Source organism: Pseudomonas sp. Tav-5-1A (assembly GCF_055755055.1).
On sequence record NZ_CM146901.1, the window covers coordinates 3,427,449 to 3,887,735 of the forward strand.

General features: G+C 66.2%; 395 protein-coding genes and 2 pseudogenes (2 of these 397 running past the window's edge). 158 read left to right on the forward strand and 239 right to left on the reverse strand.

The window, feature by feature from the left end; genetic code table 11:
* From AC0J42_RS15650 to AC0J42_RS15685, 8 genes are all read right to left on the reverse strand, one after another.
* A protein-coding gene (locus AC0J42_RS15650; RefSeq protein WP_473002333.1) for an efflux RND transporter permease subunit crosses the window boundary here: on the reverse strand, positions 1-820 show its beginning. 1,646 nt of this gene lie to the left of the window's left edge; 820 of the gene's 2,466 nt are visible here — the first part of the coding sequence; the start codon lies at positions 818-820; its stop codon lies beyond the left edge, outside the window.
* Positions 821-824: 4 nt separating this feature from the next.
* The gene (locus tag AC0J42_RS15655) at positions 825-1,868 is read right to left on the reverse strand and encodes a WD40/YVTN/BNR-like repeat-containing protein (RefSeq protein WP_473002334.1); all 1,044 of its coding nucleotides are present in this window, start codon (positions 1,866-1,868) and stop codon (positions 825-827) included.
* Position 1,869: 1 nt separating this feature from the next.
* Entirely contained in the window at positions 1,870-3,219 is a 1,350-nt protein-coding gene (locus AC0J42_RS15660) for a DUF1329 domain-containing protein (RefSeq protein WP_416427396.1), read from the reverse strand.
* A 24-nt stretch (positions 3,220-3,243) separates the two neighbouring features.
* Entirely contained in the window at positions 3,244-4,917 is a 1,674-nt protein-coding gene (locus tag AC0J42_RS15665) for a DUF1302 domain-containing protein (protein WP_473002335.1), read from the reverse strand.
* A 78-nt stretch (positions 4,918-4,995) separates the two neighbouring features.
* Complete coding sequence (locus tag AC0J42_RS15670; protein ID WP_473002336.1) at positions 4,996-6,126, reverse strand: FAD-dependent oxidoreductase; 1,131 nt, start codon at positions 6,124-6,126, stop codon at positions 4,996-4,998.
* A 32-nt stretch (positions 6,127-6,158) separates the two neighbouring features.
* Positions 6,159-7,166: a fumarylacetoacetate hydrolase family protein gene (locus tag AC0J42_RS15675; RefSeq protein ID WP_473002337.1), complete on the reverse strand. Its 1,008-nt coding sequence runs from the start codon at positions 7,164-7,166 to the stop codon at positions 6,159-6,161.
* A 108-nt stretch (positions 7,167-7,274) separates the two neighbouring features.
* Positions 7,275-7,607 (reverse strand): Rieske (2Fe-2S) protein, encoded by a 333-nt coding sequence (locus AC0J42_RS15680; RefSeq protein WP_473002338.1) that lies wholly within the window; start codon positions 7,605-7,607, stop codon positions 7,275-7,277.
* A gap of 3 nt (positions 7,608-7,610) precedes the next feature.
* On the reverse strand, positions 7,611-8,549 hold the full coding sequence (locus AC0J42_RS15685) for a VOC family protein (protein ID WP_473002339.1): 939 nt from the start codon (positions 8,547-8,549) through the stop codon (positions 7,611-7,613).
* A gap of 224 nt (positions 8,550-8,773) precedes the next feature.
* On the opposite strand from AC0J42_RS15685, the gene AC0J42_RS15690 reads away from it, so the two are divergent.
* The 3 genes from AC0J42_RS15690 to AC0J42_RS15700 all read left to right on the forward strand — a co-directional run bounded on the left by AC0J42_RS15690 (position 8,774) and on the right by AC0J42_RS15700 (position 11,669).
* Positions 8,774-9,697 (forward strand): LysR family transcriptional regulator, encoded by a 924-nt coding sequence (locus AC0J42_RS15690; RefSeq protein WP_473002340.1) that lies wholly within the window; start codon positions 8,774-8,776, stop codon positions 9,695-9,697.
* Between the two features lie 182 nt (positions 9,698-9,879).
* A complete protein-coding gene (locus tag AC0J42_RS15695; protein ID WP_473002341.1) occupies positions 9,880-11,229 on the forward strand; it encodes a metal-dependent hydrolase family protein in 1,350 nt (449 codons plus the stop codon).
* Positions 11,226-11,669: a GlcG/HbpS family heme-binding protein gene (locus AC0J42_RS15700; protein ID WP_473002342.1), complete on the forward strand. Its 444-nt coding sequence runs from the start codon at positions 11,226-11,228 to the stop codon at positions 11,667-11,669. Before AC0J42_RS15695 ends, AC0J42_RS15700 begins: the two co-directional genes overlap by 4 nt.
* On the opposite strand, the gene AC0J42_RS15705 is transcribed toward AC0J42_RS15700, so the two are convergent.
* From AC0J42_RS15705 to AC0J42_RS15715, 3 genes are all read right to left on the reverse strand, one after another.
* Complete coding sequence (locus AC0J42_RS15705) at positions 11,660-12,586, reverse strand: LysR family transcriptional regulator (RefSeq protein ID WP_473002343.1); 927 nt, start codon at positions 12,584-12,586, stop codon at positions 11,660-11,662. The genes AC0J42_RS15700 and AC0J42_RS15705 overlap by 10 nt on opposite strands.
* A 242-nt stretch (positions 12,587-12,828) precedes the next feature.
* On the reverse strand, positions 12,829-13,305 hold the full coding sequence (locus AC0J42_RS15710; protein ID WP_473002344.1) for a BRO-N domain-containing protein: 477 nt from the start codon (positions 13,303-13,305) through the stop codon (positions 12,829-12,831).
* A 571-nt stretch (positions 13,306-13,876) separates the two neighbouring features.
* Complete coding sequence (locus tag AC0J42_RS15715) at positions 13,877-16,225, reverse strand: hypothetical protein (protein ID WP_473002345.1); 2,349 nt, start codon at positions 16,223-16,225, stop codon at positions 13,877-13,879.
* 252 nt (positions 16,226-16,477) lie between these two features.
* Here AC0J42_RS15715 and AC0J42_RS15720 point away from each other — a divergent pair, with 252 nt between their 5' ends.
* Positions 16,478-17,527: an FUSC family protein gene (locus tag AC0J42_RS15720; RefSeq protein ID WP_473002346.1), complete on the forward strand. Its 1,050-nt coding sequence runs from the start codon at positions 16,478-16,480 to the stop codon at positions 17,525-17,527.
* Between the two features lies 1 nt (position 17,528).
* Here the strand turns inward: AC0J42_RS15720 and AC0J42_RS15725 are convergent, their stop codons facing one another.
* A complete protein-coding gene (locus AC0J42_RS15725) occupies positions 17,529-18,689 on the reverse strand; it encodes an MFS transporter (protein ID WP_416424506.1) in 1,161 nt (386 codons plus the stop codon).
* A 112-nt stretch (positions 18,690-18,801) separates the two neighbouring features.
* On the opposite strand from AC0J42_RS15725, the gene AC0J42_RS15730 reads away from it, so the two are divergent.
* The 4 genes from AC0J42_RS15730 to AC0J42_RS15745 all read left to right on the forward strand — a co-directional run bounded on the left by AC0J42_RS15730 (position 18,802) and on the right by AC0J42_RS15745 (position 22,964).
* The gene (locus tag AC0J42_RS15730) at positions 18,802-19,383 is read left to right on the forward strand and encodes a TetR/AcrR family transcriptional regulator (RefSeq protein WP_416424507.1); all 582 of its coding nucleotides are present in this window, start codon (positions 18,802-18,804) and stop codon (positions 19,381-19,383) included.
* A gap of 430 nt (positions 19,384-19,813) precedes the next feature.
* Positions 19,814-21,769 (forward strand): DNA topoisomerase III, encoded by a 1,956-nt coding sequence (locus AC0J42_RS15735; protein WP_473002347.1) that lies wholly within the window; start codon positions 19,814-19,816, stop codon positions 21,767-21,769.
* Between the two features lie 57 nt (positions 21,770-21,826).
* Positions 21,827-22,309, forward strand: a complete 483-nt coding sequence (locus AC0J42_RS15740; protein WP_473002348.1) for a DUF2938 family protein — start codon at positions 21,827-21,829, stop codon at positions 22,307-22,309.
* A 130-nt stretch (positions 22,310-22,439) separates the two neighbouring features.
* Positions 22,440-22,964, forward strand: a complete 525-nt coding sequence (locus AC0J42_RS15745; RefSeq protein ID WP_473002349.1) for a DUF2867 domain-containing protein — start codon at positions 22,440-22,442, stop codon at positions 22,962-22,964.
* Between the two features lie 4 nt (positions 22,965-22,968).
* On the opposite strand, the gene AC0J42_RS15750 is transcribed toward AC0J42_RS15745, so the two are convergent.
* Together AC0J42_RS15750 and AC0J42_RS15755 are read right to left on the reverse strand one after the other, a co-directional pair.
* A complete protein-coding gene (locus tag AC0J42_RS15750) occupies positions 22,969-23,280 on the reverse strand; it encodes an AzlD domain-containing protein (RefSeq protein WP_416424510.1) in 312 nt (103 codons plus the stop codon).
* Entirely contained in the window at positions 23,277-23,975 is a 699-nt protein-coding gene (locus AC0J42_RS15755) for an AzlC family ABC transporter permease (RefSeq protein ID WP_416424511.1), read from the reverse strand. The genes AC0J42_RS15750 and AC0J42_RS15755 overlap by 4 nt, the downstream gene beginning before the upstream one ends.
* A gap of 335 nt (positions 23,976-24,310) precedes the next feature.
* Between AC0J42_RS15755 and AC0J42_RS15760 the strand changes: the two genes are divergently transcribed.
* Entirely contained in the window at positions 24,311-25,759 is a 1,449-nt protein-coding gene (locus tag AC0J42_RS15760; RefSeq protein WP_473002350.1) for an NCS1 family nucleobase:cation symporter-1, read from the forward strand.
* A gap of 12 nt (positions 25,760-25,771) precedes the next feature.
* Here AC0J42_RS15760 and AC0J42_RS15765 read toward each other — a convergent pair whose 3' ends face one another.
* The 5 genes from AC0J42_RS15765 to AC0J42_RS15785 form a co-directional block, all read right to left on the reverse strand.
* On the reverse strand, positions 25,772-28,873 hold the full coding sequence (locus AC0J42_RS15765) for an error-prone DNA polymerase (RefSeq protein ID WP_473002351.1): 3,102 nt from the start codon (positions 28,871-28,873) through the stop codon (positions 25,772-25,774).
* Positions 28,849-30,264 (reverse strand): Y-family DNA polymerase, encoded by a 1,416-nt coding sequence (locus AC0J42_RS15770; protein ID WP_473002352.1) that lies wholly within the window; start codon positions 30,262-30,264, stop codon positions 28,849-28,851. Before AC0J42_RS15770 ends, AC0J42_RS15765 begins: the two co-directional genes overlap by 25 nt.
* 7 nt (positions 30,265-30,271) lie before the next feature.
* On the reverse strand, positions 30,272-30,889 hold the full coding sequence (imuA, locus tag AC0J42_RS15775) for a translesion DNA synthesis-associated protein ImuA (protein WP_473002353.1): 618 nt from the start codon (positions 30,887-30,889) through the stop codon (positions 30,272-30,274).
* Positions 30,889-31,503, reverse strand: coding sequence for a transcriptional repressor LexA (gene lexA / locus AC0J42_RS15780; protein WP_416424516.1), 615 nt, complete (start codon positions 31,501-31,503; stop codon positions 30,889-30,891). Before lexA ends, imuA begins: the two co-directional genes overlap by 1 nt.
* Before the next feature lie 699 nt (positions 31,504-32,202).
* Positions 32,203-33,393 (reverse strand): GGDEF domain-containing protein, encoded by a 1,191-nt coding sequence (locus AC0J42_RS15785; RefSeq protein WP_473002354.1) that lies wholly within the window; start codon positions 33,391-33,393, stop codon positions 32,203-32,205.
* Positions 33,394-33,634: 241 nt separating this feature from the next.
* On the opposite strand from AC0J42_RS15785, the gene AC0J42_RS15790 reads away from it, so the two are divergent.
* The gene (locus AC0J42_RS15790) at positions 33,635-34,465 is read left to right on the forward strand and encodes an oxidoreductase (protein WP_473002355.1); all 831 of its coding nucleotides are present in this window, start codon (positions 33,635-33,637) and stop codon (positions 34,463-34,465) included.
* Here the strand turns inward: AC0J42_RS15790 and AC0J42_RS15795 are convergent.
* The 5 genes from AC0J42_RS15795 to AC0J42_RS15815 all read right to left on the reverse strand — a co-directional run bounded on the left by AC0J42_RS15795 (position 34,459) and on the right by AC0J42_RS15815 (position 40,801).
* Positions 34,459-35,340 (reverse strand): LysR family transcriptional regulator, encoded by an 882-nt coding sequence (locus AC0J42_RS15795; RefSeq protein WP_473002356.1) that lies wholly within the window; start codon positions 35,338-35,340, stop codon positions 34,459-34,461. The genes AC0J42_RS15790 and AC0J42_RS15795 overlap by 7 nt on opposite strands.
* A gap of 49 nt (positions 35,341-35,389) precedes the next feature.
* Positions 35,390-35,626, reverse strand: a complete 237-nt coding sequence (locus tag AC0J42_RS15800) for a DUF2790 domain-containing protein (protein ID WP_473002358.1) — start codon at positions 35,624-35,626, stop codon at positions 35,390-35,392.
* Between the two features lie 206 nt (positions 35,627-35,832).
* Complete coding sequence (locus tag AC0J42_RS15805) at positions 35,833-38,226, reverse strand: glucose/quinate/shikimate family membrane-bound PQQ-dependent dehydrogenase (protein WP_416424521.1); 2,394 nt, start codon at positions 38,224-38,226, stop codon at positions 35,833-35,835.
* A 237-nt stretch (positions 38,227-38,463) separates the two neighbouring features.
* Complete coding sequence (locus tag AC0J42_RS15810) at positions 38,464-39,600, reverse strand: glycerate kinase (RefSeq protein ID WP_473002359.1); 1,137 nt, start codon at positions 39,598-39,600, stop codon at positions 38,464-38,466.
* Between the two features lie 94 nt (positions 39,601-39,694).
* Complete coding sequence (locus tag AC0J42_RS15815) at positions 39,695-40,801, reverse strand: sugar diacid recognition domain-containing protein (RefSeq protein ID WP_473002360.1); 1,107 nt, start codon at positions 40,799-40,801, stop codon at positions 39,695-39,697.
* A gap of 150 nt (positions 40,802-40,951) precedes the next feature.
* Here AC0J42_RS15815 and AC0J42_RS15820 point away from each other — a divergent pair, with 150 nt between their 5' ends.
* Both AC0J42_RS15820 and AC0J42_RS15825 read left to right on the forward strand, forming a co-directional pair.
* The gene (locus AC0J42_RS15820; RefSeq protein ID WP_416424524.1) at positions 40,952-42,256 is read left to right on the forward strand and encodes an MFS transporter; all 1,305 of its coding nucleotides are present in this window, start codon (positions 40,952-40,954) and stop codon (positions 42,254-42,256) included.
* A 386-nt stretch (positions 42,257-42,642) separates the two neighbouring features.
* Positions 42,643-43,650 (forward strand): aldo/keto reductase, encoded by a 1,008-nt coding sequence (locus AC0J42_RS15825; protein WP_473002361.1) that lies wholly within the window; start codon positions 42,643-42,645, stop codon positions 43,648-43,650.
* 87 nt (positions 43,651-43,737) lie between these two features.
* Here the strand turns inward: AC0J42_RS15825 and AC0J42_RS15830 are convergent, their stop codons facing one another.
* Positions 43,738-44,757, reverse strand: coding sequence for a branched-chain amino acid aminotransferase (locus tag AC0J42_RS15830; RefSeq protein WP_416424526.1), 1,020 nt, complete (start codon positions 44,755-44,757; stop codon positions 43,738-43,740).
* Between the two features lie 278 nt (positions 44,758-45,035).
* Here AC0J42_RS15830 and AC0J42_RS15835 point away from each other — a divergent pair, with 278 nt between their 5' ends.
* Together AC0J42_RS15835 and AC0J42_RS15840 are read left to right on the forward strand one after the other, a co-directional pair.
* Entirely contained in the window at positions 45,036-46,055 is a 1,020-nt protein-coding gene (locus AC0J42_RS15835; protein WP_473002362.1) for an AAA family ATPase, read from the forward strand.
* On the forward strand, positions 46,052-46,576 hold the full coding sequence (locus AC0J42_RS15840; RefSeq protein WP_473002363.1) for a hypothetical protein: 525 nt from the start codon (positions 46,052-46,054) through the stop codon (positions 46,574-46,576). The genes AC0J42_RS15835 and AC0J42_RS15840 overlap by 4 nt, the downstream gene beginning before the upstream one ends.
* Positions 46,577-46,670: 94 nt before the next feature.
* Here the strand turns inward: AC0J42_RS15840 and AC0J42_RS15845 are convergent, their stop codons facing one another.
* The 4 genes from AC0J42_RS15845 to AC0J42_RS15860 form a co-directional block, all read right to left on the reverse strand.
* Positions 46,671-47,798 carry a glycoside hydrolase family 5 protein gene (locus AC0J42_RS15845; RefSeq protein ID WP_416427397.1) on the reverse strand — a complete coding sequence of 376 codons (1,128 nt, stop codon included), beginning with the start codon at positions 47,796-47,798 and terminating at the stop codon, positions 46,671-46,673.
* Positions 47,799-47,956: 158 nt separating this feature from the next.
* On the reverse strand, positions 47,957-48,712 hold the full coding sequence (locus AC0J42_RS15850; protein WP_416424527.1) for a class II aldolase/adducin family protein: 756 nt from the start codon (positions 48,710-48,712) through the stop codon (positions 47,957-47,959).
* A gap of 205 nt (positions 48,713-48,917) precedes the next feature.
* Positions 48,918-50,237, reverse strand: a complete 1,320-nt coding sequence (locus AC0J42_RS15855) for an LLM class flavin-dependent oxidoreductase (protein WP_473002364.1) — start codon at positions 50,235-50,237, stop codon at positions 48,918-48,920.
* A 19-nt stretch (positions 50,238-50,256) separates the two neighbouring features.
* Positions 50,257-51,216 carry an ABC transporter substrate-binding protein gene (locus AC0J42_RS15860; protein WP_473002365.1) on the reverse strand — a complete coding sequence of 320 codons (960 nt, stop codon included), beginning with the start codon at positions 51,214-51,216 and terminating at the stop codon, positions 50,257-50,259.
* 214 nt (positions 51,217-51,430) lie between these two features.
* On the opposite strand from AC0J42_RS15860, the gene AC0J42_RS15865 reads away from it, so the two are divergent.
* Entirely contained in the window at positions 51,431-51,901 is a 471-nt protein-coding gene (locus AC0J42_RS15865) for a VOC family protein (RefSeq protein ID WP_416424530.1), read from the forward strand.
* Between the two features lie 6 nt (positions 51,902-51,907).
* Entirely contained in the window at positions 51,908-53,104 is a 1,197-nt protein-coding gene (locus AC0J42_RS15870) for a hypothetical protein (RefSeq protein WP_473002367.1), read from the forward strand.
* A gap of 89 nt (positions 53,105-53,193) precedes the next feature.
* On the opposite strand, the gene mhpA is transcribed toward AC0J42_RS15870, so the two are convergent.
* The 3 genes from mhpA to AC0J42_RS15885 all read right to left on the reverse strand — a co-directional run bounded on the left by mhpA (position 53,194) and on the right by AC0J42_RS15885 (position 56,609).
* The gene (gene mhpA, locus AC0J42_RS15875) at positions 53,194-54,780 is read right to left on the reverse strand and encodes a bifunctional 3-(3-hydroxy-phenyl)propionate/3-hydroxycinnamic acid hydroxylase MhpA (RefSeq protein ID WP_473002369.1); all 1,587 of its coding nucleotides are present in this window, start codon (positions 54,778-54,780) and stop codon (positions 53,194-53,196) included.
* Entirely contained in the window at positions 54,777-55,694 is a 918-nt protein-coding gene (locus AC0J42_RS15880; RefSeq protein ID WP_473002370.1) for a VOC family protein, read from the reverse strand. Before AC0J42_RS15880 ends, mhpA begins: the two co-directional genes overlap by 4 nt.
* 81 nt (positions 55,695-55,775) lie before the next feature.
* On the reverse strand, positions 55,776-56,609 hold the full coding sequence (locus AC0J42_RS15885) for a fumarylacetoacetate hydrolase family protein (RefSeq protein ID WP_473002371.1): 834 nt from the start codon (positions 56,607-56,609) through the stop codon (positions 55,776-55,778).
* A 234-nt stretch (positions 56,610-56,843) separates the two neighbouring features.
* Between AC0J42_RS15885 and AC0J42_RS15890 the strand changes: the two genes are divergently transcribed.
* The 3 genes from AC0J42_RS15890 (at position 56,844) to AC0J42_RS15900 (ending at position 60,801) form a co-directional block, all read left to right on the forward strand.
* Complete coding sequence (locus AC0J42_RS15890; RefSeq protein WP_416424535.1) at positions 56,844-57,551, forward strand: GntR family transcriptional regulator; 708 nt, start codon at positions 56,844-56,846, stop codon at positions 57,549-57,551.
* A gap of 448 nt (positions 57,552-57,999) precedes the next feature.
* Positions 58,000-58,899 (forward strand): lipid A hydroxylase LpxO, encoded by a 900-nt coding sequence (gene lpxO, locus AC0J42_RS15895; protein WP_416424538.1) that lies wholly within the window; start codon positions 58,000-58,002, stop codon positions 58,897-58,899.
* Positions 58,900-59,136: 237 nt separating this feature from the next.
* Positions 59,137-60,801, forward strand: a complete 1,665-nt coding sequence (locus tag AC0J42_RS15900; RefSeq protein ID WP_473002372.1) for an FMN-binding glutamate synthase family protein — start codon at positions 59,137-59,139, stop codon at positions 60,799-60,801.
* A gap of 758 nt (positions 60,802-61,559) precedes the next feature.
* On the opposite strand, the gene AC0J42_RS15905 is transcribed toward AC0J42_RS15900, so the two are convergent.
* The 3 genes from AC0J42_RS15905 to AC0J42_RS15915 form a co-directional block, all read right to left on the reverse strand.
* Positions 61,560-62,777 carry a multidrug effflux MFS transporter gene (locus tag AC0J42_RS15905; protein ID WP_473002373.1) on the reverse strand — a complete coding sequence of 406 codons (1,218 nt, stop codon included), beginning with the start codon at positions 62,775-62,777 and terminating at the stop codon, positions 61,560-61,562.
* A gap of 31 nt (positions 62,778-62,808) precedes the next feature.
* On the reverse strand, positions 62,809-62,943 hold the full coding sequence (locus AC0J42_RS15910; protein WP_416424541.1) for a hypothetical protein: 135 nt from the start codon (positions 62,941-62,943) through the stop codon (positions 62,809-62,811).
* Between the two features lie 112 nt (positions 62,944-63,055).
* Complete coding sequence (locus AC0J42_RS15915) at positions 63,056-63,325, reverse strand: DUF2790 domain-containing protein (RefSeq protein WP_473002374.1); 270 nt, start codon at positions 63,323-63,325, stop codon at positions 63,056-63,058.
* Between the two features lie 233 nt (positions 63,326-63,558).
* Between AC0J42_RS15915 and AC0J42_RS15920 the strand changes: the two genes are divergently transcribed.
* Positions 63,559-64,299, forward strand: a complete 741-nt coding sequence (locus AC0J42_RS15920; RefSeq protein ID WP_473002375.1) for a response regulator — start codon at positions 63,559-63,561, stop codon at positions 64,297-64,299.
* Positions 64,296-65,600: an ATP-binding protein gene (locus tag AC0J42_RS15925; RefSeq protein ID WP_473002377.1), complete on the forward strand. Its 1,305-nt coding sequence runs from the start codon at positions 64,296-64,298 to the stop codon at positions 65,598-65,600. Before AC0J42_RS15920 ends, AC0J42_RS15925 begins: the two co-directional genes overlap by 4 nt.
* A 72-nt stretch (positions 65,601-65,672) precedes the next feature.
* Here AC0J42_RS15925 and katB read toward each other — a convergent pair whose 3' ends face one another.
* From katB to AC0J42_RS15940, 3 genes are all read right to left on the reverse strand, one after another.
* A complete protein-coding gene (gene katB, locus AC0J42_RS15930; protein WP_473006866.1) occupies positions 65,673-67,166 on the reverse strand; it encodes a catalase KatB in 1,494 nt (497 codons plus the stop codon).
* Positions 67,167-67,398: 232 nt separating this feature from the next.
* Positions 67,399-69,021 carry an alpha,alpha-trehalase TreA gene (treA, locus tag AC0J42_RS15935; RefSeq protein WP_473002378.1) on the reverse strand — a complete coding sequence of 541 codons (1,623 nt, stop codon included), beginning with the start codon at positions 69,019-69,021 and terminating at the stop codon, positions 67,399-67,401.
* A gap of 61 nt (positions 69,022-69,082) precedes the next feature.
* Positions 69,083-70,609, reverse strand: coding sequence for an MFS transporter (locus tag AC0J42_RS15940; RefSeq protein ID WP_473002380.1), 1,527 nt, complete (start codon positions 70,607-70,609; stop codon positions 69,083-69,085).
* Between the two features lie 103 nt (positions 70,610-70,712).
* On the opposite strand from AC0J42_RS15940, the gene AC0J42_RS15945 reads away from it, so the two are divergent.
* Entirely contained in the window at positions 70,713-71,606 is an 894-nt protein-coding gene (locus AC0J42_RS15945; RefSeq protein ID WP_473002381.1) for a LysR family transcriptional regulator, read from the forward strand.
* A gap of 95 nt (positions 71,607-71,701) precedes the next feature.
* On the opposite strand, the gene AC0J42_RS15950 is transcribed toward AC0J42_RS15945, so the two are convergent.
* Entirely contained in the window at positions 71,702-71,902 is a 201-nt protein-coding gene (locus tag AC0J42_RS15950) for a hypothetical protein (RefSeq protein WP_416424548.1), read from the reverse strand.
* 189 nt (positions 71,903-72,091) lie between these two features.
* Between AC0J42_RS15950 and AC0J42_RS15955 the strand changes: the two genes are divergently transcribed.
* Entirely contained in the window at positions 72,092-73,975 is a 1,884-nt protein-coding gene (locus AC0J42_RS15955; RefSeq protein WP_473002383.1) for a methyl-accepting chemotaxis protein, read from the forward strand.
* Between the two features lie 90 nt (positions 73,976-74,065).
* Here the strand turns inward: AC0J42_RS15955 and AC0J42_RS15960 are convergent, their stop codons facing one another.
* From AC0J42_RS15960 to AC0J42_RS15990, 7 genes are all read right to left on the reverse strand, one after another.
* Positions 74,066-75,076, reverse strand: a complete 1,011-nt coding sequence (locus AC0J42_RS15960) for an aldo/keto reductase (RefSeq protein ID WP_473002385.1) — start codon at positions 75,074-75,076, stop codon at positions 74,066-74,068.
* A 122-nt stretch (positions 75,077-75,198) separates the two neighbouring features.
* The gene (locus AC0J42_RS15965; RefSeq protein WP_473002386.1) at positions 75,199-75,978 is read right to left on the reverse strand and encodes a carboxymuconolactone decarboxylase family protein; all 780 of its coding nucleotides are present in this window, start codon (positions 75,976-75,978) and stop codon (positions 75,199-75,201) included.
* Positions 75,975-76,454: a (R)-mandelonitrile lyase gene (locus AC0J42_RS15970; RefSeq protein ID WP_473002388.1), complete on the reverse strand. Its 480-nt coding sequence runs from the start codon at positions 76,452-76,454 to the stop codon at positions 75,975-75,977. The genes AC0J42_RS15965 and AC0J42_RS15970 overlap by 4 nt, the downstream gene beginning before the upstream one ends.
* Positions 76,455-76,471: 17 nt before the next feature.
* On the reverse strand, positions 76,472-77,185 hold the full coding sequence (locus tag AC0J42_RS15975) for a carboxymuconolactone decarboxylase family protein (RefSeq protein WP_473002389.1): 714 nt from the start codon (positions 77,183-77,185) through the stop codon (positions 76,472-76,474).
* Between the two features lie 15 nt (positions 77,186-77,200).
* Positions 77,201-77,965: an SDR family NAD(P)-dependent oxidoreductase gene (locus tag AC0J42_RS15980; protein WP_473002391.1), complete on the reverse strand. Its 765-nt coding sequence runs from the start codon at positions 77,963-77,965 to the stop codon at positions 77,201-77,203.
* A gap of 24 nt (positions 77,966-77,989) precedes the next feature.
* The gene (locus tag AC0J42_RS15985; protein ID WP_473002392.1) at positions 77,990-79,207 is read right to left on the reverse strand and encodes a multidrug effflux MFS transporter; all 1,218 of its coding nucleotides are present in this window, start codon (positions 79,205-79,207) and stop codon (positions 77,990-77,992) included.
* A gap of 171 nt (positions 79,208-79,378) precedes the next feature.
* The gene (locus tag AC0J42_RS15990) at positions 79,379-81,049 is read right to left on the reverse strand and encodes an NAD-dependent malic enzyme (protein ID WP_473002393.1); all 1,671 of its coding nucleotides are present in this window, start codon (positions 81,047-81,049) and stop codon (positions 79,379-79,381) included.
* A 247-nt stretch (positions 81,050-81,296) separates the two neighbouring features.
* Between AC0J42_RS15990 and crcB the strand changes: the two genes are divergently transcribed.
* Both crcB and AC0J42_RS16000 read left to right on the forward strand, forming a co-directional pair.
* Entirely contained in the window at positions 81,297-81,674 is a 378-nt protein-coding gene (gene crcB / locus AC0J42_RS15995; RefSeq protein WP_416424557.1) for a fluoride efflux transporter CrcB, read from the forward strand.
* 159 nt (positions 81,675-81,833) lie between these two features.
* The gene (locus AC0J42_RS16000; RefSeq protein ID WP_416424558.1) at positions 81,834-82,055 is read left to right on the forward strand and encodes a co-regulatory protein PtrA N-terminal domain-containing protein; all 222 of its coding nucleotides are present in this window, start codon (positions 81,834-81,836) and stop codon (positions 82,053-82,055) included.
* 65 nt (positions 82,056-82,120) lie between these two features.
* Here the strand turns inward: AC0J42_RS16000 and AC0J42_RS16005 are convergent, their stop codons facing one another.
* Positions 82,121-83,260, reverse strand: a complete 1,140-nt coding sequence (locus AC0J42_RS16005; protein WP_473002394.1) for a glutathione-independent formaldehyde dehydrogenase — start codon at positions 83,258-83,260, stop codon at positions 82,121-82,123.
* A gap of 230 nt (positions 83,261-83,490) precedes the next feature.
* Here AC0J42_RS16005 and AC0J42_RS16010 point away from each other — a divergent pair, with 230 nt between their 5' ends.
* Entirely contained in the window at positions 83,491-84,348 is an 858-nt protein-coding gene (locus AC0J42_RS16010) for an SDR family oxidoreductase (protein ID WP_473002395.1), read from the forward strand.
* Between the two features lie 27 nt (positions 84,349-84,375).
* A complete protein-coding gene (locus AC0J42_RS16015; RefSeq protein WP_416424561.1) occupies positions 84,376-84,540 on the forward strand; it encodes a hypothetical protein in 165 nt (54 codons plus the stop codon).
* A gap of 75 nt (positions 84,541-84,615) precedes the next feature.
* On the opposite strand, the gene AC0J42_RS16020 is transcribed toward AC0J42_RS16015, so the two are convergent.
* Entirely contained in the window at positions 84,616-85,293 is a 678-nt protein-coding gene (locus AC0J42_RS16020; protein ID WP_473002396.1) for a response regulator transcription factor, read from the reverse strand.
* Positions 85,294-85,566: 273 nt separating this feature from the next.
* Between AC0J42_RS16020 and AC0J42_RS16025 the strand changes: the two genes are divergently transcribed.
* From AC0J42_RS16025 to AC0J42_RS16035, 3 genes are read left to right on the forward strand one after another with little or no spacing between them, the layout of a single operon-like run.
* Positions 85,567-87,000: a TolC family protein gene (locus AC0J42_RS16025; protein ID WP_473002397.1), complete on the forward strand. Its 1,434-nt coding sequence runs from the start codon at positions 85,567-85,569 to the stop codon at positions 86,998-87,000.
* Positions 86,997-88,085 (forward strand): efflux RND transporter periplasmic adaptor subunit, encoded by a 1,089-nt coding sequence (locus AC0J42_RS16030; RefSeq protein WP_473002398.1) that lies wholly within the window; start codon positions 86,997-86,999, stop codon positions 88,083-88,085. The genes AC0J42_RS16025 and AC0J42_RS16030 overlap by 4 nt, the downstream gene beginning before the upstream one ends.
* Complete coding sequence (locus AC0J42_RS16035) at positions 88,082-91,153, forward strand: efflux RND transporter permease subunit (protein ID WP_473002399.1); 3,072 nt, start codon at positions 88,082-88,084, stop codon at positions 91,151-91,153. Before AC0J42_RS16030 ends, AC0J42_RS16035 begins: the two co-directional genes overlap by 4 nt.
* 112 nt (positions 91,154-91,265) lie before the next feature.
* Here AC0J42_RS16035 and AC0J42_RS16040 read toward each other — a convergent pair whose 3' ends face one another.
* The 3 genes from AC0J42_RS16040 to AC0J42_RS16050 are packed head-to-tail and all read right to left on the reverse strand — an operon-like array spanning position 91,266 to position 94,167.
* Positions 91,266-92,342, reverse strand: coding sequence for a polyamine ABC transporter substrate-binding protein (locus AC0J42_RS16040; protein WP_473002400.1), 1,077 nt, complete (start codon positions 92,340-92,342; stop codon positions 91,266-91,268).
* Positions 92,343-92,379: 37 nt separating this feature from the next.
* On the reverse strand, positions 92,380-92,721 hold the full coding sequence (locus AC0J42_RS16045; protein ID WP_473002402.1) for a cupin domain-containing protein: 342 nt from the start codon (positions 92,719-92,721) through the stop codon (positions 92,380-92,382).
* Positions 92,722-92,748: 27 nt separating this feature from the next.
* Positions 92,749-94,167: an NAD(P)/FAD-dependent oxidoreductase gene (locus AC0J42_RS16050; protein WP_473002403.1), complete on the reverse strand. Its 1,419-nt coding sequence runs from the start codon at positions 94,165-94,167 to the stop codon at positions 92,749-92,751.
* A gap of 204 nt (positions 94,168-94,371) precedes the next feature.
* On the opposite strand from AC0J42_RS16050, the gene AC0J42_RS16055 reads away from it, so the two are divergent.
* Together AC0J42_RS16055 and AC0J42_RS16060 are read left to right on the forward strand one after the other, a co-directional pair.
* Positions 94,372-94,542, forward strand: coding sequence for a hypothetical protein (locus AC0J42_RS16055; RefSeq protein WP_416424569.1), 171 nt, complete (start codon positions 94,372-94,374; stop codon positions 94,540-94,542).
* A 75-nt stretch (positions 94,543-94,617) separates the two neighbouring features.
* Positions 94,618-96,681 carry a putative bifunctional diguanylate cyclase/phosphodiesterase gene (locus AC0J42_RS16060; RefSeq protein ID WP_473002404.1) on the forward strand — a complete coding sequence of 688 codons (2,064 nt, stop codon included), beginning with the start codon at positions 94,618-94,620 and terminating at the stop codon, positions 96,679-96,681.
* 138 nt (positions 96,682-96,819) lie between these two features.
* On the opposite strand, the gene AC0J42_RS16065 is transcribed toward AC0J42_RS16060, so the two are convergent.
* From AC0J42_RS16065 to AC0J42_RS16105, 9 genes are all read right to left on the reverse strand, one after another.
* A complete protein-coding gene (locus AC0J42_RS16065; protein WP_473002406.1) occupies positions 96,820-98,901 on the reverse strand; it encodes a sensor domain-containing protein in 2,082 nt (693 codons plus the stop codon).
* A 181-nt stretch (positions 98,902-99,082) separates the two neighbouring features.
* Positions 99,083-100,435, reverse strand: a complete 1,353-nt coding sequence (locus tag AC0J42_RS16070) for an outer membrane beta-barrel protein (protein ID WP_473002407.1) — start codon at positions 100,433-100,435, stop codon at positions 99,083-99,085.
* 63 nt (positions 100,436-100,498) lie between these two features.
* Positions 100,499-100,876: a nuclear transport factor 2 family protein gene (locus AC0J42_RS16075; protein ID WP_473002408.1), complete on the reverse strand. Its 378-nt coding sequence runs from the start codon at positions 100,874-100,876 to the stop codon at positions 100,499-100,501.
* Between the two features lie 37 nt (positions 100,877-100,913).
* Positions 100,914-101,774 (reverse strand): fumarylacetoacetate hydrolase family protein, encoded by an 861-nt coding sequence (locus tag AC0J42_RS16080; protein ID WP_473002409.1) that lies wholly within the window; start codon positions 101,772-101,774, stop codon positions 100,914-100,916.
* Positions 101,771-102,376 (reverse strand): VOC family protein, encoded by a 606-nt coding sequence (locus AC0J42_RS16085; protein ID WP_473002410.1) that lies wholly within the window; start codon positions 102,374-102,376, stop codon positions 101,771-101,773. Before AC0J42_RS16085 ends, AC0J42_RS16080 begins: the two co-directional genes overlap by 4 nt.
* A gap of 29 nt (positions 102,377-102,405) precedes the next feature.
* Positions 102,406-103,617, reverse strand: a complete 1,212-nt coding sequence (locus AC0J42_RS16090; protein WP_473002411.1) for a 2-oxo acid dehydrogenase subunit E2 — start codon at positions 103,615-103,617, stop codon at positions 102,406-102,408.
* A 24-nt stretch (positions 103,618-103,641) separates the two neighbouring features.
* A complete protein-coding gene (mdeB, locus tag AC0J42_RS16095) occupies positions 103,642-106,305 on the reverse strand; it encodes an alpha-ketoglutarate dehydrogenase (RefSeq protein ID WP_473002412.1) in 2,664 nt (887 codons plus the stop codon).
* Positions 106,306-106,413: 108 nt separating this feature from the next.
* Positions 106,414-106,920, reverse strand: coding sequence for a flavin reductase family protein (locus AC0J42_RS16100; RefSeq protein WP_416424577.1), 507 nt, complete (start codon positions 106,918-106,920; stop codon positions 106,414-106,416).
* Between the two features lie 25 nt (positions 106,921-106,945).
* Positions 106,946-108,166, reverse strand: coding sequence for an acyl-CoA dehydrogenase family protein (locus tag AC0J42_RS16105; RefSeq protein WP_473002413.1), 1,221 nt, complete (start codon positions 108,164-108,166; stop codon positions 106,946-106,948).
* A gap of 381 nt (positions 108,167-108,547) precedes the next feature.
* On the opposite strand from AC0J42_RS16105, the gene AC0J42_RS16110 reads away from it, so the two are divergent.
* Positions 108,548-109,252 carry a TetR/AcrR family transcriptional regulator gene (locus AC0J42_RS16110; RefSeq protein WP_473002414.1) on the forward strand — a complete coding sequence of 235 codons (705 nt, stop codon included), beginning with the start codon at positions 108,548-108,550 and terminating at the stop codon, positions 109,250-109,252.
* Between the two features lie 167 nt (positions 109,253-109,419).
* Here the strand turns inward: AC0J42_RS16110 and AC0J42_RS16115 are convergent, their stop codons facing one another.
* The 4 genes from AC0J42_RS16115 to AC0J42_RS16130 all read right to left on the reverse strand — a co-directional run bounded on the left by AC0J42_RS16115 (position 109,420) and on the right by AC0J42_RS16130 (position 114,119).
* On the reverse strand, positions 109,420-111,624 hold the full coding sequence (locus AC0J42_RS16115) for a xanthine dehydrogenase family protein molybdopterin-binding subunit (RefSeq protein WP_473002415.1): 2,205 nt from the start codon (positions 111,622-111,624) through the stop codon (positions 109,420-109,422).
* Between the two features lie 9 nt (positions 111,625-111,633).
* Positions 111,634-112,617 carry an FAD binding domain-containing protein gene (locus tag AC0J42_RS16120; RefSeq protein WP_473002416.1) on the reverse strand — a complete coding sequence of 328 codons (984 nt, stop codon included), beginning with the start codon at positions 112,615-112,617 and terminating at the stop codon, positions 111,634-111,636.
* Positions 112,617-113,288, reverse strand: coding sequence for a (2Fe-2S)-binding protein (locus AC0J42_RS16125; RefSeq protein ID WP_473002418.1), 672 nt, complete (start codon positions 113,286-113,288; stop codon positions 112,617-112,619). Before AC0J42_RS16125 ends, AC0J42_RS16120 begins: the two co-directional genes overlap by 1 nt.
* 84 nt (positions 113,289-113,372) lie before the next feature.
* Positions 113,373-114,119: an SDR family oxidoreductase gene (locus tag AC0J42_RS16130; RefSeq protein ID WP_473002419.1), complete on the reverse strand. Its 747-nt coding sequence runs from the start codon at positions 114,117-114,119 to the stop codon at positions 113,373-113,375.
* Between the two features lie 107 nt (positions 114,120-114,226).
* On the opposite strand from AC0J42_RS16130, the gene AC0J42_RS16135 reads away from it, so the two are divergent.
* From AC0J42_RS16135 to AC0J42_RS16145, 3 genes are all read left to right on the forward strand, one after another.
* A complete protein-coding gene (locus tag AC0J42_RS16135) occupies positions 114,227-115,141 on the forward strand; it encodes a LysR family transcriptional regulator (protein ID WP_473002420.1) in 915 nt (304 codons plus the stop codon).
* Between the two features lie 221 nt (positions 115,142-115,362).
* Complete coding sequence (locus AC0J42_RS16140; RefSeq protein ID WP_473002421.1) at positions 115,363-116,757, forward strand: amino acid permease; 1,395 nt, start codon at positions 115,363-115,365, stop codon at positions 116,755-116,757.
* A gap of 219 nt (positions 116,758-116,976) precedes the next feature.
* Positions 116,977-118,197: an epoxide hydrolase family protein gene (locus AC0J42_RS16145; protein WP_473006867.1), complete on the forward strand. Its 1,221-nt coding sequence runs from the start codon at positions 116,977-116,979 to the stop codon at positions 118,195-118,197.
* 139 nt (positions 118,198-118,336) lie between these two features.
* On the opposite strand, the gene AC0J42_RS16150 is transcribed toward AC0J42_RS16145, so the two are convergent.
* The 4 genes from AC0J42_RS16150 to AC0J42_RS16165 all read right to left on the reverse strand — a co-directional run bounded on the left by AC0J42_RS16150 (position 118,337) and on the right by AC0J42_RS16165 (position 122,577).
* On the reverse strand, positions 118,337-119,590 hold the full coding sequence (locus AC0J42_RS16150) for a c-type cytochrome (protein ID WP_473002422.1): 1,254 nt from the start codon (positions 119,588-119,590) through the stop codon (positions 118,337-118,339).
* Between the two features lie 11 nt (positions 119,591-119,601).
* Positions 119,602-121,206 carry a GMC family oxidoreductase gene (locus AC0J42_RS16155; protein ID WP_473002423.1) on the reverse strand — a complete coding sequence of 535 codons (1,605 nt, stop codon included), beginning with the start codon at positions 121,204-121,206 and terminating at the stop codon, positions 119,602-119,604.
* A 13-nt stretch (positions 121,207-121,219) separates the two neighbouring features.
* Entirely contained in the window at positions 121,220-121,741 is a 522-nt protein-coding gene (locus AC0J42_RS16160) for a sugar dehydrogenase complex small subunit (RefSeq protein ID WP_473002424.1), read from the reverse strand.
* Positions 121,742-121,905: 164 nt separating this feature from the next.
* Positions 121,906-122,577: a GntR family transcriptional regulator gene (locus AC0J42_RS16165; RefSeq protein WP_473002426.1), complete on the reverse strand. Its 672-nt coding sequence runs from the start codon at positions 122,575-122,577 to the stop codon at positions 121,906-121,908.
* Between the two features lie 244 nt (positions 122,578-122,821).
* Between AC0J42_RS16165 and AC0J42_RS16170 the strand changes: the two are divergent.
* The 3 genes and pseudogenes from AC0J42_RS16170 (at position 122,822) to AC0J42_RS16180 (ending at position 125,201) form a co-directional block, all read left to right on the forward strand.
* Positions 122,822-124,041: pseudogene (locus AC0J42_RS16170) on the forward strand (gallate dioxygenase).
* A 22-nt stretch (positions 124,042-124,063) separates the two neighbouring features.
* Positions 124,064-124,789: an alpha/beta fold hydrolase gene (locus AC0J42_RS16175; protein ID WP_473002427.1), complete on the forward strand. Its 726-nt coding sequence runs from the start codon at positions 124,064-124,066 to the stop codon at positions 124,787-124,789.
* Complete coding sequence (locus tag AC0J42_RS16180; RefSeq protein WP_473002428.1) at positions 124,779-125,201, forward strand: nuclear transport factor 2 family protein; 423 nt, start codon at positions 124,779-124,781, stop codon at positions 125,199-125,201. Before AC0J42_RS16175 ends, AC0J42_RS16180 begins: the two co-directional genes overlap by 11 nt.
* Here AC0J42_RS16180 and AC0J42_RS16185 read toward each other — a convergent pair.
* Positions 125,198-125,794 (reverse strand): phosphatase PAP2 family protein, encoded by a 597-nt coding sequence (locus AC0J42_RS16185; RefSeq protein ID WP_473002429.1) that lies wholly within the window; start codon positions 125,792-125,794, stop codon positions 125,198-125,200. The two genes, AC0J42_RS16180 and AC0J42_RS16185, sit on opposite strands and share 4 nt — an antisense overlap.
* A gap of 191 nt (positions 125,795-125,985) precedes the next feature.
* A complete protein-coding gene (locus AC0J42_RS16190) occupies positions 125,986-127,284 on the reverse strand; it encodes a sensor histidine kinase (RefSeq protein WP_473002430.1) in 1,299 nt (432 codons plus the stop codon).
* Between the two features lie 132 nt (positions 127,285-127,416).
* On the opposite strand from AC0J42_RS16190, the gene AC0J42_RS16195 reads away from it, so the two are divergent.
* Both AC0J42_RS16195 and AC0J42_RS16200 read left to right on the forward strand, forming a co-directional pair.
* Entirely contained in the window at positions 127,417-128,832 is a 1,416-nt protein-coding gene (locus AC0J42_RS16195; RefSeq protein ID WP_473002431.1) for an NHL repeat-containing protein, read from the forward strand.
* Between the two features lie 97 nt (positions 128,833-128,929).
* Positions 128,930-129,343, forward strand: coding sequence for a PA0061/PA0062 family lipoprotein (locus tag AC0J42_RS16200; RefSeq protein WP_416424592.1), 414 nt, complete (start codon positions 128,930-128,932; stop codon positions 129,341-129,343).
* 13 nt (positions 129,344-129,356) lie between these two features.
* On the opposite strand, the gene bcsC is transcribed toward AC0J42_RS16200, so the two are convergent.
* The 10 genes from bcsC to AC0J42_RS16250 form a co-directional block, all read right to left on the reverse strand.
* Positions 129,357-132,833 carry a cellulose synthase complex outer membrane protein BcsC gene (bcsC, locus tag AC0J42_RS16205; RefSeq protein ID WP_473002432.1) on the reverse strand — a complete coding sequence of 1,159 codons (3,477 nt, stop codon included), beginning with the start codon at positions 132,831-132,833 and terminating at the stop codon, positions 129,357-129,359.
* Positions 132,821-133,936 (reverse strand): cellulose synthase complex periplasmic endoglucanase BcsZ, encoded by a 1,116-nt coding sequence (bcsZ, locus tag AC0J42_RS16210; protein WP_473002433.1) that lies wholly within the window; start codon positions 133,934-133,936, stop codon positions 132,821-132,823. Before bcsZ ends, bcsC begins: the two co-directional genes overlap by 13 nt.
* A 4-nt stretch (positions 133,937-133,940) precedes the next feature.
* On the reverse strand, positions 133,941-136,235 hold the full coding sequence (gene bcsB / locus AC0J42_RS16215; RefSeq protein WP_473002434.1) for a cellulose biosynthesis cyclic di-GMP-binding regulatory protein BcsB: 2,295 nt from the start codon (positions 136,233-136,235) through the stop codon (positions 133,941-133,943).
* Positions 136,232-138,826, reverse strand: a complete 2,595-nt coding sequence (bcsA, locus tag AC0J42_RS16220) for a UDP-forming cellulose synthase catalytic subunit (RefSeq protein ID WP_473002435.1) — start codon at positions 138,824-138,826, stop codon at positions 136,232-136,234. Before bcsA ends, bcsB begins: the two co-directional genes overlap by 4 nt.
* On the reverse strand, positions 138,823-139,545 hold the full coding sequence (gene bcsQ / locus AC0J42_RS16225; protein ID WP_473002436.1) for a cellulose biosynthesis protein BcsQ: 723 nt from the start codon (positions 139,543-139,545) through the stop codon (positions 138,823-138,825). Before bcsQ ends, bcsA begins: the two co-directional genes overlap by 4 nt.
* Positions 139,542-139,784, reverse strand: a complete 243-nt coding sequence (gene bcsR, locus AC0J42_RS16230) for a cellulose biosynthesis protein BcsR (RefSeq protein ID WP_416424598.1) — start codon at positions 139,782-139,784, stop codon at positions 139,542-139,544. Before bcsR ends, bcsQ begins: the two co-directional genes overlap by 4 nt.
* Positions 139,754-141,379 carry a cellulose biosynthesis protein BcsG gene (bcsG, locus tag AC0J42_RS16235; RefSeq protein WP_473002437.1) on the reverse strand — a complete coding sequence of 542 codons (1,626 nt, stop codon included), beginning with the start codon at positions 141,377-141,379 and terminating at the stop codon, positions 139,754-139,756. Before bcsG ends, bcsR begins: the two co-directional genes overlap by 31 nt.
* Complete coding sequence (bcsF, locus tag AC0J42_RS16240) at positions 141,366-141,557, reverse strand: cellulose biosynthesis protein BcsF (protein ID WP_416424600.1); 192 nt, start codon at positions 141,555-141,557, stop codon at positions 141,366-141,368. Before bcsF ends, bcsG begins: the two co-directional genes overlap by 14 nt.
* On the reverse strand, positions 141,554-143,050 hold the full coding sequence (locus tag AC0J42_RS16245; RefSeq protein ID WP_473002438.1) for a BcsE family c-di-GMP-binding protein: 1,497 nt from the start codon (positions 143,048-143,050) through the stop codon (positions 141,554-141,556). Before AC0J42_RS16245 ends, bcsF begins: the two co-directional genes overlap by 4 nt.
* Before the next feature lie 492 nt (positions 143,051-143,542).
* A complete protein-coding gene (locus tag AC0J42_RS16250) occupies positions 143,543-144,358 on the reverse strand; it encodes a sugar phosphate isomerase/epimerase family protein (protein ID WP_473002439.1) in 816 nt (271 codons plus the stop codon).
* Between the two features lie 190 nt (positions 144,359-144,548).
* Here AC0J42_RS16250 and AC0J42_RS16255 point away from each other — a divergent pair, with 190 nt between their 5' ends.
* Positions 144,549-146,285 (forward strand): FAD-dependent oxidoreductase, encoded by a 1,737-nt coding sequence (locus AC0J42_RS16255; protein ID WP_473002440.1) that lies wholly within the window; start codon positions 144,549-144,551, stop codon positions 146,283-146,285.
* Positions 146,286-147,038: 753 nt separating this feature from the next.
* On the opposite strand, the gene AC0J42_RS16260 is transcribed toward AC0J42_RS16255, so the two are convergent.
* Positions 147,039-148,808: a hypothetical protein gene (locus tag AC0J42_RS16260; protein WP_473002441.1), complete on the reverse strand. Its 1,770-nt coding sequence runs from the start codon at positions 148,806-148,808 to the stop codon at positions 147,039-147,041.
* Between the two features lie 545 nt (positions 148,809-149,353).
* Here AC0J42_RS16260 and AC0J42_RS16265 point away from each other — a divergent pair.
* Positions 149,354-150,631, forward strand: a complete 1,278-nt coding sequence (locus AC0J42_RS16265; RefSeq protein WP_416424605.1) for an MFS transporter — start codon at positions 149,354-149,356, stop codon at positions 150,629-150,631.
* Positions 150,632-150,641: 10 nt separating this feature from the next.
* Here AC0J42_RS16265 and AC0J42_RS16270 read toward each other — a convergent pair whose 3' ends face one another.
* From AC0J42_RS16270 to AC0J42_RS16290, 5 genes are all read right to left on the reverse strand, one after another.
* Positions 150,642-151,994: a carbohydrate porin gene (locus AC0J42_RS16270; RefSeq protein ID WP_473002443.1), complete on the reverse strand. Its 1,353-nt coding sequence runs from the start codon at positions 151,992-151,994 to the stop codon at positions 150,642-150,644.
* A 287-nt stretch (positions 151,995-152,281) separates the two neighbouring features.
* Entirely contained in the window at positions 152,282-153,622 is a 1,341-nt protein-coding gene (locus tag AC0J42_RS16275; protein ID WP_473002445.1) for an OprD family porin, read from the reverse strand.
* Positions 153,623-153,705: 83 nt separating this feature from the next.
* Positions 153,706-154,689 carry an ABC transporter substrate-binding protein gene (locus AC0J42_RS16280; protein ID WP_473006868.1) on the reverse strand — a complete coding sequence of 328 codons (984 nt, stop codon included), beginning with the start codon at positions 154,687-154,689 and terminating at the stop codon, positions 153,706-153,708.
* 75 nt (positions 154,690-154,764) lie between these two features.
* Positions 154,765-156,069 carry a Rieske 2Fe-2S domain-containing protein gene (locus AC0J42_RS16285; protein WP_473002446.1) on the reverse strand — a complete coding sequence of 435 codons (1,305 nt, stop codon included), beginning with the start codon at positions 156,067-156,069 and terminating at the stop codon, positions 154,765-154,767.
* A 41-nt stretch (positions 156,070-156,110) separates the two neighbouring features.
* Positions 156,111-157,229, reverse strand: a complete 1,119-nt coding sequence (locus tag AC0J42_RS16290; RefSeq protein ID WP_473002448.1) for an FAD-dependent monooxygenase — start codon at positions 157,227-157,229, stop codon at positions 156,111-156,113.
* A 214-nt stretch (positions 157,230-157,443) separates the two neighbouring features.
* Here AC0J42_RS16290 and AC0J42_RS16295 point away from each other — a divergent pair, with 214 nt between their 5' ends.
* Positions 157,444-158,088 (forward strand): TetR/AcrR family transcriptional regulator, encoded by a 645-nt coding sequence (locus AC0J42_RS16295; protein WP_473002450.1) that lies wholly within the window; start codon positions 157,444-157,446, stop codon positions 158,086-158,088.
* A 131-nt stretch (positions 158,089-158,219) separates the two neighbouring features.
* On the opposite strand, the gene AC0J42_RS16300 is transcribed toward AC0J42_RS16295, so the two are convergent.
* Complete coding sequence (locus AC0J42_RS16300; RefSeq protein WP_473002452.1) at positions 158,220-160,625, reverse strand: membrane-bound PQQ-dependent dehydrogenase, glucose/quinate/shikimate family; 2,406 nt, start codon at positions 160,623-160,625, stop codon at positions 158,220-158,222.
* A gap of 126 nt (positions 160,626-160,751) precedes the next feature.
* Between AC0J42_RS16300 and AC0J42_RS16305 the strand changes: the two genes are divergently transcribed.
* Together AC0J42_RS16305 and AC0J42_RS16310 are read left to right on the forward strand one after the other, a co-directional pair.
* Complete coding sequence (locus AC0J42_RS16305) at positions 160,752-160,886, forward strand: hypothetical protein (protein WP_473002453.1); 135 nt, start codon at positions 160,752-160,754, stop codon at positions 160,884-160,886.
* 115 nt (positions 160,887-161,001) lie between these two features.
* On the forward strand, positions 161,002-162,003 hold the full coding sequence (locus AC0J42_RS16310) for a LacI family DNA-binding transcriptional regulator (RefSeq protein WP_473002454.1): 1,002 nt from the start codon (positions 161,002-161,004) through the stop codon (positions 162,001-162,003).
* 10 nt (positions 162,004-162,013) lie between these two features.
* Here the strand turns inward: AC0J42_RS16310 and AC0J42_RS16315 are convergent, their stop codons facing one another.
* Positions 162,014-163,513 carry a CoA-acylating methylmalonate-semialdehyde dehydrogenase gene (locus tag AC0J42_RS16315; RefSeq protein ID WP_416424611.1) on the reverse strand — a complete coding sequence of 500 codons (1,500 nt, stop codon included), beginning with the start codon at positions 163,511-163,513 and terminating at the stop codon, positions 162,014-162,016.
* Between the two features lie 124 nt (positions 163,514-163,637).
* On the opposite strand from AC0J42_RS16315, the gene AC0J42_RS16320 reads away from it, so the two are divergent.
* Complete coding sequence (locus tag AC0J42_RS16320; protein ID WP_473002456.1) at positions 163,638-164,573, forward strand: LysR family transcriptional regulator; 936 nt, start codon at positions 163,638-163,640, stop codon at positions 164,571-164,573.
* A gap of 347 nt (positions 164,574-164,920) precedes the next feature.
* Here the strand turns inward: AC0J42_RS16320 and AC0J42_RS16325 are convergent, their stop codons facing one another.
* A complete protein-coding gene (locus tag AC0J42_RS16325; RefSeq protein WP_473002457.1) occupies positions 164,921-166,081 on the reverse strand; it encodes an L-talarate/galactarate dehydratase in 1,161 nt (386 codons plus the stop codon).
* 14 nt (positions 166,082-166,095) lie between these two features.
* Positions 166,096-167,460, reverse strand: a complete 1,365-nt coding sequence (locus AC0J42_RS16330) for an MFS transporter (RefSeq protein WP_473002458.1) — start codon at positions 167,458-167,460, stop codon at positions 166,096-166,098.
* 489 nt (positions 167,461-167,949) lie between these two features.
* Here AC0J42_RS16330 and AC0J42_RS16335 point away from each other — a divergent pair, with 489 nt between their 5' ends.
* The 7 genes from AC0J42_RS16335 (at position 167,950) to AC0J42_RS16365 (ending at position 175,595) form a co-directional block, all read left to right on the forward strand.
* Complete coding sequence (locus AC0J42_RS16335; protein WP_473002459.1) at positions 167,950-169,017, forward strand: LacI family DNA-binding transcriptional regulator; 1,068 nt, start codon at positions 167,950-167,952, stop codon at positions 169,015-169,017.
* A gap of 102 nt (positions 169,018-169,119) precedes the next feature.
* Positions 169,120-170,040: an ABC transporter substrate-binding protein gene (locus AC0J42_RS16340; protein WP_473002460.1), complete on the forward strand. Its 921-nt coding sequence runs from the start codon at positions 169,120-169,122 to the stop codon at positions 170,038-170,040.
* Complete coding sequence (locus AC0J42_RS16345; protein WP_473002461.1) at positions 170,037-171,161, forward strand: phosphotransferase enzyme family protein; 1,125 nt, start codon at positions 170,037-170,039, stop codon at positions 171,159-171,161. The genes AC0J42_RS16340 and AC0J42_RS16345 overlap by 4 nt, the downstream gene beginning before the upstream one ends.
* Positions 171,158-172,027 carry a sulfurtransferase gene (locus tag AC0J42_RS16350; RefSeq protein ID WP_473002462.1) on the forward strand — a complete coding sequence of 290 codons (870 nt, stop codon included), beginning with the start codon at positions 171,158-171,160 and terminating at the stop codon, positions 172,025-172,027. The genes AC0J42_RS16345 and AC0J42_RS16350 overlap by 4 nt, the downstream gene beginning before the upstream one ends.
* 99 nt (positions 172,028-172,126) lie before the next feature.
* On the forward strand, positions 172,127-174,277 hold the full coding sequence (locus AC0J42_RS16355) for a TonB-dependent siderophore receptor (protein ID WP_473002463.1): 2,151 nt from the start codon (positions 172,127-172,129) through the stop codon (positions 174,275-174,277).
* Positions 174,278-174,288: 11 nt separating this feature from the next.
* Positions 174,289-174,879 (forward strand): nicotinamide riboside transporter PnuC, encoded by a 591-nt coding sequence (gene pnuC / locus AC0J42_RS16360; protein ID WP_473002464.1) that lies wholly within the window; start codon positions 174,289-174,291, stop codon positions 174,877-174,879.
* Complete coding sequence (locus tag AC0J42_RS16365) at positions 174,876-175,595, forward strand: UTRA domain-containing protein (RefSeq protein WP_473002465.1); 720 nt, start codon at positions 174,876-174,878, stop codon at positions 175,593-175,595. Before pnuC ends, AC0J42_RS16365 begins: the two co-directional genes overlap by 4 nt.
* Before the next feature lie 78 nt (positions 175,596-175,673).
* Here AC0J42_RS16365 and AC0J42_RS16370 read toward each other — a convergent pair whose 3' ends face one another.
* Both AC0J42_RS16370 and AC0J42_RS16375 read right to left on the reverse strand, forming a co-directional pair.
* The gene (locus AC0J42_RS16370; RefSeq protein WP_473006869.1) at positions 175,674-176,252 is read right to left on the reverse strand and encodes a methyl-accepting chemotaxis protein; all 579 of its coding nucleotides are present in this window, start codon (positions 176,250-176,252) and stop codon (positions 175,674-175,676) included.
* 9 nt (positions 176,253-176,261) lie between these two features.
* Positions 176,262-176,990 (reverse strand): annotated as a pseudogene (locus tag AC0J42_RS16375) (PAS domain-containing protein); the annotation flags it as partial.
* A 133-nt stretch (positions 176,991-177,123) separates the two neighbouring features.
* On the opposite strand from AC0J42_RS16375, the gene AC0J42_RS16380 reads away from it, so the two are divergent.
* From AC0J42_RS16380 to AC0J42_RS16390, 3 genes are all read left to right on the forward strand, one after another.
* Entirely contained in the window at positions 177,124-177,759 is a 636-nt protein-coding gene (locus AC0J42_RS16380; RefSeq protein ID WP_473002466.1) for a LysE family translocator, read from the forward strand.
* Between the two features lie 98 nt (positions 177,760-177,857).
* Positions 177,858-178,190, forward strand: a complete 333-nt coding sequence (locus tag AC0J42_RS16385) for a hypothetical protein (protein ID WP_473002467.1) — start codon at positions 177,858-177,860, stop codon at positions 178,188-178,190.
* Between the two features lie 198 nt (positions 178,191-178,388).
* Positions 178,389-180,311 carry a tyrosine-protein phosphatase gene (locus AC0J42_RS16390; RefSeq protein ID WP_473002469.1) on the forward strand — a complete coding sequence of 641 codons (1,923 nt, stop codon included), beginning with the start codon at positions 178,389-178,391 and terminating at the stop codon, positions 180,309-180,311.
* A gap of 24 nt (positions 180,312-180,335) precedes the next feature.
* Here AC0J42_RS16390 and AC0J42_RS16395 read toward each other — a convergent pair whose 3' ends face one another.
* Positions 180,336-181,307: a helix-turn-helix transcriptional regulator gene (locus AC0J42_RS16395; RefSeq protein ID WP_473002470.1), complete on the reverse strand. Its 972-nt coding sequence runs from the start codon at positions 181,305-181,307 to the stop codon at positions 180,336-180,338.
* Positions 181,308-181,514: 207 nt separating this feature from the next.
* Between AC0J42_RS16395 and AC0J42_RS16400 the strand changes: the two genes are divergently transcribed.
* The 3 genes from AC0J42_RS16400 (at position 181,515) to mapR (ending at position 184,045) form a co-directional block, all read left to right on the forward strand.
* Positions 181,515-181,763 (forward strand): ParD-like family protein, encoded by a 249-nt coding sequence (locus AC0J42_RS16400; RefSeq protein ID WP_473002471.1) that lies wholly within the window; start codon positions 181,515-181,517, stop codon positions 181,761-181,763.
* A complete protein-coding gene (gene map, locus AC0J42_RS16405) occupies positions 181,760-182,551 on the forward strand; it encodes a type I methionyl aminopeptidase (RefSeq protein ID WP_416424627.1) in 792 nt (263 codons plus the stop codon). The genes AC0J42_RS16400 and map overlap by 4 nt, the downstream gene beginning before the upstream one ends.
* A gap of 84 nt (positions 182,552-182,635) precedes the next feature.
* The gene (gene mapR, locus AC0J42_RS16410) at positions 182,636-184,045 is read left to right on the forward strand and encodes a GntR family transcriptional regulator MpaR (protein WP_416424628.1); all 1,410 of its coding nucleotides are present in this window, start codon (positions 182,636-182,638) and stop codon (positions 184,043-184,045) included.
* A gap of 103 nt (positions 184,046-184,148) precedes the next feature.
* Here the strand turns inward: mapR and AC0J42_RS16415 are convergent, their stop codons facing one another.
* Complete coding sequence (locus AC0J42_RS16415; protein ID WP_473002473.1) at positions 184,149-185,873, reverse strand: phospholipase D-like domain-containing protein; 1,725 nt, start codon at positions 185,871-185,873, stop codon at positions 184,149-184,151.
* A 102-nt stretch (positions 185,874-185,975) separates the two neighbouring features.
* On the opposite strand from AC0J42_RS16415, the gene AC0J42_RS16420 reads away from it, so the two are divergent.
* Entirely contained in the window at positions 185,976-186,863 is an 888-nt protein-coding gene (locus tag AC0J42_RS16420; RefSeq protein ID WP_473002475.1) for a hypothetical protein, read from the forward strand.
* A gap of 2 nt (positions 186,864-186,865) precedes the next feature.
* Here AC0J42_RS16420 and AC0J42_RS16425 read toward each other — a convergent pair whose 3' ends face one another.
* The 5 genes from AC0J42_RS16425 to AC0J42_RS16445 form a co-directional block, all read right to left on the reverse strand.
* Entirely contained in the window at positions 186,866-187,663 is a 798-nt protein-coding gene (locus AC0J42_RS16425; RefSeq protein ID WP_416424631.1) for a hypothetical protein, read from the reverse strand.
* 70 nt (positions 187,664-187,733) lie between these two features.
* Positions 187,734-188,738 (reverse strand): alpha-xenorhabdolysin family binary toxin subunit B, encoded by a 1,005-nt coding sequence (locus tag AC0J42_RS16430; protein ID WP_473002476.1) that lies wholly within the window; start codon positions 188,736-188,738, stop codon positions 187,734-187,736.
* Complete coding sequence (locus AC0J42_RS16435) at positions 188,735-189,934, reverse strand: alpha-xenorhabdolysin family binary toxin subunit A (protein ID WP_473002477.1); 1,200 nt, start codon at positions 189,932-189,934, stop codon at positions 188,735-188,737. The genes AC0J42_RS16430 and AC0J42_RS16435 overlap by 4 nt, the downstream gene beginning before the upstream one ends.
* 131 nt (positions 189,935-190,065) lie before the next feature.
* The gene (locus tag AC0J42_RS16440) at positions 190,066-190,710 is read right to left on the reverse strand and encodes a ribonuclease T2 family protein (RefSeq protein ID WP_473002478.1); all 645 of its coding nucleotides are present in this window, start codon (positions 190,708-190,710) and stop codon (positions 190,066-190,068) included.
* 85 nt (positions 190,711-190,795) lie between these two features.
* Complete coding sequence (locus AC0J42_RS16445) at positions 190,796-193,159, reverse strand: DNA polymerase II (RefSeq protein ID WP_473006870.1); 2,364 nt, start codon at positions 193,157-193,159, stop codon at positions 190,796-190,798.
* A gap of 123 nt (positions 193,160-193,282) precedes the next feature.
* Here AC0J42_RS16445 and mltA point away from each other — a divergent pair, with 123 nt between their 5' ends.
* From mltA to AC0J42_RS16460, 3 genes are all read left to right on the forward strand, one after another.
* Complete coding sequence (gene mltA, locus AC0J42_RS16450; protein ID WP_473002479.1) at positions 193,283-194,428, forward strand: murein transglycosylase A; 1,146 nt, start codon at positions 193,283-193,285, stop codon at positions 194,426-194,428.
* Positions 194,429-194,578: 150 nt separating this feature from the next.
* On the forward strand, positions 194,579-195,019 hold the full coding sequence (locus AC0J42_RS16455; protein ID WP_473002480.1) for a CBS domain-containing protein: 441 nt from the start codon (positions 194,579-194,581) through the stop codon (positions 195,017-195,019).
* Positions 195,020-195,103: 84 nt separating this feature from the next.
* Positions 195,104-195,319 carry a hypothetical protein gene (locus tag AC0J42_RS16460; RefSeq protein WP_416424637.1) on the forward strand — a complete coding sequence of 72 codons (216 nt, stop codon included), beginning with the start codon at positions 195,104-195,106 and terminating at the stop codon, positions 195,317-195,319.
* 3 nt (positions 195,320-195,322) lie between these two features.
* On the opposite strand, the gene acuI is transcribed toward AC0J42_RS16460, so the two are convergent.
* Both acuI and acuR read right to left on the reverse strand, forming a co-directional pair.
* Positions 195,323-196,306: an acrylyl-CoA reductase (NADPH) gene (gene acuI / locus AC0J42_RS16465; protein WP_473002481.1), complete on the reverse strand. Its 984-nt coding sequence runs from the start codon at positions 196,304-196,306 to the stop codon at positions 195,323-195,325.
* A 72-nt stretch (positions 196,307-196,378) separates the two neighbouring features.
* Positions 196,379-197,026, reverse strand: coding sequence for an acrylate utilization transcriptional regulator AcuR (gene acuR, locus AC0J42_RS16470; RefSeq protein WP_416424639.1), 648 nt, complete (start codon positions 197,024-197,026; stop codon positions 196,379-196,381).
* A 167-nt stretch (positions 197,027-197,193) separates the two neighbouring features.
* Here acuR and modA point away from each other — a divergent pair, with 167 nt between their 5' ends.
* The 3 genes from modA to modC are packed head-to-tail and all read left to right on the forward strand — an operon-like array spanning position 197,194 to position 199,721.
* Positions 197,194-197,949, forward strand: a complete 756-nt coding sequence (gene modA / locus AC0J42_RS16475) for a molybdate ABC transporter substrate-binding protein (RefSeq protein WP_473002483.1) — start codon at positions 197,194-197,196, stop codon at positions 197,947-197,949.
* A complete protein-coding gene (gene modB, locus AC0J42_RS16480; RefSeq protein ID WP_416424641.1) occupies positions 197,949-198,629 on the forward strand; it encodes a molybdate ABC transporter permease subunit in 681 nt (226 codons plus the stop codon). The genes modA and modB overlap by 1 nt, the downstream gene beginning before the upstream one ends.
* A 3-nt stretch (positions 198,630-198,632) precedes the next feature.
* The gene (gene modC / locus AC0J42_RS16485; RefSeq protein WP_473002484.1) at positions 198,633-199,721 is read left to right on the forward strand and encodes a molybdenum ABC transporter ATP-binding protein; all 1,089 of its coding nucleotides are present in this window, start codon (positions 198,633-198,635) and stop codon (positions 199,719-199,721) included.
* Positions 199,722-199,817: 96 nt separating this feature from the next.
* Here the strand turns inward: modC and tssE are convergent, their stop codons facing one another.
* The 24 genes from tssE to AC0J42_RS16605 all read right to left on the reverse strand — a co-directional run bounded on the left by tssE (position 199,818) and on the right by AC0J42_RS16605 (position 228,575).
* On the reverse strand, positions 199,818-200,252 hold the full coding sequence (gene tssE / locus AC0J42_RS16490; RefSeq protein WP_473002485.1) for a type VI secretion system baseplate subunit TssE: 435 nt from the start codon (positions 200,250-200,252) through the stop codon (positions 199,818-199,820).
* 3 nt (positions 200,253-200,255) lie between these two features.
* On the reverse strand, positions 200,256-200,792 hold the full coding sequence (tssJ, locus tag AC0J42_RS16495) for a type VI secretion system lipoprotein TssJ (RefSeq protein WP_473002487.1): 537 nt from the start codon (positions 200,790-200,792) through the stop codon (positions 200,256-200,258).
* The gene (gene tssG, locus AC0J42_RS16500) at positions 200,773-201,840 is read right to left on the reverse strand and encodes a type VI secretion system baseplate subunit TssG (RefSeq protein WP_473002488.1); all 1,068 of its coding nucleotides are present in this window, start codon (positions 201,838-201,840) and stop codon (positions 200,773-200,775) included. Before tssG ends, tssJ begins: the two co-directional genes overlap by 20 nt.
* Entirely contained in the window at positions 201,804-203,573 is a 1,770-nt protein-coding gene (tssF, locus tag AC0J42_RS16505) for a type VI secretion system baseplate subunit TssF (protein ID WP_416424646.1), read from the reverse strand. The genes tssG and tssF overlap by 37 nt, the downstream gene beginning before the upstream one ends.
* Positions 203,574-203,595: 22 nt before the next feature.
* Positions 203,596-205,167: a type VI secretion system protein TssA gene (tssA, locus tag AC0J42_RS16510; RefSeq protein WP_473002490.1), complete on the reverse strand. Its 1,572-nt coding sequence runs from the start codon at positions 205,165-205,167 to the stop codon at positions 203,596-203,598.
* Positions 205,164-208,208: an ImcF-related family protein gene (locus tag AC0J42_RS16515; RefSeq protein ID WP_473002491.1), complete on the reverse strand. Its 3,045-nt coding sequence runs from the start codon at positions 208,206-208,208 to the stop codon at positions 205,164-205,166. The genes tssA and AC0J42_RS16515 overlap by 4 nt, the downstream gene beginning before the upstream one ends.
* A 187-nt stretch (positions 208,209-208,395) precedes the next feature.
* Complete coding sequence (locus AC0J42_RS16520) at positions 208,396-209,532, reverse strand: hypothetical protein (RefSeq protein WP_473002493.1); 1,137 nt, start codon at positions 209,530-209,532, stop codon at positions 208,396-208,398.
* Positions 209,529-209,792, reverse strand: a complete 264-nt coding sequence (locus tag AC0J42_RS16525; RefSeq protein ID WP_473002495.1) for a PAAR domain-containing protein — start codon at positions 209,790-209,792, stop codon at positions 209,529-209,531. Before AC0J42_RS16525 ends, AC0J42_RS16520 begins: the two co-directional genes overlap by 4 nt.
* The gene (locus tag AC0J42_RS16530) at positions 209,789-212,140 is read right to left on the reverse strand and encodes a T6SS phospholipase effector Tle1-like catalytic domain-containing protein (protein ID WP_473002496.1); all 2,352 of its coding nucleotides are present in this window, start codon (positions 212,138-212,140) and stop codon (positions 209,789-209,791) included. Before AC0J42_RS16530 ends, AC0J42_RS16525 begins: the two co-directional genes overlap by 4 nt.
* Entirely contained in the window at positions 212,128-212,652 is a 525-nt protein-coding gene (locus tag AC0J42_RS16535) for a DUF3304 domain-containing protein (RefSeq protein WP_473002498.1), read from the reverse strand. Before AC0J42_RS16535 ends, AC0J42_RS16530 begins: the two co-directional genes overlap by 13 nt.
* Entirely contained in the window at positions 212,649-212,942 is a 294-nt protein-coding gene (locus AC0J42_RS16540; RefSeq protein WP_473002499.1) for a hypothetical protein, read from the reverse strand. Before AC0J42_RS16540 ends, AC0J42_RS16535 begins: the two co-directional genes overlap by 4 nt.
* The gene (locus AC0J42_RS16545; RefSeq protein ID WP_473002500.1) at positions 212,930-213,460 is read right to left on the reverse strand and encodes a DUF3304 domain-containing protein; all 531 of its coding nucleotides are present in this window, start codon (positions 213,458-213,460) and stop codon (positions 212,930-212,932) included. Before AC0J42_RS16545 ends, AC0J42_RS16540 begins: the two co-directional genes overlap by 13 nt.
* 57 nt (positions 213,461-213,517) lie before the next feature.
* Positions 213,518-214,156: a YceK/YidQ family lipoprotein gene (locus AC0J42_RS16550; protein WP_473002502.1), complete on the reverse strand. Its 639-nt coding sequence runs from the start codon at positions 214,154-214,156 to the stop codon at positions 213,518-213,520.
* Between the two features lie 131 nt (positions 214,157-214,287).
* A complete protein-coding gene (locus tag AC0J42_RS16555) occupies positions 214,288-215,073 on the reverse strand; it encodes a DUF4123 domain-containing protein (protein WP_473002504.1) in 786 nt (261 codons plus the stop codon).
* A gap of 3 nt (positions 215,074-215,076) precedes the next feature.
* A complete protein-coding gene (locus tag AC0J42_RS16560; RefSeq protein WP_473002506.1) occupies positions 215,077-217,470 on the reverse strand; it encodes a type VI secretion system Vgr family protein in 2,394 nt (797 codons plus the stop codon).
* A 2-nt stretch (positions 217,471-217,472) separates the two neighbouring features.
* Positions 217,473-220,070, reverse strand: coding sequence for a type VI secretion system ATPase TssH (gene tssH, locus AC0J42_RS16565; protein WP_473002508.1), 2,598 nt, complete (start codon positions 220,068-220,070; stop codon positions 217,473-217,475).
* Positions 220,071-220,167: 97 nt separating this feature from the next.
* A complete protein-coding gene (locus AC0J42_RS16570) occupies positions 220,168-220,659 on the reverse strand; it encodes an Hcp family type VI secretion system effector (RefSeq protein WP_473002510.1) in 492 nt (163 codons plus the stop codon).
* A 13-nt stretch (positions 220,660-220,672) separates the two neighbouring features.
* On the reverse strand, positions 220,673-222,349 hold the full coding sequence (locus AC0J42_RS16575; RefSeq protein ID WP_473002512.1) for an OmpA family protein: 1,677 nt from the start codon (positions 222,347-222,349) through the stop codon (positions 220,673-220,675).
* 10 nt (positions 222,350-222,359) lie between these two features.
* A complete protein-coding gene (tssL, locus tag AC0J42_RS16580) occupies positions 222,360-223,040 on the reverse strand; it encodes a type VI secretion system protein TssL, short form (protein ID WP_473002513.1) in 681 nt (226 codons plus the stop codon).
* Entirely contained in the window at positions 223,037-224,392 is a 1,356-nt protein-coding gene (gene tssK / locus AC0J42_RS16585) for a type VI secretion system baseplate subunit TssK (RefSeq protein ID WP_473002514.1), read from the reverse strand. The genes tssL and tssK overlap by 4 nt, the downstream gene beginning before the upstream one ends.
* A 21-nt stretch (positions 224,393-224,413) precedes the next feature.
* Complete coding sequence (tssC, locus tag AC0J42_RS16590) at positions 224,414-225,952, reverse strand: type VI secretion system contractile sheath large subunit (RefSeq protein WP_473002515.1); 1,539 nt, start codon at positions 225,950-225,952, stop codon at positions 224,414-224,416.
* Positions 225,953-225,984: 32 nt separating this feature from the next.
* Entirely contained in the window at positions 225,985-226,488 is a 504-nt protein-coding gene (gene tssB / locus AC0J42_RS16595) for a type VI secretion system contractile sheath small subunit (protein ID WP_416424659.1), read from the reverse strand.
* 476 nt (positions 226,489-226,964) lie between these two features.
* Positions 226,965-228,332 (reverse strand): MFS transporter, encoded by a 1,368-nt coding sequence (locus tag AC0J42_RS16600; protein ID WP_473002516.1) that lies wholly within the window; start codon positions 228,330-228,332, stop codon positions 226,965-226,967.
* 108 nt (positions 228,333-228,440) lie between these two features.
* Positions 228,441-228,575, reverse strand: a complete 135-nt coding sequence (locus AC0J42_RS16605; protein ID WP_416424661.1) for a PSPA7_2676 family Cys-rich small protein — start codon at positions 228,573-228,575, stop codon at positions 228,441-228,443.
* A gap of 275 nt (positions 228,576-228,850) precedes the next feature.
* On the opposite strand from AC0J42_RS16605, the gene AC0J42_RS16610 reads away from it, so the two are divergent.
* Both AC0J42_RS16610 and mqo read left to right on the forward strand, forming a co-directional pair.
* On the forward strand, positions 228,851-231,181 hold the full coding sequence (locus AC0J42_RS16610) for a putative bifunctional diguanylate cyclase/phosphodiesterase (protein ID WP_473002517.1): 2,331 nt from the start codon (positions 228,851-228,853) through the stop codon (positions 231,179-231,181).
* Positions 231,182-231,569: 388 nt separating this feature from the next.
* Complete coding sequence (mqo, locus tag AC0J42_RS16615; RefSeq protein ID WP_473002518.1) at positions 231,570-233,210, forward strand: malate dehydrogenase (quinone); 1,641 nt, start codon at positions 231,570-231,572, stop codon at positions 233,208-233,210.
* A gap of 49 nt (positions 233,211-233,259) precedes the next feature.
* On the opposite strand, the gene AC0J42_RS16620 is transcribed toward mqo, so the two are convergent.
* Positions 233,260-234,258: an NAD(P)H-quinone oxidoreductase gene (locus AC0J42_RS16620; protein WP_473006871.1), complete on the reverse strand. Its 999-nt coding sequence runs from the start codon at positions 234,256-234,258 to the stop codon at positions 233,260-233,262.
* Between the two features lie 145 nt (positions 234,259-234,403).
* On the opposite strand from AC0J42_RS16620, the gene AC0J42_RS16625 reads away from it, so the two are divergent.
* Positions 234,404-235,297: a LysR family transcriptional regulator gene (locus AC0J42_RS16625; protein WP_473002519.1), complete on the forward strand. Its 894-nt coding sequence runs from the start codon at positions 234,404-234,406 to the stop codon at positions 235,295-235,297.
* Here AC0J42_RS16625 and AC0J42_RS16630 read toward each other — a convergent pair.
* Positions 235,260-235,757 (reverse strand): methylated-DNA--[protein]-cysteine S-methyltransferase, encoded by a 498-nt coding sequence (locus tag AC0J42_RS16630; RefSeq protein WP_473002520.1) that lies wholly within the window; start codon positions 235,755-235,757, stop codon positions 235,260-235,262. The genes AC0J42_RS16625 and AC0J42_RS16630 overlap by 38 nt on opposite strands.
* 280 nt (positions 235,758-236,037) lie before the next feature.
* Between AC0J42_RS16630 and AC0J42_RS16635 the strand changes: the two genes are divergently transcribed.
* From AC0J42_RS16635 to AC0J42_RS16670, 8 genes are all read left to right on the forward strand, one after another.
* Positions 236,038-236,730 (forward strand): GntR family transcriptional regulator, encoded by a 693-nt coding sequence (locus tag AC0J42_RS16635; RefSeq protein WP_416424665.1) that lies wholly within the window; start codon positions 236,038-236,040, stop codon positions 236,728-236,730.
* A 3-nt stretch (positions 236,731-236,733) separates the two neighbouring features.
* Positions 236,734-237,624: a methylisocitrate lyase gene (gene prpB, locus AC0J42_RS16640; protein ID WP_473002522.1), complete on the forward strand. Its 891-nt coding sequence runs from the start codon at positions 236,734-236,736 to the stop codon at positions 237,622-237,624.
* A gap of 108 nt (positions 237,625-237,732) precedes the next feature.
* Complete coding sequence (gene prpC / locus AC0J42_RS16645; protein WP_473002523.1) at positions 237,733-238,860, forward strand: bifunctional 2-methylcitrate synthase/citrate synthase; 1,128 nt, start codon at positions 237,733-237,735, stop codon at positions 238,858-238,860.
* 96 nt (positions 238,861-238,956) lie between these two features.
* A complete protein-coding gene (gene acnD / locus AC0J42_RS16650; protein WP_473002524.1) occupies positions 238,957-241,551 on the forward strand; it encodes a Fe/S-dependent 2-methylisocitrate dehydratase AcnD in 2,595 nt (864 codons plus the stop codon).
* Positions 241,552-241,562: 11 nt separating this feature from the next.
* Positions 241,563-242,744 carry a 2-methylaconitate cis-trans isomerase PrpF gene (gene prpF / locus AC0J42_RS16655; protein ID WP_473002525.1) on the forward strand — a complete coding sequence of 394 codons (1,182 nt, stop codon included), beginning with the start codon at positions 241,563-241,565 and terminating at the stop codon, positions 242,742-242,744.
* Positions 242,745-242,952: 208 nt separating this feature from the next.
* Positions 242,953-243,279 carry a hypothetical protein gene (locus tag AC0J42_RS16660; protein WP_416424670.1) on the forward strand — a complete coding sequence of 109 codons (327 nt, stop codon included), beginning with the start codon at positions 242,953-242,955 and terminating at the stop codon, positions 243,277-243,279.
* A gap of 327 nt (positions 243,280-243,606) precedes the next feature.
* Entirely contained in the window at positions 243,607-244,746 is a 1,140-nt protein-coding gene (locus tag AC0J42_RS16665; protein WP_473002527.1) for a porin, read from the forward strand.
* 136 nt (positions 244,747-244,882) lie between these two features.
* Positions 244,883-246,034 carry an epoxide hydrolase family protein gene (locus AC0J42_RS16670; RefSeq protein WP_473002528.1) on the forward strand — a complete coding sequence of 384 codons (1,152 nt, stop codon included), beginning with the start codon at positions 244,883-244,885 and terminating at the stop codon, positions 246,032-246,034.
* 4 nt (positions 246,035-246,038) lie between these two features.
* Here AC0J42_RS16670 and AC0J42_RS16675 read toward each other — a convergent pair whose 3' ends face one another.
* On the reverse strand, positions 246,039-246,179 hold the full coding sequence (locus AC0J42_RS16675) for a hypothetical protein (RefSeq protein ID WP_473002529.1): 141 nt from the start codon (positions 246,177-246,179) through the stop codon (positions 246,039-246,041).
* Between the two features lie 366 nt (positions 246,180-246,545).
* Between AC0J42_RS16675 and AC0J42_RS16680 the strand changes: the two genes are divergently transcribed.
* Complete coding sequence (locus AC0J42_RS16680) at positions 246,546-246,905, forward strand: NUDIX hydrolase (RefSeq protein ID WP_473002530.1); 360 nt, start codon at positions 246,546-246,548, stop codon at positions 246,903-246,905.
* Here the strand turns inward: AC0J42_RS16680 and AC0J42_RS16685 are convergent.
* A complete protein-coding gene (locus AC0J42_RS16685; protein ID WP_473002531.1) occupies positions 246,902-247,420 on the reverse strand; it encodes a DUF3833 domain-containing protein in 519 nt (172 codons plus the stop codon). The two genes, AC0J42_RS16680 and AC0J42_RS16685, sit on opposite strands and share 4 nt — an antisense overlap.
* Before the next feature lie 84 nt (positions 247,421-247,504).
* Here AC0J42_RS16685 and AC0J42_RS16690 point away from each other — a divergent pair, with 84 nt between their 5' ends.
* Genes AC0J42_RS16690 through AC0J42_RS16700 form a run of 3 tightly spaced genes read left to right on the forward strand, consistent with a single transcriptional unit; the run spans position 247,505 to position 248,913 of the window.
* Positions 247,505-247,957 carry a GNAT family acetyltransferase gene (locus AC0J42_RS16690; RefSeq protein WP_473002533.1) on the forward strand — a complete coding sequence of 151 codons (453 nt, stop codon included), beginning with the start codon at positions 247,505-247,507 and terminating at the stop codon, positions 247,955-247,957.
* 42 nt (positions 247,958-247,999) lie between these two features.
* Positions 248,000-248,452 (forward strand): type II RES/Xre toxin-antitoxin system antitoxin, encoded by a 453-nt coding sequence (parS, locus tag AC0J42_RS16695; protein WP_416424677.1) that lies wholly within the window; start codon positions 248,000-248,002, stop codon positions 248,450-248,452.
* Positions 248,452-248,913, forward strand: a complete 462-nt coding sequence (locus tag AC0J42_RS16700; protein ID WP_473002534.1) for an RES family NAD+ phosphorylase — start codon at positions 248,452-248,454, stop codon at positions 248,911-248,913. The genes parS and AC0J42_RS16700 overlap by 1 nt, the downstream gene beginning before the upstream one ends.
* Positions 248,914-248,962: 49 nt before the next feature.
* Here the strand turns inward: AC0J42_RS16700 and AC0J42_RS16705 are convergent, their stop codons facing one another.
* Complete coding sequence (locus AC0J42_RS16705; protein ID WP_473002535.1) at positions 248,963-249,490, reverse strand: tetratricopeptide repeat protein; 528 nt, start codon at positions 249,488-249,490, stop codon at positions 248,963-248,965.
* A 119-nt stretch (positions 249,491-249,609) separates the two neighbouring features.
* Here AC0J42_RS16705 and AC0J42_RS16710 point away from each other — a divergent pair, with 119 nt between their 5' ends.
* A complete protein-coding gene (locus tag AC0J42_RS16710; protein ID WP_473002536.1) occupies positions 249,610-250,404 on the forward strand; it encodes an SDR family NAD(P)-dependent oxidoreductase in 795 nt (264 codons plus the stop codon).
* Between the two features lie 186 nt (positions 250,405-250,590).
* Here AC0J42_RS16710 and AC0J42_RS16715 read toward each other — a convergent pair whose 3' ends face one another.
* Positions 250,591-251,841 (reverse strand): MFS transporter, encoded by a 1,251-nt coding sequence (locus tag AC0J42_RS16715; protein ID WP_473002538.1) that lies wholly within the window; start codon positions 251,839-251,841, stop codon positions 250,591-250,593.
* A gap of 67 nt (positions 251,842-251,908) precedes the next feature.
* The gene (locus AC0J42_RS16720; protein ID WP_473002540.1) at positions 251,909-253,048 is read right to left on the reverse strand and encodes a hypothetical protein; all 1,140 of its coding nucleotides are present in this window, start codon (positions 253,046-253,048) and stop codon (positions 251,909-251,911) included.
* A 463-nt stretch (positions 253,049-253,511) separates the two neighbouring features.
* Here AC0J42_RS16720 and AC0J42_RS16725 point away from each other — a divergent pair, with 463 nt between their 5' ends.
* Positions 253,512-254,150: a DUF1345 domain-containing protein gene (locus tag AC0J42_RS16725; RefSeq protein WP_473006872.1), complete on the forward strand. Its 639-nt coding sequence runs from the start codon at positions 253,512-253,514 to the stop codon at positions 254,148-254,150.
* A 12-nt stretch (positions 254,151-254,162) separates the two neighbouring features.
* Here the strand turns inward: AC0J42_RS16725 and AC0J42_RS16730 are convergent, their stop codons facing one another.
* The 3 genes from AC0J42_RS16730 to AC0J42_RS16740 all read right to left on the reverse strand — a co-directional run bounded on the left by AC0J42_RS16730 (position 254,163) and on the right by AC0J42_RS16740 (position 261,766).
* The gene (locus tag AC0J42_RS16730; protein WP_473002541.1) at positions 254,163-256,223 is read right to left on the reverse strand and encodes a hypothetical protein; all 2,061 of its coding nucleotides are present in this window, start codon (positions 256,221-256,223) and stop codon (positions 254,163-254,165) included.
* 153 nt (positions 256,224-256,376) lie between these two features.
* Positions 256,377-259,547, reverse strand: a complete 3,171-nt coding sequence (locus AC0J42_RS16735; RefSeq protein WP_473002542.1) for an autotransporter outer membrane beta-barrel domain-containing protein — start codon at positions 259,545-259,547, stop codon at positions 256,377-256,379.
* A 206-nt stretch (positions 259,548-259,753) separates the two neighbouring features.
* Positions 259,754-261,766, reverse strand: coding sequence for a hypothetical protein (locus tag AC0J42_RS16740; protein WP_473002543.1), 2,013 nt, complete (start codon positions 261,764-261,766; stop codon positions 259,754-259,756).
* 271 nt (positions 261,767-262,037) lie between these two features.
* Between AC0J42_RS16740 and AC0J42_RS16745 the strand changes: the two genes are divergently transcribed.
* The 5 genes from AC0J42_RS16745 to AC0J42_RS16765 all read left to right on the forward strand — a co-directional run bounded on the left by AC0J42_RS16745 (position 262,038) and on the right by AC0J42_RS16765 (position 267,465).
* The gene (locus AC0J42_RS16745; RefSeq protein ID WP_473002545.1) at positions 262,038-263,072 is read left to right on the forward strand and encodes a LacI family DNA-binding transcriptional regulator; all 1,035 of its coding nucleotides are present in this window, start codon (positions 262,038-262,040) and stop codon (positions 263,070-263,072) included.
* 347 nt (positions 263,073-263,419) lie between these two features.
* The gene (locus AC0J42_RS16750; RefSeq protein ID WP_473002547.1) at positions 263,420-264,205 is read left to right on the forward strand and encodes a sugar phosphate isomerase/epimerase family protein; all 786 of its coding nucleotides are present in this window, start codon (positions 263,420-263,422) and stop codon (positions 264,203-264,205) included.
* Positions 264,198-265,142, forward strand: coding sequence for a sugar kinase (locus AC0J42_RS16755; RefSeq protein WP_473002548.1), 945 nt, complete (start codon positions 264,198-264,200; stop codon positions 265,140-265,142). The genes AC0J42_RS16750 and AC0J42_RS16755 overlap by 8 nt, the downstream gene beginning before the upstream one ends.
* A 52-nt stretch (positions 265,143-265,194) precedes the next feature.
* On the forward strand, positions 265,195-266,487 hold the full coding sequence (locus AC0J42_RS16760; protein ID WP_473002549.1) for an MFS transporter: 1,293 nt from the start codon (positions 265,195-265,197) through the stop codon (positions 266,485-266,487).
* A 15-nt stretch (positions 266,488-266,502) separates the two neighbouring features.
* Positions 266,503-267,465 (forward strand): 2-hydroxyacid dehydrogenase, encoded by a 963-nt coding sequence (locus AC0J42_RS16765; protein ID WP_473002551.1) that lies wholly within the window; start codon positions 266,503-266,505, stop codon positions 267,463-267,465.
* Positions 267,466-267,572: 107 nt separating this feature from the next.
* On the opposite strand, the gene AC0J42_RS16770 is transcribed toward AC0J42_RS16765, so the two are convergent.
* Positions 267,573-268,748 carry a GGDEF domain-containing protein gene (locus AC0J42_RS16770; protein ID WP_473002552.1) on the reverse strand — a complete coding sequence of 392 codons (1,176 nt, stop codon included), beginning with the start codon at positions 268,746-268,748 and terminating at the stop codon, positions 267,573-267,575.
* 168 nt (positions 268,749-268,916) lie between these two features.
* On the opposite strand from AC0J42_RS16770, the gene AC0J42_RS16775 reads away from it, so the two are divergent.
* Positions 268,917-269,048 (forward strand): hypothetical protein, encoded by a 132-nt coding sequence (locus tag AC0J42_RS16775; RefSeq protein WP_416424694.1) that lies wholly within the window; start codon positions 268,917-268,919, stop codon positions 269,046-269,048.
* Between the two features lie 15 nt (positions 269,049-269,063).
* Here the strand turns inward: AC0J42_RS16775 and AC0J42_RS16780 are convergent, their stop codons facing one another.
* From AC0J42_RS16780 to AC0J42_RS16805, 6 genes are all read right to left on the reverse strand, one after another.
* The gene (locus AC0J42_RS16780; RefSeq protein ID WP_473002554.1) at positions 269,064-269,318 is read right to left on the reverse strand and encodes a hypothetical protein; all 255 of its coding nucleotides are present in this window, start codon (positions 269,316-269,318) and stop codon (positions 269,064-269,066) included.
* A gap of 119 nt (positions 269,319-269,437) precedes the next feature.
* Positions 269,438-270,388 (reverse strand): GlxA family transcriptional regulator, encoded by a 951-nt coding sequence (locus AC0J42_RS16785; RefSeq protein ID WP_473002555.1) that lies wholly within the window; start codon positions 270,386-270,388, stop codon positions 269,438-269,440.
* 146 nt (positions 270,389-270,534) lie between these two features.
* Positions 270,535-271,167 carry an isochorismate family cysteine hydrolase YcaC gene (ycaC, locus tag AC0J42_RS16790; protein WP_027980710.1) on the reverse strand — a complete coding sequence of 211 codons (633 nt, stop codon included), beginning with the start codon at positions 271,165-271,167 and terminating at the stop codon, positions 270,535-270,537.
* 30 nt (positions 271,168-271,197) lie between these two features.
* Positions 271,198-273,036, reverse strand: coding sequence for an amidohydrolase (locus AC0J42_RS16795; protein ID WP_473002557.1), 1,839 nt, complete (start codon positions 273,034-273,036; stop codon positions 271,198-271,200).
* A gap of 25 nt (positions 273,037-273,061) precedes the next feature.
* A complete protein-coding gene (locus AC0J42_RS16800; RefSeq protein WP_473002558.1) occupies positions 273,062-273,472 on the reverse strand; it encodes a DoxX family protein in 411 nt (136 codons plus the stop codon).
* 204 nt (positions 273,473-273,676) lie between these two features.
* Positions 273,677-274,588, reverse strand: coding sequence for a LysR family transcriptional regulator (locus AC0J42_RS16805; protein WP_416424699.1), 912 nt, complete (start codon positions 274,586-274,588; stop codon positions 273,677-273,679).
* Positions 274,589-274,727: 139 nt separating this feature from the next.
* Between AC0J42_RS16805 and AC0J42_RS16810 the strand changes: the two genes are divergently transcribed.
* On the forward strand, positions 274,728-274,934 hold the full coding sequence (locus AC0J42_RS16810) for a hypervirulence associated TUDOR domain-containing protein (RefSeq protein ID WP_473002559.1): 207 nt from the start codon (positions 274,728-274,730) through the stop codon (positions 274,932-274,934).
* A gap of 76 nt (positions 274,935-275,010) precedes the next feature.
* Here AC0J42_RS16810 and AC0J42_RS16815 read toward each other — a convergent pair whose 3' ends face one another.
* Positions 275,011-275,295 (reverse strand): DUF6124 family protein, encoded by a 285-nt coding sequence (locus tag AC0J42_RS16815; RefSeq protein ID WP_416424701.1) that lies wholly within the window; start codon positions 275,293-275,295, stop codon positions 275,011-275,013.
* Between the two features lie 544 nt (positions 275,296-275,839).
* Here AC0J42_RS16815 and AC0J42_RS16820 point away from each other — a divergent pair.
* Together AC0J42_RS16820 and AC0J42_RS16825 are read left to right on the forward strand one after the other, a co-directional pair.
* The gene (locus tag AC0J42_RS16820) at positions 275,840-276,712 is read left to right on the forward strand and encodes a glyoxalase (protein WP_473002560.1); all 873 of its coding nucleotides are present in this window, start codon (positions 275,840-275,842) and stop codon (positions 276,710-276,712) included.
* Entirely contained in the window at positions 276,709-278,076 is a 1,368-nt protein-coding gene (locus tag AC0J42_RS16825; protein ID WP_473002562.1) for an alginate export family protein, read from the forward strand. The genes AC0J42_RS16820 and AC0J42_RS16825 overlap by 4 nt, the downstream gene beginning before the upstream one ends.
* Here AC0J42_RS16825 and AC0J42_RS16830 read toward each other — a convergent pair.
* Positions 278,066-278,599, reverse strand: coding sequence for a helix-turn-helix domain-containing protein (locus AC0J42_RS16830; RefSeq protein WP_473002564.1), 534 nt, complete (start codon positions 278,597-278,599; stop codon positions 278,066-278,068). The two genes, AC0J42_RS16825 and AC0J42_RS16830, sit on opposite strands and share 11 nt — an antisense overlap.
* A gap of 171 nt (positions 278,600-278,770) precedes the next feature.
* Between AC0J42_RS16830 and AC0J42_RS16835 the strand changes: the two genes are divergently transcribed.
* On the forward strand, positions 278,771-279,592 hold the full coding sequence (locus AC0J42_RS16835) for an alpha/beta fold hydrolase (protein ID WP_416424705.1): 822 nt from the start codon (positions 278,771-278,773) through the stop codon (positions 279,590-279,592).
* Positions 279,593-279,679: 87 nt separating this feature from the next.
* Here the strand turns inward: AC0J42_RS16835 and AC0J42_RS16840 are convergent, their stop codons facing one another.
* On the reverse strand, positions 279,680-285,175 hold the full coding sequence (locus AC0J42_RS16840) for a trifunctional serine/threonine-protein kinase/ATP-binding protein/sensor histidine kinase (RefSeq protein ID WP_473002565.1): 5,496 nt from the start codon (positions 285,173-285,175) through the stop codon (positions 279,680-279,682).
* Positions 285,165-286,220, reverse strand: coding sequence for a response regulator (locus AC0J42_RS16845; RefSeq protein ID WP_473002566.1), 1,056 nt, complete (start codon positions 286,218-286,220; stop codon positions 285,165-285,167). The genes AC0J42_RS16840 and AC0J42_RS16845 overlap by 11 nt, the downstream gene beginning before the upstream one ends.
* 204 nt (positions 286,221-286,424) lie before the next feature.
* Here AC0J42_RS16845 and AC0J42_RS16850 point away from each other — a divergent pair, with 204 nt between their 5' ends.
* Positions 286,425-286,784, forward strand: a complete 360-nt coding sequence (locus AC0J42_RS16850) for an RNA polymerase sigma factor (protein ID WP_473002568.1) — start codon at positions 286,425-286,427, stop codon at positions 286,782-286,784.
* 2 nt (positions 286,785-286,786) lie between these two features.
* Here AC0J42_RS16850 and AC0J42_RS16855 read toward each other — a convergent pair whose 3' ends face one another.
* The 6 genes from AC0J42_RS16855 to AC0J42_RS16880 all read right to left on the reverse strand — a co-directional run bounded on the left by AC0J42_RS16855 (position 286,787) and on the right by AC0J42_RS16880 (position 292,144).
* On the reverse strand, positions 286,787-287,551 hold the full coding sequence (locus AC0J42_RS16855) for a 1,6-dihydroxycyclohexa-2,4-diene-1-carboxylate dehydrogenase (protein WP_473002569.1): 765 nt from the start codon (positions 287,549-287,551) through the stop codon (positions 286,787-286,789).
* A 116-nt stretch (positions 287,552-287,667) separates the two neighbouring features.
* Positions 287,668-288,675, reverse strand: a complete 1,008-nt coding sequence (benC, locus tag AC0J42_RS16860) for a benzoate 1,2-dioxygenase electron transfer component BenC (RefSeq protein ID WP_473002571.1) — start codon at positions 288,673-288,675, stop codon at positions 287,668-287,670.
* Positions 288,676-288,685: 10 nt separating this feature from the next.
* Entirely contained in the window at positions 288,686-289,171 is a 486-nt protein-coding gene (benB, locus tag AC0J42_RS16865) for a benzoate 1,2-dioxygenase small subunit (protein ID WP_473002572.1), read from the reverse strand.
* Complete coding sequence (benA, locus tag AC0J42_RS16870) at positions 289,168-290,523, reverse strand: benzoate 1,2-dioxygenase large subunit (RefSeq protein ID WP_473002574.1); 1,356 nt, start codon at positions 290,521-290,523, stop codon at positions 289,168-289,170. The genes benB and benA overlap by 4 nt, the downstream gene beginning before the upstream one ends.
* Before the next feature lie 83 nt (positions 290,524-290,606).
* Positions 290,607-291,578 (reverse strand): AraC-like ligand-binding domain-containing protein, encoded by a 972-nt coding sequence (locus tag AC0J42_RS16875; protein ID WP_473002576.1) that lies wholly within the window; start codon positions 291,576-291,578, stop codon positions 290,607-290,609.
* Positions 291,579-291,739: 161 nt separating this feature from the next.
* Positions 291,740-292,144: a hypothetical protein gene (locus AC0J42_RS16880; protein ID WP_473002577.1), complete on the reverse strand. Its 405-nt coding sequence runs from the start codon at positions 292,142-292,144 to the stop codon at positions 291,740-291,742.
* 182 nt (positions 292,145-292,326) lie between these two features.
* On the opposite strand from AC0J42_RS16880, the gene AC0J42_RS16885 reads away from it, so the two are divergent.
* Positions 292,327-293,340 carry an alpha/beta hydrolase gene (locus tag AC0J42_RS16885; protein WP_473002579.1) on the forward strand — a complete coding sequence of 338 codons (1,014 nt, stop codon included), beginning with the start codon at positions 292,327-292,329 and terminating at the stop codon, positions 293,338-293,340.
* A 51-nt stretch (positions 293,341-293,391) separates the two neighbouring features.
* Here AC0J42_RS16885 and AC0J42_RS16890 read toward each other — a convergent pair whose 3' ends face one another.
* From AC0J42_RS16890 to AC0J42_RS16920, 7 genes are all read right to left on the reverse strand, one after another.
* The gene (locus AC0J42_RS16890; RefSeq protein ID WP_473002580.1) at positions 293,392-294,153 is read right to left on the reverse strand and encodes a molybdate ABC transporter permease subunit; all 762 of its coding nucleotides are present in this window, start codon (positions 294,151-294,153) and stop codon (positions 293,392-293,394) included.
* Positions 294,154-294,157: 4 nt separating this feature from the next.
* Complete coding sequence (locus tag AC0J42_RS16895) at positions 294,158-295,072, reverse strand: extracellular solute-binding protein (RefSeq protein WP_473002582.1); 915 nt, start codon at positions 295,070-295,072, stop codon at positions 294,158-294,160.
* A gap of 148 nt (positions 295,073-295,220) precedes the next feature.
* A complete protein-coding gene (locus tag AC0J42_RS16900) occupies positions 295,221-296,567 on the reverse strand; it encodes an ATP-binding protein (protein WP_473002583.1) in 1,347 nt (448 codons plus the stop codon).
* Positions 296,543-297,208: a response regulator gene (locus AC0J42_RS16905; RefSeq protein ID WP_416424719.1), complete on the reverse strand. Its 666-nt coding sequence runs from the start codon at positions 297,206-297,208 to the stop codon at positions 296,543-296,545. The genes AC0J42_RS16900 and AC0J42_RS16905 overlap by 25 nt, the downstream gene beginning before the upstream one ends.
* Before the next feature lie 34 nt (positions 297,209-297,242).
* The gene (locus AC0J42_RS16910; protein WP_473002585.1) at positions 297,243-297,668 is read right to left on the reverse strand and encodes a hypothetical protein; all 426 of its coding nucleotides are present in this window, start codon (positions 297,666-297,668) and stop codon (positions 297,243-297,245) included.
* A gap of 32 nt (positions 297,669-297,700) precedes the next feature.
* A complete protein-coding gene (locus AC0J42_RS16915; protein WP_473002587.1) occupies positions 297,701-298,465 on the reverse strand; it encodes a COG4705 family protein in 765 nt (254 codons plus the stop codon).
* Between the two features lie 155 nt (positions 298,466-298,620).
* The gene (locus AC0J42_RS16920; protein ID WP_473002589.1) at positions 298,621-299,823 is read right to left on the reverse strand and encodes an NAD(P)/FAD-dependent oxidoreductase; all 1,203 of its coding nucleotides are present in this window, start codon (positions 299,821-299,823) and stop codon (positions 298,621-298,623) included.
* A gap of 162 nt (positions 299,824-299,985) precedes the next feature.
* Here AC0J42_RS16920 and AC0J42_RS16925 point away from each other — a divergent pair, with 162 nt between their 5' ends.
* Positions 299,986-300,516, forward strand: a complete 531-nt coding sequence (locus AC0J42_RS16925) for an RrF2 family transcriptional regulator (protein ID WP_416424723.1) — start codon at positions 299,986-299,988, stop codon at positions 300,514-300,516.
* Between the two features lie 73 nt (positions 300,517-300,589).
* Here the strand turns inward: AC0J42_RS16925 and AC0J42_RS16930 are convergent, their stop codons facing one another.
* From AC0J42_RS16930 to AC0J42_RS16965, 8 genes are all read right to left on the reverse strand, one after another.
* Entirely contained in the window at positions 300,590-302,221 is a 1,632-nt protein-coding gene (locus AC0J42_RS16930) for a methyl-accepting chemotaxis protein (protein WP_473002590.1), read from the reverse strand.
* 868 nt (positions 302,222-303,089) lie between these two features.
* Positions 303,090-303,497 carry a protein-tyrosine phosphatase family protein gene (locus tag AC0J42_RS16935; RefSeq protein WP_416424725.1) on the reverse strand — a complete coding sequence of 136 codons (408 nt, stop codon included), beginning with the start codon at positions 303,495-303,497 and terminating at the stop codon, positions 303,090-303,092.
* Between the two features lie 59 nt (positions 303,498-303,556).
* Entirely contained in the window at positions 303,557-304,804 is a 1,248-nt protein-coding gene (locus AC0J42_RS16940; RefSeq protein WP_416424726.1) for an OprD family porin, read from the reverse strand.
* Positions 304,805-304,897: 93 nt separating this feature from the next.
* A complete protein-coding gene (locus AC0J42_RS16945; RefSeq protein WP_473002591.1) occupies positions 304,898-306,244 on the reverse strand; it encodes an MFS transporter in 1,347 nt (448 codons plus the stop codon).
* 161 nt (positions 306,245-306,405) lie between these two features.
* Entirely contained in the window at positions 306,406-306,819 is a 414-nt protein-coding gene (locus AC0J42_RS16950; protein ID WP_473002592.1) for a hypothetical protein, read from the reverse strand.
* Entirely contained in the window at positions 306,816-307,022 is a 207-nt protein-coding gene (locus AC0J42_RS16955) for a hypothetical protein (RefSeq protein WP_473002593.1), read from the reverse strand. Before AC0J42_RS16955 ends, AC0J42_RS16950 begins: the two co-directional genes overlap by 4 nt.
* 129 nt (positions 307,023-307,151) lie before the next feature.
* Positions 307,152-308,405, reverse strand: a complete 1,254-nt coding sequence (locus AC0J42_RS16960) for a HAMP domain-containing sensor histidine kinase (RefSeq protein WP_416424730.1) — start codon at positions 308,403-308,405, stop codon at positions 307,152-307,154.
* Positions 308,402-309,085: a response regulator gene (locus AC0J42_RS16965; protein WP_416424731.1), complete on the reverse strand. Its 684-nt coding sequence runs from the start codon at positions 309,083-309,085 to the stop codon at positions 308,402-308,404. Before AC0J42_RS16965 ends, AC0J42_RS16960 begins: the two co-directional genes overlap by 4 nt.
* Positions 309,086-309,309: 224 nt before the next feature.
* On the opposite strand from AC0J42_RS16965, the gene bamA reads away from it, so the two are divergent.
* Both bamA and AC0J42_RS16975 read left to right on the forward strand, forming a co-directional pair.
* On the forward strand, positions 309,310-311,676 hold the full coding sequence (gene bamA, locus AC0J42_RS16970; protein WP_473002594.1) for an outer membrane protein assembly factor BamA: 2,367 nt from the start codon (positions 309,310-309,312) through the stop codon (positions 311,674-311,676).
* Positions 311,677-311,752: 76 nt separating this feature from the next.
* Positions 311,753-313,471, forward strand: a complete 1,719-nt coding sequence (locus tag AC0J42_RS16975) for a tannase/feruloyl esterase family alpha/beta hydrolase (RefSeq protein ID WP_473002595.1) — start codon at positions 311,753-311,755, stop codon at positions 313,469-313,471.
* A 21-nt stretch (positions 313,472-313,492) separates the two neighbouring features.
* Here AC0J42_RS16975 and AC0J42_RS16980 read toward each other — a convergent pair whose 3' ends face one another.
* Positions 313,493-313,933, reverse strand: a complete 441-nt coding sequence (locus AC0J42_RS16980; RefSeq protein WP_473002596.1) for a MarR family winged helix-turn-helix transcriptional regulator — start codon at positions 313,931-313,933, stop codon at positions 313,493-313,495.
* Between the two features lie 98 nt (positions 313,934-314,031).
* Between AC0J42_RS16980 and aceE the strand changes: the two genes are divergently transcribed.
* Positions 314,032-316,701 (forward strand): pyruvate dehydrogenase (acetyl-transferring), homodimeric type, encoded by a 2,670-nt coding sequence (gene aceE / locus AC0J42_RS16985; protein ID WP_473002598.1) that lies wholly within the window; start codon positions 314,032-314,034, stop codon positions 316,699-316,701.
* A gap of 147 nt (positions 316,702-316,848) precedes the next feature.
* Here the strand turns inward: aceE and AC0J42_RS16990 are convergent, their stop codons facing one another.
* On the reverse strand, positions 316,849-319,050 hold the full coding sequence (locus AC0J42_RS16990) for a TonB-dependent receptor (RefSeq protein ID WP_473002599.1): 2,202 nt from the start codon (positions 319,048-319,050) through the stop codon (positions 316,849-316,851).
* 259 nt (positions 319,051-319,309) lie between these two features.
* Here AC0J42_RS16990 and AC0J42_RS16995 point away from each other — a divergent pair, with 259 nt between their 5' ends.
* Positions 319,310-319,753, forward strand: coding sequence for a hypothetical protein (locus AC0J42_RS16995; protein ID WP_473002601.1), 444 nt, complete (start codon positions 319,310-319,312; stop codon positions 319,751-319,753).
* A 510-nt stretch (positions 319,754-320,263) separates the two neighbouring features.
* On the forward strand, positions 320,264-320,593 hold the full coding sequence (locus AC0J42_RS17000) for a hypothetical protein (RefSeq protein WP_473002602.1): 330 nt from the start codon (positions 320,264-320,266) through the stop codon (positions 320,591-320,593).
* A 136-nt stretch (positions 320,594-320,729) separates the two neighbouring features.
* Here the strand turns inward: AC0J42_RS17000 and AC0J42_RS17005 are convergent, their stop codons facing one another.
* Positions 320,730-320,942: a hypothetical protein gene (locus AC0J42_RS17005; protein ID WP_473002604.1), complete on the reverse strand. Its 213-nt coding sequence runs from the start codon at positions 320,940-320,942 to the stop codon at positions 320,730-320,732.
* Positions 320,943-321,202: 260 nt separating this feature from the next.
* Here AC0J42_RS17005 and codB point away from each other — a divergent pair, with 260 nt between their 5' ends.
* The 4 genes from codB (at position 321,203) to AC0J42_RS17025 (ending at position 326,543) form a co-directional block, all read left to right on the forward strand.
* A complete protein-coding gene (gene codB, locus AC0J42_RS17010) occupies positions 321,203-322,459 on the forward strand; it encodes a cytosine permease (RefSeq protein ID WP_473002606.1) in 1,257 nt (418 codons plus the stop codon).
* Entirely contained in the window at positions 322,456-323,679 is a 1,224-nt protein-coding gene (locus AC0J42_RS17015; protein ID WP_473002607.1) for a PucR family transcriptional regulator, read from the forward strand. Before codB ends, AC0J42_RS17015 begins: the two co-directional genes overlap by 4 nt.
* The gene (gene codA / locus AC0J42_RS17020) at positions 323,676-324,917 is read left to right on the forward strand and encodes a cytosine deaminase (RefSeq protein WP_473002609.1); all 1,242 of its coding nucleotides are present in this window, start codon (positions 323,676-323,678) and stop codon (positions 324,915-324,917) included. The genes AC0J42_RS17015 and codA overlap by 4 nt, the downstream gene beginning before the upstream one ends.
* Positions 324,918-325,211: 294 nt before the next feature.
* The gene (locus AC0J42_RS17025; protein WP_473006873.1) at positions 325,212-326,543 is read left to right on the forward strand and encodes an MFS transporter; all 1,332 of its coding nucleotides are present in this window, start codon (positions 325,212-325,214) and stop codon (positions 326,541-326,543) included.
* Between the two features lie 4 nt (positions 326,544-326,547).
* Here the strand turns inward: AC0J42_RS17025 and nudK are convergent, their stop codons facing one another.
* Both nudK and AC0J42_RS17035 read right to left on the reverse strand, forming a co-directional pair.
* Complete coding sequence (gene nudK, locus AC0J42_RS17030; RefSeq protein ID WP_473002611.1) at positions 326,548-327,129, reverse strand: GDP-mannose pyrophosphatase NudK; 582 nt, start codon at positions 327,127-327,129, stop codon at positions 326,548-326,550.
* Positions 327,130-327,166: 37 nt separating this feature from the next.
* A complete protein-coding gene (locus AC0J42_RS17035; protein ID WP_473002612.1) occupies positions 327,167-327,547 on the reverse strand; it encodes a MerR family transcriptional regulator in 381 nt (126 codons plus the stop codon).
* 72 nt (positions 327,548-327,619) lie between these two features.
* Here AC0J42_RS17035 and AC0J42_RS17040 point away from each other — a divergent pair, with 72 nt between their 5' ends.
* Positions 327,620-328,039 (forward strand): hypothetical protein, encoded by a 420-nt coding sequence (locus AC0J42_RS17040; protein WP_416424746.1) that lies wholly within the window; start codon positions 327,620-327,622, stop codon positions 328,037-328,039.
* 39 nt (positions 328,040-328,078) lie between these two features.
* On the opposite strand, the gene AC0J42_RS17045 is transcribed toward AC0J42_RS17040, so the two are convergent.
* On the reverse strand, positions 328,079-329,026 hold the full coding sequence (locus AC0J42_RS17045) for a LysR family transcriptional regulator (protein WP_473002615.1): 948 nt from the start codon (positions 329,024-329,026) through the stop codon (positions 328,079-328,081).
* A 178-nt stretch (positions 329,027-329,204) separates the two neighbouring features.
* Here AC0J42_RS17045 and AC0J42_RS17050 point away from each other — a divergent pair, with 178 nt between their 5' ends.
* The 7 genes from AC0J42_RS17050 (at position 329,205) to AC0J42_RS17080 (ending at position 340,630) form a co-directional block, all read left to right on the forward strand.
* Positions 329,205-330,686: an efflux transporter outer membrane subunit gene (locus tag AC0J42_RS17050; protein WP_416424748.1), complete on the forward strand. Its 1,482-nt coding sequence runs from the start codon at positions 329,205-329,207 to the stop codon at positions 330,684-330,686.
* Entirely contained in the window at positions 330,683-332,695 is a 2,013-nt protein-coding gene (locus tag AC0J42_RS17055) for an FUSC family protein (RefSeq protein ID WP_473002616.1), read from the forward strand. The genes AC0J42_RS17050 and AC0J42_RS17055 overlap by 4 nt, the downstream gene beginning before the upstream one ends.
* 17 nt (positions 332,696-332,712) lie before the next feature.
* Entirely contained in the window at positions 332,713-332,913 is a 201-nt protein-coding gene (locus AC0J42_RS17060; RefSeq protein WP_416424750.1) for a DUF1656 domain-containing protein, read from the forward strand.
* 10 nt (positions 332,914-332,923) lie between these two features.
* Positions 332,924-333,781: an efflux RND transporter periplasmic adaptor subunit gene (locus AC0J42_RS17065; protein ID WP_473002618.1), complete on the forward strand. Its 858-nt coding sequence runs from the start codon at positions 332,924-332,926 to the stop codon at positions 333,779-333,781.
* Positions 333,782-334,783: 1,002 nt separating this feature from the next.
* Positions 334,784-336,019, forward strand: coding sequence for a multidrug efflux RND transporter periplasmic adaptor subunit MexE (mexE, locus tag AC0J42_RS17070; RefSeq protein WP_416424752.1), 1,236 nt, complete (start codon positions 334,784-334,786; stop codon positions 336,017-336,019).
* A 13-nt stretch (positions 336,020-336,032) separates the two neighbouring features.
* A complete protein-coding gene (locus tag AC0J42_RS17075; RefSeq protein WP_416424753.1) occupies positions 336,033-339,212 on the forward strand; it encodes an efflux RND transporter permease subunit in 3,180 nt (1,059 codons plus the stop codon).
* On the forward strand, positions 339,209-340,630 hold the full coding sequence (locus AC0J42_RS17080) for an efflux transporter outer membrane subunit (protein WP_473002619.1): 1,422 nt from the start codon (positions 339,209-339,211) through the stop codon (positions 340,628-340,630). Before AC0J42_RS17075 ends, AC0J42_RS17080 begins: the two co-directional genes overlap by 4 nt.
* 464 nt (positions 340,631-341,094) lie before the next feature.
* Here the strand turns inward: AC0J42_RS17080 and AC0J42_RS17085 are convergent, their stop codons facing one another.
* The 3 genes from AC0J42_RS17085 to AC0J42_RS17095 form a co-directional block, all read right to left on the reverse strand.
* Complete coding sequence (locus AC0J42_RS17085; protein WP_473002620.1) at positions 341,095-341,373, reverse strand: DUF3077 domain-containing protein; 279 nt, start codon at positions 341,371-341,373, stop codon at positions 341,095-341,097.
* 300 nt (positions 341,374-341,673) lie between these two features.
* On the reverse strand, positions 341,674-342,192 hold the full coding sequence (locus AC0J42_RS17090) for a hypothetical protein (protein WP_473002622.1): 519 nt from the start codon (positions 342,190-342,192) through the stop codon (positions 341,674-341,676).
* Positions 342,189-342,908: a hypothetical protein gene (locus tag AC0J42_RS17095; protein ID WP_473002624.1), complete on the reverse strand. Its 720-nt coding sequence runs from the start codon at positions 342,906-342,908 to the stop codon at positions 342,189-342,191. The genes AC0J42_RS17090 and AC0J42_RS17095 overlap by 4 nt, the downstream gene beginning before the upstream one ends.
* A 577-nt stretch (positions 342,909-343,485) precedes the next feature.
* On the opposite strand from AC0J42_RS17095, the gene AC0J42_RS17100 reads away from it, so the two are divergent.
* The 3 genes from AC0J42_RS17100 to AC0J42_RS17110 all read left to right on the forward strand — a co-directional run bounded on the left by AC0J42_RS17100 (position 343,486) and on the right by AC0J42_RS17110 (position 347,847).
* Positions 343,486-344,544: a tetratricopeptide repeat protein gene (locus AC0J42_RS17100; RefSeq protein ID WP_473002626.1), complete on the forward strand. Its 1,059-nt coding sequence runs from the start codon at positions 343,486-343,488 to the stop codon at positions 344,542-344,544.
* Between the two features lie 109 nt (positions 344,545-344,653).
* On the forward strand, positions 344,654-346,135 hold the full coding sequence (locus AC0J42_RS17105) for an ATPase domain-containing protein (protein WP_473002628.1): 1,482 nt from the start codon (positions 344,654-344,656) through the stop codon (positions 346,133-346,135).
* A complete protein-coding gene (locus AC0J42_RS17110) occupies positions 346,132-347,847 on the forward strand; it encodes an ATP-binding protein (protein ID WP_473002629.1) in 1,716 nt (571 codons plus the stop codon). The genes AC0J42_RS17105 and AC0J42_RS17110 overlap by 4 nt, the downstream gene beginning before the upstream one ends.
* A gap of 136 nt (positions 347,848-347,983) precedes the next feature.
* Here the strand turns inward: AC0J42_RS17110 and AC0J42_RS17115 are convergent, their stop codons facing one another.
* The 5 genes from AC0J42_RS17115 to AC0J42_RS17135 form a co-directional block, all read right to left on the reverse strand.
* The gene (locus AC0J42_RS17115; RefSeq protein WP_416424760.1) at positions 347,984-348,361 is read right to left on the reverse strand and encodes a response regulator; all 378 of its coding nucleotides are present in this window, start codon (positions 348,359-348,361) and stop codon (positions 347,984-347,986) included.
* A gap of 79 nt (positions 348,362-348,440) precedes the next feature.
* Positions 348,441-349,622 carry a hybrid sensor histidine kinase/response regulator gene (locus AC0J42_RS17120; protein WP_416424761.1) on the reverse strand — a complete coding sequence of 394 codons (1,182 nt, stop codon included), beginning with the start codon at positions 349,620-349,622 and terminating at the stop codon, positions 348,441-348,443.
* Entirely contained in the window at positions 349,607-350,200 is a 594-nt protein-coding gene (locus AC0J42_RS17125; RefSeq protein ID WP_473002631.1) for a chemotaxis protein CheB, read from the reverse strand. Before AC0J42_RS17125 ends, AC0J42_RS17120 begins: the two co-directional genes overlap by 16 nt.
* A complete protein-coding gene (locus tag AC0J42_RS17130; RefSeq protein ID WP_416424763.1) occupies positions 350,197-351,018 on the reverse strand; it encodes a CheR family methyltransferase in 822 nt (273 codons plus the stop codon). The genes AC0J42_RS17125 and AC0J42_RS17130 overlap by 4 nt, the downstream gene beginning before the upstream one ends.
* Positions 351,019-351,052: 34 nt before the next feature.
* Positions 351,053-354,541, reverse strand: coding sequence for a response regulator (locus tag AC0J42_RS17135; protein ID WP_416424764.1), 3,489 nt, complete (start codon positions 354,539-354,541; stop codon positions 351,053-351,055).
* 321 nt (positions 354,542-354,862) lie between these two features.
* On the opposite strand from AC0J42_RS17135, the gene AC0J42_RS17140 reads away from it, so the two are divergent.
* The 12 genes from AC0J42_RS17140 to gloA all read left to right on the forward strand — a co-directional run bounded on the left by AC0J42_RS17140 (position 354,863) and on the right by gloA (position 367,385).
* On the forward strand, positions 354,863-355,228 hold the full coding sequence (locus AC0J42_RS17140; protein WP_416424765.1) for a response regulator: 366 nt from the start codon (positions 354,863-354,865) through the stop codon (positions 355,226-355,228).
* A gap of 145 nt (positions 355,229-355,373) precedes the next feature.
* The gene (locus AC0J42_RS17145; RefSeq protein WP_473002633.1) at positions 355,374-356,315 is read left to right on the forward strand and encodes a MurR/RpiR family transcriptional regulator; all 942 of its coding nucleotides are present in this window, start codon (positions 355,374-355,376) and stop codon (positions 356,313-356,315) included.
* Positions 356,316-356,388: 73 nt separating this feature from the next.
* Complete coding sequence (locus AC0J42_RS17150) at positions 356,389-357,297, forward strand: AraC family transcriptional regulator (RefSeq protein ID WP_416424767.1); 909 nt, start codon at positions 356,389-356,391, stop codon at positions 357,295-357,297.
* A 257-nt stretch (positions 357,298-357,554) separates the two neighbouring features.
* Positions 357,555-358,874, forward strand: coding sequence for an ABC transporter substrate-binding protein (locus AC0J42_RS17155; RefSeq protein ID WP_473002634.1), 1,320 nt, complete (start codon positions 357,555-357,557; stop codon positions 358,872-358,874).
* Positions 358,875-358,943: 69 nt separating this feature from the next.
* Positions 358,944-359,870: a carbohydrate ABC transporter permease gene (locus AC0J42_RS17160; RefSeq protein ID WP_473002635.1), complete on the forward strand. Its 927-nt coding sequence runs from the start codon at positions 358,944-358,946 to the stop codon at positions 359,868-359,870.
* Between the two features lie 10 nt (positions 359,871-359,880).
* Positions 359,881-360,717, forward strand: a complete 837-nt coding sequence (locus AC0J42_RS17165) for a carbohydrate ABC transporter permease (RefSeq protein WP_416424770.1) — start codon at positions 359,881-359,883, stop codon at positions 360,715-360,717.
* 117 nt (positions 360,718-360,834) lie between these two features.
* Positions 360,835-361,938: an ABC transporter ATP-binding protein gene (locus tag AC0J42_RS17170; RefSeq protein ID WP_473002636.1), complete on the forward strand. Its 1,104-nt coding sequence runs from the start codon at positions 360,835-360,837 to the stop codon at positions 361,936-361,938.
* A 15-nt stretch (positions 361,939-361,953) separates the two neighbouring features.
* Positions 361,954-363,435, forward strand: coding sequence for a mannitol dehydrogenase family protein (locus AC0J42_RS17175; protein WP_416424772.1), 1,482 nt, complete (start codon positions 361,954-361,956; stop codon positions 363,433-363,435).
* Between the two features lie 4 nt (positions 363,436-363,439).
* On the forward strand, positions 363,440-364,906 hold the full coding sequence (xylB, locus tag AC0J42_RS17180) for a xylulokinase (protein WP_473002637.1): 1,467 nt from the start codon (positions 363,440-363,442) through the stop codon (positions 364,904-364,906).
* A gap of 17 nt (positions 364,907-364,923) precedes the next feature.
* Positions 364,924-365,862 (forward strand): carbohydrate kinase family protein, encoded by a 939-nt coding sequence (locus tag AC0J42_RS17185; RefSeq protein WP_473002638.1) that lies wholly within the window; start codon positions 364,924-364,926, stop codon positions 365,860-365,862.
* 380 nt (positions 365,863-366,242) lie between these two features.
* Positions 366,243-366,608: a histone-like nucleoid-structuring protein, MvaT/MvaU family gene (locus AC0J42_RS17190; protein ID WP_416424775.1), complete on the forward strand. Its 366-nt coding sequence runs from the start codon at positions 366,243-366,245 to the stop codon at positions 366,606-366,608.
* 258 nt (positions 366,609-366,866) lie between these two features.
* A complete protein-coding gene (gene gloA, locus AC0J42_RS17195) occupies positions 366,867-367,385 on the forward strand; it encodes a lactoylglutathione lyase (protein WP_416424776.1) in 519 nt (172 codons plus the stop codon).
* A gap of 786 nt (positions 367,386-368,171) precedes the next feature.
* On the opposite strand, the gene ahpF is transcribed toward gloA, so the two are convergent.
* The 8 genes from ahpF to galU form a co-directional block, all read right to left on the reverse strand.
* Positions 368,172-369,734 carry an alkyl hydroperoxide reductase subunit F gene (gene ahpF, locus AC0J42_RS17200; RefSeq protein WP_416424777.1) on the reverse strand — a complete coding sequence of 521 codons (1,563 nt, stop codon included), beginning with the start codon at positions 369,732-369,734 and terminating at the stop codon, positions 368,172-368,174.
* A 116-nt stretch (positions 369,735-369,850) separates the two neighbouring features.
* A complete protein-coding gene (gene ahpC / locus AC0J42_RS17205; RefSeq protein WP_027977611.1) occupies positions 369,851-370,414 on the reverse strand; it encodes an alkyl hydroperoxide reductase subunit C in 564 nt (187 codons plus the stop codon).
* Between the two features lie 150 nt (positions 370,415-370,564).
* Complete coding sequence (locus AC0J42_RS17210) at positions 370,565-371,551, reverse strand: fimbrial protein (RefSeq protein ID WP_473002639.1); 987 nt, start codon at positions 371,549-371,551, stop codon at positions 370,565-370,567.
* The gene (locus AC0J42_RS17215; protein ID WP_473002640.1) at positions 371,548-373,956 is read right to left on the reverse strand and encodes a fimbria/pilus outer membrane usher protein; all 2,409 of its coding nucleotides are present in this window, start codon (positions 373,954-373,956) and stop codon (positions 371,548-371,550) included. Before AC0J42_RS17215 ends, AC0J42_RS17210 begins: the two co-directional genes overlap by 4 nt.
* Positions 373,953-374,672, reverse strand: coding sequence for a fimbrial biogenesis chaperone (locus AC0J42_RS17220; RefSeq protein ID WP_473002641.1), 720 nt, complete (start codon positions 374,670-374,672; stop codon positions 373,953-373,955). Before AC0J42_RS17220 ends, AC0J42_RS17215 begins: the two co-directional genes overlap by 4 nt.
* Before the next feature lie 66 nt (positions 374,673-374,738).
* Positions 374,739-375,275, reverse strand: a complete 537-nt coding sequence (locus tag AC0J42_RS17225; RefSeq protein WP_416424781.1) for a fimbrial protein — start codon at positions 375,273-375,275, stop codon at positions 374,739-374,741.
* Between the two features lie 304 nt (positions 375,276-375,579).
* Positions 375,580-376,935, reverse strand: a complete 1,356-nt coding sequence (gene gorA / locus AC0J42_RS17230; protein WP_416424782.1) for a glutathione-disulfide reductase — start codon at positions 376,933-376,935, stop codon at positions 375,580-375,582.
* 259 nt (positions 376,936-377,194) lie between these two features.
* Complete coding sequence (gene galU, locus AC0J42_RS17235; RefSeq protein ID WP_027977606.1) at positions 377,195-378,034, reverse strand: UTP--glucose-1-phosphate uridylyltransferase GalU; 840 nt, start codon at positions 378,032-378,034, stop codon at positions 377,195-377,197.
* A gap of 328 nt (positions 378,035-378,362) precedes the next feature.
* On the opposite strand from galU, the gene AC0J42_RS17240 reads away from it, so the two are divergent.
* A complete protein-coding gene (locus AC0J42_RS17240; RefSeq protein ID WP_416424783.1) occupies positions 378,363-378,641 on the forward strand; it encodes a hypothetical protein in 279 nt (92 codons plus the stop codon).
* Positions 378,642-378,657: 16 nt separating this feature from the next.
* On the opposite strand, the gene AC0J42_RS17245 is transcribed toward AC0J42_RS17240, so the two are convergent.
* Entirely contained in the window at positions 378,658-379,014 is a 357-nt protein-coding gene (locus tag AC0J42_RS17245; RefSeq protein ID WP_416424784.1) for a hypothetical protein, read from the reverse strand.
* Between the two features lie 154 nt (positions 379,015-379,168).
* Between AC0J42_RS17245 and AC0J42_RS17250 the strand changes: the two genes are divergently transcribed.
* From AC0J42_RS17250 to alkB, 3 genes are read left to right on the forward strand one after another with little or no spacing between them, the layout of a single operon-like run.
* A complete protein-coding gene (locus AC0J42_RS17250; protein ID WP_027977603.1) occupies positions 379,169-379,471 on the forward strand; it encodes a DUF1883 domain-containing protein in 303 nt (100 codons plus the stop codon).
* Between the two features lie 23 nt (positions 379,472-379,494).
* Positions 379,495-379,656, forward strand: a complete 162-nt coding sequence (locus AC0J42_RS17255) for a hypothetical protein (RefSeq protein ID WP_416424785.1) — start codon at positions 379,495-379,497, stop codon at positions 379,654-379,656.
* 24 nt (positions 379,657-379,680) lie between these two features.
* Positions 379,681-380,337 (forward strand): DNA oxidative demethylase AlkB, encoded by a 657-nt coding sequence (gene alkB / locus AC0J42_RS17260; RefSeq protein ID WP_473002642.1) that lies wholly within the window; start codon positions 379,681-379,683, stop codon positions 380,335-380,337.
* Between the two features lie 191 nt (positions 380,338-380,528).
* On the opposite strand, the gene AC0J42_RS17265 is transcribed toward alkB, so the two are convergent.
* Entirely contained in the window at positions 380,529-381,230 is a 702-nt protein-coding gene (locus tag AC0J42_RS17265; protein ID WP_473002644.1) for a tRNA (adenine(22)-N(1))-methyltransferase, read from the reverse strand.
* 146 nt (positions 381,231-381,376) lie between these two features.
* Here AC0J42_RS17265 and AC0J42_RS17270 point away from each other — a divergent pair, with 146 nt between their 5' ends.
* The 3 genes from AC0J42_RS17270 to AC0J42_RS17280 are packed head-to-tail and all read left to right on the forward strand — an operon-like array spanning position 381,377 to position 384,445.
* A complete protein-coding gene (locus AC0J42_RS17270) occupies positions 381,377-381,952 on the forward strand; it encodes a flavodoxin family protein (RefSeq protein ID WP_473002645.1) in 576 nt (191 codons plus the stop codon).
* Between the two features lie 9 nt (positions 381,953-381,961).
* Positions 381,962-383,197, forward strand: coding sequence for an MFS transporter (locus AC0J42_RS17275; RefSeq protein ID WP_473002646.1), 1,236 nt, complete (start codon positions 381,962-381,964; stop codon positions 383,195-383,197).
* Positions 383,198-384,445, forward strand: a complete 1,248-nt coding sequence (locus AC0J42_RS17280) for an arsenic transporter (RefSeq protein WP_473002647.1) — start codon at positions 383,198-383,200, stop codon at positions 384,443-384,445.
* A gap of 63 nt (positions 384,446-384,508) precedes the next feature.
* Here the strand turns inward: AC0J42_RS17280 and AC0J42_RS17285 are convergent, their stop codons facing one another.
* The 8 genes from AC0J42_RS17285 to AC0J42_RS17320 all read right to left on the reverse strand — a co-directional run bounded on the left by AC0J42_RS17285 (position 384,509) and on the right by AC0J42_RS17320 (position 392,559).
* Positions 384,509-385,402, reverse strand: a complete 894-nt coding sequence (locus AC0J42_RS17285; protein ID WP_473002648.1) for a metal ABC transporter substrate-binding protein — start codon at positions 385,400-385,402, stop codon at positions 384,509-384,511.
* Positions 385,403-385,411: 9 nt separating this feature from the next.
* Positions 385,412-386,281: a metal ABC transporter permease gene (locus AC0J42_RS17290; RefSeq protein ID WP_473002649.1), complete on the reverse strand. Its 870-nt coding sequence runs from the start codon at positions 386,279-386,281 to the stop codon at positions 385,412-385,414.
* Entirely contained in the window at positions 386,278-387,030 is a 753-nt protein-coding gene (locus AC0J42_RS17295) for a metal ABC transporter ATP-binding protein (RefSeq protein WP_473002650.1), read from the reverse strand. The genes AC0J42_RS17290 and AC0J42_RS17295 overlap by 4 nt, the downstream gene beginning before the upstream one ends.
* A gap of 236 nt (positions 387,031-387,266) precedes the next feature.
* On the reverse strand, positions 387,267-388,169 hold the full coding sequence (gene folE2 / locus AC0J42_RS17300; protein WP_473002651.1) for a GTP cyclohydrolase FolE2: 903 nt from the start codon (positions 388,167-388,169) through the stop codon (positions 387,267-387,269).
* Positions 388,170-388,343: 174 nt separating this feature from the next.
* Positions 388,344-389,675: a c-type cytochrome gene (locus tag AC0J42_RS17305; RefSeq protein WP_473002652.1), complete on the reverse strand. Its 1,332-nt coding sequence runs from the start codon at positions 389,673-389,675 to the stop codon at positions 388,344-388,346.
* Entirely contained in the window at positions 389,672-391,444 is a 1,773-nt protein-coding gene (locus AC0J42_RS17310) for a GMC family oxidoreductase (RefSeq protein WP_416424796.1), read from the reverse strand. Before AC0J42_RS17310 ends, AC0J42_RS17305 begins: the two co-directional genes overlap by 4 nt.
* A 66-nt stretch (positions 391,445-391,510) precedes the next feature.
* Positions 391,511-392,230: a gluconate 2-dehydrogenase subunit 3 family protein gene (locus AC0J42_RS17315; RefSeq protein ID WP_473002653.1), complete on the reverse strand. Its 720-nt coding sequence runs from the start codon at positions 392,228-392,230 to the stop codon at positions 391,511-391,513.
* Positions 392,231-392,343: 113 nt separating this feature from the next.
* Positions 392,344-392,559 (reverse strand): hypothetical protein, encoded by a 216-nt coding sequence (locus AC0J42_RS17320; RefSeq protein ID WP_416424798.1) that lies wholly within the window; start codon positions 392,557-392,559, stop codon positions 392,344-392,346.
* 229 nt (positions 392,560-392,788) lie between these two features.
* On the opposite strand from AC0J42_RS17320, the gene AC0J42_RS17325 reads away from it, so the two are divergent.
* From AC0J42_RS17325 to AC0J42_RS17335, 3 genes are all read left to right on the forward strand, one after another.
* Positions 392,789-393,571 (forward strand): nuclear transport factor 2 family protein, encoded by a 783-nt coding sequence (locus AC0J42_RS17325; RefSeq protein WP_473002654.1) that lies wholly within the window; start codon positions 392,789-392,791, stop codon positions 393,569-393,571.
* Positions 393,572-393,643: 72 nt separating this feature from the next.
* Positions 393,644-395,008 (forward strand): carbohydrate porin, encoded by a 1,365-nt coding sequence (locus tag AC0J42_RS17330; protein WP_473002655.1) that lies wholly within the window; start codon positions 393,644-393,646, stop codon positions 395,006-395,008.
* Between the two features lie 51 nt (positions 395,009-395,059).
* Positions 395,060-395,839, forward strand: coding sequence for a transporter substrate-binding domain-containing protein (locus AC0J42_RS17335; protein ID WP_473002657.1), 780 nt, complete (start codon positions 395,060-395,062; stop codon positions 395,837-395,839).
* A gap of 123 nt (positions 395,840-395,962) precedes the next feature.
* Here the strand turns inward: AC0J42_RS17335 and AC0J42_RS17340 are convergent, their stop codons facing one another.
* Together AC0J42_RS17340 and AC0J42_RS17345 are read right to left on the reverse strand one after the other, a co-directional pair.
* Positions 395,963-396,439: a BRO-N domain-containing protein gene (locus AC0J42_RS17340; protein ID WP_473002658.1), complete on the reverse strand. Its 477-nt coding sequence runs from the start codon at positions 396,437-396,439 to the stop codon at positions 395,963-395,965.
* A gap of 299 nt (positions 396,440-396,738) precedes the next feature.
* Positions 396,739-397,629 carry a bestrophin family protein gene (locus tag AC0J42_RS17345; protein ID WP_416424802.1) on the reverse strand — a complete coding sequence of 297 codons (891 nt, stop codon included), beginning with the start codon at positions 397,627-397,629 and terminating at the stop codon, positions 396,739-396,741.
* Positions 397,630-397,702: 73 nt separating this feature from the next.
* Here AC0J42_RS17345 and AC0J42_RS17350 point away from each other — a divergent pair, with 73 nt between their 5' ends.
* Positions 397,703-398,428: an MBL fold metallo-hydrolase gene (locus AC0J42_RS17350; protein WP_473002659.1), complete on the forward strand. Its 726-nt coding sequence runs from the start codon at positions 397,703-397,705 to the stop codon at positions 398,426-398,428.
* Here AC0J42_RS17350 and AC0J42_RS17355 read toward each other — a convergent pair.
* A complete protein-coding gene (locus AC0J42_RS17355; protein WP_416424804.1) occupies positions 398,419-399,300 on the reverse strand; it encodes a LysR substrate-binding domain-containing protein in 882 nt (293 codons plus the stop codon). The genes AC0J42_RS17350 and AC0J42_RS17355 overlap by 10 nt on opposite strands.
* 111 nt (positions 399,301-399,411) lie before the next feature.
* Here AC0J42_RS17355 and AC0J42_RS17360 point away from each other — a divergent pair, with 111 nt between their 5' ends.
* Positions 399,412-399,987, forward strand: a complete 576-nt coding sequence (locus tag AC0J42_RS17360) for a nuclear transport factor 2 family protein (protein ID WP_416424805.1) — start codon at positions 399,412-399,414, stop codon at positions 399,985-399,987.
* A gap of 27 nt (positions 399,988-400,014) precedes the next feature.
* Here AC0J42_RS17360 and AC0J42_RS17365 read toward each other — a convergent pair whose 3' ends face one another.
* The 5 genes from AC0J42_RS17365 to lspA form a co-directional block, all read right to left on the reverse strand.
* Positions 400,015-400,800: a sulfite exporter TauE/SafE family protein gene (locus tag AC0J42_RS17365; protein WP_416424806.1), complete on the reverse strand. Its 786-nt coding sequence runs from the start codon at positions 400,798-400,800 to the stop codon at positions 400,015-400,017.
* Between the two features lie 114 nt (positions 400,801-400,914).
* Positions 400,915-401,340 (reverse strand): type II toxin-antitoxin system VapC family toxin, encoded by a 426-nt coding sequence (locus tag AC0J42_RS17370; protein ID WP_416424807.1) that lies wholly within the window; start codon positions 401,338-401,340, stop codon positions 400,915-400,917.
* Complete coding sequence (locus AC0J42_RS17375) at positions 401,337-401,579, reverse strand: FitA-like ribbon-helix-helix domain-containing protein (RefSeq protein WP_416424808.1); 243 nt, start codon at positions 401,577-401,579, stop codon at positions 401,337-401,339. The genes AC0J42_RS17370 and AC0J42_RS17375 overlap by 4 nt, the downstream gene beginning before the upstream one ends.
* A gap of 247 nt (positions 401,580-401,826) precedes the next feature.
* Positions 401,827-402,108, reverse strand: coding sequence for a chorismate mutase (locus AC0J42_RS17380; RefSeq protein ID WP_473002661.1), 282 nt, complete (start codon positions 402,106-402,108; stop codon positions 401,827-401,829).
* A 36-nt stretch (positions 402,109-402,144) separates the two neighbouring features.
* Positions 402,145-402,645, reverse strand: a complete 501-nt coding sequence (gene lspA, locus AC0J42_RS17385) for a signal peptidase II (protein ID WP_473002662.1) — start codon at positions 402,643-402,645, stop codon at positions 402,145-402,147.
* A gap of 163 nt (positions 402,646-402,808) precedes the next feature.
* On the opposite strand from lspA, the gene AC0J42_RS17390 reads away from it, so the two are divergent.
* Both AC0J42_RS17390 and AC0J42_RS17395 read left to right on the forward strand, forming a co-directional pair.
* Positions 402,809-403,480 (forward strand): TetR/AcrR family transcriptional regulator, encoded by a 672-nt coding sequence (locus AC0J42_RS17390; protein ID WP_416424811.1) that lies wholly within the window; start codon positions 402,809-402,811, stop codon positions 403,478-403,480.
* Positions 403,449-404,426, forward strand: coding sequence for a zinc-binding dehydrogenase (locus tag AC0J42_RS17395; protein ID WP_473002664.1), 978 nt, complete (start codon positions 403,449-403,451; stop codon positions 404,424-404,426). Before AC0J42_RS17390 ends, AC0J42_RS17395 begins: the two co-directional genes overlap by 32 nt.
* A gap of 106 nt (positions 404,427-404,532) precedes the next feature.
* Here AC0J42_RS17395 and AC0J42_RS17400 read toward each other — a convergent pair whose 3' ends face one another.
* The 4 genes from AC0J42_RS17400 to AC0J42_RS17415 all read right to left on the reverse strand — a co-directional run bounded on the left by AC0J42_RS17400 (position 404,533) and on the right by AC0J42_RS17415 (position 407,992).
* Entirely contained in the window at positions 404,533-405,825 is a 1,293-nt protein-coding gene (locus AC0J42_RS17400; RefSeq protein WP_473002665.1) for an MFS transporter, read from the reverse strand.
* Positions 405,826-405,851: 26 nt separating this feature from the next.
* Positions 405,852-406,244 carry a tautomerase family protein gene (locus tag AC0J42_RS17405; RefSeq protein ID WP_473002666.1) on the reverse strand — a complete coding sequence of 131 codons (393 nt, stop codon included), beginning with the start codon at positions 406,242-406,244 and terminating at the stop codon, positions 405,852-405,854.
* Positions 406,245-406,336: 92 nt separating this feature from the next.
* Positions 406,337-406,705: an SMI1/KNR4 family protein gene (locus tag AC0J42_RS17410; protein WP_473002667.1), complete on the reverse strand. Its 369-nt coding sequence runs from the start codon at positions 406,703-406,705 to the stop codon at positions 406,337-406,339.
* A 69-nt stretch (positions 406,706-406,774) separates the two neighbouring features.
* On the reverse strand, positions 406,775-407,992 hold the full coding sequence (locus tag AC0J42_RS17415; protein ID WP_473002669.1) for a sugar transporter: 1,218 nt from the start codon (positions 407,990-407,992) through the stop codon (positions 406,775-406,777).
* Positions 407,993-408,795: 803 nt separating this feature from the next.
* Between AC0J42_RS17415 and AC0J42_RS17420 the strand changes: the two genes are divergently transcribed.
* Positions 408,796-409,958, forward strand: a protein-coding gene (locus AC0J42_RS17420; RefSeq protein WP_473002671.1) for an IS3 family transposase whose coding sequence is annotated in 2 segments (ribosomal slippage) — positions 408,796-409,051 and positions 409,051-409,958 — 1,164 coding nt in all. Because the reading frame shifts where the segments join, the coding sequence is not laid out codon by codon here.
* Between the two features lie 68 nt (positions 409,959-410,026).
* On the opposite strand, the gene AC0J42_RS17425 is transcribed toward AC0J42_RS17420, so the two are convergent.
* Both AC0J42_RS17425 and AC0J42_RS17430 read right to left on the reverse strand, forming a co-directional pair.
* Positions 410,027-410,887 carry an IS3 family transposase gene (locus AC0J42_RS17425; protein WP_473002672.1) on the reverse strand — a complete coding sequence of 287 codons (861 nt, stop codon included), beginning with the start codon at positions 410,885-410,887 and terminating at the stop codon, positions 410,027-410,029.
* Positions 410,884-411,177, reverse strand: a complete 294-nt coding sequence (locus AC0J42_RS17430) for a transposase (protein ID WP_473002674.1) — start codon at positions 411,175-411,177, stop codon at positions 410,884-410,886. Before AC0J42_RS17430 ends, AC0J42_RS17425 begins: the two co-directional genes overlap by 4 nt.
* Before the next feature lie 802 nt (positions 411,178-411,979).
* Between AC0J42_RS17430 and AC0J42_RS17435 the strand changes: the two genes are divergently transcribed.
* From AC0J42_RS17435 to AC0J42_RS17450, 4 genes are all read left to right on the forward strand, one after another.
* A complete protein-coding gene (locus AC0J42_RS17435) occupies positions 411,980-412,789 on the forward strand; it encodes a gamma-glutamyl-gamma-aminobutyrate hydrolase family protein (RefSeq protein ID WP_473002676.1) in 810 nt (269 codons plus the stop codon).
* A 224-nt stretch (positions 412,790-413,013) separates the two neighbouring features.
* Positions 413,014-414,387: a DHA2 family efflux MFS transporter permease subunit gene (locus AC0J42_RS17440; RefSeq protein WP_416424819.1), complete on the forward strand. Its 1,374-nt coding sequence runs from the start codon at positions 413,014-413,016 to the stop codon at positions 414,385-414,387.
* Between the two features lie 64 nt (positions 414,388-414,451).
* Complete coding sequence (locus tag AC0J42_RS17445) at positions 414,452-415,036, forward strand: plasmid pRiA4b ORF-3 family protein (RefSeq protein ID WP_416424820.1); 585 nt, start codon at positions 414,452-414,454, stop codon at positions 415,034-415,036.
* A 110-nt stretch (positions 415,037-415,146) separates the two neighbouring features.
* Positions 415,147-416,766 carry an ArnT family glycosyltransferase gene (locus AC0J42_RS17450; protein ID WP_473002678.1) on the forward strand — a complete coding sequence of 540 codons (1,620 nt, stop codon included), beginning with the start codon at positions 415,147-415,149 and terminating at the stop codon, positions 416,764-416,766.
* A gap of 59 nt (positions 416,767-416,825) precedes the next feature.
* Here AC0J42_RS17450 and fabV read toward each other — a convergent pair whose 3' ends face one another.
* The 13 genes from fabV to AC0J42_RS17515 form a co-directional block, all read right to left on the reverse strand.
* Positions 416,826-418,022 (reverse strand): enoyl-ACP reductase FabV, encoded by a 1,197-nt coding sequence (gene fabV / locus AC0J42_RS17455; RefSeq protein WP_416424822.1) that lies wholly within the window; start codon positions 418,020-418,022, stop codon positions 416,826-416,828.
* Between the two features lie 222 nt (positions 418,023-418,244).
* Positions 418,245-420,869 carry an MMPL family transporter gene (locus tag AC0J42_RS17460; RefSeq protein ID WP_473002680.1) on the reverse strand — a complete coding sequence of 875 codons (2,625 nt, stop codon included), beginning with the start codon at positions 420,867-420,869 and terminating at the stop codon, positions 418,245-418,247.
* Between the two features lie 5 nt (positions 420,870-420,874).
* A complete protein-coding gene (locus AC0J42_RS17465; RefSeq protein WP_473002681.1) occupies positions 420,875-421,597 on the reverse strand; it encodes a phosphorylase family protein in 723 nt (240 codons plus the stop codon).
* Between the two features lie 23 nt (positions 421,598-421,620).
* Entirely contained in the window at positions 421,621-423,597 is a 1,977-nt protein-coding gene (gene shc / locus AC0J42_RS17470) for a squalene--hopene cyclase (RefSeq protein ID WP_473002682.1), read from the reverse strand.
* Positions 423,594-424,742, reverse strand: coding sequence for a phytoene/squalene synthase family protein (locus AC0J42_RS17475; protein ID WP_473002683.1), 1,149 nt, complete (start codon positions 424,740-424,742; stop codon positions 423,594-423,596). Before AC0J42_RS17475 ends, shc begins: the two co-directional genes overlap by 4 nt.
* Before the next feature lie 275 nt (positions 424,743-425,017).
* Positions 425,018-426,262 carry a saccharopine dehydrogenase family protein gene (locus tag AC0J42_RS17480; RefSeq protein ID WP_473002685.1) on the reverse strand — a complete coding sequence of 415 codons (1,245 nt, stop codon included), beginning with the start codon at positions 426,260-426,262 and terminating at the stop codon, positions 425,018-425,020.
* A gap of 28 nt (positions 426,263-426,290) precedes the next feature.
* Positions 426,291-427,388: a carboxynorspermidine decarboxylase gene (locus AC0J42_RS17485; protein ID WP_416424828.1), complete on the reverse strand. Its 1,098-nt coding sequence runs from the start codon at positions 427,386-427,388 to the stop codon at positions 426,291-426,293.
* Between the two features lie 272 nt (positions 427,389-427,660).
* A complete protein-coding gene (locus AC0J42_RS17490; RefSeq protein ID WP_416424829.1) occupies positions 427,661-428,083 on the reverse strand; it encodes a PA0061/PA0062 family lipoprotein in 423 nt (140 codons plus the stop codon).
* A 135-nt stretch (positions 428,084-428,218) separates the two neighbouring features.
* Positions 428,219-428,944: a GGDEF domain-containing protein gene (locus AC0J42_RS17495; RefSeq protein ID WP_416424830.1), complete on the reverse strand. Its 726-nt coding sequence runs from the start codon at positions 428,942-428,944 to the stop codon at positions 428,219-428,221.
* A gap of 14 nt (positions 428,945-428,958) precedes the next feature.
* Positions 428,959-429,345 carry a DUF1987 domain-containing protein gene (locus tag AC0J42_RS17500; RefSeq protein WP_416424831.1) on the reverse strand — a complete coding sequence of 129 codons (387 nt, stop codon included), beginning with the start codon at positions 429,343-429,345 and terminating at the stop codon, positions 428,959-428,961.
* A 17-nt stretch (positions 429,346-429,362) separates the two neighbouring features.
* Positions 429,363-429,929: a SiaB family protein kinase gene (locus AC0J42_RS17505; protein WP_416424832.1), complete on the reverse strand. Its 567-nt coding sequence runs from the start codon at positions 429,927-429,929 to the stop codon at positions 429,363-429,365.
* Positions 429,922-431,145, reverse strand: a complete 1,224-nt coding sequence (locus tag AC0J42_RS17510) for a SpoIIE family protein phosphatase (protein ID WP_416424833.1) — start codon at positions 431,143-431,145, stop codon at positions 429,922-429,924. Before AC0J42_RS17510 ends, AC0J42_RS17505 begins: the two co-directional genes overlap by 8 nt.
* A 437-nt stretch (positions 431,146-431,582) precedes the next feature.
* Complete coding sequence (locus AC0J42_RS17515; protein ID WP_473002688.1) at positions 431,583-431,849, reverse strand: hypothetical protein; 267 nt, start codon at positions 431,847-431,849, stop codon at positions 431,583-431,585.
* A gap of 131 nt (positions 431,850-431,980) precedes the next feature.
* Here AC0J42_RS17515 and AC0J42_RS17520 point away from each other — a divergent pair, with 131 nt between their 5' ends.
* A complete protein-coding gene (locus AC0J42_RS17520) occupies positions 431,981-432,898 on the forward strand; it encodes a bestrophin family protein (RefSeq protein ID WP_473002689.1) in 918 nt (305 codons plus the stop codon).
* Here the strand turns inward: AC0J42_RS17520 and AC0J42_RS17525 are convergent, their stop codons facing one another.
* Complete coding sequence (locus AC0J42_RS17525; RefSeq protein WP_473002691.1) at positions 432,899-433,327, reverse strand: TOBE domain-containing protein; 429 nt, start codon at positions 433,325-433,327, stop codon at positions 432,899-432,901. It abuts the gene before it with no gap.
* Between the two features lie 72 nt (positions 433,328-433,399).
* Complete coding sequence (locus AC0J42_RS17530; protein ID WP_473002692.1) at positions 433,400-434,059, reverse strand: M24 family metallopeptidase; 660 nt, start codon at positions 434,057-434,059, stop codon at positions 433,400-433,402.
* Between the two features lie 166 nt (positions 434,060-434,225).
* On the opposite strand from AC0J42_RS17530, the gene AC0J42_RS17535 reads away from it, so the two are divergent.
* The 5 genes from AC0J42_RS17535 to AC0J42_RS17555 all read left to right on the forward strand — a co-directional run bounded on the left by AC0J42_RS17535 (position 434,226) and on the right by AC0J42_RS17555 (position 444,004).
* Positions 434,226-435,968 carry a cytochrome c biogenesis protein DipZ gene (locus AC0J42_RS17535; RefSeq protein ID WP_473002693.1) on the forward strand — a complete coding sequence of 581 codons (1,743 nt, stop codon included), beginning with the start codon at positions 434,226-434,228 and terminating at the stop codon, positions 435,966-435,968.
* Positions 435,969-436,199: 231 nt separating this feature from the next.
* On the forward strand, positions 436,200-436,457 hold the full coding sequence (locus AC0J42_RS17540; RefSeq protein ID WP_416424839.1) for a hypothetical protein: 258 nt from the start codon (positions 436,200-436,202) through the stop codon (positions 436,455-436,457).
* Between the two features lie 862 nt (positions 436,458-437,319).
* Positions 437,320-438,849, forward strand: a complete 1,530-nt coding sequence (locus tag AC0J42_RS17545) for an FAD-dependent monooxygenase (RefSeq protein ID WP_416424840.1) — start codon at positions 437,320-437,322, stop codon at positions 438,847-438,849.
* A 200-nt stretch (positions 438,850-439,049) separates the two neighbouring features.
* A complete protein-coding gene (locus AC0J42_RS17550; RefSeq protein ID WP_473002694.1) occupies positions 439,050-440,741 on the forward strand; it encodes an AMP-binding protein in 1,692 nt (563 codons plus the stop codon).
* Positions 440,738-444,004 (forward strand): acetyl-CoA carboxylase family protein, encoded by a 3,267-nt coding sequence (locus tag AC0J42_RS17555; protein WP_473002695.1) that lies wholly within the window; start codon positions 440,738-440,740, stop codon positions 444,002-444,004. Before AC0J42_RS17550 ends, AC0J42_RS17555 begins: the two co-directional genes overlap by 4 nt.
* 5 nt (positions 444,005-444,009) lie before the next feature.
* Here AC0J42_RS17555 and AC0J42_RS17560 read toward each other — a convergent pair whose 3' ends face one another.
* Genes AC0J42_RS17560 through AC0J42_RS17570 form a run of 3 tightly spaced genes read right to left on the reverse strand, consistent with a single transcriptional unit; the run spans position 444,010 to position 447,754 of the window.
* Complete coding sequence (locus AC0J42_RS17560) at positions 444,010-445,413, reverse strand: LLM class flavin-dependent oxidoreductase (protein WP_473002696.1); 1,404 nt, start codon at positions 445,411-445,413, stop codon at positions 444,010-444,012.
* A gap of 17 nt (positions 445,414-445,430) precedes the next feature.
* Positions 445,431-446,477, reverse strand: coding sequence for an NADP(H)-dependent aldo-keto reductase (locus AC0J42_RS17565; protein WP_416424844.1), 1,047 nt, complete (start codon positions 446,475-446,477; stop codon positions 445,431-445,433).
* Between the two features lie 35 nt (positions 446,478-446,512).
* A complete protein-coding gene (locus AC0J42_RS17570) occupies positions 446,513-447,754 on the reverse strand; it encodes an acyl-CoA dehydrogenase family protein (protein ID WP_416424845.1) in 1,242 nt (413 codons plus the stop codon).
* A gap of 212 nt (positions 447,755-447,966) precedes the next feature.
* On the opposite strand from AC0J42_RS17570, the gene copM reads away from it, so the two are divergent.
* Entirely contained in the window at positions 447,967-448,290 is a 324-nt protein-coding gene (copM, locus tag AC0J42_RS17575; RefSeq protein WP_416424846.1) for a CopM family metallochaperone, read from the forward strand.
* 300 nt (positions 448,291-448,590) lie between these two features.
* Positions 448,591-449,460, forward strand: a complete 870-nt coding sequence (locus AC0J42_RS17580; RefSeq protein WP_027980448.1) for an isocitrate lyase/PEP mutase family protein — start codon at positions 448,591-448,593, stop codon at positions 449,458-449,460.
* Here AC0J42_RS17580 and AC0J42_RS17585 read toward each other — a convergent pair.
* On the reverse strand, positions 449,450-449,833 hold the full coding sequence (locus AC0J42_RS17585) for a DUF2784 domain-containing protein (RefSeq protein ID WP_473002698.1): 384 nt from the start codon (positions 449,831-449,833) through the stop codon (positions 449,450-449,452). The genes AC0J42_RS17580 and AC0J42_RS17585 overlap by 11 nt on opposite strands.
* Before the next feature lie 384 nt (positions 449,834-450,217).
* On the opposite strand from AC0J42_RS17585, the gene AC0J42_RS17590 reads away from it, so the two are divergent.
* The gene (locus tag AC0J42_RS17590) at positions 450,218-451,666 is read left to right on the forward strand and encodes a high affinity choline transporter 1 (RefSeq protein ID WP_416424848.1); all 1,449 of its coding nucleotides are present in this window, start codon (positions 450,218-450,220) and stop codon (positions 451,664-451,666) included.
* Between the two features lie 8 nt (positions 451,667-451,674).
* Here AC0J42_RS17590 and AC0J42_RS17595 read toward each other — a convergent pair whose 3' ends face one another.
* From AC0J42_RS17595 to AC0J42_RS17625, 7 genes are all read right to left on the reverse strand, one after another.
* A complete protein-coding gene (locus tag AC0J42_RS17595) occupies positions 451,675-453,003 on the reverse strand; it encodes an LLM class flavin-dependent oxidoreductase (RefSeq protein WP_473002700.1) in 1,329 nt (442 codons plus the stop codon).
* A gap of 7 nt (positions 453,004-453,010) precedes the next feature.
* Complete coding sequence (locus AC0J42_RS17600; protein WP_473002701.1) at positions 453,011-455,365, reverse strand: TonB-dependent receptor; 2,355 nt, start codon at positions 455,363-455,365, stop codon at positions 453,011-453,013.
* Positions 455,366-455,493: 128 nt separating this feature from the next.
* Positions 455,494-456,543: an AraC family transcriptional regulator gene (locus tag AC0J42_RS17605; protein WP_416424851.1), complete on the reverse strand. Its 1,050-nt coding sequence runs from the start codon at positions 456,541-456,543 to the stop codon at positions 455,494-455,496.
* Positions 456,544-456,553: 10 nt separating this feature from the next.
* The gene (locus tag AC0J42_RS17610; RefSeq protein ID WP_473002703.1) at positions 456,554-457,171 is read right to left on the reverse strand and encodes a glutathione binding-like protein; all 618 of its coding nucleotides are present in this window, start codon (positions 457,169-457,171) and stop codon (positions 456,554-456,556) included.
* Positions 457,172-457,185: 14 nt separating this feature from the next.
* Positions 457,186-458,229, reverse strand: a complete 1,044-nt coding sequence (locus tag AC0J42_RS17615) for an ABC transporter substrate-binding protein (RefSeq protein ID WP_473002704.1) — start codon at positions 458,227-458,229, stop codon at positions 457,186-457,188.
* 503 nt (positions 458,230-458,732) lie between these two features.
* The gene (locus AC0J42_RS17620; protein ID WP_416424854.1) at positions 458,733-459,008 is read right to left on the reverse strand and encodes a hypothetical protein; all 276 of its coding nucleotides are present in this window, start codon (positions 459,006-459,008) and stop codon (positions 458,733-458,735) included.
* Positions 459,005-459,331 carry a hypothetical protein gene (locus AC0J42_RS17625; RefSeq protein WP_473002705.1) on the reverse strand — a complete coding sequence of 109 codons (327 nt, stop codon included), beginning with the start codon at positions 459,329-459,331 and terminating at the stop codon, positions 459,005-459,007. The genes AC0J42_RS17620 and AC0J42_RS17625 overlap by 4 nt, the downstream gene beginning before the upstream one ends.
* Before the next feature lie 641 nt (positions 459,332-459,972).
* Between AC0J42_RS17625 and AC0J42_RS17630 the strand changes: the two genes are divergently transcribed.
* Positions 459,973-460,287, forward strand: partial view of an EAL domain-containing protein gene (locus AC0J42_RS17630; protein ID WP_473002706.1) — the 5' portion only. It continues 1,251 nt past the right edge of the window; 315 of the gene's 1,566 nt are visible here — the first part of the coding sequence; it begins with the start codon at positions 459,973-459,975; its stop codon lies beyond the right edge, outside the window.

Consider the following 460,287-nt stretch of genomic DNA (forward strand, 5'->3'; position numbering starts at 1 on the left):
TCACCAGCGCGGTGCTGCGCAGGCAGCGGGTGTAGCCATAGAGCACCACGGCGGTGATGGCGATGGCGGCGGCGAAGAACAGCAGGATCTGGCGCAGGCCGTCGATCAGGTCACCCACCACCTTGGCAAAACCGGTGATGCGAATCTCGATGCCCTGGCCCTGGTACTTGGCGCGCAGGGCCTCCAGGCGCTTGGCCAGGGCGCTGTAGTCCAGGGCCTTGCCGTCGGCGGTGGTGGCCAGCAGCGGCACATAAAGGATGCTCGACTGCTGGTCGAACGCCACCAGCTGGCCGATCTCGTTGCTGCGCTCGACGTTGCGCTTCAGCGCCTCGAGGCTGGCGGCGCTGCCGTCATAGTTGTCGGGAATCACCGGGCCGCCTTCCAGGCCTTCCTCGGTGACGCCCACCCAGCGCGTGGCCGGGGTCCACAGCGACTTCATGTAGGCGCGGTCGACGCCGGGCAGCAGGTACACCTCGTCGTTGAGCTGCTGCAGGGTGTGCAGGTAGTCCTTGTCGTACACACTGCCGCGGCGGTTGATCACCGCGATGCGCACGGCGTTGCCCAGCCCCGACAGCTCCTGGCGGTGGGCCAGGTAGTTGGCAATGAAAGGCTGGTCACTGGGGATCATTTTCTCGAAGCTGGCGTTCAGGGTCAGGCGCGTGGCCTGCCAGCCCAGCACAACAGTGGCCAGCAGGCACAGCAGCAGCACGATGCGCCGGTGGTTGAACAGCGCGCGTTCCAGCAGCGAGCCGGAACGGCTGTCGAAATCGGCCAGGCGCCCGCTGTGCGGCGCCGCCTGGGAAGAGCTGGGGGCATGCATGGGCTTACTCCGCTAAAGACTGGGTGGGCGCTGCGCTCAGGCGCAACGGGCCGGCAAAACCAACGCCCACCAGGCTGCCGTCGCTGGCCTCGGCCACTGCCGCCAACGGCGCGCCGGCCGCCAGTGGCAAGGGCGCAAGGCCGCTGCCGTCGAGCTGGCCCTGCAGCACCGCGCCGGCCTGGTTGACCAGCAGCAGGCGCCGGTCACTGACCCAGGCAGCGTTGATGGACACCGGCAGCGGGTTGCTGATTGCGCTGAAGCTGTCGCCCTTGAGGCTGAACAAGTGACCGCGCAGGCCGCCCAGCAACACCTCGCCACCGGGCAACAGCGCCAGGCTGAAGAAGCTGCCGTCGTAGGGGCTGGGCAGCGCCGCGAAGCGCTCGCCGCCGTCGCCCGAGTGCAGCACCAGGCCCTGCTCGCCGGCCAGCCACAGCTCGCCGCCGCGCTGGGCCACGGCGTACAGGTGCAGCCCTTGCGGGTTGGGCAAGCGCCCGGCCCAACTGCTCCAGGTGGCGCCGCCGTCATCGGTGGCCAGGGCCAGGCCGTAGGCACCGACCACCAGGCCATGGCGCGCGTCACTGAAGCTCAAGGCCAGCAGCGGCTTGTCGGCGCCGTCGGCCACCAGCCGTTGCGCGGCGGCCAGGCGCTGGGGATTGCCGTCCTGCTGCGCCGCGGCCAGTTCCAGCGCCGCGGCCTTGTGGCCATCGAGTTGCAACTGCCAGTGCTCGCCGCCGTCCTGGCTGTGCAGCACCACGCCGCCGTGGCCCACGGCCCAGCCCTGCTGGCCGTCGACAAACTGCACGGCAGCCAGGCTGGTGCTCACCGGCACCTGGGCCTGGCGCCAGCTGGCGCCGTTGTTGTCCGACAGCAGCACGGTGCCGCGTTCGCCTACCGCCACCAGCCGCGCACCGGCCCGGGCGATGCCCAGCAGCACCGCGTGCAGCGCCTGGGCCGACTGCACGGCCGGCTGGGCCAGCACGTCGGCGGCGTGGGCGCCCTGCCCGGCCAGCGCCAGGCACATTGCGCTGATCAACAAGGTGCGGTTCATCTCAGCGCACACCTTCGCCGGCCAGGGCATCGGGGGTGAACACCGAGTCCTTGTAGGCCTGCACCACGCGGTACTGCTCGTTCTTGCCGGCGAAGATGTCACCGGTGAACCAGGCCCCGGACAGCAGGTCGTAGAAGCCGTTGGTCAGGGTCACCACGCCGGGCATGTCGGGCAGCACCACCGGGGTCGTCCACAGGGCCTTGGCCAGCTGGTTCTGGGCGTCGTAGCGCTCGCCGAGCACGGCGGCCCAGGTGTCCTCGTCCAGGTAGTAGGTGCTGCGTGGCATCACGTGGCGCTTGCCGGGCTTGAGCGTGGCTTCCACCACCCACACGCGGTGCAGTTCCCAGCGGATGTCCGCCGGGTTGAGGTGGTGCTCGCCCAGCAGGTCAGTGGGCTTGGCGGCGGTGAACACCTTGTTCGAGTTGTAGGGGATGTACAGCTCCTTCTTGCCCACCAGTTTCCAGTCGAAACCGTCGATGCGGCCGTTGAACACATACAGTTCGTCAAAACTCATGACGCCAGCGGTGGCCGGCGTCGGCGTGTCGCAGCAGGCGTTGGGCAGGCGCCGTACCCGGCGCTGGCCCGGCAGGTAGGTCCACACGCCGGCGTTGTTGGCATTGAGGTTCTCGCGGCCGGTGATGGCCTCGCCGGCGCGCAGGGGTGGGCCGTCGTTGGTCATGCGGATGGTCCAGAACACCCCGTCCTTCTGGCCGCCGTCAGGCAGGTACCAGGGCATCTGCAGGTCGGCCTTGGAATCGTTGGTGAGCACATGCTTGCCGTCGGCGGTGGTCAGGTACTGGGTGAAGTCGGCGTGCCAGGACGCCCCGCGCCAGCGCAGCAGGTGGTTCCAGATGGCCTCGGCGCCGTTCTTGGGAATCGGGAACGGAATGCCGCCCGAGGCGTCCTGGGGCATGGGCCCGGCAGCGCCGTCCACCAGCTTGCCGTTGATGGCGTTCTTGTAGGTGGCGTCGTACACCGCTTGCGGCGCGGCGGCGGTGCGGTGGGTGGGGTACACGTCGAGGTGGTAGCTGTCAGGGTACTTCTTCAACATCGCCAGGGTGCCGGCCGAGAGCTTGTCGGCGTATTGGGCGGCGTTCTGCGCGGTGATGGTGAACAGCGGCTTTTCGGTGGCAAAGGGGTCGCCGCGCTTGCCGCCGTCCTTGTAGGCCGGGTCGGCCTGGGTCAGGCCGCCGTTCCAGGCCGGAATGCTGTTGTCGGCGTTGCCGGCACGGGTGGCGCCCAGGGGCGTGAGGGTGGTCTTCAGGGTGTCGGCTTCGCTGGCGGGAACGGCGGCCATCACGCCCTGGGCCAGCAGCAACGACGACGCCAGGGCAGTAAGCAGCAAGGTCATGGGTTTCATCGACTGATCCTCGGTTCAGAAAGTACGGCTGACGCTGAAGGCCACGAAATCCCGGTCCTTGAGCGACTGTTCGAAGGTGTAGTTGTTGTTTTCATCGAGAAAGGTGTTGGCCGGCCCGTAGTAGTGGGTGTAGGTCAGGCCCAGGTTCCAGGTGTTGAGGTAGTTGCCCTTGATGCCGATGTTCATGTCGCCACCGCGGTTGGTCCCGAATTGCGTGCCCAGGGCCTCGGAGGCGCCGTGGGTGTAGCTGATACCCACGGGGATGCTCACGTCCATGCCGGGGAAGAACTGCCGGTACATGGGCTCGTACACGGTGCGCAGGCTCCAGGCGTCGCGGGTGGCGTTGGGGTCCACGGCGTCGGGGTTGCGGGTGACGCTCAGGGTGCGGTTCCACGCCAGCTCGCCGATGAAGCTCGACTCCTGGGCCACCACGGTGGGCCCGAAGCTGGCCAACCACGACAGGTTGGCGTGCAGGGTGTGGCCGGTGGCGTACAGGGCGTCGTCGGCGTCGTTGGAGATGCTTTCGCCCGCCAGCAGCGTGCGCTGGTTGGTGGACGCCAGCGGTTGGTGCCAGCGGGTGGACAGTTCGCCGGCGATGTTGAACTGCTCGACGGTGGTGGAGAAGCTCGCGCCCAACGCCTCGATGCCTTCGGGGTACACCCAGTAGTACTCGCCGGCCTGGCCGGTGACCGGGTTGAGGTTGGCGAAGTCCGGGCGCACCAGCAGCTGCGGGCTCTTGTCGTGGTAACGGATGGCATACACGCCGTAGTCCACGGTCTCGGTGCGCCACTTGATCTGCACGCCGCCCTGCCCCGAGTCCTGGGCGTTCTTGTTGCCGCCGCTGTAGAACGCCAGCGGCTGGCCGCCAGGGATCACCGCATCGCCTGCGAACAGGCGCTCGTTGCCGTTGCCGATGCTGTCGAAGCTGGAGAAGTAGCTACCGGCCGCCGGCAGGCGGTTGGCCTCCCACTCGAACTGGTAGTAGGCGCCCACCGACACGTCCGGGGTCAGCTGGAACTGCCCGGACATTTGCCGCACCGGGCGGATCAGCTCCTTGAACTGGGTGTTGGGCACCGACAGGCCCTTGACCACGTCGATGGGCGCCATGCCACCGGCGATGCCGTTCATGCCGTAGAACAGGCTTTCGCCCCACTGCATGGCGTACTGGCCGATGCGCCCGGACACCGGCATGTCGCCCCAGTCGGCCTTGCCGTAGATGAAGGCGTCGAGAATCTCGCCCTCGCGGCCGTGCAGCTTGCGGGTCTGGTCGGTGAAGTGGTCGTAGTCCACCGAGGTGCTGTTGTTGGTGCCCGGCGAGTTGTTGTCGTTGCTCTTGTTGTAGACGTCGTCGTACCAGGCCGCGCCGCTGACCCGAGCGCCGACGTTCTGGTAGCTGATGTCGAACTCGGACAGCAGGTCCAGGCGGTCGGAGATCATGCCGCCGCTGAAGTTGCGGTCGCCGTCGTCACCGTTCACCGCGGCGGTGCCGGTGGTGAGGCGGTCGCTGCGGCCCTCGGTGCGCCAGGCGGCGCTGTATTTGAGGGTGTTGTCCCAGCGGGTGGTGATGTCGGGGTTGCCGGTGTCGAACTGAAAGGCCTGGGCGTTGCCCGCCAGCAGGCCGAACATCATCAGGCTCAAGGCGAACGGCGGGTGCGCGCCGCGCGGCACGGTGAAGTGCAGACGTACCATGGGAAAACCTCATCTGTTGTTCTTGTTATCAGGTTCGCCGCGCCCAGCGTGGGGCGCGGTCGTGTCACAAGGCGGCGCTCAGATCTCTTCGGCGGTCAACGCCAGCATCGTGCGCACCAGGCCCACGCGGTCGAAGCCGTGGTCGTGCTCGATTTCCTTGTCCCCCGCCAGAATCGAGCTCTCGCTGATGAACTTGCAGCGCTCGTAGCGGCGTTCCATGAACTGCTGCAGCAAGGCCTCGACGCCCTGCCCGCCCTGGGCGCCCATCAGCTCGCCCAGCACCACGGCGTCCTCGATGGCCATGCCAGCGCCCTGGCCCAGGTGCGGCGTGGTGGCGTGGGCGGCGTCGCCGATCAGCAGCACGCGGCCGCGGTACCAGGGCTCGCTGACGAACACCACCTCCATGGGCTTGTACACCACCTGGCTGCTGTCGGTGATCTGCTCGCGCAGCTCGCCGATCAGGCCATTGAAGCCGGCCAGGCGCTTGCGCATCTCGGCGGCCAGGGTGGCGTTGTCCATCCACGGGTTGCCCGGCTCGTAGCTGGTCAGGTACAGGTACATCAGGTCATCGGCCAGCGGGCACAGGCCGGCGTTGCCGTCCGGGCCCAGGTAGTTGGCCAGGTGGTCGATGGCCGGGTCGCGCTTGAAGTTGTGGCGCCAGACCGACTGGCCGGTGTGGCGCGGCGTGTAGGTGTCGCCGAACAGCAGGGTACGCACCTTGGAGAATAGGCCGTCGGCGCCCACCACCAGGTCGTAGCGGCCCTGGCTTGCATCGGTGAAGGCCACGTCGACGCCGCTGGCGTCCTGCACCAGCGCCTCGACGCTGGTGCCCAGGCGAATGCGCGTGCCCAGCTCCAGCGCGGTGCTGCTCAGCACCTGGTGCAGGGCCAGGCGCGAGATGCCGACGTTGGCCGGGTACTGGGGGCCCGCCAGGCGCTGGCCGGGAATGCGCGCCAGGGTGTGGCCGTCGGCGTTGTACAGGGCCACGTCCTCGAACGGGAACGCCGCGCCCAGGTAGCCGTCGAGCACGCCCAGGCGGGCCATCTCGCGCACCACGTTGCACTGCTGGATGATGCCCACGCCGTACACCGTCCACTCGCCCTTCAGCTCCACCAGGTCGACGTCGATGCCCTTGCGGCGCAGGGCGATGGCTGCGCACAGGCCGCCGATGCCACCGCCCACTATCAGGACCTTGCTCACTGCTGTCATGGTTATGCTCCGTCTTGTTCTTATTGGGGGTATCAGCGTTCGTCAACGCAGGGGTTGCGCTGGGTGCCCAGCTTGGCGATGGTGCCTTCCATCAGGTCGCCGGCTTGCAGGAAGCGGTTGTAGTGGGTGCCGTTGCCCGAGGGCGAGCCGCTGCAGATCAGGTCGCCGGGCAGCAGTTGCACGCTCTGGGAGATGAATTCGATGATGCGTGCCACGTCGAAGATCATGTCGGCGGTGCTTTCGTCCTGCATCACCTGGCCGTTCAGGCGCAGGGTCAGTTGCAGCTCCTGGGGGTTGCCGACGTAGGCGGCGGGTACCAGGTACGGGCCCATGGGCAGGAAGGTCGGCGCGTTCTTGCTGCTCAGCCAGTCCATGCCCATCTGCGGGATGTCGGGGCGGAACACCTTGGTGCGCTCGGTGAGGTCGTTGACCACCACGTAGCCAGCCACGTGGTCCAGGGCGTTTTCGCGGCTGACGCGGCGCGCCGGCTTGCCGATGACCACGCCCAGCTCCAGCTCCCAGTCAGGCTTCTTGCTGCCGGCCGGAATGATGATCGGGTCGAACGGCCCGGTGACGCTGGAGGCCACCTTGTTGAACACGAACGGCTTGCCTTCGCGGGCACGCTTGTTCATCAGCTCCACGGCGTAGGCGCGGCGCTGGGTGTTGTCCATGCCGTCGGTTTCGAACTGCGGGTCGTCGACGATCAGGTCCACCACGTGCTTGTGGTAGTTGGCACCCGAGCAGAAGATCTGCCGCGGCAGGTCCACCGGCGCGTGGTAGTGCACCTGGTCGAGCCCCAGGAATGGCAGGCCCTGCTTGTCCGCCGCCAGCTGGCGCGCCAGGCGGTCAAGCTGGGCGAAGTTGTGCTCCCAGTGTTCCAGCAGGCCCAGCACGCTGTGGGCGCCGTGCAGTTCGGCCAGGTGTGCCAGGGCAGCCACGGCAACCACCTGGTCGGCGACCACCAGGCCTGCGAAGCGCGGGCTGCCGGCAGCGGAAAAGGTGCCCAGGGCAAACGGTGTTTCGATCGATGGATGAGTCATTATTGTCTCCAAGGTCGTGCAATCAGGTTCGGGGCTGGGCAGGGATTTGACTAATCGCATGTTCGGATGCGATGTATCGCCAATCGCGATACCTGGCCGCCCACGTTTTCAAAACTGTTCAAGCACCAGCCAGCCGTCTTCGATGCGGTGTGCCAGGGCCTCCAGGTGCTCGCCACGGCACGGCCCGTATAGACATTCGCCGCTGTGCGGGGCGAACTGCGCGCCGTGGGCGTAGCAGATGATTCGCTGGCCATCGGCGGACAGGTAACGGTCCTTGCGGTACTCCAGCGGCACGTCCAGGTGCGGGCAGCTATTGCGGTACACCCACACCTGGCCTGCGTGGCGCAGGGCGAACACGGTGTCGCTGCCCACCCCGTGGGGGTCGAAGCCGCGGGCCTGGCCCTCCAGCAACTGGCCGGCCGGGCACAGGGCGATGGCCATGGCTCAGCCCTGCTTGGCCGGCGGGCCGCCGGGCGCCCACTTTTCGCGGCCGGCAAACAGGAACAGCTGCGAGTTGTCGGCCGACATCGGCGCCTGGCGCGCGGCCCACGCGTCGTCGTGCTTGTCCATGTCGGCGTCGTACTCGATGTGGCAGCCCAGCGGGCTGTTGAAGTACCAGAACCAGTTGGAGCCCAGCAGGTGGCGGCCCGGGCCCCAGAAGCTGGTCCAACCCTTGGCCGCGAAGCGGGTGCCCGCCAGCAGCACTTCGGTGCCGCTGCCCAGGTGGAAGGTGAAGTGCTCGCAGCCCTTCATGTGCGGCGGGGTCTGGATCATGAACAGGCTGTGGTGGTCGTCCGAGCCTGCCGGGCGCATGAACGGTCCTACGCCGACGAAGCGGTCGGTGGTGCGGAAGCCCAGGCGCTGGTAGAACGCCTCGGCCTTGGCGGAATCGGGCACGAAGTACACCACGTGGGACAGGCTGCGCGGCACGGCGGGCATGTCCGGGCTGATGCCGATCTGGTTCAGCGGCCGCTGCGGCGCGCTGCCGGGGGCGTTGGTGAGGTCGGCGCTGGCGCTGTAGGGGCGGCGCACGCTGAGCTGGAAGGCGATGGCAAAGCCCATGTCGTCGACGCTGTGCAGGGTGCCATCGGCGTCCTTGTGCACCGCGCGGTCGCGGCCCAGCTCGTCCTCGATGGCATCCAGGTCGGCGGCGCTGGCCACCCCGTACACGGTTTCGCGCAACGACGGCGCCGGGCCGATGGCCGCCGGCAGCGTCGGGTCGTCAAAGCGGCGGATCACCACCGCCGTGCCGTCCAGCGCTTCAAAGCGCCCGCCCTGCTCGCTGACGCCTACCGGCGCCAGGCCGTAGTCGGTGAGGCAAGCGGTGCAGGCGGGCACGTCGTCGACGCCAAAAACCACGGCATCAAGGCCAAGGATATTCATGCAGACCACTCCATTGAAATTATGATTGGGCCGCGCTCGGCGGCCGGTGGCATGCCCGGCAGACCGGGATGCGGCACAGAGTGGCGCCCGTCTTGGCAGCTGACTAATCGTGTGTGGGGATGGCATGTATCGGCGTTCGCGATACCTGTGGCCAGGCTTGACGCGCTGATGGTTTGCCGCGAAGGTATCGAGAAAACAACTACAAGAAACCGTGAGCACTCGCCATGCGCTTCAACCACCTGGACTTGAACCTGTTGGTCGCCCTCGACATCCTGCTCGAGGAGCAGAACATCACCCGCGCCGCCGAGCGCCTGCACATGACCCAGTCCGCCACCAGCGGCGTGCTGGGGCGCCTGCGCAGCTATTTCGAGGACGAACTGCTGGTGCAGGTGGGGCGCAAGATGCAGCCCACGCCCTATGCCCTGGAGTTGATGGAGCCGGTGCGCGACGTGCTGCTGAAAATTCGCTCGTCCATCACCAGCAAACCGGCGTTCGACCCCTCCACCAGCAAGCGCCACTTCCGCCTGGTGACCTCCGACTACCTGATCAGCGTGCTGCTGGCCCAGGTGATCGAGAAGATCAGCCAGGAAGCGCCGTTCATCACCTTCGAAATGCTCGGTCCGGGTGACAACTCCAGCGAGCTGCTGGTACGCGGCGAAGTGGACCTGATGATCGTGCCCGAGCGCTACGTGCTCGAGGACCACCCTTCCCAGCTGCTGTTCGAGGAAGAACACGTGTGCGCCGTGTGGAACGGCAACACCCAGGTCGGCGACAGCCTGACCCTGGAGCAGTACATCAACCTGGGCCACGTGTCGGTGGGCTTCGGCCGCACCCGGCACATGAGCATCGAGGAGTGGTTCATGAACCAGTACGGCGTCAGCCGCCGCCTGGAAGTCATCACCAACGACTTCAACACCCTGCCCCAGCTGATCATCGGTACCCAGCGCGTGGCCACCATGCACGGCCGGCTGGCGCGGCTGTACGCCAAGCACCTGCCGCTGCGCATCTTGCCCACGCCGGTGAAAATCCCGCTGATGCGCGAGTTCATGCTGTGGCACCGCACCATGGACGGCGACCCGATGCACCGCTGGTTGCGCGAGCAGATCGGCGGGATTATCCAGGGCCTGGAGCAGCCGCTGGCGGCGTGAGTCAACGCGACAAAATAATGCGCACCCCGCCCCCGTAGCAGCGGCCCAAGGCCGCGTCCAGCAACCCACGCCAACCCAGGTATTGAACCGCTCAATACCTGGCCATCAACCCAATCTGTTTCCCCACGCCCCCCAGGCTCGCTAGCCTCGCCCCATACTCATAACAACAGCGAGCCGCCCCGATGAGCGCCCTTCACCTGCACTGCAAGACCCTGTTCGACAGCACCAGCCTGGCCCCACGTACGCAGCAGACGCTGATCGCCAAAGACGGCGTGCTGACCTACGTCGGCCCCACCAGCCAGGCCCCCGCGCCGCAACCGGGCGATACCCTGGTGGACGCCGGCACGCACTTCGTCATGCCGGGGCTGGTGGACGTGCACACTCACCTTGCGTTCGGCAACGCGCAAAGCGAGGAAGACATCGACCTGTGGACCAGCGACGAATTCCGCGCCCTGCGCGGCATGTTCTTCGCCCAGCACGTGCTGGCCGCCGGCGTCACCAGCATGGTCTGCCCCGGTGACAGCGGCCAGTTGAGCATCTCGGTGCGCAACGCCATCAACGCCGGGTTGTTCGAAGGCCCGCGCGTGGCCGCCAGCAGCCGGGTGATCACCAACCGCCAGAGCCTCAACGACTGGTTCCCCAGCCGCGTCGGCGCCCCGGAGTTCTTCACCGCGCGCCTGGTCACCAGCCGCAGCGAAGCCATCGCCGAGATCCGCACCCAGGCCAAGGACGGCGTCGACCTGATCAAGATCGCCATGGACGGCACCCATCGCCGCCCCGACGGCTCGATCATCGCCGCCTTCACCGCCGATGAAACCCGGGAAATGGTCGACGAAGCCCACCGCCTGGGCTGCAAGGTGGCCACCCACGCCTACGGCCGCGAAGCCGTGCTGTACGCCGCCAAGGCCGGGGTGGACCTGGTGTTCCACGCCTTCTACATGGACGACGACTGCATCGAGGCGCTGCTGCAATCGGGCAGCATCCTGGCGCCGACCATGACCTTCCCGCAGAACACCGTGGACTTCTGCCAGCCCCACGACCCGGCCATCACCACCGGTTACGCCGGCTACTGCGCGCGCACCCTGGAGGTGGGCTCGGCGGTGCTCAAGCGCGCCAAGGCGGCGGGCATTCCGTTCGCCTGCGGCAGCGATTCGGGCTTTGCCGTCACGCCTTATGGCGAGTGGCACGCGCGCGAGCTGGAGCTGCTGGTCACGCGCCTGGGCTTCACCCCCGCCGAGGCGCTGTTCGCCGCCACCAACGTGGGTTCGCGCTGCATGCCCAAGGGCAACACCCTCGGCACCCTCGAGGTGGGCAAGCAGGCCGACTTCCTGATGCTGGACGGCTCGCCGCTGGACGACATTCGCCTGCTGCAGGACCGCAGCCGCTTCAAGGCCGTGTACAAGGGTGGCCAGCCGGTAAACCTCTCGCGCAGCCCCTACAACCCCAAACAGGTCTCGGACTTCAACTCGCTGAAGTGGACCGACCTGTACACCCGTGACCGCGTCGCCCAACTGGGGAAATGGACCGTATGAACCACCTCGACCTGCACACCGCCACCCTCATTGCCAGCCAGGCCATTGCCAGCGGCCGCGAGCTGGGCTTGCGTCCACTCGCCGCCGCCGTGCTGGACGCCGCCGGCCACCCGCTGGCCGTGCTGCGCCACGAACAGGCGAGCTTCCTGCGCCCGCAAATCGCCACCGGCAAGGCCCGCGGCTGCCTGGGCATGGGCCTGGGCGGGCGCGAACTGGCGCGCCGCGCCCAGGCCATGCCGGCGTTCTTCGACGCCATCAACAGCCTCACCGACGGCCAGGTGATTCCAGTGCCCGGCGGCGTGCTGATCCGCAACGCCCAGGGCGTGCTGCTGGGCGCCATCGGCATCAGCGGCGACACCTCCGACAACGACGAACGCTGCGCCCTGGCCGCCATCGACAGCGCGGGCCTTGCGGCCGACACCGGCGACGCTCAGGCCTGACCCAGCGCCGCGGCCTGCGCCACCAGCAGGCCGCGGAACCAGGCCAGCGCCGGGTCGTCCTGCTGGTAAGGGTGCCACTGCAGCACCTGCAACGCCTGGGGAAACGCCAGCGGCGCCGGCACCACCTTCACCCCGTGGGCAGCGGCAAACGGCTCGGCCTGGCGCCGGAACAGCGTGGCCACCCGCTGGCTGCCGGCCACGAACGCGGGTACCAATGCAAAGCTTTCCACGGTGACGCCCACCTTGCGCTCGATACCCTGCTCGGCCAGGAACGCCGCGTCCATGCCCAGGGTGCGGCCGTCGGCGAACTCGCGCACCACGTGCTCCGCCTGGCGGTAGGCGGCAAGGCTCAGGCCCTGGGCATGCACCGACCGGGCACAGACAATGCAGCACCACTGGTCCACCAGCAGCGGCGCATGGGGGTAGTCACTGTTGAGCCGGCGCTGGGGCACGATCACGCAATCGCTGCGGCGGTAGTCCAGCGCCTCGCTGACCACGTCGCCGCCGCGCGGCAGCGGCAGGTCGCGCAGGGCCAGGCGCACCTGCGGCGCCACCTGCGCCAGCACCCGGCTGACCGCCGGCATCAGCACCGCCGCCACGTAATCCGAGGCAACCACGGTAAAGCGCCGCTGGCAGCTGCCGGGGTCGAACGCGGCCGGCGCTTCGATCACCTCGCGCGTCAGCGCCAGCGCCTCGCGCACCTTGGGCAACAAGGCCTGCGCCCGCGCCGTGGGCTCCAGCCGCCGGCCCACGGCCACCAGCAGCGGGTCGTTGAAGTGTTCACGCAACCGCCCCAGCGCCGAACTGGTGGCCGACTGCCCCAGGTTCAGGCGCTCGGCCGCGCGGGTGACGTTGCATTCGCTGAGCAGGGCTTCGAGGGCCACCAGCAGGTTGAGGTCGAGACGTTGGTAACGCATGGGGCATCCTGGGTTTTAGGCCAGTGGATACCTTAGCGAAGGGGTGTGGTAGCGAACCAATCGAGATAGGCGCAGGCCAGGTATTGCCAACATCGATACCCCATTGCCCCACACGCCCCGTAGCCGCTGCCGCCAGGCTGCGCTGGCCCCTGAGTACACTGATGAAGATCTTCAGCGTGGCTCAAGGCCAGCGCAGCCTTCGGCAGCGGCTACGAGAATGGCGCATGGCCGGGAGAATGGGGTCAGGCCCACACCCGCCACCACGGTGCTTTCTGCGGGCGGTTGATGGGCAGCACCTCCGGCATATCACGCAGGCGAATCCACGGTTCATCCTGCCAATACAGCACCTTCACCTGCCCGCCGTGGGCGCACATGGCCGTTACCGCCGGCACCTCGCCGGGGCCCATGCGCCGCAGCGTCGGCACCACTTCCAGCGTCAGCCACTGGCGCAACGCGCGGTTTTCCGGCATTTGGCTGTGCATGATCAAGGTCACCGCGCCGGTCTCGCTCACCAGCAAGTGCCGGCCCCACTCGCCGTCCAGCTGCACCCACGCCTCGCGGTGCTGGTCGGCGTCCAGGCTGCGGATGCGCCGTTCCACGAAGTGCACGCCCATCAGCCGGCCCAGGTCGTGCAGGCACAGCCAGGCCTGGTCCTCGATCATCAGCGCGCGCAGGGGCAGTTGGTGGCGGAAAAAGGTGGTAGCGACGAAGGTGGCCATGGCGGAAGCTCCTTGCGGGTGAAGGGCTGCCACGGTGGTTGGAATTTGGGTGGCAGCTGCGTGCAGGTTAGCGAACCGGCTAAGCCCGGCAGGCCCGAAGGCCTCCCACACGCAGCTGCCATAACACTTATCTCAGGCATGAAGCCCTGAAACAAGCGGTATGGTGCTGCGGGTTTCTTAGAACAGGTCGCTAAACCTGATCCCCGAGGCTTCGGAGACGGTGCGCAGGGTAAGGGCGCACCGGGCAAGGTGGCAATCAAAGGAGTGTTAGGGGTTGTGTCGGAATTGCCGTGGTTGTGAAGAATCAGTACGTGTTCAAGACCTATTGCCGCAACCTGCTGGCTGCGACCATAGGGCCTGCTACTGATGGCGGGCGCTCGAAGTAGCGCCGGGTTCTGTACAAAATCATCCCAGCGCGGGCATGCTGCGTTGAGATCAGGCTCGGATGCTCACTTACAACCCGTAAAGTCGGGCTCAACCCCGGCCGTTCCTCGCCTGTTATCACCTTGCCTGACCTTTGTTGGAATACATTTCATACTGCCCCTAGGTCTCGCCATGTGACAATTAAACCTCAACCAACAAGCTCCAGCAAAATGTCATCAAGATACACCCACACTTCAGCAACAAGTTCGGATATTGCCACCAACTCCAATCGCACAGGACCAGCAACACCCACAAATGTGCCTGAGAATAATGCAAACTCTTCTTCCACGGTAGAGCGCCAGATAGCTGATTGCCTTCCATCCGGATAATAAACGGTAGCCTGGAGCTCACCTCTTCCTGCCATTCTAGCCGCAGCGTTTAAGGTTAACCGATAGGTGCCCCCCTCCTTTAGCGTCGAGAACTCCTTGGCAGCCCCAGCTCTAGAGCCTTCGCGTCGGCCAATCCCTGCTGCTAAAGCATACGACCCGCCAAACTGTTCAATCTTGATATCCTGATGAAAACCGGGCGGACTGGCCCAACCGTGCATTTCACGATCCTCAAAATCGTAAAACTCACGCACCAGATAAGTTTGGTTTTTCACCGTGTACTGCTTCACCGGGAACGTGACCGCCGCCCCCTCCAACGTGGCACCGTCAAACGCCACCTTTAAGGTCACCGTGATCCTGGCATTGTCCGCCAAGCCCGCCAACTGTGCTTTCGCGACCGTTACGCTCAATCCGTTTTGAGCCTCTGCTGCCGTCACCTGGTGCCCTTCAAGCAACTGCAGGCTCAAGTCTGGGCCCGTCAGGGTAAGCCATGCCCGCTGCCCCGCCGCGATAAACGGCCAGCGTCCAACGGTAACGTGCGCATCACCTACCAGGTTGGGGATGTCCAGCTCGTCATTGCTGTTGGCTTCGGTAATCCGCGGCACCGGCAACGCCCCCTGCGCAATCGCCGATACCATCAACGTCATCGGCACGGAAGTACCAATCGCCTCCCCGCCGTCATCACCAAACACCACATACTCCACCACCACCTGCTTGCCCACTGCCGCCGCAATTAACTCGAGTGGCACCGGCGCCTCCACCTGGCCATCGGTGGTTACCGTCACCCAGGGCACATACGAGGCCTGTGCACCCGCCACCGTCCACAAGCCGGCCAGCACATTGCCCGCCTTGAGGCGCGCATCGGTCACCGTCAGCGTGGCGGTGTTTTCCTCGTTACTGGTATTTGGCTTGATCGGGTTCAGCGTGGTCACCGACGCCCCCGTCGCATCGCGCACCAGCGGCGCCGGCCACGGCTCGCCAACCGCCTGGCCGATGACGTCAATGCGCAGGTACTTGGACGGCTTGGGCGGCGTGATCGCCCCCGCATCCTGCAGCACGTACGAAACATCCGCATACCCCCCGCCAATGGCCGCCGCCTTGGCGTTGGGCACGGTAAACAGCAACAATCCCGGCACGCTCCCTACCGTCAAGGTCTGTTCGAATGCCTCCGGCTGGCCCGTCGAGGTTTTCCCATCCCAGCGAACCGTTACCTGGTCGCCCTGCACAAAGGCTGGCGGGTAGGGAAACACGTGCACGTGCACGTCATTGAGGCCCAACTGGTCCAGCCGCAACACGCCATTGGGGGCTTCCGGTACCTCTGGCGCTGGCAGTGCATTCGGGTTGGCGTGCACGAATACCAGCGTAATCATCGACCACGGTTGGCCCACGCTGTCCTCCGAGACGTTGTTGACCTGGTCGTACGCCCGGTAAAAAACCATTAAATCTCGGCCATCGCCTCCCAGCGAGATGACCGCGGCGGTGATGTCGATGTCGATGTTGGCTCCCACCTCGTTTGGGAGCACTGTGCGAGGCGGCAGCGCAACACCGTTCCAGCGCAGATCGATGACGTCGAAGCTGGCCATGTAGGGGTATGGCCTGATGGTCACCTTGAAGCCCGCCTGGGCGTCCGCCTCGCTGACGCCGTTGGCAATGATGTGCGGCGGCAACACGGGGGCCGGGAGGTTCTGGTGTTGCGGGTCTGAGCTGGGGTCGACGCCGCCGGGGCGGGTCAGCTTGATGCGATAAAGGTGCGGCACCGAGGTTTCCACTGTGCCCGCGACACGGGTCACGGTGTAGTGGATGGAGACGGTCTGGTCGGTACCCGGCATGAACGCGCCGTAGGGAATGTACAAGTTGACCGCGACATTGGGAATGGCCACGGGGTAAATGTGCACCAGGACGTTGTCGAAAAACACCCTGATTTCATCATTGGAGCTCATGATGACGTAGGGATCGACCACTACGTGCAAGCCGCTGATCGAGTTGACCAAGCCCAAGCCGATGCCGCCCAGGGTGGGGCTGATGTCGACCGAGGCGGGAATCCGCAAGTCGGGCACTGCCCGGGGGCTATTGGCAGCGGCAGGCAGGGCCGTGCCGACCACGGCCGGTTGGCCGGGGACGATGGGGTGGATCAAGGGCCGGTTTTTCTGTAGCAATGGATTGAGGGGCATAATCTGCGCTCCACGAATGGTTGGAGCGATGATTGGGCGCTTTTGGTGGATGGCCCACAACTGTAAGAACTGACAGGTGCGGCTGAAACCCCGCCCCGTAGCAGCTGCCGAAGGCTGCGTCAGCGGTGTATCAGGTGGAGCGCAGGGCCCCGGACGCGGCCGGCGGCCGCTGCTACGGGTTTTGCGGTGGACCCAATTGGGCTGCGAGCGTGCATAATGGGCGCCCCGACCCACCGCCCTACACGGACCCCCATGAAGGCACTGCGCCCCAGCCGCTTACCGTTCCTGCGCCCCCTGCTCGACCCGCACCGCCGCTACCTCTACGCCCGCTACATCCACGCCGGCCGGGTGGCCGTTGGCCTCCTGGCGTCCATCTTGCTGACCACAGGGCTGAGCCTGCCCCATGGCGAATGGGCGTCGGTGACGCTGCTGATCGTGATCGGCGGCCTGCAGCACCAGGGCAACATCGGCCGCAAGTCGCTGGAACGCGCCTACGGCACGCTGATCGGCGCGGCCATTGGCCTGGCGCTGGTGTTGCAGCAAAGCTACCTGCACGAGCAGTGGCTGACGTACGTGGCCATGTCCACGGTGTGCGGGTTCTTTGCCTACCACGCCATCGGCAAGGGCGGCTATATCGCGCTGCTGTCGGCGATCACCGTGTTCATCGTCGCCGGGCACGGCGACAACCCCATCAGCGATGGCCTGTGGCGGCTGGTGGACATTTTGATCGGCATCGCCCTGGCGCTGGCGTTTTCCTTCGCCATCCCGCTGTACGCGGTGTACTCGTGGCGCTTCAGTTTGGCCAAGGGCTTGCGCGGCTGCGCCAAGGCGTACGGGCGTATTCTCAACGGCAACTCGGTGACCGACGACGAGCACCTGAAGCTGGCCGCACAACTCAACGGCATCATGGTGCAACTGCGCTCGTTGATGCCGTCGGTGTCCAAGGAGGTGCGCATTCCGCTCACCGAGCTTGAGGTGATCCAGGGCCAATTCCGCCTGTGCCTGAGCACCCTGGAGCTGCTGTCCAACCTGCGCCCCAAGGACCACGGCGACTGGCACGCCTGGCTGCACCCCGAGCACCGGCAGATCAACCGCCAGCTGATTGCCATGGCCCGCGCCCTGGAGACCGGCGCCACCGACCGCCTGGCGCGCCAGGCCGAGCGCGGCGCCGAGATCGAGCACGCCGTGGTGCCGGCCAGCCAGGACGCCCAGGGCTTCCGCCTGCTGACCCTGCAACTGGCCAGCAACCTGGAAGCCATGCGCCTGCGCCTGCACAAGACATCCAAGCGCTGGAACCTTTGACTCAGGCCTGCTGAGGCACCCGGGCCGGCGCGCGGAAGTGGCCATAGCCCACCAGCACCAGCCCCGCCAGCGCCAGCACGCCACCCGCCGGGGCTACCCATTGGTAGCCCAGGCCCAGGGCCAACACGCCGCCACCCAAGGCAGCCCCCAGGCCATTGCCGAGGTTGAAGGCGCCAATGTTGACCGACGACGCCAGCCCTGGCGCGTCGTGGGCGGACTGCATCACCCGCGCCTGCACCAGCGGCACCAGCCCGAAGGCCGACGCGCCCCACACCACCATCACCAGCACCGCACTGACCTGCCCTTGCAGCAGCGCGGGCATGCCCAGCATCAGCGCCGCCATCACCAGCAGAACGCCGATCAGCGTGCCTTCCAGCGAACGGTGGGCGAGCTTGCCGGCGATATAATTGCCAGCGGTGAAACCGATCCCAATCATGACCAGCAACAAGGTCACGAAGGTCGGCGTGGCGTGGATCAGGTCCTGCATCACCGCGGCGATGTAGGTGTACAGGGTGAACATGGCGCCGGCGCCCAGCACCGTGGTCAGCAAGGCCCGCAGCACGTCGCCACGCACCAGCACCTGCAGCTCGCGGCGCACGTCGGGCTTCTGCCCGCTCTCACCGCGTGGCAGCCACAGCGCCAGGCCCAGCATGGACAAGGCGCCGAGCCCTGCGGTAGCAGCGAACGCCATGCGCCAGCCAATGTTCTGCCCCAGCCAGGTGGCCGCCGGCACCCCGCCGATGTTGGCGATGGTCAGGCCCAGGAACATGGTAGCCACGGCACTGGCGCGCTTCTCGGCCGGCACCAGGCTGGCCGCCACCACCGAACCAATACCGAAGAACGCGCCGTGGGCAAGGCTGGTGACCACCCGCGACAGCACCAGGGTGTCGTAGCCCGGCGCCAGCGCCGACAGCAGGTTGCCGACGGTGAAAATCGCCATCAGCAGCAACAGCGCGGCCTTGCGCCGGTACGGCGCCAACAGCAGGGTCATCAGCGGCGCCCCCACCATCACGCCAATGGCGTAGGCGCTGATCAGCAGCCCGGCGGTGGGGATAGACACGTGCACGCCATCGGCGATCACCGGCAGCAGGCCCATGGGCGCAAACTCCGTGGTGCCGATGGCGAAGGCCGCCAGGGCCAGGGCGAACAGAATCAACTTCATGAGTGGACCTCCAGGTCACAGGGGCGAAAACATACTCGCCAGTAGCATTTGATCAAAAAGGCTACTCTTGAGTAACATTACTCACAAGTAAAATTTCCCTGCCGGAACCGCCATGTCCACCCCTACCCTCACCAAGGGCGAACAGACCCACGCCCGCCTGCGCAGCGCCGCCGCCGCCGAGTTCGCCCGGCGGGGCTTCCACGAGACCAAGGTCAGCGACATCGTCAAGGCCAGCGGCCTGACCCAGCCCACCTTCTATAGCTACTTCGACAGCAAGGAAGCCGCCTACGAAGAACTGGTGGGCGAGTTTCGCCGCCGCCTGGAGGCGCTGATCAGCACCCTGCTGATCAAGACCGCCCTGCACCCCGCCGAGCTGCTGGACAGCGTGGCCACCAGCTTCCTGCGCTTCTTCGACTTCCTGGCCCAGGACCCGGACCTGACCCAGATAGGCTTCTTCCAGCCGCCCGGCTGCACCCAGACCAAGGCCGGCATGGCCAGCTGGATCGGCAGCAACATTGCCAAGGAGCAGCAGATAGGCCTGTTCCGTACCGATATTCCGGCGGACATGATCGGCAAATGTTTTGTCGGCATGGTCGACCAGATGGCGCGGGAGACGGTGGATGCCGAAACGCGCCGGGCGAATGCGCGGTATTGCGCGGGGTTGTTGTGCGAGGGGTTGTGGGTGAAGGGTTAACGCCTATTCATCAGGCCAAGCCACGGTGCAAAAATGTAGCACCGGCCGCAGGCCGGGTCGCGCCGCGCCGAACCCATCGAATTCACCCCTCAATCCCCGTAGCCGCTGCCGCAAGGCTGCGCTGGCCCGGGTGTGCGCTGGAGATCCTCGGTGTGGATGCGAGGTGCACGGCCGGGGATTGTGAGGGTGGCTTGCAGGTGCAGGTCGGGCGTTTTTCGGCGCGTCCGAAATCGAGCGCCGCCCGCGCGGCGCGACCCGGCCTATGGGCCGGTGCTACATCGGTTGCAACGTGCCATCGCCTGAGGGATTCGCATCGCCTGCTCAGAGGCACGGCAGCAACATGCTGTATATCCATACAGATTTTGCTTGCCTGGCGCGCAGGGTTTCCTCATCCTATGCAACTCGACCACCACTGAAGACACCCACGGCCATGCGCCTCTACCTCTGCGAAAAACCCTCCCAGGCCAAGGATATCGCCAAGGTGCTCGGCGCCAACCGGCGCGGGGATGGCTGCTGGGTGGGCACGGACGTGACGGTGACCTGGTGCATCGGCCACCTGCTTGAAACCGCGCCGCCCGACGCCTACGACGAGCGCTACAAGCGCTGGGTGCTGGCCGACCTGCCCATCGTGCCGGAAAAGTGGAAGATGCTGGTCAAGCCCAAGACCGCCAGCCAGTTCAAGGCGGTCAAGCGCCTGCTGGGCGAGGCGCGCGAGCTGGTCATTGCCACCGACGCCGACCGCGAGGGCGAGATGATTGCCCGTGAGCTGCTGGAGCACTGCCGCTACCGCGGCCCGGTGCAGCGCCTGTGGCTGTCGGCGCTGGACGACGCGTCCATTCGCAAGGCCCTGGCGGCGCTGAAGCCGGGCGCAGAAACCTTCAGCCTGTACCATTCGGCCCTGGGCCGTTCGCGTGCCGACTGGCTGATCGGCATGAACATGAGCCGGCTGTTCACCTTGCTCGGCCGGCAGTCCGGCTACCAGGGCGTGCTGCCCGTGGGCCGGGTGCAAACGCCTACGTTACGCCTGGTGGTGGACCGCGACCGCAGCATCGCCGCGTTCGTGCCGGCGCCGTTCTGGGCCATCGACGTGCAGCTCGACCCACGCGGCCTGCCCTTCACCGCCCAGTGGTGCCCGCCTGAAGACGCCTGCGACGACCAGGGCCGCTGCCTGCAACAGCCCCTGGCCCAGGCGGCGGCCGAGGCGCTGCGCAGTGGTGCCCCGGCGCGGCTGGTCAAGCTGCGCACCGAGCGCATGCGCGAGGTGGCGCCCCTGCCCTTCGACCTCGGCACGCTGCAGGAGGTGTGTTCGAAAAAGCTCGGCCTGGGCGCCCAGGAAACCCTGGACATCGCCCAGGCGCTGTATGAGCAGTACAAGGTCATCACCTACCCGCGCAGCGACTGCGGGTACCTGCCCAACAGCCAGCACGGCGAGGCGCCGGGCATCATCGCCGCCCTGGGCCGCGCCGACCCGGCCCTGGCCGAGCTGATACCGCACATAGACCCCAGCCGCCGCTCGCGGGCCTGGAACGACGCCAAGGTCAGCGCCCACCACGGCATCATCCCCACGGCCGCCGGCACCGACCTGGGCCGCCTGGCCGGCAAGCAGCGCGCGGTGTACACGCTGATTCGTGCGCGCTACCTGGCGCAGTTCCTGCCCAACCACGAATTCGACCGCACCCAGGCCGACTTCGACTGCGCCGGCCAGCGCCTGCGCGCGGTGGGCAAGCGCATCGTCGAGCCGGGCTGGCGCCGCGCCCTGCCCGAGGCCCTCACGCCCGCCAAAGGCCGCGAGGCGCCAGCCCCCCAGGCCTTGCCGGCGCTGCGCGAAGGCGCCGACTACGAGGTGGGCGACGTCAACCTCAAGGACCTGTGGACCCAGCCGCCCAAGCCGTTCACCGAAGGCGACCTGATCAAGGCCATGAAGAACGTCGCCAAGCTGGTGGAAGACCCGCGCCTGAAGCAGAAGCTCAAGGACACCACCGGCATCGGCACCGAGGCCACCCGTGCCGGCATCATCCAGGGCCTGATCGACCGTGGTTACCTGAACAAGAACGGCAAGGCGCTGAACGCCACGCCCGCCGCTTTCAGCCTGATCGACGCGGTGCCGCGGGCCATCGCCGACCCCGGCACCACGGCCATCTGGGAGCAGGCGCTGGACATGGTGCAAAGCGGCGAGATGAGCCTGGAGGAGTTCGTGGCCAAGCAGTCGGCCTGGATGAGCCGCCAGGTAGAGCGCTGCGCCGGGTTGAGCCTGACCATCAGCGGCCCCGCCAGCCCACCGGGGCGCGGCGCGCCATGGAAGAAAAAACGCAAGGGCGCACCGCGCAAGCCAGCCGCCCAGGGCGCGGCGCCGCGTGCGCGCAAACCCAAGGCCGCAGCCACCTGAAACGGTGCAAAACTGCTATTGTCGCAAGCCTTCGACTCTTGGAAAGGATACCCCCAGATGCTCGCTTTTCTCGCGCTGTCGGTGGTCATCGGCGCCGGCGCCACCGCCCTGCTGGACCTGTGGAACCTGCTGCTGAACAGAACCCTGGGCCTGCCGATTCCGGCCTGGCATTTCGTGGGCCGCTGGTTCGCCGGCCTGCCGCGCGGCCACTTCGTGCACCGCCAGGGCATCGGCAAATCCGCGCCCGTGCCCAATGAACTGGCCATCGGCTGGGCCATGCACTACGTCACCGGCATGGTCTTCGCCGCCGCGCTGCTGCTGATCTGGGGCCTGGACTGGGCGGCGCAACCACGCTTCGCCCCGGCGCTGATCGTCGGCCTGGTCACCGTGGGCGCCGGCTGGTTCATCCTGCAACCGGGCATGGGCGTGGGCATCGCCTGCTCCGGCGCGCCGAAGCCGGCGCTGGCGCGCTTGCTGAACGTGGTGGGGCATGTGGTGTTCGCCATCGGCCTGTATGGCACGGCGCTGATACTGGCCTGAAGCCCCACTCCGTAGCCGCTGCCGCCAGGCTGCGCTGGCCCTAATTCACGCTGAAGATCCAAGGTGTGCTTCAGGGCCAGCGCAGCCTAGCGGCAGCGGCTACACGACCGAGTCAGCTGCAGGAAACCCCATGAAAACCACCGTGCTCGCCTGCCCTCCGCCCCCCGCTTCCGCTATCAGTCAGTACGTGCCCGGCGCCGATTTCATCGATTGCCACCAGGTGCAGGTGCGCGACACCGAGCGCACCGCCCTGCGCCACTTCCTCACGCTGATGGCCGCCACGCCTGGGTGGCTGGACAACCTGATGAAGCTGCGCAACACGCTGGTGCAAAGCGTGGGTTTGAAAGACCTGGGCGCCTTGGCCCGGGTGGACCTGGCCACGCCGGATGATGCCTACCAGCCCGGCGACCGGGTGGGGATCTTCACCCTGTTGGGCAACCACCCCGACGAGGTGCTGGTGGCCGACCAGGACAAGCATCTGGACGTGTTCCTGGCCCTCACCCGCCTGCCGCTGGCGGCCGACGGCACGCGCACCGTGGTGCTGTCCACCGTGGTGCGCACGCACAACGCGCTGGGCAAGCTGTACATGCTGCCGGTGGCACCTTTCCACCGGCGCATCGCGCCGATGACCCTGCGCGGCATCAATCGTCGTTAGACGCTTAAAGCCACCAACGCAATGCAAAGAAGAACGCCATGCTGAGGATCATGCTCAGCAAGGTGTTGCGGGTAAACAACACCAGCCCTACCGCCACCACCGAGCTGATCAGGTAGGGGTTGTCCCAGTGCAGGTTCAGCTGCTTGTCGGGCATGAACACGATCGGCCCGCAGATGGCCGTGAGCATGCCCGGCACCGCAAAACCGAGGAACTGCCGCGCGTTGCTGCTCAGGCGCACCGGCAGGCGCGGCTCCAGGAACACGTAGCGGTTGAGAAACACCAGCACGCCCATGCCGATAATGACGACCCAGATCATGAACGGCTCCCCCACAGTTTATTGCAGACAAAGCCGGCGCTCATGCCTGCCAGCCCCGACAGCACCAGCGCCGAGCCCCAGTGCCAGTAGCTGAACAGCACCGAGCAACACAGCGAGACGGCTACGCACACCAGCGTCGGCACGTTGCGCACCACCGGGGTGATCAGGGCGATGAAGGTGGCGGCGATGGAGAAGTCCAGGCCCAGGTGCTCGATGCCCGGAATGCTGCTGCCCAGCAGGATGCCGGCCAGGGTAAACAGGTTCCACGCGACGTAGAAGGTCAGGCCCACGCCCAGGGCGTACCAGCGGCTGAAGGTCTGCTGGTCGTAGCGGCTGGTCAGGGCGAACAGTTCGTCGGTGAGCAGGAAGCCCAGGCCCACGCGCCAGCGCCCGGGCAGGCCGGCGATCATCGGGCGCATGCTCATGCCGTACAGCAGGTGCTGGGAGGTCAGCAGCAAGGTGGTCAGCAGGATCGACACCACCCCGGCGCCGCCCTTGAGCATGCCGATGGCCACCAGTTGCGCGGCGCCGGCGAAGACGATGGTCGACAGGCCCTGGCCTTGCCAGGGAGTGAGGTTGGCCTCGATGGCCATGGAACCGGCCAGCAGCCCCCAGGGCGCGGTGGCCAGGGACAGCGGCATGATGGCAGCGGCGCCGCGGAGGAACGCCTGGCGCGGCAAAAGGGTATTGGGCATGTTCTTATTGAAGGCTTGCGGAAACGGACAGCGACTGTGCCAGAGCGCGGCGCGCGTGTCTTGAACGATATTGCGCAGTTGCCATCGCCTCACCCCCGTAGCAGCGGCCGACGGCCGCGTCCAAACGCAACGCGGATCCCCAGCCATACCGCGCCGGGTCCGGAATCGGTGTGTATACATGTTTCTTTGCACTGTGTTTGGGCGGGTATGCACTCATGCGTGGCATTGCACTCCCGCCAAAGCCCTGAACCCCGCAATCCAGAGCCATAAACCGCTTTGGCACACATTCTGCCTTCAACCTCGTATACAAAAAACCAGAACGAGGGAGACAAGGCATGTCGGACAACCACCCTACCCACTACAGCCCCCGGCTTTACAACCACGACCTGGGCCCCACGGCGCAAACCTGGAGCTGGTACAACATTTTCGCGTTCTGGATGAGCGACGTGCACAGCGTCGGCGGCTATGTGTTCGCCGCCAGCCTGTTCGCCCTGGGGCTGGCCAGCTGGCAGGTGCTGATCGCGCTGCTGGCGGGCATCTGCATCGTCCAGGTGATCGCCAACCTGGTGGCCCGGCCCAGCCAGCAGGCCGCCGTGCCCTACCCGGTGATCTGCCGCCTGGCGTTCGGCGTGTTCGGCGCCAACATTCCCGCGGTGATTCGCGGGTTGATCGCCGTGGCCTGGTACGGGGTGCAGACGTACCTGGCGTCCAGTGCGCTGGTCATCGTGGTGCTGCGCTTCTTCCCTGAACTGGCCCCTTACCAGCAAGTGACCTTCGCCGGCCTGTCGTACCTGGGCTGGTTCGGTTTCCTCGCGTTGTGGGTGGTGCAGGCGCTGGTGTTCTGGACCGGCATGGAGTCCATCCGCCGCTTCATCGACTGGGCCGGCCCCGCCGTCTACGCGGTGATGTTCGCCCTGGCCGGCTGGATCGTCTGGCGCGCCGGTTGGAGCAACATCAGCTTCACCCTGGCCGAGAAACACCTGGCCGGCTGGGAGGCCGTGGGCCAGGTGATCATGGCCACGGCCCTGGTGGTCTCGTATTTCTCTGGCCCAACATTGAATTTCGGTGACTTCAGCCGCTACTGCCGCAGCATGGCCGATGTACGGCGCGGCAACTTCTGGGGCCTGCCGATCAACTTCCTGGCGTTCTCCCTGGTGACCGTGGTGATTGTCTCGGGCACCCTGCCGATCTTCGGCGAAATGATCCACGACCCCATCGCCACCGTGGCGCGCATCGACAACACCACTGCCGTGCTGCTGGGGGCCTTTACCTTTGTCACCGCCACCGTGGGCATCAACATCGTCGCCAACTTCGTCTCGCCGGCCTTCGACTTCGCCAACGTCTCGCCCAGCCGCATCAGCTGGCGCATGGGCGGCATGATCGCCGCGGTGCTGTCGGTGTTCATCACCCCCTGGAACCTGTTCAACAACCCCCAGGTCATCCACTACACCCTGGACGTGCTGGCCGCCTGCATCGGGCCGCTGTTCGGCATCCTGCTGGTGGATTACTACCTGATCAAGCGCCAGCAGATCGACGTCGACGCGCTGTTCAACGACGGCCCCAGCGGCCGTTACTGGTACAGCAACGGCGTCAACTGGGTGGCGGTGAAAGCCCTGGTGCTGGCGGCCGGCGCGGGCCTGTGCATCACCTTCGTGCCGTGGCTGCAGCCCATGGCCAACTTCGCCTGGTTCACCGGCTGCGCGCTGGGCGGCGCGGTGTTCTATGGCCTGAGCCTGGCGGCCCGCCGCACGCCGGCCAGCGCTGCCCAGCCCGCGCCGCTGTAAGGCGCACACGGCTCAGCGGAAATCGCGGCTGCGAATGTCCAGCCCCGCCAGCATCGGGGTGAGGTCGGTGAGTTTGCCGGCGATCAGGTGGCGCACGCCGCTTTCGGACTCCAGCCGCCCATGCACCTGCAGCAGCCGCGCGCTCACCAGCGGCTTGCGCTGGCGCTCGGCCAGGTCGTTCCAGACCACCACGTTGATCATGCCGAACTCATCTTCCAGGGTGACGAAGATCACCCCGCTGGCGGTCTGCGGGCGCTGGCGACCGGTGACCAGGCCGGCGACGCTGATGTGCCGGCCATGGTCGATGCCAGCCAGCTCCCGCGAGCTGCGACAGCGCAGGCGCTGCAAGCCGGGGCGCAGCAGGGTCAGGGGGTGCGGGCCCAGGGTGGTGCCGACGGTGGCGTAGTCGGCCACCAGGTTTTCGCCAACGCTGGGCACCGGCAACGCCACCGGCGTGTCGCGGCGGCTGGGCAAGTCGGCGAACAGCGGCAGTTGCGCCTCGACGCTGGCCACCTCCCAGCGCGCGCGGAAGCGGTCCCCCGCCAGCCCCTGCAAGGCATCGGCGTCGGCCAGCAGTGCGCGGGCGCGGTTGTCGAGGCCGGCGCGCAGGCACAGGTCGCTGACGTCGGCGAAGGGCTGCCGGGCGCGCACCTGTTCAATGCGCAGGGCGTCTTCCTGGCGAAAGCCGCGAATCATCCGCAGGCCCAGGCGAATGGCCGGCTGCCCTGCCCCGCACGGCTCCAGGGTGCAGTCCCAGTCGCTGTGGCGCACGTCCACCGCGCGGGTCTGCAGTTGGTGCCGGCGGGCGTCCTGCAGCAGTTGGTCGGGGCTGTAGAAGCCCATGGGCCAGCTGTTGATCAGCGCGCAGGTGAAGGCCGCCGGCTCATGGCACTTGAGCCAGCAGCTGGCGTAGGTCAGCAGCGCGAAGCTGGCCGCGTGGGACTCGGGAAAGCCGTAGCTGCCAAAGCCCTTGATCTGCTCGAAGATCTTCTGCGCGAACTCCAGGCTGTAGCCGTTGCGCAGCATGCCTTCGGTGAGGCGCAGCTGGTGCGGTTCCAGGCCGCCGTGGCGCTTCCAGGCGGCCATGGAGCGGCGCAGCTGGTCGGCCTCGCCGGGGCTGTAGTCGGCGGCGACGATGGCCAGTTCCATCACCTGTTCCTGGAACAGCGGCACGCCCAGGGTGCGCTCGAACACCTTCTTCAGCGCCTCGGACGGGTACACCACCGGCTCTTCCTTGTTGCGCCGGCGCAGGTAGGGATGAACCATGTCGCCCTGGATGGGCCCCGGGCGCACGATGGCCACCTGGATGACCAGGTCATAGAACTTCGTCGGCCGCAGGCGCGGCAGCATGGCCATCTGCGCGCGCGATTCGATCTGGAACACGCCCACGGTGTCGGCGCGGCTGATCATTTCATAGGTGCGCACGCACTCCGCCGGAATGCTCGCCAGGGTCAGGTCGCGGCCCCGATAACGGCGCAGCAGGTCGAAGCTGCGGCGCAAGGCGCTGAGCATGCCCAGGGCCAGCACGTCGACTTTCAGCAGCCCCACTGCGTCGAGGTCGTCCTTGTCCCACTGGATGATGGTGCGCTCGGCCATGGCCGCGTTTTCCACCGGCACCAGGGTGTCCAGCGGGTGCTCGCTGATGACGAAGCCGCCGGGGTGCTGGGACAGGTGCCGGGGGAAGCCCATCAGTTCGGCGGTGAGCGTCAGCACCCGGCGCAGCACCGGGCTGTCGACGTCGAAGCCGGCCTCGCCCAGGCGCCCCACCGGCGGCACGCGGTCGCTGTAGCGGCCCACGCAGTCGGCCAGGCTGTTGACCTGGTCCGGCGGCAGGCCCAGGGCCTTGGCCACGTCGCGTATGGCGCCGGCGCCACGGTAGCTGCTGGCCACGGCGGTGAGCGCGGCGCGGCGGCGGCCGTAGCGGTTGAACACGTATTGCAGCACCTCTTCGCGGCGGTCGTGCTCGAAGTCGACGTCGATGTCCGGCGGCTCGTTGCGTTCCTTGGAGATGAAGCGCTCGAACAGCATGTTCATGCGCCCCGGGTCCAGCTCGGTGATGCCCAGGGCGAAGCACACGGCGGAGTTGGCCGCCGAGCCGCGGCCCTGGCACAAAATGCCCTGGTCACGGGCGAAGCGAACGATGTCGTGCACGGTGAGGAAATAGCTTTCGTAGCCCAGCTCGCTGATCAGCGCCAGTTCCTTGTCGATCTGCGCCCGCGCCGCGGGCGTGGCGCCCTGGGGCCAGCGCCAGTGCATGCCCTGCTCGGTGAGCGTGCGCAGCCACTGACTGGCCGTGTGGCCCTCGGGCACCAGCTCGCGGGGGTACTGGTATTGCAGCTGGTCGAGGCTGAAGGTGCAGCGCCGGGCAATATAGACCGTTTCGTCCAGCAACGCCTGGGGGTAGAGCTCGGCCAGCATCGGCAAGGGCCGCAGGTGCCGCTCGCCGTTGGCGAACAGGTGGTGGCCGGCGTCGGCCACGGTGGTGTGGTGGCGGATGGCGGTCATGGTGTCCTGCAGCGCCCGGCGCCCACGGGCGTGCATGTGCACGTCGCCGCTGGCCACGGCGCGCAGGCCCAGTTGCGCGGCCAGGGCCTGCAGCTGCGCCAGCCGCGCGTGGTCGTCGGCGCCCCGGTGCAGCTGCACCGCCAGCCACAGCTGCTGGCTGCCGAACACCCCGCGCAGCCAGTGGCCAGGGGCCAGGTCGTGGGTATTGTCGGGCACCCACAGGGCCACCAGGCCATGCAACGGCACCTGGGCGAAATCCTCGCGCAGCACCTGGTAGTCGCCCTTGGCGGCCCGGCGCCGGGCCAGGGTAATCAGCTGGCAGAGGCTCTGGTAGCCGGCCAGGCTCTCCACCAACAGCACCACCTTGGGGCCGTCATGGATGCGCATCTCGCTACCGACGATCAGCGGCAACTCGCAGGCCTTGGCGGCCTGCCAGGCGCGGACGATGCCGGCCAGGGTGCATTCGTCGGTGATCGCCAGGGCCTGGTAGCCATGGCGCCTGGCGCGTTCGAACAATTCCTGGGCGCTGGAGGCGCCGCGCTGGAAGCTGAAGTTGGACAGGCAGTGCAGCTCGGCGTAGCCGTTCATGCGAACCAGCCCTGCAGCCACAGCCGCCCCTGCTCGCCCACCGTTTCGTAGGCCCAGGCGCGCTGGCCGCTGGTGGTTTCCACCAGGTAGTAGTCGCGGCGGATGTCACCACCGTCCCACCAGCCCGACTCGATGCGTTCGGGCCCGGCCAGCACGCGCAGGTCGCAGTCGGTCCAGGCCTGGGGCTCGGCCAGCAGCCAGCCGGGGCGCGGCGCCAGGCCGGGCGCCAGCAGCGCCTTGGGCACGCTGGCCGCCAGCCAGGCGCGCTCGGGGCGGTGGTCGGCGCGGGCGGCGATGCCGCTGATGGCGTCGTCGCCCAGGCGCGCACGCAGGCGTTCGCGCAGCTGTTCCCAGGGCTGGGACTGCTGCGGGCGCTGGTCGAACAACGTCTGGTGGGTGGGCACGAAGCGCGGCAGGTCGCGCGCCACCAGGCGCACGTTGCGCACCGGGCGCTTGACCTGCACCGGCTCCAGGCGCCCGCGGGCCAGCTCGAAGAGCATGCCGGCGTCGCGCTCGGCGCCCAGCAGGCCCACCGGCACCAGGGTGTCCTCGCCTTCGGCATGTTCCAGGTGCAGGGTGAAGCGCTGCACGCCGCTGTCGCGCCCGCCCAGGTAGGCGGCCAGGTCGTTGATCAGCCGGCGCAGGGGGAACAGCAGGGCCTGGTGCGACTCGACGTCGAAGTTCAGCTCGATGCGCTGCTCGAAGAAGTCCGGCGGCAGGTAGAACGACAGGGCCAACGGGCGCAGGCCGGCGAGCGTGTCCAGGTGCTGCAGGTCGCTGGCGGCGAAGCGCCGGGCCACGGTGTCGCGCGGCAGCGCCTGTACCTGGCCCAGCTGGCGCAGGCCCATGCGCGCGAACGCGGTGGCGGTTTCCCGTGGCAGGCCCACCCGCTCGATGGACAGCGGCGCCAGGGCCGCCGGCAGCTGCGCAGGCGCCAGCACCGCCAGGCCGTCGTGGGCGTTGGCGAGCATGCGCGCGGCCGCCGGGTTGGGCGCCAGGGTGATGCGGTGGCTGAAGCCCAGGCCTTGCAGCTCGGCGCGCAACCGCGCCTCGAACTGCGGCCAGGGGCCGAACAGGCCCAGGCTTGATTGCACCTCCAGCAGCAGCGCGCGGGGGTAATGCAGGCTGACCTGGGAGCTGAAGCGGTAGGCCCAGGCGGCGAGGAATTGCTGGCATTGCTCGATGTCGGCCGGGTCGTGCTCCTGGGTGGCGAAGTCGTGCGTCAGGGCATGGGCGGCGGTCAGGGTCTGGCCGGGGCGCAGGCCCAGGGCCTTTGCAGCCGGGTTGACCGCCTGCAGCACGCGGCGCTGGGTGGGGCCGCTGATCAGCGCCAGGGGCGCGTCGGGGTCTTCGCGACGACGGCGGGCGCTGTCCAGCGCCAGTTGCGGGAATAGGATGCAGGCCCAGAGCATGACAACCTCAGGCGCTCTCGCTGAAGGCCAGCGGCGCGGCCGGGGCCAGACCACCACGGCACTTGAGCACGCGCACCTGGGCCGGGCGCAGGTCGATGGCCAGGCGCAGGGCCGCCGGCGACGGATTGTGCGCAGCCTGCTGCGGGCGGCAGGCGAACGCCAGGGTCTGGCCGGTTTCGGCGGCCACCTGCAGGCGCCGCAGGGCGCGGTCGTCAGCGCTCTGCGGCCAGCACAGCACCGCCGCGCAACTGCCCGAGCGCAGGCACTGTTCGGCGGCCCACAGGGCTTCGGTGCCCTGGGCGTCGACCAGCGCCAGCTGGCGCAAATCGACGCCTGCCGCCTCCCAGGCCGCCGGGTACGGAATGAACGGCGGCGCCACCAGTACCACGCGCTCGCCGGCCTGGGTCAGGCGTGCCAGGGTGGGCCACAGCAGGCGCAGCTCGCCACTGCCGGCACAGGGAATGAGGATTTCGCTGAGCGCCGACGGCGGCCAGCCGCCAGTGGGCAAGGCACGGTCGAGCCAGCCATGGCCGGTGGGCTGGGCGGCCACGGGTTGGGCCTGGGCACGGCCCTTCCACACCCGTCGCTCGTCGAGCAGGCCTTCGAGGCTGACCACCGCGCCCATCAGCGGCGTACCAGGCCGCAGAAGATGCCTTCGATCACCAGTTCCTGCTCGGCGTCCACCACGATGGGATCATAGTCGGGGTTGCGCGGCATCAGGCGCACGCCGGTGCTCTTGAGTTCCAGGCGCTTGATGGTGACCTCGCCGTCCAGGCGCGCCACCACGATCTGGCCGTTGCGCGCGTCGTGCTGGCGCTTGACGCCCACCAGGTCGCCGTCGAGGATGCCGTCGCCGATCATCGAGTCACCGGCCACCTGCAGCAGGAAGTCGGGCGTGCGGGCGAACATGCGCGCGTCGAACACCATGTGGTCGTGCACGCCCACGTCAGGGTCGATGGGCCGCCCCGCCGCCACCCGGCCCAGCACCGGTATTTCCAGCAGCTCGGGCCGCCGCTGGCTGCGCGCCAGGCGAATGCCGCGCGCCTGGTTTGGCGTGACTTCAATGAAACCGGCCTCGGTCAAGGCCACGATATGCTTGCGCGCCACGCTGCGCGAGGCAAACCCGAAGGCCTCGCTGATTTCCGCCAGGCTCGGCGGCTGGCCGTGATCGGCAATGCGATCGCGGATAAAGGTGAGGATGGCGCTGCGTTTGGGAGATAGAGTAGTCATGGAGTACATTTGTACTCTATGCGCAGGGTGGCTGCAAGCGTGGGCCGGCGAATGGTGGGGGGGGTGCGACGCCTATCCACCAGGCGAACGCACAACGGCTGGCAACGCCTATCTATCAGGCCATGGCACAAAGGCTGGCAACCCCAACCCATCAGGCAAACGCACAAAGGCTGGCAACGCCTATCTATCAGGCCATGGCACGGTGCAACAAATGTAGCACCGGCCGTTAGGCCGGGTCGCGCCGCGCGGGCGGCGCTCGATTTTGGAAGCGCTGCAAGGCTTCAGGCATGCACCTGCAAGCCACGCCGAAGATCTTCAGCGCACGTTTGGGCCAGCGCAGCCTGGCGGCAGCGGCTACGCGGGTTGCGGGTTGCGGGTTGCGGGTTGCGGGTTGGATTCGGTGGGTTCGTCGGAAGATTGCGTCACGGCGCGCAGGTACATGTCGGGAGAGGTGTGGCGCTCTTGAGATCGAGCGCCGTCCGCACGGCGCGACCCGGCCTAACGGCCGGTGCTACATTTGTTGCACCGTGCCATGGCCTGATGGAGAGGCGTTGCCGGCCTTTGTGCGTTGGCCTGATGGATTGGCGTTGCCGGCCTTTGTGCGTTGGCCTGATGGATTGGCGTTGCCAGCCTTTGTGCGTTTGCCTGATGGATTGGTGTTGCCGGCCTTTGTGCGTTGGCTTGATGGATTTGAGTGGCCGGGGTAGGTCATACCCCCACGCACACCCTGTTCCGCCCTTCCCTCTTGGCCTTGTACATCGCCTGGTCCGCGCGCTGGTACAGCTCGTCCGGGTCGCAGCCGGGGATGCCCAGGGCCACGCCGACGCTGACGGTCAGTGGCGTGCCGTCGTTGTCGATGGCGATGCCCAGGGCCTGGACGGCGGCGCGGACTTCGTCGCCGATGCGCGCGGCGAAGTCGCGGTCGACGCCGGCGAACAGCAGCACGAATTCCTCGCCACCCAGGCGCGCGGCCAGGTCCAGCGGCCGGCGCGGGAAACGCCCCAGGCGGCTGGCGATGGCCTGTAGCGCGCGGTCGCCGGCCGGGTGGCCGTGCAGGTCGTTGTAGCGCTTGAAGTGGTCGACATCCACCAGCATCAGCGCGCACAGCTGCGCCTCGCGGGTGGCCTGGGCCAGGGCGCGGCGGCCGAGCATCTCGAAGGCGCGGCGGTTGTAGAGGCCGGTCAGGGCGTCGGTGCTGGCCATGGCGTGCAGCGAGCCGCGCAGCAGGAACAGCGTGCGGAACGAACGCTCGTGGTAGTAACGCAACGCCAACAACGCCACCAGCGACGACACCTGGAACGGCATAAACGCGGCGAACTGCTGGTCCAGCAGGTCACCCGCCACCCAGGGCGTCAGGCTCCAGCTGGCCAGGGCAATCAGCAGCGCCATGGCCATGGCCACGTGCACGCTGAGCCCCACCGGGAACAGCACGGTGATGAACAGCAGGATCACCGCGTCCAGCAGCAACGGCAGCTGAAACTCGCTGTGGTAGCGGGCATACAGCAGCATCATGGTAATGGAGCTGACACAGGTCACGCCCAGCACCGCCACCACCCAGCGCTGCCCCGCCGCCACCTGGGACTGCTGGCGCACCTTGCGGTAGCCCAGGCAGGTGAACAGCACCGTGGCCAGCCGCGCGCCAATGGCGAAGAACGACGCGGGCGGGAAATGCGCAGTGTAGCCGTACCATACGTCCAGGGCCAGGAAGCCCAGCAACGCCACCATCAGCAGCAGCGCCGAGCCGTTGCGGGTGCGCTGGAAGCCCTGGTAGTTGAGCTCGCGGTATTCCTGCTCCAGCGCCGGCTCGAAGCGCAACCAGGGAAACCCGCGCAGCCGTTGCCGGGTGTAGACGTTGTCATTATTGTCGACCAGTTGGGTCAAGCTTTCAAACCGGTTCACACGTACCTCGATGGGGATCCCTCACCGACAGATAGCAAGAAGCCATCACGCTTGCAAGCACTTAGCTAACTGTAGCCGCTGCCGCCAGGCTGCGCTGGCCGGATATTCAGTGCGGCGCAGGTCCAGCGCAGCCTGCGGCAGCGGCTACACCGCAGGATCAGGCAAAAGCGCAGGAGTTTTGGCGCTACGCAGGCCGCCCGCGTAGGGCTAGGCTGTTGCAACCCCCTGAAGGAGCCTTGCCATGAGCCATAAAACCTTTCTGATCACCGGCGTCAGTTCCGGCTTCGGCCGTGCCTTCGCCCAGGCCGCGCTGGCCGCCGGGCACACCGTGATCGGCACCTTGCGCCGCGCCGACGCGGTGGCCGATTTCGAGCGCCTGCATGCGCACAACGCCCACGGCGTAGTGCTGGACGTGAGCGATTTCGCCGCCATCGAGCCCACCGTCAGCGGCCTGCTGGCCCGCCACGGCGCCATCGACGTGCTGGTCAACAACGCCGGCTACGGCCACGAGGGCACGCTGGAGGAATCGCCGCTGAGCGAGCTGCAACGCCAGTTCGACGTCAACGTCTACGGCGCGGTGGCGATGATCAAGGCGGTGCTGCCGGGCATGCGCGAGCGGCGCAGCGGGCACATCATCAACATCACGTCCATGGGCGGCATGATGACCCTGCCGGGCATCTCCTATTACCACGGCAGCAAGTTCGCCCTGGAGGGCATCTCCGAATCCCTGGCCCAGGAGGTTGAGCCACTGGGGGTGAAGGTGACGGCCGTGGCGCCGGGCTCGTTCCGTACCGACTGGGCGGGCCGGTCCATGGTGCGCACGCACCGCAGCATCAAAGACTATGACGCCCTGTTCGACCCCATCCGCCAGACCCGCGAAGCGCGCAGCGGCCACCAGCCGGGCGACCCGGACAAGGCCGCGCAGGCGCTGTTGGCCTTGGTGAACGCCGACAAGCCGCCGCGCCACCTGCTACTGGGTGCAGACGCCCTGCAACTGGTGCGCGCCAAGCTCAAGGCGTTGCAGGCGGAGATCGATGAGTGGGAAAGCCTGTCAGCCAGCACCGGCTACTGAGGCAACTGCTGGAAGGCCTTGACCGCCTGCGCCACCACCGGCAGGCGGTCGCGCTCGGCCAGCCAGGCCAGCACCAGGCGCTCGTCGCTGGCAAGACCACTGACCCGCCGCTGGCGCAGCCCTTCCAGCGCCTGGTCGCCCGGCCACACCGGCAGCAGCGCCACCCCTGCCCCGGCCTTGGCCAGCGCCAAAGCGGCGGAAATGTCGGAGCATTCGAAGGCCACCTCGGGGCGCAGCTGCGCCTCGCTGAACGCCTGCTGCACGCGCTCGTAGAAACCGTGGCCCTGGCGCCGACGCACCACGATCAGCGGCACCTTGGCCAGGTCTGCAAGGGTGCAGGCGTCGGCGTCCGGCAACAGGCCCGGCGTGGCTTCCACGGCGGCCAGGGTCAGGGCCTGCAAGGCTTCGGTGTGCAGCAACGGGTTGGTCACTGGCCATTGGCTGAGGGCGAAGTCCAGCTGGCGGGTCTGCAGCATGTCCTCCAGCACCGCAGGCTCAGCGTGGTAAATCGAGAACAGCACGCCCGGCAGTTGCACCCGCAACTGGCCCACCACCCATGCCAGGAAGGCAGCGCCCGAGGTCACCGTGCCGATGCTGACCTTGCCGCTGACGCCCTGGGCCAGGCCGCGCATTTCGCCGTCGATCTCATCCGCCAGGTTCAGCAGCTCGCAGGCGCGCCGGTACAGGTGTTGCCCCGCCTCGGTCACCAGCAGCCCGCGCCCCTGGCGCTCGAACAGTTGCAGGCCGTAGTCGGCCTCCAGGGCCTTGAGGTGTTGGCTGAGCGGCGGTTGGGCGATGTGCAGCGCCTCGGAAGCGGCGGCAATGGATTTACGCTCGACGATGGTCTTGAAATACAGCAGGTGGCGTAAATTCATGCAGGGCTCGGCGCTAGGGGAATGCGCCAAGAATAACGGAAGCGCTGGCTTAGTTGGAGCAGCCTTTGCCCATCACGCGGTACACCAGCGAGTGGCGTTGGCCCTGGCTGTCTTCGTAGGTCATGGTCACCGGCACCACGGCGCACACGTCGGGAATGTCACCGGCATCGATGACCTTGGCGATGTCCAGGTGTTGGCCATAACGGTAGGTTTGCGCGGGGTCGGCGTGGGCAGCGGTGGCGGCGAAGCCCAGGGTCAGGGCAGCGAGGGTCAGCAGCTTGTTCATGATTGTTCTCCAAGTGATTTTTCCTTGGAGACAGAGTAAGCAGCGGGCCAGGCTGCGAATATGACCGAAAAAGTCATGACCCATACACAAACCCCGTAGCAGCAACTTTGCTGTGTGGGAGCTGGCTTGCCAGCGAGCTTTTCGGGCCTCAACAGCTCGCTGGCAAGCCAGCTCCCACAGGACAGTTGTTGCTACGGGATGGTGGGTTACTTCGGCAGCGCGTACGCCATCACGTAGTCACCCTGTTTGGTGCCCAGCGAGCCATGGCCGCCGGCGACCACCAGCACGTACTGGCGGCCATCCTTGCCGGTGTAGGTCATGGGCGTGGTCTGGGCGCCGGCGGGCAGGCGCGCTTCCCACAGTTGCCGGCCGTTGCGCACGTCATAGGCGCGCAGGTACTGGTCCAGGGTGGCGCTCAGGAACGCCACGCCGCCCTTGGTCATGAAGGTGCCGCCCAGCGCGGGCACGCCCATGGTCAACGGCAGCGGCACTGGCGAATTGTCACGCACGGTGCCGTTCTTGTGTTTCCAGATCACCTGGTGGGTGGTCATGTCTACCGCTGCCACGTAGCCCCAGGCAGGTGCCTGGCACGGCAGGCCCATGGGCGACAGGAAGGCGTTCATGATCACGCCATAGGGCGCGCCCTTGTTGGCCTGGATGCCCTCGGTCTCGCTCTTGCGCGCGGGCATGGCGGCCACGTCCGCGGCCGGTACCAGCTTGTCGACGAAGGCCATGTAGTTGGGGTTGACGAACATGATCTGGCGCTCGGGGTCCACCGACACACCGCCCCAGTCGAACACGCCGAAGTTGCCCGGGTACACCAGCGAGCCCTGCAGCGACGGCGGCGTGAACGGGCCGTCGTAGCGCAGCTTCTTGAAGTCGATGCGGCACAGCATCTGGTCGAACGGGGTCACGCCCCACATGTCACGCTCGGTCATCACCGGCGGCATGAAGTTGAGCTGCGACTTGGGCTGGGTCGGCGCGGCGTGGTCATCCGGCACGGTGCCGCCCGGTACCGGCAGCTCGTCGATAGGCACGATGGGCTGGCCGTTGGTGCGGTCCAGCACGTAGACGCTGCCCTGCTTGGTGGACGCGATCACCGCAGGCTTGAGGCCGTCGGCGGTCTTGATGTCCATCAGGCTCGGCTGGCCACCCACGTCCATGTCCCACAGGTCGTGGTGGGTGAACTGGTAGGTCCAGCGCACGTGGCCGGTGGCGATGTCCAGCGCGGTGACGCCGGCACTGTATTTCTCCGCGGCCGCGCTGCGGTTGCCACCCCACTGGTCAGGCATCTGGTTGCCCATGGGCAGGTACATCAGGCCCAGCTTCTCGTCGACGCTGATCAGCGACCACATGTTCGGCGAGTTGCGCGTGTAGGTCTTGCCCGGGGCGATGGGCGTGGTGTCGTCGGGGTTGCCGCTGTCCCAGTTCCACACCAGGTGGCCGTCGTGCACGTCATAGGCACGCACCACGCCCGACGGCTCGTCGGTGGAGACGTTGTCGGTGACGTGGCCGCCGATCACCACCAGGTCCTTGGTGACCGCGGGTGGCGAGGTGGAGTAGTAACCACCGGCGGTGAAGCTGCCGATGTTGGCGCGCAGGTCGACCTGGCCCTTGTCGCCGAAGCCTTCGCAGACCTTGCCGGTGTCGGCGTTCAGGGCGATCAGGCGGGTGTCGGCGGTGGGCAGGAACAGCCGGCGCGGGCAGGCGTTCGGCGCGGCGGCCGGGCTTTGCTCGCTGGCAGCATAGGCGGCGTCATCGTGGTACGACACGCCACGGCAGGTCATGTGCGCCCAGCCCTTGAAGTTGGCAGCGTTCTGGGTGCTGATCTGCGGGTCGTAGCGCCAGATTTCCTTGCCGGTGTCGGGGTCCAGGGCAATGACCTTGCTGTGCGGGGTGCACACGTAGAGCATGCCGTTGACCTTCAGCGGGGTGTTCTCCGCGGTGGTCTCGCCCGGGTCGTTCGGGCCGGGAATGTCACCGGTGCGGTAGCTCCAGGCCGGCTGCAGCTTGGCGACGTTGGCCGGGGTGATCTGCGCCAGCGGCGAATAGCGGTCGCCAAACGCGGTGCGGCCATAGGCCTGCCAGTCGCCGTCGGGCATGGCCGGGGCGGCGCTGGTGGTGCCGGCGGTTTCGCGGTTCAACTCGCCCTTGATCTCGCCGGGGCTGGTGAACTGGCTGGCCACGGCGGCAGCGCCGGCCAGCACCACGGCCACGGTCAAGCTGCCATTGCCCAAGGCATACGGCGCGCCTTGCAGCAGCGGGCGGCGGAACCAGGGCAGCAACAGCACCAGGCCCAGCACGAACCACAGGGCCAGGCGTGGCACCAGTTGCCACCAGTCCAGGCCCACTTCCCACAACGACCACAGGGTGCTGGCGAACAGCACCAGCGCGTACAGCGGCAAGGCGGCGCGGCGGCCGGCCAGCAGCAACAGGCCCGTGAAGGCGATGCCGATGCCGCTCAACAGGTAATACAACGACCCGCCCAGGCTGGCCAGCTTGACGCCGCCCGCCAGCAGGGCCAGGCCCATCAGCAGCATCACCACGCCGAGCAGGCTCGGCAGCAGGCGCCGCGTGGTGGAAGCACGTGCAGTGCTCATAGTGCGTTTTCTCCAGAATGATGATGGCCCGCGACCACGCCCACGGGGGCGCCGCGACGACCTGATGTTTTTATCGGAACGATGTCAGCGCAGGGGCTGACCGAGAGATGACGCAAGGGGTGCAGCGGTATCAACGCTCATACGATGTCATACATTGGTGCGACATTGCATCGCACCAAAGTCTAATAAATTGGCCTGCGGGGTGTCTGGGACGCGGCCTGTGGCCGCTGCTACGGGTCAGGCGCGCCCCAGCGCCCACACCTGCGCAATATCCCGCGCGCGGTCGCGCAGCAGCAGCGCGGCGTGGCGGCAGGCGTGGTCCAGGGTCATGGGGCCGCTGGTGACGGCGAAGGCGGCGGTGACGCCGTGGGCATACATCTGCTCGTAGCCTTCGCCCAGGGTGCCGGCGATCACCAGCACCGGTACCTGGTGCGCCGCCGCCACGCGGGCAACGCCGAAGGGAGTCTTGCCGCGCAGGGTCTGGGCGTCGAAGCGCCCTTCCCCGGTGATCACCAGGTCGGCGCCAATCACCGCCTGCTCAAGGCCGGTCAATTCGGCCACCACTTCCACGCCCGGGCGGAAGGTAGCGCCCAGGTACGCCTTGGCGGCGAAGCCCATGCCGCCGGCTGCACCCGCGCCCGGGGATTCGCGCAGGTCCTGGCCCAGCACTGCCGCGCTGTGCTCGGCGAAGTGGCCCAGGGCGGCGTCCAGTTGCAGCACCTGTGCGGGGCTGGCGCCCTTCTGCGGGCCAAAGATGTGCGAGGCGCCATGGGGGCCGCACAGGGGGTTGTCGACATCGGCCGCCACCTCGAAGCGCACCTGGGCCAGGCGCGGGTCCAGGCCGTGCAACGACAGCCGCGCCAACTGCGCCAGGGCCAGGCCGCCCTTGGCCAGCGGTTGCTCGTCGGCGCCGAACAGTTGCAGGCCCAGGGCGCGCAGCATGCCGGTGCCGGCGTCGTTGGTGGCGCTGCCGCCGATGGCCAGGATCACCCGGCGGGCGCCGGCGTCCAGCGCCGCGCCAATCAGCTGGCCGGTGCCGTAGGTGCTGCTGGTGCAGGCGTCGCGCTGGTCCACCGGCACCAACTGCAGGCCGCTGGCCTCGGCCATTTCGATGATGGCCGTGGCGCTGTCGGCCAGCCAGCCCCAGCGGGCCTGCACCGGGCTGCCCAGCGGGCCTTCGACGGTGAGGCTGCGCAACTCGCCGGCGCACGCCGCCAGGATCGCCTCCATGGTGCCCTCGCCGCCATCGGCCATGGGGCACTGCACCAGTTCGGCCTGGGGCAAGGCCTGGGCCAGGCCTTCGGCGATGGCGGCGGCGACGCCGGCAGCGCTGAGGCTGTCCTTGAACGAGTCGGGGGCAATGACGATTTTCATGACGGCTACTCCGGTTTTCTTGTAGGGCCCATGCTGCCAGTTGCCCGAGGCGCCTGCGCCGGGCTGCTGCACAAGCGCAGGCGACCGTTGTTGTTCAAATGGACAAATCGCCGGGCAACAGCTGCACCCCCAGGTACAGGGTGAGCATGCCTTCCAGGCGGTTGGGGTCGATGCCGCTCAGCTCGGCGATGCGCTCCATGCGGTAGCGCAGGCTGTTGCGGTGGATGCCCAGGGCGTCGGCGCAGGCCTGGCTCTGGCCGTCGTGCTCGCACCAGGCGCGCAGGGTCGCCAACAGCTGGCCGCTGGCGTCCTTGGCCATGACCTTGTGCAGCGGCCCTAGCCATTCGTCCAGGCTGTCGTCGCTGCGGTGGCGCCACAGCATCGCCGGCAGGCGGTAGCGCGCCAGCGGCAGGCTGCGGCGCTGGGGCACGATGTCGCGGCCGTAGGCCAGCAGGTCGCGCACCCAGCGGTAGCCACGGCGCAAGCCGGCCAGGTCGTCGGCCGGCTCACCCAGCGCCAGGCGCTGCACCGGCCAGCCCTGGGCCTCGAACTTGTCGAGCAGCCGCGCCTCATCCAGGCTGACGCTGGCCGGGCGGCACCACAGCAACGAGCCGGCCGCGGGGCTCACGCACCAGCTGTCCGGGTAGCGGCTCTGCAGCCACGCCGCCAGCGCCTCGGTGCTTTGCGCCGCCTTGAGCTCGAACAGGCAGGGGGTGCGCGGCAGCTGCGGCTTGAGGCCCATCTGCCGGGCCTCGTCCAGCAGCCGCGGCGACTCGCCCGTGCCGCCCAGCAGCAAGGCCAGCAGGTCGTCGCAGCGCTGGCGGCGCCAGTGCTGTTCCACCTGCAGGCGGCGCTGGCCCAGGAGCATTTCAGCGGTCATGCGCACCAGCTCGCCGAAGGTGCGCAGCTGCGCCGGGTCGCCGGTCAGGCCCAGCACGCCGATCAGCCGGCCGTCCAGCAGCAGCGGCAGGTTCACCCCCGGCTGCACGCCCTTGAGGCACTGCGCCGCCTGGGCGTCCAGCTCCACCACGCGGCCGTTGGCCAACACCAGTTGCGCGCCCTCGTGGCGGGTGTTGATGCGCTCGGGCTCGCCGCTGCCCAAAATCAGCCCCTGGCTGTCCATGACGTTGACGTTGCACGGCAGAATGGCCATCGCGCGGTCGACAATGTCTTGCGCCAGGTCATGATCAAGTTCGAACATAGGGAAAAAAGTCCTGTTCACATCTGTAGAGTCGCACAGCCCGGGCGGCGCGGCGCTGTGCAAACGCACAAAGACACTGCCACGCGCCTCGCCGACACTCAAGGGTGGCTCACGATAGCCGCAAATAACATAAAAACAGAGAGAAACCCCATGTCTACAACCATCGCCCTTGACCAAGGCACCCCAGGCGTCAGGGACGCTGTGTACCGGCGCATCACCCTGCGGCTGATCCCCTTCATCTTCATCTGCTACCTGTTCAACTACCTGGACCGGGTCAACGTCGGCTTCGCCAAGTTGCAGATGCTCGATGCCCTGAAGTTCAGTGAAACCATCTACGGCCTCGGCGCCGGCATCTTCTTCATCGGCTACGTGCTGTGCGGCCTGCCGAGCAACCTGGCCCTCACCCGCTTCGGCCCGCGGCGCTGGATCGCGCTGATGATGCTGGCCTGGGGCGGCCTGTCGACCTGCCTGCTGTTCGTCACCACGCCAATGGAGTTCTACGTGCTGCGCCTGTTCACCGGCGCCGCCGAGGCCGGGTTCTTCCCCGGTATCGTGCTGTACCTCTCGCAGTGGTTCCCGGACGCGCGCCGCGGGCGGATCATGGCGCTGTTCATGTCGGCCATCCCGGTGTCGGGCCTGCTGGGCAGCCCGTTCTCGGGCTGGATTCTCAACCACTTCGCCGTCGGCCAGCAGGGCCTGGCCGCCTGGCAGTGGATGTTCCTGATCCAGGGCATCCCGACCATGGTGCTGGGCGCCATGGCCTATTTCCTGCTCAGCGACAGCTTCGCCAAGGCCACCTGGCTCACGCCCCAGCAGCGCGCGGTGGTGGAAGCCGACCTCGCCGAGGACGCCCGCAGCAAGCCGGCGCAGCAGCGTGAGTCCCTGGGCGCGGTGTTCGCCACGCCGTTGATCTGGGTGCTGGGTTTCATCTACTTCTGCATCCAGAGCGGCGTGTATGCGATCAACTTCTGGTTGCCGTCGATCATCAAGAACCTGGGCTTCAGCGACGCCTTGGTGATTGGCTGGCTGAGCGCCATTCCGTACCTGCTGGCGGGTATCTTCATGCTGCTGGTGGGCCGCTCGGCCGACCTGCGCAACGAGCGCCGCTGGCATTTGGTGGTGCCGATGCTGATGGGCGCCATCGGCCTGGTCATCGCCGTGAACTTCGCCGCCACCCCGGCCATCGCCATCGTCGGCCTGAGCCTGGCCACCATGGGCGCCCTCACCGGCCTGCCGATGTTCTGGCCGCTGCCCACCGCCTTCCTCAGCGCCGGCGTGGCCGCCGGTGGCCTGGCGATCATCAACTCCGTGGGCCAGATGGCCGGGTTCCTCAGCCCCTACATCGTCGGCTTCATCAAGGACCAGACCGGTTCGACCGACGCGGCGCTGTATGCGCTGGCGGGGTTGATCGTGGTGGGTAGCGCGGTGGCGTGGAAGGTGGCGGGCAAGCGGTGAGAATCCTGTAGCAGCGGCCGCAGGCCGCGTCCAAGGCACCAACCGCAGCGAGCCCGGACGCCGCCTGCGGCAGCTGCCTACAGGCACGCGCGCAACCCGCCGATCGCGTCGTTTGCATCGCGGCCAAGGCCGGCTCCTACCACGCACGCTGTAGGAGCCGACCTTGGTCGCGATGCAGGCAACGCGGTTTCTGTAGCAGCGGCGGGGCGGCCGTCCGCCGCAGGCCGCGTCCAAGGCACCGACCGCAGCGAACCCGGACGCCGCCTGCGGCAGCTGCTACAGATCGCGGAACGTCTGTAGCAGTGGCCACTAACACAGGTTTCAGGTGCGCACCCTCCCCCCTTGCAGTACCTTTGCCCTCACACCATCGCAAAGGGATGCCACCGATGATTTACCGCGCACTGGGCCACAGTGGCCTGAAAGTCTCCGCCCTGACCCTGGGCACCATGATGTTCGGCGAGCAGACGGCCACCGAGGACGCCCTGCCTATCATCGACAAAGCCTGGGACCAGGGCATCAATTTCATCGACAGCGCCGACGTCTACAACAACGGCCGCAGCGAGGAGATCGTCGGCGAGGCGATTGCCCGCAACCGTCACGATTGGGTGCTGGCCACCAAGGTCGGCTTCGGCCCGGCCGATGGCGTGCCGAACCGCAGCGGCCTGAGCCGCAAGCATATCTTCAACGGCGTGGAAGCCAGCCTGACCCGCCTGGGCACCGACTACATCGACCTCTACTACCTGCATCGCGATGACCTGAACACGCCGTTGGAGGTGACAGTCAGCGCCATCGGCGACCTGCTGCGCCAGGGCAAGATCCGCCACTGGGGCGTGTCCAACTTCCGTGGCTGGCGCCTGGCCGAGATCGTCAACGTGGCCCAGCGCCTGGGCGTGGACAAACCGGTAGCCAGCCAGCCGCTGTACAACATCGTCAACCGCCAGGTGGAAACCGAGCAGCTCACCGCCGCGGCTTACCACGGCCTGGGCGTGGTGCCGTTCAGCCCCCTGGCCCGTGGCGTGCTCAGTGGCAAATACACGCCAGGCAAGGCGCCCGAGGCCGGCAGCCGCGCCGCGCGCCAGGACAAGCGCATCCTGGAGACCGAATGGCGCGACGAGTCGCTGCACATTGCCCGCACCATTCAGGAATACACGGCCGCCAAGGGCGTGGGGATTGTCGAGTTTGCGATTGCCTGGGTGCTGAACAACCAGCTGGTCAGCTCGGCCATCGTCGGGCCGCGCACCGAGGCGCAGTGGGATACCTACAGCGGCGCGCTGGAGGTGAAGATCACGGCGGAAGATGAAGCGTTCATCGACAGCCTGGTCACGCCGGGGCATCCGTCGACGCCGGGCTACAACGACCCCGGCCATTTCGTCACCGGCCGGGTGACAGCATAACCCCGTAGCAGCGGCCGCCAGGCCGCGTCCGGCGCCAGCGCAAAGTTGGCCCCGGACGCGGCCTGGGGCCGCTGCTACGGGTTTACATCAGGCCTTGACGATCCAGCCCGCTGGGGCTTCAACGTCGCCGTGCTGGATGCCGGTCAGCTCGTTGTAGAGCTTGACGGTCACCGGGCCCACGCTTTCCAGGCTGTGGAACACGTGCAGCTTGTCGTTGTACTGGATGCCGCCGATCGGCGAGATGACCGCGGCGGTACCGCAGGCGCCGGCTTCCTTGAACTGGGCCAGCTGGTCGACGAACACGTCGCCTTCCACCACTTTCAGGCCCAGGCGGGTTTCAGCCAGTTCCATCAGCGACAGGCGGGTGATGCCTGGCAGTACCGACGGCGACTTGGGCGTGACGAACTCGTTGTGCTCGGTGATGGCGAAGAAGTTGGCCGAACCGACTTCCTCGATTTTCGAGTGGGTCAGCGGGTCCAGGTAGATGCAGTCGGCGAAGTTGTGCTTCTTGGCATCGGCACCCGGCAACAGGCTGGCGGCGTAGTTGCCACCCACCTTGGCGGCGCCGGTGCCTTGTGGGGCGGCGCGGTCGTAGGTGGAGATGGAGAAGTTGTGCGGCTTCAGGCCGCCCTTGAAGTAGGCACCTACCGGCACGGCGAACACCGAGAAGATGAACTCGGGGGCGGTGCGCACGCCGATGTTGTCACCCACGCCGATGACGAACGGACGCAGGTACAGGGCGCCGCCCGAACCGTACGGCGGGATGAACTTCTCGTTGGCACGCACGACCTGCTTGCAGGCCTCGATGAACATGTCGGTAGGCACGTGCGGCATCAGCAGGCGCGAGCAGCTGCGCTGCATGCGGGCGGCGTTCTGGTCCGGGCGGAACAGGTTGATCGAGCCGTCCTTGCAGCGGTAGGCCTTGAGGCCCTCGAAGCACTGCTGGCCGTAGTGAATGGCGGTCGAACCTTCGGCAATGTGCAGGACGTTGTCTTCGGTCAGGGTGCCTTCCTGCCAGGCGCCGTCGCGCCAGGTGGCCAGGAAGCGCAGATCAGTCTTGATGTAGTCGAAACCCAGGGTGTCCCAGTTTATGCCAGCGCCGCTCATGATGCCCTCTACAGATGATCGCAAGGATTCAATTCGTTGATCAGGCGACAAAGATACGGCGCCAGATGGCCTGCGGCAAGCGTGTCTTGGCGCCTTTGCTCGAGTGCTCCTCCGTACCCGGGTGTAAAGGCGGGATAAGCTATCAGAACGTACCCCCATTCACCCTACGCACTTTGCGGAAATGGAACGACACAACCGCCTTCGGACCCACATTGGCTCAAGGTAATGTTATGGAGTAAGATAAAAGCATTCAAAATGACCGGATTATCCAAACGTCCATGATCAAGCAATTTAGCCTGACAAACTTCGGCCCTTTGAGCCAAGTAACCTCTAACACGCTCGGCCCTATAAACCTTATAATCGGGAGCAACAGCGCGGGCAAAACCTTTCTCCTCAAAGCGCTTTACGCTGCATGCAGAGCGCAGGAAGAGACAGGCAAGGGCGATGACCCTCGAGACTTCATTGAGGTTCTCAGCGACAAACTATACTGGACCTTTCAAGTAGACAAACTAGGCGAACTCGTTACCAAAGGATCGCAAAATCGCCTGCAAGCGAATATCACACTAAAGGACAATGGCTCACTTGTATACGGCCTAGGCCAAGACACCACCAAGAAAATATCACTCATCCACAACAACCTGTCCCCGCGAACTGCCAATTCAATATTCCTCCCCCCCAAAGAAGTACTCGGACTGAGCAAGACAATTATAAAATCAGCACTTCAGGACAGAGCATTTGGCTTTGACGCCACGTATGTGGACTTGGTGGTCGCCCTGCAAACACCTGTAGGCAAGGGAAGGCCCCGCGAGGCCTTCCAGCAATCAAAAAGCAAATTAGAAAACATGTTTCAGGGAAAAATGGAATACGATGCCAGTAAAGAGGGTTGGATTTATAAAAAAGGGAATAGTAAATTCTCGGTGAACATTACGGCGGAGGGTATCAAAAAAATTGCGATCCTTGATACTTTGCTTAGCAATCGCTACATTTCACCAGACTCGATCATTTTCATTGACGAACCTGAATCGGCATTACACCCGACTGCGATCAGCCAGCTCATGGAAATTGTTGCAATACTGGCTAAACAAGGCATCCAGTTTTTTATGGCCACACACTCCTACTTTGTCGTAAAAAAACTTTTCAACCTGGCAATCAAGGAGAACATTCAGATCCCGGTCCTCATGCCCGGTGAAGACGGCATGTGGTCGCAATCAGATCTGAAAGATGGAATGCCAAAAAATCCGATAATCGAAGAATCAGTCAGACTATTCGACGAAGAGCTGGAGATTTCGATATCGTGACCTCTTTGGTGCATGAATCCGGTGTAGCCTTTGGCCCGTTCGACGCAGAGAATCTATTTCTCCCTGAGAGTTCTATCGCCGTCCACAATCTTGGCGACCATTTAAAAAAAGTAGAGTTTGCACTCTATATAGCAACACCTGCCAACAGTACCAAAGTTGTTTTCCTAGAAGCCAAGTCCTCTATCCCTCGAAAAGAATTGGAGCGAGACCTCTTCTTCCAAGACATCCGAGATAAAATGCTTCATTCAATGACTGTTTGGTTTTTAGGCTCTGCTGGAAGGCATCAAACGGTCCGCGACGAGCTTCATTCGTGCTTGAAATCAGAAGCTGCGATGGTCGGCCAAATAGACTTGATCTTGGTAATCCCACTGGTTCCTGATCAGCATTTAAGCGCGATGACTGATAAATTCAGGAGTACCATGACCGGGGACATGCGTGCCTGGGGCATAAAAACAAAAGACGTTCGAGTCCTTAACGAACGCACCGCCCGCCTATATGGCGTCCTCTCAAATGCGAATTAAGCTGAGCTTGACGGCTAATTCAGGTGACCGGCTTCACCTGCTGCTCCCGTTGGTTTAATCCTAGCCTTCATAGCTACACCGCAAGGAAGGCGCATTACGAGGCCGAAGGTGCGGCAAGCCGCCGCAGGATCGGCTCGAATTCCGCGGTGGGCTGGCGTGGCAGCGGGTCGGGTTCGCCCTTGTCGATGGCCTGCCAGTAGCGCCACGGTACCTTGGCGCTGCCCAGCTCGTAGTCCATGCCGTCCCAGCTGTCCTCGCGGAAGCTGTAGAAGGCCCAGTGCACCTGCTGGCGGTCGAGCACCGTGAGCACGTCCTCCAGGTACTGGCGGCAGCCGGGCAGCTGGCGCATGCAGCCGAACTCGCCCACCACCAGGCGCTGGCGCGGCACCCCTGCCCGCTCGGCCCAGGCCAGCGGGCGCTGCAGGTAGCTGGCGACGCGCTGGGCGTTCCAGGTCAGGGACTGGCCGGCGAACGGCGCTGGGCCAGGATAGGCATAGGGCGTGGCGCGCTTGATGTTCGGCGCGCTGGTGGCCTCGTAGGGCTCGTACATGTGCACGCTGTACAGCAGCCGGCTGTCGTTCAGGGCCTTGGGCCAGTACTCGAAGCTGTCGGCGGCGGCGTACCAGCCGGCGTCGAGCATGATCGGCGTGTGCGGGTCGACCTCGCGCACGGCGGCCACCAACTGTTCATAGAACGCCGGCAGGTCGCGGGCGGTGCCTTGGGCCTTGGCGTACCAGGCGTGCATGGCAGGGGCGCCGGCGTGCTCCAGCAGGCCGCCGCGTTTTTCCGGGGCCGGCTCGTTGATCAGGTTGTAGCCGGCTACCGCCGGGTGGTCCTTGAGGGCGGCGGCCAGGTCGCGCCAGTAGGCGGCGCTTTGCGCCCACCAGGCCTTGTCCTGCCACAGGCGGTCGTCGAAACGGTCGCCGTTGTTCTGCGACCAGCGCATGCCTGGCAGGGACAGCGGCGTGATCACCACCTTGAGGCCCGCCGCGTGGGCACGGTCGAGGCTGATGATAAGGGTGCGCAGGTCATTTTCAACCAGGCCGTCGTAATGGTCGGCGCTGCCCAGCAGGAAGTCGCGCTGGGCGGTCTGCCATTTGTCCCACGACAGCCGCACCCAGCCGGCGCCATAGCCGCTCAGGGCCTGGTAATACTCGGGGGTGGGCGGCAGGCGGTTGAAGCTGTTGCCGCCATGGCGGGGGGCGGTGTCCCAGAAGCCGATCAGGTCGGCGGCGCTGGCAGGCAACGCCAGGCCAGCCAGCAGCCCGGCGATCAAGGGGAAGATTCTCACAAGTGCTTACCTTTGTTCTTATGTGCAAAGAACCGCAAGCCTACGTGAACCGTCCCCTCCAGACCGCTGGCAAAGTGTGACCTGAATTGTCAGGAGCAGTAGGACGCGCGCTGGTCTTCGATCAGGGTCAACGCCGCCGCCCATGCCATGTCGATGATCTGCTCGACGCCGTCGCTTTCGAATTGTTTCGCCGTGTGTGCGCACACCTCCGGCGCCGGATAGATCAGCTTGCTGCCGCCCGCCAAGGCCTGCACCTGGGCCTGGCAAGCGCGCTCCAGGAAGTGAATTTCGTGGAACGCCTCGGCAACGCTGCCACCACCGGCCAGCAGGCCATGGTTGCGCAGAATCATGGCGCGGTGCGGGCCCAGGTCGGCGATCAGCCGCTCGCGCTCGTCCAGGGACAGGGCAATGCCTTCGTAGGTGTGGTAGGCCAGCTTGCCGTAGAACTTCAGCGCGTGCTGGCTGATGGGCAGCAGACCCTGCTCCTGGGCCGACACGGCGATGCCGGCGGCGGTGTGGGTGTGGATCACGCAGGCCAGGTCCGGCCGCGCCATGTGAATAGCCGAATGGATGACGAAGCCTGCGGCGTTCACCGGCACCTGCGCGCAGGCCGGGTCCACGGCCTTGCCGTGCTGGTCGATGAGCACCAGGTCGCTGGCGCGCATGCGGTCGAACAGCACGCCGTAGCGGTTGATCAGGAAATGATGCTCGGGGCCTGGCACGCGCAACGTCAAGTGCGTGTCGATCAGGTCGGTCATGCGGAAGTGGGCGATCATGCGGTACAGCGCGGCAAGCTCGCAGCGGGCGTGCCATTCGGTGTCGCTGACGGTGAGGGGCTGGGCCATGGGAGTCCTCCTGGGGCGGTGACATTTCCCATAGTAACGCCGTTTGCCGGGGGTGCCAGGAGGATTGATGCCGCTGTTGATGCCCCATACGCCATCCACGTAGCCGCTGCCGACAGGCTGCGCTGGCCCTGATCGTCGCTGGAGATCTCCAGTGTGGCTCAGGCCCAGCGCAGCCTGCGGCAGCGGCTACAAGATTGGCGGGGAATTAGCGGGGGTTGCGGGGGATGGTCAGGCCCAGGTTCTCGCGCAGGGTGGTGCCGGGGTATTCGCGCCGGTACACCCCGCGTTCCTGCAGCAATGGCACCACCTCCTGGGTAAAGCGGCGGAACTGGCCGGGATGGCCGATGTAGATATTGAAGCCATCCACCGCCCGGGCCTCGAACCATTCGGCCATTGTCGCCGCAACGGTCTCGGCGCTGCCCACGAAAGCGCCGGGGCGCAGTTGGCGCGAGGCCTGCACCGCCTGGCGCAGGGTGAGGTTGGCGGCCACGGCGTTGTCGGTGATGCGCTTGGCCACGGTGAAGAAGCTGCTGCGGGCAAACTCCAGGGCCTGGGCCGGGAACGGCGCGTCGAGGTCGTACTGGCTGAAGTCATGCCAGCCGAACGAACGGCCGAACTCCAGCAGCGCCTGCTCGAAACTGTGGTCGCTCTCGTGGTAGTGGCGCTCCAGGGCCCGCGCCTGCTCGTCGGTGTCGCCGACGAACACCTCGGCGCCCGGCAGCACCAGCACCTGCTCGGGGTCGCGGCCCTGGCGCACGGCGCGTTCCTTGATCTCGCGGTAAAACGCCTGGCCTTGTTCCAGGCTGGGCGCGTGGGTGAACACCACGTCGGCAATGGCCGCGCCCAACTCCCTGCCCTGCTCCGAGTCGCCGGCCTGGAAAATCACCGGCTGGCCCTGGGGCGAACGCTGCAGGTTGAGCGGCCCGACCACGGCAAAATGCTCGCCCTTGTGGTTCAGCGCGTGCAGCTTGGCCGGGTCGAAATAGCGGCCGGTGCCGCGGTCGCGCACGAAGGCGTCGTCTTCCCAGCTTTGCCACAGGCCCTGCACCACCTGCACATGCTCCTTGGCGCGGCTGTAGCGGGTGTCGTAGTCGTAGTGCTCGTCGCGGCCATAGTTACCGGCCGTGCCGGCGTCGCCGCTGGTGACCACGTTCCAGCCGGCGCGGCCCTTGCTGATCAAGTCCAACGAAGCCAGGCGCCGGGCCACGTTGAACGGCTCGTTGTACGAGGTGGTGAGGGTGCCCACCAGGCCGATATGGCGGGTGGTCACGGCCAGCGCCGACAGCAGCGTCAGCGGCTCCAGGCGGTTGAGGTAATGGGGCGGCGAGCCGGGGGTGATGAACTGGCTGTCGACGATGAAAATCAGGTCGAACAGCGCGGCTTCCGCCTGGCGGGCGATGTCGATGTACCAGTCGATGTTGACGCTGGCGTCGGCCGGCAGCTCGGGGTCCAGCCACAGGTTGTGGCGGCCGGGGCCGCCGACGCCCATGGTCAGGGCGCCGAGTTTCAGGGTGCGGGTGCTCATGGCAACGATCCTTGCAGGGTTATGGCGCGGCCTGGGCCGTGGCGGGTGGCTGCACGGCAGCGTTGAAGGAGCTGTCGAACAGGCTGGCGGCCGGGTAGGACTTGATCAGCCCCAGGCCGCTGAAGAATTCGATGGTCTGCTGGGCGGCGGCGATGTTCTGCGCGGTTACGGGGCCGACGTCGGTCTTGGCGCGGCCGAACCAGGCACGGGCAATGTCCTTGTCGGCACGGGTGCGCTCGGCCCAGGCGTCGGCGTAGGCCTCGTTGTGGGCCGGGTCGCTGACGCTCCATTCCCGGGCCTTTTTCAAGCGTTGCAGGAAGTCGTTGATGGCGGCGCGTTTCTCTTCGCGGGAATGCTCGTTGGCGACCACGAAGCTCTGGGCCGGGATCAACCCCTGGGCGGTGGCGATCACGCGGCCACCGGCACGCTCCTGCTGGGTGACGTAGGGTTCCCAGGTGGCGATGACGTCGACGCTGCCGCCGTCCAGCGCGTGGGAGGCGTCGAGGGCGCTGAGGTAGCGGATGTCGACGGCGTCACGCGACACGCCGGCCTTGTCCAGGGCGCTGAGCAGCAGTTGCTGGCTCCACGAGCCCTTCCAGATGGCCACGCGCTTGCCGCGAATGTCGGCGATGGTCTTGATGGGCGAATTTTTGCCGACCACGATGGCCACGCCGTCGAGGCTCTGCTGGGTCACCGCAATCACCTTGATGGGCGCGCCCAGGGCGCCGAGGAACAGCGGCGGCGCGTCGCCCAGCAGGCCCAGGTCCAGGCTGCCGGCGTTCAACGCTTCGGCCACCGGCGAGCCGGCGGTGAACTGCTTCCACTCCAGGGTATAGGGCAGGTCGTTGAGCACGCCGGCGGCGTCCATCACGGCGCGGGTGTTATAGCTCTGGTCACCCACGGTCAGGGTCAGGGCCGAGGCGCCCAAGCTGATGGACGCAGCCAGCGCGGCGGCGGCCAGTTTGACGAATGTGCGCAAGGCAATCTCCTGGGCAGCGGTTATATGGAAAGGCTCTGTAGAAACCAATGCTTATAAGCTAGCCATCTGGAAGTCATTTGTGAAATTCATTTTAGACATAACCTAATATGATTATTTTGCAGCTAATGCTAGCCATCCCCGGGGCTGCTCTACACTGAAGAGGTTGTTCCTGCTCATTCACTGCCGCGCCATGGGCCGGCACAGGAGGAAGGAAATGGCCGTCAAAGCAATCCCCGATGGACAACACAGCATCACCGCCTACCTCGCCCTGGACGGCGCGGCCAAGGCCATCGCGTTCTATCAAAAGGCCTTCGGCGCCACCGAGGTGTTCCGCCTGGAGGCCCCCGGCGGCCGCGTGGGCCATGCCGAGCTGCGCATCGGCGACTGCGCGCTGATGCTGGCCGACACCTGCGACCAGGGTCCGCTGGGGCCGATTGCCGGCGAACACAAGGCGCCAGTGGGCCTGCACTTGTACGTCGAGGACGCCGACGCGGTGTTCGCCCAGGCCCTGGCGGCAGGCGCTACCCAGGTGTATGAGGTGAAGGATCAGTTCTATGGCGACCGCTCAGGTACACTGCGCGATCCGTTCGGCAATGTCTGGTTCGTGGCCACCCACAAGGAAGACCTGACGCCCGAGCAAATCCATCAACGTGCAGCGGCCATGTTCGGCCAGGGACCTGCCTGACCCGTTATGCGAATCATTGAAAAAAACGGCGCACTGGTGCGCACCCTCACCCCCGCCGAGCAGGTATTGGTAGAAGGTTTCGTGCAAGGCAGCCTCGACGGGCACCGCCTGTTGCAGGCCAACCAGTGGCTGATGAAGGTGCGCGGCCAGGGCCAATGGCTGGCCTGCGATTGCCGCCAGGACGCGATGCCGGTGATGAACGTGACCCTCAACAGCAGCACCGGCACGCTGTTCCTGAAGAACAACCCCGGCACCCCGGAGCATCATCCCGAGTGCCCGTTCATCAAGGATGACCGCGAGCCAGGCACCAGCGCCGAGCGCGACGAGCCGCCAGCGGCCTGGCTGGCACCGGACGTGCCGCTGCGGCTGATCGGCGAGTTCCGCCCCGCCGGCAGTGCCGAAACCGCCGGCACGGCCAACGGCGCCAGCAGCCGCAAGGAGCAGCACCGCCTGCTGTCGCTGCTGGTGACGCTGATCGAGGCCTCGGGCCTCAACGTCTACGCCACCCACCTGAAGAAGGATTTGACCCAGCAGTTCGCCGACCTGCGCGGGGTGGCGGCGCGCTACCCGCTGGTGGAGCGGGTGCCGGCCAGCAACTACCTGGAAACGCGCATCGACATGAAGCACATGATGATGCTCAAGGCGCGCCTCAAGGAGTCCTCGGCGTTTGGCAGCCAGCGCCGCTACGGGCTGCTGCTGGACTGCGTCAACGAGGTGCGCACGCGCAAGGTGTTCAACGGCCGTAGTGATAATGGCTTCGACTTCCAGGGCCACCATTGGCTGTGGGGTGGCGAACGCACCAGCGGGCCGTTGCTGGCCCTGGCGCTGTACTCGCCCACCACGGCGGGCAGCCAGTATTACGAGATGATCCACGTGGCCACGGTGCCGGTGCTGTCGCGGGCGCAGCTGTTCCCGGTGCTGCGCGAGGAAGAGCGCGAGCCGTTGAAGCTGCTGGTGGGGCTGATCGACTGGATGGCCGGCAAGGGTGTGCAGGTCATCATGCGCCGGCCGGTGATCGGCGGCGACGTGATGGATGAGCTGGTGCTGACCTCGGACCTGGACCGGGTGCTGTCGGTGTCGCTGATGAAACAGCCGCTGGGCCCGGAGCCCAGCAGCGAGACCTTCAAGCGCCTGGCCGATTTCAAGAGCCTGGACACCTTCCGCAAGTACGTGGCCGGCTTCTTCATGCGCGACCGCCCGTAGCAGCAACTGTCTTGTGGGAGCTGGCTTGCCAGCGAGCTTTTATGGCCCCAACAACTCGCTGGCAAGCCAGCTCCCACAGGATGTCGCTGCTACAGGGCTGCTTCGGGGGTGCGTACGCCCAGGTGCAGCTGAGCCAGCAGGTCTGCCAGCAACGCTGGCACCTCGGCCACCTGCGCCACCGCGCCGAACAGGTAGAAGTCCGGGCGCACCAGCATCGCCGTCACCCCGTTTTCCTGCATGAAGCGGTGGTACTTGCCGCTGTGGTCGACGTAACCGCCCTGCCCTTGCGGCGCCAGGCGAATCACCCGCAAGCCGAGGGCCGCCAGGGCGTCGCGCTGTTCACGATTGATCAGCGCCAGCGGGTCGCGGTCGCCAATCACCACCAGGTGGAAACCACGGCCGAACAGCTCGTCATAGCGCGCCACCACGCCGTCCACCTCGATGCTGCCATGCACCCCCAGGCTGCCGGCCAGGCCCAGCGGGCTGCCGTCGGCGGCCTTGTGGATCAGGCCACCGGTGAGGCCCGGGAACGGCGCCAGCGGCGGCACTTCGCCGGCCAGGAAAGCCCGGTCACGCTCGGCGGCGGCCTGGGGGTCGGACACGCACACCACCTTGCCCATGGCCACCGAGGCGTCGATCACCGCGCGAATCTGCGGCTTGCGCTCGGGGGTGTAGCTGTCCAGCAGGCGCTCGTCGCAGGCGCCGCGCAGCACCAGGTCCAGGCGCCACGACAGGTTCCACGCGTCACGAATGCCCGAGCACATGCCCTGCCCCATGAACGGCGGCATCAGGTGCGCGGCGTCGCCGGCCAGCAGCACCCGGCCGTTGCGCCATTTCTCGGCGATGCGCGAGCGGAACTGGTACACCGCATGGCGCACCAGGGTCGCGGTACCCGGGTTCACCCAGGGTGCCAGCAGCTCCCAGACCTTGGCGGTGTCCTGCAGGTCCTCAAGGCTTTCGTGGGGCAGGCGCATGAACTCCCAGCGCCGGTAGCCCGGGCCGCCCGGCACCATGGTGGTGGGCCGCGCGGGGTTGCACCACTGGCCGATGTCCGGCACGTCCAGGGTGACCCCGGGGTTGGGCTGCAGGTCCACCACCAGCCAGTCTTCCTCGAAGCCCAGATCATGCCAGGCAATGCCCTGCTCGCGGCGCACGAAACTATTGGCGCCGTCGGCACCGATCACGTAGCGGGCCCGCACCTGGCAGGTCGCCTCGGGGTGTTCGGCACGCGCCGCGCGCTGCATCGACAGCTCGCAGCCGCCGTCGAACTGGCGCAGCCCCACCGCCTCCCAGCCCTGGTGCACCTGCACGTTGGGCAGGGCCTTGGCACGAGCGTCGAGCACCGCTTCCAGCGCCGGCTGGTTAAACAGGTAGCCGAACGGCCCGTCGCTGATCGACTCGGCCGACCAGTCGATCTCCACCAGGGTCTGCCAGTCGGCGTTGAACCACTGGTAGCAGGCCGACGGCTGGGAGATGGGTTGCAGGTCCTGCTCCAGCCCCATCAGGCGGAAAACCCGGCGAATCTCGTGGTCGTGGAACACCGCGCGCGGCAATGGGTACAGCGAGGTCCAGCGGTCATACACGGCCACGCTGTAGCCCATATTGCCCAGCAGGATCGCCAGGGTCTGGCCCACCGGGCCGTAGCCGACAATGGCCACATCAACAGTCTGGGTCATTGGCCAGCTCCTGCTTCGGTGTTGAAGATGAAGTGTTCGGGCACGTCCGGCCCCCACAGGTACAGGGAGTTTTCCGGGTGGAAATCGCCGCTCGGCCAGGTCACGCCTTCGGCGATGAAGTCCATGTCGGCCGAGTACTCGCAGAACGAGCCCCAGGGGTCGCGCACGTAGTGGAAGTAATTCGAGCCCAGGGCGTGGCGGCCGGTGCCCCAGCCGTCGTGGTAGCCGGCGCTGGCCATCTGCGCGGCGCCGACGCCCACCTGGTCGATGCTGCCCACTTCCCAGGCGGCGTGGTGCCAGCCCTTGGCGCTGCTCTTGGCGAAGGCCACCAGGTGGTGGTCGCAGCCGTGGGTGGCGTGCATGAAGGCAATGATGTCCTGGGACTTGTCCGACAGCCGCAGGCCCAGGGCCTGCTCATAGAAGTCGATGGACGCCAGCACATCAGGGGAAAACAGCAGCACGTGGGACAACCGCGCCGGGGTGATGCGCGGCAGCTGGTCACGGGTGCCCACGCCGCGCACGCGGCCGTAGGCGCTGGTGTGCAGGGCCGTGGCCTTGCAGTTGGGCATGGTCTTGTCGCCCACCTTGATCTGCAGCAGGTTGCCATGGGGGTCGCGGAACCAGCAGCCCACGCCGTCGCCGTCCTCGAACGTGGCGCCGGCGGCCTCGACCTGGCGGCGCAGGGCCAGGTAGTCGTGCTCATGGCAGTTGAAGCTCAGCCAGGCCAGGGCCTTGGCCGGCCCTGGCAGGATGCGTGCCCAGGTGCGGCCATCGCCGGCGCGCAGCAGCAACTGGCCGTCGCTGGCCTGCACGTCAAGGCCGAAGTTTTCGAAGAAATGCTGTGCCTGGGGTAAGGACGGCACATACAGCGCGTAGTGATCGATCGAATGCACGCCACGGGTTTCGCGGGTCATGATCGCCTCCGTTTATTGTTGTTTTTCGTGGCGCGGCCCTGGGTGTGGGCCGCGCCCCTGTAGCTGGGCCGGGGCCTGGGTTCAGGCCTCGTCGACCACCGGGTTGACCAGGCTGCCGATGCCTTCGATGGACACTTCCACCACGTCACCCGCCTTCAGGTACACCTTGGGGTTCATGCCGAAGCCGACGCCGGCCGGGGTGCCGCTGACGATCACGTCGCCGGCGCCCAGGGTCACGGCCTGGCTGAGGGTGGAGATGATGGTGGCGACGTCGAACAGCATGTCGCTGGTGTTCACCGACTGCACCACCTTGCCGTTGACCTTGGTCTGCAGCAGCAGGCCCTTGCCGCCTTCGGGCAGTTCGTCGGCGGTGACCAGGTCGGGGCCGAAGGCGCCGGTGTCATCAAAATTCTTGCCCACGGTCCACTGCGGCGACTTGAACTGGTACTCGCGCACCGAGCCTTCGTTGAACAGCGCGTAGCCGGCCACGTGCTTGAGCGCGTCGGCCTTGGCGATGTGGCGGCCGCCGCTTTTCAGCACCACGGCCATCTCGCCTTCGTAGTCCAGGGTGTCGGACACCTTAGGCCGTACCAGCGGCTGGTTGTGGCCGATCAGGCTGGAATTGAAGCGCGGGAACAGGGTTGGGTAGTCGGGTTGGGCGTAGGGCGATTCCTTGGTGTGGTCGGCGTAGTTCAGGCCCACGCAGACGATCTTGCCGGGTTCGCGCAGCAGCGGCAGGTAGTCGTGTTCACCCACCTCCACTACCGGGCCAGCCGCTTCGGCGCCGTAGGTGGAAAGGTCCACGCCGCGCTTGAGCAGGGCCTCCAGGGGTTCATGGCCCAGCACCCGCACGCCTGCTTCGGTGCGCACACCCAGGGTGGCCTGGCCTTGATACATGAAATGAACGTAGCGCATGGAAAAACACCTCTTGTTGTGGGTCGGCGGCCCGACCTTCGGGCGCCTGCCGATGGGGCCAAGGTAGGCCTGAAAAAATATACGGTCAACGATAATTTATATTTTTTAAGACCAAAGTCGACCAAACGCACGCTTCGACAAGCAACAGATATACATTCATGCGCAGGAATATATATTTTATGGGCGATGGGGTATGCTGTCGGCTCAGGCGACCCACACAGGAACTGGCGCACCGTGAACCTTCCCCTCCCCTGGCCCCCGGCTGCTGACAACGGCGACAAGCGCACCATGGCCTCGCAGCTCGAAGTGCGCGTGCGCCAGGACATCATCAACGGCCGGTTGGCGCCGGGCAGCAAGCTGCGGCTCAAGGAACTGGCCGAGTCCTATGACGCCGGGGTCATCCCGCTGCGCGAGGCGCTGTCGCGGCTGGCGGCGATTGGTTTCATCACCGTGGAAGACCAGAAGGGTTTTCGCGTGGGGCAGATCTCTGCCGAAGAGATCCGCGACATCACCAACGCGCGGCTGCACATCGAGACCAAGGCCCTGGCCGAGTCGATTCTGCAGGGCGATGTGGAATGGGAAACCCAGCTGATCGCCGCCCACCACCGCCTGGACCGGCTGGAACTGGTGGAAGGCCCCGAGCGCGCCATGCGCCCGGAATGGGAAGAGGCGCACAACGCCTTTCACAGCGCGCTGATTGCCGGCTGCCGCTCGGCCTGGCTGCAACGCTTCGCCACCACCCTGCGCGACCAGACCGCGCGCTACCGCCTGCTGGCGGTGCACTACCCTGACGCGGCCAAGCGCGACATCCCCGGTGAACACCGGCAGCTGCTGCACGCCTGCCTGAGCAAGGATGTGGGCCGCGCCTGCGAGCTGCTGCGCGCCCACTACGAAGCCACCACCCAGAGCGTGCTGGACCACGAGCGCCTGGCACGCCGCTAGCCGCCCACCCCTGGCATTACGCCCGTAGCAGCGGCCGAAGGCCGCGTCCGCAGGCGCCGCGTATTTTCAGGCAGACCGCGCTGCGGCCGGACGCCGCCTGCGGCAGCTGCTACGGGGCGCTGTGGATGGGCTGGTTGGCCTGCCACGCAGTGTCGTAGCCTTGGGCGTGGCCGGCCGGGCTTGCCTTCGGCATCGATCGAATATTAGCGTCAGCCCGGGAAAATGAAGATTTCATCATGGACAACAGCGAACTTGATCCTCTCGCCAGGCCAGGGTAACCCTGACCTGGATCACAGTCAGGTGAAATTGCACCCCAGACTTTCGCCCACTACTTCCCCCGACATAAGGTTCGGTTATACTGGGCGGCGACTTCCACGCGTTGAATTCCACTTCTCCTACATTAATGTGGCCAGATCCCTGGTATCGGTCCCACTTAAAACGATCAGTCATGAAATTTATCATTCTCGCTTTATTCGTTTGCTCCATCGCCTTCGTGCACTTTCGCGGGCGCGTGCGGCACAAGTTCACGCGGCAACTGAGCGACCATTCCAGTTTCCTGGCCCCGGTCAATGCGTTCCTCTACCTGTTCTCCAAGTTGCCGGCACGCCCGTACCTGGATACCCGTGACTTCCCCGACCTTGCGCCACTGCAGCAACACTGGGAAGAAATTCGCGAAGAAGGCGTGCGGCTGATGGAAATGGGCGAGATCAAGCGCTCCGCCGGCCACGACGACGTGGGTTTCAACTCGTTCTTCAAGACCGGCTGGAAACGTTTCTACTTGAAGTGGTATGGCGAGAGCCACCCTTCGGCCAGCGAGCTGTGCCCGCGCACCACCGAGCTGCTGGCCGGCATCGGCTCGGTCAAGGCCGCCATGTTCGCCGCCCTGCCGCCCGGCTCGCGCCTGGTACGCCACCGCGACCCCTACGCGGGCTCGTACCGCTACCACCTGGGCCTGGACACCCCCAACGACCCGGCCTGCTACATCAACGTGGACGGCGAGAACTACTACTGGCGCGACGGCGAGCCGGTGATGTTCGACGAGACCTACATCCACTACGCAGAAAACAAGACCGAGCAGAACCGCATCATCCTGTTCTGCGACATCGAGCGGCCGCTGAAATACCGCTGGGCCACGGCGTTCAACCGCTGGTTCAGCTTCAACGTGATGGCGGCCGCAGCGGCCCCCAACAGCGAAGGTGACAAGACCGGCGGCATCAACCGCCTGTTCAGCCGCATCTACAAGGTGCGCGAGCGCGGCAAGGCACTGAAAAAGCGCAACCGTGCCCGTTACTACGCCGAGAAATGGGCAGTGGTGGCGCTGTTCGTGCTGCTGTTCATCTATATCTGATCGCCCATGGCGCCCTTTGCAATAAAGGGCGCCGCGCAACTACTTGCAATTCACGTAACAGTCTTTTCCAACTTCAGGCCTGCACTGCACGCACCCCATCGTGTACTGTGCACCTCGATCTGATTTACCCCGCTTGTTCCGCTTAGTTGCACTTCCCTCATAATTAAAAGCCTGCTGCGCCGTGGCGGTGTGAGTGTGCCTGCCCCACTGTTTCATGGCCGCCTGATGGAGCTCCTGATGAAACCGTCGCTACTTGGCCGATATGCGCTATTCGTCTTTTGCCTGCTGTTTACCATTGCCTGCCTGCCGTTTCTGGGCGCCGGCGGCTGGCTGCTTGCCGCGTTCGCCGTGACCGCCGTGTTGAGCCTGGTGGGTATCAATGACCTGCTGCAAAGCCACCATGCCGTGCGCCGCAACTACCCCATCCTCGGCAATGTACGTTATTTGGTGGAAACCATCCGCCCGGAGATCCGCCAGTACCTGCTGGAAGGCGATGATGAACGCCTGCCCTTCTCCCGCAGCCAGCGTTCGCTGGTGTACGCACGCTCGAAAAACCAGGTGTCGGAGAAGGCCTTCGGCACCCTGACCGACGTGTACCAACCCGGTTTCGAGTTCATCAGCCACTCCATGCTGCCCAGCGACGCCTGTGACCCGGAGCAGTTCCGCGTGGTAGTCGGCGGCCCAGCCTGCCTGCAGCCCTACAGCGCCTCGGTGTTCAATATTTCCGCCATGAGCTTCGGCGCCCTGAGCGCCAACGCCATCCGCGCGCTGAACAAGGGCGCGCGCCTGGGCAACTTCGCCCACGACACCGGCGAAGGCAGCATCAGCCCCTACCACCGCGAGTTCGAGGGCGACCTGATCTGGGAAATCGGCAGCGGCTACTTCGGCTGCCGTACCCTGGACGGCCGCTTCGACCCGGTGCGCTTCGCCGACCAGGCGCGCCAGCCCCAGGTGAAGATGATCGAAATCAAGCTCAGCCAAGGCGCCAAGCCCGGCCACGGCGGCATCCTGCCGCAACACAAGGTGACCGCGGAAATTGCCCAGACCCGCGGCGTGGGCATGGACGCCGACTGCGTATCGCCGTCGCGCCACAGCGAGTTCAGCACCCCCACCGAACTGCTGGCGTTCATCGCCACCCTGCGCAAGCTGTCGGGCGGCAAGCCGGTGGGCTTCAAGTTCTGCCTGGGCCACCCCTGGGAGTTCATGGCCATCGTCAAGGCCATGCTCAAGACCGGCATCCAGCCCGACTTCATCGTCATCGACGGCAAGGAAGGCGGCACCGGCGCCGCGCCGCGCGAGTTCACCGACAACATCGGCATGCCCCTGCGCGAAGGCCTGTTGTTCGTGCACAACACCCTGGTGGGCGCAGGCTTGCGCCAGAGCATCAAGCTGGGCGCCAGCGGCAAGATCGTCAGCGCCTTCGACATCGCCAGCGTGCTGGCCATCGGCGCCGACTGGGTGAACGCCGCCCGCGGCTTCATGTTCGCCATTGGCTGCATTCAGTCGCAGAGCTGCCACACCAACAAATGCCCCACCGGAGTGGCCACCCAGGACCCGCTGCGCCAGCGCGCCCTGCACGTGGCGGACAAGGCCGAGCGGGTGCACAACTTCCACCGCAACACCCTGGCGGCGCTGGGTGAAATGCTCAGCGCGGCGGGGCTCAGCCACCCGGCGCAGTTGCAGGCCAAGCACCTGGTGCGCAGGACCACCACCACCGAGGTGCGGTTGTTCTCGCAGATTCATGTGTTCCTGGCGCCGGGGGAGTTGCTGGGGGACAGCATCAGCGCGGAGTTTTATGCGCGGATGTGGCGCATGGCCAATCCGGAAAGCTTCGCGCCGGTTGTGGTTGAGGCGCCGGGCAAGGCAGAGGCGTTGCATGTCGAGGCACTGGAAGAAGCCTGACGGCGCACCCCGCGCCCCGCGCGACGGCGGTTGATTGCCTGTGACCTGCTTTTGATCTGGCTTGTGATCTGGCTTGTGATCTGGCTTGTGATCTGGCTTTTGATCTGGCTCTTGATCTTGATTGTATGCCCCGTAAAGCGCCCGGGCCGACTGGAGGCGTCGCTCAACGGGCTGCCCGAAGGGCCGAGGCCGCAGGCCGAAGAGACGGTAACCCGCAGGCTTCTATAGCGGGTGCCGTCTGCCCGTTGAGCGGCGCCGGAAGGAGGGGACCCGTAGCGAAGCGTAGGGCCCAAGCAGGGGCAAGCGTTTTTTGCTTACTTTTTTTGGCGTTTGAAAAAAAGTGAGTCGCCGTAAGGGCGAAACGGTCGGTGGTCGCACCACGAAAATGGATATGTTCGGAATCGCCGAAGCGGGATACCAAATCTGTGACCATATCCATTACCGAGGGTGATGCAGAATCACCTTTCCGGCCTTACGGCGGCTCACTTTTTGTCAAACGCCACAAAAAGTAAGCAAAAAAGGCTTGCCCCTGCTTGGTCCCTACGCTTCGCTGCGGGTCCCCTCCTTCCGGCGTCGCCCAAGCGGCCGACGGCCCGGAATAGAAGCGCCTCCGGTTCCGTCTTCCCCGGCTACGCCGTGGACCGCTCGGCCGACGCCTCCAGTCGGCCCTGGCGCTTAATGGGGCACACAATCAAGATCAAAGGCCGCACGGGATCAAGATCAACAGCGGGCTGCGGGGTGGCGACAAACTTTGTCCATCACACCATCGCCGCAACCTCCACCTCCCTACTCCGCCGTGCCACCATCCCCAGGCTAAACGCCACCAACCCCAGCAACGCCGCCGTACTGAGCACCACCGCCGCCGCCAACGCCGGGTCCCGGCCAAAGCCCACGGCATAGGTACACAACGCCCCCACCGCCATCTGCCCAAACCCGTACAACCCCGCCGCCGAACCCACCAGGTGCGCATCCACCCCCAGCGCCCGGCTCATGGCCGCCGGGCTGGCCAGGCCGGCGCCCACGGCGAACAGGCTGACCAGGCCGACAATCCAGGCTACCGACACCGCACCGCTGGCCACCACCAGCAACAGGCTCGCGGCACTGCCCAGGCTCAACCAGGCCCCGGCCATCAGCAACCGGTCCGCCGACACGCTGCGGATCAACCGCCGCGTCAACGCATTGCCCACCGACATGCCGACGATCAACAGGCCCAGGTAAATCCCCACCTCGCTCAACGGCCGGTGCAGCTCGGTACCAATGATGAACGGCGCGGCAGCGATAAAGGCGTAGATGGCGGTGGTCATGCACGCGCCACCGATGGCGAAGCCCAGGAACACCGGCGAACGCAGCAGTTGCGTGTAGTCGCGGGCCAGGGCCCGGGCGCTGACCTGGCCGGTGGGCGAACCGGTTTCGGGCAGCAGCCGCCAGGTGCACAGCAGGGTGACGGCGCCCAGGCTGGCCAGTACCACGAAGATCGCCCGCCAGCCCAGGTGCTCGCTGATCAGCGAGCCAATCAGCGGCGCAAAGCCGGGCCCTACCATCATCATCAGGTTGAGCATGGCCAGGTCGCGCACCGCGTCGTCCAGCTTGGCGCCGTCGCGCACGATGGCACGGCCCAGGGCCAGGCCGGCGCAGCCGCCCAGGGCCTGCACCAGGCGCGCCAGCACCAGGGTGTGGACGTCGCCGGCAAATATCGCGCAGAACCCGGCCATCGTGTACAGGGCCAGCCCCACCAGCAGCAAGGGCCGACGGCCGAGGCCGTCGGACAGCGGCCCATAGGCCAACTGCCCGAACGCCAGGCCCAGGATATAGATGCTGATGGTGCGTTGCATGGCAGCACTGTCCACCCCCAACGCCGCGGCTGCGGCCGGCAGTGCCGGGACGAACATGTGCATGGCCAGGGTGCCGCTGATGGTGATCAGCACCAACAGCCACAAGGGGGCGCGGGGGACGAGCGGCGAAGCGGACGTGGGCATATAGATAGCAGCCTAACTAGTAGGCTGCCAACTATAGAGAACCGCCCTCCTCCTTGTCTACGTGTCGCTTGTCGCCACTGTCACGCAGCAGGTCATAGAGGACGGTCGCGGGGCCCAGTATCGCAATCACGACCAGCGCGATCAGGCCGATAGTCGAATGGTTCATGGTCAATCCCTGCCAGGCTGGGTGAATAGGGCAAGAATCCTCCCAACCACACGGCCCTGGCAACCGCTTTTACCGAGTCTTTACGCCTGTTCGTCCGCCGTTCAGCTGCGGTTCACTCGCCCAGGTTGCAGACTTCGGCCATGCGGCGGTAGTTGAGCACGTGTTCCTGGTTGTGCGAGTCCAGGTAGGTCATGTGTGCGCCCACCACCTGACAGGTCTGGGAATTGTCGGCGTTGTCGGCCAACACTTTCTGGATGTCCATGTGCTGGCCGTAGTGGTAGGTGTCCTGGATCGGGGCGGTGGCGGCCTGGGCGGCAACGGCGCCGAAGCTGGCGGCGGCGAACACGGCGATGGCGCTGATGGTTTTGATGTACAGGTTCATGGTGGTGCCCTCAATCATTCAATTCGCTAGTAAGGTGGCCACTGCTGTTGGGTGGCCGTGGTGCTATTGAATGCCTTGGGGGTATCTGCAATGTGTCACGCAACGCCCCGAAAACAGGGGTTTTGCACCACTGTGTGTCTGGCGTGGCGGCAGATACACTGCAATACAAAGCCGGACAAGCAAAGGCCGTTGCGCTGGGTAGAATGCCGGCAACCGCCCAACGAGGAGCTGTCATGGAGCATGTGGACCACATTCTGATCGTCGATGACGATCGCGAGATCCGTGAGCTGGTGGGCAACTACCTGCAGAAGAACGGCCTGCGCACCAGCGTCGCCGGTGACGGCCGGCAGATGCGCGGCGTGCTGGACGACACCCCGGTGGACCTGATCGTGCTGGACATCATGATGCCGGGCGACGACGGCCTGCTGCTGTGCCGGGAGCTGCGCGCCGGCAAGCACAAGGCCATCCCGGTGCTGATGCTGACCGCCCGCAACGACGAGACCGACCGCATCATCGGCCTGGAGATGGGCGCCGACGACTACCTGACCAAGCCCTTCGCCGCCCGCGAACTGCTGGCGCGCATCAACGCCGTGCTGCGCCGCACACGCATGCTGCCGCCCAACCTGCAGGTCACCGAGGCCGGCCGGTTGCTGGCGTTCGGCCAATGGCGGCTGGACACCAGCGCCCGCCACCTGCTGGACGCCGAGGGCACCCTGGTGGCGCTGAGCGGCGCCGAATACCGGCTGCTGCGGGTGTTTCTCGACCACCCGCAGCGGGTGCTCAACCGCGACCAGCTGCTGAACCTGACCCAGGGCCGCGACGCCGACCTGTTCGACCGCTCCATCGACCTGCTGGTCAGCCGCCTGCGCCAGCGCCTGCTGGATGATGCCCGCGAGCCGGCCTATATCAAGACCGTGCGCAGCGAAGGCTACGTGTTCTCCATGCCGGTGCAAGTGCTCGGGGCGCCGGCATGAGGACCTGGTTCCCGTGGCCGCGCACCCTGGCCTCGCGGCTGTCGCTGATTTTCCTCGCCGGGCTGGTGCTGGCCTATGGGCTGTCGTTCGGCGCCCAGTACTGGGAGCGCTACCTGAGCTCCGAGTCGATGATGCACAAGACCATGGAGCGCGACGTGGCCACCGGCGTGGCGATCCTCGACCACCTACCCGCCGACCAGCGGGCCGAGTGGATACCGCGCCTGGAGCGCCAGGTGTACCGCTTCGAGCTGGGCGACGGCAGCGGCGGCCAGCCGTTGCCCGTGCAGCACCTGCCCCACGCCGGCCAGGCCATTCTCACCGGGCTGAACAACAGCCACGGCCTGCGCTTCACCCACACGGTGGACCCGCGCGAAACCTTCCAGGCCCACCTGCGCCTGAACGACGGCACGCCGGTGACCATCGACGTACACCCCTCCTCCATGCCCATTCCCCAGTGGCTGCCGATCATGCTGCTGATCCAGCTGGCCGTGGTGTGGGCCTGCACCTGGGCCGCGGTGCGCATGGCCACCCGGCCGTTGACCCGCCTGGCCAGCGCCGCCGAGGCCCTGGACCCCAACAGCAGCGGCCAGCGCCTGGACGAAAGCGGCCCCATGGAAGTCACCCACGCGGCCTCGGCGTTCAACGCCATGCAGGACCGCATCGCCGCCTACCTCAAGGAACGCATGCAGCTGCTGGGCGCCATCAGCCACGACCTGCAGACACCACTGACGCGCATGAAGCTGCGGGCCGAATTCATGGACGACGGCGTGGAGAAGGACAAGCTGTGGCACGACCTGAGTGAAATGGAGCACCTGGTGCGCGAGGGCGTCGCCTACGCCCGCACCCTTCATGGCGCTACCGAGGCCAGCTGCCGCATCGACGTCGACGCCTTCCTGCAAAGCCTGGTGTTCGACTACCAGGACGTCAACCAACCGGTGACCCTGGCGGGCAACAGCCTGGCGCAGATCGACACCCGGCCCCAGGCGTTGCGGCGCATCCTCTCGAACCTGGTGGACAACGCCTTGAAATTTGCCGGCGACGTCAGCCTGGGCAGCGTCCGCGCCGCCGATGGCAGCGTGACCATCGACGTGCTGGACAACGGCCCCGGCATTGCCGAGGAGCAGCTGCAGGAGGTGTTCAAGCCCTTCTACCGCCTGGAAAACTCGCGCAACCGCGACACCGGCGGCACCGGCCTGGGCCTGGCCATCGCCCACCAGCTGACCCTGGCCATTGGCGGCACCCTGACCCTGAGCAACCGCACCAGCGGCGGGTTGTGCGCGCAGTTGCATTTGCCGGCGTAGGTGCCGGGACGCAGCCTGCGGCAGCTGCTACGGGGTGAATTCCCGCAGGCCGCGTCCCGGAGGCCGCACAGGTCAATCGCTCAACTGCGCCGCCAGCGCCTTGACCTTGGCCAGGTCACCGCCCGCCACCTTCGCCACGCCCGTGCCATAGGCCGGATCGGCCTTGTACAGGTACGACAGCATGATGTCCTTGCTTTCGGCATCGGCACCCGCCAGCGACTCACCAAAGCTTTGAATCAGGTCGTGCTGCTCCTTGGCGCTGTAGGAACGGTACAACTCGCCGGTCTGCTTGAAGTTCTGCTCGCGCTGGATCTTCGCCTGCTGGGTGCTGCCGCCCAGAGGCGTCTGGCTGTAGCGCGCGTTCGGGTCGGCCGGGCGTGGATTCAGGCGGCTGGGCTCGTAATTCACCCCGCCCAGCGTGCGGCCGCTGTTCATGGCGCCGTCCTGGTTGCCGTTGTTGACCGGGTTGCGCGGCTGGTTCACCGGCAGGCTCAGGCCATTAGCGCCCAGACGGTGCATCTGCGTATCGGCGTAGGAGAACAGGCGGCCTTGCAGCAGGCGGTCCTCGGAGGGCTCGATGCCGGGCACCAGGTTCGACGGTGCCATGGCCACCTGCTCGGTCTCCTGGAAGTAGTTGTCGACGTTTTTGTTCAAGGTCATCTGGCCGATCTTCTGCTCGGGCACGTCGGGCCAGATCTTGGTGGCGTCCAACGGGTCGAAGTCGTACTTGGCCAGGTCCTGGGGCTTGAGCACCTGGATATACAGGTCCCACTTGGGGAAATCGCCCTGGTTGATGGCACTCACCAAGTCGTGGGTCATGTGCGCGTAGTCCTTGGCCTGCACCTGCGCCACTTGGGCCGGGTCGAGGTTCTTGATGCCCTGCAGGCTCTTCCAGTGGAACTTCACGTAGTGCACCTCGCCCTTGGCGTTCACCAGTTTGTAGGCGTGCACGCTGTTGCCGTCCATGAAGCGGTAGCCGGCCGGGGTGCCTTCGTTGGAGTACAGCAGGGTCAGGGTGCGGGTGGCCTCGGGCACGTGGGAGAAGAAATCGAAGCGGCGCGAGTCATCGTCCAGGTTGGTGCGCGGGTCGGGCTTGAAGGCGTGAACCATGTCCGGGAATTTGATGGCGTCGCGGATGAAGAAGGTCGGGAAGTTGTTACCCACCAGGTCCCAGTTGCCGTCGGCGGTGTAGAACTTGGTGGCGAAACCGCGGGGGTCGCGCAGGGTTTCGGGCGAGTGGTTGCCGTGCACCACCGACGAGAAACGCACGAACACCGGGGTGTGTTCGCCCTGGCGGAACACCGTGGCCTTGCTCAGCGCGCTGATGTTGCTGGTGGCGACGAACTCACCGTGCACCCCGGTGCCACGGGCATGCACCACGCGCTCGGGAATGCGCTCGCGGTCAAAGCGCTGGAGTTTCTGCAGCAGCTGCACGTCCTGCAGCAGCGTCGGGCCGTTGGGGCCGGCGGTCTGGGAGTTCTGGTTGTCGCCCACGGCGGCGCCGTTGTCGCGGGTCAGGGTGTCGGCGAACGCCGGTGAACAGGCCAGTACGGCCCAGGCGGTCATGCTCAGGGCATGGCCAGATAAGGTCTTGATTTTCATGGTTAATCCCTCATGGATCTTATGATGTGAAGAGCCAGTAGAGCCTAGAGAGGGAGTAACCGGATGCGTAAATTGTAAGAGCCTATGGGCCTCATTGAGAAAAATTTCCTAGCCCTGTGGGAGCTGGCTTGCCAGCGAGTTTTTGCGGCGCAGCCAACAAACCCGCTGGCAAGCCAGCCCCCACAGACCAAGCGGTCTATTTACCGGCGGTGTAGGCCGTCGAGTACTTTTGCAACAGTTTAAGGGTCACGCCGTTGGTCCAACCGAAGCCGTCCTGCAGCGCGTATTCACCCCCGCCGCCGCCCTGCCCCAACCCCGACAAGTCATACTTTTCCACCAGCTTGGACTGCACGCTGTACAGGTCCTGCACCTGGTGCAGGAAGCGCGTGCCGATCTGCGTGGCCAGGCCGGTTTCCTGGTAACGGCTTAGGCCCTGCACGGCCACCCATTGCAGCGGCGCCCAGCCGTTGGGCTCATCCCACTGCTGGCCGTTGCTGACCTGGGTAGTGGCTATGCCGCCGGGGCGCAGCAGGCCGTTGCGCACCGCCGCGGCGGTGGCCTTGGCGTGGGCGTCGGAGGCAAGGCCGGTGTACAGCGGAAACAGCGCCGCCGCGGTCAGGGCCGGACGCGGCTGCTGGGCGCGCCAGTCGTAGTCCACGTAGTAGCCGCCGGCGCTGTTCCACAGGTGCGCCTCAATGGCCACCTGGCGCTGCTGGGCGCGCTGCTCGAAGCTTTGCGTGCAGGCGCTGTCGGCGGTGGTCTGGCAGGCCTTGGCGATGGTTTTTTCCAGGTGGTACATCAGGCTGTTGAGGTCCACCGGCACAATCGAGGTGGTGCGGATGGTGGCCAGGCTCTTGCCGTCGCCCAGCCAGCGCGAGCTGAAGTCCCAGCCGCTTTCGGCGCCAGCGCGCAGGTCACGCCACACCTGCTCCTTGGGCTGGCCGGCGGCCTGCTCGGCGGTCTTCACGTCCTGCAGCCACGATTCCTGGCGCGGCGTGGCGCTGGCGTCCCAGTAGCGGTTGAACAGGCTGCCGTCCGGCAGCTTCACCACGTGCTCGATGGCCTGGCCGGGCTTGAGCGCCTGGGCGCCCTGCATCCAGTAGGCGTATTCCTTCTGCAGTTGTGGCAGGTAGCGACCGTAGGCCTGGTCGCCTTCGATACGCGCTTCCAGGTCCACCATGTAGGCGAAGAACGGCGGCTGCGAGCGGCTCAGGTAGTAGGTGCGGTTGCCGTTGGGAATGTGGCCGTAGGTGTCGATCATGTAGGCGAAGTTGTCGACCATCTGCCGCACCTGGGCCTTGTCGCCGCTCTGCTCCAGGCCCAGCATGGTGAAGTACGAGTCCCAGTAATACATCTCGCGGAAGCGCCCGCCGGGCACCACGTAGGGCTGCGGCAGCGGCAGCAGGCTGCTGTACTGCGGCACCTCGCTGTAGCTGCGGCTGAGCACCGGCCACAGCTTGTCGATGTGTTCCTTGATTGGCGCGCCGGGTTTCGGCGCTGGGCTGTCGGCTTCGCCGGACTCGATGAAATTGGCGCTGACGAAGGCCTTCAGGTCGAAGCCCGAGCGCTCGCGCTGGGCCAGGTAGTCAGCGCGGATACGCGCCGGGTCACGCTTGGGCAGGGCATCGACGAAGTGCTTCTGGTCGGTGAACACCTGGCCGCGCTGCACCGCTTCGAACAGTTCCGGGTAGGCCTGGTCGGGCGGCAACGCCTGGCGGTTGGCGGCATCGTTGGCGCCCCACATGGCGCCGGGCTGGGTGGAACAGGCGGCCACCAGCAGGGCGGCGCAGGTCAGGCTGGTAAAGTGCAGAGGTCGCATGGGCAGACTCCTTGTCGGGTCGTTGGCAACATGCAAGTGACCGCCCGGCGCGCGCGCAGGTTCAGTCGGATTCGACAGCCACGGCCTTGGTTGCGCCCAGCCGCTGGCGTTCACCCAGGAACAGCAGCACCACTGCAGCCGACACCAGGGTGATGGCCATCAGCACCCAGGTCAGCTCGGTGAAGGCGCTGGCCGCCGCCTGCACCAGCGCCGCCCGGGGCACCTGGGGCATGGCCAGCACGGCCTGGCGCAGGTCGCCGGCGCCCAGGTATTGCGCGGCGCGGGTCAGCGCCTCAGGCTGCGCCGGCGGCAACTGCCGGGCAATCAAGCCGCTGTTCACCGCCGTCACTACCGCCAGTGCAATGCCCTCGCCTGCTACCCGCGTGGTGCTGAAGATGCCCGTGGCCATGCCAGCGCGTTCCTTGGGCACCACGCTCACCGACAGGCCGTCCATCAGCCCCCACGGCAGGCCCGTACCGACACCGATCACCAGCATCGGCACCACCCAGGCACCGGCGCCCTGCCCTGGCGCGATGCGCCCCAGCCACCACAGGCCTGCCGCGGCAATGGCCAGCCCCAGGGCGCAGATCACTCCGGCGGAGGCAAAGCGGGTCAACCACGCCGCCACGCCCGGCACCACCAGCATCGGCGCGCACAGGGCCAGCATGGCCAGGCCGGCGTCGAGTTCGCTGCGGCCCTCGATGCCGACGAAACGCAGGGGCAGCGCCACCAGCAGCACCACGAAGCAGTAGCAGGTGGCGATGGGCAGCAGCTGCACGCCGAGGAAGCGTGGGTAGCGAAACAGCGTCAGGTCCAGCATCGGCCGCGTGGCGCGGCGCTGGCCGGCAACGAACGCCGCCAGCAGCAACCCGGCCGCCGCCAGCTTCGCCAGCACCGGCGTGCTGGCCCAGCCGCTGACCGGCACCTGCATGATCGCCCAGGTCAACAGCCCCAGGGCGCTGCTGAACAGCAGCGTGGCCAGCCCATCCAGGCGCCCGGCCGCCGGGTCGCGGGACTCGCGCAAATAGCGGCGGCCCAGCATCAGGGCCAGCGCGCCGATCAGCGCGGCGCTGAAGAATACCGCGCGCCAGCCCCACTGGCTGATGAGCCAGCCCGACAGCATCGGCCCCAGCGCCAGGCCTACGCCGAAGCTGGTGCCCAGCGCGCTGTAGGCACGGGTGCGCGCCGGGCCGTCGAACAGGTCCGCCAGCGCGGCCGAGCCACCTGCCAGCGCTGCGGCCGCCGCCACCCCCTGCAGGCCGCGCAGCACATCCAGCACGGCCACGCTGGGCGCCGCGCCCAGGGCCAGCGACACCAGCACATACAGGGCCACGCCGCCGACGAACAGACGCCGGCGGCCGTAGGTATCGGCCAAGGTACCGGCCGCCAGCAGCAGGCTGCCGAAGGTCAGCATGAAGGCGTTGGTGATCCACGCCAGGGCCAGCGGGCTGCCGCCCAGGTCGTGGCCGATGGCCGGGGTGGCGATGGCCCCGGCGGAGAAGCTCAGCGGCAAGATTATCCCGGCCAGGCACACGGCCAGCAGGCCGTAACGCGCAGTCGAGGGGTGCGGAGCAGTCATGGGAAACATCCTGTAGCCATTAGCGAAGGCCCGAGGATAGGATGGCGGGGATCCTGGGAAAAACAGGCCAACCGTCCCGTCTAACCGGACAAAATGTCCGCAAAGGGTGCTTATGGAAAGCCTCAGCGGCCTGACCGCTTTCGTCCGCGCCGCCGAGCTGCGCAGCTTCGTCGCTGCCGCCCAGCGCCTGGAAATCTCCGCCTCGGCAGTGGGCAAGAGCATTGCCCGGCTGGAAGAGAGCCTGGGCGTGCGCCTGCTTAACCGCAGCACCCGGCACATCAGCCTCACCGAGGCCGGCGAGCTGTTCTACGCCCGCTGCAGCCGCGTGGTGGCAGAACTGGAGGAGGCCCAGGCCGAGCTGTCACGGCAACGCGAAGTGCCCCGCGGCCGGCTGCGCATCAGCCTGCCAGCGCTGGGCTATCGCATGCTATTGCCGATCCTGCCCGAGTTCACCCGCCGCTACCCCGAGATCGAGCTGGACCTGGACTTCAGCGACCGCATGGTCGACGTCATCGCCGAGGGCATGGACGCCGTGATCCGCAGCGGCGACGTCCTCGACTCGCGCCTGAGGGCTCGCACCCTGGGGGCCTTCCGCCTGATCCTGGTGGGCGCGCCCGGCTATTTCGCCACGCGCGGCATCCCCACCACGCCGGAACAACTGCGCGACCATGCCTGCCTGTTCTACCGCTTCCACAGCAACGGCCAGCTGCAGCCCTGGACCTTCGAGGGCCGCGCAGGCCTGCCGCCACTGGAGCTGCCGGGCACCTTGACCTTCAACAACGTCGAGGCGCTGATCGGCGCGGCCGTGGGCGGCTTGGGGGTGGCCTACCTGCCGGACTTCGCCGTGGGGCAGTACCTGCGCGACGGCAGCCTGGTGAGCATTCTCGATGAGCGCCTGGTGGCCGGCGGCACGTTTTCGCTGCTGTGGCCGGGCAGCCGGCAGCCGTTGCCCAAGCTGCGCGTTTTCATCGATTTTCTCGCCGAGCATCTGGTACTGGGCCCCTAACCGCAGCCCCGTAGCAGCTGCCGAAGGCTGCGTCCGGCGGCGTGCCTGTTGAATCGCGCTGGCCAGGACGCAGCCTGCGGCAGCTGCTACGGGCGTCAGTGGGGTTCCTGCGCCACCCGGCAGCCCTTGCGGTTGCGAATTTCCTCGTCGGTGGGCCGCACCGGGTCAAAGCGGAACGTGCGGTCGGAGTACACCTCCAGCCAGCCCCAGTCGCAGGTGCTCTCGTCCTGCCCGGGCGCAGGCGGCCGTGCCCACCAGGGTTCGCGGCTGATCAGGGTGCGAGGGGCAGGCTTCATGGTCGATTCCTCGTGCAGATGCGTACCTGCAAGCATAGACCTCGCACATCGCCCGCAAATTCGCCACTGAAACCGGTTACAAAAAGTCTGACCAGTGGCCTTCAGTCCTGCCTGGGGATGCCGATAGCTTCCTAACGAACCCCTGAATGCGCTTCGCGTTCACGTTCGCACTGCCAAGCAAGGTGCTCTATGAAGTTGACCCTAGGAAAAAAACTGGCCCTGTCGGCCAGCGTCGCGCTGCTGTTGGTCGGCTGCAGCCTGACCGCACTGCACTACGTGGAAAGCCGCGACAACATTGAAACCGGCATTGCCCAACAGGTGAGCAACACCGGCAAGGTGTTCGCCGCCAACGTCAATTACTGGCTGACCAGCAAGCAGATGGCCATGGCCTCGGTGGTGGCCGGCGCCAGTGACGACACGCTGCTGGCACAGCTGCAGCAGGCCAAGGTCTCCGGCGGTTTCGACAACGTGTTCCTGGCCCGCCCCGACGGCAGCCAGATCAACGCCAACGGCGCCACCCTGCCACCCGACAACAACGACCCGCGCAAGTGGAAGTGGTACCAACAGGCCCTGCTGGCACCGGGCGAGGTGTACTTCTCGACGCCGTCGGTGGCCGCCGCCACGCAAAGCTACGTGCTGTCCCTGGGCAAGGTGCTGGCGCGCAACGGCAGCACCCTGGGGGTGCTGGGCGCCGACGTCAGCATGGGCGAGATCCTCGGCCAGCTGAAACAGATCAAGCTGCCGGGCAACGGCTCGGCGTTCTTCGTCGACCACGACGGCATCATCCTCGGCCATAACGATAAAAACGCCCTGGACAAGCCGGTCGACAGCCTATACCCCGCCCTCACCAGCACGACCCTGCAGTCGCTGGCGGCCAGCGATGGCGAGAAGTTCCTGATCGATGACAAGGGCGAGCGCCTGTACGTGATGCCTATCGAACACCAGCACGAAAAGCTGGTGCTGGTGCTGGACAACGACGTGCTGCTGGCCCCGCTGCACCGCAGCCTGTGGGTGGCCCTGGGCACCCTGGTGGTGATCCTGGTGCTGTCGCTGTTGGTGGTCAACGCCCTGTGCGTGTGGCTGCTGCGCCCGCTGGGCGCCATGTCCCGTGGCCTGCAGGTGATCGCCAGCGGCGACGGCGACCTGACCCAGCGCATCGCCCAACAGTCCGACGACGAGGTGGGCGACCTGGGCCGGCACTTCAACCAGTTCGTCGGCAGCCTGCACACCCTGATCGGCCACGTGCGCCACCAGGCGGTGGAGATCGGCCAGGAGTCCACCAGCGTGCTCAACCGCAGCAGCGACGCGGCCCAGAGCCTGGAGCGCCTGCAACAGGAACTGACCCTGGTGGCCACCGCCGTCACCGAAATGGCTTCTGCCACCCAGGAAATCGCCGGCAACGCCGAACGCACCGCGGTGTCGGCACAGCAGTCGTCGGTCAGCAGCCTGAAAGGCCTGGAACTGGTGCGCAAGACCCAGGGCTCGATCGTCGACCTGTCCAGCGAAATCAGCGCTGCCACCCGGGTGGTCAACGAGCTGAGCGAGTACTCGCAGTCCATCACCAGCGTGCTCACCAGCATCCAGAGCGTGGCCGAGCAGACCAACCTGCTGGCCCTCAACGCGGCCATCGAAGCGGCCCGCGCCGGCGAGCACGGCCGTGGCTTCGCGGTGGTGGCCGACGAGGTGCGCATGCTGTCCCAGCGTACCCAGGAGTCGACCAAGTCGATCCAGGCCACGGTCAGCAACATCCAGCGCATCACCGACGACGCCGTGGAACGCATGGCCAACAGCACCGGCCTGGCCGAACGCAGCGTCGCCGACGCCCAGCAGGCCTACGCTTCGCTCGAGGAGATCACCGAGGCGGCCAGCGAGATCTCCGGCATGTCCCAGCAGATCGCCTCCGCCGCCGAGGAACAGTCCTCGGTGACTGAGGAAATCACCCGCAACGTGGTCACCATCAAGACCCTGGGCGAGGACCTGGTGGAAGGCTCGCTGGACGCCGAGAAACAGTCGCGGTCGCTGCAGGAACATGCCAGCGACCTGAACGGCAAGGTGGCGCGGTTTATTCTTTGACCGCGGCGCCTGGGGACGCGGCCTGCGGCCGCTGCTACACCCGCTTTGGGTAGCAGCTGCCGCAGGCTGCGTCCGGCCCCGACGCAATCTTTACCGCACGCAGCGCCCTTCCACCGGGTAATTAGGGTCGGTAAAGCCATGGGTCGACGCATGCCCTGGCACCACCAGGCTGTCCACCAATTGCTCGTCGTCCGGCCCCAATTCAAGCGCCAGCGCCTGCATGTAGCTGTCCCAATGGGCCTCGGTCCGCGGCCCGGCGATGGCGGCGCTGACCAGCTGATTTTTCAACACCCAGGCAATCGCAAAGGCAATCGAGGTGGTGCCCCGCGCCGCCGCGTGGTCGGCGATGGCCTGGGCCACGCGCAACGACTCGGGGCGCCATTCGGTCTGCTGGATGCGCTTGTCGCCACGGCCCGCGCGGGAATCGGCGGCCGGCGGCGTATCAACGCCATATTTACCGCTTAATACGCCACGGGCCAGCGGGCTGTAGGGCACCACGCCAATGCCGTAGTTGCCGGCCACCGGCAACTGCTCGACCTCGGCGCCACGGGTGACGATGTTGTACACCGGCTGGCTCACGGTAGGCCGCTGGATGCCCAGGGCATCAGCGATACGCACCATCTCGGCAATGCGCCAGGCGTGGAAGTTGGACACGCCGTAGTAGCGGATCTTGCCCTGGCGAATCAGGTCCTCTACCGCGCGCAGCCCCTCCTCCATCGGCGCATCGGTGAGGGTGCGGTGGAAGTACAGGATGTCGATGAAGTCGGTGCCCATGCGCTTCAGCACGCCTTCCACGTTCTGCATGATCCACTTGCGCGACTGGCCCTGCTCGTTGGGCCCGGCGGTGGCGGACGACGGGTAGCCGAACTTGGTGGCCACCACCCAGCGGTCGCGCTGTTCGGCGATGGCCCGGCCGATGATCTGCTCGGAGCGGCCGGCGTGGTAGGCGTCAGCGGTGTCGATAAAGTTCACCCCGGCGGCAGCGGCCTTGTCGATGATGCGGCGTGAGGTGGGCTCGTCGGTCTCGCCGCCGAACATCATGGCGCCCAGGCACAGGGGCGAGACTTTCAGGGCGCTGCGGCCCAGGTAGCGGTAATTCATGAATAGACGTCCTCAAGCGTTGAAACGGTGCGCCACGCAAGCCGTGGCGCGTTTGATAGCATGCTAACCAAACAGCTGGTCATGATTAAGGTGGGACAACGGGATGCAGTCATGAGCCCTTCTCATGAGTCCCCGTGGGCTGGCTGCCGGCTGGCAAACACGCCGTTGACCACCGGCACCGCCGTGAACACGTTCGGCCACCCGGCGTAGAACGCCAGCTGCGTGAGCATTTCCGCGGCCTGCAGCTGGGTCAGGCCGTTGTCCATGGCGCGGTTCAGGTGGGCCGCCAATTGCCCCATCTGACCGTTGGCGATCAACGCACTGACAGTGACCAGGCTCCGATCCCGGGGGGCCAGCCCGGGCCGCAGCCACAGGTCATGGAACAGCGCCGAACCGGTGTACTGCACCAGGCCAGGCGACACCGGCCCTGCCAGCTTGTCGACATAGGCGGCCCGAGCCTGTTCAGCAGCCTGGTCCAGCGGCAGCAACGGCGGTGACACCGGCGGCAGTTGCGCAGCAGTGATCCCGCGGCTGGCGAACACCTGCCGGGCGACCGGGATCGCCGCCGTGGCGGTGCCCCAACCGCTGTAGAACGCCAGGTGGTTGATGGTCTCCGACAACTCGGCAGGGGTGACGCCGTTGTCCAGCGCCAGGTTCAACTGCACAGCCAGCTCCGCCGGCTGGTTGCGCGCAATCAGCGCCGCCACGGTCACCAGGCTGCGGTCGCGGGGCGACAGGCCGGGGCGCCGCCACACCTCGCCCAGCAGCGCCTGGGTGTTGTGGGCGAGCGCCGGTGATACGGCGCGTACATCGTCCAGGCTGGGGCCTTGGGGCTTGTCGTGAGCGGCACAGGCCGACAGCAACAGTGACAGGGCGGTGGCGGCCACCTTCAAGCGCTTCATCGCGAGGCCTCGTATTGCGCGTCCGTCACCGGCTCCAGCCACTCCACGCTCTTGCCGCCCTGGGCCTCCTGGACGGCGATGTGGGTCATGCCGGTAGTCGCCGTGGCGCCGTGCCAATGCTTAACGCCGGGCGGCGTCCAGATCACGTCGCCGGGCTTGATCACCTGCTTCAGCCCGCCCTCCTGTTGAATCCAGCCAGTGCCGGCGGTGACCACAAGGGTCTGCCCCATGGGGTGGGTGTGCCAGGCTGAGCGGGCACCCGGCTGGAACGTCACCGCCCCCGCCGACACCGTGGACGGCGCGCGCGCCGCGAACAGCGGGTCGATGCGCGCGTTGCCGACGAAATTGCCCGGCGCGCCCATGATCGCAGGCTGCTCGCCGTTCCTGACGATGCTCATGTTCTGCTCATCGGAGCTTTCAGCGGCCAGGGCCGCCGTGCAGGTCATCATCGCGGTCAGTAACGTCAGTGCTCTCATGATTCACTCCTGCGGTCTCAGTGGCGGCTGGCAAACACATCCTTGAACACCGGCATGGCCGAGAACACGTTCGGCCAGCCGGCGTGGAACGCCAGTTGGGTCAGCAGTTCGCCCGCCTGGGCCTGGGTCAGGCCGTTGTCCATGGCGCGGTTGAGGTGGTAGGTCACCTGGGCCACCTGCCCGGCGCACACCAGCGCCGTCACCGTCACCAGGCTGCGGTCGCGCGGCGCCAGGGCCGGGCGCAACCACAGGTCGAGGAACAGGCAGTCGGTGGTGTGCTTGACCACGCCTGGGGCTACCTCGCCGAAGTTGGCGTTGACGGCGGTGGCGCGCTGGCGCTCGGCGGCTTCGTCCAGCGGCAGCGGCTCGCAGGCCACCGGCGGCAGGTCGGCGGCAGCCACCCCGTGCCGGGCGAACACTGCCTTGGCCGGGAGTACCGCCGCCAGGGCATTGCCCCAGCCTGCATAGAACGCCAGGTGGGTGATGACCTCGGAGATCTCCGCCGGCTTGACGCCATGCTGCAAGGCCTGTTCAAGGGCCGGTTGCAGCTGCACCGCATGGTTGCGGGCAATGGCGGCGGCCAGGGTGACCAGGCTGCGGTCGCGCGGGTTGAGGTCGGTGTTGCGCCAGAGCGTGCCCTGCACCAGGGTCGCGGTGAAATGGCGCAGCGCAGGCGCCACGCTTTCGAGGTCGTCCAGCGATGGCTGGCAATCGGTGTGTTGCGGGTTCATGTTCACTGCCTCTGATCAACGCATGATGAAGCCGCCGTCCACCGAGATGGACTGGCCGGTGACGTAGCTGGCACGGCGACTGCTGAGCCACAGCACCGCGTCGGCGATTTCTTCGGGGCGGCCGTGGCGGGCCATGGGGATGCTCTTGACCATCCCTTCCAGGGCTTCGCCCTGCCCGCTCGCCACCATCTGGTCGGCCATGGGCGTCCAGATCAGGCCCGGGCACACGGCGTTCACGCGGATGTTGCGCGCCGCGTATTCCAGCGCCGCGCTCTTGGTCAGGCCGAGCACGCCGTGCTTGGCCGCGTGGTAGTTGGCGCGCTCGGCGCCGCCCACCAGGCCGCCCAGGGACGAGCAGTTGACGATGCTGCCGCTGCCCTGCGCGCGCATGTGCTGCAGCTGGAACTTCATGCAGGCCCACACGCCGCGCAGGTTCACCGCCATCACCCGGTCGTAGTCCTCGACGCTGGCGTCGGCGGTTTCGGCGAGCAGGTTCTGGATGCCGGCGTTGTTGAACGCAGCGTCCAGCCGGCCCAGTTCGGCGACGGTCTGCTGGACCATCGCCTCGACCTGGGCGATGTCGGCCACGTCGCACTCGATGGCGATGGCCTTGTGGCCCGCGGCGTTCAGCTGCTCGGCGACGGCGCGGGCGGCCTCGCCGTGCCTGTCGGCCAGGGCCACGGCGGCGCCTGCCGCGGCAAACGCCTTGGCGGTGGCCAGGCCAATGCCGGAGGCCGCGCCGGTGACCAGGGCCACCTGATTGTCAAAGTCGAGCGTCATGGAAGTTACCTCTGTTGGAGTGGATCAATGAGTTGTGGCGGTGCGCAAGACCCAGGCCGCGCTGGCCACGCAGCCCACGCCGCACAGCGCCAGCACCGCGCCCATGGGCCATGGCGTGCCGTCGGCGAACAGCGCCACCAGGGCCGAGCCGAGGATGCCCGCGCCGTATTGCATGGCCCCGGCCAGGGCCGAGGCGGAGCCGGCGAACTGGCCGGCGCCATTCAGCGCACCCGCCACCGAGTTGGCCACCACGAAGCCGGTGGACGAGGCGAACAGGAAGCAGCCCAGCACCAGCAGCGGCAGCCCGCCGAAGCCCGCCCAGGTGTTGATGGCGACCAGCAGCCCGGCCGCACCAGCCATCAACGCGCCCACCATCAGCAAGTGGTCGCTGTGGTAGTGCGCAAGCAGCCGGGCGTTGGCCAGGTTGGTGGCCATGACGCCGACGATGCCGGCGGCGAACAGCAGCCCGTAGAGCTGCGCGGGCACGTGGTGGTAGCCGATGTAGGCAAACGGCGAGCCGGCGATGTAGGCGAAGGTGCCGGCGTAGAAGAACCCGCCGGTGGCGGCGTAGGCGAGAAAGCGCGGGTTGCGCAGCAGCGCGCCGTAGCGGGCGACGATCGTCCCCAGCGAGGCCGGGGCGCGGCGCAACGCCGGCAGGGTCTCGGGCAACAGCAGCAGGCTGGCCAACGTCAGCAGGCCGACCAGCACCAGCACCCAGAAAATCGCCTGCCACGAGGCCAGGTGCAGGATCTGCCCGCCCAGCGTTGGGCCGGCCAGCGGCGCGATGGCCATGATGGTCATCAGTGTCGACATCTTCTGCGCCGCCGCGCGCCCCTGGTACAGGTCGCGCACCATGGCACGGGCCAGCACCACGTTGGCACAGGCGCCCACGGCCTGCACCACGCGCCAGCCGATCATGGCGTGGCCGTCGGCGGCCAGGGCGCAGCCGGCCGAGCCGGTGATGAACAGCACCAGGCCCAGCGCCACCGGCAGGCGCCGGCCGAAACGGTCGCTGAACGGCCCCCAGAACAACTGGCCCAGGCTGAAGCCGATCAGGTAGCCACTCACGGTCAATTCCAGGGTGCCACTGTCGGCGTGCAGCGCCTGGGCCATCACCGGCATGGCCGGCAGGTAGAGGTCGGTGGAAATCGAGGCGAAGGCCAGCAGCGCACTGAGGATCAGCAGCGTGCGCAAGCCGTGGTTGGCTGAGTCGGCAGTGGCGATGGCGGCCAATGGGCGCATGGGGGCTCCGTGGTGGTGTGGGTGCCGTGAATGCGGCTCACACTACGCAACGGACGAAGGCCTGAGTACCGGGGGAAAACGGGATGATCTGATGAGTGATACTCATCAATGCAGGCGCCGGGGCACCTGGCCGGGGTAGCCGCTGCCCGGGGCAGCGGCTACTTCGTGGGCTCAGCGGCGCTTGTACTGGCGGTACACCGGCCGCCAGAACTGCGCCTCGATGGCCGCCTTCAGGCTCGCGTCATCCTGCGGCACGGCCACGCCATCGGCCTGCGCCGCCTTGGCCACGGCGAAGGCGATGCGCTGGCTGACCGTCTGCACTTCGCGCAGCGCCGGCAACATCTGCCCTTCCCGCGCGCAATCGGCCAGCGCCTGGGCCGAGGCCATCAGCATGCCGTCGGTGATGCGCGTGGCCTGGCTGACGATGGCGCCCAGGCCGACGCCGGGGAAGATGTAGGAGTTGTTGCACTGAGCAATGGGGAACACCTTGCCCAGCACCTCCACCGGCAGGAACGGGCTGCCGGTGGCCACCAGCGCCTGGCCGTGGGTCCATTGCAGGATGTCCTTGGGGTGCGCCTCGATCTGCGAGGTGGGGTTGGACAGCGGCATGACGATGGGCTGCGGGCAGCCCTGGTGCAGGGTTTCGATGATCTGCTGGGTGAACAGGCCGGCCTTGCCCGACACGCCAATCAGCACGCTGGGGCGGGCATTGCTGACCACCTCCTGCAACGACGGCCAGTCACCGGCGTACTGCCAGCCCGCCAGGCTGTCGCTGTGGTGGGCCAGCCGCGCCTGGAAGTCGTAGAGGCCGGCCTGGCGGTCGGTGAGCAGGCCCTTGCTGTTGATCAGGAACACCTGCCGCCGGGCCTGGGCCTCGCTCACCCCTTCCAGCTGCATGGCGGCGATGATCTGCTCGGCAATGCCGCAGCCGGCGGAGCCGGCGCCGACGAACGCCACCACCTGGTCCGCCAGGCGCTGGCCCTTGACCTTGCACGCTGCCAGCAGGGTGCCGACGGTGACGGCGGCGGTGCCCTGGATGTCATCGTTGAAACAGCACAGCTGGTCGCGGAAACGGTCCAGCAGCGGCATGGCCTGGGCCAGCGCGAAGTCCTCGAACTGCACGATCGCCTTGGGCCAGCGGCGCTTCACGCCGTCGATGAAGGCCTGGACGAAATCGTCGTAGGCCTGGCCGCGCACCCGCTCGTGGCGCAGGCCGAAGTACAGCGGGTCGGCCAGGCGCTCGGGGTTGTTGGTGCCCACATCCAGCACCACCGGCAGGGTGTGCGCCGGGCTGATGCCACCGCAGGCGGTGTACAGCGACAGCTTGCCGATGGGAATGCCCATGCCGCCGACGCCCTGGTCACCCAGGCCGAGGATGCGCTCGCAGTCGCTGACGACGATGACCTTGACGTTGTCCTTGGTGACGTTGTTGAGGATCTCATCGATGCGCTGGGCGTCGTCGATGCTGATGAACAGGCCGCGGTGGCTGCGGTAGATGCGCGAGAACTCCTGGCACGCCTTGCCCACCGTGGGCGTGTAGATGATCGGCAGCATGCGGTCCAGGTGGTCGTCTACCAGCTTGTAGAACAGGGTCTCGTTGAAGTCCTGGATGGAGCGCAGCAGCACGTGCTTTTCAAGGTCGGTGGAGCACCCCTCGAACTGCGCGAAGGCGCGGCGCGCCTGCTCGTCGATGGTCTCTACCTGGGCGGGCAGCAGGCCCTGCAAGCCCAGTTCGGCGCGCTCCTGTGCGGTGAAGGCGGTGCCCTTGTTGAGCAGCGGCGTACCCAAAAGCGTGGGGCCGGCGAACGGCACCAGCAAGGGGCGTCTGGCTTGATCGGTCATGGTGAGCACTCCTTCTAAGGCAGGTGTGAAAAATGGCTGTGCAGCACCATAAGGTAGTCGATCTGGCGAACGCTGCTACCCAACCCCCCGTAGCAGCTGCCGCAGGCGGCGTCCGGGCCCACCGCGGTGTGCCAGGAAAAGCGCGGCGCCCTGGACGCGGCCTACGACCGCTGCTACAGAAGCCCTCAGCTGCCGCAGGCGGCGTCATTGCGCTACAGTCAAACCTCGCCCCTGCGGACACCTGCGCATGTACAGTTCCTTCCTCGCCGTCGCCATCGGCGGCGCCATTGGCTGCCTGGGCCGATGGCTGCTGGCAATCAAGCTCAACGGGCTGTTCCCCAACCTGCCCCTGGGCACCTTGCTGGTAAACCTTGTCGGCGGCTTCATCATCGGCATGGCCATGGCCTTGTTCATGCGCGCCCCCAACCTCGACCCTGCGTTGAAACTGCTGATCACCACAGGCTTTTGCGGCGGCCTGACGACCTTTTCAACCTTCTCGGCCGAAGTGCTGTTCATGCTCCAGGAAGGCCGCCTGGGGTGGGCGGCGGCGACCGTCAGCGCCCACGTGCTGGGGTCGCTGTTGATGACGTTCCTGGGCTACGGGCTGGTGGCACGGTTGGCCTAGCTTGCCTGCCTAGCTGCAACGGCTCACCCTGCACCTGGGCGTGCGAACGCCATCCCACCTGTCAAATTGTTTAGGCGCCGGCGAAATCGTTGAAAGGCCCCTGGCCGCATTCTCTCTTCACCGGGCCACAACGGCCCGCCAAATACAGTGGAGAGAATCATGAAAATCTTGAAAATGCTGGTACTGGCAGGTCTGATGGGCAGTTCGGTTGCAGCCATGGCCGAAGGCGGCGGTGACATCGTCGCGGCCCGCATGGATGCCGCGCGTGACCACGCCATGGCGCACTACGAGCAGGTGCAGGACCAACAGCGCGCCGTGGCCGCGGCCCACGACCAGGCGCAACAGCAACAGGCGCCGCAATCGGCCAAGTCGGGCAGCTGATGGTGCCTGCCCGCACTGCAACGCCCCCTGGGGCCAGTACGTTCCAGGGGGCGGACGTCGTCCGGTCAGGCGGCCGGCTTGAGCACTACCTTGGTCCAGCCCTGGTCCCGCGCATCGAAATGCCCATAGGCGGCAGGCCCATCGGCCAAGGGGAGCCGATGCGAAATGATCTGCGACGGTGATGCGCGGCCATGGTGGATCAGCTCCGCCAACCGACGGTTGTAGGCCTTGACGTTGGCCTGGCCCGTGCGAATCTGCTGCCCCTTGAACCAGAACGCGCCGAAGTCGAAGGCCATCTTGCCTTCCTTCGCCAATTCGCTCTTGGCGCCGGGGTCCTGCGGCACGAACACCCCTACCACGCCGATGCCGCCCGTGGCTTTGGTGGAGGCCACCAGGTTGTTCATGGTCAAGTGGTTGGCCTCGTGGCCGTGACGATCACAACACTGGTAGCCCACGCATTCGCAACCGCGGTCGGTGCCTTTGCCATGGGTGAGGTTGAGAATCTGGTCGACCGCTGCCTGTTCCAGCGCATTGATGGGGGTGGCGCCCATCTGCGCGGCCAACTGCAGGCGGTCGGGGTGGCTGTCGACCACGAACACCTGGGATGCGCCCTTGATCAACGCCGAATGGGCGGCCATCAATCCCACCGGGCCGGCGCCGTAAATGGCGATGCTTTCGCCCGGCAGCAGGCCGGCCAATTCGGTGGCGTGCCAGCCAGTGGGAAAGATGTCCGACAGCATCACATAGTCGTCCTCACGCTCCTGGGCGTCCTCGGGCAGCACCAGGCAGTTGAAGTCGGCGTACGGCACGCGCAGCAGCTCGGCCTGGCCACCCTGGTACGGGCCCATCTCGGCAAAGCCGTACGCTGCGCCGGCGTTGCCGGGGTTGGCAGTGAGGCAGAAGCCGGTGAGGCCTTTCTCGCAGTTCTCGCAGAAGCCGCAGCCGATGTTGAACGGCAGGCACACGCGGTCGCCAACCTTGATGCGGTCCACGCCCTGCCCCACCTCGATCACTTCGCCGAGGTTCTCGTGGCCGAACACCCGGCCGGTCTCGAACGAGGTGCGGCCTTCGTACATGTGCAGGTCAGAGCCGCAGATGTTGGTGGTGGTGATACGCACCAGGGCGTCGGTGGGTTTCTCGATACGGGCATCAGGGACGTTTTGCACGCTGACGTCGCGTGGGCCGTTGTAGACGATGGCTTTCATGGTGTTCTCCGTTGGCATGGCTGAACAATTGACTCGCTTACGGGAATCAGGCCAACGCGGCACGGCCATCGTTTCAATGGATCACGCCAGCAGCAGACGAAAGGCGGCGTCCGGCAGCCCCGCCTATCCCAGTCACACCGCTCGTCGCGCCAATCCACGATCCAACTCAACCTTCACCTTCGCGCCGGTATCTCAACCACAGGCCTGTTCAATCATCAGGAGAGCCGAACATGCGCGACTACCCCAGACCGCCCTTCCCCCGCCAACCCCAGGCCGTGCCCGGTTCACAACGGCAGATGGACCCCACGCCCGACTGCGGCGAGCAGAGCTACAAGGGCAGCGGCAGGCTGGTGGGCAAGATCGCCCTGGTGACCGGTGCCGACAGCGGCATCGGCCGCGCCGTGGCCATCGCTTTTGCCCGGGAAGGCGCAGACGTCGCCGTGGCCTATCTGGATGAACACGAAGACGCCCACGAGACTGCGCGCTGGGTCGAAGCCGCAGGCCGGCAATGCCTGCTGCTGCCCGGTGACCTGGCGCAGAAAAGCGTGTGCCGGCAATTGGTCGATGACACCGTGGCGCGCTTCGGCCGCATCGACGTGCTGGTGAACAACGCGGCCTTCCAGATGACCCACGAGCGCTTCGAAGACATCACCGACGACGAATGGCTGAAGACCTTCGATATCAACATCACCGCCATGTTTCGCCTGTGCCAGGCCGCCGTGCCACACATGGCGGCGGGCAGCGCGATCATCAACACCAGCTCGGTGAATTCCGACACGCCCAAGCCCACCCTGCTGGCCTACGCGACCACCAAGGGCGCCATCGCCAACTTCAGCGCCGGCCTGGCGCAACTGCTGGGCGAACGCGGGATACGGGTCAACAGCGTGGCACCGGGGCCGATCTGGACACCGCTGATCGTCGCCACCATGCCCGATGAGGAAGTCACCCAATTCGGTGCGCAGACGCCGCTGGGCCGCCCTGGCCAGCCGGTGGAAGTGGCGCCGATCTACGTGCTGCTGGCCTCGGACGAGGGCAGCTACATCTCCGGCACCCGCTATGGGGTTACCGGCGGTAAGCCGATTCTGTGACCCCCTGTTCACAAAGGAGCAAACCTGATGAGCCAGCCCAAAGACACCCGACCTGACGCCACCGCCACGCAACCGCCCGGCGAAGTGGAGCGCGACAACGACGCCCACCGCTCCAGCAAGCCTGGCCAGCCCAACCGCGAGTCCACGGCCCAGTCCACGGCGCAGAAGGCCCAGCCGAAACCGCGCCCGTAACCGCGTGGGCCGCTGACGCCACGGTGCCCGTAGCAGCGGCCGCAGGCCGCGTCCGAGTACGCCGCGCTTGTCCCGTCAGGCGCTTCGACACATCAGTTGATACCCCACGCCATGCAGGGTGTGGATCAGCGGCGTATAGCACGGCTTGTCCACCGCACGGCGCAGCAGGTGGACATTGCTTCTCAACGTATCACTGCTGCGCGGCGCGCCTTCCCAGACCGCGTCCAGCATTTCCTGCCGGGACACCACGGCGGGGCTCTTGCGCATCAACAGCTCCAGCAGGTGCAGCGAGGTGGGGTTGAGGTCTATGGCCTGCTCGCCGCGCCTGACGTGCAGGGTGTCCAGGTCGTACGTCAGGTCGTGGACCTCCAGCACCCGGGTGTGCAGGCGCGCCATGCGCCGGGTGATGGCTGTCAGGCGCGCCACCAGCTCGCTGGGCTCCAGTGGCCCGGCCAGGTAATCGTCCGCGCCCAGCTTGAAGCCGCGCAGCACTTCGCCCAGGTCCCGGGCCTGGGCAACGATGACGAACGGCAGATGCGCGCGCCCCGCCCCGCGCAGCCGCTCGCAGGCCTGGTAGCCATCTATGCCGGGCAATTGCGCGTTGAATACGAGCGCATCGTACGGCTGGGTCACCGCCAGGTGCAGCCCGGTCAGCCCGTCGCCCACGCAGGTGGCCTGGTGGCCGTGCAGGCGCAGGTAATTACTGATGATGAGTCGTGTCTGTGTGTCGTGTTCTGCAACCAATACGTGCATCCGTGCCCCTCCCTTGATCACCCCCGCAGGCTTTGAACAATCCCTCCTGCGATCGGTTTGTCGACAAAACATTGCCGTTCCTGACTACCTTCGAAGCCTAGCACAACGCCACTGACGCTTTGCACCCTGCCACCGCTGCCCCTACGCAAATAAAAAACCGCGCAGCGACAAGTACTTATCACCTGTCAAAAAGTTTACCCAGCGGCGAACTCGGCGCCATTGACGCTCGTTCAGGATGCCCGGCAGCGATCCCAATAAAGCGAACGACACCTTATGCATCGGACCCTGCCCGCCCTCACCCGCGCGGCCCTGCTCACCGCGGCGGGCTGCCTGCTGTCGGCCTGCGCCGTGTACCACGCAAGTCCCCTGGGGGCCGGCGACGACCACCCCACCCTGCCCGCCAGCGCCACCCGCGTGGAGGTCGACGCCCACGCCCTGGGCCTGCCACCCCTGCCCGCGCACCGTTTCGCCGCTGCCCAGGGCCTGGACATGACCGACATCGCCACCCTGGCCGTGCTCAACAACCCGGACCTGAAGCTGGCCCGCAGCGACCTGGCCATCGCCAAGGCCCAGGCGTTCGACGCCGGCCTGCTGCCCGACCCGCAGCTCACGGCAATCCAGGACTGGACCCGGCCGCACATCAGCGGCGCCTCCTCGGACTACACCGCCGGCCTGAGCATCGACGTGATGAAGATCATCACCCGCGGCGCCAACAAGGCCGCCGCCGACGCCACGGTGCGCAAGACCGACCTGGGCATGCTGTGGCAGGAATGGCAGCTGGTGGCCCAGGCGCGCATCCTGTTCCTCAAGGCGCAGCTGCAGGACACCACCGTACCGCTGCTGACCCGCCAGCGTGACCTGAACCTGGCCCGCTTGCAGGCCATGAGCCAGGGCGCCCGTCAGCGCGACATCACCGGCGACGCCCTGGGCGTGGCGCAGCTGGCGTACCAGGACAGCCAGACCGCCCTGGCCGACGCCCAGCGCGCCGCCTCCCAGACCCGCCACGACCTCAACGCCCTGCTGGGCCTGGCGCCCGACGTCCAGCTCAAGCTGCTGCCCCGCGAGCCCCTGGGCGACGCCGCCTTTGCCCAGGCGATCGCCGCCAGCATCGCCCTGACCCACCAGGACCTGGGCCAACTGGCCAGCCGCCGGCCCGACCTGCTGGCCCTGAAACAGGGCTACCTGGCCCAGGAAAACAAGTACCGCGCCGCCGTGCTCAACCAGTTCCCCACCTTCCAGTTCGGCGTGCAGCAGGCCCGCGACACCTCCTACGTGAAGACCCAGGGCTACACCCTGACCCTGTCGCTGCCGGTGTTCAACCGCAACCGCGGGGTGATTGCCATCGAGAAGGCCACCCGCGAGCGCCTGCACGTGGAGTACTTCAACCGGGTCAACAGCGCCTACGCCGACGTCGACCGCCTGCGCGCCGATATCCAGCTGCTGGCTGCGCAGGTCGACACCCTGCAACACGCCCTGCCCGACTTCGACAGCCTGGCGGCCGCCACCGAGCGGGCCTATGCCCTGCACGCAGTGACCATCGGCACCTACACCGACACGCAGAACTCGCTGCTGGCCCGCGACATCGCCGTGGCCACCACCCAGGAGGCCCTGGCCGAACAGCGCGTGGCCCTGCAGGCGCTGATGGGCGCCGACATTCCTCAACCCTATGCCAGCAAGCCCCTGGCCGTTGGAGTAACCGCACCATGACGCTTCGCCCCCTCGGCCCCCTGACCGTGGCCGTGCTGTCGCTGGCCATCCTGCAAGCCCGCGCCGCTGATGAACCGGTGGCCACGGTGCAGGCCGTGCGTACCCAGCAAGGGCCGGTCAGCTCGCTGCTGCGCGGCTACGGCGTGGTCGGCACCACCGCCTCGCTCACCCAGTCCATCAGCCTGCCTTACCTGGCCCGCGTCACCCGCCTGCGGGTCAGCCCCGGCCAGGTGGTGCACCAGCACGACCCGCTGCTGGAAATAAGCGCCGACCCCGCTGCCGTACTGGCCTCGGCCCAGGCGCGCACCGCGGTGAATGACGCCCGCGCCGAACAGGCGCGGGTCAAGGCGCAGTTCGACCTGCGCCTGGCCACCGCCTCGCAACTGGCGGTGGCGCAGAAGGCCGTGGCCGATGCCCAGCAGGCGCTGGACGCACAACAGGCCACCGGCGCCCGCCCCGGCACCCAGGTGATCACCGCGCCCCGCGACGGCACCGTGCTGCAGATCAGCGCCGCCCAGGGCGACCAGGTGGCCGCCGGCACCGCGCTGATGCTGCTCAGCCAGCCGTCCGGGCCCGCCGCCCAGGCCAACTTCTATTTCGGCATCGAGCCGGCCGACGCCGCGCAGCTGCACAAGGGCGACGCCCTTACCGTCACGGCCGTGGCCAGCAACCTGGCCGCCAGCGCCCAGGGTTCGGTGACCAGCCTGGGGCACTCGATCGACGCCACCAGCCAGCTGGTGACGATAGGCGCCAACGTCGCCCTGCAGAACGCCAGCCTGATGCCCGGCATGCACGTCAGCGTCGAGGTGCGCACCCAGCCCAAAATTTTGTGGCAAGTGCCCGCCGCCGCCCTGCTGGGCCAGCCGGACACCTACCTGTTCCAGGTCGCCCAGGGCCATGCCCGGCGGGTGGCGGTCAAGGTGCTGGCCGACGACGGCCAGCAGCTGGGCGTCGACGGTGCGCTGGACGCCAGCCAACCGGTGGTCACCGTCGGCAGCGCGCAGCTGGCCGATGGCATGGCCGTGCAGCTGGAGACCGGCGCCGCCACCTCGTCCACCTCCGCCACGGGGGCAGCCGCGCAGTGACCTCGCCTATCGATAACCCGCGCCAACCCTGGATGCAACGGCACACCCGCTCGCTGTTGTTCATGATCGCCCTGCTGGTGGTGGTGGGCGTGCTCAGCGCCCTGCAGCTGCCGACGTCACTGTTCCCCGACATCCAGTTCCCCCGGGCCCAGGTGTCGCTGGACAACGGCGACCGCCCCGCCGAGCAGATGGCCACCCTGGTGACCATGCCCGCCGAGGAAGCCCTGCGCAAAGTGCCCAACGTGCGCGGGGTGGAGTCCACCACCAGCCGTGGCGCCGCCGATATCTCGGTGAACTTCGACTGGGGCACCGACATGTACCAGGCCACCTTGCAGTTGCAGACGGCCTTGACCGAGGCCGCCTCGCAGCTGCCGCCGGGTACCAACTTCACCGTGCGGCGCATGGACCCCACGGTGTTCCCGGTGATCGCCTACAGCCTGACCTCGAAAAACCAGTCGCTGGCCGCCTTGCACGACCTGGCCCAACTGCAACTGCGGCCGCTGTTGTCGTCCATCGAGGGCGTGGCCAAGGTGGATGTGGCCGGCGGCGAGCAGGATGAAATCGAAGTAGAGATCGACCCGCTCGCCCTGGCGGCCCACCACCTGAGCCCGGCGGACGTTACCAGGGCCATTGCCGCCAGCAACACCCTGACAGCCGCCGGCCGCATCGAAAGCCGCTACAAGCTGTACCTGCTGGTGGCCAACGCGCAGCTGACCAACCTTGCCGCCGTACAGAACGTGATTGTTGCCGGCGCCGGCACGCCGACGCCCATTCGCCTGGGCCAGGTGGCCAAGGTCAGCCTGGGCGCCACCCCGCAATGGGTGCGGGTGACCGCGGACGGCACCGACGCGGTGCTGATCAACGTCTACCAGCAGCCCGGCGCCAACAGCGTGACCATGGCCCGGCAGGTGCGCGACACCCTCGACGCGGCCAAGGCCCAGCTGCCGCCCGGGGTCACCATCGCCAACTGGTACGACCAGAGCGAGCTGGTGGTGGCGTCCCAGGGCAGCGTGCGCGATGCCATCCTGATCGGCGTGGTGCTGGCGGCGCTGACCCTGCTGGTGTTCCTGCGCAACTGGAAAATCACCGTCATCGCCATCGCCCTGGTGCCCACGGTGATGGCGCCGGTGATTCTGCTGCTGAAGCTGTTCGGCATGGGCTTCAACATCATGACCCTGGGCGGCATGGCGGCCGCAGTGGGCCTGGTGATCGACGATGGCATCGTGATGATCGAGCACATCATGCGTCGGGTGCGCGAAGGTGGCCGCAACGCGTTCGAGGGCAGCGTGATGCGCGCCGCCCAGGAGTTCACCCGGCCGCTGGTGGGCTCGTCCAGCGCCACCATCGTGATTTTCATTCCGCTGGCGTTCCTCAGCGGGGTCACCGGGGCGTTCTTCAAGGCGCTGTCGATCACCATGGCCAGCGCCCTGCTGATCTCCTTCCTGTTCACCTGGCTGGCGGTGCCGCTGGTGTGCAACAAATGGCTCACGGCCAGGGACGCCGAAGAGAAGGAAGGCCGCCTGGCCCATGCCGTGCAGCAGCGCTACCAGCGCCTGCTGGCGCGGGTGTCGGCGCGGCCGTGGTGGCTGCTGGTGGGTATCGTGCCGCTGGTGCTGGTGTCGCTGCTGGCGTTCTCGCGGGTGGGCAGTGGTTTCATGCCGGCCATGGACGAAGGCGGCTTCGTCCTCGACTACCACTCCACCCCCGGCACCTCGGTGTCGGAAACCGACCGCATGGTGCGCCAGGTGGAGACCATCCTGCGCCACAACCCCAACGTACTGACCTGGTCGCGGCGCACCGGCGCCGGCCTGGGTGGCGGCCTCAGCGAGCCGAACAAGGGCGATTTCTTCGTGCGGCTGAAGGCCGGCGATCGCCAGCCGATCGACGCGGTGATGACCCAGGTGCGCGCCGAGGTCGAACACAGCGTGCCGGGGCTGACCATTGAGCTGGCGCAGTTGATGGAAGACCTGATCGGCGACCTGACTGCCGTGCCACAGCCCATCCAGGTCAAGCTGTACGGCGACGACCCCGACCAGCTGGCGCACACCGCCCAGGCGGTGGCCCAGGCCATGGCCAAGGTGCAGGGTGTGGTGGACGTCAACGACGGCCTCAACCCGGCCGGCGACTCGCTGGAGTTGCAGGTGTCGCCCCAGGCCGCAGCGGCCGAGGGCGTCGACCCGCAGTTCGTCTCCCAGGCCGTGACCGAACTGGTGCAGGGCGTGGTCGCCACCAGCTTTACCCAGGGCAGCAAGACCGTGGGCATCCGCGTGCGCACCGCTGGCGCCATGGCCCTGGACGAGCAGCAACTGGCCAACCTGCAACTGCGCGCCCCGGACGGCCACCTGTTCCCGCTCAAGCGCGTGGCGCAGTTGGTGCCGGTGGTGGGTGAAAAGGAGATCTCGCGGGACAACCTGCGCCGGGTGGTCAGCGTGACTGCGCGCCTGGAGAACCGCGACCTGGGCTCCACCGTGGCCGACGTGCAGAAGCTGCTGGGCCAGCAGCACACCCTGCCCCGTGGCGTGACCTATGAGATGGGCGGCCTGTTCCAACAGCAGCAGATCGCCTTCCACGGCCTGATGCTGGTGTTCGGCGCCGCCACCGCGCTGGTGTTCGCCTTGCTGCTGTGGCTGTATGAGAGCTTCCTGATTGCCCTGGCGGTGATGCTGATGCCGCTGCTGGCCGCCGGCGCGGTGTTCATCGGCCTGTGGCTGACCGGCATCGAGCTGAACATCTCGGCGATGATGGGCATGACCATGATCATCGGCATCGTCACCGAGGTGGCCATCTTCTATATCTCGGAGCTGCAGACGCTGATGAAGGACGAAGGCCTGCCGCTGCACCAGGCGCTGCTGGAAGCCGGCGCCAACCGCCTGCGGCCGATCGCCATGACCACCATCGCCGCGACCCTGGCCCTGCTGCCGCTGGCAATTGCCCTGGGGGCTGGCTCGGCCATGCAGCAGCCGCTGGCCATCGCCATCATTTCAGGGCTGGTGGTGCAGATGCCGCTGGTGCTGGTGGCATTGCCGGCGTTGCTGCGGTTGTTGCTGCCGCCCGAGCAACGCCTGTAACGCAACCCCCGTAGCAGCGGCCGCTGGCCGCGTCATTAACGCCGCGGTGAACCTGACACACCGCGTGGGCCAGACGCAGCCTGCGGCAGCTGCTACGCAATCACCGTGGGGGTTACACGCCGTTCTTGACCTTGCTCCAGATGCGCGTGCGCAGGCGGTCGATGTTCAACGGCATGGCTTCGAGGATGAACATCTTGTCCATCACTTCCTGCGGCGGATAGGCCGCAGGGTCAGCCGCCAGTTTCGGGTCCACCAGGCTGTCCGCCGCCGCGTTGCCGTTGGCGTAACGCACCGCGTTGCTGATGCTGGCCGCCACCTTGGGCTCCATCATATAGTTGATGAAGGCATAGCCGGCCGCCTCGTTGGGGGCGTCCACGGGCATGGTCATCAGGTCGATCCAGAACGGCGCGCCCTCCTTGGGAATCTCGTACTTGACCTTCACGCCGTTGCCCGCCTCGGTGGCGCGGTTGGCGGCCTGCATCACGTCGCCCGACCAGCCCACGGCCAGGCAGATATCACCGTTGGCCAGGTCACCGATGTACTTGGCGCTGTGGAAGTAGGTGACGTTCTTGCGCATCTGCAACAGCAGCGCCTCGGCCTTCTTGTAGTCCGCCGGGTCCTTGCTGTGCGGCGGCAGGCCCAGGTAGCGCAAGGCGATGGGCAGCAGCTCGGGGCCGTTGTCGAGCACCGCCACGCCGCAGCCATGCAATTTGGCGAGGACCTCGGGCTTGAACAGCACGTCCCAGGTGTTCATGGGAATGTCCTTGCCCAGCGCGGCACGCACCTTGTCGACGTTGTAGCCGATGCCGGTGGTGCCCCACAGGTACGGCACGCCATGCAGGTTGCCCGGGTCGTCGGCCTCCAGGGCCTTCATCAGCATGGGGTTGAGGTTTTTCCAGTTCGGCAGCTTGCTGCGGTCCAGGGTTTTCAGGGCGCCGCTCTGGATCTGGTGGGCCATGAAGTGCGCCGAGGGGAACACCACGTCGTAGCCCGAATGGCCGGCCGCAAGCTTGGCGTCCAGGGTCTCGTTGCTGTCGTACACGTCATACTGGGTGCCGAACCCGGTGGCGTTCTGGAAGTTCTGCAAGGTATCGGGGGCAATGTACTCGCCCCAGTTGTAGATGTGCACGACTTCAGCGGCTTGGGTGGTACAGGCCACGAACATCAGCGGCAACAGTTTCTTGAGCATGAGCACCTCGATTACCAGACCTAAGGGGGGCGGCAGTTCAGAAGACCAGCACGTAGGTTTTTCTTGTTGTCTCTTGTACATCCCAGATGCCGTGGGTGTTGGCGGGCAACATCAGGGCGTCGCCGGCGACGATTTCCAGCGCCTCGCCGCCGTCCGGGGTAAAGGTGCAGCGGCCCGTGGTGAAGTGGCAGAACTCCTGTTGGGCGATCTGCCGGCGCCAGCGGCCGGGGGTGCATTCCCACACCCCGGTCTCGACGCCGTCGGTGCGTTCCACGCTGGTAACCGACACCGTGGCCACCGGCTCGCCCATGGGCACGGCCACCGGGAAGGTTTCCGCCAGGGCCATGGTGTGGCTGCCTTTCAAATGCGTGATGTTCATGTTGCGCTCCGTGTTGTTATTGAGGGTTCAGCCGACTTTCCAGGCCATCAGGCCTTCCATGCGGTTGGCCAGGACTTGCGCCAGGCGGCGCCGCCACGCCGGGGTCTGGGGGTTGGCCAGCAGCGCGTCTTCGCTGCTGAAGCTGCGGATGATGGCGTTGTAGCCCAGCCAGCGGCAGGGTTCGGGCTCCCAGCTGCGCAGGCTGCTCACCGGGCTGTCGGTGAACACCCAGGGCTGCTGCAGCAAGGCGCTGTCCTGGCCCAGGATCAGGTCGGCCAGGGTGCGCCCGGCCAGGTTGCTGGCGCCTACACCTTCGCCGCCATAGCCGCCGGCCAGGGCAATGCGCTGCTGGGTGTCGCGCAGCATGTGCGGGCGGAAGCGCCGGGCCATGCCCAGGTTGCCGCCCCAGGCGTGGGTCAGGCGCACGCTGCGCAGCGCCGGGAACAGCTCGCCCATCAGCGCCTGGCGCAGGCCGCGCTCGTCGGCGTTCAAGGTGAAGTCGCTGCGCAGGCGGCCGCCGAAGCGGTAGCCGCCACGGGCGCCGAACACCAGGCGGTCATCAAAGGTGCGCTGGCCATAGGTGACCTGGCGGCTGAACTCGCTGAAGGCCTGGCCACGGTTCAGGCCGATCTGCTCCCACACCGAGGCTGGCAGCGGCTCGGTGGCCACCATCAGGCTCTGCACCGGCAGCTGGTGGCGGCCCAGGGGCGGCAGTTCGGCGGCGTAGCCTTCCACGGCCGGCACTACCCAGTCGGCGTCCACGCTGCCGTGGGCGGTGGTGACCCGGCCCGGCTGCCAGTCCAGTACCCGGCTGTCTTCATAGATCTCCACGCCCAGGGCCTCGACCGCGCGGGCCAGGCCACGGGCCAGCCGGGCCGGGTGAATGGTCGCGCAGTGTGGGCTATAGACGGCGCCATAGGCGTTGGTCATGCGCACCTGGCCGGCCAGCTCGGCAGGCTCCAGCCAACGGTAGTCGTCCTCGCCCAGGCCCAGCTCGCGCAGATGCTGCAGGTAGCTGCGCAGGCTGGCCAGTTGCTCGGGGTAACGGGCGGCGCAGTACAGCACCCCGCCCTTGCGCAGGTTGCAGTCGATGCCTTCGCGGGCCACCACCTGGGCCACTTCGTCCGGGATGCCGTGCAGCAGGTCGAAGGCCTGGCGGCGTTGCGCGGCGGGCAGCGGCGCCAGCATGCGGTCCTCGCCCAGCAGGTTGCCCATCAGCCAGCCGCCGTTGCGCCCCGAGGCGCCAAAGCCGGCCACCTGGGCCTCGAGCACCACCACGCGCAAGTGCGGCGCCTGGCGCTTGAGGTAATAGGCCGTCCACAGCCCGGTGTAGCCTGCGCCGATAATCGCCACGTCGGCCTGCACCTGGGCGCCCAGCGCCGGGCGCGCGGTGCGCGGCTCCTCGAGCTGGTCCATCCACAGACTGATCTCACCCCACGACTTCATCGAAGCCTCCTGTCATCAAACGATGAGCGCAGGCTAATGAAGTGCAGGGGCCGTCGTCGTTCGTGCGTGCACGCGTGGAAAAAATCGGCGCGGCCCCCGGACGCAGCAGGCCGCAGCCACCGGCCAGGCGGAGGATGCAATCCGGCCCCTCAGGTGCTAGCGTTACCCTGCCCAGTGTGACTCAGCCCCGATCAAGGTGACCCCATGCCGCGCCCGAACAACGAATACCGCTCGCTCAGCAACCTGGCCCACGAGGCCAGGCGCGCGCTGGAGTCGCCGGAAGGCGTCGACCGCGCCAACCTGATGATGCGCATCCTGTGCGCCAAGTTCAGGGAGGAAAACCGCGAGGCGCTCAAGCGCCCCAAGGCCGAGTGAACGCACCACGCACCGCTTTAGAAAACCGCCGGGCCGCCGTTAACACAGTGAGTGGGTTCCGCACAGGGAGCGCCAATGTACGCAAGCAGCTACAACAACCTGTACGTCCTGTTTTCCCTGGTCGTTGCCATCCTGGCCTCCTATACCGCGCTAAACATGACCGGCCGGGTCAACCGCGCCAGGGGCCGCGCCGCGGCGCTGTGGCTGGCCGGCGGCTCGTTCGCCATGGGCACGGGCGTCTGGTCGATGCACTTCATCGGCATGCTGGCCTTCCAGCTGCCGATCCAGCTGGGCTACGACCCGGTCCTGACCGGCCTGTCGCTGCTGATCGCCGTGGCCTCCTCGGCCTTTGCCCTGTGGCTCGCGTGCCAGAAGGAAATGCCGCTGCCGCGCCTGCTGCTGGGGGCGGTGCTGATGGGCATCGGCATTGCCGCCATGCATTACACCGGCATGGCGGCGCTGCTGATGAACCCCGACGTGCACTACATCCCCTGGCTGTTCGCGCTGTCGGTGGTCATCGCCATTCTGGCATCGGGGGCGGCGCTGTGGATCGCCTTCCGCCTGCGCAACGAAGGCCGGTTCATCCGCCGGGCACGCCTGGGCGCCTCGCTGGTGATGGGCTGCGCCATCGTCGGCATGCACTACACCGGCATGGCGGCGGCGCAGTTCCCCGTGGGCAGCGTCTGCGGCGCCGCCAACGGCGGGCTGGACAGCAAATGGCTGGTGGTGGTGGTCATCGTCGTCACCCTGGCGGTGTGCGCCATCGCCCTGGTGATCTCGATGCTCGACATCCGCACCAGCCTGCTCGCCAACTCCCTGGACCGCGCCAACAGCGAGCTGCTGAAGCTGGCCCTGCACGATAGCCTGACCCACCTGCCCAACCGCACCCTGCTCAACGACCGCCTGGAACAGGCGATCCACAAGGCCAACCGGCAGAAAACCCGCTTCGCCATGCTGTTCATGGACCTGGACGGTTTCAAGGCGATCAACGACACCTACGGCCACCACGTCGGCGACCAGTTGCTGATCGAGGTGGCGCGGCGCATCAGCCTCGACCAGCATGACGAAGGCACCGTGGCGCGGCTGGGCGGCGACGAGTTCGTGCTGCTGACCGACAGCTGCGAGCCTGACGACGCCGCCGCGCTGGCCCAGCACCTGGTGGAAACCATCAGGCAACCCTACGTGCTGGGCCAGCACACCGTGCACGTGTCGGTCAGCATCGGCGTGGCGGTGTACCCGGCCGACGGCGCCAACGACCATGAACTGATGGTCAACGCCGACGCCGCCATGTACCACGCCAAGGAACAGGGGCGCGACGGCTACTGCTTCTTCGAACGCGCCATGAACATCAACGCCCACCAGCAACTGCAGCTGCAACACGACCTGCGCCAGGCGCTGGAGGGCAATGAGTTCGTGCTGTTCTACCAACCCAAGATCCTCGCGCCTGCCGGCCCCATGACCGGCGTCGAGGCGCTGCTGCGCTGGAACAAGCCGGACATGGGCCTGGTGCCGCCCGACCGCTTCCTGCCCCTGGCCGAGCGCAGCGGGCTGATCGTGCCGATCGGCAACTGGGTGATCAACGAGGCCTGCCGGCAGATGGCCCAATGGCACGCCCAGGGCCAGCGTGACTGGACCATCGCGGTCAACCTTTCCACCGTGCAATTGGCCAACGCCCACCTGGTGGAGGTGGTGCGCTCGGCGTTGCAGCGCACCGGCCTGCCGCCGCGCTGCCTGACCCTGGAGATCACCGAGACCACCGCCATGCGCGACGCCGAGGCGGCGCTGGTGGTGCTCGACCAGCTGGCGGCCCTGGGCGTGGGCATTTCCATCGACGACTTCGGCACCGGCTACTCCAGCCTGCTGTACCTCAAGCGCCTGCCGGCCAACGAGTTGAAGATCGACCGCGGCTTCATCACCGAACTGGCCCAGGGCAACGAAGACGAAGCCATCGTCTCGGCCATCGTCGCGCTGGGCAAGACCCTGGGCCTCAAGGTGGTGGCCGAGGGGGTGGAGACGGCCGAGCAGCGGGAAATGCTCACGGAGCTGGGCTGCGACATCCTGCAGGGCTACCTGTTGGGCAAGCCCATGAGCGCGGTGAAGCTGGCGGAGCAGTTCAGCGCCGAGGCAGCGCGGGCTTGAGGCGGTGTGCCTGGAACACCGCGTTGGCCGGGACGCGGCCTGCGGCCGCTGCTACGCGAAGGCAATCGCGTCGCGATAGGGAGTATATGCATTTCCCGTAGCAGCTGCCGCAGGCGGCGCCCCAGGCCACGCGGTGTATCAGGCGTGGCGGCGCTCGGCGGCCGGTACCGGGCGGCCGAAGTAGTAGCCCTGGAAGTGCGAGCAGCCTTCGCTGATCAGTTGCTGCATCTGCTCGGCGGTCTCCACTCCTTCGGCGGTGGTCTTGATCAGCAGGCTGTTGCTCATGCCGGTAATGGCCCGGATGATCGCCAGGGCCTCCTTGCTGTCCGCCATCTCGCGCACGAACGACATGTCGATCTTGATCCGGTCGAACGGGAATGAGCGCAGGTAGCCCAGCGACGAGTACCCGGTGCCGAAGTCATCCAGGGAAATCGCCACGCCCAGCGCCTTCAGCGCCCTGAGCGTGGCGACGTTGCCCTCGCTGTCCTCCAGCAGCACCGACTCGGTGATCTCCAGCTCCAGGCGCTCGGGTTCCAGCCCCGAATCGCTCAGCGCCAGCGCCACCGAATCCACCAGCCCGGGGTTCTTGAACTGCACCGCCGACAGGTTCACCGCCACGGTCTGGCGGGTGCCCCAGCTGGCCGCCTCCTGGCAGGCCAGGTTCAGCGCGCGGTTGCCCACCTCGTGGATCAACCCGGTTTCCTCGGCCATGGTGATGAAATCCATGGGCATAATGGTGCCCTTGGTGGGGTGCCGCCAGCGCAGCAGCGCCTCGTACCCGGAGATCTCGTCGCCGGCGTGGGTGACGATGGGCTGGTAGTGCAGTTGCAGATGGCCCAGGTGCAGCGCCGTGCGCAGGTCGGTCTCCATGGTGCGGCGGTGGCGCGCCGCTTCGTCGAGCTGGAACTTGAAGCGCTCGAAGCGGTTGCGGCCGTTGCGCTTGGCCTCGTACAGGGCCATGTCGGCGTAGCCCATCAGCTGCTCGGGGCTGTCGTGGTCATGGGGCGACAGGGCAATGCCGATGCTCACGCCCACCGAGCAGCTGTGCCCCTCGATCAGGAACGGCGGCCGCACGGCCTGGATCAGGCGCTGGGCCGACAGCTCGGCGGCCTCGGCGGTTTCCAGCTCCGGCAGGATCACCGCGTACTCATCGCCGCCCAGCCGCGCCAGGGTGTCGACCTCGCGCAGTTCCACCTTCAAGCGGCTGCTGAGCGCCCGCAGCAGCTTGTCGCCGATGCCGTGGCCCAGGGAATCGTTGACGTTCTTGAAGTCGTCCAGGTCCAGGCACAGGGTGCCGGTGATTTTCCCGCTGCCGTCGGCCAGTTGCAGCGCCTCCTTGAGCTTCTCGTGGAACAGCACGCGGTTGGGCAGCCCGGTCAGCGCGTCATGGTGGGCCATGTGGTGGATGCGGGCGTTGGCTGCCAGCTCGACGGTGACGTCCTCGGCCACGAACAGCACGTATTCCGAGGCGTTGCCCGGGTCCTGGTTGAGCACCGTGCGGCTGCGCAGCGTGCGCGGGCCACGGTTGGTGGCCACCAGGGTTTCCACGGTCTTGATCGCGCCGATGTTGAGGTCCTGGCCCATCTGCTGCTCGATGTAGGCTGCGGTCTCCGGCGCCAGCGCCTCGCTCATCAACTGGCCGACCATGCTCGCGCCGTTGGGCACGAACAGCGCCTCGGCCTGATGGTTGGCCAGCAGGATGCGCTCGGTCTGCACGTCCTTGACGATCACACTGGCGGGAATGTTGGAGATCACCGAGTCGAGGAACTGTGACAGCGAGCTCATCTCGGCGCTGTACTGCTCGGCCAGCACCTTGGCCTCCAGCAGTGCCAGTTCGGTCTGGCGCCGCTCGCTGATGTCACGCGTCACCTTGGCGAAGCCGATCATCCGCCCCTGGTCATCATGCACGGCGTCGATCACCACGCTGGTCCAGAACGGCGAGCCGTCCTTGCGCAGCCGCACGCCTTCGGCATGGAAGCGCCCTTCCCGCCGCGCGGTTTCCAGGCTGTGGGCAGGCAGCCCGGCGGCGCGGTCCTCATCGGTGTAGAACACCGAGAAATGCCGGCCGACGATTTCAGCTTCCGTGTAGCCTTTCGCCCGCTCCGCCCCGGGGTTCCAATGGGTGACGATGCCCTCGGGCGAGAGCATGTAGATGGCGTAGTCCACCACGCTCTGCACCAGCAGGCGGTACATGGCATCCGAGTCGGCGTTGAACTGCATGCGTTGCGAACCTCAGGCGGGGGGCGAAGAAAAGCGGGATGGCATTATGCCTTCTTCGTAATAGCGAGGGATACTGCCCGAAAGGAGGAGGAATGTTGTGGAATGGGTATGTTAGGGCGCGGTGGCTTGGGACGCGGCCTTTGGCCGCTGCTACGAGACATCGGCGGCGCCCCCCTGCCCATCAGAAGTAATACAGCGCCTCCACCATCGCCGTCAGCTGCGTGCGGTTACGGCCGTTGCCGAAGGGGCGCTGGTCGTCGCCGCCCTTGAACCAGTCGTAGCGCAGCTCGGGGCGCAGCGACAGGTGCTTGTTCATGTCATAGCGCACGCCGCTGGTCAGCGCATTGAAGGCGCCGCGGGCGGTGGTGGTGGGGAACAGCGCAAAGCCCTCGGGGTCGCTGAAGTGCTCGCCGCGCAGCGACCACGCCAGGTCCTTGCGCAGCTGATAGGTGACCACCGCATTGGCGCCCCACCAGGACGCGCCGTCGAACCCGGGGCCGGTCAGCACGTCCACCGTGGAGGCCTTGCCGTCCCCCGCCTGATGGCCGTAGACCAGCTCCGCGCCCATGGACCAGCGCGCATTGAACTGATGCCAGCCGTTGAGCGAATGCTGCTGCTTGAGCTGCCCCGACGCGGCAATGACCCGCGACGGCGGCGCCTGCACGTCGCCCAGGCTGTCGTCCTGCTCGTTGCCGACCATGAACTCGTAGTCCACCCAGGTGTTCATGTCCGCCGAGCGCCAGCGCAAGGCGCCGGTCAGCGACTTGTCGTTGTTGTTGTCACGCAGGTTGTTCCAGCCCTGCACCACCCCCAGCTCCAGCCCCAGCAGGCCGGCGTCGCCGTTGTACACGCGGCTGCTGGCCAGCACCCCGGCGACGGTGCCCGGCTCGCTGACGAAGGCGTAGGTCTTGCTGGCGAACGGGTTGCGCGCCAGGCGAATGTTGGGCGGGATTTCATAGCCCATGGCCGGGCCGAACACCCCGGCCATGAAGCTGACGCCCGGCCCGTACGGCAAGTAAAGGGTCAGCGCGGCGTTGGGCACCGCCAGGAAATAGTCCTTGTCGCGCTGGGCGCGCAGGTTGTCCTGCTGGTTCATGTGCAGGCTCTGGTCCCAGCCGTAGGTGCGGGCGAACTGGGCGTTGCGGCCGTAGTTGAATTCCAGGGTGAAGCCCCAGGCCACCGCGTCGGGCCGCGGGCCCGGCAATGGCGTGATGCGTGGCACGAAGTTGCCCGCCAGCGGCTTGTCGATGAACAGGTGCAGGCTGCCCAGCTCCAGGCCTTCGTCGGACATGCCGGTGATGGGCAGGTTGCTCAGGCCGTCCTTGCGTTCGGCCCGGGTGGAGCGGTTGTTGCGGGTGTAGGCGACGTCCAGCAGGTTGGACACGGTAATGCCATGGTCGCGTTCGAGGGCGTCGCCGAACAGGCTGCGAAACAGCGTGCCCTCGGCGGGTTCTTCGCTTTCATCGGCATGGCAGTTGACGATCGCCAGGGCGGCCAGCACCGCGCCAAGCGCTTTCACTTTGACGTTGATCATGGTCTGTCTCTTGTTGTTATTGTCAGCGACCCACCCGCGCGGGTGGGCCGGGAAAAACGTCTGTCAGAGATTGGTGGCCTGGAAACTCACCAGGCGCCAGCCGGCGGCCTCGCGCGCCCACACCTGGATGGTCATCACGTCCATGGCGCGGCGCTCGCCGCTGCTGCGAAACTCGATGTGCTGCAACAGCCGCCCGCTGGCCACTGCCACGTCCCCCAGCACGCGCACCTGCAGCGCCTTGCGTTCCACCTTGAGAAAGCGGATGGCGCTGCGCACCAGTTGCAGGTACTGCTGCTTGCCGTCGACCTGGCCGGTGGCGTGGACGTGCACCAGCTGCTCGTCGAGCAGCTCGGCCAGGCCGTCCAGGTCGTTGGCCACCAGCGCCCGGCAACGCAGCGCCTCCAGTTCGTTGATGGTGTCGATGATGGCGGGTTCACTCATTACGCTTGCTCCTTGAAGAAAGGGGGGACACAGGCCATCAGGCTTCGGCACGCACGGTGTTCTCCAGCATGCCCAGGCCGTCGATCTCGACCCGCACCCGGTCGCCCACACGCAGCCAGCGCGGCGGCTTGAAGCCGCCACCGATGCCGCCCGGAGTGCCGGTGAAGATCACGTCGCCCGGCTCAAGGGTCATGACTTTCGACAGGTGCGCCACCTGCTGGTAGCAGTCGAAGATCAGCTGGTCGGTGTTCGAGGCCTGGCGCTGCTCGCCATTGACGAAGCAGCGGATACCCAGCGTGTGCGGGTCGCCGACCTCATCGGCGGTGACGATCCAGGGGCCGAACGGCGCATGGCTGTCAAAGCTCTTGCCCAGCAGGAACTGCGAGGTGCGCAGCTGCCAGTCGCGCACGCTGACGTCGTTACCCACGCAGTAGCCGAAAATCGCCTGCCGCGCCTGCTCGGGCGAAAGGTGACGGGCGCGCCGGCCGACGATGAAGACCATCTCCGCCTCGTAGTCCAGCGCCTCCGACACCCGCGGCAGGTCCACCGGCGCATACGGGCCGTTGGCGGCCGTGTTCATCATGGCGAACCACAGCTGGTCGGCGGGCATGTCCATGCCCGACTCGGCCACGTGGTCGGCGTAATTCAGGCCGATGCCCAGCAGCTTGCCGGGGCGCGGCACCGGTGCCAGCAGCGTGACCTGGGCCAGCGGCGTACCGGTGACTGCGCTGGCGGCCAGTTCGGCCAACTGCGGCTGCCACAGCGCCCACTCGCGGATCAGCTCGATCATGCTGGCCGGCGCGTCGTTGAAATGGTCGCGCAGGGCCACCACCTGTTCGCCCATCACCAGCCCGACACGGGCCGCACGGCTGGGTGTTTCAAAGGTGCAGAGTTTCATGGTGCTGACCTGTATTGGGGGCCAAGGCTCTGGCCGGTGGCGCAGGTGCCCAGGGCGCACAGCTGTGCGTCACTGGCCCCGGCGCGCCAGTGCGCTACCAGGGCGTCGGCGTCGAATTCCACGCCGATGGGGTTCTGCCGGAAGATCTCCGACTGGAACACCGCCGCGGCGTCGGCTGGGTCGGTGAAATTGTCGACTTGCAGTTCGATGTCGTTGCCCTCGGGGTCGCGGTAGTACAACGAGGTGGTGGGCCCGTGGTTGATGGTCCACGACGGCAGGATGCCCACGCCCTTCAGGCGCTCGTAGGTGGCCAGCACCTGGGCGATGGTCTGGTAGCTGTAGGCGACGTGGTGCACGCCGACCATGTGGTCGGTTTTCGCCGGCAGTTCGGGCATGTTGAAGAAGGCCAGGCGGTGGTGTTCGTCATCGAAGCTGATGAACGCCAGCACCTCGTCCTGAAACACCAGCCGGGCCTGGAACACCTGGCGGTACCAGTCGACCATGGCCTGGCGGTTGGCGCAGCGGTACACCAGGTGCGCCATCTTCACCGGCACGATGGGCTGGGTAGCCGCCGCGGGTGAGCTTGCTTGCAGTGCAGTCATCTCGGTTCTCCTTGTTCTTGTTCTACGGGTCAGATCGACACTCGACGAAAATCCGTCAGCAACGCCACCAGGCAGGCAAGGAAGCGCCCGGCCTCGGCGCCATCCACGGCGCGGTGGTCCCAGGACAGCGACAGCGGCAGTTGCAGGCGCGGCTGGAAGGCCGTGCCATCCCAGCTCGGCGCCATGGCCGCCCTGCCCACGCCGAGGATCGCCACCTCTGGCGCGTTGATGATCGGCGTGAAGTGCCCGCCACCGATGCCGCCCAGGGACGACACCGTGAAGCAGCCGCCGCGCATCTGCGCCGCGCCCAGCTTGCCGCTGCGCGCCAGCTGCGACAGCTCGGCCATTTCCGCGGCGATGGCGGCGATGCCCTTGCGGTCGACGTCGCGAATCACCGGCACCACCAGGCCGTCCGGGGTGTCGGCGGCGAAACCGAGGTGGCAGTACTGCTTGTGCACCACCTCCTCGCCCTGCAGGCTGACGTTGAACTGCGGATAGCGCTGCAGCGCCACCGCGCAGGCCTTGAGCAGGAACGCCAGCAGGGTGACCTTCGCCCCGCCCTCCTGCGCCTCGCGGTTGAGTTGCACGCGCAGCGCTTCCAGCTCGGTGATGTCGGCCTGGCTGTGGTTGGTGACGTGGGGAATGCTCACCCAGTTGCGGTGCAGGTTGGCCGCCGACAGGCGCTTGATGCGTGGCCTGGCGCTGCGCTGGATGGCGCCGAACTGGGCGAAGTCGACCTCCGGCCAGGGCAGCACCTCCAGCCCGCCGCCTTTGCCGGCGGGCGACGGTTGCTGCGCCTGGGCCTTGACGTACGCCTTGACGTCCTCGCGCTGGATGCGCCCGCGCGGGTCGCTGGCGGTGACCTTGGCCAGGTCCACGCCCAGCTCGCGAGCCAGTTTGCGCACCGCCGGGCCGGCCAGGGCCAGTGCAACCGGCGCGGGCGGCGAAGACGGTGCAGGCGCCGGCACCGGGGCTGGCTTGACGGCCGCCGGCGCGCTGGCCACCGCCTCGGCGTACTGCACATGGGCGATCAGGCTGCCCTTGGAGACCACGTCGCCGGGCTTGATCAGCACCTCGCGGATGGTGCAAGCGACGGTACTGGGCACGTCCATCACCGCCTTGTCGGACTCCAGGGTGATCAGCGATTGCTCCACCGTCACCCTGTCGCCCGCCTTGATAAACACTTCGATCACCGGCAAATCGTGAAAATCGCCGATGTCAGGCACCATGAGTTGTTGCATTGGGCAGTCCTCCTTTTTCTCGGCTCAACGGTTCCACGGCGCGTCGAGGGCGACGTCGATGGCGTAGCGTTCACGGGCTTGCGCGGCCAGGCGCGGGTCGATGGCGGCCAGTGCGGCCACGGCGATGTGCTGACGGTCCATCTCGAAGAAGCGCCGCAGCGCCGGCCGCGTGTCGCTGCGGCCGAAGCCGTCGGTGCCCAGCGCGGTGTATGGCGCCTGCACGTAGGGCGCGATCAGCTCGGCATAGCTGCGCACGTAGTCGCTGGCCGCCAACACCGGGCAGCTGCCGGCCAGGCACTGCTGCACGTGGCTGGGCGCAGGCGCCTCGGCGCCGAACAGCGTGGCGCGCTGCACCTCGCGGGCCTCGCGGGCCAGCTCGGAGAAGCTGGTGACGCTCCAGATCTCGCTGGCGATGCCCCAGTCCGCGGCCAGCAGGTCGGCGGCGGCGATCACCTCGCGCAGGATCGAGCCCGAACCCAGCAGGCGCACCTGGCTGGCGGCGTCCTCCGCGCCACGGCGGCCGAAGCGGCGCATGCCCTTGATCACAGCGGCATGGTCGGCAGCGTCCAGCGGCGCCTGGGGGTAGTTCTCGTTGGTCACGGTGAGGTAGTAGAACTCGTCGTGCTGCTGTTCCAGCATGCGCCGGCTGCCGTGGTCGATGATCACCGCCACCTCGCTGGCGAACGCCGGGTCATAGGCGCGGCAGTTGGGCACCGTCGAGGCCACCAACTGGCTGCTGCCGTCCTGGTGCTGCAGGCCTTCGCCGGCCAGGGTAGTTCTTCCTGCGGTAGCACCGATCAGGAAACCGCGGGCACGCTGGTCGGCAGCCGCCCAGATCAGGTCGCCGATGCGCTGGAAGCCGAACATCGAGTAGTAGATGTAGAACGGCAGCATGGCCACGCCGTTGACGCTGTAGGAGGTTGCAGCGGCCACCCAGGACGAGATGGCGCCGGCCTCGGTGATGCCTTCTTCCAGCAACTGGCCGTCACGCGACTCCTTGTAGTACAGCATCGCGCCGGCGTCCTCGGGCTCGTACAGCTGGCCCACCGGCGAGTAGATGCCGATCTGCCGGAACAGGTTGGCCATGCCGAAGGTGCGCGCCTCGTCCGCCACAATCGGCACGATGCGCGGTCCCAGTGTTTGATCTTTGAGCAGGTGGGTGAACAGCCGTACCACGGCGGTGGTGGTCGAGGTCTCGCGCTCGTCCGGGGCCAGGGCGAACTGCGCGTAGCTGGCCAGCGCCGGCACCGGCAGCGCTTCGGCGCGGCTCTGGCGACGTGGCAGGTAGCCGCCCAGCGCCGCACGGCGGGCGTGCAGGTAGCGCATCTCGGCGCTGTCGGCGGCGGGCTTGTAGAAGCGCATTTCCTCCAGCGCGGTGTCGTCCAGGGGAATGGCGAAGCGGTCGCGGAAGGCCTTCAGGGCGTCGACGTCCAGCTTTTTCTGCAGGTGCGTGGTGTTGCGCGACTCACCCGCCAAGCCCATGCCGTAGCCTTTCTTGGTCTTGGCCAGGATCACCGTGGGCTGGCCGTTGTGGGCCTTGGCGGCGGCAAACGCGGCGTACAGCTTGCGGAAATCGTGGCCGCCACGGCGCAGGCCGTCGATCTCCTGCGGGGTCATGTGCGCCACCAGCGCCTGCAACTCAGGGTCCTGGTCGAAGAAATGCTCCAGGTTGTAGGCGCCATCGTTGGCCCCCAGGGTCTGGTACTGGCCGTCGACTGTGTGGGCGAAACGGCGCAGTAGCACGTGGTTGTGGTCGCGGGCGAACAGCGCGTCCCAGTCCGAGCCCCACACCACCTTGATCACGTTCCAGCCGGCGCCGCTGAACAGCGCTTCCAGCTCCTGGATGATCTGGCCGTTGCCGCGCACCGGGCCGTCCAGGCGTTGCAGGTTGCAGTTGACGATGAAGGTCAGGTTGTCGAGGTTTTCCCGCGCCGCCAGCGACAGCGCGGCGATGGATTCGGGTTCGTCCATTTCGCCGTCGCCGAACACGCCCCAGACATGGCGGTGTGAGGTGTCGGCGATGCCGCGGTGTTCCAGGTAGCGCAGGAAGCGCGCCTGGTAGATTGAACTGATCGGTCCAATGCCCATGGAGCCAGTGGGGAACTGCCAGAAGTCGGGCATCAGCCAGGGGTGCGGGTAGGAACACAGGCCGCCGCCGTCCACTTCCTGGCGGTAACGGGCCAGCTGCGCTTCGTCCAGGTGGCCTTCGAGGAAGGCCCGGGCGTACACCCCGGGCGCCGAGTGCGGCTGGAAGTACACCAGGTCGCCCTTCCCTTCGGCGTTGTCGGCGCGGAAGAAATGGTTGAAGCCGATCTCGAAAATTTCTGCCGCCGAGGCGTAGCTGGAGATGTGCCCGCCCAGCTCGCCGTAGGCCTTGTTGGCCCGGGCCACCATGGCCAGGGCGTTCCAGCGGATGATCGAGGTCAGGCGTTCTTCCATGGCCAGGTCGCCGGGAAACGCCGGCTGTTGCTCCAGGGCAATGCTGTTCTGGTACTGCGAATAAGGGTGCGCGCTGCGGCGCACGCCCAGGTGGCTGGCGTGCTCGTCCAGGCGCCGCAGCAGGTATTCGCCGCGCTGGCTGCCGTCGCTGCGCACCACGGCTTCCAGGGCGTCCAGCCAGTCGCGGGTTTCCTGGTGATCAATATCGCTGTCGGTCTTTATCGACCCTTCGCGGGTAAAGGAGGTCATGGCAAACACACTCGATTCAGGTTTATCAGGCATGAGCGGGCCCTGGCACGCCGGCGTCGGGTGTGCCTGGGGAGCGTTCATGGGGCTGTTGGGGTGAGCTGCGGCGGGTTACCAGCCGTCGATGCAGCCGCTCCATTCGCTGCCGGGCGAGCGGGCGTGCATCTGGTGGTAGCGGCCGCTGAAGAACAGCAAGGGCTTGCGCTGGGCGCCGATGCGCAGGTGTTCGATTTCGCCGATGTACAGCAGGTGGTCGCCTGCCGGGTGCACGTCGACCGTGCGCGCCACCAGCTGCACCAGGCTGCCATCCAGCAACGGCGTGCCTTCATGGTCGATGAAGGGCAGCTCGGCGCCCTGCTCCGGGCGGCCGCCGAAGTGGCCGCTGAGCCAGCGCTGGCTTTCGGCGAGGAAGTTGACGCCGTAGCGCACGCCCACGTCGACGAAGCGGTTGAAACTGGAGGCGTTGCGGATCGACACCAGGATCAGCGGTGGCTCAAGGGACACCGACATGAAGGCGTTGGCGGTCATGCCGGCGGGCTCGCCGTCGGCGTTGAAGGTGACCACGGTGACGCCCGTGGCGAACTGGCCCATCACTGAGCGCAGGAGTTTGGTGTCCATGGGACAGTCCTCGGTCAGGGGGCGATCAAACCAGCGGCGTGACGGTGTTTTCCACACCCAGCAGCGCCTTGCCATACAGCTCATTGCCCACCGCCGGCAACGCCACCGCGTGCCGCGCCGCGGTGTTGGAGTCGCGCCACCAGCGCTGCATCGGGCTGGCCTCGGAGAAGCTGCCGGCGCCGTGGGCCGAGAGCAGGATGTTGATGGCCTCGGTGATGTGGGTGTTGACCAGGCCGACATCGGCGCGGATGCGCGCGCGGGTCAGCGCGTCCAGCTTGATGCCCTGGCGCGCCGCGGCGTCCATCTCGTCGGCGGCGCGGAAGGCACGCAGGTGCGCGGTGTCGATTTTCAGCGCGGCCTCGGCGACCTGCACCTGGAACACCACCGAGTCGGGCTGTTTTTCGAACGAGGTGTAGGCGATGGCCCGCCGCGGTGCGTTGTCGATCACGTACTGCAACGCGGCGCGGCCCAGGCCCAGTTGCGGGCCATTGAGGATCAACGCCGCGAACGGCACGAACAGGCCGCGGTAGGCGGCTTCGTCCTTGAACTCGGTAGCGTACTCGCCTTCGATGGCGCCGCCCATGTGCAGCAGGCGGTGGTTGGGCACGAACACCTCCTCGGCGACCACGCAGTTGCTGCCCGAGGCGCGCATGCCGGCGGTGAACCAGGTGTCTTCGATGCGGTAGTCGGCCTTGGGCATCAGCGCCAGGTACTGGCCGATCACCGCGCCGTTGGCGTCGCGCTCCTCGGCACCCACCACGGCCCAGTCAGCGTGCAGGCTGCCCGACGAGGAGTACCACTTGCCGCTGACGATCAGCCCGCCCTCCACTCGCCGGGTGTTGGGCGAGGCGTTGAACACCCCGGCCACCCGCGCGTCGGGGTTGGCGCCGAACACTTCGTTCTGCGCCTGCTCGCAGAATAGCCCGGTGAACCAGGCGCAGACGTTGGTCAGCGCCACCACCCAGGCGGTGCCGCCGCAGGCTTCGCCCAGGGCGGCGGAGACCTCCATGTGCGCCCGCAGCGTGCCTTCGTGGCCGCCAAAGCGCTTGGGCACCATCAGCCGGAACAGGCCGGCGTCCTGGATGGCCTGGATATTTTCCTCGCAGGTGCGGCGGTTCTTTTCGTTTTCGACGGTGTTCTTGCGCAGCAACGGCTGCAGGGCACGGGCCCGTTCGACCAGCTCGGCGAGGGTGGGCTGGGCGGCGAATTCAGTGAAGGCGCGTGCGGTGTTCAGGTCTGCGTTCATACCAACCTCGGCTATCATAATGAACAAAAATGTCATTTATAACGTTCAGGTGCATGCAAGCCGCCCGGGGCAGTGGGCAGGCAATCATTCAACCAGGTGCAGGTGCGGTGCGGTCAGGTGCGGCGGTGCAGTTTGAAGACGCAGACGTGCCAGTTCGAACGGGCGCTGGGCGAGGTGGGATGCGGGCGTGACGCGGGGTGGGAAGGGATCAACATGCTCGTCTCCTATTATTTTTATGACGATATTGTCATTCCGACAATTGAGTTGAATGTAGGCCAGCCTTGAAGGCGGCGCAAGGGGTATTTTGAACAAATTTGTCATTCTGATAAGCGGCGCCTAGACTGTCATTCTGACGATCTGTCACTTGAACGAGGTTTTGCAGTGTCCAAGCCCGCGCCTGCCACCCCGGTGGTCGACCACCGCCCGCACGTTGCCCTGAAAAAACGCCAGCTGATGCGCGCCAAGCTGCTGGACGCGGCCATGCGCGTGTTCGCCGCCAGCGGCGCCAGCGCCCCGGTCATCGATGATGTGATCCGCGAGGCGGAGGTGTCGCGCGGCACTTTCTACAACTACTTCACCTCGCTGGACGAGGTGCTGGTGGCCATCGGGCAGGCGCTGAACAACCAGATGACCACCGATATCCTGCCCGTGTACGACGTACTCACCGAGCCGCGCCAGCGAGTGGCCACGGCGTTCCGGCTGTTCATGCTGCGCGCCCTGCTCGACCCGCTGTGGGCAGGTTTCGTGACCCGCGTGGATGCCTGGCAGCACACCTCGCTGGTGGCCGAGTACATGTCCCGCGACCTTGAGCACGGCCAGGCCAGCGGCGCCTTCCAGCTGCCGCGCATCGACGTCGCCACCGACTTCCTGATGGGCGCCTCGGCCCATGCCATCCAGGCCCTGCGCCAGGGGGTGGAGGCGCCGGATGCGTACATGGACGAGGCCGTGCGCATGGCCTTGCGCAGCCTGGGCTGCAGCGCCGAGGAATGCGAGGCCGGCATGGTATTCGCACGCGACTACCTCAAGGCCTGGGCCAACGGCGAAGTCACCGCCACCCGCCCCGCCTGGGCATTGGGCACCCCGTAGCAGCTGCCGAAGGCGGCGTCCGGCGGCGAACCTGCCCAACCGCGGCGCCTGGGACGCGGCCTTTGGCCGCTGCTACAGACTGTGGGAGCTGGCTTGCCAGCGAGCTTTTATGGCCCCAACAGCTCGCTGGCAAGCCAGCTCCCACAACGACTGTTGCTGCTACGGGGTTATACCGTCATTAACTTTTCCTTGGTGATGGGCAGGCTGCGGATGCGTTTGCCGGTGGCGTGGTACACGGCGTTGGCCACGGCGGCCGCCAGGCCGGTGACGCCGATCTCGCCGATGCCGCGGGCGCCGAACTCGCTGAGGTTCAGGTCGGGGAAATCCAGCAGGGTCACGTCGATGTCCGGCTGGTCGGCGTGCACCGGCACCACGTACTCGGCGTAGTTGTTGTTGGCCGGCAGGCCGGTGCGCGGGTCGAACTCGCCGGCTTCGAACAGGGCCATGCCGATGGCCATGACAATCGCCCCCTCCACCTGGTTGCGCGCTGCCAGCGGGTTGACCACCTTGCCGACGTCAATGGCGCTGACCACTCGCGCCACCCGCAGGCGCGAGATGCCCGGGTCCCAGCGCACCTCGACGAAATGCGCGCCAAAGGAGCGGAAGGAAAACTCTCCCGACTTGGCGCCGCTGTGGAAGAAGCCCTCGGCCCGCGCCAGCCGCTGGCGGTCCAGCACCTGGGCGAAGCTGGCGCGCTGGTCGCCGTTGACCAGCTGCCCGCCGTCCACCTGCAAGTGCTCGGCATCGGCGCCGGCGAACACCCCGCCCGGCGCCACGGCGTATTCACGCAGTTGCGTCAGGGCCTGGCGCGTGGCACCGGCCAGTGCCGGCATCAAGCTGGCGGTGAGCCAGGAGCCACCCGACAAGGCCCCCGGCGGCAACGCCGAGCTGCCAAGTTCCACTTCAATGCGCTCCACCGGCAGCCCGGTCAGCTGCGCCACGGTCTGCGCAGCCACGGTGTAGGTGCCGGTACCAATGTCCTGCACGCCCGACTGCACCAGCGCGCTACCATCGGCGCGCAGGATCACCCGCGCTTCGGTGGGCATCTGGAACGCCTCCCAGTTGCAGGCGCCCACGCCGTAGCCAATGATCTCATCGCCTTCGCGCATGGAGCCGATTTCGCCATTGCGCCGTTCCCAACCAAAACGCTGCGCCGCCTGCGCCAGCGCTTCGGGCAGGTGGTTGCCGGAAAACGGCAGGTTCAGCGCTTCATCGCGGGTGGCCAGGTTCAGCTTGCGGAACGCCACCGGATCCATGCCCTGCAGCAAGGCCATCTCGTCAATCGCCGACTCCAGGGCAAACAACCCAGGGGCGGCGCCCGGCGCGCGCATGGAGGTGGGCGTGCCGCGGTTCAGCGGGCTGTGCTTGTGCGACACCAGCACGTTGGGGCAAGAATACAAGCTGCTGGTGACGCCACCGCAGGCCTCGGTGTAGGCGTCCAGGGTGGAGGTGCTGTTGACCGACTCATGCCGGATCGACAGCAGTTTGCCGCTGGCATCGGTGGCCAGGCGAATACGCTGCTGCGTCTCGGGCCGGTGGCCGACGGTGGTGAACATCTGCGCCCGCGGCAGCATCAGTTGCACCGGCCGCTGGGTGGCCTTGGCCGCCATGCAGGCGGCCACCGAATGTGGCCAGGGCCACAGCTTGCCGCCGAACCCCGAGCCAATGAACGGCGCGCGCACCTCGACCTTGTCCGGCGGCAGGTCGAAGACGTTGGCGAGCATGTTGCGGTGGTTGACCACGCCCTGGGTGGCCTCGTAGACGTACAGCCGGCCGTCCTGCCACCAGGCGGTGGTGGCGTGCATTTCCATCGGGTTGTGCACCTCCACCGGCGTCGTGTAGGTCTGGTCCAGCTGGTGCGCCGCACCCTCGTAGCCAGCCTGGGGGTCACCACGGCTGTGGCCGCGGCCGCCGTCCGTGGCACCGTGCAGGCGCAAGGCGTCGGCCAGGGTCCTGGTCGGCTCGCTCGCCTCATAGTCGACCTTCACCTGGTAGGCCGCGGCGCGCGCATGTTCGAAGGTGTCGGCCACCACCAGCGCCACGAACTGGCCCGGGTAGTAGACGCCGTCGTCCTCGAACGGCAGCCGGTGCTCATCGGCCTTGCTGGCGGTCAGCACGTCCTTGAGCGGCGTGTTGGGCGTGCGGTGCAACGGCCCGACGTTGCCGTGGTGCAGCACACTGACCACGCCAGGCATGGCTCTGGCCCGGGCGTCGTCGATGGCCCGTACGCGGCCACTGGCAACGCTGCTGTACACGCCATAGGCGAACAGCAGGCCGGGCATGGGGTGGTCGGCGGCGTAGCGCGCCGCGCCAGTGACTTTCTGGCGGCCGTCCACGCGGGGCGTGGGGGTGCCGATAATGCTCTGGTTCATGGGCAGCTCCTAGGCGGTCAGGTCTCGCAGGTTGCGGATGATGGCCTGCTGCCCCAGCGGGATCTTGAAGGCGTTGTGCTCAAAGGCGTGGGCGTCCTGCATGGCGAGTTGCGCCACGCGGGTGAAGCTGTCCAGCGTTGCCGGCTGCCCCACCAGCGCCTGCTCGGCTTCGCGCGCGCGCCAGGGCTTGGTGCCCACCCCGCCCAGGGCGATGCGTGCCTGGGTAATGCGCGGGCCATCGAGCACCAGCACCACCGCGCTGGACGCCAGGGCGAACTGGTACGAGGTACGGTCGCGCAGCTTCAGGTAGCCCGAGCGGCTGTTGGCCAGGGGTGCATCCAGGGTCAGGTGGGTGATCAGCTCGTGGGGCTGCAGCGCGTGTTCCTGCCAGGGCGTGTCGCCGGGCAGCAGGTGGAAGTCGGCAAAGTCGATCTCCCGCGAGCCGGCTGCGCCCTGCACGGTGACGCGCGCGCCGATGGCCGCCACCGCCACGCACATGTCCGAGGGGTGGCTGGCAATGCAGTGCTCGCTGGTGCCCAGCACCGCGTGCACGCTGCGGTTCAGCCCGCCGATAGCCGCGCAGCCGCTGCCCGGCTGGCGCTTGTTGCAGGGCGAAACGCCGTCGCGGAAGTAATTGCAGCGCACCCGCTGCATGATGTTGCCGGCGGTGGTGGCCTTGTTGCGCAACTGCGTCGAGGCACCGGCCAGCAGCGCCTGGGACAGCACCGGGTAGTGCAGGCGCACCCAGGGGTGCCGCGCCAGGTCGGTGTTGCTGACCAGCGCGCCAACCCGCAGGCGGCCGTCGGGCAAAGGCTCGATCTGCTTGAGCGCCAGGCGGTTGATATCGACCAACTGGTCGGGCTGCATCACGTCCAGCTTCACCAGGTCAAGCAAGCTGGTGCCGCCGGCCAGGTACAGGCGCTGGCCCGTGCCGGACGCGGTGCGTACGGCGTTGGCGGCCGAGTCGGCGCGCGAATAATCGAAGGTACGCATCAGACCGCCCTCCCCATCTTCGCCCGCGCCGCCTGCACGGCCGCGAGGATGTTCTTGTAGGCGCCGCAGCGGCAGATATTGCCACTCATGGCCTCGCGCACGCTGGCGTCATCGGCGGGTACGTTCGGGTCGTTGAGAATGGCCACCGCGCTCATGATCTGCCCCGAGGTGCAGTAGCCGCACTGGTAGGCGTCGTGCTCCCAGAACGCCTGCTGCACCGGGTGCAGCGCGCCGTCCTTGGCCAGCCCTTCGATGGTGGTGATGCTCTCGCCGTCGTGCTGCACGGCAATGGACAGGCACGAATTGATCGCCACGCCGTTCACCAGCAAGGTGCAGGCGCCACATTGGCCGTGGTCGCAGCCCTTCTTGCTGCCGGTCAGTTGCAGGCGGTCGCGCAGCACGTCCAGCAGGATGGCGTTGGCCGGCACGTTGAGGCTGTGCCACTGGCCATTCACCTGCAGCTTGATGCGCTGCTCGCCAGCGGCGGGCGCGTCCGGATCGTTGACCTCGGCCGCCGGCGCCACGCCATGGGCCAACGCTGGCGGTATCCAGTGGGACACGGTAGCGGCGGCGATGCCCGAGGCACCGAACTTTAGGAAATTGCGCCGCGACGCCTGGGGCGCCGCCGCATCATGGGCATCGGCCGGTGGCCTGTTCTTCTGGTCAGTCATCAGGTTCACCCTCACGTGGGTTGCATCACATTGCAGCTGACTACTGAAGGGCCACCGGGTTCGATCCAGTGGCCCAGCGGTGCTTCAGAGCTCCTGGCGGGTCGGCCGGAAGAGGATTTCGTTGATGTCGACCTCCGGCGGCTGGCTGATGGCGAACGCCACGGCGCGGGCGAACGACTCTGCAGGAATCGCGTACTCGTTGTAGAAGTTCTGGATGTGCCCGGCGATATCGGCCTCGGTGGTGCTGGCCGGCAGGTCGGTGTCAATCGCGCCCGGGGAGATTACCGTGGTGCGGATGTCGTAGGGCTTGACCTCCTGGCGCAGGCCTTCGGAGATCATCAGCACGGCGCTCTTGGTCGCCGCGTACACGGCGCTGCCCGGGCGCACCTTGTGGCCGGCCACCGAGGAGACGTTGATGATCTGCCCGGCGTTCTGCTGGATCATGTGCGGCAAGGCGGCGGCAATGCCGTGCAGCACGCCCTTGATGTTGACGTCGATGGTCTGGTGCCAGTCCTCGATTTTCAGGCGCTCGAGCGGCGAGTGGGGCATGATCCCGGCGTTGTTGATCATCACGTCGATGCGGCCGAAGGCGCTCACGGCCTGGTCCACCAGGGCCTTCACGGCCACGGCGTCGGTGACGTCGGTGGCCACGGCCAGGGCTTCTGCGCCGCTGGCCCGCAGCGCCTGGGCCACGGCTTCGATACGCTCCAGGCGGCGCGCTGCCAGCACCACCCGCGCGCCCTGGGCGGCCAGGTGGCGTGCGGTGGCTTCGCCCAGGCCGCTGCTGGCGCCGGTGATGACCACGACCTTGGCGGAGATGTTATTGCTCATGGAGTTGCCTCTGCGTGAGTGACGGTAGGATGGTCATCAGCATAGGTTGATGGTAAAACCTCAACAATCTGTGCCATTGCGCACGATGTAATGAGGATTTTTCATCAATGCAACGCGCCGGCCTGTCCGAACTCAACGCCTTCGCGGCGATCGCCGAATTGAAGAGCTTCCGCGCCGCCGCCGCCAGGCTGGGCGTGTCGCCCTCGGCGCTGAGCCACACCATGCGCAACCTGGAGGCACGCCTGGGCCTGCGCCTGCTGAACCGCACCACCCGCTCGGTGGCGCTGACCGAGGTGGGCGAGCGCCTGCTGCGGCGGATCATGCCGGCGCTGGCCGACCTGGATGAAGCGGTGACCGAAGTGGTGTCGACCAGCAACCGCCCCTCGGGCTCGGTGCGCATCAGCGCCGCCGAAGCCGGCGCGCGCCCGATCATCCGCGAGGTGCTGCCCGCGTTCCTGGCCACCTACCCGGACATCCACGTCGAGTTCGTCATCGACACCCGCTTCGTCGACATCGTCGCCGATGGCTTCGACGCCGGCATCCGCGTGCACGAGGACATCCCCCTGGACATGGTCGCGGTGCCGTTCGGCGAGCCCCTGCGCTTCGCCGCCGTGGCCTCGCCCGCCTACGTGGCGCAGTACGGCACGCCACGCGCGCCCCACGACCTCAAGCAGCACCGCTGCATTCGCTACCGCTTCGCCAGCGGCGCGATGTACCACTGGGGCATGGAGCGCGGCGGCGAGGTGGCGGTCATCGACGTGGACGGGCCGATGACCCTGGGCAACACCAACCTGATGGTGGACGCCGCCCTGGCCGGCATCGGCGTGGCCTGGATACCCCACTACCACATCGAGGCCCACGTGCAGGCCGGGCGGCTGCTGCACCTGCTGCCCGAATGGAGCCCGACGCTGCCGGGGCTGTGCTTCTATTACCCGGCCAACCGCCACCCGCCGATTGCCCTGAGGCTGTTCATGGACGCGGTGCGCGAGTGGGAGCATCGGCGCCGGCTCGACTCACGCTGAAAACGACCCCCCCGCGCCGCCCATGTCGTTCCCTGAAAGCCTCGTGGCGCAACTGAAACAGCCCGCCGCTTGCACCCGGTTTAAGCTAGCGCCCCAGGAACGCCTGACAAAACAATAACATGCAAAGCGGCGTGGCCCAGGATTGGCGCTGTCGAGCTTCACCTGCCTCTTCGTGTCACTGCCCTTCTCTGCCCCCTAAAACCCTCGAACAAGAGCAGAGTATGACGAGCCTGAACGATCAAAGCGGCGGCCAGCTGTCCAATGGCTTCAAACCGCGCCACGTAACCATGCTGTCCATTGCCGGGATCATTGGCGCGGGGCTGTTCGTCGGCTCCGGCCATGCGATTGCCGCCGCCGGCCCCGCCGTCATCCTCGCCTACCTCGCCGCCGGCACCCTGGTGGTGCTGGTGATGCGCATGCTTGGCGAGATGGCCGTCGCCAACCCCGACACCGGTTCCTTTTCCACCTACGCCGAAAAAGCCATCGGGCCCTGGGCCGGCTTTACCATCGGCTGGCTGTACTGGTGGTTCTGGGTGCTGGTGGTGCCCATCGAGGCGCTGGCCGCCGGGCACATCCTCAACCAGTGGTTTCCCTGGTGCGACACCTGGATCTACGCCCTGGCGTCGGTGGTGCTGCTGAGCATCACCAACCTGTTCGGGGTCGACAAATACGGCGAGTTCGAGTTCTGGTTCGCCCTGCTCAAGGTCACCGCCATCATCGGCTTCATCGGCTTCGGCGCCGCCGCCCTGCTGGGCTGGCTGCCGTTGCATGAAGGCCCCGGCATCGTCAGCCTGATGCGCGAGCACGGCGGCTTCGCCCCCAACGGCCTGACCGCGGTGGTCGGTGCGTTCATCACCATCATGTTCAGCTTCATCGGCACCGAGTCGGTGACCATCGCCGCCGCCGAGTCGGGCGAGCCATCGCGCAACATCGCCAAGGCGACCCGCTCGGTGATCTGGCGCATCGGCGTGTTCTACCTGCTGTCGATCATGGTGGTGATTTCCGTGGTGCCCTGGAGCGACCCGGCACTGGCCAGCGTCGGCTCCTACCAGCGCGCCCTGGAGCTGCTGCAGGTACCCCACGCCAAGCTGATCGTTGACCTGGTGGTACTGGTGGCCGTGACCAGTTGCATGAACTCTTCGATCTACATCGCCTCGCGCATGCTCTACTCCCTGGCCCGCCGCGGCGATGCGCCCGCCGCAGCGGCCAAGACCTCAGGCAACGGCGTGCCGCGCCGCGCCGTGCTGGGCACCGCCGCCGTCGGCGCCTTCATCGCCGCCCTCAACCATTTCGCCCCCGCCAGCCTGTTCGACTTCCTGCTGTCCAGCTCCGGCGCCGTGGCGCTGCTGGTGTACCTGGCGATCGCCGTGTCGCAGCTGCGCATGCGCCGCACCCAGGGCGACGCCCTGACGTTCAAGATGTGGCTGTTTCCCTGGGCGACCTATGGGGTGATCCTGTTCATCCTGGCGGCGATCGCCGTGCTGCTGTTCACCCCCGACCACCGGGCCGAGGCCACCAGCACGCTGATCCTGGCGCTGGCGGTGTCGTTCGTGGGCATCATCACCTGCCGGCGGCGCACGGCCACGGCGGGCGCGGCGGTGAAAGCGCCGGCCTGAGTTTCACGCCGCCCCGGTGGCTGCGCACGCCATGTATCGGTTTGTATCTGGCGCCGCCAGCGATACGCAGTGCTACCGGGGCGGCCACTGGCGACACATCGGCAACACATCAAGCGGGCCCAATGGCCACGTCGACACCGGTCGACCCCACGCCCACTTGATAGGACATCCGCCATGCCCACTGCCGCCAACCACAGCCTCCTCGCCCTCGCCCTGCTCATGAGCCTGGCCGGCCCTGCTGCCGCCGACACCGCCGCGGACGCCATCCGCCCGTACCACGTGCACGTGGACGAGCAACAACTCACCGACCTGCGCCAACGCCTCGCCGCCACCCGCTGGCCGGACAAGGAAACCGTCCCCGACACCTCCCAGGGCGTGCAACTGGCCCAGGTGCAGGCGCTGGTGAAGTACTGGGGCGACGGCTATGACTGGCGCAAGGCCGAGGCCCGCCTCAATGCCCTGCCCGAGTTCATCACCACCATCGACGGCGTCGACATCCAGTTCATCCACGTGCGCTCGCGCAACCCCCATGCCATGCCGCTGATCCTGACCCACGGCTGGCCGGGCTCGCAGTTCGAGTTCCTCAAGGCCATCGGCCCGCTGACCGACCCGGTGGCCTACGGCGGCCGCGTGGAGGACTCGTTCGACGTGGTGATCCCGTCCATTCCCGGCTACGGTTTTTCCGGCAAGCCCACTGAACTGGGCTGGGGCCCCGAGCGCGTGGCCAAGGCCTGGGACGTGCTGATGAAACGCCTGGGCTATAGCCATTACGTGTCCCAGGGCGGCGACCACGGCTCGGTGATTTCCGACGCCCTGGGCCGCCTGGCGCCGCCCGGGCTGCTGGGCATCCACCTGAACATGCCGGCCACGGTGCCACCGGAGTTGGTCAAGCCAATCAACAGCGGCGACGCCCCGCCCGCCAGCCTGGGCGGCGCCGAGCGCGACGCCTACAACGCACTGAGCACCTTCTTCGGCCGCAATGCCGCCTACGGCGCCCTGATGGTCACCCGGCCGCAGACCATCGGCTACCTGCTGTCGGACTCGCCGGCCGGCACCGCGGCGTGGATGTACGAGAAGTTCGCGGCCTGGAGCGACAGCGACGGCCACCCCGAGCGCGTGCTGAGCCGTGACGAGATGCTCGATGACATCAGCCTGTACTGGCTGACCAACACCGGCGCCTCGGCCTCGCGGTTCTATTGGGAGAACAACAATAACAACTTCAGCGCCACGGCGCAGAAGACCGCCGACATCAAGGTGCCGGTAGCGATCAGCGTGTTCCCCCACGAAATCTACCGCGCGCCCAAGCGCTGGGCACAGCGCGCCTACCCATCGCTGAGCTACTTCCACGAAGTGGCCAAGGGCGGCCACTTCGCCGCCTGGGAGCAGCCACAGCTGTTCAGCGAGGAGTTGCGCGAGGCATTCCGCCCGCTGCGCAAATAATGGCCGCCCGTAGCAGCTGCCGCCAGGCGGCGTCCGCCTCGCGCGGTGAGCCAGGTTTACCGCAGCGCCCGTGACTCGGCCTGGGGCCGCTGCTACGGGAGACCGGCGTTCACGCGGTGGGCCCGGTTTACCCGTGGTTTCAGTGCAGGCCGGCCTTGCGCAGTTCCGCTACGTCCGCGGCCTTGAGGCCATAGTCGGCGCCACCGAACTGCTTGCCCACGTAGTTGGCCAAGGTCGCGATCTGCTCGTCCGTCAATGAACGACCAAACGCCGGCATCACCACCTTGTCGTTGCCCATGTCACGCTGCACACCCTGCAGCATCACCAGCACCAGGTTGTTGGCGTTGTCGGCGCCCACCACACTGTTCTTGTACAGCGACGGGTAATAACCCTTGCCGATGCCGCCGCCCGACCATTGGTGGCAGCTGGCGCAGTTGCCGCTGTACAGGTTGGCGCCCTCGGCCTTGATTGGCGCACCACGCACCGCCGCCAGGGAGGCAATCGGGGTGCCCTGCTCGCTGCGCGCCTTGTCGATGTCGTTGGCCTGGGCCGGCACGCTGCGCAGGTAGGTGACCATGGCCTTGAGGTCGGCCTCGCTCAGGTGGCGGGTGCTTTTCTCGATCACTTCGGCCATGGGGCCACCGGCTTGGGCGCGGCCCGGCACGTTGCCGGTGCCCAGGTAGCGGATGATCTCGTCATCGCTCCAGCTGCCGATGCCGTCCTGCTGGTGGCTGCTGATATTGAAGGCCTTCCAGCCGGCAAGGTCGGCGCCGGCGAATTTCTTCGAGTCCTTGAGGCCCATGGTGATGTCGCGCGGGGTGTGGCACTGGCCGCAGTGGCCCAGGGCGTCGACCAGGTAGGCGCCGCGGTTCCACGCCTCGCTCTGCTGGGGCTGCGGCTTGAAGCGGCCTTCCTTGAAGTTGATGAGGTTCCAGAACATCAGCGACCAGCGCTGGTTGAACGGGAACGGCATCTGGTTCTCCGGCACCACGTTGTGCACGGGCGGCGTGCTCATCAGGTAAGCCTTGATGGCCAGCACATCGTCGTCGGTCAGCGCGGTGTAGTCGGTGTAGGGGAACGCCGGGTACAGGTTCTCGCCGTCCTTGCCCTTGCCTTCGTGCACGGCGCGCAGGAACTGGGCGTCGGTCCAGTTGCCGATACCGGTGTCCTTGTCCGGGGTGATGTTGGGCGAGAACAACGTGCCCATGGGCGTCTTGAATGGCGTGCCGCCAGCGAACGGCTGGCCGCCCGCCGTGGTGTGGCAGGCCTCGCAGTCGGCGGCGCGGGTCAGGTACTCGCCCTTCTTGATCAGCGCGTCGTCAGCCTTGGCGCCCAGGCTTGCCAGGGACAATGCGGCGACCAGCAAGGTGATGCAGTGTTTAGTGGCTTTCATCACAGGGCTCCTCAGGCGCGCACTTCGGCAAGCAGCTTGTCGCCCAGGCGCACGGCCAGCGCCACCAGGGTCAAGGTGCAATTGACGTTGCCGGCGCTGGCCATCACGCCGCTGGAGGCGATGAACAGGTTGGGATGGTCATGGCTGCGCAGGTCGGCGTCCACCACCGAGTCCTTGGGGTCGTTGCCCATGATCAAGGTGCCCATGATGTGGTTGTTGTTGAAGTAGGTGTCGAAGTAAGTCACGTCGGTGCCGCCGAACAGCTCGGCGATCCTGGCGAAGTGCTCGCGGCAGACCACGGCGGCCTTGTCCACGTACTCGTCGACGAAGTAATGCACCTCGGGCTTGGGGATACCCAGGGCGTCGGTTTCAGTGTCGCTGGCACGGATGCGGTTGTTGGGGTTGGGCAGGATGTCGAAGAAGCTGTTGACCATCATCCAGCGCGAGGCCACGTCGCGAATCTGCTCGTTCAGCTCCTCACCCACCAGGCCCTTGCCCACCAGGTATTCGGCCACCGGCCGCACCGGCGAGTAGTTGCCGACGTTGATCTTCATCGACGAGCGCTCGTTGCGGAAATCACCGTCGCGCAGGTTGTTGATGCACGACAGCCGCATGGGCCCGCGGCCTGGCCACAGCGGTTCGTTGGCCAGGAAACGGACGCTGGTGCCGGGGTGGTCCATCAGGTTGCGGCCCACCTGGTCGGAGCTGTTGCCGATGCCATTGGGGTTTTTCTCGCTTTTGCTGATCAGCATCAGCTTGGGCGTTTCAATGGCGTTGGCGGCCAGCACGAAATGCTTGCCGGTGACGCGCACGCTGGTCTTGTCCGGGTTGTAGTAATGCACGGCGACGATGCGGTTGGCGTCATCGTGCTCGATGCGGTAGACCACGGCGTTGACGATCAGCTTGGCACCGGCCGCTTCCGCGCGGCGCAAAGCAGTACCGCCGTCGTACTGGGCTTCGATCGGACAGATCGGCATGCAGTTGCTGTTGCCGCAGCACGCCGGGCGGTCCTCGAAGGCCACGCTGTTGCGGCCGGCCGGTTCCAGCACGGCTTCGTAGCCGGCGGGCGCCACCACGTCCTTGAAGCGCTGGTCCAGGTAGGACATTTTCAGCGGCGGCAACGGGTACGGCTTGCTGCGCGGCGAGCCCAGGTCTTCGGCCGGGCCGGACACGCCCAGCTCCTGCTCGGCTTCGCAGTAGAACGGCTCCAGCTGGTCGTAGCTAATGGCCCAGTCGCGGCCCACGCCATACTTGGTCTTCATACGGAAGTCGTTGGGCAGCAGGCGCCAGGCCTGGGCCGACCAGTGCCAGGTGGTGCCACCGGCGACGCGCAGGTAACCGGCCTTGTAGGGGGTGGGGCCTTTCTGGATGAAGTAGCCGTTGTCCTCAGGCGAGTACTGCGGGTGTGGGGCGTGCTCGGTGGGTTTGTACGGGCTTTGCAGGTCGCCCTTGAAGGCGGAGTTGCGGTAGCTCTCGACGATTTCCCAGCGCTGGATGCGTGGGCCGGCTTCGAGCATCAGCACATCGATGCCGGCGTTGGCGAGTTTGCGGGCGATCTGGCAGGCGGCAATGCCCGAACCGACGATCACCACGTCAGCGGAAGTAGGTGTGGTCATGATGGCTCTCGGGTCAGTTGGCAGGCAGCGGGTACGGCTTGGCTTCCCAATACCCCGGCGCACCGCGGGCATAGGTGGGCAGCACCACCATGTCTTTGATCGGCGGGTACATCAGCGCCTGTTCATAGGCATACGCCTGGTTGCCAACCACTCCGAGGTACCAGGCACGGGTAATCAGGGCCGGCACGAGTGCCAGGTCCTTGTGCTGGGCGGTGATATCGGCGGTGAGGTTGCGGGTGGCCTGGCCACGCTCGGCCAGCCACTGCTTGAAGGGCGCCAGCAGGCGGGTGAAGTCAGGGTTGCCCTGGCTCAAGGCCGCGAACAACACACGGCCCAGCGCTGGGTCCAGCACCTGCTGGCCACACAGCGGCTGGGAGATCGCCATGAACAGGGCGAAATCATCCTGCGCCAAGGTGTCGGCCAGCACGCGGCCCAGCGGTGACAGGCTGAAGGCGGCCGAGGCCGCCATGGCCACGGCACCCGCCCTCAGCACGGCACGCCGGCTGAATACATCGGAGTCTGATAAGGAGGTCATGTTTTTTTTCTCAGGCACACGGCAAGGTAAATCTAGTTCTTCTGGGGAGACTGGTCAGGTAGCCCACGGGAAATGCCCGCATTGTTTAGGTAACTACCTGGTTCGTCTAACGCGTAACGGGTATCCAGCCATGCGTTTTGTTTATGCCGTGAAACAATGCCTGGTTAAAGATTCATGCTGTGCCGCTGGGTTTGCGCATGTTCGCGCAGCAGCATTTCAACCCGCGTGGCTTCCTTGCGCTGGATGGCATCGACAATCGCCCCATGCTGGCGGTGCGCGTAGGCCAGGTCCTGCTTGATGAAGTCGATGTTCTTGCTCTTGAACGTCACCCGCTGCGGCGCCACGAAGGGCACCGCCGAACAGCGTTCCACCAGGTCGCGCAACAAGGGGTTGCCCGCATTGTCCAGCAGTAACTGGTGAAAGCGCTGGTTCATTTCGCCGTAGGCGTGCTCCAGCTCATCCATGGTCAGCTCGGCCTGCAGCAGCGCATCGCCCTCGTCCAGGCACGACTGGAACGCCGCCAACGCCTCGCTGGAAATGCCGCGCTGGGCACATTCGCGCGCCGCCACGCCTTCCAGGGTGGCACGCAGCTCCAGCGCCGCGAGCGCCTCCTGGGTGGTGAACGTCTTGACTGCATAGCCACGCTTGCCCACCGCCACCAGGTAGCCCTCCTGGGCCAGGGTGGGCAGCGCCTGGCGGACCGGCGTGCGCGAGACGTCGAGCATTTGCGCCAACGCGGCTTCAGTCACGCGCTGCCCCGGCGCCAGGTCGCCACGCAGGATCAACTGGCGAATCTCCAGGGCAACGAGCAGGTGCTGCTTTTGTAGCGAACTCACGGTGGCCTCCCAGGCAGTGTCATCCCCTTCAAGCCGGGGCCAGGTGCGAATACTACCGCCCTGCGCCCCTGGCGGCCATGGCATTCGGGATCCCAACGGTGCCGTCAACGCCTGCAGCGCATTGACGGATGTCGCAGGGCGGCGCTAGCATGGGATCCCTAAAGAGCACAAATTCCCTATTTAATCGCTATTTTGATCAATTAGGGATCCCAATTATCTTCACAGGTTACAGGTGACCCACCGCATGGCCAGGATCCTCGGCGCAATCGGTACCTCCCACGTCCCCACCATCGGCTTGGCCTACGACCGCAAGAAACAGCAGGACCCGGCCTGGGCGCCGCTGTTCAAGGGCTATGAACCCATCGCCGCCTGGCTGAAGGAGAAGCAGGTGGACGCGTTGGTGTTCTTCTACAACGACCACTGCACCACGTTCTTTTTCGACCTGTACCCCATGTTCGCCCTGGGCGTGGGCGAGCGCTTCACGGTCGCCGATGAAGGCGCCGGCCCGCGCGACCTGCCGCCCATCCGCGGCGACGTGGCCTTGCAGGCGCACATCCTCGAGTCGCTGGTGAACGATGAATTCGACATCACCGTGTTCCAGGACAAACCCATCGACCACGGCTGTGCGTCGCCGCTGCCGCTGCTGTGGCCCCACGAACCCGATTGGCCGGGCGTGGTGGTGCCGATCGCAATCAACGTGCTGCAGTACCCCCTGCCCACGCCGCAGCGCTGCTACCGCCTGGGCCAGGCGGTGAAGCGCGCCGTCGAGTCCTACCCCCGGGACCTGAACGTGGTGATCGTCGGCACTGGCGGCCTGTCCCACCAGATCCACGGCGAGCGCACCGGCTTCAACAACACCGAATGGGACCTTGAGTTCCTGGAGCTGCTGGAACACGACCCGGCCGCCCTGACCCGCCTGACCCACGCCGACTACGTGCGCCTGGGTGGCGCGGAGAGCGTGGAGCAGATCATGTGGCTGTCCATGCGCGGCGCGGTGGAAGGCCCCTTGAAAAAGGTCCATCAGAACTACTACCTGGCCACCACCACCGCCATGACCGCGGTGCTCTACGAAACCGTCCCTGGCCAGGCGTCGGAGCAGCCATCATGAACCCGCAACTGCAAGGCATCGAGGACATTCCCGGCACCTACGTCTTCGACGTGCGCGCCAGCAACCGCACCCTCAACCTCAACCGCTTCCTGTGGCTGATGATCCGCGCCGATTGGCGCCTGCGCTACCGGCAGGATCCGCAGGCGCTGATGGCCGAGGCCGGCCTCACCGAGCAGGAACAAGCCATGGTCCGCGAGCAGGACTGGCTGGGGCTGGTGCAGCACGGCGCGAACTTCTTCGTGGTGGAGAAGTTCGTGCGCGTGGCCCAGCTCAGCAACATGCAGGTCTACGCCATGATGCGCGGCGAAAGCTACGAGGACTTCCTGAAAACCCGGCGCGTGCCGGAACTACGCTGACCGTTGCCGGAGGAACCCCCACGTGACGCAACAACACCTTCTACTGCTGTCCGGGCTGCTGTGCGATGCCACCGTCTGGTCGCGCATCAGCCCCGGCCTGCGCGAACAGGCCAGCGTGCAGACCCTGGACTTCCGTGGTTTCGATGACATTGGCGCGATGGCGCGCCATGTCCTCGACCAGGCGCCGCCGCGCTTTGCCCTGGCCGGCCATTCCATGGGCGCGCGGGTGGCCCTGGAGGTCTGCCGCCTGGCACCCGGGCGGGTGCAGCGCCTGGCGCTGCTGGACACTGGCGTGCATCCGGCCCGGCCCGGCGAGCAGGAGTCCCGGCAACGCCTGGTCGACCTGGCCGCCACGGCCGGCATGCGCGCCCTGGCCGAACAGTGGCTGCCACCGATGATGCGCGCCGAGCACACGACCGAACGCGCCTTGATGGACCCGCTCATGCACATGGTCGAGGGCATGGACGCCGAGGTGTTCGCCGGCCAGGTGCGTGCCCTGCTCAACCGCCCCGATGCCAGCGCGCAGCTGGCCCACATTCACTGCCCGACGCTGGTGGGCGTGGGGCGCCAGGACCGCTGGAGCCCGGTGGAGCAGCACCAGGGCATCGCCCGGGCGATCGCCCACGCCACCCTGGCGATTTTCGAAGACAGCGGCCACATGGCGCCCTTCGAGAACCCACCCGCAGTGCTGGTGGCGCTGCAGCACTGGCTGCATCTACCCAGCGAGGTCCCGTGCCATGCTCACTGAACTGGAACGCCTACTGATCGAACAGGCCTGCACCCGCCAGATCAACCGCTTCGCCTACCATAACGATCGCGGCGAACATGAGGCGCTGGCGCAGATGTTCGCGCCCGACGGCACCTTCGCCCGCCCATCAAAACCCAACGAAGTGCTGGTGGGCCGCGAAGCGATCCTGGCGGCGTTCACCCAGCGCCCACCGCGCAAGGCGGTGCACCTGGTCAGCAACGTCGTGGTGGACATTGCCAGCGCGACCTCGGCCAGGGCCACGAGCCGGATTGTGCTGTACGCCGCCGGCCTGGCTGCCAGCATCCCCGAGGCACCGTGGTTGATCGGGCATTTCGAGGATGAACTGGTGCTGGCCGGCGGCGAGTGGCTGTTCGCCTCGCGCCGGGGCGGCATCGACTTCACCGTCGGCTAGGGGCACACCCACCCCCGTTGGATGGCCGGCGCGAACAGGCGCCGGTACAGCGCTTCCAGGCCATCGAGCAACCGCCGTTGCAGCGTGGCCGCGTGCAGCACCGCCACCACCAGCCAGTAGCAGGCCACCGCCACCACCAGCGAGCCGGCGATGTCGAAGGGGAAATGCACGCCCAGGTAGATACGCGCCAGCCCTACCAGCGCGCCCAGCGTCAGTAGCAGCCCGCCCAAGGCCTTGCGCCAGGTACAGAGCCCCAGGCCCACGGCAAAGAACACCACGGCGTGGTCGCTGGGGAAGGAGGTCTCGGCGGCGTGTGCCAGGTAGGTGTGGCCCAGGGGGATCATGAACGGTCGCGGGTGCATGAAACACAACCCGATCAGCACATTGCAGCACAGCGCCAGGCCGGCGGTCTGCGCCGCCATCAGCACCGCCGCGCGGCAGGCGCGCGAGCCCCACAACCACAGCGCCAATAGCAACAGCGCTACCCCACCGATCAACCACTGGGCGACGGCCGTGGCCAGGAACAGCATGATTTGCGGAGGGTGTTCGCCGGCATTGAGCCACATGAACAGCGTGCGGTTGAAGGCTTCCATCGGTACGGCTCCAGCGAAGACGAAATGAGATAACACTTCGCCAGCATGCGCACTGGGCGGTCAAAAGCAGGTGAAAGGCTGGTCACAAACCCGTAGCAGCGGCCGCTGCGGTAAACCTGGCGCACCGCACCTGGCGGCAGCTGCTACGCCGCCCTCCCGTAGCAGCGGCCGCAGGCCGCGTCAGTGCCTGCTCAACTGAAGACGATGCGCGCCACCAGGCCGTGGGGCAGGCGGTTGAACAGGGTCAGGGTGCCGTTGTGCGCCTGCACGATGTCGTTGACGATGGACAGGCCCAGGCCGACGCTGCCGGGGCGGTCGCCGCGCGAAGGGTCGAGGCGGAAGAAGGGTTCGATGACGTCCTTGAGCCGCTCCGGGGCAATGCCCGGGCCGTTATCGGCGACCTCGACGGTGATCACCCCGTCCACCACCGTGGCACTGACGGCCACCTGGGTGGCGAAGCCCAGGGCGTTGTCGATGAGGTTGCACATCACCCGCTGGATGGCGTCCGGACGACATTGAAAACGCAGCTGCAGCGGGCCGTCGTAGGCAATGTGCGCGCCGGCGTCCTCGTAGTCGTCGCACAGCGTGGACAGCAGCGCGCCCAGGTCCAGCCACTCCTTTTTCTCGGCATGCGAGCTGCTGCTCAGGTACGCCAGTGCCGAGGAGACCATGGTTTGCAGCAGGCTGATGTCGCGGATCAGCTTGTCCCGGGAGATCTCCTTGCGGTCGGTTTCCAGTTGCAGGCGCATGCGCGTCAGCGGCGTGCGCAAGTCGTGGCTGACCGCCGCGAGCATGCGCGTGCGGCCCTCGATGGACGCGGTGATGCGCTGCTGCATCAGGTTGAAGGCATGGGCAGCGCGGCGAATCTCCAGCGGCCCTTCCTCGACAATGGGCGCCACCACGATGTCGCGGCCGAAAGCCTCGGCCTGGTCGGACAAGCGCCGCAGCGGGCGCACCACGCGCCACGCGGCCCAGGCCGACAGCGCGGTCACGCCCACGCACAGGAACAGCAAGGCACCGAAGAACGGAAAGGAAAACCGTGGTGGCTCGCGCTCGATGCGCATGGTGCGCACCTCCAGGGTCTGCTCGCCCAGGGGCACCAGGATCTGGATATTGGCCTGGTCGGCGTCGGGGTTGCAGGCGTGGGCGCTCACCGGTTGCCCAGGCCCCAGTTCGTCGCGCAGGGCCTTTTGCAGGTCGCGGGAGTTGAGGTTGGTGTCCGGGCACGGGGTAATCGACGGCTGCAGGGTCATCTTCAGGCCCAGCGCCTGGGCCGAGGCCTGCACGTACTGACGCTGTTCGGGCGGGGTGGTGCGCAACATCTGCACCAGGTTCGACACCCGGTAGGTGGTCTGCCAGGGCCAGGGCGGGCTTGGCGGCCCGCCGGGCAGAAACAGCAGGCCCAGGAAGACCAGGAAGGTGACCACGGACGAGCCGGTCACGATCGCCAGGATCTGGCCACGAATGGTGCCGAAGTGGCGCAGTATCATGAGTCCGTCATGGAAGGCTGGTTCAAGGGGCGGCTACCGTGATGGGGGTGGTTTAACGTCGGTAGGTGGAGTGTGCGCCACCCTGGCGGTGCCGCGCACCGCCATTGCATGTCAGGGTGGATACGTTGCGTGATGAACAGCACTGCACCTGTAAGTTCTGACAGTATCGCCGCCTGGGTAACCGGCATATCGTCCGGCTTTTCCCCAAACGAGTGCACAATCATGTCGATTAATCATAGCAACCTTGCTCACCCTGGCGAACTGGACCTTGAGTTTGGTGACAATGGCAGAAGCGTGCTGCCGGCCTTTGCTGACCAGGACAGGATGACAGGTGGCCTGTGCTTGGCGGCCGGTGAACATTTTTTTGTGGCCGCGCATGCCAGCGAACGACTCATCGCCAAATACGCCCTGTGCAAGTTCCGGCCCGACGGGGCATTGGAAACTTCCTTTGGCGGAAACAGCGGCTTTATCCTGGGGGAATATCCCTCTGAGAGAAACGCCCAAGGCGAAGCGGTACGCACTCAAGCCCATGGCGGTCAGGAAAAAATTGTGTTGGTGGGTAGCGCCTTTCCTCCGCAAGTGGAGTTTGGCGTGCCCGTTACACTCTGGGTCAGCCGTTTCAGCGCCGATGGCCTCCTCGACCCCGGGTTCGCCGACCAGGGGCATCGACGCCTCGATGTCGCGGGCCATGCCTATACCCAGGGCTCCGCTGCGCTCTTCTGTGACGACCAATACACTTATGTCAGTGCCACTTTCCAATCGTTGACGCAGGCGGCCTCGTTTGTCAGCCGGGTGTTCCGCCTTGACCTCGAGGGCAACCTGGACCCTGCTTTCAACGGCACCGGCTTTGCCCACATCCAGCACTCCGGTTCCCCCACGCGCATCAGTGCCATGGCCGTACTCCCCCGCGCACGGATCTTGCTGGCGGGAAGTGCCAGCATGGCGAATGGGGAACACGGCCTGTTTGCAAGCCTGAACAACGACGGTACACCGGACCGCTCCTTCGGTGACGGCGGCTATGCGGCGTTCCAGGCAATAGGCCTGCACACAGAACTGCATGGGTTGGTCATTACCCCGGACGGCAAGCCCTTGGCCGTGGGCCGTACGCGGTCAGAGAACTCGACGAGCGATAATCTGGGCCTGGTGTACCGGCTTAGCCAAGAGGGCCAGCCAGATATCGGCTTCAACCAGGGAAACCCAGTCCTCACCAGCCTGGGCCATACCGTACCGGGTGGTCGTTGGCTGGCGGCGATCCTCGACTCCTCCAGTTTGCTGGTGACGTTGGGCGCGGCGCCTAACGTTCATGGTGGAGAGTCGTTCGTGCTCGGACGCTATTCCATTGATGGAGCCCTGGACCCGAGCTTCGGTGTGGAGGGCCTTGCCTACGTGGACCAGGACAATATAAGCACCATCGCGCCTTATTCGCTCATCCAGCAAGCTGCGTCACGACGCCTGGTCGTTGGGTTGAACTACTTGAGCCCCCAGGGCTTCACCGGCCATGTGGTTGGCGTGCACGGCATGAGTGGTGCGGACCTGCCTACCAGGTAGTCAATCATGCCGCCGTCCGTGGCGGGGTGGCGATGGCTGCAAACCGCCCCACCACAGGCTACGCTACACCCGTGCCCCTGCCAGAAAGGAAAACCACATGCCAAGCACCTCTATCGCCCTGAAAACGGCGCTCCCCGCACTCGCGTTGTTGCTGGCAGCCTGCGCCGCACCGCCGCCACCGCCCGGCCCGGACTTTTCGGTAGTGCGCTTCAGCCACGACAACCCCGACGAAATCGTCGGGCAGAAACTCGATGGCAAGAACACCGAGGACGGCAAGTCGTTCAAGGTGAAGGCCGGCTCCCACGACCTGGTCGTGGTGGTGCAGCGCCAGGACACCAACGGCAAGATGCAGTACTGCTTCGCGACCTTGCAGTACGCCAATTTCAAGGATGACGAGGTCTACAACATTCACGAGGACCGCCTGGGCCGCAAGGTGTTCCTCCAGCTTCGCCGCCACACCGAGGTGCTGGCGACGAACGAAGGGCCGTTGAACTGCTCACCCGGTAGCTGATGCCCCGCAGGGCTCAGCGCATGTCGGCGTACGGCGAGATCGGCTCCACCGGCAGCGGCAGGTTGCCCTGCCAGGGGTCGAAGCTGTAGCGCAGGTACAACAACGCACGGCTGGGGGCATAGCCCTCGCTGTGCTGCCAGGTGATGCCGCCGCCCAGCACCAGGTTGTCCGACAGGCGCCGCTCCAGCAGGCCCTGCACGCGGAAGTTGACGCCGTTGCTGCTACTGCCGGCCTTGGTCAGCGTCGGGTCATCCACCAGGGTATGGCCCGACTGCGCCAACAGGTTCTCCAGGTCGCTGGCGCTGCTGGCCTTGGGGTACAGGTCGCTGCTGTCGATCTTGGCGAACGACCAGCCCACCGAACTTTCCAGGAACGCCGACCAGTTGGCGTCGCGCCAGGCGAAGTTCACCGGCACGCTCACCGAATAGTACTGCTGCGGGCTGTAGTAGCCGCCCTGCCCCAGTGTCGACTCGCTCAGGTCCTTGTCGTAGCCCATGTACATCAGGGTCAGGCCGGTGCGCACGCGCTCGTCGGCGCGCTCCACCAGGCGGTAGTAGTAGCCGCCCATGGCGCTGCGGCGCTGGTTGTTCTCGACGTTCTCGCCCACCAGCCAATGGCTGCTCAGGCTCGCCCACACGCCGTCCTTGCCGCCTTCGTCGTGGCTCAGGCCCAGGGTGAAACCGTTGGCGGTGACGCCGCCGAACTTGGTGCCGGTGACGGGATCGGTGGCGCCCGCGTAGGACACCAGCGAGTTGCTCAACGGCCGGCGCGAGGCGGTCAGGCGGTAGCCGATGCTGTCCCAGTCGCCGCTGTAGGTCACCCCGCCCACCCAGTTGGAGACGGTGAATTCCTGCGGCGTATGGCCAAGGTCAAAGGCCCAGGTGTCGTCGTGCCAACCCACGCCCAGCATGGTGCCGTTAACACTTTGCGCGCCCTTGGCGCAGCCGCCCTGCACCACCGCGCACAGGCCGAACTGGTCGTTGCTGGCGAAGCTGCTGACGTCCAGCTGCACCTGTTCAGCCTGCACGAACCCCTGGCCCTGGGCCACCGGCGCGTCGATGCGCAGGATGGTGGTCTGGGTGCTCAGGTCGGACACGCCGGAGGCGCTGTTGTCGGTGCGCCAGGCGAAGTCGTGGTACAGGTTCACCGTGGGGTTCTGCTTCTGGTACAGCGCGTCGACGTCGCTGCGGATGCTGCGCGGCAGCCACTCGTCGCTGTCCTTGGCGCGGCTGGCCGCGGTCATGGCGACGTTGTCGCGCGGCGCCGCCTGCTGCGGGCTGATCAGCTTGGCCGCGGCCATGCTCTGGGCGTAGTAGTCCAGCGCCCGCTGCGGCTCGTCGCGGGACAGCAGGCGCGCGGCGTCGCGGTAGGCCAGCGGGTCGGCCGGGCGGCTTTTGAGCAGCTCGGCGAACTGCTGGTTGGCGCGGGCCTTGTCACCCACTGCCGCCCAGGCGTTGGCCAGGCGGCGCTGGAACGAGACGGTGACCGGCACCGGCGCCACCACCGCGGCGAGGTCGGCCTTGGCAGCCTGGGGCTGGCCGCGGGCGATCAGCACCTCGGCCAGGCCCAGCTGCGCGTCGGGGTTCTTCGGCTCGCTGGCCAGCACCTTGCGGTAACGGCCTTCGGCCTGGCCCAGGTCGTTGCGCTGCTGCGCCCAGTCGGCCAGGGTCAGGTAGTCATCGGTGGTGGGCGCACGCAACAGCAGCGCCTCGGCCTGGCTTTCGTGCCCGGCGGTGCGCAGGGCCTCGGCCTTGGCCAGCAGCTGGCGGCGTTGCAGGCGCGCCCACAGCTGCTGCATGTTGTCGCTCCAGGCCGCGCGCGCAATCTGCTGCAGGCTGCCCATGGCGTCGCCGTCGCGGTCGGCGTCGGCCAGGTACAGGCCGTGGGCGTAGCGCGCCTCGGGGTTCTGGCCCTGGCGCTGCAACAGCAGGCTGAAGCTGTTGTCCGCCTGGGCAACCTGGCCCAGGCTGCGCTGGGCGTTGGCCAGGCGGTACACCAGCCAGGGGTTGTCGGGGTCCAGGTCGCGGGCCTGGGCCAGCGTCCGGGCGACTTGCGCCCAGTCACCGCGGCGGGTGGCGTCGTCGGCCTGGGCGTTGAGGCGGTCCAGGGCCAGGCCACGGCGCACGCTGAGGAATTCCTGCTGTTCGCGCGGCGTCAGGCTGTCCAGGTACTGCTCGGCCTTTTCCGGCGACTGCGACTGGTACAGTCGCACCAGGCCGCGCACCACGCTGGCGTTGCTGGGGTCAAGTTTGCGCGCCTGCAACAGCAGCGCCTCGGCGCTGATGTCGTCGGCCTCGCCCCGGGCCACGTACGACAGGCCGATCAGGGGCGCGGCATCCTTGGGCTGGGCCTGGCGCGCCTGCTGGTAGAAGCGCTTGGCCTGCGGGTACTGCTTGCGGTCCAGGGCCTCGTCGCCCTTTTGCAGCAGCATCCACTGGTAGTTGGCCACCTTGAGGTCCTGCCACTTGGTCATCCAGTAGGTGTCCTGCTCGATGGCCGAGGCCTTGACGAAGGCGTTGTAGGCGCCTTCGTGCTTGCTCTGGCGCATCAGCGCCACGCCCAGCGAGCCCAGCAGGCTGGAGTCCTGGGGGTAGCGCTTGAGGGCGATGCGCAGCTGCGCCTCGGCCGCCGGGTTGTTGCCGGCGTCGAGCAGCGCCTTGCCGCGCACGCCCGCCTGCCAGGCCGGGTCGGCCAGCAGGTGCTGCTGGTCGTGCAACTGCTTGATGGCGTCGGCGCGGTAGGTGGTGTCGGGGTAGACGTCGAGGAAGGTCTGCCAGGCCTGGGCGGTGTCGTGGCCCACCGGCTGCTTGAGCAGGTAGTTGTACTCGCGCTCGGCGGCATTGGCCGCGGCGTTCGGGTCGCCGCCCAGCTGGTGCAGCACCGCCAGCGCCTCGGCGTCGCGCTTCTCGGCGAACAGCAGGCCCACCAGGGTCTGGCGCAGGCCGGCGTTGCCGGGGTACTGGCGATCCAGCTCGCGCAGCTGGTCGATGACCGTGGCGCGCTGGGGCTTGGTGCCCGCGCGCACGGTGAGGAATTCCAGGGTGATGGCAAAGTCCGGCATGTCGTTGCCGAACAGCTGCAGGTAGGCCTGCTCGGCGTCTTCGTAACGGCCGGCGGTGGCCAGCAGGCGCGCCTGCTGCAGGTCTTTCTGGCCGTCGCTGCTTTGCAGCTTGAGCAGGTTCTCGGCACGGTGCAGCGCCGCGGTGCCGGGGATCTGCTGGCGCAGCCGCGCCACCAGGCGCTCGGCGCCGGCCTGGTCCTTGTTGAGCAGCGCCTGGCGCACCTCGGCTACCTGCACCTGGGGGTTGTCCGGGGCGATCAGTTCCAGGCGCGCCAGCGAGTCGTGCACCAGGTCTTCGCGGTACAGCGCCTCGCCCAGGCGGATCTGCTCCAGCAACCACTGCTGCTGGTCAGGCGGGCTCAGCGGTTGGGCCAGGGCGACCCCGTAGACGCTACTGAGCAGCAGCCCCAAACCCGTCATTTTTTGCATGCGGCAGTCCAGTTCGGCACGAGGTGTCCGTCTTTGTCAAAGCGATAGCGTTGTTGGTCCCAACCCTGGCCGAACAGCGCCAGCGACTGGTTGTAATAAGCGTCCGCCAGGGGCGGCTGTTGCTCCAGACGCTGGCGCTGGGTAGCCAGCGCCGCAGCCTGGGCCGGGCTGGCGGCCAGCAGCGGCAGCAAGGCGGCGCTGAAACCCACCGGGCCGGTGCCACTGGCGGTGCCGGTGGCGCTGTCGACCTTTTCCGGCACGAAGCCCTGGGCCGCGGTGAGCTGGGCCATGGGCTGCAAGTGTTCGAGCAGCGACGCCCGCCCCGGTGCGTCGTTGGCCAGCATGCCGGCCCACAGGTACACGCGGATCGCGTCGTAGCTGCCCACCGCGCCTTTCTGGCCATCGACGCCCCAGCCCTGGCCGGCCTTCCACAGCTGCCAGTCGGGCACCAGGCCCTTGGGCGAGCCTTCCAGCAGCAGGCGCTGGGTATTGCTGGCCAGCTCGGCCCAGATCGGCGCCTCGGCGGCGAAGCGCGCCAGCAGCTGCGGCGGCAGGTAGCTGGCGTTCAGGCGCCAGCCGTCGGCGCTGTCGAAGCCCAGGGTGCCGGGCAGCAGCATCAGGCCCAGGCCCGGCAGCGTGCGCAGGCTCTGGGCGGCGGTGCGCCACAGCAGGTTGCGGCCCAGCACCTGGTAGTCGTCGCGGTGCCACAGGCGCCCGGCTTCGAGCAGGCTGTAGGCGATCCACAGGTCGGCGTCCGAGGCGTTGTTGGCGTCGAGCACGCGCCACTGGCCGTCCTTGTCCCGGCCCCACTGCCAGGCCGGCAGCTGGCGGTTGAGGTCGCCGCCGGCGAGGTTGTCCTGGGTCCAGCGCAGCACCTTGGCGAAGCTGGCCGGGTCGTTGCCCAGCAGGGCGAAGAACAGGCCGTAGCTCTGCCCTTCCGAGGTGCTGACCAGTTGCGCGCTGGAATGGTCGATCACCCGGCCATCCGGGCTGAGCATGGCCTGCCGGTACTGCTCCCAGGCCGGCCAGGCGCAGGCCCCGGCGCTGGCAGCGCCGGGGGCCAGCAGGAATCCGGCCAGGGCCAGGGCGGCGAAGGCTTTCACCGGCTTACTCCTGGCCAGCCAGGCGGCGACGTGCCATCCAGCGCAGGCCACGCCACAGCAGGAAGGCGGTCAGCAGCACGCTGAGGGTGGCCATGGCCGCCAGCAGGATCGGGTGCTCGGACAGCTGGTACCACAGCAGCAGCCACCACGGCAGGTGGCCGACGAAGTACTGCTGCCCTACCCAGCTGCTGCTCACGCCGCTGCTGCGGATCAGTGCCACGGAGCCGGCCACCGCTTCCATCTTGCCGCTGTCGGCGAGGGTGTCGCGCAGCAGTTGGTAGTCGGCGTCATCGCTGGCCAGCAGGGCAACGATGCTGCGCTGTTCGTGGTACGGCGACTGCAGGCCGACGATGGCGGCGATCGGCGCCTGGGCGCTGACCTCGACACGGTTGGCGCCCAGGTCGCGGGCATCGCTGAACTGGCCGGCGCGGGCCGACTTGCCGCTGTCTTCGTTGGCCGGGGTCAGCAGCCAGTCGCGGGTCTTGGACAGCACCAGGTTGGCGTCGTCGCCGTTGCCGACGTTGGCGGCCAGGGTGCCGAACACCAGCAGGTCGGTGTCGGCCTTGGCGTCGTTCCAGTCATCGGACAGGCGCAGGCCGAAGGCCGGCAGGCCCGAGCGCGCGGAAATACCGGCGATGGCCTCGAACAGCGTGCTCAGCTGCACGGCGCTGCCGTGGCTGGGCACCATCACCAGGGTCTGCGACAGGTCGGCCATGCGGCTGAACGGGAAGCCGCCGCGGGTGAACGCGCGCAGGTCGGGCATGGCGATGTAGTGGTAGTAGCCGGACAGGTCGATGGTCGACTCTTCGTCGATCACCGCCTGGTTGTTCACCGGCAGCGAGGTCTGGCAGTGGTCGCGCTGGGCGCTGGCGAAGGTGGTGGCGAAGTTGAAGTCGAAGCGCAGGGTGTTGCGGTCGCCGATCTTCAGCGCCGGCACTAGCAGTTTGTCAGTGACGTTGGCCGATTCGTTGGACAGCACCGCCAGGCGCAGTTGCTCCAGCTGGCTGTTGCTCTTGCTCTGCAGCGCCAGGCTGGTGATGAACTGGTTGTTGAGGCTGATGGTCAGGCGCGAGGCGTCGTTGACCGCCGGCGGCGTGTAGCGGAACTTGGTCTGCAGGGGGATGCCCTGGTTGCGCCACACGAACAGGTCCGGCGGCAGGTTCACGTCCACGGTAATGGAGCGCGGCTGCAAGCCGTTGGCCTGCAGTTGCTCGGGGTACTTGATCAGCTCGGCGAAACGCACCGGGCGGTCGGTGCGCATCCAGTTCGGCGCGTCATAGGGCACGCGCGGCTTGAGCTGCTGCACCTTGTCCACGGTTACCCGCGAGCCACGGAACAGGTCGCCGCCCAGGGCCAGTGCGCGGGCGGCCTGGGCCAGGTCGTCGTCGTTGCGGCCCAGCACCAGCAGCACCTTGCTGTAGGGGTCCTGGGGGTTGTCGATCATCTGCACCACGGGCGCGTCAACGGCCGGGAAGCGCTGCAGGTCGGCGAGGAACGCCGGGCGGTGGTCGTTGGTGGCGAAGACGATCGCAGGCTTGGCGCGGTGTTGCTCGTCCAGCGCCGGCAGTTGGTCGAACAGCACCGGGAACTGGGTGCCGCGCCAGCCGGCCTGGCTGCCGAAGTACGAAGCCAGGATGCCGGCCGCGCGTTCTTCGCCCAGGGTCGGCGCGTTGGCGAACACCAGGTTGATCGACGGCTTGTCCTGGCCACGCGGGTCGAAGAACGGCATGGGGAAGTACGCCAGGTCATTCTTCAGGCTCAAGGCCTGTTCCTGCAGCTGGATCTGGCTGTCGCGGCCCACGTTCAGCCACAGGGTGCTGTTGGCTGGGTCTTCGCAGATGTCGGTGTAGTGGCCGACGAACTCCAGGCGCACGCGGTTGTAGTCGGCAATCAGGTGCGGGTCCAGGGCCACGGTCTGGGTGACCTTCTTGCCCAGCTGGTCCTTCTCGATCGGCACCACGCTCATCAGTACGTCATTGAGGTACACGCGCAGGTGCGAGACCTGGGGCAGCAGCGACGGCGACGGGGTGTACGACAGTTGCAGCTTGGCATCGCTGGCGATGCGGTCGCGGCGCAGGCTGAATTCCACCTGGTCGCTGGTGTGGATGCCCAGCAACAGGCTGTCGCTGGCGCGGCCCAGCTGCTCGAAGCTGTGGGCGCTGCTCCAGTTGGGAATGGCCGGGACAGCCGCCGGGGCCGCGGCAGGCGCCGGGGCGGTGACGGGGGCGGCGGCCTGGGCACAGGCGACGGCCAGCAGCGCCAGGCTGGCAACGATGGTTTTGTTGAAGAAGCGGCTCATTTTGCGCTCACTGGTCGAGAAGTGGAAAGAGGTGCGGCCGCGGGCATGCGCGGCAGGAAACTGGCCAGCCAGCGCAGCAGGCGCAACGGCGGCCCGGCGATGTGGCGTACCCAGGCGGGCAGGTATTCGTAGAGGCGGTAGTAGCCGGTGCCGCCCAGCTTGAGAATGTCGACGAAGCTGTGCAGCGGGCGGTCCGGGGCAAAGTTGTCGCCCCAGTTGAGCCAGGCGTCGGCACGGGCGAAGGTGCACTGCACGAAGTCGATCTTCTGCTGGGCGCTGAGGCTGTTGAAGCTGATGCCCACGAAGGTCTTGTGGCTGCGGCTGACGAAGCCGGGGAACAGGAACTCGCGGTTGCCGCGCTTCATCAGCAGCGACACACGCCCGCCCACCGGCAGCGCCAGGGTGGTGTCGAGCTCGATGCCCGCGCCGCCGTCGGAATAGTCCTGCAGCATGCCCGGGTAGCAGTGGCCGCTGTCCAGGCGCAGCGCGGCCGGCAGTTGCACCTGCACGCGGTGGGTCTGGCGCACCTGGCGCACTTCCGCGGCCACGGCCACGGCGGCGCCGACGATCAGCAGGTTGTAGACCACCCACAGGCTGCTCACCAGCACGGTGACGATCTCGGTGGCCGGCCCGCACAGCAGGCGCCACACGGCGAAGCCCAGGCCGGCGATGTTCAGCAGCGCCAGCAGCAGGTACGGCTGGGCGATCTTCCAGTCGAACTGGTTGTGCTCCATCAGGCCGCCCTTGGCGGTGACGTTGAACTTGCCCTTCTTGGGGTTGAACAGCGCCACGGTGGTGGGCCGGGCGATGTACCAGGCCAGCACCGTCTCGTACACCTCGCCCCAGAACGTCTGCCGGTAGGCGCCCTGCATGCGCGAGTTGGTCAGGCTGGCGTGGATCATGTGCGGCAGCACGTACAGCAGGATCATCACCGCCGGGGCGTAGATGATGTAGGCGTGCAGGAACAGGAACGCCAGCGGCGCGGTGAGGAACACCAGGCGCGGCAGGCCGGCCAGGAAGTGGATCATGGCGTTGGCGTAGCAGATGCGCTGGAAGATCGTCAGGCCGCGCCCCAGCAACGGGTTGTCGGTGCGGAAGATCTGCGCCATGCCCCGTGCCCAGCGGATGCGCTGGCCGATGTGCGCCGACAGGCTCTCGGTGGCAAGGCCGGCGGCCTGGGGGATCTTGATGTAGGCCGAGTTCCAGCCGTTGCGGTGCAGGCGCAGCGCGGTGTGGGCGTCCTCGGTCACGGTTTCCACGGCGAAGCCGCCGATGGCGTCGATGGCCGTGCGCCGCAGCACGGCGCACGAGCCGCAGAAGAACGCCGCGTTCCACATGTCGTTGCCGTCCTGCACCAGGCCGTAGAACAGCTCGCCCTCGTTGGGGCGCTGGCGGAACACGTCAAGGTTGCGCTCGAACGGGTCGGGCGAGAGGAAATGGTGCGGGGTCTGCACCAGCGCCAGTTTCGGGTCGCTGAGGAAGCCGCCGGTGGTCAGCTGCAGGAACGAGCGCACGGGCACGTGGTCGCAGTCGAAAATCGCCACCAGCTCGCTGTCGATCAGGGTCAGCGCATGGTTGAGGTTGCCCGCCTTGGCGTGGCGGTTGTCAGTGCGGGCGATGTAGCCCACGCCCACTTCGGCGGCGAACTGGCGGAAGCTCTCGCGCTTGCCGTCGTCGAGGATATAGATGTTCAGCTTCTCCGCCGGCCAGTCCAGGCCCAGCGCCGCGTACACGGTGCCGCGGACGATGGACAGGTCCTCGTTGTAGGTGGGGATCAGCAGGTCGACGCTGGGCCACAGGCTCAGGTCGCGCGGCAGCGGCTTGGGCTTGCGGTCCAGCGGCCAGCAGGTCTGGATGTAACCCAGGATCAGCACCACCCAGGAATAGGTCTCGGCCACCAGCAGGATCGAGCCGCACACCAGGTCCAGCGGCTGGTTCCAGTTCAGCGTCGAGGTGTAGCGCCACCACAGGTAGCGGCACGAGACGATCACCGACAGCACCACCATCAGCAGGGTCGGGAAGCGCCCCGGCACCTTGCGCACCAGCATGGCCAGGCCCCACAGCAGCAGGACGAACACCAGCTGGGCGAGGTAGCTGAACGGCTCGGTGATGCACAGCAGGGTCAGCAGGAACGCCACGCTGGCGATGACCCCGTTGAACAGGCGCTGGCGGCGGCGGTCCAGGCCTTTCCACCAATGGCTGCCCTGGCGGATCTGCGCGCTGCTTTCGGCGCGCTGGGGCAATTCTTCCAGGGCCGCCCCTACCCTCGCCCACAGGCGCAGGTACAGGCTGCCCAGGGCCTTGAGCCACTGCGGGGTGCGCAGCGACCAGGTGCGCGCCGGCGCCGGCTTGACCAGCAGCAGCCACAGGCTCTGCACCGCGTAGCGCAGCGGGTCGCCCAGGCTCGGCGCCTTGCCGGCCACCTGCGGGTACCAGCGCCGCGGCTGCTCGAGCACGGCGCGCCACTGCGCCGACTCCAGGCGCAGGCACAGCCAGGCCAGGGCGCAGAGGCTGGCCAGCAACAGGGCGATGGGCGGCGCGCAGTCGTGGCGCTGGCGCAGCCGGGTGTAGGGAAACACCTGGGCGATCATAGGGTCTCCAGGCGACGGGTCAGGCACCAGGTGGCCAGGCTCTGCACGTCCTGGGCCGCCAGGCTGGCCTCGGCGTAGGCGCCTACCGGTTTCTTGAACGCCAGGGCCTCGCGCATGGCTTCGTCCTGGTGAATGTTAAGCGGCAGCAGGCGCTCGCCGAACTGCTTGCGCCAGATCAGCAGCAGGTCGCGTTGCAACTGGCTGGCCGGGTCGAAGCGGTTGATCAGCAGCTGCTCACCCTCTTCTTCCTGCTGTTGCAGCAGCACCTGGCAGGCGGCATCCGCTTCCACGATCAGCAGGCGCATGGCGCACGGGCCGACGCGGGCGTGGCCCGGCAGGCGCAGCGGCACGTCGAACAGAATCCAGTCGAACTGCGCGGCCAGCGCCGCCTGGCGCCGGCGCCACAGCTCGGGTTCGTGGCGCAGGCGCTGTTCCACCTGGTCCTGCTCGGCCCATTTCAGCCGGCCATAAGGCAGCAGGCTCAGGCCCGGCTCCACGGTCCAGGCCTGGGTGTTCCAGTCCAGGCCGTCGACCATGGCCCGGGCCCAGCCGGCGCGCTCGTTGACGCCGACGTTGAAGTGCAGGCGCAACAGGTTCTCGGGGCACATGTCCACCAGCAGCACGCGCTCGCCCAGGCTGTGCAGGGCCTGGCCGGTGGCGGCCAGCAAGGAAGTGCTGCCGACGCCACCGCGCAGGCCACGCAGGCTCAGGGCGGTCACGACAGCAGCTCCAGTTCGGATTTGCGCGCAGGCGGCAGCACCCGCGGTTGCAGGCGCTCCATTTCCGCCAGCAGCGGCCAGCGGTGCAGGGCTTTCTGCAGCTCCAGCTGGGCGGAAATGTCGACGTAGTCCAGCTCCGGCAGTTCAAGTTCCTGCTTGAGGCGGGCGATGTCGTCGGCGCGGGCGGCCCGCGACTGCACGTTGGCCTTTACTTGAAGCGCTGAGGGTACGGCAGCCACTGGCCTTTCTCCTTGATGCGAACGTAGGGTTTGCCGGCGTAGTCGACGACCACGGTGCCAGCGTTCTCGGAGACCGCCGCGGTTTGCGGCAGGTCGGTCAACAGCGCCTGCCAGCTCGGCGCCAGGCCTTCGCCCTGGGGCTGGGCGGTGTACAGCCGGCTGATGATTTCCGACAGGGCCAGGAAGCTGCTGGGCGCGGTGACGTGGATCGGCGCGGTGGCCGAGGTGCTGCCCATGTTCACCAGCTTGATGCCCACCGGCACGTGGGTGATGGACGGGCTGGGGATCTCGCGCATGCCGGAAATCTGCATGCGGTCGCCGTGCAGCGCGGCGCCGTGCTCGGGCACGATCACCACCACCACGCGGCGGCCGCTGGCCTGCAGCTGGGCGATGAAGCCGTTGAGGTCGTCGATCAGGCCCTGGGCGCGCGGCTTGTAGTCGGCGCTCTTGGTGCCGCCGTCGGCGGTCAGGGCGCGGTTGCCGTCGTGCAGGGTGGTGGTGTTGTAGAACAGCGCCACGCGGTCGCCCTTCTCGTCCATGCGGTGTTTCCACCAACTGGACAGCACCTGCCCATCACGCAGGATCGGCGTGCCGTCGAAGCCCACCAGCGCCCGTGGCAGGTTGCTGGTGCTGATGGCCGGTGGCGGCAGCGCGCCCTGGGAGCGCACCTCGTCGAGGAAGCCTTCGAACTGGCCGGTGTGGTTGAGCATGACTTCGTCGGCGAAGCCCAGCTTCTTCAGGTCGTCCATCAGCAGGCACTGCTCGGGCGCGGTGCCGTAGAGCTTGCTGTGCGGGGTCTGGCCGCACGAGGCGCGCAGCAGGCGGATGGCCGCCGGGCCGCTGTAGGAGGTGGCCGAGTTGAAGTTGTCGAACACCACGTCCATCTGCTGGAACAGCGTGTTGTCGCGCAGGCCCACGGTTTCCAGGTCGTCCCAGGCCATGGAGCAGATGTTGATCAGCAGCAGGTCGAACGGCTGCGCCGGCGAGGTCGAGGGCTTGAACTCGACCTGGCGGGTGGCCTCGGTGCTGTAGAACTTCTGCAGGTAGCTTTCCAGGGTGGCGTTGTCCGGCTCGCCGGCGCTGGCCACGGCGGGCGCGCCTGGCGTTGCGGCCTGGGCCGGGGCGGCGCTGGGGTGCATGGCCAGCACGTTGGCGCTGGCCAGCCAGGCCAGGCCCAGCACGCTGACGGTGGTCAGGCGCAGCCAGTGGCGCACGAAGGCGTAGACCACCACCAGCACGCAGAGCAAGGCGCACAGGTTCAGGTCAATGAAGCGCGACACCAGGTCCAGCAGGTAGGCGCCAGTGAAGTCGAGCACGCCGGGCTGGGCCAGCAGGCGGCTGAACGGCGGCAGCCAGGTGTCCTGGTACAGCAGCGCCACGCCCACCGGAACGGCGATGACGGTGCGCAGCAGGCGCAGGTGGCGGTGGCGCAGCGGCAGCAGCAAGGCGGCAGCGAACACCACGTTGGGCAGCACCTGGAAGTTCAGGTAGCCGGTCCACACCAGGGCGAACTTGATGATGAAATACAGGTTCCACAGGCCCAGGCCCGACCAGCTGCGCACGCGCCGTTGGGGGATGACTTCAAACTGGCTCATGGGGCTCGCTCTTGGCAGGGGCGCGGCGACGCACGCCACGGGATTTCAAATAACGGGCCGGCAGCACGGCCTGGACGATGGCGGCCAGGTGGCGGCCGAAACGCGTCAGGGCGACCACCAGGGCCAGGGTCAGCAGGCTGCTCAGGGCAATGACCTGGATCAGCTCGAAATAACTCATAAGCAGGCGTCCGTAAGGGGCAGCGTGGTGCGTTTGGGCGCGTAGGCACCCCGCTCGGCGACGGCCGCCGAGCTGCCGGCGGTGCGTTCCTCGGCCAGGTGGAAGGTGGCCGGCAGTTCCGCGGCGCTGAGGAAGGTGGACTGGGGCAAGGCGTCCACCCCCGGCAGAATCTGGAAGGCGCTGAACAGGTCGCGCCAGGCCAGCCGGCAGATGTTGCCCAGGGCCGGTTCCAGGCCGTCGGCGCGGCAGGCGAACAGGAACAGGTAGAAGTCACCGTCGACCACGCAGGCGATGTCGCCGAAGCGGCGCAGGCTGATCTGGTTCAGGTACTGCTCGATGTCCAGGCCACCGCGCGGGGTGAGCTTGAGCAACTGGTGGCTGATCTCGCCGGCGGCGCCGCCGTAGATGCGCGTGACCGTGGCCAGGAACTCCGAGGGCATCATCAGGCCGCGCTCGGCCGGCGGCCGCAGGCGCTCGAACAGCGACTGGAAGTCGGTGTTGCGGCTGTGCCGCCAGGTCTGCCCCTGCACGCTGTCGATGATGCTGAAGAAGTACGCCAGGGTGGTGCCGTAGGGCACGGTGATGTTGGCGCCGCAGGACACCAGCAGGCGTTCGTCGCGGTAGCGCAGGCAGGGTTCGATCTCGCGCACGATGATCTTCAGGCTGCTGCCGCACCGCTCGCGCAGGGCGTGCAGTTGCCGGGCCAGGCCTTCGACCTCCTGGTTGCTGTCGATGGCGACGATGACGCTGGCGGCGCGCGCCTGGCGCGCCTGCAGCAGCAGGTCGTCGCGGTCTTCGAACAGGCGCCACTGGTCCGACAGCGCCGGCGAGCCTTCCAGCACCGAGCGCTGGGTCAGGTAGATGCGCTGGTCGTCGGTGTGGGTCAGTTGCGGGCTGGCCTGCTCGCTGGCCGACAAGGCGAAGCCCTGCTCGCCCAGTTCCAGTTCCAGCTCCTGGCCGCTGCACACGCCCAGCGCGCTGTGCCAATAGTGCAGCTGGTAGCGGATGCCACCGTCGCGGCGGTACAGCTGCGCCAGGCCCGACAGGGTTTCGTTCAGGCGCAGCAGGCGCTCGTGCAGCTGCGGCGCCTGGCCGTGGCTGATCACCAGCAGGGTCGATTGGCGCCGCGCCAGCCACTGGCCCAGGGTTTCGCACCAGTGGCGCAGGCCGGGGGCGATGTCGCTCAGCCAGGCGCTGGCCGGCTGCATCAGCACAATGACGCTGCCCGGCGCCTTCACAGTGCGGGTCAGCTCACCCACCAGCGCCTTCAGCGCCAGGCCGATGTCGCCTTCGTCAATGTCGAACAGCGCCAGCTCACCCGGCCCGGCATCGGCGGCCAGGGTGGCGGCCAGCGCCTGGCTCTGGTGGCCACAGCAGGCCAGCGTCGCCCGTGCCTGTGCGGGCATGGCCGCCAGGCACTGGCTGGCCAGCGCTGCGGCGTCGCCGGCCTGGTCGGCGGCGATCCAATACAGGCCGCCCTGGCGCAACACCATTTGTTCATCGCGCAGATGACCGATAGCTAAGCTGACTTGACTCAAATGTTCCCCGCACTCAACAGCCACGCGCGCGGGCAAACCCCGCGTGCAATTTAAAGAGGGAGTCATTTTCCGCGGCATGCACAATCGCCCGCACAGGAGCGGGGACGGTCAGGCGACAGAGAAAACAGGTGATTGCACTGCGGGCCGAATCCCCAAGGGCTTGGGGCGGGGGGCGTATCAATGCGAGATAGAGCCGCGGACAAGTGGCGTGCCGTGCTCAGTCATTGCCGGACTCTCTTGTTCCTCGGCAATGGGGCGCCATTATTGGCGTGCGGAAAAGTGCAGTCAATTAGATAGAGACGATATGCAAAAAAATAGATGGCTCAAAGCCAGTTTTATTGTATCGCATTGAATACAATGACAAAAAACGTTATCGCCACGGATAACAACGCGCTACAGAAACACCCTGCCGGTGCCAGGCGGCGAGCGCCCGGCAGCGGCTGGCGGTCAGCCGCCGAGCACCTGGCGCATCTTGCGCAACCCCGCCTCGGCGCGCTCGAAACCGTTCAGCGCCGGCACCTGTTGCGTCGGCGCCTCGATACTGATGGGCACCTGGCGCGGCAAGGCCTGGAGCAGGCCGTGCAGGTCGCAGTCACCGTCACCGGGGAAACGTCGCTCGTTGCGCGCCTGGCGCAGGATCTCGTCCATGCTGTCGGGCACCGGGCCTGCCACGTCGCACATCTGCGCATAGCGAAAGCGCTGCGGGCTGGCCTGCACGGCCGCGACCAGTTGCGCCAGGGACGAGCGCGAGCGATTGAAGTGGAAGGCGTCCACCAGCACGCAGCCGTTGTCGCGGCCGGCGTTGTCGACGATGCGCAGCGCCTTGGCCAGGTCCGGCGCGTCGGTCCAGGGCATGAACTCCAGGTGCGGGTAGATGCCGTAGGGCCGCGCCAGGTCGCACAGTTGGGCGAAGTTATCGGTCAGGCGCGCCTCGTCCGGGTCATTGCCGGCCACCAGCAGTTCGCTGGCGCCGAACTCGGCGCCCACCTCCAGGAAGATCTCGAAGTCAGGCACATGGGTGGCCGGTTTCAGCCGCAGGATCTCGATGTCCAGTACCTTTATTCCGGTGTCGCTCAGGGCCTTGGCCGTCTGCCGGCGCAGGCCGAGGTCGGCCACCAGCGGGTAGTGGTATTCCTGCGGCGTGGCGGGTTCCAGGCGCAGGCCCACGTGGCTGTAGCCGGCGCGGGCGGCCACCTCGACCATCTCGGGTGGGGACAGCTCCAGCACGGTCAGGGCTGCCAGGGAAAAAATCTGTTCGCTCATGAAAGACACTCGTTCGGCATGGGTGACGGACCAATTGGCATATTTAGAACCCAGTTCCAGTTTTATGCAAGTCGACTTTAGGCCACTGGGCGGGAGGCGTGTTGGCCAGCGCCCGAGCACCGTTGACAATGTCAATCATAAATGGAACCCTGTTCCAAAATAATTCGTCCCGGCCTCCAGGTATCCACTCATGACCGCACCCCTGCCCTCTCACTCTCGCCACATCGACTGCGATCTGCTGGTCATCGGCTCCGGCGCCTCGGGCCTGGCCGCCGCCGTGACCGCCGCCTGGCACGGCTTGCGCGTGGTGGTGGTGGAAAAGCACGAGGCCTTTGGCGGCGCCACGGCCTGGTCCGGTGGCTGGGCGTGGGTGCCGGGCAACCCGCTGGCCAAGCGTGCCGGCATTCACGAAGACCCGCAGCAACCGCGCACCTACCTCAAGCACGAGTTGGGCGAGCGCTACGACGCCGCCCGCGTGGACGCCTTCCTCGACAACGCCCCGCACATGGTGGCGTTCTTCGAGCAGCACACCTCGCTGCAGTGGGTGGACGGCAACGGCATTCCCGACGTGCACGGCCACGTGGCGGGCGCCGCCACCCAGGGCCACCAGGTGATCGCCGCGCCGTACAACGCCCGGCAGATGGGCAAGCTGATCAAGCGCATGCGCAAGACCATGCGCGAGACCTCGTTCCTGGGCATGCCGATCATGGCCGGCGCCGACCTGGGCGCCTTCCTGACCATGACCCGTTCGCTAAAGTCATTCCTGCACGTAAGCAAGCGCTTCATCGCCCACCTGCGCGACCTGGCGCTGCACGGCCGGGCCATGCACCTGGTCAACGGCGTGGCCCTGGCAGGCCGCCTGGCCAAATCGGCCGAAGACCTGGGCGTGCTGCTGATCGAATCGGCCCCGGCGCGCGAACTCCTGCGCGAGGACGGCAAGGTGCTGGGCGCGCGGGTCGACACCCCGCAGGGCCCCATGACCATCCGCGCCAGCAAGGGCGTGGTCCTGGCGGCCGGCGGCTTCCCCAACGACCTGGCCCGGCGCAAGGCGCTGTTCCCGCGCACCCCCACCGGCGCCGAGCACCTGGCGCTGCCGCCGCTGGCCTGCGCCGGGGACGGCATCAGCCTGGGCGAATCGGCCGGCGGCGTGCTCGACACCAGCGTCGCCTCCCCTGCCGCCTGGGCGCCGGTGTCCCAGGTGCGGCACCGCGACGGCACGGTCGGGCACTTCCCGCACATCATCGAGCGCGGCAAGCCGGGCATCATTGGCGTGCTGTCCACCGGCAAGCGTTTCTGCAACGAGGCCGACGGCTATTACGACTACACCGCCGCCATGGTCGCCGGCGCCCCGGCCGGCGAGGAAGTGGCCTCGTGGCTGATCTGCGACCACCGCTTCCAGCGCCGTTTCGGCCTGGGCTACTCGCGCCCGTTCCCGCTGCCGGTGGGCCCGGCGGTGCGCAGTGGCTACCTGCAGCGCGCCGACACCCTGCACGCCCTGGCCGCCCAGTGCGGCATCGACGGCGATGCGCTGGCGCAGACGGTCAGGCAGTTCAACGAACACGCCCGCCGCGGTGAAGACCCGGAGTTCGGCCGCGGCTCCACCGCCTACAACCGCAAAATGGGTGACCCGCTGATCACCGACGGCAACCCGTGCGTGGCGCCCATCGAGACCGGTCCGTTCTATGCGGTGAAGGTGCGGCCGGGCAGCTTCGGCACCTTTGCCGGGCTCAAGACCAACGGCGACGCCCAGGTGCTCGACCAGGCAGGGGCGCCGATCAGTGGGTTGTATGCGGTGGGTACCGACATGGCCAGTGTGATGGGTGGTTTCTACCCTTCGGGTGGCATCAACCTGGGGCCGGCGTTGACCTTTGGGTATATTGCCGGGCGGCATGCGGCGGGGGTGACGGCGTATGAGGCGAACGCGTAGCGCCAGATCAAGCTTGTGATCTTGATCTTGATCTTGATCTTGATCTTGATCTTGATCTTGATCTTGATCTTGATCTTGATCTTGATCCTGATCTTGATCTCAGGCCCCGTAAAGCGCCAGGGCCGACTGGAGGCGTCGTCCAGGCGGCAGCCCGCAGGGCCCTTCGGCGCAGCCGAAGGAAACGGCAGCCCGCCCGCTTTGTTAGCGGGGGCCGTTTTGCCGCCTGGGCGACGCCGGAGGGAGGGGACCCGTAGCGCAGCGGAGGGCCCAAGCAGGGGCGAGACCTTTTTGGTGACTTTTTGGGGCGACTGCCAAAAAGTTACTCGGCGTAAGGCCGAAACGGTCGGTGATCGCACCGCGAAAATGGATATATCCAGAATCGCCAGAAGCAGGATCCGACCATCGTGAACATATCCATTACCGAGGTGATGCAAAATCACCTTTCCGCCCTTACGGCGGGTCACTTTTTTCAAACGCCAAAAAAAGTAACCAAAAAACGCTTGCCCCTGCTTGGGCCCTCCGCTGCGCTACGGGTCCCCTCCTTCCGGCGCCGCTCAACGGGCAGACGGCACCCGCTATAGAAGCCTGCGGGTTACCGTCTCTTCGGCCTGCGGCCTCGGCCCTTCGGGCAGCCCGTTGATCGACGCCTCCAGTCGGCCCGGGCGCTTTACGGGGCATACAATCAAGATCAAAAGCCAGATCAAAAGCCAGATCAAGATCACAAGCCAAATCAACGGCAACAGCAACAGCGCTTTACCAAGGCGCAGGTTCCAGCGGGCCTACGCCCGTCGGCGTGCTAGCGCCTTCACCATTACGAATGAAAGGCAGGTGCCAGAAATCATTAGGCACCACCGGATCACCCGGCTTGACACCTTCCGGGAAAATAAACTCAAACACCGGCGCCGTGTACTGCCCCGCCACCAACCCATTGGCTACGGTCTGCCGCCCCGCATTCTGCAGGCAGGCGTCCACCGCTGGCTGGGCGAGCGAGGTCGATTGCGGCACGCACAGGGAACGGGCGATGACCCGCAGGTTACGCGTCGGCTGACTCAGCAAACCGGCCGGCGCCTTGGTAGCGCGCAACCGCGCACGTTGGGGTTGGGGGCCAACGTTTTGCGTGGTGATGCCCCCCGACACTCCGAAGCAATTGGCTGCCAACGTGGCCGACGGATCGCATTCCCCGGTCATTTCGAACGGCGTGACCCAGCGGTTCGTCTGCGCCCCCGTATTGCCGTCGACGTCGATCAGATAGATGTCCACCGGTATCTTGATATCAGTCGTCAGCGCTTCAAGGAACAAACGGTCCTGGGTCTCCTGGGCCACGCCGCTCACGGCAGTGGCCGCCGGATCCGCGGTGCCGATGCCGAAATCACCGATGGACACGTAGCTGGGCTGGCTGCCTGGCTGGGTGTAGATACCGACATTGGCCTCGATGGTGTGCGCGGAGATGAAATCCGGGCCGCCGTTGTTGGTCGACTTGAACAGGGTGCCGGCGTACGTGATGAAGTCACCTACCTCGAACGGCGCCTGTTGGGTGGGATCTGGGTCGGTGGCGGTGCGGGCTGGGTCACCGAAGCGCTTCATGACGTACTGGCTGCAGTAACGCTGGCTGGCCAACGGCGGCGACAACTCCCCACTGACCGGTGGCGTGACCCCTGCCTGGGCAAAGTTGCGGCAGTTGTTGGTGGTGGTCGGGGTGACCACCCTGGGCCGGTTCTTTTCCGGGCACAGTGCATCGTCCCCGGCAGTGCGCGGCACGCACATGGGGTAACCCGTGGCGGCATGGATGGTGGGGTTGGCGTCATCCACCGAGAAGCGCGGGTCAGGGCTTTGCGGGCGGCCGAATCGCCCGTTGGGGTCGTTGATCTGGATCACCGTGGGTTGCATTGGATTGCCGCTGTCCACTTCGATGTTGCCGGTGGCATAGTCGATGCGGCTGATGAAGCCGCTGCCAAGCGTAGCGGCCTGCTGGGCGACGGTGATCAGCCCGGCGATACGGCGGGTACCGACCAGGTTACCCACCACATGGATCTCGAAGGATGGATAGCTGCCGGGCTTGTCCAGCGCCAACTGGCCGCCCTGGACAAACTGTGCCCAGGTCAAGGTATTGGCGGGCATCTGCAACACCGTATTGCACGGCACGATCATGAGGTTGCCATTGACCTTGACGGTGCCCCCGAACCGGCCGGGATCGTTGGTATTGGGACAGCCGGTATTGGCGTTGTCCAGGGTCATGGATTGAATGAAGCCGGTGTCAGAAAAGCCGTGGATGGCCGTAGGATCGGCAAACACCGGGTCAGGCAAGGTGGGGGTGGCGAACGGCGCTGTCGCACCCTTGGCCGGTGGCTTGGCGGTACCGCCCTTGGCCAGGGCAGTGCCGGTGCCGGCCACCGCCAGCGTGAAGGCGACTGCCAGGGCGATGAGGGAGGCGCGTGGCGTGTGCGGGTAGAACAGCGGCTGGTTTGAAGCGTATCCGAATAACCTCATGATGGACTCCACAGTCAAATGCATGGCCGGAAACATGCCGGATCACAGGCCCTGACACACAGTGAAAGTGGGCAGCGAAGTTAATCTTCCATGCATAACCAATCAAAACCTGCACCGATGCCACCGTGTTCTTTCAACTTAATCTCGTTAGGCCTGATACCGCCCAAGCAGGTGCCGTGCCGAGGTTATCCCATCAGGCAAAGTTGATATATTTCCCTTGCAACAACAGCGTTCAACCCTCCTATGCGCCCGCCTGGCAACACCCAACTTGGGGAACTCGCCCTCGTTATCGGGTCATGCGCCCCTACTCTGAGTACAGAGCAACTTCCGAGCAGAAGTTTTATATTAAAAAGCAAAAAGCCCGCCATATAGCGAGCCTTTCTCTTTTACACCTTAAGTTACACAGGCACGTTATGGGACCGGCGCCACACCCAAGCGTTGGCTAACGCCCATAAAGCGGCACAGCGCCGGACGGCACTAGCCAAACCGCGGAAAATGCATAAAATCTGCGCGCCGCATTCCCTGGCGGCCCTGTTCCAAGGCCTTTGCGGCGCATTTGCAGGTTCACTTCCGAGGTTTCAATGTCTCCACAATTACTGGCCATGGCGCTGGCGCCCCTGCTCGGGCTGTTCATCGTCAGCATGGGCAATGGCCTGATGTCGTCCATCACCACGCTGCGCCTGGACGCCGCCGGTGCGTCCGCCCTGCAGATCGGCCTGGTGTCGTCGGCCTATTTCATCGGCCTGGCACTGGGCTCGTTCTTCAATGACCGACTGATCCTGCGCATCGGCCACATCCGCGCCTACAGCTGCTTCGCCTCGATGATCGCCGCCACCGTGCTGCTGCAAGGCCTGGGCAACGACACCACGGCCTGGTTCGTGCTGCGCCTGATCAACGGCTGGGCCTGCGTGGGTGTGTACCTGGTGATCGAGAGCTGGCTGCTGCTGGCCTCCGACCCGAAGGCCCGTGGCCGGGTGCTGGCGGTGTACATGATTGCCCTGTACGGCTCGGGCATGTTCGGCCAGGCGGCCATCGGCCTGGTGTCGGGCCTGGGCGACAGCGCGCCGTTCCTGATCACCGGCATGCTGGCATCGCTGTCGGTGATGCCGGTGGTGATGATCCCCCGCGTCACGCCGCTGGTGGAGCGCGTCGAAGCCCTGAGCCCGCGGCAGCTGCTGCGCGTGACCCCGACCGGGGTGATGGGTTGCTTTGGCTCGGGGGTTGCCATCGCCGCGGTCTATACCCTGCTGCCGCTGTACCTGCAGCACCGCGGCATGGACCTGAGCCAGGTAGGGCAGATGATGGCCTGCGTGATCCTCGGCGCCATGCTGTTGCAATACCCGGTGGGCCGCTGGTCCGACCGCCAGGACCGCCAGTGGGTGCTGATGGTGCTGTGCGCCGCCTGCCTGGTGCTGTCCCTGGCGATCATGGCGTTGCCGGCGTCCAGCCTGCTGCTGGGCGGGGCGCTGTTCCTGCTGGGCGGGGGAATTTTCGCCATCTACCCGGTGGCGGTCAGCCATTCCGCCGACCGCGCGCCGGCCGGCGCCGTGGTGCCGATGATCCAGGGCCTGCTGCTGATCAACTCGATCGGCTCGGCGCTCAGCCCCATGACCGTCGGCCAGCTGATGGCCAAGATGGGCGACAACGGCCTGTTCTGGGCCTTCGCCCTGCTGAACCTGGTGATGGTGGTGTACTTCGCCTGGCGCCGCACCCGCCGCGCCGCGCCGGAGAGCGCCGCGCCCTTCGCCGCGGCCGCGCAGATGTCGCCCACCGGCGTGGAGCTGCGGGTGACCGAAGACCTGCAAGCGGCCATGGACGAAGCCACCGAGGCCGCCGAGGCAGACGCCCGGGCGGCCTGACGCTACGCGCTCAGAACGTGGACTGCACCTGCAGGCCGGCGACTACGGCGTTCTGCACCTGGCGCACGCCACCGGGGTTGACCACGTACTGCAGGTTGGGCCGCACGTTCAACCACGGCGTCACCTGCACGCCGTAGTTCAGCTCCACGTCGTACTCGGTGTGTTGCAGGGGCACGAAGTCGGCGTCCGCATAGCTTGCGCCGCTGGCCAGGTTGGCCGCCTTGGCGTTGCGCAGGAACTGCTCGCTGGCGTGCAGGCGGGCCACGCCCAGGCCCAGGGTGTCGTTGGGCCGCGCGTCGAACGGGCCTTTGAACACCAGCGCCAGCTTCTGGTAGCTGTCCACCGCCGTGGTGGCGGCGTCGAAGGCGCTGACGTTACCGTACAGCACCAGGCCACGGGCGGCGTCGCCGTTTACCGTGGTCAGCTGCTGCTTGCCGGTCAGCCACCAGCCATGCTGGCTGTCGTCGCGGCGGTAGTCGTCACCGGTCAGCGCGGCCGGCTGGTCGTTGGCGTCCTTGTACAGGTCGCTGGCCTTGGCGGTGCTGTAGTAGTAGCCGACTCGGTACTCGCCGGGCAACTGGCCCAGGGTCGGCGTCCACACCACTTCCACCGGGATCATCGCCCCCGTGGTGCCGGCGCCGTTGAGCTTGAAGCCGTTGCCGTTGTCGCCGTAGGAATCGTTGACGTCGAACACCCCCGCCTGGGCGTAGACCTGGTCATTGAGCTTGTACTTGACCCGCGCCGCCCAGGTGCTGACCGGGCCCTGGGTAATGCTGTCGACGTAGTTGCCCGGCTGCGAACCACAGAACGCCAGGTTCTGGAACAGGCAGTCTTCCACGGCGAAGTCGTCGCCGAACGAGAAGCGACCGGCCTTGATGTTCAGGGCGTTGTCGAGGAAGCCCTTGCTGAACCACAGTTCGGCCAGGCGCGTGGTGCTGCCGTTGCCGGAAATTTCCTGCACCGCCGACAGGCTGCCGGCGCGCGGGTCGCTGATGCGGTCGTCGTTGAGGCTGCTGCCGTTGGTGTTGGACAGCTGCACCATGAACTGCGCGTCCTGCCAGCCCAGCAGCTTCTGCAGGTCGATGGCCGCGCCCAGGGTGAACTGGTCGGCGTAACGGGTGGCGTGGCTGTGGTTATAGCCGCCGTGCACGTTGCTGGCCGCCTCGCCCAGGTAGGCCATCTGGATGTCGATGCCCTTGTTGAGCAGCGCCGTGCGGGTGCCGCCCCAGTCGCCGGTCATCCATTGCGAGTCGGCGCCGAAGGCCCCGTCGGCGTGGGCGCCGAGGCTCCAGGTGCAGGTGGCGGCAAGGGTGAACAGCAGGGTTGAAGGGCGGGCAAGCGAGTTCTTGTTGAATCGAGGCATGCTGGAAATCCGTTCATGATGACGTGTCGTTGCGCACGTTGCGAATGCGAATCTAACTCACCCATGTAGTGTTAGTTAAGCAAACTAAACTAACTTTCACCGTGTGGTAAGCAATTGAATTGCAACAACTAACAGACATCAAAAAGATGTAAAAGAGCCGTCAATGAACCGATAAAATTATGAAAGATGTGCGCTGGCTTTGGACGCGGCCTGCGGCCGCTGCTACGGAGCGCCAAGGGTCGAGAACACCGAGGGCGTAGCAGCTGCCGCCAGGCGGCGTCTGGGCGTTAGAACACCTGGATGGGGTAGTCCAGCACCAGCCGGAACTCGTTGGCATCGCCGTCCGGATCGCCCGCCGTGGCGCTGTGCCAGGCCTGGCGCACGCGGATGGACAAATCCCGCGCCGGCCCGGACTGAATCACGTACTTGGCCTCGATGTTGGTTTCATGGTGGCGCTCGTCGGCGCCATACATGCCGTAATAGGCGCTGGATGGCGACAGGTGCGTGCCGTCGATGTCGTAGCCATAGACATAGCGCGTCATCAAGGTCAGCCCCGGCAGGCCGAAGGCCGCCATGTTCAGGTCATATTGCAACTTCCAGGACTTTTCCCCCGGGCCATTGAAGTCGGAATATTGCACCGAGTTGGCGATGAAACAGGAATCGCCGGGTTTGTTGTCGTCGCCGGTGCCCACGTAGTCGAACGGTGTATCGCCGTTGACCTTCTGAAAACTCAAGGTCAGGGTGTGGGCGGAGGCGAAAGTGTAGCCGGCGGCGATGGAGAAGGTGTTGTTGTCGATCGTGCCAGCCTTGGCCGCGCCTTGGTCGCGGGTGTAGTAGTAGTTGACATCCAGCGCCAGCGCCTGGCTGTCCGATAGTGCCCGGGTGTAGTTGAGGTTGCCGTAGTACTGGTCCCAGATATCCTGCAGGCGGCCGCCGTACAGCTCCAGGCTCCACGGTGTGTCAGCCAGGGCATAGCGGCCGCCGGCAAAGTCCATGGCGTTGGACGGCCGGTTGGCGTACGCGGCCCACAGGCTGCCGTTGCGGTTGGTCTGGTCCTGGCTGGTGGCCGAGTAGAAATGCCCGGCCTCGAGGTCCAGGTTGGTGATCTCGCTACTCATCAACTGGATGCCACTGGCGGTGACGGGCGTCAGGCGGCTGCCGCCCACGGCGAACACCGGGCTGGTGGCGGGCTGCATGTCGCCGATTTTCAGCAGGGTTTTCGACACCCGCAGCTTCAGCGCCGCACCGGCCTTGCCGTAGCTGTCATCAGGCTGCCCGTCGGCGCCCTCGGTGAGGTTGCCCGAGGTGTACCCCGGCACCGCGTATTTGTCCGGCGCCCACAGCTTCAGGCCCAGGTAGCCGAACGCGTCCACCCCTACCCCTACCGTGCCCTGGGTGAACCCTGAGGTGAACACCCCCTGCACGCCTTGGGTCCAGTCGCGGGCGTCGGGGGCGCCATTCTGGTTGTCACGGTTCCAGTAATAGTTGCGCAACAGGAGGTTCAGCGAGCCATCCTCGACAAAACCCTTGGCTGCTGCCTGGTCGCTGACAAACGCCGCACCCATCACCGCGGGGGTGTTTACCAAGCCCATGCCCACGGCCACCATCGTCCACTTGAATAAAGCCATCGCCCACACCTCTGCCTGGCCTGCGGCGCGCCGCAGGCCCAATAATTGATTTGATCCGGTTTGAATGGAGAACGCGGTGACACTCAGGGCTGTTGCGTTGGCAGCGCCCCGATGAAGCGGTTGGTGAAATAGTCATCGGTGGGCAGCGTGGCCTTGACGATGCCTTCGCTGCTGAAGAAATCCACCGCCTGGGCGACCCGCGCAGGCTCGATCTCGCCGAGCTGCTGCTGGTGGCCGTAGACGTACTGGGTGTACAGCGCCAGGATCTGCTCGACCTTGTGCTCCTTGCCCTGGTAGGCCGGCACCGCTGCGGCGAAGGTTTTCGCCGCCTCGGCCGGGTCCTGGAGAATGTCGCGCAGGCCCATCAAGGTGGCGGTGACCATCTTCTGTACCAGCTCGGGGTGGTGGGCGATGGCGTCATCGGAGGCCAGGATCGACTGAGCCATGCCGTCGAACATCTGCGCCTGGGGAATCAGCTGCAGCGTGCGCCCGGCCTCCTCGGCGTTTACCACCCAGTCGGGCGAGCCGGCCATGGCATCGGCCTTGCCTTCGGCCAGCAACTGCCACACCCCCGCCGGCCCCGCAGCCTGGATATTGACCTCTTCCTTGTTGATGCCAGCCTTGCGCAGCGACGCCAGCAAGGCGTAGTACAGCGAGTCGGAATAGGACATCACTGTGACCGTCTTGCCGCGCAGCTGCTCAATGCCGCCGATGTGCTGCCCGGCATCGGTGGCCAGCAGGGTGTAGCCGTGGGTGCCCAGCACCGCGACGTTGCGCACTGGCACGCCGTTGGCGCGCACCACGATTGGCACGTCCCCACTGGCAGCACCGAACAGGGCGTTGCCGGCGCCTACCTGCTTGGCCACGTCGACGCCGCCCTTGGCGGTCACCCAGTTGACCCGCAGGCCAAGCTGGGCGTAGTAGCCCTTCTGTTGGGCGATGATCCATGGCGCGAAACCGGGCAGGTTCGGCGGCGCGGGCATCAGGAAGGTGACGTCCTGCACCTCGGCCTGGGCCATGGGCAAGAGCACAGGGAATATAAATAACGCAGACAGCCACCAACGCATCAGACGCTTCATGAAGTACACCTTTGGTTGAGGAGGTTGGAGGGTTCCCGGGGACGGCCCGGGAACCTGCGGTCGCTAGCGACGGCTGCCGTGCACGACAAAGAATTCCGCACCTTGCATGGCCTGCCCCACCGCCGCTTCATAGGCGGCGCGCACGTGCGGCGGCTGGCCGGCCTGGCCGAAGAAGTCCTTGAGGTATGGCCCCAGCAGCGGGTGCGCGGCCAGCTGCTCGCGGGGCAGGCCCTGAATCAGTTCGTCGCGGCAGGCCGAGGGCAGGAACACGTCGCGGTTCTGTTCGGGGTCGAGGATCAAGCCCTTGGGCACGTGCGTGGGGTCTTCGCGCAGCGCGTCCAGTTCCTCGAAGAAGCGCCGGCGCATCATCACGATGCCGCGGTCGCTCTGGCCCAGGTGTTCGCGAGTGCGGTCGGTGACCTCGCCCTGCCCCACCCACACCACGAAGTCCTGGTTGGCCACGTGGCTGGTGATCCAGCGGCCGGTGACCGGGTCCTTGATGGGCCCGTACCAGGTGGGGATTTTTTCCTGGACGTAGGGTTCCTGTTCGCTGGGCACGCGGCTGAACACCCACAGGATGCTGAGGGTGCGGTAGTCATCGATAGGCACGCGCCATTCGAAGTGGTGGCCCAGGTAAAAGCCGTTGGGCCACAGGGTCACGCGGCCGACGTTCCACATCACGTCGTCCTGGGCTTCGCCCTCGCGCAGGCGGCGGTAGACGAAACCGTGCTCGAATTCGTCGAAGGCCAGTTGCAGGTGGGTGGGCACGTAGTCGACGTCATCGCTCTGCTGGCGCAGAGTCCAGTTGTTGTGGGTCCATTCGAAGTGCACCGGGTCGATGGAGTTTTCCTGGCACTGGAACCAGTTGCACGGGATCTCGGCACAGACGACCTGCGCGAAGCCGTTCTTGTAGTTGAACAGCTCCCAATCCGGCAGCTGCGGCGCCGGTGCCGGGCCCAGGTAGGCCCACAACAGGCCGGCCTTGGCCACCACCGGGTAGGCCTTGATTCTGGTCTTGTTGCGCATGCGCCCGCTGGGGTCGCAGGTGTCCTCGTAGGGCTGGTGCAGGCAGCCGCCGCCCTGGTCGAACTGCCAGCCGTGGTAGCTGCAGCGCAGGCCAGTCTGCTCCACGTAGCCGTAGGACATGTCGGCGTTGCGGTGCGGGCAGCGGCGTTCCATCAGGCCGTAGGTGCCGCTCAAGTCCTTGTACAGCACCAGGTCTTCGCCCATCAGGGTCAGGGTCTTGATGGCCTTGTCGTCGAACTCGCTTTCGCCGGCGATGGGTTGCCAGTAGCGGCGCAGGTAGTCGCCCATGGGGGTGCCCGGGCCGACCTGGGTCAGGGTCTTGTTCTTTTCTTCACTGAGCATGGGAATGCCTCATCAGGTGTGTGCAGGGGGGTGGCAGCGGTTCAGCCCAGCGCGACGTTCCAGGCGTCGTAGCCGTAGACCCAGTCGGCGTTGCCGCCGGCCTTGAGCCACTGGTTACCGCGTGAGCCGACCTGGATCTGGCTGGCGCGTTGCAGCCGCGCCTGCTGGTAGGTGTGCAGCGCGCTGGCAAGGTCTGTATCCGGCAGGCTCAAGGCGCGGGCCAGCACTACCGCATCCTCGATGGCCTGCCCGGCGCCCTGGGCCATGAACGGCATCATCGGGTGGCAGGCGTCGCCCAGCAGCGCCAGGCGGCCCAGGGTCCAGTGCGGTAGCGGGTCGCGCTCATACAGGGCGGTCTTGAGCACTTCGTCGCAGGCGGTGAGCAAGGCCACGGCATCGGGGTGGAAGCCTGCGTAGGCGCGCTGCAGTTCGCTGACGCTGCCGCGGGTGGTCCAGCTTTCCAGGTGCCAGGTGGCCTGGGCGGTGGTGGCGAAGATGAAGATGTCGCGCCCACGGTTCAGCGGGAAGGTGACGATCTGGCTTTCAGGGTTGGGGCCCCACCATTTGGTGAAGGCCTGCAGGTCCGGCACATGGGCCAGCTTGTGCGCGGGCACCACGGCGCGGTAGGCCACCACGCCGGTAAAGCGCGGCTGCTCGGCGCCGAACATCGCGGTGCGCACGGCGGAATGGATGCCGTCGGCGCCAATCACCAGGTCAGCCTGGGCCTGGGCGCCGTCGACAAAGGTCAGGGTCACCCCGGCTGCATCCTGGGCGATGGTTTCGCAGCGCTTGGCGAACTGCACGTGCTCAAGTGGAAAGGCACCGGCCAGGGCGGCCAGCAGGTCGGCGCGGTGGATGGTCAGTTGCGGTGCGCCGTACTGCTGCTCGGCGCTGTCGCCCATGGCCAGGCGCGAGGTTTCCTCGCCGCTGTCCCACAGGCGGCTGATACGGTGACTGGGGCGCGCGGCCGGTTCACGCACGGCGGCGCCTACACCCAGGCCGTCGAGGGCGCGCACGGCATTGGGGGTCAGGTTGATGTCGGCGCCCATGCGCATGAAGGCCTGGGCCTGTTCGTAGACGCTGACGTGGTGGCCGGCGCGCTGCAGGGCTCTGGCAGCGCACAGGCCACCGATGCCGGCACCGATGATGGCAATTTTCATGGGTACTGCTCCTTTCTGGTTGACGGGAGCAGCAATGCAGAATGAATGCCATTAATTCCTTTTTTAAGGAATTAATGTAAATGCGTTATTTTTCAATCGATTAACAGGTTCCACGGGCGAAACATCCACCGGTGAAACACGGCATGCACCACCATGCTGCGCGTTGTCACTGCGCTACCCAAAAAGGTGTTCACACGGGGTATGATTGCCGCCCATGGACACTTCACCTGAAAAGAAACGACGCGGGCGCCCTGCCCACACCGCCGCCATCGGCCGGGAAGGCCTGATCGAAGCCACCCTTGGCCTGTTGCGCACTATCGCCCCCACCGACCTGACACTGCTGGACATTGCCCGGCAGGTTAATGTCGACCCGGCGCTGATCCGCTACTACTTCGGTGGCAAGGACGGCCTGCTGCGCGCCGCCACCCTGCACCTGATGGACGTGACGCAGCTGGGCGCCCAGGCGTTGGCCGAAGGCCAGGGCATCGAGACCATGCTGTACGGGCGCATTCGGCTGATCATCGACATCGGCCAACAGAACCCGCACTTCGTGCAGATGGTGCTGCGCGAGATCTACCAGGGCGACGACCCCGAGCCCGGCGCGGTGCTGGACCTGATTGCCCAGCGCGGTGTGGCGCTGAGCGCAGCCATCCTTGAGGCCCGCCCGCCTGCACCGGGCTTGCCGCTGATTGACGCGCGCATGCTGCACGTCGCGCTGGTGGGGGCGTGCACCTTCTTCGCCACGGCCCAGCCGTTGTTCGGGGTGCTGTTCAACGGCAGCAGCGATGAAGCGTTGGCCGAGCAGTATTCACGGTTTCTGACGGGGTTGTTGTTGCGCGGTATCGGCGCAGGCCCGTAGCACTTGTGGGAGCTGGCTTGGCAGAGCTGTTGGGGCCATAAAAGCTCGCTGGCAAGCCAGCTCCCACAAGAAGCAAAAAAAGGGAGGCGACCTTGCGGCGCCTCCCTTTTTGTTGCTTGCAACTGTAAGGGTTACTGCCCTTTCACCGCCCCCGGCAACGCGTAGGCAATAATGTAGTCGCCACGGTTGTCGTTAGTGCCGGTACGCGTGGCGCCGCCGACGGTGATTACCACGTACTGCTTGCCGTCACGTGCCACATAGGACATCGGTGCGCCCTGCCCGCCTACGGGCAGGCGGCCGCGCCACAGTTCCTTGCCGCTGTCGTTATCCAGCGCGCGGATGTAGTAGTCCAGGGTGCCGTGGAAGAAGGTCAGGCCGCCCTTGGTCACCAGCGGGCCACCCATGGTCGGCATGCCCAGCGGCATGTTCACGCCCGGCACGATGCCGTGCACCGGCGCGTCCTGGATGCTGCCCATCGGCACTTGCCACTTGGTCTTGCCGGTGGTGAGGTCGATGGCGGTCATGGTGCCGAACGGCGGCTTGAAGCACGGCACGCCCAGGGGCGAGACGAACATCGAGCGCTCGACGCCCCATGGCGTGCCCAGCTGTTCGGAATACTCACCCTCGGTGCTCGGCTTCAGGCCGACGCGGGCGGCTTCTTCACGCTTGATGAAGCGGCCCCACTGCGCCATGCGGATGTCGTTGACGATCAGCGTGCCGGTGGAGGCGTCGATGGCGCCGCCGCCCCAGTTGATGCCACCGTAGTAGCCTGGGTAGATCAGCGTGCGCTGGCCGTCGGTGATCGGCGTGAACTCGCCTTCCCAACGCATTTCCTTGAAGTCGATGCGGCACATCAACTGGTCAAACACGGTGGCGCCCCACATGTCCGACTCTTTCAGGCGCTCGGCGCCTACCGACAGTTGCGAGTACGGCTGGGTGGGCGAGATGTGCATGCCCGGCATGCCATCGGTGGCCACCGCGCGCTCTTCCACCGGGAACACCGGTTTGCCGTCGCGGCGGTCGAGCACGAAGATCTGCCCGCGCTTGGTCATGGCGATGATCACCGGCGTGGTGCTGCCATCCTTGCCCGGCAGATCGTAGAGGATCGGTTGCGCCGACACGTCGTAGTCGAACATGTCGTGGTTGGCGGTGCGGAAGTGCCACTTGTCGACGCCGGTTTTCACGTCGATGGCCACGATGGAATCGTTGTATTCGTCGGAGCCTTCGTGGCGGTTGCCGTTCCAGAAGTCCGGGGTCTGGTTGCCGGTGGGGATGTACACCAGGCCCAGCTTGTCGTCATAGGCGGCGGTGCCCCAGAAGTTCGGCGACTCCTTGGGGTACAGCTCGCCCTCAGGCAGCGGCACGCCACGCTTGGGGTTGCGTGCGTCCCAGGCCCACAGCAGCTCGCCGGTGCGCACGTCGAAGCCACGGGTCACGCCCGAAGGCTCGTCGGTCTTCAGGTTGTCGTTGATCTTGCCGCCCACCACTACCACATCACCGGCCACCAGCGGCGCCGAAGTCAGGTAATAGGAACCGTCGGTGTTGGGGCCGATGCCTTTCAACAGGTCGACCACGCCGTGGTCACCAAAGCTGTCGCACAGCTTGCCGGTGTCGGCGTCCAGCTCCAGCAGGCGCGCGTCGACGGTGGTGGTGACGATGCGGCGGCGGCATTCGGCGGGCTGCGCGGGGGCCGCGGCAGGCGCGATCTGGGCAGCGCTGGCGGTGGCCTTGTCGGCGTCGTAGTAACCTACGCCGCGGCAGCGTTTCCACCCCTTGTTGGACGGGGTTTCCTTGATGTGGGCGTCGAACTTCCACTTCTGCTGGCCGGTGACCGGGTCCAGCGCGAACACGTTGTTCAGCGGCGAGCACAGGTACACGGTGTCGTCGACCTTCAGCGGCGTACCCTGGTACTCGGCGCCGTTGATGGCCATGTCGCCGGTGTGGAAGGTCCAGGCCACCTGCAGGTCCTTGACGTTGGCCTTGTTGATCTGCTCGAACGGGGCAAAGCGCTCGCCATGGGTGTTGCGCCCGTAGGCGGTCCAGTCATTGCCGTCGGCCTTGCCGGCGTCCGGGGCGATGACCTTGGCGGTGGCGCCAGGCTCGGCCACCACGGTGGGGTGCGGCTGGAACATGCCGTAGGCGATACCGGCGACGCTGGCGAACAGTGCCAGGCAGATGCCAGTGCGCGGGCCAGCGGTAAGCAGGCGGCGGTTGCCGTCCAGCAGTGGCACCAGCAGGGTAACCACCAGGGCGATGACGATGAAGGTCATCAGCCGCGGCACCAGCTGCCAGAAGTCGAAGCCCACTTCCCACAGCGACCACACCAGGGTCACGGCCAGCAACGCCAGGCCCAGCCAAGCGGCCACCACCTTGCGGCGTACCAGTGCCACGCCGCACGCCACCATCAGCGCACCCGCCAGCAGGTAGTACCAACTGCCGCCCAGGGACGCCAGCTTGCCGCCGCCTGCCAACACCGCCAGCCCCAGCACCGCCAATATCAGGCCGATGGCGATGGGCACGATTTGTCTCGCTCGCATAAATATTCCCGTTTCGAGGTTCAAGAGGCGCAGCCGCGCCCACGGCGCCTGCGGACAACCCCGCCGCACCCTTGAAGAATTGATTTTCCCGAAGGCCCTGAACCAAGCAACTCAAGGCCGAAATTTATGGAAGCGCTTCCATTTTTGTTGCAAAAAAATCAGCTCGCTGGCGATAACCACATGAAAAATATGGCTGTTTGCCAGCTGCTGAATGGCGGCGAGTCTATGGGCGGGCATTCACTGCGTCAATACGCCACATGACAAAAGAGAACAATTATCATCATTCATGAATCCTGCTTCGCCCTGCCCTGGCATCCGCAGAGCCCGTGGAAATAGGTATCATGCCCGCGACAATGACCGTGAAGCCCCCTGCCCCATGAGTAAGAATTTCGTCACCCTGGACGACGTCGCCGCCGCTGCCGGCCTGAGCCGCGCGCAAGTGTCCCGGGCCCTGAGCGGCGGCCAGGGCGTGCGCGCCGAAACCCGCAAGCACGTCGACGCCATCGCCGCCCAGCTCAACTACCAGCCTAACCTGGCGGCGCGCAGCCTGGCCTCGGCGCGCTCCTCCATCGTCGGCCTGGTGATTGGCGACCTGAAGAATCCCTTCCACATCCAGCTGGCCGAAGCCGTGGACCGCGAATTGACCGACGCCGGTTTTGACCCGGTGACGTCCCTGCGCGCCGCCGAAAACCCCAAAGTCATCGCCGACCGCCTGCTGCGCCTGCGCGCCACCGGCGTGGTGATGATCGGCACGCACCACACCACCAGGGCCATCGCCGACATTGCCGAGCAGATGCCCTGCGTGTACATCGGCAGCAAGCGCATCAACCACCCCCGCGTCACCGCCATTGCCGTGGACGACGAGTCCGGCGTGCGCCAGGCCATGGCGCACCTGTTGGCGCTGGGGCACCGGCGTATCGTCAACCTGGGCGGCAGCAGCATCGAAGCCTCGGCGCGCCAGCGCACCAAGGTCTACAGCGAAGTAATGGAAGCTGCCGGGCTGCTGCCGGTGTCGTTTCCCGGCTTCCATGACGCCGCCTCCGGGCGACGCGGCGTGGACCTGGCGTTCGCCGACGGCCAGCGGCCCACGGCTATTTTCGCCTCCAACGACTGCATCGCCCTGGGCGCCATCGACCGCCTGAAAAGCATGGGGCTGTCGGTGCCGGAGGACGTGTCGGTAATCGGTTTCGATGATATTCCCGATGCCGGGACAGAGGTGTTCTCGCTGTCCACCATCCGCCAGGACTGCGACCAGCAGGCCAAGGCCTCGGTGGCGGCGCTGAAGGCCATCCTGGAAGGCGGAAAGGAGGTGGTGCGCCAACGCATCATGCCGGTGACCATGGTGGTGCGCAGGTCCACCACGGCCCCGGCCGCTTGACGCTAGTGGCTCATTTGGAGACGGGCATGGCGAACTCGGCGCCCTGCTCGATGCTTTCCGACCAGCGCTGCATGATCGACTTCTGCTTGGTGTAGAAGCGCACGCCTTCGGTGCCGTAGGCATGCATGTCGCCGAACAGGCTCTTCTTCCAGCCACCGAAGCCGTGCCAGGCCATGGGCACTGGGATCGGCACGTTGATGCCGACCATGCCCACCTCGATGCGCCGGGCGAACTCGCGGGCGATGTTGCCGTCACGGGTGAAGCAGCTGACGCCGTTGCCGAACTCGTGGGCGTTGACCAGTTGCAGCGCTTCGGCGAAATCGCGCACGCGCACGCAGGCCAGCACCGGGCCGAAGATTTCCTCGCGGTAGATGCTCATCTCCGGGGTCACGTGGTCGAACAGCGTGGCGCCCAGCCAGAAGCCGTTTTCCAGCCCCGACTCGCCAGGCCTGTAGTCGCGGCCATCGAGCAACAGCTGTGCGCCCGCCTCCACGCCCTGGCCGATGTAGCCCTTGATGCGCTCCAGCGCGGCGCGGGAAACGATGGGGCCCATCTCGGCCTTGAGGTCGCGGCCGTCGGTGATGCGCAGTTCACGGGCGCGCTGGGTCAGGGCGGCGACCACCTTGTCACCGACGTCACCCACCAGCACCGCCACTGAGATGGCCATGCAACGCTCGCCGGCACTGCCGTAGGCGGCGCCCATCAGCGCATCGACTGTGCGGTCTATATCGGCGTCAGGCATCACCACCATGTGGTTCTTGGCCCCGCCCAGGCCCTGCACGCGCTTGCCGTGGCGGGCGCCGGTCTCGTAGATGTACTGGGCGATGGGCGTCGAGCCGACGAAGCTGATGGCGCGCACGTCGGGGTTTTCCAGCAGCGCGTCGACCGCTTCCTTGTCGCCCTGCACCACGTTGAACACGCCCTTGGGCAGGCCGGCTTCACGCAGCAGCTCGGCCATGAACAGCGAGGCGCTCGGGTCGGTGGGGCTGGGCTTGAGGATGAAGGTGTTGCCGGCGGCGATGGCGATCGGGTACATCCACATGGGCACCATCACCGGGAAGTTGAACGGCGTGATGCCGGCCACCACGCCCAGGGCCTGGCGCATGGTCCAGTTGTCCATGCCGCGCGAGACCTGGTCGGAGTGCTCGCCCTTGAGCAGGTGTGGGATGCCGCAGGCAAACTCGAGGATGTCGATGCCGCGGTCCACTTCGCCCTGGGCGTCGGTAAACACCTTGCCGTGCTCGGCGACGATGATGTGCGCCAGTTCGTCCTTGCGCTCGCGCAGCAGGTGCAAGTACTGGAACAGCACGCGGGCACGGCGGATGGGCGCGGTCTCGCTCCAGTCGCTGAAGGCGGCCTGGGCGGCGGCGACGGCTTCGTCGACGGTCTGCCGGCTGGCCAGCGCCACGCGGCCGGTGACGGCGCCGGTGGCCGGGTTGTAGACGTCCTGGTAGCGGTCATCGCGCGACACGCGCTGGTCGTTGATGTAGTGCTCGATGGTGGTGGTCATGGCAGGTGATCCTGGGTGAGGGACAAGGCTGGCAGCCCGCGTTGAATACACCTTAGGCTTTCACTTTGTTCCAGACCAGAGCAGAATCCAGAACTGATTGTCCACACAGGCGAACAATACCCTCATGGAAAAGTCCGAGATCGAAGGCTTGTGGACGCACATCCACTGGCTGTCGGTGCTGGAGGAACACGGCACCTACACCGCCGCCGCAGCGCGCCTGGGGGTGAGCAAATCGGCGGTGAGCCAGCGTATCAGCGACCTGGAAAAGGCCACCGGCACGCGCCTGGTCACCCGCACCACGCGCAGCGTGCGCCTGACCGACGCCGGCCAGTCGCTGACCCGCGAGGTGCGCAGCGCCTACGAGCACATTGCCCGCAGTTTTTCCTCGGTGCGTGATTCGGCCGGCGAGATTCGCGGCCTGGTGCGCCTGACCGCGCCGGTGGCGTTCGCCCGCCAGCAGCTGGTGCCGCACCTGTCGGGGTTCCTGCGCCAGTACCCGCAGGTGCGCATCCAGCTGGACGTGTCCGACGCCCTGAGTTCGCTGGCCGCCGAGGGTTACGACCTGGCCGTGCGCCACGGCTTCCAGGTGCCCGAAACCCATGTGGCGTGGAAGCTGTGCGACACCCATTCGGTGCTGGTGGCCACCCGCGATTACCTGCAACGCGAGGGCCAGCCCCATGACCCCGCGGCGCTGGCCGGGCACAACTGCCTGTACTACCCGCGCGGGGCCGACCAGCCGGCCTGGACCTTCGAACACGCCAGGGGCGGCGAGCGCGTCACCGTGCCGATCGCCGGCAGCTTCGCCACCAACAACAGCGAAGCCCTGCGCGACGCCGCCCTCAACCACCTGGGCATCGCCCTGCTGCCGGACTTCAGCGCCCAGGCGGCGTTGAACGCCGGCACGCTGATACACGTGCTCAAGGACTGGACGCTGAAAGGCGCCTTCGCCGACGAAATCTACCTGATACGCCCGTATTCGCCCCACGTGCCGAAGTCGGTGACGGCGTTGGTGGCGTACCTCAAGGCGCGGCTGGCGGGCGGCTTCACCGCCAGGGCGTAGCAGCGGCGGGGCGGCCATCCGCCGTGGGCCTGATGCACTGCGGTCGCAAGACGCAGCCTGCGGCAGCTGCTACGCGGGTTCGGTGTAGCCCTTATTCGGTGCACACCGGAGCCTGTAGCAGCGGCCGCAGGCCGCGTCCGAACACACCGCATATCCCCCGGCACGCAGCCTGGCGGCAGCTACGCGAATGCGTATACCCCTTAGATCGCGTCGACTGCATCGCGGCCAAGGCCGGCTCCTACCACGAACGGTGTAGGAGCCGACTTTAGTCGCGATGCAGGCAACGCAGTTTCAAGACCTGAGAACGCGTCACAGACGCCACGCTTCGAGAGGCACGGCGCAGGCATTCAGGGCCGCTTGCCGACCTCCACCTGCTGGGCGGTCCAGGCTTTGACCTGCTCGCTCAGGCTCAGCCCCAGGCCGGGGCGCTTGGGCACCAGCATGCGGCCGTCGCGGGTTTCCAGGCGTTCGTTGAACAGCGGCTCCAGCCACTCGAAGTGCTCCACCCAAGGCTCGGTCGGGTAAGCAGCGGCCAGGTGCACGTGCAGCTCCATGGCGAAATGCGGCGCCAGCATCAGCCCGGCCTGCTCGGCCATGGCCGCCACCTTCAGGTAGGGGGTGATGCCGCCCACGCGCGGCGCGTCGGGCATCAGGAAGTCGGCGCCGCGCAGCTTGATGAACTCGGCGTGCTCGGCAACGCTGGTGAGCATCTCGCCGGTGGCGATGGGCGTGTCGAACTGCTGCGCCAGGGCGGCGTGGCCTTCGGCGTCGTAGCAGTCCAGCGGCTCCTCGATCCAGACCAGGTTGTAGGGCTCGAACTGCCGGCACATGCGCTGGGCGGTGGGCCGGTCCCACTGCTGGTTGGCGTCGACCATCAGCGGGAATTTGTCACCCAGGTGGCGGCGCACGGTGCTGACGCGTTCGATGTCGATGGCGCAGTCCGGCTGGCCGACCTTGAGCTTGATGCCGCCGATGCCCTTTTCGCGGGACAGGTCGGTGTTCTTCAGCAACTGGTCCAGCGGCGTGTGCAGGAAGCCGCCGGAGGTGTTGTAGCAGCGCACGCTGTCGCGTTGGGCACCCAGCAGGCGCGCCAGCGACAGGTTGGCCCGCTTGGCCTTGAGGTCCCACAGGGCCACGTCAAAGGCGCCGATGGCCTGGGTGGACAAGCCGCTGCGGCCCACCGAGGCACCGGCCCAGCACAGCTTGGTCCACAGCTTGGCGATGTCACTGGGGTTTTCGCCGAGTAGCGCCGGGGCGATCTCCTGGGCGTGGGCGAACTGCCCCGGCCCCCCTGCCCGCTTCGAATAGCTGAAACCCAGGCCGCGGTGGCCATCCTTGGTCTCGATCTCGGCGAACAGCATGGCGATCTCGGTCATCGGCTTCTGCCGCCCGGTGAGCACCTTGGCGTCACTGATGGGGTTGGCCAGCGGCAGGAACACCGAGGACACGCGCACCCAGGCAATGGCGTCGTCGTCACCGGTGGGCAAAGCTTGTTGTTGTGTGAGCATGAGCGCTCTCCTTGTTAACGGGACAGGGAAGAATCGGGGGTGGCCGCAGGCGTGGCCCGGGGCTGCGGTTCGGCGAAGTCATCGAGGTCCAGGCGCTTGAGCGGCCCGACGATGAACAGGTAGGCGAAGGCGCCCAACAGGCCCATGGCGGCCACGTACATCAGCGCCACGTCGAAGGAGCCCAGTTGGTTGATCATCACGCCGATGGCGATGGGCGTGACGATGCTGGCCAGGTTGCCGCAGAAGTTGAACATGGCGCCGCTGATGCCCATGGCCCGGGCCGGTGACACGTCGCCGACGATGCACCAGCCCAGGTTGCCGACGCCCTTGGCGAAGAACGCCAGGGACATCACCGCGATCACCACGGTGAGCGAGGCGCTGTAGTTGGCGACGACGATGCTGCTGGACAGCAGCAGGCCGCAGATGATCGGGGTCTTGCGCGCGGCGGTGAGGCTGAAGCCCTTGCGCAGCATCCAGTCCGACCACACGCCGCCCACTACCCCGCCCAGGCAGCCGGCGACGGGCGGGATGGCCGCTACCAGGCCGACCTTGAGCAGGGTCATGCCCTTGGCTTCGATCAGGTAGGTGGGGAACCAGGTCAGGAAGAACCAGGTGATGGAGGTGAGGCAGAACTGGCCCAGGTAGATCCCGGCCATCATGCGGTTGGCGCCGATGGCCTTGACGCGCTGCCAGCTGAACGGGGTCTTCACGTCGCCGATGGTGGGCAGGCCGCCACCGGCCTCGATGTAGTCGATCTCGGCCTGGTTGACGCGGTGGTCCTTGCGCGGCTCGCGCACCAGGCGGAACCAGGCCAGGCCAATGGCGATGCCGGCAAGGCCGGTGACCCAGAACACATGCTGCCAGCCCCAGGTGCTGACCAGCCACACCATCAGCGGCGTGAACGCCGCCAGGGCGAAATACTGCGCCGACTGGAACACCGCCGTGGCCAGGCCACGCTCCTGGCGCGGGAACCACATCACCGTCAGGCGGTTGTTGGCCGGGAACGCCGGGGCCTCGGCCACGCCCATCAAGAAGCGCAGGCCGAACAGCACCAGGAACGCCGAGGTGAAGTAGTCGACGTAGCCCTGCAGGAAGGTCAGCGTCGACCACAGGATCAGGCTGGCGCCCAGCACCACCCGCGAACCATAGCGATCGAGGATCACCCCGCCCGGCAACTGCATGGCGGTGTAGGCCCACCCGAAGGCGGAAAAGGCGATGCCCATGGTCATGGCGTCGAAGCCCAGGTCGCCGCGCATGCTCGGGGCGGCGATGGACAGCGTGGCGCGGTCGACGTAGTTGAACACTGTGACGATGAAAATCAGCGTCAGGATCAGGTAGCGGACGCGGGTCCTGGCGACGGGGGGCGTGGCTGGGTTCACTTGTTATTTTCCTTGTTGTGAGTGGTGCGGTGGATCGGTGCGAGCTCCTTTGATACAAAAATGATTGCGCAATCATCTGCACTTATAAAATACACTGATTGCGCAATCATGCAACGGCTATCCGTCAGGCACAGGTACGTTGCAACCAACGTAGGAGCCGACCTTGGTCGCGATCAACAAACGCCGACCTGTAGCCGCAGCCGTCAGGCTGCGCTGGCCGGTGTGAACCCCGCAAGTCTTCAGGCCAGCGCAGCCTACGGCAGCGGCTACGCGAGGTTTGGTGTGACCCCGGGGGTGCACGTCGTGATTGCTGGGGCGGCCTTTAGATCGAGCGCCGCCCGCGCGGCGCATCGCGACCAAGGTCGGCTCCTACATCGATTGCAACGTGCCATGGCCTGTGGGGTTGGTGTTGGCAGCCGTTGTGTAAGCGACATCAAAGGTGTGTGGGTTAAGATATCTCCCCCTCCCCACCGTAGACCCGCCCCCCTGATGGCCAAGAAGTCGAACAAGGACCTTTCACTTTCCGCCAGCGGCGCCGCCGGCGTACCCGGCTACACGTTGATCGACGTGGCACGCGTGGCCGGCGTCTCGCCCATTACCGTGTCGCGCGCCCTGCACCGCCCCGAGCTGGTCAGCGAGCGCACCCGCGACAAGGTGCGCGAGGCCGCGCGGGCCATGGGCTACGTGCCGAACATGCTGGCCGGCGGGCTGGCCACCAACAAAAGCCGGCTGGTGGCGATTTTCCTGCCCACCATTGCCAACTCGATCTTCGCCGACACCGTGCAGGCGGTGATGGACCGCCTCACCGCCGCCGGTTATCAGACCCTGATCGGCCTCACCGGCTACAGCGCCGAGCAGGAAGAAGCGCTGCTGGAAGCCGTGCTGGGCCGGCGCCCCGACGGCATCGTGCTGACCGGCACCCTGCACACCGAGGCCAGCCGCCAGCGCCTGGCGTCGGCGCGCATTCCGGTGGTGGAAGCCTGGGATTTGAGCGAGGCGCCCATCGACATGCTGGTGGGCTTTTCCCACGAACAGGTGGGCGTGGGCATCGCCCGCAACCTGCTGGGCAAAGGCTACCGGCGCTTCGCCGTGGTGACCCTCGACGACCCGCGTGGGCTGCGCCGCGTGGCCAGCCTGAAAGCCGAGCTGCAGGCCCACGGCATCACCGACACGCCCACCGAAATACTCCCCGCTCCCGCCACCCTGGCCTCCGGCCGCCTGGGCCTGCAGGGCCTGCTGGACAAGGGCCATGACCCGCAGGTGGTGGTGTGCAGCTCGGACACCATTGCCCAGGGCGTGCTGGCGGAGGCGGCCAGCCGCGGCCTTCGCGTGCCGGAAGACCTGGCGGTGATGGGCTTCGGCGACCTGAGCAGTGCTGCCCACGTGCACCCGCCGCTGTCCACCGTACAGGTGAACGGCGCGTTGATCGGCCAACAGGTGGCCGAGGCGTTGCTGGCACGGTTGCGCGCCACGCCAGGCACCGAGGCGGCGGCGCCGGTGTGCATTGATACGGGGTTCAGCATCATTGACCGGCAGAGCACGCGCGAGATCGGTTAGCCGCCATTTGCGTCTAAGCATAATGCTATTGGGTATTTGGTATATACCAAATACCCGATTATAAAGGGCCATCACTTCACAGCGAACAAGGCCTACCCCTCCATGCTGCCACTGCGGATCATGCTCGAATACTTCCACCCCTGGCCCAACTCGGCCGGCTTCTACCTGGCGCGTGAACGCGGCTGGTACGCCGACGCCGGCCTTAACGTGGAGTTGTGCGTGCCCGACCCCGAGCGTGGCGACAGCCTGCAGCACCTGCTGGACGGCGCGGTACAGTTGAGCGTGTTCCCCAGCAACCGCCTGCTGGTGCGCCGCGACCAGGGCCAGCCGCTGAAGGGCGTGGCGGCCATCAACCATGACGGCCTGGAGGCCTTCCAGACCCTGCGCGAATTTGACATCCAGCGCCCCCGCGACCTGATGGGCAAGCGCCTGGCCATGAACCCCACCCCGCGCGGGCTGGCCATGGTGCGCGACCTGGTGCGCCAGGACGGTGGCGACCCGGACGCGGTGATCATCGTCGATGCCGGCGCCCGCGAGCTGCGCCCCGAGGAGCTGGCCGCCGGCGTGGCCGATGCCAGCTTCGGTGGCTACTGGGCCTGGGAGGCGCTGATGGACAGCCCGGTGGCGGCCGAACGCCGGGTGGTGCACCGCGTCAGCCAGTGGGGTGCGCCGGCCTACCACAGCTACCTGCTGGGTGCCCGCGAAGACTGGATTGCCGCTAACCCGCAGGTGCTGCGCGCTTTCCTTGCCGCCACTACGCGCGGCTTTGAAAGCGTCGCTGCCGAACCGCAACTGGCGCGCCAGGCGTACGAGCGGGTGATTCCCTATTTCCCCGGCGCCCTGATCGAGCAGTCGCTGAGCCACATCGCCCCCACCTGGCTGCACCAGGGCCGCTTTGGCCAGCAGCGCCAGGCGCTGCTGGAACCCTATGCCCACTGGCTGCACCAGCATGGCATCCTGACGCAGCCCGATGCCTGGGCCAACGCCACCACCAACGAGTACCTGCCCGGGGAGGCGCGATGAGCCAACTGCTGCACAGCCATGGCCTGGCCGGCGAAATAGTCGCGCCGGTATGGGCGCCGCTGACCGAGGCCGAGTTGCAACCGCTGCTGGCCCACTACCCGCAACTGGGCACCCTGCAGCGCATCGACTGGCACAGCCCGCGGCCCTTCTCCGCCGCCGCGCTGGTCAGCACCGCCCAGGGCCAGTGGTTCGTCAAACGCCATTGCCATCAGGTGCGTTCGCAGCCTTGGCTGGCGGAAGAACACCGTTTCATCCAGCACCTGCGCCGCCATGGCGTACCCGCCCCGGACGTGCAGGTGAACAGCCAAGGCGCCACGACCATCGGCCACGGGCCGTGGACCTATGAGGTGCACGCGCGCTCGGCGGGTGACGACCTGTACCGCGACGCGCAATCCTGGTCGCCGTTCCACAGCCCAGCCCATGCCCACGCAGCCGGCACGGCGCTGGCCCGCCTGCACCTGGCCGCAGCAGGTTTCGACGCCGCGCCACGCCAGGCCAGCGTGCTCACCAGCCGCTGCCACGCCTTCACCCAGCCCGACCCGCTGGCCGTGCTGGCCGGGCAAATAGCCAACAGCCCGGCGCTGAGCCGCTACCTGGCCCACCGCGACTGGCGCAGCGAACTGGCCGACGCCCTGCTGCCCGCCCATGCCGCGCTGCTGCCGCACCTGGCCAGCCAGGCGCCCCTGTGGACCCACAACGACTGGCACGCCTCGAACCTGCTGTGGGCTAACGGCGAGGTGCGCAGCGTGCTCGACTTCGGCCTGTGCGACCGCACCTTCGCCCTCTACGACCTGGCCACCGCGCTGGAGCGCAACGCCATTCCCTGGCTGGACCTGGACGCAGGCGGCGTGGCCCGCGCCGACCTGGCCACGGTGGACGCCCTGCTGGGCGGCTACACCAGCGTGCGCCCGCTGTCACCGGCCGACCTGCAGGCGTTGGCCGCCTGGCTGCCGCTGGTGCACGCCGATTTCGCCGTGTCCGAAACCGAATACTTCGCCGGCATCCTCGACGACCGCGCCAGCGCCGACATCGCCTGGGACGACTACCTGTTGCGCCATGCGGTGTGGTTCCAGGGCAGCGAAGGCCAGCGCCTGATCGAACACCTGCGAGGCGGCTCATGAACCGCTTGCTGGTAGACCCGACCTGGCTGGCAGAACAGTTGAACGCCGGCGACCTGGTGCTGCTGGACGCCACCGTGGACCTGCGCGCGCCGCGCTTCGACGGTGACTACCAGGCCTTCAGCGGCGAACCCGGCTGGCGCGCCGCGCACATTCCCGGCGCCCGCCACGCCGACCTGCTCGAGCGCCTGCACGACGCCCAGGCCCACTACAGCTTCGCCATGCCACCGCTGCCGCAGCTGGCTAGCGAGTTACAGGCCCTGGGCGTCGGCCAGCACAGCCGCGTGGTGATCTACGACCGCAGCGACGGCTTCTGGGCGGCGCGGTTGTGGTGGATGCTGCGCAGCGTCGGCCTGGCAGCGGCGATTCTGGACGGTGGCCTGAACGCCTGGCGCCAGGCCAGCCTGCCGCTGGCCAGCGGCGCCGCCAACACCCCCGGGGCTGCAACGCCAGCGACCTTGCACATGCAGCCCGGCCACTGGGCCAGCCTGGAACAGGTGCAGGCGGTGAGCGAGGGCCGCAGCCCTGGCCACCTGATCTGCGCCCTGGGCCAGGCCGTGTTCGACGGCAGCGCCGCCACCCGCTACAGCCGCCGCGGGCACATTCCCAACAGCCGCAACCGCCCGGCGCGGCAGCTGTTCGACGCCAGCGGGCGCTACCACCCTGCCCCCCTGCTGCGCCAAGCCCTGGCGGTGGACGCCTTGCCCGAACGGCTGCTGCTGTACTGCGGTGGCGGCATCTCCGCTGCCGCCACGGCCTTCGCCCTGGCGTTGCTGGGGCGCCACGACGTCACCCTGTTTGACGGCTCGCTGCAGCAATGGAGCGCCGACCCTGCCTTGCCAATGACCACCGGAGCAGCTCCGGCCTGAAAAACCAATAGGTCAGGTAATGACCCGTGCGCGTGGCTTTACCGCCCCGCGCAGGGTAGCCTGCACCCAAAAAAATCATGCGCGACAAGGAGCTGCCCCATGTTTCCCCCTATTCCCTTCCGGGCCCGTGTGCTGGCGACGAGCATTGCCCTCGCCTCGCCGTGGGTGGCCGCGGAAGAACCGACGACGCTGAGCGCCGTCACCGTCACCGGTGACGCGCCCGACAGCTACCGGGCCGATCATGCCTCGGTCACCGGCCTCAGCGATACGCCGCTGCTGGACACCCCTGCCGCCGTGTCGGTGTTCAACGCGCAACTGCTGCAAGACCAGCAGGTGCGCCTGCTCAGCGAAGTGCTGCGCAACGACGCCGCCGTGGGCGACAGCTACGCGCCCATTGGCTACTACGAGAACTTCGTGGTGCGCGGCTTTTCCCTGAACGCCGCCAGCAGCTACAAGATCAACGGCCGCACCATCACTGGCGAGCAGAACGTGGCGCTGGAGAACAAGGAGCAGGTGGAAGTGCTCAAGGGCCTGGCCGGCCTGCAAAGCGGCGTCAGCGAACCGGGCGGGGTCATCAATTACCAGACCAAGCGCCCCACCGACGTGCGCTCGGTGACCGTTTCCACCGACGAGCACGGCGGCCGCTACCTGGCCACCGACCTGGGCACCTGGTTCGGCAGCGAGCAGCAGTTCGGCATCCGGACCAACCTGGCCCACGAGGACATTCGTTCCTACGTCGACCACGCCGACGGCAGCCGCGACTTCGGCTCGGTGGCCTTCGACTGGAACATCGACCCACGCTCCAGCCTGCAGCTGGACGTTGAATACCAGCACCGCGAACAACGCTCGGTGCCCGGCTACCAGTTGCTGGGCGGCACCGAGGTGCCCCACCACGCCGACCCGCACGACCTGCTGGGCTACCAGAGCTGGTCGAACCCGGTGGGCATCACGTCGCTGAACATGGAAGGCCGCTACCGCTACCAGCTGACCGATGACTGGAGCACGCAACTGAGCCTGTCGCGCAGCCGGGTGATCATCGACGACTACAGCGCCTTCCCCTATGGCTGCTACTACGGCGCCGGCTGCACGGCCACCACCAGTTCGTTCAGCAGCAGCGGCGATTACGACATCTACGACTACCGCAACCCCGACGACACCCGCCGCAACGACGAGGCCGAGGCCTCGCTGAGCGGCGCGTTCAACGCCTTCGGCCTGCGCAACGAACTGGACCTGGGCGTCAGCGCGTTCCGCCGTACGGTGGACCAGCGCGACGCCATCAACGAGTACGTGGGCAGCGGCAACATCGGCGCCACGCCGCCCACCTACGCACCCTACGACGGCAGCCTGAACCACACCTACCGTCACCTCGACAGCCGCCAGTACGGCCTGTTCATCAACGACCGCCTGCACCTCAACGAACAGTGGCAGCTGGTGCTGGGCGGCCGCGAGGTGCGCCTGGACGAAAAGGCCTTCGACGCCGACGGCACCACCACGCGCCATACGCAGATGTGGGAGTTCCTGCCCAACCTGGCGGTGGTCTACAAGCCCACCGACGACCTGTCGCTGTACACCCGCTACAGCAAGGGCCTGTCCCTGGGCAGCGAGGCGTCGTGGTTCGCCAGCAACGCCGGCGAGACCCTGGCGCCGACGATCTCGCGGCAGCTGGAAGTGGGCATCAAGCAGGACTGGCAACGCCTGAGCCTGGGCGCGGCGCTGTTCCAGATCACCCAGGCCTACCAGTTCCCGCGGCCCAACGGCGACGGCACCTTCACCTACGTGCAACAGGGCAAGCAGAAGAACATCGGCCTGGAGCTGACCGCCAGCGGCCGCGCCACCGAGCGCCTGCAGCTCAACGCCAGCGTCGCCGCCACCCGCGCGCGGGTCACCGACAGCGGCGTGGACGCCTACGAAGGCCACCAGGCCATCAACGTGCCCACCCTGCGCGCCAGCTTCTACGGCGACTACAGCGTGCCAGGCATCGACGGCCTGGCGCTGCTGGGCGGCGTGCAGTACAGCGGCAAGAAATACGCGAACCGCGAAGGCACGGTGCAGGTCGGCGATTACGCGGTGTTCAACGCCGGCAGCCGCTACACCACGCGCATCGAAGGGTACGATACGGTGTTTCGCCTGAGCGTCGACAACCTGTTCGACAAGCGCTACTGGCGCGACGTGGGCGAATACGCCGGCGACGACTACCTGTTCCTGGGCGCCCCGCGTACCGCGCGGCTGTCCGCCACCGTCAACTTCTAAGGGCTGCAACCATGTCGAACCTGGAAATACTCGCGGTCATCGTCAACGTCCTCGGCGTCTGGCTGACCGCCCGCCGCACTCCCTGGTGCTGGCCCGTGGGCGTAGTGGCGGTGCTGCTTTACGTGTGGATTTTCTATGACGTGAAGCTGTACTCGGACATGCTGCTGCAGGTGCTGTTCGCCGGCCTGCAGGGCTACGGCTGGTGGCGCTGGCGCACTGGGCGCCTGGCCCAGGGCAAGGTGCGCATCGAGCCGCTGCCGGCGCGCGTGGCGCTGTTGAGCCTGGTGGCCGGCGCCGTGCTGTCGGTGCTGCTGGGCACGGCCATGGCGCACTTCACCGACGCCGCCGTGCCGTGGCTGGACGCCACCCTCACCGGCTACAGCCTGGTGGCCAGCTACTGGGCGGCGCGCAAGTTCGTCGCCAATTGGTGGCTGTGGATCGTCCTGGATGCGGTGTACACCGGCCTGTACTACTACAAGGAACTGCCGCTGACCGCGGTGCTGTACGCCGGCTTCATCGTGCTGGCGGTGTATGGCCTGCGCGCCTGGCAGCGTGACCTGGCGCAGCAGCCGCGCGAAGCGGCGCAGCAGGCCCTGGCATGAGCATCCGCCCCGCCCAGGCCCAGTACCTGCGCATTGGCGAGCAGCTGGCCGAGGACATCGCCAACGGCCGCCTGGCGCCGGGCGCGCGCCTGGCCACCGAACGCGACATGGCCGCGCAGTTCGGCTGCACCCGCGTCACCCTGCGCCAGGCACTGCAGCGCCTGGAGGCCCAGGGCGCGTTGTACCGCGGCCACCGGCGCGGCTGGTTCGTGTCGCCGGTGCCCATCCGCTACGACCCCACGCGCATCACCGGCTTCATGGATTACGTCAGCGCCCAGGGCCGCGAGCCGCGCACCGAGTGCCTGCTGGCCGAGCTGCGTGCGGCCGATGCCTGGCTGGCCCAGCGCATGCAGGTAGCCGTCGGTGAGCCGTTGTACCAGCTGCAGCGGCGGCGCTGGGTGGACGGCCGCCCGGTGCTGCTGGAGACCAACGTGCTGAACCCCAGCGCCTGCCCTGGCCTGCTCGACCAGCGCCTGGACGGTTCGCTGACCGCCCTGCTGCGCGACCATTACGGCCGCCAGCAGGCACGCAGCCAGATCAGCCTCAAGCCGTGCCTGCTGGACGAGGAACAGAGCGAACGGCTGGAGATTGCCAGCGGCTCCAGCGGGTTGTACCTGGAGCGGCTGTGCTTTGACGAGGACAGCAACGTGGTGGAACTGGACCTGGAATTCTGGCGCCCGGATGCAGTGGAAGTGACGCTGGCGGTGGGGGGGTGATCCCACCGGACGCGGCCTGCGGCCGCTGCTACGGGTTCGGGGCGCGCCACAACCTTGTGTCCGGGCCCCGTGCGGTAATCAGTGGCTCAACTGACTGCTGAACTGCCCCACCGCGTCCACCACCTTGCGCGCGCCGTCCTGGATTTCGGCGATCACCTCGCCGGACTGCGCCGCCAGCGCCAGCCCCTGTTCGGCCTGGCGCTTGCCCTGCTCGATGACCTGCACCGCGTCCGCTGCCAGCTTCTGGTTCTGCAGCACCACCGTGACGATCTCGTCGGTGGCGGTGCTGGTGCGCGAGGCCAGCTGGCGCACTTCGTCGGCCACCACGGCAAAGCCACGGCCCTGCTCGCCCGCCCGCGCCGCCTCGATGGCCGCGTTCAGCGCCAGCAGGTTGGTCTGGTCGGCAATGCTGCTGATGCTCTTGATGATGGTGCCGATCACCTGGGACTGCTGGTCCAGGGCGGCGATGCCATCGGCGGCGGCCTGCATCTGCGCCGCCAGCTGGCGCATCACCTCGACGGTGTCCTGCACCACGCCGCTGCCCCGGCGCGCGGCGGCGTCGGTGTCTTCCGAGGTGGTGTAGGCGATGTCCGCCGCCTGGGCCACGGCCTGTTCGCGGTTGACCAGGTCGGTGATCACCGTGGCGAACTTCACCACTTTGTACAGGCGGCCCTGTACGTCGGCGATGGGGTTGTAGGAGGCTTCCAGCCACACCACGCGGCCGGCGCTGTCCAGGCGCTTGAAGCGGTCGGCGACGAATTCACCCCGGCGCAGGGTGTCCCAGAACGCCTGGTACTGGGCCGAATTGGCTTCCTCGGCCGAGCAGAACATACGGTGGTGCTTGCCCTGCACCTGTTCCAGGCGGTAGCCCATGCCGCTGAGGAAGCGGCTGTTGGCCGTCTGCACGTTGCCGTCCAGGTCGAACTCGATCACGGCGGTGGAGCGCTGCAGGGCGTCGATCAGGTTCTGGTGCTCGCGGGAGGTCTCGATGGTGCGCGTCAGGTCGTTGGCATACACCGAGCAATGAATGACCTTGCCGTCGCTGTCGCGCACCGGCTGCACGATGGCGCGCAACCAGGCCTCGCCGCCGTCGCCACGCATCAGCTGCAAGGCCCCGGCCCAATGGGCGCCGGCCTGGATGGCGGCCTTCATGCGGTTGAAATGGTCGGTGGCGCGGGCGTCACTGGGCACCAGGTCCACCAGGGCGCGGCCGGTGAGTTGTTCGCTGCGGTGGCCCAGCTCCTTGTCGAAGTTGGCGTTGGTGTACAGGATCCGGCCCTGGGGGTCGAGCGTCAGCACCAGCATCTCGCTGTCCAGGCTACGCTGCACCTGCTCCATGGAGGACAGCTTCTCGCGCAGGCGCGCCGACTCTTCTTTCAACCGCTTGTTAAACATGACCACATCTCAAGGCTCATAGGCTGGTGGCATCACTATCGGCTTGGAAATGAGGGGCTTGAGTGCAAAAACTGTTATTGTCCTACAATATTTTTCCTGCCGTTTGCGCCGCTATTCCCACAGGAGTGCCCCCATGCCCGAACTCACCCATTGGCTGGCCTTCGCCCTGATTTCGCTGGGCATGGTGCTCACCCCGGGCCCGAACATGGTCTACCTGATTTCACGCTCCATCTGCCAGGGCCGCAAAGCCGGGCTGATCTCCCTGGGCGGCGTGGCGCTGGGCTTCGTGGTGTACATGCTGTGCGCGGCGCTGGGCATCACCGCCCTGCTGATGGCCGTGCCGTTCGCCTACGACACCCTGCGCCTGGGCGGCGCCCTGTACCTGCTGTACCTGGCCTGGCAGGCGGTGAAGCCGGGTGGCCGCTCGCCGTTCCAGGTGCGCGACCTGCCCGCCGACAGCCCGCGCCGGCTGTTCGCCATGGGCTTCTTGACCAACCTGCTCAACCCCAAGATTGCGGTCATGTACCTGTCGCTGTTGCCCCAGTTCATCAGCCCCGCCGGCCATGGCAGCGTGCTGGGGCAGTCGCTGGTGCTGGGCGCCACGCAGATCGTCATCAGCGTCAGCGTCAACGGCCTGATCGCCCTGACGGCGGGCAGCATTGCCGTGTTCCTCGGTGGCCGGCCGCTGTGGCAGACCGTGCAGCGCTGGTTGATGGGCACCGTGCTGGCGGGCCTGGCGGTGCGCATGGCACTGGAAAGCCGGCGTTGAGAGGTTTACGTAACCTTTACGAAATGTAGACGTCTGCTGACACGAATCCGTTGTTTCATAGCTCCATGGCGAACCCATATCCGCCTGAGGAGACACCCATGATTTCGAAGATGACCCAAGCCCTGATCCTGTCCGGTTGCCTGATTGCCGCCGGCACCGCCAGCGCAGGCGAACGCAACGTGGTCGTGCCTGTCATCGCTGGAGCCGTGGTAGGCGCAGTCGTCGCTGGCGCGCTGAGTGGCCCGTCGTACCATGAACACTACTACCGCCCGGCGTACCAGCAGGGTTACTACCAGCCGGTGTACCAGCCTGTGACATATGTGCCGGTGGCCCCGCGCCCTTACTACTATGGTTATGGCGGCCACTACCATCATGACGGTTACGGCCACGGTTACGGTTATGACCATGGCCGGGGTTATGGCCGCTGGTAGGTGGTGCGCCTGACGCGGCCTGCGGCCGCTGCTACGGCTGTAGCAGCGGCCGCAGGCCGCGTCCGGCCCCAACACAGACACATCACGCACGCCACGGACACATCGCGCCGCCATTCACCCTGTACCTGAACTTGTCACAATCGCGTCCCCGACGATACCGATAGTAGCCACCTTGACTTGTATCCAAGGAGCTACACCGTGTTGCACCGCATTGTGTTTTCGCTGTCTGTGTTGAGTCTGTCCATCTCCGCCGCGCAGGCCGCCGAGACCTACGCCCTCGATACGCCGATCCTGTCGACCATCGACAACTTCCGCGACATCGCCGGCACCACCACCGCCTACACCACCGCCAACGACGGCACCATGCGCTCGGGGGTGTTCTACCGCTCCAACGCGCTGTCGGGCTCGGCCGCCGACATCGCCACCCTCAACACCCTGGGCATTACCGCGGTGTATGACCTGCGCACCGCCAGCGAGATCGCCGCCACCCCGGACAGCCCGCTGACCGGCGCCACCTACACCAACATCGACATCATCGGCAACGCCTCTTCCGGCGCCAACATCACTTCGATTTCGGTCAGCAGCGCCGCCGACGCCGTGGCCATGATGCAGGAGACCAACCGCGAGTTCGTCAGCGACGCCGGCATGCGCAGCCAGTTCGCTACCCTGTTCAACGACCTGGCGTCCACCGACGGCGCCGCGCTGTTCAACTGCACCGCCGGCAAGGACCGCACCGGCTGGACCGCCGCCGTGCTGCTGAGCATAGCCGGGGTGGACAGCGCCACCATCATGGCCAACTACCTGGCCACCAACGACTACACCGCCACCCGCGTGGCCGCGACCCTGGCGGCGCTGCCCTCGAGCATGGCGGCCATCTACGAGCCGCTGCTGACCGTGGACGCCAGCTACCTGCAGGCCGGCCTCGACGAGATCACCGCGCTGTACGGCAGCATGGATAACTACCTCAAGGAAGGCCTGGGCCTATCGCAAGCCACCATCTACGTGCTGCGCGGCAAGATGGTCTACTACAACAGCCTGCCCGGCCAGGACGCCATGGTGGGCAACGCCGCCGCCGGCGCGCTGTTGCTGCAACGCCTGCAGAACAGCAGCCTGTCGGGCGCCTACACCGACTACAACTACTACCTGCAATCGGCCATCGACGCCGGCACCCTGGGCGGCGTGCAGAACACCATCGGCGGCCAGGTGCACGCTGACGCCGCCGCCTTCCTGCTGCGCCAGAACGCCCTGATCGACGCCGCCGCGGCGCCCTACACCAGCGGCACCGACCTCAAGGTCGGCCAGCGCAGCCTGTGGACCGCAGGCCTCGCCGGCTACCTGGGCACCGACGGCTCGGCCCACGCCGAGAGCAGCAACGAGCACACCCAGGGCACCATGGTCGGCCTCACCCAGCGCTTCAGCGAGCAGCTCAGCGGCCACGCCAGCTTCGGCTACAGCCACGGCAGCGTGGGTGGCGCCGGCGGTGAAGTGACCACCGACTACACCTTCCTGTCCGCCGGCGCGCGCCTGGCCCTCGACAGCCTGGACCGCGGTCTGTTCGTGGCCGCCGACGCCAGCACCGGCTACGTCGACTACGACAGCAAGCGCCAACTGGGCGGCGGCTTGGGTTCGACCAAGGGCGACACACACGGCACCCTCAGCGCCGCCAGCCTGGCCCTGGGCTACCGCCTGCCGATCAGCGCAGTCACCCTGGAGCCCAGCGCCGGCGTGCGCATCAGCCACCTGAACCTGGCCGGTTTCGACGAGAAAGGCAGCGACCTGGCGCTGGACGTCGACAGCAACCAGCAGACCCGCCGCAGCGCCTTCGCCAACCTCAAGGCAGCGCTGGCGCCGATCGGCATCAGCGGTGGCTGGAGCCTGGTGCCGGGCGTGCAGGTAGGCTACGAGCACGTGCTGGGCAACGCCCACGTCGACAGTTCGGCGAGCATCCTGGGCTTCGACGTGGACCAGCGCGCCGCCTTCGCCACTCGCGACCTGTACAGCGGCGCGGTGAACCTGACCGCCAGCCTGGGCAACGTCAGCGTCGGCGCCGAGGTGGGCGCCGTCAGCGGTGGCGACAGCCAGGGTGCCAGCGGCAGCCTGAAGGCCAGCTATCGCTTCTGATCAGGGAGGGTCCGGTAGCCCGCGCTACCGGCCCTTGCGCACGTCCTGGGGGGTGACGCCGTAGGCGCTCTGGAAGTACTGGCAGAAGCGCCCGACGTTGGAGAAGCCCAGCCCCAGGGCGACGTCCGTCACCGACACCACCGGCCCCTGGCGCAACGCCTGGTAGGCCCGCTCCAACCGCACCTGACGCTGATAGGCGACGATCGAGGTGCCCATGAACCGCCGAAACCCTTCCTGCAAGGCGCGCAGGCTGACGTTGCTCAGCTGCGCCAGTTCGGTGCCGCTGACCAGGCAATGAGGGTGCGCCTGAATGTAATCCATGGCCAGGCGCACATGGCGCGGCGCAATGCTCGGCCCGGGGCGCTGCAAGGCTTCACTGTAGCTGTGCGGCCAGCCTTCCAGCAGCGCGTCCACCAGCATCTCCTGCAAGCGCGTGGGCATCAGCACGCTGGCGTTCATCAGCGCATCCAGCTCGGCGCCGGTGGCGAAATCCACCAGCGCACGAATGGCCTTGAAGGCCGGGCGGTTGAGGTCCACCACCGGTTCGAAGTGGATTTTCTTCACCACCGGCCGCCCCAGCAGCGTGGCCAGGCGCTGGGTAAACAGCCCGCGGCGCACGGAAATGCCGTGCTGGCCGTGGCCGTCGACGAAGGTCACCGAGCGCACCGCGCTTTTCTCCACCGCCAGGCCCACGTCGGGCCGGCCCACGGCCTCGTCGCCGATGTTGAAGATGATCTGCCCCGCGGTGGGAATCACGAACGTGATCTCGTCGTTCAAGTCGGGGATCTGCACGGTGAAGTTGCCGCGGTAGCTCATGCGCCGGAAGCTCACGCCCTCATAACGGCCATACACCCCGGCCACGCCCATCAGCTGGCCGAAGCGCGGCACGTCGGCGTAAAGATCACCGAACACCCGGCTGAACAGCGCGCCGAATTCGTCCGCGCCCATGGCGTCGGAACGGATGATGAACGGCTTGCGCGCAGAGGTAGGGAGCATGGCGAACGTCCTGATGTTTCATTGTTGTATGGGCGGCGGTACAGACGACCGCGCGCAACGCTAGCAATGAAACATGACAGGTACATGACCGGCATTGGGGCCAGGACGCGGCCTGGGGGCCGCTGCTACAGGGCGTGGGCGCTGGCATTTGTTGGGCGGGGCGGATACCATATGTTCCATATACATTTCATATACGGACCCTACTCCATGGGCATCGTGAAAATCTCCGATGTGATGCACGAGAACCTGCGCATCACCTCCAACGCCCTGAGCCGTTCCATCAACGCCCAGGCCGAACACTGGATGCGCATCGGCATGCTGGCCGAGCTGCACCCGCACCTGCCCCACAATGAACTCACGCAATTGCTGATCCGCGCCGAACAGGCCGGCGGCTTCGACCTGCAGACGGTCGCCACCTGCATGGACCAACGCCAACTGGCCGGGAACGTACAATGAGCAAGAAAGTCACGATCAACAGCGCCGCCGATATCGAGCAGTCGCGCATTGCCGGCAAGCTGGCCGCCGATGTGCTGCACATGATCGCCCCCTATGTGAAGCCCGGGGTGACCACCGACGAGCTGGATCGCATCTGCCACGACTACATCGTCAACGTGCAGAAGGCCAAGCCGGCCAACATCGGTTACCACGGGTTCCCCAAGACCATCTGCGCCTCGCCCAACGAGGTGATCTGCCACGGCATCCCCAACGGCAAGCCGCTGGCCGATGGCGACATCCTCAACATCGACGTGGCGGTGATCAAGGACGGCTGGTTCGGCGACACCAGCCGCATGTACCAGGTGGGCACGGTCAACGACGAAGCCCAGCGGCTGATACGTATTACGTACGAAGCCATGTGCGCCGGCATCCGCCAGGTGCGCCCGGGCGCGCACTTGGGTGACATTGGCCATGCCATCCAGACGGTGGCCGAGGGCGCCGGCTTCAGCGTGGTGCGCGAGTACTGCGGGCACGGCATCGGCAAGGTCTACCATGACGAGCCGCAAGTTCTGCACTACGGCATGAAGGGCCAGGGCATGAAGCTGGTGAAGGGCATGATCTTCACCGTGGAGCCGATGCTCAACGCCGGCAAGCGCGGCACCCAGACCCTGGCCGATGGCTGGACGGTGCTGACCCGCGACCGCTCGTGGTCGGCGCAGTGGGAGCACATGGTGGCGGTGACCGATGACGGCTTCGAGATCCTGACGCCGTGGCCGCAACCCTTCGCCGGGCTCGAGCCCATCGTCTGATCTGCTGTTTTGCGCCGAATCTGCCGCTGGTATGCAGGCAGATTTGGCGCCATGCTGGTGCCCCCTCCCCCGCACCGGCCCGCCATGAAACGCTACGAACAGCTTGCTGACGACATTGCCCTGATGATCCGCAACGGGGTGCTCAAGGCCGGTGAAAAAGTGCCGTCGGTGCGCACCGCCAGCCGTACCTTCGTGGTCAGCCCTTCTACCGTGTTCCAGGCCTATTACCTGCTGGAGGACCGCGGCCTGATCCAGGCGCGGCCGCGCTCGGGGTACTTCGTGCGCGAGCAGCAGGCACGCCCGCTGGACGAGCCGGCCATCACCGACCGGCAGGCCGAGAGCACCGACGTGGACGTCAGCGAGCTGGTGTTTTCCGTGCTCGGTTCGCTCAAGGACCCGGGCACCGTGCCGTTCGGCTCGGCCTTCCCCAGCCCCGACCTGTACCCCTTGCAGCGCCTGGCCCGGTCCATGGCCCGCACGGTGCGCGACATGGCACCCCAGGCGGTGATCGCCGACATGACCGCCGGCAACCCCGACCTGCGCCGGCAGATCGCCCTGCGCTACATGATCAGTGGCGTGCACCTGGCCATGGACGAGCTGGTGATCACCAACGGCGCCATGGAAGCGCTGAACCTGTGCCTGCAATCGGTGACCCAGCCCGGCGACCTGGTGGCCATCGAGTCGCCGGCCTTCTACGCCACCTTGCAGGTGCTGGAACGCTTGAAGCTCAAGGCGGTGGAGATCCCGGTGCACCCGCGCGAAGGCGTCAACCTGAGCGTGCTGGAAGACCGCCTGCAACGCCTGCCGATCAAGGCCTGCTGGTTCATGAGCAGCCTGCAGAACCCGCTGGGCGCCAGCCTGCCGGGGCCGGCCAAAGAAGCGCTGTACGGCCTGCTGCAGCGCCACCAGGTGCCGCTGATCGAGGACGACGTCTACAGCGAGCTGCATTACGGCCCGCAACCCCAGCAGCCGGTGAAGCGCCTGGACCGCGACGGGCTGGTGATGCACTGCGGTTCGTTTTCCAAGAGCCTGGCGCCTGGCTACCGGGTGGGCTGGGTGGCCGGCGGGCGCTTTGCCCAGGCGATCAGCCGGCTGAAGCTGATGACTACTATTTCGCCCTCGGTGCCGGCCCAGGCTGCCATTGCCGATTACCTGCAGCATGGCGGCTACGACCGCCACCTGCGCAAGCTGCGGCACAACCTGGAAATGCAGCAGAGCGCCATGCTGGCCTCGGCGGCGCGGCATTTCCCCGAGCGCACGCGGGTGACCCGCCCCGACGGCGGCTATTTCCTGTGGTTCGAGTTTCCCGAGAAAGTGGACGCGCTGCAGCTGTTCCAACTGGCGCTGGCCCAGGGCATCAGCATTGCGCCGGGGCCGATCTTTTCCGCCACACGCGGGTTCAGCCATTGCGCGCGGCTGAACCATGGGCACCCGTGGGACAAGCGCAACGAGGACGCGATGGCGATGCTGGGGCGGATCGTAGCGTCCTTCTGAGGCCCCAGACGCGGCCTTCGGCCGCTGCTACGACGATCTCTAGGGCCCCAACGACGATCTTTGTAGCAGCGGCCAAAGGCCGCGTCCCGACCCCCACGACGCATCAGGCAAACAACTCACGGTCCTGGACCTTGCGCGCATCGCTGTAATCCTCCTGCCACCACGCGCTTTCGCCGGCCTGCCGGGGCGGGCGCTGCAAGGTCAGCGCCTTGCGCGTGCCGGCGTTGGCGCTTTCCTGGGCCACGCGGAAGTGGTAGTGGTCCAGCAACCGCACGGCCTCCACCATGTAGGCCACGGCCACGCGGCGGTCGCGGATCAGCAGCAGGTTCTCACCATTGCTGCGGTCGGCCGCATCGGCAAAGTTGTAGGAGCCCATGTACACCCGCGCGCTGGGCTTGTCGAAATCGATGACCACGAACTTGTGGTGCAGGCGCACCCCGGCGCCACCGATCAGCCCGGTGGGCTCGGCCTGGAACGGCGCCGGGATGTTCTTGTTCAGCGCCGCCGCGTGCAATATCGCGCTCTCACCGCCCGGCAGCAGCACGTCCAGGCCCTGCTGCATCTGCCGGTCGGAGATACCGTAGACGAACACCTGGGGATTGCCCGCCACCTGCTTGATCGCCGCCTGGATCGGCCCATTGGTCTGGTACAGGAAGGCCAGGGAGAACAGCAGGCTGGAAGAGGTGGTGGCGATGTCGCTGCCCACCCCGGCCAGGGCGGCGTTGTCCAGGGCGTGGGGCGAGAACGTCACCTGGGCGTCGATGTTGTCCAGGCCCAGGCTGTGCCACTGGGCCGGCGGCTGGGCGCCGAACGCCTTGGCGGCGCTGCTGGCCCAGTATTGCGCGAACGCAGCCTGGAACAGGCCCAGCGCGGTCTGGCCCTGCAGCACCAGGGCGTTGTTGGCCTGCACGTACAAGCCGCGCCAGCTGAAGTTGGTGGAGCCGCACACCACGGTTTTCACGGCAGTACCGTCCAGCAGGATGACCTTGTTGTGCTGCAGGCTGGCCATGTGCTGGCGCTTTACCGTGGCGCCGCCCTGGGCCAGCCGTGTGGCCGCCAGGGTTTCGGCAGAGTCGGCGGCGCCGTGGTCGCTGCTGTCGTCGATGATGATCTGCAGGCGGCTGCCCAGTTTTTCCAGGCGCCCGACCACGTTGGGCTCGTTGAGGTCATAGGCAATCACCTGCACCTTGGCACCGCTGTCGGCCACGGCCTGGTCGAGCACCGCCAGGATCGCCTCGCGGGCCTCGAAGCCCATCCATTCGAGCGCGGCGCTGGCGTCGGGGTTGCTGGGTACGAAGTCCAGGCCGTCGTCGGCCTTGCGTGGCAGCAGCGTGGCCAGGTTGCGGTCGTCCTTGCCGTAGCGCTCCACGAACGCCTGGGACGACACGTAGCCGCGGGTGAAGGTGACGTTGAGCTGGCCCGGCCAGGTGTCGCGCTGCAGTTCGATGTCGCCACTCTGGGCCTCGCCGTAGCTGAGCTGGTCCTGGGCGTTCATGAACACCGGGGTGACCCGGTAGGTGAAGGCGCCGGGCAGTTCGGCATTGCACGGGAAGTGTACCCAGCGAAATTTCTGGATCGGCGACAGCAGGCTGGACAGCGCCGTGGTGGGCACGCTGCCGTCGGCGGTGGGGAACGTCAGGCGGTTGTTGAGGGCGTAGAAGCGGTCGCCGCCCGGCTCCTTGTACTCGATGCCGAAGCCGACGAAATCCGCCGGTGGCGGGCCGTTTTTCCAATTCATCGCCAACAACAGCATACCTTCGCTGCGATGCAGCTTGAGGCTGAACAGAGCGGCGTCATTGGCGCCGCTGACTTGAAAATCCGTGGGCATGGCCTGCGTTCCTTCGGCTGCGGGGCCTGAAGAGTGCCAGATTCATCTGGCGCGGCATAGCCAAGTGGTAATCTGCCGCTACCCCTCGACGAGTACCCCGCCATGCGCCACTGGCTCGCCCTGCTGTTCGCCTTGCCCGCCTTCGCCCACGCCAGCCAGTGGCTGGCGGTGACGCCCGTGCCCGGCCAGGGCCAGCTGCATTACTACGCCTCGCAGGCGGCCAACCGCCAGGCGCGCTCGGCGCTGATCGTAGTGCATGGCTTTCATCATGATGCCAAGGCTACGTTCGACGCCGGCACCGCAGCGAGCCCGGATGGGCTGGTGATTGCACCGCTGTTTGCGGCACGTTCAGGCAAATGCCGGGGCGAGGAGCCGGAGCCCCAGCCTGGCGACCTGGTGTGGAGCTGCGGTGGCTGGGCCCAGGGCGAGCCGGCGCTGAACGCACCGCAGGTCACCTCGTTCAAGGCCATGGACGCGCTGATCGCGCAGGTGCGCAGGCAGTGGCCGCAGGTGCAGTCCATTACGGTGGCAGGTTTTTCCGCAGGGGCGCAGCTGGTGCAGCATTACATCGGCTTCGCCGCGCCGCAGCCGGGCCTGCGCTTCGTAGTGGCGGACCCAGGCAGTTGGCTTTACTTCAGCACCGAACGCCCTTCCCCGACCAAGGACTGCCCGACGATGAACCAGTGGAAGTATGGCACTGACTCGTTGCCCGCCTGGCTGCCCGGGGATGCTGCCAGCGCGCAACGGCGATACGCGGCGGCCGAGGTGCATTACCTGGCCGGCGGCCTGGACACCAGCACCGGCAAAGGCACCGCCTATTCAGTGCTGGACCGCTCCTGCGCCGCCCAGGCCCAGGGCCAGTACCGCCTGGAGCGCGCCCAGGCCTATGCCCGCAGCCAGCAGGCACCGTTGGTGATAGTGCCTAGCTGCGGGCATGACGTAAGTTGCGTATTCGGGGCGGAACAGGCGCGACGGGTGCTGGTGCCATAGCCCTACGCTAGCACCTCAAGCGTCTGGCGGGCTTGCCGGCGCACTTCGCGCCACAGGTTCAGCACCTCCTCAAGACACAGAATCGACTCCAGTAGCTTGACCTTATCCTGAATCGCAGCCAGTCGTTCGGCGGCGGCCTGGATATAGTCATGCAGTAGTGCGCACACATCCAACAAGGCGCTGGCGCCAACGTCGACGGTATCGTCCTGCTGGAACCGCCACAACAACGCTCGAAACTCTTCGAAGGTCTTGCCTGGAAACCACGACTCGTCACAGTCAAGGTTCGTCGCGACCAACAATTTGCGCAACGAGGGCAACGCCTGGGTGCGCAGGTCGTGGGTAAACCGATGGGCCTGGTCGCGAACGCCGTTGGCCAACACGACGCCGCGATTGGCGTGGGCCGTGAACAACGCCAGGCGCTGCAGAGCACTCCCACACGCCGGCCGCTCAATAGCCGTCAACGCGCTGTCGTCGTCTTCCTCGAGCGCCAACGCCCGCTCCAGGGTTTCCAGCAAGTCCGTTCCCAACGGCTCCAACTGGTCGCCAATCAGTTCGATCTTGCTGACCAGCAACTTCAGCTCGGCGCGCAAGGGCGGCCAGGCCTTGCCCGCGCCGGTGATATCGGCGCAGTTGATGAGGCGCGGTGTACGCCACAGCCACCTGGTCAAGTGTTCGTTGCCGTCGACTACTTCATTCAGTTGAACGTTGTTACTTGGCAGCTCCTCGACCAAGCGTGCAAATGCACACAAGGCGCGGACATCCTCGAGAGTAAAAAAGCCGACCACTGGATTGGTATGCATAGTGACTCCTGTCTTGCCATGGATTGCGCGATGGCCTCGAACACGCACTCGGCCACCGCGCACAGTACCGTCAGCGCACCTGCATATAGGCGCCATCAACGAACGTCGCACATTCGTCTACCTGCTTGAGCAGCCCGGCAAAATCACGTGCCTCATGCTTCATCATCAGGGTCAGGTCGTAATGCCCCAGTACCGGGGCCACACGTAGCAGTTCCTGCTGTAACGACTGTTTCTGGTCGTGCAACGCCAACACCGTACCCAGGGCCTCTTCGCGATGCGTGTATTCGAGCAGTGTCGCGTTCGACAGTCGAAGGCCTTCGCGGGCGCGCTCCTGCTCTGCGCGAAGCTCATCGCGAAGGCGGATGGCGTCTCGGAAGGTGATGGCGCCCGCCACGTTCCCTATCAGTTTTTTCACGCGGTCAAGGCCCACTTGAATCGACGCCGTCTTGGTCGGGTCGGCCTTCAGCATTTCCACTTCTTCGGCAGTGGGCAGCAACTCGCTCAGGTCCTTCCAGTCCAGCTTGTCCAGCGCTGCGATCGTGTCATCCAGCAGTTGCCGATCCTCAAGCAACTGCCCATGACGCTCAGTCGTCTTTACCAATTCGACCCTGCGTTGCTGCGTATCCATTTTCAGCCGGGCAAGCAACTTTTCGGGCCGCGCGCTCAGGTTTATCTGCTCCATGTTCAGCGCCGCCTGGGTGAGCGAGTCGGCCACTTGTTCCATCGAACCGCGCAGCTCATTGACCTCCCGCCCAATGTATTGCCAGACGAGGGTCACCGCGTTTTCGCGCTTATCCAGGGTGTCGCGGGCCTCGGCCTTTTCCAACCTGGCCTGCAGCGTGGCTTTAAGGTTGTTGGCCATCAACAGGGCACGCAACCGCACCAGCCCCGAGCGGATTTCATCGCTAGCCGACAGCGACGTAATGAACAATGCCTCCACGTTTTCGTGCACGTTCAAGTCAAACGCCAGATCAAGCGAGCCCGACGCTTCACGGATAGACTTGAACAACCCCTTGATTTTCGCAGCATCGATAGCAGGTACTGTTTCGATGCCCCTAATTAAAGAGATACTCATATTTTCACCCCACTATTCCAGTCATTGATGGCGCGGTTAAAGGTAGCGGCTAACGTATTGGATTGTTCTTTGATCTGTTTCCATGGTTCCAGCACCAACTTAAACTCCAGGGCAAACTCTGCCATGGATAATTGATCCGTGATGGCTTTCAGTTTATTTTCGGAATTATCAACCCAGGCGTGCAATACATCCCACACGCTGCGCAAATTCTGCGCGCCCGCCAACGCATCGGTCATGGTAATTTCAATGTGTTCGAGGTAGCCGACCAGACTGCTCACAGCCTCGATGAGCGGCGCTTTGCTTTTACTTTCCTGGATTTTCCGGTCACGCTCTTCAATCAGACTGTTGCGCTCCTGGCGAACTCGTTCGGCGTCTTCGCCGAAGATATTGACCATGATCAAACCGCCGACCAGGCCGAACACCAGCCCGATTAAAATACTCTTGACCAATTGATCGTATTCTTCCCGCTTCACCTTTATTTCATCCGCCAGGCGCACGATTTCCTCATCGAGCGTGGCGATACTGTCGGTCAGCCGGTGCCGGCGCCCCAGGTGGATCTTGCGGTTGACCCTAGGTAGCAATTGCTGGCTCAACACTTCGGCAAAAACACTTATTTTTGCCCGCACGTCCTCCACCGCGTTTTTCTGTTCAGTGATAGAGCGGCGCATCCGCTGCAAAATAACCTGCAAGTTATTCTTCTTCTTCAAATCCCCTTCGGACAGCAACTCGGGCAGCAAGCCCGCGATATCCTCCGGTTTCAAATCGCTGATGCTGGTTTCGAACGGGTCCAGCCAATCCATGGCGTCCACGTACTTGACCAACCGTTCCCCGCTGGTGAGGAAGTCCGATGCAAAGCTGCCCAGCTTGGTGTTGACCAGCTTTACCTGTTGCTCAATACCGGACCAACCGACGGCATGCTCATGGATGATGCTGTACAGGATCACGAAGTCGGCCGGCTCGAAGCCGCCCACGTAACTTGTCCCATACCCCAGCGCCGCTTCGACCTGGCCCGTCGTGGTCGGCAGGCTCAAGCCCAGGCGCTCATAGCGCTTGATCTTGAATATGTCCCCACGGGTTACCAGCAACCCAGTATCGCGGCCGCCTGGCTGCGCCGTCGCAGCAAGCCCCAGAAGCTTTGCCGGCAACTGTTGCGCGGCCCCGGCCAACTCATCAGTTTGTTGTTTGACCCATTCCATAGGTTCACCTCACTCCGTATCCAGGTTATGTCACTGCAGCGACAAACCTACCTTACGGGTTCAGGTGAAGTGCGATAACCGGGAACCTGTGCAGCCGGCGAAACAGCCCCGTGCTGGCCCGATGCACCGGCTCAGCGAATCCCCGGCACCGTGACCTCATCCTGCGCGCATTGCATCTTTACGCCGCGCCCACAGGCAACGAAGCCAAGGTCCTTGCCCAGGCAGACTTTCACCTCGGCCAATTGCGCGCCACTGCAGCGCACCACCACGCCGTCGGCCGGCAGGCCCGGGTTGGCCTGGCGGAACAGCTCGACGATCTGCCGCGGCGCAAAGGTCTGGGCACTTTCGGAGGGTTGCAACGCGGCCGGTACCTTGACCCGGCCCAGGGCCTTGTCGGCCGTTGCCAGGTAGGCCGAGGCGTCCAGCCCGCTGCAGGTACCGTGACGCTCCCATTCATGGGTCAGTAGTTGGCGGCTGGGGAACAAGGTGGCGCCTTGATCGCGCTGCGCCGTCGTCAAGGGCGTGACTGGCGCACAGCGCTGTGGCCAGCCACCAGCCTGGTACTGCGGCCACAGGCCATGGAGGACGAAGCCGTAGCCCTTGCCGCTGCACTGGGGGTTGTTGCCGTGGGTGAGACAGAAGGTCGGCGACCAGGACAGGCTGAGCAGGTAGTAGTCGAACACGCCTGCCTCGCCCCTTGGCTGGGCGTTCTGGCGGGCCTGTGCGGTGCCCAGGCTGCAGAGCAGTATCAAGGCTAGTGCGGCGATCCTGGTCATGGGATGGTTCTCCGTTGGGGTGCGCGATCAAGGTTAGGGTATATGGCGGTGGTAGATAATTAGGAACGTGTACCGCGAGGCAACGTTAGAACAACCCCATCTGCCCGCCAACCAAGGTGGCGAAATCGTCGTTCACGAACGGCAGGATGCCGTCCGCCACCGGCTGCAGCTGGCGGCTGATGTAATGGTCGTAGTCGATGGCCGCGTCGATGGCTTCCAGCGGCTGCGGCCCCGCCAGGGTGATGACGTAGCTGATCCAGCCGCCACGCTGGTACTGCAGCGGCCGGCCGTGGCGGGCGTTGTACTCGTCGGCCAGGCGCGCGGCGCGCACGTGGGGCGGCACGTTGCGTTCGTAGTCGTCCAGCGGCCGGCGCAGGCGCTTGCGGTACACCAGTTGGGCATCCAGCTCGCCGGCCAGGGTGCGCTGCACCAGGTCGCGCACGTAGGCCTGGTAGGGCCGGTGATGAAAGATGCGCTCGTACAGTTCCTGCTGGAACGCCCGGGCCAGCGGCGACCAGTCGGTGCGCACCACCTCCAGGCCCTTGTAGATCATTTCGTCGCTGCCGTCGGCGCGCCGCACCAGGCCGGCGTAGCGTTTCTTGCTGCCCTCCTCGGCGCCGCGAATGGTGGGCATCAGGAAGCGGCTGTAATGGGTTTCGAACTGCAGCTCCAGGGCGCTTTCCAGGCCGTACTCGGCCTGCAGGTGGCTACGCCAGTACGCGTTGACGTGGGCCACCAGCGCCTGGCCGATATCCGCCGCCTCTTGCTGGCCGTGGGCGCGCTTGAGCCAGACGAAGGTCGAGTCGGTGTCGCCATAGATCACTTCATAGCCCTGGGCTTCGACCAGCTGGCGGGTGCGCTGCATGATCTGGTGGCCGCGCAGGGTGATGGACGACGCCAGGCGCGGGTCGAAGAAGCGGCAGCCGCTGGAGCCGAGCACGCCGTAGAAGGCGTTCATGATGATCTTCAGTGCCTGGGACAACGGCTGGTTGCCCTGGGCTTTCGCCGCCTCACGGCCCTGCCACACGGTGCGCACGATAGACGGCAGGCAATGGCGCGTGCGCGAGAAGCGCGCGCCGAGGAAGCCGGGCACCGAGTGCGCATCGTCAGGCAGGCGCAGGCCTTCGACCAGGCCGATGGGGTCGATCAGGAAGCTGCGGATGATCGACGGGTACAGGCTCTTGTAGTCCAGCACCAGCACCGATTCGTACAGGCCCGGCCGCGAGTCCATGACGAAGCCGCCGGGGCTGGCCTGGGGCGGGCGCTCGCCCAGGTTGGGGGCGACGAAGCCCTGGCGGTGCATCAGCGGCAGGTACAGGTGGGTGAACGCCGCCACCGAGCCGCCGCTCTGGTCGGCGGGCAGGCCGGTGACGGTCGCGCGCTCGAGCAGGAAGTCCATGATGCGGGTCTTGTCGAAGATGCCCAGCACCAGCTCGCAGTCCTTGAGGTTGTAGCGCGCCAGGGCCGGCTTGTCCTCGGCGAACAGGCGGTTGATCTCGTCCATGCGCTGGTACGGCGTGGAAATATCCTTGCCCTCGCCGAGCAGCGTCTGGGCGACGTTTTCCAGGCTGAACGAGGGGAAGCTCCAGGTGGCCTGGCGCAGCGCCTCGATGCCGTCGATGATCAGCCGCCCGGCGGCGCTGGCGAAGTAGTGCCCGTTGCCGCTGCCGTGTTCGCGCCACAGCAGCTCGCCGCCATTGCGCCCCAGGCGCAGTTGCACGCCGTGGCGCCGGGCTTGTTCGTGCAGCACGCGCAGGTCGAACTGCACCACGTTCCAGCCGATGATGGCGTCGGGGTCATGCTCGGCCATCCACTGGTTCAGGCATTCCAGCAGCTCGACCCGCGACGGGCAGTACTGCAGGTCGAAGTCCAGCCCGCTCGCGTCGCCGTTGGCCGGGCCCAGCATGTACACCTGGCGCTGGCCGCAGCCCTGCAGGCCGATGCAATACAGCTCGCCATGCTCGGTGGTCTCGATGTCCAGCGACAGCAGCTTGAGGTTGGGGCGGTAGCCCGGCGCCGGCTTGAGCTGGGCGTCCAGCAGCAGGCCGCTGCCGTCGTCGCGCCCGGCGATGCTGGCCGGGGCATTGATAAAGCGCTCCATCAGGTAGCGCTCGGGCGGGCGAATGTCGGCCTCGTAGACGTCGATGCCGTTGCGCCGCAGGCTCTTTTCCAGGTCCAGCAGGTGCCGGTACTGCTGGCAGTACAGGCCCTGCACCGGCCGGTGGTGGAAGTCCTGCAGCGCCAGCGGCCGCAGCTCGGCACCCGCCTGCGGCGCCACCAGAGCCTGGGCCTGCGCGGCCTGCTCGGCCGGCACGAAGGCCACCGCCGGCTGCACGGGCAGGCGCACCTGGCGGGGCCCAGCGTCGGTGGCGAGCCAGAACTCGACCTCCGTTCCCGCCGGCGTGTCGCGCCAATGGCGGGTCAGGATAAAACCTTGCTGGACATCCACTGCACTGACCTCGTCGAACCGCTGGATAAACATCCATTATACCTGCTTGCCCGACGATTTGACGCCGCGCCCGCCTTTGCCCAAGCTACGCCCCTTTCCACTCGTATTGCGGACACCCCCTGAGTGAAGACTTCAGCGATCAAATGGCCACGCCTGCTGCTGGCCGCCACCGGTGTGCTGGCGCTGCTGGCCGGCTGCGACTTCGGCAAGCCCAAGCCACCGCCACCCACCACCTACATCAGTGTTGACTGGAGCGCCCTGCCGGCGGTCAGCGACGCCGACCTGATGGCCGGCTATACCGCCTGGAACTCGGCCTGCCAGCGCCTGGCCAAGGACGCCACCTGGGGCGCCACCTGCGCGGCGGCCGCCCAGGTACCGGCGCAACCGGCCGCCGTGCGCGCCTTCCTGCAAAACCAATTGCAGGTGTACAGCCTGCGCTCGGGCCAGGACCAGGACCGCGGCCTGATCACCGGCTACTACGAGCCGGTGTACCCTGGCAGCCTGGCCCGCGACGACCAGCACACCGTGCCGGTGCTGGGCGTGCCCGACGACCTCATCGTGGTAGCGCTGGACAGCGTCTACCCCGAACTCAAGGGCAAGCGCCTGCGCGGGCGCCTGGACGGCCATGTGCTGCGCCCCTATGACGACGCTTCCGCCATTAACCAGAAACCAGTCAACGCGCCCACCCTGGCCTGGCTGACCAACCCCATGGACCTGCAATTCCTGCAGATCCAGGGCTCGGGGCGCATCCAGCTGGACAGCGGCCGCCAGCTGCGCATCGGTTATGCCGACCAGAACGGCTGGCCCTATAAGCCGGTAGGCCGTTGGCTGGTGGAACAGGGCCTGCTGAAGAAGGAGGAAGTCAGCATGGGCAAGATCCGCGACTGGGCCACCGCCAACCCGGCACAGGTGCCGGAGCTGCTTGCCAGCAACCCCAGCTACGTGTTCTTCTCCACCCGCCCGGACAGCAACGAGGGCCCGCGCGGCTCGCTGAACGTGCCGCTGACCGCCGGCTACAGCGTGGCCATCGACCGCAAGGTCATCCCGCTGGGCAGCCTGCTGTGGCTGAACACCACCAGCCCCGACGGCAAGACCATCGTGCGCCCGGTGGCCGCCCAGGACACCGGCGGCGCCATCGCCGGCGAAGTGCGCGCGGACCTGTTCTGGGGCACTGGCGACAAGGCCGGCGAACTGGCGGGCAACATGAAGCAGCAGGGGCAGATCTGGCTGCTGTGGCCCAAGGGCGCACAGCCGCCGAAGGTGCAGTAACGCGCGCCCGAACGCAGCCTTCGGCTGCTGCATCCTGTGGGAGCTGGCTTGCCAGCGAGCTGTTGGGGCCATAAAAGCTCGCTGGCAAGCCAGCTCCCACAAGTCAGTTGCTGCTACGCTGTGCGTATAACCAGAACCGCAGAGGCTGTGATGAAGACCGTTGCCGAATTACTCAAGCTCAAGGCCCAGCACAATCAGCAGGTGCACACCATCGGCCCCGACCAGATGGTGGTCGAGGCCCTGCGCCTGATGGCCGAGAAAAACGTCGGCGCCCTGCCGGTGGTCAAGGATGGCGCCGTAGTGGGCATCGTCAGTGAACGCGACTACGCCCGCAAGGTGGTGCTGGAGGGGCGTTCGTCAGTCGGCACGCCGGTGCGCGACATCATGAGCGCCAAGGTGGTGACCGTGGACACCCACCAGAACATCGACGCCTGCATGAACATGATGACCGACGGCCACCTGCGCCACCTGCCGGTGGTGGTGGATGGCCAATTGGTGGGGCTGCTGTCCATCGGTGACCTGGTCAAGGAGGCCATTGCCGAGCAGGCCGACCTGATCCGCCAGCTGGAGCAATATATTCGCGGCGAGTAGGCGCGCCCGCGCAGCCGCGCAGGTATACTGCGCGGCTCCCGGGGACGGCCCCGGACACTACCCTGCACGCCCCGGAGTTCCCGCATGTCTGTCGACCAACAAGCCCCTGCCCAAGCCCTGCCCGAAGACACCGGCAGCGACAGCCAGGCCGCCGTGCCGGCGTTCAGCTTCCCGTTCAAGCCCGGCGCCTTCGCCGCGGCGAAAAAAGCCGCCACCTACCCCGGCGCCGGCAAGTCCAACCACGACAAGACCCCGGGCCGCGCGCCCAACGGCACTCGCCGTTCGATGGGCAAGCGCTGACCGTCAGCGGTTGACGTCCACCACCACGCGCCCGCGCACGGTGCCGGCCATCAATTGATTGGCCACTTCCACCGCTTCACTCAAGCCGATTTCACGGCTGATCAGCGGCAACAGCGCGCGATCCAGGTCGCGGGCCAGGCGGTCCCAGGCCTCGACACGGTCAGCCTTGGGCCGCTTGACGCTGTCGATACCCAGCAACGCCACCCCTCGCAGAATGAACGGCGCCACCGAGCCTGGGAAATCCATGCCCTGGGCCAAGCCGCAGGCCGCCACCGCGCCGTGGTAGCGGGTGCTGGCGCAGACGTTGGCCAGGGTGTGGCTGCCCACCGAGTCCACCGCCCCCGCCCAACGTTCCTTCGCCAGCGGTTTGCCCGGCGCCGACAGGCTGGCGCGGTCGATCACCTCGCTGGCACCCAGGCGCTTGAGGTAGTCGTGCTCGCTGGCGCGGCCGGTGGACGCCACCACCCGGTAGCCGAGCCTGGCCAGCAGGGCGATGGCGAAGCTGCCGACCCCACCGTTGGCGCCGGTCACCAGCACCTCACCCTGCTCTGGCGTCACGCCATGGCGCTCCAGGGCCATCACGCACAGCATCGCCGTGTAACCGGCGGTGCCGATGGCCATGGCTTCGGCCGGCGTGAAGCCCTTGGGCAACGGAATCAGCCAGTCGCCGTCCAACCGCGCCTGCTGCGCCAGCCCGCCCCAATGCCCCTCGCCCACGCCCCAGCCGTTAAGCAGCACCGCGTCACCCGGCTTGAAATCGGCATGCTGGCTGCTTTGCACGGTGCCCACCAGGTCGATGCCCGGCACCATGGGGAAACTGCGCACCACCGGGCCGTGGCCGGTAATGGCCAGGCCGTCCTTGTAGTTGAGGGTGCTGTAGGCCACCGCGACGGTGACGTTGCCCGCAGGCAGCTGCGCCTCATCCAGCGCCTGCACGGCGGCGCGCTGGCCCTGCTCATCCTTCTCGATCACGATAGCGTTGAACATGGAGCTCTCCCTTATATAGACCGATTGTCTTTTAATGGCGCTGAAAAGCCGGCAGCGCCGGCTTGATCAACCTCAGATCTGGAAAAACGCCGAGCGCAGGAAGCCGCTGACGAACACGCGCATGGGCTGCGCGCTGCGTACCAGCCGGGCGCGCAACACCGCGCCTTCCCAACCGGTCCAGAAAAACGCCGCCAGCTCGTCGCAGTCGGCTTCCTTGGGCAGGTCGCCGGCGGCCTGGGCGGCCTTGAGGCAAGTGCTCAGGCGCTGCTGCCAATCCCGGAACACCGCGTCGATGGCCTCGCGGTAGCCCTCGGGCAGCACCGAGATTTCCTGGCCCAGGTTGCCCACCAGGCAACCACGGCGATATTCGTGCTTGGCCATGCCCTTCTGCGCGTCCTCGGCAAACGCCAGCACGCGCTCCAGCGGCGCTACCGACTCGTCCAGCAGCCAGCGGTCGAGCTTGGCGGCGAAGTACTGCGCGTAGTTGTCGAGCAAGGCCCGGCCGAAGGCGTCCTTGCTGGCGAAGTAGTGATAGAACGAGCCCTTGGGCACCCCGACACGCTTGAGGATCATGTCGATGCCGGTGGCGCTGAAGCCTTGCTCGGTGAGGATTTCAGTACCGCAACGGACCAGCAGCTCGCGGGTGTCGTAATGCTCGCGAGGCACCTTGGGGGGGCGGCCGGGTCTGCGGGGGACGGGTGCTTGGGTTGGCGTAGTCATGAACACCGATATTAGACTGGCCGTCTCGATTGTCAACCATTGTCGAACGCGCCCCCGTAGCAGCTGCCGATGGCTGCGTCACCGCCATCACCGTAGGGGGTAGGCACTTATGGCGCTTCGCTATATATTCGCGAACATAACGAAAAATTCAAAAAAGGAGTTTCAGCATGTCCGTCAGCCCCCCTCGCCTCGCCCTCCTCGGCCTGTTTGCCGCCCTGGCCTTCAACGCCCACGCCGATGAAGTGCAGGTGGCCGTAGCCGCCAACTTCACCGCGCCCATCCAGGCCATCGCCAAGGGCTTCGAGGCCGACACCGGCCACAAGCTGGTCGCGGCCTACGGCGCCACCGGCCAGTTCTACACCCAGATCAAGAACGGCGCGCCGTTCGAGGTGTTCCTGGCCGCCGACGACACCACCCCCGCCAAGCTTGAAAGCGAAGGCGACACCGTCAAGGGCTCGCGCTTCACCTATGCCGTGGGCACCCTGGCGCTGTGGTCGGCCAAGGACGGCTACGTCGACGGCAAGGGCGAGGTACTCAAGGCCAATCAGTACCAGCACCTGTCCATCGCCAACCCGAAAGCCGCGCCCTACGGCCTGGCCGCCACCCAGGTGCTGGACAAACTCAAACTCACCGAAGCCACCAAGGCCAAGATCGTCGAAGGCCAGAACATCACCCAGGCCTACCAGTTCGTCTCCACCGGCAACGCCGAGCTGGGCTTCGTGGCGCTGTCGCAGATCTACAAGGACGGCAAGGTCACCAGCGGCTCGGCGTGGATCGTGCCGGCCAACCTGCATGACCCGATCAAGCAGGACGCGGTCATCCTCAACAAGGGCAAGGACAGCGCCGCCGCCAAGGCCCTGGTGCAGTACCTGAAAGGCCCGAAAGCCGCCGCCATCATCAAGTCCTACGGCTATGAGCTCTGATGCCACTGGATGCAAGTGACCTGTCGGCCATCTGGCTGACGGTCAAGCTGGCGTCGCTGACGACCCTGTTGCTGCTGGTGATCGGCACCCCGATCGCCTGGTGGCTGGCCCGCACCCGCTCGCGCCTGCGCGGGCCGGTGGGGGCCGTGGTGGCGCTGCCGCTGGTGCTGCCACCCACGGTCATCGGTTTCTACCTGCTACTGGCCATGGGGCCCAACGGTTTCATCGGCCATGCCACCCAGGCCCTGGGCCTGGGCACCCTGACCTTCAGCTTCGCGGGCCTGGTGATCGGCTCGGCCATCTATTCCCTGCCGTTCGTGGTGCAGCCGTTGCAAAACGCCTTCACCGCCATCGGCGACCGCCCCCTGGAGGTGGCCGCGACCCTGCGCGCCAGCCCCTGGGACTGCTTCTTCAGCGTGGTGGTGCCGCTGGCCCGCCCCGGCTTCGTCACCGCCAGCATCCTGGGCTTTGCCCATACCGTGGGTGAGTTCGGCGTGGTGCTGATGATCGGCGGCAACATCCCCGACAAGACCCGCGTGGTCTCGGTGCAGATCTACGACCATGTGGAAGCCATGGAGTACGCCCAGGCCCACTGGCTGGCCGGTGCCATGCTGGTCTTTTCGTTCCTGGTGCTGCTGGCCTTGTACGCCCGCGGCCACGCCAAAGCCCGCTGGAGTTGACCCGTGGCTGCCACCCTGACCGCGCGCATCCGCCAGCGCTTCCCCGCTTTTACCCTGGACGTCGACCTGCAACTGCCGGGCCGCGGCGTCACCGCGCTGTTCGGCCAGTCCGGCTCGGGCAAGACCACCTGCCTGCGCTGCCTGGCCGGCCTTGAGCGCGCCGGCGACGCCTACATCGAGATCAACGGCCAGGTCTGGCAGGACAGCCAGCGCGGCCTGTTCCTGCCGCCGCACCAGCGCCCCCTGGGCTACGTGTTCCAGGAAGCCAGCCTGTTCGCCCACCTCAACGTGCGGCGCAACCTGGAGTTTGGCTGGAAACGCATCGCCGCCAGCCAGCGCAAGGTCGAACTTGAGCACGCCTGCGAGCTGCTGGGCATCGGCCACCTGCTGACACGCATGCCTACCCACCTGTCCGGCGGCGAACGCCAGCGCGTGGGCATCGCTCGCGCCCTGCTGGCCAGCCCCGGCCTGCTGCTGATGGACGAGCCGCTGGCGGCGCTGGACAGCCAGCGCAAGGCCGAGATCCTGCCGTACCTGGAGCGCCTGCACGACGAACTGGACATCCCGGTGGTGTACGTCAGCCACGCCCAGGACGAAGTGGCGCGCCTGGCCGACCACCTGGTGCTGCTGGACGCCGGCCAGGTGCTGGCCAGCGGCCCCATCGCCCAGACCCTGGCGCGCCTGGATTTGCCGCTGGCCCTAGGCGACGACGCCGGCGTCATCATCCACGGCCAGGTCCAGGCCCATGACCCCGCCTACCAACTGCTCAGCCTGGCCCTGCCCAACACCGACCTGCACATCCGCGTGGCCCACGGCCCGCTGCCCCTGGGCAGCCCGCTGCGGTTCAAAGTGCAAGCCCGCGACGTCAGCCTGAGCCTGGACGGCCAGGGCCAGAGCAGCATCCTCAACCGCCTGCCGGTGACCGTCACCGGCCAGCGGGTGGCGGACAACAGCGCCCACGTGCTGGTGAGCCTGGACGCGGCGGGCACGCCGTTGCTGGCGCGGGTAACACGCTATTCGTGGGACCAGCTGGGGCTGGGCGTGGGCAGCGCGGTGTGGGCGCAGATCAAGGCGGTGGCGGTGTTGGCGTGAGTGGCGCCATCCCCGTAGCAGCGGCCGCAGGCCGCGTCCAATGGCGCTGCGTATCCCCCAAGGTGTACCGCGCCGTGGCCGGACGTCGCGGTTTCGTTACGTGAGGCCATCCAACCCCCTCAGATGACGAACCAGCACCCTGCCCTCCGGCCCCAGATGCAGGCCGAAGCGGGTCTGGGTGCCGCCCTTGAGTTGCACGCTCAGCCCGTACTCGAGATGACCCGGAAGGCGTTGGGGTAACAACTGGATATCGATGGCCGCCAGGCGTGGCTCGTACTTGAGCAGGGTTGCGGCCATGTTGCCGATTAGCCCATGGGCGGTGGCAGGCAGGCCTTGAAGAACAAGGCCCATGTCCGGCAGGCCATAATCGGGCAAGTGGCTGAGTGCCCCCGCACGGCTATTGAGGATGCGCTGCAGGTTGTCGAGCACTGACAGCGTCACCTGGTCCGGCTCGGCGACAGCGTGCAGGTCCAATTCACCGTCGAAGTTCTGCAGCAGTCGTTCATAAAGCGAAGCGCCCGAATCGCCCATGGGCTACTCCTTGTCCAGCGCGCGCAATCTCAAGCGGTTATCCCCCAGCTCGACCACGCGAGCCTGGTCGGGCAGCAACTGGTCACGGCGCAGCGTGAGGCGCCAGGTGTGAAGGCGGTCGTCTGGCTCACGGAACAGCGCCACCAGCGCGACAAACTGCGTCTCCTTGGCCAAGGGCACATTCAGCTGCGCACCGCTGCCGGGCTTGAGCACCAGCGCGTGCTCATCCAGCAGATCGTCACGCAGCAGCGCCTCACTGTCGGCCGCGATCGCATCGTAGCTGGCCTTTTCCAGCGCCATGCGATCGCGCAGTTGATACACACGTACCTGGGTCGGCACCGACAGGGCGCGCATGTCGTGCCCCTCGGGGTTCATCGCCGTGCGGGCGTCGAGGTCCAGGCGCAGGGTCTTCACCTGTTTGTGGAAGATCGCCCGGGCGGTGGACGCCGTACCGTCGCTGACCGCCTGGGTCAGGCCACAGCCGCCCAGCAGCGTGAAGCAGCTGGCCACCAGCAAAAGGTTAAAAAGTGTACGCGACATGTTCGGTTGTCCTGTGGTGCGGGTTGGAGGGCAGGCCGTGGTAGCGGCCCAGGTTGATGGTCACGGGGGCTGGGTTGACGCTGCCCAGCACGCAGGTCATGCCGAGCAACACGCCAGCACCGCCCAACGATGGCGAGGGCAACAACGGCGGCGTGAGGGTCAGGCACAGCCGGGCGGTACAGCGCCAGCCCAAGTACACCCGCAGCAGCACCAGCACGTCGGTGTGCAGCGGTGCGCCTGGCAACCAGCCGCGCGCCTCCTCCGGGTCTGGTGTGCACAGGGTCAGCAGCAGCTGGCTATTGCCATCGAGGCCGGTGCCACCCAGTGGCGTGCCGTCGGCCAGGCTCACCGGCTGGCTGCGAGCAAGCCGCCCAGGCCTTGCCAGCGCCACTTTCAAGGGCCAATGCGGCGTGACGGACACCTGCGTCCGCGGCGCCAGCAGCGTCACCAGTGCGCGAATGCCTTCGGCGTTGCGGGTGGGCAGGCGCATCACCCCCAGCAGCGCCAGGAAGCGCGACACCGGCGTGGCGATGTGCCGGGCCGTGCCCGGAATGCCCAGCCCGACCAGGCCCAGCAGGCATTGCGAGGTGGCATCGCTGCCGCCCGGCTCGAACGTGGCGGGGTACGAATACTTGCGCCAGATGCGGTAGAACTGGGTGAAGACCCGGTGGTTGAAGATATCCAGGAAGCCTTCCAGCGCTTCATGCCCTTCGCGCCGCTGGGCGATGTCATCCAGGTAGGCCGTGGGCAGTGGCGAGTCCACGCCATACAGCCCCAACACCCGGGTGCGTACCGTGGCCGGGTGTTGGCCGCCGGCCTCGATGGCCTTCAGTTCGCCGGCCGGGAACCCCATGCCGGGGTCAGGGCGAAAACGCACCGGGTCATCGCCAGGCCGCACCGTGCTGCCCAGCGGCGGCCGCCCAGGCGCCGCGTGTTCCAGCCACTGGCAGAAGCGGTAGACGCTGGCTTCCGATACCCGCTCGCGCAGGACGTCAAGCAGCGCCTCGACGCTCAACCGGGTATCCGCTGGCTGTGGTTTTCGCTCCATCGCAGGCACTCCCCGGTAGGTTGCAGGACCAGCGTCAGCTGGATGAACAGATGGATATCGGCGTACAGCGCAAAGAAACGGTTGAGCATTTCGCCGAACAGGCTGATATCGCCTTCACCGCAAAAACCGTTGCTGTCCAGGGTCACTTCGATGTCCACGCCGCGGCGTAGGAAGCCCTTTTCAAACCGCTGGATCAAGCGGTGCCGCACCTCGACGATGGCTTCCAGACGCCGCCGATTCAATTCGCTGCCGGTCCATTCGTACAACGCCAGGGTGCCGCGCAGCACCTCGGCGCTATCGAGCATCGGCAGGAAGTTGGAACCCAGGTGGCTGAGCACCCGCCAATGAAAGCGGTCGCGGTTGGGCGGATAGCACGGCAAGGTCGGCGCGCACAGGTTGCGCACCTTGAACCCCGCGTGGGGAGCATGCACGGCGGTATCGAGCAAGGTGCTCTGCAAGGCCTTGCGCGGCAGCTGGCCGTGGGTGCCGGTCAGGCGCAGGGACAGGCTTTCATTGTGGCTTAACCGCGCCTGCTCGAAGTCTTCGCCGCCCAGCACCAGCCAGGTGTCGTGGAGGCCGTTGGCACCGCGTTTCAACCGCGTGTGGAAGTAGCGTTCCGGCGCCTGCTCGCGCAGCATGCCGCCCTTGTGGCGAAAGCTGCTGAAGGGCACGAACGCCTGGCGCTCGCCGTCCACCGTACTGCTCACCTCGTCCACCGAATAGATCTCGGTATGGCCGTCCTGCAAGCGCTTGGCACGCAGCAGGTAATCGGTCTGCAAGGGGTCCACCAGCAATGGGTCCGACTCCAGTTCGAACAGGTTGATCACGGGGACCGCGTGCAACCGCAGGTGTTCGCGGCTCAACGCCAGATGCGGGGGCCAGGCCTGCTTGAGCTCCACCTCCAGCTCGAACCACGGCGCCTCCGGGGGCAAGCGCACGTGCTGCAAGCCGCGCAGGGTGACGAACATGAACTTCTCGCGGAAGGTGAAATACTCCAGCAGCAGTTGGTAGCCACTGAAGGCGCTGTCCCCTTTGGGCCACAGGCGATCGTCCTCGGCGAAGCCCTTGGCGGCGAACGTCATCGCCACCGCCTGCCGCGTCGGCTCGCCAGGCAAGCGCAGGTAGACGTCCCGGGCATTGAGGGTCAGGGCGTGGTGCAGGGCGGTGGCCAGTGCGGCATCGGCGTTCAGGTACAACGGCAGCTCCGCCAGGTCCATGGCTGCCCAGGCGGCCATGGCCCCGCGGGCAAACCGCAGGCACACCATCGAACGACCATCAGCGACCTGGGCCACCCGCAAGGCTTCCAGCGCCAAGGGCCGCAAGGTCAGCGCCTGGGTGGTGGTGTAGCGACAACGCGTGCGCTGTGGCCCCACGGGCTGCGACAGTACTTCGAAGCCCGTGGCGAGTGGCTCGCTGCGGCTCAGCTGACCCAGGTCGGGCGCCAATTCCACGATCGAGAGCGAAGGAATGGTCCGCAGGTAATGGGGCCAGAGCAGGCTGACCAGCCCCTCGGTCAATTCCGGCAGGTCATCGTCGAGCTTCTCGCGCAGGCGCCCCATCAGGAACGCGAAGCCTTCGAACAAGCGCTCCACGTACGGGTCCTGCGCGCCTGGCTTGTCCAGATTCAGGTGGGCGGCGCGGTCCGGGAACGCGTCGGCGAACTCCTTGCCCGCCTCGCGCAGGTAGCGCATCTCGGCGTCAAAGTAATGCAGGGTCAGGTTGTCCAGGCTCATGGCACGTCTCGTGTGTAAAGGGTCAACCGCACAGCACCGCGGCGCGGACGGGGTCGATGGCCACCAGCGAGGCCAGCAAGGCCTCCATGCGTCGCGCCAGGGCGGGCTTGTCGACGTCACTGCGCTGGGCTTTCATGCGCAGCAGCTTGAGCAACCGCGCCTTGGTCTCGAACACCAACTGCGGCTCCCATTGCACCAGGAGCTGGCGCTGCGCGACCTGTTCCAGTTCGCCCAACAGGTGCACGGCCAGTTCGTGCTTGCCGTACTGCTCGGCTACCCGCGCCATCAGCAGGCGCAGCAACCAGCGCTCGCGCCCGCCGTGCGCCTCTGGCCGCGCGGCCAGCCACGCCAGGGCCAGTTCTACCCCCTGGCTTTCGGCCTGGGCCAAGGCTTCGTCCTGCAGGGCCAGGATGTCGTCCTGTTCCGCGACGGGCGCCGCCGCCAGCCACTGGGCCGGACGGTTGCCGCTGACCTGCTGGCTGATCCACTCGCGGGTGGTCTCATCGGCAAACGCGCTGCCGTCGCTCCAGCGCAGTTGCTCCAGGCCCGGCAGGCGCTCGAGCAGCATGCCCAGGTCACGCTGGACGATCTGCGCCCAGGCGTCCCGGGGCGCCGGCTGCCTGGCCAGCGCCTGGCACAGGTACCATTGCAGGTCCAGCCAGAAGTGGTTGACGGCTTCGGCGTACACCCGCTCCACCAGTTCCAGTAGTTCGTCCCAGCGCTGCTGCACATACAGGCGCTTGAGTTGCACGCGATAATCGCCACGCGGGGCGGCCAGGCGCGTATTGCCATGGGTGTCTTCGGGGGGAGTCTGGTGCACGGTGTCCCAGCGCACGCTTTTCATCAGGCGGTGCGCCGCCAGCCAGCCCTGGGGTTGGTCACGCAGGTAGGTGGCCAAAGCGCGGGCGCTGTCCAGCAGGTCGCGGCCGGACTTTATCGCCACGGGCGCTGCCAACCCTCCTGCCCCGCCGGCCCCGGCGCTGTGCTGCGGCACCACGGCATCGACACCCCCGGAGCGCGCCAGGCGCGCCGACAGCGCGTCGTACAGCACGCCCAACTGCGGGCGCTCATCTTCCGGCCAAGCCTGCAGGCCATGTTCAAGCCACACCAACGCGGCCACCGTGCGCTCAGCCTCGGCCCTGACTACCTCGGGGTACAGGAACAAGCTGCCCAGCAGCTTGTCTGCCGTCAGCCACTCCAGGGCCAGCTTGCGGCTGGTGGGCCGCGCCGGGAGCAGCGCCGTGCCAAAGCGCGCCACCATGGCCGCCAGCAAGGCCAGGCCATCGGCCAGCCCCGCTTCGCCGTCGCGCTGCAGGCGCGCCCACAGGTAATAGGTGGCCACCCGCAGGTCCTTGCACCTATGGGTCAAGAGCTTTTCCCCCAGGCAGATCACCTGCTCGGTGTCGGCGCCGGACAGTTTGTTGACCTCCTCGCGCAGGCACTGGAAATCATCGTCGTAACTGGGGTCGTCGCCAGTCGGCAACTGCTGGCTGACAGGCTGTAGCCAGGCGTGCCAACGGCCGGCCTGTTCGCGCCCCAGGGTCAGCGCATCGCGGTCCCCCAGGCAAGTGGTACGCAATCCTTGCAGACTCATTCAACACCTCCAGTGGATGCCTGGCCGTTGTCCGCCAGGAAAATTCGCGGCGGCAAACTGAAGCCGCGCAGCGTGAGCAGCGCCAGTGGCCCTGCGCCCAGTTCCGTGCGCAAATGCCAGGTCAGCGGGATGCCGTCCGGGGCCTTCAGCACCAGGCGAAAGCGCGTGTCGCTGTCGTCCAGCGCCGTCACCTGGGCCTGCTCCAGCAGGCGGATCAGGCCCCAGGCGCCGTCGTAGGCACCGAACAGCCGTTCGCCGGTGGCAACGCTGGTCCAGCTAAGGCTGGCGCCGGGGTAGTCGCTGGCGCCAGGCCAATGAAAGCGTTTCCAGCTTGGCTTCTGGTTGAAGTAATGCAGGCGTTCGCCGTTGAGGATGAAGGTGGTCTGCACCAGCTCGGGCAGCGCCTTGGCCTGCAGCTCGAAGCCCAGGCCCATGCCGCCGTCGGTGTACAGCACGTCCGCCAGGTGGCCCAGGCGGTTGACCGCCGCCAGGAACGCCGGATTCACCCGCAGGCCCTGGCTGTGCCGCGGGTCGACGACCCAGCGGTTGCCCTCCTTGCGCAGCACGCCGCCCAGTTCCTGCTGCAGGAACTGGTCGATGCGCCCGGTGCCGGCGCGGATCATCTGCCCCAGCATCGGCAAGGAGGCGTCGCTGCCGGTGGCGGCGAACGGGTAGCGGCCGCTGAAGGCGCCGTCCCAGTGCTCGACGATCGCCCGCTGCCACTGCGCGTTCAGCGCTGCGGCGGAGGGTTGCAGCACCTGCTGCCAGGCCTGGGCCAGGGGTTTGACGAACAGGTTCTGGCCAAAGCCGCTCCATTGCCCGCCCAGGCTGGCGGCGATCAGGCTGCCGTACTCGCGGCTGTCGCCAAGGTCCAGGGTGCGGCCCTGGAACACTGACTGGGCCAGGGCCTGGGACATCGCCTGGGGGTCGCTGGCGTCGTCGATCTGCTGGAGCTGCAGGCGCACGCGGGTGACGCGGGTCAGGTAGCTGTGCAGGCTCAGCGGGCTGTTGTCCTTGGCCAGCAGTTGCAGCAACGGGGCGAAGGTGGCGTCCAGCGGGACTTGTGGCATGGGCGTATCGATGGTTTGCTGCGCCGTGTTGATCAGCGTTTTGCCGCCGGTTCCGGCCTGGTAGGCTACGGTGGTGATCAGGGCCAGCAGCGGCGATTGCTGCGGGTCACTCATCAGCGCCAGCTGATCGACCGCCTCGCCCAGGTCCTTGGCCTGGCGCCAGCGCACGCTGTTGAGGAAGCTCAGCCAGGCGCTGCCGAAGTCCTTGAAGTAGCGGGCGGTGAGCCTGGCCTTGAGGGTTTCAGGGGACAGCTCGCTATCGACGTTTGCTGCCTTGTCTGTGAGCACCCAATCGATTTTCGCCCTACGCGCCTCGGCAATGTCGTCGATGGCAGCCCGTATCTGCCCGTCCCACGCCTGGCGAGTGAAGATCCCCGGCACGCTGCGGGTCGCGCCAAACAGCGCCGACGCCTGGGTGTCGCCAAGCATCTGCGCCAGCGCCATCGACGGAAAATGGTTGCCCGCGCGGTCCAGCACCTGCTGGTACAGGCTGGCCTCGGCGTTGCGCTGGCCCAGCTCGCCAAGCAGGACCTGCCGCACCTGGGCGATCAGGCGCGGGTTGGCGTCGATGCGCCACTCGGGATGGCTGGGGAGTTGTTGGAGGTAGAACGACCATTGGCCGGGTAGATCAGGCACGCGCTCAAGCAGCAGTTTTTCCAGGAACGCCGGATCGGCTTTTTCCGGGTGCGCGAGCATCAGGTAGGCCTTGAGCGGCTCGTAGGCGCCACCGGCCATCTCCGTGCGCGCCTTGCTGCCGGCGGGCTGCGCCACCAGAGTCCACAGCGTCTGCTCCAGGCTGGCCACGGCCTTGTCACGCAGCAGCGCATGGGTGGCCTGCACGTAGCGCGGCCAGAGCGAGTCGAGCAGCGCCTGGCTGTGGCTCAGGCCAAAGCCCAGATACCAGGGCTCGCCGTGGACACGGCGGTACTCCAGGCGGTCTACCTCGCGGGTCAGGTCGCTGAGGGTGGTGAGAGTGGTGATCGGCTGTTCGGCGACCTGCGCCAGGTGGAGCGCTTGGTTGCGGTTGGCCACGAAGGACAGCAACACACCAGCCGTCAGCACGCCTGTGGCGGCCAACGTGGCCACGTACAGCACGCGCCGCACATGCCAGCCGCGCCGCCGCGGACGAGTCTTGCGGTCCGCCAGCAGCGCCGTCCAGGCGCCGTCGAGCTGCAGCAGGTGCTCGGTGCCCGGCACCGGGCCGTCGGTGCGCGCCAGGCTGAAGTGCAAGCCGCGCAGCGGCGTGCTGCGGGCAAACTCGGGCAGCAGCGGCGCCAGCGCCTGGGGCCAGTGGGCGGCGCCATGGGTGTGCAGGTGGTGGCCGAGGTAGAAGAGAAAACAGTGGGTGCGGTGCACCTGGATATGGGCCATGCCCCGCTGGTTCAGGGGTTCGATCAGCTGTTGCAGGGCGGCGCCCAGGTCATCGTCCGGGGCGAGCAGGCAGCCTACCGACTGGGCGGGTTCGAAAGGTTTGATCCAGGCTTGGGGGCAGACTTCCCAAAGGTACAGGGGCAGCTGCCAGCCGAGGGCCTGGGACAGGTCGCGCAGGTAGCGGCTGCCGGCGGCCATGGCTTTGGGGTCGTGGCTTTGGGGGGTGGTGAGGGTCCAGAGGATGGCGTCGAGGGGGCGGGCGTGCAGCGTTTTCAGCAGTTTGATCTGCTCGTCGGGCTGGGTGCCGATCAGGCTACCACCGCAGATCAGCACCGTGCCGTGGCCTTCCAGCCAGTGCTGGGTGGTGAGGCCGGGGGCGATGGCTTCGATCTGCTCGGGTTCGCCGACGACCAGGATCAGGCGGGCCTTGTGGCGCCAGAGGAGGCCGTAGTGGGTGCGTAGATGAACCCGCAGTTCACCGGGCCACGCGGGAATCGTCGCCACAGGGCGTGCGAGCGGCGAATTCGGCAGCGCCACAATGTCAACCGTCAGCGCCTGGGCCTGGGTAACGGCCAAACGCTGCCACGCCCACAAAATCATCGGGCACAACCACAATAATGCTGCCCACACACCAGCGCCCCCTAAGCTCAGCTGCCTGACAGCAAGCGGCGGCCAACCGAAACGGTCACCCAATAGGCCGTACACCAACCCAGCCAACACCACTAGCACCGTGACCAGTAGCAGGTAAACCCCTGCTACCCGTACCAGCGCGCCCTTGCCTACATCCTTAATTATCGCCATGCGCCGTAGCCACTCCCATTGCCAATCGTAGGTCCGTGGCCTGGCTCAGCCAGCCACAGGGTTGCCCAGTCTCTTGCGCCTGCAAAAGCGCCAGTGACATGCCAATAAACGGCCCCAGATACCCCACGTCCCCCCAGTGCTGGGCCAACTGGCGCGCAGACGCCGGCCAGCCACCCGCCACACCTGCCGCGTGGCTGGTGGCATCCAGGGCCAGACAGTAGCTGGGGGGCTCGGCGAGGCCCGCGTAACGCTGCACCTGCTGGCAAAGCTGCACAGGTGAATCCCCCACCGCTTCCACCAGGTACTCCCCTCGGTGCAACACCGCCCTCGCCTGCCAGCCGACCTGCCAGGCAAAGCCGGCCTCCCCAGGTAAGGCCGAGCCTGCCGCCGCCGGCGCCGACGCGATGCCGGCGCACAGCAACCAATCGTCGATTTCGCAGCACCCCTGGTGAAACGCATCGATCACGTCGTCCAGCTCATTCAGGTCGTGCAGGGGCAGATGCGTTTGTGGCGGTACTACGCCCGCAGCCGCCAATGCTTCGACAAAGGCCGTCAGGCTGGTGCTGTCACCTGCCCAGGCGATGCCGCGCACGTGAGGCCAACAATCCTTCAGTTCAGGGTTCCGCACCAACGCGCCGGCCAGGTGCCGCGCCAACGCGGGTGCACGTTCGTCACCCGAGGCCAGAGTGACGGGGCATGGCAGACCAGGCGCCATCGCCCCCTCGGTCAGCCTCGGTTGAGGCAACGGTGCACGGGCCATCAACTGCTCGAAGTGACACTGCTCATCGCCCACCGGGCCGAGCAACAGCACTTGCCGCACCGGCAAACCGAGTGAACGACGTTGCCACCAGTGCCGCACCGCCTGATTGATTTGGCGGTGATACACCGCCTGGTTGAACAGCCCCAGCTCCCTCACCAGCAACCGCAGACCCAGTGCCAACGCCCAACCCAGCGGCAGTATTGCGCTCCATAACCACCACTGCAGGCGTGCCTGCCCAGGCGGCCACCACAGCAGCAGCGCCGCGCATTGCACCCCCCACAGCCCCGCCAGCACTAGCCACCAACGCCGCCAATGGAACGCCGCTGGCGCGGGAAAATTCGGGTAAACCGGCGCCAGGTTCATGGCACCACCGCCATCAAGCCGACCGCCAAGGTGCTGACCAGCTGGCACCCGCAGGCACACCGATGGCCGTGAAGCGCCACTGCCTTGCCATCCATGGTGGAACCCTGCGTCCCCTCGGTGATGTGCGTCATGCCATGCCTGTTGCAACGCACCTTGTCATCCACACAGGCCGCCGGCTTGCCAAATGCGTCGTAGTGGCCCTCCAGCACCTCGCCACCATAGGGGTGCAGCGGGTCACCGACCCGCACTATCGGGATCATGACAACTGCTCCTTCACCGTTTTCGCTGTCTCGGCCAAGCTACCCACGCCCTTCAGGTACGCGAGCATGTTCTGCATGCGCAGCTCATCCTCTGCCGCCTGCATGGCCTGGCGTTGCTTCGCCACCACTTCGCCAATGGCGTTGGTGGGTTTCAGCAACTCGGCAGCACCCGGCAGGAACGGGACTACCAGGTCAGTACCACGGTTGACCACCTCATAACCGATGCTGGCGGCGCCCAACGTACCGGCCAAACCCATCCAGCCATGGCGACGGATGCTGTACACACCGCCCACCACCAGGCCAATGCCGACTACACGCCCCGCCACCACCGCAGGCGTCAGGCGTTTGTTGCTATGAGTTCCGAAATACACCATGCGATAACGCATGTACTCGCCCCAAGCCTCCCGCGACTTCAGCGAGTCGTGCAGGAACCAGGCGCGTGAGTCGTGCACCTGGTCGTCGAACAAGGCCACCACGGCGGCAAGCTCCGGCCTGGTCGACACGTGATACGTGCCACTGTTGGCAGGGTGCTCGTAAAACATCTGGGCGGCATAGCGTTCGCCTGCAACCTTGAGCTGGCGGTACTCCTCCTGCTCGTCATCGTCGTTGAGCAGGTACACCATGCCTTTGAGCGGCACATCCAGCACCCAACCGCCCCACCCCGTCTGTGGGCGCCACTTGCCCAGGTAGTCGTGCTCGAACTCTACCGCCGCTTCGCGGAGCTGCTGCTGGTCGATGGCAGGCTCGTAGCCTGGCGAGCCGGTCAGGGCAAGCATCCTTTCGGTCGCGTTTTCCTGACCAAGCAGCGCCTTGCGTAGGTCGTTGAGCGCGTCTTTTGCCTCTTTATTCGCCGCTTTTTCTTTCTCTGCCGTAGCAGCGTTGGTCTGCTTCGCTTGGCCGTAGAACGGCTGATTGGCGTAGGTGCCGCGGGCGAACCGGTCGATGCGCCAGCCGGTGAGCCAGGCCATCTGGTCGGCCATTACAGTTTCAAGGGGGTGGGATAGGCGTAAGGGGCCGGTGTTGGCCTGGGGTTCGGCGGTGGGTGGAGTGTCGAGGCCCAGGGTTGTGCGCCAGTGGTTGAAGCGGGTGACCAATTGCTCGGAGATATCAAACTCTTCTTTCGTATCAAGCGACATATGCCGTGCAGGCGCCATCTGCAGCAACTCCCTTGGCACTGCTTTCTCGGGCACAGCCAACGGTGCTCCCGCAGCAAAGGCGGCCGCGTACATGTCATGCAGCACAATCTGAGAAAGTAGCTCTTCCGCGCCACCACGTGCTCTACCCTGCTCCCCTTGCGGGTAGCCACCACCAACATCGGAGTGCACGCCTGGGTAGACCACCTCTGTCGCATACGGTGGATATCGTCCATCGGCATAGCGGATGGAATCTAGCGGAAAGCACAAACGCTGCTCGTGGGCGGCTACACCGTGCAAGGCCCGCTTCACCCAACCAGGGAAACGCGCTTCGTCGGGGAGCACCTGGGTACCATCGGCCCAATCCATATGCCCCTCGGCCATTGGCATTACTCGGGCAATGCCTACCGAAGCAACAGTATCAAGCACACCAAGAAACTCGATGCTTAAGGGAATGCCCAACAGGGCTTGCTCAGGCAACTCACCATCTGTTGGAGTATCGAATAGCTCACTCAACCAAGTAACAAACGTGCGCGCTTCGGCGGCCCCACGGGAGAACCCGTAAATAAACAGCTTGATGGCGAGTACCTTGGGCTGTGCAATTGTTACTTTTTGACGCAGCGGGGCTAACAAGGAGGCCATCGCTTTGCGACGACTGTTACGGCCTAATGTCGTCATCGGCCATAAAGTTGACATTTCGCGAAGCTTGGTGCGGGCGTCTGACATCTTTAGGCGCTGTTTATCGTTCAATGCGTAAGACAGGGCATCAAATAGCTGCAGTAGCCCCCAATTTATTCGGTCCTCTCCCCCATGCCCAGTTGCCATACCAAGACTGCCGTAGTCCATCTCGCCAATTTCCGGGAAAGGAGTACCCACACCTGGTATATAATAACGATAGTAGCCGCTAGTCAGATCTTCCAAACTAGCGTGATAAAGTCGCGCAATATTGGTCGGATGCGATGGCGTAGCTTTTTTTGTGTCATAGGGCTCATTATTATTGGTTCCATCAAAAAACAAACTAATATGTAGAGCCCGCACGCACGTGGATGCACCGCGAAAACCGCGCGCAGCGTTGAGTTGTTGGCGATAGCCGTTCTCCTCCGCCAACTGCTTATCATAATTATCTCGAACTATTTGCGTATCAAGGGGCAGACGACCCTCCAGTGGGAATAGGGCAGGCGAATGGACCTGGCCATTGCTAGCTATTTCGGGCATACGGCAGACTCCTTCATCTTCAAGGGTTCTTTTATCGGGCTACGAGGGGATGGATAGGCCCAGCAGGAAGTGGAAACTTTTATTTGATTACAAGGTAAAAAATGAATCTCTGGAGAACATAGGCTCTCGTCATACCTAGGAACTTCCACAACAGCAACATGACGTTGGTATTTAGCCTTATGCTTAGCCATGAATTTTCGAAACTCATCGGTACCTAGCGGAGGGGAGTCCGCATACGGGTCCGGATCCGACTCCCACTCGACAACCATTTTCAAACCCGGCCTCCATAAGCGAGGCAGCATTACACAGCATGCCCCCCCGCCGTATCCAAATGGCGCAACATTGGGACCTCCATAGCCATTCACAGAAAAATGATTGATTCCTGCTGACGTATGATTCACTCCATTTATGTTTCCCGCCAAATAATCAGGCTGCCCGACCGCACAACCCGCCACCCCTAGAAACAAGCATCCACTTATCCATACCCCTAAAGTCCCGAATGAAACATTCATCCCTTTACCCCGCTGATTCTTGTTAGGTCCTGCACCAAAGCCGCCTGTAGCAAGCAGCCTGGGCGCGGGACCTTTGGCACCATTAGAAATAGGCTGCCAGGTAGAATCTGCGCAGAGGTAAATACACCGCGAAGGCCACGAGCGGCATTGAGTTGCTGGCGATATTTTTCGTGCTCAGCGGTCTGCTTATAATAATTCTCCCACACTGCCTGCTCATCGATGGGTAGGCGCCCCTCTTCAGGAAACAGTGGAGGTGCGCACACAGGATCATTGCTGGTCATTTCGGGCATACGGCAGACTCCTTCATTTTAAGAGGTTTTTCTATCGGGCTATTAGGCGACGGACAAGCCCAGCAAAGAGTAGATATTTTTATCTGACTACAAGGCAGAAAATGAATTTCCGGAGAGCATAATTTCTCTTCATAGGGCACCACATTCACGACCACGCTATGCTTCTGATATTTAGTCTTGTGAACTGCGCAGGCCTCCTCATCAAAACCATAACCAGCTTTTAATCTGTTAATTTTTGCATATGACTCTAGATCCAACTCCCACTCAATCGACACCTTTAAACCAGGCCTCCACACGCGCGGCAACATCACACAGCACGATCCGCCCCCATATCCATATGGGGCAATATTTGCACCGCCATATCCATTAACGGAAAAATGATTGATACCTCCGAAAGTATGATTCACCCCGTTCAAAATTCCCTCCAAGTACTCAGACTGCCCCACCGAGCAGCCTGCCAACCCCCGAAACAGAAAACCATTTACCCATAGACTGAAAGGCCTTAACAAAATATTCACCCTTTCACTCCACCAACAAAAAGCCCATGTGTAAAACCTCATAAATGCAACCTCACATTAGGCACCATGACCCCGCGGAATATACCCTGGGCTCGTTACTAGCCGAACACCCTTCACCTTTAGGAAAGAAGTGATCACCACTTGAGTCTTCGGCCTATAAAAATTCCTATCATCACTTTCATAAGTCACCACATGCTGATCCTCATCATCCCTTGCAACAAATTCCGCAAGCGACTCTCGCCCCCACGCACCACCGACCAAGGAAACATCCACCTCAAAGGAATATCCATCACCATAAGTCACGCTCACCGACGTCGGAACATAACCTTTAACAAACGGCACATATATTTTCGCCCCAGCCCCTTTTAACGGCACATCACGCACAAAAAGATAATATTTACGCTCACCTTTTCTATAGTCAACGCTGTAGCCGATAGGTCGCTCAAAGTGAACCCTGCTGTCGGGCGCACTAAATTGCAGCCCAAGAAATCCATACGACTGCTGGCCAACCACACTTTGATATTCAAATGACTCATAATTACTAGCCCGAGAAAAATCGTGCGGCACCAGCAGGGTATCGACAACAATATCAACGGGCAGACTGAGCAGCGCAACGACCGGACAGATGACGTCCACATAGCAAACCAGCGCCTTATACCCAAAATCGTGAAGACCCAGCCGGGTGAGATCGGTCATCACCCCTCTGTAGTAATCACTGCTACTCCCACGCCCCTTTTCACTTATCCGGGTTGTCCAGGTGCCACCCTCCCCCAACCACGACACAATGATCAGAACCGCCACTACTGCTACAAACTTTCGACTCATTTTCAATACTCACTCATTTTAATTAGCCTTCCCGAATTAGCCGCCACATACGCCTTCAAATCCCCAAAGTAATTTTCCTCACTCGCCTGCAGCACCCACCGATATGCACATCCAAAACACACTTCCTGCAATAACCCAGGCATCAGCCTTTCCACCGTTGTCATCAGCCCTTGGGCGTCGCTGATGCAGCCCAGCCGATCAAACTGGGCATCGGTGAGAGCGATGGGGGCGGCGCTGTCCGGTGCTTGCTGGTCGCATCGGTAGGTGCCTGGGTGCCAGACGGGGGATTGGTCGCGGTCGAGCCAGCCCCAGAACAGCGCCAGTTGCAGGAAGCGTTGGCGCTGCTCGGAGTCGAGGACGTTTGTCAGCAGCTGCGGCAGCACCCGAGGGTCGTAGAAGCGCAGCATGCCGTTCTGCCCGCCCCATTCGAGTTGCGACAAGGCTTGTAGCGCCGTGGTCAGGACATCGAACGGCATCGGTGTAACAAGCACCGTGAGCCGCGGCGTGGAGGCGAGGTAGCTGAGCAACTCGGCGAGCCAGGCTCTGTGCCGCCACGCATCGAAGGTTATACGCATCAGCAGCGGCGCTTGCTCCAGTAGCGGCTCTTCAGGTGTGCCACTGAACAGTGAGGACCATGGAATGGGCGGCTGTAGTGCGTGCAGCCCAGGCAGCAGCGCCATTTTCAGGGCCATCTGATCAACGATGACGTCGATGTGGTCAATCGGCGCCGCAGCGCACAGGCTTTCTATCTGGGCGAGCCAGGCATGCTCGCTGGGTTGCTGGATCATGGCTTACGCTCCTGTACGCATGACGGCGCCCGCTGCTTGTCCTTGTGCGATTTTCAAGCACTCTTCACATACCGATTGCGGCAGTTGCGGCAACGCGAAGCTCTGGCCGGCGGGCCCCTCCCAGACGTGACGCCCCTTGAGGTTCAACGTGCCTGCGGTGTGGACATCTATGGCGCCATCCGCAGCAATGCGGATATACCCACCCCCACACCCCAACGTAATGCCGTTCTTCGCCGTCAACTGCACATGCCCCTGCACCGACTGCACGGTGATGTCCTGCTGGGCGATCAGCTTGAGCACATCGCCGTGGGACTCGATTTCCAGCGGCCCCTTGCCCGACACCAGGCGCATGCCCTGCTGCTGCGCCAGCAGCGACGTGCCTTGGGTCGAGTGAAGATTGAGGTGCTGCTCGGCAGCCAGGTTGATGCCGGCGTTGCTCTGCAGATGCAGGTCGTCGCCGCTCTTGAGCAGCAGGCTGGCGGGCGTCACCGCGCCGATGCCGTTGGGTGCGCTGAGCACGATGGCCGGGGCCTGCAGGCCCTTGGCGTCGGCCTGCAACTGGCGCAGGCCGTCGCTGCTGGGCGGTGGGCTATGGTGGGCCTGGGCGGTGGCCTGGGCGTCGGTGATCTGTTGCAGAGCGCTGCGCAGCAGGCCGTTGGCAGACTCCATCTCCAACACCTCCCCCTGCGCCTTCCCCTGCTCATCCGCACTGATCAACACCCCCTTCCCCGCCCGCAACGCCCCATGCGCGTCGGTGCGCAGCTCGAAGCCGCCGCCACGCACCTTGTTCTGCGCGTCCACCACATGCCCCAGGTTCAGCTGGCTCTTGCCGCCAAACTCGCTGGCCAGCTTCACGTGCTCCTGGCCGCGGGTGTCGTCCATGCGCAGTTTGTTGTTGGCCGGGGTGCGCAGCACGTTGCGTTTGTGGTTGCGCAGGGTGACCGGGTCGGGGTGTTCGCTGTCGTGCAGGGCGTGGGCGATGTAGGGGCGGTCGGGGTCGCCGTGTTCGAAGGCGATGGCCACTTCGGTGCCGGGTATCAGCGGCAGGTGCAGGCCGTGGGTAGCGCCGGCGTAGGGCCGGGCCAGGCGCAGCCACAGGCTTTCCCGGCCCAGGGGCCAGGTGTGGCGGTCGAAGAGGAAGGTGACGCTGTAGCGGCCCTCGAGGTCGATGTGGCTGTAGGGGTCGTTGGCCTTGTAGCTGGTGACGCGCGCGGCGACGGTGCCGGCCATGATGGGCTTGGGCGGAAGCGGCGGGCGGAAGCTGCCGGCCTCGATGTAGGGGATGGCCTGGAAGTGGGCGATGTAGCTGCTGTCGCGGGCGGCGCTGGCGCGCAGTTCGGTGATGACGATGCGCGGCTTGAACGCCTGCGGCGCGTCGCCGTTGATGGTCAGCACCTGCCGGGGCGCCAGGGTCGGGCTGCTGGTGGTGCCGCTCAGGCAGGCCTGCTGGGTGAGGTAGCGCTCGTGGTGCATGCGCGCGTAGAAGATGCCGGTTTCGGCGGGCAGGTCGTCGTCGTAGACGTGGCGGTTGCCGAGGGTGTCGTAGGGGTCGCCGAAGTGGTAGGCCTCGCCGTAGGTGGTGCGGGTGGTGGCGCGGGTCTGGTCGACCTCGGCGTCGAGCAAGGCGCGGACGTCGCGGTGGCGGTAGGTGCGCACGTCGATGTGCTGTTCCACCACCTGGTGGCGGCTTTGCAGGGCCCAGACGCTGTCCTGGCCACTGTTGGCCAGGCCGGACGGCGGGGTGTACGGCAGTTCGACGCCGAACTGGTAGCCGCGGCGGTGGTCGTGGAACTCCAGCACGGTGATGTCGACGCGCACGTCGTCGAAGAAGCAGTACCAGATGCCCACTTCGGCCAGCAGCCGCTCGATGAACGCCAGGTCGCTTTCGCCGAACTGCATGACCTGCTCGCGGCGGGGAAACTCGCGCACCATCTGGGTGTGGAATTCATAGCCTTCAAAGTCGTGGCGACGCAGGACGCTCTCGACGATCTCCGGCACGCTCTGCTGCTGGTAGATGCGGTACTGCTTGCCGCGCGCCAGCAGCGCCAGCTTGGGTTGCAGGGTGATTTCGTAGCGGGCCTCGTCGCGCGAGCCGGACAGGCGCCGGAAGCTGGTGACCACCCCGCGCAGGCTGCGCAGCGGCTTGGCCGGCGGCACCACGTGGCCGCGGTACAGGGGCTTGGTCGGCAGCGGGAACAGGCGGAAGGTGGCGCCGCGGCGCAGCACCTGCTCGGCGGTGATGTCCTGGGCCATGCTGGTGAATTCGATGCGGTAGGTGAAGCACTGGCTCAGGCGCTCTTCGCCTTCGAAGGCCAGCACGTCGAGGGGCGCCTCCAGTTGGCTGATGCTGAGGCGGTGGCGGGTGTGGTCGAAGAGGATGCGGGGGGCTTCAGCCATGGTCAGGCCTCCTGGGGGGCAGCGTCGTGGAACTGCAGGGTGATGCCGTCGGCGTCGCAGTAGCCCAGGGTGACGGCGCGGGGAAGTTGACCAACGGCCTGGCGTTGCAACAGTTGCTGGCTGAGCACCGGCAGGATCTGTTGGTGCAACAGGCTGTCGATGTTGCGGGCGCCGCTGTCGGGCAGCAGGCAGGCGGCGACCAGGGCGTTGACCAGGGCGGGTTCGGTCTGGCAGGCAAGGCCATAGTGGCGATGCAGGCGCTTGGCGACCTTGGCCAGCTTGAGGCTGACGATGCGCGCCAGCGCCGGGGCTGCCAGCGGCCGGTACACCAGGGTCTGGAAACGAGCCAGCAGCGCCGGCTGGAAGTGCTCCCGCAGGCAGGAGCGCAGCAGGGCCTGCAGGTTGCTGTCGTCGGCGTCGGGCTGCTGCTCCAGCGCCGCTTGCAAGCGGTCGCTGCCCAGGTTGGAGGTCATGACGATGACCGTGTTGCGAAAGTCGATTTCGCGGCCTTCACCGTCGCGCATGAAGCCGCGGTCGAACACCTGGTAGAACAGATTGATCACGTCGCGATGAGCCTTCTCCACCTCGTCGAGCAGCACTACGCTGTAGGGACGCTGGCGCACGGCTTCGGTCAGCACCCCGCCCTGGCCATAGCCGACATAGCCAGGCGGCGCGCCCTTGAGCTGGCTGACGGTGTGGGCTTCCTGGTACTCGGAGAGATTGAGGGTGACCAGCGATCTTTCGCCCCCAAACAGGCAGTCCGCCAATGCCAGGGCCGTCTCGGTCTTGCCCACGCCACTGCCGCCCACCAGCAGGAACACGCCCAGCGGCGCGTGCTCTGAAGCAAGGCCGGTCCGGGCGGCGCGCAGGCGTTGAGCCAGGGCGGCCAGGGCCCGGTCCTGGCCAATGACGCGTTCGGCCAGCTGTTGTTCCAGCGCCAGCAAGCTTGCCTGCTCGTCCTTGAGCAGGCTGCCCAGGGGAATGCCGGTCCAGTCAGCGATGACTTCGGCGACGTTGCGGGCGCCGACGTCCAGTGACACCAGCGGCTGCTGCCCCTGGGCTGCCTGTAACTGCCCGAGCAAGGCGGCGCAACCACCGGCGCTCGCGGGGTGCTGGCGGGCGGCAAGCAGTTGCGTGGCCAGGGCACGCTCGTGGCGATACTGGTCTTCCAGCGCCTGCAACCTGTGCAGCAACTCGGCATCGCGGGTGTCCAAGGCGGCCAGCGGTGCGGCAATGCACAGGCCCTGTAATTGCGCATCCTCCTCCAGGGCCTGACGCTCCAGCGCCAACGCCTGGCGCTGCGCCTTGAGGCACAGCAATGCCGGGGGCTGGCAGTCCAGGCTCATGCGCACCCGGGCACTGGCGGTGTCGAGCAGGTCGACTGCCTTGTCCGGTAGCTGCCGCCCGGCAAGGTAGCGACGTGACAGTGCGACTGCAGCCTGCACCGCCTCGTCGAGGATATGCACGCCGTGGTACTGCGCGTAGCGCGCCTTGAGGCCACGCAGCATCAGGTTTGCGCCTGCGTCATCGGGCTCATCGACGGACACCCGCTGGAAGCGCCGTTCCAGCGCTGCATCGCGCTCCAAGTACTGTTTGTACTCCGACCAGGTGGTGGCAGCGATGGTGCGCAGCTCGCCGCGAGCCAGGGCGGGCTTCAATAAATTGGCGGCATCGGCGCCACCAGCCTGGTTGCCGGCGCCGATCAGGGTGTGTGCTTCATCGATGAACAGCAGCGTCGGCGGCACTGATTGTTTGACGGCCGCGATGATGTCCTTCAAGCGCTGCTCGAACGCCCCCTTCACCCCTGCCCCGGCCTGCAGCAGGCCAAGGTCGAGGCTGCGGATGCTGACCGCTTTCAGCGCATCGGGCACGTTGCCCTCGGCGATACGCAAGGCCAGCCCTTCGACCAGGGCGGTCTTGCCGACACCGGGCTCGCCTACCAGCAGTGGGTTGTTCTTGCGCCGACGGCTGAGAATGTCGATGACCTGGCGAATTTCACTGTCACGGCCCAGCACCGGGTCGATCCTGCCCGCGCGTGCGTCGGCCGTCAGGTCGTGGGTGAAACGCTCGAGGGCGTCCTGCGACGTTGTGTCGGCGGGCAACGAGGTCATGGTCTCGACGGGCGGCGCCTGGCGTTCCTCCGACTGATCCAGCAGTGAACCCAAGCGTTCCAATTGCGCTTCGCTGAGGCTTAGCAACGGCCAGGTCGCGTCGCAGGCCAGCAGTTCCGGGCGCTGCAACAGCGCACCCAGCAGGTGCACTGACCGCACGCATTCGCTGCCTGCCTCCAGCGACGCGCGCAGCCAGGCCTGCTCGATGAGCTGCTCGAGCCTGTGACACAGCTGCGGCTTGCCACGCAAACTGCGGGGCAGGCTGTCGAAATGATCGAGCAAGCCACGCCACAGCACGTCCATGTCCCAGTCATGGCGCCGGACGATCAAGGGCAGGTCGCCCTCCCCCTGTTCCAGCAGTTTGAGCAACCAGTGCTCGATACTGATATGCCCATGGCCGCGGCTCTGGCACAGCGATGCCGCCGAACTCAGGGCCTGGGCGCAATACGGGTTGAGGCGGCGAAGCAAACGGCTGGTGGTCGGTACCATGGGTACGTCCTTGTCGAGAAGTTTGGCGAGACACGATGTGCTTGGCTGAGCGCCCGCGAACGGACGCTCAACCCTGCACACCAGGGGCTGCTGCAGGTCAGCCGGTCTGACGCTCACTCCAGGCATCGGCGTGGATGATGTTGCCGTCCACGTAGGTCCAGGTGATCTTCTCGTACCGCAACTCGATCTGTTCCAGGTGGTTGTGCTTCTCCTTGGCGGGGTCCTTCACGTCGTGCATCTTGGGCGCCACCTGCACCACCTTGACGTTCTCCAGGGTGGCGTTGAAGTACTCCACTTCCTGGCCGGCATCGTCGATGCGGTACCACTTGAACTCGGCACTTTTCAGGGTCTGGCCGGTGCTGACCGCCTTGTAGAGGTACGGGCTGCTGGCATCGATTTCCTTGGTGAACAGGAAGGGCGTGTGGATACGCGCGCCCGTCAGCTTGCCGGTGTTGTTGTCGGTGGGGATGTAGACCTTGTGGTCCTGGGCGATCACTTCGATGCTGCCTTCGCGATCCTTTACATCCACCGAACCCTTGAGGTCCGCGCCGCCGTCATCTTTCAGCCACAGGTAAACGGGAATTGCCATGTGAAGCTCCTTCTCAAAATGTCGCGACATGCGACTGGGTTTGCAGGCCTGATGTGGATGCCAGCCGGGCACATGCCCCGGCTTCCGGCACCAGGCGAATATCGACGCGCCGGTTGGCGGAGCGTCCGTGTTCGGTGTCATTGCTGGCGATGGGCTGGCTGGCGCCGAAGCCCTGTATGGCGAAACAACTGTCAGGCAGGCTGCCCATGGCCTTCATCCAGTCGCGCACCGCTGCCGCTCGCGCCCGGGACAGCGACAGGTTGGTGTCCGCGCTGCCCGAGGCGTCGGTGTGCCCGGCGATGACGATCAGCCAGCCGGGCTGGGCCTTGATGCCCAGCAGGGCATTGACCAGCACCTGGGTTGAGTCGGGCTTGAGCTGGGCGCTACCGCTGCTGAACAACGACAGGCTGTCCAGCCGCACCGGGCCAACGGCAAGCTGCGGGTGCTGGCCATTGACCACGGCATGCACCGGCAGGCGCAGGGGTTCGCCGTGATACAGGCCCAGCCCCAGCGCCCAGGGCGCGCCGTGACGGAAATAGCGGTCCAGCCGCGCAGCATCCTGGCGCAAGGCAGCCAGCGCCTGTTCCTGGGCCTGACTCGCCGGTTTGCCTGGCTGGGTATGCGCGGCCGCGTCGTAGCGCCGCAGGTCGTCGGTGACCTGCCTTGCCAGCAGGCTGTTCTGCCAGGCCGAACTGCCCAGCGCGACAGCGCTGGCGAGGGTGAACATCCATACAGCCAGGGCCGCTGCGCGATGCTGCGCAGCGGTTGACGAGGTGACAGGTAGCAGGTGCAACAATGGATCGGGAAACGGCAGGGCCAGCCCTTCGGTTTGCGGCGCACCATTCTTCAGCCCCGCCCTGGCCTGCAGCCACTGCTGCCAGAGGTTCGCGGGCAGCCGTGGCGCAGTGGGCGCCAGCGCGATGGCGCAGGCCAACGGTTGTACCGAGGCAGCAGCGCCTGCGCCCGCGTTCAGATACGCCAGCACCCGGCCGTGCAGCCACACCGCGGCGCTGTTGAGCTGCACGCTGGCATGCAGCCGCGCCGCCCGTTGCGCGGTAGTCGCAGCCTGCCCTTGCCAGGCCCCCAGGTCGCTGCAAGCGCCGTTCTCGCGCACTAGCGTGCTGGCCTGACCCGCCTCCCAACTGAACCAGGCACCCGCCCCCTGGCCGGCCGGCACGTAACTGAGCAACAGCAGCGGCAGGCCGTGGCCAGCCCTGCGTGCCAGCACCAGTTGGTGACCGAAGGCCCGGACCCGGCAGGCCAAGCCGCTGTCGTCCTGATGCTCGCCGGGGTTGACGACGAACATCACGCTCAGTTGCCCGCCCCACTCCGGGCGTACCGCCAGCAGGTCACCCACAACCCTGGGCAACTGTTCAACGTCGGCGACCTGGACGTAGGTGCCCTGCTCGCTAGCGTGCTGGGACCGGCCCGCAAACAGCTCGGTCAAACCATCGCCGCACACCAGCACCACCGGAAGGCCGTACTCCGCAGGTGGCAACGCGGACTCGGAAACCATCAGCCCCTTGGCCACGATCGGTTGCCCTGCTCGCCGCCAGGCCCACCCTACCCCCACCACCGTGACCAACGCCGCCCCCGCGGCGGCGGCCGTACCCAGCGGCAAAACCATCAACAACAGGAGGATGAGTGCAGTCGCCCACAGCCACAGCGCACGGTTCAATGTCTGCGTCATCGCCCCCACCTCAGGCCGCGCCGACCAGCAGCGCGGCGACCTGTTTGCCGAGCAACTGCGTCAATGCCCACCACGCGCCCGCCAGCAAAAGCCCCGCGACCATGCAATGCACCAGCGGCGAAGCGCCGAGCGGCCAGCCGGACCTGGAAGTAGCGCCGGCCTGGGTGGGCAGCACCGTGTGCAGGTCCAGCGGTGGCACCTGTGCGTTCAATGCCGCCACTAACTGCGCACGTTCGGGGGCCTCCACATCGCGATAACGACCGCGGAAGCCCAGCGTCAACACCCGCTGGTAGACCGTGAGCACCAATGGGTCGGGGTTGGGCTGGCGCAGCAACTCGCGCAGCGTTTCGTACAGGTAGTCCCCGGCCTGGTGGCGGCTGAAGAAGCGCGCCTGCAAGGGTTCGCTGGCCCAGGTGGCATGGTCCTCGCCCTTGGCAACGTTGAGGACTGTTTCATCCAGCAAGGCGCAATGGGCCAGGCAGACATGATCGATGCTGGCTTCGCTGACGCTGGCGCTTGCCAACTCGCGGCGTACTCGCTCGATCTGTGCGACACAGCGGTCGCGCAGTGGCGCGGCCTCCTGCAACGGCGTGTGTTGCTGCAGTTCGACCACCAGCAGGTAGCTGTCCTGCAGCAATTGATCGATAACCACCGCAGTGTCCAAATGCTTTTTCATAGGTAGAAGGCTCATGTGCGTAGCACCGCGAACAACTCAAGCTTCACGTCTGCCAGGGTGCTGGGTACGTAGAAGGCGCAGACGCCTGCGGCCAGCACTGCCTGGCCCTTGATGTGGCTGAAGTCCAGGGCGAAGTACTGGTTTTCGAGGCGCAGTGGAATGGCTGCGGGTACGTGCGCCAGTGGCTGCAGCGGCACCCCGTCGAGCGCGGCATTGACCAGATGGTCGACGTCGTCGGGCGTGCCGGCCTTGCACAGCCGTGGGAACTGGCTCTGCAACTGCGCTGCGGGCAGGCGACAACACACCGACAGGTAGAAGTCCGCGCCACCGGGCTCACGCAGGCGCGGATCGTTGAGCGCCACCTGCCAGCGGTTGGCCGCCGCTGGCTGCAACTGCAGCGCGATCACCCGCGACGGCAGGCTGGCTTCCAGCAACGTCGAGATGGTCGCCATCAGCGGCGGGAACACTTCGCCCAGGTCATCGTGGCGATAAGCAGGCAGCTGATCGACGTCATGGTCCAGGGAGAACGTCAGCAGCGCGCCCGCCAGCTTGACCAGCTCCAGGTACACCTGTTCAGGATGACGCGCCGGGTGTGCCCGCAGGTCGGCCAGCACCGGCTGATAGGTGTTCAACGCGTTGAGCAACCAGAACAGCGAGACGTCGGCCACCGCGAAGTCGGCCATGCGCTGGTTGCTTTCGCGACGCATGCCCATCAGGCGCAGGCGCTTGGCGGACAACTGGGTCAGCAGGTTGTCCAGCTGGGTCAACAACCCCGGGTGGCCGGCGAAACTCAATAGCGGAGGTACGTAGCCGGGGTCAAGCAACCAGCCCTGCTGGCCGTCGCGCACCAGCCTGGCAACCGGGGCGACGACGTAGTCGGCGTTGTCGTCGGTGGCCAGGCGCAGGCTCAGGGCATGCTCCAGCAGGCCCACGGACTGGACATCATCGCCGTACAGATCCTGCACCGCTCGCCAGCCCTGCACATAGCGCATGGGGCGGTCCACCCGGGTGCCTTCAAATACGCAGTTGTTGCCGTTGGCTTGCTCCAGTGGCAAGGCAACCACAATGACGCTGTGGTCGATGGCCGCAGGCAGCAGCCGCTCCAGTTCCAGCGCGGGAGGCAACAGGTCCACCGCATCGGAGTCGATCAGCGTGCCGTCCGGCAGGCGCAGGCGCAGCTGGCTGGCCTTGAGCCTGCCAAGGCGCAACGCGTCCAGATCGAAGCCCACCGAGCCGACGCCCCAGGGGTGCACCAGGGTCAGGTGAGCGATGCATTCGTTGGTCCAGGCTTCCCAGCGGGCCTGTTGCTGGAATTGCTGGGGGCATAGCAAGGCCCCGGCGGCCCACAGCGGGCGGTCGATTTTCATGGCGTCATCCCCTGGGCCGGTTCAGGCCTTGGCCTTTGGCATTTGCGAAACCAGGGACAAGTTGACGTCCATGCCCTCGACCTGGAAGTGCGGCACGGCATACAACTTGACCCGGAAAAAACCCGGGTTGTCGTCGATGTCCTCGACCGTCACCCGCGCCTCCCGCAGTGGGTGGGACGCCTGCAGGTCATCGCTGGGGTCGGTCATTTCGGTGACCAGGCCACTGACCCAGCGGTTCAGCTCCAGCTCCAGGACGCGACGGTCCTTGGTGGTGCCGATGTTCTCGCGCTGAATGAGCTTGAGGTAATGAGCAATGCGCGACAGCAGGAAGATGTAGGGCAGGCGCGCGTTAATGCGGCTATTGGCCGTGGCATCAGGGGTATCGAACAAGGCCGGCTTCTGCGCGGAGTTAGCCGAGAAAAAGCAGGCGTAATCGCGATTCTTGTAGTAGGAAAGCGGGATGAACCCGAGGTTGGCGAACTCGAATTCACGGGTTTCCGGGATCATCACTTCAGAGGGAATCTTCACCTGGTTCCCGGTGCCCAGGTCGTACAGGTGGATGGGCAGGTCGGCCACCGCCCCGCCCGACTGCGGGCCGCGTATCTGCACGCACCAACCGTTGGCGATGAAGCTCTTGACCATGTTGGCGGCGAAGGCAAACGCCGCGTTGGTCCACAGGTACTTGTGGTGGTCCGGGCCCTTGACGCTTTCCACGTAGTTGAAGCTGCGCACCGGGACGGTGTCCGGCCCATAGGGCAGCCGCCCCAAAACCCGCGGCATGGTCAGGCCGACATAGCGGGCATCGTCGCTGTCACGAAAGGCTTTCCACTTCAGGTACTCGGCGCGATCGAAGTAGTTGCCGATGTCCTTGATGGCAGCCACCTCCTCCATGGTCTGCTTGCCGAAGAACGCCGGGCCGACGGCACCAATGAACGGCATGTGCGCGGCAGCGGCGACCTTGGAGATATTGCGCAGCAAGGCAATGTCCTGCGGCCCGCGACCGAACTCGTAGTTGGAGATGGCCGCGGCAATCGGCTCCCCTCCCGGGGTGTCGTATTCCTGGATGTAGGTGTGCTGGTACAGGCCGCTCTGGGCAATCTCGGGCGCGTCGTCGAAATCCTCTACCAGGTGTGCCTTGCTGATATCCAGCAGCTCGATGCGCACGTTCTGGCGAAAATCGGTCTGGTCCACCAGTGACTTCACCCCGCGCCAGGTGGATTCCACGCGCTGGAAATCGGGATGGTGCATCACCGCATCGAGTTGGCGGCTGATTTGCTGGTCCAGCAAAGCGATATGTTCATCCAGCAAGCTCTTGTCCAGGCGCTCGACCTTGCGCGACGACTGTTTCAACAGCTCGAGGAATACGCTGACGGCTGCGGTCACGCGCTCGTCGGGCGAGGCTTCCGCCATGCCCTCGGCATGTTGGAATACTTCAAGGTCCGCGAGGGTGGCGACCGGGTTCAGATTGATTTTCGCGAACAACCCGCCATAGACACTTTGGCTTCCTTCAGGCAACACTTCAGCGTCACGGCCCGAGGCCGTGTTGGGGCTTGCAGACATGATGAAATTCCCTATAAAACAGAAGCGACGGATTAACGAGGCGTTTGCGAACCCAACAGCAACAGCTCGGCACGCAATTCATTACTTAATGTTTCATCCCTGAGAATGCGCTCGAACTCCTGGCGAAACGTACTGTTATCCAACAGATTGGACTTGAGATCCCGTAACAGATTGCGCATTGCAAGGAGTGAACGTAACTGGGGAATTTGCCTGGCGACCTGTTCAGGCTCGAAATCCTTCATGGCCCGAAAACTCAATGCGGCAACTGTCTCGCCTGCTTCATCCAGCAGGGTATTCTCTACGCTGACCTTAAGGGTAGGTGCAAACTCCGCCAGCACGCTGTCGAAATTGTTCTTGTTGATGTCCAGCTTGCTGCGCGCCGATAGCGGACGGGCCTCCCGGCCGTTGCTGTAATCGCCCATTACCATGAGTTTGAGCGGCAGTTCGACCTTGCGCTGGGCGCCGCCGGTATGCAAATCGAGCCTGATATTGACGCGAGCCTTTGGTACTTCATTCTGGAAGCTGTTCGATGCCATCGGTTTCCCCTTCGTAACAAAAAGCAACTAACGCAAGACGGCTACGACGTTGCAGAGTTTCAATCGTTCGGGCACAGCCATATTGCTGCGCAAGAAGGCAGCACGACAGGGTCAAAAGCTGACATGCCGTAATGGTTGCGATGGCGAAAACGTAAGTCATTGCTCGAAGCAATGCTACCCCTGGAAGGTATTCAAGAGGCGTCCCACAGGGCAAAGTAATATTTCCTACAAATCGACCTAAAAACCCCTACAGATACAATGCACTTTTAATACACAGAGCAGCGATAACCTTCTGTATAGTCAAGAGTACACTTCGAATAATTGCACGGCTGAGTGAGGAGACTCACGCTTTATCTGCTGGTTTGGCAGCTAAAATAGTTTCAGGTCGTATATAAGCGTTGAAGCCGGGGGTGATGGCCGCGCGGGACATGGCGCGACACCCCCTGACGCGGCCTGCGGCCGCTGCTACGGAAACATTAGCGAAACCCGCCGCCCACCTGCCACACCCGCGCGCCGCTGGCGACGCTGCCCGCCACGGCAAAGGCGCAGCCCAGCCACAACGCCCACTCGGGCCCGCTGCTGGGCGATGCATGGAAGCACAGCGCTACCAGCGAGGCGCCGAGGGTCTGCCCCAGCAGCCGCGAGGTGGCGACGATGCCGCTGGCGCCGCCGCTGCGGTTGGCCGGGGCGCTGGTCATCAGGGCCTTGAGGTTAGGCGATTGGAAGAAGCCGAAGCCGGCGCCGCACAGGGCCATGCGCCAGCCGATGTCGACGGCGCTGGCACCTGGGCCCAACAAGGCCAGGGCGGCCATGCCCAGGCCCAGGGCCAGCAGGCCGATGCCGCCCAGCAGGCCCGGCGAGAAGCGGTCGGCCAGGCGCCCGGCCACCAGGGCGGTGAGCGCTACCACGGCCGGCCAGGGGGTCATGAGGAAACCGGTGGCCACCTGGCTGTGGCCCAGCACGCTTTGCAGCAGGAACGGCAAGGCGACGAAGGCCAGGCCCTGGCTGGTAAAGGCGCAGATGGCGGTGGCCGAGGACAGGGCGAACAGCGGCCGCTTGAACAGGTCCAGGGCCAGCATGGGCGCCGGGTGGCCGGCCTGGCGGCGCAGCAGCAAGGCGCCGCAGGCCAGGGCCACGGCCAGCTCGGCGCCGGTGAGCAGGCCGTTGGCGCCGTGCACGGTGGTGCCCAGGCCCAGCACCAGGCAGCCGAACAAACCGGCGCAGAGCACGGCGGCCAGGCGGTCGAAGTCGTGGCCGGCGGGTGCGATGTCCGGCAGGTGGCGCTGGGCTAACAACGCTGCCAGCACGCCCAGGGGCACGTTGATCAGGAACAGCCAGTGCCAGCTGGCCACCGAGAGGATCGCCGAGGCCGCGGTAGGCCCGAGGGTGAACGCCAGGCCTACCACCAGGGAGTTGTAGCCCATGCCGCGGCCAAGCATTTTCGACGGGTAGATGAAGCGCAACAACGCGGTGTTGACGCTCATGATCGCTGCCGCGCCCAGGCCCTGCACTACCCGGGCGATGGCCAGGGATGGCAGCGACCAGGCCAGGCCGCACACCAGCGACGACAGCAGGAATACCAGCAGCCCGCCCAAGTACACGCGGCGGTGGCCGAGCACTTCGCCCAGCGAGGCGAACGGCAGGATGGTGGCGACCATGGCCAGCTGATAGGCGTTGACCACCCAAATGACCGAGGCGGAATCGGTGCCGATACCGCTGGCCAGGGTCGGCAGCGCGGTGTTGACGATGGCCGTGTCGAGGGTAGCCATGCCGACGGCCAGGGAGATGGCGATGACGGCGGGGGTACGGTGCTGCCGGGGCAGGCCGTCGGTGGGGGCAAGCATGGGCGAAGGTATCCAGAATCAGGCAATGAAGTTCTGGAGAGTAGCGCCGCACGGGGCGGAATTCACCGCACCGCGCTCAAGCTGTCAGAGCTTTCATGTTGCTGTCATTCAATTGACGAGCGAACGGTGGTAGCGCAAGGCGCCGCAGCGTTCGCAGCGCTCGCAGGTCATCAGCGCCGAACCCAGTTGTTGTGCGGGATAAGTGGCCCATTCGCAGCCTTTGATCAAACAGATGATACTCACGGCAACCTCCTCGGGGTGACGCCCCGATTGTTCTTGCCATGACCGTTGCAGGGTTCGGGCCAACTACCCAGGGGTAGTAAAAACCGCGTTATTGCAGGCCGAACCTCATGCATTTTGCACGGTGCCCGTTCCATGGCCGTGCAGACCGCCCTGCAGTTCGTCAGGTGGCCCTGCCCGCCCCTCAACTTTGCCCGGTTTTATCCGATACCCGGTTCAAACGCCATGTTGGCGTTGCGCAAGACAGGACGTCGACGCTCATGATTCGGCAGGCATCGATGACCCAGAAAACCCTCAATGACTTCCTGCGTTGCCCTGGCACCCGCTACCTGGCGCTGACCGCAGCCCTGCTGGCCGGCCTGCTGGCCATGACCGGCCGCGCGCAATGGCAGCAGGCCTGGCAGGCCCCGCTGACCTGGCTGTGCCTGGCGGCCATCGTGCTGCTGGGCGTGCTGGCCGTGCAGGTGGGCATCAGCCAGCGCCTGATTCGCCGGCGCAACCTGGAGCTCAAGCGCCAGATCGAAGACCATGCCCGGGTACGCGCTTCCCTGGCGCTGAGCGAGGACCGTTTCCGGCGCCTGTTCGAGTGCTCGCCGGACGCGGTGTGGATCCTCGACCAGCATGGCTTCAGCAGCCAGGCCAACGCCGCCATGCTCGCCACCTTCGGCTTCAGCGACGCTGCAGCGTTTCGCAACATCAGCCCCTTGGACCTGTCACCGCCGTTGCAGGAGGACGGCACGCCGTCGGTGGAGCGCGCCGACGCGGTGCTGGCCGCCGCCACCGCCAAGGGCGTGCAACGCTTCGAATGGACACACCGGCGCCTGGACGGCAGCCTGTTCCCCGCCGAGGTAACCCTGAGCGTGTTGGACCTGGACGGTGAACCGGTGACCTTCGCCGTGGTGCGCGACATTTCCCAGCGGCGCCAGGCGGAAGCCGAGCTGCTGCGGCAGAAAACCCTGTTGCAGGCGATTGTCGACAACGCGCCATCGTTGATCTACATGTTCGACAGCCAAGGCCGCCTGGTGCTGTGCAACCAGCTGTACGAAGACGCCGTGGACCACCAGGAGGCCGAACTGGTGGGCCGCCGCCGCGACGATTTCATGGTGCCCAGCGACGCCCGCCAGCAGAACCTGGACGACGCCACGGTGCTGTTCAGCGGCCAGGCGCAACGCTTCGAGGACATCCACCACAAGCGCGGCGAACCGCGCACCTACCTGACCACCAAGTGCCCGCTGCGCACCCCCGACGGCCAGTTGCTGGGGGTGCTGGGCATCTCCAACGACATCACCCGCCTCAAGCAGACCCAGGAAGCCCTGGAGCGCCTGGCGCATTTCGACGTCACCACCGGGCTGGCCAACCGCGTGCTGTTCCATGAACGGCTGGGCGAGGGCATTCGCCAGGCCGCCAGCCGCGGGCGCCAGCTGGCCGTGCTGGTGCTGGACCTGGACGGCTTCAAGACCGTCAACGACACCCTCGGCCACCCCACTGGCGACCGCCTGCTGCACGAAGCCACCCTGCGCTTCCAGCGCGCCCTGCGCCCCGGCGACCTGGTGGCACGGCTGGGCGGCGACGAGTTCGCCTTTGTGCTGCCGGTCGAGCGCCAGGAGGAAGAAGTGATCGGCCGCCTGCAGGCCCTGCTCGACAGCCTGCGCCCACCGTTCGACCTGGACGGCAGCACCGCGCTGATCACCGCCAGCATCGGCGTGGCGCTGTACCCGGCAGACGGCAGCTGCGCCGATACCCTGCTGCGCCACGCCGACACCGCCATGTACGCGGCCAAGGAAGCCGGGCGCAACGACTACCGCTTCTACCAGCGGCACATGACCCAGCACATGCAGGAGCGCGTGAGCCTGGAGCATGCCTTGCGCCGGGCGCTGGAGAACAGCGAGCTGGAGGTGTGGTACCAGCCCAAGCTGAGCCTGGCCGATGGCCAGGTGATGGGCGCCGAGGCCCTGATGCGCTGGCGCGACCCGGTGGCCGGCCTGGTCGCCCCCGCCGATTTCATCCCCCTGGCCGAGCGCACCGGGCTGATCGTGCCCATGGGCGAGTGGCTGCTGGACCAGGTGTGCGCGCACCTGCGCCAGTGGCGCGACGAGGGTTGTTTCAACGGCCACGTCGCCGTCAACGTGGCGGTGCCGCAGATCGAGCGCAGCGATTTTGTCGACACCGTCAGCCGCGCCCTGCAGCGTTATCAACTGCCCGCGCGGCTGCTGGAAGTGGAGGTCACCGAGAGCCTGTTCCTGGAAAGCCGCCAGCTGGCGCGCAGCGTGCTGGGGCGCCTGCAGGGCATGGGCGTGACCACCGCGGTGGACGACTTCGGCACCGGCTATTCCTCGCTGGCATACCTGCATCTGCTGCCGGTGGACAACCTCAAGATCGACCGCGCCTTTATCCAGGAACTGCCCCACTCCGCCACCCACGTGGCCATTACCCGCGCGATCATCCAGCTGGGCCACGCGCTGAAGTTCAGCGTGACCGCCGAAGGCATCGAGACTCCGGAGCAGTACGATTTCGTCCGCCAAGCCGGCTGCGACGTGGGCCAGGGCTACCTGATCGCCCGGCCCATGCCCGCCGCCGAGTTCGAAGCCTGGCTTTACCAGAACCCGTAACGATAAACGTATCCGTGGGAGCTGGCTTGCCAGCGAGCTGTTGGGCCCCTAAAGCTCGCTGGCAAGCCAGCTCCCACAAAAACGGTCAATGATGGCATTTACGCCATTTCATGAAACATTTTTCATACGACTAAGGTATTATCCCCCCGCGACGAAGTGCCGCAACCGCGAAAAACTTCTAGCAATCTAGATAGCAATACAGGTGCCTTCAGGCACCCCCATAAAGAATGCCCCCTAGTAGCTGTCGCCAATAATTAACAAGAAATCGGCTCCGGAGGGACATGACTACGGAAAAGATAGCTCCCTATCTTTTTCAGTACTCACTGCCCCCGTTATTTCGCCAAAAAGAGCGGGACGCGGATTGAGTTTTTTAAATCAGGGGTTATTGATGTTGAAGAAAATGAACAGGACCCTCCTGGGTCTGGCGTTGTCCATGACGCTGCTGCCGGCCCATGGCGCCGAGCCGAAGAAAGTTGATGTGCTGCTGGTAGGCGGCGGCATCATGAGTTCCACGCTGGGTATCTGGCTCAATGAACTGGAGCCGGGCTGGTCGATGGAAATGGTCGAACGCCTGGACGGCGTCGCCGAGGAAAGCTCCAACGGCTGGAACAACGCCGGTACCGGTCACTCGGCTCTGGCTGAATTGAACTACACCCCGGAAGGCAAGGACGGCAAGATCGATATCTCCAAGGCCGTTGAAATCAACGAATCCTTCCAGGTATCGCGCCAGTTCTGGTCGTGGCAGGTCAAGAATGACGTGCTGAAGAACCCGCACTCGTTCATCAACTCCACCCCACACATGAGCTTCCTGTGGGGCGACGACAACATCAAGTACCTGAAGAAGCGCTACGACGCCCTGCAGGCCAGCCCGCTGTTCCGCCCGATGCAGTATTCGGAAGACCCGGAGCAGATCAAGCAGTGGGTGCCGTTGATGATGGACGGCCGCGACCCGAAACAGAAAGTCGCCGCTACCTGGACCCCGATTGGTACTGACGTGAACTTTGGTGAAATCACTCGCCAGTTCGTCGGCTACTTGCAGACCAAGTCCAACTTCGACTTGAAGCTATCCAGCGAAGTTGAAGACATTTCCCGCAACGACGACGGTTCGTGGCGCGTGACCTACAAGAACTTGAAAGACGGCACCGAATCGGTCACCGACGCCAAGTTCCTGTTCATCGGCGCCGGCGGCGGTGCCCTGCACCTGCTGCAGAGATCGGGCATCCCCGAAGCGCGTGAATACGCCGGCTTCCCGGTGGGCGGCTCGTTCCTGGTCACCGACAACGCCAGCGTTGCCGAGCAGCACATGGCCAAGGCCTACGGCATTGCCTCGGTGGGCGCACCGCCCATGTCAGTACCGCACCTGGACACCCGCGTGCTGGACGGCAAGCGCGTGATCCTGTTTGGCCCGTTCGCCACCTTCTCCACCAAGTTCCTCAAGAACGGCTCGTACTTCGACCTGCTGACCAGCACTACCACGCACAACGTGTGGCCGATGACCAAGGTCGGTATCGAACAGTACCCGCTGGTGGAATACCTGGCCGGCCAACTGATGCTGTCGGATGACGACCGCTTCAACGCCCTGAAGGAATACTTCCCGAAAGCGAAGAAAGAAGACTGGCGCCTGTGGCAAGCCGGCCAGCGCGTGCAGATCATCAAGCGTGATGCCGACAAGGGCGGCGTGCTGAAACTGGGCACCGAGATCGTCGCGTCCCAGGACGGCACCATCGCCGGCCTGCTGGGCGCCTCGCCAGGTGCCTCGACCGCCGCGCCAATCATGCTCAGCGTGCTGGAGAAGGTGTTCAAGGACAAGGTCGCCACCCCGGCCTGGCAGGACAAACTGCGTCAGATCGTGCCCAGCTACGGCACCAAGCTGAACGACCATCCTGAAGCCGTGATGCAGGAATGGACCTATACCAGCCAAGTGCTGCAGCTGAACCCGCCACCGGCCATCGACCTGACTGCGGCCCCGCAGCCACAGGCCGCGCCGGCTAAAGCGGCGAGCAACCCAGCGGCCGACATGGCGCTGTAAGGCTCGACGGCAGCCGGCCCCGCAGGGCCGGCTGCCTTGGCTTACCGGATCAAACCACCTGCAACACAATCTTGCCGATGTGATCCCCGCCTTCCATGCGCCGGTGGGCACCCGCGGCGTCGGCCAGGGGAAACACCTGGTCCAGCACCGGCAGCGACTTGCCTTCGGCCAGCAACGGCCACACGTGACGCTCCAACCCGGCGGCGATCACCGCCTTCTCTTCCGTGCTGCGCGAGCGTAGCAGCGACCCGGTGACCACGGCCTGCTTGGCCATGATCGCCAGCAAGTTCACCTCCTTGACCTTGGCGCCCCCCAGGAAACCAATCACCACCAGGCGCCCGCGACGGGCCAGGGCGGCAATGTTCTGCTCGAAATACGCGCCGCCCATGATGTCCAGGATCACGTCCACGCCCTTGCCTGCGGTGCGCTCGGCAATCACCTGGGCGAAATCCTGCTCGCGGTAATTGATCGGTTCGCCGCCCAGGGCCTGCACCTGCGCGCATTTCTCTGCCGTGCCGGCGGTGGCAAACGCCTTGATGCCCAGCGCCTTGCACAGGGCCAGCGCGGTGGTGCCAATGCCGCTGGTGCCGCCGTGAATCAGCACGCTCTGGGTGGCGTCCAGGTGGGCCATGTCGAACAGGTTGGCCCACACGGTGAAGAAGGTTTCCGGAATCGCCGCGGCGGTGATCATGTCCATGCCGGGCGGCACCGCCAGTGCCTGGGTGGCGGGCACGGTGCAGTACTCGGCGTAGCCGCCGCCGTTGGTCAGCGCGCAGACCTTGTCACCCAGGGCAAAGCCCTGCACGTCCGCGCCCAGGCCCACCACCTCGCCGGCCACTTCCAGGCCCGGCAGCGGGTTCATGCCCGGCTGCATGGGGTACTGGCCAGCACGCTGCAGGGCGTCGGGGCGGTTGACGCCAGCGGCGTGCACCTTGATCAGCAACTCATGGGGCTGGGCCACGGGCAGCGGGCCCTGGCGCGGTTGCAGCACTTCGGGGCCACCGGGCTGGGTGATCTCGATGTAGGTCATGGTGGACGGCAGTTGGATGGCAGGCATGGTCGCGCTCCGATGAAGTGGGCTATTGGCAGTGACAACCACCAACGGCAAGGCGTTCATCATAGCGCCCCAGGAAGATGCAATAATGCAGCGATTACCCATCCATCAAATGCAGAAATGCATCAGCGGAGTGAGCATGAACTGGGACGACACGCGCTTCTTCCTGGCCCTGTGCCGCGAGCGCACCCTGCGCGGTGCCGCGCGCCAGCTGGGCGTGGACCAGGCCACCGTGGGCCGGCGCATCGCCGCCCTGGAGGAGGCCCTGGCCGCAACCTTGTTCCTGCGCAGCTCCGACGGTTACCGGCTGACCTCGCCTGGTGAGGCGGCCTACAGCGCGGCAGTGCAGATGGAGCACTCCGCCCACGACCTGCAGCGGCGCATCCAGGGCCTGGACGACCTGCCCAGCGGCCAGGTGCGCCTGGCCACCACCGACTCGCTGGCGGTGGACTTTGTCATCCCTGCCCTCGCCCGCCTGCGCCTGCAGCACCCGCAGGTGCAGGTGGACGTCAAGGCCTCGACGCAGATGCTCAACCTGGCGCGGCGCGAGGCCGACCTGGCCATCCGCACGGTCAAGCCGGACAACCCCGACCTGCTGGTGCGGCGCCTGGCGGCCTGGCCGGTGGGGTTGTTCGCCTCGGCCGACTACGTGGAGCGCCACGGCCTGCCGGAGCCGGGCAACGGTTTTGCCGGCCACGCCCAGGTGGCTTGGCAGCCCTATGTGGAAGCCGGCCGCGCCAGCACCCTGCTGGACGAGCCGGCCCATGGCGCGCAGATCAGTTGCAGCGCCAGCACCAGCCTGCTGGTGCGCCAGGCCGTGGCGGCCGGGCTGGGCCTGAGCGAACTGCCGGTGCTGGCCGGCGAGCGCGACGGGCTGGTACGGGTGTGGCCGCAGCGCGTGCGCGCGCAGCCTTATGAAGTATGGCTGGTGAGCCACGCCGACCTGCGCCACACGGCGCGGGTCAACGTGGTGGTGGAGGCGCTGGTGGCAGCCTTCAGCACACCGACAGCAGGTCCCGACGCTCCAGGTTGAGCAGGAACTGCTTGGCCGGCAAGCCGCCGGCAAAACCAGTGAGGCTGCCCGAGCTGCCGATGACCCGGTGGCACGGCGCGACGATGGAAATGGGGTTGCGGCCATTGGCAGCGCCCACAGCGCGCACGGCCTTGGGGTTGCCCAGTTGGGTGGCGATGTCCAGGTAGCTGCGGGTCTCGCCGAACGGAATGGCCAGCAGCGCGTGCCACACTTGCACCTGGAAGTCGGTGCCGGCAAAGTCCAGCGCCAGGTCGAACTGCTGGCGCTCGCCGGCGAAATATTCCTGCAACTGCGTGGCGGTGCGCACCAGCATCGGGTGGTCACCCTGCTCCTGCAACTCGCCCAGGCGCACGCGGTTGGGGCGGTCGTCTTCCCACAGAATGGCCGCCAGCTTGGGGCCACGGGCGACCAGGGTCAGCAGGCCCACGGGGGATTCGAGGAATTTGCAGGCGTAGTGCATGGCGGCGGTTCCAATCGGTCGAGCGGCCATTCTAAGCGCCCCGCCCCTGGAAAAAACCCCATTTCTTGCGCAGCCCAGCCCCCCTGTAGCAGCTGCCGCAGGCGGCGTCAGCCTTCACCGCGCCAATGCAGGCATTACCGGGTGCGGCCGGACGCCGCCTCGCGGCAGCTGCTACAGACATCGAGCTATTGGACCATTGTCGACAATAACTGTTTTTTCTTTGACTTGATCCGCGCATATGGCTATTTTCGACCCTATCAAAACACAGTGTGTCGACAATATGCCTACCACCCTCGCCACCGAAGACTCCGAAACGCTGTCCGAAAACGTCTTCCGGCGTATCCAGGCCGCCATCGTCAAGGGCGACATCGCCCCCGGCAGCAAGATCTCCGAGCCGGAGCTGGCGCGCACCTACGGCATCAGCCGCGGGCCACTGCGCGAGGCCATCCACCGCCTGGAAGGCCAGCGGCTGCTGGTGCGCATTCCCCACGTGGGTGCGCGGGTGGTGTCGCTCAGCCATGCCGAGCTGATCGAACTGTACGAAATTCGCGAATCGCTGGAAGGCATGGCCTGCCGCCTGGCCGCCGAGCGCATGACCGAGGCCGAAATCGAAGAGCTGCGCCAGGTGCTGCACACCCACGAGCGCGACGCCGCGTTTCAGGCCGGCGTGGGCTACTACCAGCAGGAAGGCGACTTCGACTTCCACTACCGCATCATCCAGGGCAGCGGCAACCGCACCCTGGTGCAGATGCTCTGTGGCGAGCTGTACCAGCTGGTGCGCATGTACCGCATTCAGTTCTCGGCCACGCCCAACCGCCCGCGCCAGGCGTTTGCCGAGCACCACCGCATTCTTGATGCCATCGCCGACCGCGATGGCGAATTGGCCGAATTGCTGATGCGCCGGCACATCGGCGCATCGCGGCGCAATATCGAGCGTCACTACGCGGACGCATCCACCCAGCCTGAGAGGTGAGTCATGAACAATAAGAACAGTCCCGGCCAACGCTTCCGCGACGCCGTGGCCAGCGAACATCCGCTGCAAGTGGTGGGCGCCATCAACGCCAACCACGCCCTGCTGGCCAAGCGCGCCGGCTTCAAGGCCATCTACCTGTCCGGTGGCGGCGTGGCAGCGGGCTCCCTGGGCCTGCCGGACCTGGGCATCAGCGGCCTGGACGACGTGCTCACCGACGTGCGCCGCATCACCGACGTCTGCGACCTGCCGCTGCTGGTGGACGTCGACACCGGCTTCGGTTCCTCGGCGTTCAACGTGGCGCGCACGGTCAAGTCGATGATCAAGTTCGGCGCCGCCGCCATCCACATCGAAGACCAGGTGGGCGCCAAGCGCTGCGGCCACCGGCCCAATAAAGAGATCGTCAGCCAGCAGGAGATGGTCGACCGCATCAAGGCGGCCGTGGACGCCCGCACCGACGACAGCTTCGTGATCATGGCGCGCACCGACGCCCTGGCCGTGGAAGGCCTGGACGCGGCCCTTGAGCGCGCCGAAGCCTGCATCGAGGCGGGCGCCGACATGATCTTCCCCGAGGCCATCACCGAACTGGCCATGTACAAGCAATTCGCCGACCGCGTCCGGGCGCCGATCCTGGCCAACATCACCGAATTCGGTGCCACGCCGCTGTACACCACCGAGCAGCTGGCGTCGGTGGACGTGTCGCTGGTGCTGTACCCACTGTCGGCGTTCCGCGCCATGAACAAGGCCGCCGAGCACGTCTACGGCGCCATTCGCCGCGACGGCACGCAGCAAAATGTCATCGACACCATGCAGACTCGCATGGAGCTGTACGACGCCATCGACTACCACGTGTTCGAGCAGAAGCTGGACGCCCTGTTCGCCCAGAAAAAAGGTTAAGAAACACCTGTGGGAGCTGGCTTGCCAGCGAGCTTTTCGGGGCCCCACAAACTCGCTGGCAAGCCAGCTCCCACATTCCAGACAATAAATTCAAGAATGGAGACAACCATGGCCGAAGCAAAAGTATTGAGTGGTGCCGGCCTGCGTGGCCAGGTGGCCGGGCAGACCGCCCTGTCCACCGTGGGCCAGGCCGGCGCCGGCCTGACCTACCGTGGCTACGACGTGCGCGAACTGGCCGAGCACGCCACCTTCGAGGAAGTGGCCTACCTGCTGCTGTACGGCGAGCTGCCCAACCACCAGGACCTGGACCACTACCAGCACAAGCTCAGCACCCTGCGCGACCTGCCCAAGGCGCTGAAGGAAGTGCTGGAACGCATCCCCGCCAACGCCCACCCCATGGACGTGATGCGCACCGGCTGCTCGTTCCTGGGCAACCTGGAACCGGAGAAAACCTTCGACCAGCAGCACGACGCCACTGACCGCCTGCTGGCCGCGTTCCCGGCGATCATGTGCTACTGGTACCGCTTCAGCCACCACGGCGTGCGCATCAACTGCACCAGCGACGAACCGGACGTGGCCGGGCACTTCCTGCACCTGCTGCACGGCAAGGCGCCCAGCGAGCTGCACCGCAAGGTCATGAACGTGTCGCTGATCCTCTACGCCGAGCATGAATTCAACGCCTCGACCTTCACCGCGCGGGTGTGTGCCTCCACCCTCTCGGACCTGCATTCCTGCGTGACCGCCGCCATCGGCAGCCTGCGCGGCCCGCTGCACGGCGGCGCCAACGAGGCGGCCATGGCCATGATCGAGAAGTTCAAGAACCCCGAGGAAGCCGTGCGCGGCACCCTGGGCATGCTGGAGCGCAAGGACAAGATCATGGGCTTCGGCCATGCCATCTACAAGGACAGCGACCCGCGCAACGAAGTGATCAAGGGCTGGTCGCAAAAGCTGGCGGCCGAGGTTGGCGACACGGTGATCTACCCGGTGTCCGAAGCCATCGACAAGACCATGTGGGAACAGAAGAAGCTGTTCCCCAACGCCGACTTCTACCACGCCTCGGCGTACCACTTCATGGGCATTCCCACCGAACTGTTCACGCCGATTTTCGTCTGTTCGCGGCTGACCGGCTGGGCGGCGCATGTGTTCGAGCAGCGTGCCAACAACCGCATCATTCGGCCCAGCGCCGAGTATGTGGGCGTGGAACAGCGCGCGTACGTGCCAATAGAGCAACGCTGAGCGCACTGACGCGGCCTGCGGCCGCTGCTACGCCTGTAGCAGTGGCCGCAGGCCGCGTCAAAGCCCTGAGACTTAACCGTGATCGAGTCCAGCACCATGAACACTCAATACCGCAAGAACCTGCCAGGCACCGCCCTAGACTATTTCGACACCCGCGCCGCCATCGACGCGATCAAGCCCGGCGCCTACGCCACCCTGCCCTACGTGTCCCGCGTGCTGGCGGAAAACCTGGTGCGCCGCTGCGAGCCGGCCAGCCTCAGCGCCTCCCTGAGCCAACTGATCAACCGCCAGCGTGACCTCGACTTCCCCTGGTTCCCGGCCCGCGTGGTGTGCCACGACATCCTCGGCCAGACCGCGCTGGTGGACCTCGCCGGCCTGCGCGACGCCATTGCCAGCCAGGGCGGCGACCCGGCGCAGGTCAACCCGGTGGTGCCCACCCAACTGATCGTCGACCACTCCCTGGCCGTGGAGCGCGCAGGCTTCGACCCGCAGGCCTTCGAGCAGAACCGCGCCATCGAGGACCGCCGCAACGAAGACCGCTTCCACTTCATCGACTGGACCAAGAAGGCCTTCAAGAACGTCGACGTGATCCCGCCCGGCAACGGCATCATGCACCAGATCAACCTGGAGAAAATGTCGCCGGTGATCCAGGTGCGTGACGGCGTGGCCTTCCCCGACACCTGCGTGGGCACCGACAGCCACACCCCCCACGTCGACGCGCTGGGCGTGATCGCCATCGGCGTCGGCGGCCTGGAAGCCGAGAGCGTGATGCTCGGGCGCGCCTCGTGGATGCGCCTGCCGGACATCATCGGCGTCGAACTCACCGGCCAACTGCAACCGGGCATCACCGCCACCGACATGGTGCTGGCCCTGACCCAGTTCCTGCGCCAGCAGAAAGTGGTGGGCGCCTGGCTGGAATTCCACGGTGAAGGCGCGGCGAAGCTGACCCTGGGCGACCGCGCCACCATCTCCAACATGGCCCCAGAATACGGCGCCACCGCGGCGATGTTCTACATCGACCAGCAGACCATCGACTACCTGAAACTCACCGGCCGCGAAGACCAGCAGGTGCAGCTGGTTGAAGATTACGCCAAGCTGACCGGCCTATGGGCCGACAGCCTGGCCACTGCCGAATACGAGCGTACCTTGAGCTTCGACCTGAGCACCGTGGTGCGCAACATGGCCGGCCCCAGCAACCCCCACGCGCGCCTGGCCACCAGCGACCTGGCCGCCAAAGGCATCGCCGCCCCCTGGACCGAGACGCCGGGGCAGATGCCCGACGGCGCGGTGATCATCGCCGCCATCACCAGCTGCACCAACACCAGCAACCCGCGCAACGTGATCGCCGCAGGCCTGCTGGCGCGCAACGCCAACCGCCTGGGCCTGACCCGCAAGCCGTGGGTGAAGACCTCGCTGGCGCCCGGCTCGAAAACCGTCAAGCTGTACCTGGAAGAAGGCGGCCTGCTGCCGGAACTGGAACAGCTGGGCTTCGGCGTGGTGGCGTTCGCCTGCACCACCTGCAACGGCATGTCCGGCGCCCTGGACCCGGCCATCCAGCAGGAGATCATCGACCGCGACCTGTACGCCACCGCCGTGCTCTCGGGCAACCGCAATTTCGACGGGCGCATCCACCCCTACGCCAAGCAGGCGTTCCTGGCCTCGCCGCCGCTGGTGGTGGCCTACGCCATCGCCGGTACCATCCGCTTCGACATCGAGAAAGACGTGCTGGGCCACGGCCCTGACGGCGCGGAAATCCGCCTCAAGGACATCTGGCCCAGCGACGCCGAAATAGACGCCCTGGTCAAATCCTCGGTCAAACCCGAGCAGTTCCGCCAGGTGTACATCCCTATGTTCGCCATCCACGAGGACACCGGGCCCAAGGTCAGCCCGCTGTACGACTGGCGCCCCATGAGCACCTACATTCGTCGCCCGCCCTACTGGGAAGGCGCCCTGGCCGGGGCCCGGCCGCTCAAGGGCATGCGCCCGCTGGCGGTGCTGCCGGACAACATCACCACCGACCACCTGTCGCCGTCCAACGCCATCATGCTCGACAGCGCCGCCGGCGAGTACCTGGCGAAAATGGGCTTGCCCGAGGAAGACTTCAACAGCTACGCCACCCACCGCGGCGACCACCTGACCGCCCAGCGCGCCACCTTCGCCAACCCCAAACTGTTCAATGAAATGGTCAAGGAAAACGGCCAGGTCAAGCAGGGCTCCCTGGCCCGCGTGGAACCCGAGGGCCAGGTGATGCGCATGTGGGAAGCCATCGAGACCTACATGAACCGCAAGCAGCCGCTGATCATCATCGCCGGCGCCGACTACGGCCAGGGCTCGTCACGCGACTGGGCCGCCAAAGGCGTGCGCCTGGCGGGCGTGGAAGCGATTGCCGCCGAAGGCTTCGAGCGCATCCACCGCACCAACCTGGTGGGCATGGGCGTGCTGCCGCTGGAGTTCCTGCCGGGCACCAACCGCCACACCCTGGCCATCGACGGCAGCGAGACCTATGACGTGGTCGGCGCACGCACCCCACGCGCCACCTTGACCCTGGTGATCCACCGCGCCAACGGCGAACGCCTGGAGGTGCCGGTAACGTGCCGCCTGGACACCGCCGAAGAAGTGTCCATCTACGAAGCCGGGGGCGTGCTGCAACGCTTCGCCCAGGACTTCCTCGAACAAGCCCCTGCGGCCTGAGGAGCGATGCCATGAGCTACCCCGCACAAATCCGCATTCCCGCCACCTACATGCGTGGCGGCACCAGCAAGGGCGTGTTCTTCAAGCTTGATGACCTGCCCGCAGATGCCCGCCAACCGGGCCCGGCCCGCGACGCGCTGCTGCTGCGCGTGATCGGCAGCCCCGACCCCTACGGCAAGCAGATCGACGGCATGGGCGGCGCCACCTCCAGCACCAGCAAGACGGTGATCCTCAGCCAGAGCACGCGGCCTGGGCACGATGTGGACTACCTGTTCGGCCAGGTGGCCATAGACGCGGCGTTCATTGACTGGACCGGCAACTGCGGCAACCTCTCGGCCGCCGTCGGCTCGTTCGCCATCAGCAACGGCCTGGTCGCCGCCGAGCGCATCCCGCGCAACGGCGTGGCCACCGTGCGCATCTGGCAGGCCAACATCGCCAAGACCATCATCGCCCACGTGCCCATCACCGACGGCGCGGTGCAGGAAACCGGCGACTTCGAGCTGGACGGCGTGACCTTCCCCGCCGCCGAGGTGCAGCTGGAGTTCATGGACCCGGCCGCCGAGGAAGAAGGCGGCGCAGGCGCCATGTTCCCCACCGGCCAGCTGGTGGACGACCTGGAGGTGCCCGGCATCGGCACCTTCAAGGCAACGCTGATCAACGCCGGCATCCCCACCATCTTCCTCAACGCCACCGACATCGGCTACACCGGCACCGAACTGCAGGACGCCATCAACGGTGACACCAAGGCCTTGGCACGCTTCGAGACCATCCGCGCCCACGGCGCCCTGCGCATGGGCCTGATTTCGCACCTGGACGAGGCCGCCACGCGCCAGCACACGCCCAAGGTGGCCTTCGTCGCCGGGCCCGCCGCCTACACCGCCTCCAGCGGCAAGGCGGTAGGTGCAGGTGACGTCGACCTGCTGGTGCGCGCGCTGTCCATGGGCAAGCTGCACCATGCCATGATGGGCACCGCGGCCGTGGCCATCGGCACCGCTGCGGCCATCCCCGGCACCCTGGTGAACCTCGCCGCCGGCGGTGGCGCGCGCCAGAGCGTGCGCTTCGGCCACCCCTCCGGCACCTTGCGGGTGGGCGCCCAGGCCGAGCGGGTCAATGGCGAATGGAAGGTACTCAAGGCCATCATGAGCCGCAGCGCGCGGGTGCTGATGGAGGGCTGGGTGCGCGTGCCGCGCTGATTTCCAAACGCGGCCGTTGCTACGCACACCCGTAGCAGCTGCCGCAGGCTGCGTCCCCCCCCACCCCTACAACCAAAGAGGCCCCCTGTCGCCCCCCTGAACAACCCGCAAAAATCCCCCCATATCGGATTTCCTCGATATAATTGACCGTTGCGTGCCTGCCAGCACGCCACCCCGCGGCCACGTCCGTGTTCCAGGATAACGTTCAATGCGCCTACCTTTACTGTCTCTCTTCGCCGTTGTGTGCGTGGCCGGCTGCGCCACCCCCAACTCCCCCAACAAGACCTTCACCAGCCTCAAGTCGCCACAGGAAGTGGGTGAATGCATCGCCCCCAAATGGCAGGCGCTGCGCCCCGACACCGAATCCTCGGGCAACAGCCGCCACTACCGCCTGGTGGTGAGCAGCAAGCTGGCCGCCGACGAGATCCTGGAGATCTACAAGACCTCCAACGGCAGCGAAGTCTCCTGGTACCAGCGCGAGCCCCTGACCCTGGGCCGTGGCGCGCTGAACAAAGCCGTGCGCGATTGCCTGTAAGCGACGTCGCAAACACACCCCCACCCTGCATATTGGGCAAGGCCTTGACCCGCGTTCAAGGCCGCCGCCGCGCCCGGCCTTGACCTGCCCCGCACTTGCCAGCGTGCACCAGGGCACTGCACGCAATGGTGCAAAATGGCGCGCCCACCCGCTTGACGGCCAGCCCCTTGCAGCCTGCGCTGCCCTGGTCGGGGCACCCTGCCCGCACATTTGCGTGCCCGCCGCGTGGCCCTTGAGCAAAGCGCATGGCCTGAACCAATAAACCATTCCCGCCCCGGCCCGCCTTCATCGACCCTGCAGTTCCCCGGTCTTCCCAAGGAGCTGTCGATGAACAAAGGTTATGCTACCGCCGCGTCCCTGGCCGTCTTTGCCCAAGGCCTGGCCTTGGCGCCACAGGCCCAGGCAGACGGTTTTCCCGGTATCGCCATGATCGCCCCCGGCTTTGGCTACTACGCCATCGACAGCGGGTTCGACAGCAAGCTCAAGGCCTACGGCACCCTGGACGCCTTCGCCAGCTACCACGATTCCGGCCACTCCACCGGCACCCAGCTGGGCGGCGGTGGCGCCTGGACCAACAAGCTGGGGGTGTACGCGCGCACCCCGGTGGCCACCGACACCGTGCTGGAAATGGACGTGGAGGAAGGCTTCAACGTCAACGGCAACACCGTGGGCCAGGACTGGAGCAGCATCGGCACCCTGCGCCTGGCCGTGGCGGCGCTGCGCAGCAAGGCCTACGGCAAGCTGGAAATCGGCAAGACCTACGGCATGGGCACGCCCACCTACGCCGACCCGTTCCTGGCCAGCTACGGCTCGCCCTACACCTACCTGGCGGTGCCCGCCGCCGGCAAGGGCGCCTACTACCTGGACCTGCGGCCCAAGCACACCGTGGCCTATACCACCCCCACCTTCCATGGCTGGAGCATCGGCACCGCCGCCAGCCTGGGCCTGGACGACCACGCCAGCGCGGGGCGCACCCTGCGTGGTGGCGGCGCCAAGCTGCAGTACACCGACAAGCGCCTGATCCTGCTGGCCTCGTTCAACCGCTACCTCAGCGACCCCTGGGAAGACAACGGCAGCCTCCGCCAGACCGCCAACTACTACAAGAGCCTGTCGGCGTTCTACGACTTCGGACCCTTCTCCAGCAGCCTCACCTGGCAGCGCCAGGACGTGGATGAAAGCGGCACGCCGAGCACCACGGTGCTCACCGCAGGGTTCATCAAGCCCCTGGGCAAGCGCGACCTGGGCCGCCTGCTGCTGGTCAAGCGCACGGTGGAGTTCGGCGCCAAGGATGCCTATGGCGCGATGATCGGCTGGGACCACTTCTTCACCCCGCGTTTCGCCAGCTACGTGCACGTGGGCATGATCAGCAACCAGCGCAACGCCTCGGTGACCTACGAGGGGACGCCGGTGGAGCAGGCAGGGGACGACCCGCAGAACCTGACCGTGGGGGTGTATTACCACTTCTGATGCGGTGGTGTGGCGGGACGCGGCCTGGCGGCCACTGCTACGGGGCGTGCGACGTTCGTCTAACCACGGAACCTGCACAAAACCGTCAGGTCATTTATCATCCTAGGCCACCGCCGGCGTTCAGGGAGTAGGACGGATGAGGATTGAGCCCTTCAAGATTGCCATCGAGCAGACGGCACTTGATGATTTGCACCAGCGCCTGGGGGCCACCCGCTGGGCTGCCGGCGTGGAAGGCAATGGCTGGAGCGAAGGTACCGACAGCGCCACCCTGCACCGCCTGGTAGAGTACTGGCGCGACGGTTTCGACTGGCGCGCCCAGGAGGCGCGGCTCAACCGCCTGCCGCAGTTCATGGCGCACATGCCTGGGCAACGCATTCATTTCCTGCACCAGCGCGGCCAGGGCCCGGCGCCGTTGCCGCTGGTGCTGACCCACGGCTGGCCCGGCTCGTTCGTGGAAATGGAAGCCATCCTGCCGCTGCTGGCCGACCCCGCCAGCCATGGCGGCGACGCCGCCGACGCCTTCCACGTGGTGGTGCCCTCACTGCCCGGCTACGGCTTCTCGCCCGCGCCCAGCGCCAAGGGCACCGGCCCGTTCGAGATCGCCGGCCTGTGGGCACAACTGATGACCGCCCTGGGCTACGACACCTTTGGCGCCCAGGGCGGCGACTGGGGCGCCAGCGTCTCCACCTGGCTGGCCTACCGCTACCCGGTGCGGGTCAAGGGCCTGCACCTGAACTTCATCCCCGGCTCCTACCGCCCGCCCCTGGGCCCAGACCAGCCGCCCGCCAGCGACGAGGAACGGCGCTTTCTCGACCAGGCCAGCGCCTGGGCGCAGATGCACGGCGCCTATGGGCAAATCCAGGGCACCCGCCCGCAAAGCCTGGCGGTGGGCCTCAACGACTCGCCCGCAGGCCTTGCGGCGTGGATACTGGAAAAATTCCAGGCCTGGAGCGACTGCCAGGGCGACGTGGAACGGGCCTTCGGCCTGGACGCGCTGCTGACCAACATCGCCCTGTACTGGTTTACCGGCGGCATCGGCGCCACCTTCCGCCTGTACCTGGAAAGCCGGCGCAAACCGCTGCAGTTCAGCCCCGGCCAGCGCGTGCTGCCACCCCTGGGCGTGGCGCAGTTCCCGGCGGAACTGCCCATGCCGCCGCGCAGCTGGGTGCAGCGCTGCTACAACGTGCAACGTTGGACGCACCTGCACCGCGGCGGGCATTTCGCCGCCATGGAGTGCCCTTATGCGCTGGCCGAGGACATCCGCGCGTTCTTCCGGCCGCTGCGCTGACCCCCTAGGGCACCAGCAGGGCCTCGTCAATCTCCACGCTAGGCACCTCGCACTGGTGCCGGCGGTCCTGCAGCCAGGCCCGCATCTTGTGCACGTCGAATATCTGGCCCTGCTCCATCAGGGTCAGCACCAGCTCATGTGACATGCGATAGCGCCCGCATTCGGGGCAATGACGTTCTTCCCACGCGCCTTCGCACTGCAGATCTTCTGCGCTTCCCGCGCATATCAAGCAGCTCATGGGCAGCCTCCTTATTGTTGTTTTTCTACACTTTACCGGGCAATGCCTGCAATTTATGTGACAGGCGCCGACCGGCAAGTTCTTTTCCCTGGCAGGCGCACCGTAAATCAATGGAATATTTGTTGTCCAGCCGTCGGAACCTGCGGCGGGCGAACGAATCAATGTCACATTGGGTTGGCATTGTTAATGCTTGCGTCAAGGACATGACATTTTTGTGACAGCGTAGATGCCTGTTCCAGCGCATCGCGTTGCAGTATCGCGGAAACCTGCACCATGAAAGAGCGCGCTACCTTGATTTGCCGCCGTGAAGACCGGATTCTTTACGTGCGCAAGGCCAAATCCCGCTGGAACCTGCCCGGCGGCAAGATTGAAAAAGACGAGAGCCCCGCCGCGGCGGCCGTGCGCGAGTTGCGCGAGGAAACCGGCTTGCAGGTGGTGGACCTGGTGTTCCTGGGCGCTTACGAAAGCGACGACACCCTGCATCACCTGTTCGAGGCGCGTATCGCCGACAGCGCCGTAGCCACGCCGCAGAACGAAATCGCCGAATGCCGCTGGCAGAACCGCCAGCAGCTGGGCGAACTGCGCCTGACCGCCAACGCCCAGGCCATCGTCAAGACGTTGCGCGCCGCTTAAGGCTTGCGGAAAAACAACGACACCTGGCCCAGCTCGATACCCAGCTTGCTCATGGTGGAGCGGTTGGCCAGGGTGTGCGCGTCCAGCAGGTACATCCAGTCATCGAAATGCACCTGCCAGGTCTTGCCGTCCACCACCAGGTTGAGGTCGTACTGCCAGTGCAGGGTGTTGCCCGAGACCTCCCCCGTGGCCTCGCCGATCACATCGCCAGCGGTGCCGCGCCAGCGCCCGAGGCCGTCGGGGCGCAGGGTCCATTCACGCACCTGCCGGGTGCCGTCGCTGTAGGTGAACGCCTCATGCAGTATCAGCGCGTCGCCCTGCAGGCGGCCGTCGACCACCACGTGCATGCGCTTGGCCACCTCGCCGGAGCGCTTCTGGAAAATGCCCCAGGCCTCGGTGCGGCCAGCGAAAAAACTCGCAAGGTCCAGCGTCGGCTGCTGGTCGCGGTAGGTGTGTACGTCCACGCCGCTGCAACTGGCCAGTGCCAGGCAGCACAGCAACATCAGGGTTTTCATGGCGGCGGCGCTCGGCGAGATTTCCCTTGAGCGTAGCTGGCGGGCCATTAGAATCCATGCTTTCGCCCACTCCAAGGACCGGCCATGGCCCAGATCATCACCTACGACGACAACCTGCACCGCGACGCCGTGATAGCCCTGTGGCGCGACGTGTTCGCCTACCCCACGGCCCACAACCGCCCTGAGCTTGCGCTGGAACGCAAGCTGGCGGTGGATGACCTGCTGTTCGTGGCGGTGCAGGATGGCCGGGTGGTGGGCACCACCATGGCCGGCTACGACGGCCACCGCGGCTGGCTGTACTCAGTGGCGGTACACCCGGCCTGGCAGCAGCACGGCATCGGCGCCGCCCTGGTGCGCCACGCCGAAACCGCCCTGGTCGCGTTGGGCTGCTTGAAGATCAACCTGCAAATCACGGCCGGCAATGACGTGGTGGCCGGCTTCTACGAGCGTTTGGGCTATGTGGTGGAGCCGCGCATCAGCATGGGCAAGGTGCTGCCACTCGAAACGGGGCTGGTACCTGCGGATGAAAACGCATAGACTTCATTTGACTGATTAATTTCATCAAATGAAGGATCTACCATGCTGTCGCGTAGCAAGGGTAGCCCGCGCGAGCAGGTTACCGAGCAATTCTGGGCCTTCAGCAATGCTCGCGCCTCGCTGCTGGACGCCCAGCGCCTGGTACAGATCAAAGAGGGCTTTGCCGCCGAGTTTTCCCAGGCTATCCGCGTGACCTTCGACCTTGCGGAACGCCAGCTGGAAATACTGATGAACGCCTCGATATCGACCCTGGAGCGCCGCCGCCGCGAGCACAAGCCCCTGGACCCAGTGGCCTCTGAACGGCTGGACCGCATTGCCGCAGTCTCGCAGCTGGCCCAGGAAGTGTTTGAAGCCCGGGCAGCCGCCGCACAATGGATGGCCACCCCCAACAAGGCCCTCGGCAATGAAGCCCCGGTGATGCTGTGCGAAACCGAAATCGGTGCCCGCCAGGTGCTGCGCGTGCTGCACGCCCTTGAGTGGGGGGGCGTGGCCTGATGCGCGGCTGGCGCATCGCCAAGGCCCGTCGTGCAACTGATCTGTCCGGCCAGGGTGCTGCCATCGCTGGCGGCCGCTGGAACGACCAGGACCTGCCCGCGGTGTACATGGGCCTGACACCTGGCATTTGTTGCCTGGAAACCTTCGTGCACGCCAACGGCGAGCCGGGCATGGCCATGAAGATTACCTGCTTCGAACTGCCGGATGACCCCGCCCTCTACCTCGAGCCTGGCGGCCATGAGCTGCCCGCTGGCTGGAATGCCCTGCCCGCCGACCGGCCGAGCATGGCGTTCGGCAGCGCCTGGCTGCGCGAGGGCAAGTACCTGGGGCTGATCGTGCCCTCGGCCGTGCTGGCACTGGAACGCAATGTGCTGCTCAACCCCAGGCACCCCGCCATCAGCCAGGTGCAGGTCGTCCAGGTCTATGACTTCATGTACGACCCACGGATGTTCGAGCGCTAGCCCCGTAGCAGCGGCCCTAGGCCGCGTCCGCCGACAACGCGGCGCGCCATCAGGTCTTCGAGGCCCCCTCGATGGCCTCGGCCAAATCCTGGTACTCCTCGCACGTAGTGCTGCAAATGGACTTGATGGTCGCCAACTGCTCCTTGGCCAGGTCCAGCCGCCCCTTGATCACGTAGGCCTCGCCCAGGTACTCACGCACCTGGGCATAACGCGGGTCGAGCTTCACCGACTGCAGGTAGTAACCAATACCCTCGTCGGTGCGCCCCAGCTTGCGCGTGGCATAGCCGCGGTAGTTGAGCGCCTTGGCGGTGTTGGGCTGCTTGAGCGTGTCGAGCAAGGCGATGGCTTCGTCGTAGCGCCCGTCCTTGGCCAGGCGGTAGGCGTAGTCGGTGCGGTCTGCGTCGCTGGCGGCGCTACTCTGTTGCATCACGCAGCTTTTGCTTTTGCTGTCCCAGACCTTGCCCTTGGGGCAATTGGGCTTGGGCGGCGAGTCGTCGCCGCCACTGGCCCACAGCGGGGCGCTGGCCAGGGCGGCGCTGAGCAGGGCAATGGGCAACAGGCAGGTGCGCAGGTTCATGGCGTGACTCCTGAGAGGAACACGGGAAGGGAATTGCAGTATAGGCGGAACGCCGGCTGGCACAGCCGGTCTCGATACTTGCACCTATGCTGTCTGACTCATCCAACGGGAGACCCGCCATGCATATCGATTTGAACGGCAAGACCGCGCTTGTCACCGGCTCCACCCAAGGCATCGGCTTCGCCATTGCCAAGGGCCTGGCCCAGGCCGGCGCCCACGTGATTATCAACGGCCGCAAGGCCGACGTAGTGGACGCTGCAGTGGCCAAGCTGCAGCAGGCCGTCAGCGGCGCCAAGGTGCAGGGCCTCGCTGGCGACCTGGCCACGGCCGAAGGCTGCAGGCAGGCGGTGGCCAGCGTGCCCCAGGTCGACATCCTGGTGAACAACCTGGGCGTGTTTGCGCTGCAGGACTTCTTCGACACCCCCGACGAGGAATGGGAACGCTTCTTCCAGGTCAACGTGATGTCCGGCGTGCGCCTGTCGCGGGCCTACGCGCCGAAGATGGCCGAGCGCGGCTGGGGCCGGATCATCTTCATCTCGTCCGAATCGGGGCTGAACATCCCGGCGGACATGATCCACTACGGCTTCACCAAGACCTCCAACCTGTCGATCTCCCGGGGGCTGGCCAAGCGCATGGCCGGCACCGGGGTGACGGTGAACGCCATCCTGCCCGGCCCTACCCTGTCCGAAGGCCTGCAGGAAATGCTCAAGGATGACCAGGCGGCCAGCGGCGCCTCGCTGGAAGAAACGGCAGCAGCGTTCGTGATGAAAAACCGCCCCACCTCGATCATCCAGCGCGCAGCGAGCATGGAAGAAGTCGCGAACATGGCGGTGTACATCGCCTCGCCCCAGGCATCGGCCACCACGGGGGCTGCGTTGCGCGTGGATGGCGGGGTGGTGGATACCATTGCTTGATGACGCAGGAATGCCCGTAGCAGCGGCCGTAAGGCCGCGTCCGGGCCGCACCATCTGATCCGGTTTTTTCTCGCGTTTCTGAATCTGGTGTCCTTCGCCCCCTGCAGCGCATAGTTCAGCCATCAGAACAGCGATGCAGGAGTCGAGACAATGGAAGAGTTCGGAGTCAAGGAGCTGGTCAGGTTTTCACTTTACGTGGTAGTGGCCTGCGGGGTGTTCTTCGCCGTCGCCATGTCCTTCTGACGCCTGCGGCCGCGGGCGCGCCAGGGCGGTCACCACCGCCCCCACCGCCATCAGCACGCAGGTCACCACGAACACCACGCGCATGCCCACGTGGCCACCCAGGTAGCCACCGGCCAACGGCCCCAACACCTGCCCCACGTACTGGCTGGAGGTGGAATAGCCGAGCATGCGCCCCGCAATGCCTTCGGGCACCGAGTGGCGGATGATGGCGGCAATGCACGGCAACAAGCCGCCCAACGCCAGGCCCATCAACAAGCGCAACACCACCAACTGCCACGGCTCGGTGACCAGGGCCTGGGGAATCAGCAGCACTGCGGCCGCCACCAGGCAGCCGATCACTACCTTCCAGTGCCCTACCCGGTCCGCCAGCTTGCCCAGGCGCGACGCCGAGAGAATGCTGCCCAGCGCCGCCGCCGACATCACCACCCCGGCCACCAGCGTCACGTTGGCCGCGCCCAATTGCATCAGGTACACGGTGATGATCGGTTCGATGGACATGTTCGAGAACATCACCAGGCACGCCACCACGAACATCGCCCACACCGGCTTCATGTTCACCCCGGCCGTGGCCTTCGGCGCGCCCTTGGCCACCGGCGCCCGCTTGGGCCGTGGCGCTTCCTTGAGCAGGAAGGCGGTGCCCAGGAAGGTCACGAAAATCACCGCACCGGCGAGGAAGAAGGTGTTGCGGATGCCCACCAGCGGCGGCAACAATCCACCAATCAACGGCCCCGCCAGGCTGCCAGCCATGATGCCCGACGACAGGATGCCCAACGCCCAGCCCGAGCGCGCCTTGGGGGTTTGCGTGGCCACCAGGATGGTCGCGCCCGAGGCGTAGCCGCCCAACAACCCCGCCAACAACCGCAGCAGCACCAACTGCCAGATATTCTCCGCCAGGCCGATCAGCGACATGGCAATGGCCATGCCCAGGCTGGCGCGAATCAGCATCAGCTTGCGCCCGTAGCGGTCGCCCAGGCGGCCCCACAACGGCGCGGTGAGCGCTGCCGAGAGGAAGGTGGCGCCGAAGGCAATGCCCGACCATTGCACCACGGCGGCCGGGTCGCTGACGCCCAGGCGCTCTACGTAGATGGGCAGGAACGGCAACAGCAGGGTCATGGCAACAATGGTGGTGAAGGCGCCGAAGACGCACACGGCAAGGTTACGTTGCCAGTGCTGTTCGTGGGTGGGGGTGTCCATGGTGGTATCTCCTTTCAGGTGCAGATAAAAATAACCCCAGCCAACCCATAAATAAAATTCATGTTTTTTATGCGGCCGATTCCACTGAGGAATACCTGTGCGCCCGCACCATCTCATGTTGGATCACCTGCTCCAGCTGGATGAAGCTGAACAGGTACAACACGCTGGAATGCGCCGCCCGATGGCGAATGGAAATGCCCAGGCTGTAGCGCGGCAACCCCGCCACCTTGATGGCCTCGAACACATGCACCAGGTAGTCCTGCCACAAGAAATTGGCGCCGCTGCTGATGGCCAGTCGCTTGTTGGCCGAATACACCAGGCTGCGCCGTGATTCGCGCGAGGCCCTGATCAGCCCGTCGTCGATGTGCACGCCGCTCACTTCCAGCTCGGTGCCGCCCTGCACCACGTAGGGTTTGTAGACCTTGTCGGCAGGGTCCAGCTGACGAAAATGCACGCGCACCTCTTCCATGCCCACCTCCACGGCCTGGCCAAACAGGTGGGTGGCCAGGTGCCCGGCGATCGCCAGCAGGTAGGTGTCGAAGCCGCCCCGGCCACCGGCCAGGAAACGGGCGGTCTCCGCGAGCAAGGCATGGTGGAAGCGGCACACCTTGAACACCTGCCGGGGCAACAGTTCGAAGAAATCGGGGTAGATCAGCTGCTTGTGCTGCAACGGCAACGGCATGGCCAGGCGCCCCTTGGCCACGCCGTCGCGGGCCTGCAGCAGCACTTGCGCCTCTTCAAGCTCGACGGCCAGCAACCGCTGTTGCACGTCCAGCTGCGCCTGGCGCTGGTCGAGCAGCGCACGCTCGGCCGCCAGCGCCTCGATATTGAGTTCACGCTTGAGCAGCGTCTCCAATTCGTGACGCTTGGCGTCGTGGTAGGCATCCAGCGCCTTGTTGTTGCCAAACACCACGTCGATCAGGGTGATGCGGTACCGAGAGTCTTGCTTGAGCAGTAGTTGGGTCAACAGCGCGATGGTGGCGAAGAAACCCACCACGTAGGCACCGCCAAGGGTGAACACCAGCTCGCCCGATTCGTGCCCATAGCCCATGAAACCCTGCAAGGCCGAGTCCGTCTCCAGGGCCACCGCGCCCAGGCTGGCGGAGCCGGCGATCACCTTGCCGGTCTTGGTGCCGAAGGTGAAGGCGGCCCAGCCGCCCATGGCGCCAGTGAACAGGCCCACGAGAATGAAAGTGATGATGTCCATGTTGAAGATGTTCCGGGTAGCGGTCGTTGGCCGCCATTGAACGCCGGAACACCGGTGCGCGTTACTGGTAGAAAGCGCAATGCCTCAACGAGGCAACTCGGGCTTGGGTTCACCGCCCGGGCACTGTGGGCCGGGTTGGCGGTCAAACACTGCATCGTTGCAGGGCCGCCGTTGCACCCGGGTATGCCGCATCAGGCGCGTTTGGCTCATCATGCCTTGCAGCAGCACAGGCTCGTTGGGAGCGTCTATGGTCATCGCGCACTTTCCTTGTAGGACTGGTCCTACATTGAACCGGTTAAATGAAACCTTGACTACTGGTAGTTCTGACAGGTGACAATGCTTGAAAAAAAGTGTATGGCGAACCGCGTTTTGCCCAACTCCTTACTGCCTCCACACCGTGTAGCCGCTGCCGCAGGCCGCGGCTACAGTCCATGTACCACTCATTCAAAGGATTGCCATGGCCCTGCCCAGCCTGCCCCGCACCCACCCGCGCCTGTCGTCCTCCGCCGCCCTGGGCATTGCCGCCGGCCTGCTGGCCCCCGCCGACCCGGTGATGCGGGTGATCATCGGCTGGAACTGCGGCGTGTGGTGCTACCTGCTACTGATGACCTGGCTGGCCACCCACGCCGACGCACAGAAAGTCCAGCAAACCGCCCAGCAGGAGGACGAAAACGCCGGGCTGGTGCTGGTGACCGTGTGCATCGCCGCGATTGCAAGCCTGGCGGCCATCGGCTTTCTGCTGGCCGGTGGCAAGCAACTGACCACCGGCGTGCGCGGGCTGCATTACGCACTGACGGCGCTGACTGTGATCGGCTCGTGGCTGATGACCGGCATCATCTTCGCGCTGCACTATGCGCGGCTGTTCTACCTCACCAAGGCCCAGGAGGCCCCCCTGCGCTTTGCCGATGGCGAGACCGACCCCGACTATTGGGACTTTCTGTACTTCTCCTTCACCATCAGCGTGGCCGTGCAGACCTCCGACGTCGGGGTAGCCACCCGCGCGTTGCGACGGGTGGTGCTGGGGCATTCGTTGATCGGGTTTCTGTTCAACACGGCGATACTGGGGTTTTCCATCAATATCGCCGCAGGGCTGCTCAACTGAAACCCGCGCCGCTCAAGGTTGCGGCGCACACGCCCCGTCGGTAATGGGGTCACAGTCCAGGCACCAATCCTCCTCTTCGGTAGGGTAGCCGTCCCAACTGCAAGGGCAATTGGCCCCTGGCCGTATCAGGTCAATGCGGCAATAGGATTGCTTATGCTCGTTGTGCACGGCGGGCAGGCCCGGTGAGTACAGTGTGTAGAAAGCGTAGCCGGAGCCCGGGGTGCGCTGGCCCTCGCCCTGCCCCCGGTAGCTGGTAGGCAGGATGCAACGACGAAAATCTGCTGGCGCAATCGTAAAGGAAACTTCCTGTTTTTCCGTTGCTGCGGTGATAATGCGCTCCTCCTGATACAGGGTTCCAGGCAGGAACGAGCTGTCGACCAGGTTTGAGGTGGAATAGCCCTTCCATTCCAGCACAATCCGACTGTTAGCGACGAAACGGTCACTGGCCGGAATCTTGATGACCAAGCCGCGCCATGGGTGGGCCGCGCAATTGTAATTGGCGATGATCGGATTCCACGTCTCCTCGGGGCCCGCAGTGAACTTGGGAGCATTGGGGTCCGGGTAGAACGGCACCGGCAAGGCACGGTCCTCCACGGCAACCTCCACGCGGCACAAGGTGTCCTGGCACTGCTGGCCGTTGATGCCGTTGAAGGTGGTGTAACGCACCGGCACCCCCAGGCCGCCGCCACCCGCCAGCACGTCGGCCCAAAGCACCGCGAAGACGACCAGCTTGCCCGCCACGTCGCCGTCTTGCACGGTGTAGGTCGCCACCGGTGCGTCGCCTACCAGTCCGCCCCAGAACAGGTCAAGCTTCTCGCCGGGCTGCGGGTTTGCGTACAGCAGCACTTCCACGCGCACCGGCTGGTTGGCGTCGGCAAGGGTGATGACGTTGTCGCCAGTGACGCCTTTCACCGTCACCACGGGCAAGGCCGGGTTGATCGGATTGATGCTCGGGTTGGGCGGGCCGGCGACGGTCATGTCCACGGTGACCGTCAAGGGTCGCGAAAGCCAGGCGTTGCTGCCGCGCTCAAGGGTGTAGGTAACGATCACGTCGTGCCGCACTTTGTAGTTGTCCCCTACGGTCAGCACTTCCCACGCCACCGCCAGGTCCAGCGGGAACACCGGCACTGCCGGCACCGGGTAGCGGATGTCGACGGCGCCCCAGTGGATGATCAGCACATCGCCGGGCTCCCAGACAAAGTTGTTGACCCGCACGTTTACCCCCCTATAGGCGTCGGCGCGGTTGATGACGCCATCGGCAAAGGCTGGCACTTCAGGAACTGGCAACACGGGAGCCGCAGGCAACCTGACGTCGATCACGACGGGGTGCGATGAGTTACTGGTATTCCCGGCACGGTCCTTGAGCTCGTACCACAGCCCCTTGAAGCCGTTGCCACGCCCCTGGATAAGCACCTCGGGCAACACCACGGGTATTTCCGCAGTAGTATCGCCCTGGGCATTTTCAGCCTCTTGCCGGGTAACAATGCGGGTAAAAATAGGCCTGTCGTCCCCCGGCTCTGTCGGCGATGAGTCCCAATACAGCAAGACCTGGTCGCCCTCGCGGGTACCGGTGTAATGGGGAATGCTCACCGTCAATTCATTGTTGTGGCTGTCCATCCAGGCCTGGGTCAGCCCGCCATCCAGGACGTCATTAGGCACCTGAACATCGCCCGGCCTCAGGTTGAACGAAGGGGGCAGCAAGTCGATCATCACTGTTGTCTTGAATGAGTTGTCGCCATAGCCGACTCCGTCAATGCGGTAGTACAGTTCATGGACGCCACTCACCATCAGGTACTGGGTAGGAACCTCCAGGAACAGCTGGTCCGGGTCAAAGGTAGCCGCTTCGTAGAGCTTGGTGTCCACCAGATTTCCAACCCAATATAACCTCGCCGTCGAGGAAAAACCGGGGGGGTGGGCAGGTGATGCACTCCAATCGTCAAACTCCACCCGCAACGGCCTGTCAAGCAGCTCGATGGGTATGAGGTTAACCTCGCCCGGCAGGTCGGGCAGTGCATCCGGAATGCGCGGGGCGGGAAAGATGTCGTCTTTATTGGGAACAGGATCGCGGGTCATGGCGCACCTCGGGGAACAATGCAGCACGGCAGAAGGCCGTGCAATCAAAGCCCGATTGGACCGCGCCGGGAGAAAACGCGCTACTGTCAGAACTAACAGGTGGCAGGTGGCAACAGGGATGCCAGGGGCGGCGTTGCCCCCCTGGCTGACTGCTTACCAGTTGTAGCGCACACCCACGTTGGCGCCCCAGGGCTGCTCGATATGCGTGCCGTTGCTGTAATCCAGGTCGACGTGCACCTGCAGGCCCTTGCTCAAGGACAGCGCGACGCCGGTACCCAGCTCACCGCGCGAGCCCGAGAGGTCATTGTTGAAGCCGTTGCCGTTGACCGCCACGCGGTTGTTGTTGGCGAACTCATGGGCAACGGCCGCACGCACGTAAGGCTGCACGAATTTTCCGCCGCCCAGGTCAAAAGTGCGCCCGGCGGTGGTGCCAAGCTTGCCCAGCAGCGAATGCGTGCGGTCGCCATCAGCTTGCATGCCATTGTCCAGCTGGTAATCGGCACCCCCAATCACTACGCCCGCCAGCTGCGTATACGGTTCGATGAAATAGCCGTGGCCCACGTCCAGATGACGCCCCACCTCCACGGAGGCGCCCACACCGGAGTTGGTGTAGTTACCCTTGCTGCGCGTACCGTCGCTCATGGCGACTTTGGAGGAATTCTGGAAGCGGTTGAATTTCACCACGCTGTCCACGTAGTAACCGCTGGCCTGGTCCATCCAGGTGCCGTAGGCGCCCAGGTAATAACTGTCTACCGTGGCCTGCGTGCCGCCAGCCAGGTTCAGGCTGGAGTCACTGTAGCCGCCCATCACGCCCACCAGCCATTGCCCATCACCAAAGGGCAAAGGTGCGTCGGCACCAAAGGCCAGGCCCTGCTGATTCTGCCGGTAGCCAACCCCGCTGCTGGTGCTGACGTTGTACTGGTTGCCGTAGGCACGCATCCAGCCGCCCGTTGCACTGCCCCCGTAGCGCAGCTCACCCATCCGCGAACGCAAGGTGGTGAGTTCGCCGTACCAGACAGTAGGCGCAGTATTGAACAGCGCCAGCACTGAAGCGGTGCCCGGGCTGATGGTTTCGGTGCCTGGGTCCAGGAACCAATCAGTGCCGTGCTTGATCAGCTCATACGAATAAGTACCCTGGTTCACCGGCCCGCCCAGCAGGCTGAACTCAGCCGTGGAGCCCGCACCGGTGTGCACCACCTGCATGGGGTTGCCGGTGGCCGGGTCAGTACCGCTGGCACTGAGCAACAGTTGGTGCTGGCCGCTTGCCTGGCCGCTCACATCAATGAAGCCTGACTTGTCCTGGCCAAAGTCCACGTTCATTTTGAACGTCCCCGTGCCGGCCAAAGACCCCAGGCTAAGGCGGTAGAACTGCCCTGCAGTGCCCAGCGCCACGGTACTGTCGCCCAGCGTCAGCGACTGGACGCTACTGTCGCCGGTGGCCACCCAGGTAGAGTCAGCCAGGGTGGCATTGCCGACCTGGGTCAAGGTGCCCGTCAACAAGGACTGGCCGCTGAGGGCCAGGCTATTGACGTTGACCACATTGCCGGTGAGCTGCGAATCCTGCAGCGTCACTGCGGTGCTGCCGACGCCATCATTGCTCACTGTGCCGTTCATCACGCTGCCGGCCAGGTGCAGAGTGCTGACGTTGCGCGCATCGCCTGTAAGTTGCGAGTCCTGAAGGGTCACCGCAGTGCTGCCGACGCCATCATTGCTGACCGTGCCGTTCATCACGCTGCCGGCCAGGTCCAGGGTGCTGACGTTGCGCGCATCACCCGTAAGCTGCGAGTCCTGAAGGGTCACTGCGGTGCTGCCGACGCCATCATTGCTGACCGTGCCGTTCATCACGCTGCCGCCCGCAAGGCTCAGGGTGCCCACGTTGAGGACGTTGCCGTTGAGTTGAGAACCTTGCAGCGTCACTGGCAGGGTGGCGGCATCCGTGCTGACGTTGCCGTTCATCACGCTGCCGGTCAGGTTCAGGCTACTGACGTTGTGCACGTCGCCGTTCAGCTGGGAGGCCTGCAGGCTCACCGTGGTGCTGCCACCGACGTCGTTGCTGACATTACCCGTCATGACACTACCAGCAGCCAGGCTCAGGCTATCAACGTTGAGTACACCGCCATTCAGGTGTGAGCCTTCCAGGGCGACCGTGGTGCTGCCGGTGCCATCGCTACTGACACCGCCCTCAAGCGTGCTGCCGGTTAGCTTCAGGTCCAGCGTGCTGCCGGCACCGACGGTGGTGTTGCCGGTGAGAGTGGTGTTGGCCAGGTTCAAGCCCAAGGTGCTGCCCGCGTCCACACGGACATCGCCCGTGACTACGCTGCCTGCCGCTTGTACAGCCACCGTACTGTTGCTGTCGGCGATGATGCCGCCGTTGACGACGGTGCGCGTCAGGCCAATGGTGGCCTGGCTGTCCGTCACCGCCAGCGAGCCGTCAAAGGTAGAGTCGCTGGCCTGCACGTTGGCTTGTGAACGGTCCACCACATTCAGTGCCAAGCCGCTGCCACCGCGTATCAGTGAGCCGTTGGTGACTGAAACGTTGCCGATACTGGAATAACCCAGGCCGCCTATTTGAATGCCTGTCACGGCACCCGTCACTGATGAGGCGTCCACCGTCAGGGTACTGCCATAAACGCCTCGGTACTCTTGAATATAAGCACCGTAGGCTTCGCTGGTTATCTGCGAGCCATTCCTGATGTTGATTTGCCCCGCGTACATCACCACGCCTCCAGGTATTATCGTAGGCGTTATGGCATCCCCGTAGCCATGAACAACACTGTTATCAAGGTTGATAATTCCGCCCACGTCAACAGCAGCGCCCGCGATCCCGGTCAGCTGGCTATCAACTATCGTGGCGCTCCCGCCTCGTAGTGACACCGCGTCGGCACCACTGCCACCAGTAATAGTGCTGTTGTGAACTACGGCAGTGGCGGTGTTAATAGCAAGCCCCGCTACCCCTAGGGCGCCGGTGAGCGTAGACGAATCGACATTCGCATGGCCACCAGATTGAGCGCGGAGGCCCCTGGTGACGGTGGTCCCGCCGGAAACATTGGCAACGCCGCCCAAAGCCACCACAATGCTCGCGACTTCGAAGCCGTTGGTATTCAGTAGCCCCCCCTGGTTAATTACCGTGAAATCATCACCGATCTGAGGCAAGATCATATCAAAGACGACCCCGTCCACCGTCACCGCGGCCGCAGTGCCCACCGGCACCCAGCCGATAAACAAAGCCACGCCCAGCGAGGCGGCGCCCAAGGAGAAGCCCGCACAAATGGGGGGAGGCTGAAATGCACTACTCCCGTTTTGCACCTTATATATTTCAACCATGGAAACTTACTCCTAACCAATGAATGCAGCACATCCGAAAGGTCGTGAACTTACACTTTTTGCCAGGAGTAGCCGTTAGGATGCTTCCACATTTGCTGTAGGAATTTTCCTCACACAAGAAAGATTAAACACTCAGGAGGAAATATCCCTCCTGAGTATTATCGGCCTTGGCAACCACGACCACTCACATTACCGAGCGCTGTCGATCAAGGCGCTGGAGGGCATGGACTGCCATCACCGTACGCGCGGCGGATGTACAAGTTGATGACGTCGCTGTCACCTTGCTTGCCGAGTGGTGTGGTGATGTTATATCTAACTTCAGCGCGTTTTAGATGCACTGCCGCGACTAAAGCGGTATTGGGGATAGTAAATTCAACACCTCGGTCAATGTCCGTTCCGTTCATGGTATAGGGTGGACAATCTTCTTCGCCCACCGACCCGGAGCCTGGCTCATAACCGTCAAACGCTTCAAATGTAACTGTCGCGACAGAATCCACCGGGAATCGTCCTTCAGCCGGCGGAATAAATACTTTAATCCCGTTCCATGGCTCATCACCGCAGTCAATGACGTACGCGTCATAGGGCGGAGTGGTCGGCATTTCAATCGTTTGCTTGCCCGGAACTGTCAACACTTCCAGATTGATAATACCGCCTATTTGTGCGTCCACCAGCGTATCGATAGACTGTTGGTACTGCCCGTCCAGCTCGGCGGTTTTTACTACCTTGTAGTACACCTTTACGGCAGGCCCATATGCCCCTGCCTCTATGTTTACCCACGCGACCGTGCCCGTCACAGTGGCCCCTACGGCGGCGCCACCTGCCAACGATGCATTGGCCACTGGAGTATCATTACCTTCCCAGTAGAACAGCAATGTTTCATCGACGGCGAAGCCAGCGGTCAATATCACTTCAACCGTCGCGGGCTGATTGACATCGGCCGCCACCAGTTTGTTGTTATTGGCCGGGTTACCACCATGATTGGCGCCCTTGACCACTGCTACAGGCAAAGCATCGTTTATGGGGCCCGGTTTGTCAGGGTCTGGCGCGGGGCCAGGGGCGGAAAGGTCGACCGCTACCTGCAGTACAGCGCTTTCCACGCCAATCTGGGTATTACGCCGGCAGATTTTTACCCGTACATCAATACCGGTGCCCTCGCCTTCGGTAAGGATCGGTAACCACGGCACCAGAATGTCGAAAACCTCACCAGGTGCGTCAACAGAGTACGCTGGGGCAGTCGCCGCCCCCCAGTACAGGTCGGCGCGGTCGCCCAGCTTCCAGTCTTCATGCTTTGGCACACGAATTAACACACCAGCCTGGATATCCAGGCGGGTAATCGTAGCTCCTGGTGTGAAGGTAACCAACGTCAGCACATCATTGGGCACGAATACCGGCAGCGGCGAAAGCACCACGGGGAACGGTACACGGAAGGTATCGGGGTCAAGTATATTGTTGCCGGCACGGTCGTATACCCGGTACGCCACTACCACGATTCCTTCCGTGACCAGCTGAAACTGCGCCAAGGAAATAGTCACTTCAACGGGGTCGTTAGGATCGTTGATGTCAAAGTCGGCCACGACTAAATCAGCGGCTGTGACCAGGTCCGATTTTTTGATCAGGGTCACCACTACACGATCGCCTCGGGCGATGTCCGACCATTTCGGAATAGTCACCTTGAGGCCATTGTTCGCCGTGAGGTATTCAAGCGTCACGCCTTCCAGCACAGCAGTAGGATAAACAATCGGATCCAGAGTACTGCCATTGTTGGGCACGTCCAGGTCGACGGTGAGGGTGAAAGGGTCCGAACTCTCGTCGGAGCCTTGGGAGTTCAAGTGCCAAACCAGTATATTGGCGTTACTGCGGGTCAGTTGATTGTGCGGGATGATAATTTTTCTGTCAGCCGGGGGCGTGTTCGCTGGGAAGTCGACCGTCGCAATGACTCCTTGGATGCCATTCCATGTAGCGCTGACTCGCGCAGACAGTACTGGGTCCCCCACATAGGTGACCAATACCGGGAGGTCGGCGGATGTGCGTTCACGGCGCAGCAAGTTTATTTGGTCACCTGGCAGCGGTGGGTCCAGGTTAGGCAGCAGCCCTTCGGGTTCCGGGGGGAACAGCGCCTGGATGCCTGGGCCTGCTACTTTGGCCGCTGGCTTGTGGGTGGAAAATTGCGCCCGCCATGCCTTGAGTCTTTGGGCAAGGGTGGAAGTATTCGAAGCCATGATGATGTCCTTCAGCAGTAGATTGCGTAGCGCCGGCAGGGCTGCCCCTGCGGCATTCGCAAGGCGTGGCAACGGCCAACACCTGCTGATACCCATTGAATGCCTGATCCACCGGCCCGCCTACTGACAGAACTGACAGGTACCCCCCACCAGCCGACAAGCGGTACACTTGGCGCCCTTGGGCGAAGGATGGTCACTGCCACAGGCTGAAACCGATCCCAGCCCACCCCGCCGCCTGGCGAAAAACAATGTCAACAAGGACCACAGGCCCGTGAGCAGCCCCACCACCCCGCCCCGCCACCGCGTCACCATGCTCGACGTTGCCCGCCGCGCCGGGGTGTCGAAAGCCAGCGTGTCGCGCTTCATCGGCGACGACAAAGCCCTGCTCTCGGACGCTATCGCCCTGCGCATCGAAAAAGCCATCGGCGAGTTGGGCTACCGCCCGAACCAGATGGCGCGGGGCCTCAAGCGTGGGCGCACGCGCCTGATCGGCATGCTCATGGCCGACATCCGCAACCCCTACTCCATCGCCGTGATGCACGGCGTGGAAACCGCCTGCCGCCGCCATGGCTACAGCCTGGTGGTGTGCAACACCGACCGCGATGGCGAACAGGAACTGCAGCAGCTGCAGGCGCTGCGCAGCTACAACATCGAGGGGCTGATCGTGAACACCCTGGGCAAGCACATGGACGAGCTGCGCGAACTGCAGAGCGAGCTGCCCATGGTGCTGGTGGACCGCAAGCTGGAAGACTTCCACAGCGACATGACCGGCCTGGACAACGCTGGCGCCATGCGCATGGGCCTGGTGCACCTGAAGGCCCGCGGCTACCGCGACCTGGCGTTGGTCAGCGAGCCCCAGGACGGCACCAGCTCGCGCAACGAGCGTATCAGCGCGTTCGATGCGCTGGTGGCGCAGGACAAGCAACTGCGTGGCTCCAGGCTGCAGACCGGCGAAGCGCTTGAAGTCCGCCTGCGCGAGTTTCTTGCCAGCAACGACCACGGCCCCAAGGCGCTGTTCTGTGCCAACGGCCTGGCAGCGCTGGCCGCCGCCCAGGCGTTGCGCACGCTGGGCTGCAACCTGTTCGACGACGTCGGCCTGATTGCCCTGGACGACCTGGACTGGTACCCGCTGGTGGGCAGCGGTATCACTGCCCTGGCGCAGCCCACCCATGCCATTGGCGTGCGTGCGTTCGAGTGTCTGCTGGAGCGGTTGCGCGGCGATGCGGGGCCGGCGCAGCGCTTTGATTTCGCCGCCGAGCTGGTGGTGCGCGGTTCTACCCCGCAAAAGCAAGTCCCGACCGCGTAACGGCCAAACGCCGCCTGACGGCAGCTGCTACGCGATCGCGTGTGCCTCCCCTTCGTAGCAGCGGCCGCAGGCCGCGTCCCAGCCCCCAGGCGTATTGCAGCGTGCGCGGCGGCGCGCAGGGGCTTGACGTGCGCGCGTGGAAGGTGTTTTCTAATCACCACTGAAACCGATTTCAGTGCTGCTAAAACAACAACAATATCAAAGAAGGAAACCAGGCCATGTGCCGTCTCTTTATTTTCAATATCGCGCCAATTCCCACGAAAAACTGAACCACCGGCCCCACGCCGGGGTCTTCCGCATACCTTTTTATTGATTGAAATGTAACCGGTTTCAGAGGCCCAATAACAATGAATCTCTACCCCGTGTCCATCAGCCTGTCCAGCTACGGCGCCACCCTGGTTCGCGAACAGGGCCAGGTGCCCTTCGCCGCCCTGCTCAAGCAGGCCGGCGCCAACGTCATCGAATGGCGTGAAGAACTGTTCACCACCCTCGAAGCCGACCAGTTGCGCCAGGCCGCCGAAGCCCAGGGCCTTGCCAGCGTGTATTCGTGCCCCATGGAGCTGTGGCAGGCAGGCCGCACCGAGCCGGACCCGGCGCTGGTCACCGCCCTGGCCAACGCCGCGGCCTGCGGCTCGAAGTGGCTGAAGGTGTCGCTGGGCTTCTTCGCCCCGCACAACGACTTCACTGCCCTCAAGCAACTGCTGGCCGACCAGCCGGTGCGCCTGCTGGTGGAGAACGACCAGACCACCCAGGGCGGGCGCATCGACCCGCTGGCGCGTTTCTTCACCCGCGCCCGCGAGCATATGGTGCCGGTGGGCATGACCTTCGACATCGGCAACTGGCAGTGGCAGGACCAATCGGTGTTCAGCGCCGCCGTGCAGCTGGCGCAGTACGTGGAGTACGTGCACTGCAAGGCCGTGGAGCGCACCAGCGCCGGCAAGCTGGTGGCCATACCGCCGCACCCGCGTGACCTGGAGCTGTGGGAGCAATTGTTGCGGCGCATGACCCCCGGGGTGATGCGCGCTGCGGAATTTCCGCTGCAAGGCGAGGATCTACTGCAGGTAACCCGTGGCCACGTGGCCACCCTCGCCCACTTGGGCCAACCGCAGGCAGGGAGCGTCGCCCATGGCTGATATCCTGTGTTTTGGTGAAACCATGGCCATGCTGGTGGCCGAACAGACCGGCGACCTGGCCGCCGTCTCGCACTTCCACAAGCGCATTGCCGGCGCCGACAGCAACGTTGCCATCGGCCTGTCGCGCCTGGGTTTCAAGGTCAGCTGGCTGAGCCGCGTGGGCAATGACTCCCTGGGCCGCTTCGTGGTCGACACCCTGCAGCGCGAAGGCCTGGACTGCCGCCACGTGGCCGTGGACAATGCGCACCCCACCGGTTTCCAGTTCAAGTCCCGCGAGGACGACGGCCAGGACCCGGTGGTGGAGTATTTCCGCCGCGGCTCTGCCGCCAGCCACCTCAGCATCGCCGACCTCAACGATGACCTGCTCGGCGCCCGCCACCTGCACGCCACCGGTATCCCGCCGGCGTTGTCGGCCAGCGCCCAGGAGCTGTCCAGCCACCTGATGCAGACCATGCGCGGTGCCGGCCGCAGCGTGTCGTTCGACCCCAACCTGCGGCCGTCGTTGTGGCCCAGCCAGACGCGCATGATCAGCGAGGTCAACGCCCTGGCCAGTCATGCCGACTGGGTGTTGCCGGGCCTGGCCGAAGGGCGCCTGCTGACCGGCTATGAAACCCCGGGTGACATCGCCGCGTTCTACCTGGACCACGGCGCGGAAGCGGTGGCCATCAAGCTGGGCGCGGAAGGCGCCTATTACCGCACTGCCCTGGGCGAAGGCTTCGTGGCCGCGCACAAGGTGGCCAAGGTGGTGGACACCGTGGGCGCCGGCGACGGCTTCGCGGTGGGCGTGATCAGCGCGCTGCTGGAAGGCCTGCCCCTCGAGCAGGCCACCGACCGCGGCAACTGGATCGGCAGCCGCGCCGTGCAAAGCCAGGGCGACATGGAGGGCCTGCCCAGCCGCGACCAATTGCTGGAAGCCGCGGCCCTGCGCCGCGCCTGATCCACTCGAACAACCCTGTTGCGACAACAACAAAATGCTCAGGAGCCTTGCCATGCAACCGCTGAAACTGGCGCCGCGCCGTTGGTGGGTGATCATGCCCATCGTGTTCATCACCTACAGCCTGGCCTACCTGGACCGGGCCAACTATGGCTTTGCCGCTGCCTCCGGCATGGCCAAGGACCTGGCCATGACGCCGGGGCTGTCGTCCCTGCTGGGCGCGCTGTTCTTCCTCGGCTATTTCTTCTTCCAGGTGCCTGGGGCCATCTACGCAGAAAAGCGCAGCGTGAAGAAGTTGATCTTCGCCAGCCTGATCGCCTGGGGCGCCCTGGCCAGCCTCACCGGCATGGTGGAAAACGCCTATTGGCTGATTGCAATCCGCTTCATGCTCGGCGTGGTCGAGGCCGTGGTGATGCCGGCCATGCTGGTGTACCTGTGTTACTGGTTCACCCGCGCCGAACGCTCGCGCGCCAACACCTTCCTGATCCTCGGCAACCCGGTGACCATGCTGTGGATGTCGGTGGTGTCCGGCTACCTGGTGCAGCACTACAGTTGGCGCTGGATGTTTATCGTCGAAGGCCTGCCGGCCATCGCCTGGGCGTTCATCTGGTGGCGCCTGGCCGATGAAAAACCGGCCGACGCCACCTGGCTCAGCGGCCAGCAGAAGCAGGACCTGCAGCAGACCCTGGCCGCCGAGCAGCAAGGCATCAAGCCCGTAAAAAACTACGCCGAGGCGTTCCGCTCACCCAAGGTCATCATCCTTTCGGTGCAGTTCTTCTGCTGGAGCATTGGTGTGTACGGCTTCGTGCTGTGGCTGCCGTCTATCCTCAAGCAGGGCCAGGAAATGGACATGGTCGAGGCCGGCTGGCTGTCGGCGCTGCCGTACCTGGCCGCGGTCATCGCCATGCTGGCGGTGAGCTGGGGCTCGGACCGCATCCAGCGGCGCAAGCGCTTCGTGTGGCCGCCGCTGCTGCTGGCGGCCCTGGCGTTCTATGGCTCCTATGCCCTGGGCAGCGAGCACTTCTGGTGGTCCTACGGCCTGCTGGTGCTGGCCGGCGCCTGCATGTATGCGCCGTACGGGCCGTTCTTCGCCATCGTCCCCGAGGTGCTGCCCGCCAACGTCGCCGGCGGCGCCATGGCGCTGATCAACAGCATGGGCGCCCTGGGCTCGTTCGCCGGTTCCTACCTTGTGGGCTACCTCAACAGCGAGACCGGCAACCCCGGTGCCTCGTACCTGCTGATGAGCGGCGCGCTGGTGCTGTCGGCGCTGCTGACGATATTGCTGGCCCCCGGCGGCTGCGACAAAGTCGCGGCGCGCACCCGCCCCCTCACTGCCCACCATTCCTGACGTCGAGAGTTCCTGATGAAAAAGCACGTGGTGCTGTACAAGAAACTGTCCCCCGCCCTGCTCGCCCGCCTCGGCGACCAGGTGGACGTGACCTACATCGAAGACCCGGCCAGCGACGGCCTGGCGCGCCTGCGCGAAGCCCTGCCCCAGGCCCACGGCCTGCTGGGCGCCAGCCTGAAACTGGACGCTGCCTTGCTGGACCTGGCGCCCAATCTCGAAGCCGTCTCCAGCGTATCTGTGGGCGTCGACAACTACGACATCGCCGACCTCAGCCGCCGTGGTGTGAAGCTCACCAATACCCCCGACGTGCTCACCGAGACCACCGCCGACACCGGCTTTGCGCTGATACTGGCCACCGCCCGCCGTGTGGTGGAACTGGCCAGCGTGGTGCGCAACGGCCAGTGGGCCGCCAGCGTCGGCCCCAGGCAGTTCGGCACCGACGTGCACGGCAAGACCCTGGGCATCGTTGGCATGGGCCGGATCGGCGAGGCGTTGGCCCAGCGCGGGCACTTCGGTTTCAACATGCCGGTGATCTACCACAGCCACTCGCCCAAGCCCGCCGTGGACCAGCGCTTCGGCGCCCGCCATTGCAGCCTCGACGAGCTGCTGCGCGAGGCCGACTTCATCTGCCTGACCCTGCCGCTGACCGCCGAGACCACGGGCCTGATCGGCGCCCGCGAGTTCGAGCTGATGGGGCCCGACAGCATCTTCGTCAACATCTCGCGCGGCAAGGTGGTGGATGAGCAGGCCATGATCCACGCCCTGCAAACCGGCCAGATCCGCGCCGCCGGCCTGGACGTGTTCGAGCGCGAGCCGGTGGACCCGAATTCGCCGCTGCTGCAACTGGACAACGTGGTGGCTACCCCGCATATCGGTTCGGCTACCCATGAGACGCGGGAGGCGATGGCGCGGTGTGCGGTGGATAATCTGCTGGCGGCGTTGAACGGGGAGCGGCCGCAAAATTGGGTTAATCCGTAAGGGACGCGGTTAGCAGGGACTGCTTTTTGTGGGAGCTGGCTTGCCAGCGATCTTTTAGGGCCTCAACAGCTCGCTGGCAAGCCAGCTCCCACAAAAGCTCCGCGTCATCAGGCCACTGCGCAGCGGTTACGCCCCTCTTGCTTGGCCTGATACAGCAACCGGTCACACAACGCGAACAGATCCTGGGGCTGCACCGCCTCGGGATTCTCGCTCAGCGCCGCGCCGATGCTCACCGTCAGCACCCCATGGCCGTCAGGCCGATGCTGGTGCAGTATCTTCAAGCCCCGCACCTCATTGGCCAGTCGCTCGGCAGCCAGCAGCAACTGCGGCTGCCCTTCCAGCGGCAGCAGAATCGCGAACTCCTCGCCGCCATAGCGGAACAGCTGCCCCTGCCCCACGCTCGCCGCCATCACCCGCGCCACTTCTGCCAGGCAGCGGTCGCCGGCCTGGTGGCCGTAGTGGTCGTTGAAGGGCTTGAAATAGTCGATGTCCACCAGCAGCAACCCGAACCGTTGCCCCACCTGTTCCATCAGCGCCCAGCGTTCGCTCAGGTGCTGGTCGAAGGCACGGCGGTTGCCCACCCGCGTCAGCGCGTCGGTGATGGCCAGGGCCTGCAGGCGCTGGTTGAGGTCGTAGAGTTGCGCCTGCTGCCAGCGCTCTTCCTGGTCGGCCAGGAAGGCCCGGCGCACGCTGGTGATGTTGGTCCAGGCAATGAACAGGCTAAACAGCAACACCGGCAGGTACACCACCACGAACACCAGCAGCGCCTTGGGGTCGCCGGGGTGCAGCAGGGCCACGTTGCCCACCACCACCGCGCTGATGGCCAGGGAAATCCACAGCGTGCCCTTGAACGACACGCGCACGCCCAGGTTGCACAGCAGCACGAAGATCACCGAGGCATACAGGAACGTCGGCACGTCGGGAGAATGGCTGCGCTTGAGCAGCTCGAACCAGGCCACCGCGCAGATCAGGTCGTGCACCGGCATCAGCAGGTCGAGCAGCAACAGGTTCCGGCTGAAACGGAACACCAGGAAGATGTTCACCAGGCCCACCGCCACCAGCGTGGTGCGCGTGACCACCGAGGCCCAGGCCATGTCCGGGATCAGGATAGCGTCGGCGAACACGTAGGAATAATAGGCGCCAGCGGCGATCAGGTTGATGGCTAGCAGAAAGCTGCGGTAATGCTCCAGCACGTAGGCTTCGAACGCCGGGCGCAGGTGCGCCGGAATGGGCTGGACGGAATCACGGAAACGCCGGCGCGCGGGCTGTTCGGGCATGGTCATGGCGTGCGCCTGTGGCTACCAAGGGGGGCTGGCGCAGTGTAAGAGCGCCAGTACCCGGGCGTCCAGTTGCACCGGCGCGGGGCACGCCGAAACATTATGTAACCGTGAACTGTTTGGTTTTAGCGCAGGCCACGGGTTCCAATGGGATCTTTTCCAAGGGAGATTCACATGCCGACCAGCCAACTTGTCCTGCTACTGCTCATCGGCGTCGCCGTGATGGCCTGGGGCGCGCGCCTGGACCTGAAAAACCACCGCAAGGAAAAGGCCGAGCGCCAGGCCCGCGAACAGCGCGAGGCGTGAGCCATTGGGCGGGGTTCATTGCCCCGCCAACCGCCCCAACAACCCCGCCAACTCCTGCCACGGGCCCTGCTCGCGGCGCGCCCCGCACCCGGGTCGATGGTTGAATGCCTCGCACGGGTGGTTCGCCGACTGCGACGCCTGGCACTGGCTGCAGGTGATGCGCCCATCCTGTACCGTCCAGCGGAAGGTCCAGCCGGCCAGCCGGTCACTGGGGCTCATGCTGTCGCGCAGCGCCTGCGCGATCTCATCCATTACCCCCATGTCGCCCATGCCCGCCTCCCGCGCGTTGTGTACTGGTTGGGTAGTATCTTGGCAGGCATTGCCGACAGTGGTACGACGACAAGGGGCGCAGGACGGTCATTCGGGTGCCCTATCCGGCCATCCGAGTGTTAGTTGAACTGCGCGCGGTACTCCGCCGGGCTGCGCCCCAACCGCTCGCTGAACAGCAGGCGCATGTGCCGCACGCTGCCAAAGCCGCTCTTGAACGCCACAGTCTTGAGGGGCAACTCGGTGCTTTCCAGCAGGTTGCGCGCACGGTCGATGCGCGCGTTCTGGATGAACGCCATGGGCGTCATGCCCACGTCGCGGGTGAACACCCGGCTCAGGTGGCGCGGGCTCAACGCGGCCGCCTCGGCCAGGCGTTCGAGGGTCAGCGGCTGCTCCAGGTGGTCGAGGATGTAGTGCTGCACGCGGGTCACCGGCGAGTCCTGGGCGGCCACCTCGGCCACCAACGGGCTGAACTGCGCCTGGTCGCCCTGGCGACGCATCAGCACCAGCAGCACCTTGGCCACGTCCAGCGCCACCTTGCGCCCGTGGTCATGGGCCACCACCGACAACGCCAGGTCGATGCCCGCGGTCACCCCGCCGGAGGAGATCAGCTTGCGGTCGTGGATGTAGATGTCCTCGGTGCCCACCTGCGCCTTGGGGAAGGCCTTGATCAGCCGTTCGGTGTAGTGCCAGTGGGTGGTGACGCGGTGGTCGTCGAGCAGGCCGGCGTGGCCGAGAATGAACGCGCCGGTGCAGATCGAGCCATAGCCCTGCACCGTCTGTGCGGCGGCGCGCAGCCAGGCCACCAGTTCGGGGTGCTGAGCGTTGTAGGCGCCGGGGCCGCCGGGCACCAGCAGCAGGTCGACGTCGGCGCAGGCCTGCTCGACCAGGTGGTCGGCCTGTACGGTGATGCCACTGGACGAGCGCACGCTGCGCTGCTGGGTGGCGAAGGTGGAAATGCGGTAGTGCTGGCAAGGCGCCAGGTAGCGGTTGGCGATGGAGAACACCTCCACCGGGCCGGCCATGTCCAGCAGCAGGAAGTCGGGGTACAGCGCGATTGCAACGTGTTTCATGTCCAGGGGCCAATTGCCTGTGCTCAAGCAGGCGACAGTACCCTGTCCAGCGATAATGGCAAGCGCAACCCTGTAGCAGCGGCCGCAGGCCGCGTCCCAGGTGGGGGCTGGGACGCGGCCTAGGGGCCGCTGCTACGGGTTTTGTGTTACTTCTTGGCGGTCAGCGCCACGTAGCTGTTCATCAGGTTGCGGTAGTTGGGCAGGCGCTGGGACAGCAGGTTGCCCAGGCCTTCGATGTCGTTGCGCCAGTCGCGGTGCAGCTCGCAGGCCACGGCGAACCAGTTCATCAGCTGCGCACCGGCGGCGCTCATGCGTGCCCAGGCGGCCTGTTGCACGGTGTCGTTGAAGGTACCCGAGGCGTCGGTCACCACGAACACGTCAAAGCCTTCGGCCAGTGCCGACAGGGTCGGGAACGCCACGCACACGTCAGTCACCACACCGGCGATGATCAGCTGCTTGCGGCCGGTGGCCTTGATGGCCTGGACGAAGTCGGCGTTGTCCCAGGCGTTGATCTGGCCAGGGCGCGGGATGTACGGCGCGTCCGGGAACATCTCTTTCAGCTCGGGCACCAGCGGGCCGTTGGGGCCGTTTTCGAAGCTGGTGGTGAGGATGGTCGGCAGGTTGAAGAACTTGGCGCAGTCGGCCAGGGCCAGCACGTTGTTCTTGAACTCGTTGGGCGAGAAATCCTGCACCAACGAGATCAGGCCGGTCTGGTGGTCGACCAGCAGTACTACCGCGTCATCTTTGTTCAGGCGGTTGTAGACAGGGGCGTTGCTCATGACGAACTCCTAACGTGTGGTTTGACGGATTCAGAACGAGAAGCAGGAACAGCCCAGCGCACCCCAGAAGCCCTGGAAGTCGCTGATTGGCGCGTTGGACTGGCGCGCCCGGTCGTGGCCATGGGCGTGCACCGCGCACGGGCCGCTGCAGTGGTGCACCTGTTGCGCCATGGGTGCTTGCGGGCGCCAGTGGCCCGGCACCTTGACCACCGGCGACCACTCGGGCACCACTGGCAGGCGCGGTGGCGCCAGGTCGCAGAATTCGGCGTCGGCGTGCACGACCTTGCCGCCGACCACGGTCAGCACCGACTCCAGCCATTTGATCGCCTCCTCTTCTACCGCGAAGAAGTCGGCCGACAGCGCCGCCAGGTCGGCCAGCTGGCCGATCTTGATCTGGCCCTTGTTGCCCTGTTCGGACGAGAACCAGGCGCTGCCGTGGGTGAACAGCTCCAGCGCGGTCTCACGTGGCAGGCCCTCAGGCTGCAAGGCCAGGCCGCCGACGGTGCGGCCGCTGACCATCCAGTACAGCGAAGTCCAAGGATTGTAGCTGGACACCCGCGTGGCATCGGTGCCGGCGCCCACCGGCACGCCCTCGGCCAGCATGCGCTTGATCGGTGGCGTGGCTTCGGCGGCCTGCTGGCCATAGCGGTCGACGAAATACTCGCCCTGGAACGCCATGCGGTCCTGAATGGCGATGCCGCCGTTGAGGGCGCGCACCCGCTCGATGTTCTTCGGCGAGATGGTCTCGGCGTGGTCGAAGAACCACGGCAGGCCGTTGAACGGGATGTCGCGGTTGACCTTCTCGAAAACGTCGAGCATGCGCGAGATCGACTCGTCATAGGTGGCGTGCAGGCGGAACGGCCAGCGCTGTTCCACCAGGTGGCGCACCACCGGTTCCAGCTCTTCTTCCATGGTTTGCGGCAGGTCCGGGCGCGGCTCCAGGAAGTCCTCGAAGTCGGCGGCGGAGAACACCAGCATCTCGCCGGCGCCGTTGTGGCGCAGGTAGTCGTCGCCCTGGTGCAGCTTGACGCTGGAGGTCCAGTTCTTGAAGTCGGTGAGCTCTTCCTTGGGCTTCTGGGTGAACAGGTTGTAGGCGATGCGCACGGTTAGCTGGTCGTCCTTGGCCAGTTGCTCGATCACCTGGTAGTCATCGGGGTAGTTCTGGAAACCGCCGCCGGCGTCGATCACGCTGGTCAGGCCCAGGCGGTTCAGCTCGCGCATGAACTGGCGGGTGGAGTTCACCTGGTATTCCAGCGGCAGCTTCGGCCCCTTGGCCAGGGTGGCGTAGAGGATCATGGCGTTGGGCCGGGCAATCAGCATGCCGGTAGGGTCGCCGTTGGCGTCGCGCTGGATCTCGCCACCGGGCGGGTTCGGCGTGTCGCGGGTGTAGCCCACCACGCGCAGGGCCGCGCGGTTGAGCAAGGCGCGGTCGTACAGGTGCAGCACGAACACCGGGGTGTCGGGCGCGGCCTGGTTCAGCTCCTGCAGGGTGGGCATGCGTTTTTCAGCGAACTGGAATTCGTTCCAGCCGCCCACCACACGCACCCATTGCGGCGTGGGCGTGCGGTCGGCCTGCTCCTTGAGCATGCGCAGGGCGTCGGCCACCGACGGCACGCCTTCCCAGCGCAGTTCCAGGTTGTAGTTCAGGCCGCCGCGAATCAGGTGCAGGTGCGAGTCGTTGAGGCCCGGAATGACGGTGCGGCCTTTAAGGTCGATGACCTGGGTGCCCGCGCCGCGGAAGGCCATGGCCTGGGCGTCGCTGCCCACGGCCACGAAGCGCCCGTCCTTGATGGCCACGGCGCTGGCCGTGGGGTTCTGGCGGTCGACGGTGTGGAACTTGCCATTGAGAAGAATCAGCTCGGCGTTCATTGCAGCTCCTGGAAAGGAAGAAAAATCAGGCGTAGCGCAGCGGTGCGGGCAGGCGCAGGCCCAGCGCCAGCCGGCCGGGGCCGCCAATCAGAATCGTGGTAAACAGAATCAGCAGCAGCCAGGCGAACTGGCCCTGTTCAAGGGTCCATTCGGGGTGCACGAACACCAGCGCCACCAGCAGCACCGCCAGCACCGGCAGGCAGGCCAGGCGGGTCAGCACGCCGGCAATGATCAGCAGCGGGCACAGCACCTCGGCGAAAATGGCCAGGCACAGGGTGGGCACGGCGCCCAGGTGGAACGGGTCTTCGATCAGCTGCAGTTGCGCGTGGAAGTCGAGCAGCTTGGGCAGGCCATGCACCTTGAGCAAAAACACCGCGGCGCACACGCGCAGCCACAGCAGTGCAAGGTCGGTGGGGTCATGGCGGCGCTGGCTCATCGAGGGTCCTTGGCGGGTGATCAGGAGCGCCTATAGTGAGCGCCCTGCCGCCGGACCGATTGCACGGACGTGCTGTGTTTTGAACGGGTGTGCCCTTCGCGTAGCCGCTGCCGCCAGGCTGCGCTGGCCCCGTGCCCCACTGGAGATTTCCTGGGTTCATACCTGCCAGCGCAGCCTTCGGCAGCGGCTACGGTACGGGGTGCTTCATGGCAACGGCGCCGCCATTACTCGGCTGATGTGGGCGCGCAACCAGCGCTCGGCAGGGTCGTTGTCGTGCACCCCGCTCCACACCATCGACAGCTCCGCCGGCACGATCGGGAACGGCGGTTCGTCGGCGCGCAGCACGCCGTCTTCCACCAGCGCGCAGGCGGCGTAGTCAGGCACCGTGGCAATCAGGTCGCTGCCTTTGAGCAGCGCCCGCAGGCCATGGAACTGCGGCACCCCCAGCACCACCCGGCGGCTGCGCCCCACCTTGGCCAAGTCCATGTCGATGTTGCCGCTCAGGTCGCCCGAGAACGACACCATGGCGTGGGGCCGCTGGCAGTAATCGTCCAGGGTCAAGGGCCCTGGCGCGCTGTCGCCACGCAGCACCTTGCAGCCGATATCGCGCAGCTTGCGGCGCTTGGCGTTGGCCGGCAGGTCGGTGGTGTAGCTCACCCCCACCGAGATTTCGCCGCTGGCGAGCATGGCCGGCAGCAGCAGGTAATTGGCCCGGCGCACGACAATAATGATCCCCGGCGCCTCTTCGCGCAGCTGCGCCAGCAACGGCGGGAACAGGCCAAACTCGGCGTCGTCCGACAGGCCGATGCGGAAGGTGGCGCAGCTGGTGCTGGGGTCGAAATCCTTGGCACGGCTGACCGCGCCGGAAATGGTGTCCAGCGCCGGCCGCAACTCTTCCAGAATCGCCAGCGCGCGCAGCGTCGGCTCCATGCTGCGGCCGTTGCGAATCAGCAGCGGGTCATCGAACAGGTCCCGCAGCCGACCCAACGCGGCGCTCACCGCCGGCTGGCCAATGAAATGCTTTTCGGCCACGCGCGTCAGGTTGCGTTCGAACATCAAGGCTTCGAACAGCACCAGCAGGTTCATGTCGACGTGGCGCAGGTCGTTGCGGTTCATGGGCGGAGGGCTCCTGACGGGCTGGGGGTGGGCGACCCGATAGTGAAGCATAACTGCGGGCCGGCGTTTTGAATGATTGTGCTATTCGCGTGCCCGAGGGGTCATATAACCAGGCCCAGCAGTATCTGGAGAACAGACGATGAAAGCATTCAAGGCAGGCGACGCCGTACGCTGGAACGCCGAAGCCGGTGAAATTCACGGCAAGGTGGTCAAAGTGCACGTTCGCGACGTGGAGTTCATGGGCAAACACCGCCCCGCCTCCAAGGACGAACCGCAATACGAAGTCAAAAGCGACAAGACCGGCCACCTGGCCATGCACCACGCCCAAGCCCTACACCCCCTGTAGCAGCGGCCGAAGGCCGCGTCCCGGCCCCACATCGTACGCGTCGGCTTCGGACGCAGCCTGCGGCAGCTGCTACGGGTCAGGGTTGTTTTGGCAAGCCGGTTATCGAGGCCTCAACCAGCGCCCGGGCGATTTCCGCCAGGTGCTCGATGTTGCGTGCCAAGGGGCGCAGGTGCTGTGGGCAGTTCTCGACCATTTCGGCGGCGCCTGCGCTGGCGCTGCGGAGGTAGCCGGAGGCGTGGATGAGCACCTCTTCCAGGGGCATGCCTTCGCGCACGGCGAGAATGGGCATTTCGCCCTCGCTGGGGGCAAAGGGGTGGAAGGCGGTGGTGAGGTCGGGTGGGTCGGGGGTAACTGGGGTCATGGTACAGCTCCTGGGTTGCTGGGAGCCGGCAGCCTTCGCTACTAAACGAAGGGTGGCGGCTGTGACGACAGGTTAGTAGACCGGGAACCCAGGGACCCAGCGCACCGAAGTGCCCTGTGCACAGCCGCCATGAAAAGGCCTGCAACCGCAGGCTGGCAGCGTGAAAAACTGGATTGACGGGCTACTAAACCCGACCGCTGATAAGCAACGGCGGAGCGAGATTAGCCACTCAAACCCAGCACGGCAAGCGCCATTTTTCGAGCTGTAGGACGATTATCGCTGAAGTTGTAGGGCATTTCCTACGATTTTTTAGTAACCAAACACGGATTTCCGTAGCAGAAACTGTCTTTGTGGGAGCTGGCTTGCCAGCGAGTTTTTAGGGCCTCAACAGCTCGCTGGCAAGCCAGCTCCCACAACAACGTATCGGACGCGGCCTGGGGCCGCTGCTACAGGTTGCAGCGCCACAAAAGCACACCCATTCAATTATTCATCTACCCCACCCGCCACCCTGACGCCATCCGCTTACCCCTCTCTGGAGTTTGTCATGCGTCATACCCTGCTCATGCTCGCCATCGCCACGCCGCTGTCGGCGCTGGCCGCCACCGGCCCTGCGGTCGGGCCGCAGTACGACACCAGCCACGTGTACGTGGCGCCCGCCGACGTCGATGCTTTCGTGCAAAGCTTCACCGCCACCTTTGGCGGCAAGAGCACCCCGCAGGTGGTGGCCGACGTCACGCCCACGCCCAGTAGCACCACCTCGCAGCTGCTGCAGACGCCGTCCGGCACGGTGTCGCTGTTCGGCTTCAAGACGCCCATCCCGCACCCGTTCGGCGATGAGCGCAACGGCTACCTGGTCAAGGACATGGACCAGGCCGTCAAGCTGGCGCGCCAGGCCGGCGCCGACGTGATTGTCGCGCCGTTTCCCGACCCCATCGGCCGCGACGCCGTGGTGCAGTGGCCGGGCGGCGTGAACATGCAGCTCTACTGGCACAACACCGCGCCCAACTACACGGCGTTCCAGTACGTACCGGAAAACCGCGTGTACGTATCAGCCGACCGCGCCCCTGCCTTCATCAAGGCCTTCACCACCTTCTCCCACGGCACAGTGGTGGCGGACGACAAGCACGCCCCGGGCGCCGAGATCGGCCGCGACAAGGGCACCTACGAGCGCGTGCGCATCACCTCGGACTTCGGCCGCATGACCGTGCTGGTCACCGACGGTCACCTGCCCTTCCCGTACGGCCACGAAACCACCGGCTACGAAGTCGCCGACCTCAACGCCACCCTGCAGAAGGCCACCGGCAGCGGCGCCAGCGTGCTGGTGCAACCGGCCAGCAGCGACGGCCGCCAGGCGGCCATGGTGCAGTTCCCGGGCGGCTACGTGGCTGAAATCCACCAAGCCCTGGCCAAGCAGTGAGGCGGCCAATCGTCGGCCTGTCGCTGGCGCTGCTGCCGCTGCTGGCTGCCGCCGACGACACGCGCCCCGCCATCAAGGCCAACCGCTGGCAGGAGGACTGGTCGGCGCTGGCCTCGCCGGCCCTGCGCACCCAGCCGCTGGATGACCTCAAGTACATTGCCCTGGGGGACAGCGCCTGGCTGTCCCTGGGGGCCACCCTGCGCGAACGCCTGGAAATGAACGATGCCAACGGCTTCGGCACCAAGGGCGTGAAGCGCGACAACTACCTGCTGCAGCGCTTCCAGGTGCACGCCGACCTGCACTTCAACGAGCACTGGCGGCTGTTCACCCAGCTCGAAGACGTGCGCGCCTACGACAAGACCACCCTGGGCGGCGCCGACCAGAACCGCCTGGACCTGCGCCTGGCGTTCCTGGAATACATCAACGCCTACGACAGCGGCACCCTGAAGACCCGCGTCGGCCGCCAGGATTTCGCCTTCGACCTGCAGCGTTTCGTCTCCTCGCGCGACGGCCCCAACGTGCGCCAGTCGTTCGACGCCCTGTGGGCCGACTGGGAAACCGCGCAGTGGCGTTTCATCGGCATCGCCAGCCACCCGGTGCAGTACCGCGACGACCAGGACTTCGACGACACCTCCAGCCAGGCCGTGCGCTTCGACATGCTGCGGGTGGAGCGGCTGGTCAACGGCAACCAGGAACTGTCCGCCTACTACGCGCTGTACCAGCGCGACGAAGCCCAGTACCTGGACGCGTCGGGCCATGAAAACCGTTCCATCCTCGACGCCCGCTACGCCGGCACCGCCGCGCAGGTGGACTGGGACCTGGAGGGCATGTACCAGGGTGGCAGCGTGGGCGGCAAGGACATCCGCGCCTGGGCAGGCGGCAGCCGCGTGGGCTACACCTTCGCCAGCACGCCCTGGACGCCGCGCCTGGGCCTGCAACTGGACGTTGCCTCGGGTGACAGCCACCCCGGCGACGGCCGCGTGGGCACCTTCAACCCGCTGTTCCCCAATGGCTACTACTTCACCTTGGCGGGCTACACCGGCTACAGCAACCTGATCCACGTCAAGCCATCGTTGACGGTCAAGCCGCTACCGGGCCTGAGCGTGCAGACCGCCATCGGCCTGTTGTGGCGCCAGACCACCGAGGATGCGGTGTACACCCAGCCCACTATTGCCGTAGCCAACACCGCCGGCACCGGCCAGCGCTGGACTGGCGCCTATGCCCAGCTGCGCACCGACTACGCCTTCACCGCCAACCTCGCCGGTGCGGTGGAAGCGGTGCACTACGACGCCGGGCAGACCCTGCGCGACGCCGGTGGGCATAACAGCAACTACCTGGGCGTGGAACTCAAGTTCAGTTGGTAAGCGCCTGACGCGGCAGCGCCCGGCGCCACGCGAACGGCGTGGTGCCGGTCGCCCGGGTGAACACCCGGGTGAAGTGCGACTGGTCGGCAAAGCCGCAGTCCAGGCCCACCTGGGCGATGGACAGGGCCTTGTCGGCCAGCAACGCTTTGGCCCGCTCCAGCCGCGCCTGTTGCAGCCAGTCCCGGGGCGACTGCCCGGTGGTCTTCTTGAACGCGCGGGAAAAATGGCTGCGCGACAGCGAGCAAGCGCTGGCAATGTCGGCGATCGACGGGCTGCCGCCCAGCTGCTCCAGCATCAGCTGCTTGGCGCGCCGCGCCTGCCAGGGCGACAGCGCCAGGCGCTGGGGCTCGGGGGCGCTGTCGCCGTAGTGCACCAGCAGGTGCGCGCACAGGGCGCTGGAGTGCTGGTGCAGGGCTTCGGGCTGCGGCGTATCGGCGTCGGCCAGGGTGGCCGCCAGGGTCAACAGCAGGTCGAGGGTCACCGGGTCCAGCGGGCCACCAGGGATGTGGGTACGGGCGTTCATGGGCAAGAATTCCTTCTACGGTCCAGGCTGCCAGTCTCCCCGCGCGTACGCGCAACGTCCTTGCCGCCACCTTAAATGTTCTGAATTAAGAACGATTAAGGTTCGGCCAAGGAATTACCCCGGCATACCCGTTAGCGTTGGCCATTCCATACCCTACCGAGGCGTTCGCACATGGCTTACTTGACCACCACCGACGGCACGCAGCTCTACTACAAGGATTGGGGCACCGGGCAACCGATCGTGCTCAGCCACGGCTGGCCGCTGAACGCCGACATGTGGGACTACCAGATGAACTTCCTGGCGGCCAACGGCTTCCGCGTCATCGCCCACGACCGTCGTGGTTTCGGCCGTTCCAGCCAGCCGTGGACCGGCTACGACTACGACACCTTTGCCGATGACCTGGAGCAGTTGCTGGACGAGCTGGACATCAGCAACGCCATCCTGGTGGGCTTCTCCATGGGCGGCGGCGAAGTGGCGCGCTACCTGGGCCGCCACGGCAGCCAGCGCATCGCCAAGGCGGTGCTGGTGAGCGCGGTGACGCCGCTGATGAGCCGCCGCGATGACCACCCCGAGGGCATGGACCCGGCCATTTTCGACGGTATCCGTGCTGGCCTGCTCAACGACCGCGCAGGCTTCCTCGACGCCTTCGGCCCGGTGTTCACCGGCAGCGACAAGCCCGCCAACAAGGTCGGCAAGCCGATGCTCGACTGGACCCAGTTCCTGGCCCTGCAGGCCGGTTTCAAGGGCACCTATGACTGCGTGGCAGCGTTCTCCGAGACCGACTTCCGCGCTGACCTGCGCAGCATCACCATCCCCACCCTGGTCATCCATGGCGACGGCGACGCAGTGGTGAGCTTCGAGGTGACCGGCAAGGCGGCGGCCGAGCTGGTGCGTGGCGCGCAGTTGAAGGTCTACCCCGGCGCCCCGCATGCGGTGTATTTCACCCACAAGGACCAGCTGAACCAGGACCTGCTGGCGTTCGCCCGCGGGTAACGCAGCGCCTGCATCGCGACCAAGGTCGGCTCCTACCCCTGTCCGGCGTAGGAGCCGACCTTGGTCGCGATGGGCTCCACGCCGCCATCACGCCAGGCCGGCACACGGCAAGGTAAACACGAACACCGTCTGCCCCTGCCGCCCCCGGTGCAGGTGCAGGGTGCCGCCCTGGGCGTCCATGATCGAACGGCAAATGGCCAACCCCATGCCCATGCCGTTGGCCTTGGTGCTGAAGAAGGCGTTGAACACCTTGCCCTCATCTTCGACGCCGATGCCCGGCCCGCTGTCCTCTACCATGACCACCAACTGCCCGGCCACCGGCACGTTGGACGTCACCTGCAGGCGCCGCGCGGCAGCCGGCACGCTGGCCATGGCCTCCACGGCGTTGGCCACCAGGTTGTAGAGCACCTGCTGCAACTGCACGCCATCCACCTGCACCTGCACCCCGGCCGCCTGCAAGGCAGTGTGCACCGTGACCTGCTGGGCGTCGGTTTCCACCGCCAGCAGGCGCAACACCTGGGTGATCAGCTCGTCAATCAGCAGCCAACTGCGGCTGGCCGGTTCCTGGCGCGCCAACGCCTGCAAGGCACGGATGATATCGGCAGCGCGGCGGCCGTCACGGGCGATGTCGCGCAGGCCTTCCAGGGCCTCGCCCACCTGCGGCACCTCGCGCTGCAGCCAGCGCACGCTGGCGCTGGCGTTGGTGACGATAGACGCCAGCGGCTGGTTGATCTCGTGGGCGATGCTGGCGGCCAGCTCGCCCATCACCGTGCTCTGGCGCACCTGGGCCAGCTCGGCGCGGGCGCTGCGCAGCGCTGCCTCGGTGGCGCGGCGCTCGCTGACGTCGGTGGTCACGCCCACGTACACGCCGTCCTCGGCAGGCTCGGCGTGGGCTTCCAGGTGGCGCACGGCGCCATCGTCCAGGGTGATGCGGAAGGCCATGCGCAGCGGCAGGCGCGTCTGCCGCGCCCACAGCAACTGGGCGTTGAAACGCTCGGCGTCGTCCGCGTGCACCCGGCGCGCCAGCACCTCGGGCGCCGGGGCCGTGGGCGCTACCGGCAGGCCCCACACGGCGAACAGTTCATCCGACCATTGCGATTGGTCGCTGGTAACGTCCCAGCGGAACGAGCCGGAACGAATGATTTTCTGGCCGATGGCCAGCAGGGCCTGGCTGGTGCGCAACTGCGCCTCGGTGTCACGGCGCCGGGCGTTCTCCTCCAGCACCTGGGCATACAGGCGCGCGGTTTCCAGCGAGATGGCCGCCTGCGCCGCCAGCAGCTCGATCATCGCCACCCGCGGGTGGCTGAACACGCCGCAGGCCAGGGCGTTCTCCAGGTACAGCAGGCCAATCACCTCACCCTGCTTGAGCAGCGGCAGGCACAACACGGCGCCGGCGGCCTGCACGGCGAAGTACGGGTCGTCGGCGAACTCGGCGTCGCCGCCGGCCTGCTCCAGCGCCACCGTACGGCCGGTGCGCATCACCGTGTACAGCAACGACAGCGGCAGGCTGCGCGGCTGCACCGGCTGCTGGCGCAGGGTCACGCGCACGCCGGCCTCGGCGGTTGCGCCGCTGGCGACGCTGAGCAGGTCGCCGCCTTCCACCAGGATCAACGCGCCATTGCGCGCGCCGGCGTGGACGATGGTGTTGGCCAGCAGGGTCTCCACCAGGCGCTCGAAGACGATTTCCCGCGACAGCGCCTGGGACGCCTTGGTCACCGAGACCAGGTCCAGGTACTGCTGGCCGTTGAGCATGTCGATGGACGCGCGAGCGTCCAGCGGCTTGTTGTTGAGGTACAGGTGCGCGGCCTCCAGGGCCGCGACCTTGCCTGACGCACCCCAGCGCTGGTAGGCCTCACGGGCGCTGAAACGGTGGCTGCGGGCAGCGCTGGCCAGGCCCAGCGCCTGATGGCAGTTGGCGGCGCGCTCGTGCGCCAGGGCCAGCACCGGCACGCAGCCACTGGCGGCCGCCTGCTCGATGGCGGCTTCCAGCAGCTGCAGGGCGCGCAGCAGGTCGCCCTGCAGGCGGGCGATCTCGGCTTCCACCAGCAGTTCGCGGCCCAGGAACGCCTGGGGGTTGAGCTGCGCCCAGCGCCGCAGCTCGTGCAACTGCGGCTGCAGGCCCTGGATGGCCGCCAGCGGGCTGTGGGCACTGGCCGCCAGGGCGGCGTGGTTGAGCGCCGAGTAGCACGCCAGGTCCACCAGGTGCACATGGGCGGCCATGCAGCCCTTGAGCTGGGCCGCGCGCGCCAGGTCGTCGCGGGCGGCTTCATGGCGGCCCTGGGTGAAGGCCAGCAGGCCCCGGTACAGCCAGTAGAAGAAGCCGATGGGCAGCATGCGGCTGGCCTCCGCCCGGGCCTGCCAGGGCAGCAGCGGGTCGCCGTGCGCCGGGCTGTCGGCGTCCCGCAGGCCGCGCACGTAGGCCTGCTGGATTTCCAGCAGCAGGCGGCTGTCGGCGAAACCGGCGGCGTCGGCCACGCCCAGGGCCGCGTCCAGGCGCTGGGCCACGCGCGCAAGCGGGCCGCCCATCACCAGCAGGATGCTGACCATGTGATGGCAGGCATAACAGCTCAGCGCCGCCCGCCCCTCGCGGCGGCCAGCGGCGAACGCCTGCTCGCCGCACTCCAACGAGAACGCCAGCGAGCGTGTCCAGGCGCTGGTGCGGCCCAGGGCCAGCTGCGTGGAGACTTGCCCGCTGCCCAGGCCCAGGGCCTGCTCCAGGCGCACCGCCACCTCGACGTAGTGCTGGCCCTCTGCATAGGCGCCGTATTCATCGGCCAGCAGCACGCCGAACCAGGCCAGGCCCGGCACCGACGCTGGGCTGACGCCGTGGCGCACGGTCATCTGCAGCATGCGCGCCAGCAGCGGCAGGGCCAGCTCGCGCTCGACGTGAATGGCCGGGATGATCATCGCCGCCATCAGCTCCAGGGCGGCGGCGATGAAGGAATTGTTCACCGCCTGGTGCGCGAGCAAGGCGTCGATCGGCCGGTCGCCCAAGGCCTGGCTGACCTGCAGGCGCAGCTGGTCGCGGTCATGGCCGCTGAATTCGATGCCGAACAGCGCCAGGCCGGCGCGCCCGGTGTGCAGGCTGGCGGCGTAGTTGTCGGCCAGCGACAGCGCCTCGATCTTCAGCACATACAGGGCCGACACCTGGGTCAGCGAGTCGGCGCGATCGAGAATCTGGTCGATGCAGGCGTGGGCGCCGGCGTAATCGGCGCTGTTCATCAGGCACTGGGCGTACAGCATGTCCATGGCGTCGCGCTGCTGCGGGGCCTGCACCCAGCGCGGGCAGCCAGCCAGCTCGCGAGCCAGGCGCAGGTACTGCAGGGCGAAGGGCAAGGTCGAGCTGTCGCGTGCCCGCTGCGCGGCACGCAGCAGGGCGTCGACGAACACCCGCAGGTCGGCTTCCTGCAGCTGTTCGTGGGCGCACTGCTGGATATGCAGGGCGATGCGGAACAGGTAGCCCGGCGCGCGGCTGTCGTCCATGGCCTGGATCAGCAGGTGCGCCAGGCGCGTGTGTTGCAAGGCGCGCAGGCGCGGGGCGATAGCGTGGTAGGCGGTGTCGCGCACGCGGTCGTGGCTAAAGCACCAGCCCTCGCCGTCGCCCAGCAACAGCCCGGCCTGCAGCGCCGGGGCCAGCGCCAGCCGCGTGCGCGCCGGCGCCAGGCGGCCCAGGTGGGCGATGTGCGCCAGGTCGGCGCGGGTGCCGATCAGCGCCAGCAGCCCCAGCAGCCAACGGCTGCGGCGCGGCAGGCGGGCCATGCGCGTGAGCAGCAGGTCGACGACGTTGTCGGCCAGCGGGCAGGCCTCCAGCGCCTGCTGGTCCCAAGCCCAGCCGAGCCCGCCAGGCCGGGGCACCAGGCGTTTTTCTTCCAGCAAGGTGCGCACCAGCTGCTGGATGAACAGCGGGTTGCCGCCACTCTTGGCGTGGATGACCTCGGCCAGCGGCAGCAGGGCCGGCCCCTCGCTGCCCAGCAAGCCGTTGACCATGGCCAGCACGCCATCGGGTTCCAGCGGCAACAGCGCCAGCTCGGTGCAATGGCCGCCACCGCCTTTCACGGCCTGGGCCAGGCTGCCTGGCATGCTGTCGCGGCTGGCCAGCACCAGCACCACGTGGGCCAGGGGTGCCTCGACCAGGTTGTGCAGCAGCGCCAGGCTGTGGCTGTCCAGGCCCTGGGTGTTGTCGAAAAACAGCAGCAGCGGCGTGCCGGGCCGGCCAAACACGGCAAGGCAGGCGCGCAGCAGCGACTGCAGGCGGTCACTGCCGTCGGCACGGGCGGGCTCGGGCACTGGCGCGTGTTGCCCCAGCACCAGCGCAAGTTCGGGTACCAGCGCCAGCAGCGGCGCCACGCCGTCGCCCAAGGCCAGCAGCAGGCGGCTGCGCCACTGCGCCAGGCCCTCGGGGTGCTCGCCCAGCACCCGCAGCACCAGGCTGCGCAGGGCCGTGGACACCGCCGCATAAGGCGTGGTCAGGCCGGCGTGGTCAAAGCGGCCAACGGCAAACAGAATGCTGCCGGCCACCAGGTCCTGGTGCACCTGGCGCACCAGCGCGGTCTTGCCGCTGCCCAGCGGGCCGCTGAGCAGCACCCGCTCGCCTTCGCCGGTGACCGCGCAGCGCAGCACCCGGTCATGCAGCACCGCGCACTCGCGCTGGCGCCCCGGCAGCGTGGCGCTGATCACCCCGTGGGCGCGGCTGCCGCGGGCGCCGGGTTCGAAGGGATGAATGCCCTGGAATTCGGTCCATTGCGCCAGGCACAGGCGCAGGTCGGCAGCCAGTTCGTCGGTGTCGGCATAGCGTTCATCCGCGCGCTTGGCCAGCAGCTTGAACACCAGCCCGGTCAGCGCCGCTGGCACTGCGGGGCGCAGGCTTTCCAGCGGCGCCGGCTGCAGCGCCAGGTGCTGGTGCAGCCACTCCACGGGGTCGTTGCCCTCGAACGGCAACTGGCCGGTGAGCATTTCGTAGAAGCTAACGCCCAGCGCGTACAGGTCGCTGCGCTCGTCCACCTCATGGCCCACGCGGCCGCCCTGCTCGGGCGACATGTAGGCGAAACTGCCACAGATGGCGTCGGCGGCCGCTGCGGGTGCATCACGCTGGCAGGCCAGGGAAAACGCCATCAGGCGCACGTGGCCATCGGCGCCCTCGACCAGGTTGCAGGGCTTGATGTCACGGTGCAGGATGCCCGCCCGGTGCGCCTGGCCTAGGGCATGGGTGGCGCCCAGCGCCAGGCGCAGGAAACGCAGGATAGACAGGTGGTCGCCCATCACCTCGTGCAGGCCGCGGCCCTGGCTGTCGTCCAGCACCAGCAGCGGGCCATCCACGGCGCTGATCAGCGCGACCGGCACAATGGCCCAGGCGGGATGCAGGTGCTGGCGGAAATCGAACTCCTGGTGCAGGCGCCGGAAACCGCCTTCGGAAGGCAACGCCGCCGGGCGCGCTATCAGCCAGTCGCGGGCGGAAATGGGTGAGCGCACCCGGTAGCGGGCCACCTCGCCGTCCACCAGTAGCAGGCGCCAGGTGAGGTGTTTGAGCCATTGTTCGTTGAAACCGCCCAGTTGCTGGCGGTAGTCGACCCGCTCAGCCGGCATGGGCGTCGACCCTGGCCGGGTCTACACCGATCTGTTCGCACAGGCGCACCAGTTCAACCAGGGTGGCGGCGCGCATCTTGGCCATGACGTGTTTCTTGTGCACCTTGGCCGTGACCTCGCGGGTGCCCAGGGCGGCGGCAATCTGCTTGTTGACCTTGCCCTCGATCAGCAGCCCCAGCACTTGCCGTTCACGTGGGGTAAGAGTGTGGTAGCGGCCGCGTACCTCGCGGGCCTGGGCCTGGGCGGCGAAACGCTGGCGGGCGCCGGCCAGGGCGCGGTCGATGGCGCCCAGCAGTTCGCCCTCGTCGAACGGCTTGGTGAGGAACTCCTGGGCCCCGGCCTTCATGGCCTTGACCGACATGGGAATGGTGCCGTAGCCGGTCATGAAGATGATCGGCAGCTGGCTGCCGCGCCGCTGCAGGTCGGCCTGCAGGTCGAAGCCGGTGCCCGCCTGCAGGTTCACGTCCAGCACCAGGCAGGCCAGGCGTTGCTCGAACCCGCAGGCAAGGAAGTCTTCGGCGCAGGCAAAGGTTTGTACCGCGATGTCCGCTGACCGCAGCAGCCGCGCCAGGGCGTCACGCACGCTGGCTTCGTCGTCCACCACATAGACAATCGGCGCGCCGGGCAGCACCGCAGGCGGCAGCTCGGGCAGGCTGGGCACGGGCGCCTCGAGCATGTCGTGCAGGCCCAGGCGCTCCAGCAGGGCAATCAGCAGGCCGTCGCGCGCCCCGCTGGCCGGCGCCGCGGGCGCAGGTTCCGGGTCGAGCACCAGCCGGTAACCGCGCCCCGCCACCGTGCGGATGCGCTCGCGCGAGTCGCCCAGGGCCTTGCGCAAGGCCGAGATGTGCACCTGCAGGTTGTTCTCTTCCACCACCGCGTCGGGCCACACCCGCGCCAGCAGCTCATCCTTGCTGACCAGCTGGCCTTGCGCGGCGATCAGCATTTCGAGGATGTCGAACGCGCGGCTGCCCAGTTTGACCGGCACCGCGCCCTGGCGAATTTCGCGCAGGGCCAACGAGACTGTGACGTTTCCAATACGAATCATGAGGGGCTCACCCAGCCATCCAAGCGCCTGTCCATCGTGAGTCTGGCGATGGTGCCAAGACTAGAGACAGATGCAGGGGTTGGCAATTATCCGCTTGGATACGTTGCGATGGGGGTGAGTGTGCATAAATCAGGAGTCGTCATTGATAATGATTCGCATTGCATCTAGAATCACCCTGTCTTCCCCCACGACCGGTGACTGATCGTGAACCCTTGCACGGCAAAGCTCGACCTCTACCTGACCCAGCGCAAGGCGCTGATCAACTACGCCGCCGCCATTGTCGGCTGCCGCGACCAGGCTGAACGCCTGGTGCAGGAGGCGTGGCTGCGCTTTGGCGTGCAGCAGGGGGAAGTGCGGCCCAGCGGGCTGTTCCGCATCGTGCGCAACCTGGCGCGGGCGCGGGTGCGGCCGCCGGTGCTGGCGGTGGTGGAACCTGCACCGGCTTCGCCGCGCGCCAGCGTGTTGCACGGCCTGGTAGCCGCTGCCGCCAGGCTGCGGTGGCCCGCGCGTACGCTTGAGGTCGTTGGCGGGTGGAATAGCCTGCGCCAACGGCTACAGGCGTAACCTCAGCCCAGGTCGCCACCGCCCACCGGCAAGGTCACCCCGGTAATGTACGAGGCCTCGTCCGAGGCCAGGAACAGAATCGCCCCCACCTGCTCGTCCACCGTGCCGTACCGATGCATCAGGCTGCTGTCCAGGGTCTGGTCGACGATCTGCTGGTACCAGCCTTTTTCCTGTTCAGTTTGCTCGGCGCTGTTGCGCGGTATGCGCCGTGGCGGCGCCTCAGTGCCGCCCGGCGCCGTGGCGTTGACCCGCACGCCGCGCCCGGCGGTCTCGAACGCCAGGCAGGCGGTCAGCGCATTCACCCCGCCCTTGGCCGCGCCGTAGGGCACGCGGTTGAGGCTGCGGGTGGCGATGGACGAGACGTTGACGATGGCGCCACTGCCCTGCCCCAGCATCACCGGCAGCGCCGCGTGGCAGCACCACAGGGTGGGGAACAGCGAGCGGCGCACTTCGGCCTCGATCTGCTGCGCTTCGTAGTGCTCGAACGGCTTGGCCCAGATCGTGCCGCCGACGTTGTTGATCAGGATGTCCAGGCGGCCGAAATGCTTGACCGCCGCTGCCACCACCCGCGCGCATTCGTCGTATTGCTCAAGGTCGGCGGTCAGCACCAGCGGCTGGTTGGGCAGCGCCTCCAGTTCGTAGACCAGCTCGGAGCGGTCCACCAACACCAACCGCGCGCCTTCGGAGGCCAGGCGCTGGGCCACACCCAGGCCGATGCCCTGGGCGGCGCCGGTGACCAAGGCAATTTTGTTCTCGAATCGATTCATGAGGTGTCCTCTGTAGCCGCTGCCGCCAGGCTGCGCTGGCCGGGGTGAACCCTGAAGATTTCCAGCGGGGCTCAAGGCCAGCGCAGCCTTCGGCAGCGGCTACGGTGATGGGGGCATCAAGCCGCAGCGAATTTTTCGAAGTAAAAGTTGGCGGGCACGATGGCCTGGTCACGCAGGTAAGCGCTCACCGCCTCAACCATCGGCGGCGGGCCGCACAGGTACAGGTCCACGTCACCGTCGTTGAGGTGCACAGGCTCGATATGCTGGGTCACGTAGCCTTTGCGCGGGTAGGTGCTATCAGGGCTGGCCACGCAGGCGTTGTAGGTGAAGTTCGGAATGCGCGCCGCCAGGGCTTCCAGCCGCGCGGTTTCCACCAGGTCGATGTCGTGGGTTACGCCATAGATCAAGTGCATCGGGTACTCGCTGCCCTGCTCGGCAATGCGTTCGAGCATGGCGGTGAACGGCGCCAGGCCCGTGCCGCCCGCCAGCAATAGCAGCGGCCGACGTATATCGCGCAGGTAGAAGCTGCCCAACGGGCCTGCCAGGGTCATGCTGTCCCCGGCCTTCGCCAAGCTAGTCAGGAAGCTGCTCATCAGGCCGCCCGGCACGTTGCGGATCAGGAAGCTGACCTCGCCATTGCGTTGCAGCGAGCTGAAGGAATAGGCACGGCTGTGCTCGCTGCCCGGCACCTGCAGGTTCACGTACTGCCCCGGCAGGAAGGCCAGCTGGCTCAGGGCCTCACCCTTGATCTTCAGCGCAATGGTGCTGTCGGACAACTGCTCCACGGCGCTGATGGTGGCCTCGTACCTGGCCTGCCTGGTCTTGCACACGTCCGAGGACGCCGGCACGCGCACCACGCAGTCGCTTTGTGCGCGCATCTGGCAGGTCAGCACAAAGCCTTGGGCCGCTTCCTCTTCGGTCAGGGCGTCTTCGATGTATTCCTCGCCCAGCTCGTATCGGCCCGCCTCGGCGAAGCATTTGCAGGTGCCGCAGGCGCCGTCGCGGCAGTCCAGGGGGATGTTGATGCCCTGGCGGTAGGCGGCGTCGGCCACAGTCTCGGTGGCGCTGCTGTCGATGAAACGGGTGACGCCATCTTCGAAATTCAGTGCGATCTTGTAGGTCATGCTGGCCGCCTCAGATGTGGTAGATGTCGATCAGCTGGCGCACGTAGTCATTCTTCAGTACCACCTTCTTGGCCTTGATCAATAGCCGCTCGCCACGGGTATCGAGGGTGTAGAAGCTGGTACCGAAGTAGCTGTCCACGGTCTTGTAGCGAAAGCTCAGGGTGTGCCAGTTAAAGCGCACCTGGGCCACGCCGTCGCGCTGTTCCAGCAGCTCGATGTTGCTGAGGTTGTGCGAGGTGCGGGTGTCGGGAATGCTGGCGCTGGAGCGCTCGGTCTTGATGCGGAACACACGGTCTTCCAGGCCGTCGCGGCGGCCGTACCAGATCAGCGAAATCTCCCGTTGCGGGTCCTGGGTCAGTTCGTCGTTGTCGTCCCAGCTGGGCATCCAGAAGGTCGCGTCCGGGGCGTACAGTTCCAGCCAGTCGTCCCAGGCCTTGTCGTCCAGGTAACGGGCTTCGCGGTAGAGGAAATCGCGCACGGCGTCATGGCTGATCATTGCACCACCTCCACGGCGATGCGCTCGGCCTGCAGGGCCTGGATCATGGTCTGCTGCCAGTACTTGTGCTGCATCACGAACAGGCCTTCGTCCTCGGTGCGCACGCCGCTGAGCTGCGGGTGCAGGTCGATTTCCACCGCGGCGACGTCGGCGCCTTCCACCCAGTGGGCGGCGCCGCGGGACATGTCGTTCCAGGCGGTGGTGCTGCCCTGGTAGCCCAGCTGGCAGGAGCGGAACTCCTCCAGGTCGTCGGGGGTGGCCATGCCGCTGACGTTGAAGAAGTCCTCGTACTGGCGAATGCGCTGGGCGCGCGCGGCGTCGCTCTCGCCCTTGGGCGCGATGCAGTAGATGGTGATTTCGGTGCGGTTGACGTCGATGGGCCGGGCGATGCGGATCTGCGAGCTGAACTGGTCCATCAGGTAGACGTTGGGGTACAGGCACAGGTTGCGCGAGTTCTGGATCATCCAGTCGGCGCGGGCGCTGCCGAACTGCTGCGCCAGCTCGTCGCGGCGCTCGTACAGCGGGCGGTCCTGGGGATTAGACCAGCGGGTCCACAGCAGCATGTGACCCTTGTCGAAGGAGTAGAAGCCCCCACCCTGCTTGGCCCAGCCGCCGGCGCTCATGGTCTTGGCGGTTGCATCGGCCTCGCGCTGCTGGCGCTGCTGCTGGGTGGCAGCGTAGTTCCAATGCACGGCGCTGACGTGGTAGCCGTCGGCGCCGTTCTCGGCGGTGAGTTTCCAGTTGCCTTCGTAAACGTAGCTGCTGGAGCCGCGCAGTACTTCCAGGCCTTCGGGGGACTGGTCGACGATCATGTCGATGATCTTCGCCGACTCGCCCAGGTGCTCCACCAGCGGTGGCACGTCGGGGTTCAGGGAACCGAACAGGAAGCCACGGTAGGACTCGAAGCGCGCCACCCGGGTCAGGTCGTGGGAGCCTTCGCAGTTGAAGCTTGACGGGTAGCCGGCCTCGGCCGGGTCTTTCACCTTCAGTAGCTTGCCGGAGTTGTTGAAAGTCCAGCCGTGGAAGGGGCAGGTGTAGGAGCTGCGGTTGCCGGTCTTATGCCGGCACAGCATGGCGCCGCGGTGGCTGCAGGCGTTGAGGAAGGCGTTGAGTTCGCCGGCCTTGTTGCGGGCAATGAAGATGGGCTGGCGGCCCATCTGGGTGGTGTAGTAGTCGTTGACGTTGGGAACCTGGCTTTCGTGGGCCAGGTACAGCCAGTTGCCCTCGAAGATGTGCTTCATCTCCAGGTCGAACAGCCGCGGGTCGGTGAACATCTCGCGCTTGCAGCGGTAGATGCCCTGCGCGCGGTCTTCCTGCAGCAGGGCATTGAGGTAATCGATTCCCAGGGTCATGGCCGGGGCCTCCGTTGTTATTGTTCAGGCACCTCCAGCGTACGAATGGGTGGGTATGGCCGATAGCCGATCCGTGCAGACCGCTATCCGTTGCGTGCAAGGCCGTCGCGGCGGCGCTTCATGGTCTCGGACGGCAGCTCGCCGAACTGCTTGCGGTACTGCTCGGCAAAGCGCCCCAGGTGCATGAAGCCATGGTCCATGGCCAGCTCGGACAGGCTGCGGACCTTGCAGGTGGGGTCGCCCAGGCAGGCATGGATACGCGCCAGCCGGCGGTGGCGAATGTACTGCGCGGGCGTGGTGCTGGCGTTGCGCTCGAACAGGCCATACAGGCTGCGCACGCTCACCTGCGCCACCCGGGCCAGGGCTTCCGGGGCCAGGTCCTGGCCCAGGTGGCGGTCGATGTGCTCCACCACCCGTTCGAAGTTCATGGGCGGCTCGTCGCCGGTCAGGGGCACCACGTTGGTCAGCTCCAGCAGTTTGCTGGCGATGATCTGCGTGTAGTGGGCCTGCACCCGCGGCGGCGTGCAGGCCTCTTCCGCCTCCTGGCAGACCATGCCCAGCAGGCTCACCAGGCTGGGCAGCTGGTCGAGCCGGTAGCGCTGCTGGCCGAAGCGCACGCCAGCCGCCGGCAGTGCCCAGCGCTGCTGCTGGCACAGACCATCGAGCAGGCGCACCGGCACCTTGACGATGAATTTCTCGCAGTCGGCCGAATAGGTCAGGTCCACCGGCTCGTCGGGGTTGATCAGCAGCAGTTCGCCCGGCGCCAGGTAATGGGCTTCGCGGCCATGGCGCCACAGGCAATGGCCGTGCAGCAGCACCTGCAGGTGGAAAAAGCGCTCCAGCGCCGGCGACACCACGCGCACGGCGGCGCCGTAGCCCAGGCGGCACAGGTCCAGCTCGGCGAACGAGCGATGGCTGAGGTGGGCCAGCGGACGGCTGGCGCGCGGCAGCTGGATGCAATGGTTGCCCACGTGCTGGTTGACGTACTGCGACACCGCGTGGGGGTCGGCCAGGTGAAAGACTTCGCTGCGCTGGCCCAGTAAAGGCGTGTGCATGGCGGGGGTACTCTGATTGTTTTTATTGGTGGCTACATCTTCACCCTTTGCGGGCGCGGGCGCCAATAGGCGCAAGGTCTGGTGCGATACCCTGCGGGTATGGGGCAAAGGCCCCGTCCCTGGGGATTTGCCCCGTTCATGGGGCTAGTGTTGCGCCAATATCAGCTGCCGCCGCGATCATCGCCTGGCTCGCCCGCGGCGTGCACGCCATGGTCGTCGCCCACTTCACCGGCAGCGTGCACGCCGTGGTTGTCGCCCGCTTCGGCGTGGGTGCCGCTGCGGCCGGAGGTCGAGGCGCCTGCGTGGCCGTCGCCATGGGTGCCGCCGCTGCTGGCGGAACCACCGTGGCTGCCACCACTGCCACTGTTGCCGCCGCCTCCGCTGCCACCACCACTGCCTCCGCCTCCGCCGCTACCTCCACCTCCGCTACCGCCACCATGGCCACCGCTGCCGCCCTCCTTGGCATGGACACTGGAAAAACCGCCGAGTGAATCGGGTATCAGCACCACGGACGCCGACAACACCACGCCCATGGCCACCGCCAACAACGATTTCGTGATCAACATGCCTACCTCCACCAAACGCTAGGGATGGGTCTTGCACCAGCAGCCGTAGCAAGGGGCAGGCCACCCGTTGATTGTCCCCAATTAAGAATCAATATTTCTCAAATAAGGCTAATTGTCCCTCCATGTCATCCTCCGTAAAGTGGCCCCCATACCAACCACACAACGTTTGAAGGAACAACCTCATGACCATTCGCAAAGCCCTCACCGCTTCCCTGCTGGCCCTGTCCATCAACAACGCCTTCGCCGCCGACACCGGCGCCGAGCACCACACCCAGGCGTTCCTCGACGCGCTCAATGCCGGCGGTGGCAAGCCCCTCGAACAGCTGAGCCCCAAGGACGCCCGTGCGGTGCTGACCGGCGCGCAGAACTCGGTGAAGGTTGACCTCAGCGGCACCGAAGTCAGCAACAAGACCATCCAGGCCGACGGCCAGGCCATCAAGCTGACCATCGTGCGGCCGGCCAAGGTGAAGGGTGAGCTGCCGGTGTTCATGTTCTTCCACGGCGGCGGCTGGGTGCTGGGCGACTACCCGACCCATGCCCGCCTGATCCATGACCTGGTGGTGAATTCCGGCGCCGTGGCGGTGTACGTCGACTACACGCCGTCGCCGGAAGCGCACTACCCCACCGCCATCAACCAGGCCTACGCCGCGACCCGCTGGGTGGCCGAGCATGGCCAGCAGATTGGCGTGGACGGCAAGCGCCTGGCGGTAGCGGGCAACAGCGTGGGCGGCAACATGGCCGCGGTGGTGGCGCTGATGGCCAAGGAACAGGGCGCCCCGCAACTGAAGTTCCAGCTGCTGCTGTGGCCGGTGACCGACGCGCACTTTGACAATGGCTCGTACCAGCAGTACGCCGAGGGGCACTTCCTGACCAAGAACATGATGACCTGGTTCTGGGACAGCTACACCACGGACGCCGCCCAGCGCGCCGAGATCCATGCCTCACCGTTGCAAGCCAGCCCCGAGCAGCTCAAGGGCCTGCCACCGGCCCTGGTGCAGACCGCCGGCCTGGACGTGCTGCGCGACGAAGGCGAGGCCTACGCCCGCAAGCTGGACGCCGCCGGCGTGGACGTGACCGCCGTGCGCTATAACGGCATGATCCATGACTACGGGCTGCTCAACCCGCTGAGCAACATCCCCGAGGTCAAGGCAGCCATGCGCCAGGCCGGCCTGGAACTCAAGGCACACCTCAACTGACGCAGCCTGGCGGCAGCTGCTACGCCCCCGTAGCAGCGGCCGCAGGCCGCGTCAGCTCATGGCCTGCTCACGATGCCGCCCCCGCAAACACCACAGCGGAAACGGCAAGGTCACCAGCAGCAACAGCCACAGCAACGCATACACCGCGTCCACCCCCTCGTTCTGCAGGTTGACGAACAACTTCACCGGGATGCCCTGGGGGAAGTAGGCGAAGACCATCACTATCCCGAACTCACCGATCACCCGCGCCCAGGTAATGGCCAGGCCGTTGGCCAGGCTGCGTCTCGCCAGCGGCACCGTCACCCGCCAGAACACCTCACCCGCCGTGCTGCCCAGGCTGCGCGCCGCCTCTTCCAGGCTGCGCGGCACCTGCTCGAAGGCATTGCGCGCGCACAGCACGTAGTACGCCAGCCCTCCATACACCTGCGCCAGCACGAAGGCCGGCGGGTTGTTGTTCAGGCTCAGGCCCAGGTGCTGCAGCCCTTCGCCGAAATAGCCGTAGGGTCCATAGGCCGTCACCAATACGATGCCCATGGCCAGCGGCGGGGTCAGCAGGTTGAGCAGCACCGCGCCTTCCACCAGCCCGCGCCAGCGTGCCTGGGTGCGCGCCAGCCAGAACGCCAGCGGCGTGCCCAGCAGCACGATCAGCAGCATCGACAGGGCCGTCAGCCCCAGCGACACCGCCACCGCGTTCCAGTCACCGTACGCCAGTTGCAGATGCGCCCAACCGGTAGCGGCCACCTGGGCCAGCAACGGCGCCACCAGCACCAGCAGCGCCGGCAGCCCCAGCCACGCCGAGCCTGCGCGCCTCATGCGGTCACAGCGCCGGGCCCTTGGGCTGGCCGTAGCCGTTGGCCTGGAACAGCTGCTGGCCTGCCGCCGATTGCAGGTAGCTGACAAACGCCTTGGCGCGCGCCGGGTCCGGCGCGTTCTTCAGCACGGCGGCGTAGAACACCAGCGGCTGCGGGGTGACCACCTGGGCGCTGCCGTCCTTGCCGGGCAGGCTGAGGCTGACGGTGTCGTACCAGTCGTGGCTGAAGGTGGGGTTGCTCAGGTTGATCTCATCGGGCAGAGCAATGTAGGGCAGCTTGGCCGACAGGGTTGCGCTTTCATAACCGGACGCTGCGTCCACCTGCCCCGACTCCAGGCGCGTCAGCAGGCCGCCCTCGCCGAACACCTGCTCGGGGTTCTGGTCATTACCCAACACGGCCTTGGCCAGGCCCGGCTGCTGGTAATACTTCTCCGCCAGCTTGAAAGTGAAGATGATGTTCTGGCCCTGGGGGTCGGTGGCCGCATCGGTGCGGCCAAAGCGCAGGCCGGGGCGCTGCAGCACCTGCCACCACGGCTGGGTGCCTTGGCTGGCGGCCTGCAACTGGCTGGCGAACCGGCTCTTGGGGTTGTAGGCGATGACCATGCGCGTGCTGGCCACCGGCACCGCCTGGTCCACCAGCCCCGCCTGCTTGAGCACCTCGATGGGCCCGGGGGTGATGGACACGAACACATCCGCCACCACCTTCTTCGACGCCAGCAACCGCGCCATGCCATAGGCGCCCTGCCCCTGGCCCTGGTACGCCACGTGCTCGCGCTGGGCAAACGCGGGGCCCAGTGCCTTGTCCATCACCACACCCATGGAACCGGCGTAGGTGACCTGGATCGTGTCCTGGGCGTGAGCGGCCACGGCGCTGGCCATGGCCAGGCCGGCCAGCAGCCCCTGAACGGTTGTCTTCGACATGCGTGTGCGCCCCTCGGTCGCTATTTACCTGGTTATATAGCGCCAATGATAACGGATCCCCCGTCGCAGCGGCCACCAGGCCGCGTCCATGGGCGCGGCGTTGTGCCAGGCATGCTGTGGCGCGTCCGGACGCAGCCTTCGGCAGCTGCTACGGGGGGGTGGGGAACCGGACTGATGCGCACAGGCCGGTGCCGGAGGGGTTGGTGGCGAGGCTGACGCGTGCGCCGTGGCGCACGGCGATGGCCTGGACGATGGACAGGCCCAGGCCCGAGCCGCTTTCGCGGGTGCCCAGGCTGCGGTAGAAGGGATCGAACACGCGCTCGCGCTCGGCCTCGGCGATGCCCGGGCCGCTGTCGCGCACCTGGATCAGCGCCCCGCCGTCGGCCAGCGCCACGGCCAGGTCGACGCGGCCGCCGGGCGGCGTGTAGCGGATGGCGTTGTCCAGCAGGTTGCGCACCAAGGTGTGCAGCGCCAACGGGCTGAGCGGCAGGGTCAGCGCCGGCCCGGGTTCCACGCCCAGGTCGATGCCCTTGGCTTCGGCCAGCGGCCACAGGGCTTCCAGCACCTGGCGAAAGACCTCATGCACCACCGCCGTCTCGGCCGAGGCGCCGCCCTCCTGGGCCGCGGCCAACGCCAGCAGTTGCTCCACCAGTTGCTTGCCCCGTTCGATGCCCAGCTGCAGGGTGGCCAGCCGCTGCTGAGCCAGCGCCGGCATGGGCGCCGCCGCCAGCCGTTCGGCCTGCAGCGACAACGCGGCCAACGGCGAGCGCAGCTCGTGGGCGGCGTCGGCGACGAAGCGGCGCTGCTCATCCATGGCCCCGGCCACCCGCCCCAGCAGGCCGTTGATGGCCAGCACGAAGGCGCGGATCTCGCTGGGCAGGTGCTGCTCGTCCATGGGGTGCAGTTGCTGGTCGTCGCGTTGCTCCACCTCGCTGGCCAGCTGGGCGATGGGGCGGAACACCTTGCGCACCAGGTCAGCCACCACCATCAGCAGCACCGGGAACAGAATCAAAAACGGCAACAGCCCGCGCCAGGCGCTTTCCCGTGCCTCGCGGTCGCGGGGGCCGGTCTCCTGGGCCACGGCAATGCGCTGGCCGCTGGCGGTGGTGTGCACCAGCACGCGAAACGGCTCGCCGCCGACCCGTTGGGTAGAGAGGCCATCGGCCAAATCAGTGGGCAGCGGCAACGGCAGCGCGGCATCATCCTGCCCCAGGGCCTGGCTGCCATCGGCCAGGTACTGGACGATGATGCGCGACTCTTCATCGTCGCCCTTGATGGCCTGGCCTTCCGCAGGGTATGCCAGGGTCATGTGCTGGCGGTCGAACAGCGTGGCCATCTGGCGCAGGGTGTTGTCCTGCATCTCTAGTGCCTCATCGAAGGCGGAGACAAAGGCAAACACCCCGGCGACGATGGCCACCACCAGGATGGCCGCCGACAGGGTTACCGACAGGCGAAGCTGGATGGACTCGTTCAGGCGTTTTTTGCAACCAGCCATCCCATCCCCCTGACGTTCTTGATCACCTGGCTGCCCAGCTTGCGGCGCAACGAGTGGATCAGGAACTCCACGGCGTTGCTCTCCACCTCGTTGCCCCAGGCGTAGATGCGGTCCTCCAGTTCGCTGCGCGACAGGATCGCGCCGGGGCGCAGCAGCAGCGCCTGCAACAGCGCGAACTCGCGGTTGGACAGTTGCACGTCACTGGCCTCGGGGCTGCTGGCCAGCTTGGTCACCGGGTCGAGGCTGACCACGCCGTTGCCCAGCAGCGGTTGCGCGCTGCCGCCGCGGCGGCGCACCACCGCGCGCATGCGCGCCAGCAGTTCGGCCATGTGGAAGGGTTTGAGCAGGTAGTCATCGGCGCCGCCGTCCAGGCCGCGCAGGCGGTCGTCGAGGCTGTCACGGGCGGTGATGATCAGCAGCGGCGCGGTGTGCCGGGCAGCCCGCAGGCTGTCGAGCACGCCCAGGCCGTCCTTGCCGGGCAGGCCCAGGTCCAGCAGCACCAGGTCGTAGTGCTGGGTGCGCAGGGTGGCCAGCGCCGCGAGGCCATCGGTGACCCAGTCCACGGCGTCGCCGTTGTCGGTGAGCGCGCCCTGCACTGCGTCGCCGATCATGGGGTCGTCTTCCACCAGCAGGATTCGCATCGTTGGCCCTTTCCTCGATCGGCGCGCGCCGGGGTTATTTGCCGCCTTGCAGCGACGTGAAGGTCGCCAGCAGCGCGGTCATCGCCGCCTGGCAATCCTGCTGCACCGGGGTGCCGGCGCGCAAGGCCTCCAGCGCCTTGTCGATGGCATCGTCGAGTTTATGCCAGTCGCTGGCGGCGCGTGGCTTGAGGCCCGCCTCGGCACCGTCCCAGGCCAGTTCCAGGTCCTTGATGCGGGTCTTCGCCGCAGGCAGCTGGTTCTTGTCCACCAGGCCCGCCACGTCGCTGGCGATGGCCTGGAACGCCGACAGGTCGCCCAGCCGCGTGGCCGCGGCCTGGGTGCTGCCGGCGGCGGCCGGCTTGGCGGCCTCCGGCGGTTTCGAGCAGCCGGTGGCCACGCCCAGCAGGGCGATGGCGGTGAGGATAGCGGTCTTGCGTATCAGGTGTTTGACGTAATGCATGGGAAGTTCCTTGAGTCAGGGTGAAGGAGTATTCAGTGGGCAAGGCGCTGGCGGCTGACGCTCCATTGCGCCACGCTGACCAGCATCAGGATCACGCAGAGGAAGATCGCGCTGGTCCAGGCGGCGCCCATGCCCAGGCCGCCGTAGGTCTTGGCCTGGGTGAGCAGGTCGCCCAGGGAGGCGCCGAAGGGTCGGGTGAGGATGTAGGCGATCCAGAAGGTCAGCACGGCGTTGGCGCCCAGGCGCCAGGCCACCAGGGTGGCGGCGATCAGCGCGCCGAAGATCACCGCGCCCAGGGTGAAGCCCAGGCCCAGCGCCTCGGTGGCCAGGTCGCCGGCGGCAGTGCCCAGGGCGAAGGTGCAGAGCACCGTGGCCCAATAGAACAGCTCGCGCCGCGGGGTGACGATGGCCTGGATGGACAGGCTGCGCTCCACCGCGAACCAGGCCGCGAACAGCAGCGCCAGCAGCACCGAGAACACCGCCGTGCTGGCGTACAGGCTGACGCCAAGTTTGTCAGTGAGCACGTCGGTGATCTGCGTGCCGACGATGCTCACCAGCACCACCGACAGCCAATACACCCACGGGGTGTAGGCCCGGGTGCGCAGCTGGGTGGCCAGGGCGATGGCCAGCAGCACGGCCATGCCGATGCTGGTCACCGCCTGGCCGAGGCCGACGTCGACCGCCAGGTAGTCCGCGCAGGTTTCGCCCACGGTGGTGGACATGATCTTGATCACCCAGAAGGACAGCGTCACTTCGGGGACCTTGTTCAGCCAGTCGGCTGCGGTGAGAGGTTTCATGCGGGGCTGCTCCGTTTCACGATAAGCAGCAGCCTACGCAACGAAACTTAGCCCAGCCTGAGCCCCCAAACCCCGTAGCAGCGGCCGACGGCCGCGTCCCTGGACACCGCGGTGCCTGGGGACGCGGCCTTTGGCCGCTGCTACGAGGTGGAGTGTCAGGCGATCGGGACCAGGGGGTCGGCGGCGGCCCAGGCGGCGTAGCGGTCGGCGGCTGGCGGGTAGATCCATACGGTGTTGATCTGGGTCTTCAGCGCCTTGGCTTCCTCGCGCACCAGTTTCACCTGGCGGTCCCAGCCCTCGGTGTACACCGCGCCCCAGGCGCCCAGGTCCAGGCAGGTGACGTACTTGGGCTGGCGGTACGGCAGCGGCTCAAGGCCCAGCACCTGGGCGGCGACGTTATAGCCGCTGAAACGGCCCAGCATGATCGCGTGCTGGCAGGTCATCAGGGCGTGGTTGCCCAGGTCGTCGGTGGCGGCGTGGGCGACGTCGCCGGTGGCGAAGATGTCGTCCTGGCCAATCACCTTGAGGCTGCTGTCCACGTGCAGGCGGCCCAGGGCATCACGCTCGCCGGGGACCTGGGTGGTCAGGCCGTGGGCGCGCACGCCGGTGGTCCAGATCACCGTGCTGGCCTCGATGCGCTGGCCGTCGTCGAGGGTCACGCCCTGCTCGTCCACCGCCACCACCGACGCCTGCAGGCGCCAGCTCACGCCCAGCTCGTCGCTGGCCTGGGCGATGGATTCGGCGATCTGCGCGCCCATGCTGCCGCCCACCTGCGCGCCGCGGTCAACGATGATCACCTCCACCGCAGCGTCGGCGCCGAGGATTTCACGCAAGCGCGCCGGCATTTCCGCAGCGGTCTCGATGCCGGTGAAACCACCGCCGGCCACCACCACAGTGTTGCGCGCACGGCTGGCAGGCTGGCTGGCCAGGCCCTTGAGGTGCGCTTCCAGGCGCATGGCCTGCTCGATCTGGTCGACGTCAAACGCATGGGCCGCCACGCCGGGGGTGTCGGGCAGCGCCAGGCCGCTGCCGGTGGCCAGCACCAGCTTGTCGTAGCTCACCGCCTGGATGGCACCGTGGGCGTCGGTGTAGCGCACCAGCTTGTGCGCCACGTCGATGGACTGCGCCGCGCCCTGGATGAACTCCACGCCCACGGTGTACAGCAGTTCACCAATGGGTGCCGCCAGGCGGTGGGCGTTGGGCTCGTAGAAGCGCGGGCGGATGCGCAGCTCGGGCTGCGGCGCCAGCAGGCTGACGCGGGTGTCGTGGTGGCCGTGCTGGTTGAACAGGCGGGTGGCGCCCAGGGCAGTCCATACACCGCCGAAACCGGCACCAAGGATAAGGATGTGCTGTTGCATGCTGCGCTCCAGAGGGGCAAGGGAGGCGGCTGGGTGCGCCTCGATAACTGCGACTATATTTGTCGTAGTTTAATTTGGCAATCCCCCGTCCATCGGACAGGCTGCGTTGCCGGGCTGCATGAGCATTGCTAGAATGGCGACTCATTCAGTCGGAGATCCACCATGTCGCTCTACAGCGCGGGCGTTGAATACGGCATCCATTGCCTGATTTTCCTGGTGGGCCCCGGTGGCGACAGCCGCGAAGCCAGCGTGCGCGACCTGGCCGACCTGCAGGGCGTGCCCCAGGACTACCTGGCAAAGATCTTTACCAAGCTGGCGAAGGCAAAACTGGTGGCCGCCACCGAAGGCGTGCGCGGCGGTTTCCGCCTGGCGCGGCCGGCGGACGAGATCAGCCTGCTGGACGTGGTCAACGCCATCGACGGGCGCAAGCTGATTTTCGACTGCCGAGAAATCCGCGGCCGCTGCGCGCTGTTCGACGGCGAACCGCCGGCCTGGGCGCTGGAAGGTGGCTGCGCGGTACACGGGGCGATGCTCACGGCGCAGCAGCGCATGGAAGAGGCGCTGGCGCAGCAGACCATCCTGGACATGGCCCGCAAGGTGGGGCGCAAGGCCCCGGCGGAATTTGGCGGGCAGGTGGATGAGTGGATCAATGAGCGGCGCGACCGCAAGATTCAGGTCACATCAGTGCCCTGAACCTGTGGGAGCTGGCTTGCCAGCGAGCTTTTGAGGCCCGAAAAACTCGCTGGCAAGCCAGCTCCCACAGGTATTACACGCGGAACCGGCGCAGCACGTTGTCCAGCTGCTGGCTCAGGGTTTTCAGTTGCGCGCTGGCGCCGTTGGATTGCTCCGCCGCCTGCGCCGCGTGGCGGGACAGTTCGGCGGCCTGGGTGACGTTCTGGTTGATGTCTTCCACCACGTGGGACTGCTGCAGCGTGGCGCTGGCGATGGAGGCATTCAGGCCGTTGAGTTTGTTCAGCGCCTGGCTGATGGACGCCAGGCTCTGGCCGGCCAGGTTGGCCTGTTCGATGGTGAGCTGGGAGGCACGGCTGCTGTCGCCGATCACCTTCACCGCAGCGTCGGAATGACGCTGCAGGCGCTCGATCATCGCCTGGATTTCCGCCGTTGATTTCTGCGTGCGCTGGGCCAGCAGCCGCACCTCGTCCGCCACCACCGCAAAGCCCCTGCCCTGTTCCCCGGCCCGCGCTGCTTCAATGGCCGCGTTCAGCGCCAGCAGGTTGGTCTGCTCGGCAATGGCGCTGATGACCTCCAGCACGCTGCCAATCTGCGTGCTTTCGCTGGCCAGGGTGCGAATCACCTCCACCGCCTGGCCGATGGTGCCCGACAACTGGTCGATCTGCCGCAGGCTGCTGTCGATATTGGCCTGGCCGCGCTGGGCCTCGGATTCGGCGTCGCGCATCTCGCTGGCCGCATGCTCGGCGTTCTTGGCCACGTCCTGCACGCCATAGGTCACCTGGTTCACCGCGGTGGCCACCAGTTCCATCTGCTGCGACTGCTGCTGGCTGCGCACCTGCGCCTGGTCGGCGTCCACCTCCAGCTCACCGGAGGCTTGGCCCAGGCGCGTGGCCGATTGCTGCAGGTCGCTGACCACCTGGCGCAAGGTGGCGACGAAGGCGTTGAAGTGATGGGCCAGCTGGGTGACCTCGTCGTTGCCCTGCTCTTCCAGGCGCCGGGTCAGGTCGCTGTCGCCGCTGGCGATACTGGCCATGGCCTGCACCGCGGTGTTCAGCGGGCGGACGATGCTGCGCGCGATCAGAATCACCAGCAGCGCCATGATCAGGATGATGCCCAGGCTGATGGCCGCGGCCTTCAGCACCTGCTGATGGAACTCGGCCTCGACGTCGTCCACGTACACGCCCGAACCGATGATCCAGCCCCAGGGCGCGAACAGGCTGATGTACGAGGTTTTCTCCACCGGCGCGCTGGCGCCCGGCTTGGGCCAGCGATAATTCACCACCCCGGCGCCCTGGGCCTTGGCCAGCGCGACCATGGCATTGAACACCTCGACGCCGTCCGGGTCCTTGATGGCCGACAGGTCCTGGCCGTTCAGCTTGGGGTTGGCCGGGTGCATGATCATCACCGGGCGCAGGTCGTTGATCCAGAAGTAATCGGTCTGGTTGTAGCGCAGCCCGCCCACTGCCACCATGGCCTGCGCCTGGGCCTGCTCGCGGGTCAGGGTGCCGGCGGTTTCCAGGCCGTGGTAGTAATCCAGCAGGCCGCTGGCCGTCTGCACCACGTGCATGGTCTTCTGCGCCTTGGCGTCGTACAGGTCATCGTGGATCTGCCTGACCATCGCCACTGCCATGGCGCACAGCATCAACGCCGCCACCAGCAGGATCAGCCACAAACGGCGGCTGATGGAAAGATTGCGCATGTTCATGTCCGCTACTCCGTGCATTGTTTTTGTTATGGCCTTTGAGAGGCCATCGGCGCGGGGGACGGGAAATGAAGGGGCCAGGTGCCGGTGTCCGGTATTAGGCATAAATGCCGTGCAGCGAAGCTGCACATGAAGTGCACTCGTTCAAGCGCGTGATCTGGCTTGTGATCTGCTTGTGATCTGCTTGTGATCTGCTGTTGATCTGGCTTTTGATCTTGATTGTATGCCCCGTAAAGCGCCCGGGCCGACTGGAGGCGTCGATCAACGGGCTGCCCGAAGGGCCGAGGCCGCAGGCCGAAGAGACGGTAACCCGCAGGCTTCTATAGCGGGTGCCGTCTGCCCGTTGAGCGGCGCCGGAAGGAGGGGACCCGTAGCGCAGCGGAGGGCCCAAGCAGGGGCAAGCCCTTTTTGCTTATTTTTTGGCTGGGCCGGCACACCGGGCGACTGCCAAAAAGTGAGTCGGCGTAAGGCCGAAACGGTCGGTGGTCGCCCCGCGAAAATGGATATATCCAGAAACGTCAGAAGCGAGATTCGAAGGCCGTGAACATATCCATTACCGGAGTTGATGCACAATCACCTTTCCGCCCTTACGGCGGGTCACTTTTTGACAAACGCCTCAAAAAGTAACCAAAAAAGGCTTGCCCCTGCTTGGTCCCTCCGCTTCGCTGCGGGTCCCCTCCCTCCGGCGTCGCCCAAGCGGCCGACGGCCCGGAATAGAAGCGCCTCCGGTTCCGTCTTCCCTGGCTACGCCAGGGACCGCTTGGCCAACGCCTCCAGTCGGCCCTGGCGCTTTACGGGGCACACAATCAAGATCAACGGCCTCACGGGATCAAGATCAAGGGCGCGATTGCGTTGGTTGAAATAGCGCGTTTTACGCGTTTTCCGCCGCGATTTGCTCGGAGGCTGCAACGTAGTCGGCCTGGAACTGCGGCGATTCAATCCACGCCAACGCCTGCGCCTCATCGGCGCCGGCCGACCATTGGCGGTATTCCAACAAGGCGGCGAGGATAAAGTCCATGGCGCCCTCCTCGCCTTCCTGCTCGAACACCAGCACCAGCAGCGGGTGCGACAGGAACGCCTTGCACAGCGCCAGCTGGCTGCTGGCCTCGGCATCACGCATCAGCTTGAACAGCTCGGTGAGGTCCACCGATTCGAAGTCGATGCGCTGGTCGTTGGGGTCCAGTTCCACATCGGGGGCGGCGGCGCGCTTGACGCGGTTCTGCTTGGCCTTGGTCTTGGCGCGGGCGGCGCGTTTGTCTTGCTTGTGGGTGGCGGCCATGGGGCGCAGTTCCGTATTGCTGGAAAAACGCCCATGTTACCGCAACCAGGGCCCCGCGGTCAGAACAGCGACAATGGGTAGCTGACAATCAGGCGGTTTTCGTCGAACTCGTTGGTGCTGTAGTCGCGGCGAATGCTGGAGTTGCGCAACCGCACGTTGAGGTCCTTGAAGGTGCCGCTTTGCAGGGTGTAGGCAATCTCGCTCTCGCGTCCCCATTCCTTGCCGTCAGTGATGGTGCCGCTGTGCACGTTGCTGCCGCTGATGTAGCGGTTCATCAGGGTCAGGCCGGGAATGCCCAGGGCGGCGAAGTTGTAGTCGTAACGCAGCTGCCAGGAATGCTCCTGGGCACTGTCGAAGCTGGAGTTGTAGCTGTCGTTGGCCAGGGTGCCGCCGCTGGTGCCGTTGACGCGCATCCAGGCGTTCTTGCCGGTCAGTTTCTGCAGGCCCACCCACAGCGTGCCGCCGCCGTAGCGGGCGGAGAACATGCCGGACAGGGTGCGGTTGTCGAGGTCGCCGTCCAGCGCCGCGCCATCTTCCTTGCCCCAGAAGTAGCCCAGGTTGGCGCCCAGGGTCCAGGCGCCGACGTTTTGGCTGTGCAGCAGTTGCACGTACTGCTGCTGGTAGATGTCTTTCAACTGCGCATTCCACACGCCCACCAGGGTGTGCTTGTCGTTGAAGGTGTACTCGCCGCCGGCGAAGTTGAAGCGGTCGGAGGTGCCGGTGGTGTTCCCCTGCATGTTCATGTCGGTCATGCTCGAGTCGTTGCGCGGGCTGTTCTGGCGGAACTGGCCGCCGTACAGGGTCAGGCCCTCAATTTCCTTGGAGGTGACCTGCCCGCCCTGGAAGGTCTGCGGCAGCGAGCGGCCGTCGTCCGAGCGCAGGATCGGCAGCACCGGCATCCACTCGCCGACCTTCAGCTCGGTCTGGCTGATCTTCATCTTGCCCGCCACCCCCAGGCGGCCGAAGGTGGACGCCGGGTCGCCGTCATGATCGACCGGCAACAGCTGCGACCCACCGGTGCCGCCACCGCCGTTGAGCTTGACCGAGTACAGGCCCAGCACGTCGACGCCAAAGCCGACCACACCCTGGGTGAAGCCGGAGCGGGCGTCGAGGATAAAGCTCTGGGTCCACTCCTCCGCCTGGTTCTGGCCGTAGCCTGGGTTGGTGAAGTTGCGGTTGAGGTAGAAGTTGCGCAGGTTGAGGTTGGCGGTAGCGTCATCGAGGAAGCCCTCGGCCATGCCGTCCAGGGGCAACGCGGCCATCAGGGCCAGGGTGCTGACGAAACGCGGGTTGAAGGTCATTTTCATTGTTATTGTTTTCCATTTTCTTCGGGCAAGGGGGCTCCGCACGCCCTGAGCTGTCAGGGCGCCGGAGGTGAAGCAGAAAAGGTTGCGGGGGTGTCAGGCGGCGGGGCTGGTAGCCAGTGCCTGGCTGGCGCGGCGCTTGGCCACGCCGTTGAGCAGGATGGCCACGGCGGCGAAGAACGCCGGCACGCCGAGCATGGCGAACAGGGCCGGCAGGCTCAGGCCCATGCTCAGCACGGCGCCGCCGATCAACGAGCCGAAGATGGCGCCGAAGCGGCCGATGCCCAGCATCCAGCTGACGCCGGTGGCGCGGAAGTCGGTGGGGTAGTAGCCGGGGGCGAAGGCGTTGAGGCCAGTCTGCGCACCGCTCATGAAGAAGCCGGCGGCGATCACGCCCACGGCCAGCAGGCTGGATTCCAGGCTGAACGCACCCAGCAGCAGGATGCAGGCACCGCCCAGGGCATAGGAGGTGGCGATGACGCGGTTGGGGTTGCGACGGTCCATGATCCAGCCGACGACAATGGCGCCCACGGTGCCGCCGATCTGGAACAGGCCGGTGATGGTGGCGGCGCGCTCGATGGGCAGGCCACCGTCACGCAGCAGGGTCGGCAGCCAGCCCATGGTCAGGTAAATCACCATCAGGCCCATGAAGTAGGTGGTCCACAGGGCCAGGGTGCCGGCACGGTAGGTGTCGGTGAACAGCTTGCTGACCGGCGCCTTGTCCTGCGCCGGCGGCTCGCTGAGGGTGAAGCGGGTGTTGCCGTCGAAGGTGCCGCCCAGCTTGTTCAGCACCCGCGCGATGTCACCGGCCGGCGCCTTGCGGCTGGCCAGGAAGCGCGGCGACTCGGGCAGCAGCAGCCACAGGAACGGCAGCAGCGCCAGGGGCAGCAGGCCGCCCACCAGCAGCACCGACTGCCAGCCGTGCAGCGGGATCAGCCAGGCGGCCACCAGGCCACCGCCACCCGAGCCCAGGTTGAAGCCGGTGAACATCACGGTGATGAACAGCGAGCGGTTGCGCTGGGGCAGGAACTCGCTGAGCAGCGTGGTGGTGTTGGGCATGGCGGCGCCCAGGGCCACGCCGGACAGCAGGCGCAGGCCGGCCAGTTCCCAGGGGTTGCGGGCAAAGGCGCAGGCCAGGCTGAGCACGGCGAAGCCGGTGACGGCAATCAGCAGGATTCGCTTGCGCCCCAGGCGGTCGGCGTAGGGGCCGGCGGTCAGCGCGCCGATGGCCAGGCCGATCATACCGGCGCTCATCACCGGGCCGAAGGCAGCCTTGGTCAGGCCCCATTCCTGAGTGAGCGAGGGGGCGATAAAGCCCATCACCGCCACGTCGAGGCCATCGAACACCACCACCAGAAAGCACAGCGCCATGATCAGCCACTGGTAGCGGCCCACGGGCCGTGAGTCGATCCACCCTTTGATGTCGACGGAGTCGTTGCGCATGTTGTTTCACCTTGTTGTTTTTGTAAGGTTGCCGTGGCCTCTGCGGGCCAGCGGGTGTTGCAGTGGCTGCGACTGTACGTCGACTGGGGGGCGGCGCGCCTGCGGGTTCTGGTTAAGCAGGTATGTGATTTGTTTATCGGGCTGGCACGGCCGTGCCGCTTTCAGTCCTTGGCGAACTGGAAGCGGCGTTCCTGGGAAGTGAGCCGGCGGGCGGCATCCTTGAGGGGCTCGGGGCATGGCAGGTCGGTGATCCGCGCGATCAGCCGGACGTTGCTGCCCAGGCTGTGCGGCTGGGGCTGCACCAGGGTCTTCATCTGGTGGGCGACCTTGAAAATGTCTTCGGCGCAGCGGCCGTCGAAGTCGCCGTGCAGCTCCAGGAACTGGCCACTCTTGTCGTGGTGGATCTGCAGGTGGTAGCGCTGGGAGCCGTCACGGCCGCCGCTGCCCAGCAGCACTGGGGTGAAACCGGGGCCCAGGTAGGCACGCAGCTGGTCCTGCAGGGCGTCCTGGATGGCCACCGGCACTTCTTCGACCAGGGGTTTGGGCCGGGCCTTGAGTTTGCGCTTGAGCTTCACAGCGCGCCCTCCACCGCCTGCCACGGCAGCTGCACGGCCACCGGGTGCTGGAACGCAAAGGCGTAGCTGGCCACCTGGGCCTGCACCACGTTGAAGTCGCAATAGCTGGTGAACGCCGGGAAGATCACTTCGGCCACGTAGGGGCCGCGCACGCGTTTGTCCAGTAGCAGGGTCAAGCCGACAGAGCGTATCAAGTCTTTCATCATTACCTCGAAAGCAGAAAACTGCGTCGCGCCTGGCGCTTCATGCGCAACTGGCGCCTCGGGGCAAAGCTTATGCGGGGCGTGGGTGAAAGGCGGTCAAGGGGATGTAATATTGGGTAAAGATGCGCCTCACGCCCGGCGTGGCAGGTGGATGGCCACGCTCAGGCCACCTTCGGCCAGGTTGCTGGCGCTGATGCGCCCGCCGTGCAGCTCCACGGCGCGCTGGGCGATGGCCAGGCCCAGGCCGAAGCCCGCCTGGTCGCTGCCGCGCTCGAAGGGGTTGAAGATACGCTGCAGGCGGTGGGCTTCCACGCCCGGGCCCTGGTCGGTGATGCGCACCTTCAGGCAGTCCGCTTCCACCGAGGCCACCACCCGCACGGTGCTGCCCTGCGCAGTGAAGCGCACGGCATTGCGCACCACGTTCTCGAAGCAGCGGTACAACAGCTCGCCACTGACCCGGCTGACAAACGCCGTGGGAGCTTCCAGCTGCACCTGGCAATCTTTCATGCCGGCTTCGAACTGCGCATCCTCGACGATATCGGCCAGCAGTTCGGTGACGTCCAGGCGCTCGCTGTCCAGGCTCTCCGGGCGGCCCTGGACGCGGGCCAGGGTCAGCAGTTCCTCGATGAGGATGTCGATGCGTTCCGACTCGCGCTCGATGCGCCCGAGCATTTCCAGGCGCTCGGGGCTCTGCAGCAGCAGGCCGATGGCGGCGCGCATGCGCGTCAGCGGCGAGCGCAGCTCGTGGGAAATGTCGTGCAGCAGGTGCTGCTGGGCGTCCACCAGCAGCTTGAGCTGGGTGGCCATGCGGTCGCAGTCCTCGGCCAGGTCCACCAGCTCGTCGCGGCGCCGGCCCATCTTCGGTTTCACCCGGGTGTCGAAGCGGCCCTGGGCGACGCTGCGCATGGCCCGGCGCAGGTGCACCAGCGGCCACACCAGGTAATAGGCCAGGTACCAGCTGAACAGCGCGCTCATGATGGTGCCCACCACCAGCGGGATGGCGTGGCTGGGGCCCTTGCCTTCCGGCGAACCGGGGTTTTCCGGGGCGCGCAGGGTCACCACCTGGCCGTCGCGGGCGGTGACGGCCAGGCTGTAGGCGTCGGCCGGCACCGGGCTGCCGGCCAGCAACCGGCCCTGCGGGTCGTACAGGCCGACGCGCTTGCCGTGCAGGTCATCAGCCCACACCGTCAGCAACGGCTTGCCGGCGTCGACGCCGAAGCGTTCGATGACGTGCTGGGTGTTGAAGAACACCGTGCCGATCTGCGGGTCACCGGGAAAGAAGCGCCCCAGCAGCAGGATGGCCAAGCCCACCACGAAGGTCAGGGTGGTGGCCAGCCAGAACGCCAGGAACAGCTTCCAGAACAGCCGGCTGGGCCTGATCATTCGGCGATCAACAGGTAGCCCAGGCCGCGCACGCTCTGTATCCAGGCCTTGGCGTCGGGCCGCGGGCCCAGTTTCTGGCGGATGCTGCTGATGTGCACGTCGATACGCCGGTCATAGCGGGTCAGGGGTCGGCCCAGGGCGTTGAGCGACAGGTTCTGCTTGCTCACCACTTGGCCGGCGTGGCGCGCCAGCTCTTCCAGCAGGCTGAACTCGGTGCTGGTCAGGTCCAGCGCGGCGCCCTGCCAGCTGGCCTGGCGCTTGCCCGGCCAGAGTACCAGCGGGCCGGAGCGCAGGGTGTCGCTGGGCGGCGCGTCCTGGGGCTGCACGCGGCGCATGATGGCGCGCAGGCGCGCCACCAGTTCGCCCGGCGAGCTGGGCTTGGGCACGTAGTCGTCGGCACCCAGTTCAAGGCCGGTGATCTTGTCGATGTTGTCGCCGCGGGCGGTCAGTAGCAGCACCGGCACCTGGCTGCTGGCGCGAATGCGCCGCAGCACCTCGATGCCCGACAGCCGCGGCAGCATCACGTCGAGCACGACGATGCTGTAGCGCCCCGACAGCGCCTGCACCTCGCCCTCCTCGCCGGTGTGCACCGCGGTGGCGTGGAAGCCTTCACGCTCCAGATACTCGGCGAGCATCTCGGTCAGCTCCTCGTCATCGTCGACCAGCAATACGGAAATCATGGCGCACTCTTGAATGGGTATCGGTCGATTATCACCGTAGACCCCTTTGCCGTCACCGCAACTTGCGCAACCTTTACCTAACTTGACATTGGGTTAACCGCACCGAACTTCCCGGCCTTTTATGCTTCACCCCCCAAGCCAAGCGACCGCGTGGCGCCTTGCCTCACCGCGAGCCCCGGCGGTGCGCCTGGGCTGTCTGTCGAAGCGTCCTGGAACCTGTCCTGATGAATTTGTCGCGCCTGCTCTGCTCGGTTGTACTGGTGGCCAACGCCACGCTGGTGCATGCCGAAGCGTTCAAGATTTCCGATATTCGTGTCAACGGCCTGCAACGGGTGTCTGCCGGCAGCGTTTTCGGTGCCCTGCCCTTGAACGTCGGCGATGACGCCGATGACCGCCGCCTGGTGGAGTCCACCCGCGCGCTGTTCAAGACCGGCTTCTTCCAGGACATCAACCTGAGCCGCGATGGCACCATCCTGATCATCAACGTGGTGGAGCGCCCGTCCATCTCGTCCATCGAGATCGAAGGCAACAAGGCCATCAGCACCGAGGACCTGATGAAGGGCCTCAAGCAGTCGGGCCTGGCCGAAGGCGAGATCTTCCAGCGCGCCACCCTGGAGGGCGTGCGCAACGAGCTGCAGCGCCAGTACGTGGCCCAGGGCCGCTACACGGCCACGGTCGACGCCCAGGTAGTGCCGCAGCCGCGCAACCGCGTGAGCCTGAAGATCAAGATCGACGAAGGCAGCGTGGCCGCCATCAAGCACATCAACGTGGTGGGCAACACGGTGTTCTCCGAGCAGGACCTGACCGACCAGTTCACGCTCAAGACCACCAACTGGCTGTCGTTCTTCAAGAACGACGACAAGTACGCCCGCGAAAAACTCTCCGGCGACCTTGAGAAGCTACGCTCGTACTACCTGGACCGCGGCTACATCAACATGGACATCACCTCCACCCAGGTGTCCATCAGCCCGGACAAGAAAAGCGTGTTTATCACCGTCAACATCAACGAAGGCCAGCGCTACACCGTGCGCGACGTGAAGCTGTCGGGCGAGCTGAAGGCCCCCGAAGACCAGGTCAAGGCGCTGCTGCTGGTGCAGAAAGGCCAGGTGTTCTCGCGCAAGCTGATGACCACCACCAGTGAGCTGATCACCCGCCGCCTGGGCAACGAGGGCTATACCTTCGCCAACGTCAACGGCGTGCCGGAAACCCACGATGACGACCACACGGTCGATATCACCTTCATGGTCGCCCCCGGCAAGCGTGCCTACGTCGACCGCATCAACTTCGTCGGCAACACCAAGACCGACGACAAGGTGCTGCGCCGCGAGATGCGCCAGATGGAAGGCGGCTGGGCCTCGACCTACCTGATCGACCAGTCCAAGACGCGCCTGGAGCGCCTGGGCTACTTCAAGACCGTGAACGTGGAAACCCCTGCCGTGCCCGGCAAGGACGACCAGGTCGACGTCAATTACAGCGTGGAAGAACAGGCCTCGGGCTCGATCACCGCCAGCGTCGGCTTCGCCCAGAGCGCCGGCCTGATCCTGGGCGGCTCCATCACCCAGAGCAACTTCCTGGGCACCGGCAACTACGCCAGCATCGGCCTGACCAAGTCCGAGTACCAGACCAAGTACAACCTGGCCTACACCAACCCCTACTTCACGCCCGACGGCGTCAGCCTGGGCTACAACCTGTTCTACAACAAGACCGACTACAACGACTACTACAGCGATGGCGTGTCGTACTACTCGATCAACAGCTACGGCGCCGGCATGACCTTCGGCTACCCGATCAGCGAAACCACGCGCCTGACCTACGGCCTGACGCTGCAGCACGACGACATCAGCCCGGGCACCTACAGCGCCGACGAAATCTACGACTTCATCCAGCGCAACGGCGAGAGCTTCACCAACCTCAAGGCCAGCGTGGGCTGGTCGGAGTCGACCCTCAACCGCGGCGTGCTGGCCAACCGCGGCCACTCCCAGAGCCTGAGCCTGATGGCCACGGTGCCGGGCAGTGACCTGGCCTTCTACAAGGTCGACTACAACGGGCAGACGTTCCTGCCCATGAGCAACACCACCTCGATTCGCCTGCACACCAAGCTGGGCTACGGCAACGGCTACGGTTCCACCGACGGCCTGCCGTTCTACGAGAACTACACCGCCGGCGGCGAAGGCAGCGTGCGCGGCTTCAAGAGCGGCACCCTGGGCCCGCGCAGCACCCCGGCCACCGGCGCCTACTCGTCCATGGGCCAGGAGTACTACTCGGACCGCAGCACCGACTCCCTGGGCGGCAACATCCTCATCACCGGTGGCGCCGAGTACCTGTTCCCGATGCCGTTCATCAAGGACCAGAAGTCATTGCAGACCTCTATTTTCTGGGACTTCGGCACCGTGTACTCGGACAAGTGCTACCTTTCCACCACACAGAACTGCGGCAACGTGAGCCTCAGCGAAATGGCCGCCTCGCTCGGCGTCGGCGCTACCTGGTACTCGCCGCTGGGCCCGCTGACCTTCAGCCTGGCGCTGCCGGTGCGCAGCCCGAGCGGCTCCGAGGCGCAGGTGTTCCAGTTCTCCCTGGGCCAGACGTTCTAAGCCCTTCATGACGCGGCCTGCGGATTCGCCGTAGCAGCGGCCGCAGGCCGCGTCCGCCACTTTCCAGGACCCTGTCATGAAGACGTTCCCGATCGCCGCCCTGCTGGCGCTGCTACTGACCGGCAGCGCCCACGCCGCCCAAGCCATCGCCACCCTCCCCGTGGTGCCACCCACCCAGACCTGCGCCGCCCTGCAAACCCAGGACCTCACCGCCCTGGGTGGCGCCGGCAGCCACATCACCAGCGCCCGCGAAACCACCGACAACGGCATCAGCCATTGCGTGGTAGAAGGCACCCTGGCCCCCAGCATCGGTTTCCGTGTCAGCCTGCCCACCCGCACCTGGACCCAGCGCTACCTGCAGGTAGGCTGCGGCGGCCTGTGCGGCAACATCGCCACCCAGATAGGCGCCGCCCAAGGCTGCCTGCCGCTGGACAGCGGCGGCTTCGTCACCGCCGCCACCGACATGGGCCACGAGGGCAACAGCAGCGCGTTCGGCCAGGACCCGCAGAAGCGCGTCGACTTCGCCTACCGCAGCCAGCACCTCACCGCCCTGGTGGCGAAACAGCTGATCAAGGCCTTCTACGGCCAACCCCAGCAGTACGCCTATTTCAACGGCTGCTCGGACGGCGGCCGCGAGGCGCTGATGGAGGCGCAGCGCTACCCCGAGGACTTCGACGGCATCATTGCCGGCGCCGCCGCGCTGAACTTCCAGGTGCAGAACGCGCTGTACCACGCCTGGCAGGCCCGGGCCAACGAAGGCGCGGACGGCAAGGCGATCCTGGTGGCCAGCCGCCTGAACCTGCTGCATGAAGCGGTGTTGGCGCAGTGCGACGCCCAGGACGGCCAGGTGGACCGGCTGATCAGCGACCCACGCAGCTGCCACTTCGACCCCGCCAGCATCCAGTGCAAGGCCGGGCAAGCGCCCGACACCTGCCTGACCGCCGCCGAAGTGGGCGCCGTGCGCAAGCTCTACGACGGCCCCCGCGACCCCGCCACTGGCCAGCGCCTGACCATTGGCGGCCCGCAGCCGGGCTCGGAACTGGCCTGGGCCGGGGTGTTCGTGCCGATGTCGGCCGACCAGCCGATCTTCAGCCAGAAAATTGCCCTGGACGCGCTGCAGAACGTCAGCTTCGCCAGCAACCCCACGCGCACCCTGACGCTCGCCGATGCCCGCTTCGACACGGCCACCTTCGAGCAACTGCGCGCCCTGCACCCGCTGTACGACGCCACCAACCCCGACCTGTCGGCGTTCGCCCAGCGTGGCGGCAAGCTGATCATCTGGCACGGCTGGGCCGACCCGCACATCTCGCCGCTCAACAGCCTGGCCTACCACCAGGCCCTGCGTAAACAGATGGGCGAGGCCCGCAGCGAAGCGTTCGAGCGCCTGTACCTGCTGCCCGGCGTGCACCACTGCAGCGGCGGCGAAGGCCCCAGCCAGCTGGACCTGCTGACGCCGATGATGAGTTGGGTGGAGCGCCAGCAGGCGCCGGAGATGATCCTCACCACCCAGGCCACGCCCAAGGCCCAGGGCTTCGGCGCGCCCATGGCGCCGCCGCCCGGCGCACTGAAAGGCCAGCGGCCGCCCATGGGCCCGATGAGCCTGACGGCAACCGCCGCCGACCAGGCCAACGCCGGCCGCACTCGGCCGCTGTACCCCTTCCCCTACGTGGCGGTGTACAACGGCAGCGGCGACCCGCGGCTGGCGGCCAGCTACCACCGTGGCGGCCCAATCGACAGCACGCCGACGCCGGCCTGGCTGGGCGCTGATTTCTTCACCCCATACAAACCGATGTAACACCAGCTCCCACAGGCCGCGTCACGGCCCGTTCGCCGCCAGCCGCGCGCCCTCCAGCGCCTGGGCGAACCGCTCGGCCTCGTCGGGGGCGAACTGGCTCAGGAACAGCGCCTTCACCGCCCCCTCGTACACCCTCCACATGCGCTGGCGCAGCGCCCGGCCCTTGTCGGTGATGCCCACCGTGGCGCCACGGCCATCGCCTTCGGCGCGGCGCCGCTGCACCAGGCCCTCGGCCTCCAGGCGGTCCACCAGCCGTGTCAGGTTGTAGCGCTCTATCACCATCACATCGGCCAGCTCATGCATGCGCCGCTGCCCTTCGGGGCCGCTTTCTATCCCCCACAGCGCGTCGTACCAGGCGTAGGCCGGCAGCTGCTCGGCGGCCAGGCGCCGCTCTATCTCGCGGATCAGCGAGCGGTGCGCACGCACGAAGTTGAACCAAAGATCTGCTTGGCCCTGGGCCATGGCGACTCCTGAAGCAGGGGAAATGTAGTTGCAATTGTACGCTAGCCGGCGCTAGATTGAATGTAATTGCATTTGCAATCAAAACACCAGGAGGCGTGATGAGCGAGCAATCGAGGTTTCTGGACAAGGACCCCCAGCAGACCCGTGAGTGGCTGGAATCGATGGAGTCGGTGCTGGACGTGGAGGGCCGCCCCCGCGCCCATTACCTGATCGACCAACTGCTGGATTTCGACGTGGCGCGCCACGGCGACTTTCATGGCCGGGTGGCCACGCCCTATGTCAACACCATCGCCCCCGACCGCGAGCGGCCCTACCCCGGCGACCTGGGCATCGAAAAACGCCTTAACGCGCTGATCCGCTGGAACGCGCTGACCATGGTGCTGCGCGCCGGCAAGCACTCGGGAGTGGGCGGCCACATTGCCAGCTACGCCTCGGCCGCGGTGCTGTACGACGTGGGTTTCGACCACTTTTTCCGCGGCCGCACCGCCACGTTTGGCGGCGACCTTGTGTACATCCAGGGCCACTCCTCGCCCGGTATCTACGGCCGCGCCTTTCTGGAAGGCCGCCTCAGCGAGGCACAGCTGGACAATTTCCGCCGCGAAAGCGACCGCGACGGCATCAGCTCCTACCCCCACCCACGGCTGATGCCCGACTTCTGGCAGTTTCCCACGGTGTCCATGGGCCTGGGGCCGATCACCGCCGCCTACCAGGCGCGCTTCATGCGTTACCTGGAAAACCGCGCGCTCAGCCAGCACCAGGGCCGCAAGGTGTGGGCGTTCCTGGGCGACGGCGAGATGGACCAGCCCGAGTCGCTGGCGGCCATTTCCCTGGCCGGCCGCGAGAAGCTCGACAACCTGATCTTCGTCGTCAACTGCAACCTGCAACGCCTGGACGGCCCGGTGCGCGGCAACGCCAAGGTGATCCAGGAGTTCGAAAGCCTGTACCGCGCCGCTGGCTGGAACGTGATCAAGGTGATCTGGGGCAGCGGCTGGGACCGCCTGCTGGACAAGGACCGCAGCGGCCTGCTGCGCCAGCGCATGATGGAGTGCGTGGACGGCGACTACCAGAACTACAAATCGCAGAACGGCGCCTACGTGCGCGAGCATTTCTTCGGCAAGTACCCCGAGCTGCTGGCGCTGGTGGCGGACATGTCCGACGACGAGATCTGGAAGCTGTCGCGCGGTGGCCACGACCCGCACAAGGTCTACAACGCCTACGCCGCGGCCATGCGCCACACGGGCGCGCCCACGGTGGTCCTGGCCAAGACCGTCAAGGGCTTCGGCATGGGCGAGGCCGGCGAAGGGCAGAACATCAACCACCAGCAGAAGAAAATGGGCCTGGAGGCGCTGAAGGCGTTCCGCGACCGCTTCCAGCTCAGCCTGTCGGATGAACAGGTGGCGGCGCTGCCCTACCTCAAGCCCGAGCCCGACAGCCAGGAAGCCCGTTACCTGCAGGCGCGCCGCAGCGAGCTGGGCGGCCACGTGCCCGCCCGCCACGCCCAGGTCGAACCGCTGGCGATCCCGCCCCTGGCCAGCTTCGGCGCGCAGCTCAAGGGCACCGGCGAACGGGAAATCTCCACCACCATGGCCTTCGTGCGCCTGCTCGGCACCCTGCTCAAGGACCCGCAGGTGGGCCCGCGCGTGGTGCCCATCGTGCCCGACGAGTCACGCACCTTCGGCATGGAGAGCCTGTTCCGCCAGATCGGCATTCACTCCCACGTGGGCCAGTTGTACACGCCCCAGGACGCCGGCCAGCTGAGCTATTACAAGGAGAGCAAGGACGGCCAGATCATGCAGGAGGGCCTAAACGAGTCTGGCGCCATGTCGTCATGGATCGCCGCCAGCACCGCCTACGCCAACCACGGCGTGGCCACCCTGCCCTTCTACATCTACTACTCGATGTTCGGTTTCCAGCGCATCGGCGACCTGGCCTGGGCCGCGGGTGACGCCCGCGCACGCGGCTTCCTGCTGGGCGCCACCTCGGGGCGCACCACGCTGATGGGCGAAGGCCTGCAGCACGACGACGGCCACAGCCACGTGCTGGCCGCCACCATTCCTTGCTGCGTGGCCTACGACCCTACCTATGCCTACGAGCTGGCGGTGATCATCCACGCCGGCATGCGCCGCATGTTCGTCGACCACGAGGACGTGTACTACTACATCACCCTGCTCAACGAAAACTACGCCCACCCCGACCTGCCCGAGGGCGCGGAGGACGGCATTCTCAAGGGCCTGTACAACCTGTCCAGCACCCCGCCCGCCACCGGCACGCCCCATGTGCAACTGATGGGTTGCGGCGCCATCCTGCGCGAGGTGCTGGCGGCCGGCGAGATATTGGCCCGCGACTACGGCGTGGCCAGCGACGTGTGGAGCGCCACCAGCCTCACCGAGCTGCGCCGCGAGGGCCAGGCGGTGGAACGCTGGAACCTGCTGCACCCCGAAGCTGCGCCGCGCAGCTGCCACGTGCAGGCCTGCCTGGCGGGCCGGCAAGGGCCGGTGGTGGTGGCCACTGACTACATGAAGATCTTCGCCGACCAGATCCGCCCCTTCGTCGACGGGCGTCGGTTCGTGGCGCTGGGCACCGATGGCTTCGGCCAGTCGGACACCCGCGAGGCGTTGCGCCGGCACTTCGAGGTGGACCGTCAGTTCGTGGTGCTGGCGGCGTTGAAGGCGTTGGCGGATGAGGGAATGGTGGCGCGCGCAGTGGTGGCGCAGGCGCTGGCGGCGTTGCGGATCGATCCCGAGAAGACCGACCCCGCCAGTGTTTGATTGCGGCAGTTGCTACAACACCCTGTAGCCGCTGCCGAAGGCTGCGCTGGCCCACCTCCACACTGAAGATCTTCAGTGTACCCAAGGGCCAGCGCAGCCTGACGGCAGCGGCTACGGGTATTCCTGTGCCGCTAAGGGCTTGCTGGATCAGAAATCGACGGTCGCCGACAACTTCATCACCCGCGGCTCGCCCTGGGTCAGGTAGCCGCCCTGGGCCGAGGCCCAGTAGTCCTTGTTGAACACGTTTTCCATCGTGGCCCGCAAGGTCACGTCACGCTCGTCCACCTTGAAGCCGTACCGCGCGCCGGCGTCGAAGCGGTTCCAGGTCGGCAGGCTGATGGTGTTCGCCGCGTCGGCGTACTGGCCGCCGGTGCGCAGCATGCGCCCGTTCAGCGACACGCCTTCCAGGCCCGGCACGTCCCAGTCGATGCCGGCGTTGAGCTGGAAGGTCGGCACGCCGATGGCGCGGTTGCCGTCGTTGGTGCCGTTCTGAGTGTCCTCGACACGGGTCTTCATCACCGTCACGCCGCCCAGGATGCGCAAGCCCTGCACCGGCTCGCCGAAGGCATTGAACTCCACGCCCTTGTTGATCTGGGTACCGTCCTGCACGTACAGCAAGGCGCTGTTGGTGTAGCCGGCGGTAGGCTCCTCGATGCGGTACACGCCCAGGGTGGCGCCGTAGGTGCCCATGTCCACCTTGACGCCCGCCTCCACCTGCTTGGTGCGGCCGGGCGCGAAGGTCTGGCCGCGGTTGCTGGCGGTATCTGGCGCGGTGTCGCCCGCAGCCAGGCCTTCAATGCGGTTGGCGTAGAACGACACGTGCTCCCACGGCTTGATGACCAGGCCGAACACCGGGGTGGTAATTTCCTTGTCGTAGTTGGCGTCGCGCGCGCCGCTGTTGTAGTCGTAGCCCTCGACCACCAGCTGCTGGCGACGCAGCCCGGCGGTGACCAGCACGCGGTCGTCGAGCAAGCCGACGGTGTCAGAGGCGGCCAGGCTGCGGTTGAAGGTCTTGCCGGTGATGCCCGGGTCGCTGAGGTCGCCGCCGGGGTAGTCGTAGGAAGGCTTGGCGGTGGCCACCGGGTGGTAGATGTTCGAGGCTTCGCCGATCAGGTCGAAATCGTAGGCGCTGCGTTGCTGGGCCCAGATATCGGCCATGCCGAGGTTCAGGCGGTGGCTGACTGCGCCGGTCTGGAACGTGCCGTTCAGGCCCGCCGAGAAGCTGGTGTTGTCTTCGTCGTGGGGAATGGTGGAACCGGTGACGTTGGCGTCGCCGACGTTGTCGGTCAGGGTCACCGAGGAATAGCGGCCGTTCTCGCGGGTGTGCTTGTAGCCACCGGCGGCGTAGGCGGTCCAGTTGTCGTTGAGGTCGTACTCGCCACGCAGCATGCCGTAGGTGTCTTCCAGCGTGGTATTGGCCCACTTGGCGTTGGCGTTGCTGGTGGACGATGGCGCCTTGGGGGCCTTGGTGGCACTGCCCAGGAACACCGAGTTGCGGCCGCCGTCGATGGCTTCCTTCTGGTAGCCGAAGTCGGCGGACAGGCGCAGCTTGTCGCCGCGGTAGTCCAGGCCTGCGGTGAACACCTGCTCGCTCTGGCTTTCGTGATCGACGCCGGTGTTGCCGCTGCGCTGGGCCAGGTTCACGCGGGCGCCGAACTGGTTGTCCTCGCCAAAGCGCTGGCCCAGGTCCAGGTGCTCGCCCACGCGGCCGTTGTCGCTGATGTCGGTGGTCAGGCGGCGCAGCGGAGTATCGTCGGCACGCTTGGGCTGCAGGTTGACCGAACCGCCCAGGCCAGTGCCGGTGGGGGTGATGCCGTTGGTGAAGGCGCTGGGGCCACGGAACACTTCCACGCGCTCGATGCCGTCGGTGGAAATGATCTGCCGCGGCAGCATGCCGTACAGGCCGTTGAAGGAGATGTCATCGGTGGCCAGCGGCAGGCCGCGGATCATGAACACCTGGGACTGGTTGCCATAGCCCGAGGCCTGGCGCACGGAGGAATCGTTGAGCAGCACGTCGCCGATGTTCTCGGCCTGCTGGTTCTCGATCAGCTCCGAGGTGTAGGCGGTGCTGGTGAACGGCGTGTCCATGATGTCCTGGTTGCCCAGCACGCCCATCTGCGCGCCCCGTGCCACCTGGCCGCCGGCGTACACCGGGGGCAGCGAAGGCGCGGCAGTCAGCGACTGCGCAGCGATGTTGACGTCGCTCAACTGCAGGGTGCCATCACCCTGCTTGGCGGTCGCATCCTGCGAGTTGGTGACAGTGGCCGCCTGCGCCGTCATGGCCAGCGAGCACAGCAGTGCGAGCATCGTGGGCCGGAACGGAACGCCTTGGCAAACAGGTGGGAGCATGATCAGTCCTGCGGAGGGGAATGGTGACGAGCGCGGGGCAGAGCTTCGGGTGCGCTGGGTAGAGGCAATGTGCCTCACACGTTAATGATATTACTTATCAATTAGATATACATCTCATTTGCGGATGACATTTGGTCACAGATGCGTTACACAGTTGGCTCACCGGGGGTTACAAAGTAGCCCGGCGCAGCGCTGGACTCCTGAAGCGGGCGGCGGATAATGGACCGCTCACAAGGAGTTATTCCGGGGAACCCTCACGATGAGCGCGGTATCACGAGACGTATTCGACGCGAAAATCGAGGCCATCGAGGCGCGCATGGACGCCCGCGTCAATGCCTCCATTGCCAAGGCCGACGCCACCCATGCCCGGTTCGACAATTTCCTGCTGCTGCAGGCCGAGCGCGACCAGCGCTATTACGAAGGCCAGGCAATTCGCGACAAGCAACTGGAAGCCCTGACCGGCGAGGTGCGCGACATGGCCGTGGAAATGCGCACCGGCTTCAGCTCGCTGCGCACCACCATCCTGGTGACCGCCGTCACCGCAACCATTGCGATCGTGCTGGGGGTCGCCTCGTTCAACGCCTCACTGACCTCCAACATGCTGGCCGCTTTCCAACTGGGAAAATCGGTCCACCCCATGCCTCCGCTCCCGCTTCTGCCGGCCCCGGCTACAGTGGCCCCTGCCCCACAACCTGCTGACTGATCAGTCATTTCCAAGCCACCAAGTCGCCTTTTCGGCTCAACCCCTTATAAACAAAGGCCCCCGCCAACAATCATGTAGTGCCAGTAAAAAATCACTACAAAAGGTGTTGACGCCCTGCACGGCGCCTTGCATAGTGAAGCTGTCTCCCCGATCGGGAGCCAAGGCAAAGGGTGTCAAAGCCTGGCGACAAGCCGTCGTCCGGTTGCGTGATGTGTACTGCCCACAAGGCAGATTGATGAAAAGCTGACCGGCAGGTCGCCCGTATGGGGCACCAGGCCGGCGAGACGATCTCAAGATGCTTGTGGCTGACTGCAGTACTGTCGTCCGTGATCTTCCTGATTCGTCGCGCCTTCCTCCCTGCTGTAGCCACTTTCCATCAACGCTACACACATCAACCCCGCGCCATTTGCAACCGGCTTGTTTGCCTTGCAGCACCGTGGAGTGGCCGATTGGGGGCCATGTTTGAACTCAACACAGACAATAGAAATAACAGTCGAGGGGACTTACATCATGAACTTGAACAATCAACCGACCATTGAAGAACTGGCTCAATTGTTCGCATCGCGCAAAGACACGCTGGACAGCCACATCCTGTGGGTCTGCGCATCGGGCGAAGTTCATATCGACGCAATGGCCCGCCATGCCGGCGAAGCCGAATTCGAACAGAGCAAGCCGAGCATGCGCGCCCGCCTGCGCACCTACCGCCGCGGCCAGGGCTACATCGGCCGCAAGGCAGCGGCCGACCGCGAGTTCCTGGGGCGCGTGCTGCACACCCTTGAGGCCCAATGGCCCGAGGCGCGGCAAGCGGCGCAGGTCCAGGTGATCGACCGCTACTGCTAAGCAGGACACCGCCCTGTAGCCGCTGCCGCCAGGCTGCGCTGGGCCTTGAGTACACTGGAGATCTCCAGCGTGGTTCGAGGCCAGCGCAGCCTGCGGCAGCGGCTACGGTGATTATTCGCCAGGCGGCGTCACGGCTTTACGCCTGCCACCCCTGCTGCCGCTCGCGGCGCAGCGCCTGCCACTCGCCATACCCCCACACCCCGGTGGCCAGCAGCGCCCCCACCACCGCCAGGCCCCAGTGATGGCGTTCGCACACACTGCACAGCACCTGCAACGTCAGCAGGAAGATCCCCGCGCCCAGAAAGGGCCGCGCCGCCCGGGGCGGTTCTGGCTTGTGCTGTTCTCTCATCCGTGTGATTCCCTTTGTTCTTGTGTTCAGGATTTTCCACACGTTAACCACGCGCCCGGCGTTCGTCCAGCAGCCGAAGGTCGAAACAGGTGCAGCCACGCCACCTTTTGAGGCACGATGCACACCACCCGTACAATAAAACCAACAAGACTGTGCACAGTGAACACTTACCACCAGCACCTCTGCCCTGCTTTGCGCAGTGGCCCGCAACTTGCTCCGCCCAGGCCCATCCCTTCACTGCCTGCCTGCGGAGCACAACAATGAGCGCAACCGATTTCCCCTTGAGCGAAGCCCCGCCCCAGGGGCGCAAGGGCCTGCTGTCCATCGCCATGGTGCTGTTCAGCTTCACCTTCTTCACCGGCACCATGTTCGCCGGCGGCAAGCTGGGGATGGCCTTCGGCGTCAGCGACATGCTGTGGATCGCCTTCATCGGCAACAGCCTGCTGGCAATCTACGCCGCGGCCCTGGCGTTGATCGCCGCGCGCAGCGGGCTGAACACCGTGCTGATGGGGCGCTTCTGCTTTGGCGAGGCCGGCAGCCGGCTTTCCGATGTGCTGCTGGGCTTCGCCGAGCTGGGCTGGTACGCCTGGGGCACCGCCACGGTGGCCATCGTGCTGGTGAAACTGCTGGGCCTGAGCCAGGGGCTGACCACGCCGCTGATGGTGCTGTTCGGCTTCGGCTTCTGCCTCACGGCGCTGGTGGGCTACAAGGGCCTGGACGTGCTGTCGCGGCTGTCGGTGCCGCTGATGTTCATTCTGCTGGTGGTGTCGATGGTCATTGCCACGCGCACCATCGGCGGCTGGCAGGGCCTGAGCGCGGTGCTGCCGCAGCAAGCCATGAGCGTCTCGGCCGCCATCACCATGGTCTTCGGCACCTTCGCCAGCGGCGCCACCCAGGCCACCAACTGGACGCGCCTGGCGCGCAGCGGGCGCATTGCGGTGGTCGCCAGCGTGCTCAGCTTCCTGGTGGGCAACGGCCTGATGATCGTCGCCGGGGCCTGGTGCGCCATCGTCTACCAGCAGGCCGACATCGTCGAGGTGATGATGCTGCAGGGCCTGTCGTTCGCCGCCGTGGTGATGCTGTGCCTGAACCTGTGGACCATCCAGGGCCCGACCATCTACAACGTCGCCGCCGCCAGCTGCCACCTGCTGCGCAGCGAACGCCGGCGCACCATGACCCTGGTGGCCGCCGCCGTCGGCGTGGTGCTGGCAATCGGGGGCATGTATGAGCTGCTGATCCCCTTCCTGATCCTGCTGGGCTCGATTATCCCGCCCATTGGCGGGGTGATCATGGCCGACTTCTGGTGCCGCCACCGTGGCCGCTACCCGCGGCTGGCGGACGCCCGCCTGCCGCGCTATAACCTGGCTGGGCTGGGCGCCTACGCCGTGGGGGCGGTAGCTGCATACGCATCACCCTGGATCGCGCCGTTGGTGGGCATTGCCGCTTCGGCCGGCTGCTACTGGCTGCTGTTGCAACTGGGCGGCCAGCGCCGCCCCTACCTGCAGGAGGAAACGTGAGCCTTACCGTTGAACAGATTCTGGCGCTGCCGGGCCTGGAGGCCATGGCCCTGCGCGCCGGCGCCCGCCAGTGCCACCGCAGCGTGCGCTGGTCGTACGTGGCCGAGAACGAAGGCATCGCCGACTGGGTGATGGGCGGCGAGCTGGTATTCGTCACCGGCATCAACCTGCCCCGCGATGAGGCCAACCTGCTGCGCCTGGTGCGCGAGGGCGAGCGCTGCGCCATCGCCGGGCTGGTGATTCTCACCGGCGAGGCGTTCATCCGCCGCATTCCGGCGTCGGTGGTGGCACTGGCCGAGGCGCTGGGGGTGCCACTGATCGAACAGCCGTACGCGCTGAAGATGGTCATCGTCACGCACTTGATCGGCACGTCGCTGGTGCAGATGGCCCAGGTGCGCCGCTCGCGCCACGACATCCTCGGCCAGCTGCTGAGCGGCGACTACCCGGGCCTTGCCATCGTACGCCAGCGCGCCGCCCACCTGCAGGTGCCCCTGGACGGCCCACGGCGGGTGCTGGTGATGCGCCTGTCGAACCAGGCCGCGGTGTTCGCCCACAGCCCGCCGCCCGAGGCCGAGCGCCAGCTGCAGCACTGCCGCCAGGCGCTGGAGGACCAGCTGGAGGCCTGGAACAACGCGCACCCGCTACCGTTGCCGGTGGTCAGCCAGGGTGACTTGCTGGTGCTGCTGTTGGCCGGCGACCTCGACCCGCGCAGCCAGCTGGCGCCCCTGTACCGCGACCTGCTGGGCATGAGCGCGCCCATGACACTGTTCATGGGCCTGTCCACCGTGGTCCACGACCCCGGCCAGTACCGCCAGGCCCTGGGCGAAGCGCGCCAGGCGCTGGAGGTGGCCGAGCAGCTGCGCCCGGCCCACGGCCTCTGCGACTTCAACGAACTGGGGGTGCTGCGCCTGCTGCAGGCCATCCCCGACCGGCGCATCATCGACACCTTCGTGCGCCAGACCCTGGGCCCGCTGCAAGAGCCCGGACGCAAGCAACCGCAGACCCTGCTGCACACCCTGGACGCGCTGTTGCAGGAAAACGGCAACGCCCTCAAGGCCGCCCAACGCCTGGGCATCCACCGCAACACCCTCAACCAACGGCTGCAACGCATCGAACAGCTCAGCGAGCAGTCGCTCGACGATCCCCTTTTCCGCATGAACGCTTCGGTCGCGCTGCTGGTATGGCGCATGGCCGAGGCCCAGCTACAGGACCGCCCATGAACATCATCAATGCCACCCTGCGCAAACGCCAGGGCCTGTTTACCGTGACCTGCGACGGCGCGCGCATCAGCGCCATCAGCGCACAACCCGGCCTGCGCGCCGCCAGCGGCGACGACATCGACGCCCGCGGCCAGCTGCTGATCGCGCCGCTGGTGGAGCCGCACATTCACCTGGACGCCACCCTCACCGCCGGCGAGCCGGAATGGAACATGAGCGGCACCCTGTTCGAAGGCATCGAGCGCTGGGGCCAACGCAAGGCCACCATCACCCACGAAGACACCAAGCAGCGCGCCCACACCACCATTCGCATGCTCGCCGAGCACGGCATCCAGCACGTGCGCACCCACATCGACGTCACCGACCCTACCCTGGGCGCGCTCAAAGCCATGCTTGAAGTGCGCGAGGAAGCCCGCCACCTGATCGACCTGCAGATCGTCGCCTTCCCCCAGGAAGGCATCGAGTCGTTCGCCAACGGCCGCGCGCTGATGGAGCAGGCCATCGAGATGGGCGCCGACGTGGTCGGCGGCATCCCGCACTTCGAGAACACCCGCGACCAGGGCGTCAGCTCGATCAAGTTCCTCATGGACCTGGCCGAGCGCACCGGCTGCCTGGTGGACGTGCACTGCGACGAGACCGACGACCCGCACTCGCGCTTCCTCGAAGTGCTGGCCGAAGAAGCCCGGGTGCGCGGCATGGGCAGCCGGGTCACCGCCAGCCACACCACGGCCATGGGTTCCTACGACAACGCCTACTGCTCCAAGCTGTTCCGCCTGCTCAAGCTGTCGGGCCTCAACTTCGTCTCCTGCCCCACCGAAAGCATCCACCTGCAGGGCCGCTTCGACACCTTCCCCAAGCGCCGCGGCGTCACCCGCGTGGCCGAGCTGGACCGCGCCGGCCTGAACGTGTGCTTCGGCCAGGACTCGATCAAGGACCCCTGGTACCCGCTGGGCAACGGCAACATCCTGCGCGTGCTGGATGCCGGCCTGCACATCTGCCACATGATGGGCTTCGAGGACCTGGCCCGCAGCCTGGACCTGGTGACCGACAACAGCGCCCGCGCCATGCACCTGGGCGAGCGCTACGGCATCGAGGTGGGGCGCCCGGCGAACCTGGTGATCCTGGACGCGGAAAGTGATTACGAGGCAGTGCGGCGCCAGGCCAAGGCGCGGGTGTCGATTCGCGCAGGCAAAGTGTTGATGACACGGGTGCCCGAACGCGTCGAGTTCAATGTTGCCTGACCGACCACGACGCCGCTGACGCGGCCTTGCTTGTTGTGGGAGCTGGCTTGCCAGCGAGCTGTTGAAGCCCGAAAAGCTCGCTGGCAAGCCAGCTCCCACCGAAGACGGTTGTGTATTCCCAGTTTCATCTGGTAGCGATGAAAATTGGTGTTACAAAAGGTTTCCCCGAAGGCAGAATGAAACGCGGACTCACCTGTTCGTACGTCGTTCGGCAACACAAGGAACCCCACAGTGCCCGACAACCGCCCCACGCCCGCCACCTGGATCGCCCTGCTGGTGGCCGTCACCTTCTTCATGGAGAACCTCGACGCCACGGTGATCAGCACCGCCCTGCCGCAGATTGCCCAGCAATTCGGCAAGGCCCCCGTGGACCTCAACATCGGCATCAGCGCCTACCTGCTGGCGGTGGCGATCTTCATTCCGCTGTCGGGCTGGGTGGCCGACCGCTTCGGCACCCGCCGGGTGTTTTCCTGCGCCATCAGCCTGTTCACCCTGGCCTCGCTGTGGTGCGGCCTGAGCCAGAGCCTGGAAAGCTTCGTCGCGGCCCGCGTGCTGCAGGGCATCGGCGGCGCGATGATGGTGCCGGTGGGGCGCCTGGCGGTGCTGCGCACCACCGAGAAGAAGGACCTGGTGAAGATGATCGCGGTCATCACCTGGCCCGGCCTGGTGGCGCCGATCCTTGGCCCGCCGCTGGGCGGGCTGATCGTCACCCACGCCTCCTGGCCGTGGATTTTCTTCGTCAACCTGCCGCTGGGCGCCATCGCCCTGGGCTGCGCGCTGTGGCTGGTGCCCAAGGGCCATGCTGAAAACACCCGGCCGTTCGACAGCCTCGGTTTCCTGCTGCTGGCCGGTGCCTGCGCGGCGTTGATGCTGGGCCTGGAGTGGCTGGGCGGCGCCGAGCACGTGGGCACCGGCCTCGGCTTGCTGGTGGCCGGTGCGGTGCTGGCGGTGCTGGCCATCCGCCATTGCCGCCGTCACCCCTCGCCGCTGCTGCCCCTGGGGCCGGTGGCCATCGACACCTTCCGCGTCAGCATCTTCGGCGGCTCGCTGTTCCGCGTGGCCATCAGCGCCCTGCCGTTCCTGCTGCCGCTGCTGTTCCAGGTGGGCTTCGGCTTCTCCCCGGTGTATGCCGGCAGCCTGGTGCTGGCGGTGTTCGCCGGCAACCTGGCGATGAAACCCTTCACCACCGCCACCATGCGCCGCTTCGGCTTCCGCCGGGTGCTGCTGGTGAACGGCCTGATCGGGGTGGCGTCGATCGCTGCCTGCGCGCTGTTCAGCGCCAGCACGCCGTGGCCATTGGTGGTGCTGGTGCTGTTCATTGGTGGCCTGTCGCGCTCGATGCAGTTCACCTGCTACAACTCCATCGGCTTTGCCGACGTGCCCAAGGACCGCATGAGCGAGGCCTCGACCCTGTTCAGCATGTTCTTCCAGCTGGGCATGGGCGTCGGCGTGGCTGCCGCGGCGCTGTTGCTGCGCCTGTCCATGAGCGTCCAGGGCCACGCCGCCCAGGCCCAGCCCAGCGACTTCCGCGTGGCCTTCCTGGGCATCGCGGTGCTGGGCCTGATTGCCCTGGTGGACGCCATCAAGCTGCCGCGCCAGGCCGGCGCGCAAGTGTTGCAGGGCTGAGTGCTCAGCGCGGCATGATGCGCAATTCGAGGTACTGCAGCAGCATGATGGTCTTGCCATCGACGATCTGGCCATTGCTGACCATGGCCAGCGCTGCGTCGAAGCCCAGCTCCAGCACCTCGATGTCCTCGCCCTCGGCTTCCAGGCCGCCGCCGGCGTTCACGCGGTCGCCGTCCTCGTATTCACCGATGAAGAAGTGAATGCGCTCGGTCACCGCGCCGGGGCTCATGAAGGCCTCGAAGATCTTCTCGATGGCCTTGACCCGGTAGCCGGTCTCCTCCTCCACTTCCAGGCGAATGCGTTCCTCGGGGCTGGCGTTGTCCAGCAGCCCGGCGGCGGTCTCGATCAGGAAACCGTCGTGGCCGTTGAGGAAGGTGGGCAGGCGGAACTGGCGGATCAGCACCACGGTGCGCTTGGCCAGGTTGTACAGCAGGATGGTGGCGCCGTTGCCGCGGTCGTACACCTCGCGGGTCTGGGTCTGCCAGCTGCCGTCGCGGCGGCGCAGGTCGAAGGTGTATTTGTTCAGCAGGTACCAGTTGTCAGAGAGCAGTACCTTGCCGGTAATGCGAATGGGGCTGTCGGCCATGGAAAATCCTTGAGGGTAAAACGCCAAGGGCGCAGGGTTACCCGCCGGCCTTGCTGGCGTCAAGCACCGGCGCCAGCGGGCACACCGCCTGCGCCCGCGCACTCAGGGTCTGGCGCAAGCCCTGCAACTGGGCGATGCGCGCGTCGATGGCCGCCAGTTTCTGCGCGAACACCGCCGCCAGCCGCTCGGCCGGCTCGTCGCTGGCCTGCCACAGCGCCGGCAGGTTCTCACCCACCTCGGCCAGGCTGAAACCCAGCTGCTGGGCGGTGCGAATGTACTGCACCAGCTGCACCGTGTCCGGGTGATAGTGCCGGTACCCGTTGGCGCTGCGGGTGCAATGGATCAGCCCGCGCTCCTCGTAGAAGCGCAGCGCGTCACAGCTCACCCCGGCCAGCGCGGCCACCTGCCCTATTTTCATCCTGCCCCCTTGACCCTGGACCAAGCACCAGGGTTTAGCCTGGCGATCCTATCACTAAGGAAGCCTGTCACAATGGATACCCCCCGCTATTTGCGCCTGGTGCGCACCAGTGCCTGGTACGACCTGTTCGCCACGGCGGCGTTCATGACGCCCTGGAGCATGCACTGGCTGTTCGGCCAGCTGGCCGGTCTATCGACAACCTTGGGCCTGGGTGCGCCGCAGCCGCTCACCGACCCTGCGCACATGCTGCTGGCCAACCTGCTGGGCAGCGTGGTGATTGTCTGGGCGCTGCTGCGCCTGCGGCACACCCGGCCCGAACACGGGCTGTACGACGCCGCGGCGCGGGGGTTGTTCGCGTTGTGGCAGGTGGTGGCGGTGCTCAGCGGCGCCAGCCCGATCATCCTCGCCTTCACGCTGATGGAGCTCACCTTCGGGGCATTGCAATTGTCGCCTAATCGCGACCAAGGTCGGCTCCTACCACGGACGATGTAGGAGCCGACCTTGGTCGCGATGCAGACGACGCGGTGTTTGTCAGGAAGACAGTGGCTGGGTGGCATTCAAGTCACTTTCCTCATCCGCCAGCGCCTGCGGCAACGACGCTCGCAAGTGCTCCACCCAGGTTCGAATCTTCGCGTCCAGGAACAGCCGCGACGGGTAGATGGCGTACAGGTTCAGGCGCTGCAGGCGGTAGCCGGGCAGCACCCGCACCAGCTCGCCGCTGCGCAGGCCGTCGATGGCCGAGTAGCTGGGCAGCACGCCGATGCCCATGCCGCTGCGGATGGCCACGCGCATGGCGTCGATGGCGTTGACCTGGAACGGCGTGGCGCGCAGCGAGGCCACTTCCGGGCCGTCGGGGCCTTCGAACTGCCAGCGGTTGTCCGGGTAGGCGACGCTGCTCATCAGCAGGCAGTCGTGCTCTTCCAGCTCGGCCGGGGTGCGCGGGCCGCCGCCGCGGCGCTCCAGGTAGCGCGGCGCGGCGCACAGCACGCTGTAGATAGTGCCCAGGCGCTGGGAGATGTAGCCCGAGTCGGGCAGCTGCGCGGCCAGCACGATGGAGACGTCGAAGCCATCCTCGATCAGGTCGGGCACGCGGTTGCTCAGGTGCAGGTCGAAGCTCACCTCGGAGTAGCGCTCGCGGTAGTCGGCCATGGCCTCGATCACGTAGTGCATGCCGATGCCCGCCATGGCGTGCACCTTGAGGCTGCCGGCGGCGTAGTCCTGGGTGGCTTCGGCCTCGGCTTCGGCTTCGGCCACCGAGGCCAGGATGCTCTCGCAGCGGTGGTAGTAGCGCTTGCCCGCCTCGGTCATGGCGATGCGCCGGGTGGTGCGGTTGAGCAGCCGGGTGCGCAGGTGGCTTTCCAGGTTCGACACCGCGCGCGACAGGTTGGCGGTGGTGGTGTTCATCTGCTCGGCGGCCAGGGTGAAGCTGCCGGTTTGCGCCACGCAGACGAAGGCGCGCATGTATTGGAGGATGTTCATCTGACGTTTCCCCGAGTGACCGGGTGATTATAAAATTAATTACAACAAACAATCATGTGTTGTTGCGTTTATTGCATCAGCCGCCAGCCGGTAAAATCCTCCCCATCCATAATCAACGGGCACATCAGGGGAACGACCAGCGGTGAATACACGCATGACCAGACACGCCTTACCCCTGATGTTACTCACATTAACGTTAACAATCAGTGGTTGCATCAGCACCCACGGCATCGGCCCGACTAGCCAGCCCATGGCCGCCAACCAGTTGCAGCTCGACGCCGCCATTGCCCAGGCCCGCAACGACGCCCACTGGCCCGACAGCCGCTGGTGGATGGCCTACGGCGACGCCCAGCTCAACCGCTGGATCGACGACGCCCAGCGCAATAGCCCAACCCTGGCTGAAGCCGCCGCGCGGGTGCGCCAGGCCAAGGCCATGGCCGGGGTGACCGCCGCCAATGAGGCGCCGCAGGTCAACGGCAAGGCCTCGATCACCCGCCACAAATGGCCCACCGACAACTTCTACGGCCCCGGCGAGCTGGCCGATGTCACCGACTTCGACAACAGCGCCGCCCTGGGCCTGAGCTATTCCCTGGACCTGTGGGGCCGCGAGCAGAGCGCCACTGAACAGGCCCTGGACAGCGCCCACGCCGCGGCCGCCCAGGGGCGCGCCGCGCAGCTGGAACTGCAGGGCAACATCGTCCGCGCCTATATCCAGCTGTCGGAACAGTACGCCCAACGCGACATTCTCCAGGCCCTGCTCAAGCAACAGCAGCAGGTGCTGGACCTGGCCCAGAAGCGTTTTGACCACGGTATCGGCACCCAGCTGGAGGTCAGCCAGGCGCAGACCTCGCTGCCCGAAACCCTGCGCCAGATCGACAGCCTGGATGAAAGCATTGCCCTGAGCGGCAACCAGCTGGCCGCCCTGGCCGGCAAGGGCCCGGGCGCTGCGCAGAGCCTGCAACGCCCGACCCTGGCCCTGGGCGCCGCGCTGGCCCTGCCAGCCCGCCTGCCCGCGCAACTGCTGGGCCAGCGCCCGGACGTGGTCGCCAGCCGCTGGCGCGTCAACGCCCAGGCACGCGGCATCGAAGTGGCGCGCGCCGGGTTCTATCCTGACGTGGACCTGGCCGCCAGCCTCGGCTTCAGCGCCACCGGCGGTGGCGTGCTGGAGTTCCTCAACGCCAGCAAGCAGACCTGGACCGTGGGCCCGGCCCTGAGCCTGCCGATCTTCGACGGCGGCCGCCTGCGCGCCCAGCTGGGCGCCGCCTCGGCCGGCTACGACCTGGCCGTCGCCCAGTACAACCAGACCCTGGTGCAGGCGCTGAAGGACATCAGCGACCAGCTGATCCGCCGCCACTCCATGGACCAGCAATTCACCCTGGCCAGCCAGGGCGTGGCCAACGCCCAGCGCAGCTATGACATTGCGCGCATCGCCTTCCAGCGCGGCCTGACCGGCTACCTGGAGGTGCTCAACGCCCAGACCCAGCTGTTCCGCGAACAGCAGACCCTGCAGCAGGTGCAGGCCGCACGCCTGCAAACCCAGGCCTCGCTGGTGATTGCCCTGGGCGGCGGTGTGCGCGCCGGCAACGACAGCCCCGATCCAGCCCGCGCCACCCCGGCCAAGCCCGGCCTGGCGCTGCTGCGCGGCGAGCAGCAACCATGAGCCTGGGCAACGGCTGGCGCGCCGCCCTGCGCGCCTGGGCCGAACGTGACGGCGTGACCTGGATCTACCTGTTCAAGCTGCTCACTGCCACCTTCCTCACCTATTGGCTGGCCTTGCGCCTGGAGCTGCCGCAACCGACCACGGCACTGGCCACGGTGTTCATCGTCATGCAGCCGCAAAGCGGCCAGGTCATTGCCAAGAGCGCCTGGCGCTTGCTGGGCACCTTGCTGGGCGCGGTGGTGGTGGTCACCCTGATCGCCCTGTTCGGCCAGCACAGCGACCTGTTCCTGGGCTGCCTGGCACTGTGGGTGGGGCTGTGCTGCGGGCTGTCGGCGCGCTACCGCAACTTCCAGGCCTATGCCTTCGTGCTCACCGGCTACACCGCCGCCATCGTCGGCGTGCCGGCCCTCACCCACCCCGAAGGCGTGTACCTGTCGGCGGTATGGCGGGCCATCGAGATCGGCCTGGCGGTGATCTGCAGCGGCGTGGTCTCGGCGGTGATCTTCCCGCAGAACAGCCGCACGGCGCTGCGCGCTACCATCGGCAAGCGCCTGGGGCTGTTCGCCGCTTTTGCCGCCGACAGCCTGCAAGGCCGCCTGGCCGAAGGCGCCTTCGCCCAGCACAACCGCCGCCTGGTGGCCGAGGCCGTGGGCCTGGAGAACCTGCGCAGCGTGACCGTGTTCGAAGACCCGCTGACGCACATGCGCAGCGGCCGCCTGAGCCGCCTCAACAGCGAATTCATGCAGTGCACCACGCGCTTCAACGCCCTGCACCAGCAGCTTCAGCGCCTGCGCCACGAAGCGCCAGGCGCCTGGCAAGACCTGCAACCGGCGCTGGCCGGGCTGGTGACGCTGCTGGAAGATTATCGCGACCAGCCGCTGGACAGCGCCGGCGCCGCGCCCCTGGCCGAGCGCCTGCAGCGCCTGCACGCCGACACTGCCGTGCGCCTCCGGCACCTGCCGGCCACCGCCTGCCAGCAAGACCTGGACACCGCCGGCGAGCTGCTGCTGGGGCTGATCGACGAACTGCACGACTACGCCCAGACCCACGCCTCGCTGGCCAGCCACCGCCACCCGCGCGAACGATGGGCCGCCGGCTACACGCCGCGCACCAACCTGTGGCTGTGCGCCGCCTCGGGCGTGCGCGGTTTCCTGACCGTGGCCCTGGCCGCCAGCTTCTGGCTCGCCACCGCCTGGCCCAGCGGCATCAGCCTGATGATCTCGGCGGCCGCCGGCATCAGCCTCACCGCCAGCACCCCGAACCCGTGGCGCGCAGGCGTGCAGATGGGCCTGGGCGTGGTGCTCAGCAGCCTGTTCGGCTTCGTCGAATACTTCCTGCTGTACCCGCACATCGACGGTTTTCCCCTGCTGTGCTTCGTGCTGTCCCCGGCGCTGCTGTTCGGCGGCTTCCTGACCACCCGTATGTCCACCATGGGCATCGGCCTGGGCTTCCTGATCACCTTCGCCACCGGCGCCATTCCGGCCAACCTGACGGTCTATAACCCCAGCGGTTTCCTCAACGACTGCATCGCCAACATCATCGCCTTCGGCCTGTGTGCCATCGCCGGTGCGGTGATTTTGCCCAGCAACGCGCCCTGGGCCTGGCGCCACTTGCAACGCGACCTGCGCCGCCAGGTGGGCTTCGCCGCCCATGGCAGCCTGAAGCACCTGCGCCAGCGTTTCGACAGCCGCAGCCGCGACGTGCTGCAGCACGCCACCTCGCTGTCGGCGGCACGCCCGGCGGTGCAGGACGAACTGCTGCAATGGGCGCTGAGCGTGCAGGACGTGGGCCACGCCCTGGTGCGCCTGCGCGAGCTGGGCCAGGCGCCGGCGACGGTCAGCGCGGCCCTGGCACGGCTGTTCGACCGCCCCGGCGCGGCCCATCGCGAACAGGCGCTGCTGGCCCTGGACGACGCCCTGGCGGCACACCCGGCGCAGCCCCAGGCGGCGTACCTGCACTTTATCCGCAGCGCCCTGCTCAACCCCCGCTCGCCGCTGGCCAGCGCCTGACCCGGACCTGACCGACCATGCCCCGCGAACTGTTTTTCCTCGAACTGTACCTGCCGACCCTGCTGCTGGTGCTCGGCGCCAGCGCCCTGCTGGCCTGGCTGCTGGACCGCGCGCTGATCGCGCTGAACCTGTACCGCTTCTTCTGGCACGCCCCGCTGGTGCGCCTGAGCCTGTTCATCTGCCTGTTCAGCGCCCTGGCGCTGACCATCTACCGTTGAGACGCCAACCATGAAAAAACTCTTCAGCGTAGTGGCGACCCTGCTGGTGGTGGCCGTGGCCGCCCAGCTGGGTTCGACCCTGTGGAACCACTACATGGCCCAGCCGTGGACCCGTGACGGCCGCGTGCGCGCCGACATCATCAACGTCGCCCCGGACGTCAGCGGCGTGGTGGTGGAGGTGCCGGTGCACGACAACCAGCTGGTGAAAAAGGGCGACGTGCTGATGCGCATCGACCCGGCCCACTACCAGGTGGCCGTGGACCAGGCCAAGGCCCTGGTGGCCTCGCGCAAGGCCACCTGGCAGATGCGCGAAGTCAACGCCAAGCGCCGCGCCGACATGGACAACCTGGTGGTGTCCAAGGAAAGCCGCGAAGACGCCGGCAACACCGCCAGCGCCGCCCAGGCCGACTACCAGCAGGCCGTGGCCGCGCTGGACGCCGCGCAGCTGAACCTGGCCCGCACCCAGGTGGTGGCCAGCGTCGACGGCTACGTCACCAACCTCAACGTGCACCCGGGCGACTACGCCAAGGTGGGCGAGGCGAAGATGGCCGTGGTCGACCGCCATTCGTTCTGGGTGTACGGTTATTTCGAGGAATCGAAGCTGCCCAACGTAAAAGTGGGCGACAAGGCACAGTTGCAGATGATGAGCGGCGAAGTGCTCAAGGGCCACGTCGAAAGCATCTCGCGCGGCATCTACGACCGCGACAACCCCGAGAGCCGCGAGCTGGTGGCCGATGTGAACCCGACGTTCAACTGGGTGCGCCTGGCCCAGCGCGTGCCGGTGCGTATTCAGTTGGATGACGTGCCTGAGGACATGGTGTTGGCGGCGGGTACGACCTGCACAGTGGTCATCAGCCCCGGCGCTTGAACCGCGGCGCGGCCGGACGCAGCCTGCGGCAGCTACCACGCGATGTAGCCGCTGCCGAAGGCTGCGCTGGCCCTGATCCACGCTGAAGATCTGCGGCGTACGCCCGGGCCAGCGCAGCCTGGCGGCAGCGGCTACGCCATTCGCGGCGTCACCTTTTCCAACTGCGGCAGCTACAGGCGATGTAGCCGCTGCCGAAGGCTGCGCTGGCCCTGGTCCACGCTGAAGATCTGCGGCGTACGCCAGGGCCAGCGCAGCCTGGCGGCAGCGGCTACGCCATTCGCGGCGTCACCTTTTCCAACTGCGGCAGCTACACGCGATGTAGCCGCTGCCGAAGGCTGCGCTGGCCCTGGTCCACGCTGAAGATCTGCGGCGTACGCCCGGGCCAGCGCAGCCTGGCGGCAGCGGCTACGCCATTCGCGGCGTACGCTTTTCCAACTGCGGCCGCTACCACGCGATGTAGCCGCTGCCGAAGGCTGCGCTGGCCCTGGTCCACGCTGAAGATCTGCGGCGTACGCCCGGGCCAGCGCAGCCTGGCGGCAGCGGCTACGCCATTCGCGGCGTCACCTTTTCCAACTGCGGCAGCTACAGGCGATGTAGCCGCTGCCGAAGGCTGCGCTGGCCCTGATCCACGCTGAAGATCTGCGGCGTACGCCAGGGCCAGCGCAGCCTGGCGCGGCGTCCCCTTTTCCAACTGCGGCCGCTACCACGCGATGTAGCCGCTGCCGAAGGCTGCGCTGGCTCTGAGCCACGCTGAAGATCTGCGGCGTACACCCGGGCCAGCGCAGCCTGGCGGCAGCGGCTACGCCATTCGCGGCGTCACCTTTTCAGTAGCGTCCGCCATCACCAAAATCGATAGCAAGCTTACGAAATCCCCGTCCCAGAGCCTTGGGGGCACTCTAATATCATTGTGAATGATATATACCTTCGCCCCATTCGATTCGTCGATAACCCGCCCAAGCGAACACACTCCGCCCATTCTCAATACAGTGGTGGACGTGCCCCATGGAACAGTCAATCAAACATCTACGCTTCCCTCTGGCCGCCCTCGCGGTCGTGGTGATGAGTGCTTGCGGGCGTGCCCCCGAAGTGGCCCAGGCGCCAGCGGCGCCGAAAGTCACCGTGGCCAAGGTGCTGGAGCAGCCCATCAACGAGTGGGACGAGTTCACCGGGCGCCTGGAGGCGCCGCAAACCGTTGAAGTGCGCCCACGGGTGTCCGGGCAGATCGACCAGGTAGCCTTCACCGAAGGCGCCCTGGTGAAGAAAGGCGACCTGCTGTTCCAGATCGACCCACGTCCCTTCGAAGCCGAAGTACGCCGCCTGGAAGCGCAACTGCAACAGGCCCGCGCCACCGCCACCCGTACCGAAAGCGAATCCCAGCGCGGCGAGCGCCTGCGCGCCAGCAACGCCATCTCCACCGAGCTTGCCGAAACCCGCACCAGCACCGCCCAGGAATCGCGCGCCGCCGTGGCCGCCATCCAGGCCCAGCTGGACCTGGCCCGCCTGAACCTGAGCTTCACCCGCGTCACCGCGCCCATCAGCGGCCGCGTCAGCCGCGCCGAGATCACCGCCGGCAACATCGTCACCGCCGATGTCACGCCGCTGACCAGCCTGGTGTCCACCGACAAGGTGTACGCCTACTTCGACGCCGACGAGCGCGTGTACCTCAAGTACAGCCAGCTGGCGCGCAAGGGCGAGCGCGGCGCCACCACCCCGGTGTACCTGGGCCTGTCCAACGAGGACGGCAACCCGCACCTGGGCCAGATGGACTTCGTCGACAACCAGGTCAACCCCAAGACCGGCACCATCCGCGGCCGCGCCGTGTTCGACAACAGCGACGGCAGCTACACCCCCGGCCTGTACGCCCGCCTGAAACTGGTGGGCAGCGCCACCTACGAGGCCGTGCTGATCAAGGACGAGGCCGTGGCCAGCGACCTGGGCAAGAAGTACGTGCTGGTGGTGGACAAGGACCACAAGGCCGCCTACCGCACCGTGGAGCTGGGGCCGAAACTCGAAGGCCTGCGCATCGTCCGTTCGGGCCTGGCCAAGGACGACACCATCGTCATCAACGGCCTGCAGCGCGTGCACCCCGGCGCCCAGGTCGACCCGCAGGACGCGCCCATGGCCAGCCCCGCCACCCTCGCCGCCCTGGCCGAGCAACTGCGGGCGCTGCAAGCCAGCAACAAGCCCGCCGCCGCTGCCAGCGTGAACCTGGCCAGCGCCGCCACGCCACGCGGCTAACAGGAACAGACCGATGAAATTTTCCCAGTTCTTTATCCAGCGGCCGATCTTCGCCGCCGTGCTCTCGCTGCTGATCCTGATCGGCGGCGCGATCTCGCTGTTCCAGTTGCCCATCAGCGAATACCCCGAAGTGGTGCCGCCCACCGTGGTGGTGCGCGCCAACTTCCCCGGCGCCAACCCCAAGGTCATCGGTGAAACCGTGGCCGCGCCGCTGGAGCAGGCCATCACCGGCGTGGAGAACATGCTGTACATGTCCTCCCAGTCCACCGCCGACGGCAAGCTGACCCTGACCATCACCTTCGCCCTGGGCACGGATCTTGACAACGCCCAGGTGCAGGTGCAGAACCGCGTGACGCGCACCGAGCCCAAGCTGCCTGAGGAAGTGACGCGCATCGGTATCACTGTGGACAAGGCCTCCCCCGACCTGACCATGGTGGTGCACCTGACCTCGCCGGACAAACGCTACGACATGCTCTACCTGTCCAACTACGCCATCCTCAACATCAAGGATGAGTTGGCGCGGCTGGGTGGCGTCGGCGATGTGCAGCTGTTCGGCATGGGCGACTACTCCCTGCGCGTGTGGCTGGACCCGAACAAGACCGCGTCGCGCAACCTGACCGCCACCGACGTGGTCACCGCCATTCGCGAGCAGAACCGCCAGGTGGCCGCCGGCCAATTGGGCTCGCCGCCCTCGCCCAGCGCCACCAGCTTCCAGATGTCGATCAACACCCAGGGCCGCCTGGTCACCGAGGATGAGTTCGAGAACATCATCATCCGCACCGGCGCCGACGGCGAGATCACTCGCCTGAAAGACATCGCCCGCGTCGAGCTGGGCTCCAGCCAGTACGCCCTGCGCTCGCTGCTCAACAACCAGCCGGCGGTGGCCATCCCGATCTTCCAGCGCCCTGGCTCCAACGCCATCGACATCTCCAATGAAGTGCGGGCCAAGATGGCCGAACTGAAGAAGAGCTTCCCCGAAGGCATGGACTACAGCATCGTCTATGACCCGACCATCTTCGTCCGTGGCTCCATCGAGGCGGTGATCCACACCCTGTTCGAGGCACTGATTCTGGTGGTGCTGGTGGTGATCCTGTTCCTGCAGACCTGGCGCGCCTCGATCATCCCGTTGGTGGCGGTACCGGTGTCGCTGATCGGTACCTTCGCGGTCATGCACCTGTTCGGCTTCTCGCTCAACGCCCTGTCGCTGTTCGGCCTGGTGCTGGCCATCGGCATCGTGGTGGACGACGCCATCGTGGTGGTGGAGAACGTCGAGCGCAACATCGAGCTGGGCTTGAACCCCGTGGACGCCACCAAGCGCGCCATGGGCGAAGTGACCGGGCCTATCATCGCCACGGCGCTGGTGCTGTGCGCGGTGTTCGTGCCGGCCGCCTTCATCAGTGGCTTGACCGGGCAGTTCTACAAGCAGTTCGCCCTCACCATCGCGATCTCCACGGTGATCTCGGCGTTCAACTCGCTGACCCTGTCGCCGGCCCTCGCCGCGGTGTTGCTCAAAGGCCACGACGCGCCCAAGGACCGCTTCTCGCGGGTGCTGGAAAAGCTGCTGGGCGGCTGGCTGTTCGCGCCGTTCAACCGCTTCTTCGTCAAGGCCAGCCATGGCTACGTAGGCACCGTGCGCCGGGTGATCCGCCGCAGCGGCGTGGCCCTGGTGGTGTACGCCGGCCTCATCGGCCTGACCTGGCTGGGCTTCTCCAGCACCCCCACCGGCTTCGTCCCGGCCCAGGACAAGCAGTACCTGGTGGCCTTCGCGCAACTGCCCGATGCCGCCAGCCTGGACCGCACCGAAGACGTCATCAAGCAGATGTCGGAGATCGCCATGAAGCAGCCGGGGGTGGCCAACGCCATCGCTTTCCCGGGCCTGTCGATCAACGGCTTCACCAACAGCCCCAACAACGGCATCGTCTTCGTGGCCCTGAAGGACTTCGACGAGCGCCGTGACCCCAGCGAGTCGGCCGCGGCCATCGCCGGCGCCCTGAACGGCAAGTACGCCGCCATCCAGGACGCCTACATGGCGATCTTCCCGCCACCGCCCGTGCAGGGCCTGGGCACCATCGGCGGCTTCCGCCTGCAGATCGAGGACCGTGGCAACCTGGGCTACGACGCGCTGTACACCGAAACCCAGAACATCATCGCCAAGAGCCGCAGCGTGCCGGAACTGGCCGGGCTGTTCACCAGCTACACCGTGAACGTGCCGCAGGTGGACGCCGCCATCGACCGCGAGAAAGCCAAGACCCACGGCGTGGCCATCAGCGACATCTTCGACACCCTGCAGATCTACCTGGGCTCGCTGTACGCCAACGACTTCAACCGCTTTGGCCGCACCTACCAGGTCAACGTCCAGGCCGAGCAGCAGTTCCGCCTCGAGCCCGAGCAGATCGGCCAGCTGAAGGTGCGCAACAACCTGGGCGAGATGATCCCGCTGGCGACCTTCATCAAGGTCAACAACACCTCGGGCCCGGACCGGGTGATGCACTACAACGGCTTCGTCACCGCCGAAATCAGCGGCAACGCCGCCCCCGGCTACAGCTCGGGCCAGGCCCAGGCGGCGGTGGAGAAACTGCTGAAACAGGAGCTGCCCAACGGCATGACCTACGAGTGGACCGAGCTGACCTACCAGCAGATCCTCTCGGGCAACACCGCGCTGTTCGTGTTCCCGCTGTGCGTGCTGCTGGCCTTCCTGGTGCTGGCCGCCCAGTACGAAAGCTGGAGCCTGCCGCTGGCGGTGATCCTGATCGTGCCCATGACGCTGTTGTCGGCCATCGCTGGCGTGATCATCGCCGGTAGCGACAACAACATCTTCACCCAGATCGGCCTGATCGTGCTGGTGGGGCTGGCGTGCAAGAACGCGATCCTGATCGTCGAGTTTGCCAAGGACAAGCAGGAAGAAGGCCTGGACCCATTAGCCGCCGTGCTGGAAGCCTGCCGCATGCGCCTGCGGCCGATCCTGATGACCTCGTTCGCGTTCATCATGGGCGTGGTGCCGCTGGTGCTGTCCCACGGCGCCGGTGCCGAGATGCGCCATGCCATGGGCGTGGCGGTGTTCTCCGGCATGCTGGGGGTGACCTTCTTCGGCCTGCTGCTGACCCCGGTGTTCTTCGTGCTGATCCGCAACCGCGTGGAAAAGAAAAAGGCCCGCAAGGCCGCCCAGCTTCTGACCCTGGAGAACCCAGCATGAGCCTGAAACTCTTCATGCCCAGCCTGCTGGTGCTGGCCCTGGCGGCCTGCGCCGTGGGCCCCGACTACAAGACCCCGGACACGGCGGCGGCCAACGTCGTCGCTGCCAAGGACGGCCAGTACGACCGCGGTCATTTCGACGCGGTGTGGTGGCAGCAGTTCGACGACCCTGTCCTGAACCAGCTGGTGCAGACCTCGCTGGCCGGCAACCGCGACCTGCGCGTGGCCTTCGCCCGCCTGAAGGCGGCCCGCGCCATCCGCGACGACGTCAACACCGAGCGCTTCCCGGTGGTGACCAGCCGCGTCAGCAGCGAAGTCGGCAAGGGCCAGGTGCCCGGCCAGACCACCGACCGGGTCAACCAGGAGCGCTATGACCTGGGCCTGGACATGGCCTGGGAAGTCGACCTGTTCGGCCGCATCCAGCGCAGCCTGGAAGCCAGCGATGCCCAGGAAGACGCCGCCCGCGCCGACCTGCAGCAGCTGCAGGTGACCATGATCGCCGACCTGGTGGACGCCTACGGTGACCTGCGCGGCGCGCAACTGCGCGAAGACATTGCCCGGGCCAACCTGAAGACCCAGCAGGAGTCGCGCACCATCACCGTCAGCCTGCGTGACGCCGGCGTGGGCAACGAACTGGACGTGGTGCGCGCCGACGCGCGCCTGGCCGGGGTCGAAGCCACCGTGCCGCAACTGCAGGCCGAACAGGTACGGGCGCGCAACCGCATCGCCACCCTGCTGGGCCAGCGCCCGGACCAGTTGAGCGTGGACCTGAGCCCGGCGAAGCTGCCGGCCATCTCCAAGGCCCTGCCCATTGGTGACCCTGGCGAGCTGCTGCGCCGCCGCCCCGACGTGCGCAGCGCCGAACGCAAGCTGGCCGCAGCCACCGCCAACGTCGGCGTGGCCACCGCCGACCTGTTCCCACGGGTCAGCCTGTCCGGCTTCCTGGGCTTCACCGCCGCCCGCGGTTCGCAGATCGGCTCGGCCGCCGCCAACGCCTGGTCCCTGGGCCCGAGCATCACCTGGGCGGCGTTCAACCTGGGCAGCGTGAAAGCGCGCATCCGTGGCGCCAACGCCGAAGCCGAAGGCGCCCTGGCCACCTACGAACAGCAGGTGCTGCTGGCCCTGGAAGAATCGGAAAACGCCTTCAGCGACTACGGCAAGATCCAGCAGCGCCTGGCCTCGCTGAACAAACAGAGCCAGGCCAGCCGCGCCGCCGCCGACCTGGCCTCGATCCAGTACCGCGAAGGCACCGTCGACTACCTGGTGCTGCTGGACGCCGAACGCGAACGCCTGAGCGCCGAAGACGCCCAGGCCCAGGCCGAGATCGAGCAGTACCGCGGCATCGTCGCCATCTACAAGGCCTTGGGCGGCGGCTGGCAGGTGCCGGACAAAGGCCAGGCAGTGGCCTCGGCCAAGTGATTTAACCGAGCTCCTTTGGTTGGTTTTTGACTGACCTTTTTGCCCCGCCCTCGTGCGGGGCTTTTTTGTGCCTGGCGCAAACCCTGAGACGAACAAACAAAGACCGGCAACTCGATGGATCAGGCCTTGGCACGTTGCAACAAACGTGGGAGGGGGGTTCTACCCCCGAAGCGCCGCGCGGGCGGCGCTCGATCTCAAGGGCGCCGGAAAAACACCGGCTGGCACCTGGCGGTCACAACGCGATCGCGTAGCCGCTGCCGAAGGCTGCGCTGGCCCTGTGCCTCACTCAAAATCTTCAGGGCTCACACCGGCCAGCGCAGCCTGGCGGCAGCGGCTACAGGATTGCGGTGGGTTTTAGGGGTCCATGCCTTGGAATTTGTTGCATCGTGCCATGGCCTGACAGGCCGAGTTGCCCGCCTTGTTGGCCCGGCTTCAGGTTCAGGTGGCCTGTGGGCGTAGCCCCATCAATTCAGCGAAGCGCCGCGAATCAACGCATCCGTCAGCGCCTTCGCGGCTTCGATCTGATGCAGCGCCGACCACAGCAGGCCGCGCTCCTGCAATTGGCAATCGCACAATTCATACGCCGATTCGCCAGCACCTTTCAGCAACAGCGATATCTGGCCCAAGGCATGCTCCATGGGGATGCCGGCCCTTACAGTGTAGAACGGCTCACCCGAGTCGTCGGTGGTGCCGAAAGCCAGGGTGGCGGTGGAAGGTGGATCAGCGGGAATTTCGATTGTCATGGGGAACCTTTTACTTTTGGATGAACGTCGCTGCATCGCTACCAAACGATGGGAGGCGGCGGTACGCAGGTTGGTAGACCGGGAAAAGTAAGTAAAACCGGCGCACACGACGGTGCCCTGCGTACAGCCACCACAGGAGCCGATACGCAATTACTTTAGAACCCGGGCTACCAAACCCGACCACTGGAAGCAGTGGCACGAGGGAGGTTATTGCCATGACCCGGGCCAAACAAGCCTACCCGAGCAAATCAGAATTGTCCTACGTTTGGTCCTACGGAAACGGTGCCACCAGGGCCGGCACTACTGCCCCAACACGCGGAACACCGTAATACCCCAGCTCGCCAGCATTTTTGCATCGACATCATGCGCCACCGCACCACCCGTGGCGTTACCCATCCCGCCACCCACCGCGAGCCCTACACGCCCCATGGCTTCATCCATTTGCCCAGTGCCGTCAAGCGCGGCCATGATGATTTGCTGGCTGTTGAAATATTTCAGGCACGCCAGACGGTAGCCGCCAGCCAGCTCGCTGGAACTGAAAAAGACTGGCGTAGGGGGTGCATTAGTGCCAGCGAATGTTTCCAACAGCGCGAGTCCATCATTGAAAGAGCGATCCACCGCGCCTTCGGTGTTCCAGGCGATGGCCACCTCACGGGTGCGCGGTGGCGCTTCGCGATCCTTGAGCGAGCCGCACAATTTCAAGGTATCCGCCGGGTCGACAATCAACTGCATGTAGCTGTACTGGTCAGCAGCCACCCAGGCAAAGCCGCGCTCGCCAAACGCCGAATCAGGCTCGCCGTTGGTGTTCAGGCGCGTCACGTAAAGCCCCTCGTCCGCCGCGCCAGCCGCCCAACCGCCCAACCGCCGGCGAGCACTACCTTGCCGGCATTGGCGCCGTGTCGCTGCACCGCCAGGCCACGCAAGCCGCTGGTACGGGTGACGGTATCGGGCAGGTGAATCAACTGCACGCCGGTACCGTTGAACGCCGGGTTCAACGCGCCGGCAGCCGTAATGCACATCACGGCAACCAGTGTGTCGGCGTTTAGCAGCGTGACGGTGAACGCAACGTACAGCAGCTCACCGTCCGCCGCGCTGCGCATCGGCCCTTCGGCAACAGCGCCGGTAGGCAGCGCGCTGAAGTCGACCAGGTGCCGGGCTTGCGGCAGGCCAGCTGCGTTGTACCGTGCCATATGCACCCCTTCACGCTGGAAGCTCAGCACGTGGAAGTCGCCGCTTTGGTAGGCGTGCAGCTGGGGGATGGGGCGCGCTGAACTGAAGCTGTCCAGCAAATAGCCATGCCCACGGGAGCTGACCGAATTGCCGAAGGCTTCAGGGGACGGCAGGCTGCCATCGGCGTTGAACAGGTTGACCGCAAATGCGCTGGTGGGCTCGCCAGACGAGGCGACCAGCATAGAGCCGTCCGCCAACGGCAGCAGCGAATGGATCTTGCTCGCCAGGCCACTGGGCGTGATGGTTTGCCGGGCGCCTGCGTTGAATCCAGGGTCCAGGGCGCCGGGTGCGGTGAAATGGGTCATGGTGGGCTTCTTGTCTTGAGTAAGGAGGTTCAGGGTTGCAGACTGGCCCCCTCCTGTGACCTGTCAGAAATAACAGGTCCCCCGTAGCAGCTGCCGCAGGCGGCGTCCGGGGCACTTACCCAGTTAAGCCAGGTATTGCGCGGTGGCCCGGACGCAGCCTGCGGCAGCTGCTACGGGGGAGGTGATTGCCACCCAGGAACGGCCGCTCCCCATTTCCCAGCCATGCACCAAAGGCTGCCAACGCAGGTCTATCAGGCCATGGCACGCTGCAACAAACGTGGGAGGGGGTTCTACCCCCGAAGCGCCGCGCGGGCGGCGCTCGATCTCAAGGGCGCCGGTAAAACATCGCCTAGCACCTGGCAGCCATGCCCCGATCGCGTAGCAGCTGCCGAAGGCTGCGTCCGGGGCACCCAGTCAAGCCAGGTACTGCGCGGTGGCCATGACGCAGCCTGCGGCAGCTGCTACGGGGGTTGGTGTTAACTCGAAGTGCCGGTGATTCACCCCACGTTTGACTCCCACCCCCCACCTGTCCCAAGCTGACCACCCTGCAAAAGCCCGCTGCGCTACGGACTGCTCAATGCCCAAGCTTTTCCGCAACCTGTCCCTGCTGTTCACCCTGTTCATCGTGCTGGGCGCCGCCTGGTACCTGACACGGCCGGCGCCTGCGCCCAGCGAGCCGGAGCTGCGGCACAGTTATTCCAGGGCGCTTGCGCAGGCGCACAACGGCCAGCCGGGCGCGGCGCGGGTGTTGTACCAGCAGCTGGCGCGCAAGGACCTGTCGCCCATCCGCCGTATCAGCCTGCTGGCCGAGCTGCCCAACTACCCCAGCCCGCAGGCGCTGAAGCTGGTCAAGGCGGACCTCGCCGACGGCCAGAACCTGCTGGTGCGCCATGGCGCCATCGACGCGGTGACGCGCCTGGTGCCCGACGCCCAGCGCAGCCTGCTGCTGGGGCCGCTGCTGGATGACGATGACCAGGAGATTCGCTTCCACGCCGCCCGCGCGCTGCTTGGCCTGTCCCCCGACGACCTGGGGCTGTACTTCGCGCGGCTGGACGCGGTGCTGGACGAATACGTGCAAGCCCTGCTCAGCACCCCGGACGACGCCGATGGGCAACTGCAATTGGCGCGCATCTACCTGTACAACGACGACTACACCCAGGCCCTGGCCACCCTCAAGCACGCCCATGAACTGGCCCCCGGCGACCTGGAGACCGTGGCGGTGCAGGTGCGGGTGCTGGAAAAACAGGGCCAGAACGACGCCTCGCGCCAGTTGCTGGCCGAGCAGCTGATCGCCCACCCCGACTCGGCGTTGCTGCAGCATGAACTGGGGCAATGGCTGATCCGCCACGGCCAGGGCGAATACGCGCTGCTGGCCCTGGCCCGCGCCTCCGAGCTGGAATCGGACAACAGCGACTACCGCTACAGCCTGGCCGTGACCCTGCACCAGATGGACCAGGTGGAAGCCGCCCAGCGCCAGCTGGACGAGATCCTGCGCAGGCAGCCGGCCAACCGCAAGGCGCGGGTGCTGTTGATCGAGTATTGGAAGCAGACCGGCCAGCTGCAAAACGTGCAGGTGCTGCTGGCGGAACTGGAGCAGCAGAACCCTGATGACCCGGCCCTGCAGCAAGGCCTGTAGCCCCCTGAATAATCGGAACTTGCCGTTGCCCGCCGCTGTCCAGTGTAGGTGCAGCGGCCCTTTGCAAGGCCCCTGTGCGCCCTGATCGCCACATGAGGACTGAGCATTGATGACGTCGAAAGCTGCCACCGGCATTGCCGGTCTCGATGACATTCTGTGCGGCGGCTTGAGCCGCGGCCATATATTTCTGCTCGAAGGCCAACCTGGCGCGGGCAAGACCACCGTTGCCCTGCAATTTCTGCTCGACGGCGCCGCCGCCGGCGAGCGTTGCCTGTACATCACCCTGTCGGAAACCGAGCGCGAGCTGCGCGAAGGCGCCCGTTCCCACGGCTGGGAGCTGGACGAGCAGATCAAGGTGTTCGAACTGACCCCACCGGAGATGCTCCTCGACGCCCAGCAGCAACAGAGCCTGCTGTACTCCAGCGACCTGGAACTGGGCGAGGCTACCCGGCAGATCTTCGCCATCGTCGAACAGCACCAACCCGACCGCGTGGTGCTCGACAGCCTTTCCGAAGTGCGCCTGCTGGCCCAGAGTTCGCTGCGCTACCGCCGGCAGATCCTGGCCATCAAGCACCATTTCGCGCGCTACAACGCCACCGTGCTGCTGCTCGATGACATGACCAGCGAACCGTTGGACAAGACCCTGCACAGCATCGCCCACGGCGTCATTCGCCTGGAAGAAAAGGCCCCCGACTACGGCGCCGAGCGCCGCCGCCTGCGCATCGTCAAATACCGCGGGCAGCAATACCGCGGTGGCTACCACGACTTCACCATCCACCAGGACGGCGTGCAGGTGTTCCCGCGCCTGGTGGCCGCCGAGCACCGCGCCCGCTACGAGCGCAACCAGTTGAGCAGCGGCATCGCCGGCCTCGACGCGCTGCTGGGCGGCGGCATCGAGAACGGCTCCAGCACCCTCATCCTGGGCCCCGCTGGCACCGGCAAGTCGCTGATCGCCATGGTCTTCGCCGCAGCGGCGGTAGCCCGTGGCGAGAAGGTCGCGCTGTTCATTTTCGACGAAGAGCTGGGGCTGCTGTTCGAGCGCATGCGTTGCCTGGGCATCGACCTTGAGGGCATGCAGGCCAGCGGCGCCATGATCGTCGAACAGGTGGACGCGGCCGAGTTGTCGCCGGGCGAATTCGCTCACCGGGTGCGCAGCAAGGTCGACGAGCACCAGATCAAGACCGTGGTCATCGACAGCATCAACGGCTACCAGGCGGCGATGATCGACGAGGGCTCGCCGGTGATGCACATCCACGAGCTGCTGCTGTTCCTCAACCGCCGCGGCGCCGCCACCTTCATGACCGTGGCCCAGCAAGGCCTGGTGGGCGACATGAAGGCGCCGGTGGACCTGACCTACCTGGCCGACACGGTGATCCTGCTGCGCTACTTCGAGGCCGTGGGCCAGGTGCGCCGGGCCATGTCGGTGATCAAGAAACGCTACGGCGGCCACGAGGCGACCATTCGTGAATACAAGATCGGCAGCCAGGGCATGACCATCGGCGAGCCCCTGCATGACTTCCAGGGCGTGCTGCGCGGCGTGCCCACCTACGTCGGCGCCAGCAACCCGCTGCTGCAGGACCCACCGCGATGAGCCCACAGGCCCCGGCCCCCGAGCGCGCCATCGTGCTCGCCCCCCTGGGGCGCGACAGCCAGGTGGCGCTGACGATCCTGCAGGAGGCGGGCTTCAGCGGCTCGCCGGCCAGCGACCTGGGCGACCTGTGTAGCCAGTTACACCAAGGCGCCGGCATGGCGCTGATCGCCGAGGAAGCCCTCAATGGCCTGAACCTGGCGCCGCTGCTGGACTTCCTGAAGCAGCAGCCCGCCTGGTCCGACCTGCCCATCGTGCTGATGACCTACCATGGCGGCCCCGACCACCCACCGTCCATGCGCCTGGGCGCGCAGTTGGGCAACGTCAGCTTCCTGGAGCGGCCGTTCCACCCGGTGGCGCTGGTCAGCCTGATCAACACCGCCATCCGGGGCCGGCGCCGCCAGTACGAGGCGCGCGACCGCCTCAACGACCTCAGCGACAGCCAGCAACGCCTGCAAAGCGCGCTCACCGCCGGGCGCCTGGGCGAGGAGCGCCTGCGCCAGCTCAACGAAACCCTGGAACAACAGGTTGAAGAACGCACCGCGCAGATCAACCAGAACGAGGAAGCCCTGCGCCAGGCGCAGAAAATGGAAGCCGTGGGCCAGTTGACCGGCGGCATCGCCCACGACTTCAACAACATGCTCACCGGCATCATCGGCAGCCTGGAGCTGATGCGCCGGCGCATCGCCCGTGGCCGCACCGAGGACCTGGACAACCTTATCGACCTGGGCGTGACCTCGGCCAACCGCGCCGCCGGCCTCACCCACCGGCTGCTGGCGTTCTCGCGCCGGCAGTCACTGGACAGCCAGCCGGTGCAGATGAACCGCCTGGTGGTGGCCATGGACGAGCTGCTGCAACGCAGCCTGGATGAAAGCATTCGCCTGCACATGAACCTGGGCGAAGAACTGTGGGTGGCCGAGGCCGACCCGCACCAGCTGGAAAGCGCCCTGCTCAACCTGGTGATCAACGCCCGCGACGCCATGCCCAACGGCGGCGAGCTGATGGTGCAAACCCGCAACTGCCACCTGGACGCCGCCTTCACCCGTGGCCAGAGCAACCTGGCCGTGGGCGACTACGTGTGCCTGAGCGTGCGCGACAACGGCTGCGGCATGCCCCAGAGCGTGATCAACCGCGCCTTCGACCCCTTCTTCACCACCAAGCCCATCGGCCAGGGCACCGGCCTGGGCCTGTCGATGATCTATGGCTTCAGCAAGCAGTCCCAGGGCCATGTGGCCATCGACAGCGAAATCGGCAAGGGCACCACGGTGAGCCTGTACCTGCCGCGTTTCCGCGGCGAGCTGCCCGGCCAGGCCGACGCCCCCGTGGCCCGCGCACGGAGGGCGCGCAGCGGCGAGACGGTGCTGATCGTCGAGGACGACAGCGCCGTGCGGGTGCTGGTGGGCGAGGTACTGCGCGAGCTGGGTTACACCTGGATGGAGGCTGCCGATTCGGCGGGCGCCCTGCCCATCCTCAACTCGCCCCAGCGCATTGACCTGCTGATCAGCGACGTAGGGTTGCCCGGCGGCATGAACGGTCGGCAGTTGGCCGAGATTGGCCGCCAGCTGCGGCCTGGGCTCAAGGTGCTGTTCATCACCGGCTATGCCGAACACGCGGCCGTGCGCGGCGGCTTCCTGGACCCGGGCATGCAGATGATCACCAAGCCGTTTGCGTTTGATTTGCTGACGGCGAAGGTGCGGGAGATGATCGAGGTGTGACGCGGCCTGCGCCAAACACGCGTAGCCGCTGCCGCCAGGCTGCGCTGGCCCTGTGCCTCGCTGAAGATCTTCAGGGTTCACAATGGCCAGCGCAGCCTGGCGGCAGCGGCTACGCAATTGACGCTCTATTGCGTCGTTACACCAGCAATTGCTGGATCTTTTCCCCCAGGGTATCGAGGTCGAACGGCTTGGCCAGAATCGGCGCGTTGCGGGTGATGGGGCTGCCGGACTCGATGATTTCCTGCGGGTAGCCGCTGATGAAAATCACCTTCAGCTCCGGGCGCAGCTTCAGCGCCGGCTCGGCGATCTGCACGCCCGAAATGCCGCCTGGCAAGCGATAATCGGTGACCATCAGGTCCAGGTGCGGCTTGCGCGCCAGGATCTCGAACGCCTGGGCGCCGTTCTCGGCCTCCAGCACGTGGTACCCCTCGCCTTTCAGGTAGTCGGACAACACCATCAGAATCGAGGGTTCATCCTCGACAATGAGGACAACGTCTTGTGCATCTTCACTCATGGTAACGCCTATGTACTTTTAGGTTGGCTGCCTATGTGACCGTGGCCGCCCGTAGAGGTTGCGTGCCGCCTGGCGCTTGTTACAACGGCAGGCTGACGATGAACGTCGAACCCTCGCCCAGCGCGCTCTGCACCGTGATGGAGCCGCCATGGGCCACCACGATCTGCTCGGAAATGAACAGCCCCAGGCCCAGCCCCGCCACTACGTGGGTGGCCGACACCCGCTCGAACTGCTGGAAGATGCGCGCCTGGTTCTCCTTGCTGATGCCGATGCCGTGGTCGCGCACTTCCACCAGCGCCGCGCCCTTGTGCGCATACACGCTGACCTCGATGGGGCCGCGGCCGCCGTAGCGCAGGGCGTTGGACACTAGGTTGGAGATCACCTGCTCCACGCGGAACTCGTCCCAGGTGCCCACCACCGGTTCGCTGGCGTGCAAGCTGATGCTGCACTCGGCGGCGGCGACCTGTGGGGCGAAGTTGTCCAGCAGGTTGGCCACCAGTTGCGTCAGGTCGAACTCGCTGGGGCGGATGGACAGCTTGCCGGTGCGGATGCGCGACACGTCGAGCATGTCCTCGATCAGGCGGATCAGGCTCTGGATCTGGCGCTCGTCGCGCTCGACCATGCCGCGCATTTTCTCCAGGGTGAAGGCATCGGCGTTGTCCCGGGCCAGGTGCAGCTTGCGCAACTGGGTTTCCAGGATCAGGCCGTTGAGCGGCGTGCGCACCTCGTGGCTGACAATCGACATGAAGTCGTCGCGCATGCGCACCGCGTGCTGCAGTTCGTTCTGGGTGGCCTGCAGTTTCTTCAGCAGCACCTCCTGTTCCTGGCGGCTGCGCTCCAGGGCGTCGAGCTGCTCCTTGAGGATCTTGCGCTGGCAGTACAGGTCGACGAACACGCTGACCTTGCTTTTCACCGCATGGATCTCCAGCGGCTTGTGCAGGAAGTCCACCGCGCCGCTCTCGTAGCCCTTGAAGGCATAGTTGAGCTCGCGCCCGGCGGCGCTGACGAAGACAATGGGAATGCTCTTGGTTTTCTCGGTGCCGCGCATCAGCTCGGCCAGCTCGAAACCGTTCATGCCCGGCATCTGCACATCGAGGATGGCCAGGGCGAATTCATGTTGCAGCAACAGCGACAAGGCTTCGTCGGCCGACAGCGCCTTGTGTACCTCGCGGTCGTCGGCCTTGATCAGCGCTTCCAGGGCCAGCAGGTTCTCCGGCAGGTCGTCGACGATCAGCAGTTTTGCTTTTATTGGGCTTGGCATGCGCTTTGTTCCAGCTCGGCGAGCAATAAGCCTATGCCGTTCAATGGGAGTATATGGTCGGGCCGGCGCAGCTTCAGCGCAGCTTCGGGCATGATTGCCACGCGCGCCTCGGCCGGGTCCTGGACAATGGTCAGACCGCCGCGCTCGCCAATGGTTGCCAGGCCACGCGCACCGTCTTCATTGGCGCCGGTGAGCAGCACCCCGATCAGTTGCGGGCCGTAGGCATCGGCGGCCGATTCGAACAACAGGTCGATAGCCGGGCGCGAATAATGCACCCGCTCTTCCTGGCTCAACGACAGGCTGCGGTCCTGCTCCACCGACAGGTGGTAGCCGGGGCCGGCGAAATAGAACATCCCTGGTTGTATGTCTTCCTTGTCCACTGCCTCCTTGGCAGCGCGTTGCATGCGCCGGGCGAACACTTCGGCCAGCTGGCTGTGGCGGTCATCGGGCAGGTGCAGCACGGTCAGCACCGGCAGCGCGAACGTTGGCGGCAGCATGCCGTACACGCGCAGCAGCGCCTCCACGCCGCCGGCCGAGGCGCCTACCACCACCGCTGCGTACCCGGCGCCTGCTTTCATGTCTTGCGGTAGATCCGTTCGGGTTTGGCCAGGGCTTCGAACTTGTGGCTGTAGGCAGAGAAGTCGAGGGTCTCCTTGCTGCCCAGCACCAGGAAGCCGCGGTGGCACAAGGACTCGTGGAACAGCCCGAAGGCGCGGTCCTGGAGCTTCTTGTTGAAGTAGATCAGCACGTTGCGGCACGACACCAACTGGGTTTCGGAGAACACGCTGTCGGTGGCCAGGCTGTGGTCGGCGAAGGTCACGTTCTCGCGCAGGCTGCCGTCGAAGATGGCGTTGCCGTAGGCCGCCGTGTAGTAGTTGGAAAACGCCTGCTGGCCACCCGCGCGCTGGTAGTTCTCGGTGTAGGTGCGCACGTTTTCCATGGAGTAGATGCCTTGCTTGGCCTTGTCCAGGGACTGCGGGTTGATGTCGGTGGCGTAGATGATGGTGCGTTCCAGCAGGCCTTCCTCGCGCAGCAGGATGGCCATGGAGTACACCTCCTCGCCCGTGCTGCAGCCAGCGATCCAGATCTTGATCGAGGGGTAGGTGCGCAGCAGTGGCACCACTTCGCGGCGGATGGCCAGGAAGTGCTCGGGGTCGCGAAACATCTCGCTCACCGGGATGGTCAGGTACTGCAGCAGCTGCATGAACGCGGTGGGGTCGTGCAGCACCCGCTCCTGCAGCGCCGAGATGGTGTTGCACTCCAGCTGGCGCAGGGCGTGGTGTATCCGGCGCTTGATGGAAGCGCCGGAGTAGTCGCGGAAATCATAGCTGTACTTGAGGTAGATAGCCTCGATCAGCAAGCGGATCTCGATATCGGTATTGCGCTCCACCGTCATCAACGGCGGCCTCGCAGGTTAACGGTTCGTGGCACTAAATGCGCTCCAGCTGTGGCAACCACACGCGTATCAGGGAAAACAGCCGGTCCAGGTCGATGGGCTTGGCCAGGTAGTCGTTGGCGCCGGCCTGCAGGCAGCGCTCCTGGTCGTCCTTCATGGCCTTGGCGGTCACGGCGATGATCGGCAGCTTGCGCCAGCGCGTGTCCTTGCGGATCTCGCGGGTGGCCTCGTAGCCGTCCATCTCCGGCATCATCACGTCCATCAGCACCAGGTCGATGTCTTCCACGTCATTGAGTTTGTCGATGGCCTCGCGGCCGTTGCGACCGATTTCGACGATCGCACCCTTGTGCTCCAGGGCACTGGTGAGGGCGAAAATGTTGCGCACGTCGTCGTCCACCACCAGTATCTTGCGGCCCTCGAAGACCTTGTCGCGGCTGCGCGCGGTCTTGAGCATCTTCTGTCTTTCCTGGGACAGCTGGGATTCGACTTTGTGCAGAAATAATGTCACTTCGTCCAGCAACCGCTCTGGCGAGCGCGCGCCCTTGATGATGATGGAGCGCGAGTACTTGAGCAGCTCGGCCTCTTCGTCGCGGGTCATGTTGCGGCCGGTGTAGACGATCACCGGCGGGAAGGCGCAGATTTCCTCGGTGGACATGCGCTTGAGCAGGTCGTTGCCGAGCATGTCCGGCAGCTTGAGGTCGATGATCATGCAGTCGTAGACGTTGTCGCGCAGCAGGTCCAGGGCCTCTTGGGCAAAGCCCACGGCGGTAATCTCGATGTCCTCGTCGCCGATCAGGCGGGCGATGCTCTCGCGCTGCAGGTCGTCGTCTTCCACCAGCAGGATGCGCTTGAGCTTCTGGGTGAGCTTGGCTTCCAGGCGGGCGAACACGTCCTTGAGTTCGTCGCGGGTGGTGGGTTTCACCGCGTAGCCCACGGCGCCCATGTGCATGGCCGCCTCTACGCGGTCTTCCACGGAGATCACGTGCACCGGGATGTGGCGGGTCGCCGGCAGTTCCTTGAGGCGCTGCAGCACGGTCAGGCCGGAATGGTCGGGCAGGCGCATATCCAGCAGGATGGCGTCGGGCACGAACTGCGCCGCCAGGTTGAAGCCCTCGTCGGCGCCGTGGGCCACCAGGCAGTGGTAGTTCAGTTCATGGGCCAGGTCGAAGAGGATGCGCGCAAAGTTCGGCTCGTCCTCGATCACCAGGATGCAGCGGCGCTCGAACGGGCCTTTCTCGCGGTCGTCGGGGAAGCGCGCGATCACCACGTCCGGCACCAGCACCGGTGCAGGCTCGCTGGCGGCGCCCTGGGGCGCAGGAATGACGGTAGGCGCGGGGTGCACCTCGTCGCGCTCCATTTCCTCGTAGCGTTGCGGCAGCACCAGGGTGAACTCGCTGCCCTTGCCCAGGGTGCTGCTGACGCTGATGTAGCCGCCCAACAGGTTGGCCAGGTCGCGGGAAATCGACAGGCCCAGGCCAGTGCCGCCGTAGCGGCGGTTGGTGGTGCCGTCGGCCTGGCGGAAGGCCTCGAAAATGGCCTGCTGCTGGTCGGTGGCCACGCCAATGCCGGTGTCGCGCACGTGGAAGGCAATGCCGTTGTCCGGCTGCGGCGCCACGGTGAGGGTCACCTGGCCCTGCTCGGTGAATTTCAGGGCGTTGGACAGCAGGTTCTTGAGGATCTGCTCCACGCGCTGGCGGTCGGTGAACAGCATGGGCGGCGCGCCGTCCAGCAGCTCCACCGAGAAGTCCAGGCGCTTGTCGGCGGCCAGCGGTTCGAACATCGTCCGCAGGCCGTCCACCAGGCGTGCGGTGCTGGTGTTCTCCGGGCGCACGTCGAGCTTGCCGGCTTCCACCTTGGAAATGTCGAGGATGTCGTTGATCAGGTTCAGCAGGTCGTTGCCTGCGGAATAGATCGACTCGGCGAACTTGACCTGCTCCCCGGTGAGGTTCTCCTCGGCGTTCTCCGACAGCAGCTTGGCCAGGATCAGCGAGCTGTTGAGCGGCGTGCGCAGCTCGTGGGACATGTTGGCGAGGAATTCGGATTTGTACTTGCTGGAGCGCTGCAGCTCCTCGGCGCGCTCTTCCAGCTCCACCTGCGCGCGGTTGAGCTCCAGGTTCTTGGCGTCCAGGGCGTCGCGCTGCTCGGCCAGGGCGTCGGTGCGCTCGGCCAGCTGTTCGTTGGTCTGCTCCAGTTCCGCCTGCTGGGTCTCCAGGTGCGCCTGGGACTCCTTGAGCACCCGCGACTGTTCCTCCAGCTCTTCGTTGGCGGTTTTCAGCTCTTCCTGCTGCACTTGCAGCTCTTCGTTGAGCTGCTGGGTCTCGGCCAGCACTTCCTGCAGGCGCTGGCGGTAGCGCGCAGCCTCGATGGAGGTGCCCATGTTGCTGGCCAGCAGCTCCAGCAGTTCCACGTCGCGGTCGCTCAGGGGGCGCAGGAAGCCCAGCTCCACCACGCCATTGATACCGTCGTCATTGTGGGTGGGCACGATCAGCACGCTGTGCGGCAGGCCCTCGCCCAGGCCGGAGGTGAACTTGAAGTAGTCCTGGGGCACCTCGTCCAGGCGCATCAGGCGCCCGGTCTGGGCCACCTGGCCGATCACGCCCTCGCCGTTGATGATGACCTGGTCGCGGTTCTCCTGCTCGCGGGAGAAGCCATAGCTGGCCACGCGGCGCAGGCTGCCGTGCTCCTCGCGCACGTACACCGCGGCCACCACGCTGCCCAGGTAGTTGGCGAAGAACTGCAGCACATTGCGCCCCAGCATTTGCAGGGTCAGTTGCCCCAGCACCTGCTCGGCCAGTTGGGTCTGCCCGGTGCGCAGCCAGGCCTGGCCTTCCAGGCGTTCGGCGCTGCGGCGCTGGGCGTCGAGGTTTTCCGCGTAGGTGGTGGACAGGGTGAGCATGTCGCGGCGGCCAAAATAGGCCAGCACGGCGCTGATCAGCACCAGGAACACGATGTAGAGGGTGATCGACATCGTGATGGTGTGCGACACGTCCTCGCTGCGCTGCTGGCGCAGGTTGTGCTCCATGGCCAGGAAGTCGTCGAACTCACCGCGCACCGCATCGGTCAGGCGCTTGCCGCGGCCAGTCTGCACCACCGAGGAGTAGTCGCCGGTGCTGCGCTTCATGTCGATCATGGATTGGGAGTAGTTCATCCACTCCTTCTGCAGCGCCGCGACGCGGGTCAGGCGGTCGACCTGGGCGGAGTTGTCGGCCACCAGTTCCTTGAGCGCCGGCACTTCGGCGGCAAGGCGCGGCTTGGCCAGCTCGAAGGGGTCCAGGTAGTCTTCCTTGCCGGTCAACAGGTAGCCGCGCATGCCGGTTTCCATGTCGATGGACAGCTTGGCGATTTCGTTGGCGTTGTTGATGACCCGGTCGGTGTGTTCCACCCAATCGATGGTGTTCATCAGGTAGCCGATGATGCTGACGAACACCACGCCGCTCAGCAGGCCCACGCCCAGGGGCAGGCTGACGTTGCGGGTCAGCAGCTTGCGAAAGCTCTGCTCATCGATGCTGGAGGGTTTGCTCATGTCCCTTGCGTCCCTGGTGAGGTGGTAAAACGGCAGAGTTTGCCGGAATTCCACGTAGAAGATCCAAATATTCCCGCATCAACATGAGAAATTTCGCACGGAACTTTCCATGTTCTCTTACGCTTTCTAGAAGGCGACAGCGGTTTTGGCCAGCAAATACGGGATTATTTTGCATATGAGTGGCACGCCGGTATCCTTGTGCCACTGTTTTTGCGTTTTGGTAACCGTTGCACGGAACTTGCCGGCGCCCCTGCTTACTCATTAAAGACTGGCGGCGCCTGCCGCGCCCTGCCTTTTCCGTCACCGCCCAGGACTGCTCCAATGTCAAACGCCGCCGCCCCAACCATTCTTGTCGTCGAGGACGACGACATCGTGCGCATGCTGATCGTCGATGTGCTGGAGGAGCTGGAGTACCAGGTGCTCGAGGCCGCCGATGCCGAGGCGGCGCTGACGATTTTGCGCCAGGACAACGTCATTCACCTGATGATGACCGACCAGGGCCTGCCGGACATGGAAGGCACGGCGCTGGCCAAACAAGCCCGCGAGCTGCGCACCGCCCTGCCCGTGTTGTTCGCCAGCGGCTACGCCGAAAACATCGACCTGCCCGCTGGCATGCACATGATCGGCAAGCCCTTCTCCATCGACCAGCTGCGCGACAAGGTCAAGGCCGTGCTCGCCCAGCCCTGAGTTGATCTGCCGGCAGCGTCTAAAAGGGTAATCGGCACGCAAACGATTTTCTTGAAAGTTGGATCCGAGTTTTCAAAACCCGCCTACACTTTCGGAATAATCCAAAACGCCTGTCGCTCCTCCTACCCCCAGGGACGCTGCCACCATGACGGACATCAACCCACCCGACCTGTCGCACAAGGTCTACAACACCCCTTTCATGCAACAGGTCATCCTGGTGGCGGAGCAGTTGCGACACCGCGGTGGCGCCAGCGGGGAAAAACAGACCGCGTTGTTCAAGGTTGCGTATTTCATTTTGCAGAACCCCTGGCTGTCGCCGACCCTGAACATCGAGCGCATGGCCGAAGGCGCCCATACCTCCACCGCCGCGGTCAACCGCCTGGCCAACCACATGGGCTACAACGGCTTCACCGGCCTGCGCGAGGCGCTGGTGCGACATTTGCTGGAACTGGTGTCGCCGGCCGACCTGGTGCAGCACGAGGTGGCCCACCACCCCGAGCGCGGCTTTGACCTGAGCCAGCAGGTGCGCCTGAGCAACGGCAACCTGGAGGCCGTGCTCAACGCCAACGACGACGCGCAGTTCGAGGCCCTGGTGACGGCCATCGGCCAGGCCACCAACCTGTATATCCTGGGCTTCGGCAACAGCCACTACCTGGCCGGGCTGGCCGCCAGTTGCCTGATTCCCCATTGCGCCCACGTGATCACCCTGAACATGGAAGGCGGCAGCGAAAACGCCACCTACCGCCTGGCGACCATCAGCGAAGGCGACGTGCTGCTGACCCTGGCCTTGCCGCCCTATACCCGCGACACGCTGCGCATGGCCCAGTACGCCGTGGGCCGCGGCGCCACGGTGCTGGCCATTACCGACTCGCCCGCCTCGCCCCTGGTGGACATCGCCGACCACTGCCTGTACGCCTCGCCCCAGCACCCGGTGCTGCGCAACTCCAAGGTGGCCCTGGTGGCGGTCATCGAGGCGCTGGCCACCGCCGTGCGCCTGCGCAACCACGAGCCGGTGAACGAGTCCATTCGCCTGGCCGAGGACGCCCTGGCCTATATCCAGCGCACCGGCAGCGACCCGGCCGGCTGACCGGCCATTGCGCCGCCCGCCGCGGTTTGATTACTCTGGCAGCCCCTGGCAAACAACAATAAGCGGCCAAGGCATGACCCGACCCAGCAGAATCACCGATCCGTCCTACGAGCTGATGGACGATCACGAAGGCCTGTCGATCATCTACCGCCAGCACGGCTTTCCCTGCCCGCTGGTGCGCTGGCACTTCCACAAGGAATACGAGCTGCACCTGATCGTCGCCAGCGCCGGCAAGGTGTTCATCGGCGACTACATCGGCAATTTCACCGCCAATAGCCTGTTTCTCACCGGCCCCAACCTGCCCCACAACTGGATCAGCCAGGTGGAGCCCGACCAGGTGGTGGAAAAGCGCGACATGCTGGTGAATTTCACCGATGAGCTGTTCGACAGTGCCCTGCCGGTGTTCAGCGAGCTGAAAACCCTGGGCCCGCTGCTGGAGCGCGCCCGCCACGGCATCGAGTTCCGTTGCCCGCACACCCTGGCCCAGGCCACCGAATTGATGCAGCGCATCGCCGACAGCCGTGGCGTGAGCCGCCTGGGGCACTTCCTGATCCTGATGGAGCTGCTGGCCGCCTGCGAGGACTACCAGCTGCTGTCGGACGGCAACTCGCCGCAGCTGGCCGACGAACACAGCATCGACCGCACCAACCGCGCGGTTGACTATATCTTCAGCCACTACGGCCGCGAGCTGCCGCTGGAGGAAGTGGCGCAGTACCTGGGCATGAAGCCCACGTATTTCTCCCGGGTGTTCAAGCAGGCCACCGGGCGCTGCTTCGTGGAATTCGTCAACCGCCTGCGCATCAGCAAGTCCTGCGAGCTGCTGGCCGATGGCGACAAGCCGGTGACCGACGTGTGCTTCGAGTCGGGCTTCAACAACATCTCCAACTTCAACCGCCGCTTCCAGCAGCTCAAGGGCATGACCCCCAGCCATTACCGGCGCCTGGCAGTGCAGCGCCTGACCGAGCAGAACCTGGGGGCTTGAGAGCGTGTTGGTTTCGATGGGCATGCCTTGGGTTTTTTCGCGCTCATGAAATCGAGCGCCGCCCGCGCGGCGCTCGATCTCAAGAACCCAACAAACCTCGCGCCAAGTGCAAAATAGTACAGACGCCACTGCCTCCAAGGATTTGTAACCAACCCATTTTGGGTCTGTAATCAATCCCAGCTGCTTCCCACGCTTCAGGAAGACACAACAACAATAACCAGGCTTCGTGCCCACCGGGCACCGAAGAGGAGTGTGTAATGTCGACGCCCAGAATCCTGCTTGCCCGCGCCAGCCTCGCCGCCCTGCTGGGGCTCTGCGTCACGGCCCACGCCGACCAGACGCTGACCATCGCCACCGTCAACAACAGCGACATGATCCGCATGCAGCGGCTGTCGAAAACCTTCGAGGAACAGCACCCCGACATCAAGCTCAAATGGGTGGTGCTGGAAGAAAATGTGCTGCGCCAACGCCTGACCACTGACATTGCCACCCAGGGTGGCCAGTTCGACGTGCTGACCATTGGCATGTACGAAGCGGCACTGTGGGGCGCCAAGGGCTGGCTGGAACCGATGAAGGACCTGCCTGCCGACTACAACCTGGACGACGTGTTCCCCTCGGTGCGCGACGGCCTCTCGGTGAAGGGCACGCTGTACGCCCTGCCCTTCTACGCCGAAAGCTCGATGACCTACTACCGCACCGACCTGTTCAAGGCCGCCGGGCTGACCATGCCCGAGCACCCCACCTGGACGCAGATGGGCGAGTTTGCCGCCAAGCTCAACAAGCCCGACCAGGGCCAGTACGGCATCTGCCTGCGCGGCAAGGCCGGCTGGGGCGAGAACATGGCGCTGATCACCACCCTGGCCAACAGTTGGGGCGGGCGCTGGTTCGACGAGAAATGGCAGCCTGAATTCACCGGCCCGGAATGGACCGGCGCGCTGACCTTCTACGTCGACACCATGAAGAAGTACGGGCCGCCCGGCGCCTCCAGCAACGGCTTCAACGAGAACCTGGCGCTGTTCAACAGCGGCAAGTGCGCCATGTGGGTCGACGCCACCGTGGCCGGCTCGTTCGTCACCGACAAGAGCCAGAGCAAGGTCGCCGACAACGTCGGCTTCACCTACGCACCGCACGAGAAAACCGACAAGGGTTCGGCCTGGCTGTATTCCTGGGCGCTGGCCATTCCCACCAGCTCCAAGGCCAAGGACGCCGCCAGCACCTTCACCCAGTGGGCCACCTCCCAGGCCTACGCCAAGCTTGTGGCCGACAAGGACGGCATCAGCAACGTGCCGCCAGGCACCCGCGCCTCCACCTACAGCGATGCCTACATGAAGGCTGCGCCGTTCGCGAAGATCACCCTGGAATCGCTGAAGACCGTGGACCCGAAAAGCCCGTCGGCCAAGCCCGTGCCCTACGTGGGCATCCAGCTGGTGACCATCCCTGAATTCCAGGGCATCGGCACCCAGGTGGGCAAGCTGTTCGCCGGCGCCCTGGTGGGCACCAGCACGGTGGAGAAGGCCCTGGCCGACGCACAGTCGACCACCGAGCGTGAAATGAAGCGCGCGGGCTATCCCAAGTAGCGCCCCCAGCCACCGGCCTGCGATGGCCAGCCCTGCCCCGGGGCTGGCCAGCCTTTGAAGGTACCTATCATGAGCACGTCCACTGCCAAGGCGCAGTCCCAGGCCCATCAAGACCTGGGCAAGCGCCGCCTGAACAACCCCGGCTGGTTCCTGGTCACCCCTTCGGTAGCGCTGCTGCTGTTGTGGATGATCGTGCCGCTGGCCATGACCGTCTACTTCTCGCTGATGCGCTATAACCTGCTGGACGGCGGCGAGAAGACCTTCACCGGCCTGGGCAACTTCCAGTTCTTCTTCACCGACGAGGGCTTTATCCCCGGCATGACCAACACCCTGTTGCTGGTAGGCAGCGTGCTGCTGATCAGCGTGGTGCTGGGCGTGCTGATTGCCGCGCTGCTGGAGGCCAGCGAGTTTTTCGGCCGCGGCATCGTGCGCGTGCTGTTGATCTCGCCGTTCTTCATCATGCCCACGGTGGGCGCGCTGGTGTTCAAGAACCTGATCTTCCACCCGGTGTCGGGCATCCTCGCCGACCTGTGGCGGTACTTCGGCGCGCAGCCCATCGACTGGCTGGCCAATTACCCGCTGCTGTCGATCATCATCATTGTCAGCTGGCAGTGGCTGCCGTTCGCCATCCTGCTGCTGATGACCGCCATGCAGTCCCTGGACCAGGAACAGAAAGAGGCCGCGCGCCTGGACGGTGCCGGGCCGATCGCGATTTTCTGGCACCTGACTCTGCCGCACCTGGCCCGGCCGATTGCCGTGGTGGTGATGATCGAGACCATCTTCCTGCTGTCGGTGTTCGCCGAGATCTTCACCACCACCAACGGCGGCCCGGGCTTTGCCTCCACCAACCTCGCCTACTTGATCTACAACCAGGCCCTGGTGCAGTTCGACGTGGGCATGGCCTCGGCCGGTGGCCTGATTGCCGTGGTGATCGCCAACATCGCCGCCATCATCCTGGTGCGGATGATCGGCAAAAATCTTACCGACCAGCCTTGAGGCCCGCGCCATGACCCTCACACTCAAGCAACACCGGCGCCTGCAAAGCGTGCTGCTGGGCCTGCTGGCCTGGGCCATCGCCCTGCTGCTGTTCTTTCCCATTTTCTGGATGGTGCTGACCAGCTTCAAGACCGAGATCGACGCCTTCGCCACGCCGCCGCAGTTCATCTTCACGCCGACGCTGGAGAACTACATCCACATCCAGGAGCGCAGTGACTACTTCCACTTCGCCGGGAACTCGGTGCTGATTTCCTTCAGCGCCACCCTGTTGTGCATGCTGATCGCGGTGCCGGCGGCCTACTCCATGGCCTTCTACGAGACCAAGCGCACCAAGCAGACGCTGCTGTGGATGCTGTCCACCAAGATGCTGCCGCCGGTGGGCGTGCTGATGCCCATCTACCTGCTGGCCAAGGGTTTCGGCCTACTGGACAGCAAGCTGGTGCTGATCGTGATCTACACCCTGATCAACCTGCCGATCGTGGTGTGGATGGTGTACACCTACTTCAAGGACATTCCCCGCGACATCCTCGAAGCGGCGCGGCTGGACGGCGCCACGCTGCTGCAGGAAATGGTGCGGGTGCTGCTGCCCATCAGTAAGGGCGGGCTGGCCTCGACCCTGCTGCTGTCGTTGATTTTGTGCTGGAACGAGGCGTTCTGGTCGTTGAACCTGACCAGTTCGAACGCCGCGCCCTTGACGGCGCTGATTGCCTCGTACTCAAGCCCCGAAGGGCTGTTCTGGGCCAAGTTGTCGGCGGTGTCGACGCTTGCGTGTGCGCCGATCCTGATATTTGGCTGGATCAGCCAGAAGCAGCTGGTGCGCGGCCTGTCGTTCGGTGCCGTCAAATGATGTTCCGACTATTGCTGGAATTCTCTGTGGGAGCTGGCTTGCCAGCGAGCCTTTCAGGCCCCAAACAGCTCGCTGGCAAGCCAGCTCCCACACATTCAGACTGCCAGGAGTAATGTCATGGCCACATTGAAAATAAAAAACCTGCAAAAGGGCTTCGAGGGCCTGTCCATCATCAAGGGCATCGACCTGCAGGTGAACGACAAGGAATTCGTGGTGTTCGTCGGCCCCTCGGGCTGCGGCAAGTCCACGCTGCTGCGCCTGATCGCCGGCCTTGAAGAAGTCACCAGCGGCACCATCGAGCTGGACGGCCGCGACATCACCCAGGTCAGCCCGGCCAAGCGCGACCTGGCCATGGTGTTCCAGACCTACGCCCTGTACCCGCACATGACCGTGCGCAAGAACATGTCGTTCGCCCTCGACCTGGCCGGCGCCGACAAGGCCGAGGTGCAGCGCAAGGTCGACGAGGCTGCGCGCATCCTCGAACTGGCGCCGCTGCTGGAGCGCAAGCCCAAGCAGCTGTCGGGCGGCCAGCGCCAGCGCGTGGCCATCGGCCGGGCCATCGTGCGCAACCCGCGGATCTTCCTGTTCGACGAACCGCTGTCCAACCTCGACGCCGCCCTGCGCGTGCAGATGCGCCTGGAACTGGCGCGGCTGCACAAGGAACTGCAGGCCACCATGATCTACGTTACCCACGACCAGGTGGAGGCCATGACCCTGGCCGACAAGGTGGTGGTGCTCAGCGCCGGGCGCATCGAGCAGGTGGGCTCGCCGCTGGAGCTGTACCACCATCCGGCCAACCTGTTCGTGGCCGGCTTCCTCGGCACGCCGAAGATGGGCTTCCTCAAGGGCCGCGTCAGCCGCGTCGACAGCCAGGGCTGCGAAGTGGAACTGGCCGCCGGCACGCGTATCAGCCTGCCGCGCAGCAGCGCCAGCCTCAGCGTGGGCAGCGAGGTAACCCTGGGCATCCGCCCCGAACACCTGGAACTGGCGCAGCCCGGCCAGCCCGGCCTGGCGGTGACCGCCGACGTCGGCGAGCGCCTGGGCAGCGACACCTTCTGCCACGTGGTCACCGACTCCGGCGAGCCGCTGACCCTGCGCATTCGCGGCGACCTGGCCAGCCAGTACGGCGAGCGCCTGAACCTGTACCTCAACCCCACCCATTGCCACCTGTTCGATGCCCAGGGCATCGCCGTGGCCAAGCCGCTGCTGGCCGCGGCCTGACGAGGACCCGTACCGATGAAACTGACCCGCGACAACCTCGACAAACTGGCCGCGCACATCAAGCGCCCCGCCTACGCCCAGGCCACCACCCGCCAGGGCATCGTCCACATCGGCGTGGGCGGTTTCCACCGCGCCCACCAGGCGTTCTATACCGACGCGCTGATGAACACCGGCGAAGGCCTGGACTGGGCCATCTGCGGCGCCGGGCTGCGCAGCGACGACCGCGCCATGCACGACGCGCTCAAGGCCCAGGACTCGCTCTACACCCTGGTGGAACTGGGCGACGGCACTGGCCATGAAGTGCGGGTGATCGCCGCCATCAGCGGCATGCTGCTGGGCGAGGACAGCCCCCAGGCGCTGATCGACAAGCTGGCCGACCCGGCCATTCGCATCGTCTCGCTGACCATCACCGAAGGCGGCTACTGCATCGACGACAGCACCGGCGAGTTCATGGCCCACCTGCCGGCCATCCAGCACGACCTGGCCCACCCCGACGCGCCCCGCACGGTGTTCGGTTTCCTCTGCGCGGCCCTGGCCCGGCGCCGCGACGCCGGCACCCCGGCCTTCACGGTGATGTCCTGCGATAACCTGCCGCACAACGGCGCCGTGGCGCGCAAGACCCTGCTGGCCTTCGCCGACCTGCGCGAGCCGGCCCTGCGTGACTGGATCGACCGCCACGTGAGTTTCCCCAACGCCATGGTCGACCGCATCACGCCCATGACCAGCGCCGCCCACAAGCGCCAGTTGCTGGAGCAGCATGGTGTCGACGACGCCTGGCCGGTGGTGTGCGAGCCCTTCGTGCAGTGGGTGCTGGAAGACAAGTTCGGCAACGGTCGGCCGGCCTGGGAAAAGGTCGGCGTGCAATTCACCGACGACGTCACCCCCTACGAGGAAATGAAGATCAAGCTGCTCAACGGCAGCCACCTGGCGCTGACCTACCTGGGCTTCCTGAAAGGCTACCGCTTCGTCCACGAGACGATGAACGATCCACTGTTTGTGCGCTACATCCGCGCCTACATGGACCGCGACGTGACCCCGCAACTGGCCTCGGTGCCCGGCATCGACCTGGAGGGCTACAAGGACACGCTGATCGAGCGCTTCAGCAACCAGGCCATCGCCGACCAACTGGAGCGAGTGTGCTCGGACGGCTCGTCGAAGTTCCCCAAGTTCACCGTGCCCACCATCAACAAGCTCATCGAGGCAGGCGCCGGGCTGGACCGCGCCGCCCTGGTGGTGGCCGCCTGGGCCCTGTACCTCAAGGGCGTGGATGAAAACGGCACGCACTTCAAGATCCCTGACCCGCGCGCCGAGTTCTGCCAGGCGCTGGTGGCCGACGACGTGATGCTGACCCAGCGCCTGCTGGGCGTGGAGGAGATTTTCGGCAAGGCCATTCCGCAGTCGGCGGCCTTCGTCGCGGCCTTCGAGAACCAGCTCAAGCACCTGCGCCAACTGGGGGTCGACAAGACCCTGGAACGCCTGCTCAGCTACGAGGAGTAAGCCTATGTACCTGGGCATCGACTGCGGCACCCAAGGCACCAAGGCGCTGTTGCTGGACCCGGCCAGCGGCCAGGTGCTGGGCCAGGGCAGCGCGCACCACGACATGATCAGCGCCGCCAACGGCCGCCGCGAACAAGACCCGGCGCAGTGGGTGGACGCCCTGTGCACGGCGGTGGCCCAGGCCCTGGCCGAGGCCGGCGTCGACGGCCAGCAGGTGCGCGGCCTGGGCGTGTCCGGGCAACAGCATGGCCTGGTGCTGCTGGACGCCAGCGGCCAGGTGCTGCGCCCGGCCAAGCTGTGGTGCGACACCGAATCCACCGTGCAGAACCAGCGCCTGCTCGACCACCTAGGCGGCCTCCAGGGCTCGCTCGACCGCCTGGGCGTGGCCATCGCCCCCGGCTACACGGTGTCCAAGCTGCTGTGGACCCGTGAGGAACACCCCGAGGTGTTCCGCCGCATCGCGCGCATCCTGCTGCCCCATGACTATTTGAACTTCTGGCTCACCGGCCGCGCCTGCGCCGAATACGGCGACGCCTCCGGTACCGGCTATTTCGACGTGCGCAACCGCCAGTGGGACCTGCAACTGCTGCGCGACATCGACCCCGACGGCCGCCTGCAGCAGGCGCTGCCGGAACTGATCGGCCCGCGCGACAGCGTCGGCACGCTGCTGCCCGAGGTGGCGCGGCGCCTGGGCCTGAGCCCCCAGGTGCGGGTGGCCAGTGGCGGCGGCGACAACATGATGGGCGCCCTGGGCACCGGCAACATCCAGCCGGGCGTGGTGACCATGAGCCTGGGGTCCTCCGGCACCGTGTACGCCTACAGCGCCGAGCCCACGGTGAGCCCCGAGCCCGAGGTGGCGACCTTCTGTTCCTCAAGCGGTGGCTGGCTGCCGCTGATCTGCACCATGAACCTGACCAACGTCACCAGCGCCGTGCGCGAGCTGTTCGCGCTGAGCATCGAGGCCTTCAACCGCCAGGTCGAGATGGCCCCCATCGGCGCCGACGGCGTGCTGATGCTGCCCTTCCTCAACGGCGAGCGCGTGCCCGCCCTGCCCCTGGCCACCGGCAGCCTGCAGGGCCTGACCGCGGCCAACCTGAACGCCGCCAACCTGTGCCGGGCGGCGGTGGAAGGCACCACCTTCGGCCTGCGCTATGGCTTGGACCTGTTGCGCGCAGGGGGCCTGGCCAGCCACAGTATCCGCCTGATCGGCGGCGGCGCACGCAGCGCGGTGTGGCGGCAGATGGTGGCCGACATCATGAACACCGAGGTCACCTGCCCCCGGCACACCGAGGCCGCCGCCCTGGGCGCGGCCATCCAGGCCGCCTGGTGCGACGGCGCCGGCGAGCTGGCCAGCCTGTGCCAGCGCTGCGTGCAACTGGACCCTGCCCAAGGCGCGCAGCCCATTGCCGCCAACGTGCAGGCCTACGAGCAGGTGTACCGGCACTATCGTCAGCGCCTCGAAGCGCTGTGAATTCATAGGGAGGCATCATGTATCTGGTATGTGGCGAAGCGCTGTTCGATTTTTTCTGCGAGCCGGACCGTTTCGGCCAGGCCGCGCGCCTGGGCTACGAGGCGGTGGCCGGTGGTTCGCCGTTCAACGTGGCGGTGGGCCTGGCGCGCCTGGGCGTGCCGGCGGCGCTGTTGGCGGGGGTGTCCCAGGACTTCCTGGGGCAACGGCTGCGCACGGTGCTGGCCGGCGAAGGCGTGGCCGACGGCTACCTGCACGACTTTGACGCGCCCACCACCCTGGCCATGGTCGCCGTGGGCAGTGACGGCACGCCGCAGTACAGCTTCCGCGGCCAGGGCTGCGCCGACCGGCTGCTGACCCTGGCGCACCTGCCCACCCTGGATGACAGCGTGCATGGCCTGCACTTCGGCTCGTTCTCGCTGGTGGTGGAACCGGTGGGCAGCACCCTGCTGGCCCTGGCCCGGCGCGAGCATGACCAGCGCCTGATCAGCCTGGACCCCAACGTGCGCCTCAACCCGGCACCCGACATCGGCCTGTGGCGGCGACGCATCGGCGAATTTGCCAGCCTGGCGCACCTGATCAAGGTCAGCGCCGAGGACCTGGCGCTGCTGTATCCGGACCAGGCACCCGACGAGACTGCCGCTCAATGGCTCAACGAACGCTGCCAACTGGTGTTCGTCACCCGCGGCGCCGACGGCGCCAGCCTTTACAGCCGCCAGCACGGCGAATTGAGCGTGCCAGCGCAAAACGTGGCAATGGCCGACACCGTGGGCGCCGGCGACACCTTCCAGGCCGCCCTGCTGGCCTGGCTGGCCGAACACCGGCTGGATTCGCCCCAGGGCCTTGCCCAACTCAGCCGCGAACAATTAAACGCCATCCTGCAGTTCGCCACCCAGGCTGCGGCGCTCACCTGCGCCAAGGTCGGGCCGGACTTGCCTTATCGCCGCCAGCTGCCCTGACCTGCCCACGCCCCGGGGGCTCCCGTCCCCCGGGCAACCCCATGTTTCATGTTGCGCATGTACTTATTGATTAACACCTTCTTGCGAACTTTCCGAAAGCCTTAGGAAAGTTCTTACAAAGTTATCGGAAACTTCAAAACTTGACGTCCTACATTTGCACCAAAATGAACCCTTCGCCCTCTCCCGCAGCACACTAAATCAATTCGCTATTCGCACAAAACATTGAAGCAGGCCATTTACAGCGGCACGGCCTGCCACTATTCTCTGTTTCCGCAGAGCCAGCGACTTATCAATTTCCTGATAGTGAAAGTTACCCCCGGGCAGCGTGGCAAGGCCAGTGGCGCCCGAGCGGTTCAAATAGATGATTGGAGAATAAAAAAGTGTCCAGACTCGCCGAGTTCCGCGCCGCCGAAAGAGCCCTTCAGGCCCAGCTGGCCCAGCTGGAAACCCTGAAGAACGATGCAGGCCTGAAAAAGGAGATTGAATTCGAGCACAAGTTGCAGGAGTTGATGCTCGAGTACGGCAAGGGGCTGCGTGACGTCATCGCCATTCTCGACCCTACTCGCAACGAGCCACGCCTGCCGTTCCAGCACGTGCGCGCCCATCGCCGGCCACGCGCGGTCAAGGTCTACGAGAACCCCCATACCGGCGAACTGATCGAGACCAAGGGCGGCAACCACCGTGGCCTCAAGGCGTGGAAATTGCAGTACGGGCGTGACACGGTGGAAGGCTGGCTGCGCGGCTGACGAAAGGTGAGCCGGGGCATTTTTTTTCACAGGATTTTCACAGCGGATCTTCCACGATGGAATCTGCTAATGGACTAGCGCCCCAATGCCCGCTTCGGCGGGCTTCTTATTGCCTGCGATTTGCTATTTCCCCACCTGGCATTTGGCCTGGGCGCGACAGTTGCGTATCATGGCAGGTCTTACAAGAACTCTTATCTCCCCACGGCGGCACAATCGGGTTGTGGCGCCGTTATTCATATTCCCTGTTCTGGAGTTCCCATGAGCCTGCACGACTTGAACACCTTCCCCGGCGTTACCGCCGAACCGGATGCCGCCACCCGCAACTTCGTCTTCAACCACACCATGCTGCGCGTGAAGAACATCGAGAAGTCGCTGGACTTCTACACCCGCGTGCTGGGCTTCAGCCTGGTGGAAAAACGCGACTTCCCGGAAGCCGAATTCAGCCTGTACTTCCTGGCCCTGGTGGACAAGGCCCAGATCCCCGCCGACGACGCCCAGCGCCACACTTGGATGAAGTCGATGCCTGGCATCCTGGAACTGACCCACAACCACGGCACCGAAAACGACGCCGACTTCGCCTACCACAACGGCAACACCGACCCGCGTGGGTTTGGTCACATCTGCGTGTCGGTGCCTGACATTCAGGCGGCCTGCGAGCGCTTTGAAGCGCTGGGCGTGGACTTCCAGAAGCGTTTGACTGATGGGCGCATGAAAAACATTGCGTTCATCAAGGACCCGGATGCGTACTGGGTCGAGATCATCCAGCCGAACTTCTAAGCCCTGCCCAGCGCAGCGCAGCCGCGTTTGATCTGCTTGTGATCTGCTTGTGATCTTGATCTGGCTTTTGATCTTGATCTTGCTTGTGATCTTGATTGTATGCCCCGTAAAGCGCCAGGGCCGACTGGAGGCGTCGATCAACGGGCTGCCCGAAGGGCCGAGGCCGCAGGCCGAAGAGACGGTAACCCGCAGGCTTCTATAGCGGGTGCCGTCTGCCCGTTGAGCGACGCCGGAAGGAGGGGACCCGTAGCGCAGCGGAGGGCCCAAGCAGGGGCAAGCGTTTTTTGCTTACTTTTTTTGGCGTTTGAAAAAAAGTGAGTCGCCGTAAGGGCGAAACGGTCGGTAGTCGCACCACGAAAATGGATATGTTCGAAACCCTCAAAAGCGGGATCCACATATCGTGAACATATCCATTACCAAGGGTGATGCAGAATCACCTTTCCGGCCTTACGCCGGCTCACTTTTTGTCAAACGCCACAAAAAGTAAGCAAAAAAGGCTTGCCCCTGCTTGGTCCCTCCGCTTCGCTGCGGGTCCCCTCCTTCCGGCGTCGCCCAAGCGGCCGACGGCCCGGAATAGAAGCGCCTCCGGTTCCGTCTTCTTCGGCTACGCCTCAGCCCGCTTGGCCAACGCCTCCAGTCGGCCCTGGCGCTTTATGGGGCACACAATCAAGATCAAAGGCCTCACGGGATCAAGATCAAACGCAGTTGGCGGCGTTTTCGAGTTCTGCGGGGATTAAAAAAGCCCGCAGACCTTACGGTCAGCGGGCTTTTTTTTGGCCAGAAAAATCAGGCCGGCGCAGAAGTCCGAATCAGGTGATCAAACGCCGCCAACGACGCCTTGGCCCCCTCACCCAACGCAATCACGATCTGCTTGAACGGCACAGTGGTCACGTCACCCGCCGCAAAGATACCCGGCAGGTCGGTCTCCCCACGCGCATCCACCATGATCTCACCACGCGGCGACAGCTCGATGGTGCCCTTGAGCCAATCGGTGTTGGGCAACAGGCCGATCTGCACGAAGATACCTTCCAGCTCCACGGTGTGGGTCTCGCTGGTCTGGCGATCCTTATAGCGCAGGCCATTGACCTTCTGGCCATCGCCGGTCACTTCGCTGGTCAAGGCGCTGGTGATCACGGTGACGTTGGGCAGGCTGTGCAGCTTGCGTTGCAACACGGCGTCGGCGCGCAGCTGGCCGTCGTATTCCAACAGGGTCACGTGGGCAACGATGCCCGCCAGGTCGATGGCCGCCTCGACACCGGAGTTGCCGCCACCGATCACCGCCACGCGCTTGCCCTTGAACAGCGGACCGTCGCAGTGCGGGCAGTAGGCCACGCCGCGGTTGCGGTACTCTTGCTCGCCCGGCACGTTCATTTCGCGCCAGCGCGCGCCGGTGGCCAGGATCACGGTCTTGGCCTTGAGGCTCGCGCCGCTGGCGAAGCGTACTTCATGCAGCTGGCCGTCCTTGCCCGGGATCAGGGCTTCGGCGCGTTGCAGGTTCATGATGTCCACGTCGTATTCCTTGACGTGCTCTTCCAGCGCCACGGCCAGTTTCGGGCCTTCGGTGTGCTGCACCGAGATAAAGTTCTCGATGGCCATGGTGTCTAGCACCTGGCCACCAAAGCGCTCGGCAGCAACACCGGTGCGGATGCCCTTGCGCGCAGCGTAGATGGCCGCTGCGGAGCCGGCTGGGCCACCGCCCACGACCAGCACGTCGAAGGCGTCCTTGGCGTTGAGCTTCTCGGCCGCCTTGTCGCCGGCGCTGGTGTCGATCTTGGCGAGGATTTCTTCCAGGCCCATGCGGCCCTGGCCGAACACTTCACCGTTGAGGTACAGGCTGGGCACCGCCATCACCTGGCGGGCGTCGACTTCGGCCTGGAACAGCGCGCCGTCGATGGCCACGTGGCGCACGTTGGGGTTGAGCACGGCCATCAGGTTCAGGGCCTGGACCACGTCCGGGCAGTTTTGGCAGGACAGCGAGAAATAGGTTTCAAAGTTGAATTCACCCTTGAGCCCGGCGATCTGTTCGATGACCTCGGCGCTCGCTTTCGAAGGGTGGCCACCCACTTGCAGCAGGGCCAGCACCAACGAGGTGAATTCGTGGCCCATGGGGATACCAGCGAAACGCAGGCTGATATCCGCGCCAGGGCGGTTGATCGAGAACGACGGCTTGCGGGCGTCGTTGCCGTTGTCCAGCAGCGTGATCTTGTCCGACAGGGCCTGGATGTCACGCAGCAGGTTGAGCAATTCCTGGGATTTCGCGCCGTCATCAAGGGACGCGACGATCTCGATCGGTTGGGTGACCCGTTCCAGGTACGACTTCAACTGGGCTTTAAGATTGGCGTCCAACATGCGGGCGATTCCTTTTCAATACGGTATAAAAAACAACGCCCGGGCGAATTCGCCCGGGCGCTTTCAGGGCGATGATGGTGTTACGCGATGACGCCACTCATCATCGTCATGAGGTCTTAGATCTTGCCGACCAGGTCCAGCGATGGAGCCAGGGTGGCTTCGCCTTCTTTCCACTTGGCTGGGCAGACTTCGCCTGGGTGGGCAGCGACGTACTGAGCGGCCTTGACCTTGCGCAGCAGCTCGGAAGCGTCACGGCCAACGCCGCCGTCGTTCAGCTCGACGATTTTGATCTGGCCTTCTGGGTTGATCACGAAGGTGCCACGGTCAGCGATACCGGCTTCTTCGATCAGCACGTCGAAGTTGCGCGAGATGACGTGGGTCGGGTCGCCGATCAGTGGGTACTGGATCTTGGCGATGGTTTCCGAGGTGTCGTGCCAGGCTTTATGGGTGAAGTGGGTGTCGGTCGACACGCCGTAGATCTCGACGCCCAGGTCTTTGAATTGAGCGTAGTTGTCAGCCAGGTCGCCCAGTTCGGTTGGGCAGACGAAGGTGAAGTCGGCTGGGTAGAAGAACACGACAGACCATTTGCCTTTCAGATCGGCTTCGGTGACTTCTACGAACTTGCCGCCGTGGTAAGCCTGGGCTTTGAAAGGTTTGACTTGGCTGTTGATGATCGGCATCAGTAAATCTCCATGGGTTGTCGAAGGGGGTGAAAACTTTGTAGGGCTCATCCTAGCCAAGTGAGCGCTGGAGCGCTCATTGGCAAAGCTGATGTGCGTGATTGGTTTTACCTATCAGCGCGCCTAATATATAGAAGAATTGCATGAAGATCAGTCGTAGGCGAAGGTGAATGTCGCCAACGCCCCTGCACTGCCGGCAGTGATGGTGTTTTCGGTCTGCAGGTAGCGCGCCTGCAGCGGCACCTCGAACGTCACCTGGCCATGGGACACGCTGCCCGCAGGCCAACGGGCAGGACTGCCGGCGCCGGAAGCTTCAGGGCCAAACTCCACAGGACGGCCCTCGAACTGGATTTCCACGCCCACGCCCCGCGCGTCGGCGTCCTGGCGCAAGCCCAGGACCTTGCTGCGGTTCGAGGGGTTGGTGGCGTCGGTCAGAATCACCGACACGTACAACCTGTCCCCGCCCCCTCCGCCATGGCAGGCCAGGCGCAGGTTGAAGGGCACCAGCCTTGAGCCACTGCCCGGTCCGTTGAAGTCACGCATCAGCGGGGCGCCCAGGTCCACCAAGATGTGCTGGCTGCCTGGGGCCACGCTGCAGGTGGGCTGGCGCAGCACGATGTCAACGTCGCGATCGAACTGCAGACGGATCGCCTCCAACGCGCCATAGCGCCGGGAAGCGCCAGCGCTGGACAGACGCAGGCGATCCTCGTGGATATCGCCGGTCTTGACCAGTGTGATGAAATAGGCTGGCGTTGCAGTGAAAACGCCAGCGTCGATGGCGCTGCGCAGGCGCGGCCAGTGCAGCGGCTGCCTCGAACTTTCCTCCTCGATACGCATGCCCACCCCCGCCACATTGGTCGGGTAGACCCCATCAGGGCCTTGCTGTGGCCCGGGGTCGGCAAGCAAGCCATTGTCCAGCTCATCTGGCTGGGTGCATTCGACCCTCGCCGAATTACCCTTGGCGGTGCCTTGCCAGAGGATGTCGCCCACGGCCGCCATCGACGAGACGATCACTTGAGCGCCAAGGTCCGCCGACACCATCTGGTGCCCGCTGCCCGGGTAAAACGCACAGGCGCCATGGGCGGCGCTGCCTGCAGCCAGCAGGCAGGCCAAAGCCATCGCGTGTAGTGCCTTCATGGTGTATTCCCCTGTTCAGCCGCGCAGGTCGCCTTCATTACCTGAAGCGCCTTGCCAGCCGTCTCCATTTCGTAGTCGGCGACGCAGCGCTGCGCCTGCTGGTCACCCCATTGCACCTGCAACTGCCCCTTGCCTTGCAGCCCCCTGGCCAACACCCGGCTGCCCTGCCCTACCACGCCCAATGCTGCGCCACTGCCGTCGCTGACCTGGGCGCCGAAGGGCAAAGGACCGCCCGCCGCAAGGCGCAGTTCGATCAATGCCGTGCGCCCCGTGCGGGTCGGGTAGCGCAACAACGGCACTGCCCCGGCACGCGGCGCCACCTGCTGGCTGTTGGTGGCCAACTCCACGTCCAGCGGCAAGCCCGTGGGGTCCACGTCGACCCGGTTCAGCTGGTAAGGCACCAGTTGCGGGACAATGGCGTGGCCACGACCATCGACGCGCACCTGGCTGCCGTTGACCACCCGGGCGCCCTTGGCCTCGGGCACCTCGACGATGGCGAAGGTTTCAGCCAGCGGTTGCGCAAAGGTCACGCCGCCGGGGTGGGCAACCACCGCGCCACGGGCCCCCGCCGACACTTGGCGGCTGCGATCCCCCTGCCCCAGCGAGGCGCTGAGTTCACCATAGGGTGCCCGCCAGCCGCCGAAGCCATTGAATTGCGCCGTGCCCCGGCCTTCGCTGACGCTGACGCCGTAGTTGTAGCGGTCGGTGCCATTGCGGTACCCGGCCTGCGCCTGGTGGCCCTGGCTACCCTGGTTGAGGCCCGCAGTCAGGTTCCCGCGGCCGCCCCCCAGGGGCAGGCTCAGGTTCAGCTGCCACACCGTTTCATCGCGGCCATGCAGGTCCCGCTCGCGGCTGGCGGTCAGCACATACCCCAGGTCGGCAAAGCGGTTGGCGTAGCCCAGCGAATAGCCCAGGCGAGCGCCGCCGCCCTCCCAGCTGCTGGAATGCCAGGCGCTGCCATTGAGCTGCCCCCAGGCGCTGCCCAGCGGCTGATTGATGCTGGCGGTGGTGCGCGCGCGCTCACGCAAGCTCAATGCACGGTGGTCGTACGCTTGGGCCAGGGTGCGGTAACCGGGCCCGGTGGCCTGCTGGTAACTCAGGCCCAGGCGGGTGTCGCTGGCCATCAACAAGGTGCCGTAGGACAGGCGAAGTCGGCCACCCTGCTCGCCATTGGCCTGGGCACGCGCGACGTCCAGGCCCACCGCGCCCAGCGGCGTGTTGAGCGCCGAGCCCAGCAGCCATTGTTGATATTCCGCGGCCAGGGTGGTGCCCAGATAACCGGTAAAACTATCGCTCAGGCCCTGCTGCCAGGTGCCTTGGGCGAACCACGGCGCCGGTGCCTGCACCTGTTCCTGCAATTGACCCACGCTGATGCCGAAGCGCGACCGCCCCTCGCGCAACGCCAGCGGGGCGGCGGCGTTGGTCACGGTAAAGCGCTGCTCGCTGCCGTCGGCCTCGCTGACCGTGACCTGCAGGTCGCCGCCCACGCTGGCCGCGTAGAGGTCGTCGATCACGAAGGCGCCCGGGGGGACCACCACCTCACGCAGCAGCCGTTCGCCCTGGCGGATGGCCACCCGTGCGTTGCCCCGTGCCACGCCGCGCACCACCGGCGCGTAGCCGCGCTGGGAGGCCGGCAGCATGCGGTCATCACTGAACAGGTGGGTGCCACGCAGCTGCTGCGCATCGAGCAGATCGCCCTGGGCGGTGACCTGCCCCAGGCGCAGTTGCGCGCCCCACGGCGCAACCTCCCGTTGCAGGTAGTGGCTCAGGGTCTGGTAGCCACCGTCGCTCGAGAGGCTGCCTTGGTGCCGCCAGTGCCAGCGCCCCAGGTTCAGGCCGCTGGACAGGCCGGCATAGGTTTGCGTATGGGCGCTTCCCTGGCCGCTGTCAACGTCGAACACCGACAGGTCGTAGCCGCTGAAGGCGCTGGTCACGCCCCAGTCCCATGACTCGGCATCCACGAAGCCATCGGGCTCGCGCACCTGCCAGGCCTGGGGAATGTCCAGCGCCAGGCGCTGCTGGGGAAAATCCAGGTGTTCGGCGGCCCCGGGCAGCCATTGCTCAAGGCGACGACAGCTATCGCCGCCCTTGGGCAACGCGTCCACCGCCACCCCCAGCCGGTGCAGCAGCGGCCGGTCGAAACAGCCATGGGCGCCGGCTTCACCCGCACCCTGGCGATAAGGGATCAACAAACGCCCCAAAGGCCGCTGGTTGACTTGCACCTGCAGCCAATAGTCGCCTGGCATCACCCGCGCCGGTTGCGAGAACACGCTCAGGTCCACGTTGCCGGCAGCACCGGGCCGCAGGAAACGCTGCTCGAATTCGATCGGCTCGGGCACCTGCGCCGCCACGGCCAGCTGCAGCCCGCCACCGGCCAGCAGCCCGGAGAACCGCAGGCGCTTCATGGCAACGCTACCTGGGCTTCGCCTGGGCGCCCGGCCCCGTAGTCATCCAGGGCAATGTAGTTAACCTGCGCGGTCGCGCCTGGCGCTGCCGTCCCTTGCAGGGGAAAACGCGCGCTACCGAACGGTGGGATGTGCCCAGCCCCCGCCTCCAGGACCTGGCCGGCGACGCGCAGTTCGACCGCGCCGAGGTTGACCACGAACGGCCCTGGGTTGTGACCTTCGACAACCCACTGTTGCTGCTCACGGCGCACGCTCCAGCGCACAGCCGCAGGTGCATCGGCCGCACGGCCTTGCAGGCCCTGGGGCCGAAACATCAGTTTGATTCGCGTGCGAATCGCCATCTGCAATTGGTTGTTGCCCGCCTCGCCCCGAGGCGGGATCTGCAAGACGTTGAGCCAGAACAGGCTCTCGCGGTCGGCCGCAAGGGGCTCGCCGGTGTGCATCACCCGTAGCGCCTGGCCTTGGCTGGCCTCGATGCGCACCATTGCCGGGCTGACGATAAAGGGGACGGCCAGGGTCTGCGGGCTGGCCCCCGCGTCGCCGTCGTCCAGCCACGCCTGCACAAGTGCGGGCGCGGCGTCGGGGTTAAGCAGTTGCACGGTGACTTCGGGCGCGCCGGCCGGGTAAATGACCCGGGTAGCGCCGATGATCACGCTGGCATGGCCAGGCGCTGCCAGCAGCAACGCCGTCAGCAGGGCAAAAACAGGCTTGAACATGGAGAGAATCCCTTCGCTACAACAACGGCGCATGGCCTGCCTAAAGGCAGTCCATGCGCGGCCCCGTCATGGATAGACGAGGGAGTACATCACCCGTGTGTTCACCTCACCCGCCGTCACCACACCGGTGGCAACGTATTCGGCGTAGTACTCGAGGTTGGCGTTGCCTGCGACGATGTCCACGGCCTGGGACTTCTGGCCTGGGAAGGCCTGGTTCAGCTCCATCTGCTGGAAGCCGTCGTTGAGCAGTGCCACTTCGACGAAGTCGGCCTGGCCGGCGCCGGTGTCGGTGACCAGCCGGCCACTGGTGGGGCTGATGGTGGGACCGGCCTCGAAATAGGTGGCGACCTTGCCGGTATCAGGCATGCATTCGGTGAGCTGCAAGTCAAAACGCGTGCGGCCTGCGCTTTGCCCGACCGTGGCCAGTGCGGTGCGCGACACCGCTGGCAGATCGACCTGGAAGTTCGGTTGCCCGCCGTTGATCTTGCACGTGTTGCCCTTGATCTCGCCGACGAAATCGATCTGGCCGTCCGCGGCAAATGCAGCTGGCATCGACAGCGCGGCACATAAGGCGGTTACCGCCGTGGCTAATTTCATTTTCATGGAGAAATTCCTTATCCCTACCCAGTGAACGACAGCGCTCATCGCTACCGCAGCGCTTGATTGCGCCGGCCCAGTATGTAATTGGCTCACTTAAAAAGAACGTCGGAGGGATTTGCCGAGCGTGTAGGACCTAGGCGCCAGAGCTATAGGACACTCGTAGAAGCCACGTACAGAAAGGCTTTAGGACGGGGTTTTTGGAGATGTAACAAGGAGAGTAATGGGCTAAAAAAGGTTACGGTGGATACCACAAAATGGATCCACCGAAACCTGTTGAAAACAACAGCTAGTACATTTTGATACGTACTTAACGCACCGATGACCGCATAGTCACAAATTCTTCGGCCGCCGTCGGATGGACCCCGATGGTTTCATCGAACACCTGCTTGGTCGCGCCGGCCTTAAGCGCCACCGCCAACCCCTGGATGATTTCCCCAGCCTCCGGGCCGACCATGTGCACGCCCAGGACGCGATCGGTGCTGGCATCCACCACCAATTTCATCAAGGTACGCTCCTGGCACTCGGTGAGGGTCAGCTTCATGGGCCGGAAGCGGCTTTCGAAGATTTTCACCTCATGGCCTTGCTCCAGCGCCTGCTCCTCGGTGAGGCCCACGGTGCCAATGTTCGGCAGGCTGAATACAGCAGTGGGGATGTAGGCATAGTCCACCGGGCGATATTGCTCGGGCTTGAACAGCCGGCGGGCCACGGCCATGCCTTCGGCCAGGGCTACGGGGGTCAGCTGCACGCGGCCGATCACGTCGCCCAGGGCCAGGATCGACGGCTCGCTGGTCTGGAACTGCTCGTCCACGGCGATGAAGCCCTTGTCGTCGAGCTTCACCGATACGTTTTCAAGGCCCAGGTTGTCGAGCATCGGGCGGCGGCCGGTGGCGTAGAAGATGCAATCGGCCTCCAACACGCGGCCGTCCTTGAGCGTGGCGGCCAGGGTGCCGTCGGCCTGTTTGTCGATGCGCTGGATGTCGCTGTTGAACTGCAGGTTCAGGCCGCGCTTGGTCAGCTCTTCGCTCAAGTGCTCGCGCACCGAGCGGTCGAAACCACGCAGGAACAGGTCCTTGCGGTACAGCAGCGTGGTGTCGGCGCCCAGGCCGTGGAAGATGCCGGCGAACTCCACGGCGATGTAGCCGCCGCCCACCACCAGCACGCGCTTGGGCAACTGCGGCAGGAAGAACGCCTCGTTGGAAGTAATGGCGTGCTCGCGGCCCGGAATGTCCGGGATCTGCGGCCAGCCACCGGTGGCGATCAGAATGCGTTCGGTGCTGAAACGCTGGCCATCGACTTCCACGTGGTGGGCGTCGACGATGCGCGCATGACCTTCGAGCAGCGTCACGCCGCTGTTGACCAGCAGGTTGCGATAGATGCCGTTGAGGCGCTGGATCTCGCGGTTCTTGTTGCCGATCAGGGTCTGCCAGTTGAAATCGGCCTCGCCCAAGGTCCAGCCGAAGCCTTGGGCCTGCTCGAAGTCCTCGGCGAAGTGGGCGCCGTACACCAGCAGTTTCTTCGGCACGCAGCCGACGTTGACACAGGTGCCGCCCAGGTAGCGGCTTTCCGCCACGGCCACCTTGGCGCCGAAACCGGCGGCAAAGCGCGCCGCGCGAACACCGCCGGAACCGGCGCCTATTACAAACAGATCAAAATCGTGGGCCATTGCTTAAGTCTCCTTGGCAGGCAACCAATACTACCCTACCCAACCGGGCCACGCGCCCCCGTAACAGCGGCCGCCAGGCCGCGTCTTATTTTCGATGGCACCGTGGCGCATTCGGACGCCGCCTGCGGCACCTGCTACGGGATTGCCATAAACCCGTAGCAGCGGCCGACAGGCCGCGTCAGGAGGCCAGGGGCGCAGAAACGAAAACGCCGCGGCTTTCAAGGCCGCGGCGTCGGATGTCGCATCAACCAGCCTGGCGTCAGAACGCCTTGCCAGTCTTGTAGAAGTTCTCGAAGCAGAAGTTGGTGGCGTCGATGTAGCCTTCGGCGCCGCCGCAGTCGAAACGCTGGCCCTTGAACTTGTACGCCAGCACGCAACCGGCCTGGGCCTGTTTCATCAGGGCGTCGGTGATCTGGATCTCGCCACCCTTGCCTGGCTCGGTCTGCTCGATCAGATCGAAAATGTCCGGAGTCAGGATGTAACGGCCGATGATGGCCAGGTTCGACGGCGCATCTTCAGGCTTTGGCTTCTCGACCATGCTGTTGACGCGGTAGATGTCGTCGCGAATCATCTCGCCGGCGATGACGCCGTACTTGTTGGTTTCCGACGGGTCGACTTCCTGGATGGCCACGATCGAGCAACGGAACTGGTTGTACAGCTTGACCATCTGGGCCAGCACGCCGTCGCCTTCCAGGTTCACGCACAGGTCGTCCGCCAGGACCACGGCGAAGGGTTCGTCGCCGATCAGCGGGCGGCCAGTAAGAATGGCGTGGCCCAGGCCTTTCATTTCGGTCTGACGGGTGTACGAGAAGGTGCACTCGTCCAACAGCTTGCGAATACCGACCAGGTATTTTTCCTTGTCGGTGCCCTTGATCTGGTTTTCCAGCTCGTAGCTGATGTCGAAGTGGTCTTCCAGGGCGCGCTTGCCGCGGCCGGTGACGATCGAGATCTGGTTCAGGCCAGCTTCCAATGCCTCTTCGACACCGTATTGGATCAGTGGCTTGTTGACCACCGGCAGCATTTCCTTGGGCATGGCTTTGGTCGCTGGCAGGAAGCGAGTGCCGTAACCGGCTGCTGGGAACAAGCATTTCTTGATCATATGAGTCCTTACAAAGGGCTGTGCTTTACGAGTTTCGGCGCAGTCTAATCAGGCAGAGGCCACCTTACAATGCCCTGCCCCCGGCCAACCAATGGAGAAATAGAGAAAACCTGTTACAGATAGTTCCGCGCGCGACACAAATTTACGCCACCGTATTGGTTTTAGCAGCAATCGCGCCAAGGGCAAGGCAGAATTTCACTGCGGGGCTGTTCGCCGCCCGCCGCGTTGTATAGCATCAGACGTCCCCCGTTGGCGCACCCCGCGCCCCGGCAGGATGGCCGCCGTTCGTGCCGCCGCCCTTCCACCCTTGCCTATGATGAAACATTCGATGAACAGATTCCTGGTACTTTTCGCGGTCCTGGCCCTGGGCGGCTGCGCGTCTGCCACGCCCACGGTGCTGAAGAACGGCAAGCAGGGCGTGAGCATCGACTGCTCGGGCGCCGCAGCGTCCTGGGACGCCTGCTACCAGAAAGCCACCGACGCCTGCAGCAACGGCCGCTATGACATCGTCGGCACCGCCGGCGCCGGCCCCAAGGACAGCGACAAGACCCTGGGCGCCGACATTGGCAACTACACCAGCCGCACCCTGACCATCATGTGCAAGTAACCACGCCGCCCTGCGGTCACTCGCCGGAGATACAGGCCGTGACCGCGCGCTGCACGTCATGCGGGCGGATCGGCACGTTGGAGATGCGCTCATGCAGCTTGATGCTGCTGCCGTCGTTGGAGCGCTTGTCGATGTCGATCACCGCCGCCGGGGCCGAGGACAGTTTCTGCGGCACGATCACCCGGTAGCCTTCGCGCCAGGGTTCGACGGTTGACGGCTTGCGGCTGTCGGCCAGGTGCTTGACCACGCAATCGCTGAACTCCTTGGGCGACTTGCCGGAAATCACCCCCATGGTCTCGGGGCTTTTCTCGATGTCCGAGACACTGGCGCACCCACCCAGCAAAGCCACCACCGCAACCCACGCCCATTTCATAAACGAACTCCCTTGCAAAAGACTCTGTGACCGCCCAAGTGGCCATTTGCTCCACCTGGTCGCAAATTTTCCTGCGCAGTGCAGGAAACGCGGCGCCATGAAGCCTGCCATGGTATCGTTTTGGTTTGCCAAAAGATGCATCCCGGAGATTCACATGAAATTCGTACACCAGCGCGAGCACCTCAACGAAGATGACCTGGTGGTCATCGAGTGCTCCCAGCGCTGCAACATCCGCCTGATGAGCGACGCCAACTTCCGCAGTTTCAAGAACGGCGGGCGTCACACCTACCATGGCGGCCAGTTCGATACCTTCCCGGCCAAGATCACCGCGCCCAGCACCGGTTTCTGGAACATCACCATCGACACCACCGGCGCCAAGCTGGCCATGGGCGCACACCGCAAGGCGTTCACCCACAAGATCAAGATCGTGCGCCGTTCGGCCTCCAAGTTCAGCTGATTCCCTTTCGCAGGTAACTTTTCGTGACCAAGTACGTGATCCACTACAAAATCAACGGCGAGCGCCGTTGGGACTTCGCTCATCTGGCCACCGGCTCGCTGGAAGAGGCCAAGGCTGCCCTGGCCGCCATCCATGGCGACAGCGACGAGCCGATCACCGAGATCCGCGTCAGCAAGGCGCTGTAAGCGCCCTGCCCCGCCTGCCGTGCCATGAACCTGGACCTGTTCGACGAGGCGGCCAGCCGCCAGCCGCCGCGGGTCGAGCAGCTTGGCCCGCAGACCTTCGTGCTGCGCGCCTTCGCCCTGCCCTTCGTCGATGAGCTGCTGCCACCGTTGCGCAGCGTGCTCAAGGCCGCGCCGTTTCGGCGCATGGTCACCCCCGGTGGCCAGACGATGTCGGTGGCGCTGAGCAATTGCGGCCCCCTGGGCTGGACCACCGACGCCCATGGCTACCGCTACACCCCGCTCGACCCGCGCACCGGCCAGCCCTGGCCTGGCCTGCCCGAGGTGTTCTGCCGCCTGGCCAGTGAAGCCGCCGCGGTGGCGGGGTTTGCCGATTTCGTGCCCGACGCCTGCCTGATCAACCGCTACGTGCCCGGCGCGCGCATGTCGTTGCACCAGGACAAAAACGAGCGCGACTACGATGCGCCCATCGTCTCGGTGTCCCTGGGCCTGCCGGCGATGTTCCAGATGGGCGGCCTGGCCCGCAGCGACCGCCCGCTACGGGTGCCGCTGCTGCACGGCGACGTGATGGTGTGGGGCGGCGTCGACCGCCTGCGCTTCCACGGCGTGCTGCCGCTCAAGGAAGGCACGCACGCCGTGATGGGCCCCCAGCGCATCAACTTCACCCTGCGCAAAGCCGGTTGAGCGCCGGACGCGGCCATGCGGCCGCTGCTACGGGAAATCTGCGTAGCAGCAACTGTCTTGAGATGGCGTCGTCTGCATCGCGACTAAAGTCGGCTCCTACACTATTCGTGGTAGGAGCCGGCCTTGGCCGCGATGCAGGCGACGCGGTCCATGGGGTATCCGCATTCGCGTAGCAGCTGCCGAAGGCTGCGTCAGGGTGCGCCCAGCAGCTCGCTGATCCACGCCACCTGCTGGTTCACCTCGGCCAATTTCGCCGCCGGCACCGCCTGCCGCGCCCGGGCGAACTGCGCCAGGGTCTTGCGCCGCTGGCGCAGCACGTGCTGCCACTTGAGCAGGAACGCCGGGCTGCGCGCCTGCAGCTGCAACGGGCCAAAGTACAGCTCGCGGTCGCTGTAACTCACCGGCCCGCTGCGCTCGGCGACGATGATCTCGTAGTCGAAGCGGTGCTCGCGCAGCACTTCCTCGTGAATGATGCGGTAGTGGTTGGCCATCAGCCATTGGCGCAACGGCGGCTCGCCGCCGTTGGGCTGCAGGATCAAACGTTCCTGCCCGCTAAGGCGCCCAGCGCCGGCCAGCAGGATGTCGCGAATGGTCTCGCCGCCCATGCCGCACATTGTGATGGCGGTGATGCCATCGCCTGGCTCGATGGCCGCCAGGCCGTTGGCCAGGCGCACGGTCACCACAGCCTCCAGGCCGTTGTCGCGCACCGTGCGCTCGGCGGCCTGGAACGGTGTCACCGCCACCTCGCCGGCCACCGCCGTGGCAATCGCGCCACGGCGCAGCAGCGCCACCGGCAGGTAGGCGTGGTCGGAGCCGATATCGGCCAGGCGCGCCCCGGCCGGCACCTGCGCGGCCACGCGCGCCAGGCGCATGGACAATGTCTGTTGGTTCAACGGCAACCCCTCGTGGCCACGGACGTCCGGCCTCAGCGGCCGGATCGGGCGGCGATTCTGTCGGGGACGACGGTGAATTTCAACCGCTGGGCCGACGAATTTGCACCTATAGTGTCTTGTTCCCAACCCTACCGTGGAACTGCCCCATGACCTCCATCGCCATCGTTTACTTCAGCGGCTACGGCCACACCGCCAAGCAGGCCGAAGCCGTGCACGCCGGCGCCGCCGCAGCACCGGGCGCCCAGGCCACGCTGTACCGCATCGACGCCAACGGCGACCTCGGCGACGCCGACTGGGAAGCCATCAGCGCCGCCGACGCCATCATCTACGGCAGCCCCACCTACATGGGCGGCCCGGCCTGGCAGTTCAAGAAGTTCGCCGACACCTCGTCCAAGCCCTGGTTTGGCCAGGCCTGGAAAGACAAGGTAGCCGCCGGCTTCACAAACTCGGCCTCGGTGAACGGTGACAAGTTCTCCACCATCACCTACTTCTGGACCCTGTCCCAGCAGCACGGCCAGGTGTGGATCGGCACCGGCCTGATGCCCGCCAACACCAAGGCCCACGGCCCCAATGACATCAACTGGACCGCAGGCTTCGGCGGCGCGCTGGCGGTGTCGCCGTCGGACGCCTCGCCGGACGAAGCACCACGCGGCGGCGACCTGGAGACCGCCAAGCTACTGGGCCAGCGCGTGGCCGAGTTCGCCGCACGGCTGAAACGCTGAAGCCTGCGCATGCACAGCGCATCCTCTCGCCGTGACGGGGCGGCGCTGGATGCGCTGAACTTCTTCCTGGCCGACGTCCGCGATGGGCTGGGCCCTTACCTGGCCATCTACCTGCTGGCCGAGCACCACTGGGACGCCGCGCAGATCGGCCTGGTGATGACCCTGGCCGGCCTCGCCGCCCTGGTGGCGCAGACGCCCGCCGGGGCGCTGATCGACGGCACACAGCGCAAGCGCGGCACGGTGATCATCGCCGCGCTGCTGGTGACGGCCAGTTGCCTGGCACTGCCCTGGACCGCCGCCTTTACCTGGGTAGCCATCACCCAGTCGCTCAGCGCCGTCGCCGCGTCGGTGTTCGCCCCGGCCATTGCCGCGCTGTCCCTGGGCATCGTCGGGCCACGGGCGTTCACCCGCCGCACCGGCCGCAACGAAGGTTTCAACCACGCCGGCAACGCCGTGGCAGCGCTGCTGGCCGGCGCCCTGGCCCTGTGGCTGGGGCCCACGGCGGTGTTCTACCTGATGGCGTTCATGGCCCTGGCCAGCGTCGCGGCCACCTGGGCTATCGACCCGCGCACCATCGACCACCAGCAGGCCCGGGGCCTGGGCGCAACGACACCCGCCGCGAGCGCCCCGGCCCTGGGCGTGCTGCTGGCCAACCGCCCACTGCTGACCCTGGCGCTGTGCTGCGCGCTGTTCCACCTGGCCAACGCGGCCATGTTGCCCCTGGTCAGCCAGAAGCTGGCGTTGCATGACCTGGCCCTGGCCACGCCGCTGACCTCGGCCTGCATCATCGCCGCCCAGCTGGTGATGGTGCCCATGGCCTGGCTGGTGGGTGCCCGCGCCGACCAGTGGGGGCGCAAGCCGCTGTTGCTGGCCGGCTTCCTGATTCTGCCGCTGCGCGGCTTGCTCTACACCCTGTCCGATGACGCCGCCTGGCTGGTGGCCATCCAGACCCTCGACGGCATCGGCGCCGGCCTGTTCGGCGCGCTGCTGCCGCTGATGGTCAAAGACCTGACCCAAGGCACCGGCCACTTCAACGTGGCCCTGGGCGCAGTGACCACCGTCTTCGGCCTGGGCGCCGCACTGAGCGCCGGGCTGGCCGGGCTGATGGTGCACTGGGGCGGCTACAGCGCCGGCTTCCTGACCCTGGCCGCAGTGGCCTGCGTGGCGTTGCTGTTGCTGTGGGTGAAAATGCCGGAGACACTGCCCGCCACAGACACCTCCCCTACCCTTGCCCGAGCCCGTTGAATGCCCTTCACCCCCACGCAACTGCTGATCTGGGCCGTCGCCCTGCTGGCCACCCTGGGTATCCTGCTGCGCCCCTGGCGCTCGCCCGAATACGCCTGGGCTGCAGGCGCTGCGCTGCTGTTGACCGGTACCGGGCTGATCCCGCTGCCCAGCGCCCTGGCAGCGGTGGCCAAGGGCACCGACGTGTACCTGTTCCTGATCGGCATGATGGCGCTGGCGGAACTGGCGCGGCAAAAAGGCCTGTTCGACTGGCTGGCCATGGTCGCCGCCGGCCATGCCAAGGGCTCGGCAACGCGGCTATTCGACCTGGTGTTTCTGGTCGGCACGCTGGTGACGGTGCTGCTGTCCAACGACGCCACCGCCGTGGTGCTGACGCCGGCGGTGTACGCCGCCGCCCGTGCGGCACGCGCCGAGCCGCTGCCGTACCTGTTCGTGTGCGCGTTCATCGCCAACGCCGCCAGCTTCGTGCTGCCCATCTCCAACCCCGCCAACCTGGTGGTGTTCGGCAGCCACATGCCGCCGCTGCCCACCTGGCTGGCGCACTTCGGCCTGCCATCGCTGGCGGCCATCGTGCTGACCTACGCGGTGCTGCGCTTCAGCCAGCGCCACGCCTTGCGCGCGCCGCTGGCCACCGAGTTCACGCCCCAGCCGCTGACCACCAGCGCGCGCCTGACCGCCTGGGGCATCGGCCTGACGGCGGCGGTGCTGCTGCTGGCCTCGGCGCTGGACTGGCAACTGGGCCTGCCAACCTTCTGCGCCGGCCTGGCGACGGTGCTGGGCGTGCACCTGCTGGAGCGCGCCAGCCCGTTGCCGGTGCTGCGCCATGTGGCCTGGGGGGTGTTGCCGCTGGTGGCAGGGTTGTTCGTGCTGGTGGCGGGGCTGACCCAGACCGGGCTCACCACCTGGCTGGCGCGAGAACTGGCGGCGCTGGCCGCACAGTCACCCACCCAGGCCGGGTGGCTGGGCGGCGTGGTGATTGGCGTGGCCAGCAACCTGATCAACAACCTGCCGGCGGGGCTGATCGCCGGCTCCATGAACCAGATTGCGCCGCTGCCCACGGCCACCACCGCCGCGTTGCTGATTGGCGTGGACCTGGGCCCGAACCTGTCGGTGACCGGCTCGCTGGCGACCCTGCTGTGGCTGATTGCAGTGCGCCGCGAGGGCGGCCATGTCAGCGCCCTGGGGTTCCTGCGGCTGGGCGCGCTGGTGATGCCGCCGGCCTTGCTGGCGGCGTTGGCGCTGATATGACGCAATCCGCGGGTTGCGCGCGCGAACGCGTATACCCCATGAATCGCGTCGCCTGCATCGCGGTCAATGCCCGGCCTTCATCGCCGCCACCAACTTGTCGACGTTGTAATGGAACATCTTCGCGTAGGTGGAGGCCGGGCCGTCCGCCGGGCTCAGGGCCTCCACGTACAGCTCGCCGCCCGGTTGCGCGCCGGTGGCCGCGGCAATCTGCTTGACCAGCCGCGGGTCGCCGGAGTTCTCGAAGAAGTAGGCGCTGACGTGCTCGCCCTTGATCTGCCGGATCAACTTCGACACGTCCGCCGCCGACGCCTCGTTCTCGGTGGAGAAGCCCAGCGGCGACAGGAACGTCACGCCATAGGCGTCTCCGAAGTAGCCGAAGGCGTCGTGGGAGGTCAGCACCTTGCGCTGGGCCTTGGGGATGCTGGCAATCTCACTGCGGGCGTAGCGGTCCAGCGCCTGCAACTGGTCGATGTAACGGTCGCCATTAGCCTGGAATTCGGCAGCGTCGGCGGGATCGGCCTGCTTCAGCGCGGCGACGATGTTACGCACATACACCACGCCATTGGCGGCGCTGTTCCAGGCGTGGGGGTCGGTGATCTGCTGGCCGTCCTCCTCCATGCTGCGGGTCTTGATGCCCGTGGACAGCACCACCGGCGTGCCCTGGTAGCCCGACGCGGTGATCAGCCGGTCCATCCAGCCTTCCAGGTGCAGGCCGCTGACGAAGGTGATGTCGGCGTGGCGCAGGGCCTGGGCATCGGCCGGGGTCGGCTCGTACACATGGGGGTCGCCGTTTGGGCCGATCAGCGAGGTCACGTGCACGTGCTCGCCGCCCACGGTGTGCACCATGTCGGCAATCACGGTGAACGAGGCCACCGCTTCCAGGGGCTTGGCCTGGGCCAGGGCGCTAAACGCGGACAGAGTAAGCACAGCAGCAGCCACAAGGGGTGTGCGTTTCATGGTGGTCCTTCAGTTTGACAGGTGGGGTTGGGGGAAGAAACGCCGCAGCACGCCGCTGCGGCCAAACAGCACCGACACGCCGTAGAAGGCACTGGCGGTGAGCACGATGGCGGGACCGGAAGCCACGCCCAGGTGATAAGAGACGATCAGTCCAATCAACCCGGACAGCGTCGCGATCAGGGTCGAAACCAGCATCAGCGCGGTCAGCGAAGTGGCCCAGAAACGCGCGGCGGTGGCCGGCAGCATCATCATGCCCACCGCCATCAGCGTGCCCAGCGCCTGGAACCCGGACACCAGGTTAAGCACCACCAGCAGCAAGAACAGCACGTGGTACAGCGAGCCGCGGCCGCCCACGGCGCGCAGGAAACCGGGGTCGAAGCACTCCAGCACCAGGGGCCGGAAGATCAGCGCCAGCAGCATCAGGGTGAACGAGGCGATGCCGGCGACCATGTAGATGGCCTGGTCGTCGATGGCCAGGATGGTGCCGAACAGCACGTGCAACAGGTCGATGTTGGAGCCGTGCAGCGAGACGATCATCACCCCGGCCGCCAGCGAGGTCAGGTAGAAACTGGCGAAGCTGGCGTCTTCCTTCAGCGTGGTCAGGCGGCTGACCAGCCCGGCCAGCAGCGCCACGGTGAGCCCGGCGATCAGCCCGCCCAGGCCCATGGCCGGCAGCGACAGGCCAGCCACCAGGAAGCCCAGCGCCGCCCCCGGCAACACCGCATGGCTCATGGCGTCGCCCACCAGGCTCATGCGCCGCAGCATCAGCAGCACGCCAACCGGCCCCGAGCCGATGCCCAGCGCCAGGCACGCCACCAGCGCGCGGCGCATGAAACCGAACTCCACGAACGGCTGTACCAGGTTGGTGTAGAGCATCATGGCCGCGCTCCCGTGTCGGCCTGGCACAACGCGGCGTCGGCGCTCCAGAACTCGGCCATGTTGCGCGCCTGGCGCAGGTTGGCGCTGCACAGCACCTCACCCGTGGCGCCCCAGCCGATGCGCTCGCGGGCCAGCAGCAGGGTCTGCGGGAAATGCTCGCGCACCTGTTCCAGGTCGTGCAGCACGGCAATCACCGTGCGGCCCTGGCCGTGCCAGGTGCGCACCAGCTGCAGCAGGTCGTGGGTGGTGCGCGCGTCGATGGCGGTGAAGGGTTCGTCCAGCACGATCAGTTGGGCGTCCTGCACCAGCAGGCGGGCGAACAGCACCCGCTGCAGTTGCCCGGAGGACAGTGAGCCGATGGCACGCGCCTCGAAACCTTCCAGCCCTACCGCCACCAACGCCTCGCGGGCACGCCGGGCCAGGCCGCCGGTGAGCGCGCGCCAGGCGCCGATCTGGCCCCAGGCGCCCATGGCCACGGTGTCGGCAACACTGATGGGGAAGCTGCGGTCGATCTCCGCCGCCTGCGGCAGGTAGCCGATGGCGCGGGCGCTGAGACCGCCCAGGCGCACCTGGCCCTGGGCCGGTTGCAGCACGCCGACGATGGCCTTGATCAGCGTCGACTTGCCGGCGCCATTGGGGCCGACCACGGCGGTGAGGCTGCCGGCGTCGAAGCGGCCGCTGACGTGGTGCACGGCGGCGCGGCGTTCGTAGGTGACGGTCAGGTCTTCGAGAATGACGGCGGCGCTCATGGAATAGCCACCGCCCAGGCGACAGCGGCCCATAGCAGGGCCAGGGGCAGCAACGCCAGCGCCAGGCGCTGGAGCGCCGAGCGGGTCAGGGTGGAGAGTGGGTGGGGGATCACGGAGGTTACTCGAAAAGATTTGTTACACTATAACATTGCAATATTGAGATCTGTCCAGTGGCGTTTGATGAAATCGTGGGGGGATGGGACGCGGCCTGCGGCCGCTGCTACGGGGCGGTGGGGTCAGGGCCTGGCCGCCCAGGCCACGGCATCGTGGGGGTGCAGGCTTTCGCGGTGGGAGACGAACACCTGCACCTGGTCATGGGTGGTCTGTAGCGCCTGGGTCAGCTTGCGCGCGGCGTCCTCGACGTACATCAGGTGTTCGCCGTTGAGCTGCGCGAAAGCCTGCTCGTCGGCGCGCTTGACCGCGGTCTGCAGCGGCGTGCCCAAGGCGGCCTCGGCCTGGTCGATCAGCGCCATCAGGCCCAGGGTGCCGGCGTGCCCGGCAATGCCCACCTCGATACTGGCCACGCTGCGCTGGCTGTGGGGCGTGGCGGCGCTGGCGTTGGCGCGCAGCCAGGCCGCCACCTCCTGCGCGCCAAGGCCTCCGCGCTGGCCGAACTGGTCGAGGAAACGTTGCTCCACCACCTGCCTGGCCAGCGCCGCCGAGCACGGGCAGGTCGACGAATACCCCACCTCGACCCGCGCCCGCAGCTGCAGCACGCCGGCGTGCCAATGGGCGCGCAGGCGCACCGGGTAGCCCTTCCAGCCGCTGAGCCCGCTGCTGACCAGCGCCGGGCGCCGGCACAACAGGGTGAACGCCAGTTGCAGGCGCGCCTGGCGGGACTGGCAGTCGGCATGGCTTTCCACCATCTGCGCCAGCACCCGGGCCAGGCTGGCCGGGGTCAGCGCCTGCCCTTCCAGCAAATCAAGCAAGCGATACAGGCGCGACATGTGGATGCCCTTGGTGGCGGCGTCGGGCAGGTCGACCTGCACATCGGCCCGGGCTGCTACCGTGGCCAGGCAGCCAGGCTCGGCCACTTGCACCGGCAGCTCGATGTGCTGCATGCCGACCCAGTCCAGTGGGCCATGGGCAGGCGGCAGGTCGGTAAGGGCGACGTCGGGAAGCGCAGCAACGAGGGGCATCGGCAAGTGTCCATGGCAACAATAATAATTGCTACACTATAACATTGCAGACATAGAAACCAGCGTAGCCGCTGCCGAAGGCTGCGCTGGCCCTAATCCCCGCCGAAGATTTCCAGTGCACCCAGAGGCCAGCGCAGCCTGGCGGCAGCGGCTACGGCGGCCGGGCCGAGCCCGTCAGCGATCCCCGAGGACCTCCCGCGCCTTCAGGTTGGTGCGGGCGTTGGCCACCTGGTCGATGGTCACTGGCGCCGCGGCGTTGCCCCAGCTGTTGCGGATGTAGGTCAACACCGCCGCCGTCTGCGCGTCCGACAGCTTCCAGCTGAAGTTGGGCATGGCCGCCGCCGTCGGGTTGGCCTGGGTGGCCGCGCCACGGCTGCCCAGCAACACCGTGCGGATCAGGCTGGAGGCGTCCGGCGCCTGGATGCCCGCCGCGCCCTTGAACGAGGTGACCATGCCGTCCACGCCCTGCCCCGTGGAAATATGGCAGGCCGCACAGTTCGCCGCGTAGATCTGCTTGCCCAGCACCATGGCCTGGTCATCGGCCTGCAACGCGTCGGGGCGCTTGTGGTCCGAGCCGGGCAGGCTCTTCAGGTACACGGCCATGGCCTTGAGGTCGGCGTCGTTGAAGTGCTGGGTGGAGTTGTACACCGCCTCGGCCATGGGCCCGGACGCCACGCTGTGAACGTTGCCGCCGGTCTTCAAATAGCCCACCAGCTCTTCCACCGACCACTGGCCCAGCCCCTGGTAAGGGTTATTGGACAGCTCAGGCGCGTACCAGCCCTGCAGCTGGAAGCCTTGCAGCGGCTGGCCGCCCTTGTCGCCGCCGATGAAGTTCTTCGGCGTGTGGCAGGCGGTGCAGTGGCCCAGGCCCTGCACCAGGTAGGCGCCGCGGTTCCACTCGGCGGACTGGCCGCTATCGGCCACGTAGGTGTGGTTGCGGAAGAACAGCAGGTTCCAGCCCCACATCATCTGGCGGATGTCGAAGGGGAACGGCATGTGCGGCGCCGGCACCTTGTTGTTCACCGCCGGCACCGTCGCCAGGTACGCCTTGATGGCCAGCAGGTCCTGGTCGCTGACCAGCGCGTAGTCGTTGTAGGGCATGGCCGGGTACAGCGGCGCGCCGTGGCGGCCGACGCCGTCGCGCACCGCGTGCAGGTATTCCTGGTCGGTCCAGCCGCCGATGCCGGTGTCCTTGTCGGGGGTGATGTTGCTGGCGTAGACAATGCCAAAGCCGGTGTCCAGCGCCAGGCCGCCGGCGAACGGCTTGCCGCCGGGCGCGGTGTGGCAGGCCACGCAGTCGCCCTGTTGCGCCAGGTACAGGCCGCGCTTGACCGGGTCGACGCTGGTGGCCAGCGAGCCGGGCGTGGTGTCGGCCGAGCCGGTGAAGTCGGGTTCGGCAGGGTCGATGGCCCGCGGCCCGCGCAGGTTCCAGGCGACGAAGGCGACCCCGGCAATGACCACCACGACCAGGCCACGCAGCAGCCACGTACGCGTGCGCACGCTCATGTTCTCACCAATGGGCCAGGGGCCTTGAGGTAATGGTCCTTGATGGCCTGCGCCGCCCACAGGGTCAGCGCGCCCACGGTGCCGGTGGGGTTGTAGCCACCGTTGTTGGCGAACGCCGAGGCGCCGACGACGAAGGTGTTGTGCACGTCCCAGCACTGCAGGTAACGGTTCAGGGCGCTGGTTTTCGGGTTGTCGCCCATCACCGCGCCACCGGTGGTGTGCGACGACAGCTGGTCCATGGGCGAGAACGGCTTGGCCGTGGGCTCGGAGCGCACCACGGTCCGGGCGCCGATGGCGTGGCCGATCTCTACCGAGCGGTCAGCCATGAAATGCGCCGAGCGGCGGTCGTTCTCGTTCCAGTCGAAGGTCACCCGCAGCAACGGCTGGCCGTGGCGGTCCTTGTACAGCGGGTCCAGGTCCAGGAACACGTCGCGGTGCGGGTAGCTGTTGCCCATGCAGTACACCGAATTGGCGTTCTGGTAGCTCTGTTTGTAGGCGGCCTTCCAGCCCTTGCCCCAGCGCGGCGCGTCCGGCGGCAGGTTGCCCGCCAGGCCAATGGGCCGGCCATTGGTGGAGTGCACCAAGGCCACGCCACCGCCGATGAAATCGTGCTGGCTGTGGTCGAAGTTATCGCCGTTGAAATCGTCCACCGCCTGGGCCAGCGCACCGGCGCCGATGAAGGGGTTGAGGGTCTCGTTCTCGAAGAAAATGCCGGCGCCGGCGATGGTCTGGTAGGCGTAGTTGCGCCCCACCACGCCCTCCCCGGTCTGGTGGTTGTAGGGCTTGCCGATTTTCGACAGCAGCATCAGCCGCACGTTGTCCATCTGGTACGCGGCGATCACCACGATGTCGGCGCGCTGCTCGTGCTGCTGGCCGGCGCGGTCCACGTAGGTGACGCCGGTGGCGGTCTTGCCGTCGGCCGCCAGGTTCACCCGCAGTACCTCGCACTCGGTGATCACCGTGAAGTTTTCGCGAGCCACCACGGCCGGCAGGATGCACGCCTGGGGGCTGCTCTTGGACCAGTTGCCACAGCCGAAGAACTCGCAGTAGCCGCAGTAGGTGCACGGCGCCATGTGCACGCCCAGGGGGTTGACGTAGGCGCCGGAAGTGTTGCCGGCCGGCACCGCAAACGGGTGCAGGCCCATGGCCTCGGTGCCTTTGGTGAAGATCTCGGCCAGGCGCGTGCGCGCCAGCGGCGGCAGGGGGTAGTCACGGCTGCGCGGGCCTTCGAAGACGTTGCCGCCCGGCTGCTTGACGCCGTTGATGTTGCCGGCCTTGCCGGAGGTCCCGGCCAGGCGCTCGAACTTGTCGTAGAAGGGTTCCAGGTCGGCGTAGGTCACGCCCCAGTCCTGCACCTGCAAGCCGTCGAGCAGCTTGCCCTTGCCGTAGCGCTCCACGGTCTGGCTGTAGCTCTGGAAGTCGTAGGGCAGGAAGCGCCAGGTCATGCCGTTCCAGTGGGTGCCGGCGCCGCCTACGTCCCAGCCGAACTGGTAGCAGTTCCAGTCACGCAGGGGCAGCGCCTGCTGCAGCGGCGTGTTGCGGAAGGTCAGGGTTTCCACCGCCTGGGGCTGCAGCATACCGCGGCGGCTGGCGAAGCGCAGCTCGTCGGTGTCGATGCTGGTGGGGTACTGCGAACTGGTGTCGCGCCACGCGCCGCGTTCAATGGCCACCACGTTGAGGCCGGCCAGGGTCAGTTCGTTGGCCATCAACGAACCGGCCCAACCCAGCCCGACGATGACCACGTCGGCTTTGGGAAGAGAATTTGCCATCGGGCGATACTCCTTGCACAAAAGCAGAAGCAGAAGCAGACCAGCAGGGACAACCGGCAAGCGGCGTCAGGTGTCGCGCTGCACCATACTTACCGGAATGATGTCCAGCTTCTGGCCGCGTTGCTCGATGACGTCGCGAAAGTCGTACTGCGCGCCCGGGAAACCCACCAGCTTCCAGCCCACCATGTCCTTGTTGCCGCCGTAGATCGGGTCGGCGAAATAGCCTTCGCGCACGTTCTGCAGCACCAGGTTGAAGAAGCCGGCAACGGCGGCCGGGTTCATGCCGGGCAGCGGCAAGGTGCCGGCTTCGAGCAGGGTCAGCAAGGTGTCCTGGCGCTCGGGCGCCAGGTCGCTGAAAGCCTTTTGCTCCTGGGCGCTGCAGTACTGCTCCAGCGCGGCCAGGGCGCTGCGGTAGCGCTCGGCGGGGGTCTGCTTGAACTGTGGCCCCTGCTGCGCAGTGCCTTCCAGGAACGGCCCCTCGCGGTATTGGGTGCCGGCGTTGCCGAACGGCCCGGCCAGTTGGCGATCGATGAATTGCACGCAGCCGGCCTCGGTGGCGCCCATGCCCAGCTCATCCGCCGGAATCAGGCGGTCGGCGATGGCGCTCAGGGTCTTGGCTTCGGCGGCGGCGAGAAAGGTCAGCCCGCCCGCCTTGAACGGCTCGGGTGGCTGGGTGGACTCGGGGGCCCAGGGCGCTTCGCCACGAATGATGGCGGCCTTGGCCGGAGGAAGCGTGCCGGCGGCGGCGAGCACGACGATGGACGTAAGTACCTCTCGACGTTGCATGAAGCGTTCTCCACTCAGGCTGTGCAGGCTCTTCTAGGGGCCTTTGAGTGAAGCAAATCAGGTATCCAAAGCTTGTCAAACCCGCTTGGATGAAGAAAGACCACCGGGCAGGTTCAGGCGCGTTTCACCTGGGTGCCCTGCACCTCGTCACGGGCCAGGCGCAGTTCTTCGGCGTCCTGGTTGAGGCGGTGGATCACGCCCAGCAGGCGCTGGCGCAGCACCTCGTCGCCCAGTTGGTCGAGGGCGCGCATCACGTCCAGGGCCGCCGACTGGTTGTTGGCTGCCACGGCGTCCAGGGTCTTGCGCAGGTGTCTTGCAGGTCGGTTCACAGAGTCTGTCCTCGTTATGTCGGCGTGGACTGTAGGACAACAATGTTTCGGTTTGATTTCAGCCATTTACCGGGTCAAGTGATGTGTATCAAGCAAGCACGTATTTACCCGGGCAATGCGTGGCATGCGCACATTGAGTTGGTGGCGCCGGCGGCTGGCGGTTTACCGTGCTGGCAACCCGGTACCTGCGGGCCGGGCCACCCATAATGACAATACAAGGACTTTGCCCATGCCACATTTCCCGCGCCTGAGTTTCTCCCTTACCCAGGGCCTGAGCGCTCTGGCCCTGGCCTTTGGCGCCAGCCACCTGGTGTACGCCGCCGTCGCCGCGCCGGTGCCCGCGTTGTTCGGCGATGCCGCAATCAACCAGCAACTGAGCATGGAACAACGCCTGGAACGGGCCGAGGCGGTAACCGCCGTCAGCAACGTGATGGGCCGCTATTCGTTCCTGCATACCGCTGGTCGGCACACCGAATCGGAGTCGCTGTTCGCCCTCGACACCCCTGGCGTGCGGGTGGAAATGATGTGGGGCGTGTACGAAGGCGCCCACAGCATCCATCGCCTGTACAGCGGCATGCACGTGGACACCGAGGGCGTGAACCAGCGCAAGGGCCAGATGCACATCCACACCCTCAGTACCCCGGTGATCGAGGTGGCGGGCGACCTCAAGACCGCCAAGGCGGTGTGGGTGTCGCCGGGGGTGGAAACCGGCTTCTTCGGCAGCGACAAGGTCACCGCCAACTGGGGCTGGGCCAAGTACGGCGCCGACTTCATCAAGGAGAACGGCGAATGGAAGATCTGGCACCTGCACGTCTACGGCCTGTTCCTGTCGCCCTATGACAAGAGCTGGGTACAGCAGCCCAACGACCACCAGATGCCGCCGCTGCCCGACGCCTTCAAGCCCGACCGCCCCGCCACTACCCACTGGATGTACAGCGCCGACAAGCCCACCGAACTGGTGCCTGCACCGCCTGCGCCGTACATGAGCTTCGACGACAAGACCGCCTACTGAGGCACCCGCGGCCCGGCACCTGGCCGGGCCCACCGCCCTGCTCCCATCACAACAACAATTTGGAGTGTGCCCATGCCCCGCGTCCCTGCGCTCGCGGGCAGCGCCCTGCTGCTCGCCGTCCACAGCCACGCCTTCGCCGCCGACGCCGACATCCCCGCCGGCACCGTGCTGCAGAACATCAGCCTGCCGACCCAGGCCGCCACCACGCCCGGCAGCGCCGACCAGGGCTGGCTGGCCGAGCACGGTATTTTCCCCACCGCCAAGCTGCAGGAGTCGCTGTTCACCAGCCACAGCCTGGGTGTACAGACCGGCACGACCGAGCTGATTTCATCCTACTCCCTGGGCCTGGAACTGGACCTGGGCAAGCTGCTGGATATACCCGGTGGCGCCCTGCATATCGAGACCGTGCGCAACTACGGGCGCAGCAACAACGCCGTGGGCGGCACCGTGGGCGCCTACCCGCTGGCGCAGATCCCGCAGAACGCGCCCAAGCGCGACGTGCCGGTGTTCACTTACGAACAGCGGCTGCTGGGCAACCGCCTGGACCTGGAAGTGGGCCGCAAGAACGTGGTGTGGTTCTTCATCGACGAGTTTTCGCTGTGGGAGAACTTCAGCCGCCTCACCCAGTACACCTGGCTGGTGCTGCCGCCGCCCTACGCCACCTGGAGCGCCCGCGCCAAATACCGCTTCGGCGAGCACGGCTACCTGCAGGCCGGCGCCTGGGAATACAACACCGGGCTGTGGGGCATGGACGGCTGGAACTGGCGCACCACCCAGGCCACCGGCGTCACCTCGCTGCTGACCCTGGGCTACGCCGACCGCCAGGGCGCGCTGCCGGCCCACGCCGAGCTGACCGGCTATTACCTCAACGCGCCGGAGGACGACCCCTACTACACCGTGGCCGGCACCTCGCAGGTGCTCGACAGCAGCCAGGCGGCGCAAAGCCACAAGGGTGCCAACGGCCTGATCGCCAGCGCCGGCAAGGTGGTGCAGCGCTTCGACGCCGAACAGGCGCTGTACCTGTTCGCCAGCGCCGGGGCCAACAATTCCACCTGGATCAACAGCGGCGTCAGCGCCGATGCCTACGCCGGTGCCTCCTGGCTCAACCCCTTCGGCCGCCACGACGACGTGCTGGGCGTGAAGGTGGAATACAACCGCCTCAGCGCCCGCAAGCAAAAGCTGCTGGAAGACGCCAACCTGGCCAGCGGCGGCAGCGGCTACAGCGGTGGGCGCGACAGCCAGTTCGTCGAGCTGTTCGCCCACCTCAACCTGGGCCGCTACCTCAGTGTCGACCCGTATGTGGCCTACGGCTTCAACGCTAACACCGCCTTCGACCCCTACACCGCGCAAACCTCACATGACGGTTGGGTGTTCGGCACCGTGCTCACCGTCAACCTCGGTGCACTGGCCGGGTTGCCCGCGCCGCGCATGGACTGAGCCTGGCGGCTGTGATTTCATCGGCGCACGCCTACAACAAGAGAGCCACCGATGAAGCGTCTGCACGCCCCCGTTCTACTGGCCGCCCTGCTGCCTGCACTGGCCCTGGCCGACACCCCGCCCTCGCGCCTGGAACAGATCCAACAGCGCGGCCAGTTGAACGTCTGCACCACCGGCGACTACAAGCCCTACACCTTCAGAAAGGCCGATGGCAGCTACGAAGGCATCGACGTCACCCTGGCGCAAAACCTGGCCCAGAGCCTGGGCGCCACGGTGCAGTGGGTGCCCACCACCTGGAAAACCCTGATGCCCGATTTTCTCGCCGGCCAGTGCGACCTCGCCCTGGGCGGCATCTCGGTGACCCTGGCGCGGCAGAAGCAGGCGTGGTTCAGCAGCACCCTGGACGTGGACGGCAAGGTGCCGCTGGTGCGTTGCGAAGACCAGGCCAAGTACCAGCGCATCGAGCAGATCAACCGCCCCCAGGTGCGGGTGATCGAACCGGCCGGTGGCACCAACGAAGCCTTCGTCCACGCCTACCTGCCCAAGGCGCAGCTGAGCCTGCACGACAACGTGACGATCTTTGAAGAATTGCGCCAGCACAAGGCCGACGTGATGATCACCGACGCCTCCGAGGCGCTGTACCACCAGAAACTGCAGCCGGGGCTGTGCGCGGTGAACCCGGCGCAATACATGCAATACGGTGAAAAAGCCTACCTGCTGCCCCAGGGCGACCTCACCTGGAAGCTGTACGTGGACCAATGGCTGCACCTGGCCAAGGCCACCGGCACCTACCGCCAGGCCCAAACCCAATGGCTCCCCACCGCGCCGTAACCGCGGCGCCTGGGACGCGGCCTGCGGCCGCTACATCCTGTGGGAGCTGGCTTGCCAGCGAGCTGTTGGGGCCTAAAAGCTCGCTGGCAAGCCAGCTCCCACAAGACAGTTGCTGCTACGGGGTTATGCCCATACGCGCCACCACGGCGCTTTCTGCGGGCGGCTGATGGGCAGCACCTCGGGCATATCACGCAAACGAATCCACGGTTCATCCTGCCAATACAGCACCTTCACCTGCCCGCCATGGGCGCACATGGCCGTCACCGCCGGCACCTCGCCGGGGGCCATGCGCCGCAGCGTCGGCACCACTTCCAGCGTCAGCCACTGGCGCAACGCGCGGTTTTCCGGCATCTGGCTGTGCATGATCAAGGTCACCGCGCCGGTCTCGCTTACCAGCAGGTGCCGGCCCCACTCGCCGTCCAGCTGCACCCACGCCTCGCGGTGCTGGTCGGCGTCCAGGCTGCGGATGCGCCGCTCCACGAAGTGCACGCCCATCAGCCGGCCCAGGTCGTGCAGGCACAGCCAGGCCTGGTCCTCGATCATCAGCGCGCGCAAGGGCAGTTGGTGGCGGAAAAAGGTGGTGGCGACGAAGGTGGCCATGGCGGAAGCTCCTTGCGGGTGAAGGGCTGCCACGGTGGTTGGGGATTGGGGTGGCAGCTGCGTGCAGGTTAGCGAACCGGGCGGTACCGGCAGACTCGAAAGTCTCCCACACGCAGCTGCCATAACACTTATCGCAGGCGTGGGAGCCTGAAACAAGCGGTATGGTGCTGCAGTGTTCCGCGCAGGTCGCTAAACCTGATCCCCGAGGCTTCGGAGACGGTGCGCAGGGTAAGGGCGCACCGGGCAAGGTGGCAATCGAAGGAGTGTTAAGGGTTGTGTCGATCCCCGTGCGCGTTGCCTCAATCAATCAACTCCGCATGCTGCGCCTGGCGCTGCATCGACTCCAGGTTCTTTTCGATGGTCTCGCAGATGGCGTCCATCTTGATCTGGTGCTCGCTGGGCTTGAACGGGCTTTGCAGGTCGGTGCCGATGCGCTCGATGGCCAGCAGCATGAAGCCCACCACGGTGGAGGCCAGGGGCGTGTACCACTCCAGCGACTCCACCAGGCCCACCGGCACGATCAGGCAGAACACCGAGATGAACAGCCGCGGGAAGTACACGTAGGGGTACGGCAGCGGCGTGTTGCCGATGCGCTCCAGGCCGCCCTGGCTGTTCGATAAATCCACCAGGGTCGACTCCAGCCGCGCCAGACGGATGCTGTCCAGGCGCCCGGCCTTGTACTCGCGGGCCAGCAGGTTGGCCGAGCCGTTGAGAATGTCGTTGGCGAAGTTGTTGGAGCTGGCGCTGCGCTCGAACTCGTCGGCGCGCACGAAGGCCTTCAGCTCCGGCGGGCACTGGCTGCCCTTGAGCGCAGCGGCCAGGCTGTTGACGTAGGCCACGTGGCGGCGCAGCAGCGTGGCTTTCACCGGGTTGGCGTCGCCGTTCTCGTCGTCGATCAGGGTCAGCACCTGCCGGGCGAAGCTGCGCGAGCTGTTTACCAGCCCGCCCCACAGGGTGCGCGCCTCCCACCAGCGGTTGTAGGCGCTGCTGTTGCGAAAACTGATCAGCACCACCAGCGCCGAACCGAGCAGGGTCAGGGGCATCAGCGGCAGGGTGACCTTGCTGTTGAGGTAGAGCATGAAGTCCACGGTCACCAGGATGTCCCAGATCAGCAGCCAGAACAGCGCCCAGCCCACGTAGCCCAGGGTCTTGATGATCAGGCGGTACTTCTTGATGATGGCGTCTTTCAAAAGCGTTAACCTCCCAGAGTCCACACCTTCGGACGCCCATTCCCGGCGAAGGTTCGCCGCAAGGTCCCGCCCCATGCGCATCGTCACCCCTGAACAATGGTTCGAAGTACAGCCGCTGGCCGACGGCGTGAAGCTGATTCACGAGCCGTTCATCAAGCCGTTCTACCGCTGCAACCTGTGGCACATCAGCGGCCGCGACCGCGACGTGCTGGTGGACACCGGCTCAGGGCTGGTGAGCCTGCGCCAGCAGTTGCCCTGGCTGACCGAGCGGCCGCTGCTGGCGGTGGCCAGCCACAGCCACTTCGACCACATCGCCGGCCACCACGAGTTCAGTGACCGCCTGGCGCACCCGGCCGAAGCCGATATCATGGCCGCCCCGCGCAACGACCTGACCCTGGCCGACCTGTGCATCGGCGACCCAATGTTCGACGCCCACCCCGGCTGCCCGCTGTGCTACGAGGAATACCGGGTGAAGGCGGCGCCGGTCACCCGCCTGATCGACGAAGGCGACGTGCTGGACCTTGGCGACCGGGTGCTGGAAGTGCTGCACACCCCCGGCCATTCGCCGGGCGGCATCTGCCTGTGGGAGGCGGCCAGCGGCACGCTGTTCTCCGGCGACATCATCTACGACGGCCCGCTGATCGAGGACGCCTACCACTCCAACCTCGAGCAGTACCGCGCCAGCCTCGAGCGGCTGCAAAACCTGCCGGTGCGTACCGTGCACGGCGGCCACTTCCCGAGTTTTTCCGGGGAGCGCCTGCGCGCAATGATCCACGACTGGCTGGCCGCTCACCCCTGAGCGCGGGCCAGGGCCAGGTACGCCTGCACCGCACCACTGGTTTCATCCGGGCGGCTGAGCATGCTCAGTTCGGTGTGCATGCCGGCGATGGCCAGCGGCTTGTACACCAGCTGCGCCAGGGCCACCTGCACCAGCGGTTCGGGCACCAGCGCCAGGCCCAGGCCCGCGGCGGCCAGGGCCAATACGGTGAGGCTGTTGCCGGCGCGGTGGGCCACCTTGAGGCTGCCGCCCAGGGCCTCGCGCAGGCTGGCTTCCAGACTGCGGTCGTGGGGGTCGGCGGCGTACAGAATCATCGGCTCATCGTGCAGCATCGCTGCGGTCAGCAGCGGCTCGCCGGCCAACCGGTGGCTGCGCTCCATGGCCATCAGCAAGGGCCAGCGGCCTACCGCGTCCAGGCGCAGCGGCACGGCCTCGCCCACCACCTGCGCCGGGGTGTAGCCGATGTCCAGCTGGCCGGCCAGCAGCGCCTCGCCCTGGCGTGACGGCGCCACCTCTTCCACCACCAACTCGGCGTCCGGGTAGGCGGCGTGGAAGGCGCGCAGGTCGCTCATCAGCTTGCCGCTGAACACCGCGTTGCCGGCAAAGCCCACCCGCACCCGTCCGGTCTCGCCACGCAGCGAGCGCTGCACGGTCAACCGCGCATGCTCGGCCTGCTCCAGGGTGCGCCGGGCCTGCTCGCGAAAGGCCTCGCCGGCCTCGGTCAGGCGCACCTGGCGGCTGGTGCGCACGAACAGCGGGCCGCCCAGTTCCTCCTCCAGCGCGCGAATCTGCATGCTCAGCGCCGACTGCACGATGTGCACGCGCTCGGCGGCACGGCCGAAATGGCCCTCTTCCGCCACGGCGAGAAAGTACCGCAAGTGCCGCAGTTCCATGGTCGCCCTCAATCAATCATTTAAAGTGATGGATCTGTCAGATCTATCTATTTGAGGTTAACCGCAAACCGGCAGAAGCTGAAGCCCTCACCCACTGAACCGGAACACACCATGAGCCACACCCTGGAAGACCGCCAACAGATCACCGACCTGATTACCGGCTGGATGCACCGCGACCTCGGCAACTGGGACGAGTTGCGCAACCTGTTCCACCCCGACGGCACCGTCGCCGTGACCTGGTTCGAAGGCCTGGCCAGCGACTTCATCGACGGCTCCATCCGCATGGGCGCCTCGACCCTGCGCAACAAGCACTTCATCGCCACGCCCATGGTGACTTTCCACGGCGACAAGGCCATCGCCGAGACCAACTCGATGATCATCGGCGAAGACACCCGCCTGAACCTGGGCTGCAACACCCACGCACGCTTCTACGACCTGGTGGAAAAACGCGACGGCCAGTGGAAGCTGTTCAAGCGCCAGGCCGTCTATGACATGGGCTACTTCACCTTCCCCCTGGGCCCGGTCGAGATCGACAGCGCCGTGGTGGCCAAGTACCCGCGTGAATACGCCAGCCTGGCGTACCTGCTGGAGAAGGCCGGCTTCCCGTTGGGCCGGGTGTTCGCCACCCGTGGCAGTGAGTTGGAACAACAGATGCGCGAACACGCCAAGGCCTGGCTGCACGCGTAAGGCGACGGCGGGCGCAAGCCCGCCGTATCAGAAGGCCAGCTTGTAGCCGATGGACAGCAGCATGAACGCCAGGCACGGGCGCAGCACCGCATCGGGAATGCGCCCGGTGAGCTGGCTGCCCAGGTAGATGCCGGGCAGCGAGCCCATCAGCAGGAAGCCCAGCAGTTCCCAGTTCATGTTGCCCATGCTGGCGTGGCCCAGGCCCGCCACCAGGGTCAGCGGCACGGCGTGGGCAATCTCGGTGCCTACAAGGCGCCGGGTAGGCAGCAGCGGGTAAAGGATAAACAGCGCCACGGTGCCCAGGGCGCCGGCGCCGATGGAAGTCAGGGCCACCATGGTGCCCAGCACCAGGCCCGTGATCACCGTCAGCACGTTCAGGCGCGTGCCGCTGAACAGCGACTTGTCCCCGCCACGGCGGTGGGCGAACGCCAGCAGCTTGTGCTTGAACAGCACCGCCGCCGAGGTCAGCAGCAGCACATAGCCCAACGCCTGGGTGATCAGGCCGTTGAGGGCCTTGGGGTTGGTGTCGAAGCTCTTCAGGAACCACAGCGTCAGCGCCACCGCCGGCACGCTGCCCAGGGTCAACCAGCCGGTCACGCCCCAGTCGATGTTCTTGTTCTTGCGGTGCACCAGCACGCCACCGGACTTGGTGATGGCCGCATACAGCAGGTCAGTGCCCACGGCCGTGGCCGGGTTGATGCCGAACCACAACAGGATAGGGGTCATCAGCGAACCGCCGCCGACACCGGTCATCCCTACTACAAAGCCGACGATAAGGCCTGCAACCACAAAACCGAAATTACCGACATCCATTGCTGAGCCTTAAACACGCGCAAAAACTGGCGGGCAGGATAGCCGCTTCCGTTATTAACGTTTAGATCGTTATTGACTATGGTTATAACCAAGCTGCGCGCCAAGCGCAGGCTGTCAGCGCATCGGCTCCCAAGGATTGATGAGTTCGATGGGCAGATGCTGAAAATCCTTTGTGTTGCGAGTGGCCAGGGTCACCTTGCGCGACGCGCAAATCGCCGCAATCTGCCCGTCTGCCATTGAAACAGCGCGCCCAGCCGCCCTGCTGTTGGCGATCAGCGCGGCGTACGCCATGGCGGCGTCGGCATCGAAGCTCAGAATGGCATCCGCGAAGTCGTCATTGAACATGGCGATGGCCTGGGTCTGCAGCCGGACCTTGCGCTGCCCGCTTGGCAGGCAGGCAAGCCCGAAGAGCACTTCTGCCACGGTGATGGAGGTGGTTGCCAAGTCACCGGCGTCCTGGTTGTCCAGCCATTCGAGGACATTGGCAGCCGGCGCCGGCCGCATGAGCTCCGAAAGCACGTTGGTGTCGAGGACAATCACCGGAAAAGATCTTCGCCCCGAGGCGCCTCCGAGCGATCCGGCAGCTCTAGCTCGATGGCGTCCTCGGCGAAGCGTGCGTGAATGCGGCTGCCGAACCCGCTTTTCGCGGGGGGTTTCACCAGCGCGCGACGGAGAAGCACCCGAGCTTCCTCCTCCATTGACCGATTATTGTTGGCGGCTTCGATGCGCAGCAACGCCTTCAGGCTGTCTTCGATGTTTCTGATGGTAATACTGGCCATGAGCGCCTCCACATTGCAATCAATGACATCATTGCAATCATAGCAGATGTCGGTGGCAACATTTGTCTTTGTGGGAGCTGGCTTGCCAGCGAGTTTTCAGGGCCTCAACAGCTCGCTGGCAAGCCAGCTCCCACAATACGTAGCAGCAACTATCTTGAACCAGCGTCGTCTGCGTCGCGATCGACGACGGTACACGCGCCCCGTAGTAGCGGCCTCCATGACGCAGCCTGGCGGCAGCTGCTACGGGTCAGTTGTTGCGCAGCGCCTTGTGGTTTTGCACCACTTCGTCGATGACCACGCGGAACACCCGTTGCACCACGTCTTCGCTAACGCCGTGCTGCGCCGCCAGCGCTGCGTAGCGCTCGGCCTGGCGGGCTTCGCGGGCCGGGTCCACGGCGTCGAGTTGTTGGCTGGCCTTGAGCTCGCCGACCTTTTGCGTGGCCACGAAGCGCTGGCCCAGCAGGCGGATCACCGCCTCGTCCAACGCGTCGATTTCCGCGCGAAGGGTGTTCAATTCATTGTCTTGCATGGTTCGTGTCCTGTTCAGCGGCGTCCCTGCCAAGGGTTATTTCTGCGCCTTGGGCGAGGCAAACATGTCCCAGGCCAGCGCCAGGGCGCCGGCGGTTATAGCGATGTCAGCGAGGTTGAACACGCCAGTGTGGGCGGCACCGACGTTGATAATCAGGTAATCCACCACGTGGCCGTCGCGGAACACGCGGTCGATCAGGTTGCCGGCGCCGCCCAGGGCGATGGCGTAGACGGCCAGCGCCTTGCCGGTGGCGGTGGCCCAGTGCTTCAGCGCCCAATAGCCCGCCCAACCGACCACTACGGCCACGCCGATGATGAAGATCAGTTGCTTGACCAACGGCGGCAGCGCGGCGCCTACGCTGAGGAACGCACCGGGGTTGAGGCTCAACGCCAGCGCCAGGTTGACGGGGTCGCTGCCAAATTTGAAGCTCTGGGTCTGCAAGGCTGCCAGGGCCAACAGCTTGACCAATTGATCGGCGACGATGAACGCCACCCCGACCAGCAGCACCCACGCGCGGTTCTTCATCCAGCCTTGCATGCACCACTCCCTGTAGAAAAAGCTGCCACCCGAGCGGGCCCAGCGCGGGCGCGACGATAGCGCAGGGGCAGCGGCGCGTCCATCCTACGGCGCCGTGGCGCAATGTCGCCATGCGAGCATTGGGCAGCTAGACGACAGGTCTGTTTCATGCATAATGGCTGGCATGACATTGACCAAGAAAGCCGAAGCCACCCGCCAGCACATCCTCGACACCGGCCAGCAGCTGGTGCTGCGCAAGGGATTCGTGGGCGTCGGGTTGCTGGAAATCCTCAAGGCCTGCGGGGTACCCAAGGGCTCGTTCTATCATTACTTCCCGTCCAAGGAAGCCTTCGGCTGCGCGCTGTTGCAGCAGTACGTGGCCCAGTACGGCCAGCGCTTGAACGCACTCCTGGCGGCCGACGGCAGCAGCGGCCGCGAGCGGCTGATGCGCTACTGGCAGGCGTGGCTCGCCGAGGCCGGGGAAGACGGCTGGGCTGAAGACTGCCTGGTGGTGAAACTGGCCGCCGAGGTGGCCGACCTCTCCGAAGACATGCGCCAGGTGCTGGACGCCGGCGTCGCCGCGCTGGTAGCGCGCCTGGCTGCGCTGATTCGCGAAGGCCGCGCCGACGGTTCGCTACCGGCAGGCGCCGAGCCCCTGGCGCTGGCCCAGGTGCTGTACCAGATGTGGCTGGGCGCCGCGCTGCTGGCCAAGCTGGGCCGCGACAAGACGCCTTTGCACCAGGCCCTGGCCGCCACCGGCGCGCTGCTGGCTTGCCACCCTACCCCTTCCCCCTCGCTGCCCATCCAACAACAAGGAGCTCCACATGCACAGTGCCCTGCACCCCACCTTTGGTGAGCCCGCCGACGTTCTCTGCCTGGGCGACAGCCCGCTGCCCGAGCCAGGCCCCGGCCAGGTCCGGATCAAGACGTTGCTGGCGCCGATCCACAACCACGACCTGTGGACCATCCGCGGCCAGTACGGCTACAAGCCGACGTTGCCGGCCATTGGCGGCAGCGAGGCGGTGGGCGTGATCGACGCCTTGGGCGCAGGCGTGGAAGGCATCGCCCTGGGCCAGCGCTTTGCCGTGGCCGCCGTGCATGGCACCTGGGCCGAGTATTTCCTTGCCCCCGCCAAGCTGCTGGTACCGCTGCCCCCGGCGATCGCCGACGAGGCTGCGGCGCAGCTGATTGCCATGCCCCTGAGCGCGCTGATGCTGCTGGAATTCCTTGAAGTGCAACCGGGCGATTTCATCCTGCAGAACACCGCCAACGGCGCGGTGGGCAAGACCCTGGCGATGCTGGCTGCCGCGCGCGGCATCAATACCATCAACCTGGTGCGCCGCGACGCCGGCGTGGCCGAGCTGACCGAACTGGGCATCGGCAACGCCGTGTCCACCGCCCAGGCCGGCTGGCAGGACAAGGTCCGCGCCATTGCCGGTGACGCGCCGATTCGTGCGGCCGTGGATTCGGTGGGCGGCAGCGCCGCCGGCGACCTGCTGGGGCTGCTGGCGGAGAACGGCCTGTTGGTGTCGTTCGGCTCCATGACCGGCGAGCCGATGCAGATCTCTTCCGGCGACCTGATCTTCAAGCAGGCCACGGTCAAGGGGTTCTGGGGCAGCACCGTGGGTGCGAAGTTGTCGGTGGACGAAAAGCGCCGGCTGATCGGCGAACTGCTGCGCCTGGCGGCCAGTGGCGAGCTGAAATTGCCGGTGGAAGCGATCTACGACCTGTCCGACGTGGCCCAGGCCGCAGCCGCCAGCCTGCAGCCCGGCCGCAAGGGCAAGATCCTGCTGCGCCCCTGATACCCCGAACTACAGGATTTCCGTAGCAGCGGCCGCAGGCCGCGTCCAAGGCACCGCGGTCTTGCAGGAAAACCGCATCAGGGCCGGACGCGGCCTGCGGCCGCTGCTACGCCCCTTGGGCCGCGGCGCGCTTGCGCAGTACCGGTATCGACAGCGCAATCAACGACGCCAGCACGCACAACATCCCGGCCACGAAGAACGCCGGGATGTAGCTGGCCATCAAGGTACGGGTCAGCCCTGCCCCGTACGCCGCGAACGCCGCCCCCAGCTGGTGGCCGGCAAACACCCAGCCAAAGACGATGTTGGCGCGCTCGCTGCCGAAGGTCTGCGCCACCAGCTTGACCGTGGGCGGCACCGTGGCGATCCAGTCCAGGCCATACAGCACCGCAAACAGCGACAACCCCCACACAGTGAAGTCGGTGAACGGCAGCATCATCAGCGCCACCCCGCGCAACCCGTAGTACCAGAACAGCAGCCAGCGGTTGTCGAAACGGTCGGACAGCCAGCCCGAGCCCACGGTGCCGAAGAAGTCGCAGATGCCCATCATCGCCAGGATGCCCGCCGCGCTGGTGGCCACCAGGCCATAGTCGCCGCACAGGCTGATGAAGTGGGTCTGCACCAGGCCGTTGGTACTGGCGCCGCAGACGAAGAAGGTCAGGAACAGCACCCAGAAGGTCCAGCTGCCACTGACGTCGCGCAGCACCCGCCAGGGGCTGATCAGCATCGCCAGCAAGCTCGCGGCGCCGGCAGGTGCGGGCGCCACCGCACTGTCGCCGTACGCCGGCAGGTTCATGTCCGCCGGGCGGTCACGCAGCAGCATCACCACCGCCACGGCCGCCACCGCCATGGCGCAGCAGATGAACGACAGCCCCACCCGCCAGCCATGATGCTCGGTGAGCGACGCCAGCAACGGCATGAACACCAGCTGCCCGGTGGCGGTGCTGGCCGATAGCAGCCCCACCACCAGGCCGCGGCGCTGGCTGAACCAGCGCGTGGCCACGGTGGCGCCCAGCACCATGGCGGTGAGCCCGGTGCCCACGCCGATGACCACGCCCCACAGCAGCACCAGCTGCCAGAATTGCGTCATGACCATCGACCCCAATAGCCCGCACAACACCACCGCCACGGCCACCAGCACCACCCGGCGCAGGCCGAAGTAGTTCATGAAGGCCGCGGCGAACGGCCCCATCAGGCCAAACAGGGCGAAGCGCACGGCCAGCGCCGAGGAGATCTGCGCGCTGCTCCAGCCGAACTCGCGCTCCAGCGGCACGATGAACACGCCCGGCGCGCCCATGGCGCCGGCCATCACCAGCATGGTCAAAAAGGTCACGGCCGCCACGACCCAGCCGTAGTGGACGTTGCGCGGCGCCAGGCGGCTGGCGACAAAGGTGGAAAGCATGCTCGTTCCTTCAGGGGCCGTGGCCGTCAATGAGTCGGTGCGTACTGCATCTCGCCCTGGCCGAACGACCAGTCTTCGCGGTTGACCTCCACCAGGCTGATCCACACGTCGTCCTTGCGAATGCCGGTGCGCTCGTGGATACCGCTGGCCACCGCCTGGTAGAAGGCTTTTTTAACTTCGGTGCTGCGCCCGGTGTTCCAGGTCACCTGGATGAACACGATGCCGGGTGTGTAGCTGACGCCCAGGTAGCCTTCGGCCGGGTACACCAACTCGTCGCTGGCATGGCGGCTGATGATCTGGAACTTGTCATGGGCCGGCACGTTGGCGGTGCGGGTCATGGCCTCGTAGACCACATCGCTGATGGCCTTGAGGGTGTCGGTGGAGGTGTCCTTGGCTACATCGATGCGCACGAGCGGCATGGCGGCGTTCCTTTTGTCATTGTTAAATAGATGATGAACAACCTTTATACGAGCAATGTTTTACAACATGTTGCCATAACCTGCAAGCACGCTCAGTCGTCGTTCACGCACACCTGTTCATGCCACACCTTGAAGCTCGACCAGCGCGGTTGCGGCGGCCCCTGGCGCGACCAGTACAGCACCTGGCCGCGGGCATTGACGCAGAAATAGTCGCCATCGGCTTCGATGAAGGGCAGCAGGTCGCGAGGCACGCCCTGGTGCTTCCAGGCCGTGTGGGCGATATCGATCAGGTCCAGCTCAGCCGAACCCGGCAACACCACGGCAGGCTCGAAGGCGGCGTTGGCGACATCACTGCCGCCCTTGAGGAAGGCCCGGTAGGCCTCGGGGAAGTCCATGCCCAGGCGCTGTTCGGCAGCGTCTATCTCGGCATCGGTGGGAATACGGAACGGGTCGTGACGCATAGGCAAGTGTCCTCATGGCGCATGAGGACACTAAAGCACGGATCCACGCCCGTGGGAAACCGCCGCGGCTCAGGCCTCGCGGGGCTGCCCCACCGGCACCGGGGCCTTGGGCAGGCCATAGCGGTGGGTGATGATGCCGCACCACACCAGCCCGGCCAACGCCAGCACGCCGCCCACCACGCCGACGTTGGCCACGCCCATGTGGCTGCTGACCACGCTGCCCAGCAGCGCGCCGCCGCCGATGCCGACGTTGTAGATGCCCGAATGCAGGGCCATGGCCACGTCGGTGGCGTCCGGCGCCAGGGACAGCACCTTGGCCTGCAGGATCAGGCCGAAGCACATGATCGACATGCCCCACACCACGCTCATGCTGCCCAACCCGGCAGGGTGCCCGGCCAGCGGCAACAGCAGCGCCAGGCACAGGGCCAGGGCGGCGATGGCGAAGACCAGCAGGCCACGGGGGAAGCGGTTGTTGAACAGGCTGAAGACGATCGAACCAATCACCCCGGCGCCGCCGAACAGCAGCAACAGCACGGTGGTCATCTCGCCACTCAGGTGCGCCACCAGCTGGGCGAACGGCTCGATGTAGCTGTAGGCGGTGAACTGCGCGGTCACCACCACGGCGGTCAGCAGGTACAGCGACATCAGCGCCGGGCGCTTGAAGATGATCGGCAGGCTCTGCAGCGAGCCGGAGTTCTGGCTGGGCAGCAACGGCAGCGACCGCGCCAGGATCAACACGGTCACCGCCGACACGCCGGCGATGGCCATGAAGGTCATGCGCCAGCCCAGCCACTCGCCCACCACCCGGCCCAGGGGAATGCCCAGCACCATGGCCAGCGAAGTACCAGTGGCCAACAGGCCCAGCGCCTGCACCTGCTTGCCCGCCGGCGCCACGCGCACTGCCAGCGACGCGGTGATCGACCAGAACACCGCGTGCGCCACGGCAATGCCGATACGGCTCACCAGCAGCACCGCAAAGCTGGGCGCCAGGCCCGACAGCACGTGGCTGGCGATGAACATCGCGAACACGAACATCAGCAGCTTGCGGCGCTCGATGTTGCGGGTCAGCAGCATCATCGGCAGCGACATCAACGACACCACCCAGGCATACACCGTCAACATCAGGCCGACCTGGGCCGTGGTCATCTGGAAACTGCCGCCGATGGCGCTCAACAGCCCCACCGGGACGAACTCCGTGGTGTTGAAGATAAAGGCGGCCAGCGCCAGGGCGATCACGCTCAGCCAGCTGCCGTTGCGGGTATCGGTGATGTTCATGGGTGCCGTCATTGCCTCCGCTGGATAAAGGCCTGCCCCCCGAAAAATCCACGCACGAACGCCCTGCCCGGGTGATGAATGCCCGGGCAGAGCGCTAGGTCAGATTCTTATGGGTATTGGGGGGTAAAGCCTGATGGGCGTGATTCTACGCTTCGGGCGGTGGGCTCACAACGGGGGGAGGCTTGATGTTGAGCGGTTGGCGACGACTGGGAGGGGGAAACCGTACAGCGCAGCACCGCCCCGCTCTTGCTCCTGCTCTTGCTCTTGCTCCTGCTCTTGCTCTTGCTCCTGCTCTTGCTCTTGCTCTTGCTCTTGCTCTTGCTCTTGCTCCTGCTCTTGCTTTGGCTTTGGCTTTGGCTTTGGCTTTGGCTTTTGATCTTGCTTTTGATCTTGGCCCCGTAAAGCGCCAGGGCCGACTGGAGGCGTCGATCAAGCGGTCCACGGCGTAGCCGGGGAAGACGGAACCGGAGGCGCTTCTATTCCGGGCCGTCGTCCGCTTGAGCGACGCCGGAGGGAGGGGACCCGTAGCGCAGCGAAGGGCCCAAGCAGGGGCAAGCCCTTTTTGGTGACTTTTTGGGGCGACTGCCAAAAAGTTACTCGGCGTAAGGCCGAAACGGTCGGTGGTCGCACCGCGAAAATGGATATGTCCAGAACCGTCAGAAGCAGGATCCGACAATCATGAACATATCCATTATCACGGGTGATGCAGAATCACCTTTCCGCCCTTACGGCGGCTCACTTTTTGTCAAACTGTAGTGGTCTAATGAAACCGGACACCCATTTAGGCGAGAATGCTCGCCACAGAGAGGTGTCTGATGACCAAGCAACGTCGTACCTTTACCCCTGAGTTCAAGCGCGAGGCTGCGTGCCTGGTGCTCGATCAAGGCTACAGCCATACCGAGGCAGCCCGTTCGCTTGGGCTGGTTGAGTCGGCCTTGCGTCGTTGGGTGAACCAGCTCCAGCAAGAACGTGGCGGTGTCACCCCGACCAGCAAGGCGTTAACACCTGAGCAGCAAAAAATCCAAGAATTGGAAGCCCGAATCAATCGTCTGGAACGGGAAAAATCGATCCTAAAAAAGGCTACCGCGCTCTTGATGGCCGAGGAACACGAGCGCTCGCGTTAGTCGATCGGCTTCGCTCCGAGGAGCCGGTTGATCTATTGTGCTCGGTATTTGAAGTCACCCGATCTTGCTACTACGCATACCTTCGAAAACGCCGATCCCCTGATGCCGAACGGGTGATTTTGCGCAGCCGCGTCAACGAACTGTTTACCCAAAGCCGAAGCGCTGCGGGCAGTCGAAGCATCATGCTGATGATGAAAGAGGACGGCATGCAAATCGGGCGATTCAAGGTACGTAAGTTGATGCGCGAGATGAACCTGATCAGCAAACAACCGGGCTCTCATGCCTACAAAAAGGCCACCGTGGAGCGACCCGATATCCCGAACGTACTTGATCGAGAGTTCAGCGTGGCATCCCCCAACAAGGTCTGGTGCGGTGACATCACGTACGTTTGGGCCGAAGGTCGATGGCACTATCTGGCAGCGGTGATCGATCTTTATGCCCGCCGGGTCGTAGGCTGGGCGTTCTCAGTCAAGCCTGACGCTGAGCTGGTGATCAAGGCATTGGATATGGCCTATGAGCAGCGTGGCCGGCCTCAGAATGTGCTATTTCACAGCGATCAGGGCAGCCAATACGGCAGCCGGAGTTTCCGCCAAAGACTATGGAGATACCGCTTCACGCAGAGCATGAGTCGGCGCGGCAACTGCCACGACAACGCGCCGATGGAGCGGCTATTTCGCAGCCTGAAAACTGAATGGATACCGACGGTGGGCTACATGAGCGCCGCGTTGGCTAAACAAGATATCGGTCGTTTTCTGATGGAACGGTACAACTGGCGGCGACCGCATCAATTCAACGAAGGATTAGCGCCTGCCGTTGCCGAGGAAAAACTTAACGCAGTGTCCGGGATCAGTTGACCACTACAAACGCCACAAAAAGTAAGCATGGGCCTGTCCCCCGTTAACGGACGCCAAGAAGCTGTTCATCACGCCGTCCGTCTCAACCCTTTCGCGTAGTCGTTCGGTGAACGATACCCCAGTGCCGAGTGCAGTCGGACGGCATTGTAAAACCCATGGATGTAGCTGGCGATCGATACATACGCCTGCTGTTTGCTGGGATAGGTCCCGCAAGCCTCCTCTCGTTTGAGTGTAGCGAAGAAGCTTTCGGCCACCGCGTTGTCCCAGCAGTTTCCCTTGCGACTCATGCTCTGCGTCACGCCTTTCGCAGCCAAGGTCTGGCGGAACCTTCCGCTGGCGTATTGACGTCCCTGATCAGAATGAAAAATCACTCCGCAAGCCCCCAGGCAGGCGTTCCAGGCGTTGATAAAAGCCCGTTCAACGAGTTCGTCTGGCATCCGGTCAGCGAAGCTGTAACCCAGTACCTGACGGGTTTGGATGCTCAACACCACTGCCAAATACATCCAGCCCTCTTTAGTTGGGATGTAGGTAATATCACTGACCCAGGCGGGCACGGCGCCATGCACCGAAAACTGACGATCAAGCAGATTGTTTGCCACAGGCTGAAAGTGATGACTATCGGTGGTGCACGGCACGTACCTGGCTCTGCCTTTGCTCTGGATGCCCTCTTCATGCATGAGGCGGCTAACCCGTTTAGGGCCCACGGCGTAAGCCTTCTGGCGTAGCGCTTGAACCAGTCGGGGCCGTCCGTAGGTTCCACGGCTGGCAGTGAAGACCTTATGCAGTTCAAGACGTAACTCTGCATCAGGGTCAGGACGGTTGCGCCGATGCCGGTAGTCGTAAAACCCTGAAACGGAGACACCCATGACCCGACACAGTGTGCGGACAGGGAATTGAGCCCGTTCTGCAGCGACGAAGGCGTATCTCACCTGGACTCTTTGGCGAAGAATACTGCCGCCTTTTTTAGGATTTCGCGCTCCAATTTGAGCTCGGCATTTTCGGCCCGGAGCCGTGCCAGTTCGCTGCTTTCCTTGGAGATGGGGCGACGATTGGGGGAGCTTGGCGCAAGCCCCTTTCGTGCTGCATCAACCCAGTTGTCCAACGTCTTGACGGAGATGTCGAGCTGACGGGCAGCTTCGGTTCGGCCCACCGATTCCGCGAGGGCTACAGCCTGCATTTTGAATTCATCGGTATAGTTACGGCGAGTACTTGGGTACATGGCAACCTCCAGGATGGCAATGTAAGTATCGCTTCTTGGCGTCCGTTGTCATGGGACAGGCCCAAAGTTACTCGGCGTAAGGCCGAAACGGTCGGTGGTCGCACCGCGAAAATGGATATGTCCAGAACCGTCAGAAGCAGGATCCGACAATCATGAACATATCCATTATCACGGGTGATGCAGAATCACCTTTCCGCCCTTACGGCGGCTCACTTTTTGTCAAACGCCACAAAAAGTAAGCAAAAAAGGCTTGCCCCTGCTTGGGCCCTACGCTGCGCTACGGGTCCCCTCCTTCCGGCGCCGCTCAACGGGCAGACGGCACCCGCTATAGAAGCCTGCGGGTTACCGTCTCTTCGGCCTGCGGCCTCGGCCCTTCGGGCAGCCCGTTGATCGACGCCTCCAGTCGGCCCGGGCGCTTTACGGGGCATACAATCAAGATCAAGAGCCAGATCAAAAGCAAAATCACAAGCCAGATCACAAGCCAAAGCAAAGGCGCTGCATTCCATTATCCTGAACACCCATGACGATTCCAGGCATAAAAAATTTAAAACATAGGGCGCCAAAACCGATAAAAACCCGAAAAACAAGGGCTTTCACGGCTAGAAACGAAAAATATTTTGGACGCAAATCACCGGGAAGTGTTTGACATAATAAACGGCTGTGGCAGGCTATCACCCAGGCTACCGACCGGCGTGGACATTTTGTCGCACAGCCGGCAGTGCTCGGAGCCTCAGGTAGCGCCTGTTTCATCCGCGGCGCGCCTGCACAAAAACGATAGGCCGTGCCTGTCCCAAGGTGATATATGTCCAACAGCAACATTGGCAATAACAAACAAAAATTCCGCAAACCCGTCGTCCTCATGTCCATGGGTGCCCAGGAACGCAAAGGGCACGACTACCAGGTCATGACCCACAAATACATCGTCCCTATCGTCGACCACGCCGGCTGCGTGCCCGTGCTGGTGCCCACCTGCTGCGGCACCGACGACCTGGAGCAGTACCTGGACATGGCCGACGGCGTGTACCTGACCGGCGCCGGCAGCAACATCGACCCGTCGCTGTACGGCCAGGACAACCAGACCCCCGGCAAGGCCCAGGACCGCGACCGCGACCTGTTCGACCTGCCGCTGGTGCGTGCCGCCCTGGCCCGTGGCCTGCCGATCTTCGGCATCTGCCGCGGCATGCAGGAGATCAACGTGGCGCTGGGCGGCGACATGTACCAGAAGGTCTATGCCGAGCCCGGCTTCAACGACCACCGCGAAAACAGCGAAGACCCGGTCGAGGTGCAGTACGCCCCGGCGCACAGCGTGCAGGTCACCGCCAACAGCTGGCTGCACTCGCTGCTGGGCACCGACTCGATCCGCGTCAACTCGCTGCACGGCCAGGGCCTGAAAACCCTGGGCAAGGGCCTGGAAGCCATCGCCCGCGCCGAAGACGGCCTGGTGGAAGCCATTCACGGCCCGAGCCTGTCGTCGTTCCTGTTCGCGGTGCAATGGCACCCCGAGTGGCAAGCCGCGAAGAACCCCGATTCGGTGAAAATCTTCGAAGCCTTCGGCCAGGCCTGCCGCCGCCAGGTGCAGAAGAAGGCCGGCGCCTACGGCAGCGCCGCCTGATCAAGGGCAACACCACCCCGCAGGAGCCGGCCTTGGCCGCGATGCAAGCGCCGCGGCGTACCAGACGCGGCGCCATCGCGCCCAAGGCCGCTGCTGCGGGGCCTCACGCAATACCGTTTTCCTCCTCGCCCGGCCTCTGCGTCGGGCTTTTTTCATCTGCGGCGCTTTGACGCACCCCCTCCCCGCCCGGTACATTTGCCTGCATTCGCGACGTGGAGCTCGACATGCCTGGTTCAGCAAGAAACACCGCGCTACTGTGGATCGTGGCCTCGGGTTTCTTCATGCAGACCCTCGACACCACCATCGTCAACACCGCCCTGCCCTCCATGGCCAACGCCCTGGGTGAACAGCCGCTGGACATGCTGCCGGTGGTGGTGGCGTATTCGCTGACCATGGCCATGCTCACCCCCGCCTCCGGCTGGCTGGCCGACCGTTTCGGCACGCGGCGCATCTACTTCCTGGCCATCCTGCTGTTCGTCATCGGCTCGGTGCTGTGCGCCGCCTCGCAAAGCCTTCCCGAACTGGTCACCGCCCGCGTGGTGCAAGGCATCGGCGGCTCCATGCTGCTGCCCATCGGCCGCCTGGCGGTGCTGCGCAGTGTCACCGGCGAGCAGTACATCGCCGCCCTGGCCATGGTTTCGGTGGCCGGCCAGGTGGGCCCGCTGATCGGCCCGGTGCTGGGCGGCTGGATCTCCCAGAGCCTGGCCTGGAACTGGATTTTCCTGATCAACATACCCATCGGCGTGCTGGGCATGGTGGCGGTACGGCGCTTCCTCACGGATGACGCCCTGACCCAGCCGCCGCCCTTCGACTTCGTCGGCTGCGGCCTGCTGTCGTTATGCATGGCGGCGTTCTCGCTGGCCCTGGACGTGCCCGGCGACCGTCACCAGGGCCTGCTCAGCGCCGTGCTGTTTGGCGTCGCCCTGGCCGCGGCGCTGTGCTACATCCCCCACGCCCGCAGGCGGCAGAACCCGCTGTTCTCCCTGGCGCTGTTCGGCCAGCGCAATTTCAGCGTCGGCCTGGTCGGTAACCTGTTGTGCCGCATCGGCTCCGGCGCCGTGCCTTTCCTGCTGCCGCTGCTGATGCAACTGCAACTGGGCTATTCGCCGCTGCACTCGGGCCTGATGCTGCTGCCGGCGGCGGTGGGCGGCATTCTTTCCAAGCGCTACGTGGTGCCGCTGGTGCAGCATTTCGGCTACAACCGCTTCCTGCTGGTGAACACCGTGCTGGTGGGCGCCAGCATCGCCTCGTTCGGGCTGATCTCCCCCGGCTGGCCGCTGGCCCTGGAAATTCTGCAGATCGGCATATTCGGCGCCAGCAACTCCATGCAGTTCGCCGCCATGAACAGCGTCACCCTCAAGGGCCTGGGCGCCCGCGACGCCGGCAGCGGCAACAGCCTGTTCTCCATGGTGCAGATCTTGGCCATCGGCCTGGGGGTGATCATCGGCGGTGGGGTGGTCAACCTGCTGTCGGCCAGCGCCGGCGAGGCAGCCATGGCTTACCGCTGGGCGTTCATCGTCACCGGGCTGTTCACCCTGGCCTCCGGGCTGATTTTCCGCGCGCTGGAAACCGAGCGACAGCTGGCACCCTCGCGGTAACCGCCCCGTCGTGTTTATTGCGTAGACTCAGGAGACCCGCCCACGCCCCCGAGGGTCGCCGCCCATGCCCAAGACCCGCGTCCCCGCCCTGTTGCTGCGCATCGAACTGGCCGACATAGAACCGGTGATCTGGCGCCACCTGCTGGTGCCCCCCGGCATTACCCTGCCGCACCTGCACCAGGCGCTGCAGGCCGCCCTGGGCTGGCACGACATGCACCTGCACGAGTTCCACATCCAGGGCGCCACCTACGGCGTGCCGGACACTGACGGCCCGCCGCTGAACGACGAAGCCGGCGTGACGCTGGCCCATGCCTTGGGCACCGCCAGCACCTTCAGCTACGTGTATGACATGGGCGACGAATGGGAACACCAGATCAGCGTCATGCCGTACCTGCCCAGCAACCCACCGGCCGAACTGCCGCGCTGCCTGGACGGCGCCAACGCCGGGCCTCCCGAGGACGCCGGCGGCCCCGGCGGCTACAGCCAGTTCGTCGAGGCCATGGCCGACCCGCTGCACCCCGAGCACGAGGCCATGCTGGACTGGCACGGCCAGCCCTTCGATGCCAGCACCTGGGACATCGACCGGGTCAACAAGCGCCTCAAGCGCCTGCGCCACACCTGGGACCGCGATGACTTGAACGAACGCTGAACAGAGCAACACTTTCATGCCACGACCACCCCGCCACGACACTCCTTTCACAACTACGTAAAAGGAAATGGCTAGCATCGCCGGGACTTGATCGAGCGTATGGATTAAAGATGGATCACGCCCCCCGCATTCGGCTGCACGCACTACTGATTTTCTTCGTTGCCCTGGCGCTGTTCAGCCTGGGCATCTGGAACGAGCAACCCCAGGGCTTCGACGGCCGCTGGGCGCTGTTCCTGCAGGAGATGTTCCGCCACGGGCCCAGCCTGTTCCCCACCACCTACGGCCAGCCCTACGCCGACTACCCCGGCACGGCCACCTTCATGAGCTACCTGTGCGCGCGGCTGTTCGGCGCACCCAACCACCTGGCCAACGTGCTGCCCACCGCCATTGCCTCGGCCGGCGTGTTGGCCCTGCTGTACCGCCTGCTGGCGCCGTCCAGCCGTGCCTGGGGCCTGCTGGCGGTGCTGCTGACCGCGCTCACCACCCAGTGGCTGGAGAAGTCGCGCTCGGTGTGCCTGGACCAGATGAGCGCACTGCTGTGCCTGGCCTGCTTCTACCTGCTGCACCGCAGCGAGGCGCTCGGCTCGCGGGTGCTGCGCTGGTCGGTGTTCCCGTTGTTCGCACTGGGCTTCGCCATTCGCGGGCCCCTGGGGCTAGTGGAAGTGTGCGGCGTGGCCTGCACCTATTGGGCCCTGGGCGTGGCGCCCGACCGTGCCGCAGCCGTGCTGCGCATCAAGCGCGTGCTCGGCTATGGCGTGGTCGGCCTGCTGCTGATGGGCGGTGGCTGGTGGCTGCTGATGGAACTGGCGCGCATCGCCGGCGGCGACAGCTTCGCCCAGGACGTGCGCAACATGCAGGTGGGCGGCCGCCTGGATGAAAGCGGCAAGCCGTTCTTCTTCTACTTCCAGCTGAGCCTGTACCGCTACTTCCCGGTGGTGCCACTGGCCCTGGCCACGCTGATTGCCCTGCGCCACCGCTGGAGCACCCGCGGCCAGGACGCCGACGTGCAACTGGCCATCCGCCTGGGCGCCTGCGGCCTGATGATTCTGCTGGGGCTGTCGGTGCCGCACTTCAAGCGCGCCTACTACGTGCTGCCGATGGTGCCGCTGTTCGCCGCCGTCGCCGCCTACGGCCTGCTCAATGCCCAGGGCTGGCTGGCGCGGGTGGGTCGCGCCTACCAGTGGCTGGTGGCCGTGCTGCCGGGGCTGGGCATCATCATCGTGTTCACCTGCCACCACCTGTGGCGCAAGCATGACTACTGGCCGGACGTGTCGCTGTTCCTGCTGGTCGGCGGCCTGGTGCTGCTGCAGTTCGCCGCCCTGTGGGCCTGGTGCAGCAGTGCCGAACGCGCGCGGCGCCTGGTGCTGCTGAGCCTGGTGGCACTGGCTGCGCAATGGTGGCTGCTGGTGAAGATGGTGGAGCCCGAGCAGGACCGCCAGTTCGACACGCAAACCTTCGTGCAGCACGTGGAAGGCCTGCGCGCGGCCAACCCGGGCACCCTGGTGTTCGTCAACCTGGGCCGCGACACCTGGGCGGTGCGCTACATGATGAACCTGGACCATGACGAGGTGCCGACGCCGCTGTTCGTCGACGCCGTGGACCCGGCCAAACTGCCGCACCCGGCCTGGGTGATCGTGGCGCGCAGCGAGCGTAATTTGGTGCCGGGCCTTGAGCCTGTGTACAGCGGCAAGCTCAACGGCAATGCGCTGCTGGTGTTCCAGGTCCCATAAACACCAAAATCCCCCCATAAAAAAACGGGGCGCTTCAAGCGCCCCGTTTTTTCATTCCATCAACCCTGGATCAGGTTGGGAATATCGACCTTCGGGTTCACGTCGGCGTCGTAGTCGACACCGGCGATCTCGAAGCCGAACAAGCGCAGGAACTCATGCTTGTAACCGGCGAAGTCGGTCAGGTCGCTGAGGTTCTCGGTGGTCACTTCGTTCCACAGCGCCTCAACCTTGGCCTGTACTTCCGGGGCCAGCTCCTTGTAGTCGGCGCGCAGGCGGCCGTCGGCGTCCAGGATAGGCTGGGCGTTGTACAGGCTGTCCTTGAACAGGCCGTAGACCTGCTCGATGCAGCCTTCGTGGGTGCCCTGCTCTTTCATCACCTTGAACAGCAGCGACAGGTACAGCGGCATGATCGGGATGGCCGAGCTGGCCTGGGTAACCACGGCCTTGAGCACCGACACGCGCGCGTCGCCGCCCAGCGGGGCGAGGTTCTCGCGGATGTTCAGGACTTTCTTGTCCAGGTCCTTCTTGGCTTCGCCAATCGAACCGTTCCAGTAGATGTCGTGGGTCAGCTTCTCGCCCAGGTAGGTGAACGCGGTGGTCTTGGCGCCTTCGGCCAGTACACCGGCTTCCTGCAGCGCGTCCATCCACATCTTCCAGTCTTCACCGCCCATGACGGCCACGGTGCCGTCGATCTCGGCCTGGGAAGCGGGTTCCAGGGTGGTCTCTTCGACGGTGCCCTTGTCAGTGTTGACGCCGCGCTGGGTCACGGACTTGCCCAGTGGCTTGAGGGTCGAGCTCAGCAGTTCGCCGGTCTTGGGGTGCAGGCGGCGCGGGGCAGCCAGGCTGTAGACCACCAGGTCGATCTTGCCCAGGTCCTGCTTGATGGCCTCGATGGTCTGGCGCTTGATCTCGTCGGAGAACGCGTCGCCGTTGATGCTCTTGGCGTACAGGCCTTCGGCCTCGGCAAACTTGTGGAAGGCCGCGGTGTTGTACCAGCCGGCGGTGCCAGCCTTCTTCTCGTCACCTTCGCGCTCGAAGAACACGCCCAGGGTCTTGGCACCGCAACCGAAGGCGGCGCTGATGCGCGCGGCCAGGCCGTAGCCGGTGGAAGCACCCAGCACCAGCACATTCTTCGGGCCATCGCTGATGGCGCCGTGCTGCTTCACGTAGTCGATCTGTTCCTTGACGTTCGCTTCGCAGCCAGTGGGATGTGTGGTCACGCAGACGAAGCCGCGAACGCGTGGTTTGATGATCATGTATAGAGCTCCCTATGCGGTGTGCTGTGGGCCAGTGTCGCGCCCATGTCTGTTTCATAGACGCCCGTAACGGCTGCGCGTCACGGGCAATGACGACAAATATGAAGTGGGCGCATTGTAAACGGATTTTCCTGCCGTGCGCGCCACCCTCCACAACCGCCACGACGATCGCCGTAGCCGCTGCCGCCAGGCTGCGCTGGCCAGCCAGTACACGGAACATCTTCAGCGTGGTTCAGGGCCAGCGCAGCCTTCGGCAGCGGCTACGGTCCGTGTCGCCACGGGGGAATACAGCAGCGCCGGAAGGAAGGCGAACGTCGACACCAGCACCGCCGCCAGGCTCAGCAACAGCAGCAGGCCCATGCTGGCCGTGCCCGGGTGCCGGGCGATGGCCAGGCTGCCGAAGGCGGTGCCGGTGGTCAGCGCCGAGAACAGCACCGCCCGCGCCGTGGGCGAGCCCAGGCACTGGCGCTGGCCGGCGCGGGCGTTCATCACGAAGTAGATGTTGAACGACACGCCCACCCCCAGCAGCAACGGCAGGGCAATGATGTTGGCGAAGTTCAGCGACATGCCCAGCAGCCGCGCGAACAGCGCCGTGAGCAGCGCCGACATCAGCAGCGTGGCCAGCACCAGCACCATGTCGCGCAGCCGCCGCAACACCAGCACCAGCACCACGGCGATGGCCAGGGTGGCGTACAGCGCCGCCTGTTCGAACGCCTGCAGAATCGTGTCGGCGGCCTGCACCGTGTCCAGCGCGGCCCCCACCGCCTGCGGCGCGACCTTCTGCACGCTGGCCACAAAGCGCCGCAAGCCCTCGGTGCTCTGGGCCTGGGCGCCGGGGGTGACCTGCACGCGCACCTGGCCATCGGCGGTGAACCAGTCGCGCCGCAACCCTTCGGGCAGGCCCTCGGCGCTGATGGGCTGCGCCGCCAGCGAATCGGCCAGGCGCTTGAAGGTCACCGGCAGGAACTGCGCCAGCGCCTGGTTGGCCAGCAGCAAGGCACTGTCCGGGCCCCGGGCCAGGCCGTCGAGCGCCGCGCTGATGCGCGCCAGCGGCGTGCCGGGTGGCACCTGGGCGCCAAGGCCGGCAATGGCCGCATGGGTGTACGCCGCCGCCTCGCGCAGTTGCGCCGCAGTGGGTGCAGGCAGGGCCTGGCGCGGTTCGAGCACGCCGTACATCAGGTCCAGCGCCTGGCGAATCTGGTCCAGTTGCTGGGTCTGGTTCAAGGGCACGAAATCGGCCCCCGAGACCACCTGCGCCACGTCGGGCAAGGCGTTCAGGCGGGCACTGAGGATGCGCGCGCTGTCCAGGTCCGGGGCCAGCACGTTGAGGGTGAAGGGGTTGGTGTTGGGGTCGTCCATCAGGCCGGTGAGCGTCAGCATGGCCTCGGTGTCGGCGCGCTTGGTGTGCAGCGGGTTGGCGTCGAAGGGCAGGCTGAGGGCGCTGTACAGGCCGGCCACGGCCAGCAGCCCGAACACCCCCAGCACCGGCCAGCGCCGCCGCGCCAGCCAGGCATCACCGCGGTGCCCGCCGGGCAGGCCGGTTTCGCCGGCGCTGGCACGGCGGCTGCGCGGCAGCAGGCCGAGCAACGCCGGCAGCACGGTCAGGGTGCAGGCCAGGGCCAGCAGCATGCCGACCCCGGCGATGCTGCCCAGCTCGGCCATGCCGCTGAACGAAGTGGGCGCGAACGCCAGGAAGCCGCAGGCGGTGGCCAGGGCCGCCAGGCCGATCTGCCCACCCACCTCCAGCCCGGTCAGCCGCAGGCTGGCCGCAAGGCTTTGCCCGGGCTGCTCCAGCGCCCGCAGGCGCACGCCGAACTGGATGCCGAAATCCACCGCCAGGCCAATGAACAGCACCGCAAAGGCCACCGACACCAGGTTCAAACGCCCCACCGCCAACGCCGCGTAGCCCAGGGTGTAGACCAGCCCCAGCACCAGGGTCAACAGCACCGCCAGCACGGTCTGCCAGGTGCGCAGCGCCAGCACCAGCAGCACGATCACCAGCAGGCCACCGCCCAAGGCGATGGGCACTGCGCGGTCGCTCAGCGACTCGAATTCCTCGTCCGCCAGCGGCACCGAGCCGGTGTAGTTGACCTGCACCCGCCCGGCCTTGACCTCGGGCAGCGCGGCGGCCAGTTGCAGCAATGCGGCCGTGGCCGCCTGCCCGGGCTCCAGCGCCTCGTGGTCAAGCACCGGTTGCAGCAGAATCAGTTGCAGCCCACCGCTGCGCCCGGCCAGCTGCGGGGTGAGCAGCGCCTGCCAGGACAACGGCGCCGGGCGCCCGGCCTGGGCCTGCTCGAAGGTGTCGGCGACCCGGCCCAGGGCAACGTTGTAGGGCACCAGGTCCATACCCATGCTCACGCCCTCCACCAGCCGGTCCAGGGCCTTGAGCAGCCCGCGGGCGCTGGGGTCGGCGGCCAGCGGGTCGAGCAGCTGGCCGCCCTGGGTCATGCTGTCGATGACGCTGTAGAGCTCGTCGGGGGGCAGCAGCATCAGCCCCTCGCGGTCGAAGAAGGTGCTGATGCCCGGCGTCGACACCTCGCGGAAATGCGCGTTGTCCGCCGCCAGTTGCCCCGCCAGGGTGACCGCCGCGTCGTGGGCCTCCTCGTCGCTGGGCGCGCAGATGACCACCACCAGAGTGTCGCTGAACTGCGGAAACTGCCGGGCGAACGCCTGGCTCTGCTGGCGCCAGGGCAGGTCATCGGCAAACAGGTGGTCGGCGTCGGTGTCCATGCTCAGCCGGTGGCTGGCGGCCTGCAGGCTCAGCAGCGCCAACAGCGCGGCGACCACCAACACCGTCCAGGGCCGGCGGGCGCAGTGGTGGACCAGGGTGGCGATGAGCTGATGCACGCCCCTCATGAGACCCGCGGCCGCTGGCCCTGGCCCACCACCGCCCCCAGGCAGGGGGCGGCGCGGGCGGCAGTGCGCAGCGCCTTCAAGGCCTTGCCCATGCGCCGCGCCAGGCCCGGCAGGCGCAGCAGCAACCAGGGCCGGCGCAGCAACGCCCGCACCAACGCCAGCGGCCGCGCCTGGCCCCAGGGGTCGATGGCCCCTTGCAGCGCCGGCGGCAGGCGGTCGTCGACTTCATCGACAATGGCCCGCAGCGCCAGGAACGGCAAGCCACGCTCGCGGGCCACGGCGGCCACGGCGGCGCTCTCAAGGTCCACCGCGGCGCACAGGTACAGCTGCCCGGCGGCGCGCTTGGCGGCGCCGTCGCTCAAGGTCTGGCCGAGGCTGGCCAGGGCCTGGTCGTAGCGCACCGCCACCCCGGCCGTGGTCAGGCGCTGGCACAGACGCTCGCTCCACGACGGGTCGCAGGCAAACAGGTAGCCCTGTTCGTCCACCACGTGCGAGGGGCACAGCAACACGCCGCTGCGCAACGAGTCGTCCAGCGCCCCGGCCACGCCGAAACTGGCCAGGGCCTGCACGCCGCTGTCGGCCAGGGCACGGGCGCCCTGCCCGGCCGCTGCCTGGCCCATGCCGGCCAGCCACAGGCGGCCGCCATCGGGTAGATCCAGCACGCGCCCCGGCAGCGTCGCGGCGTTGGCCAAGGCCTGGGCCTCGGCTTGCAAGGCCACCACTATGCCAACGGCGCTGGGCCTCACACTGCCACCCTAGAGCGTGCCACCCTCGGGCGCGCGCGCAGTTCACGGTAGCGGGCCAGGGCATACAGCGGGAAGTACGCCGCGTAACCGTGGTATTTCAGGTAATACACCCGCGGGAAGCCGGGCGCGTTGTGCGCCGGGTCCGACCACAGGCCGTCGGCCTGCTGGTGCGCCTGCAGCCAGGCGACGCCCCGCTGCGCCGCTGCCCCGTCCACCTCGCCCAGGGCCAGCAGCGCCAGCACCGCCCAGGCGGTGGAATGCGGCGTGCTGAGGCCGCCGTTGGTGCCGGCCAGCATCGGGTCGATGTAGCTGTCATTGGTTTCGCCCCAGCCACCGTCGCGGTGCTGGCGGCTGCGCAGCCATTCCACCGCCCGGCGCAGGTACGGCTGCTGCGGGTCTTCGCCGGCCAGCACCAGCCCCGACACGGTGCTCCAGGTGCCATAGATGTAGTTGCTGCCCCAGCGCCCCCACCAGCTGCCGTCCGCGCGCTGGGCGTCGCGCAGGTAGGCCACGCAGCGGCGCGTGGCGGCGCCGTGGTCGCCCAGCACGCCCAGGCAGGCGGCCACGCGGCCACTGACGTCCTCGGTGGGCGGGTCGAGCAAGGCGCCGTGGTCGGCGAAGGGAATGGCGTTGAGGTAGTAGCAGGTGTTGTCGGCGTCGAAGGCGCCAAAGCCGCCGTTGCGCGACTGCAGCGCCAGCATCCACTCACGGGCGCGCTGCACGCTGGGGCCATGGGCGCCGGGGCTGTCGAAGCGCCGGTCGAGCAGCTGCAACAGCGCTGCCACCAGCGCAGTGTCATCGATGTCCGGGTAATAGGCATTGAGGTACTGGAACGCCCAGCCACCGGGCCGGACGTGGGCGGCGTTCACCGCCCAGTCGCCCTTGAACTCAAGCTCCTGGCGCGCCACCAGCCAGTCGCGGGCCTGCTGCAACGCCGGGTCGACCTTGCCCGGGTCGCCGCTGTGCAGCAGGGCCATCATGCTCCAGCCGGTGTCCCACACCGGCGACATGCACGGCTGGCAGTAGGTGCTGCCGTCGTCGCGCTCCACCAGCAGGCGGTCCAGCGCGCGCTTGCAGGTCAGCCGCAACGGGTGGTCCTTGGCGTAGCCCAGCAGGCCCAGGGCCTCGTAGGCGTTGACCATGGGCGGGAAAATCGCGCCCATGCCGTCCTCGCCGTTCAGGCGCGCCACGAACCAATCCCTGGCGCGGTCCAGTGCGCGTTGGCGCAAACCTCGCGGAATCAGCCGCTCAAGGCCACGGCCGACCTTGTCCAGGCCCAGGAACAGCACCTTGAGCAGGCTGTCGCGCAGGAAGTAATCGCGCTCCTGCTCGGGCGGCGTGACGAACAGCTCGCGAATATCCACCTGGTGCGGGTTGGCCGCCCTGGCCTTCAGCGAGCACAGCACGGTGAGCGGCACCAGGGTGGTGCGCGCCCAGTAGGCGATCTTGTCGATATGGATCGGCGCCCAGCGCGGCAGCAGGATCAGCTCCACCGGCACCCAGGGCACGGCGCGCCACGGCACCTGCTCGAACATGGCCAGCAGGATGCGCGTGAACACGTTGCTCTTCGCCGCGCCGCCCAGCGCCAGCAGCGCCTCGCGGGCCTGGCGCATGTGCGGTGCCTGGGGCGAATCACCGGCGGCCTTCAGGGCGTAATAGGCCTTCACCGTGCAGGAAATGTCCAGCGCGCCACCGGTGTACTGGGCCCAGCCACCGTGGCCGTCGCGCACCTGGATCTGCCGCAGGTACACCGCCATGCGCGCCTGCAGGGCCGTGTCGATGTCGTCGGTGAAGTGCATCATCAGGATGTATTCGGCGGTGATGGTGCAGTCCGATTCCAGCTCGAAGCACCAGTGGCCGTCGGCCCGCTGGCGCTTGAGCAGGGCCTCGCGGGCGCGCTCGATGGCCGGGTCCAGCGCCAGGGTCGGCTCGGGGGCCAGGCCGGCGCCCAGCAGCATGCTGTCGTCCATCATGGGCGCAGGTCCACCTGTTCGGCCACCAGCACCGGTTCCATGGAATAGGCGATGGCGCTCTTGGGCCACAGCGGTGCGCTCCACTCACTGGCCAGCGGCGTCAACGGCAGGCCGCGCGCCGCCGTGGCGAACAGCCAGCCAAGGCCGGCATTGGAGTTGCCGCTCAGGCGCGTCAGGGTCAGGGTGCAGGCCACCGCGCGACGGGAAATCTTCACCTGGGCGCCGTGGCAGAAGTCCAGGTTCTGCTGCAGCTTGCGCAAGGTCAGCACCGCCAGGCCAATGCTCCACAGGCAGAAGCGCCGGAAGCCACCATGGCGCACCGGGATCATCAGCGTGTACTCCAGCGCCCGCCGCAGGTGCGCGTGGGCCACCCCGATCAACTCGGCCATGGCCCCGGCGTAGTTGCCCTCGTGGGCGCCGGCGTGCAGGGACTGTAATTGCACCTGGTAGCGGCTGAACACGTCCTGGGGCAACCAGCACACGCCGTGCTCGTGGTCTTCCCATTGGTCCTTGAGGATGTTGGTCATCTGCAGCCCCTGGCCGAACGACACCGCCAGGCGCATCAGGTTGTCGCGCTGGGCGCGCAACTGCGGGTCGTGGTCCAGCAGCAGCTCGGTGAGCATCTCGCCCACCACGCCGGCCACGCAGTAGCAGTAGCAATCCAGGTCACGCAGGGTGTCCAGGCCATGGCGGCCCACCGTGCGCTGAAAGTCGTGCATGCCGTGGGACATGATGGTCAGGCACTTGAGGATGGCCTCGCGTTGCGGCGACGTGAGGCTGTGGGTCACCTGCAGCACCAGCGGCAACTGCCCCACCAGTTCGCGCTCGGCCGCCGAGGTCTCCTGGGAGAACAACGGCGCCACTTCGGCGGCGAACGCCTTGGGGTCGATGCGCCCGGTCACCGCATCGATGAAGCCGTCCTCGAAGCGGCGCTTCTGCTGGGCGTCGAACACCGGCTCGTCTTCGATGGTGTCGGCCACCCGGCACAGCAGGTAGGCATTGGTCACAGCCCGGCGCAAGCTGGGCGGCAACTGCGGAATGGTCAACGCAAAGGTGCGCGACACCTTGGGCAGTATCGCGTCCTGGTATTCATCGGCGGTGGGGGTCACGGAACCCTCAACCTCACGCGGCTCGAACATGGGCATGCCGGGGCCTTCCTTTTTTGGGGACGGTCAGAAATGGCTCAGTGTTCGGGGTGGCACGGCAGGGCTGCGTCTGTCGCGCGGCACCTGGGCTCAACCCTCGGGGAAAATCATAGTAGAAAAAACAAGGGTATCCATGGAACTTATGGATTGGATGGAATAGTTCATGAAGGGCTGGGAATGGTTTGCAGATGGCACCGAGGACGCGCGTTGCCAGCGCCTACAAAAAAGCCGCTGCCCAGGGGGCAGCGGCTTTGGTGTTACCCGCGCATCAGGGATCAGGCTAGCTGATCCCACGGGCGGTCGCCCTTGGCGTCCTTGATGCGGGTCGGCAGGCCCATCACGTCCAGCGCCTTGAGGAACGGCTCGGCTGGCAGCTCCTCGACGTTGACCATGCGCTGCGCGTCCCACTCGCCACGGGCGACCAGCAAGGCAGCGGCCACCGGTGGCACGCCAGCGGTGTAGGAGATGCCCTGGCTGTCGGTCTCGGCGTAGGCTTCCTCGTGGTCGGCCACGTTGTAGATGAACAGCTCGTGCGGCTGGCCATCTTTAGTGCCCTTGACCAGGTCGCCGATGCAGGTCTTGCCGGTGTAGCCCGGTGCCAGGGACGAGGGGTCCGGCAGCACGGCCTTGACCACTTTCAACGGCACCACTTCCAGGCCTTCGGCAGTCTTGACCGGCTGTTCGGACAGCAGGCCCAGGTTTTTCAGCACGGTGAAGACGTTGATGTAGTGCTCGCCGAAGCTCATCCAGAAGCGCACGTTCGGCACGTCGAGGTTCTTGGAGATCGAGTGCACTTCGTCGTGACCGGTGAGGTACAGGTTCTGCGAACCCACTACCGGCAGGTCGTCGGTGCGCTTGACTTCGAACATGGTGTTGCTGGTCCACTGGCTGTTCTGCCAGCTCCAGACTTGCCCGGTAAATTCGCGGAAGTTGATTTCCGGGTCGAAATTGGTGGCAAAGTATTTGCCATGGGAGCCAGCATTGACGTCGAGGATGTCGATGGAGTCAATGCGGTCGAAATGCTGTTGTTTCGCCAGTGCGGCATAGGCGTTCACGACGCCCGGGTCGAAGCCCACGCCCAGGATGGCGGTAATGTTCTTCTGCTGGCATTCCTCGAGGTGTTTCCACTCGTAGTTGCCGTACCAGGGTGGCGTCTCGCAGATTTTGCCCGGTTCTTCGTGAATCGCGGTGTCCAGGTACGCCACACCGGTATCGATGCAGGCACGCAGCACCGACATGTTCAGGAACGCGGAGCCGACGTTGATGACGATCTGCGATTCGGTCTCGCGGATCAACGCCTTGGTTGCTTCGACATCCAGTGCATTCAACGCGAACGCCTTGATGTCAGCGGGCTGTTTGAGGCTGCCCTTGGCCTTGACGCTGTCGATGATGGCCTGGCATTTGGAGATGTTACGCGACGCGATGGCAATACGACCGAGTTCGTCGTTGTGCTGCGCGCACTTGTGGGCCACCACCTTGGCGACACCTCCTGCACCAATGATAAGAACGTTCTTCTTCAATTTCTTTACTTCTCCTTAAGCCGCCAGCTTACGAAAGGCTGGACAGGTAATCGTCAAAACCAAATTCACGAACCACCTCGACGGTACCGTCGAGTTGTTTCACTACGATGGACGGCATTTTCAGGCCGTTGAACCAGTTTTTCTTGACCATGGTGTAGCCGGCCGCGTCGACGAACGACAGGCGGTCGCCAATGGCCAGGGGACGGTCGAATTGGTACTCGCCGAAGATGTCGCCGGCCAGGCACGATTTGCCGCAGACCATGTAGGTGTGCTCGCCTTCGCTTGGCGCCAGCTTGGCGTTCAGGCGGTAGATCAGCAGGTCGAGCATGTGCGCTTCGATGGAGCTGTCGACCACGGCCAGGTGCTTGCCGTTGTACAGGGTGTCGAGCACGGTCACTTCCAGCGAGGCGCTCTGGGTGATGGCGGCTTCGCCCGGCTCCAGGTACACCTGCACGCCGTACTTCTGCGAGAACGCCTTCAGGCGCGCGCAGAACTCATCCAAAGCATAGCCTTCGCCGGTGAAATGGATACCGCCGCCCAGGCTCACCCACTCGACCTTGTGCAGCAGGTGGCCGAAGCGCTCTTCGATGGTGCCCAGCATCTGGTCGAACAGGCCGAAGTCGCCGTTCTCGCAGTTGTTGTGGAACATGAAGCCACTGATCTGCTCGATCACGCCTTCGACCTTCACCGGGTCCCACTCGCCCAGGCGGCTGAACGGGCGCGCCGGGTCGGCCAGCAGGTAGTCGGAGCTGCTGACTTGCGGGTTCACGCGCAGGCCCCGGACCTTGCCTTCGCTCGCCTGCGCGAAGCGTTGCAGCTGGCCGATGGAGTTGAAGATGATCTTGTCGCAGTTCTCCAGCATCTCGCCGATTTCGTCATCGGCCCAGGCAACGCTGTAGGCGTGGGTCTCGCCGGCGAATTTCTGGCGGCCCAGCTTCAGCTCGTAGAGCGAAGACGAGGTGGTGCCGTCCATGTACTGCTGCATCAGGTCGAACACCGACCAGGTGGCGAAGCACTTGAGTGCCAGCAGGGCCTTGGCGCCAGAGTGTTCGCGCACGTAGGCGATCTTCTGCATGTTGGCCAAGAGCTTGGTTTTGTCGATGAGGTAATACGGGGTCTGGATCATGTCGAAGCCTCCGGCAAGGCCAGCCAAAAAAATGGACGCGAATTGTGCCTTCTCTCAGGGCGGGGGGAAAGGGCAGATTGCGCATTTTGCTGCGTCAATGTTTCACATTGGCAGGCTGGCGGTGATTTGCGGGAGGAAATCGACGACTGGAGACTGCGTAGCCGCTGCCGCAGGCTGCGCTGGCCGTCCGCTTCACTGGAGATCTCCAGCGAGGCACAGGGCCAGCGCAGCCTGCGGCAGCGGCTACGGGTGCAGGCGCGGGACGGCGGGTATCAGCCAGCAGCGCAGGTGAACTGGTCGGTGTGCGCCACCGTGCGGCCGCGGTCGTTCACCAGGTCCACGCCCAGCGCCAGGCCCATGCTCATGCCGGTGCTGGTCTCGCGCAGCTGGTAGTGCTCGTCAGGCTTGAAGTGGGCATAGGCCAGGGTGCCGTGGCAGGTCTTGTCGTCGACGTACACGCTGCTGGCGGCGTACACCACCACCTGCATGCTGTGCTTGCCCGGCGCCACCTGGAAGTAGCGGCCGTCCTTGAGCGGGTGGCCGTCCAGCTGCTCGGCCAGCATGTTGTCGCGCGCCTCTTCCTGCAGGCCTACCCAGGCGTCGTGCGGGTCGGGCTTGGGCATCGTGCCGGCACAGGCCGAGAGCAAGGCGGCAAGGCCCAGGACAGGGATCAGCGTCAGTGCTTTCAGGTTCATGGGGTTCCTCCCGAAAAGGGTCGTTGGAGCGTTGCGCGGCAGGCTGCCGGCGATGGGCCAATCTTCGCCGAGCGCCCCTGCCCTGCCCAATGAATCCCCATGAAACGAATTTCAGACCGTTTACAGAAAAACCCGCTACGCGCCTTCCACGCGGTTGCGCCCGGCGCGCTTGGCGCGGTACAGCGCAGCGTCCGCGCTGCCGTAGGCCAGGTCGAAGCCGGTGCCCGCCGGGTGGGCGCTGACGCCGAAGCTGGCGGTGACCGGGCGGTTCACCGGGTGCATGAACACGTGGCCGGCGATGGCCGCGCGCATGGCCTCGGCCACGCCCAGGCCGTCATCGAGGTTGCCGCCGGGCAGCAGCACGGTGAACTCCTCGCCACCCACGCGGCCGATCAGCCCGCGCTCGCCGACGATCTGCCGCAGGCAGCCGACGATGCCCTGGATCACGCCGTCGCCGGCGGGGTGGCCGTACTCGTCGTTGACCTTCTTGAAGTGGTCGATGTCCAGCACGATCATCGCCACGCCAATACGTGACAGGGTGCTGCTGGTCTGCTCGATGATCGCGCCGCGGTTCAGCACCCCGGTCAGGGCGTCGTGGGTGGCGCGGTGTTCCAGCTGCCGGGCCAGTATCTGCAGCTGCGCGTTGAGGGTGTTCATCTCGCGCTCGGCGCGGTCGCTGCGGCCGATCAGCCGGCGCGTCTCGCGGATCAGGCGCTCGAAATGCAGGGCCATGTCCACCAGCGACTGGCGGTACAGGTCGGCATCGGCCTGGGGCAAGGCCAGCACGCCGCGCGCGTGTTGCAGGGCGTCGAACTCGCTCTTGAACAGGTCGGGCACCCCTTCGGTCAACGCTACCGGCATCACGGAACTCCTCATCAACTGGCCACGGGCTGGTCGTTGAACTGGATGGCGGTGAAGTCCGCCTGCAGCTCTTCGCCGAATTCGAAAATCGTCTCGTCTTCTTCGTCGTGGTACCAGTTGACGATGACTTCATTGCCGGCCTGGGCGGCCTGGTCCAGGGCGTCGAAAATGCTGAAGAGCATCTTCGTGCTGGAGCTGTTGAAGTAGGCCAGGGCGATGTTGGCGGTGATGCACTCGCCGCTGCAGGCCTCCAGGTAGCTGCGCAGGTGCTGCACCACGGGGGCGTAGAACGCCGCGGCGTTTTCCGGGTAGGACTCGCCCTTGAGGGTCAGCAGGTGCTGGTCGAATCGGAAGTCGACTTCCGGCGATGTGGCACTGGCTTCAACGTAGAAATTATCCATTTTCAGTGTGTCTCTACTCAGATCGTGGCTTTGAGGCAGAACAGCGAGGTGCCCGGTTCGTCCGCACGCGGATGGAAGCTGAATTCCAGTGGCGCGCTGGCGTCGCGGGCCATGGTCAGGAAGCCCAGGCCGGCGCCCTTGCTGTCCTCGGGGGTTTCGGCGCGCAGGACCACCTTGTAGGCCTGCTTGATTTCATCGATGGACATCTTGCACAGCGCCAGCAGCTTTTCGCGCAGGCGCTCGACGTCGTCGGTGGCGATGGGGTTGGCGCATTGCATCAGGTAGCGGTCGCCCTCGGCGCTGATGCACACCGCACCCTGGCGCACCGAGGCGTCCTCGGCCACCGGCGTGCGCAGGCAGTCGGAGGAATAGTGGATGATGTTCTGGGACTGCTCCACGAACGACGAGAACAGCTTGCGCCGGGTGGGGCCGCTGACGCCGGCTACTTCCAGCTGCAACTTCATCACCTCGGCCATGGTGGTGATGATGCTGTGGCTGAAATAGCCCATGTGATAGAAGATCACGTTGCGCTGCTGGGCAAGGTCGAAAAAGGTGCAGTCCTGTGTAGTGTGTGGGTTAGCCATGGTCGTTCCTGAGCCGGGCGCAAAATAGGGTGAGGTCGTCACGTCGTGTTTGCGTTCCCTGCCAACCCGCCAGTGCACGTTGCAATTCATTGCAGATGGCAGCCGCCGGCGCCTGGCGGTGGGCCAGGAGCGTGTCGAATGCCTTGCGTTTTCCAAACGCAATTCGTTTTGGTCCGCCAATCTGGTCGGTCAGGCCGTCGGTGGCGATGAACATCAGGCTGCCCGGCTGCATCGGCACTTCCTCGCAGCGCCATGCGTAATCCAGCTCGCTGGCCACGTAGCCGACGCCCATGCGCTGGCCGGCCAGGGTCTCGACCTGGGCGGCGCCGGGGTGCAGCACCGACAGGCCCAGGCGCGCGCCGGCGAAGCTGAGCACCTGGCGGGCGCTGTCGAACCAGAAGAACGCGGCGTCCAGGCCGTCGTCCGACTCGGGGTGTTCCTGGCCGCCTTCCACCTGCCCCAGCAGTTCCTTGACGCTGCGGTTCACTGCCGACAGCAGCCGTGCCGGGTCGCGCGGGCCACACTGGGCCAGCGCGCGGGTCAGCGACGATGAAGCAATCAAGGTCATGAAGGCGCCGGGCACGCCGTGGCCGGTGCAGTCGGCGATGGCGCCGAACCAGCCGTCGTCGTAGGCGCCAAAATGGTAGAAGTCGCCACCCACCACGTCGCGCGGTTCCCACAGCAGCGCGGCGTCATCGAGCATCGACTTCAGCGCATCGCGCGAGGCGCGCAGCATGGCGCGCTGGATCACGCTGGCGTACTCGATGCTCTGCATCATCTGCCGGTTCTTTTCCGCCTGCATGGCGGCCACCACGCCCATCAACTGCAGGCCGTTGCCCAGGCCGGCGAAGTCGCCACCACGGGTGACGATGAAACCGTCGGACAGGGCCTTCTCGCCGTACTCCACGGTCTTGAAGGTCAGCGCCTCGATGCTCATCTGCGCATCGACAATCAGCGGTTCCTTGTCCATGAAGGCGATGCAGCTTTTCTTGTCATACAGCTCGCGGTGGAACGGCCGGCTCATCTGCGACAGGAAGATATTGCGGTTGATCAGGCCGATGGGCCGGCGCCCTTCCACCACCGCCAGGCAGGTCATCTCTTTTTGCGAAGTAAAAATATCCATGACCAGCGCGTTGGTGGCGCTGGATTCAATGGCGGGCACTTCCTTGCACAGGTCACCGGCACAGCGGTGATCGCGGGGAAGTTTCGGACGCATGAAGGGGAAGGTTTCTGCGTGCATGGTGTATGGCCGACCCGAAGTGAAGGCGCGATGCTAGCCATACAATGTTAAAATGATATTACAACCCCAAATTCCCCTCCCCCGTAGCAGCTGCCGAAGGCGGCGTCCGGGTGCCCCGCGGTATGCCGGAAACAGCGCGGCGCCTTGGACGCGGCCTGTGGCCGCTGCTACAACCGCGATGCAGACGATGCCCGCCCCTGTAGCAGCTGCCGCAGGCTGCGTCCTCGCCCCCACGCCGTGTCAGGCCCGGGACGCAGCCTTGCGGCAGCTGCTACGCGAATGCCTATACCGTATAAATCGCGTCGCCTGCATCGCGGCCAAGGCCGGCTCCTACCACGAACGGTGTAGGAGCCGACTTTAGTCGCGATGCAGACGACGCCATTTCGAGACAGCCGCCATCTCGACGCCCGGGCCTACTTATGCCGGTACAGCGCATCCCGGCGCTTGTCCAGGCTGGCCTGGCGCTTGGCGATGTCGGCTTCAAGCTCGGCCAGGCGGTCTTCGCCGCAGGCAATGGCCGCCAGCTTGCTGGGGTACAGCTCGTCCACGTGGTAGTTGCGGCCCGACTCGGTGCGGTCGTAGCCGCTGGCCGCGTAGCCGGGGCCGATCAGCTCGATTTCCAGGGGCTGGAAGCTGCGGGTCAGCAGCCAGGCCGTGTAGGGATAGATTCTTTCGCGCATTGCAGCGTTCCAGGGGCCAAAATGAACGGGTAGGATGCACCAGCGGGCCATTCGCTATATACCAAATGATATAGCGCTTGGGCCGCCCACGGCAAATCCCCTTTCCCGCCCCGCAGGAGCCCGATGCGCGCATGATCATCCGCCCCCACAACCCCTCCGCCCTGACGCTGCTGTTTTCGTTGAAGGGTTCGATCATCCCGGCCATCTGGCGCAAGGTGCTGTTCACGGTGCTGATCAGCTCGGCGGTGGTGGCCATCCACGGCACCCTGTTCCACTTCAAGGTGGTGCTCACGGCCACGCCGTTCACCCTGTGGGGCCTGACCCTGGCGATCTTCCTCGGCTTTCGCAATACCGTGGCCTACCAGCGTTTCTGGGAAGCCCGGACCTTGTGGGGGGAGTTGTTGATCGTCAGCCGCAACCTCACGCGCCAGACCCTGAGCCTGCTGCCCAGCCTGGCCGCGGAGCAGCGCGAACAGCTGGGCCACAGCCTGGTGGCGTTCGCCTATGTGCTCAAGCATTTCCTGCGCCGCGAGGCGGTGGCGCCGCAGACCCTGGAGCGCCTGGACGAACACGCGCGGCACGTGGTGCTGGGCCACCAGAACCCGCCCAGCGCGCTGCTGGGCCTGCTGGGCAAGCGCTACCAGGACGCCGCGCGCCAGGCCGGCGCCGGCGAGCAAGTGCAGATGGGCATCGACCAGCAGCTGACGCGGCTGTCCTACGTGCTGGGCGGTTGCGAGCGCATCAAGAACACGCCCATCCCCTACCCCTACATCCTGCTGCTGCACCGCACCGTGCACATCTACTGCTTCCTGCTGCCGTTCTGCCTGATCGACAGCATCGGCTGGTTCACCCCGGTGGCAGTGTGCATCCTGGCGTACACCTTCTTCGGCCTGGACGCCCTGGGCGACCAGATCGCCGACCCGTTCGACCTGCAACCCAACGACCTGCCGCTGAACGCCATGTGCCGGCACATCGAGATTGCCGTGCAGGAACTGCTGGAGGTGCCCGCCGCCCTGCCCGAAGAGCCCGAGGACGGCGTGCTGATGTAATCAGTCGGCCACGCCGAGGATGATGTGCGACGCCTTGATCAGCGCCGTGGCCGTCACGCCCGGGGCCAGGCCCAGCTCCTGCACGGCCTCGCGGGTGACGATGGAAAACACCTCGGTGCCGCCGGCCAGGCGCAGCACCACTTCGGCGTTCACCGCGCCGTCGCCGACGCGCACCACCTGGCCCTGCAGGCTGTTGCGCGCCGAGAAGCGGTAGCCGCCGGTGTCGGTCACCAGCACCACCCACGGCGCCTTGACCAGCGCCACCGCTTCCTTGCCCACCGCCAGGCCCAGGCTGTTGACGCTGGCCAGGGTCACCACCGCCACCAGCGTCTCGCCGCCGGGCAGGGCCAGCGCCACCTCGGCGTTCACCGCCCCCGGGTTGACCTGGCTGACGGTGCCCTTGAATACGTTGCGTGCGCTGACTTTCATGCGGTGCTTCCCTGTGAGTGGCAATCGAGGCGCCATCATCGGTATTGGCGCTATGTGCTTACAACCATAGCGCTACACCAGCAGGTCTTCGTAGAAGGCGCCGTACGGCAGGCTCGGGTGCGCCAGCTGGATCTCCAAAATCCACAGCCCGGCGTTGGGCGCCTGCTCGAAATCGCCCAGGTCGCCGCCGCGGTAGATGGCGTGGGGGAAGTCGCTGACGCGGTGGCCCTTGATGTTCAGGTTCAGCACCCAGCCCATCTCCCGCGCCTGGGCGTCGGCGTAGTCGTACAGCGCCTGGCCGGTGACCTGCTCGGCGCGCCAGAAGGCTTCGACGCGGTCGAACAGGGCCTTGGCCGCGGCGGCGCAGGCGATTTTCTGCGGGTCGCTGCCGGTGGTGAACGTGGCGCCGGCGTCGCCTTCATGGCCTTGCCACACGGCGCCCATGTCGATGAAGTAGATGTCGTCCTCGCCCAGCACCGGGTCGCCCTCGGAGCGCTGCTTGAAGGTCTTCAGGGTGTTGGCGCCAAAGCGCACCAGCAGCGGGTGCCAGATACGCTGCATGTCCAGCTCCTGCAGCACCTGCTTGCCCAGCTCGCGGGCCTGGGATTCGAGCATGCCTGGCGCGATGCGCCGGGACAGCAGCTCGATGGCCTGCCAGGTCATGGCCTGGGCGTGCTGCATCGAGGCCAGGCTGTAGGACGGGCCGACGGCCTCTTTGGAGAAAGCATTCATCACGGTGACTCCTGTTATCGTTCCATTAGCGCTATACAGCCAACTATATAGCGATACCTTGCGCAGCAGATATCACAAAATGTTTAACTGGCCGTGAGGATTCCACGAGCGCGGGATGGTTAGCATTCCCACAACGCCATTCACCCCGCCTGAAAAGGACAAGTTCATGCTGCTACTACTGATCGTCTACCTGGGGGGCGTGTTGACCATCGTCAGCCCCTGCATCTTGCCGGTGCTGCCGTTCGTGTTCGCCCGCACCGGCCAGCCCTTCGTCAAGAGCGGCCTGCCGCTGCTGGCCGGCATGGCCGTGACCTTCGCCCTGGTGGCTTCCCTGGCCGCGGTGGGCGGTGCCTGGGTGGTGCAGTTGAACCAGTATGGCCGCTGGCTGGCGCTGGTGTTCGTGGCGCTGTTCGGCCTGACCCTGCTGCTGCCGCAGCTGGCCGAGCGCCTGACCCGGCCGTTGGTGGCCGCCGGTAGCCGACTGTCGGAAGCCGCTGGCACCACCAACCAGCCGCGCCCCGGCGCCTCGTTCCTGATCGGCGTGGCAACCGGCCTGCTATGGGCGCCTTGCGCCGGCCCCATCCTTGGCCTGGTGCTGACCGGCGCCGCCCTGCAGGGCGCCAGCGTCGGCACCACGTTGTTGCTGCTGGCCTACGCCGCCGGCGCCGCCACCTCGCTGGCCGCCGCGCTGCTGGTGGGCGGCAAGCTGTTCGCCGCCATGAAACGCGCCCTGGGCGTGGGCGAGTGGATCCGCCGCGGCCTGGGCGCCTTGATGCTGGCCGGCGTCGCCGCCATTGCCCTGGGCCTGGACACCGGCGTGCTGGCGCAGCTATCCACTGCCAGCACCGGCGGCCTGGAACAGCACCTGGTGGACCGCGTGCTGGGCGAGAAAAACCGCCCCGTGCAGGCCGCCGCCGTTACCGTCAGCGACACCCAGCCACTGCCGGTGGAAGGCGACCTGCCGGCGCTGGACGGCGCCGTGCAATGGCTGAACTCGCCACCGCTGACCGCCGAGGCGCTGAAGGGCAAGGTGGTGTTGGTGGACTTCTGGACCTACTCCTGCATCAACTGCCTGCGCACCCTGCCCTACCTCAAGGCCTGGGCCGCCAAGTACCACGACCAGGGCCTGGTGGTGATCGGCGTGCACGCCCCCGAATTCGCCTTCGAGCGCGACGTGGGCAACGTCACCGCGGCCATGAAGAAGCTCGGCATCACCTACCCTGTGGCCATCGACAACGACTACAAGATCTGGCGCGCCTTCGACAACGAATACTGGCCCGCCCACTACTTCGTCGACGCCCAGGGCAAGATCCGCTTCCACCACTTCGGCGAAGGCGAATACGAGCAGTCCGAACGGGTCATCCAGCAACTGTTGCGCGAAGCCGGCCACGGCCAGTTCAACAGCGACCTGGTGAACATCGACGCCCAAGGGGTGCAGCAGGCCGCCGACAACCAGGACATGCGCTCGCCAGAAACCTACGTGGGCTACCGCCGCTCGGAAAACTTCGCCTCCACCCCGGCGCTGGCCGCCGACAAGGACGCCCACTATCAATTGCCCGCCCAGCCGCAGCTGAACCAGTGGGGCGTGGAAGGCCAATGGCGAATCGGCGCCGAACAGGCCACCCTCAGCCAGGCCAACGGCCGCATCGCCTACCGCTTCCAGGCCCGCGACCTGCACCTGGTGCTGGGCCCCGGCACCAACGGCCAGCCTGTGCGCTTCAAGGTGCTGATCGACGGCAAGGCGCCGGGCGACGCCCACGGCACCGACGTTGCGCCGGACGGCAGCGGCCAGGTCACCGAGCAGCGCCTGTACCAGCTGGTGCGCCAGCCCGGGGACATCAGCCAGCACACCTTCAGCATCGAGTTCCTTGACCCGGGTGTCTCGGCCTATGCCTTCACCTTTGGCTGACCGCCGCCATGGGCTGGGCGAACGTGCAGGGTTGCTCGACCCGGGCGCCTGAATCAACCCCGACCATGGCCGCAGGCGCCTGTGCGCCCTGCGCCAACCGGCGCCCTAGAGGCGCCGATGGCGGTAATCATCGAAATCGATAGTCACTATGCCCGCAGGTGGTTTTTCCTGCGCGGCGGCCGGTCGTAAAGTTGGCTCCATCTTCTCCACCACCTAATCTGGAGCCTCACCATGAAACCTGTAATCACCTTCAGCCTTGCCCTGTCACTGATGGCCACCGGCAGCGCTTTCGCCACCCCGCAAACTGTCACCAGCCACCCCCAGGCCACCGTGGCCCAGGACGGCGCCGAACACGCCCGCGACCGCAACATGCGCATGGCCGAGAACGGCAGCGAACATGTGCTGCCGCACCAGCATGCGGAGCAACAGGCGCCGATTTATGTGGCGGAAGTGCGTCGTGAGTTTGGTTCTGACTATCAGCGTTATTGAGATGCTGCGCGGCAAACAGGCCCGGTTCATTGAACCGGGCTTTTTTATGCCCGAACAAACCCGGAGAGCCGCCGGCTCGAGCTTTTGATCCGGCCTTTGCTTTTGATCTGGCTTTTGATCTGGCTTTTGATCTTGATCTTGATCTTGGCCCCGTTAAGCGCCCGGGCCGACCGGAGGCGTTGATCAAGCGGGCCTCGGCGGAGCCGAGGAAGACGGAACCGGAGGCGCTTCTATTCCGGGCCGTCGTCCGCTTGAGCGACGCCGGAGGGAGGGGACCCGTAGCGCAGCGGAGGGCCCAAGCAGGGGCGAGAATTTTTGGTTACTTTTTTTTCGACTGAAAAAAGTGACCCGGCGTAAGGCCGGAACGGTCGGTGGTCGCACCACGAAAATGGATATGTCCGAAACCCTAAAAAGCGGGATCCACATATCGTGAACATATCCATTACCTAGGGTGATGCACAATCACCTTTCCGCCCTTACGGCGGGTCACTTTTTGACAAACGCCTCAAAAAGTAACCAAAAAAGGCTTGCCCCTGCTTGGGCCCTCCGCTGCGCTACGGGTCCCCTCCTTCCGGCGCCGCTCAACGGGCAGACGGCACCCGCTATAGAAGCCTGCGGGTTACCGTCTCTTCGGTCTGCGGCCTCGGCCCTTCGGGCAGCCCGTTGAGCGACGCCTCCAGTCGGCCCGGGCGCTTTACGGGGCATACAATCAAGATCAAGAGCAAGATCAAAAACCACATCAAAAACCAGATCAAAAGCCGGATCAAAAGCCGGATCAAAAGCCGGATCAAAAGCCGGATCAAAAGCAGATCAAGTTACGCCCTGCCATACTGGAATCTACCCCGTCCACGAGGTAACCACCATGCAACGCTGCGACGTGCTCATCGTCGGTGCCGGCCCCACCGGCCTTGCCCTGGCCCTGTGGCTAAGCGCCCAGGGCATCCAGCCGCGCATCATCGACCAGGCCCTGGAACCCGGCACCACCTCCCGCGCCCTGGCGGTACAAGCCCGCACCCTGGAGCTCTACCAGCAACTGGACCTCAGCGACCATATCCTGCGCCACGGTCACACCGTGGCCGCCATCAACCTGTGGGTCAAGGGCACGGCGGTCGCGCACCTGCCGTTCTCCAACATCGGCGAAGGCCTGACGCCCTACAGCTTCCTGGAGATATTCCCCCAGGACGAACACGAACGCCTGCTGATCGAACGCCTGCAAGCCCAGGGCATCAGCGTGGAGCGCGGCGTGACCCTGCGCGGCCTCGTCGACCAGGGCGAGCAGGTGCTGGCGCAGCTGCAACACCCTGACGGGCACCTGGAGTCCTGCGTGGCCAGCTACCTGGCCGGCTGCGACGGCGCCCGCTCCACCACCCGCAACGCCCTGGGCAGCGGTTTTCCCGGTGGCACCTACCAGCAGGTGTTCTACGTCGCCGACGTGGTCGGCCAGGGCCCGGCGTTCAATGGCGAGCTGCACGTGGACCTCGACGAAGCCGACTTCCTGGCCGTGTTCCCACTGGCCGGCACCGGCCGCGCGCGGCTGATCGGCACCGTGCGCGACGAGCGTGCCGCCCGCGCCGACAGCCTGCAGTTCGAAGACATCAGCCGCCGCGCCATCGACCACCTCAAGGTGCAGGTGGACCAGCTGAACTGGTTCTCCACCTACCACGTACACCACCGGGTCACCGAACAGTTCCGCCATGGCCGGGTGTTCCTGCTCGGTGACGCAGCGCACATCCACAGCCCGGCCGGCGGCCAAGGCATGAACACCGGCATCGGCGACGCCATCAACCTGGCGTGGAAACTGGCCAGCGTGCTCAAGGGCAACGCCGACGACAGCCTGCTGGACAGCTACGAGCAGGAACGCATCGGCTTCGCCCGGCAGCTGGTGGCCACCACCGACCGCGTGTTCACCTTCGCCACCGCCCAGGGGCCCATGGCCGACCTGCTGCGCACCCGCCTGGCGCCGCTGCTGATTCCCAGGGCGCTGGCCCTGGGCCCGGTGCGCGACTGGCTGTTCCGCACCGTGGCGCAACTCACCCTGCACTACCGCCACAGCGCCCTCAGCGACGGCGTCGCCGGCCACGTGCACGGCGGCGATCGGCTGCCCTGGGTGGCCTTCGACGGCACCGACAACTTCGCCCCGCTGAAAGCCATCGAGTGGCAGGTGCACGTGTACGGCGACGCCGATGAAAAGCTGCGCGCCGTGTGCGAAGCCGAGGGCCTGCCCCTGCACGTCTTCCCCTGGCAAGCCGCCTTCGACCACACCGGCTTCGCCCGCAACGCCCTGTACCTGATACGCCCGGACGGCTACGTGGCCCTGGCCACCGGCGACCACCTGGCCATCACCCTCACCGACTACCTGGCCCGCAGCGCCCGCCGCCCACCGGCACTGTAGCGGCCCCGCGAAGGCGGAGCCGCTGCCGCAGGCTGCGCTGGCCCTTTGTGCCACTGAAGATCTCCCGGGTGTACACCGGCCAGCGCAGCCTGGCGGCAACGGCTACGGGAAATTGCGATGCATTCACGTGGCTGATCCTGCCCCGGCAACAGGATAGACATGGCTAAGCTGACCCCACCCGCCCCCGCCGAGGCCACTCCATGGACGAAGCAACCTACCTGGCACAGCTACAGCAACGCTGGGCCCAGGCCTGGCCCGCCGACGTGCCCCGCACCGCCCAATACCCCCTGGGCGAACGGCCGCTCACCGAGTACCTGCGTCATTGGGCAACGGTCCAGCCTGACCACCCGGCCCTGCACTTCTACGGCCACAGCCTGACCTACCGCGAGCTGGACCAGCTCAGCGACCGCTGCGCCGCGCTGCTGAGCAGCCTGGGCGTGGCGGCGGGCGACCGGGTCGCCGTGCTGCTGCCCAATTGCCCGCAAATGCACATTGCCTTCCTCGGCATTCTCAAATGCGGCGCCGTGCACGCCCCGGTCAGCCCGCTGTCCCAGCACCTGGAGCTGGCCCACCAGCTTGGCGATTGCGGTGCCACCGTGCTGATCGGCCTCGACCAACTGCTGCCGCTGGTGCAGCAGGTACGCGACCGCACGGCCCTGCACACCTTGATCGCCACCAGCCTCAGCGAACTGCGCCCGGCGCGACCCACGCTGCCCGTCCCCGACCTGTTGAAGGCGCCGAAACGGCCAGTGGCCGACGCCCTGGACTTCTACCCGGCGCTCGCCGCCTGCCAGGCCGCCGTGCCCGAACACCCGGTGCAGCTCGACGACATCGCCGCGCTCAACTACACCGGCGGCACCACCGGCCTGCCCAAGGGCTGCATCCACACCCACCGCGACATGCTCTACACCTGCGCCAGCTTCGTGCCCACCGCCCTGGGCTGCGACCGCCACGCGGTGAGCCTGAACTTCCTGCCGCAGTTCTGGATCGCCGGGGAAAACGCCGGCTTGCTGTTCCCCCTCTACAGCGGCTGCAGCCTGGTGCTGCTGGCGCGCTGGGAGCCGCTGGCGTTCATGGCCGCCGTGGCCCATTACCGCGTGACCCACACCGGCATGCTGGTGGACAACCTCGCCGAGGTGCTGGACCACCCGCAGGCGGGGGACCACGACCTGGGTTCGCTGCAACGGGTGGGCGCGATTTCGTTCATCAAGAAGCTGACCCTGGACTACCGCCGGCGCTGGCACGCGCTGACCGGCTGCACGCTGTTCGAGTTCAGCTTCGGCATGACCGAGACCCACACCTGCGACACCTTCACCTATGGCCTGCAGGCCGATGACCTCGACCTGCGCGAAGCCCCCACGTTCGTCGGCCTGCCGGTGCCCGGCACGCAGTTCAAGGTGTGTGACTTCGACAGCGGCGCGCTGCTGCCCCTGGGCAGCACCGGTGAGCTGTGCGTGCGTTCGCCGGCGCTGTTCAAAGGCTACTGGCAGCGCCCCGACGCCAGCGCCCAGGCCCTGCGCGATGGCTGGCTGCACACCGGCGACCTTGGCCAGATCAGCGAACAAGGCTTTATCCGCTACCTGGGCCGGCGCCGGGAAATGCTCAAGGTCAACGGCATGAGCGTGTTCCCCAGCGAGCTGGAGGCGCTGCTGGGCCAGCACCCCGCCGTGCTGGCCAGCGCGGTGCTGGGGCGCGCCCACGCGGTGCGCGGCCAGGAGCCGGTAGCCTTCATCGTGCTCAAGCCTGGCAGCGAGGAAACCGCCGACAGCCTGGTGCAGTGGTGCCTGGGCGCCATGGCCCGCTACAAAGTCCCGCAGGTGCGCCTGGTCGAGGGCCTGCCCATGACCGCCACCGGCAAAGTCAAGAAACAGGAATTGGAAGCCCTACTGTGACCCCAGCCATCACCCGCCTGCTGATCGCCAACCGTGGCGAAATCGCCATCCGCATCGCCCGCGCCGCCGCCGAACTGGGCATCACCAGCGTGGCCGTCTTCAGCGAGGACGACGGCGACGCCCTGCACCGGCGCAAGGCCGACGAACAGGTGGCCCTGCGCGGCCGCGGCGCCCCGGCCTACCTGGACCGGGCGCAGCTGGTCGCCATTGCCCGTGACCACGGCTGCCAGGCCATACACCCCGGCTACGGTTTTCTCAGCGAAAACGCCGACTTCGCCCGCGACTGCGCGGCAGCCGGGCTGATCTTCGTCGGGCCGTCGCCCCAGGCCCTGGCGCTGCTGGGCGACAAGGCCCAGGCCCGCGCCCTCGCCGCGCGCTGCGGCGTGCCGATCGCCACCGGCAGCGCTGGTGCCATCGACCTGGCCACGGCGCGCCAGCTGCTGCAACACGGCCCCATCATGCTCAAGGCCCTGGCGGGCGGCGGTGGCCGTGGCATGCGCGCGGTGCGCAGCGAGGCCGAACTGCTGGCCGCCTTCCCCCTGTGCCAGGCCGAGGCCCTGGCCGCCTTCGGCCAGGACGCGCTGTACGCCGAGCGCCTGATCGAAGCCGCGCGGCATATCGAAGTGCAGGTGGTGGGCGACGGCCACGCCGTCAGCCACCTGTGGGAGCGCGACTGCAGCCTGCAACGCCAGCACCAGAAGCTGCTGGAGATCGCCCCCGCGCCCTTCCTCGCCCCAGCCCTGCGCCAGGCGCTGCTGGACGCCGCCCTGAGCCTGGCCCGCGCCTGCGAATACCAGGGCATCGGCACCTTCGAGTTTCTCGTCGACGAGGCCGCCGGCCAGTTCGTGTTCATGGAGGCCAACCCGCGCCTGCAGGTGGAACACACCATCACCGAGGCCATCACCGGCGTCGACCTGGTGCAGGCCCAACTGCGCCTGGCCCAGGGCCACAACCTGGCCGAGCTGGGCCTGGCAGAGCCGCCGCGTGCCCAGGGCGTGGCCGTGCAGGCGCGGATCAACCTGGAGCGCATGCAGGCCGACGGCAGCGCGCGCGCCAGCGGCGGCCTGATCAGCGCCTATGAACCGCCCAGCGGCAGCGGCCTGCGCGTGGACGGCTGCGGTTACGCCGGCCTGCACAGCCACCCCGGCTTCGACTCGCTGCTGGCCAAGCTGGTGGTCCACGCCGAGGACCTGCCCACCGCGCTGCGCCGCGCCTACCGGGCGCTGTGCGAGTTCCGCCTGGAGGGCGTGGCCAGCAACCTCGGTTTCCTGCAGAACCTGCTGTTGCGCCCGGAGCTGGCCCGACAGGCGCTGACCACCGGTTTCATCGGCGCCCAGTTGCCGGCGTTGCTGGCAGCGCCCGCAGTGCCGCACCCCAGCCTGTTCGCCGCGGCCGCCGTGGCGCCATCCGGGCCCAGTCAGGCGCCGTTACAACTGCCGCCCGGCAGCGTGGCGGCGACCGCACCGGGCCAGGGCGTGCTGATCAGCCATGAAGTAGCGCCCGGCGACCACGTACGCCAGGGCCAGGAGCTGGCCGTGCTGGAAGCCATGAAGATGCACTTCGTGCTCAAGGCCGACCGCGACGCCATCGTCCAGCAACTGCTGGGCAGCCCCGGCGACACCATCAGCGAGGGCCAGCCTTTGTTGATTCTGCAGCCAGCGGACCTGGCCACCGGCGAGGACCACAGCGAACAGGCCGTGGACCTTGACGAAATGCGCGCCGACCTCGCCGAGGCCCTGGAACGGCACGCGCTGACGCTGGATGAACGCCGCCCCGAGGCCGTCGCCAAGCGCCACGCCAAGGGCCTGCGCACTACCCGGGAAAACCTCGCCGACCTGCTCGACCCGGGCAGTTTCAGCGAATACGGCAACCTGGCGCTGGCCGCCCAGCGCCGCCGGCGCAGTCTCGAAGAGTTGATCGCCCAGAGCCCGGCAGACGGCCTGGTGGCCGGCACCGGCACGGTCAACGCCGCGCTGTTCGGCGCCCAGGCCGCGCGCTGCCTGGTGCTGGCCTACGACTACAGCGTGTTCGCCGGCACCCAGGGCATGATGAACCACAAGAAAACCGACCGCCTGCTGGGCCTGGCGCGCGAGTGGCAGCTGCCGGTGGTGCTGTTTGCCGAAGGCGGCGGTGGCCGCCCCGGCGACACCGATTTCGTTGGCGTGGCGGGCCTGGACTGCCACACCTTCGTGGCCATGGCCGGGCTGTCGGCGCAGGTGCCGTTGGTGGGCGTGGTCTCGGGCCGCTGCTTTGCCGGCAACGCCGCGCTGCTGGGCTGCTGCCACGTGATCATCGCCACCCGCGACGCCAGCATCGGCATGGCCGGCCCGGCGATGATCGAGGGCGGTGGCCTGGGCCGTTTCAGCGCCGAAGAAGTCGGCCCCAGCCACGTGCAGAGCGCCAATGGCGTAATCGACGTGCTGGTCGACGACCAGGCGCAGGCGGTGGCGATGGCCAAGCGTTACCTGGCCTACTTCCAGGGCCCGCTGAACGACTGGCAGTGCGCCGACCAGCGCCTGCTGCGCCAGGCCATCCCGGCGAACCGCCTGCGTGGCTACGACATTCGCACGCTGATCGACACCTTGGTGGACGAGGCGTCCTGCCTGGAGCTGCGCCGCGACTTCGCCCCCGGGCTGATCACCGCTCTGGTGCGCATCGAAGGCCGGCCGTTTGGCCTGCTGGCCAACAATCCGCTGCACCTGGGCGGCGCCATCGACGCTGTGGCCGGCGACAAGGCCGCGCGCTTCATGCAGCTGTGCGAGCGCTTCGGCCTGCCGCTGCTGTCGTTGTGCGACACCCCAGGCTTCATGGTCGGCCCGGCGGCGGAACAGCAGGCCACGGTGCGCCATGTGTCACGGCTGTTCGTCACCGCTGCCAGCCTCAGCGTGCCGTTCTTCACCGTGGTGCTGCGCAAGGGCTACGGCCTGGGCGCCCAGGCCATGGCCGCCGGCAGCTTCCACAGCCCAGTGTTCACCATCGCCTGGCCCAGCGCCGAGTTCGGCGCCATGGGCCTGGAGGGCGCGGTGCAGCTGGGCTTCGCCAAGGAACTGGCGGCGCAACCGAGCCCCGAGGCGCGCCAGGCGCTGTACGACAAGCTGGTGGCCAAGGCCTACCAGAACGGCAAGGCCATCAACATGGCGAGCTTCCTCGAGATTGATGCCGTGATCGACCCGCAGGACACCCGCGCCTGGCTGATCCGCGGCCTGAACGCCCTGCCGCCCCGCAAGCACGGCAGCGCGCCGGGGTTCGTCGATACCTGGTAAGGCGCCTAGGGTGACGGGAAACGCAGCGGCCGCGCCGGCTCGCGCAGGGTGGCCGGGTCGCGGTAGCGGGCGCCGAAGTGGTCGCTGGGCAGCCGCGCGTTGCCGGCGCCGAACAGCCGTTCGCGCAGGGTTTCGCCGTCGTTGTAGCACTCGCGGAACCGGCCGCGGCGGCGCAGCTCCGGCACCACCAGTTCGATGAAGTCGCGGGCGGTCTCGAAGGTCAGGTACTGGCGCAGGTTGATGCCGTCGATGCCGTCCTCGTCCAGCCACTTCTCGATCTGGTCGGCCACCACCGTCGGCGTGCCGGCGACGAAGAAGCGCTCGCGGTTGAAGCCCTCCAGCCGCGCCAGCACCGCGCCCACCGTGGTCGACGGCACGTAGCGCTGCAGGCTTTCCCAGCCCTTGACCTGGCGCTCGATCAAATCGCTGATCAAGGTGTCGCGCGGGTACGCGGTCAGGTCCACGGCGGCCTGGGCGTGCACCAGCGACGCCTCGACGCTCATCAACTGGCGATAGCTATCCAACTTGCGGCTGACCTCCTCGTCCGTGCGCCCGACGATCACCCCGGCCATGACGATGAACTTCAGCCCCGCCGGGTCGCGCCCGTGGGCAATGGCCTGCTGGCGCATGGCGTGGATGTTGGCGCGCACTGCCGCGGTGTCCTCGCCGCCGGTGAACACCACCTCGGCATGGCGCCCGGCGAACTCGATACCGGCCGGCGAGCCGGTGGCCTGGAACAGCACGGGGGTGCGCTGGCGCGAGGGCTGGCACAGGTGCGGGCCGGCCACCTTGAAGTGCTCGCCGACGTGGTCGATGTAGCGCACCTTGCTGGGGTCGGTGTACACCCGGCGCTCGCGGTCCTGCACCACGGCGTCGTCGTCCCACGAGCCTTCCCACAGCTTGTACAGCACATCCAGGTACTCGTCGGCGATCTCGTAGCGGTGGTCGTGCACCACCTCGGTGGCATGGCCGAAGTTGCGCGCCGCGTTGGGCAGGTACGAGGTGACGATGTTCCACCCCACCCGGCCCTTGGTCAGGTGGTCGAGGGTGCTCATGCGCCGGGCGAAGGCGAACGGCGGTTCGTAGGTGGTGGAGAAGGTGGCGCCGAAGCCCAGGTTGCGGGTCACCGCGGCCATGGCCGGAATCACCAGCAGCGGGTCGTTGCTGGGGATCTGCATGGCTTCGCGCAGCGCGGTTTCCGGGCCGTCGCGGAAGCGGTCGTAGGTGCCGATCACATCGGCCAGGAACACGCCGTCGAAGGTGCCGTGTTCCAGCAACTGCGCCAGTTCGGTCCAGTAGTCGAGGTCGTTGAAGCGGTGGCGGTTGTTCTCCGGGTGCACCCACAGGCCATGGACGATGTGGCTGACGCAATTCATTTCGAACAGGTTGACGTGCAGTTGCTTGGGCACTGCCTTTACTCCTTTGCTCAGGGGGCCGGATTGGGGAGGCGCTGGTGAATGGCCTGCACCTGCGCCTTGACCTCGGCGCTCAGCACCACGTCCAGTGCACCGAGGTTGTCACGCAGCTGCGCCAGGCTGGTCTGGCCGGTGAGTGCGCTGGCCACGAACGGCTTGTCCAGCAGGTAGGCCAGGGCCAGTTGCGCCGGGGTCAGGCCGTGCTCCAGGGCCACGCCGACGTAGCCGGCGATGGCCTCCTGGGCTGCGGCGCTGTCATAACGGTTGAAGGTGCGGTACACCGCCGACAGCCGCGACCCCTCGGGCCGCGCGCCGCCCAGGTACTTGCCGGTGAGCGCGCCGAAGGCCAGCGGCGAATAGGCCAGCAGGCTCACGCCCTCGCGGTGGCTGAACTCCGACAGGCCGCCCTCGTACAGGCGGTTGAGCAGGCTGTAGGGGTTCTGGATGCTGACGATGCGCGGCAGGCCCAGGCGCTCGCTGTGCTTGAGGAACTGGGCCACGCCCCACGGGGTTTCGTTGGACACGCCGATGTGGCGGATCTTGCCGGCCTGCACCTGCTCGGCCAGCACCGCCAGGGTTTCCTCGATGGCCACGCTGTGGCTGTCGTCGACGTAGGGGTATTCGCGCTGGCCGAAGATATTGGTGGTGCGGTCCGGCCAGTGCAGCTGGTACAGGTCCAGGTAGTCGGTGTTCAAACGCTTGAGGCTGCCGTCCAGGGCTTCGACGATGTTGCGCCGGTCGTGGCGGCTCAGGCCGTCGCGAATGTGCACCTGGCCGTCACGCGAGGGCCCGGCCACCTTGCTGGCCAGCACCACGTCGGCGCGCCGGCCGCTGGCGGCCAGCCAGGTGCCGATGTAGCGCTCGGTGGTGCGCCAGGTCTCGGCGCGGGTGGGCGTGGGGTACATCTCGGCGGTGTCGATCAGGTTGATGCCTTCGGCCAGGGCCAGGTCGATCTGCTGGTGGGCGTCGGCCTCGCTGTTCTGATGGCCCCAGGTCATGGTGCCCAGGCCCAGCACGCTGACCTTGATGTCGCTGTTGCCCAATTGGCGGTAACGCATGGGTGATCCTTTTTGCAGTCAATGAAAGGCGCAGTTCACACCGCGCTGGCTTCGTCGTGCACGGCTTCGTCGGCCTGCAGGCTGCGCCAGGCGGCATGGGGGGTGACGCCGTTGAGGTAGTAGTTGCCCAGTGCCCGCTCGCGGTAGATGGCCGGGTTGTGCGAGGCCAGGGTGCGGGCGTTGCGCCAGTGGCGGTCGAAGCGCCGGCTGGTGCTGGTGGCCGAGGCGCCGCCCACCTCGAACAGCAGCGTGGTGGCTTCCAGCACCTGCTCCAGCACGATCTGCTGGGCCTGGTAGGCGCGGATCTCGGCCTCGGTGTAATGCGCCTCGGTTGCCCGCGCGCCCTGCTCCGCCTCGTGCACGTCCTGCAGCACCTGGGCCACGGCCAGCACTTGGGTGCGCGCGGCGTAGGCCAGGCTCGACAGGCGGCCGATCACCCGCTGCACCAGCGGGTCGTCCTTGGGGCTGGACTGGCCGGGAATGCCGAAGCCGCGGGTGCGGCCGCGGACGAAGTCGCTGGCGTCGCGCAGCACCGCGTCGGCGATGCCGGCCAGGGTGGCCAGGTGGAACAGCTGGTAGAAGGCGCTGAGGTAGGACTCGTTGCGCAGCTCGTCCTTCTTGAAGCGCCGCACCACGTGCTGCTCGGGCACCTTCACCGCCGTGAAGCGCGTGGTGCCGCTGCCGGTGAGGCGCTGGCCGAAGCCGTCCCAGTCATCTTCCACGGTGACGCCGGGGGCATCGGTGGGCACCGAGACGCTGACAAAGTCGTCGCCGTCCACGGCAATGGCGGCAATCCAGTCGGCGTACAGGGTGCCGGTGCAGTAATACTTCTCGCCGTCCAGCAGCCAGCCGGCGGCGCGGTTGCCGGGTTCTGCGGCGCTCAGGCTCACCGCGTTGCGCGAGGTGTCGCTGCGCTCGGCCATGGCCGCGCCCCACAGCTGGCCGTCGGCGGCCTTGGGCAGCCAGTAGGCCTGGGACGCGGCGTCGCGGCTCGACAGCCGGCCTTCGACGAAGCCGAAGTGCGCGCGCACGATCTGCGGCAGGTTGGAGTCGGCGGCGCCCAGCTCGATCAGCAGTTGGAACAGCTGCGGCAGGCTAGCCCCCAGGCCGCCGTGGGCCACCGGCACGCGCAAGGCACCGAAGCCTGCCGCGCGCAGCCAGGCCACGGCGTCGTGGGCCAGCTCGCGCTGCTGTTCGCGGGCCACGGCGGTGGCCTGGATGCGGGTGAAGACGTCGGCGAAGCGCCGGTGCAGGTGTTCGTAGGTCGGGGCAGTCATGAGGCTTCCTTGTGCGGGGTGGGACGCGCCGGGAAGCTCATTGCAGCGAGCGTGCCAAGGCTCTGGGCCCGTATTTTCAGGGGGCCTGCGGCAGGTGGCTTGTTGGCTGGCTGGCAGAGTGTGGGAACGCTGTTGCAGGGCGTACACCTGGCCTTGACCTTCCCCCCATGGCAAGGTCTACCCTGCACCTTTTCGACCAGCAGGAGCACACCGTGATCAAACTCTTGAGTTTCATGCTCGCCACCACCTTGTGCGGCGCTGCCTACGCCGATGACAACGCCGCCATGAAGGCCGAGTACCAGCACGCCGCCCACGGCATGTCGGCGGACATGAACATGAACGCCACCAGCGACAACCCCGACGTGCTGTTCGTGCAGGGCATGCTGCCCCACCACCAGGGCGCGGTGGACATGGCCAAGACCGAACTCAAGTACGGCAAGGACCCGGAGATCCGCAAGCTGGCCGAAGGCATCATCAAGGCCCAGGACGCCGAGATCGCGCAGATGAAGGCCTGGCTGGCCAAGCAACCCAAATAATTCCCGTGGCTGCGGCTACCTTGTGGGAGCTGGCTTGCCAGCGAGCTTTTTAGGCCCCAACAGCTCGCTGGCAAGCCAGCTCCCACAGGCAAGCAGCTGCTACAAGTCCTTGATCCCGCACTGTATAATCGCCGATCAGTGGTGGGATTGTTCATACCTGAAACGTTTAAGCTGTTGATAACGCCCACGCATCGAATGATGCGAAAACGACATCAACGGTACTATTGCGTGTGATAGTCTCCCACCATTTCATCTTGGCCCGGACGGTAAAACCGATTGATGCCACACTGAGGAGCGCTCATGCCCAGAATTTCCCACCAAGGTTTGCGTCGCGCATTCCGCCAGCTGCTCGCTTCCAACGCCTGCTTCCACACCGCCTCCGTGTTCGACCCGATGTCGGCGCGCATCGCCGCCGACCTGGGCTTTGAAGTCGGCATCCTCGGCGGCTCGGTGGCCTCCCTGCAAGTGCTGGGCGCCCCGGACTTCGCGCTGATCACCCTGAGTGAATTCGTCGAACAGGCCACCCGCATCGGCCGCGTGGCCCAGCTGCCGTTCATCGCCGACGCCGACCACGGCTACGGCAACGCCCTCAACGTGATGCGCACCGTGGCCGAGCTGGAGCGCGCCGGCGTCGCCGCGCTGACCATCGAAGACACCCTGCTGCCCGCCCAGTTCGGCCGCAAGTCCACCGACCTGATCTCGGTGGCCGAAGGCATCGGCAAGATCAAGGCCGCCCTGGAAGCGCGTATCGACCCGGAGCTGACCATCATCGCCCGCACCCACGCCGGCGTGCTGAGCACCGAAGACGTGATCGCCCGCACCAAGGCCTACCAGGAAGCCGGCGCCGATGGCATCTGCATGGTGGGCGTGCGTGATTTCGACCACCTGGAAGAGATCGCCCAGCACCTCAGCGTGCCGCTGATGCTGGTGACCTACGGCAACCCGGCGCTGCAGGACGACGACCGCCTGGCGAAACTGGGCGTGCGCATCAGCGTCGATGGCCACGGCGCCTACTTCGCCGCCATCAAGGCCACCTACGACTCCCTGCGCGAACAGCGCAAGCTCACCCGCAGCACCCAGAACCTGAGTGCCACCGAGCTGACCCACACCTACACCCTGCCTGAGAGCTACGTGGCCTGGGCCCGCGAGTTCATGGACGTCAAGGAATAGGCCGCAACGCTTCACCACGCCACCGGCGGCACAACCGCCAGTAGACCGTGCCATTGATCAGCAGCACCACGCTGCCCAGCACCAGCTGGATACCCGCCGTCAGCCCGGCCGGGTAGATCACTGGCAGCAGGTAGTGCTCCACATACCCCCCCGCATAGCCCTGCTGCCCCGCCTGCAGGCGCATCAGGTTCTCCCAGTACGTCAGCGGACAGGTCAGGTGAAACACCTCCACCGCCACGCCCCAGGCCGCCGCCGGCAGGTGCAGCCAGATCAGCCGCCGCCACTTGAGCAGCAACAGCCCGCCCAGCAGTACAAAAATAATGAACAGGCCGTGAAACACCACCAGTCCGTTGGCTGCCATGGAATAGAACATGGGAATCCTTGCACGTTGTTTTCACCATTGTCGGCCCCGGCGCGGCGAGGATCAAGGGCGGCACAGGTCCAGAATTATTGACAAGCCGACCAAAATATCTGGCAATTTAATTCGTTATTAATCATATAGTTATGTTGTTTTTAGCAAAAACGACGTCGCTAATTTTCCGCTAGCACGCTGTAAACGTTTGACATATTTGACGCGTTTGGCACACTGCCGACCCGTTGTACCGGACATCACCGGGCGAGCACCGCCAGCCCCTGGCCACCCTCACCCGCCTGAGACCCCGTACGCGTCCAAAAAAAACAATTTTGTCTAGCGCCTCGCCAGCGTGTGCCCAGGTTTTCGCCCTGGCCAGGCTGCGCGTGCGAACGGGAAGAACACATGCTGATCTGGTTTGTCGCGGTTTACCTGCTGATCACTGTGAGTGTCGGCTTCTACGCCTCCACTCGTGTCAAGAACTCCAAGGACTTTGCGGCGGCTGGCCGCAGCATGTCCTTCCCCGTGGTAACCGCCATGGTGTTCGCCACCTGGTTTGGTTCCGAAGCGGTGCTGGGTATTCCCGCCGCGTTCATGAAAAACGGCTTCTCGGGCATCATCGAAGACCCCTTCGGCTCGTTCGGCTGCCTGATGCTGGTGGGCCTGGTGTTCTGCCGCCCGCTGTACCGCCTGAACATGCTCACCATCGGTGACTTCTTCCGCAAACGCTACGGGCCGAAGGTGGAGCTGTTCGTCAGCCTGGTGATCATCGGTTCGTACCTGGGCTGGATCGCCGCGCAGCTGACCGCCCTGGGCGTGGTGTTCAACGTGCTCTCCGACGGCGCCATCAGCACCACCGAAGGCATGCTGCTGGGCACCGGCATCGTGCTGGTGTACACCCTGTTCGGCGGCATGTGGTCGGTGGCCATGAACGACTCCATGCAGATGCTGATCATCGTCTGCGGCCTGGTCTACCTCACCTACCTGCTGGGCAGCATGGCCGGCGGCGCAGGCCACGTGATCGAGCATGCGGCGGCAGCCGGCAAATTCACCATGGTGCACAGCACCTCGGCCAAGGACATCCTGGGCTTCCTGGGCGCCGCGGTGACCATGATGTTCGGCTCCATTCCCCAGCAGGACGTGTACGCCCGGGTGATGTCGGCCAAGACCGAGAAAATCGCCTCGCGCGCCTCCATCGCCGGTGCCTGCTGCTACCTGACCTTCTGCATGCTGCCGATCTTCCTGACCTACGCCGCCTCCATGATCGACCCGCAAATGGTCAGCGACCTGCTGGACACCGACGCGCAGATGATCCTGCCGCGCCTGATCATGGAACGCACCCCGCTGTTCGCGCAGATCATGTTCTTCGGCGCGCTGCTGTCGGCGATCATGTCCACCGCCTCGGGCACCCTGTTGGCGCCGTCGGTGACCTTCACCGAGAACGTGCTCAAGCGCATGCGCCCGAACATGACCGACCGCCAGTTCCTGCTGGCCATGCGCATCACCATCGCCGTGGGCGCCGCCCTCACCTGCCTGTTCGCGCTGTACTCCAACTCCAGCATCTACGAGATGGTCGGCAACGCCTACAAGGTGACCCTGGTAGCCGCCGTGGTGCCGCTGTTCTTCGGCCTGTTCTGGAAACGCGCCACCAACCAGGGCGCGATCATCGCGATCATCTTCGGCCTGAGCTCCTGGGGCCTGCTGGAAATGACCCACCAGGACGGCGACCTGTGGCCGCCGCAACTGGCCGGCCTGCTGATCAGCGCCCTGGGCATGATCATCGGCTCGCTGCTGCCGCCGCTGAACAAGCGCGACAGCGAACAGGATTTCGACGGCGCCGTGGCCAGCAACTGACCCGCTCCCTAGGGCCCGGCATGACGATTGCCGGGCCGCGCCAGCCCCAAGTGCTGGCGCAGGGTGGTGCCACTGTACTCGCGGCGAAACAGCCCGCGCTGCTGCAGGATCGGCACCACCTGCTGGACGAAATCGTCCAGCCCGCCCGGCAGTATCGGCGGCATGATGTTGAAGCCGTCGCCCGCCCCTTCCACAAACCACTGTTCCAGGGTATCGGCCACCGCCTGCGGCGTGCCGATCACGGTGTGGTGCCCACGGGCGCCCGCCACCTTCAGGTACAGCTGGCGAATGCTCAGGTTTTCCCGCCGCGCCAGGTCGATGAACAACGCCTGGCGGCTCTGCATGGCGTTGCTCACCGGCAGCTCCGGCAACGGGCCGTCCAGGTCATGCCCTGACAGGTCAACGCCACCGGCCATCCCGGCCAGCAGCCCCAGCCCTACCCGCGGATCAAGGCGCGCCTGCAGCTCGCCGAAAATATCCTCGGCCTCGCCCTGGCTGCGGCCGATCACCGGCGAGATGCCCGGCATGATCTTCAGTTCGTCGCGGCCACGGCCATGGGCCGCCAGCCGCCCCTTGAGGTCGGCATAGAACGCCTGGGCGTTGCCCAGGGTCTGCTGCGCGGTGAACACCACCTCGGCAGTGCGCGCCGCCAACGCCTTGCCTGGCTCGGAGGAACCGGCCTGGACCAACACCGGGTGGCCTTGCGGCGTGCGCGGAATGTTCAGCGGCCCGCGCACCTGGTAGTAGTCGCCCCTGTGCCCCAGGGTGTGCAGCTTGTGCGGCTGGAAGTACACGCCGCTGGCCTTGTCGTGCACGAAGGCGTCGTCCTCGAAGCTGTCCCACAGGCCGGTGACCACGTCGATGAATTCCTCGGCGCGCTGGTAGCGGTCGCCGTGTTCGAAATGCTCCTCGCGGCCAAAGTTCAGGGCCTCGAGGTCGGTGGCCGAGGTCACCAGGTTCCAGGCGCTGCGGCCGTTGCTCAGGTGGTCCAGGGAGGCGAACTTGCGCGCCAGCAGGTACGGCGCGTTGTAGCTGGTGGACACGGTGGACACCAGGCCGATGCGCTCGGTGACCGTGGCCAGCCCCGACAGCAGCACCAGCGGGTCGAAGACATCGCCGGCGGTGGTGTACTGGCCCAGCTCCGGCGAGCCCATCAGGGCCAGGTTGTCGGCGAAAAAAATCGCGTCGAACTTGCCGCGCTCGGCAGTTTGCGCCAGGCGCTTGAAGTGCGCGAAGTCCAGGTTGCCGCCGGCCCAGGCGCGCGGGTGGCGCCAGGCGGCGACGTGGTGGCCGCTGCCCATCAGGAACGCGCCCAGGCTCATTTGTCTGTTGCTCATGTGCACCTCAGAAGTCGTAGCGCAGGGTGATGCCAGCCGTGCGCGGCTGGCCCGGGGAGGCGGTGTACAGGCCATTGGAGCCGTTGCCCACGGCCAGGTAGTACTCGCGATCGAAGGCGTTCTTGACCCACAGCGAGGCGTCGATCAGGCCGTCGCCGTAGCCCACCCGCGCGCCCACCGAGAAGTTCGCCAGGCCGTAGCCGTCGATCCGCGCCAGCTCGGAGTTGTCGAGGGTGCCCTGGCTGGCGGAGCGGTAGGCGTAGCTGGCGGTGGCGTAGGGTTCGATGCCGTTGATACGCAGCCACTTGTATTCACCATTGAGGTTGCCGATCCAGCGCGAGGCGCCGGCCACGCGCTGGCCGCTGAGGTCGCAGGTGGCTGCGGTGGTGTTTTCCGCCGGGCATGGCGCGTCCTTGAACGACAGGTAGGTGACGTCGTTGAACGAGCCGTTGAAGTTCAAGGTCAGGCCGCGCACCGGCACCGCCGTGGCCTCGAACTCCAGCCCGCGCGAGCGCACGCTGCCGGCGTTGGTCAGCAGCTGGTAGCCGGTGAGCGCACCCAGCGGCTGGTAGTAGGTGGTGGCCTGGTAGCCGTTGACGCCGGTCCAGAACAGGTTGGCGTTGAGCTGCAGGCGGTGGTCGAACAGCTGGCTCTTGATGCCCAGCTCGGCGTCGTTGGCGCGTTCGGGCCCTACCAGCAAGGACTCGGCGCCGGCGCTGGGCGCCGAGGCCACGGCCAGGTTCACCCCGCCCGACTTCTCGCCGTGGGACAGCGAAGTGTAGCCCAGCACATCATCGGTGAAGCGGTAGCTGAGGCTGGCCAGCATCGATGGCGCGGCGTTGTGCAGGTGCAGGTTGCCGCTGTCATAGGCACCCACCTGGCTGGCGCGGATGGCGTTGCCGTCGACCACGCCGGGAATCACCACCGCCGCGCCGCCACCGGTGGGCGCGTAGCGCTGCACGTTGGCGTCCTTCTCTTCATAGGTGCCGCGCAGCCCGGCGCTGAAGTCCAGGCGCGGGGTGAGGTGCCAGGTGCCTTGGGCAAACAGCGCATAACTTTCGGTGTCGACCTTGCCGTTGACCTTGCTGTCGAGGTTGTTCAGCGCATTGAGGTTGGCGCCGATCAGGTCCAGGTCGGCCAGCGGGCCGAAGTCGGTGAAGATGCGGTTGCCCAGGTTCTGCTTGAACGCGTAGGCGCCCAGCACGTAGTCGAAGTGCTCGCCCTTGGGCGAGGCCAGGCGGATCTCCTGGGAGAACTGGCGGTCGTGCACCTCGTAGCCGAAGTCGCGAAGCACCGGCACGTCGAGCTGGTCGGCGTCGTTGGCCGGGTTGAAGTGCCAGTAGCGGTAGGCGCTGATGGAGGTCAACGTGTAGCCGCCGGCCAGGTTCCAGTTGGCTTCAAGCGAACTGGCGTTCTGGTGCACGCTGACGTTCTGGCGGCCGTCGATGTTGCTGTGGCCCAGTATCGGGTTGGCGCCCACCAGGGTGGCGCGGCGCCAGAACAGCGGGCCGGCGCCGTAGATCACGCTGCTGCCGCTGCTGGAGTTCTCGCTGTTGTACTCGTTGATCCAGCGCAGGCTGAAATCGTCGTCGGGCTTGAACAGCAGCTGCCCGCGCAGGCCTTCACGCTCGCCGCCCAGCAGCGTGCGGCTATCGTGCTTGTTGTCCAGGTAACCATCGTCGCGGGTGCGGTAGAACGACAGGCGCCCGGCCAGGGTGTCGGTCAGTGGCCCGGACACCGTGCCCTTGCCCTGGAAATAGCCGTCCTGGCCGCCCGACACTTCCACGCTGCGCTCGGGAGTGAAGGTGGGCCCCTTGGTGGTGATGTTGAGCACCCCGGCCGTGGTGTTTTTGCCAAACAGCGTGCCCTGGGGCCCGCGCAGCAGCTCCAGCTGGTCGACGTCGAGCATGTCGAAGGCGGCCATGCCCGGGCGGCCCAGGTAGACGTTGTCCAGGTAGATGCCGGCGCTGCCTTCCAGGCCGTCGCTGGCCGGGTTGTTGCCGATGCCGCGCACCGCGAAGCTCGACACCCGGGCGTGCACATAGGCGACGTTGACGCTGGGCAGGGTCTGCTGCAGGTCCTGGATCTTGTACAGGCGCTGGCTTTCCAGCTGCTCGCCGCTGAGGGTGGTGATGGGCGTGGGCACGTCCTGGGAGGCCTCGGCGCGGCGCCGCGCGGTGACGGTCACCGGCGCCAGGCGCGGGCTGCCGGTGCTGTCGGCCTGGGCGCTGTCGGGCGTTGCCGGGGTGTCATCGGCCGCCTGAGCGGCGCCGTGCCACAGCGCCCCCGGCAAGGCGATGGCCAGCGACAGGCTCAGGGGTTTGAGGCGGTGGGCCGTGGTGGCCGCGTAACGTGACAGCATGGGCGAAGGCTCCTTGGTGGCGTGCGGCGACGTAGGCCAAATGCACGTTCAGGGTGCCCATGCTAGGCAGCGGTACAGGAAGATTTGGGGCCTGGGCGGACAAACCATGGTCCGCCTCGGCCACCGGGTCAGACGGCGATGGACAGGTGCTGCGCAGGCGCTGGCAGCGGCGCCGTACCCTGGTCATGGCGGCGCCATTGGCCGGGGCTGGCACCGGTCCAGCGGCGGAACGCGCGGTTGAAACTGCTGGGTTCGTTGAAGCCCAGGCGGTAGCAGATCTCGTTGATGGAGCAGTCGGTGCGGCGCAGGTAACTGAAGGCCAGCTGGCGCCGGCAGTCGTCGAGCAGCGCCTTGAAGCTGGTGGCGTGCTTGAGCAGGTGGCGGTGCAGGTTGCGCACGCTCATGCCCAGCGCGTCGGCCACCCGGCTCTGCTGCACCTCGCCCAGGGGCAGGTCGCGGAGGATGGCGGCGCGCACCCGTTCGGGCAGGTTCAGGCTGCGCTGGCGTTCCAGGTAGCCATCCAGCACCGCGTCGAGGCCCTGGGCAACGTCGAGGTTGGCGGTGTTGAGCGGCGTGTGCAGCCAGCGGTTGTTGTAGTCGATGGCATTGTCGGCGGCGTTGAACTGGATGGGGCAGCCCAGCAGCTCCTCCCAGCGCTGGGGGTCGGCCGGGGTGGGCCGGGCCAGGTGCACGCCTTGCACGATGGGCATGCCCGGCCAGGTCTGGCGGGTGAAGCGCACCGAGCAGGCGATCGACGCCTCGCTGGCCACCTGCTCCACCCGCGCACCGTCGGGCACGCCGTAGATCAGCCGCGTCACCTGCGGGCCGCGCACCAGGGTCAGCAGCGCCGCCGTGGTGATCACCGGCGCGAACCGCACACCGCGCTCCAGCGCCTCGATGAAGGTGGCACTGCTTTGCGCGGCGAAGTACAGGCCGTGGAAGTCGGTGGGGTAGCTGCACGCCGCCACGCCCAGGCCAAAGCATTCGTCGGCGCTGGCCCGTTGCGCCGCACGCCAGAACGCACTCATGGATGCCAGGGCGATGCGCTGGTTGGGGTCGTGCAGGTTGCAGGGGCCGATGCCAGCCTCGCGCAGCAGCGGCGCGCTGGCGATGCCGCGCGCCTCCAGCGTGCGGGCGATCACCTGGGCCCAGGTAGCGATGGTGTGCAGCGTCGACATCGGCAGCTCCTCAGGCCAGCCCTTCGGCGGCCAGGGTGCGCGCCACGGCTTCACGGGCGCGGTAGCGGCCCAGGAACGCCTGCAGCGCCGGGAACGCCTGCAGCAGCGTGCCGGCACGGGCGCTCCAGCCCACGAACACGCCCAAATGGGCATCGGCAATGGTAAAGCGGTTACCCACCAGCCAGTCCTGGCCCGAAAGGCGCGCCTCGATGGGTTTCAGCGCCTCGGCCAGGCGCTCCAGGCCCTTGCTGCGGATGCCGGCGTAGGCCTGCTCGTCCGGGGTGAAGCGCTCGGGGCGGTTGATGCTGCGGAAGGCGCCGGTGTGCACCTCGGTGGCCAGGTAGCCCAGCCAGCCCTGGATCTGCGCCCGCTCCACGCTGCCGGCAGGTGCGAACAGCGGCGTGCCGGGGCGCAGGTCGGCCAGGTACGGCAGCAGCGCGGTGTTCTCGGTCAGCAGGGTCTGGTCGTCCAGCCGCAGCGCCGGCACGCGGCCCTGGGGGTTGACCTGGCGGTACGGTGAGTCGGGGGTCAGGCTGACTTGCTCGACCTCGATCGGCAAGCCCAGCTCCTCGATGACGACGTGGGCGGCGAGTGAGCAGGCGCCCGGGTAGATGAACAGGGTGGTCATGGCAGGTCCTCGGCTTAGCGGCTGGCTTGGGTGGCGTCCGGCGCGGCTTGCAGCGCCGCGTTCAGGTACTGCGGCTGGGCCCAGCTGCTGACCTGGAAGCCCTTGCGGATCAGCCGTGCCTGCAAGGCCAGGTCGACGCTGTGCTGCAGGTTGCCGGTGAAGCTGCTGTCCAGCTGCGGGTCAAAGATGCGCGCGAACGACTGGTCGGCGGCGTCAGTGGCAAGGATAGCCGCTGGGTAGCTGGCCAGGCGCGACACCAGATCGACGTAGGCCTGCTTGTGCGCCTCGTCACGCAGCCACGCTACGGCCGGTTGCTGGGCCTTGAGCAGGCGCGCAGTGAGGTCCGGGTGCGCATCGACAAAGGCGCCGCGGCCGAGCAGCACGGTCTGCACGCTGCCGGCACCGCCCAGGTCGACGGTGGTCAGCGGCAGTTCGGCGAGGCCCTTGGCCTTCAGCGCGATCAGCCCGGCGCCGGCCCAGGTGGCGTCGATCTGCTTGGCCACCAGGGCGGTGTTGGCGGCGTTGTAGTCGAGATTGATGACCTTGTAGTCGCTCTCCTTCAGGCCGCGGCTGGCCAGGGCCGAGGCGAACGACAGCTGCGTGGCGGTGCCACGGAAAATCGCCACGCGCTTGCCCTTCAACGCTTCCAGCGAGGTGATGCCGCTGCCTGGCTGCACCGCCAGGTACAGCTTGATGTCGCGGGCGGTGGCGCTCAACAGGCGGGTGTCGAGGCCGCTGGCCTTGCCGACGATGGCCGGCAGGTCGCCCAGGTAGGCGAAGTCTTCCTGGCCGTTGGCCAACGCCTCGTTGATCGCAGGCCCTGCGCCCTTGAAGAAGTCCCAGCGCACCTTGATGCCGTCCTTGGCGAATTCCTTCTCCAGGCTCTGCTGGTCGCGCAGCACATCAGTGATACCGGCGCCGCTGGGCGTGGGGCCGGCGCTGATGTCCGGCACCGCGATGCGGATCTCCTTGACGTCATCGGCCCAGGCGCTGCCGGACACCAGGGCGGCAGCGAGGGAAAGCGCGAACAGCGGACGGAAGAAACGGGACGATGGCATGGCGGTGCTCCTGCAGGTTCCAGCGGAAAGGTGGAAGTGAGGCGCACGATAGGTTTGTGTGGGGGTAAAAATAAAATAATAAAAAATCTGGTGGTTAGGCGATTAATGCATATGCCGCACCCGCCTTGAGTGCCGCCGCCCATGCCTGAAAAGCATAACCACCATGCCGCGTCCGGGACCCAGCGGCGTTCCCGTGACGCGGCCTGCGGCCGCGGCTACGGGGGCGCGTGTACCTTCATCGATCGCGTCGCCTGCATCGCGGCCAAGGCCGGCTCCTACCACGCACGGCGTAGGAGCCGACTTTAGTCGCGATGCAGACGACGTTGCTGCTACAAGAATCAGCGCACACCACCCTGTAGCAGCGGCCCCAGGCCGCGTCCAAAACCACCGCGCACTACCGTGGAAACCTCTCCCGTAGCCGCTGCCGCCAGGTTGCGCTGGCCCTATTCCACGCCGAAGATCTTCAGCGCACTCAGGAGGCAGGACGCGGCCTGCGGCCGCTGCTACGCGGGTTCCGCGCTCGCCCGTTCCAACCCCGCCACCGACGCCTCCACCAACGCCCGGGCGATTTCGCTTGCGTGCTCCACCTGACGCGCCAGCGCGCGTAGATGTGCAGGACAATTCTCGACCAGCTCCGCAGCGCCGGCGCTCACGCCCTTCATGTACTCGCACGCCTGAGTCAGCACTTCGGTTACCGGCATACCGTCGCGCACCGCCAGGATCGGCAGGTCCCCCGCGCAGGGGCCAAAGGCATGGTAAGTGGTGAATGAATCGGTCATGAGGTGGATGCTCCTGCGCAGTGGCTCAGGGCGGAGTCAGTCAGCACATGGCTCAACAGCAACTGGCCGCGCACGGCATCCAGCGCTTCCTGGATGAAGGGCTCTTCAGCGACGACTGCATCGACGATAGGCAGGCGCTGTTCCAGCAGATCCAGCGATTGATGAGCGCGGTCCAGGGTGCGCTTGAGTGCATGCAGGTAATGCGGGACTCGTGGCAGGTTGGTGGGCAGGCCTTGCAGCAGCGCCAGGCTGAGCAGGTCCTTGAGGTCCATGTCTATGCCACTGAGCGGGATATCGGGTGGGTCGGGGGTTATTTTCACCATCGTCAGACTCCTTGATCATGGAGCCGCCACGTTCGTGGCCAAACGAAGGGGTGGCGGCTGTAACGCAGGTTGGCCAACCGGGGATCAAGGAACCCGGCAGGGCCGAAGCCCTCCCGCGCACAGCCGCCATAGAGCCTCACGCAGACATGCAACTGCCGCGTACTCATGGAAGCGCTGGTGCGCCTTGATTCCTCAGGTGGCCAAACCCGGCCGTTGAATTGGCAACGGCGGGCGGAGAGTAGACGTCCTGAAATCAAGGCGCAAGCAAAAACCACGAACAGCGAAGATAGAAACATTTTGTCATCATTTGCTGCACGTAGGATGATTATTTCAGATTTTGTGTGAAATTTCCTAGGAAATTTCCGAAGCCCGCATCTGGCCTTATTGGCACAACGCTGTAGCAGCGGCCAAAGGCCGCGTCCGAAAACACCGCACACTCCGGTGGAATCCGCTCCCCGTAGCCGCTGCCGCCAGGCTGCGCTGGCCCTATTCCACGCCGAAGATATTCAGCGCACTCAGGGGCCAGGACGCGGCCTGCGGCCGCTGCTACAAGAATCAGCGCACCCCAGGCAGCGTCCGGGTGCGCCGCGTGCCGCCTCGTCTACGCTTCACTCCACTCCCATCCCCGAGCCCCCCCCCCCATGCGCAGAAGGACCTTGCGAAAACTGGCCGCCGCCACCGCGGTCGGCATCTTTATCGGCGCCGTGGCGCTGTCGGCCTACCTGGCCGTGCAAAGCGGCCACGACGTGGCGCGCGGTTATCTGGCCGACATTACTGCCGACGTGATTCACCGCTCCGCCAGCACCCAGGCGCAGGTCGACAAGGCGGTGGCAGCCCAGCAACACGCCGGCCTGGCGCCCTGCTCGCCGGACCACCTGGCGCTGATGGAGCACCTGCTGCTGGAGGCCAGTTACCTGCAAGGGCTGGCGTACATCCAGGGCGACCGCCTGCTGTGT

Coding starts and splice junctions, on each gene's coding strand:
- AC0J42_RS15655 (WP_473002334.1), bottom strand. CDS start 1,868: ATGAACCGCACCTTGTTGATCAGCGCAATGTGCCTGGCGCTGGCCGGG.
- AC0J42_RS15660 (WP_416427396.1), bottom strand. CDS start 3,219: ATGACCTTGCTGCTTACTGCCCTGGCGTCGTCGTTGCTGCTGGCCCAG.
- AC0J42_RS15665 (WP_473002335.1), bottom strand. CDS start 4,917: ATGGTACGTCTGCACTTCACCGTGCCGCGCGGCGCGCACCCGCCGTTC.
- AC0J42_RS15670 (WP_473002336.1), bottom strand. CDS start 6,126: ATGACAGCAGTGAGCAAGGTCCTGATAGTGGGCGGTGGCATCGGCGGC.
- AC0J42_RS15675 (WP_473002337.1), bottom strand. CDS start 7,166: ATGACTCATCCATCGATCGAAACACCGTTTGCCCTGGGCACCTTTTCC.
- AC0J42_RS15680 (WP_473002338.1), bottom strand. CDS start 7,607: ATGGCCATCGCCCTGTGCCCGGCCGGCCAGTTGCTGGAGGGCCAGGCC.
- AC0J42_RS15685 (WP_473002339.1), bottom strand. CDS start 8,549: ATGAATATCCTTGGCCTTGATGCCGTGGTTTTTGGCGTCGACGACGTG.
- AC0J42_RS15690 (WP_473002340.1), top strand. CDS start 8,774: ATGCGCTTCAACCACCTGGACTTGAACCTGTTGGTCGCCCTCGACATC.
- AC0J42_RS15695 (WP_473002341.1), top strand. CDS start 9,880: ATGAGCGCCCTTCACCTGCACTGCAAGACCCTGTTCGACAGCACCAGC.
- AC0J42_RS15700 (WP_473002342.1), top strand. CDS start 11,226: ATGAACCACCTCGACCTGCACACCGCCACCCTCATTGCCAGCCAGGCC.
- AC0J42_RS15705 (WP_473002343.1), bottom strand. CDS start 12,586: ATGCGTTACCAACGTCTCGACCTCAACCTGCTGGTGGCCCTCGAAGCC.
- AC0J42_RS15710 (WP_473002344.1), bottom strand. CDS start 13,305: ATGGCCACCTTCGTCGCTACCACCTTTTTCCGCCACCAACTGCCCCTG.
- AC0J42_RS15715 (WP_473002345.1), bottom strand. CDS start 16,225: ATGCCCCTCAATCCATTGCTACAGAAAAACCGGCCCTTGATCCACCCC.
- AC0J42_RS15720 (WP_473002346.1), top strand. CDS start 16,478: ATGAAGGCACTGCGCCCCAGCCGCTTACCGTTCCTGCGCCCCCTGCTC.
- AC0J42_RS15725 (WP_416424506.1), bottom strand. CDS start 18,689: ATGAAGTTGATTCTGTTCGCCCTGGCCCTGGCGGCCTTCGCCATCGGC.
- AC0J42_RS15730 (WP_416424507.1), top strand. CDS start 18,802: ATGTCCACCCCTACCCTCACCAAGGGCGAACAGACCCACGCCCGCCTG.
- AC0J42_RS15735 (WP_473002347.1), top strand. CDS start 19,814: ATGCGCCTCTACCTCTGCGAAAAACCCTCCCAGGCCAAGGATATCGCC.
- AC0J42_RS15740 (WP_473002348.1), top strand. CDS start 21,827: ATGCTCGCTTTTCTCGCGCTGTCGGTGGTCATCGGCGCCGGCGCCACC.
- AC0J42_RS15745 (WP_473002349.1), top strand. CDS start 22,440: ATGAAAACCACCGTGCTCGCCTGCCCTCCGCCCCCCGCTTCCGCTATC.
- AC0J42_RS15750 (WP_416424510.1), bottom strand. CDS start 23,280: ATGATCTGGGTCGTCATTATCGGCATGGGCGTGCTGGTGTTTCTCAAC.
- AC0J42_RS15755 (WP_416424511.1), bottom strand. CDS start 23,975: ATGCCCAATACCCTTTTGCCGCGCCAGGCGTTCCTCCGCGGCGCCGCT.
- AC0J42_RS15760 (WP_473002350.1), top strand. CDS start 24,311: ATGTCGGACAACCACCCTACCCACTACAGCCCCCGGCTTTACAACCAC.
- AC0J42_RS15770 (WP_473002352.1), bottom strand. CDS start 30,264: ATGCTCTGGGCCTGCATCCTATTCCCGCAACTGGCGCTGGACAGCGCC.
- imuA (WP_473002353.1), bottom strand. CDS start 30,889: ATGGGCGCGGTGGTCAGCCTCGAAGGCCTGCTCGACGAGCGACGGGTG.
- lexA (WP_416424516.1), bottom strand. CDS start 31,503: ATGTACTCCATGACTACTCTATCTCCCAAACGCAGCGCCATCCTCACC.
- AC0J42_RS15790 (WP_473002355.1), top strand. CDS start 33,635: ATGAGCCATAAAACCTTTCTGATCACCGGCGTCAGTTCCGGCTTCGGC.
- AC0J42_RS15795 (WP_473002356.1), bottom strand. CDS start 35,340: ATGAATTTACGCCACCTGCTGTATTTCAAGACCATCGTCGAGCGTAAA.
- AC0J42_RS15800 (WP_473002358.1), bottom strand. CDS start 35,626: ATGAACAAGCTGCTGACCCTCGCTGCCCTGACCCTGGGCTTCGCCGCC.
- AC0J42_RS15805 (WP_416424521.1), bottom strand. CDS start 38,226: ATGAGCACTGCACGTGCTTCCACCACGCGGCGCCTGCTGCCGAGCCTG.
- AC0J42_RS15810 (WP_473002359.1), bottom strand. CDS start 39,600: ATGAAAATCGTCATTGCCCCCGACTCGTTCAAGGACAGCCTCAGCGCT.
- AC0J42_RS15815 (WP_473002360.1), bottom strand. CDS start 40,801: ATGTTCGAACTTGATCATGACCTGGCGCAAGACATTGTCGACCGCGCG.
- AC0J42_RS15820 (WP_416424524.1), top strand. CDS start 40,952: ATGTCTACAACCATCGCCCTTGACCAAGGCACCCCAGGCGTCAGGGAC.
- AC0J42_RS15825 (WP_473002361.1), top strand. CDS start 42,643: ATGATTTACCGCGCACTGGGCCACAGTGGCCTGAAAGTCTCCGCCCTG.
- AC0J42_RS15830 (WP_416424526.1), bottom strand. CDS start 44,757: ATGAGCGGCGCTGGCATAAACTGGGACACCCTGGGTTTCGACTACATC.
- AC0J42_RS15835 (WP_473002362.1), top strand. CDS start 45,036: ATGATCAAGCAATTTAGCCTGACAAACTTCGGCCCTTTGAGCCAAGTA.
- AC0J42_RS15850 (WP_416424527.1), bottom strand. CDS start 48,712: ATGGCCCAGCCCCTCACCGTCAGCGACACCGAATGGCACGCCCGCTGC.
- AC0J42_RS15855 (WP_473002364.1), bottom strand. CDS start 50,237: ATGAGCACCCGCACCCTGAAACTCGGCGCCCTGACCATGGGCGTCGGC.
- AC0J42_RS15865 (WP_416424530.1), top strand. CDS start 51,431: ATGGCCGTCAAAGCAATCCCCGATGGACAACACAGCATCACCGCCTAC.
- AC0J42_RS15870 (WP_473002367.1), top strand. CDS start 51,908: ATGCGAATCATTGAAAAAAACGGCGCACTGGTGCGCACCCTCACCCCC.
- mhpA (WP_473002369.1), bottom strand. CDS start 54,780: ATGACCCAGACTGTTGATGTGGCCATTGTCGGCTACGGCCCGGTGGGC.
- AC0J42_RS15880 (WP_473002370.1), bottom strand. CDS start 55,694: ATGACCCGCGAAACCCGTGGCGTGCATTCGATCGATCACTACGCGCTG.
- AC0J42_RS15885 (WP_473002371.1), bottom strand. CDS start 56,609: ATGCGCTACGTTCATTTCATGTATCAAGGCCAGGCCACCCTGGGTGTG.
- lpxO (WP_416424538.1), top strand. CDS start 58,000: ATGAAATTTATCATTCTCGCTTTATTCGTTTGCTCCATCGCCTTCGTG.
- AC0J42_RS15900 (WP_473002372.1), top strand. CDS start 59,137: ATGAAACCGTCGCTACTTGGCCGATATGCGCTATTCGTCTTTTGCCTG.
- AC0J42_RS15905 (WP_473002373.1), bottom strand. CDS start 62,777: ATGCCCACGTCCGCTTCGCCGCTCGTCCCCCGCGCCCCCTTGTGGCTG.
- AC0J42_RS15910 (WP_416424541.1), bottom strand. CDS start 62,943: ATGAACCATTCGACTATCGGCCTGATCGCGCTGGTCGTGATTGCGATA.
- AC0J42_RS15915 (WP_473002374.1), bottom strand. CDS start 63,325: ATGAACCTGTACATCAAAACCATCAGCGCCATCGCCGTGTTCGCCGCC.
- AC0J42_RS15920 (WP_473002375.1), top strand. CDS start 63,559: ATGGAGCATGTGGACCACATTCTGATCGTCGATGACGATCGCGAGATC.
- AC0J42_RS15925 (WP_473002377.1), top strand. CDS start 64,296: ATGAGGACCTGGTTCCCGTGGCCGCGCACCCTGGCCTCGCGGCTGTCG.
- katB (WP_473006866.1), bottom strand. CDS start 67,166: ATGACCGCCTGGGCCGTACTGGCCTGTTCACCGGCGTTCGCCGACACC.
- treA (WP_473002378.1), bottom strand. CDS start 69,021: ATGCGACCTCTGCACTTTACCAGCCTGACCTGCGCCGCCCTGCTGGTG.
- AC0J42_RS15940 (WP_473002380.1), bottom strand. CDS start 70,609: ATGTTTCCCATGACTGCTCCGCACCCCTCGACTGCGCGTTACGGCCTG.
- AC0J42_RS15945 (WP_473002381.1), top strand. CDS start 70,713: ATGGAAAGCCTCAGCGGCCTGACCGCTTTCGTCCGCGCCGCCGAGCTG.
- AC0J42_RS15950 (WP_416424548.1), bottom strand. CDS start 71,902: ATGAAGCCTGCCCCTCGCACCCTGATCAGCCGCGAACCCTGGTGGGCA.
- AC0J42_RS15955 (WP_473002383.1), top strand. CDS start 72,092: ATGAAGTTGACCCTAGGAAAAAAACTGGCCCTGTCGGCCAGCGTCGCG.
- AC0J42_RS15960 (WP_473002385.1), bottom strand. CDS start 75,076: ATGAATTACCGCTACCTGGGCCGCAGCGCCCTGAAAGTCTCGCCCCTG.
- AC0J42_RS15965 (WP_473002386.1), bottom strand. CDS start 75,978: ATGAAGCGCTTGAAGGTGGCCGCCACCGCCCTGTCACTGTTGCTGTCG.
- AC0J42_RS15970 (WP_473002388.1), bottom strand. CDS start 76,454: ATGAGAGCACTGACGTTACTGACCGCGATGATGACCTGCACGGCGGCC.
- AC0J42_RS15975 (WP_473002389.1), bottom strand. CDS start 77,185: ATGAACCCGCAACACACCGATTGCCAGCCATCGCTGGACGACCTCGAA.
- AC0J42_RS15980 (WP_473002391.1), bottom strand. CDS start 77,965: ATGACGCTCGACTTTGACAATCAGGTGGCCCTGGTCACCGGCGCGGCC.
- AC0J42_RS15985 (WP_473002392.1), bottom strand. CDS start 79,207: ATGCGCCCATTGGCCGCCATCGCCACTGCCGACTCAGCCAACCACGGC.
- AC0J42_RS15990 (WP_473002393.1), bottom strand. CDS start 81,049: ATGACCGATCAAGCCAGACGCCCCTTGCTGGTGCCGTTCGCCGGCCCC.
- crcB (WP_416424557.1), top strand. CDS start 81,297: ATGTACAGTTCCTTCCTCGCCGTCGCCATCGGCGGCGCCATTGGCTGC.
- AC0J42_RS16000 (WP_416424558.1), top strand. CDS start 81,834: ATGAAAATCTTGAAAATGCTGGTACTGGCAGGTCTGATGGGCAGTTCG.
- AC0J42_RS16005 (WP_473002394.1), bottom strand. CDS start 83,260: ATGAAAGCCATCGTCTACAACGGCCCACGCGACGTCAGCGTGCAAAAC.
- AC0J42_RS16010 (WP_473002395.1), top strand. CDS start 83,491: ATGCGCGACTACCCCAGACCGCCCTTCCCCCGCCAACCCCAGGCCGTG.
- AC0J42_RS16015 (WP_416424561.1), top strand. CDS start 84,376: ATGAGCCAGCCCAAAGACACCCGACCTGACGCCACCGCCACGCAACCG.
- AC0J42_RS16020 (WP_473002396.1), bottom strand. CDS start 85,293: ATGCACGTATTGGTTGCAGAACACGACACACAGACACGACTCATCATC.
- AC0J42_RS16025 (WP_473002397.1), top strand. CDS start 85,567: ATGCATCGGACCCTGCCCGCCCTCACCCGCGCGGCCCTGCTCACCGCG.
- AC0J42_RS16030 (WP_473002398.1), top strand. CDS start 86,997: ATGACGCTTCGCCCCCTCGGCCCCCTGACCGTGGCCGTGCTGTCGCTG.
- AC0J42_RS16040 (WP_473002400.1), bottom strand. CDS start 92,342: ATGCTCAAGAAACTGTTGCCGCTGATGTTCGTGGCCTGTACCACCCAA.
- AC0J42_RS16045 (WP_473002402.1), bottom strand. CDS start 92,721: ATGAACATCACGCATTTGAAAGGCAGCCACACCATGGCCCTGGCGGAA.
- AC0J42_RS16050 (WP_473002403.1), bottom strand. CDS start 94,167: ATGAAGTCGTGGGGTGAGATCAGTCTGTGGATGGACCAGCTCGAGGAG.
- AC0J42_RS16055 (WP_416424569.1), top strand. CDS start 94,372: ATGCCGCGCCCGAACAACGAATACCGCTCGCTCAGCAACCTGGCCCAC.
- AC0J42_RS16060 (WP_473002404.1), top strand. CDS start 94,618: ATGTACGCAAGCAGCTACAACAACCTGTACGTCCTGTTTTCCCTGGTC.
- AC0J42_RS16065 (WP_473002406.1), bottom strand. CDS start 98,901: ATGCAGTTCAACGCCGACTCGGATGCCATGTACCGCCTGCTGGTGCAG.
- AC0J42_RS16070 (WP_473002407.1), bottom strand. CDS start 100,435: ATGATCAACGTCAAAGTGAAAGCGCTTGGCGCGGTGCTGGCCGCCCTG.
- AC0J42_RS16075 (WP_473002408.1), bottom strand. CDS start 100,876: ATGAGTGAACCCGCCATCATCGACACCATCAACGAACTGGAGGCGCTG.
- AC0J42_RS16080 (WP_473002409.1), bottom strand. CDS start 101,774: ATGAAACTCTGCACCTTTGAAACACCCAGCCGTGCGGCCCGTGTCGGG.
- AC0J42_RS16085 (WP_473002410.1), bottom strand. CDS start 102,376: ATGACTGCACTGCAAGCAAGCTCACCCGCGGCGGCTACCCAGCCCATC.
- AC0J42_RS16090 (WP_473002411.1), bottom strand. CDS start 103,617: ATGCAACAACTCATGGTGCCTGACATCGGCGATTTTCACGATTTGCCG.
- mdeB (WP_473002412.1), bottom strand. CDS start 106,305: ATGACCTCCTTTACCCGCGAAGGGTCGATAAAGACCGACAGCGATATT.
- AC0J42_RS16100 (WP_416424577.1), bottom strand. CDS start 106,920: ATGGACACCAAACTCCTGCGCTCAGTGATGGGCCAGTTCGCCACGGGC.
- AC0J42_RS16105 (WP_473002413.1), bottom strand. CDS start 108,166: ATGAACGCAGACCTGAACACCGCACGCGCCTTCACTGAATTCGCCGCC.
- AC0J42_RS16115 (WP_473002415.1), bottom strand. CDS start 111,624: ATGAACCAGAGCATTATCGGCACCCCCACGCCCCGCGTGGACGGCCGC.
- AC0J42_RS16120 (WP_473002416.1), bottom strand. CDS start 112,617: ATGCGTACCTTCGATTATTCGCGCGCCGACTCGGCCGCCAACGCCGTA.
- AC0J42_RS16125 (WP_473002418.1), bottom strand. CDS start 113,288: ATGACTGACCAGAAGAACAGGCCACCGGCCGATGCCCATGATGCGGCG.
- AC0J42_RS16130 (WP_473002419.1), bottom strand. CDS start 114,119: ATGAGCAATAACATCTCCGCCAAGGTCGTGGTCATCACCGGCGCCAGC.
- AC0J42_RS16135 (WP_473002420.1), top strand. CDS start 114,227: ATGCAACGCGCCGGCCTGTCCGAACTCAACGCCTTCGCGGCGATCGCC.
- AC0J42_RS16140 (WP_473002421.1), top strand. CDS start 115,363: ATGACGAGCCTGAACGATCAAAGCGGCGGCCAGCTGTCCAATGGCTTC.
- AC0J42_RS16145 (WP_473006867.1), top strand. CDS start 116,977: ATGAGCCTGGCCGGCCCTGCTGCCGCCGACACCGCCGCGGACGCCATC.
- AC0J42_RS16150 (WP_473002422.1), bottom strand. CDS start 119,590: ATGAAAGCCACTAAACACTGCATCACCTTGCTGGTCGCCGCATTGTCC.
- AC0J42_RS16155 (WP_473002423.1), bottom strand. CDS start 121,206: ATGACCACACCTACTTCCGCTGACGTGGTGATCGTCGGTTCGGGCATT.
- AC0J42_RS16160 (WP_473002424.1), bottom strand. CDS start 121,741: ATGACCTCCTTATCAGACTCCGATGTATTCAGCCGGCGTGCCGTGCTG.
- AC0J42_RS16180 (WP_473002428.1), top strand. CDS start 124,779: ATGCTCACTGAACTGGAACGCCTACTGATCGAACAGGCCTGCACCCGC.
- AC0J42_RS16185 (WP_473002429.1), bottom strand. CDS start 125,794: ATGGAAGCCTTCAACCGCACGCTGTTCATGTGGCTCAATGCCGGCGAA.
- AC0J42_RS16190 (WP_473002430.1), bottom strand. CDS start 127,284: ATGATACTGCGCCACTTCGGCACCATTCGTGGCCAGATCCTGGCGATC.
- AC0J42_RS16195 (WP_473002431.1), top strand. CDS start 127,417: ATGAACAGCACTGCACCTGTAAGTTCTGACAGTATCGCCGCCTGGGTA.
- AC0J42_RS16200 (WP_416424592.1), top strand. CDS start 128,930: ATGCCAAGCACCTCTATCGCCCTGAAAACGGCGCTCCCCGCACTCGCG.
- bcsC (WP_473002432.1), bottom strand. CDS start 132,833: ATGCAAAAAATGACGGGTTTGGGGCTGCTGCTCAGTAGCGTCTACGGG.
- bcsB (WP_473002434.1), bottom strand. CDS start 136,235: ATGAGCCGCTTCTTCAACAAAACCATCGTTGCCAGCCTGGCGCTGCTG.
- bcsA (WP_473002435.1), bottom strand. CDS start 138,826: ATGATCGCCCAGGTGTTTCCCTACACCCGGCTGCGCCAGCGCCACGAC.
- bcsG (WP_473002437.1), bottom strand. CDS start 141,379: ATGAGCCAGTTTGAAGTCATCCCCCAACGGCGCGTGCGCAGCTGGTCG.
- bcsF (WP_416424600.1), bottom strand. CDS start 141,557: ATGAGTTATTTCGAGCTGATCCAGGTCATTGCCCTGAGCAGCCTGCTG.
- AC0J42_RS16245 (WP_473002438.1), bottom strand. CDS start 143,050: ATGGTGTTGCGCCAGGGCGGCCTGTATTGGATCGCCGCCGACCAGGCC.
- AC0J42_RS16250 (WP_473002439.1), bottom strand. CDS start 144,358: ATGAGCGAACAGATTTTTTCCCTGGCAGCCCTGACCGTGCTGGAGCTG.
- AC0J42_RS16255 (WP_473002440.1), top strand. CDS start 144,549: ATGACCGCACCCCTGCCCTCTCACTCTCGCCACATCGACTGCGATCTG.
- AC0J42_RS16260 (WP_473002441.1), bottom strand. CDS start 148,808: ATGTTTCCGGCCATGCATTTGACTGTGGAGTCCATCATGAGGTTATTC.
- AC0J42_RS16265 (WP_416424605.1), top strand. CDS start 149,354: ATGTCTCCACAATTACTGGCCATGGCGCTGGCGCCCCTGCTCGGGCTG.
- AC0J42_RS16270 (WP_473002443.1), bottom strand. CDS start 151,994: ATGCCTCGATTCAACAAGAACTCGCTTGCCCGCCCTTCAACCCTGCTG.
- AC0J42_RS16275 (WP_473002445.1), bottom strand. CDS start 153,622: ATGGCTTTATTCAAGTGGACGATGGTGGCCGTGGGCATGGGCTTGGTA.
- AC0J42_RS16280 (WP_473006868.1), bottom strand. CDS start 154,689: ATGCGTTGGTGGCTGTCTGCGTTATTTATATTCCCTGTGCTCTTGCCC.
- AC0J42_RS16285 (WP_473002446.1), bottom strand. CDS start 156,069: ATGCTCAGTGAAGAAAAGAACAAGACCCTGACCCAGGTCGGCCCGGGC.
- AC0J42_RS16290 (WP_473002448.1), bottom strand. CDS start 157,229: ATGAAAATTGCCATCATCGGTGCCGGCATCGGTGGCCTGTGCGCTGCC.
- AC0J42_RS16295 (WP_473002450.1), top strand. CDS start 157,444: ATGGACACTTCACCTGAAAAGAAACGACGCGGGCGCCCTGCCCACACC.
- AC0J42_RS16300 (WP_473002452.1), bottom strand. CDS start 160,625: ATGCGAGCGAGACAAATCGTGCCCATCGCCATCGGCCTGATATTGGCG.
- AC0J42_RS16305 (WP_473002453.1), top strand. CDS start 160,752: ATGGAAGCGCTTCCATTTTTGTTGCAAAAAAATCAGCTCGCTGGCGAT.
- AC0J42_RS16310 (WP_473002454.1), top strand. CDS start 161,002: ATGAGTAAGAATTTCGTCACCCTGGACGACGTCGCCGCCGCTGCCGGC.
- AC0J42_RS16315 (WP_416424611.1), bottom strand. CDS start 163,513: ATGACCACCACCATCGAGCACTACATCAACGACCAGCGCGTGTCGCGC.
- AC0J42_RS16320 (WP_473002456.1), top strand. CDS start 163,638: ATGGAAAAGTCCGAGATCGAAGGCTTGTGGACGCACATCCACTGGCTG.
- AC0J42_RS16325 (WP_473002457.1), bottom strand. CDS start 166,081: ATGCTCACACAACAACAAGCTTTGCCCACCGGTGACGACGACGCCATT.
- AC0J42_RS16335 (WP_473002459.1), top strand. CDS start 167,950: ATGGCCAAGAAGTCGAACAAGGACCTTTCACTTTCCGCCAGCGGCGCC.
- AC0J42_RS16340 (WP_473002460.1), top strand. CDS start 169,120: ATGCTGCCACTGCGGATCATGCTCGAATACTTCCACCCCTGGCCCAAC.
- AC0J42_RS16345 (WP_473002461.1), top strand. CDS start 170,037: ATGAGCCAACTGCTGCACAGCCATGGCCTGGCCGGCGAAATAGTCGCG.
- AC0J42_RS16350 (WP_473002462.1), top strand. CDS start 171,158: ATGAACCGCTTGCTGGTAGACCCGACCTGGCTGGCAGAACAGTTGAAC.
- AC0J42_RS16355 (WP_473002463.1), top strand. CDS start 172,127: ATGTTTCCCCCTATTCCCTTCCGGGCCCGTGTGCTGGCGACGAGCATT.
- pnuC (WP_473002464.1), top strand. CDS start 174,289: ATGTCGAACCTGGAAATACTCGCGGTCATCGTCAACGTCCTCGGCGTC.
- AC0J42_RS16365 (WP_473002465.1), top strand. CDS start 174,876: ATGAGCATCCGCCCCGCCCAGGCCCAGTACCTGCGCATTGGCGAGCAG.
- AC0J42_RS16380 (WP_473002466.1), top strand. CDS start 177,124: ATGCCCGAACTCACCCATTGGCTGGCCTTCGCCCTGATTTCGCTGGGC.
- AC0J42_RS16385 (WP_473002467.1), top strand. CDS start 177,858: ATGATTTCGAAGATGACCCAAGCCCTGATCCTGTCCGGTTGCCTGATT.
- AC0J42_RS16395 (WP_473002470.1), bottom strand. CDS start 181,307: ATGCTCCCTACCTCTGCGCGCAAGCCGTTCATCATCCGTTCCGACGCC.
- AC0J42_RS16400 (WP_473002471.1), top strand. CDS start 181,515: ATGGGCATCGTGAAAATCTCCGATGTGATGCACGAGAACCTGCGCATC.
- map (WP_416424627.1), top strand. CDS start 181,760: ATGAGCAAGAAAGTCACGATCAACAGCGCCGCCGATATCGAGCAGTCG.
- mapR (WP_416424628.1), top strand. CDS start 182,636: ATGAAACGCTACGAACAGCTTGCTGACGACATTGCCCTGATGATCCGC.
- AC0J42_RS16415 (WP_473002473.1), bottom strand. CDS start 185,873: ATGCCCACGGATTTTCAAGTCAGCGGCGCCAATGACGCCGCTCTGTTC.
- AC0J42_RS16420 (WP_473002475.1), top strand. CDS start 185,976: ATGCGCCACTGGCTCGCCCTGCTGTTCGCCTTGCCCGCCTTCGCCCAC.
- AC0J42_RS16425 (WP_416424631.1), bottom strand. CDS start 187,663: ATGCATACCAATCCAGTGGTCGGCTTTTTTACTCTCGAGGATGTCCGC.
- AC0J42_RS16430 (WP_473002476.1), bottom strand. CDS start 188,738: ATGAGTATCTCTTTAATTAGGGGCATCGAAACAGTACCTGCTATCGAT.
- AC0J42_RS16435 (WP_473002477.1), bottom strand. CDS start 189,934: ATGGAATGGGTCAAACAACAAACTGATGAGTTGGCCGGGGCCGCGCAA.
- AC0J42_RS16440 (WP_473002478.1), bottom strand. CDS start 190,710: ATGACCAGGATCGCCGCACTAGCCTTGATACTGCTCTGCAGCCTGGGC.
- AC0J42_RS16455 (WP_473002480.1), top strand. CDS start 194,579: ATGAAGACCGTTGCCGAATTACTCAAGCTCAAGGCCCAGCACAATCAG.
- AC0J42_RS16460 (WP_416424637.1), top strand. CDS start 195,104: ATGTCTGTCGACCAACAAGCCCCTGCCCAAGCCCTGCCCGAAGACACC.
- acuI (WP_473002481.1), bottom strand. CDS start 196,306: ATGTTCAACGCTATCGTGATCGAGAAGGATGAGCAGGGCCAGCGCGCC.
- acuR (WP_416424639.1), bottom strand. CDS start 197,026: ATGACTACGCCAACCCAAGCACCCGTCCCCCGCAGACCCGGCCGCCCC.
- modA (WP_473002483.1), top strand. CDS start 197,194: ATGTCCGTCAGCCCCCCTCGCCTCGCCCTCCTCGGCCTGTTTGCCGCC.
- modB (WP_416424641.1), top strand. CDS start 197,949: ATGCCACTGGATGCAAGTGACCTGTCGGCCATCTGGCTGACGGTCAAG.
- tssE (WP_473002485.1), bottom strand. CDS start 200,252: ATGGGCGATTCGGGCGCTTCGCTTTATGAACGACTGCTGCAGAACTTC.
- tssJ (WP_473002487.1), bottom strand. CDS start 200,792: ATGTCGCGTACACTTTTTAACCTTTTGCTGGTGGCCAGCTGCTTCACG.
- tssG (WP_473002488.1), bottom strand. CDS start 201,840: ATGGAGCGAAAACCACAGCCAGCGGATACCCGGTTGAGCGTCGAGGCG.
- tssF (WP_416424646.1), bottom strand. CDS start 203,573: ATGAGCCTGGACAACCTGACCCTGCATTACTTTGACGCCGAGATGCGC.
- tssA (WP_473002490.1), bottom strand. CDS start 205,167: ATGAGTCTGCAAGGATTGCGTACCACTTGCCTGGGGGACCGCGATGCG.
- AC0J42_RS16515 (WP_473002491.1), bottom strand. CDS start 208,208: ATGATTTTGTGGGCGTGGCAGCGTTTGGCCGTTACCCAGGCCCAGGCG.
- AC0J42_RS16520 (WP_473002493.1), bottom strand. CDS start 209,532: ATGAACCTGGCGCCGGTTTACCCGAATTTTCCCGCGCCAGCGGCGTTC.
- AC0J42_RS16525 (WP_473002495.1), bottom strand. CDS start 209,792: ATGATCCCGATAGTGCGGGTCGGTGACCCGCTGCACCCCTATGGTGGC.
- AC0J42_RS16530 (WP_473002496.1), bottom strand. CDS start 212,140: ATGCCCGAAATAGCTAGCAATGGCCAGGTCCATTCGCCTGCCCTATTC.
- AC0J42_RS16535 (WP_473002498.1), bottom strand. CDS start 212,652: ATGAATGTTTCATTCGGGACTTTAGGGGTATGGATAAGTGGATGCTTG.
- AC0J42_RS16540 (WP_473002499.1), bottom strand. CDS start 212,942: ATGCCCGAAATGACCAGCAATGATCCTGTGTGCGCACCTCCACTGTTT.
- AC0J42_RS16550 (WP_473002502.1), bottom strand. CDS start 214,156: ATGACCGATCTCACCCGGCTGGGTCTTCACGATTTTGGGTATAAGGCG.
- AC0J42_RS16555 (WP_473002504.1), bottom strand. CDS start 215,073: ATGATCCAGCAACCCAGCGAGCATGCCTGGCTCGCCCAGATAGAAAGC.
- AC0J42_RS16560 (WP_473002506.1), bottom strand. CDS start 217,470: ATGGCTGAAGCCCCCCGCATCCTCTTCGACCACACCCGCCACCGCCTC.
- tssH (WP_473002508.1), bottom strand. CDS start 220,070: ATGGTACCGACCACCAGCCGTTTGCTTCGCCGCCTCAACCCGTATTGC.
- AC0J42_RS16570 (WP_473002510.1), bottom strand. CDS start 220,659: ATGGCAATTCCCGTTTACCTGTGGCTGAAAGATGACGGCGGCGCGGAC.
- AC0J42_RS16575 (WP_473002512.1), bottom strand. CDS start 222,349: ATGACGCAGACATTGAACCGTGCGCTGTGGCTGTGGGCGACTGCACTC.
- tssL (WP_473002513.1), bottom strand. CDS start 223,040: ATGAGCCTTCTACCTATGAAAAAGCATTTGGACACTGCGGTGGTTATC.
- tssK (WP_473002514.1), bottom strand. CDS start 224,392: ATGAAAATCGACCGCCCGCTGTGGGCCGCCGGGGCCTTGCTATGCCCC.
- tssC (WP_473002515.1), bottom strand. CDS start 225,952: ATGTCTGCAAGCCCCAACACGGCCTCGGGCCGTGACGCTGAAGTGTTG.
- tssB (WP_416424659.1), bottom strand. CDS start 226,488: ATGGCATCGAACAGCTTCCAGAATGAAGTACCAAAGGCTCGCGTCAAT.
- AC0J42_RS16600 (WP_473002516.1), bottom strand. CDS start 228,332: ATGCTTGCCCCCACCGACGGCCTGCCCCGGCAGCACCGTACCCCCGCC.
- AC0J42_RS16610 (WP_473002517.1), top strand. CDS start 228,851: ATGACCCAGAAAACCCTCAATGACTTCCTGCGTTGCCCTGGCACCCGC.
- mqo (WP_473002518.1), top strand. CDS start 231,570: ATGTTGAAGAAAATGAACAGGACCCTCCTGGGTCTGGCGTTGTCCATG.
- AC0J42_RS16625 (WP_473002519.1), top strand. CDS start 234,404: ATGAACTGGGACGACACGCGCTTCTTCCTGGCCCTGTGCCGCGAGCGC.
- AC0J42_RS16630 (WP_473002520.1), bottom strand. CDS start 235,757: ATGCACTACGCCTGCAAATTCCTCGAATCCCCCGTGGGCCTGCTGACC.
- AC0J42_RS16635 (WP_416424665.1), top strand. CDS start 236,038: ATGCCTACCACCCTCGCCACCGAAGACTCCGAAACGCTGTCCGAAAAC.
- prpB (WP_473002522.1), top strand. CDS start 236,734: ATGAACAATAAGAACAGTCCCGGCCAACGCTTCCGCGACGCCGTGGCC.
- prpC (WP_473002523.1), top strand. CDS start 237,733: ATGGCCGAAGCAAAAGTATTGAGTGGTGCCGGCCTGCGTGGCCAGGTG.
- acnD (WP_473002524.1), top strand. CDS start 238,957: ATGAACACTCAATACCGCAAGAACCTGCCAGGCACCGCCCTAGACTAT.
- prpF (WP_473002525.1), top strand. CDS start 241,563: ATGAGCTACCCCGCACAAATCCGCATTCCCGCCACCTACATGCGTGGC.
- AC0J42_RS16660 (WP_416424670.1), top strand. CDS start 242,953: ATGCGCCTACCTTTACTGTCTCTCTTCGCCGTTGTGTGCGTGGCCGGC.
- AC0J42_RS16665 (WP_473002527.1), top strand. CDS start 243,607: ATGAACAAAGGTTATGCTACCGCCGCGTCCCTGGCCGTCTTTGCCCAA.
- AC0J42_RS16670 (WP_473002528.1), top strand. CDS start 244,883: ATGAGGATTGAGCCCTTCAAGATTGCCATCGAGCAGACGGCACTTGAT.
- AC0J42_RS16675 (WP_473002529.1), bottom strand. CDS start 246,179: ATGTCACATGAGCTGGTGCTGACCCTGATGGAGCAGGGCCAGATATTC.
- AC0J42_RS16680 (WP_473002530.1), top strand. CDS start 246,546: ATGAAAGAGCGCGCTACCTTGATTTGCCGCCGTGAAGACCGGATTCTT.
- AC0J42_RS16685 (WP_473002531.1), bottom strand. CDS start 247,420: ATGAAAACCCTGATGTTGCTGTGCTGCCTGGCACTGGCCAGTTGCAGC.
- AC0J42_RS16690 (WP_473002533.1), top strand. CDS start 247,505: ATGGCCCAGATCATCACCTACGACGACAACCTGCACCGCGACGCCGTG.
- parS (WP_416424677.1), top strand. CDS start 248,000: ATGCTGTCGCGTAGCAAGGGTAGCCCGCGCGAGCAGGTTACCGAGCAA.
- AC0J42_RS16700 (WP_473002534.1), top strand. CDS start 248,452: ATGCGCGGCTGGCGCATCGCCAAGGCCCGTCGTGCAACTGATCTGTCC.
- AC0J42_RS16705 (WP_473002535.1), bottom strand. CDS start 249,490: ATGAACCTGCGCACCTGCCTGTTGCCCATTGCCCTGCTCAGCGCCGCC.
- AC0J42_RS16710 (WP_473002536.1), top strand. CDS start 249,610: ATGCATATCGATTTGAACGGCAAGACCGCGCTTGTCACCGGCTCCACC.
- AC0J42_RS16715 (WP_473002538.1), bottom strand. CDS start 251,841: ATGGACACCCCCACCCACGAACAGCACTGGCAACGTAACCTTGCCGTG.
- AC0J42_RS16720 (WP_473002540.1), bottom strand. CDS start 253,048: ATGGACATCATCACTTTCATTCTCGTGGGCCTGTTCACTGGCGCCATG.
- AC0J42_RS16730 (WP_473002541.1), bottom strand. CDS start 256,223: ATGACCCGCGATCCTGTTCCCAATAAAGACGACATCTTTCCCGCCCCG.
- AC0J42_RS16735 (WP_473002542.1), bottom strand. CDS start 259,547: ATGGTTGAAATATATAAGGTGCAAAACGGGAGTAGTGCATTTCAGCCT.
- AC0J42_RS16740 (WP_473002543.1), bottom strand. CDS start 261,766: ATGGCTTCGAATACTTCCACCCTTGCCCAAAGACTCAAGGCATGGCGG.
- AC0J42_RS16750 (WP_473002547.1), top strand. CDS start 263,420: ATGAATCTCTACCCCGTGTCCATCAGCCTGTCCAGCTACGGCGCCACC.
- AC0J42_RS16755 (WP_473002548.1), top strand. CDS start 264,198: ATGGCTGATATCCTGTGTTTTGGTGAAACCATGGCCATGCTGGTGGCC.
- AC0J42_RS16760 (WP_473002549.1), top strand. CDS start 265,195: ATGCAACCGCTGAAACTGGCGCCGCGCCGTTGGTGGGTGATCATGCCC.
- AC0J42_RS16765 (WP_473002551.1), top strand. CDS start 266,503: ATGAAAAAGCACGTGGTGCTGTACAAGAAACTGTCCCCCGCCCTGCTC.
- AC0J42_RS16770 (WP_473002552.1), bottom strand. CDS start 268,748: ATGACCATGCCCGAACAGCCCGCGCGCCGGCGTTTCCGTGATTCCGTC.
- AC0J42_RS16775 (WP_416424694.1), top strand. CDS start 268,917: ATGCCGACCAGCCAACTTGTCCTGCTACTGCTCATCGGCGTCGCCGTG.
- AC0J42_RS16780 (WP_473002554.1), bottom strand. CDS start 269,318: ATGGGCGACATGGGGGTAATGGATGAGATCGCGCAGGCGCTGCGCGAC.
- AC0J42_RS16785 (WP_473002555.1), bottom strand. CDS start 270,388: ATGAAACACGTTGCAATCGCGCTGTACCCCGACTTCCTGCTGCTGGAC.
- ycaC (WP_027980710.1), bottom strand. CDS start 271,167: ATGAGCAACGCCCCTGTCTACAACCGCCTGAACAAAGATGACGCGGTA.
- AC0J42_RS16795 (WP_473002557.1), bottom strand. CDS start 273,036: ATGAACGCCGAGCTGATTCTTCTCAATGGCAAGTTCCACACCGTCGAC.
- AC0J42_RS16800 (WP_473002558.1), bottom strand. CDS start 273,472: ATGAGCCAGCGCCGCCATGACCCCACCGACCTTGCACTGCTGTGGCTG.
- AC0J42_RS16805 (WP_416424699.1), bottom strand. CDS start 274,588: ATGAACCGCAACGACCTGCGCCACGTCGACATGAACCTGCTGGTGCTG.
- AC0J42_RS16810 (WP_473002559.1), top strand. CDS start 274,728: ATGAAAGCATTCAAGGCAGGCGACGCCGTACGCTGGAACGCCGAAGCC.
- AC0J42_RS16815 (WP_416424701.1), bottom strand. CDS start 275,295: ATGACCCCAGTTACCCCCGACCCACCCGACCTCACCACCGCCTTCCAC.
- AC0J42_RS16820 (WP_473002560.1), top strand. CDS start 275,840: ATGCGTCATACCCTGCTCATGCTCGCCATCGCCACGCCGCTGTCGGCG.
- AC0J42_RS16830 (WP_473002564.1), bottom strand. CDS start 278,599: ATGAACGCCCGTACCCACATCCCTGGTGGCCCGCTGGACCCGGTGACC.
- AC0J42_RS16835 (WP_416424705.1), top strand. CDS start 278,771: ATGGCTTACTTGACCACCACCGACGGCACGCAGCTCTACTACAAGGAT.
- AC0J42_RS16840 (WP_473002565.1), bottom strand. CDS start 285,175: ATGCCGGCTGAGCGGGTCGACTACCGCCAGCAACTGGGCGGTTTCAAC.
- AC0J42_RS16845 (WP_473002566.1), bottom strand. CDS start 286,220: ATGATTCGTATTGGAAACGTCACAGTCTCGTTGGCCCTGCGCGAAATT.
- AC0J42_RS16855 (WP_473002569.1), bottom strand. CDS start 287,551: ATGAATCGATTCGAGAACAAAATTGCCTTGGTCACCGGCGCCGCCCAG.
- benC (WP_473002571.1), bottom strand. CDS start 288,675: ATGACCTACAAGATCGCACTGAATTTCGAAGATGGCGTCACCCGTTTC.
- benB (WP_473002572.1), bottom strand. CDS start 289,171: ATGATCAGCCATGACGCCGTGCGCGATTTCCTCTACCGCGAAGCCCGT.
- benA (WP_473002574.1), bottom strand. CDS start 290,523: ATGACCCTGGGAATCGATTACCTCAATGCCCTGCTGCAGGAAGACCGC.
- AC0J42_RS16875 (WP_473002576.1), bottom strand. CDS start 291,578: ATGCACACGCCTTTACTGGGCCAGCGCAGCGAAGTCTTTCACCTGGCC.
- AC0J42_RS16880 (WP_473002577.1), bottom strand. CDS start 292,144: ATGTTGATCACGAAATCGTTGTTGGCGGTGGCCATGGGCGTGGTGTTG.
- AC0J42_RS16885 (WP_473002579.1), top strand. CDS start 292,327: ATGACCATTCGCAAAGCCCTCACCGCTTCCCTGCTGGCCCTGTCCATC.
- AC0J42_RS16890 (WP_473002580.1), bottom strand. CDS start 294,153: ATGAGGCGCGCAGGCTCGGCGTGGCTGGGGCTGCCGGCGCTGCTGGTG.
- AC0J42_RS16895 (WP_473002582.1), bottom strand. CDS start 295,072: ATGTCGAAGACAACCGTTCAGGGGCTGCTGGCCGGCCTGGCCATGGCC.
- AC0J42_RS16900 (WP_473002583.1), bottom strand. CDS start 296,567: ATGGCTGGTTGCAAAAAACGCCTGAACGAGTCCATCCAGCTTCGCCTG.
- AC0J42_RS16905 (WP_416424719.1), bottom strand. CDS start 297,208: ATGCGAATCCTGCTGGTGGAAGACGACCCCATGATCGGCGACGCAGTG.
- AC0J42_RS16910 (WP_473002585.1), bottom strand. CDS start 297,668: ATGCATTACGTCAAACACCTGATACGCAAGACCGCTATCCTCACCGCC.
- AC0J42_RS16915 (WP_473002587.1), bottom strand. CDS start 298,465: ATGAAACCTCTCACCGCAGCCGACTGGCTGAACAAGGTCCCCGAAGTG.
- AC0J42_RS16920 (WP_473002589.1), bottom strand. CDS start 299,823: ATGCAACAGCACATCCTTATCCTTGGTGCCGGTTTCGGCGGTGTATGG.
- AC0J42_RS16925 (WP_416424723.1), top strand. CDS start 299,986: ATGTCGCTCTACAGCGCGGGCGTTGAATACGGCATCCATTGCCTGATT.
- AC0J42_RS16930 (WP_473002590.1), bottom strand. CDS start 302,221: ATGAACATGCGCAATCTTTCCATCAGCCGCCGTTTGTGGCTGATCCTG.
- AC0J42_RS16935 (WP_416424725.1), bottom strand. CDS start 303,497: ATGGCCGCCACCCACAAGCAAGACAAACGCGCCGCCCGCGCCAAGACC.
- AC0J42_RS16940 (WP_416424726.1), bottom strand. CDS start 304,804: ATGAAAATGACCTTCAACCCGCGTTTCGTCAGCACCCTGGCCCTGATG.
- AC0J42_RS16945 (WP_473002591.1), bottom strand. CDS start 306,244: ATGCGCAACGACTCCGTCGACATCAAAGGGTGGATCGACTCACGGCCC.
- AC0J42_RS16955 (WP_473002593.1), bottom strand. CDS start 307,022: ATGAAAGACTTGATACGCTCTGTCGGCTTGACCCTGCTACTGGACAAA.
- AC0J42_RS16960 (WP_416424730.1), bottom strand. CDS start 308,405: ATGATCAGGCCCAGCCGGCTGTTCTGGAAGCTGTTCCTGGCGTTCTGG.
- AC0J42_RS16965 (WP_416424731.1), bottom strand. CDS start 309,085: ATGATTTCCGTATTGCTGGTCGACGATGACGAGGAGCTGACCGAGATG.
- bamA (WP_473002594.1), top strand. CDS start 309,310: ATGAATTTGTCGCGCCTGCTCTGCTCGGTTGTACTGGTGGCCAACGCC.
- AC0J42_RS16975 (WP_473002595.1), top strand. CDS start 311,753: ATGAAGACGTTCCCGATCGCCGCCCTGCTGGCGCTGCTACTGACCGGC.
- AC0J42_RS16980 (WP_473002596.1), bottom strand. CDS start 313,933: ATGGCCCAGGGCCAAGCAGATCTTTGGTTCAACTTCGTGCGTGCGCAC.
- aceE (WP_473002598.1), top strand. CDS start 314,032: ATGAGCGAGCAATCGAGGTTTCTGGACAAGGACCCCCAGCAGACCCGT.
- AC0J42_RS16990 (WP_473002599.1), bottom strand. CDS start 319,050: ATGCTCCCACCTGTTTGCCAAGGCGTTCCGTTCCGGCCCACGATGCTC.
- AC0J42_RS16995 (WP_473002601.1), top strand. CDS start 319,310: ATGAGCGCGGTATCACGAGACGTATTCGACGCGAAAATCGAGGCCATC.
- AC0J42_RS17000 (WP_473002602.1), top strand. CDS start 320,264: ATGAACTTGAACAATCAACCGACCATTGAAGAACTGGCTCAATTGTTC.
- AC0J42_RS17005 (WP_473002604.1), bottom strand. CDS start 320,942: ATGAGAGAACAGCACAAGCCAGAACCGCCCCGGGCGGCGCGGCCCTTT.
- codB (WP_473002606.1), top strand. CDS start 321,203: ATGAGCGCAACCGATTTCCCCTTGAGCGAAGCCCCGCCCCAGGGGCGC.
- codA (WP_473002609.1), top strand. CDS start 323,676: ATGAACATCATCAATGCCACCCTGCGCAAACGCCAGGGCCTGTTTACC.
- AC0J42_RS17025 (WP_473006873.1), top strand. CDS start 325,212: ATGGAGAACCTCGACGCCACGGTGATCAGCACCGCCCTGCCGCAGATT.
- nudK (WP_473002611.1), bottom strand. CDS start 327,129: ATGGCCGACAGCCCCATTCGCATTACCGGCAAGGTACTGCTCTCTGAC.
- AC0J42_RS17035 (WP_473002612.1), bottom strand. CDS start 327,547: ATGAAAATAGGGCAGGTGGCCGCGCTGGCCGGGGTGAGCTGTGACGCG.
- AC0J42_RS17040 (WP_416424746.1), top strand. CDS start 327,620: ATGGATACCCCCCGCTATTTGCGCCTGGTGCGCACCAGTGCCTGGTAC.
- AC0J42_RS17045 (WP_473002615.1), bottom strand. CDS start 329,026: ATGAACATCCTCCAATACATGCGCGCCTTCGTCTGCGTGGCGCAAACC.
- AC0J42_RS17050 (WP_416424748.1), top strand. CDS start 329,205: ATGTTACTCACATTAACGTTAACAATCAGTGGTTGCATCAGCACCCAC.
- AC0J42_RS17055 (WP_473002616.1), top strand. CDS start 330,683: ATGAGCCTGGGCAACGGCTGGCGCGCCGCCCTGCGCGCCTGGGCCGAA.
- AC0J42_RS17060 (WP_416424750.1), top strand. CDS start 332,713: ATGCCCCGCGAACTGTTTTTCCTCGAACTGTACCTGCCGACCCTGCTG.
- AC0J42_RS17065 (WP_473002618.1), top strand. CDS start 332,924: ATGAAAAAACTCTTCAGCGTAGTGGCGACCCTGCTGGTGGTGGCCGTG.
- mexE (WP_416424752.1), top strand. CDS start 334,784: ATGGAACAGTCAATCAAACATCTACGCTTCCCTCTGGCCGCCCTCGCG.
- AC0J42_RS17075 (WP_416424753.1), top strand. CDS start 336,033: ATGAAATTTTCCCAGTTCTTTATCCAGCGGCCGATCTTCGCCGCCGTG.
- AC0J42_RS17080 (WP_473002619.1), top strand. CDS start 339,209: ATGAGCCTGAAACTCTTCATGCCCAGCCTGCTGGTGCTGGCCCTGGCG.
- AC0J42_RS17085 (WP_473002620.1), bottom strand. CDS start 341,373: ATGACAATCGAAATTCCCGCTGATCCACCTTCCACCGCCACCCTGGCT.
- AC0J42_RS17095 (WP_473002624.1), bottom strand. CDS start 342,908: ATGACCCATTTCACCGCACCCGGCGCCCTGGACCCTGGATTCAACGCA.
- AC0J42_RS17100 (WP_473002626.1), top strand. CDS start 343,486: ATGCCCAAGCTTTTCCGCAACCTGTCCCTGCTGTTCACCCTGTTCATC.
- AC0J42_RS17105 (WP_473002628.1), top strand. CDS start 344,654: ATGACGTCGAAAGCTGCCACCGGCATTGCCGGTCTCGATGACATTCTG.
- AC0J42_RS17110 (WP_473002629.1), top strand. CDS start 346,132: ATGAGCCCACAGGCCCCGGCCCCCGAGCGCGCCATCGTGCTCGCCCCC.
- AC0J42_RS17115 (WP_416424760.1), bottom strand. CDS start 348,361: ATGAGTGAAGATGCACAAGACGTTGTCCTCATTGTCGAGGATGAACCC.
- AC0J42_RS17120 (WP_416424761.1), bottom strand. CDS start 349,622: ATGCCAAGCCCAATAAAAGCAAAACTGCTGATCGTCGACGACCTGCCG.
- AC0J42_RS17125 (WP_473002631.1), bottom strand. CDS start 350,200: ATGAAAGCAGGCGCCGGGTACGCAGCGGTGGTGGTAGGCGCCTCGGCC.
- AC0J42_RS17130 (WP_416424763.1), bottom strand. CDS start 351,018: ATGACGGTGGAGCGCAATACCGATATCGAGATCCGCTTGCTGATCGAG.
- AC0J42_RS17135 (WP_416424764.1), bottom strand. CDS start 354,541: ATGAGCAAACCCTCCAGCATCGATGAGCAGAGCTTTCGCAAGCTGCTG.
- AC0J42_RS17140 (WP_416424765.1), top strand. CDS start 354,863: ATGTCAAACGCCGCCGCCCCAACCATTCTTGTCGTCGAGGACGACGAC.
- AC0J42_RS17145 (WP_473002633.1), top strand. CDS start 355,374: ATGACGGACATCAACCCACCCGACCTGTCGCACAAGGTCTACAACACC.
- AC0J42_RS17150 (WP_416424767.1), top strand. CDS start 356,389: ATGACCCGACCCAGCAGAATCACCGATCCGTCCTACGAGCTGATGGAC.
- AC0J42_RS17155 (WP_473002634.1), top strand. CDS start 357,555: ATGTCGACGCCCAGAATCCTGCTTGCCCGCGCCAGCCTCGCCGCCCTG.
- AC0J42_RS17160 (WP_473002635.1), top strand. CDS start 358,944: ATGAGCACGTCCACTGCCAAGGCGCAGTCCCAGGCCCATCAAGACCTG.
- AC0J42_RS17165 (WP_416424770.1), top strand. CDS start 359,881: ATGACCCTCACACTCAAGCAACACCGGCGCCTGCAAAGCGTGCTGCTG.
- AC0J42_RS17170 (WP_473002636.1), top strand. CDS start 360,835: ATGGCCACATTGAAAATAAAAAACCTGCAAAAGGGCTTCGAGGGCCTG.
- AC0J42_RS17175 (WP_416424772.1), top strand. CDS start 361,954: ATGAAACTGACCCGCGACAACCTCGACAAACTGGCCGCGCACATCAAG.
- xylB (WP_473002637.1), top strand. CDS start 363,440: ATGTACCTGGGCATCGACTGCGGCACCCAAGGCACCAAGGCGCTGTTG.
- AC0J42_RS17185 (WP_473002638.1), top strand. CDS start 364,924: ATGTATCTGGTATGTGGCGAAGCGCTGTTCGATTTTTTCTGCGAGCCG.
- gloA (WP_416424776.1), top strand. CDS start 366,867: ATGAGCCTGCACGACTTGAACACCTTCCCCGGCGTTACCGCCGAACCG.
- ahpF (WP_416424777.1), bottom strand. CDS start 369,734: ATGTTGGACGCCAATCTTAAAGCCCAGTTGAAGTCGTACCTGGAACGG.
- ahpC (WP_027977611.1), bottom strand. CDS start 370,414: ATGCCGATCATCAACAGCCAAGTCAAACCTTTCAAAGCCCAGGCTTAC.
- AC0J42_RS17210 (WP_473002639.1), bottom strand. CDS start 371,551: ATGAAGGCACTACACGCGATGGCTTTGGCCTGCCTGCTGGCTGCAGGC.
- AC0J42_RS17215 (WP_473002640.1), bottom strand. CDS start 373,956: ATGAAGCGCCTGCGGTTCTCCGGGCTGCTGGCCGGTGGCGGGCTGCAG.
- AC0J42_RS17220 (WP_473002641.1), bottom strand. CDS start 374,672: ATGTTCAAGCCTGTTTTTGCCCTGCTGACGGCGTTGCTGCTGGCAGCG.
- AC0J42_RS17225 (WP_416424781.1), bottom strand. CDS start 375,275: ATGAAAATGAAATTAGCCACGGCGGTAACCGCCTTATGTGCCGCGCTG.
- gorA (WP_416424782.1), bottom strand. CDS start 376,935: ATGGCCCACGATTTTGATCTGTTTGTAATAGGCGCCGGTTCCGGCGGT.
- galU (WP_027977606.1), bottom strand. CDS start 378,034: ATGATCAAGAAATGCTTGTTCCCAGCAGCCGGTTACGGCACTCGCTTC.
- AC0J42_RS17240 (WP_416424783.1), top strand. CDS start 378,363: ATGAACAGATTCCTGGTACTTTTCGCGGTCCTGGCCCTGGGCGGCTGC.
- AC0J42_RS17245 (WP_416424784.1), bottom strand. CDS start 379,014: ATGAAATGGGCGTGGGTTGCGGTGGTGGCTTTGCTGGGTGGGTGCGCC.
- AC0J42_RS17250 (WP_027977603.1), top strand. CDS start 379,169: ATGAAATTCGTACACCAGCGCGAGCACCTCAACGAAGATGACCTGGTG.
- alkB (WP_473002642.1), top strand. CDS start 379,681: ATGAACCTGGACCTGTTCGACGAGGCGGCCAGCCGCCAGCCGCCGCGG.
- AC0J42_RS17270 (WP_473002645.1), top strand. CDS start 381,377: ATGACCTCCATCGCCATCGTTTACTTCAGCGGCTACGGCCACACCGCC.
- AC0J42_RS17275 (WP_473002646.1), top strand. CDS start 381,962: ATGCACAGCGCATCCTCTCGCCGTGACGGGGCGGCGCTGGATGCGCTG.
- AC0J42_RS17280 (WP_473002647.1), top strand. CDS start 383,198: ATGCCCTTCACCCCCACGCAACTGCTGATCTGGGCCGTCGCCCTGCTG.
- AC0J42_RS17285 (WP_473002648.1), bottom strand. CDS start 385,402: ATGAAACGCACACCCCTTGTGGCTGCTGCTGTGCTTACTCTGTCCGCG.
- AC0J42_RS17290 (WP_473002649.1), bottom strand. CDS start 386,281: ATGATGCTCTACACCAACCTGGTACAGCCGTTCGTGGAGTTCGGTTTC.
- AC0J42_RS17295 (WP_473002650.1), bottom strand. CDS start 387,030: ATGAGCGCCGCCGTCATTCTCGAAGACCTGACCGTCACCTACGAACGC.
- folE2 (WP_473002651.1), bottom strand. CDS start 388,169: ATGCCCCTCGTTGCTGCGCTTCCCGACGTCGCCCTTACCGACCTGCCG.
- AC0J42_RS17305 (WP_473002652.1), bottom strand. CDS start 389,675: ATGAGCGTGCGCACGCGTACGTGGCTGCTGCGTGGCCTGGTCGTGGTG.
- AC0J42_RS17310 (WP_416424796.1), bottom strand. CDS start 391,444: ATGGCAAATTCTCTTCCCAAAGCCGACGTGGTCATCGTCGGGCTGGGT.
- AC0J42_RS17315 (WP_473002653.1), bottom strand. CDS start 392,230: ATGCAACGTCGAGAGGTACTTACGTCCATCGTCGTGCTCGCCGCCGCC.
- AC0J42_RS17325 (WP_473002654.1), top strand. CDS start 392,789: ATGCCACATTTCCCGCGCCTGAGTTTCTCCCTTACCCAGGGCCTGAGC.
- AC0J42_RS17330 (WP_473002655.1), top strand. CDS start 393,644: ATGCCCCGCGTCCCTGCGCTCGCGGGCAGCGCCCTGCTGCTCGCCGTC.
- AC0J42_RS17335 (WP_473002657.1), top strand. CDS start 395,060: ATGAAGCGTCTGCACGCCCCCGTTCTACTGGCCGCCCTGCTGCCTGCA.
- AC0J42_RS17340 (WP_473002658.1), bottom strand. CDS start 396,439: ATGGCCACCTTCGTCGCCACCACCTTTTTCCGCCACCAACTGCCCTTG.
- AC0J42_RS17350 (WP_473002659.1), top strand. CDS start 397,703: ATGCGCATCGTCACCCCTGAACAATGGTTCGAAGTACAGCCGCTGGCC.
- AC0J42_RS17355 (WP_416424804.1), bottom strand. CDS start 399,300: ATGGAACTGCGGCACTTGCGGTACTTTCTCGCCGTGGCGGAAGAGGGC.
- AC0J42_RS17360 (WP_416424805.1), top strand. CDS start 399,412: ATGAGCCACACCCTGGAAGACCGCCAACAGATCACCGACCTGATTACC.
- AC0J42_RS17365 (WP_416424806.1), bottom strand. CDS start 400,800: ATGGATGTCGGTAATTTCGGTTTTGTGGTTGCAGGCCTTATCGTCGGC.
- AC0J42_RS17375 (WP_416424808.1), bottom strand. CDS start 401,579: ATGGCCAGTATTACCATCAGAAACATCGAAGACAGCCTGAAGGCGTTG.
- AC0J42_RS17380 (WP_473002661.1), bottom strand. CDS start 402,108: ATGCAAGACAATGAATTGAACACCCTTCGCGCGGAAATCGACGCGTTG.
- lspA (WP_473002662.1), bottom strand. CDS start 402,645: ATGCAAGGCTGGATGAAGAACCGCGCGTGGGTGCTGCTGGTCGGGGTG.
- AC0J42_RS17390 (WP_416424811.1), top strand. CDS start 402,809: ATGACATTGACCAAGAAAGCCGAAGCCACCCGCCAGCACATCCTCGAC.
- AC0J42_RS17395 (WP_473002664.1), top strand. CDS start 403,449: ATGCACAGTGCCCTGCACCCCACCTTTGGTGAGCCCGCCGACGTTCTC.
- AC0J42_RS17400 (WP_473002665.1), bottom strand. CDS start 405,825: ATGCTTTCCACCTTTGTCGCCAGCCGCCTGGCGCCGCGCAACGTCCAC.
- AC0J42_RS17405 (WP_473002666.1), bottom strand. CDS start 406,244: ATGCCGCTCGTGCGCATCGATGTAGCCAAGGACACCTCCACCGACACC.
- AC0J42_RS17410 (WP_473002667.1), bottom strand. CDS start 406,705: ATGCGTCACGACCCGTTCCGTATTCCCACCGATGCCGAGATAGACGCT.
- AC0J42_RS17415 (WP_473002669.1), bottom strand. CDS start 407,992: ATGACGGCACCCATGAACATCACCGATACCCGCAACGGCAGCTGGCTG.
- AC0J42_RS17430 (WP_473002674.1), bottom strand. CDS start 411,177: ATGTACCCAAGTACTCGCCGTAACTATACCGATGAATTCAAAATGCAG.
- AC0J42_RS17435 (WP_473002676.1), top strand. CDS start 411,980: ATGTCCAACAGCAACATTGGCAATAACAAACAAAAATTCCGCAAACCC.
- AC0J42_RS17440 (WP_416424819.1), top strand. CDS start 413,014: ATGCCTGGTTCAGCAAGAAACACCGCGCTACTGTGGATCGTGGCCTCG.
- AC0J42_RS17445 (WP_416424820.1), top strand. CDS start 414,452: ATGCCCAAGACCCGCGTCCCCGCCCTGTTGCTGCGCATCGAACTGGCC.
- AC0J42_RS17450 (WP_473002678.1), top strand. CDS start 415,147: ATGGATCACGCCCCCCGCATTCGGCTGCACGCACTACTGATTTTCTTC.
- fabV (WP_416424822.1), bottom strand. CDS start 418,022: ATGATCATCAAACCACGCGTTCGCGGCTTCGTCTGCGTGACCACACAT.
- shc (WP_473002682.1), bottom strand. CDS start 423,597: ATGATGGACGACAGCATGCTGCTGGGCGCCGGCCTGGCCCCCGAGCCG.
- AC0J42_RS17475 (WP_473002683.1), bottom strand. CDS start 424,742: ATGCCCATGTTCGAGCCGCGTGAGGTTGAGGGTTCCGTGACCCCCACC.
- AC0J42_RS17485 (WP_416424828.1), bottom strand. CDS start 427,388: ATGATCCAGACCCCGTATTACCTCATCGACAAAACCAAGCTCTTGGCC.
- AC0J42_RS17490 (WP_416424829.1), bottom strand. CDS start 428,083: ATGAACCTGAAAGCACTGACGCTGATCCCTGTCCTGGGCCTTGCCGCC.
- AC0J42_RS17495 (WP_416424830.1), bottom strand. CDS start 428,944: ATGCCGGTAGCGTTGACCGAAGGGGTGCCCGACCTGTTCAAGAGCGAG.
- AC0J42_RS17500 (WP_416424831.1), bottom strand. CDS start 429,345: ATGGATAATTTCTACGTTGAAGCCAGTGCCACATCGCCGGAAGTCGAC.
- AC0J42_RS17505 (WP_416424832.1), bottom strand. CDS start 429,929: ATGGCTAACCCACACACTACACAGGACTGCACCTTTTTCGACCTTGCC.
- AC0J42_RS17510 (WP_416424833.1), bottom strand. CDS start 431,145: ATGCGTCCGAAACTTCCCCGCGATCACCGCTGTGCCGGTGACCTGTGC.
- AC0J42_RS17515 (WP_473002688.1), bottom strand. CDS start 431,849: ATGCGCGAAAGAATCTATCCCTACACGGCCTGGCTGCTGACCCGCAGC.
- AC0J42_RS17520 (WP_473002689.1), top strand. CDS start 431,981: ATGATCATCCGCCCCCACAACCCCTCCGCCCTGACGCTGCTGTTTTCG.
- AC0J42_RS17525 (WP_473002691.1), bottom strand. CDS start 433,327: ATGAAAGTCAGCGCACGCAACGTATTCAAGGGCACCGTCAGCCAGGTC.
- AC0J42_RS17530 (WP_473002692.1), bottom strand. CDS start 434,059: ATGAATGCTTTCTCCAAAGAGGCCGTCGGCCCGTCCTACAGCCTGGCC.
- AC0J42_RS17535 (WP_473002693.1), top strand. CDS start 434,226: ATGCTGCTACTACTGATCGTCTACCTGGGGGGCGTGTTGACCATCGTC.
- AC0J42_RS17540 (WP_416424839.1), top strand. CDS start 436,200: ATGAAACCTGTAATCACCTTCAGCCTTGCCCTGTCACTGATGGCCACC.
- AC0J42_RS17545 (WP_416424840.1), top strand. CDS start 437,320: ATGCAACGCTGCGACGTGCTCATCGTCGGTGCCGGCCCCACCGGCCTT.
- AC0J42_RS17550 (WP_473002694.1), top strand. CDS start 439,050: ATGGACGAAGCAACCTACCTGGCACAGCTACAGCAACGCTGGGCCCAG.
- AC0J42_RS17565 (WP_416424844.1), bottom strand. CDS start 446,477: ATGCGTTACCGCCAATTGGGCAACAGCGACATCAAGGTCAGCGTGCTG.
- AC0J42_RS17570 (WP_416424845.1), bottom strand. CDS start 447,754: ATGACTGCCCCGACCTACGAACACCTGCACCGGCGCTTCGCCGACGTC.
- AC0J42_RS17580 (WP_027980448.1), top strand. CDS start 448,591: ATGCCCAGAATTTCCCACCAAGGTTTGCGTCGCGCATTCCGCCAGCTG.
- AC0J42_RS17585 (WP_473002698.1), bottom strand. CDS start 449,833: ATGTTCTATTCCATGGCAGCCAACGGACTGGTGGTGTTTCACGGCCTG.
- AC0J42_RS17590 (WP_416424848.1), top strand. CDS start 450,218: ATGCTGATCTGGTTTGTCGCGGTTTACCTGCTGATCACTGTGAGTGTC.
- AC0J42_RS17595 (WP_473002700.1), bottom strand. CDS start 453,003: ATGAGCAACAGACAAATGAGCCTGGGCGCGTTCCTGATGGGCAGCGGC.
- AC0J42_RS17600 (WP_473002701.1), bottom strand. CDS start 455,365: ATGCTGTCACGTTACGCGGCCACCACGGCCCACCGCCTCAAACCCCTG.
- AC0J42_RS17605 (WP_416424851.1), bottom strand. CDS start 456,543: ATGTCGACGCTGCACACCATCGCTACCTGGGCCCAGGTGATCGCCCGC.
- AC0J42_RS17610 (WP_473002703.1), bottom strand. CDS start 457,171: ATGACCACCCTGTTCATCTACCCGGGCGCCTGCTCACTCGCCGCCCAC.
- AC0J42_RS17615 (WP_473002704.1), bottom strand. CDS start 458,229: ATGCCATCGTCCCGTTTCTTCCGTCCGCTGTTCGCGCTTTCCCTCGCT.
- AC0J42_RS17620 (WP_416424854.1), bottom strand. CDS start 459,008: ATGACCGATTCATTCACCACTTACCATGCCTTTGGCCCCTGCGCGGGG.
- AC0J42_RS17625 (WP_473002705.1), bottom strand. CDS start 459,331: ATGGTGAAAATAACCCCCGACCCACCCGATATCCCGCTCAGTGGCATA.